The following is a 456862-nucleotide window of genomic DNA, read 5'->3' as shown; positions in this document are numbered from 1 at the left end:
GCTGGGCGGTGTTGTGGACGTGCGTACCGCCGCACAGCTCCTTCGAGAAGTCACCGATGGTGACGACGCGGACCCGCTCGCCGTACTTCTCGCCGAACTCGGCGATGGCGCCCTGCTTCTTGGCCTCGTCGATGGACATCACCTCGGCCTGGACGTCGAGCTCCCGGGAGAGAACCTCGTTGATCTTCTGCTCGACGTCGGTGAGGACCGTGCCGGGGACGGCGGCGGGCGACCCGAAGTCGAAGCGGAAGCGGCCCGGGGAGTTCTCCGAACCGGCCTGGGCGGCCGTCGGGCCCAGCGCGTCGCGCAGCGCCTGGTGCGTGAGGTGCGTGGCGCTGTGGGCGCGGGCGATGGCGCGGCGACGGGTGTTGTCGATGGCGGCGTAGGCGGAGGCGCCGACCGTGACCTCGCCGACCTGGACCGTGCCCTTGTGGACGGAGACGCCCGGGACGGGCTGCTGGACGTCGCGCACCTGGATGACGGCGCCGGTGTCGAGCCGGATCCGGCCCTGGTCGGCGAGCTGGCCACCGCCCTCGGCATAGAACGGGGTGCGGTCGAGGACGACCTCGACGTCGTCGCCCTCCGTGGCGGCGGGTGAGGGGACACCGTCGACGAGGAGGCCGACGATGGTCGACTCGCCCTCGGTGGAGGTGTACCCGGTGAACTCGGTGGTGCCGGAGTTGTCGGCCACCTCGCGGTAGGCGGACAGGTCGGCGTGGCCGGTCTTCTTGGCCTTGGCGTCGGCCTTGGCCCGGTCCCGCTGTTCCTTCATCAGGCGGCGGAAGCCGTCCTCGTCCACGGCGAGGCCCTGCTCGGCCGCCATCTCCAGGGTGAGGTCGATCGGGAAGCCCCAGGTGTCGTGGAGCAGGAAGGCCTTGTCGCCGGCGAGGACCTTGCCGCCGGCGGCCTTGGTCTCGGTGACGGCGGTGTCGAGGATGTTGGTGCCGCCCTTGAGTGCCTTCAGGAAGGCGGCCTCTTCGGCGAGGGCGACGGTCTCGATGCGCTTGCGGTCGGTGATCAGCTCCGGGTACTGCTGGCCCATCGACGCGATGACCGTGTCGACGAGCTCGGCGACGACCGGGCCGGTCGCACCGAGGAGGCGCATGTTGCGGACGGCGCGGCGCATGATGCGGCGCAGCACGTAGCCGCGGCCCTCGTTGCCGGGGGTGACGCCGTCGCCGATGAGCATGACGGACGTACGCATGTGGTCGGTGACGACCCGGAGGGAGACGTCCGAGGTGTGATTGTCGCCGTAGCGCACCCCGGTCAGCTCGGTGGCCTTCTCGATGACGGCCATCGAGGTGTCGATCTCGTAGAGGTTCTGCACGTCCTGCAGGATCATCGCGAGGCGTTCGAGGCCGAGGCCGGTGTCGATGTTCTTGGACGGCAGGTCACCGAGGATCGGGAAGTCCTCCTTGCCGTCGCCCGCGCCCCGCTCGTACTGCATGAAGACCAGGTTCCAGATCTCCACGTAGCGCTCGTCGTTGACGGCCGGGCCGCCCTCGACGCCGAACTCGGGACCGCGGTCGTAGTTGATCTCGGAGCAGGGGCCGCACGGGCCGGGGACGCCCATGGACCAGAAGTTGTCCTTCTTGCCCAGGCGCTGGATGCGCTCGGCCGGAACGCCGATCTTGTCGCGCCAGATGGCCTCGGCGTCATCATCGTCCAGATAGACCGTGATCCACAGCCGCTCGGGGTCGAGACCGAAGCCACCGTCCGCCACGGAGGTGGTGAGAGCCTCCCAGGCGTAGCTGATGGCTCCTTCCTTGAAGTAGTCGCCGAAGGAGAAGTTGCCGCACATCTGGAAGAAGGTGCCGTGCCGGGTGGTCTTGCCGACCTCTTCGATGTCCGGCGTACGCACACACTTCTGCACGCTGGTGACGCGCGGGGCAGGCGGCTTGACCTCGCCGAGGAAGTACGGCTTGAAGGGGACCATGCCCGCGGGGACCAGCAGTAGAGTCGGGTCGTCCGCGATGAGCGACGCCGAAGGCACGACGGTGTGCCCGCGCTCCTCGAAGAAGCTCAGCCAGCGGCGACGAATTTCAGCCGACTCCATCAGTGGTCCTCATTCCGGTTGTACGAGTTGTAGGGGAGTTTGCGGTAGGCGGTGGCGTCGGCGGCCCGGGCGGGCTCGGCCGCCTCGACCGCGAACTGACGCTGCAGGGGGAGTTCGGGGTCGACCGGTGCGTCGAGGCCCAGCGCCTCGCCCAGTTCGGCCTCGCGCCGGACCATGCCGTCACGGACGTCGAGAGCGAAGTCCTTGAGCTTGTGACCGCTCTCGATCGCCTTGTCGGCGGCGCGCGCCACGAGGCTCTCGGGGGTCAGCTGCTTGAGCTTCCGGTTGACCTTGGTGGTGGCCCAGACGCCGGCGGCTGCGCCGGCGGTGAACCAGAACGTACGGCGGAACATCGCTGCGTCAGTCCTTCGATCCGCGGGAGCTTCTGCCGCCCTGCTTCTTGGCCCGCGCGGACGGCACCGTGCGGCCGACGATCACCGTGCGCCGGGATGCCCGGCGGGCCGGCTCGGCTTCCGGAGCGGTCCGGCGGCCGATGGCCTGCCGCACTCCGTAGCCGAAGGCGGCGACCTTGACCAGCGGTCCGCCGAAGGTCGATGCGACAGTCGTGGAGAGCGCCGAGGCGTTGGAGGTGACCTCCTGGACGTCCGTCGCGATCGCGTCGACCTTGTCGAGCTGCGTCTGCGCGGAGCGCACGGTCGCGGACGCGTCGGCCAGCAGCGGAACGGCCTGCTCGGTCACGTCCGCCACGAGTTTGGTGGTCGCCCTGAGCGTCTGGGCCAGCCTCACCAGGACGACGGCGAGGAACGAGACCAGGATCGCCCAGAAGACGGCCACCAGGATCCCGGCCACCTCTCCACCGGTCACAGTGCACCGCTCTCTGGCTTGTCGAATCGTCGTCTCCCGACCCTATCGCGCCGGGGGCCACGCCCCCTACCGCATTACTGGTGGGCGGAGTGGTAGTTGCACAAAGGAGATTGTACGGAGAGCTTTCGCGTCAGTACTCTGCGTGTTTCATGCGACGCTCTCAGCGCCCCTCCCCCGCCGATCCGGGCCCGGGCGCCGCGACGCGCGGCAATCTTCCGGCGGAACTGAACAGGTTCGTGGGACGCGAGGCGGAGCTGGCCCATCTCGGCAGGCTGCTGCGGGAGTCGAGGCTGGTCACGTGGTCGGGGTCGGCGGCGTGGGAAAGACGCGTTGTGCCACCAGGGTTGCCGCCCTACTGGAGAAACGGTACTGCGACGGGGTCTGGCTGGTGGAGCTGTCCCCCGTCCACGATCCGGAGCTGCTGGAACATGCGGTGGTCGACGCGCTGGGACTCACCGATCACACCAGCCGGTCGCCCCGCACGACACTCCTCGAACATCTCGCCGAACGTCAACTCCTCCTGGCGTTCGACGGTTTCGAGCATCTCGTCAACACCTGTGCCGGACTCGTGCAGGAGTTGCCGCGCCGGGCGCCGCGATTGCGGGTGCTGGCCACCGGGCGGCTGCCTCTGGAGCTGGACGGGGAGATCGCCTATCCGCTCGCGCCGATGGCCGACAAGGACGCGATGGAGCTGTTCGCCGACCGGGCGGCCGCGGTGCAGCCGAACTTCCGGCTGACCGAGGACACCCGCGGATCGGCGCGCGAGCTGTGCCGTCGCCTGGACGGGATCCCGCTCGCGCTGGAACTGGCCGCCGGACGGCTGCGCGCCCTGTCCGCGGAGCAGGTGCTGCAACGGCTGGACGACCGCTTCCGGCTGCTGACCGGCGGCAGCCGCAGCGCGCCGGGGCGCCACCACACGCTCCGTACGGCCATCGGCTGGAGCCATGAACTGTGCGCGCCGGAGCAACGGCTGCTGTGGGCGCGGCTGTCCGTCTTCGCCGGGCAGTTCGATCTGGAAGCCGTCGAATACATCTGCAGCGGCCCCGACCTGCCGGCCGAGTCGGTGCTGGACGTACGAGTCGGGGCGGCGGGCGGGCGGCCGACTGGATCCGGACACGGCGGTGGCGAGGGCGCTGACGGGCCGGGCCCCGGACCGGCCCGGCCCAAAGGGGCAGTGGCCGGGACCCGTGCCCGCACCGGACGGCAGAACGCGGAAGCCCGCCGCCTCCCCGACATCGGGAAGGGGCGGGCCTGAGCGCTGGTGAGAGCGGCTACGCCTGGATCAGCGGGCGTAGTACTCGACGACGAGCTGCTCGTCGCAGATCACCGGGATCTCCTTGCGGTTCGGGTCCCGGTCCAGACGGAAGGCCAGGGCCTTCAGGTTCACCTGCAGGTAGCGCGGGGTCTCGCCGTCGGGGGCGTAACCACCCTCGCGGGCCACCTGGAAGGGGTGCTTGTCGCGGCTGCGCTCGCGGACCATCACGATGTTGTCGGGACGGACGCGGAACGACGGCTTGTCGACCTTGCGGCCGTCGACCTCGATGTGGCCGTGCACGACCATCTGACGGGCCTGGTAGATCGTGCGGGCGATGCCCGAACGCAGGACCAGCGCGTCGAGACGGCGCTCGAGCTCGACGACGAGCGCCTCGCCCGTCTTGCCCTCGGCCTTCTTGGCGCGGTCGTACGCGCGCGCCATCTGGCGCTCGCTGATGTCGTACTGGGCGCGCAGACGCTGCTTCTCGAGCAGACGGACCTTGTAGTCCGAGTTCTGCTTGCGGCCACGGCCGTGCTCGCCCGGCGGGTAGGGGCGGGCCTCGAAGTACTTGACGGCCTTCGGCGTCAGGGCAATGCCGAGCGCACGGGACTTCTTGACCTTGGGACGCGACTGGTTAGGCACGTTCTCCAGACCTCCGTTGTGGGTTAGGTTAGGCTCACCTTACTCAAGGAGATCGCATGTCTCGCCCTGGGAACACCACACACGTCACGGACAGCACAGACAGCGTCGACGCCATCGAGGGCGTCGATACGACGGAGGACCGATCAGATCGTGGTCAGCCGCGTCCCAGCGGGCTTGAAAACACTCGGATGCCGTCAGCAGCCGAGCGCACACGAACTCTCGTACAGAGTACCTGTTCGGCGGTACTGCTCATCCCCGGGTTGACCACTGCGGGCTTCGACCAGCTGATTCCACTGGACCGGAGCGTGGGCCCCGAAGGGGACCTGTTCCTCGAATTCCCTGCCGAATCCCCGGCCGTACGGGCCGCGACACGTGCCCAGGACGACGAGTTGACCGCTGTGCTCGAGATCACGGACGTCGCGCCGGTATCGGTGCCGCACCGCATCCGCGGCCGCGGCCGGATCAAGGGCCGGCTCACGCCCGTACCCGGGATGGCCGGGCCGGGCCGGATGATGCTGCGGCTGGAGACGGGTGAGGCATTCGTCGACGATCTGTGGGGCGCGCAGGGCGTCCAGCTGGAGGAGTTCCGTGACGCCACCGCCGACCCGCTCGTCGCCCACGAGGCGGAGCTGCTGCAGCATCTGCACGCGGCGCACGGCGAACAGCTGAACATGCTGTGCGGGCTGCTGGGCGAGCGGACGGAAGGACGCTGCGCGACACACACGCCCGCCGTCGTCCCGGTCGCACTCGACCGCTTCGGGCTGCGGGTGCGGTTCCGCGAGGCGGACGGGCAGTGCTTCGACGCCCGCTTCGACTTCCCCGAACCGGTGCGCGACATGGTCGGGCTGCACTGGGCCATGCACACGCTGTTCGAGGCGGCGGCCCCCTGAGAGCCTCAGGCGTCCGCCGCGCCGTCGGAGCCGCCACGGCCGAGCCGCTCGCGGACCCGGTCCACCACGTCCGCGTACCGCGCCTCCGCGCCGTACCGCGTGGGCCGGTAGTAGTGCTTGTCGCGGACGGCATCGGGGGCGTACTGCTGGGCGGCGATCCCGCCGGGGACGTCATGCGGATACACGTAGCCCTGTGCGTGCCCCAGTGCGGCGGCGCCCTTGTAGTGGCCGTCGCGCAGATGGGCCGGAACCGGACCGGCCAGCCCCTTCCGTACGTCCTCCTGGGCCGCGAAGATCGCGAGCGTCGCCGCGTTGGACTTGGGGGCGAGCGCCAGCGCGATCGTGGCATGGCTGAGGGTGAGTGCCGCCTCCGGAAAACCGATCATGGCCACGGCCTGGGCGGCAGCGACCGCCGTGGGCAGGGCCGTCGGGTCGGCGAGGCCGATGTCCTCGCTCGCGGAGATCATCAGCCGCCGGGCGATGAAGCGGGGGTCCTCCCCCGCCTCGATCATCCGGGCCAGATAGTGCAGCGCGGCATCCACGTCGGAGCCACGGATCGACTTGATGAGGGCGCTCGCCACGTCGTAGTGCTGGTCGCCGTCCCTGTCGTACTTCACCGCTGCCCGGTCGACGGTCGCCTCGACGGTCTGAAGAGTGATCTCCTTCTCCTGCATGGCGAGCGCCGCGCCGGCCGCTGCCTCCAGCGCCGTCAGCGCGCGCCGCGCGTCTCCCCCGGCGATCCGCAGCAGATGCGCCTCCGCGTCCTCGGGCAGGGTGACCGCGCCTCCGAGTCCGCGCTCGTCGGTCAGGGCGCGGTGCATGAGAGCGCGCAGGTCCTCGTCCGTGAGCGATTCGAGGGTGAGGAGCAGCGAGCGTGACAGCAGTGGCGAAATGATCGAGAAGTACGGGTTCTCGGTCGTCGCGGCGATGAGCGTCACCCAGCGGTTCTCCACGGCCGGCAGCAGGGAGTCCTGCTGGGCCTTGGAGAAGCGGTGGATCTCGTCGAGGAAGAGGACGGTCTCCTTGCCGTAGCCGCCGGTGGCCCGGCGGGCGCCCTCGATGACGGCCCGCACTTCCTTGACGCCCGCGGTGATCGCGGAGAGCTCGACGAAACGCTTGTTGGTGGCCTTGCTGACCACGTACGCCAAGGTCGTCTTGCCGATGCCGGGCGGCCCCCAGAGGATCACCGACGACGGGCCGGCGGGCCCGCCGCTCCCCTCGCCGACAAGGCGGCGCAGCGGCGAGCCCGGCTTGAGCAGATGCTGCTGGCCGACGACCTCATCGAGCGTACGGGGACGCATCCGGACAGCGAGTGGGCTGCTGGACGGGTCCTTCTCCTGGCGGTCTTCGGCGGCTGCGGTAAAGAGGTCGGGCTCCACGACGTGAAAGCCTATGTCACGGCACTGACAACGCCGCCGGGCCGGTCCCCGCCCGGGACCTGCCGGTTCAGCTGGTCCAGAAGTCCCACCAGCGGGTCAGGATCAGCATGCCGATGATGCCGACCCAGAGGACCGGCGGAACCCAGTGGAACTCCGTCAGTCCGTTGCGCAGCCAGTTCGGCGCGGGAAGGATCCGGTTCTTGATGTTGTGCGTGGTGACGTAGCAGAACATGAAGATCGTGGCGACCCACGCCAGGCAGCACCACAGGCAGAGCGAGTTGATGTTGTAGAGCGACTGGTACTGCAGCCAGGTGCAGAAGCCGACTCCGAACAGGGTGCCCGCGTTGAGTCCGAGCCAGTACCAGCTGCGGAACCGGGCCCCGGCGAGCAGCGCCATGCCGATCCCGATGACCACCGAGTACGTGGCGAGTCCGAGCATCGGATTCGGGAACCCGAAGGCGGACGCCTGCTCGCTCTTCATGATGTTGCCGCACGAGACCACGGGGTTGAGGCTGCAGCCCGGGGTGAAGGAGGGGTCCTCGAGCAGCTTGAACTTGTCGATCGTGATGACCCAGGCGGCGAGGAGCCCGGCAGCGCCTGTGATCACCAGCAGCAGTGCGAACGCGCGACTGCCGCCGATGGTCCTCTTCCCGCCGTCCTCGTCCTGGTCGGAGGAGGGATGGTCAACCGCTGCAGTCGTCATATCGCCGTTCCGTCAGTGAGTGGCCTGCTGGCATGGTCATTGTGCCGCACCACCGCTCGGGTCAACCGTTCGGTGAACATAAACATGTACACATGACTGCACGGAACCAGGGGCTCCGCGAGCCGCTCCACGCCATGACCGAATTCACCGAGGACGTGCATGGCCCGCCCAAGCGCTCCGGCGAAGTGACCGCGCCGGACGGGCTCGACCTGGGGATCCGTCCCGGCGAGGAGCCGGCGCCCCCGGTCGAACGGCGCCGGGAGGAGCACCGCGGCGGAGATCCTCCAGGGGCATCGCAGCCGCGACGCGGGAACGGTCTCGGCGCTCGGCGCGGCCCCGTGTCCGCCGACCGTCGTCGGCGTTCCGGGTCGAAGTCGGCCGGCAGGATGAATCGGCACCCGCCGAATTGACGGTACGGGAGAGGGTGGTGCACTTCGCCCGCTCCTGCCCGCGGCCGCGCGACGCCACGGACGTCATCGCGATGGCGGGTCCGGAGCAGTACGCGGACACCTGGATCACAGCGTTCTCCTGGGGTCGGCGCCGCCTCGACGTGGCACTCGGTGTGATCGGTTCCCCCGGCCACATGGTGCTCGACGAGCCCACCACCGGTTTCGATCCGCCGGCCCGCCGACGATTCCGGGAGCTGCTCCGGCACCCACGCCCTGTGCCCGCCCGGCGGACCGGGCGGGCACAGGGAAAACGGTGGATCAGGCCAGCTTCTGCTGGATCTCGGCGACCAGCGCGTCCAGCGCGACCGGCTGCTGCTCGCCCGACTCCATGTCCTTGAGCTGAACCACGCCGTCGGCGAGATCGCGCTCACCGGCGACGACGGTCAGACGCGCACCGGATCGGTTGGCGCTCTTCATCGCCCCCTTGAGACCACGGCTGCCGAACGCGAAGTCGGCGGCCACGCCCAGCTTGCGAAGCTCCGTCACCTTGGCGAAGAGCACCCTGCGGGCCTCCTCACCGAGCGGCACCGCAAAGACGCTGGTGGACGCGGGCAGTTCGAGCTCGATGCCCTCCGCCTCCAGTGCGAGCACCGTGCGGTCCACCCCGAGCGCCCAGCCGACCGACGGGAGCGCCGGGCCGCCGATCATCTCGGACAGACCGTCGTAGCGGCCGCCGCCGCCCACCGCGGACTGCGAGCCGAGTCCGTCGTGGACGAACTCGAAGGTGGTGCGGGTGTAGTAGTCGAGGCCGCGGACGAGCTTCTCGTCGTCCTCGTACGCGACACCGGCGGCGGTCAGCAGGTCGCGGACCTCCTCGTGGTACGCCTTGCACGCGTCGCACAGGTAGTCGCGCAGCACCGGGGCGCCGACCAGCTGCTTCTGCACCTCGGGGCGCTTGTCGTCGAGAACCCGCAGCGGGTTGAGCTCGATGCGGCGGCGGGTGTCCTCGTCCAGCTCGAGCTCGCGCAGGAAGCCCTGAAGGGCGTCCCGGTAGACGGGGCGGCATTCCTTGTCGCCCAGCGAGTTCAGCAGGATCCGGAAGTTCTGCAGGCCCAGGGAGCGGTAGGCCTGGTCGGCCAGGATGATCAGTTCGGCGTCCAATGCCGGGTCCTCCGCACCGATCGCCTCGGCGCCGACCTGCGAAAAGTGCCTGTAGCGGCCCTTCTGCGGGCGCTCGTAGCGGTAGTACGAGCCGGAGTACCAGAGCTTGACCGGCAGGTTGCCGAGCTTGTGGAGGTTGGCCTCCAGTGCGGCGCGCAGCACGGACGCGGTGCCCTCGGGGCGCAGCGCGAGCTCGGAGCCCCCCTTGGTGGTGAGGGTGTACATCTCCTTGGACACGATGTCGGTGGACTCACCGACACCGCGCGAGAAGAGCGCGACGTCCTCGAAGCCGGGCGTCTCGATGTAGCCGTAGCCGGAGTTCTTCAGGGGTGCGGAGATCGCCTCGCGCACCGCGAGGTACTTCGCGGAGTCGGGCGGGGTCAGGTCGTACGTGCCCTTGGGGGCTTTGAACGTGCTCACAGTCTGTCTCTCGTCACATTCCTCGTCGGGGCGCGTCCATACCGTGCAGATACGGGTTCGTTGCGCGCTCGCGGCCGATGGTCGTCTGGGGGCCGTGGCCGGACAGCACCACGGTCGAGTCGTCGAGCGGCAGGCACACACGGGCCAGCGACTCGAGCAGCTCGGCGTGGTCGCCGCCGGGCAGGTCGGTGCGTCCGACGGAGCCGGCGAAGAGCAGGTCGCCCGAGAAGAGCACCTGCGGAACATCCGCGGCCTCGGGCATCCTGAACGTCACCGACCCCTTGGTATGGCCGGGCGCATGCGCGACACCGAACTCCAGACCGGCCAGCTTCAGGAGGGCGCCGTCGCTCAGCTCCTTGACGTCGTCCGGCTCCCCCACCGTCAGCTCGCCCATGAGCGGCATCCCGATGGAACGGCCGAGGGCCTTCTCCGGGTCGCTCATCATGTATCGGTCCTGGGGGTGGATCCAGGCGGGAACGTCATGCGCGCCGCACACCGGGACGACGGAGGCGACATGGTCGATGTGGCCATGGGTGAGCACGACGGCGACGGGCTTCAGCCGATGCTTCTTCAGCGTCTCCTCGACTCCTTGCGTGGCCTGGTGGCCCGGGTCGATGATCACGCACTCCTCGCCTGCGGCGGGGGCGACCAGGTAGCAATTGGTCCCCCAGGCCCCGGCGGGGAACCCGGCAATGAGCACGATCGTCCTTAATGGTCGTCCGACGGAGGGCTGCGGTGACCGCGACCGAGGAGGTCGCGGCAGTTCAGAGCCTACCGGCGCTCCTCATTCCACAGCTAACCCATATACGGTACGGGGCAACCCAGGCCCGATCAGACGACGTACAAGGAGATCACCCGGTGGTCAGCAGCGATCAGCGGCGGCGGCAGCTCGCCAGGGAGAAGTTCGAGCGGCAGCAGCAGCGCCGGGAGGAGGCCCGCCGGAGGACGAGGCGACTCACTGTCGTCATCTCATCGGCGCTGGCCGTGGTGGCGGTCGTCGGGGTTGCCGCGTACGTCTCCGTCGGCGGCGACGACAAGGACAAGAAGAGCGACGCGGCCGCGAGCGCGAGCCCGTCCGCGTCGCCCTCGGCGAGCGAGAGCAGTGTGCCCGAGCCTGCGATGAAGATCGACAAGAAGGCGAAGTACACGTTCTCGCTGAAGACGAACCAGGGCGACATCGCGTTCACGATGGACGCGGCGAAGACCCCGCACACGACGAACTCGTTCAAGTCCCTCGCCGACAAGGGCTTCTTCGACGGTACGAAGTGTCACCGGCTGACCACGCAGGGCATCTTCGTCCTGCAGTGCGGTGACCCGAAGGGCGACGGCACGGGCGGCCCCGGCTACACGATCCCGGACGAGAACCTGACCGCGCTGGGCAAGGCGGGCAAGGACGGCACGGTGACGTTCCCGGCGGGCACGGTGGCGATGGCCAACACCGCACAGCCGCACACCGGCGGCAGCCAGTTCTTCCTGGTGTACAAGGACACCAAGCTGCCGCCGACCTACACGCCGTTCGGCACGATGGACGCCGCCTCGTTGAAGGCTGTGCAGAAGGTCGGGGCCGCGGGTGTCACGGGCGGTGCTGCCGACGGTGCTCCGAAGAAGGCCGTCACCATCTCCAAGGCGGCCGTCGACAAGGTCTGATCCGACGCCGAGGGCCTGACCGGCGGTGCCGGCCCGGCCCTCGGCGTGCGGGCCGAAGAATTTCGGCCGCGCTGAGTGCGGACAGCCGGGCGGCCGGTCGCCTAGATTGGCGTTGTGCAGGGCGGGCGCGGCCCGCCCCAGGAAACTGTGGACGATGCCAGGGGGGTGAACCCTCTCACAGGCATCAGGTGGAGGAGGCGCTGTGAGCAGCGACCCGTGGGGCCGTGTCGACGAGACGGGCACCGTGTACGTGCGTACAGCCGATGGCGAGCAGGTTGTCGGATCGTGGCAGGCCGGTTCTCCCGAGGAGGCTCTGGCCTACTTCGAACGCAAGTACGAGGGCATCGTGGTCGAGATCGGCCTCCTCGAACGGCGGGTGAAGACCACCGACCTGTCGGCGAAGGACGCGACGACCGCCATCGAGCATCTGCGTCAGCAGGTCGACGAGCATCACGCCGTCGGCGACCTCGACGCGCTCCGGAGGCGGCTCGACGCGCTGGTCGCGACGGTCGACTCCCGTCGCGAGGAGCGCAAGGCCCAGAAGGCGAAGCAGACCGACGAGGCGAAGCACGCCAAGGAGGCGCTGGTCGCCGAGGCCGAGGAGTTGGCGCAGAGCGAGCAGTGGCGCTCTGCGGGCGAGCGGCTGCGGGCACTCGTCGACACGTGGAAGGGCCTGCCGCGGCTCGACCGCAAGTCGGACGACGAGCTGTGGCACCGCTTCTCGCACGCGCGCTCGGCGTTCTCCAAGCGCCGCAAGGCGCACTTCGCGTCGCTGGACGCCCAGCGCGAGGAGGCTCGCAAGGCCAAGGAGAAGCTGGTCGTCGAGGCCGAGGCGCTCTCCGGTTCCACGGACTGGGGAACGACGGCCGCGCGTTACCGCGATCTGATGACGGAGTGGAAGGCGGCGGGCCGAGCCCAGCGCGAGGCCGAAGACGATCTGTGGAACCGTTTCCGCGGTGCGCAGGACGTCTTCTTCGCGGCCCGTGGCGAGGTCTTCGCCGAGCGGGACGCGGAGCAGGGCGAGAACCTCAAGCTGAAGGAGGAGCTCGCGGTCGAGGCCGAGAAGCTGGTGCCGGTGAAGGACCTGAAGGCGGCCAGGGCCGCGTTCCGTGCCCTCAACGAGCGCTGGGAGGCCATCGGCCACGTGCCGCGCGACGCGCGTCCGAAGGTCGAGGGGCGGATGCAGGCGGTGGAGCGGGCGCTCCAGGAGGCCGAGGAGTCGGAGTGGCGCCGGACGAACCCGGAGGCGCGTGCGCGCGCCGCGGGTCTGACCGGGCAGCTTCAGGCGGCCGTCGACAAGCTGCGTTCGCAGATCGACACGGCGCGCGCCGCGGGCAACAACGCCCGTGCCGACAAGCTGGCCCGTGAGCTGGAGGGCCGTCAGGCCCTGCTGGACCAGGCCCTGAAGGGCCTGGAGGAGTTCGGCGGCTGACAGCTGTTCAGACAAGCCCGAAGGGCCCTCCGTCGGTGACGGAGGGCCCTTCGGCGTTTCGGTGGAGGGCCTGCCGGCATCGGGGGCGGACGAGGGTGTCCGCAGCGCCGCCGTGGTCATCGGGGAGCCGGCCGCCGATGCGACGACGAGCCTCACGCCTGAGAGCCTGTCGGGTGACCTTCGATCGGATAGCTGACGCGGTCTGGTGCGTGCGATTCCAAGGCGGCGGAATGTCCTCGGATGGGGTCTCCCCTAGCTCGAACGAAGCCGAGAGCTTAGGGAAGGAGCTACTAGGACATTTCGGCAACGCGGGAAGCGTGCGTGCCAGGGCGTGACCGCCCGATCAGAGGTCACCCGACAGGCTCTGAGCGGGCGGACGGGCGCGACGCACCGCAGCCCCCCGCGCGGTCGGGCGGGAGGCTGCGGGGGCGGTCGGGGTCAGGGCCTGCGGGCCGAGGTCACGCGGTAGACGTCGTAGACGCCCTCCACGCCCCGTACGGCCTTCAGCACGTGTCCGAGGTGCTTCGGGTCCCCCATCTCGAAAGTGAACCGCGAGGTGGCCACCCGGTCCCGTGAGGTCTGTACGGCCGCCGACAGGATGTTCACGTGCTGGTCGGACAGGACGCGAGTGACGTCCGAGAGCAGCCGCGACCGGTCGAGGGCCTCGACCTGGATGGCGACGAGGAAGACCGAGGACTGGGTCGGCGCCCATTCGACCTCCAGGATCCGCTCGGGCTGCTGCGACAGCGAGTCCACGTTGACGCAGTCGGCCCGGTGCACGGAGACGCCGCTGCCACGGGTGACGAAGCCGATGATCGGGTCGCCGGGAACGGGCGTGCAGCAGCGGGCCAGTTTGACCCAGACGTCCTCGACGCCCTTGACGACCACACCCGGGTCGGCGTTGGAGCGGCGCTTGCCGCGGCTGCGCGAGGGCGGCGCGCTCTCCGCCAGGTCCTCATTGGCCGCGTCCTCGCCGCCGAGCGCCTGGACCAGCTTCTGCACGACACCCGCGGCCGCGACATGGCCCTCGCCGATCGCCGCGTACAGGGACGAGATGTCCGGGTAGCGCATCTCGTGGGCCAGGGTGACGAGCGAGTCGCCGGTCAGGATCCGCTGGATCGGCAGGTTCTGCTTGCGCATGGCGCGCGCGATGGAGTCCTTGCCCTGCTCGATCGCCTCGTCGCGGCGTTCCTTGGAGAACCAGGCGCGGATCTTGTTCCGGGCACGCGGCGACTTGACGAAGCCCAGCCAGTCCCGGGACGGTCCGGCGCCGGCCGCCTTGGAGGTGAAGACCTCCACGAGGTCGCCGTTGTCGAGGGTGGATTCGAGCGGTACGAGCCGCCCGTTGACCCGTGCCCCTATGGTCCGGTGGCCGACCTCCGTGTGCACGGCGTACGCGAAGTCGACCGGGGTCGCGCCCGCGGGCAGCGCTATGACGTCGCCCTTGGGCGTGAAGACGAAGACCTCGTTGCGGGAGAGGTCGAAGCGCAGGGACTCCAGGAACTCGCTGGGGTCCTCGGTCTCCTTCTGCCAGTCGAGGAGCTGGCGCAGCCACGCCATGTCATTGACGGTGTCCTGGCCGCGGCCGGTGTTCTTGGGTACGTCGGTGCGGACCTTGGATGCGCCGGCGACGGCCTCCTGCTTGTACTTCCAGTGCGCGGCGATGCCGTACTCGGCGCGGCGGTGCATGTCGAACGTACGGATCTGCAGCTCGACGGGCTTGCCGCTGGGACCGATCACCGTGGTGTGCAGTGACTGGTACATGTTGAACTTGGGCATCGCGATGTAGTCCTTGAACCGGCCGGGGACCGGATTCCATCGCGCGTGCACGGTGCCGAGCGCCGCATAGCAGTCACGGACGGTGTCGACGAGGACGCGGATGCCCACCAGGTCGTAGATCTCGGCGAAGTCCCGGCCTCGCACGATCATCTTCTGGTAGACGCTGTAGTAGTGCTTCGGCCGTCCGGTGACGGTGGCCTTGATCCGGGCGGCGCGCAGGTCGGCCTGGACCTCGTCGGTCACTATGGCGAGGTATTCGTCGCGCTTGGGGGCCCGCTCGGCGACGAGACGGACGATCTCGTCGTACATCTTGGGGTAGAGGATCGCGAACGCGAGGTCCTCGAGCTCCCACTTGATGGTGTTCATGCCCAGGCGGTGGGCCAGGGGCGCGTAGATCTCAAGCGTCTCGCGGGCCTTCTTCTCCTGCTTCTCCCGCTTGAGGTAGCGCATGGTCCGCATGTTGTGCAGCCGGTCGGCGAGCTTGATGACGAGGACCCTGGGGTCCTTGGCCATGGCGACGACCATCTTGCGTACGGTCTCGGCCTGCGCCGCCTCGCCGAACTTCACCTTGTCCAGCTTGGTCACGCCGTCGACCAGCAGCGCGACCTGGTCGCCGAAGTCCCGGCGCAGGGTGTCCAGGCCGTACTCGGTGTCCTCGACCGTGTCGTGGAGCAGACCGGCCATCAGCGTCGCCGGATCCATGCCGAGCTCGGCGAGGATGGTCGTGACGGCGAGCGGATGCGTGATGTACGGGTCGCCGCTCTTGCGCTTCTGACCGCGGTGCCAGCGCTCGGCGACCTGGTAGGCGCGCTCGATCTGGCGCAGCGTGGACGTCTCGATCTTGGGGTCGTTGCTGCGGACCGCGCGCAGGAGCGGTTCGAGGACCGGGTTGTACGGGCTGGAGCGCTGCACTCCGAGCCGGGCGAGCCTGGCCCGTACCCGGTTGGAGGAGCCGCTGGAGCGGCCCGGAACGACCGGGGCCACGGGCTTGGCGGCGGGCTTGGCCGGGGGCTTCGGGGCGGCCGGAGGCGGGGAGACGGGGGCTGGCTGGGCAGGGGAAACCGGCGCGGGCCCGTGCGCCCTGGGGGGAGTCTGCGAGGCGCTGCTCACCGGTTCGGGAGCCGGGGGCTTCGGCTTCTCCTTCGCCGCGGGCTGCTTCTTCCCGGGCGTGGCTGGGACCGCCGCGGGCTTGTCGGGCTGCGGGGCGGCGACTGGCTGGGCCTCGTCTGGCAAGAGCGCTCCTCATGCGGATCCGGACTCCCGGAAAGGCCATCGTATCGACCCTGCGGCCGGACCTCCCCCGGGGACCGTGGGACCCTCACAACGCGGGACGGGCCCCAGGGTGTTCCCGGTGCCCGTCCTGTGTGTGCCGGTGTGCCGCTGCCCCAAGGGCGGCAGGGGCTGAGCGGCGGCGCGACGCATGAGGCAGGGCCCGGCCCGGCTCCTGCGAACGTGGGTGCGAATACCGCAGACGCACCATCGGGTGCCCGGAAATTGTTCCGGGCACCCGATGCATGCGTGACGGTCTCAGACGCGGATGAGCGCCTCCAGCGGAGCACCGGCCAGACCGGACTCCAGACGCGCCCGGCCGTCGAGGAAGCCGAGCTCCATGAGAACCGCGACGCCCGCGACCCGGGCGCCGGCCCGGCGGATCAGCTGCAGCGATGCCTCAGCGGTGCCGCCGGTGGCAAGGACGTCGTCGATGACCATGATCTGGTCCTCGGCCGTGAGGTCCTCCGCGTGTATCTCGATCTCCGCGGTGCCGTACTCCAGCTCGTACGCCTGGCTGAGCGTGGCGCCGGGCAGCTTCCCCGCCTTGCGGACAGGTACGAAGCCGAGCCCGGCCCGGACCGCAACCGGCGCCGCCAGGATGAAGCCGCGCGCCTCCAGACCGACGACCTTCGTGGCGCCGTGCCGTACGCACAGCTCCGCGAGGGCGTCGGTGAGGGCCGTGAACGCGACCGGGTCCGCGAGCAGCGGGGTGATGTCCTTGAACATCACGCCCGGCTTCGGATAGTCCGCCACGTCACGGATACGGCTGAGCAGCAGTTCCCTGGTGCTCTCGGTGGTGCTGGTCATCGACGCTTCCCCGGGGTCCGGCCGTGGCCCCTGGGGGGCTGCTGGCGCTGACCGACGACCGCGGCGGCGGGCGCGGGTTCCTCGATGACGTCGTCCTCGTACGACTGCTCGTCCTCGGCCGACTCGCCCTTGGCGGCTGCTGCCGCGCGCTTGGCGAGGATCCGCTTCTTCAGGGCCTTCATCTGCGGCTCGCGTTCCTTGAGGTCGGCGACCAGCGGGGTGGCGATGAAGATCGAGGAGTACGCGCCGGCGGCGAGGCCGACGAACAGCGACAGCGAGATGTCGTTCAGCATGCCGGCGCCGAGGACACCGCCGCCGATGAACAGCAGGCCGGCGACCGGCAGCAGCGCCACGACGGTGGTGTTGATGGAGCGGACCAGCGTGCCGTTGATCGAGCGGTTGGCGATCTCGCTGTACGTCCAGCGGGTCTGCTTGGTGATCCCCTTCGTGCCCTCCTTGAGGCTGTCGAAGACGACGACCGTGTCGTACAGGGAGTAACCGAGGATGGTCAGCAGACCGATCACGGTGCCCGGGGTGACCTCGAAGCCGACCAGGGCATAGATCCCGACCGTGATCGTGATGTCGTGGATCAGTGCGACCAGGGCCGCGATGGCCATGCGCCACTCGAACGCGATGGCCAGGTAGATCACCACGAGGATCATGAAGACGCCGAGGCCGGTCCAGGCCTTGTTGGCGATCTGCTCACCCCAGCTGGGGCCGACCAGGTCGGCGTTGATCTTCTCCTCGGGGACCTTGAGGTCCTTGGAGAGCTCCGCCTTGATCGCGTCGGACTTCGACAGGTCGACTTCGGTGATCTGAATACGCAGCGTGCCGTTGCCGAGCTTCTGGACGATCGCCTGGTGGCCGGAGGCGGAGGTCGCGGATTCCTCCGCCTGGGCGACCGTGGCACTGGTCGACGGCGTGGTGAAGACCGCGCCGCCCTTGAACTCGATCCCCATGTTGAGTCCGCCGACCGCCAGGGCGACGACAGCCGTGATGGTGATCAGGATCGAGATGCCGTACCAGATCTTGCGGCTTCCGATGAAGTCGTAACCGACCTCGCCGCGGTAGAGCCGGGCGCCGAGGCTGCCGAGTCGCGACATCTCACGCCTCCTTCGGGTCGGTGGGGGCGTTGACACGGCGCGAGCGGCGCAGCGGCGGCTTGGCGCCGAGCCGCTTCGGGTCCAGGCCGGACCACGGGTGACCGCTGGAGAAGAACTTCGTACGGGCCATCAGCGTCATGACGGGCTTGGTGAAGAGGAACACCACGACCACGTCGAGCAGGGTGGTGAGACCCAGCGTGAAGGCGAAGCCCTGGACCTTGCCGACGGTGACGATGAAGAGCACCGCCGCGGCGAGGAACGACACGAAGTCGGAGACCAGGATGGTGCGACGGGCACGCGGCCAGGCACGCTCGACGGCCGGACGCAGGGTGCGGCCCTCGCGGATCTCGTCCCGGATGCGTTCGAAGTACACGATGAACGAGTCCGCGGTGATACCGATCGCCACGATGGCACCACAGACCGCGGGGAGGTTCAGCGCGAAGCCGATGGCCGGGCCGAGCAGCGACATGAGTGTGTAGGTCAGTATGCCGGAGGCAGCGAGGCTCAGGAGCGCGATGAGCGCCAGACCGCGGTAGTAGGCCACCAGGTAGATGACGACCAGGGCCAGACCGATCGCACCGGCGATCAGACCCGCCTGGAGCTGCTCACCGCCGAGCGCCGCGGTGACGGTGGTGACCGTGTCCTCGCGGAAGGACAGCGGGAGCGCACCGTAGGACAGCACATTCGCCAGGTCCTGGGCGGACTGCTGGGTGAAGCTGCCGGAGATCTCGGCGCTGCCGCTGAGCGTCTCGTTCACCTGGGGCGCGGAGACGACCTCGCCGTCGAGCGCGATGGCGAACTGGTTCATCGGCGACTGCTGCGTGGACAGCTTCGAGGTGATCTTCTGGAACTTCTTCGAGCCCTTGTCGGTGAAGTCCATCTGCACGATCCACATGCCGCGCTGCTGGTCGATCGCGGCCTTGGCGCTGCCCACGTCCGTACCGGAGACCTCGGCCGGGCCGAGGACGTACTTGGCGTCGCCCTCGGAGCTGCACGCGACCGTGGTGTCGGTGGGCTTCACGTTGGCACCGGCCTTCGCGCGACCGGCCTTGGTGGAGCAGTCCAGCTCCGCGAACTTCTTCTGCAGCTCGGCGGTGGCCGGGTCGACCGAGGCCGACGGGCTCGCGGACGCCTTCGGCGTGCCGGAGGCGCTGGGGCTGGGCGACGTGTCCTTCGTCAGCGCGCCAGTGACCGCGCGGCCCTGGGTGGTGGCGCTCGCCGAGGGAGTGGCCTTGGATCCGGAGGCCGTCTCCTTGCTGCTGGGCGACGCGCTCGGCTTCGGCGAGCCGGAGGCCGAGGGGCTGGCGGTGCCGGTGGGCGTCGCCTTGCCCTCGGTGACGGCGAGCACGGGCCGGAAGTAGAGCTGGGCGGTCGTACCGACCTGTTCCCGGGCCTGCTTCGAGTTCGTTCCCTTGGGGATGTTGACGATGATGTTGTCCCGGCCCTGGGTCTGGACCTCGGCCTCGGAGACACCCAGACCATTGACACGGCGTTCGATGATGCTGACCGCGGTGTCCATGTTGGTCTGGTTGATCGCGTCCGGCTTACCGGGCTGGCTCTTCGCCTTGAGCGTGATCGACGTGCCGCCCGCCAGGTCGATACCCAGCCGTGGCGTGGTGTGACCGGACAAGAACATCCCGCCGGTGAGCGCGACCATGGCGATCAAGATCAGAGCCAGGGCGCGCCCCGGCCTGCCCTGACCGCCGGACGGCCCTCGGCCCTTCTTCGGTGCTGCCACCTTCTCGTTTCTCCCTGTCCAACCGCCCCGCGCCGGGTGTGCGCCCGAGCGGCCACGAAGTGTTGTGGGGACCTGCCCCCGCAGAAGATCGCACGGTCCCGGGCATGCCGGACGCCGGTGGGCTCACGGCATCCCCGGGTCGCGAATTACTTCGCGTCGGCCTCGCCGTCGGCCTTGCCCTCGGACTTCTCGTCGGCCTTGGCGTCCTTCGGCTCGACGTCGCCGGCCTCGGCCTTCTTGCCCAGGTCGATTTTGGCATCGTCCGCGCCGTCCGCGTCGGTGTCGACGTCCGTGTCGGCCTCGACGTGCTCGGTCAGCGAGGACGCGTCGTCCGGCACGACCGCGCCGTCGAACCCGTCGTCGTCACCGTGGACGATGCGGTTGTACTCCGCGTCGTCGAGGACGGCACCGATGGCGTTCTTGGCGTAGATGGCGTGGACGCCGGGCGCGACCTCGAGGAGAACCGTGTCGTCGTGAAGCTCCTTGACGGTGGCGTACATGCCTCCGATCGTCCGAACGCCGGTGCCGGGCTGCATCTCGTTGCGCATCTGCGCGGCGGCAGCCTGCTTCTTCTTGGCGGACCGGGTCATCAGGAACATGGCCCCGATGAGCACGATGAAGGGGAGGAGAGTCACGGGATTCACGGGACGATTTTCCTTCGCACGACCGCGCTGGAATGCGGCCTGATCTACGGGGGTGGGTATGCCGCCCTGTACTGGCGGCATCGGCGGAGTCTAAGCGAGTCCGCATCGATGGAACAACGCCCAGCATCGCACCCTGGTTCCTGTCCGGGCGAACCTGTGACGCATCACGCCCCGAACAGACCCTGTTGTCCCTTTCCGCCGTGCTGAGGGGGGACGAGACCGAGATGAGCCCAGGCCGCAGGGGTGGCGACCCGGCCCCGCGGCGTCCTGGCCAGCAGTCCTTCCCGTACCAGGAAGGGCTCCGCGACCTCCTCGACCGTCTCGCGTTCCTCCCCCACGGCGACCGCGAGGGTGGACAGACCGACCGGTCCGCCGCCGAAGAGCTTCAGGAGCGCGCCGAGCACCGCCCGGTCCAGTCGGTCGAGACCCCGGCCGTCGACCTCGTACACCCCGAGGGCGGCGGAGGCGACGCCGCGGTCGATCCAGCCGTCCGCCTTGACCTGGGCGTAGTCGCGGACGCGGCGCAGCAGCCGGTTGGCGATACGGGGTGTGCCGCGGGAGCGCCCGGCGATCTCGGCCGCCCCTTCGGCGTCTATCGCGACGTCGAGGAGGCGGGCGGAACGGTGGATGACGCGTTCCAGTTCGGCGGGGGCGTAGAACTCCATGTGACCGGTGAAGCCGAAGCGGTCGCGCAGCGGGGGCGGCAGGAGTCCGGCCCGGGTGGTGGCGCCGACGAGGGTGAAGGGCGGAAGTTCCAACGGAATGGCGGTGGCACCGGGGCCCTTGCCGACGATGACGTCGACGCGGAAGTCCTCCATCGCCATGTAGAGCATCTCTTCGGCGGGCCGTGACATGCGGTGGATCTCGTCGAGGAAGAGGACCTCGCCCTCCTGGAGGGAGGAGAGGATCGCGGCGAGGTCGCCCGCGTGCTGGATGGCGGGGCCCGAGGTGATCCGGATCGGGGCGCCCATCTCGGCGGCGATGATCATGGAGAGGGTGGTCTTGCCGAGGCCGGGGGCGCCGGAGAGCAGGACGTGGTCGGCGGTGGCGCCACGGGCGAGGGCGGCCTTCAGGACCAGGTCGAGCTGTTCGCGCACCTTCTCCTGGCCGACGAATTCGTCGAGGTCCTTCGGCCGCAGGGCAGCTTCGACCGCCGTGTCCTCGCCGTCCGCGTCGGCGTCGACGAGCCGCTCGTCGAGCCGCTCGTCGGTGTCGGGTCCGGTGTCGTCCCAGTTCATTCGGTCAGTCCCGCCTCGGGTGTTTCGGTGCCGGGCCGTGCGGTGCCCGGGTGTCGGGGGTGTCGCATCCGGTCGGCGTGCGGTCAGCGTGCGCGGTTGAGGGTCTGCAGAGCGGCCCGCAGCAGCTGCGGTACGGGCGGCTGGGCGCCCTCCGCGAGCGCGGCCTCGGCCTGCGGGGCGACGGCGGTGACAGCCTCGTCGGCCTCACGTGTCGCGTATCCGAGGCCGATCAGGGCGGCCTCCAGCTGGTCGCGCCACGAGGAGGTGACGGCGGTGCCGATGCCCTGGTGGCCGATGTGGGCGCCGACGGGCTCGCCCAGTCTGTCCTTCAGATCGAGGAGGAGTTTCTGCGCGCCCTTCTTCCCGATGCCGGGGACGGCGGTGAGGGCCTTCTCGTCGCCGGTGGAGACGGCAAGGCGCAGGGCGTCCGGGCTGTGCACGGCGAGCATCGCCTGGGCGAGCCGGGGGCCGACGCCGCTGGCGGTCTGGAGCAGCTCGAAGACCTGCCGCTGGTCGTCGTCGGCGAAGCCGTAGAGGGTGAGCGAGTCCTCCCGTACGACGAGGGAGGTGGCCAGCCGGGCCTCCTGGCCGATCCGCAGGTCGGCGAGGGTGTGGGGGCTGCACTGGACGGCCATGCCGATGCCGCCGACCTCGATCACGGCCGTGGTCGGGGCGAGTGCGGCGACGGGGCCGCTGACGAAGGCGATCATCGGGGGACCTTCCGGACGGGAACTGCGGGTGTACGGGAAACGCGGTGGCCGCGGGCGGCGGCGGCCGCGTGCGCCTGCTGGAGGCGGTTGACGGCCGGGGCCCGCCAGATGTGGCAGATGGCGAGGGCCAGGGAGTCGGCGGCGTCGGCGGGTTTCGGCGGTGCGTCGAGCCGAAGCAGCCGGGTGACCATCGCTCCGACCTGCGCCTTGTCGGCGCGGCCGCTGCCGGTGACGGCGGCCTTGACCTCGCTGGGGGTGTGGAGGGCGACGGGGATGCCGCGGCGGGACGCACAGAGCATGGCGACCGCGCTGGCCTGGGCGGTGCCCATCACCGTACGGACATTGTGCTGGCTGAACACCCGCTCCACGGCGACGAATTCGGGGCGGTGCTCGTCGAGCCACTCCTCGATGCCGCGCTCGATCGCGACCAGCCGATGGCCGAGCTCGGCATCGGCGGGGGTCCGGACGACGCCGACCCCGAGCATCGTCAGAGGGCGGCCCGCCACTCCTTCGACGACGCCGACGCCGCACCGGGTCAGTCCCGGGTCCACACCCAGTACCCGCATGAAGCGCCCCCTCTGCCGATCGGTCAACTGTTCCCGCAGGCTATCGGCTCGCACTGACAATGCGACGGGCCGACGGGGTGTGTCCCCGTCGGCCCGTCGGCACCGCCCGCGCGGGGAGTGCCCCTGTACAGCGGCAGGACGCTGCCCGTCTCCGGGTCATCCCCCGCTCCCGCGGGGAGGCGTCGTCCGCCGTCTCAGGCGTCGACCTTCTCCATGACCTCGTCCGAGACGTCGAAGTTGGCGAAGACGTTCTGCACGTCGTCGCTGTCCTCCAGCGCGTCGATCAGCTTGAAGATCTTGCGCGCGCCTTCCTCGTCCAGCTCGACCTGCATGGTGGGCAGGAAGTTGGCCTCGGCCGAGTCGTAGTCGATGCCGGCCTGCTGGAGCGCGGTACGGACCGCGACCATGTCGGTGGCCTCGCTGACGACCTCGTAGGACTCACCGAGGTCATTGACCTCCTCGGCGCCCGCGTCGAGCACCGCACCGAGGACGTCGTCCTCGGTGAGCTCGCCCTTGGGGACGATGACGACGCCCTTGCGGTTGAAGAGGTACGAGACCGAACCCGGGTCGGCCATCGAACCGCCGTTGCGGGTCATCGCGACACGCACGTCGGAGGCGGCACGGTTGCGGTTGTCGGTGAGGCACTCGATGAGCACCGCGACACCGTTCGGGCCGTAACCCTCGTACATGATCGTCTGGTAGTCGACGCCGCCCGCTTCGAGACCGCCACCACGCTTGACCGCGGAGTCGATGTTCTTGTTCGGGACGGAGCTCTTCTTCGCCTTCTGGATCGCATCGACGAGGGTCGGGTTGCCCTCGGGGTCCACACCGCCGGTGCGGGCCGCGACCTCGATGTTCTTGATCAGCTTGGCGAAGAGCTTGCCGCGCTTGGCATCAATCACGGCCTTCTTGTGCTTGGTGGTAGCCCACTTAGAGTGGCCGGACATCGCCAGCTCCTTACAACGCGTCGCCAGTAGAAATGAACAACGGAGATCCTACCGGGATCCGTTCACCCCTTGGCGCGCACCATGTCGACGAAGAGTGCGTGAACCCGGTGGTCACCGGTCAGTTCCGGGTGGAATGACGTTGCCAGGGCGTTTCCCTGACGTACGGCAACAATATGGCCGCCGTGCTCGGCGATCACCTCGGCCCGGGCGCCGACCGACTCCACCCAGGGGGCGCGGATGAAGACGCCCTCGACCGGGCCGCCTTCGATCCCGGCCACCTCGACGGCGGCCTCGAAGGACTCGTTCTGCCGCCCGAAGGCGTTACGACGCACGATCATGTCGATGCCGCCGATGGTCTCCTGGCCCGAGCGCGGGTCGAGGATCTTGTCGGCCAGCAGGATCATTCCGGCGCAGGTGCCGTAGACCGGCATGCCGGCGCGGACCCGCTCGCGCAGTGGTTCCAGCATGCCGAACAGGGTGGCGAGCTTGGACATCGTGGTGGATTCGCCGCCGGGTATGACGAGACCGTCGACCTCGGCGAGCTCTTCGGGGCGCCGGACCGGCCTGGCCAGGGCGTCTGCCGAGGCCAGGGCGATCAGGTGCTCCCGTACGTCGCCCTGGAGGGCCAGGACTCCGATCACAGGGGTGTCGCTCATCTGTGACTACCAGCCGCGGTTGGCGTAGCGCTCGGCCTCGGGCAGGGTGTCGCAGTTGATGCCGACCATGGCCTCGCCCAGGTTGCGGGAGGCGTCCGCGATGATCTTCGGGTCGTCGTAGAAGGTGGTGGCCTTCACGATGGCGGCGGCACGCTTGGCCGGGTCGCCGGACTTGAAGATGCCGGAGCCGACGAAGACGCCCTCGGCGCCGAGCTGGCGCATCAGCGCGGCGTCGGCCGGAGTGGCGACGCCACCGGCGGAGAACAGCACGACGGGCAGCTTGCCGAGCTCGGCGACCTCCTTGACCAGCTCGTACGGGGCGCGGAGCTCCTTGGCGGCGGCGTACAGCTCGTTGTTGTCGTAGCCGCGCAGCCGGGCGATCTCGTTCTTGATCTGGCGCAGGTGGCGGACCGCCTCGACGACGTTGCCGGTGCCGGCCTCGCCCTTGGAGCGGATCATGGCCGCGCCTTCGGCGATGCGGCGCAGCGCCTCGCCCAGGTTGGTGGCGCCACAGACGAACGGCGTGGTGAAGGCGAACTTGTCGCTGTGGTTGACCTCGTCGGCCGGGGTGAGGACCTCGGACTCGTCGATGTAGTCGACACCGAGGGACTGCAGGACCTGCGCCTCGACGAAGTGGCCGATGCGGGACTTCGCCATCACCGGGATGGAGACGGCCTCGATGATCTCTTCGATCATGTTCGGGTCGGACATCCGGGCCACGCCGCCGTCCTTGCGGATGTCGGCGGGCACCCGCTCCAGGGCCATGACGGCCACGGCGCCCGCGTCCTCGGCGATCTTCGCCTGCTCGGCGTTGACGACGTCCATGATCACGCCACCCTTGAGCTGCTCGGCCATGCCGCGCTTCACGCGGGCGGTGCCGGTAGCCGGGGAGTCGGCGGACTGCGGGGTGCTGGGAAGCGTGGACACGGATCGACCTCACTCGGAGAAAAAGATGCTGAAAGTGCTGGGTAATGCACTGCAGAGCAAACTCTCCGGGACCAGTCCACGACAAGGGCCAATAAGAGGCCGGTGGATCGTTTTGGCTGTGTACGGCCGCGTACGACCCCGTACGGGGCGGGGGGGTACGCGTCCGGGTCAGCTGACCGGGCGGTCCGCCAGGGCCACAGGCGGCTCGTCGTCCATCTCGAAGGCCAGCGGGAACGGTGCATGCCCGGCCAGCCGGAACCAGCGCACCGTGCGGTGGCGGCGCAGCGCCCGCGCCGCGCGCACCGCGTCGTTGTGGAACCGCCGCGCCATCGGCACCCGGCGCACGGCCGCGGCCAGTTCGGACGCCGCCTCCTCACCGCCGGGAATCTCCTTCACTGCCTCCACCTGCGCAGTCTCACCGAACACCGCCCGCAGCGCGGTGCTGAGCTCGCTCTCCGCCACCTCACGGTGTTCCTCCTCGGACTGCCGGGCGGCGTGCGCGGCCTCGTACAGCACGATGGACGCGGCCGGGTCGAGGACACCGGATGTGGCCAGTTCCTGGGTGACCGAGGCGCGGCGCAGCAGTTGGGCGTCGAGGGCGGCGCGGGCGGCGTCGATCCGCGTGTGCAGCCGGTCCAGCCGCCCGGCGGTCCAGCTGAGGTACAGGCCGATCGCGACGAGCGCGACGGCGATCCAGATGAGGGTTTCGGTCACGGGCCGCAAGGCTACCGCCGAGGGCACCCCGCCCCGCCCTCCGGCCCGCCGCAGCGCGGGACACCGGGCCGGGAGCCGGGGCCCGGCGTTGCCGATGGTGCCGCCCGCCGGGGGGAGCCGGGTGCCGACGCCCGTCCCCCTCCGATCCCGCCGAGCGGCCCGTTATCGGGACGGTCCTGCCAGGTATCGGTGATCAGGAATCCGCGCACAGGCTGAAGACAGCGTGTGCGCAGTCCCGGCGGCCGGACGGGCCACCGCCGACGGCCGGGCGCGCCGGCGCCGCGCAACAGCGTTCTTCCGCTCGGTCCGGGACCGGGGACGGCGGGGCTCCGACCCGGCCATCGTGTCCCCCGGGGGAGGACCGCCGAGGCCCGCCTCAGTCCCTGGCCAGCCCGAACCGGGCCCGCAGCCCCGTACGTTCGTCCGTCGCCACCGACGCGGCCCCGTCCGTCACCGTCTCGTACACCGCGAGGATGTCCGCCCCCACCGTCGACCAGTCGAACCGTCGCACATGAGCGCGGCCACGATCGCTGAGCTCCGCGCGCCGCTCCGGGTCGCCGAGCAACCGGATCGCCGCCGACGCCAGCGCCTCCGCGTCCTCGTTGGCGAACAGTTCGCCCGCCGCACCCAGGTCCAGTACCTGGGCGAACGCGTCCAGATCGCTGGCGAGGACCGGCGCGCCCGCCGACATCGCCTCGACCAGGATGATCCCGAAGCTCTCGCCGCCCGTATTCGGCGCGACGTACACATCGACACTGCGCAGCAACCGCGCCTTGTCCTCGTCGCTCACCATGCCGAGGAATTCGACGCGCTCGCGCATCGCCTCGGGCAGTGAGGCGACCGCCTCCTCCTCGTCGCCGCGCCCTGCCACCAGCAGCCTGGTCTCCGGGCGGGCGGCGAGGATGGCGGGCAGCGCCCGCATCAGGACGGGCAGGCCCTTGCGGGGCTCGTCGATACGCCCGATGAAGCCGATCGTCCCGCCCTGCCACTCGACCTTGGGCTCGGCCTTGTCGAAGAAGCCGACATCGACCCCGTTCGGGATGACGACCGCATCGCCGCCGAGGTGCTCGACCAGGGTCCGGCGCGCGTACTCGCTCACCGCGATGCGCGCACTGATCTTCTCCAGCGCAGGCTGCAGGATCGGGTACGCGGCGATCATCGCGCGGGAGCGCGGATTCGAGGTGTGGAACGTGGCGACGATCGGTCCCTGCGCGGCCCAGCAGGTGAGCAGGCCGAGAGACGGCGAGGTCGGCTCATGGATGTGGATCACGTCGAAGGTGCCGTCGTGCAGCCAGCGGCGTACCCTCGCCGCGGACAGGAAACCGAAATTCAGCCGGGCGACGGAGCCGTTGTACCGGACGGGCACGGCACGGCCCGCCGACACCACGTACGGCGGCAGCGGCGTCTCGTCGTCGGCGGGGGCCAGCACCGATACCTGGTGGCCCAGGCGGATCAGGTGTTCGGCCAGGTCGCGGATGTGGAACTGGACGCCGCCCGGTACGTCCCAGGAGTACGGGCAGACGATGCCGATCTTCACGACTGCTCTCCACGGGGTTCGAGGTCGGCGAGCCAGAGCCGCTGCAGCATGTGCCAGTCCTCCGGGTGCTCGGCGATTCCGGTGGCGAAGGCATCGGCCAGCGCCTGTGTCATCACAGACGTCTTCTCGGTGCGCGTACCTGACTCGGGCACCTCGACGGCCGGGTGGATCCGGGCCTTCATCACGGGGGTCGCGTCGTACCGGAGCGTCACGGGCAGCAGCAGCGCGCCGGTCTGCTGGGCCAGCAGACCGGGTCCGGCGGGCATCCGTGCCGTGTCACCGAAGAACTGCACCTCGACGCCGGAGGCGGAGAGGTCGCGGTCGGCGACCAGGCAGACCAGTCCGCCGTCGCGCAGTCGCCGCGCCAGGGTGCCGAAGGCCGACCCGCCGGTGTGCGGCAGGACCTCCATGCCGAGCCCCTCACGGTAGGCGACGAACCGGTCGTACAGCGACTCGGGCTTCAGCCGCTCGGCGACCGTGGTGAACGGCACCTTCAGATCGGTGGTGACCCAGGCTCCCGCCAGGTCCCAGTTCCCCAGGTGCGGCAGCGCGAGGATGACACCGCGTCCGGCGTCCAGGCCCCCGGTCAGCCGGTGGACGTTCGCCACGTCTATGCCGGCCCTGATCCGCTCCGGGCTCCAGGTGGGCAGCCGGAACGACTCCATCCAGTAGCGCATGTACGAGCGCATCCCGGCCTTGGAGAGTGCGGCGAGCCGGGCCGGGCTCGCGTCCGGCACCACCCTGGCCAGGTTCGACTCGAGCCGCAGCACGCTCTTGCCGCGCCGCTTCCAGACCTGGTCGGCGAGGGTACGGAAGAGCGCCTGGGCGGCCGGCTCCGGCAACCTCTTGACCGCGCTCCAGCCGAGCCCGTACAGCCCGTCGGTCAGCCGGTCCTTCAGCCCGGTCCCCGGTTCCCCCTCGGCGCCGCTCACTTCGCCGCCTCGCTCCCCCGGTCCGCCGCGGCTGCCGCGTCGGCCTCCGCGGACTCGCGGCGCACGGTCACGACACGCTGCACGAGCGTCACCAGGCTGCCCACGGCGACGATCCACAGCGCGATCGGCAGCAGGATGTCGATCCCCGGCACACCGAACGTGTGGAGCCCGGCGAGCCCGGCCGCCACCAGCGAGATGACCAGCCGCTCGGCCCGCTCCACCAGACCGTTGACCGCGACCGGAAGACCGATCGACTCGCCCCGCGCCTTCGTGTAGGAGACCACCTGGCCGCTGGCCAGGCAGAAGATCGCCACCGCACACATCACGTTGTCGTCGCCGTTGCCCGCGTACCAGAGTGCGAACCCGCCGAAGATCGCGCCGTCGGCGACCCGGTCCAGGGTCGAGTCCAGGAAGGCGCCCCAGCGGCTGGAGATGCCGGCCTGTCGGGCCATGTTGCCGTCGACGAGGTCGGAGAAGACGAAGATCGTGATGACGATCGTGCCCCAGAAGAACTCCCCCATGGGGAAGAAGACCAGCGCACCTGCCATCACCCCGGCCGTACCGATGAGCGTGACGGCGTCAGGGCTCACGCCGAGACGGAGCAGCAGCGCGGCGAACGGTGTGAGGACACGCGTAAAAAATGCACGCGCGTACTTGTTCAGCATGGCCTTCCCGAGGGGTCGGTGGGCCGTGCGGCCCCTTCGGCCACCGGCTGGCCCATCGTAGTCACCAGTCGGACGGGTCCACTGTCCGGGCATCCGTCCTCGTGCGTCGGCGTCCGACGTATGGACGCAACCTGACCGGAGTGGAAAGCTCGAATTACCGCGGGCGTCGTCGTAGCCGCCGCAGCGGCTCCTCGTGCCCGCGCCCTCCTTCTCCCCTCACCGCGCCAGGCAATCTCCCCGCACAGCGCACCCCACCGGGAGGCACATCATGGGCGACAAGGCACATGCACACACCGGGGCCGCCGGCAGAGCAGCAACGGCCGATCGGCCCTCCTCCATACGGAACGTGGTGCTGGTCGGCCACAGCGGATCGGGCAAGACCACCCTCGTCGAGGCCCTCGCGCAGACCGCTGGAGCGGTCAACCGGGCCGGCCGGGTCGAGGACGGCGGCACGGTCTCCGACTACGACGAGATCGAACACCGCCAGCAACGCTCCGTACAACTCTCCCTGGTCCCCGTGGAATGGGGCGGGTACAAGATCAATCTGCTGGACACCCCCGGATACGCCGACTTCGTCGGGGAACTCAGGGCCGGTCTGCGGGCAGCGGACGCGGCCCTTTTCGTTGTCTCGGCGGCCCAGGAGGCCGACGCCGTGGCGGGCACCACCCGCGCCGTGTGGGAGGAGTGCGCCGCCGTCGGCATGCCGCGCGCCATCGTCGTCACGCACCTCGACACCGCCCGCACGTCCTTCGACGAGATGACCCGCGTCTGCGGCGAGATCTTCGGGGGCGACGACCCCGACGCCGTACTGCCGCTCTATCTGCCCGTGCTCGGCCCCGAGGGCCCGGACGGGCACGCCCTGCTGACCGGACTCACCGGACTCCTCACGCAGCGTGTCTTCGACTACTCCTCCGGCGAACGGAAAGAGACCCCGCCCGCCGACGACCAGCACGCACCGCTCCAGGACGCCCGCAACCGGCTGATCGAAGGGATCATCGCCGAGAGCGAGGACGAGACCCTGATGGACCGGTACCTCGGTGGCGAGGACATCGACATCAAGACTCTGATCGACGATCTGGAGCGCGCCGTCGCCCGCGACGCCTTCCACCCCGTCCTCACGGCGGCGCCCGCCGGCGAGGACGGGCGCCAGGGCATCGGTACGGTCGAACTCCTGGATCTGATCACCGGGGGCTTCCCGACCCCCCTGGAGCGCCCGCTGCCCGCTGTCACCACGCCGGGCGGCGCCCTCCGCCCCGCCCCGTCCTGCGACCCCGACGGACCGCTGGTCGCCGAAGTCGTCAAGACGGCCTCCGACCCGTACGTCGGCCGTGTCTCCCTGGTCCGCGTCTTCTCCGGCACGCTGCGCCCCGACGAAACGATCCACGTCCTCGGCCACGGACTCACCGACCCCGGCCACGAACCCCGTCCCGTCCATGAGGCAGAGGTCCGCGTCGGCGCGCTGTCCGCCCCGTTCGGCAAGCAGCAGCGCGCCCTGACCAGCTGCATCGCCGGAGACCTGGCCTGCGTCGCCAAACTGGGCGGCGCCGAGACCGGGGACACCCTCTCGGCTCCGGAGGATCCGCTGCTGATGGAGCCCTGGTCCATGCCCGACCCGCTGCTGCCACTGGCCATCGAGGCCCACAGCAAGGCGGACGAGGACAAGCTCTCCCAGGGGCTCGCACGGCTCGTCGCCGAGGACCCGACCATGCGCCTCGAACAGAACCAGGACACCCATCAGGTGGTTCTGTGGTGCCTCGGCGAGGCCCATCAGGACGTGGCACTGGACCGGCTGCGTACCCGGTACGGGGTACAGGTCGACGCCGTCTCCCACAAGGTGTCCCTGCGCGAGACGTTCGCCGGCCCGTCGAGCGGCCGCGGACGGCACGTCAAACAGTCCGGCGGCCACGGCCAGTACGCCATCTGCGAGATCGAGGTGGAACCGCTGCCACCCGGTTCGGGCATCGAATTCGTCGACAAGGTGGTCGGCGGAGCCGTACCCCGCCAGTTCATCCCCTCCGTGGAGAAGGGGATACGTGCCCAGGCCGCCCGCGGAGTGGCGGCCGGCCACCCCCTGGTCGACGTGCGGATCACCCTGCGGGACGGAAAGGCCCACTCCGTGGACTCGTCCGACGCGGCGTTCCAGGCGGCGGGCGCACTGGCCCTTCGCGAAGCGGCCGCGGAGACCCGGATCCAACTCCTCGAACCTGTCTCCGAGGTCCAGGTTCTCGTCCCCGACGACTACGTGGGGCCGGTCATGAGCGATCTGTCGGGGCGCCGCGGCCGGGTGGTCGGCACCGAGCAGTCAGGGGCGGGGCGCACGCTCGTGCGGGCCGAGGTCCCCGAGCTGGAGATCGGCCGGTACGCGATCGACCTGCGCTCCCTGTCGCACGGCACCGGCCGGTTCGACCGGTCGTACGCCCGGCACGAACCGATGCCACCACAGCTCGCCGATCGCCTCCGCGAACAGCAGGAAAACACCACGAACGGCGCCTAGTCTGCGGCCCCGCCCGACCTTGTCCACAGGGTCGGGCGGGGCTCCGATCCGGACGATACGCTGTGGTCCCAGCTCAGAAGGTGTGCCGGGCACGGCAGTTGGGAAACAGCCGCAGGAGCGGTTCCTTGGCGGCAAGTGGGGGCGACAGTGGCCAACGACGGATTCGATTTCTCTCCCGGAGCGCAGATCCCGCTCCAGGGGGCGGCCGGACAGGCGGTGGCGACGAACGCCCTCGCCTCCGCCGCATACCGCGACAGCCCGGTGGCAGACATCCTCAAGGCCGACAGCGAGTGGCACAAGTCCAAGATCGAGGAGGGCCGGTCCAAGCTCTTCAAGAGCAAATACTTCACCCCCAACCTCGGCGAGGCCTTCTCCCGCGCCGTCCAGGAACGGATGCTGGGCGGCGCCCGCAAGGCCCTCATCCAGTCCTTCGGCACCGACCCGCAGACCGTCGTCGAGCACTGCCTGTCCGCGACCCGCCTCCGCAAGGCCCGGGACACCAAACTGACCCTGGTCACCGTGCTCTTCGGCTTCCTCTTCCTGCCCGGACTGCTCCTGTGGGTCCTCGCGTTCCGCCTCCGCGACGGCCTGGGCTCCACCAAGGACAAGGCCCTCAGCGCCCTCGGCATGGCCCTGCTCCCCGTCATCGGCATCGTGGCCCTGATCTTCCTGATCAAACTGCCGGTCGACGGTCTCCTCGCGCTGTACCTGCGCGCGATGATCGTCGCCCCCGTCATCGGCTGGCTGATCGCCAAACGGATCGCCGAGACCTCCGCCAAGGACATGCGCGCCCGCTGGGAGGGGCTGCTCTCCGGCGGAGGGGTCATCGCCAAGATCCCCGAGGCCGTGCCGAAGAATCCCAGCGAGACCGCCCGCGAGGCGCTGCGCCAGGGCCTGGAGAAGCTGTCGGCCGAACAGCAGTCCAACTGCGTCTTCTATGCCGGTCCCAAGGGCATCCTCGGCATGGGCACCCGCTGGGGCAGCTGGCAGCTCGCCGAGGAACTCGTCTCCAAGGAACCCGGCAAGGAGTTCCATCAGTTCCGCAGCTGGGACCTGATTCGCGTCATCCACGACCAGCTCAAGCAGCTGGAACGCGGACCGCTTCACACCGGCGGATTCACCACGCCCTCGGTCACCCACTGGATCGTCTCGCCCGTCGGTGAGAACGCCGACTCGGTCTCCCGTCCGGAGGGCGAGGACGTCGCCACCTTCCAGGTCAAGCCGCACGAGATACAGCGCATCTGCAACCACCAGCAGTTCGGCAGCGGCGACCGCCACTATCTGGGAGTCCAGTTCACCCTCTGGGACGGTCAGCTGGTCATCACCATGATGATCACCGTCACGGTGCTCCACGAGACGCTCCGGATCGAGGTCACCGGGCACGCCCTCGGCCCCGTCCACTCGCTCTTCACGAGCAAGCCCGAGGCCAGGACGAAGACGGTCAACAAGACCGTCAGATTCTGGGAGACCCGCAAGATCACTCTCCCGCTGGTGGAGTCCAAGGAAGTAGTCCGTCTCGCCCTGCGCGCCCCCTTCACCTGGTACCCGCCGCTCCTCGACTACCTGGGCGGCAAGATCACCCTCCCGGAGCCCTTCGGCCTGCGCCACGCCTGGGCCGAGAAGCCGTGGCGTCACCGCTTCATGGCGGACGACGCGATGCGCGCCGCCACCCCCGTCCTGCGTGCCGTGCACAACGCGGCCATGCGCGTTCTGGACGAGAACGGCGTCGACACGGAGCGCTTCGACAACCGGTCCATGATCCTCAGCGGACTGGTGCAGGACCCGATCCCCAAGAAGGCCGACCTGTACGACGCGTAGGGCAGACGGAAGAGGCGCCCGGGACCTCCCGGGCGCCTCGTACTCGTACTGCTCGGCTCAGAGCCTGTCGGGTGACCTCTGATCGGGCGGCCGCCCGACAGGCTCTCAGGCCGCGGGCCAGGCCTCGGCCAGCATCTTCCGGGTATCCGCGAGAAGCTGCGGCAGCACCTTCGTGTGACCGACGACCGGCATGAAGTTGGTGTCACCGCCCCAGCGCGGCACCAGGTGCTGATGGAGATGCGCGGCGATGCCGGCGCCCGCCACCGTTCCCTGATTCATCCCGATATTGAAACCGTGCGCCCCCGAGGCCGCCCGCAGCGCCGTCATCGCCCGCTTGGTGAAGTCGGCCAGCTCCAGCGTCTCCGGACCGTCCAGCTCCGTGTAGTCGGCGACATGCCGGTACGGCACCACCATCAGATGTCCGCCGTTGTACGGATACAGGTTCAGCACGGCATAGACCTTCTCGCCGCGCGCCACGATGAGTCCGTCCTCGTCCGACTTCGCCGGGATCGCGCAGAACGGACAGCCGTCGCCGGCCTCCGGGCCGGTCGGCTTGTTCTCACCCTGGATGTACGCCATCCGGTGAGGCGTCCACAGGCGCTGGAACGCGTCGGGCGTTCCCACTCCGATCTGCTGCTCCGGCTCAGTCGTCATGCAGATCAGCATATTGCTTCACTCCTGCGGAGCGTGTCGCCGGGGGCCGCCCCCGTCGCCGGACGACGATCCTGAGGCCATGAGCGACCAGCCCGCGGACTCCTCCGTCCCTCTCCGGTTCAGGCGCTGGGAGCAGCGCACGGAGGTGCCGCTCTTAGTCGCGTCGCTGTTCTTCCTCCTCGGGTACGCGGTCCGCGTCCTCGTTCCCGAGAACGCCCAGCCGTGGCGTGGCCTCGCCCTGGCCCTGGTCGTCGCCACCTGGCTCCTCTTCGCGGCGGACTATGTCGTACGGATCCGGCTCAGCGGCCAGGGTCTCCGCTTCCTGCGAACCCACTGGCTGGACACGGTGGTGCTGGTGCTCCCGCTGCTGAGGCCGTTGCGTCTGATCCAGGTCTACACAGCGATCCAGCGGCAGCGGGAGCAGCCGCGGCTGAGCCTGTACGCCCGCGTGATCAGCTACGCCGGTATCACCGCCCTGCTGCTCGGATTCTCGGCCGCGCTCGCCGTGTACCACCAGGAACACATGGCTCCGGGCGCCACGATCCGGACGTTCGGCGACGCGGTGTGGTGGGCGTGCTCGACGCTCACCACGGTCGGATACGGGGACGTCGCGCCGGTCACGCCGAGCGGCAGGACCATCGCGGTGGGACTGATGGTCGGTGGTCTGGCACTGCTGGGGGCAGTGACGGGTTCGTTCTCGTCGTGGCTGGTGCAGGTGTTCACCCGGGAGGACGAGAAGAGGCCCCCGGAGCGCGGTTAGCGCTCCGGGGGCCTCCCTGTCGGTCGGATCAGACCTGGACGCGGTCCTCGACGGCCTTCTGGATCTTGGCGAGGGCTTCCTCGACCGGGATGCCGTTCTCCTGCGATCCGTCCCGGTAGCGGAAGGAGACGGCGTCGTTGGCCATGTCCTCATCACCCGCGATGATCATGAAGGGCACCTTGGCCTTCTGCTGGTTGCGGATCTTCTTCTGCATCCGGTCCGAGGAGGCGTCCACCTCGACCCGCAGGCCCTTCTTCCTGGCCTGCGCAGCGAACTCCTGGAGGTACGGGATGTGCGCGTCGCCGATCGGGATGCCGACCGCCTGGACCGGGGCCAGCCAGACCGGGAACGCACCCGCGTAGTGCTCCAGCAGCACGGCGAAGAACCGCTCGATGGAGCCGAACAGGGCGCGGTGGATCATGACCGGGCGCTGCTTGGTCCCGTCGGGACCGGTGTACTCCAGGTCGAAGCGCTCCGGGAGGTTGAAGTCGAGCTGCACGGTCGACATCTGCCAGGTGCGGCCGATGGCGTCCTTGCACTGGACCGAGATCTTCGGGCCGTAGAACGCGGCGCCGCCCGGGTCCGGAACCAGGGGCAGCCCCTGCTTCTCGGCAACCTGGCGCAGCGTCTCGGTGGCCTCTTCCCAGACCTCGTCCGAGCCGACGAACTTCTCCGGGTCCTTGGTGGACAGCTCCAGGTAGAAGTCGGTCAGACCGTAGTCGCGCAGCAGGTTCAGGACGAAGGTGAGCGTCTTGTCGAGCTCCTCCGCCATCTGCTCCTTGGTGCAGTAGATGTGCGCGTCGTCCTGCGTGAAGCCGCGCGAACGGGTCAGACCGTGCACCACACCCGACTTCTCGTAGCGGTACACCGTGCCGAACTCGAAGAGACGCAGCGGCAGTTCACGGTAGGAACGGCCACGCGCGTCGAAGATCAGGTTGTGCATGGGGCAGTTCATCGGCTTGAGGTAGTAGTCCACCCCGTCGTCGAGCTGCATGGGCGGATACATGCCTTCGGCGTACCAGTCCAGGTGGCCGGACTTCTCGAAGAGCTTGCCCTTGGTGGCGTGCGGCGAGTAGACGAACTCGTAGCCCTCCTCCTCGTGCCGCTTGCGCGAGTAGTCCTCCATGGCCCGGCGGATGATGCCGCCCTTGGGGTGGAAGACGGCGAGGCCGGGGCCGATCTCGTCGGGGAAGGAGAAGAGGTCCAGCTCGTTGCCGAGCTTGCGGTGGTCGCGCTTGGCGGCCTCCTCCAGGAACTCCAAGTGCGCCTTGAGCTCGTCCTTGGTGGGCCAGGCGGTGCCGTAGATGCGCTGGAGCATCGGGTTCTTCTCGCTGCCCCGCCAGTACGCCGCGGCGTTCCGCATCAGCTTGAACGCCGGGATGTTCCGGGTGGTCGGCAGGTGCGGACCGCGGCAGAGGTCCTTCCAGCACAGGTCACCGGTCTTGGCGTCGAGGTTGTCGTAGATGGTCAGCTCGCCGCCGCCCACCTCGACATCCGCGCCGTCGTCGGTGGAGGCGGCACCCTTGATGCCGATGAGCTCCAGCTTGTACGGCTCGTCGGCCAGCTCCTCACGGGCGGCCTCGTCGGTGACGACCCGGCGGGAGAACCGCTGTCCCCGCTTCTGGATCTCCTGCATCTTCTTCTCGATGGCCTTGAGGTCCTCGGGCGTGAACGGCTTCTCGACGTCGAAGTCGTAGTAGAAGCCGTCCTTGACCGGCGGGCCGATGCCCAGCTTGGCCTCGGGGAAGAGCTCCTGCACGGCCTGCGCCATGACGTGCGCGGTGGAGTGCCGGAGGATGTTCAGGCCGTCCTCGGAGGAGATCTCGACGGGCTCGACGACCTCGCCGTCGGCGACGACGTATGCGAGGTCCTTCAGCTCACCGGCAACCCGGGCGGCGACGACGGTGCGCTCGCCGGGGAAGAGCTCGGCAGCCGTAGTGCCCGTCGTCACCACGCGCTCTTCCCGCTCGGAATCGCGTTGGATGATCACACGGACGTCTGACACCGGTCTCTCCTGACTGAAGGGGGGTGCGCGCCATATTCCACTGCGCACGCAAGAGGAATCGTACCGAGCCGACGCCCCCCTTAGCGAAAGGGTTCGTTCCGGCAGTCGGCGGGCACCGTGCCGGACCCCTCATTCCGGCTATTCGCCCGTGCATGCCTCCTCGAAGTAGTCGACGTTCTCCTGGAGCGATTTCATCAGCCGGTCCCGTTCCGCCTCGTCGACCTGTACGGGCACCACCTGCGAGGCCCGGGTCAGCCGCCGGAAGCCTCCCCGGCTCTCCAGTCGCCCCTCCACCCGGATCGGCAGTCCGACGAGGTGGGCGTGGCCCGCGATCCGGTACGCCTCCTCGTCGAGCTCCAGCCGTACGTGTGGCACCTCGGCCCCCGCCAGCACCCTCAACCGCACGATTCCCGCGCCGCGCGGTCCCGAGCGGCGCAGCCGGACGACCGCGCCGGTGATCCGGACCGCCACGGCGGGTTCGTCCTGCTGGTAGCGGGCTCCCGCCCGGCGCAGGGCGGGCAGGTCGCCCGGCGAGAACTCCACCGGTTCGGGCCGGGCGGGGCAGCCTTCGGGGGTTCCTGCGGCTGGTGCCCAGGCGAGAGAGATCCTGGCTCCCTCCGAGCCGCGGACCAGCGCGATGACGGCCTCGGTCAGCTCACGGCTGACGCCTGCCTCGACGGCGCTGTCGAAGGCTTCCATGCCTCCGGTGGCGCGCTGGAAGTCGATGGCTTCGCGGGTGGCGTGCAAGGCGTGGCAGAGCTGTACGGCGACGGCCCGGCCGGTTTCGACGGGGAGACAGGCAGTGAGGTCGCGGCCACCCGGTGCGGGTCCGACGAGGATGCCTTCGAGCGCGGCGAGGGCCCTTCGGCGGTGGCGCGCGCCGTGGAACCCGGTACGGGCCCGTACGGCGAGCGCTCCGGCGAGCAGGATCTGCCGGGCCGCGGCGCGCAGCTGCTCCGCGGCGGTCCAGCCGGCCGCTCCGGCGGCGCCCGCGGGACCGGCGGCGCCGTCGGGGACATCGCGCCACCAGCGGATCTCGTCGCTGGGCACAGCGAGGGAAACCAGCACGTCGCGGGCAGAGGGGGCGGCGCTGCGGGCGAGCGCCGTGAGTGCTTCGCCGAGCAGGTCCTCGCTGTCGGGGAAGGCGGTGGTGTCGGGTACGAGGAGGCTCGTGCCGCCGGAGGGTGCCGCGGCCCCCGGTGGGGTCCATCGGCTGTAGCGTCCGGCCGCACCGCCGCGGCGGTGCCAGCCGTGCCGGTCGAGCAGGGCGCCGAGGACCGCGGGATCGACGCGGGCGGGGTCGGGGATGCCCCCGAGGGGTGGCAGGGCGGTGGGCCAGTGGGTCACGGTCTCGCTGGGGTGTGGTCGCGTGCCCGACGGGATCGTGCTGTCGGCGGGCTCGTCCATCGGCCGGTGCATCAGGGTCTCCCTCCCGCCCCGACCCGCGTCATGATCTCGCAGAGCGCACGGTCGTCGAATATGCGCGTGGTCGGGATCCGCACAGTGGTCCTGTGCCGGCCTGTCACCGCGTGGCCGGCCAGGTTGGTCCAGTAGCAGCAGTGCCGCAGGTCGAGCCGTTCGTGCCCGGCGCGCAGCCAGTCGTCCTGGCTGCGCGGTACGAGCATCACGACCAGGATCTTGTGCACCGACACGGGCGTCCGGGCGAGCTTCACGAGGTGGGCGTTGTCCAGCGTGAAGGCGAACGTCGGTCCGGGTGGGTGCGGCGGTATCTGGTAGGTGCACTTGAGCTGCACCTTGATGGTCACCTCGTCGTCGACGGTGTGGCCGGGGGCGCCGTGGCTGACATGCCAGTCGATGCCGTTGTCGGGAAAGGGCTGCGACAGGGAGCATCCCGCCGCGGCCGCGACCGCGTGCAGGTAGCCCACCTGAAGGGTCTCCATGCAGGCGGTGGTGGCGAGTGTGCCGCGCAGCGGAGCGATCCGCTGGGGCAACAGCCCGCTCGGGTCGGGCTGCGCGAGCGCCATGGCTCCGTATGCCTTCCGGGCTGTGCCGATCGGTTGGTCGGTCGGTGCGTCCTCAGGCAACTTCCTTGCCTGTCCTCTGTGTTGTCACCGCAGCGAGCGGTCCGCAAACGGCGTATCAGGCAAAGGGCGCGGGTATCACCGAATCGGGCAGGGGAATCACGCCATCTGCCGGTCAGGCACGAGGAGTTCGGGGATGAGTCACTGGTACGACGGGCCGCTGGCCGCTTTTGACACCGAGACAACGGGAGTGGACGTCGAGGAGGACCGGATCGTTTCGGCCGCCCTGGTCGTCCAGGACGCGGCGGGCGGGCGCATGCGCGTCACCCGCTGGCTGGTGAATCCGGGGGTTCCGGTGCCCGTGGGGGCGACCGAGATCCACGGTCTGACCGATGACCATCTGCAGCGCAACGGCCGGTGGCCCGCGCCCGTGGTGGAGGAGATAGCCCGGGCGCTGGCCGAACAGTGCGCGGCGGGGCGCCCGCTCGTCGTGATGAACGCGCCGTTCGATCTGACGCTGCTCGACCGGGAGCTGAAGCGGCACCGGGCGTCGTCACTGGCCGGCTATCTGGGGAACACGCCGCTGTGCGTGCTGGATCCCCGGGTGCTGGACAAGCACCTGGACCGCTACCGCAAGGGACGGCGCACGCTCACCGATCTCTGTGCGCTGTACGAGGTGGTGCTGGACGGCGCTCATGACGCGGCGGCCGACGCGGCGGCGTCGCTGGAGCTGGTACGGGCGGTGGGGCGGCGCTTCTCGTCGCGGCTGGAGCGGCTGTCCCCGGCGGAGCTGCACGCGCTGCAGGCGGTGTGGCATGCGGCGCAGGCGCGCGGTCTGCAGGCGTGGTTCGCGAAGAGCGGGACGCCGGAGGTGGTGGATCCGGCCTGGCCGCTGCGTCCTGAACTGCCCGCCGCTGCGTGATCCCGGACGCCCGGGGGTGGTTCCGGATACGCAGAGGCCGGTCCGTCGCTGCTGCTGACGGACCGGCCTCTCCCGGGGTGGGCGATACTGGTTTCGAACCAGTGACCTCTTCGGTGTGAACGAAGCGCTCTCCCACTGAGCTAATCGCCCGGGAACGCACTGAACCATACAGGTCTCGGTGGGTGTGGTTCAAACTCCTTCGAGTCGCGCTGCCAGCCCGCGGCGTCCCGCCCGCATCATCAGCGTGTGGTTCACCCGGAACACCGCGCGTCCGGGCACAGCGAGCAGTCGCATGCTCCGCCGCCGCACCTCGACCTCCTGCTCGTACGTGGCACGGCTGCCGGTGCCGTGCGCGGTGACGGTCCAGCGGGCCCAGCCGTCGAGGTCGCCGTCGAGGGTCACTTCGAGGATTCCGGCAGCCGGGTCGCGGCGGCTCGCGCGAACGGTCATGACCAGGTCGTACGGGAGGGCGGAGCGGATGCGCATGGTTCCGGTGGTGTCGTCGACCGAGGTGACCTCGCGAACCTGCGGCCACCACTGCGGGTACTCCTCGGCGCGTTCCAGGATTCCGTACACGGCATCGGGCGGGGCGGTTACGTCCCAGATGCTCACAAAGCGGTAGTGGCTCCAGCCCATGGGTCCCAGTCTGCGCGTACTCAGTCCCGGACCTGAGTATCCGAGCGCATGTCCGCATCTGTGGGCCGCGCCACACTCCCGGACATGGAACATGTGCCGCCGCCCGCCGAGGAATTGGCGCTCCTCGACCGCGAACTGGTCCGGCTGGACGCCCGCCGGATGCAGCTGCTGACCCGTCGTGCCTGGCTGGTGAGTGCCCTGCAGCCGCCGGCCGCGTCTGCGGGACCGGCGTCCGCCGCGCCTTCCGGACCGGCGCAGCCGTATCCGCAGTGGCCCGCGGCCCCCTTCGGCTCTCCCGGTGCGCCGGTCCCGCCGCGCAACGCCCAGAATGTGCTGCTGAGTCTCGGCGGACTGCTGCTGACGATCGCGGCGATCGCGTTCACCCTGGTCAGCTGGGGTCATCTGGGGATAGGCGGCCGCTCGGCAGTGCTCGCCCTGGTGACGGTCGCGGCGTCGGCCGCACCCACGCTGTTGCTGCGCCGCGGTCTGTCGTCGACGGCCGAGTCGCTCGGCGCGCTGGCTCTGGTGCTGATGGTGCTGGACGCGTACGCGCTGCACGCGGTGGCGGCGCCGGACACGGACGGTCTCGGATTCACCGCGGCCGCGTCGGCGGTGCTCGCCGTGCTGTGGACGGCGTACGGCCTGGCACTCGGCAAGCTTCGTCTGCCGCTGCCGGTGGCCGTGGTGAGTGTGCAGTTCACGTTGGTTCTGTGGGCGTGGTCGGCGGGCGCGTCGGCCTCGGTCTTCGGTTGGGCGCTGGTGCTGACGGCGATGCTGGACTCCGCGATCGCCCGGTGGGGCAAGGGCGTTGGGGTCCGGGTGACCGCGTCCGTCTGCGGATGCGTGACGGGGCTCTCCGGGGCGCTGGTGGCGCTGGTGGAGTCGGTGACGGCTGGTTCGCCCCTCTCCGCCGTTGCCCCGGGGGCACTGTTGCTGGTGGGAGCGGCGGTCGCGCTGTTCGCGGTGTGGCGGGCGCCGAAGGAGATCGCGGTGGCCGGCGGAGTGGTGGCCGGGCTGGCGGTGGTCGCGGCTGTGGGCGGTGTGCTGCGCGCGGGGGTGGCCGAGGACTGGTCGGTTCCGGTGTATCTGCTGTGCGGTCTGATGCTGTGTGCGGCGGTACGGGCTCCGTTGCCGCGTCCGGCCGGGCAGGGCGTGCTGTGGGCGTCGGCCGCGGTGGTCGCGGGCGCGGTGCTGGCGGCTGCGCCGGCGGCCGCCATGACGCTGGCGGGTCCAGTGTCGCGGCGGGCCCCGGTGTGGTCGGGTGCGCCGGACGGCAGTGCGCGCCGCGCGCTGGGGCTGGAGGGTGCGCAGTGGTCGCAGCTGTACACGGCGCCGGTGATTCTGCTGGTGGTGGCCGGTCTGCTGGGGGCGGCGCACCACTGGTGGCCCCAGTGGGTGCGGCTGGCCGGTGCGGTGATCTCCCCGGGCGAATCGTGGCGGGTCGCGGCGGGGGCCGGTGCGCTGGTGATCGGGTGGGCGGGGCTGCTGGTGGTGCCGGTGGCACTGGACGCTCCGTACGCGGCTGCGGTGGTGGTGCAGTTGCTGCTGATCGCGGCGCTTCTCGCCGGGGCGGTACGGGTGTTGCGTCGTGGGGCGGGCCCGGTGGCGCCGGCGGCGCTGGTGTGCGGTGCGGTCGGGGCGGTGAGCGCGGGGGCGCTGTCACTGGCTGCGGAGCCGGCCACCTATGCGGTGTTCGGGGTCCTGCTGGTGCTGTTCGCTGCGGCCGCGGCGGCGACGCGTGCCGAGAGGTCACCGACGGCCCGGGTGGTGCAGGGTGCTCTGGCGTGTGCGTCTGTGGTGTGCGGGATGGTGCTCGCCGGGGCCGTCGGGGTGTCGCTGGAGCTCGAGACGTACCGGGCCGCACCGATCATGCTGGTCGTCCCCGCGCTGACGGTGCTGCTCGGGGCGCGGCTGCGGGGCGGCCCGCCGGCGTTGCCGGTCGAGCTGACCGGCGCCGTGGCGGGTGCGGTGGCGGTCGGGATGGCCGCGCCGGACAGGCCGTACCTGGCACTGGTGCTCGCGCTGTGCGGGGTGCTGGCGGCGGGTACGGCGGTGCGTGCGGAACGGCGGCCGGCGGCCGGGTACGTGGCGGCGGTCCTCTTCGTCCTGGCGACGTGGGTGCGGTTGTCGGCTTCCGGGGTGTCCACTCCGGAGGCGTACACCCTGCCGGTCACGGTGCCCGCGCTGGTGATCGGTGTGGTGCGGCGGCGCCGCGATCCGGCGGCGTCCTCGTGGACGGCGTACGGGGCGGGGCTTGCGACGACGCTGGTGCCGAGTCTCGTCGCGGCCTGGACCGACCCGTCGTGGGTGCGGCCGCTGCTGCTCGGCGTGGTGGCGCTGGTGCTCACGCTCGCCGGGGCCCGGCTGCGGCTGCAGGCGCTGCTGCTGCTCGGCGGCGCGGTGCTGGCGTTGGACGCCCTGCACGAACTGGCGCCCTATGTGGTTCAGGTGGTCGGTGCGCTGCCGCGCTGGCTGCCGCCTGCGCTCGCGGGTGTGCTGCTGCTGGTCGTCGGGGCGACGTACGAGCAGCGGCTGCGGGATGCGCGGCGGCTGAAGGACGCCCTGGGCCGGATGCGCTGATGGAACACGTGATCGGTGGGCCGGCCCGTTGCTTCACCGCCTCAGGTCCTGCATCCGGTCGCCGACGAGTGCGAGATTCTCGATGGCGGCGAGTCCGTACAGCGCGGTGTCGCTGGTGTGGACCCAGTTGGCCTCGTTGCCGGCGACGGTGGTGACGGGTCCGCTCACCTTCTCCGTCTTCCACGAGGCGGATTCGAGGCCGATGAGTTCGGCGCACAGTTCGTTCGGCCCGAAGACGTCGGCGACCTTCTTCATGTACTCCGCGATCCGGGCGGAGACACCGGACGGCTCGTACGCCTCGAACTGCTCGGTGGTGGGGAGTACTCCGCGGCCGTATCCCGTGATCGTGCCGACGTCGGGGTCGTGGAGAACCCCGGCCTCGGTCCCGTCGTAGTGGTCGGTCCACCACTTCGTCAGGTCGGCCTCGGTGAAGAACGTCTTGTCCTGCTGACGCAGCACCAGGTCTTAGAGGTGCATGATGCCGCCGGGGCCGCTGTCACCGGCCGGCTTGCCGCCTTCGCTGATCTTCTTGGTGGCCTCGTCGTACTGCTTCCAGGTCCAGCCCTCCTCGGGCGTGACGCCGACCTTCTTGTACTCGGCCGGGTTGCAGACATGGGCGAAGGTGATACCGCCGACCGGGACACCGAGCAGCTTCCCGTTGACGTCGCCCGCCTTCTCCAAGTCCGGCCCGGAAGTTCTCCATGCCAAGATTTCCGGCCTTCACCTGGGAATTGAGATAGAGCAGAACCCGCTTGTCGTCGTACGTGCGCAGGAATGCGACGGAGTTCTGGAAGTCATCGGGCGCATTGCCCGCGGAGGCCTGGGTATTGAACTTCTTCCAGATATTCTCGTAGTCCTGAAAGTCCCTCTTGACCTTGATGTTCGGACGCTTCTTCTCAAACAGCGCGATCGTCTTGTTGATCAGCGCGGCCCGCTCCTGACCACCCCACCACGAGTAGCGGATCTCGACCTTTCCGTCAGCTCCCGCTCCCCCGCCGTCCCCGCCGCAACCGGAGGCGATCGGCCCCGGAACCAGCACACCGACGCCGACCGCACGCAGCTCCTGGTCACTGCGCCAAACCCTCATGACACACCCCTCCCGGGCAGACAGCACCCGCTGCCACGGTCGATTGAATCGCTTGAGAAAGCGCTTGCCGGGACAAGCTGCGCATCGAAGAGGTCAACGTCAACGATTGGGACGGAATCAGTCGAAGCGCTTCAACCTCACACCGCGGCGCAGGGCCCGCAGGGCTTTCCGACGGGGCTCGTACCGCCGTGGAAACAGGCGGGAGGGCGCCCGATCGGCGCGGGAAACCCCGATCGGCGCGGGAAACGCAGAGGGCCCGTGAGACTCTGCAGTCTCACGGGCCCTCTGTCCGGGTGGGCGATACTGGTTTCGAACCAGTGACCTCTTCGGTGTGAACGAAGCGCTCTCCCACTGAGCTAATCGCCCGGGCGCACTGCAAACATTACCCCATGTCAGCGGTGCTCTCCGACCACCCCCGGGTCACTCGTGGATCTTCCACGGCATGACGATTCCGAACTTCCAGACATAGATCCCGACGAGCACGACGACGATCACGAGTCCGATCACGGTGAGGATGATGTTCCGCCGCCGGACCTTCGGGTCGAGCGCCTTCTGGGCGGCCTCGGTGACCTTTCGGCGCGTCCAGCGGAGTACCAGCTGCGCCCAGACGAACTCGGTCGCCCAGATCGCCATGCCACCGAAGATCACCAGCCAGCCGGGCCCGGGCAGCGGCAGCATGATGATGCCCGCCACGACCACGGCGAGGCCGACCAGGAAGACGCCGACCTGCCAGCTCAGATGCAGGGCCCTGGACGCCTTGACGAACCCCGGCGCCCGGGAGCCGAGCGCCCGCTCCTCCTTGACCACACCCTCGGTGACGCCCGGCGCCACGTCCCCCGTCACTTCCCCCGCGGCGGGCGACGGGGTCACCGATCCGGCGACCCCGTCCCGCGCGTCACTCTCCGCATTCATGGCCCCAACCTACCGGAACGGCCTTTGTCACCGGAATGGCCGCATAACCCAAAGTTACACACCGCCGCACGAGCGACCCGAAGAACCACAAAAGGGTCAGAGGGGTTTACAACGCCACCGTAGGTGGCATGTCGATTTCGCCGACGTGCGAATCCCCGAGCGCACACTGAGCGAAAGGCCCTGGCGCTTATGAACACCACGGTCAGCTGCGAGCTGCACCTGCGCCTCGTTGTGTCGAGCGAGTCCTCACTGCCTGTACCCGCGGGCCTGCGGTATGACACGGCCGATCCGTATGCCGTGCACGCCACCTTCCACACCGGAGCGGAGGAAACGGTCGAATGGGTATTCGCCCGCGACCTCCTCGCCGAGGGGCTGCACAGGCCCACCGGCACCGGAGACGTTCGCGTCTGGCCATCCCGTAGTCACGGCCAGGGCGTCGTCTGCATCGCACTGAGCTCCCCAGAGGGCGAAGCCCTGCTCGAGGCCCCGGCCAGGGCCCTGGAGTCGTTCCTGAAGCGGACCGACGCCGCGGTTCCACCCGGCACCGAGCATCGTCACTTCGACCTCGATACGGAGCTCTCACACATCCTGGCCGAGAGCTGAGCCAGGTCGAGAGCTGCACGGCGCCGTCCGACTCGGGGCGACGGTGCCGCGCGGACAACCTCATAGGGCAGACACCAGCGCCGTCATCACGGAATCCACTGTGGTGACGGCGTCGGCGCGCGTTCCACCGGGGGCATGACGGGTGCACGCCCCAGCCTTTCCGTACGCGCCGGGCGGGCCCTGTGCGCCCTCAGCGCCCCCGAGCGCCCCCACTGGCCCCTGGCCGGCCGATAAGTACTCCTCGCCGGCCCCAGGGCCCCTCTCGGGCCGCTGCGCGTCCTCGCCGAGCCAGTAGAGTCAGCCGGCATCGGCGGGCGCCCGCCCGCCGGAGGCCAGGGAGCGAAAGCGTGCTGATCCCCCACGACACCCGGATCGCGCTCGACATCGTGGTCGAGCTGGTGAACACCGCACCGGAGACCGATCAGCCGGAGGGCGGACCGAGCGACGGTCTCGCCGGCATCGAAGCGCTTTACCGATTCGCCCGGCGCCACCGCATCAGCGGCGTGGCCGAACTCGGCGAGAAGGATCTTCGGGCCGTACACGACGTACGGAGCCGGTTCGCCGAGATCTTCGCGGCGCCGGACGCCGAGACCGCCGCCGGTCTCGTCAACAACCTCGTGGCCTCAGCGGGCACCACGCCGCAGCTGAGCAACCACGACGGCTACGAGTGGCATGTGCACTACTTCGCGCCGGACGCATCGATCGCCGATCACCTCGCGGCCGACTGCGGCATGGCGCTCGCCTTCATCGTGGTGGCGGGCGAACAGGAACGACTGCGGCGCTGCGAGGCGCCGGACTGCCGGGACGCGTTCGTGGACCTGTCCCGCAACCGCTCCCGCAGGTACTGCTCCAGCCGCACCTGCGGTAATCGGCTGCATGTCGCCGCGTACCGGGCGCGCCGGAGGGAAGCGGCCGGCTGACCGCTCGCCGCCCGTTTCATCGCCCGCTCACAGCAGGAAGAGATCGTGCAACGCGGCCATCAGCAGCAGGCCGCCGACCACCGTGAGGAAGATCATCAAAGGGGGCTGGGACAGCGCGAAGAGGCAGCCACGCGGCTCTTCGGCAGGGGGTGCGGGGGCATCGCCCGGGGAGGTGTCCACCATCTCGGGACGATCATGACGCAGACCGGACCCCGTTGGCGATCAACACGCCTCTTTGTGACGGGAGTTCACTCCCGTCGGGGCCGGAAGGATTCGCTCCGGCGTCCGGTCCGCTGTCACATATTCGGGCTCACGGCCGGCTCTCCCGCGCCTCCCGCACCCCGGCCGGATCAGCTGAGATCGCGCAACATCCGCAGCTGGGCGGCCCGGTGGACCGAAGAGCCGCCCTCGTGACCGTTCCAGGGGTAGACCTCGATCTCCTTCGGTCCCGCCCAGTGGTTGTACGCGGCGAAGACCGTGGACGGCGGGCAGACCAAGTCCATCAGCGCCACCGAGTAGAGCGCCGGGACGGTGGCCCGGGCGGCGAAGCTGATCCCGTCGAAGTACGAGAGCGTGCGGAACACCCGGTCGGCGACGCCGTGTTGGGTGGAGAGGAAGCGGACGATCTCCTGGTAGGGGTCCTTGTCGGTGATCTCGACGGCCCGCCGGAAGTGGGTCAGGAACGGTACGTCGATCAGCGCCGCCTTCACATACGGACTGAGCCCCGCCACCGCCTGGGCGATGCCGCCGCCCTGGCTGCCGCCGTGCACGACGATCCGGTCGGGGTCGACGGACGGGTGGGCGCGGGCCACATCGACGGCGCGGACCGCGTCGGTGAAGACCCGGCGGTAATAGTACTCGTCGGGGTCGAGGATGCCACGGGTCATGAAGCCGGGCGACTGCGGGTTGGCGCCACCGTGGGGGTCGGGGGTGGAACCCGCCGAGTGGCTGTTGACGGCGCCCTGGCCGCGGGTGTCGACGAGCAGGGTGGCCCAGCCGGCCGCGGGCCAGATGAGATGGTCGTGCGGCAGCCCTCGGCCGCCGCCGTAACCGAGGTAATGGACGACGCACGGAAGAGGGCCCTCGGCACCGGAAGGAACGTTCAGCCAGGCGCGTATGCGGTGTCCGCCCCAGCCGGAGAAGGTCACGTCGTGTACCTCGACGGCGCTCAACGCGGCGTCGTACGACTGGAATTCGGGGTCGAGCGGAAATGCGGCCGACTCGTCGAGGGTGCGCTTCCAGAAGGCGTCGAAGTCGTCGGGTTCACCGGACTCCGGGCGGTAGTCGCGAAGTTGGTGCAGCGGCAGATCGAACAGGGTCACAGTGTCTCCGTTTCGGACATGCGGCAGGGAGGGGACGGAAGGAAATGAGTGACGGAGCAGCGCCGGGTGGCTCAGTGCGGCGTCGTACTGGAGGCACGCACGACGAGCTCCGGCTGAAGCACCACACTGCGGTGCTCGTGCGTGCCGTCCTCGTCGTCCGCCTCCTGCAGCAGGAGTTCCGCGGCCATCCGGCCCATCACGACGGCCGGCTGGCGGACCGAGGTGAGCGGTACGGCAGCGGCGGCGGCGAATTCGATGTCGTCGTAACCGACGATGGCGATGTCCTGCGGCACCCGGACTCCCGCCGCGTACAGCGACTGCAGCACACCGAGGGCGAGTAGATCATTGGCGCAGAACACAGCGGTCGGCCGCGGCACGAGTCCGAGCAGCCGGGCCCCGGCGTCGCGGCCCGCGGCCACGTCCAGCCGGTCGGAAGGGATCTCGACGAGCGCCTCGGGTCCCAGTCCTGCCCGGTCGAGCGCCGAAAGGGCGCCTTCACGGCGGTCCCTGATCTGGTGGAGGTCGCCGGTGCCGCTGACGTACGCGACCGAGCGGTGCCCGGCCGTCAGGAGGTGGCCGACGGCGAGGGAGCCACCACGGACGTCGTCGACGGAGACCGCGCAGTGCCCCGGCGAGGACGCCACCCGGTCCACCAGCACGAAGGGGATGTGGTGACGGCTGAACGCCTCCAGGTTGCGGCCGGTCGCGTCGGCCGGGGTGACCAGTACGCCGCACACCCGCTGTTCGGCGAAGAGCCCCAGATATTCGGCCTCCTCCGCCGGGCTCTGACCGCTGTTGCAGATCATCACCCCGAGGCCCGCCTCACGGGCGGCACGCTCGGCACCACGGGCCACGTCGACGAAGAAGGGGTTGCCCATGTCGAGGACCAGCAGCGCCATGATCCGGCTGCGTCCCGCCCTGAGCTGACGCGCGGACTCGCTTCGTACGTAACCGAGCTCCGCGATGGCGGCCAGGACCCGGGCACGGGTCTCCGGCAGCACCGCTTCGGGCCGGTTGATCACATTGGACACGGTGCCCACGGAGACTCCGGCCTGCCGGGCCACATCCTTGATCCCTGCCACACGTGCCACTTGGTCTGCCCCACTGGCGCCCTTGGCCGCACTGGTCCGCGGCTGTCGCCCCATCGTACGGACGGCGTTGCGAGGCGCTCCGTGGTCCCGACCCGGGCAGCCTCGTGCGCCGGGCCGCGGCGCGGGTGGCCCGCCACGGATCACCCACCGTGGACTGAATTGTTTCAGTCCGATCTGACGCTAACCGTCATCCCGGCGCAGCGTCAAGAATCAGTCATGAATCGATTCACCACCGATGATTTCCTGCGGTCCGGTTTCAGATTCCGTGCTTCTTCAAAATGGCCTCGATGTCACTGAAGTCCTCGCCCGGGGCAGCGGCCTGCTGCTTGGGCTTCGCCTTCGCCCGCGGTTGAACCGCCGGTGCGCCGGCTCCCAGAGAGGGCGCCGACGCCGCCGGCGCGACGGCATCGGACTGCGCCGCCCGCGCGGCGGCCCTGCGTTCCTTGCGGGTGCCGACGCCACGGCGTTCGACCGCGCGCGTGATCATGAAGAGCAGCCAGGCCACCCCGAGCACCCCGAAGCCGAGCCAGACGCTCGGTTTGAAGGCGATATTGGAGACCCACTCGACGACACCGGTCAGCACCAGCCCGATGGGGACCAACGAGTAGGCGGCGATCCGGGTCGCAGTGAGGAAACGCTTCCGGTACGCGGTCACGGCGGCAATGCCCAAGCCCGCCGCGGACACCGCTGAGCAAATGGTCTCGGCAAGCATCAGGGCCTCCAGGCGCAACGGGGAAACGTCCCTTCCATCCTGCACCGCCCACCGGGGCGGCGGCCATGATCCCGGACCACATCAGGGACATTTCAGGGCCGGGATCCTCCCCAGGTGCCGATCCGCAAGATGCCGACCCGAACCGGGCCTGCGGTGAGCGGGTCCCGCGCCGGTGCCGGTTGGGATGCGCGCGTGGGCCCTGGGAGACTGGTTCCATGAACGAATCCACCCCTGCAGCCCCGGTCGTCCTCGACGTCTGGTGCGAACTCCAGTGCCCCGACTGCCACCGGGCCCTCACCGATGTGCACGCCCTGCGGGCCCGTTACGGCGACCGGCTCGACGTGCGCCTGCGGCATTTCCCGCTGGAGAAGCACAAGCACGCGTACGCCGCGGCCCAGGCCGCCGAGGAGGCTGCGGAGCAGGGCAAGGACTGGCCTTACATCGAGGCCGTGCTCGCCAGGACCGCCGAGCTCGGCCGTACCGGTGAGCCGCTACTGATCGAGGTGGCGCGTGAACTCGGGCTGGACGCCGAGGAGTTCGACACCGCTCTGATCGACGGCCGGCACATGCTGATCGTCGACGCCGACCAGGCGGAGGGGAAGGCCATCGGTGTGACCGGCACCCCCACCTATGTGATCGGCGGCGAGCGGCTGGACGGCGGCAGCAGTCAGGACGGGCTGCGCGAGCGGATCGAGGAGATTGCCGACCGGCTCCTCGCCGAGCAGGGCTGACGGCGACGTACCCGGCTCGCCCTTCCACCCGTCACAACGGCTTGACGAGGTTGTGACGAGTCGTTTCGTAGCCGAGCGACTCGTACAGCCGGACCGCCGGGGTGTTGTCCGAGAGGACGTGCAGCCCCATCCGTTCGTCGCCGGCGGCCAGGGCGATGCGTTCGGCCTCCAGCATCAGCGCGCGACCGTACCCCCGGCCGCGGAACTCTTCGAGCACCTCGACGTCGAAGACGTACCCGACCACCATCCCCGGGTGCAATTCGAACCCCGCCACCCAGACATGCCCCACGGTCCGGCCGCCGTCATCGACGAGGGCATGAATGTACGTACCCTCCGTGGCGAGACCGTGCGGCAGATGTGTCCGGTGGGAGGTCTCGGCTCTGCGCAGAGCCTCGTCCGCCGGGACGCCTCGCGCGACAAAGGTTTCCGCGTAGCCGGCGACAGCGGCGCTCTCCCACTGCGCGAACTCGTCCTCGGTCATCGGACGCCCTGTGACCCCGTCCGGCAGAACGGGCGGGGTCCGCGGCAGGTCCTTGACCATGTTCCTGCTGCGCTCGGTATAGCCGAGCGCAGCAGCCAGCCGCAGTCCGGCCGTGTTCTCCGGCTCGACCTCCACGGTCAGCCGGGAGCAGCCCCAGCCGCGCAGCACTTCCTCGACAGCGAGCCCGGCGATGGTGCCGCGGCCGCGCCTGCGGTTCGGTTCGTCGATCCGCAGGCCGCGGATGGTCCCTGTCGTCCCACCCGACCCGGGCTCGGTGCCGATCTCGACGGCCCCGACGGGTCGCCCGTTGTCGCACACGTCGTACGCGCGCTTCCTCGCGCCGTCGGCGCCTTGCTGAATCGGCCCGGTCGGCCGGAGGGTCGTGGTCATCACCGGTGTTCTATCCGCTGCGCCGCGGCCCGTCACCCTGTTTTGCGGACCGTTTCCGTTGCACGGACCGCAACGGTGTCCGCGGCTCGGGACCATTGTGCGGCTCGGGCCGGGTCATGGGCCCGGCTCACGGGTCGAGGTCGTTCCCGGCGCGCTCCTCGAAGACCCGCATGGCCTTGGCCGTCACCGGCCCGGGTCCGCCGGGCAGCTCGCGGCCGTCGACCCGATGGACGGCCTGGACGTCGCGGAGGGTGGAGGTCAGGAAGATCTCCTCGGCGTGCCCCAGGACGTCCAGGTGCAGCTCGGTCTCCAGCGCCCCGCACCATTCGACGGCCAGTGCGCGGGTGATCCCGGCGAGGCAGCCGGAGGCGACCGGCGGGGTGTGGAGCTGTCCGTCGAGAACGACGAAGACATTCGACCCGGTGCCTTCGCAGAGCTGTCCGACGGTGTTGCCGAAGAGCGCCTCGGATGCGCCCTGCGCATGGGCGCGGGCGAGGGCGACGACGTTCTCCGCGTACGAGGTGGTCTTGAGCCCGGCCAGTGCGCCGCGTTCGTTGCGGGTCCACGGGACCGTGATCACGGCGGTGGTGTCGGGGCGGCGCGTGGCCTCCCCGAGTGCGACGACCAGGCTCGGTCCGTCGTTGCCACGGTCGGAGCCGAGCGGGGAGAGGCCGCCGGTGTACGTGATGCGGAGCCGGCCGAGTTCCATCGGGTTGGCCTCGATGACGGCGGCGCAGGCCCGGCGCACCTCGTCGAGGTCGGGGTCGGGCAACCCGAGACCGCGGGCCGAGCGGGTCAGCCGGTCGAGGTGCCGGGTGAGGGCGAAGGGGCGGCCCCCGGTGGTCCTGACGGTCTCGAAGATCCCGTCCCCCACGGTCAGTCCGTGGTCGAGCACGGACACCCGGGCGTCGGCGGCGTCACGCAGTTCGCCGTTGACCCACATCCACATCATGCGGTCCTTCCTGTTTCTTGGTGGGCGCCCGACGCTACAGCGAGCAGCCGGGCGGCCTTGAGCTCGGTCTCGTCCCATTCGCGCTCCGGATCGGAGCCCCAGGTGATCCCGGCGCCGGTGCCGAACCTGAGGACCGGGGCCCCTGCGGTCCGGTCGATCCAGAAGGTCCGTATGCCGACGGCGAGACCGGCGGTGGCCCCGTCGGCGTCGACCCAGCCGATGCCGCCGCAGTACGGACCCCGGGGTGCGGTCTCCAGGGACTCGATGATGCGGAGCGCGCTGGATTTGGGTGCACCGGTGACGGAGCCGGGCGGGAAGGCGGCGGCGAGCAGCTCGGGCCAGCCGGCGCCGTCGGCGAGGCGTCCGCGCACGGTGGAGACGAGGTGGACGAGCCCGGGGTGCTTCTCCACCACGCAGAGGTCGGGGACGGTGACCGATCCGGTGGCGCAGACCCGTCCCAGGTCGTTGCGGACCAGGTCGACGATCATCACGTTCTCGGCGTGGTCCTTCTCCAGCAGATCCGCCTCGGTGCGACCCGTGCCCTTGATCGGTCCGGACTCGACGGTACGCCCGTCCCGGCTCAGGAAGAGTTCGGGGGACGCGGTGGCGATCTCCACGCCGTGCGCGGGCAGGCGGATCGTTCCTGCGTACGGGGCGGGGTTGCCGCGCGCGAGCAGCGCGGTGAGGGCGTCGACGTCGGCGGCGGCCGGGTCCGGCAGCTCCGCGGTCATCACCCGGCAGAGGTTGGCCTGGTAGACCTCGCCCGCCGCGATGTGCTCGCGGATCCGGCGTACGCCCGCGGTGTACGCGGCACGGTCCAGGGACGAGACCCAGTCGCCGGCTGCGGGCCCGCGCCAGGCTCCGGGGACGGGTGCGGGCACCGGTTCGGTCCGTACGGTCCCGAAGCGGGCGCAGACGAGGCGGCCCTCGAAATCGGCGCATACCGCCCAGAAGCCGGACGAGTCGAGGGCTGAGGGATCACTGGTCACGTCTCGCAGTTCGGACGCGACGAGGCCGCCGAAGCGGGCCATTGGAGCAAGGTCGTGCACGTGGGTGAGTCTAGGACGGCGCACGGTGACCTGCGCCGGGGCGAGTGCACCTCAGCACGCTGCACAAACGCGTTTTTGTACTGGCCCAGGAATCCGCTAGAGTTCAACACGTCGCCGGGACACGCAAGTGAAACGGAAACGACAAGCGGACGTGGCTCAGTTGGTAGAGCATCACCTTGCCAAGGTGAGGGTCGCGAGTTCGAATCTCGTCGTCCGCTCGAAGTGGGGGATCTTTTCCCGAACCCCTGCACTCCTGGTGGAGTGGCCGAGAGGCGAGGCAACGGCCTGCAAAGCCGTCTACACGGGTTCAAATCCCGTCTCCACCTCCAAGGACGATTAGCTCAGCGGGAGAGCGCTTCCCTGACACGGAAGAGGTCACTGGTTCAATCCCAGTATCGTCCACTGGTCCGCAAGGATCCCCCGCGCGATTAGCTCAGCGGGAGAGCGCTTCCCTGACACGGAAGAGGTCACTGGTTCAATCCCAGTATCGCGCACGCAGTACACGCAGGGTCACCCTGCGCGATTAGCTCAGCGGGAGAGCGCTTCCCTGACACGGAAGAGGTCACTGGTTCAATCCCAGTATCGCGCACCAGCAAGCCCCGGTCGTCTCGACGACCGGGGCTTTGTCGTGGCTGCGGTGCGGGTCGAGTCCGCACTGCGGGCCCGCACGCAGTGCGTCCGGGCCCGCGGCGTGGTGTCGCCGGGTCAGGACGAGAAGAGCATGTGGCCGAAGCTCTTGTGCCGGTAGTGGCCGCCGTGGTGCTGCGGGGCTCCCCAGGCGGGGGCCGGGGCGGCGGGGTAGGCCTGGGGGGCCGGCGGCACGGGCGGGGCCTGCTGGGTCCACTGCGCCTCAATGCGGGTCAGGGTCTCCAGCTCGCCGTAGTCGAGGAATATCCCCCGGCAGCCGCTGCACTGCTCGATCTGGATGCCATTGCGGTTGTAGGTCTGCATCTGCGCGTGGCACTTGGGACACTGCATGGTCGGCTCAGCTCCTCGCCGTCGGTTCGCCGTCGCCGGAATGCATGCCCGGAGACGATCGGTTCACCCTACGACGAGTGTTCGCCCGCCAACTCGACCGGGAGGGACGCAATTCGGGCACAGGCGTCGATCATCGTCTGTTCCACCTCATCCGGATTTCGCCCCCCCGTCGCGGACTTGGCCAAGGCCAGTGCCGCGGCCTGAACCGTCAGGGCGCGGGCCGGAACGTCAAGTTCTGGCCAGGGATCGCCGTCGGCCCGCACGGCGGGCCCGCCCTCTGCCCGGTAGGCGTCCAGGAAGCGCAGCCAGACCTCGGCGGGCAGCAGTCCTGCCGCGTACCAGGCGGCCGGGCGGGCGAGGTCCCAGGCGGGGTCACCGAGCCCCGCGTCGTCGACGTCGATCAGCAGCCATCGGCCATGCGTCGCGGGGTGGCGGACGAGCTGGCCGAGGTGGAGATCGCCGTGGCAGATGAAGTGCGAGCGGTGCGGGGGTGCGGGGGCCTCGTCACGGGCCCAGGCGGGCAGGCGCCGCCACGCTTCGCGTACGGGGGCGGTGGCCGGGTCACCGGGCCGGGCGCCACACATCCGGGCGACGGCCAGAGCGGCTTTTGCGGGTCCGCGCATGGGAGGAAGGGCGGGCGGGGGCGCGGTGCGGTGGAGCCGGGCCAGGAGGACGGCGGACTCTTCCCAGGGCGCGGCGTCGGGGTCCGCGGGGTCGACCGGTTCACCGTGGGGCCACAGGGTCACCGGACGGCCGTCGACCACGGGGACAGCAGGCTGGGGTACGGGTGGCAGGAGGATGCCGCTGAGGGCGGGGGCCGAGGCCAGGGCCGTGCGGGCGGCCAGACCGGCGGTGTCGGTGTCCGGGGCGTGGGCCTTCGCGACCACGGGACCGGAGCGTACGACCGTACCGTCGGCGCGGTCCGCGAGCACCGCCGGTGCCGGGCAGGAAGGACAGGGAGCCTCGGCGCGCCGGTGCGGGTGGGCCGCGTCATGGGCGAGGGCGCCCAGCGCGCGGACAACTGCGGTGGTCACGGTCTCCCCCGGTGGCAACAGGTACGGCCCGGTCCGCCCCGGGCACGCCGACGAGCGTACGCGCTGCCGCGCAAGCCGTGGCGACCGCGTGACGACGGTGTGGTCCGGCGCGTATTGCCCCCGGACAGCGCGATGTCCGGTCAGCTCCCCAGCTGACCGGACAAACGCTGCCGTCCGCCGCACCCCCGTCCCCACGGGGTTGTTGGCCGGATGTCCCGGTCCGGACCGCTCTTCCGGACCCGGGGCGCCGCTCAGCGCCCCAGCATCACGCCCACGGACGACGCCTGTGTGACCACCGCGTCCCAGCCGCCGAAGACGACTACGAGCAGGGCCGCCAGAGGAAGAACCATGGCCGTCGCCACCAGCGGGTGGCGCGTACCGGACGACCGGCGGCTGCCGAACGCGGCATGTGCCCTGCGTCCCTGCGTGCGGATCATCGTCCGCGTCGCCGTGTCCGCCATGGTTCCTCTCCTGACCTGATTGTTGGAGCGGCGGGCGTGTGACCTCGGGGGACGAGTGCAACGCCCGCCGCTTGAGTTCAACATTAGGGACGCGGAGAGGGAGGGTCGTCATGCCCGCGTACCGAATGCCGGGCCTCCCGGAGGATGAGCCGTGGGTGGTCGGTGTACTCCCCTGGGTGGAGATCCTGCGCTAAGCGTTGGGGTCATCCCGGAGGTGACGCTCGGATGCGTCCTGCCTGGGGACCGGTTGTTCGACCAGGGCGAGCACCCTGGTCGCCATGAAACGGGCGGTACGGACGACGGTGCCGCTGCGAGTGACTTCACTCACTTCGACCACCCCTCGGCGGACAGCTGTCTCCACCCGGCGGCCTGCTCTGGTGGCCACCACCTCGTACGTACGCGTCGTGTCTCCCGCGTCCACGACTATCTCCACACGATCGCCCTTCACTGATCCAATCCCCCTTCTGCGACGGACCTTTGAGATCTCGCACGGGCCCGGGAGCTTGGATCCGCGGCCCCCTGACCACTCCTCAAGTTTCCCACCCGGCACTGACAATCGATCGGCGGGCGAGGGCGCGGCCTCTGAGCGCGCCGGGCCACGGGTACGTAAGCTGTGCCACGTCAGGCGGACCAGGCAGCGGGGATGGGCAGACGATGGCGATGATGCGGCTCCGGCGCGAGGACCCGCGTGTCGTCGGCTCGTTCAGGCTGCACCGGCGACTCGGGGCGGGCGGCATGGGGGTCGTCTATCTCGGTTCGGACCGGCGCGGCCAGCGGGTGGCGCTCAAGGTGATCCGCCCGGATCTCGCCGAGGACCAGGAGTTCCGTTCGCGTTTCGCGCGCGAGGTGTCGGCGGCACGGCGGATCCGCGGCGGCTGCACGGCACGTCTGGTGGCCGCCGATCTGGAGGCGGACCGCCCGTGGTTCGCGACACAGTACGTCCCCGGGCCCTCACTGCACGACAAGGTGGCCGAGGAAGGTCCGCTGTCGGCGGCCGAGGTGGCGTCGATCGGGGCGGCGCTCTCCGAGGGGCTCGTGGCGGTGCACGAGGCTGGTGTCGTCCATCGCGACCTGAAGCCGTCGAACATCCTTCTCTCCCCCAAGGGCCCTCGGATCATCGACTTCGGGATCGCCTGGGCGACCGGGGCGAGCACACTCACGCATGTCGGTACGGCGGTGGGCTCGCCGGGATTCCTCGCGCCCGAGCAGGTGCGGGGCGCGGCGGTGACGCCCGCGACGGACGTCTTCTCGCTCGGTGCCACGCTGGCGTACGCTGCGATGGCCGACTCGCCTTTCGGGCAAGGCAGTTCCGAGGTGATGCTCTACCGCGTGGTGCACGAGGAACCGCAGTTGTACGACGTGCACGACGCGCTGGCGCCACTGGTGAGCGCCTGTCTCGCGAAGGATCCGGAGGAGCGGCCGAGCACGCTTCAACTCTCCATGCGCCTCAAGGAGATCGCAGCCCGTGAGGCACACGGCCTGCACGAGAGCCGGCCGCCCGCCCAACGCTCGGCGCGGGAGCTGGACCGGCCGACCGGCCGGCTCGACGGCCCGTACACCGAACAGCAGACCCGGCGCGCGGCGGGCTCGCCGCCGCCCCGTCCGCAGAGCCGGCAGGCGTCGGCGCCTTCGCGTGGTGCGTCGTCCCGCACCGGTGGTTCGCGCCCTCAGCAGCAACTGCCGCGCACTACGACACGCTCCGGCAAGCGCCCGCAGGGCACGAACGGGACGAACGGCCGGCCGGGCACGCGGCCCGGCACCCGCACGACCTCGACGGGCCGGCGTCCGGCCAATCCGCGGCTGCTGCGGCAGCGGCTCGTCGTCTTCGTCGTGGTGACGCTGCTCGTGGCGCTGGGCATCGCGGCGGCGCAGGGCTGTCAGGGGCCGGCCCGCGGCCTGGGCGTCATGGACACCCCTGGGCGGCACGGGCAGCACCAGCCGCCGCGGCCCGACGATCCGTGTCAGGAAACGGCAGGCGGTCAGTCCTGCGGGCGGCCCGTCGCCACCGCGTAGAACGCGACCGCGGCGGCCGCGCCCACGTTCAGCGAGTCGACGCCGTGCGCCATCGGGATCCGTACCCATTCGTCGGCGGCGACCAGGGCCTGCGTGGACAGTCCGTCGCCCTCGGCACCGAGCATCAGCGCCACCTTGTCCATCCGGTGCGGCGCCGCCTCCTCGATGCTGCCGGCCTTGTCGTCGGGGGTGAGGGCGAGAAGCTTGAACCCCGCTTCCCGTACGGTCTCCAGGGCCTTGGGCCAGGTGTCGAGGCGGGCGTACGGAACGGAGAACACGGCGCCCATGGAGACCTTGACGGAGCGTCGGTACAGCGGGTCCGCACAGTCCGGGGAGAGCAGCACCGCGTCCATCCCGAGGGCGGCGGCGCTGCGGAAGATGGCTCCGATGTTGGTGTGGTCGTTGACCGCCTCCATGACGACGACGCGGCGGGTCGTCGCCAGCAGCTCCTCGGCCGTCGGCAGCGGCTTGCGCTGCATGGAGGCGAGCGCGCCGCGATGCACGTGGTAGCCGGTGACACGTTCGGCGAGCTCCGGGCTGACCGCGTACACCGGGGCCGGGACCTCGTCGATGACGTCGCGCATCACATCGACCCACTTCGCCGAGAGCAGCATGGACCGCATCTCGTACCCGGCGTGCCGGGCGCGCCTGATCACCTTCTCGCCCTCGGCGATGAAGAGTCCTTCGGCCGGCTCCCGCCTGCGCCGGAGTTCGACGTCGGTCAGGCCCGTGTAGTCGCGCAGGCGAGGGTCGTCGGGGTCGTCGATGGTGATGAGATCTGCCACAGGTTGATACTGCCTTGTCCGGTGTGTGGTGCCAACGGCTTGGAAAAAGATCCGTTACCGCTGGTTACTCGGCGGGGTGCGGGACGGTGTCCGTACCGACCGCGACGACATCGCCGATGACGATCACGGCCGGGGGCCGCACCTCTTCGGCGACGGCCCGTTCGCCGACGGTCGCGAGGGTCGCGTCGACGCGGCGCTGGGATGCCGTCGTGCCCTCCTGGACCAGGGCGACCGGGGTGTCCGGGGACTTGCCGTGGTCGATGAGGGCCTTTGCGATGGCGCCGATCTTGTCGACGGCCATCAGCAGCACGAGGGTTCCGCGCAGCTGCGCGAGCGCCGCCCAGTCGACCAGCGAGCGCTCGTCGTCGGGGGCGACATGACCGCTGACGACGGTGAACTCGTGGGCGACCCCGCGGTGGGTGACGGGGATTCCGGCTGCGCCGGGCACGGAGATCGAGCTGGAGATGCCGGGGACGACGGTGCACGGGATGCCCTCGGCGGCGAGCGCCTGCGCCTCCTCCATGCCCCGGCCGAAGACGAAGGGGTCGCCGCCCTTGAGCCGGACGACGGCCTTGCCCGCCTTGGCGTGCTCGATGAGCGCCTGGTTGATCGCCTCCTGCGCCATGAAACGGCCGTACGGGATCTTCGCCGCGTCGATCACCTCGACGTGCGGCGGCAGTTCGTCGAGCAGGTCGCGCGGGCCGAGCCGGTCGGCGATGACGACATCGGCCTCGGCGAGGAGGCGACGGCCGCGCACGGTGATCAGGTCGGGGTCGCCGGGGCCGCCACCGACCAGGGAGACACCGGGGGTGGGGCGGGTGCGGTGGTGCGGGGCGGCGAGCGTGCCGTCGCGCAGGCCCTCGACGATGGCGTCGCGGACGGCGGCGGAATGGCGCGGGTCGCGGCCCTGGGCGTCGGTGGAGAGGACAGCGACGGTGACGCCCTCGCTGCGACCGGTGGCCGGGGTCCAGGCGGTGGCCACGTCGGCGTTGTCGCTGCGCACGCACCAGGTGCGGGTGCGCTCGGCCTCGGCGGACGCGGCATCGTTCGCGGCGGCGTCGTCGGAGGCGATGAGCGCGTACCAGGTGTCGGTCAGGTCCCCGTCCTCGTACCGGCGGCGCTCCCAGCGGATCTCACCGGCGTCGGCCATCGCCTCGACGGACGGAGTCGCGGACGGCGATACGAGGGTGATGTCGGCACCCGCCGCGATGAGCGCGGGGAGGCGGCGCTGCGCGACCTGGCCGCCGCCGACGACGACGACGCGGCGCCCGCTCAGGCGCAGTCCGACGGGGTACGCGGGGTGATCGGCGTGCTCGGCCATGGCGGTGCGGGCTCCTCGTGCAATGCGGGGTGCGGGCCGCTGCGGCGGTGGAGCGGCTGTGACATGCGGTTTCGTGGGGCGTGGGTCCACGATACGGGGTGCTTCGGGGCGCGGGGAGGGACGGCGGGGCGGGTGGGGGCCCTGCGCGGGGTCCCCTGCCCGCCCCTGCCCGAAACTGTGGCTCCGCCCCGGACCCGCGCCTCCGGCACCGGCCGGGCCGAGCACGGCAGGCGCTACTTCTCGGTGACGCCTGCCGAGTCGAACGTCGCCACCTCGTGCATCGCCCGCGCCGCGCTCTGCACGATCGGGAGCGCCAGCAGCGCGCCCGTTCCTTCGCCGAGGCGAAGGTCGAGGTCGACCAGCGGGCGCAGACCCAGCTTGTTGAGCGCGGCTACGTGGCCGGGCTCGGCGCTGCGGTGGCCGGCGATGCATGCGGCAAGGGCCTCGGGTGCGATCGCCCGGGCGACCAGGGCCGCGGCGCCCGCGCTGACGCCGTCCAGGATGACGGGCGTACGGAGCGAGGCGCCGCCGAGCAGGAAGCCTGCCATCGCGGCGTGCTCCAGGCCGCCGACCGCGGCGAGTACACCGATCGGGTCGGCCGGGTCGGGCTGGTGCAGTTCGAGGGCCCGGCGGACCACGTCGACCTTGCGGGCGTGCATCTCGTCGTTGATGCCGGTGCCGCGACCGGTCACCTCGGCCGGGTCCATGCCGGTGTACACACAGATCAGCGCGGCGGACGCGGTGGTGTTGGCGATGCCCATCTCACCGGTGAGCAGACCCTTGTTGCCCGCCGCGACCAGGTCGCGGGCCGTCTCGATGCCGACCTCGATGGCCGAGAGGACCTCCTCGCGGGTGAGGGCGGGGCCGGTGGTGAAGTCGGCCGTGCCGGCGCGCACCTTGCGGGGCAGCAGGCCGGGTGTCGCGGGCAGTTCCGTGGCGACGCCGACGTCGACCACACACACTTCGGCGCCGACCTGGGACGCGAACGCGTTGCAGACCGCGCCGCCCCCGAGGAAGTTGGCGACCATCTGGCCGGTGACCTCCTGCGGCCACGCGGTGACGCCCTGGGCGTGCACCCCGTGGTCCCCGGCGAAGATCGCGACGGCCGCGGGCTCCGGGATGGGCGGCGGGCACATCCGGGAGAGGCCGGAGAGCTGTGCGGAGATGATCTCCAGCATGCCGAGCGCACCGGCCGGCTTGGTCATCCGCTTCTGGCGTTCCCAGGCCTCGCCGAGTGCCTTGGCATCCAGCGGGCGGATGTTGGAGATGGTCTCCTGCAGCAGGTCGTGCGGTTCCTCGCCGGGCAGGGCGCGGCGACCGTACGTCTCCTCGTGGACGACCCAGGACAGCGGGCGACGCTTGGACCAGCCCGCCTGCATCAGTTCGGGCTCCTCGGGGAACTCGTCGACGTAACCGACACAGAGGTACGCGACGACTTCGAGGTGCTCGGGCAGGCCCAGGGCGCGGACCATCTCACGCTCGTCGAAGAAGCTGACCCAGCCGACGCCGAGGCCCTCCGCGCGAGCGGCGAGCCACAGGTTCTCGACGGCGAGCGCCGAGGAGTACGGGGCCATCTGCGGCTGGGTGTGCCGGCCGAGCGTGTGGCGGCCGCCGCGGGTGGGGTCGGCGGTGACGACGATGTTGACCGGGGTGTCGAGGATCGCCTCGATCTTCAGTTCCTTGAACTGCTTGGCCCGGCCCTTGGGCAGCGACTTGGCGTAGGCGTCGCGCTGACGCTGCGCCAGTTCGTGCATGGACCGGCGGGTCTCCGCCGAGCGGATGACGACGAAGTCCCAGGGCTGCGAGTGGCCGACGCTGGGTGCCGTGTGCGCGGCTTCGAGGACGCGGAGCAGGACCTCGTGCGGGACGGGGTCGCTGCGGAAGCCGTTGCGGATGTCGCGGCGTTCGCGCATCACCCGGAGCACGGCTTCGCGCTCGGCGTCGTCGTAGCCGGGGGCGGGTGCGGAGGCGGGAGCCGGGGTCTGGGCGGCGGCCTCCGCGGCCTCGGGCTCTGCCGCGGCGGCGGCCTGGACCGGTTCGATGAGCTGCTGGTCCGCAACGGGCTCCGTGTCGGCCGGTTCCGTGTGCGCGGAGACCTCTGCGGGCTCGGCGGCAACTGCGGCGGGCGCGTCGGCCACGGGGGCCGTGAGGTCCGGGGTCTCGATGACCTCGGGGCCGGTTTCGGGCTCCGGTTCGGGGGCCGCCACCGTCTCGGGCGCAGCCTCGGCCACGAGGACGGGTGCGGGGGCGGGCCCCTCCGGAGCGGTGACCGGCTCGGGGGCGACGACCGGCTCGGGGGCCTCGACCGGCTCCTGGACGGCGACCGGCGCGGGGGCCGGTACTTCGACCGCTTCGACCGGATGGACGGTCCCGACGGTCTCGATGACCGGGGCGGGTGCGGGCTCGACGACGATCGCCACGCGCTCGGGTTCGGGCGCGGGCGCAACCGGCTCCGCGGCAGGCGTCGGGGCCAGATGCGGGGTCGTCGGCACCGACCCCTCCACGGGCACGAACTGGCCTGCGGACGCTGCTTCCACCGGCGTCTCCACCAAAGCGGGGGCCTCCGCGGAAGGCTCGAACGGAACCTCGGCCGCGACCGGCACGGCAACCGGCTCTGCGGCCGGTACGGCCACCGGGGCGGGCTCGACGGACTCCGGAACGACCGTTTCTGCGACGGATTCCGCGGCCACGGGCGCCGCTACCTGCTCCGGTGCGTGGGCCGCCCACGGGCTCCCGCCCTGCGGCGGGATCTCGCCGAGCTGCGGGCCCGGCAGCACAGCCGCATCGGCGCCCGGCTGGTCGAAGTACTCGGGACCGGTGGTGGGCGGTCCCGAGTGCCGTGCGGGCATCGGGGTATGCGGCGCGCCCGCGGGTCCTCGGTCGGCGAGCGAACGGACCACTCCGCCGGTCGCCGTCCCGCCGTACGACGGGGTCGACTCACCCGAGGCCGGGCCGCGGTGCAGCGGCCGGCGTACGGGGGCGGCGGCCTGCGCCACCGCAGCCTGTGCGGGAGCGGGGGCCTGGGCCGGCAGACGTACGCCATTGAGGTCGACGGCACCCGAGTCACGGCCACCGGACTCGTGCGTGCCCTGCCCGGTCTCGGTCATCGCTCCGGCCACCGCCTGCTGCACGGCGTACACCGCCGGGTCCGGCGCCTGGACCTGCACGGGTCCCTGGGCCTGCACGGCCTGCATGGCGGGCCGGCCCTGCGGCTGCGCCTGGTAGGCGGCCTGCTCGGCCATGGGCGCCTGTGCCTGCACGGCTCCGCCGTCCGTCGGCTGACCGGGGGCCGGGGCAACCTGCTGGTCGCTCCAGGCGCCCTGCGTGCTCGGCATCAGCAGAAGGTCGTCGTCCTCGGGCGCATGCTCGGAGGGGTCGAGGAAGGTGTACGCACCCGGGGCGGGGATGCCCGGTTGCTCCACCATGCCTGCGTTCTCCGGCAGTCCCTCGCCCGGGATCTGGCCGGTGTCACTCATGCGTACCCCTCGCCCATCGTCAGTGCTCCTTCGGCCCTTCGCCCGGGACGCCCGAACACGGCACGCCGGTGCTCGTCATGAAGAACGAGCGGGCTCGCCGCGCGGCACGAATCGGACGCGGACGTACAACATTCTCGCGGCCGTTCGCCGCCGCGGCAGGTAGTTCTGCCACGGCTCGCTGTGGGCTGCGCCACGTTGCGCGTCCCCCGGGGTTTGCCGTACCACAACGAGGTCCAAAACGGTCCCCTTTTCCGGACATTGACGAACGAACCGACGAACGTCCAGGTGCGGTGCAACGATCGGCCAGCCTACCTCGCGCAGTACGCCGACCGGGTCACGGGGCGAGGTCCGATCGCACGGCCGAGAGCAGAAACACGACCGAGCGTTCGCGCTCCGCCCATGCGGACGTGTCGAGTTCGACGGACTGGAGGAGTGCGCACTCGACCGTGTAACCGTTCCCGCTGAGTGCGGCGCCGAGCGCTTCCGCCTCGTCGCGGGTCGAGGCGTGGGTGACGATCCGTTCGGGCCGACGGTCGGCGACGGCGGTGACGACGGGGACGCCGCCGCCCCCGATCCGTACGACATCCGGCTCGGGCAGCCGCTCCAGCACATGGGGTGCGCGGCCCTGGACGACCTGGAGCTGTACACCGAAGGCGCGGGCAGCGGCAGCCGTTCGGGCGCAGGCGTCCGGGTCGCTGTCGACCGCAAGGACCGCCGCGCCGAACCGCGCCGCCTCCACGGAGAGGGCGCCACTGCCGGAGCCGATGTCCCAGACGAGGTCGCCGGTACGCGGGCCGAGGCGGGCGAGTTGAGCGGCGCGCAGCCCCGGGGTTTCGCCCTCGGGGTCGGTGGCGCTGTCCGGGTAGGCGTCGGAGGGCAGTGCCCAGCCCCGTACGCCGTGGGGGTGGCGGCCCGAGATCCAGGCACCGGTGGTCTGCTGTTCGGGTCCGCCGCCGATGACGATCACCACGTTCGGGTCGCGCCAGACGTGGTCGGCGGCCTTGTCGGAAGTCAGGACGGTGACCTGTTCGCGTGCGGTGCCGAGTTCCTCGCAGATGACGAAGGTGCGGTGGACGCCGTCGAGGAGCAGGGCGAGTTCGGCGGGTCCCGCGCCGGGCGAGGTGAGGACGGCGACCTTGTGGTGGGCGCGGCAGACGTTGACGGCGCGGCGCAGGGTGCGGGGGTGGGCGACGACGATCTGGGCGTCCTCCCAGGGCATCCCGGCGCGGGCGAACGCGGTGGCCACGGCCGACACGGCGGGCACGACTTCGACTTCCAGGCCGTGTTCGGGTGCGCGGAGGTTGCGTACGACCCCGAAGAAGCCCGGGTCGCCGTCGGCGAGGACCACGGCGGTACCGCGGTGGCCGGCGATCCTGCGGGCGGCCAGGTCGATGGAGCCGAGGCGGATCCGTTCGGCTGCTGCCGGAACTTCGGGGAGAGCGAGGTGGTGGGCGGCGCCCGCGACGAGGGTGGCGGCCGAGAGCGCGGCCGTGGCCACTGCGGTCAATGGCGAGCCGTCCCAGCCGATCACCGTGACCCGGTCGGCCATCTGTCGTCAGTCTCCTGGAGTTGTCGCAGGTGGGCTGCCCACGAGAGGGCGGGCAGGGTGAGACTATCCGGTCCCCGACCGGTCCGTACCGGTGCGGTCCCCTGCGTCAGTTCCAGTCGTTGTAGGTGCCGTAGCCGCCGGCGTCGGCCAGCTGCTCGGCGACTCCGTCGAGGTCCTCGGGAAGCAGGCCCCAGACGATCAGGTCGGTCCTGATGTCGGTCCAGCCGCCGCCCTCGGTCTGAGTGCGCGCTATCCGGGCGTTGCGCAGGACGCCCTCGCTGATGCAGCCGAGCTTCTGGGCGACCTGCTGGGATGCGGTGTTGTCGGCGGCGGTGCGCAGTTCGATGCGTTCGAAGCCCTGGTCGCGGAAGAGCCACTGGGCGACGGCGAGGACCGACTCGGTGGCGTATCCCTCGCCGCGGGCCCAGGGGGCTGTGATGTAGGCGGCCTCGGTGGCGAGGGTGCGCCAGTCGGTGTTCCGCAGCCGGACCGAGCCGACGAGACGCTGGGTGAGGAATTCGGTGACGGCGAAGACGATGCCGTCGCCGCCCGTTCGCTGTGCAGGAGCGATCCTGCGGACCCAGCGTTCGGCGTCGACCTGGGTGTAGGGGTGGGGCGCCTCGGTCCAGGCGGTGACGAGTTCGTCGTTCATCATCTCGACGTACGCGGGAACGTCGGCCATGTCGAAGGGGCGCAGCACCAACCGATCCGTGCTGATGGAGATGGACGGAAAGGTGGAAGTCATGCGCAGCTCCATGCCGAAGACCGTGTAAAGGCACAGCATGCAGCATGGGACGGACCTTGCGCATGGCCGGGTCCGCACGGCGGAGCCCCGCGCACCCCGGTGGGGTGCGCGGGGCTCGGCCACGCAGGTGCGGTACGGGCGTCAGGAGTTGCCGAGGGCACCGAAGGCGGGGATGACCGAGCCCTGGTAGGTGTCCTCGATGAACTTCTTGACCTCGTCGGAGTGGAGGAGCTTCACGAGCTTCTGGACGCGGGCGTCCTTCTCGTTGCCCTGCTTCACGGCGAGGATGTTGGCGTACGGGTTGCCGTCCGCCTTCTCCAGCACGAGGGCGTCCTTGGCGGGCTTGAGCTTGGCCTCGATGGCGTAGTTGCCGTTGATGACGGCGGCGTCGACATCGTTCAGGGCGCGGGGGACGGTTGCGGCCTCCAGCTCCTTGAACTCCAGGCCCTTCTTGTCCGTGATGTCACTGATCTTGGCGTTGGTGCCGACGCCGTCCTTGACGGTGATCAGGCCGTTCGCGGCGAGGAGCTGGAGGGCGCGGCCCTCGTTGGTGGTGTCGTTCGGTACGGCGATGGTCTGGCCGGCCTTGATGTCCTTCAGGTCCTTGACCTTGTTGGAGTAGAGGCCGAGCGGCTCCAGGTGCACGTTGGCGACCGCGACGATGTGGGTGTTGTTCTTCTTGTTGAAGTCGTCGAGGTACGGCTGGTGCTGGAAGAAGTTGGCGTCGACCTGACCGTTCTCGGTGGCGGTGTTCGGCAGGACGTAGTCCGTGAACTCCTTGACCTCGAGCTTGAGGCCCGCCTTGGCCGCCAGGTTCTTCTTGACGAAGTTCAGGATGTCGGCGTGCGGCGTCGGGGACGCCGCGACGACGAGCGCCTTGGAGGTATCGGCCTTCGCGCCGGTCTCACTCTTGGAGGCCGGGTCGGACGACGTACCGCAGGCGGTGAGGCCGAAGGCGAGGGCGGCGGTGGCGGCGGCAGCTGCGGTGATCTTGATGTTCTTACGCACGAAAAGTGCCTCTTTCTGGTGGTGAGGGTGGTGCGCCCGGACAAGGAGTTCGGGCCTGTGAGCGGAGAGAAAGTCTCAGGAGGCGGTGTGGCCACGCCGGGCCAGCAGGCGTACGGCGATGTCGCCGATCAGCTGGACCGCGGTCACGATGACGACGAGCAGCGCGACGGTGATGAGCATGAACCGGTTGTCGAAGCGCTGGAATCCGTAGGTGACGGCCTTGGAGCCGAGTCCTTCGCCACCGACCGCGCCGGCCATCGCGGAGTACCCGATGAGCACGATGACGGTGGTGGTGATCCCGGAGACGAGCGACGGCAGGGCCTGCGGCAGCAGCACCTTGCGGACGATCGTCGGGATGGATCCGCCCATCGACTGGACGGCCTCGACGAGCCCGTGGTCGACCTCGCGGATCGATGTCTCGACGAGCCGGGCGAAGAACGGGATGGCGCCGACGGCGAGCGGCACGATCATCGCGGTCGGCCCGATGAAGGTGCCGACGACCCAGGTGGTGAAGGGGATCAGGGCGATCAGCAGGATGATGAACGGCAGCGAGCGGCCGATGTTCACGATCACGCCGATGACCTTGTTCACCACGGTGTTCCGGAGCAGTCCGCCCTTGTCGGTGAGGACCAGCAGCACGCCGAGGGGCAGTCCGACGAGGACGGTGACGAGCACGGACCACAGCACCATGTAGAGGGTGTCGACGGTTCCCTGGGACAGCAGCGGCTGCATTTCGGACCAGGTCACTTGGCCACCTCCTTGGCGAGCGGGGTCTGGGTGAGCGGGGCGGGAGTCTGTACGGGGATGCCGGCGGCGGCCGTGTCCACGACCTCGGCCTGCAGGCCCTGCTCGCGCAGGAAGCCGATGGGTACGACGTTCTCCTCGAAGCGGCCGGGCAGCTCGATCCGCATCCGGCCGATCTGCTTGCCGCCGACGGTGTCCATCGCGGCGCCCAGGATCGAGATGTCGATGTTGTACGTACGGGAGAGCTGGGAGATCACCGGCTGGGACGCCGCCTCGCCGTGGAAGGTGACGTCGACGACCGTGCGGTCGGGGCCGGAGGCCGTACCGCCGACCGGGAACAGCTCGTGTGCCAGTTCGGAGCCGGGGGTGGCGAGCAGTTCACCGACGGTGCCGGACTCGACGATGCGTCCCTTCTGCATGAGCGCGGCCGAGTCGCAGATCGTCTTGACGACGTCCATCTCGTGCGTGATCAGCAGGACGGTCAGGCCGAGCTGCTGGTTGAGGTCGCGCAGCAGCTGCAGGATGGAGCGGGTGGTCTCGGGGTCGAGGGCGGAGGTCGCCTCGTCGGAGAGCAGCACCTTGGGATCCCCGGCGAGGGCGCGGGCGATGCCGACGCGCTGCTTCTGACCGCCGGAGAGCTGGCCGGGGTACGCCTTCGCCTTGTCGGCGAGGCCGACCAGGTCGAGGAGTTCGAGGGCCTTGCGGGTGCGCTCCCGGCCCTGGACGCCCAGGATCTCGAGCGGCAGCTCGATGTTGTCCTGGACATTGCGCGAGGCCAGCAGGTTGAAGTGCTGGAAGACCATGCCGATGCGGCTGCGCGCCTGGCGCAGCTCCTTGCCGGCCCGGCGGCCCCGGCCCGCGAGGGCGGTAAGGTCCTGGCCGCCCACGGTCACGGTGCCGGAGGTGGGGCGTTCGAGCAGGTTGATGCAGCGGATCAGGGAGGATTTGCCGGCGCCGCTCTGTCCGATGACGCCGTACACCTCGCCCTCGCGGACGTGCAGGTCGACGCCGTCCAGGGCGGTGACCTCACGGCCGCGCGACTCGTAGACCTTCGTGAGGCCCGTAGTGGTGATCACAGGGTTTCCGTCACTGTCGAGTGCACGGCGCGGTGTCCGCCGGGCACGGGGCGTTCGTCTGATGAGACTGTCCGGACTCGGATGTTCGGGCCGGTGGGTCTCGGCAGGCTGCGGGCGGCGGGTGACCGGGGGCAGCGCATGCGGGGGCAGGCTCGCTCCGCTGGGTGCGGACGGCAGGCTCGGTCTCGCTTCGGGGCGCGAGGCTCAGGCGGGGGCCCTCAGAAGGCGCGCATTCGACACATACAACGGGCACCGGGCGTGGTGATCGCCTCGGTCGCAAGGATGCGGCTGCTCGTCGTGGTCATGGGGCAAGTAAAACAGACGTCCCGTTCCACCGAGCCCGCCTGTCCGAATAGCGGACACTCCTGGTCAGTCCATGGACCGGCGCACCGGGCAGCCGTGATCCCGGTGAAACCCTCCGTGACCTGCACCGATACGGCGGCGGAACAGTGCGGCCGCATCTGCGGGCGGCCCGGACCGGTCGTGCGTTGTGGCCAAGGCCACGGCCCTGATCCCTGCAGCCGGAAGCAGCGCCCGGGCGCGGATCTGCACGCGCATCCGCACCGGCCGACCCGGGCCCGGGGGCGCACGCGGGACGCCGTCCGGTCCGTAATACCCTCGCCTCATGCTTGTCGCCCTGACGGTCGCGGTCGCCGTGGCCGCGCTCACCCTCGCCGCCTGGTGCGGTTTCGCCGCCTACCGGGACCAGCCGACCAAGGACTGGCACTTCATCGGAATGGCCGTGGTGTCGCTGCTGGCGCTGGCCCAGTTGGTGGTGGGGATCGTGCTGCTGGCCCGGGGCGAGCGGCCGGAGCAGGGCATGACGATCTTCATCTGTTACCTGATCGGCGCCTTCGCGGCCGTGCCCGCAGCGGGTTTCCTGTCGCTGACCGAGCGGACCCGGTGGGGATCGGTGACGGTGGCGGCGGGCGCGGTCGTACTGGCCGTCCTGGAAGTACGGCTCTACGACATCTGGGGAAGCTGACGTGACCGACACCGATCGCCGCTCCGCCGGCGAGAAGACCGGCTTCCAGCTGGGCACCGGACCGGGCCGCGTACTGGTCTGGTTCTACGGGGTGTTCACCGTGGCCGCCGCCTCCCGCGCGATCGTCCAGATGATCCTGGACTTCGGCAGGGCGCCGCTCGCCTATGTGCTGTCGGCCGTCGCCGCGCTGGTGTACGGCTTCATCACGTACTCGCTGGTGCGCGGCGGCGAGAAGGCGCGCAGGACGGCGCTGGTGTGCTGCGCCGCCGAGCTCGCGGGCGTGCTGATCGTGGGTACGTGGACGCTGGTCGAGCCGTCCGCCTTCGCGGACGCCACCGTCTGGTCGTACCTCGGCAGGGACTACCTGTTCATCCCGGTGATCCTGCCGGTCACCGGGATGATCTGGCTGCGTCGCGCGAAGAACGCGTAACGCCCGCATCCCTGGGATCCCTGGCGCCCCTCCCGGCAAGCCCTGATGGCTCCTTCCCCAAGCTCTCCACTCCGTTCGAGCAGGGGAAGACCCCGTCCAAGGACTTCCGGCCGCCGTGCGATCACACGCACCGGACGACGCTCCTGATGGGGCAGACAATGCCGGTCACGGCACTAGGCGCTGGCGACGTAGGCCTGCTCGGCGACGTCCTTCTCCAGAAGGATCAGCCGGACACCGTCCTGACCGGTGGCGCTGCCCACAGGGGCGTAACCCGCTCGCCGGTAGAGCCGCAGATTGGTCTCGCTGCGGTGCCCGGTGTGCAGCCGGAACCGAGTGGCCGACCGCTGGTCGGCGAGTGCGGACTCCGCGGCGTTCAGCAGCCGGGCGCCGAGCCCGTGCCCCTGGAGCCGGGGGTGCACACAGAGTTTGCCTATCTCTCCGGTGCCGTCCGGATCGGTGGATCCGCGTACCGAACCGACGACTTCGTCACCGAGCCGTGCAACGAACACCAGGTTCGCGGTCACTTCGTCACGGACCGAGTCGAGGGTCTGCACCAGCGGGTCGATGCGGTAATTCCCGTAGAGCTCCGCCTCGCCCTGAAAACAGAGGTACTGGAGCTTCAGTATCTGTTCGGCGTCCTCCGCGGTCGCCGCCGAGATGATCACACTCATGCCCATGTGTGCATGCCTCCCGCTCACCTGGTCCACCGGTTGTCCCCTGCTCCTATCCCCGCAGTTCAGGAACGACAACCTCCGCCGCGAGCATTCTGCGCAGACATCCAAGGCATCGGGAACGGATCGGCCCCAAACTGCCTTGTGACATACCCAACTTCCCTGCGATTTCCTTGTACGTGGAATCGGTCGGGGCGAGCATCGCCGCCAGCAGGCTCGCACACCGTCCGGGCAGCCGCTCCACCGCGGCGTGCAGCGCACGGCGTTCGTCGGCGTCGACCGCGGACCGCTCGGGGCAGTCGGCCGGATCCGGGATGGTCCCATCGGCGTACGGACGTTCGCGCCGCGCGGTACGGCGGGCGCGGCGCGCCTCCTCCCGTACGGTGTCGCGGACCCAGCGGGCCGGGTCGGCCGGCGGTGTCCGGTCCGCGAGCAGCTCCAGCAGCCGCAGCCAGACGGTCTGTTCGAGATCGGCGGGTTCGACGGCCGCGCCCACTGCCGCGCAGCCGGCCTCGGCCGTCGCCTCGGCGCTGACGAGAGGGTACAGGGCGCGCACGGCGGCGGGGGCGTCTGCGGGAAGCCTCATGCCTCACCCGACGTGCCGCCGCGGACGGGCGGTTGCCGTCCGCGGGGCGCATCACCCGACCGGGGCATGACCGGCCGGGTGCTGACGCGGGGCGATATGTCAGTTCTTCGTGAAGTCCTCGGCGGCGAGCAGGGCGGTGTCCGGGTTGTCGGAGAAGATCCCGTCGATACCGGTCGCGAAGTACGTCCGGAACGCACCGAAGGCGTCGCCGTACGCGTTGGGGTCGGTGCCGCGACGGAAGTCGGCGGGCAGGAAGGAGTTCTCGTTGCGCATCGTGTACGGGTGCAGGATCAGGCCCTGCTCGTGCGCGTCCCGCACGAGGCGGGTCGGCGTGGTGAGCCGGCCCGACGCGTCCTTGGGAATGATCAGGTCCAGCGTGGGGCCTATGCCCTGTGCGAAGGACGCCATCCACTTCAGCCCCGTGGGGGTCACGAGGTCGTCGACCGTGCGCGGGTCGCCGGTCGCGACGAAGTCCCAGGGCCGCGATCCGGCGCCGGAGAGCAGGACGACGCGCGGGGAGGCGACGAGCTTCGACAGCCGCTGGATGCTGCTGGGTTCGAAGGACTGGAGGATCACCGGCGACTGCGCGCGGTGGCGGTTGTAGCGGCGCAGCAGCTTGGCGAGCGGCTCCTCCAGCCCGAGCCCGAGGCCGCGGAAGTAGGTGGGGTGCTTGGTCTCGACGTACAGCCAGATCTGCTTGCCGCGCTTGCGGCCCTCGCGGTCGGCCCACTGGAGCACCTCTTCGAAGGTGGGGACCTCCCAGCGACCGTCGTAGAGGGTGTTCTTCTGGCGGTTGCCCGGGATGCGCTCCTTGGCACGCAGCGTCTTCAGCTCGGCGAGGGTGAAGTCCTCGGTGAACCAGCCGGTCAGGGAGACCCCGTCGACCTTCTTGGTGGTCCTGCGGCCGGCGAATTCGGGGTGCGCCGATACATCGGTCGTGGCGGTGATGTCGTTCTCGTGACGGCAGACGAGATGGCCGTCCTTGGTGGGGACCAGGTCCTGCTCGATGATGTGCGCGCCCATGTCGAGGGCCAGCTGGTACGAGCCGAGGGTGTGCTCCGGTCGGTAGCCACTCGTGCCGCGGTGACCGATGACGGTCGGCACGGGAAGGTCCAGCCGGCTGCCGTGGTCGCCGCCTTGGCCTCCGGACCGCTCGGCGGCGTCCGCCGTGCCGGGAAGTCCGAGCGCGGCCGTGCCGAGTACGGCCGCTCCCGCTCCCAGGACGGTCCGACGACCGGGGTTCGCCTGCGCACGCTCTGTCATGAATGCTCCCTCGCATGTGATGTGTGGCACCGTCGAGCGAGGCCCGATCGTAGGCAGCCACACCGTCCGGACGGCAGCTCATGGACGAACATGGCGGAAACACACGTCAACACTGCGTGTCGACTCGATGAACCCGATGTGCGATCAGCGAGTACCCGCGAGTATCGTCCTCACCTGCATGGACCGTCACGATCCCGCGCCTCGGCCGGCCACTACACCGGAGGAACCGTTGTCCCGACACGCACTCATCAAGGCAGTGCTCGGACCGATCTTGCGCCTGATGTTCCGCCCCCAGGTGGAGGGCGTGGAGAACATTCCGGGCGACGGTCCGGTGATCCTCGCGGGCAACCATCTGACGTTCATCGATTCGATGATCATGCCGATCTGCTGCGATCGGCCGGTGTTCTACATCGGCAAGGACGAGTACGTGACGGGCAAGGGCCTCAAGGGCCGGCTGATGGCCTGGTTCTTCACCGGCTGCGGCATGATCCCGGTGGACCGGGACGGCGGACGCGGTGGTGTCGCGGCGCTGATGACGGGCCGTCGGGTGCTGGAGGAGGGCAAGGCGTTCGCCATCTACCCGGAGGGCACCCGCTCCCCCGACGGCCGCCTCTACCGCGGTCGTACGGGCATCGCCCGGCTGACGCTGATGACGGGCGCGCCGGTGGTGCCGTTCGCGATGATCGGCACGGACAAGCTGCAGCCCGGTGGTGCCGGTCTGCCCCGTCCCGGCAAGGTGACGGTCCGCTTCGGCGAGCAGATGGAGTTCTCCCGGTACGAGGGCATGGACCGCGACCGCTATGTCCTGCGGGCGGTGACGGACTCCGTGATGGCCGAGGTGATGCGGCTGTCGGGCCAGGAGTACGTCGACATGTATGCGACGAAGGCGAAGGCCGCCTGATCGGACTTGTGGAAGGGCCCGTGCCGCATTCGGCGGTACGGGCCCTTCCGTATTTCTGGACAACCCGAATGGCCGCAGAAGGACAGGGCCAGGACGCCGCTAAGACGCCGCTAAGGATGTTCGATCTCCTCCTCCAGCGCCTGGCCGCGCAGCAGGAACCAGGAGGCGACGGCCGTCGCCAGCAGAACCACAGCGCCGACGCCCGCGGCGATGTGCAGCCCGTCGACGAACGAGGCCTGCGCCGCGGAGACCAGGGCGTCCCCCTGCGCCTCCGGCAGGCCGTGGGCCGCTTCGACCGCGCCGCCCAGTGACTCGTGGGCGGCCGCGGCGGTCTCGGCCGGGACGCCGTTCGGGGTGACGAAGTCCTGGTAGACGCCGGTGACGATGGAGCCGAGCAGAGCGATACCCAGGGCCGCGCCGAGCTCGTACGCCGTCTCGGAGACCGCGGACGCGGAGCCCGCGTGCTCCTTCGGAACGCTGGAGAGGATCACGTCCGAGGTCACGGTGAAGGCGAAGCCCGCGCCGATGCCGACAACCAGCAGCAGCAGACCGATCAGCGGATAGCCGGTCTCCTGGTGGACGAAGGTGACGGCGGCGAGTGCGACGCCGACCGCCGCCAGTCCGGCGGAGACCACGGACCGGACCGAGAAGCGGCGGGCGGTCATGCCTGCGATCAGACCGCAGGCAACCGCGCCGACGGCCGCGGGCAGTTCGGCGAGCCCGGCCTCCAGCGGTCCGCGTCCCTGGACCAGTTGCAGGAACTGGGAGAGGAAGAAGACGAGCCCGGACAGGCCGAGGATGGTGAGCAGGTCGGCGAGGACCGCGCCCGAGAAGCCCCGGTGGTGGAAGAGCCGCATGTCCAGCAGCGGCTCGGGGAGCTTCAGCTGCCTGCGGACGAACCAGTACAGTGCGCCCGCACCGCCGATACCGGAGACCGCGACCTCCCAGCTCGCCCCGTGCGCGGCCAGCTCCTTGATCGCGTACACGACACCGATCATGCCGATCAGGGAGAGCGCGACACTGACCAGGTCCCAGGGGCCGGGCGCCGGGTTCTTCGACTCCGGAATCATGCGGATGCCGACGACCACGAGGACCACCATCACGGGCAGATTGATCAGGAAGACCGAACCCCACCAGAAGTGCTGGAGCAGGAATCCTCCGACGACGGGACCCACGGCCGCGCCTGCCGACGCCATGGCCCCCCAGATACCGATGGCGAAGCTGCGCTCGCGCGGGTCGTTGAAGAGGTTGCGGATCAGGGCGAGGGTGGACGGCATCAGGGTGGCGCCGGCGACCCCGAGCAGCGCCCGCGCCAGGATCATCATCTCGGGGCTGCTCGCGTACGCGTTCAGTACGGAGACCGCACCGAACGCGGTGGCGCCGCTCAGCAGCAGCTTCTTGCGGCCGATGCGGTCACCGAGACTGCCCATGGAGACCAGGAGTCCGGCGATGACGAACGAGTAGACATCGCCGATCCAGAGGAGCTGGGTGCCGGTCGGCTGGAGATCCTCGGTGAGGAACGGTGTCGCCAGACCGAGGACCGTGGCGTCGACGGCCACCAGCAGCACGGCGAGGACGAGGACGGCCAGCGCGATCCACCGCCCGGGTCGGCGCAGTTCGTCCGACGTCTCCGTGTGCTGGTCGATGCTGGTCATTGCTCCACGCTCCGGCGTGCTCCGCCGAGCAGCAACTCGACGATCATGTACTGGAAGTCCTGTCCGGCAACCCGGCCCACCTGGACAGCCCAGGCACCGGTGGAGACGAGTCCGTAGAGGGCCTCGGTCAGCCAGGCCGGAGTCAGGTCGATCCTGAACTCGCCGCGCTCCTGGCCGCGCCGGAAGAAGGCGGAGACCCTTGCGTCCGTCCGGTTCCAGCCCTCGTTCACCTCCTCGCCCTCGAAGAGCTGGTTCTCCGTGACGAGGAAGGACAGCAGTCCGGCGCTCGGTTCAAAGGCCGCGATCAGCCGCCGCAGCGCCTCCTCCGAGGTTCCCTTGTCGAGCTCAGCGGCGTCCAGGGCCGCTTCGAACTCCTGGATCCCCAAGTTCTCCAATGCTCTGACCAGGGCGTCCCGTCCGGCGAAGTGCCGATGCAGGGTGGCGCGCCCGATGCCCGCCGCCCGGGCGACCTCGTCCATGGTGGCGGTCGATTTACGGGTCAGCAGAGCGGCGGCGCTGCGCAACACCTGCTCACGGTCAAGAGTCATGAGACAACACTAACTCATATGAGACAAGAATGTCTCATTGAATAATGTGTCGCCCCTCGCTGCCAGGTGGCGGGACCATGGCGCCATGAAGCCGCTGCTGCTGATCGACATCGACGGTCCGCTCAATCCGTACGCGGCACTGTCACGCCGTCACACCCCCGACGGATACACGAGACACCGGATGCGGCCGACGGGGTGGACCGAGGGACCCGCGCTGCCCGTCCTGCTCAACCCGGCGCACGGGGCGGAGCTGCTGGCGCTCGCCGACCGGTACACCCTGGTCTGGGCGACAACCTGGGAGGACGAGGCCAACGAGTGGATCGGCCCGCATCTCGGACTGCCGCCGCTGCCGTACATCGACTGGCCGGCGATGCACGGCAGCGCGCCGGACGGGACGCTCTGGAAGACGCAGTACGTCGTGGAGTACGCGGCCGGGCGGCCGTTCGCGTGGGTCGACGACGAGATAACCGAGCGGGACCGGGCGTGGATCGCCCGACAGGGGCCGGGCCGGTCGCTGCTACTCCGGATCGATCCGCGGATCGGGCTCGAGCGCGCCGACTTCGACGCACTCGCCGAGTGGGCGGCGGGCCGGGACGAGAACTGAGCCCCGGTCCGCCGCCCTGCTCAGTCGTTGAGCACGGTCAGATCCAGCTCCGGAAGCCGGGCCGGGTCGTTGATCACGTACAGCTCGGTGACTCTGCCTCGTTCGATCGTGAACCGCATGACCGAGAACCGCTGTCCCTCGCGGGTCGAGATGACCGCGAGGGCCCCGTCGACGAGCGCCATCTGCGAGGACCGGGCGAACGGCGCGAACATCATCGCCTGGCGGGCCACCGACGCGGCTCCGCGCACCAGCGACGGGGCACCCGCGCCGCCGTCGGACCGTGCCACCACGTCCGGGTCGAGCACGGCGACGAGTGCGTCGAAGTCGCCGCCCCGGGCGGCGGCAAGGAACGCCTCGACGACCTCGCGCCTGCGGACGAGATCGGGATCGGGCGCCGGGTCCACGCCCTGGACCCGGCGCCGCGCCCTGCTGGCGAGCTGGCGGGCCGCGGCCGGGGTGCGGTCCACCATGCGCCCGATCTCGTCGAACGGCACCGCGAACATGTCATGCAGCACGAACGCCAGCCGCTCCGCGGGGTCCAGCGTCTCCAGCACCACGAGCAGTGCGAGCCCGACCGAGTCGGCGATCAACGCCTGCTGCTCGGGGTCACTGCCGGGCTGCGGGCCGAGGACCGGATCGGGGGTGTGTCCGTCGGGTGTCCGTGCCTCCAGCGGCTCCTCGCGCCGGGACCGGCGGGAGCGCAGCATGTCCAGGCAGACCCGGCCGACGACCGTGGTCAGCCAGCCGCCCAGGTTGTCGATCTGCCGGCCGTCGGAGCGGCTGAGCCGGATCCACGCTTCCTGGACGGCGTCCTCCGCCTCGCTCAGAGAGCCGAGCATCCGGTAGGCCACGGCCTTCAGATGGGTCCGGCTCTCCTCGAAGCGTGCTGCCAGAAACTCGTTCTCGTCCACAGACCCATTCCTCCGTCGCGTGCCGTCACAGCATTGACGTACGGAACGGCGCCGATGTGACAGAACGGCCGATGATCAAGGAATCGGCAGGTGCGCCGCCGATCAGCTCCAGGGCAGCGCGGCGCGGTGGCGCCAGTACGCCTCGGGCTCCTCGACCAACGCGTCGAGCTGGGACCGCCGCTCCTCGTCGAGGCCGAGAAGCGGGGCGTGCAGGTTGCCGGCGAGCTGGGTGACCGTCGCCGCGCCGGAGAGCACGACGCCGGCCCACGGCTGGTGCAGTACCAGCGCGAGCGCGACCGCGTCGCTCCCGAGGCCCGCCTCGGCCGCGATCTCCTGGACGATCGCCGGGGCGTCCGTTCCGGCGAGGCGTCCGTTGGCCATGGCTTCCTTGACGATCACGGTCAGCCCGGCCTCGTGCGCCTCCGCGAGCGCAGAACCGGCCGAGGTCTCCAGGGCGTTGAAGGTGGCCTGGACGGTACGGAAGAGGGGTTCGCCGTCGATCCTGACGGTGAGCGCGGCACGGATGGCGTCCGCCTGGGCGGGGCCGCTGGTGGAGAGTCCGACGCTGACCCCGTCCGCCGCGAGTTCGGCGAGCCGCGCGTGGAGTTCCTTGTCGGTGAGGGCCGGGCTGTCGGCGGTCACGGAGTGGATCTGGTAGAGGTCGAGCCGGTCACCGAGCAGCGCCTCGGTCTCGGCGCGCTGCCGCTCGAACGTGGCGAGGCTGTGGTCCTTGACTTCGTGCGCCTCGGCGTCGACGCTCCAGTCCGCGGTGTAGGTGTAGCCCCACTTGCTGCCGATGACGACATCACGTACCTCGGGACGGGCGGCCAGCCAGGCGCCGAGGAACTCCTCGGAGCGGCCGTAGGAGCGGGCGGCGTCGAAGTAGCGGACGCCCTGGGCGTAGGCGGCGTCGAGCAGTTCATGGGTGCGCTCGCGCAGGACGTCGACGCTCCGGTCCTCGGGCAGGTCCCGGTCGCGGTGGAGATTGATGTAGCCGGGCCGGCCGACCGCGGCCAGGCCGAGCCCGATATGGGCGGTCGGTGTCGTGGCCGAGGCCAGGCGTCCGAAGGGCATCGCGGGCTCCTCGTCGATGGAGTGCTCCCCCGCCAACGTAACGCAGTCGGATTCCCGTGCGTCCAGCCGCGCGATTCGGCCGATCGGGCCCTCGCCGGCCGGGATCGGGCCGGGCCGGCCAGGTCCTCACCCCTCGGGCCTGCGCAGACCTGGTCGAGGCCGGCCGGCAGGTCGGCTTCCATGCTGTCCGGAAGTTTCAGCCGGATGAGCACCGGCGGGAGCAGACCGATGGTCATCGGCCCGGCGAGTGCGGGCGTCGGCGTCCTCACCGTCACAGCGGTGACGTGGTCGTCGGCCTCACCCCGGACGCCCTCGTCGCGGTTCGGTCGTCCGTCCGTACGTACGTACCGTCCGTCCGTACGGACGGACGGACGGACGGGCGGGCCGGCGAGGCGGGGAGCGCACGACCGCTCCCCGCCTTGTCGCCTGGGTCCGGGCTGCTGTCAGCTCTTCGCGGTCGCCCATGCGTGCTGGACGGCGAGGTCGGCCTTGACCTCGGTGAGCTGGGCGGCGACGGCCGACGGGGCCGTGCCGCCGCGTCCGTTGCGGGAGGCCAGCGCGCCCGGCACGTTGAGGACCGTGCGGACCTCGGGGGTGAGGTGCCGGGAGATCTTCGCGAACTGGGCGTCGGTGAGTTCGTCGAGCTCGATGCCCTGCTGCTCGCACTCCTTGACGCATTCGCCGGCGACCTCGTGCGCGACACGGAACGGGACGCCCTGCTTGACCAGCCATTCGGCGATGTCGGTGGCGAGCGAGAAGCCGGCCGGGGCGAGCTCCTCCATCCGCTCCCGGTTGACGGTGAGCGTGGCCATCATGCCGGTGAAGGCCGGCAGCAGGACTTCGAGCTGGTCGCAGGAGTCGAAGACGGGCTCCTTGTCCTCCTGGAGGTCGCGGTTGTACGCGAGCGGGAGAGCCTTCAGCGTGGCCATCAGGCCGGTCAGGTTGCCGATCAGACGCCCGGACTTGCCGCGGGCCAGCTCGGCGATGTCAGGGTTCTTCTTCTGCGGCATGATCGACGAGCCGGTGGAGAAGGCGTCGTGGAGGGTGACGAAGGAGAACTCCTTCGTGTTCCAGATGATGACCTCCTCGGCGATCCGGGAGAGGTTGACGCCGATCATCGCGGTGATGAACGCGAACTCGGCGACGAAGTCGCGGGAGGCCGTGCCGTCGATGGAGTTGGCGACGGAACCGTGCTCGAAGCCGAGGTCCGCGGCGACCGCCTCCGGGTCGAGACCGAGCGACGAACCGGCGAGCGCGCCGGAGCCGTACGGGGAGACGGCCGTACGCTCGTCCCACTGCCGCAGCCGCTCGGCGTCCCGGGACAGCGACTGCACATGGGCCAGGACGTGGTGGGCGAAGAGGACGGGCTGGGCGTGCTGCAGATGCGTACGGCCCGGCATGGCGACGTCCGCGTGCGCCTCGGCGAGACCGACCAGGGCGTCCTGGAACTCGGCGATCAGGCCGCCGATGATCCGGGCGTGGTCGCGCAGATACATCCGGAAGAGCGTGGCGACCTGGTCGTTGCGGGACCGGCCGGCGCGCAGCTTGCCGCCGAGGTCCGGGCCGACGCGCTCAATGAGACCGCGCTCCAGGGCGGAGTGGACGTCCTCGTCGGCGATGGTGCCGGTGAAGGAGCCGTCGGCGACATCGGCTTCGAGCTGGTCGAGACCGGCGATCATGCGGGTCAGTTCGTCCGCGGTGAGCAGGCCCGCCTTGTGGAGGACACGCGCGTGGGCGCGGGAGCCGGCGATGTCGTACGGCGCGAGCCGCCAGTCGAAGTGGACGGAGGCGGACAGCTTGGCCAGCGCCTCGGCCGGGCCGTCGGCGAAACGGCCGCCCCAGAGGCGTACGTCGCTCTTGCCGGTGCCGTTGCTCACTGCGTGCTCCTCGGAAATGCCAGGGGATGGATGTGCGACCGCCTCCCCGCCGTGGAGGAAACGGGGAGGCGGTGACGTAAACGGGTCGGCGTCAGGCCAGGTCGACGTCAGGCTACGCCTGCAGATCGCACTGCGCGGCGATCTTCGATACGGTGCAATCTCTATAGGTATAACTATGCAGTCCTCCGTATGCTTTGTCAAAGCTGCTGGTGAACGGCTCACCCGAACGTTCGATCCCGGACCGTAAATGCCGGGCCCTGACACCCTGCGGCCTTCTACGATCGGCCTCCGCATACCTGGTGGAGGCACGTGATGGGCAGCGACTACGAGGCCGCTGAACGGCTGGCCCGGGGTATACCGCTCCGGGAAGCGCTGGACACCTCGTCGGCCGAGGCCTGGACGGCCCTCGATCTCGGGGTACGGGTCCTGGCGTGGACGACGCCGGGGCTGCTCCCGTCGCACGACTGGGCCGACAGCCGGAGACTGCGCTGGAGCCGGGATGCTCAGCTGCCTTCGGTGAAATGGTCCAGGACACCCCCGGACGAGCCGTTGCTCGCTGTTGCGTTGTGTCATCCGGACGGCCGGATCCGGGAGGCGGCACTCGAGTGGGCCGCCCGCTCCCCGGCTCTGCGGCCGCTCCTGGCCGTGCGCTGCGCGGACTGGGCCGGCCCGGTGCGCGACCGGGCTCGGGCACTCTTCTCGGAGATTCCCGGCCGGCAACTGCCGCCGCTGACCGCGCTGGTGCTGCGGCTGTCCAGGCGCGATCAGGGCAAGTTCGCCCGCGAACGGCTGGACCGTGTATTGCGCGAAGGGCCCGCCGAGGACGTCGCGGCGCTGCTCACGAGCGAGGACCGGGCCACACGCCGGTTCGCGTACCGCATCGCGGTCGATCGCGGTCTCCTCGCCCCGGCAGCACTGGCCCGCACCGCAGCCGCCGCCTCGGACGACGTGCGTATCCAGACACTGTGTGCGGAGGCCGCGATCGCGGGCATGCGGGACGGGGCGCACGACGAGGTGCTGGGCCCTTTGCTGTCGGCGCGGTCGCCCCAGGTGCGGTCCGCCGGTGTCACCGCGCTGCGGCGGGCCGGGCGGCAGGGCGAGGCGGCGGTGTTCCTCGCCGACCGCTCCGGGGTCGTACGGGCCTGTGCCCGCTATGTACTGCGGCAGGGCGGCATCGATCCGCTCCCCCTCTACCGGTCGATGTGCGCCGCCCCGGCCGCCCGCCCCGCTGCCCCCGCCGGGCTCGGCGAGTGCGGCACCAGGGAGGACGCCCCGGCGCTGTGGTCACTGGTGACACACCCTGTGCCCGCAGTCCGCGTCCACGCCGTCACCGGCCTGCGCGCGCTCGACGTGGTGGGGTACGAGCAGCTGCGGCCCCTCCTCGACGACCCGTCACCCGCCGTCGTCCGGGCGGTGACGCAGGCTCTGCTGCCGGACGCCGACCGGATACCGCACGAGTGGCTGCTCGTCAGGACCGGGGCGGACCGACCGCGTGCGCTGCGTGTGGCGGCCGAGCGGCTGTTGCGGGCCCACCTCCGCGCGACGGTCCGCCAGTGGCGTCCCACCGGCTGAAATGCCCCTGCCGGGCGCCACATTGGCGCCGATAATCGCCTCATGGGAAAGACTTACGAACGTATCGACGGACGGCTCAGGACCTTCATCGAAGAGCAGCACATCTTCTTCACGGCGACCGCGCCCCTCGACGGGAACGGCACGGTCAACCTCTCCCCCAAAGGCGTCAGCGGATCCTTCGCGGTCGTCGACGAGCGGACCGTGGCCTATCTGGACTTCGCCGGGAGCAACGCGGAGACCGTGGCGCATCTCCGCGAGAACGGCCGCATCACCCTCATGTGGTGTGCCTTCCAGGGACCGCCGAACATCGTCCGGGTGCACGGCCACGGCGAGCCCGTCTTCCGCGACGACCCGCGATTCACCGGCCTGCTCGCCCACTTTCCCGGCGTCGACCCCACACCGCACGGGTTGCGCGCGATCATCGTGGTGACGGCCGAGCTGATCCGGGACACCTGTGGATACGCCGTGCCTTTCCTGTCCTACGACGAGGACCGGCCGCTCCACGCCCAGCGCTTCGCACGCGAGGACGACGCCTCGCTCAGCGAGTACTTCGAGAAGAAGGAGCACATCGCCACCAGCATCGACGGCCTCCCGGGGCTGCCGCTCCCGCTGCCGGGCATGCCCGCCGAAAAATGAGCCGCCGGGATTGGTCCGTACGGAGCAGGCCCGGGGGCGGACCGGCGACGTCGCGCCTACGGTCCGGGACATGCGCATATCACTGGTGACCGGTTCGGTTCTGCTCGCCCTCACGGGTTCGGTGGCGGCGCGGCCCGCCGCCACGCCGCCGCTGCCGGAGCGGATGGCCGACACGGGCGGCGGCACGCAGCTGATCACCGCCGAGGCCCCCGGCACGGGATCCACCACGGGGACGGTGAGCTGGTGGAACATGCGGTCCGGGCAATGGGTACGGATGGGGTCGGCGTCGGCCCGGTTCGGGGCGAAGGGACTGACGGAGGGAAGCAGCGGGTCCAGGCACGAACACCACGCCCACCGGTCTGTACGACCTGCCGTACGCCTTCGGGATCAAGGCGGCCCCGGCCGGGACCGCCTACCCGTACCGCCGGGTCAGCGACCGGTCGTGGTGGTGCCAGGACAACGAGGCGTCCCGGTACAACCGCTGGGTGGAGCCGCTGCCCGCTGACTGCCGGGCCGGCGAGGCCGAGCACCTGATCGCGTACGGGACGCAGTACGCCCGCGCACTGGTGGTCGGATTCAACTACGACCGGCCGGTACGCGGGCGGGGTGCGGGCATATTTCTGCATGTGAACGGGGACGGGGCGACCGCCGGCTGCGTCTCCGTACCGGCGGCCGCGATGGACCGGATCCTCGCCTGGGCGGACCCGGACCGCCGACCGCATATCGCGATCGGGACCCGTTCGGGCCCGACCGCGATCACCCGCCACTGATCCGGGCGCCCAGGATCCCTCTCCCGGGTCGGTCCGGACGCTCAGGATCCGTCCCGATCCGGAAGGAAGAGCCCGCGCGGGCTCAGAGCCTGTCGGGTGACCTCTGATCGGGCGGCCACGCCCTGGCACGCACGCTTCCCGCGTTGCCGAAATGTCCTAGTAGCTCCTTCCCCGAGCTCTCAGCTTCGTTCGAGTAGGGGAGACCCCATCCGAGGACATCCCGCCGCCTTGGAATCGCACGCACCAGACCGCGTCCGCTCTCCGATCGAAGGTCACCCGACAGGCTCTCAGCGGCCGTTCTGCGCCAGCCGCAGCAGATGGTCGGCGAGTGCCTGACCGCCCGCCGGGTCACGGCTGATCAGCATCAACGTGTCGTCGCCCGCGATCGTGCCGAGGATGTCCTGCAGCTCGGCCTGGTCGATGGCCGAGGCCAGGAACTGGGCCGCGCCCGGAGGCGTACGCAGCACCACGAGGTTGGCCGACGCCTCCGCCGAAATGAGCAGTTCGGCGGAGAGGCGCCGCATCCGCTCCTCCTTGGCCGACTCGCCGAGCGGCGCCTGCGGGGTGCGGAAACCGCCCTCGCTCGGCACCGCGTAGATCAGCTCGCCGCCGGTGTTACGGATCTTCACCGCGCCCAGCTCGTCCAGGTCGCGGGAGAGCGTCGCCTGGGTGACGCTCAACCCGTCGTCGGCGAGAAGCTTGGCCAGCTGGCTCTGCGAGCGCACCGGCAGCCGGTTCAGGATGTCCACGATCCGGCGGTGGCGTGCCGTGCGGGTCTGCGGCACGGACTGCCCGCCGTACTCGGATTCCTGCGCCTCGGTCATCGTCGTCGCCTCATTCTCCGGAGCGCTTCTCTCCTGATGGTTTGTCCCCGTGTGCCGCGTCGAGAGCGCCGGGCAGTGCCTCGAGGAACGCGTCCACCTCTGCGTCACCGATGATCAGCGGCGGCATCAGCCGCACGACATCGGGGGCGGGCGCGTTCACCAGAAGTCCGGCTCCCTGAGCCGCCTGCTGCACCTGGGGTGCGAGGGGCTCGGTGAGCACGATACCCAGGAGCAGTCCGGAGCCGCGGACGTGGGAGACCAACGGGTGCCCCAGCCCCTCGACACCTTCCCGGATCCGCTCGCCGAGCCGCTTCACCCGATCCAGGGCGCCATCGGCGGCGAGGGTGTCCAACACGGCCAGACCGGCAGCGCAGGCGATCGGGTTGCCGCCGAACGTCGTGCCATGCTGACCGGGCTTCAGCAGGTCGGCCGTGGCGCCGAAGGCGACGGTGGCGCCGATCGGCAGCCCGCCGCCCAGGCCCTTGGCGAGGGTGACGATGTCGGGCTCGATGCTCTGGTGCGCCTGGTGCTCGAACCAGTGGCCGCACCGGCCGATACCGGTCTGCACCTCATCGAGAACGAGCAGGGTGCCGGTGGCCCGGGTGATCTCCCGGGCGGCCTCCAGGTAACCCTTGGGCGGGACGACCACACCGTTCTCGCCCTGGATGGGTTCGATGATGACCAGCGCGGTCTCGGTGGTCACTGCGGCGCGGAGGGCTTCCGCGTCCCCGTACGGGACATGCGTGACGTCGCCGGGCAGCGGGAGGAACGGCTCGCGCTTCCCGGGCTGGCCGGTGAGGGCGAGGGCCCCCATGGTCCGTCCGTGGAAGCCGCCGTCGGTGGCGACCATATGGGTCCGCCCGGTCAGCCGGCCGATCTTGAAGGCGGCCTCGTTGGCCTCGGCGCCCGAGTTGGAGAAGTAGACCCGGCCGGTCCTTCCGAAAAGGTGCAGGAGCCGTTCGGCGAGGGCGACGGGGGGTTCGGCGATGAAGAGGTTGGAGACATGGCCGAGGGAGGCGATCTGGGCGGAGACGGCCCCGACGACGGAGGGGTGGGCGTGGCCCAGCGCGTTCACCGCGATACCGCCGACGAAGTCGAGGTACTCGGTGCCGTCGGCGTCCCACACGCGGGCGCCTTCGCCACGGACCAGGGAGAGCTGCGGGGTGCCGTAGTTGTCCATGAGCGAGCCCTGCCACCGCTGTGAAAGCTCGGCGTTGGTCATGCTTCCCCCTCTGTCCCTGGCTGTGCGACTGTTCCTGGCCGTGCGTCGGGCACGACCATCGTGCCGATTCCTTCGTCGGTGAAGATCTCCAGCAGGATCGAGTGCTGGACCCGGCCGTCGATGACACGGGCGGTCTCGACGCCGTTGCGCACGGCGTGCAGACAGCCCTGCATCTTCGGGACCATGCCGCTGGACAACTCCGGCAGCAGCTTCTCCAGCTCGCCGGCGGTGAGCCGGCTGATCACGTCGTCGCTGTTGGGCCAGTCCTCGTAGAGACCCTCGACGTCGGTGAGGACCATCAGCGTCTCGGCGTTCAGTGCGGCGGCGAGTGCGGCGGCCGCGGTGTCGGCGTTGACGTTGTAGACGTGGTTGTCGTCGGCGGAGCGGGCGATGGAGGAGACGACCGGGATCCGGCCGTCGTCCAGCAGCGCCTGGATGGCCCCGGTGTCGATGGCGGTGATCTCGCCGACCCGGCCGATGTCGACGAGCTCGCCCTCGATGGTGGGCCGGTGCTGGGTGGCGGTGATGGTGTGCGCGTCCTCACCGGTCATGCCGACGGCGAGCGGGCCGTGCTGGTTGAGCAGGCCGACGAGCTCGCGCTGGACCTGTCCGGCCAGCACCATCCGTACGACGTCCATCGCCTCGGGCGTGGTGACACGCAGCCCGGCCTTGAACTCGCTGACCAGGCCCTGCTTGTCGAGCTGGGCGCTGATCTGCGGGCCGCCGCCGTGCACGACGACGGGCTTGAGGCCGGCCTGCCGCAGGAAGACGACGTCCTGCGCGAAGGCCGCCTTCAGCTCCTCGTCGATCATGGCGTTGCCGCCGAACTTGATGACGACGGTCTTGCCGTTGTGCCGGGTCAGCCAGGGCAGCGCCTCGATGAGGATCTGCGCCTTCGGCAGTGCGGTGTGCTTCCTCGCGGCGCTCATGAGCTGTACGCGCTGTTCTCGTGGACGTAGTCCGCGGTGAGGTCGTTGGCCCAGATGACGGCGGACTCGGTGCCTGCGGCGAGGTCGGCGGTGATCTTCACCTCGCGGTAGCGCATGTCGACGAGGTCGCGGTCCTCGCCGACCCCGCCGTTCTTGCAGACCCAGACGCCGTTGATGGCGACATTGAGCTGGTCGGGCTCGAAGGCGGCCTTCGTCGTGCCGATCGCCGAGAGGACCCGGCCCCAGTTGGGGTCCTCGCCATGGATGGCGCACTTGAGGAGGTTGTTGCGCGCGATGGAACGGCCCACCTCGACGGCGTCGTCCTCGGTCGCCGCATTGATGACCTCGATCCGGATGTCCTTGGAGGCACCCTCGGCGTCGCCGATCAGCTGCCGGGCCAGGTCGGCGCAGACGACCCGTACGGCCTCCGCGAACTCGCCCTGCTCCGGAGTGATCCCGCTGGCCCCGGAGGCCAGCAGCAGCACGGTGTCGTTCGTCGACATGCAACCGTCGGAGTCGACCCGGTCGAACGTGGTGCGGGTCGCGGCGCGCAGCGCGGAGTCGAGTCCGGCGGCGTCGACGTCGGCGTCGGTGGTGAGGACGACCAGCATCGTGGCGAGCCCCGGTGCGAGCATGCCCGCGCCCTTGGCCATGCCGCCGACGGTCCAGCCCTCGCCGCCCGCGACTGCGGTCTTGTGGACCGTGTCCGTGGTCTTGATCGCGATGGCGGCCTTCTCGCCGCCGTGCTCGCTGAGCGCGGCGGCGGCGGTCTCGATGCCGGGCAGCAGCTTGTCCATCGGGAGCAGCGTGCCGATCAGACCGGTCGAGGCGACGGCGATCTCACCGGCGCTGTGACCGATGAGGACCTCGGCGGCCTTCTCGGCGGTGGCATGCGTGTCCTGGAAGCCCTGCGGGCCCGTGCAGGCGTTGGCGCCACCCGAGTTGAGGACGACGGCGGTGACCTCGCCGCCCTTGAGGACCTGCTCCGACCAGAGGACGGGGGCGGCCTTGACGCGGTTGGAGGTGAAGACTCCCGCGGCGGCGCGACGCGGGCCGTTGTTGACCACGAGGGCCAGGTCCGGGTTACCGCTCTCCTTGATTCCCGCGGCGATACCCGCCGCCGAGAACCCCTGTGCTGCCGTGACGCTCACGGTGCCACTCCGATCGTGGAAAGACCTGTGTCCTCGGGAAGTCCGAGGGCGATGTTCATGCTCTGCAGGGCGCCGCCCGCGGTGCCCTTGGCAAGGTTGTCGATGGCGCTGATGACGACGATCCGGCCGGCTGCCTCGTCGTACGCGACCTGGATCTGCACGGCGTTGGAGCCGTACACGGACGCGGTGGCGGGCCACTGTCCCTCGGGAAGGAGGTCGACGAACGGCTCGTCCGCGAAGGCCTTGTCATAGGCGGTACGCACGGACTCGGCGGTCACGCCCGGCTTCGCCTTCGCGCTGCATGTGGCGAGGATGCCGCGGGGCATGGGCGCGAGGGTCGGCGTGAAGGAAACCGTGACCGGCTCACCGGCGGCGGCGCTGAGGTTCTGGATCATCTCGGGCGTGTGCCGGTGGACACCGCCGACGCCGTACGGAGACATGTTGCCCATCACCTCGGAGCCGAGCAGGTGCGGCTTGGCCGCCTTGCCCGCCCCGGAGGTACCCGACGCGGCGACGACGACGGCCTCGGGCTCGGCGAGCTGGGCCGCGTACGCCGGGAACAGCGCGAGGGAGACGGCCGTCGGGTAGCAGCCGGGCACCGCGATCCGCTTGGAACCCGCCAGCGCGGCACGGGCACCGGGAAGCTCGGGCAGACCGTAGGGCCAGGTCCCGGCGTGCGGCGACCCGTAGAACTTCTCCCAGTCAGCGGCGTCCTTCAGCCGGAAGTCGGCGCCCATGTCGACGACGAGCACCTCGTCACCGAGCTGCTCGGCGACGGCGGCGGACTGCCCGTGCGGCAGGGCGAGAAAGACGACGTCGTGCCCGGCGAGGACCTCGGGCGTGGTCGGCTGGAGCACCCGGTCGGCGAGCGGTCGCAGATGCGGTTGCAGCGTGCCGAGCTTCTGGCCGGCGTTGGTATTGCCGGTGAGAGCACCGATCTCCACCTCGGGGTGAACGAGCAGCAGACGGAGCAGCTCCCCGCCGGCATACCCGCTCGCCCCTGCCACTGCTGCACGTACCGCCATCGGAATCCTCCTCATCGATGGCATGACTATACGCATCGCCGAACTTTTATGCAAAGCCTTCGCGGGTCGGCGCGCGGCGATGTGTGGCTGCCTCCAGCCGTGGCCCGCCTCGGACGCACAGGAAGCCGCGGCGCCGTGCGACGCTCCGCTCGGCGCCTTCGCTCAGGTTGTGCCACATATCCCCATAGTCCGCCACCCGCACCGCCCGGGGCGCCCCCGCGGGCACGCCTGCGCGGAGAAAGGTGCGCAGTCACGGCATACGCCCTCGGTCCCCGGCCTTTTGGTCAGTCATGCGGCCGAGCTCGAAGCCTCCCGGTCGGGCAGCAGGTACGCCGGCCGACGTGGCTCGCCATCCACCCCGGTCCCGCCATTGCGACCCTTGCGCGTCGCCCGCTCATCGACGCCGACCGCCCCCGGGGCCGGAAGTAGCGGGTCGGGCAATGTCGCGGCCACCCGCGGCGCCGTGCCGCGGACAAAAGAAACTGATTCACCCGATGGCTCGTCCTGGAGGGTGAGGTCACGTGGATGGGAAGCCATGATGGGACAGGCGCGGACGAACAGCGGTTTGACGGTGAAGGCAGCAGCGCCTCGGTGGGCGCGGCGCCGGGCGGGGCGCTGCGCTCCGGGCGAGGACGCGAGGGTCCGGTCGGCCTGGACGCGGGGGCGGGCGATGGCCGCGCTCGCGGCGCTGACGGCCGGGCTGCTGGCGTTCCACCGAGCCGTCCCCAACTCCGTGGGCCACCTGGGCAGTCTGCTGGAAGCGTTCCTGCCCTGGCTCGGCCTGGTGGTCGTGGTCCTGCTCGGCGGGGCGCTGCTGCGCCGTTCGGCCGCCGCGATGGTGGCCCTGCTGATGCCCGCGGCGGCCTGGATGCACCTCTTCGGCGGGCTGCTCCTGCCCGGGGCGAAGCCCGGCGGACACGACCTGGTCGTGGTGCAGCACAACGTCAGCGACGAGAACACCGACCCGGGAGGCACGGCCCGCGCCCTGGCCGACGCCGAGCCCGATGTCATCGCGCTGGAGGAGCTGGTGCCCCCGGCGCTGCCGGTCTACGAGAAGGCCCTCGCCCCGGACTACCCGTACCACGCGGTCCGGGGCACCGTCGGACTCTGGTCGAGATATCCACTGACCGACACCCGGCTGTTGGACATCAAACCCCCGGGGATAGCGGAGGCCTGGAGTCGCGGGCTGCGGACCGTGGTCCACACGCCGCACGGGGAGATCGCGGCGTACGTCGCGCACCTGCCCTCGGTCCGCGTCCGGGCGAGCGGCCTCGCGTCCTCCTGGCGCGACGAGAGCGCCGGCCTGCTGGGCAAGGCCGTCGCTGCCGAGAAGCTGAGAACGGTGATCCTGCTGGGGGACCTCAACGGCACGGTGGACGACCGTGGGCTGGCCCCGCTCACTTCACGAATGAACGTTGCGGAACGCGGCTTCGCCTTCAGCTTCCCCGCCGCCTTCCCGCTGACCCGGATCGACCAGATCATGGCCCGCTCGGCGACCGTCGCCCACATCCGCACCTTGCCCGCCACCGGCAGCGACCACCTGCCGGTCGCCGCCCGGATCACACTGGGCTGAGGAAGGGTCCCGGTGACAGCGAACCTGCGTGGGTGACAGCCGGCGTGCTTCGGAACAGGTGGTGCGACCGAGCGCGGCAGTCGGCCGGTGTGGCGGACCGAAGCGCGCACGGCTGCTCTGCGGGCCGGCCACGTCACTCGGACGTACCGACTGAAACGCTGAAGAGCCGGCGCGGCCGGAGCTTCAGCCGGCGGTCGGGGCAGCATGGTGTCGGGGCAGCATCGTGGGGCGGACGCAGGATGCAGCTGCCGCCCTCGCTCCGTAAGCTCGATATCGGGAATGCTCGGCGACGGGCAGGAAGGTCCTTTCCCCATACACCGACCACACCATCAGTGACCTGATCCCGATGGACAGCACCGGCCGGACTTCCCGCCCGCCGGCTACGCGCAGCAAATCCGCTCAGCGATCGCGGCGGCCACCGACAACGGCAGCCGACCTTGCCGCCCGGTCTCACATCGGGTGCCGGACCAGCTGCTCGGCGACGCCTCGCTACCGATGCCTCTGACGTGGAGCCCTTCATGACCACACCGCGGGACCTCTCGATCGCAGTCATGGACAGGGCGACAGGTCACCCTGTGGAGCAGGGCGACCTGTCACTCGCGCTCGCGGGAGCCGAGATGATCGACCTCATCGGTGCCGAGGCCGTCAGACTGGACGGCGATCGGATCGTGCCGGGCCTCCGGCCCCCCATAGCCGATCGCCTGCTGGACGAGGCTGCGGCGTCGCTGATCCGAGAGGCGCCGTACGAATCGGTCGACGACTGGCTGTGGCGCAGAGGTCGCGGCCTGTCCACGGCCTATCTGGCCGCGCTCGAAGCGGAGGGGCAGCTCACTCGGCAGCCCCGTCGCGGGATGCCCTTCCGGAGCGGTCGGACGGTGCTGGTCGATTCGCCCGCCCGCCGCGCGGCGGCGAACCGCTGGACATCGGACGAACCCGTCCTCGCCGCCCTTGCGGCAGCCATCGGGATCCGGGACGAGTGGACCGGGGACTTCCCGACCACGGCCGACGACGCGGTGGTGACAGTGCTGGCCGCCGTCAATGACGCGTTGATGGAGCTGGAGGCCGTACGGCAACGGCGAGCCATCGAGGATGCGGCTTTCGACAACATCTGGCGAGGCGAATGACGACGGCGCCACACACGACGCGGTGGCCGCCGCCACCTGATGGCTCCGGGACATGACACACCTGGGCGCCCTCGGCAACCGGCACTCCCGAGGCGGCGGGAAGGTGGCCGCCCCGCGCACAGTCCGGTACTCCCGCCGTCCACCCGGCCGACCTGTGGCGATATGCCAGTTGGCGATATGTCAGTCCCCTGCGCGCGGTGCGCCCCGGAAGGTGCGCCGGTAGGCGAGGGGGGAGACGCCGATCGCTGCGTGCAGGTGCTGGCGCAGCGAGGTACCCGTGGCGAAGCCGACCTGTCCGGCGATCTCGTCCACCGACAGGTCACTCGATTCGAGCAACTGGCGCGCCCGCCCGACTCGCTGCTGGATGAGCCACCTGCCCGGGCTCATGCCCACCTCTTCGTCGAAACGGCGGGCGAAGGTGCGCAGGCTCATCCGGGCGCGGTCGGCCAGCTCCGCCAGGCTCAGGGGCTCGTGGAGGTGTTCCAGGGCCCACTGACGGGTGGCGGCCGTTCCGTTGGCGGACGGCTCGGGGACCGGCTGCTCGATGTACTGCGCCTGTCCCCCGTCCCTCCAGGGCGGGACGACACACATACGTGCCACCCGGTTGGCGACCTGACTGCCGTGGTCCTTGCGCACGAGATGCAGGCAGACATCGACCCCGGAGGCGGCGCCCGCGGAGGTCAGCACGTCCCCGTCGTCGATGAACAGGACGTCCGGGTCCAGCTCCACCTGGGGGAACCAGTCACGGAAGACCTCCGCGAGTGCCCAGTGCGTGGTGGCCGGCCGGTGGTCGAGCATCCCGGTGGCCGCGAGCACGAAGGCGCCTGTGCAGATCGACACGATGCGCGTGCCCGGTGCCATGGACCCGAGGGCCGCAACAACGGCCGCGGGCGCCTCCCGCGTGATGCGGGAGGTGTCGAAGGGCGGGATGACGACGGTGTCGGCCGTGCCCAGAATCTCCGGGCCGTGCTCGACACCGACCGAGAAGTCGGAGTTGGTACGCACCGAACGGCCGTCGACGGTGCAGGTGAGGACCTCGTACCGGCCCTCCGCGGCCCCGAAGACCCGGCTCGGAATGCCCAGTTCGAACGGGTACACCCCGTCCAGGGCCAGCACGACGACACGGTGCACGTTTCCCATTGGCAGAATCCTGTCGAAAGATGGCAATCATGCCATGGTACGGACCGGCGAAACCGGTCACGCTTGACCCATGACGAACGACACGAACCAGGCCACCATGCGCGCGATCAGCCAGGATGTTCACGGAACCCCCGACGTACTCAGGGAAGTACGGCTTCCCAGGCCCGTCCCCGGCCCGAGTCAGATCCTGGTCGCCGTCCGTGCCGCCGGCGTCAACCCCACCGACTGGAAGCACCGGGCGAACGGCCTGTTCCTGGACCGGCTTCCGCTCGTGCTCGGCTGGGACGTCTCGGGGGTCGTCGAGGCCGTCGGTTACGGGGTCACCCTCTTCAAGCCGGGCGACGAGGTCTTCGGCATGCTGCCCTACCCGTACGGGGTCGGCTCCCACGCCGAGTACGTGACCGGTCCCGCCCGCGCGTTCGCCCACAAGCCGGCCGGCATCGATCACGTCCAGGCCGGAGCACTCCCCCTCGCCGCCCTCACCGCCTACCAGGCACTCGTCGACACCGCCGAAGTCCGGCCCGGCCAGCGGGTCCTCATCCACGCCGCCGCCGGCGGCGTGGGCCACCTCGCCGTCCAGATCGCCAAGTCCCGTGGCGCGTACGTGATCGGCACCGCGAGCGCGCCCAAGCACGACTTCGTACGCGGGCTCGGTGCGGACGAAGTCATCGACTACCGCACCGTCGACTTCGCCGATGCCGTCCAGGACATCGACATGGTCCTCGACCCCCTCTCCGGCGAGACCCGCGCCCGCTCCCTCGACGTCCTCCGCCGCGGCGGCATCCTCGTCTCCCTCCTGGGCGGTGGCTCACCCCAGGAGGCGGCGAAGGCCGCAGAGTTGGGCATCCGCGTCGAAACCCTCCTGGTCGAGTCCGACCACGCGGGCATGAGCGCCATCGCCGAACTCGTCGAGGCCGGCTCTCTCCGCGCCCACATCGAGGCCACCTTTCCCCTCGCGGACGCGGCCAAGGCCCACGCGCTGGGTGAGACCGGCCGCACCACCGGCAAGATCGTCCTGATCGTGGAGTGACGACCTGGTGCAGGGTGAGGACGGATCGCGTCGGCCCGTACCGCAACGAGCGCCGCTCGGCCGCCGCACGCCGCCCCTGACGTGTACCTGAGCGCTGCAGCCGGCCCAAGGGGGCCGACTGCGGCGCTCGGTCACGAATGGTGTGACCCAGCGCTTCGGCGGACGGATGAGATTCCCGCGTGCACCCGACCGGCTCGGTTCGGGCTCCTGCACACTGCCGGGTACTAGGCCGGGCCATCGAGGGCGAAGCGGGCCGGGCCGGTGGCGGCCAGGTCTTCGTGGGGTGGTGTACCGGAAACGCATCGATCCAGGCCATGGACAACCGCTCGCTGCCTCCTTGGCCCGCAGCGCCCGGCCGGCGGCACCGCAATGGGGTTTACCGGCCTCCGGACCGGCAGGGCTTACCCTCCTGCTGGGCTCCCCGCACCGGTTACCGGCACCGGCCTCGTCCGTCCCACCTCACAGATGCGAGCACGAGTACATGTCCATACCTTCCGCACGTTCCGCAATAGCGACGTGGGTGACCCGTCTCTATTTCTCCCGGCTTCGGAGGAAGGGCCGCGGCCTCGACCTCTCCATTCTCTCGAAGCTGCCCGACGCCGCGCTGCTGCCGCTGCGCCGTGACGGCCTCGACCCCGTCCCGGAGATCGGCGCGCTGCGCGACCGGGAGCCGGTCAGCCGGCTGCCCATACCCGGCATGACGGTCTGGCTGGTCTCCGGCTACGACGAGGCGAAGCAAGTCCTCGGCGACGCCCGCGCCTTCAGCAACGACTTCGCCAACCTGGTCAACCACACGAGTGTCACCGAGAACCATCAGCCAGGCGGCCTGGGCTTCTGCGACCCACCCGACCACACACGCCTGCGTCGGCTGCTCACCCCCGAGTTCACGATGCGCCGCCTCGGCCGCCTGACGCCCCGTATCCACGCGATCACCGAGGAACGCCTGGCCGACCTGGCAAAGGCCGCAGACACCGACGGGCGGGTCGACTTCGTCGAGCACTTCGCGTTGCCGGTCCCTGCCCTGGTCATCTGCGAGCTCCTCGGCGTCCCCTACGAGGAACGGGACGCCTTCCAGCAGTTCTCGGTCGCCCGCTTCGATGTTCTCGGCGGCGTCGGCGCATCCTTCGGCGCGATCTCCCAGTCCAGGGAGTACCTGCACGGCCTGGTCGAACAGCAGCGCCGCAACCCCGGAGACGGTCTGCTCGGCATGCTCATCCGCGAACACGGCGACAACGTCACCGACGAGGAACTCACCGGCCTCGCCGACGGCGTCCTCACCGGCGGTCTGGAAACGACCGCGAGCATGCTCGCCCTCGGCACTCTGGTCATGCTCCAGGACCGCACACACTTCGCGGCGATGCGCAACGCCGACGACCCGGCCTCGGTCGCCGCCCCCTTCGTCGACGAGCTCCTGCGCCACCTCACGGTCGTCCAGACGGCCTTCCCGCGCTTCGCCCGCGAGGACATGGAGGTCGGCGGCGTACGCATATCCGGCGGTGACATCGTCATCGTCTCCCTCAGCGCCGCCGACCGTGACCCGCGCCTGGGCCCCGCGATGGACACGTTCGACCCGACCCGCCCACCCGCCTCGTCCCACCTGGCGTTCGGACACGGCATCCACCGCTGCATCGGCGCCGAACTCGGCAAGATGGAACTCCGCGCGGCCTTCCCCAAGTTGGTAGCCCGTTTTCCGGACATGCGCCTTGCGGTGCGGCCGGAGGAACTGGAGTTCCGCAAGTTGTCGGTCGTGTACGGGGTGGACTCGCTGCCGGTGCATCTGAACTGAGCAGCGCCCGACCTCGCGAGCAGGTCTCCGGGGAAGCCTTCGCTCACGCGCTGCGGGCGCGGGCGGCGAGCAGGACAGCGATGATGCCCGGCACGAGCAGCTGCCCGAAGGCGGCGCCGTAGCCGGCCGGGTCGTCCGAACCGGTGCCCAGGAAGGCGCTGAACAATGCGGAGGCGGGTGAGAACAATGCTTCCGCGGTGGTTTCGGACCGCACCACCGCCTGATCAGCCATGGTCGTCCACCCGCCGCGAACCGGCACACCCAGTGACGTGGGTCCCTCCGGCGGGCCCCTGAACGAGCACATTCGGATCATCGGTCAGGCGCGCAAACCCTATGGGGCACATCACTGCTTGCCACCCGTTTTTCGCAGTCGTCCCCGGGCCGCCGGGTGAGCGTGAAGCCATCAGTCCGAACGCCGGAAGACGCACACCGACCGGCGTCGTCGCACAGCCACCCATGGAGCGTCGGCCCTGCCGCCAAGGACGCGGCCCTCACAGAAACGACGCTGTCGGCGGTCCTCATCCCGGTTGGGTGAGGACCACCGACAGCGTCGTCGAGTCCGAACGTCGAGAGAAGCAGGTCAGGAGCGCGGCCGCTGGGGCTGACCGGCTCGCTCCGCGTTCTTCTCCTTGATGCGCGCCGCTTCCTTCCGGACCTCGGCCTGGGTGGCGCGCTCCTTCCGCAGCCACTCGGGGAGGTCCTTCTTCAGCGCGTCGATCTGCTCCGTGGTGAGGGGGTCCGTGACTCCGCCACGTGCGAGACCCGCGATGGAGACGCCCAGCTTCGCAGCGACCACCGGGCGGGGGTGCGGTCCGTTGCGCCGCAGTTCCTGCAGCCACTCGGGCGGATCGGCCTGCAGCGCATTGAGCTCGCTGCGCGAGACGACACCCTCCTGGAACTCGGCGGGGGTGGCCTCGAGGTACACACCCAGCTTCTTTGCCGCGGTTGCGGGCTTCATCGTCTGGGTGGTCTGGTGCGACGTCATGGTGTCAAGAGTAGCGAGCGTGTGCGATACCTCCGACCACGACCGGTAACCTGGCGGGGTGACAGGCTCCGATGCACCCCTCTCGTTCCGGCTCGCATACGTCCCAGGCGTGACGCCGACCAAGTGGGTGCGCATCTGGAACGAGCGGCTGCCCGATATCCCACTGACTCTCGTCGCGGTGGCCGCCGCCGAAGCATCCGACCTGTTGCGGCGCGGCGGCGCCGACGCAGGTTTCGTGCGGTTGCCGATCGACCGGACGGACCTCAGCGCGATTCCCCTGTACACCGAGACCACGGTGGTCGTGGTCCCGAAGGATCACGTCGTGGCGACGGTCGACGAGGTGTCCGTAGCGGATCTGGCCGACGACGTCGTGCTGCACCCCCTCGACGACACCCTGGGCTGGGAGCTTCCGCCCGGCCGGCCCGCGATCGAGCGTCCGGCCACGACGGCGGACGCCATCGAGCTGGTGGCGGCAGGGGTGGGCCTCCTCGTCGTCCCTCAGTCACTCGCACGCCTGCACCACCGCAAGGACCTCACGTACCGGCCGCTCACGGACGCCCCCGAGTCGCGCGTCGCGCTCTCGTGGCCGGAGGAAGAGACCACCGACCTGGTGGAGGACTTCATCGGGATCGTCCGCGGGCGGACCGTCAACAGCTCGCGGGGGCGCAACCCCACCCCGGCGCAGCCGAAGCAGCGGAAGCGCCCTGACACAGGCGGCGCGCAGCGAAAGTCCACAGCCGGGAAGCCGGCGCGCAAGAGCCCGCGGAGCGGCTCCGGCGGCCCCAAGACCGGCAGGCGGGGCAAGCCCGGTCGTCGGTCCTGAATCCGGTCGGCGCACTCCCGGGGAAGGGCTGCGTTGCCTGTCTCGTTCCGGAGCTCACTTCGCGCCCGTATCGCCTCTTCCGTCGCGGACGGCCGGTGTCTCCGTCGCGAAGGGAGGGACGTCCTGTTCGCACGTGGCGCCGACGGGGGGCAGGACACCACTGAGGAAGTAGCGGGCCGCATACCGGCCGACGCAGCCGCTCGGATTGTCCAGTGCCGTGTGACCGTACCCGTTGAGCGTGAGCAGACGGGCGTCGGCGAGTTCACGGGCCATCGCCTGGCCTGCCTGATACCGGGTGGCAGGGTCGTAGATCGCATTGACGACGAGTACGGGGTTCGCGGTGTGCCGGTTCCAGGGGCCGGTGTAGTTCCTGGCGGCGCGGGCCGGCCAGGTTGCGCACGGTTCGTTGGCCCAGGCCCACCAGTGTCCGACGTCTCCCGCTCGCGCGGTACTCAGCTGGTCGAGTCCGACGTAGTGTGCCGGGTCGCGAGGGTTGGGGCTTTCCGCGCACAGTACGGCGAGATCCTGCTCGAAACCGGGGTACTTCGAGCCAACGGGTGGCGCCGGCGGATCGTCCGGGATGCGGCCCTCCCAGAGGTCCTGCAGCATCTGGGCCGTCTCGGCCCAGCCGGGGTGGACCGTGTAGAGCCCGCCACGGACCTCGCTGACGGTCTTCGCGTACGTCCAGGAGCCCACGGGCCCTTTCGGGAGGCGCCGCAGCAGCTCGGTGAACTTGGCGCGGGTTGCTGCCGGGTCTCCTGCGGAGAAGGCGCAGCTGCTCGCGGGGGCGCGACCGCACAGCCGCAGGAACTCCCGCAGGACGTCGGCCGAGCCCAGATCGGACCCCAGCCGCAGGAAGGTGTTCAGTTCCGGCCCGCTCTTCGAGCCGTCGTCGACCCAGGCCCGAGGATCGACGTTCCCGTCGAGCACCAGGCGGCCGGCCCTGGACGGGAAGAGGTTCGCATAGGTCACCCCCAGCAACGTTCCGTACGAGACACCCCAGTACCTCAACTGCCGCTCACCGACCGCCTGACGCAACCGGTCGAGGTCGCGGGCGCTCTCGTCCGTCGAGACATGACGCAGCAGTTCCGGAACGCGCTTGGCACAGCGTCGGCCGAGCTCGGCGTAGGCCGCGGTAAAGGATCTGCGCTCTTTCGCGCCGACCGGAAAGTCGGGAACATTCGCCCACCATGTGCTGGCCTCTTCCGGGCCGGAAAAACATCGCACTGCGGTGCTCTGCCCGACGCCACGCGGGTCCCAACTGACGATGTCGAACCGCTCCCGTAGTTCCTTGGGGAACTTCTCATACTGCAACGGCAGCCCCACCGTTCCCGCGCCGCCCGGCCCCCCGGGGTTGAAGAACAGTGATCCGACCCGCCGACCGGGAGCGATGGCCCGGTGCCTGATCACCACCAGGTCGATGGTGCGCCACCCGGGACGGGCGTAGTCAAGTGGCGCATTCATCGTTGCGCACTCGAATCCCTGCCGGCCCTCACCCTCGCAGGGTTTCCATGTCAGTGTCGTCCCGCCGGAGGCGGACGGTCCCCCGTCGGGCAACTCGACCGCGACCGAACCTCCGATCGTGACCGCGGAGGCGAGCAGCAGGGCCCCCGCAGCGCACATGGCGCCACGTCTTTGCCGATGGATGGCGACACCTGGCATCGGTGGCCCCTTCCTGGGCAGGGTTGACTCATGGCGCGGAGCGGGCGGTCGGCGGGCTCAGTGCCATACGAACGGCACCGAACGTGTCGGGCAACACGCGCCCGTCCGAACGGGTGGCAGCGGCGTCCGTCCGGGCGCAGCACAAGAGCCGTCCGGTCCCGCGCCCCGGGGCCGCGGGCCAACTCGCCGCGGCGCGGTACATCGGCAGCGGTGTTCCGTCGACGGGTGCGCCGTTCGCCGGGTCTTGTCCCCTGTGACAGGAGTCGGCTCACCCTGGTCGACCGGGGCAAGGCTGGGAGGACCCGGGAGTCCCGGCACAGGGCAACGACCGGGCCGGAGCTTCCCCGGCGGGTCGGGCGCAGCGAGGGAATGCGGTCACCGTGCGTAACACATCAGTCCGGCACCCGCCCCGGAGCGGGACAGAGAGGCACTGCGCAAAGGTTTCTGACGCCTGGTCAGCCAGCCTCTCCGGCCGCTCGCACGACACCTTTTATCGCACTCGCGTTCGAGAGGTGGCCGGGCGATCCGGCGATCGGACCACCCCGTCCACTGGTGGCCGACGAAGGTGATGTCAGGATGGATCCATGACGACCAAGGTTTTTTTCGACATCACCATCAATGACGAGCCCGCCGGGCGGATCGTGTTCAACCTCTTCGACGACGTGGTTCCGAAGACGACGGAGAACTTCCGCGCGCTGGCGACCGGCGAGAAGGGCTTCGGCTACAAGGGCTCGTCCTTCCACCGGGTCATCCCGGACTTCATGCTGCAGGGCGGCGACTTCACCAGCGGTGACGGCCGTGGTGGCAAGAGCATCTACGGCGAGAAGTTCGCCGACGAGAACTTCAAGCTCACGCACAACAAGCCCGGACTGCTGTCGATGGCGAACGCGGGCCCCAACTCCAACGGCTCCCAGTTCTTCATCACGACGATCGTGACGTCGTGGCTCGACGGCAAGCACGTCGTCTTCGGCGAGGTCGACGGCCAGGAGAGCATGGACCTGGTCAAGAAGATCGAGAGCTACGGCTCGCAGAGCGGCAAGACCCGGGCCAAGGTCACCATCGCCGACTCCGGCGTCCTCTGACCGCACGAGGAACCCTCTGACGCCCCGGCCTCTCACCGATCGATCAGCGAGAGGCCGGGCGCTCGTTCCCACCCCACGCCCGCCCGGCGGGACCGTTGGGGTCCGCGGCGACACCCGTACGGCATCTGGGGCGACAGTCGCCCGATGGATCCTTCCGACCGGAGCCGGGTACGCGCCGAGCGGCTGCATGCCGCGTCCATGGCAGCAGCCCCGCACACCCGGACCGGCGTCCCTCCGGTCGCGGCGGGCGCATGCCCGGGTCGGCAGGTCGACGCAGTCCATGCGACCTGGCCCGACGGTCACCGGTCCGTACGGAAGTGGTGGCCTCACGCCCAGCTCGGCGAACTCCGGGCCGGCCCGCTCGCCGGCGTCGACGCACCCCGCTCCGCAGGCTTCCCGACCCCGCGGCCGAACCGGCCGCCCACGTCGGCCACTCCGTGGTCACGATCCGGAGGCGACGGCTCGGCTCGACGCGGCCCGGACACTCCCGGAGAACGCACTGCGGCCCGCCCGGGCCCATATGAGCATGCGGATGACGGACCGGGCCATCCACCATTCCCCTCCGAGGTCGGCCGATGACTGGACCTGACCGAGCAGAGCGCCGACCGACCCGCCCGCAGGGCCGAGCGGCGCCACGCCTTACTTGTACTGTCAACTGATGGTTGACACTTCACGACTGTCAACCTACGGTTGACACATGGCGAAACCAGTGAGCATGACGAATCCGGTACGGCTCGACGAACTGATCGAAGCCATCAAGAAGGTTCACTCCGACGCTCTCGAACAGCTCTCGGGCGCGGTCATCGCCGCCGATCACCTCGGCGAAGTGGCCGACCATCTGATCGGCCACTTCGTCGATCAGGCACGCCGCTCGGGAGCCTCCTGGACGGAGATCGGGAAGAGCATGGGAGTCACCCGACAGGCGGCGCAGAAGCGCTTCGTCGCCAAGGATCCCGGCGAACCGTCGGATCTCGACCCCAGTCAGGGGTTCAGCCGGTTCACCGAGCGGGCGCGGAACGTCGTGATGGCAGCACAGAACGAGGCCCGCGCCGCAAACAACGACCAGGTGCGTACGGAGCACCTGACGCTGGGGCTGCTCAGTGAGCCGGACGGGCTCGCCGCAGCGTTCATCAAGGCGCAGGGCGTCTCGCTCGACGCCGTCAGGCAGGCCGCTACCGAGGCGCTGCCGCCCGCGGCCGAGGAGCTCCCGGACCTCATTCCGTACGACGCCGGGGCACGCAAGGCGCTGGAGCTCACGTTCCGGGAGGCCCTGCGGATGGGGCACAACTACGTCGGCACGGAGCACATCCTGCTCGCGCTGCTGGAGCACGAGGACGGCGAGGGCGTGCTGACCGGGCTCGGTATCGACAAGGTCGCCGCGGAGACCGGCATCGCCGAGGCCCTGACGCTCGCCGTCGCCGCGCGCAAGGGTGAATGACCGACCGCACCGACCGGAGCCGGACAGATCCGTACGGCTGTGAACGCACCGGCGCCTCCCTGTTCCCCCCTCCACGGCGTGGACACCGCCCTAAAGTGGAAGGGAGCAGGGAGGTGCCTCATGCGGAAGGTCGCCGACTGCCGGGAATACCCCAGCGAGACGAAATGCACGCTTGCCCTCGCCGGTGAGCCGGAGGAAGTGGTCCGCGCCACCACCGAGCTGGCCGTCCGGATGCACGGTCACGCGGACGGACTGGAGCTGCGGGAACAGATCAGGTCCGGGCTTCAGGACGAGCCCACGCAGCTCGCGTGAGCCGCGACGCGGCCCGGTTCGCATCACCCGGATGCACCGCGGCGCACGCGCATGCCTTCCCGGGGCCGTGTGTCGCGGTCCCCGGGGTCCGGAATCCGCCCCTGTGCGCACATGCCGAACAGAGGGTTCGCCTCACCGTGGCCGTACGCCGGTCACTCTCCGGAAGAACCGCATGACCTGCCGCCCGACAAGGCCTGGTGCCCCTCCGGGACCGCTGTGGCGGCCTGCTACCGATCGCCGCGTCCCAGCCCGCCCGGGTGCGTGAGACATCCTGCGCACCCGTGACGGCACGGGCAGTGTCTCCCAGGGTCTGATCACCGCGCGGACATCCGGTTGATCGCTACCCTGTCTCCCTCCGCCACGGGGCGGGGAGAGACAGGGGTGGGACATGCGCAGAAGAATTGCCGTGCTCGCTGCGGTGGGAGCGGTGGCCACCGCGGTCGTGGTGGCGCCGACCGCACACGCGGAGGGGCGCGGTGACATCCGGGTCACCAGGACCGTCGTGAACGGCGGCAGCAATGTGATCGTCGGGGTCACGAACGTCAAGAAGTTCACGATCGCCATGACGATCAAGGACAACTCGGGCGTGAAGCGGGTCAACAGCGTCTCCGCCTTCAACCGGACCAACGGTTACGGGCCGGTTGACCACCTCGGTACATCGTGCAGGAAGGTCAGCACGACAACGTCCGTGTGCACCGCGACGATGCAGATCGACCCGTCGTGGATCGACTCCTACGGGAGCGGGAACGAGGGCTGGGATGCCAACGCGGTCGCGGGGAACTGGCGGGTCGACGCGACGGTCGCAGCCAATGACGGGGACTACTGGATCTCCGACGCCATCGGGTTCTTCAAGGTGAAGCGCGCCGCGACTCTGACCACGGACGCCACGCCCGAGCCGGTGAGGAAGGGGGGCACGCTCACCGTCACCGGAAAGCTGTCGCGGGCCAACTGGACTGACCTCAAGTACCACGCGTTCACCAAGCAGGTGGTGAAGCTGCAGTACAAGAAGCCCGGCGGCGCGTACAGCACCGTGAAGACGGCGACCACGGACAGCAAGGGCCACCTCCGTGCGACGGTGAAGGCCACCGCTTCGGGCAGCTGGCGCTGGGCGTTCCTCGGTACGACCACGACCATGAAGGTCGTCTCCACCGGTGACGCCGTCACGGTGAAGTGACCTCGCGGCGGGCCGGGAAACCGGCCCGCCGACGGGTCACAACGCCTCGTACACCGCCTCGATCCTTGCCGGCCGTGGCCCCACTCGTCTGGTGCACGCCTGGGGTCGACGCCCAACGTACCGACTGGTCGGACTGGTGGGAAGGCGCCGCACACCCCACGGGTGGGACGGCTCGTCGGTTCAGCGGGCGCCCGCTTCGAGGCGCAGGCTCCAGCGGCCCCGAAGACCGATGAGCGTGATCGTGGAGAGCGGGCGGATGTCGACGTTCCAGTACGTCGAGGGCGGCGCCCCCAGCGCGTAGACGAGGGCGGCCCGGACGACGGACGGCTCGGCGACGGCGACGATCGAGCCGTCGCAGGCCGGCCGGGTGTCCAGCCAGCCCCCTATCCGCGCGATGAAGGCGAGCAGCGGCTCGCCGCCGTGCGGTGCGGAGCGTGGGTCGGCGAGCCAGGCGTCCACCGCGGCGGGCTCGCGAGCCGCGACATCGGAGAGGGTCCAGCCCCGCCAGCGGCCCATGTCGCAGTCGCGCAGGGCGGGCTGGGCCATGGGGGCGAAGCCGAGCGCCTCACCGGTGGCGCGGCTGCGGGCGGTCGGCGAGCAGTAACGCAGTTCGGCGGCACCCAGGGGCACCAACGCCCGTGCGGCGAGCTGCACTTCCTGCCAGCCTGCCTGATCGAGCGGCCGGTCGTCGTCGAAGCGCTCGGCCAGCAGGGAAGAGCTGCGCGCCGCGGCGACGAGCGAGACTCGAACACTCATGGCCGTGATCGTGGAGCCGAACGCCGCCCAGGTCAAGAGGGCGAATTTCAGACGGCTCCGGGACGGTCGAACCGGAAGTACATCCACTTCTCGGGGTCCTTGAGCGGCTGGAACCCGACCTTCGCATAGACGCCGTGGGCGTCATCGGTCGCGAGAGTGAGCCTGCGGATGCCGGTCGGGGCGAGGTGGTCGCGCACGGCGGCGGCGAGCCGGGTGCCGAGCCCGTGGCCGCGGGCCGACCGGTCGACGTACACATCGCAGAGCCAGGCGAAGGTGGCGTGGTCGGTCACCACTCGGGCGTAGCCGACCTGCTCCCCTGAAGTGGAGTCGTACGCACCGAAGTTGAGCGATCCGGCGATGGCCAGATCCTGCTTCTCGCGGGTACGGCCGAGCGCCCAGTAGGCGTCGGTGGAAAGCCAGTGGTGGATCCGGGCCGGGTCCAGCCGGGCCGGATCGGACGAGATCTCGTAACGCTCCTGGGGGATGTCAGCCATGCCCGGAGGATAGGCCGCGGCGGCCGGGGACGGCGAAGAGTCTGTCGCAGGCGGTGCGCAGCCGTCGTACGCCCTCGGCGATCTCGCCCGCTCCGGCGACCGCGGCGAAGCTCAACCGCACCTGGGCGGCCGGAGGTTCGGCGCAGTAATACGGGCGTCCCGGCGCGACCGCGACGCCCTCGCGCAGGGCGGCCGATACCAACGCGGCTTCGTCGGGGCCGGCTTCGGCGTCCGGCAGTCGCAGCCAGAGGCTCCCACCGCCCGCGGGGATGTGCGGGAGCGACAGGCCGGGCAGTTCGAGCCGCAGGGCGGTCGTCATGGCCGTACGCCGGTTCCTCAACTCCGTCGGCACGGAACGCAGATGGCGACCCCAGGCCGGGGAGCCAACCAGTTCGAGCGCGGCTTCCTGGAGCGGGCGCGGGACGAAGAAACTGTCGACGATCTGGATGGCCCGCAGCCGTTCCAGCACCGGCCCCCGGGCGGCCAGCGCACCCACCCGCAGGCTCGGCGAGGTGATCTTGGTGAGGGAGCAGACATGGACGACGACGCCGTCGGGGTCGTCGGCGGCGAGCGGCGCGGGCAGCGGGCCCGCGTCGTCGTGGACGAGGCGGCGTGCGAAGTCGTCCTCGACCACGAACGCCCCCGCCTCGCGGGCGATCCGGACGACCTCACGCCGACGGTCCGGGGCCAGGACCGCGCCGGTCGGGTTCTGGAAGAGCGGCTGGCAGACGAAGACGCGAGCGCCCGTGGCGCCGAAGGCGGCGGCCAGCAGATCGGGGCGGACCCCGTCGGCGTCGACCGGGACCGGGACGGGACGCAGTCCGGCGGCACGGGCAGCCGCCAGCATGCCCGGATAGGTGGGCGATTCGACGAGGACGGGGGCGCCGGGCGGGGCGAGGGCGCGCAGAGCGGTGGCCAGGGCACTCTGGCCGCCCGCGGTGATGAGTACGTCGGCGGCGGTGAGCGAGGGTCCGATCTCGCGGGCGAACCAGGCACGGAGCTCGGTGAGCCCGTCGGTGGGCGGCCGGCCCCAGGCTCCGGGGCGGCGGCCTGCCCGGGCGAGGGCGGCGGCGAGCGCCCGTTCGGGCTGGAGCGAGGGGTGGAGGTAGCCGCCGTTCAGCTCGATGACGCCGGGCGGCGGTGCGGCGAGCGTGACCAGGACGCCGGACGCGTCAACGGTACGGGGCACGACCTCCGGTCCGCCGTCGCCGCTGAGGGAGATCTCCTGCCAGGAGGTGTCACCGGGCGGGGGCACTTCGGCACGGGGCTCCGCCCGGAAGGCACCGGAGCCGGGGCGGGTCACGACGAGCCCTTCGGCGGCGAGCTGCGCGATCGCCCGGGAGACGGTCACCGGACTGACCCGATAACGCTCCACGAGCGCCCGGCTGGACGGCAGCTTCCCTCCAGGTGAGTAGCGGTTCAGTTCGCCTCGAAGGGAACTCGCCAGCTCAGCAACGCTGCTACGCTCTTGCATGACAGCAAAGGATAGCGCTACCCGTCAGGCATCGATAGCGGTTAACTCCCCTTCGACAGCGGTTGCCCCATCGGCGGGCCGGAGCGGCACACTGCTCGCCGGGCTCGGCGTCGTCGCCTTCTCGCTGACCTTCCCGTCCACGGTCTGGGGACTGGAGAGCTTCGGCCCCTGGTCCCTGGTGACCCTGCGCAGCCTGCTCGCCGCACTGATCGCGGGCAGCGTGCTGCTCGCGGGACGGGTCCCGGTGCCCGACCGCCGCCACTGGGGCGGGCTCGCGGTCGTCGCCGGTGGTGTGGTGGTGGGGTTCCCGCTGCTGACCACGCTGGCCCTGCAAACCTCCACCTCGTCGCACGCGGCCGTGGTGGTGGGGCTGCTGCCGCTGACCACGGCGGTCCTCTCGTCACTGCGGACCGGGTCGCGTCCGCCGCGCCCCTTCTGGATCGCGGCACTGGCCGGCGCGGCCGTGGTGATCGTGTTCACCGTGCAGCAGAGCGGCGGCGCGCTCTCCTCCGGCGATCTCTTCCTGTTCGGCGCGCTGCTGGTGTGCGCGGCGGGGTACACCGAGGGCGGCAGGCTGGCCGCGGTCATGCCGGGCTGGCAGGTGATCGGCTGGGCACTGGTCCTCGCGGCGCCGCTGATGGTGGCGGGCGCGGCGGTCGCGCTCTCCTACGAGCCGGTGCGGCTGACCACGCACGGGGTCATCGGCCTGGTGTGGGTGGCGGCGGGTTCCACCTTCGTCGGCCTGTACGTCTGGTACCGCGGCATGGCGGAGATCGGGGTCCCGCGGGCGAGCCAGCTTCAGCTCGCGCAGCCGCTGCTGACTCTGGTGTGGTCGTTCCTGCTCCTCGGCGAGAAGGTCTCGGCGGCCGCACCCGTGGCGGCGGTGGCCGTCCTCGTCTGCATCGCGGCCACCCAGCGGGCGGGGGCGCGGCGCCAGGGGGTGTCCGGCGTGGCCCACGACGGCCAGGGCGCACGCGCCACGGCGGCCTCAACCGCGCCCTGTTCCCGCCCTGTCCGAAAAGAGTCGCCGGTACGCCCGGTGCGCGGGCGGATCCGGTCATAGACTTGTCGACATGGACCGTCACCCGTGAGGAGGTCACTCCCTATGGAGGCACACGCGGGCGACCGGCTGCTGACGCACGGCAGGACCGTGGGGCAGCACGACCGGGTCGCAGAAATCGTCGAAGTGCTCGGGGACGGGGGCGCTCCCCCGTATCGCGTCCGCTCCGAGGACGGACACGAACACCTGGTTTCGCCAGGTCCCGACACCATCGTCCAGCACGCCGTGGTCCGGCACCGGGGCCCGGAGACCCCGTAGGTTCCCCGGGCACACAGCACCGCCCCGACCGCGCCACCCCTCGGTGTGCCCTCTCCGCCTCGGACCCCTCGGGTCAGCGGGGAGGGCGCACTCTGTTGCGGTAGTGGTCGGCCACGACGCGCGCCATCATGCCGGCCCTGTCGGTGACCACGTCCTTGCCCGAGAAGTAGACATGCCCGCGGACCTGGTCGTAGCCGGCGGCGAGGTCGATGTGGCGAGAGAGTTCGGCCGGGTCCTGCCAGGCGGCGGGCTGGGCGGGGTCACCGCCCTTGTAGAGCGCCTCGCCGACGTAGAGGTCGACACCTGTGCCCCGCACCACAGCGTCCCACCAGGGAACCAGCTTGGCGTAGTCGGCGGCGGCGAAGCCGATGTTCCAGTAGACCTGCGGACAGATGTAGTCGATCCAGCCCTTCTTGACCCAACCTCGGGTATCGGCGTGCAGGTCGTCGTAGGTCTGCACCCCTGCCCTGGTGTCCGAGCCCAGCGGGTCGGTACTCGCGTTGCGCCAGACACCGAACGGACTGATCCCGAACTGGACGTGCTTCTTGATCTTCTTGATCCCCGCGGACATCTCGCGGACCAGCTTGTCGGTGTTGTCGCGGCGCCAGGCGGCCTTGTCCGGGAAGCCCGCGCCGTACTTCGCGTAGGTGGCGTCGTCGGCGAAGACCTGTCCGGCGACCGGGTACGGGTAGAAGTAGTCGTCCCAGTGGACGGCGTCGATGTCGTAGCGACGGACCGCGTCGAGCATGGCGTTCTGGACGAAGCGGCGTACCTCGGGCAGTCCGGGATTGTAGTAGAGCTTCCCGCCGTACGGCAGGACCCAGTCCGGGTGCAGCCGCGCCGGATGGGTGGGGATCAGCCGAGACGGATCCGTGTGGTTGGCGACCCGGTACGGGTTGAACCAGGCGTGCAGTTCCAGGCCGCGGCGGTGCGCCTCACGGACAGCAGTGCCCAGGGGGTCCCAGCCGGGGTTCTTCCCCTGGACGCCGGTGAGGTACTGGGCCCACGGCTCGTAGGAGGACGGCCACAGGGCGTCGGCGGTCGGCCGGACCTGCAGGACGACGGCGTTCAGCCGCCGCTCGACGGCCTCGTCGAGGTACGCGATCAGCTCGGCCTGCTGCGCCGCCGCCGTCAGGCCGGGCGCCGAGGGCCAGTCGATGTTGGCGACGGTGGCGACCCACATACCGCGCATCTCGCGCCGGGCGACGCGCGGGAGGTTCACACCCGCCCCGGACGGAACCGACGCTTCCCGCGGTACGGCGACGGCCTCGGCCGCACCCGCGACCGAGACCGTCATCCCCGCGACCACCCCGGCCGCACCCGCCACAAAGCCCCTTCGGGCCATTTGCCGCATTTCGTTGCCACCTGCCGTCTCTGTGTCCTCGTCCGTCACCCCCGGCACTGGGGGTAACGCAGAGCATGCCCGCCCCGGCCCGTCATGACCCGTAGGCCGCGGAGTAACGTCGGGGCGTCGAGGCGGGGACCGGAATCAGACGGGAGCCCGCCGAACGGAGATGAGCGAAAGGCACGAGGTGACGGACTCTATGGCCGACATTGCACGCGTCGGAGTGGTGGGCTGTGGCCAAATGGGCGCAGGCATCGCGGAGGTGTGCGCCCGCAGCGGACTCGACGTCATGGTGGCCGAGACCACCGGCGAGGCGCTGGAGATCGGTCGCACCCGGCTCCACAGCTCCCTCTCGAAGGCCGCCGAACGCGGCAAGATCACCGAGGAGGAGTGCGACGAGACACTCGGCCGCCTCAGCTTCACCACCGACCTCGGCGAGTTCGCCGACCGCGATCTCGTGATCGAGGCCGTCGTGGAGAACGAGCAGGTCAAGACCGAGATCTTCCAGGTGCTCGACCAGGTGGTGACCCGGAAGGACGCGATTCTCGCCTCCAACACCTCCTCCATCCCGCTGGTGAAGCTGGCTGTGGCGACCTCCCGCCCGGACCAGGTCATGGGCATCCACTTCTTCAACCCGGCCCCGGTGCAGAAGCTCGTCGAGCTGATCCCCGCTCTGACCACGTCCGACGAGACGGTCCGGCGCTCCGAGGCACTGGTGCAGGACGTGCTGGGCAAGCATCCGATCCGCGCCCAGGACCGCTCCGGCTTCGTCGTCAACGCTCTGCTGATCCCGTATCTCCTCTCCGCGATCCGGATGTTCGAGTCGGGTATCGCCAGCCGCGAGGACATCGACAACGGCATGGAGCTCGGCTGCGCCCACCCGATGGGCCCGCTGAAGCTCTCCGACCTCATCGGCCTGGACACAGTGGCCTCGGTCGCCGACTCGATGTACGCCGAGTTCAAGGAACCGCTGTACGCCGCTCCCCCGCTGCTCCAGCGCATGGTCGACGCGGGCCGGCTCGGTCGCAAGACGGGCTCGGGCTTCTACCCGTACGCCTGACCTGCCGGTCGTCGTACCGCCTGCGGGGCCGGCCGGGGATGCCCCGGCCGGCCCCGATCGCGTGGGCGGCGCGCCTCACCCGATCCGTAAGTGATGGAGCATCAGCAGCCCGGCCACCATGTTGGCCGCCGGTATCTCGCCCCGGGCGATCATGTCGGGCACCAGCTTGAGCGGTATCCACTCGCGGCGCGACGACTCGAAATCGTCCTGCGGGGGGCCGGTCCAGGTCGCCTCCTCGGCCCAGTAGAGGTGGTGCCGGGCGTCGGTGAGGCCGTTCGACGGCTCCACGGTCAGCAGCGGCCGCAGCGGGCCCGGGCGCCAGCCGGTCTCCTCCTCCATCTCCCGGGCGGCCGCGGCCTCGATGTCCTCGCCGTCCTCGACCACACCGGCGGCGAGCTCCCAGCCCCAGCTGTCGGTGATGAACCGGTGCCGCCACAGCAGCAGGACCTCGTTGGCCTCGTTGACGACGGTCGCCGCGGCGACGGCCCGGAGCCGGACGAGGTAGTGGTCGAGGTGACGGCCGTCGGGAAGAACGACATCCGCCAGATTGACCCGGAACCAGCGGTTCTCATACACAGTTTGCTCGTTCAGATTCGTCCACTGCACAGTTCTGCCACCTTCCGACACGTTGGTGGCAACATGGCAGCAGGAGCAGCGGCGGAGGGGAACGTTCCCGGCGTGCGTTCAGTACCTTCACAGCGGTACGCGCAACGCCCCGTCGATCAGTTCGGCGGCCTGTTCCGCGTCTGCGCAGCCGCTCCCGACCAGGCCCTCGCGCACCGCCCGCAGCCGGTCCCGCAGCCGCTGCGACTCCATCCCCCGGGCCCGTTCCGCCATCTCCGCGGCCGTGCCCGCCGCCCGGTCCGCCTCCCCCTGCCGCAGCTCGATATGGGTCAGGATGGCCAGCCGGTGCACTCGGCCCCGGTCGTGCGCCGGGGTACTGACCGCCGCAGCGGCGTGCTCCCGAGCCCCCGGCAGATCGCCGAGGCTGAGCAGGGCCTCCGCCACCTGCACATTGACCAGGCCCGGTTCGACGTACCCCGTCTCGTCGGGTTCATGGCCGGGGCGGATGCGCTCGGCCTCGGACTCGGCTCGCCGGATGCGCTCCAGGGCGCTGTGGCCGTCGCCGAGGTGTGCGTACGCCTTCGCCTGCATCGCGTACAGATCGGCCGCCAGCGCGGGCGTGATGTGCCGTCCCGCGGCCCGCAGCGCCGCCTCCGCGAAGGCGACGGACTGCCGGTAGTCGGCGAGGAACAGCGACTGGTTGACCAGCAGGGCGATCACGTACCCGCCGAGACCCCGGTCCCCGCTCGCCTTGGCCAGCCGCAGCGCCTGGTGGAAGTAGCGCTGGGCGAGACCGTGCGCGTCGGAGTCGTACGCGCAGATTCCCGCGACGGCCACCAGCCCGCCGGTCGCCCGGTGCAACTGACGGCCGGTCGCGTCGCTGTAGCCGCCGCGCAGCAGCGGGGCGGTCTCGGCGTTGAGGAAGCCGACGATGCGGGAACGCGTCGCGATGCCCCCGGCCCTGCGGTACATCAGTTCGTAGTGGGCGCGGGCGGCACGCAGCATCGCTATGTCGGCCATGCCGACGCGTGCCGGACCGGCACGGGAGACATCGGCGTCCTCGGGCGGGTTCTCCCACTCCCAGACGGGCATGACCGCCGTCGTGCCGGTGACGGCGTCCGCGGCGAGGACGTGCGGGCGCTGCTGTTCGTCCGAGCGCCACAACGCGGTGGCCCGTTCGACGAAGCCGGTGAGCGTCGAGCCCGGCACGACCGTGCCTCCGCCGCCGCAGGTCGCCATGCCGATGTCGTCGAGGGAGACCGGTCGGCGCAGCCGGTCGCCGAGCACCTCGCAGATCAGGTCGGGCGCCTGCCCGCGGGGCCGCTGGCCCTTCAACCAGCGGGCCACGGCCGTGTGTTCGTACCGCAGGGACAGTCCGCGGGCACGCCCGGCCTGGTTGATGTGCGCGGCAAGACCTGCCCGGGAGACGCCCGCCTCGTCGATGAGGGCTTCGAGCAGGATGTTGGGCTCCATCGCCCCTCCTAAGGCCTGTCGCCCCAGTGGAGCACGTTTCACACGGGGTGTGAACGGAATGCCCGAACCGTCCCGCCGCGCACTCTGGTGCACCGGGGTACGAATCGGTTGAATCAGTCGCCTCGCAAGAGGCGGCCGGGTCGTCTGCTCCCCCTCGTACAGTTGACGACCCGCACCCGCGTCGTTCGCTCTGCCGACCTGCCCGACACTCCGTGGCAGCGCGGACGACGCCGGATCGCACGACCCACTGCCCACTGATCGGAGGGTGGCTGCGGGGTCGGACCGGACCCGGGTTCCCCCGGGCCGAACCGGGGCCCGCGTGCGGTCCCCCGCCGTTCGGCGAGCGCAGGAGGAGGGGGCGTATCCGGTAGCCGGATACGCCCCCTCCTCACCTTCTGCGGCCGGTTCGGCCTCGATGGCCGGTCGCCGTCGGCGCGCTACGCGCCGCGCAGCACCGCGCCCGTCCGCTCCGCGGCCAGCGCGACCGCCGCGTCCCGGGCGGCCGTGGCCTCGTCGACAGTCAGAGTGCGGTCCGGCGCGCGGAACCGCAGCGCGTACGCCAGGGACTTCCTGCCCTCGCCGATCTGCTCACCGGTGAACACGTCGAACAGCCTCAGTGATTCGAGGAGTTCACCCGCACCCTCCCGCAACGCCTGCTCCACGTCCGCGCCGGGCACGTCCTGCGCGACGATCAGCGCGACGTCCTGGGTCGCCACAGGGAAGGTGGAGATCCGCGGCGCCTGGAGTGCGCCGTCGACGGCCTGCTCCAGGAGGTCGAGGTCGATCTCCATGGCGCAGGTCCGCTCCGGAAGGTGGAGCTCCTTGATGACGCCCGGGTGCAGCTCACCGGCGTGCCCGACGAGGACCTCCGCGTCGTTCGCCGTGACGAACAGCGCGGCGCAGCGGCCGGGGTGCCACGGCGCGTGCTGGTCGTTCCGGACGGTGAGCTCGACACCCGCCTCGCGGGCGATGGCACGAGCGGCCTCGATGGAGTCCGCCCAGCCCACCGGGCGGCCCTTGCCCCACCAGCCGGCCTGCTCGCGGGCGCCCGCGAGGACGACCGCCGCGCGGCGCGGCTGATGCGGCAGAGCGGCGTTCAGCCCGGCGATCTGCTCGTCGCCGGGACGGTGGTCGACGGGCAGCCGAACGGCCGCGGTCTCCTCGCCGGTCGGCCGGAAGACCAGTCCCGTCTCGAAGAGCGCCAGATCATGGCTGCCACGGCCGTCGTTGCGCCGCAGTGCGCCGAGGAGGCCCGGCAGCAGCGTGGTGCGCAGCGCCGGCTCCTCGTCGGAGAGCGGGTTGACGAGCTTGACCGTACGGCGGCGGGCGTCGTCGGCGTCGAACCCGAGCTGGTCCAGCACCGCGTCGCCGATGAACGGGTAGTTCAGCGCCTCGACATAGCCGGCTCCGGCGAGCGCCCGGCCGACCCTGCGGTGCAGCCGCTGGCGGTCGGTGAGCCCGCGCCCGGACGGCGGAGTCGGCAGCGTGGACGGGAGGTTCTCGTACCCCTCCAGCCGGATGACCTCTTCGGCGAGGTCGTTCGGCTCGCTCAGGTCGGGCCGCCAGGACGGCGCGGTGACCAGGAGCTCGTCCTGCCCGTAGACGTCGCAGCCGACCTGCTGGAGGCGGCGTACGACGGTCTCGCGGCCGTACGCGACACCGGCCACCCGGTCGGGGTGGTCCGCGGGCATCGCGATGGTGCGGGGCGCGGACGGAGCCTGGACCTCGGTGACGCCGGCCTCGGCGGTGCCGCCCGCGAGCAGCACCAGCAGGTCGACGGTGCGCTGCGCGGCAGCGGCCGCGGCCTGCGGGTCGGCGCCGCGCTCGAAGCGCTTGGACGCCTCGGAGGACAGCTTGTGACGGCGTGCGGTCCGGGCGATCGAGATCGCGTCGAAGTGCGCGGCCTCGATGACGACCTCGGTGGTGGTGCTCCCACCGTTCTGGGTGTCGGCGATCTCGGTGTTGGCGCCGCCCATGACTCCCGCGAGACCGATCGGCCCGCGGTTGTCGGTGATGACCAGGTCCTCGGCGTCCAGGACGCGGGCCGTGCCGTCGAGCGTGGTGAGCTTCTCGCCCTGCTGGGCGCGGCGCACCCCGATCGGCCCGTCGATACGGGTGCGGTCGTAGGCGTGCAGCGGCTGGCCGAGCTCCAGCATCACGTAGTTGGTGATGTCGACGGTGAGCGAGATCGGGCGCATCCCGGCCTTCTGCAGCCGGCGCTGCATCCAGATCGGGGAGCGCGCCTCGGGATCCAGGCCGACGACGGTGCGCGCGGTGAACCGGTCGCAGCCGATCGGGTCGGCCACCTTCACCGGGTAGCCGAACGCGTTCGGCGCGGGCACGTCGAGGAGAGCCGGGTCGCGCAGCGGCAGCCCGTACGCGATGGCGGTCTCACGGGCGACGCCGCGCATCGAGAGGCAGTAGCCGCGGTCAGGGGTGACGGCGATGTCGAGGACCTCGTCGACGAGCTGGAGCAGCTCGATCGCGTCCGTGCCGACCTCGTGCTGCGGCGACAGCACGATGATGCCGTGCGTGCCGTCGTCGCCCATGCCGAGCTCGTCGGTGGAGCAGATCATGCCGTGCGAGGTCCGGCCGTACGTCTTGCGTGCGGCGATCGCGAAGTCGCCGGGCAGCACGGCGCCGGGGAGGACCACGACGACCTTGTCGCCGACGGCGAAGTTACGGGCTCCGCAGACGATCTCCTGCGGCTCACCGGTGCCGTTGGCGGAGCCGACGTCGACGGTGCAGAAGCGGATGGGCTTCTTGAAGCCCTCCAGCTCCTCGATGGTCAGTACCTGTCCGACGACCAGGGGGCCCTTGAGGCCGGCGCCGATGTGCTCGACGGTCTCGACCTCCAGACCGACGGCGACGAGCTTGGCCTGTACGTCACGGCCGGTCTCCGTCGCCGGCAGGTCGACGTACTCCCGCAGCCAGGAAAGCGGGACGCGCATCAGATCTCCATCCCGAACGGCCGGGTGAACCGGACGTCACCCTCGACCATGTCTCGCATGTCTTCGACGTTGTGGCGGAACATCAGCATCCGTTCGATGCCGAACCCGAAGGCGAATCCGCTGTACTTCTGGGGGTCGACGCCGCAGGCGATGAGCACCTTGGGGTTGACCATGCCGCAGCCGCCGAGCTCGATCCAGCCCTCGCTGCCGCAGGTGCGGCAGGGGCGGTCCGGGTTGCCGACGGACGTGCCGCGGCAGACGTAGCAGACCATGTCCATCTCGGCGGACGGCTCGGTGAACGGGAAGAAGTTCGGCCGCAGCCGGGTCTTCATCTCGGGGCCGAAGAGCGCCTGGACCATGTGGTCGAGGGTGCCCTTGAGGTCCGCCATGGTGAGGCCCTCGTCGACGGCGAGCAGCTCGATCTGGTGGAAGACCGGGGTGTGCGTCGCGTCGAGCTCGTCGGTGCGGTAGACCCGCCCGGGGCAGACGACGTAGACGGGCGGCTCGCGGTCGAGCAGAGTGCGGGCCTGGACCGGCGAGGTGTGCGTACGCAGCACGATGCCGGACTCGTCACCCGTGGTCGGCTTCCCGTCGGGCGTGGTGCCCTGAACGAAGAAGGTGTCCTGCATCTGCCGGGCCGGGTGGTCGGGCACGAAGTTCAGCGCGTCGAAGTTGAACCACTCCGCCTCGACCTCGGGGCCCTCCGCGACCTCGTAGCCCATGGCCACGAAGACGTCGGCGACGCGCTCCATGATGGTCGTCAGGGGGTGGCGGGCGCCGGCCGGGGTGCGGTCGTACGGCAGCGTGACGTCCACCGCCTCCTCGACCAGCACACGGGCGTCCCGCTCGGCCTCCAGCTCCGCCTGACGGGCGGCGAGGGCCTTGCTCACGGCGCCGCGGGCCTGGCCCACACGCTTGCCCGCCTCGGCCTTGGCCTGCGGCGGCAGTGCACCGATCTCCCGGTTGGCGAGGGACAGGGGCGAGGTACCACCGGTGTGCGCGGTCTTCGCCTGGGCGAGCGCGTCGAGGTCGCCCGCGGCGGCGAAGGCGGTGAACGCCTCGTCCCGCATGCGCTCGATCTCTTCCGGTTTCAGTGCCTCGACCTCGACTGGGTCGTACGACTTGTTCGGTGCCGACATCTCTTCCCGTGCTTCCGATTGGCTGGTACTGCTCTTACCGGGGGATACCCCCGGACCCCCGTGGCCCCGCTCGACGACTGGAGGACGCAAAGGTGCCAAAGGTCGAGTCTAAAGGCCACGAGGGGTGGAGGAAGCCCGCGGGCTGCTCAGGCCCTCCCGTCGCCCGCCGCCGCCCTGCCTGATTGCTTCGCAAACTCTCTTATTTCAGAAAAGCCGGAGCCCCCACGGGCAGAATAAATCGGAATTCGGCGCCGCCGCCGGGGCCGCGGCCGACCGTGATCGTGCCGCCGTGCGCCTCGACGATGCCCTTGACGATGTAGAGGCCCAGCCCCGTACCGCCACGCTTGCTCCCCCGCCAGAAGCGGGTGAAGACACGGCCCATCGACTCCTCGGGAATGCCGGGGCCTTCGTCGCTCACGGTGACGGCTGTTCCCTTCTCGTCGCTCTTCGCGGGTGCGGGTGCGAGTTCAATGGTGACGGTTCCCTCGCCGTGGCGCACCGCGTTTTCCAGCAGGTTGCCGAGGACCTGGTCGACCTTGTCCGGGTCGGCCCACACCGCGGGCAGCGGCTGCCGGGTGCGGACGAGGAAGCGGTCTGGCGTCTGGCCGTTGGCGGTGAGGGCCTGGACGTGGCGTTCCACGGCGGCGGAGAGGTCGACCGGCTGGCGGCGCAGCTCCAGGCGGCCTGAGTCGATCCGGGAGATGTCGAGCAGCTCGGCGATGAGCCGGGTGACGCGGTTGGCGTCGGCGTCGACGGTCTCCAGCATCAGGCGCTTCTGGTCGTCGGTGAACCGTTCCCACTTGGCCAGCAGCGTCGCGGTGAAGCCCTTGACGGAGGTCAGCGGGGAGCGCAGCTCGTGGGCGACGATCGCGATCAGTTCGGCGTGGCTGCGCTCGGTGCGGCGACGGGCCTCGGTGCCGCGCAGACTGATCACCAGCCGGCGTACCGGACCCGTCGGGTACTCACGTACGTACTGGGCGGCGACCAGGACCTCGCGGCCGCCGGGGAGCAGCAGGTTCCGCTCGGGCTGGCCGACCCGGGTGGCGAGGCCGCCGTACGGATCGGTCAGGGTCCACCAGCGTCGGCCCTTGAGGTCCTCCAGCGGCAGTACGTGCTCCAGCGGGCGGCCGAGTGCGGCGGTCCTGGGTACGGCGGTGATCCGGGCTGCCGCCGAGTTGAAGCAGATGACCCGGCCCGTCCGGTCGGCGATGACGAGTCCGTCGGGGAGGTCGTCCGGGTCGATGCCGGATGCGACGGTGTCGTCCGCGGGGCCGTTGCCCTCGCCGTCGGCCGGGGAATTCTCACCGTCCGGACCCCGGTCGGCGCGCACGTCGGCCGCGTGTGTCTCGCGCGGCCTGCTCATGCCGACAGACATATTCCCGTACCCCACCTCTCGAACCGGTGCAGTGGGCCCCCGAGTTCGTCACCCTACTAGTCGTCGGTGACGGAGCGACACCCTGTGGGAGCGCACTGCTGCGGTGCACCGGTCGGCGGGGTACGGGGCCGGTCAGTCGGCGGTACGGCGGGGGCGCTGGGCGCGGGCGGACGCGTACAGGCAGACGGCCGCCGCGGTGGCGAGGTTGAGGCTTTCCGCCCTGCCGTGGATCGGCACCCGGACGACGGCGTCGGCCAGCGCCCGGGTCTCCTCGGGCAGCCCCCACGCCTCGTTGCCGAAGACCCAGGCGGTGGGACCGCCCATGGTGCCCGCGTCGAGCTCGTCGTCGAGGTCGTCATCGCCCGCGCCGTCGGCGGCGAGGATCCGTACGCCCGCGTCCCGCAGCCCCTGGACGGCCTGCTCGACCGGTACGCCCACGACGACCGGCAGATGGAAGAGCGAGCCGACCGAGGCACGCACGGACTTGGGGTTGTAGAGGTCGACGGAGGCGTCGGTGAGGACGACGGCGTCGGCGCCCGCGGCGTCGGCGCAGCGCAGCACCGTACCGGCGTTCCCGGGGTCACGTACGTGCGCGAGGACGGCGACCAGGGTGGGCTTCGCGGCGAGGACGGACTCGAACGGCGAGTCGAGGAACCGGCAGACACCGATGAGACCTTGCGGGGTGACGGTCTGCGACACATCGGCGAGCGTGTCACCGTCGGCGAGGTGCACCCGGGCGCCGGCCGCGTGGGCGGCGGCGATGATGTCGGCGTACCGCTCGGCCGCCTCGACGGTGGCGAAGAGCTCCAGCAGGGTCGGCTCACCGTCACTGCCGCGGTGTTCGGCGGCCTCGCGCACGGCCTGCGGCCCCTCGGCGATGAACCGTCGCTCCTTGCCCCGGAAATTGCGCCGGGCGAGGCGCCGGGCGGCGGCGACGCGCGGCGATCGTGGGGAGATCAGTTCGGGGGTGGCCATGGTCGGCGGCGGGCCTCTCTGCGTGCGGAGGTACGGAACAAGGGGTGCAACGCACCGGACCCGCAGACGACGAGCGCCTGCGGGTCCGGCTCAAAAGCCAAGAAGTGTGCCCTGGATCAGGCGGCCTTCGGGGCGTTGACGTCACTCGGGAGGGCCTTCTGGGCAACCTCGACGAGAGCGGCGAACGCGTTGGCGTCGTTGACCGCGAGCTCGGCCAGGATCTTGCGGTCCACCTCGATGTTGGCGGCCTTCAGACCCTGGATGAGGCGGTTGTACGTCATGCCGTTCTGGCGGGCAGCGGCGTTGATGCGCTGGATCCACAGCTGACGGAAGTCGCCCTTGCGCTTCTTGCGGTCGTTGTAGTTGTAGACCAGGGAGTGGGTGACCTGCTCCTTGGCCTTGCGGTACAGGCGCGAGCGCTGACCGCGGTAACCGCTGGCGGCCTCGAGGATTGCCCGGCGCTTCTTGTGGGCGTTGACTGCCCGCTTGACGCGTGCCACTTGTTAACTCCTTGTAGCGGGGCCGTGGTTGGACTCACACGGCCCGGAAACGAATTGGTCCCGGTGTGATCGAGGTCGCGCCCCCGGATTCACCGGGGGCCGAACCTCACTTGCCGAGAAGCTTCTTGATCTTCTTGGCGTCGGCCGGAGCCACGACGACCGTGCCGGTCAGCGAGCGGGTCTTCTTGGACGACTTGTGCTCGAGCAGGTGGCGCTTGCCGGCCTTCTCGCGGAGCACCTTGCCGGAGCCGGTGATCTTGAATCGCTTGCTGGCACCGCTGTGCGTCTTGTTCTTCGGCATCGCGCCGTTCTCTCCTCGTAAGTGGCGCCCCTCGCGGTGCAGGCACCGGACAGCAGGGGCGTCAGATCTTGGTGGGGATTCCGAGGGGACCCGGGGCCGCCTGGATGGCGCCCCCTGAGGTCACGCCTCGGAAGGTGTCTCGGTCGAAGCCTCGGGCTGCGCTTCGGCCGGAGCCTGGGCAGCCTCTTCCGCAGCAGCCTCGGCGTCGGGGGTGTAACCCTGACGCTCCGCCTTGCGGGCGGCCTGGGCCTCACGGGCCTCGGCCATGGCTTCGGTCTTCTTCTTGTGCGGGCCCAGAACCATGATCATGTTCCGGCCGTCCTGCTTCGGGTTCGACTCGATGAAGCCGAGTTCCTCGACGTCCGAAGCGAGACGCTGGAGCAGACGGAAACCCAGCTCAGGGCGGGACTGCTCACGACCACGGAACATGATCGTGATCTTGACCTTGTCGCCCTGCTTGAGGAACCGGACGACGTGACCCTTCTTGGTGTCATAGTCGTGCGGGTCGATCTTCGGCCGGAGCTTCATTTCCTTGATGACCGTGTGCGCCTGGTTCTTGCGCGCCTCACGGGCCTTCATGGCCGACTCGTACTTGAACTTCCCGTAGTCCATGAGCTTGCACACGGGCGGACGGGCGGTCGCCGCCACCTCGACCAGGTCGAGGTCGTACTCCTGTGCGAGTTCCAGGGCCTTGGCAAGCGGAACAATCCCGACCTGCTCGCCGCTGGGACCGACAAGTCGCACCTCGGGAACGCGAATCCGGTCGTTGATGCGGGGCTCGGCGCTGATGGATCCTCCTCGGTAGCACCACGCGGCCGCCTGGCGGACAGCCACGTAACGTCTGTTTCGTGAGACCAACCGCACCAGTGCATGAAAAATGCCCCGGACGGGACACAGGCGGGGCTCCTGGCAAACCGGAACACCGCCGCGGTCAACCGCGGGGCGCATCGGGCGGCTCCATCGTCCGTACGGAACGATGGGCGCCACCTGACCGGTGACCTGCCGTCCCGGAGGATGGTCAGGTGGGAGATCGGAGCCTCCACTTGTGGGCCGGGCACATAGCTGCCCAGCCGGTCGTTACACCAGGTTAGCAGCTCACCGGGGCTGGCGCTAACCAGCTGCCGCAGTCGCTCCCGCAGACGGAGCCGTGCCGACGTGGGCCTATCGTATGGCGCATGAGTGACGCGACCCCCAGCAGTGAAACCCCCGGCTTCGACGACATGACCCGCGACATCGCAGAGGTCCCCGCGGTCGAGGTGATCGTGACGGTCGCCGTCAACCTGATGAGCGCGGCCGCCGTGAAGCTCGGCCTCACCGAGGACGGCGACGAGCACAAGGACCTCGACGAGGCCCGCAAGCTGGTGCACGCCCTGGCCGGCCTGCTGGACGCGAGCGCCACGGAGATCAGCTCGTTCCATGCGGCGCCGCTGCGGGACGGACTGAAGTCTCTGCAGCTGGCGTTCCGCGAGGCCTCGCTGGTACCGGACGAGCCCGGCCAGGGCCCCGGTGAGAAGTACACCGGCCCCGTCTTCGGCTGAGCCGCCGCCCCCTCCTCCCCTCCGTACGACTGTGAGCCCCTGCCCGGACGGGCAGGGGCTCACAGCATTCCCCGCACGCCCTGCTGAGCTCCGCGCATCCCGGGGCGCGGTGGGTCAGCCGGTGCACCAGCCCCGCGCCACACCGGCGGAGCGGCTGTTCGCGCTCGTCGGGCCGGTCGGGTGATTCAGCGTGTGAAGAGGGGCTCTCCGGGGGCGATCGTGTCGGCCGGAAGCAGTGCGAGGTCCAGGCCCCGCACCAGGCGTGCCCGCAGGACCTCGTCGGCGGCGAGCGATTCCGCAACCCGGCGGGCCGTCTCGGCGGGGGCCGCTTCGGGCGCCAGGACCAGGGCGAGGGTGCCTCCTGACCGTCCCGGGACGAGGTGGGCGCGGAGCACGGCGGGCTCGGCGGCGACCGCGGCCCGTACCGCGGAGGTGACCGCCGGGTCGTCCAGCGGGTCGGCACTGGTGCGGCCCTCGGCAAGGGCGAGCAGCGCGGAGCCGGTCAGTTCGTACGCCACAGGACCGGCGAGGTCGAGCACCACCGTGTCCGCCTTCTCGTGCGCGGCCGCCTGCAGCGCCTGGTGCAGGGGCACGGCGACGGGGCGGGCCTGCGGGTCCCAGCGGGCCAGCGAGGCGGTGGAGGTGAATGCGGGAAGCGCGCGACGGTCACCGGCCTGGAGGGTGGGGACGGCCATGTCGCTGGTCTTCTCCCGGCGCAGCCCGCCCACCCGTCGCCCACCACCACCCTTGCCGGGCGCTTCGCGACTGTCCTCCTCGACCTCCTCCACCTCTCCGAGGACGGCGACGACGGGGACCAGGAGCCTGGCTCCCTTGAGCGCTTCGAGGACTGGGCCGACGGCCGTCCGGTCCTCGGCCCAGGCGGCGAGCGCCGCGGTCAGTGCGGGGTCGGCCGTGCCGTCGTCGTCGGAGTAACCGGGGTCCGGAATGTTCTTCTGCGCCACAGGGCGAGCGTAGTCGGTGCGGTTTCTCACCATGTCCTCAGGTGCGCCACAGCCCTCTGCCAGGTGCTCTTCCTAGCGTCCGCTCCATGCCCCTGTCGATACCGAAAAGACGTACATCCGCGCTGTCCGCCGGAATGACGGCCGTGGTGCTGCTGGCAGGTTCGGCCGCCGGAGGCATGTCTCTGATGGGGCGGCCCTCCGATGCGGCGCCCCGCCCCGTGGATTCCGTATCGTCGACGGCCCCGGTGGTGACGAGCAAGGAGCCGCAGGTGGATCTCGACGCGGAGCTGGCATCGGCGGTGGCGCCGCTGACCGGCGACTCCACGATGTCGGTCGCGGTGCTGGACACCGACAGCGGCGACGGCGCGATGTACGGGAAGCGGATGTACGCCACCGCGAGCATCGTCAAGGTCGACATCCTCGCGGCGCTTCTGCTGCAGGCCCAGGACGACGAGCGGGAGCTCACCGCCTACGAGCGCAGCCGCGCCGTCACCATGATCGAGAACAGCGACAACGACGCCGCGACCTCGCTGATGCGGGCGATCGGCGGGACGGCCGGACTCGACGCGGCCAACCAACGGTTCGGCCTGACGAGCACGACCGCCGCCCAGGCCTGGGGGCTGACGCAGACGACGTCGGCGGATCAGCTGAAGCTGCTGCAGACGGTGTTCGGTACGCATTCGAAACTGACCGGGGCCTCCCGTACGTATCTGCAGGCGCTGATGCGCCGCGTGGCGGCCGACCAGCACTGGGGGGTGTCGGCGGCGGGCAGCGACTGGGCGCTGAAGAACGGCTGGATGCCGCGGAGCGCCACCGGTCTGTGGGACATCAACAGCATCGGGCAGGTGAAGGCCCACGAGCACACGTATCTGGTGGCGGTGCTCTCCGCCGGGCAGCAGACGAAGGAGGAGGGCATCGAGCGGGTGGAGTCGGTCGCGAAGGCCGCGGTGAGGGTGCTCGACGAGGCGCGGTGAGCGGGCCCCCGGCCCTGCTTCAGCGGCGCACGGAGGGTTTCCTGCCGCGCCACAGCAGTACGGCCATCGCCAGCAGCACGGCTCCGAGACCGCCCGCGATCGGGGCGAGCCAGCCGGCGGGAGCTTCGTCCTTGTGCTGCGGGGTGGGCCCGGGGCCGAAGTACCGCTTGCTGTAGCCGGTTTCGGCGGAGTCATCGGACGCGGCCGAATCGGCTTTGAGACCGGCCGGGCGGAGCGTGCCGCCCGCCTTGATCGCGGCGGCCGGGTCGACGATGCCGTAGCCCCGGGAGTCGTCGCGGCCGCCCTCGGGTGAGTGGCGCGCGGTGTCCATGAGGAGCTTCTTGACCTGGGCGGGCGACAGCCCCGGGTGGGCGGCCCGGACCAGCGCGACCGCGCCGGAGACGAATGCGGAGGCGGCCGAGGTTCCCCACTCGATGTAGTAGTGACGGTCGGGGGACGGGACGACGATGTCGACGCCGGGGGCGCTGACGGTGGCGTACCAGCGGCGGGTGGAGAACGCCGCGTGCGTGCCGTACCGGTCAACGGCGGCGACCGCGATCACACCGGGGTAGGCGGCGGGATACGAGATGTGGTCGCCCTTCTCGCCCCCGTTGCCCGCCGAGGCGACGACGACGGCGCCCTTCTTCAGCGCGTACTGGATGGCGGCGTCCTCACCGCCCTCGGGGTGTGCGGACTCGCTGTCGTCGCCGAGGGAGAGGTTGATGACGTCGGCGCCGTGGTCGGCGGCCCAGCGGATGCCGTCGGCCAGGGCCGTACCGCGGGACTCGCGGGCCTTGGCGCGGGACGGGTCGGAGGCTTCGAGGATCACCCTGACCGGAAGGATCTTCGCGTCGGGGGCGATGCCGAGCACCCCGTCACCGCGGCCGACGCCGTGACCGCGGCCCGCGATGATGCCGGCCATCGCGGTGCCGTGCCGGGCCCAGGAACGGTCGCCGCGCCGGGCGCCGAAACCGATCATGTCCTTGCCGCGCAGCACCTGGCCCGCGAGGTCGGGGAGGCTGTCGTCGACCCCGGTGTCGACGACGGCGACCGTGATCCCCTTGCCCCTGGTGGTCTGCCAGGCCCGGTCGGTGTGGAGCGCCTGGAGGCCCCACTGCTGGGGCCGGATCGTGTCCGCGCGGGCGGGGACGGCGGGCAGCAGCGCGAACGCGGTGGCGGCGCAGACCGCGCCGAGTGCGCGGCGGTGGCGGCGTCGGCTGCTCATTGCGGCTTCTCCGAGAGGTCGGTGACGGTCCGGCGCATCCCGCGCTCGATCCGGTCGGCGATGCCCTTGGCCTCATGACCGAGACCTGCCTGCGCCACGGCCGTCGTGGAGTCCGCGGCCAGCGCGTCGGCGACGGGCTGCGGGTCGGTGACCGTACGCCCGTCGGCGAAGCCGGAGACGGCGAACACGACGACCGGTACCTCGGTCAGCACATGGACGGTCCAGGTGGCGCGCTGCCTGTTGCCGAACCCGGCGGCAGCGGTGCCCTTGACGGCGTACGTACGGGGCATGAGGTCGGTGCGGGTGTCGAGGTGCTGGTCGGTGAAGCGGGTGCCCAGCGCCCTCATCGCGTCGGTTCCGCCCTCGGTGAAGACCATGCCGACCGTGGTGACGCTGCTGGAGGTGGCGTCGGCGTACGTGGCTCGCAGCAGCCGTTCGCAGCCCACCGGTCGGAGCGTCTTGAGGAGCAGGGGGTCGAGCCCGCTCGCGCAACCGCTGTCCGGGGCGACGCCGATCCGGGTCCAGACCCGGTCCGCGCCGCCGGGACCCGCGCCTTCGCCCTTGAGGGTGCGCGGGAAAAGGGTGTCCACGGGGATGTCACGCCAGGCGGTGCGGCCGGTGACATACGGGTCACGGGCGCCGGGATCGGCCGAGGATTCGCTGGTGAGATAGGTCCCGGTGACGGCGCCGCCGATCAGCCCGAGCCCGAGCACGACACAGGCCGCGGCGGCCGCGGTCCTGGCCGGATGACGGGCAGGGACGGGGCGCAGCCGGGTGGTGGTCTCGGCGGGCGTCTCGGGACCGGGGTACGGGCGGTGGCCGTGGGGATACGGGGCATGGCCGCCCGGGTGGGGTGGGGGCGGTATCGCGCCGGGCCGCGGTGTGAGATCCACGGCGCCGACCGGCCGGCGGCGGGTCGCGGCGGGCGGCGCCTCGGGGCGGGGCGGAACGGGGGCGGGGGCAGGGGCAGGGGCAGGGCCGGGGGCGGCGACCGGGCTCACGGGACGGAGCCGGGTGGTCGTCTCCACGGGCCTCTGCTCCGGGACCGTGCTCCGGGGCCGGCTATCGGTACCGCTCTGGCTCTGGCTCTGGCTCTGGCTCTGGCTCTGCAGCGGAACCGGATGCTGCGCCGGATTCGGGCCCGGGGTCACCTGGGAAGCCGGGGACGCGGTGGGCAGGGCCGGGGCCGACGGCACCGTCATGCGCCCCGACGCGTCCGGGGGTCCGGCCGGGTGGGGTGGCGTCGTCGGGCGGGGCGGCACGGGAGCGCGCTGCGCCTCGGTACTCATCCGCCCCCCTGGTCCACGTTCCGTACCGCTCGCGGATCACCGTCACAGGCAGGCCCGTTGGCCGCCGCGTGCCCGTCACTCTACGGGTTGGGAGGGGTCGGGTGGGAGCGGGGCGCCGCGGCCCCGGGGGATCTGCACAGATCGTCCCCCTACCCAGCGGTAGTGGCGTCTGGCAAGCTGCGGCCATGACTGCCCGTGCCGCTGACCGGACCCGCTACGACCGAGCCACCGCCCACCTCGACGCCCCGATCGCCGTCGTCGATCTGGACGCCTTCGACGCGAACGCCGATGATCTCGTCCGCCGGGCAGCGGGAAAGCCGATCCGGGTCGCGAGCAAGTCGGTGCGCTGCCGGACCCTGCTGGAGCGGGTGCTCGCACGGCCGGGCTTCGCCGGGATCATGTCGTTCACGCTGGCCGAGTCGTTGTGGCTGGCCCGGGCCGGGTTCGACGACGTCCTGCTGGCCTACCCGTCGGCCGACCGGTCCGCCTTCGCCGAGCTGGCCGCCGACCCGAAGCTCGCCGCCGCGGTGACGGTGATGGTGGACGACCACGCACAACTGGAACTGATCGACGTGGCGCGGGCCGGTGGCCAGGAGGAGATCCGGGTCTGTCTGGAGCTGGACACCTCGCTGCACCTGCTCGGCGGCCGGGTCAGGATCGGGGCGCGGCGTTCGCCGTTGCGCTCCCCCGCCCAGCTGGCGGAGCTGGCGCGCTCGGTGGCGCGCAGGCCCGGTTTCCGGCTGGTCGGTCTGATGGCGTACGAGGGGCACATCGCCGGGGTCGGGGACGCGGTCGCGGGCCGGCCGTTGCGGTCCCGGGCGATCCGGCTGATGCAGGCGACGGCCCGCAAGGAGCTGGCGGCCCGGCGGGCGGAGGTGGTCCGGGCGGTGCGCGCGATGGCGCCGGACCTGGAGTTCGTGAACGGCGGCGGTACCGGCAGCGTGCAGCACACGGCGGCGGAGTCCGCGGTGACCGAGATCGCGGCCGGGTCGGGGCTCTATGTACCGCGGCTGTTCGACAACTACACGTCGTTCACCGCCCGCCCGGCGGCGCTGTTCGCGCAACCCGTGGTGCGGCGGCCCGGCGTGGGTGTGGTGACGGTGCTCGGCGGCGGCTACCCGGCGTCGGGGGCCGCGGGTGCGGACCGGCTGCCCGTCCCGTATCTGCCCGAGGGGTTGTGCTACGACCCGCAGGAGGGTCCGGGCGAGGTACAGACGCCGCTGCTCGGCGCTCCGGCCGACGATCTACTGATCGGCGACAACGTGTGGTTCCGGCACGCGAAGGCCGGCGAGCTGTGCGAGCGCTTCGACGAGTTGCAGCTGATCGAGGGCGACCGGGTGGCGGCGGCCGTGCCGACGTACCGGGGCGAGGGGAAGACGTTCCTCTGACCTGTGGGCCGAGGCGCGGTGATCAGGGGGCCACGGAGCTGCCGACGCCGCCGCTCGTCTCACTGTCGTCGATCGGCCGGATGCCCTGGGTGAGGGTGTCCATGAGGGAGAGCGGCGGCCCGTCGGGGCCGGCGTCGAAGGCGTAGCGCACGATGACCGGCGATTCGCTGCCGACGGTCGACGGGAAGACGAGGGACTGCACGTAGCCACCCGGCCCCTTGCCCGTGGTGACCTGCCAGCGCACCTCGTAGCCCGTGCGTCCCCCCACGCTCACGGACGCGGATCGAAGCAGCTTGTGGGAGGTGATGCCGCCGTGGATCCGGTCGCCGACGGCGTTCTCCTCGTACGCCGCGTCGGCCGCGGTGCTGATGTCCTGCTTGGCCAGGGCCTCGGGTGAGGTGATGTCCGTTTCGCTCGCGGTACGGGAGGTGACCGTGCCGTGGTAGCAGAAGTCGGAGGAGTCGCCGGGGCAGGTGTAGGACAGGGCGGTGCGCATGGTGAGCACCTTCTCGACGGTGCGCTCCGGCTTCTCCCAGCCCTCGGGGATCGGCAGTGTGATGCCGCCCAGCTGGTCGACGAGCAACTTCGGGTCGGGCGAGGGGCTGTCCACGGCGGCGGTAGGGGTGGTGGCGGTCGGGGGCGGTGCCGGACTGCTCGGCGCGGACTTCGGCTCCGTGCCGCTGTCGTCCCTGCCCAGCAGCACGGCTCCGGTGACGGCAGCGCCGACGACGACCAGTCCGGCCAGTGCGATCGCGACGGCCCGGGTGCCGCCCCCGCCGCCACTGCTGCCCTGGCTCGTGTACGGGGGCGGGACCGGCTGCTGCGGTGCGGCGGTGTCCGGGCGGGTGTGGGCGGTCCATGCCGTGCCGTCCCACCACCGGTCGGTGCCCGGTGCGGCGGTGTCCGGATACCAGCCGGGCGGGGTCGCGTCGCTCATGCCTCCACTCTAGAGTTCCGCTGTCAACGGGGGCTCCGGGCAGGCTGCTTGAGGCAGGCACGGGCGCCTGCCCGGCCGGTCGTCCCGCACGGGAGCGGACGGGATCAGACCGGCGTGACGTACGCGCCGGAGATTCCGCCGTCGACGAGGAAGTCGGTGGCGTTGACGAACGAGGAGTCGTCGCTGGCGAGGAACGCGACCGCGGCGGCGATCTCCGTCGCCTCGGCGAACCGGCCGACCGGGATGTGCACCAGCCGGCGGGCCGCGCGCTCCGGATCCTTGGCGAAAAGCTCCTGGAGCAGCGGGGTGTTGACCGGCCCGGGGCAGAGTGCGTTGACCCGGATGCCTTCGCGGGCGAACTGCACACCGAGCTCGCGGGACATGGCGAGGACGCCGCCCTTGGACGCGGTGTACGAGATCTGGCTGGTGGCCGCACCCATGATCGCCACGAAGGACGCGGTGTTGATGATCGAGCCGCGGCCCTGCCGTCGCATGTAGGGAAGGGCTGCCTTGCAACAGAGGTAGACCGAGGTGAGGTTGACGTCCTGGACGCGCTTCCATGCCTCGAGCCCGGTGGTGAGGATGGAGTCGTCGTCGGGCGGCGAGATGCCCGCGTTGTTGAAGGCGATGTCCACGGAGCCGTAGGTGTCGTCCGCGGCCTTGAAGAGCGCCTCGACCTGTTCGGGGTCGGTGACATCGGTGCGTACGAAGAGGCCGCCCACCTCGTCGGCTGCGGCCTTGCCCGCGATCTCGTCGATGTCCGCGCAGACGACGTGGGCGCCCTCGGAATCCAGGCGGCGGGCGGTGGCGAGGCCGATGCCGCTGCCGGCGCCGGTGATGACGGCGGTGCGGCCGACCAGGCGGCGGCAGATGTTCTCGGTGTCTGTGGTCATGCGGGTTCAGGCCTCCGTGCTGATGAAGACGTTCTTGGTTTCGGTGAAAGCGGTGAGGGCGTCGGGGCCCAGTTCCCGGCCGAGACCGGACTGCTTGTAACCGCCGAACGGGGTCCAGTAGCGGACGCTGGAATGGGAGTTGACGGACAGGTTTCCGGCCCGTACCGCCTGGGAGACGCGCAGCGCGCGGCCGACGTCACGGGTCCAGAGGGAGCCGGCGAGGCCGTACTCGGTGGCGTTCGCGAGTCGCACCGCGTCCGCTTCGTCCTCGAAGGGCAGGACGACCGCGACCGGCCCGAAGACCTCTTCGGTGGCCACCGGGGAGTCCGGGTCGGCGTCGGTCAGCACGGTGGGCGGGAACCAGAAGCCGGGTCCCTCGGGGGCACTGCCGCGGATCGCGCTCGCGCCCTCGGGGACGTACGACCGTACGCGTTCCAGCTGGGTCCGGGAGATCAGCGGGCCCATCCGGGTCTTCTCGTCGGACGGGTCGCCGACGACGACCGAGGCGACGGCGGGGGCGAGGAGTCCGAGGAAGCGGTCGTGGACGGAGCGTTCGACGAGGATGCGGGTACGGGCGCAGCAGTCCTGGCCCGCGTTGTCGAGGAACGCCATGGGAGCGGCGGCCGCGGCGGCCTCGATGTCGGCGTCGGCGAAGACGATGTTGGGGCTCTTGCCGCCGAGTTCGAGGGTCAGCCGCTTCACGCGCGCGGCGCACCTGGCCATGATCTGTTTGCCGACGCGGGTGGAGCCGGTGAAGACGATCTTGGCGACGCCGGGGTGCTCGACGAGGGCGTTGCCCGCCACGTCGCCCGCGCCGGGCAGCACCTGGAAGAGGTGTTCGGGAAGGCCCGCTTCCACGGCCAGCCAGGCGAGCCGCAGTGCGGTGAGCGGGGTGGTCTCGGCGGGTTTGAGGATGACGGCGTTGCCCGCGGCGAGCGCGGGGGCGGCGCCCCAGGCGGCGATCGGCATGGGGAAGTTCCACGGGGCGATCACGCCGACGACACCGAGGGGTTCGAGCAGAGTGAGGTCGATGCCGCCGGGGACCGGGATCTGCCGGCCGCTCAGCCGCTCCACTCCCCCGGCCGCGAAGTCGAGCAGATCGCGGACGTTGCCCGCCTCCCAGCGGGCGCCCGCGAGGGTGTGACCGGCCTCGCGGACCTCCAGCCGGGCCAGTTCCTCGAGGTGCTCGTCGACGACGACGGCGAAGCGACGCAGCAGCCGGGCGCGGTCGGCGGGGGCCGCCGCCGCCCAGGTGTGCTGCGCGGCGGCTCCCCGTACGACGGCCGCGTCGACTTCGGCGGCGGTGGTGGCCGGGACGGTCGCCACGACTTCCTCGGTCGCGGGGTCGAGAACCAGGTGCTCGGTGATCTCGGCGGTCTTGGTGATCTCGGTGGTCACGTCGTGCCTCACAGACGTTCGAAGGAGCGGCGGAGCTCCCAGTCGGTCACCGCGGCGTCGAAGGCGTCGAGTTCGACGCGCGCCATGTTGCGGTAGTGCGCGACGACCTCCTCCCCGAAGGCCGCCTTCGCCACCTCGCTCCGCTCCCAGAGTCCGGCGGCTTCGCGGAGCGTGGTGGGGACGTGGTCGTACGCGGCGGTGTAGGCGTTGCCCGCACAGGGTTCGGGGAGTTCGAGCTTCTGCTCGATGCCATGGAGACCGGCGGCGATCAGTCCGGCGACGGCGAGGTGCGGGTTGACGTCACCGCCGGGCAGCCGGTTCTCGAACCGCATCGCACGGCCGTGGCCGACGACGCGGAGCGAGCAGGTGCGGTTGTCGTGGCCCCAGGCGACGGCGGTGGGTGCGAAGGAGCCGGGCTGGAAGCGTTTGTACGAGTTGATGTTCGGCGCGTAGAGGAGGGAGAACTCGCGCAGGGCGGCGAGCTGTCCGGCGAGGAAGTGGCGCATCATCGGGGACATGCCGCCGTCCTCGCCCGCCATGACGTTGCGCCCGTCGGTGTCCTGGAGCGAGAGATGGATATGGCAGGAGTTGCCCTCGCGCTCGTTGAACTTGGCCATGAAGGTGAGCGCGACGCCCTCCTGGGCGGCGATCTCCTTGGCGCCGGTCTTGTAGACGGCGTGCTGGTCGCAGGTGACCAGGGCCTCGTCGTACCGGAAGACGATCTCGTGCTGGCCGGGGTTGCACTCGCCCTTGGCGGATTCGACGGTCAGTCCCGCGGCCGCCATCTCGTTGCGGATGCGGCGCAGCAGGGGCTCGATGCGGCCGGTGCCGAGGACCGAGTAGTCGACGTTGTACTGGTTGGCGGGGGTCAGATCGCGGTAGTTGCGGTTCCAGGCCTGTTCGTAGGTGTCCTTGAAGACGATGAATTCGAGCTCGGTGCCCGCATGGGCGGTGAGACCGTGCTCGGCGAGGCGTTGCAGCTGGCGGCGGAGGATCTGGCGGGGTGCGGCGACGACGGGCGAGCCGTCCTCCCACGCGAGGTCGGCGATGACCATGGCCGTGCCGTCGTTCCAGGGGACGCGGCGCAGGGTCGTGAGATCGGCGTGCATGGCGAAGTCGCCGTATCCGCGCTCCCAGGAGGACATCGCGAAGCCGTCGACGGTGTTCATGTCGGTGTCGACGGCCAGCAGGTAGTTGCAGCCCTCGGTGCCGTGCTCCATGACCTCTTCGAGGAAGAACGCGGCGGCGAACCGCTTGCCCTGCAGCCGTCCCTGCATGTCGGGGAAGGCGAGGACGACGGTGTCGATCTCACCGCTCTCGACGAGAAGCCGTAGCTCCTCGACCGCGAGCGGGGGTGTGCGGTCTGCCACGGGAAGATCCTCCTTCGGTCAGCCGGAAGTCATAAGGTAGGGCTGAGAACCATTGTTGGGAAGGGAAGCAGGGACGTGGCGGAGGGAAGCGAGCCCATCGAGGGACTGCAGCCGGCGCTGCGGCCTGTCCTGCGGCCCGTGCGGGCGGGCAACGGCTTCGAGGAAGCACTCGAACAGATCCTGCAGGTGGTCAAGCTCGGTCTGGTGCCGGGCGGCGAGCGGCTGCCCGCGGAGCGCGAGCTCGCCGAGCGGCTCGGGATCAGCCGCGTCACTCTGCGGGAGGTCCTGAAGGTGCTGCAGGATCAGGGGCTGGTGGAGAGCAGACGGGGGAGGTACGGCGGTACGTTCGTGCTCCCGCGCACCGGCAGCCCCGGCGAGGACGAGCTGCGCCGCCGGGTGGCTGCCGTCGACGTCGAGGACGTCCTGCGCTTCCGTGAGGTGCTGGAGACCGGGGCGGCCGAGCTGTGCGCCACGCACGGGCTGACGGACGAGGGCGCGGAACGGCTGCGTACGGCTCTGGCTGCGACACACGATGCACCTCTGCCCGACTACCGCAGGCGCGACACGCTCCTGCACCTGACACTCGCGGAACTGTCCGGATCCGCCACGCTGGCCGCGCAGTACGCGGCCGTCCGGGCCACGGTGAACGACCTGCTGGACTGCATACCGCTGCTCGTGCGGAACCTGGAGCACTCGCAGCATCAGCACACCGCGTTCGTCGAAGCGGTGCTCGACGGGGACGCCGAAGCGGCGCGCACCCTGATGCGCGAACACTGCGCGGGCACGGCGGCGCTGCTGCGCGGATTCCTGGCCTGACCGCTTGCGCGGCAGCCCACCGAGACGCAAAGGTATTCCTCAGCACCATTGAACCGGGTTCGCCCACAGGCGGCCGACCGGAGGGCCCCGCCATGTCCGTACCGCTCATCGGCGTCACCACCTACTTGGAGCCGGTCGCCCGCTGGGGTGTCTGGGAGCTCCCCGCCGCACTGCTCCCGTCCGCCTATCCGCGGCTGGTCCAGCGCTCCGGCGGCCTCGCCGCCCTGCTGTCACCGGACGACCCGGCGCGGGCGGCGGCCGCCGTGGCCCGGCTGGACGGTCTCGTCGTCGCGGGCGGCGCCGATGTCGAGCCCGTACGCTACGGCGCGGAGCGCGATGCCAGGACCGGACCGCCGGCCCGCGAACGCGACACGTGGGAATTGGCGCTGCTCGGTGCCGCTCTGCAGTCCGGCACACCGGTGCTCGGCATCTGCCGCGGCATGCAGCTGCTGAACGTGGCGCTCGGCGGCACCCTGACCCAGCACCTGGACGGGCACACCAACCCGCTCGGCACGCCCGGCGTCCTCGGCGAGCACCCGGTGACGCCGGTTCCGGGAACGCTGTACGCGTCGATCGTGCCCGAGGAGTCCTCCGTACCGACCTACCACCACCAGGCCGTGGACGTGCTCGCCCCGGACCTGGTCGCGTCCGCCCATGCTGCGGACGGCACGGTCGAGGCGGTCGAACTGCCGGGGGCCGGGTGGGCGCTGGGGGTGCAGTGGCATCCGGAGATGGGGGACGACCTGCGGGTGATGCGGGCACTGGTGGCGGCGTCGAAGCGGGGCTGACCGCGCGCCGGTCGGCGGGCTACGGCGTGCGCCGTCCGAGCCGGCCGCGCAGCCACCCCAGCGCCGCCGCCCCCTGCGCCGCCTGGAACGCCCGCAGGGTCGGCAGGCCCGGCGGGTCCGGCATCAGCGAGTGCGCGACGAAGTAGCCGGCGAGCGCGGCAAGTACGGCATTCACACCGTCCGGGTCGGCGGCGCGCCCCAGCGGGTGGGTGGTGAACACCGTGTCCGGGTCGGGGCCGCCCTGGGCGGCCACGCACGGCAGCATCGCCAGCAGATCGAACCAGGGCGCGGCCCGCAGCGCGTGGGGCCAGTCGACGAACACCACCCGGTCGCCGGTGAGCAGGATGTTGTCGGCACGCAGATCCCCATGGGCGAGGCTGTCGCCGGTTGCGGGCCCGGCCCAGCCTGACTCCAGCTCCGCGAGTACGTCGAGGTGGCGTGCAGCCCACGGGTCGAGCCGCCCGGGCAGCCCCTCGGTGTCGCGCGCGGCGAGCAGGGTCCGCCAGCCGCTGAACGTCTCGGCCTCGCTGTCGGCGACGGCCGGTACGTCGATCGGAGCCGGGGTCATGATCCGGCTGAACTCGCCGACCGCTGTCAGGACCCGGTCCAGTTCGGCGGCGATCCAGGGGATGCGGGGCTGGCGGCCGTCGATGTCCTGGAGGACGAGGGCGACCCGGGTTCCGTCGTCGTACGAGCCCAGCAGCCGCGGTACGGGGGCGTCGGGCGGGAGGGCGGCGGTGTTACGGGCTTCGGCGCGGTGCAGGTCGGGGCTGCCGGGGTTCACCTCGGCGCTGACCACCTTGACGAACGCCCGCCGCCCGTCGGCGAGCCGGATCCGGGCGGCGACGCCCGGTGAGAACCCGCCGCTCTGGTTCCGCGCGTCGACGACAGGGGCACCGAGGATGTCCTCGACGGCGCTGCGTACGACGCCCGGAAGATCGGCCCAGTGGTGGCGGAAGCCGGTTGCGGGAGGCGCGGTCACGTTCATCTGCGCATCCTGGCCCGGGGCCGGGGCCGGGCCAACCGAATATCCGGCCGTCCGCGCATCAGCCGGTCCCGCGCCGGACGCGCAGGAAGCCCGTCCGGTGTTCGGGGGCGGGCCGGCAACGGGACGTCCCGGTCCCCTCCCGCTGCCGCACTACGCCTCGCGCGCCGTCAGCGCGAGCAGGTCGCGAGCCGGGCCCGTGGGCCGGTGCCCCGAAGGCCAGACCGCCCTCAGCTGGCGTCGGAGCCGTACCCCCGCCACCGGGGTCTTCACCAGCCGCCGCGAGGACAGCTCCTCCCCCAGCGCCAGTTCGCTCAGGACGCACGGTCCCGCACCACTCTCCGCCGCGCCCTTCACCGCTGTCGTCGAGGAGAGTTCGAGCAGTGGCTGCGCCAGCCCGCCGTGGACGGCCAGTGCCGCGTCCAGGACCTGTCGGGTGCCGGAGCCGCGCTCGCGCAGGATCAGTGGGGTCGCGGCCAGTTCCTGCGGCGTCAGCGGAGTGCGGCGGCGGGCCCACGCATGGGACGGGGCGACCACGACGACGAGGCGGTCGTGCGCGATGACGGTGCCGTCGAGGCCCTCCGGTATGGACAGCCCCTCCACGAATCCGAGGTCGGCCTCGCCGGCGAGCAGCCGCCCCGCGACCGCCGCCGAGTTGCCCGCGAGCAGCGAGACAGCGGTGTCCGGCCGTTCCGCGCGCAGTGCGATCAGCCAGCCGGGCAGCAGATATTCGGCGATGGTCATGGAGGCGGCGACCCGCAGCCTGGAGTCGCGCCGGTCGCGCAGCGCCTGGGCGCCCGCGTCGAACGCCTCGGCGGCCTCGACGATCCGGCGCGCCCAGTCGGTGACGAGCGCGCCCGCGTCGGTGAGCCGGGAGCCGCGCGGCGACCGGTCGAGGAGGGCCACACCGAGCTGTCGCTCCATCGACCGGATGCGGCTGCTCGCGGCGGGCTGGGTGATGCCGACGTCCCGTGCCGCGCGTCCCAGGCTGCCGTGCCGGGCGACGGCGAGCAGCAGCTCCAGCGCTCCGAGGTCGGGGACCCGATGGGACAGGAGGGCGGGTGCGGGTACGTCCATGGGCATAAAGCCAGCTTATGACCTCATAGAGACAAGCTCCCTGGTGGGGGACGGCCGCCGGAACAAAGATCGTGGCATGGCCATCTTTCCGCAGACCCGCGCGCAGACGAGCGCCCCGTACTCCGCCGCTGTGCGGCTTCCTTCCCTGCGATACATCGGCCCCAACTGGTACGCGACGGTCATGGGTACGGCCATCGTGGCCGGCGCGGGCGCGGCGCTTCCCGTGCACGTGCCCGGGCTGCGGGCCGCCTGCACGGTGGTGTGGGCGCTCGCGGCGGTGCTGCTCGCGGCGGTGCTCGCGGCCCGCGCCGGACACTGGTTCGCCCACCGCGACCAGGCCCGTGCCCATCTCCTCGACCCGGCCGTCGCCCCGTTCTACGGCTGCCTCTCGATGGCGCTGCTGGCCGTCGGCGGCTCCACCATGACGGTCGGCCGGGACGTCATCGGGCATCGGGCCGCCCTCGCCGCGGACGTGGTGCTGTACACCGCGGGCACGGCGATCGGGCTGGCCGCAGCGGTCGCGATCCCGTATCTGATGGTCGTACGCCACCGTCCGGCGCCCGGGACCGCGTCGCCGGTCTGGCTGCTGCCGGTGGTGGCGCCGATGGTGTCCGCGGCGCTCGGCCCGCTGCTGGTGCCGGAGCTTCCCTCGGGTCAGTTGCGGGAGGGGATGCTGCTCGCCTGTTACGCGATGTTCGGACTGAGCCTGCTGGCGACGCTGGTGATGCTGCCGCTGATCTTCGCGCGGCTGGTCCACCAGGGTCCGCTGCCGCTCGCCCTGACCCCCACGCTGTTCCTGGTCCTCGGTCCGCTGGGCCAGTCGACGACCGCGGTCGGACAGCTCGCCGATGTGGCGCCGGGGGCGATCGGGGCGCCGTACGCCTCCGCGCTCGGGGCGTTCGCCGTGCTCTACGGGGTGCCGGTGATGGGGTTCGCGCTCCTGTGGCTGGCGCTGGCCGCGTCGATGGTGGTGCGCGCGGTACGGGGCGGCATGACGTTCGGCATGACCTGGTGGGGGTTCACCTTCCCGGTCGGTACGTGTGTCACGGGCGCCGCGGGCCTGGCCCGGCACACCGGTCTGACGGCGTTCACCTGGCTGGCCGTCGCACTGTACGTGCTGCTGGTGACGGCCTGGGCGGTGACCGGGCTGCGGACGCTGCGCGGGCTGTTCAGCGGAGCGCTGCTCGCAGCGCCGCAGGCGCCGCAGCCAGTGACGGTCCGTACCACGTGAGATATCGCCCGTCGACGAGTGCGGCGGGCAGCGCGGGAAACGCCTCGGGTCCGTCGCTTGCGGTGAAGCGGTACGGCTCGTCGGGCAGCACGACCAGGTCGGAGCCGCTCGCGTTGAGCTCGTCGATCGGGATGCGCGGGTAGCGCTCGTCGTGATCCGCGTACACGTTCCGCACGCCGAGCCGGGCCAGCAGATCACCGGCGAAGGTGTCGCGTCCGAGCACCATCCAGGGCCGACGCCAGATCGGCACGATGGCGCGGCGCGGTACGGAAGCGGGCGGCGGGAGCGCCGCCCAGGCGGCCTCGGCCGCGTCGAGCCAGTCGGGCCGGCCCAGCCCGCAGCCGGTCACCAGGGCCCGGTGCAGTTCGGCGAAGGCCTGGTCGAGGGTGCGGATCTCGGTGACGAGGACCGTGGTCCCGGCCGCCCTGAGCGCGGCGAGGTCGGGTGCGCGGTTCTCCTCCTCGTTGGCGAGGACGAGATCGGGGCGGAGCGCGAGGACCGCGGCCACATCGGGGTTCTTGGTGCCGCCGATGCGTGCGGCGGTCAGACCGGCCGGATGGGTGCACCAGTCGGTGACGCCGACGAGGAGGCCGGGGGCGGTGGCGGCGACGGCCTCGGTGAGCGACGGGACGAGGGAGACGACACGTTCCACGGGCACCGGTGTCTCAGCGCCTCGGGTCGTTCGTGGCGTCGATGTGCTCGGCAACCGCGACGACCAGCAGCCGGGTGCCCGGCATCGTGGCCCGCCAGCGGTGCCGTACCCCACCCGACAGGAACAGCGTGTCGCCGCGCTCCAGCCGGTACGCCTGCCCCTCCGCCTCCACCTCGGCGGCGCCCTCCGCGACGTACATCAGCTCGTCGTTGCGGTGCTGGAACTCCCGCCCGAGGTCTATCTCGCCGGTGAACTCCAGCGCGCTGAGCTGGTGCCGCCCCCGCACCACTCTGCGCACCCCGTCGTCCTCGCCCGCGCGGACCACGTCGACGGCGCGCGCGGAGTCCGCGGCGGCGCGCAGCCGTGCCGTGGTGGTCTCCAGGGCAACGGCCACCCGGTCCAGCGACCGGGCGCTGGGCCGGGCCCGCTCGTTCTCGATCTGGCTGAGGAACGGCACGGACAGGCCGCTGCGGTCGGCGACCGCGGCCAGTGTCAGCCCCAGGCTTCTTCGTCGTCGGCGAACCGCGGCGCCCACGCGGAGTGTGTCCTTGTCGTCCATGTCCGGCTCCCTCCCGACTCGTCATCCTTCCGGCTGCCAGCACCTTACGCACAAGGTTGGGCAAGGACGGCCGGTAAATGAATGCCGGAAAGCCGGAAGGGGTGGCACCGCCGACCGGCGGTGCCACCCCTTCCCGGTGCTTCAGACCCTACTGGGGAGCCATCTTGTCCGCGATGCCCGGATTCTTGTCCATCCAGGCCTTCACGGCTTCTTCCTCGTGCCCCGTGCCGCGCTTCTGGATCTCGTTCTCCAGGCCGGCCAGCTGCTGCTCGCTGAGCTTGAAGTCCTTGAACCACTTGGTGAGCTGCGGGTAGTTCTTCGGGAAGTCCTTGCCGGCGATCGTGCGGATGGTGTCGCCGTTGCCGAAGGCCTTCTTGGGGTCCGTCAGCTTGGTGAGGTCGTACTGGTTGTACGCCCAGTGCGGCGTCCAGAGCAGAACCGCGATCGGCTCCTTCTTGGCGTAAGCGCGCTTCAGCTCGGCGAGCATCGAGGGCGTCGAACTGTCGACGACCTTGTACTCCTTGTCGAGACCGTAGGCGGGCAGCACGTTGTTCTTCAGGTTGGCCATGGTGGCGGTGCCGGGCTCGATGCCGACGATACGGTTCTTGAACTCGTCCCCGCGGCCCTTGAGGTCCTTGTAGGACTTGATGCCCTTGACGTACGAGGGGACGGCGACCTCCAGCGAGGTCGGCCCGTACCACGATCCGAGGTCGGTGAGCCTGGAGCCGTACTTGTTCCAGTAGTTCTTCTGGGTGTACGGCAGCCAGCCGTCGAACTGCACGTCGAGCTGGCCGCGGGACATCGCGGCGTACATCGGACCGACCTCGAACTGCTTCAGGTTGATCTTGTAGCCACGGTCCTCCAGGACGGCCTTCCACAGGTAGGTGGCGGCGATGTCCTCCTCCCACGGGAACCAGGCCATCTCGACGGTGCGGTCGCGCTCGTCCTTGCCGCTCTCGCCCTTCGCCGCCTTGGGGGCCGGGGTCCACTTGTCGGCGACGCCCGGGTTCTCCTTCAGCCAGGCGCGGACCGCCTCCTGCTCCTTGCCCTTGCCGGTCGTCTGGATCTTCGCCTCAAGACTGGTGAGCTGGTCCTCGGTCATCTTGAAGTTCTTCAGCCAGTTGCCGACGTGCGGGTTGTCGTCGGAGAAGCCCTTGCGGGTCAGGGTGTGGATGCCGTCGCCCTTGCCCCAGAGGTTCTTGGGGTCCTTGAGCTTGGTGAGGTCGTACTGGTTGTACGCCCAGTGCGGCGACCAGAGCGGGACGACGATCGGTTCCTTCTTGGCGTACGCGCGCTTCAGCTCGGCGAGCATCGAGGGCGTGGAGCCGTCGACGACCTTGTACTCCTTGTCGAGGCCGTACCCCGGCAGGATCTTGTCCTTGAGCAGCCCGGTCTCACCGGCGCTCGGCTCGATGCCGACGACGCGGCCCTTGAAGTCGGACGCCTTGCCCTTGAGGTCGTCGAGCGAGTCGACGCCCTTCACGTACGAGGGGACGGCCAGCTCCAGGGAGGTGGGGCCGAACCAGGAGCCCATGTCATCCAGGCGGTCCTGGTACTTCTTCCAGTACGTGGCGTGGGTGACCGGGAGCCAGGAGTCGGTCTCGAAGTCGATCTGGCCGTTCGCCATACCGGTGTAGAGCGCGCCGGCCTCGTACTGCTTGACGTCGACCTCGAAGCCGCGCTGCTCCAGCAGCTCCTTCCACAGGAAAGTGGAGGCGATGCCCTCGTCCCACGGGATGTATCCCATGCTGATCTTCTGGCCCTTGCCGACGTTCGATGCGTCGGTGGCGGCACCGGTGTCCTGCTTCGACGAGCCGAAGATGCCCATGCCACCGGCGACGAGCGCGAGGACGACGACGCCGACGACCGCGACGGCGGGCTGCGGACGGTAGTTCCAGATCTTCAGTCCGCCGGCCACCGACTGGGCCTTGGCGAGGGCGCGGCGGGCCAGCGGGGAGACCTCGCGGCCCAGCGCGCCGGTCATCCGGTCCAGGTACATCGCCAGGATGACGATGGAGACGCCCGCCTCGAAGCCGAGGCCGACGTCGACGTTGCCGATGGCGCGGTAGACGGAGCCCCCGAGGCCGCCGCCGCCGACCATGCCGGCGATGACCACCATGGACAGGCCGAGCATGATGACCTGGTTGATGCCCGCCATGATCGTGGGCAGGGCGAGCGGCAGCTGAACCCGCATCAGGGTGTTGCGCGAGGTGGTGCCGAAGGCCTCGGCCGCCTCCACGAGGTCGCCGTCGACCTGACGGATGCCGAGTTCGGTCATCCGGACGCCCGGGGGCAGCGCGAAGATGATGGTGGCGATGATGCCGGGCACGACGCCGACGCCGAAGAAGATGACGCCGGGAATCAGATAGACCATGGCGGGCATGGTCTGCATGAAGTCGAGGACCGGCCGGGTCACCGCGGACACCGTCTTGGAACGCGCCGCCCAGATGCCGAGCGGGACGGCCAGGACCAGTGTGACGATCGTCGCGACGAGCACCAGTGTGAGGGTGTCCATCGCTTCGTCCCACAGCTCGACCGAGTCGATGAGCGCGAAACCCACGAAGGCGAGACCACCCGCGAGCAGACCGCGCAGCCACCAGGCGATGACCGCGACGATGCCCGCGAACAACAGCGGGGCGGGGGCGGAGAGGACGGCGGCTATGCCGTCGAACATGCCGCCGACGACGGAGCTGATCGCGTCGAACAGCCAGGCCAGGTGGGTCTGCAGCCAGTCGACCGCACTGTCCACCCATTCACCGAGCGGGAGCCTAAACATCGGCGGCCACCTTCTTCGCAGTGGCCGTGGCGTCCTGCGGGAGCTCGATGGGGGTCATCGGCTCGCCGAGGACGGCAAGGAGCCGGGACCGGGGCACGACCCCGACGAGCTTGCCCTTGTCGTCGGTCACGGCGACCGCGACACCACTGCGCGAGCACGGCGTGAACAGCTCGATGATCGGCGTGGACTCGGAGACCGTGGCCGGCGCCGCCCTGAGGACGTCGTCGGGCGTACGGAGTTCCTCGCCGTCGTCGCCCGTGGTGCCCATGACGGTGTGCGGCTCGGCCATGACGGCGCCCGCGGTGAGCACCCGGGAGCGGTCGACGTCCTGGGTGAAGGAGGCGACGTAGTCGTTGGCGGGGGTGACGAGGATGTCCTCTGCAGTGCCCAGCTGGACGATCCTCCCGTCCCGCATCACGGCGATCCGGTCGCCGAGGCGCATGGCCTCGTTGAGGTCGTGGGTGATGAAGACGATGGTCTTCTTCAGCCGCTTCTGCAGTTCCAGCAGCTGGTCCTGCATGTCGCGGCGGATCAGCGGGTCCAGCGCGCTGAACGACTCGTCCATCAGGAGCAGGTCGGCGTCGGTGGCGAGGGCGCGGGCCAGGCCGACGCGCTGCTGCATACCGCCGGACAGCTCGTCGGGCCAGGACTTCTCCCAGCCGGCGAGGCCGGTCAGCTCCAGCGCCTCGGCGGCGCGCTTCTCGCGCTCGGCACGCGGCACACCCTGCACTTCGAGTCCGTACGCGGCGTTCTCCAGGACGCTCCGGTGCGGGAACAGGGCGAAGTGCTGGAAGACCATACTGATCTTCGAGGAGCGAACGGCGCGGAGTTCGCGGGGGCTCAGGGCGGTCAGGTCCTGGCCGTCGAACAGCACACGTCCGGCTGTGGGGTCCAGCAGCCCGTTGAGCATCCGCAGCAACGTGGACTTGCCGGATCCGGACAGACCCATCACGACGAAGATCTGGCCCGGTTCCACGGTGAACGAGGCGTCGATCACCGCTGCGGTCGTTCCGTCGGCGCGCAGCTCGTCGCGGTCCGTGCCGCTTTCGAGCTTCTGCACGGCTTGATCGGGTCGTCTGCCGAACACCTTGTACAGGTGGTCGGCTTGCAGCCTTGACACATACACCTCACGCGTTGAACCGAAAACGGTCTGCCACCCCCTCCGGCAGACCGTGGAGCGGCGCGGATTCGGTCCGCTTGGCACGCGCTGCGATGGAAATGGCGACGTGGTCCGCTCCGATGGCGCGCCTGCCCGCACTTACACGAGCCAAACAGAACAGTGACCCAGCTCACATTTGGGTCGGTGTCAGTGAGGTGCGGCATCATCGGGGTGTGACGCGACGCCTGATGCTCCTCGACACCGCTTCCCTCTACTACCGCGCCTACTTCGGGGTCCCCGATTCGGTGCGCGCACCGGACGGCACGCCAGTGAACGCCGTGCGCGGTCTGCTCGACTTCATCGGGCGGCTCGTCCAGGACCACCGGCCGGACGACCTGGTGGCCTGTATGGACGCGGACTGGCGGCCGCACTGGCGGGTCGAGCTGATTCCGTCGTACAAGGCGCACCGGGTCGCGGTGGAGACCGCCGACGGGCTGCCCGACGAGGAGGAGACCCCCGACACACTGGCGCCGCAGGTCCCGATCATCGAGGACGTGCTCGACGCGCTCGGCATCGCCCGGGTCGGTGTCGCGGAGTACGAGGCGGACGACGTGATCGGCACGCTGACCGGTCTCGCCACCGGCCCGGTGGACATCGTGACCGGCGACCGGGACCTCTACCAGCTGGTCGACGACGCCCGTGAGGTGCGGGTCCTCTACCCGCTGAAGGGGGTGGGGTCGCTGCAGCTGACGGACGAGGCGTGGCTGCGCGAGAAGTACGGGGTGGACGGCTCCGGCTATGTCGATCTGGCGCTGCTCCGCGGCGACCCCAGCGACGGCCTGCCGGGGGTCCCCGGCATCGGTGAGAAGACGGCGGCGAAGCTGCTGGACACCTTCGGCGATCTGGCCGGGATCATGGCCGCGGTGGACGATCCGGCGGCGAAGCTGACTCCCTCGCAGCGCAAGCGGCTCGACGAGGCGCGGGACTACGTGGCCGTCGCGCCGACCGTGGTCCGGGTCGCGGGTGACGTACCGCTGCCCGCGTTCGATCCGGCGCTGCCCACCGAGCCGCGCGACCCCGCCGCCCTCGAAGCCCTGGCCGCCCAGTGGGGACTGGGCGGTGCCCTGCAGCGCCTGCTCTCCACACTCCGGAACTGAGGTGCTAACTTAGGTAAACCTAAGTACTTGGAGCAGGGAGAACCTCGTGGCAGAACGACCGGCGCGGCAGGCACCCACGGCGCAGGGGGCCCAGGTCCTGCGCACCGAGCGGATCACCCCGCACATGGTGCGCGTGGTACTCGGTGGTGACGGCCTGGCCGGTTTCGCGCTGTCCGGGTTCACCGACCACTACGTCAAGCTGTGCTTCGCGCCCGAGGGCGCGGACTATGCGCACCCGTTCGACATGGCCCGCATCCGCGAGGAGTACCCGCGCGAGCTGTGGCCCACCACCCGCACCTACACGGTCCGCTCCTGGGACCCGGTCACCCGGGAGCTGGCGATCGACTTCGTGGTCCACGGCGACGAGGGCCTGGCGGGGCCGTGGGCGCTCCGCGCGGCTCCGGGTGACCAGGTGACCTTCCTGGGTCCCGGCGGCGGTTACGGACCCGACGCGTCGGCGGACTGGCACCTGCTGGCCGGTGACGAGAGTGCCCTGCCGGCGATCGCGGCGGCTCTGGAACAGATGCCTGCGGGTGCGGTGGCGCACGCCTACATCGAGGTGGTGGACGCGTCCGAGGAGCAGAAGATCGTGACGGCCGACGGGGTCGAGCTGACCTGGCTGCACCGTGGCGACCGCCCGGTCGGCGAGGCGCTGACCGCGGCCGTGAAGTCCCTGGAATTCCCGGTGGGCCGGGTGCAGGCGTTCGTGCACGGCGAGGCGGGCTTCGTGAAGGAGATCCGCCGCCATCTGCGGCTCGACCGGCAGATCCCGCTGCCGCAGCTGTCGATCTCCGGCTACTGGCGCCTCGGTCAGAACGACGACGCGTGGCGCTCGGTGAAGCGCGAGTGGAACCAGCAGGTGGAGCGGGAGCAGGAGAGCGCCGCATAGGCCGCCCGCCCGGGGCACCTGTGGTGGACATCCACGCCCCGGTCACTGTCCGGGACGGTGACCGGGGCGTCGGCATGCGGCGGCGGTGTGCACGCGACCGGGTCGTCCGCGTACGAAACGGTGGCGCCGGCGGACACGCGACCCGGGCACCCACGCGTCGGACGCGTTCCCCTCATCCGCCCCCGGCCCGCTCCCCCTGCTCGCCGCCGTACGCCCTGGCCGAGGCGTCCACGTGCGCGAGCCTGCGCAGCGCGCTGAACATCGCCTCGCCCAGCACCGTGCCGACGACCACGCTCTCCACCAGGTCCTCGCGCGCCACCCGCCGTCCCACGTAGTCGAGATCGGCCCGGGCGACCGGTTCCGCGGCGCTCGCGTAGTCGTCGAGCAGCTCGCAGAAGCCTCCGTGCCCGGCCCGTCGCAGTGCGGCCAGCACCCCGGCCAGGGCCTCACCGGCCGGACTCCGCGCCTCCACCCGCCAGCCGCGCCGCTCCAGCAGCTCGGCCACCTCTTCGCGGGCGTCGTCCAGTTCGGGCCCGGGTTCGCTGCCCTCGATCGCCGTGATCCGCTTCGCCGCCACGCCCAGCACGTTGTGCACCGGCTGCGCGGGGTCGTCGATCGTCCGGAGTACGTCACCGATCGCGGAGAGCGAGAGTCCGCCGACATCCAGGAGGGCACGGATCAGCTTCAGCCGGCGCTCGTGCCCGGAGTCGTACGACGCCTGGTTCGGGCTGGTCAACTCCCCCGGGGGCAGGAGCCCTTCCCGCACATAGAACTTGATCGTCGCCACCGAAACCCCGGACCTGCGGCTCAACTCGCCGATGCGCACGCTGCGTTCTCCCTTTCTGCTCTTGCCAACCCCGCACCCCATCATAGATAGTTCCACTATCGGATAGCGGAGAGTCTCACTATCCATAATCTTCGGTCTTCACAGGGAGTACACCCATGCCGTCATGGCGTTCCTGGCACCGCCCGTTAGTCCTCTTCGCCGCGGCGATGGCTGTCATGGCCGTCATCTCCGGAGTGGGACTCCTGGTCGACGACCGGGTCCTCGCGGGCTCGGCGATCTGGTTCAAGCCCTTCAAGTTCGCGGTCTCGTTCGTGGCGTACGCCCTGGCGCTCGCCTGGATGCTGACACTCCTCACCCGCGGCCGGCGCACCGGCTGGTGGGCCGGGACCGTGGTCGCGGTCTCCAGCCTCACCGAGATGGCGATCATCACCGCGCAGGTCATCCGCGGGAAGCGCAGCCACTTCAACCACGCCACCCCGTTCGACGAGCGGCTGTTCACCGCGATGGGCGTCACCGTCGCCGTCCTCTGGACCGGAACCCTGGTCATCGCGGTCCTGTTGCTGCGCGCCCGTATCCAGGACCGCGCCGCCGCCCTCGCGATCCGCTCGGGGGTGTTCATTGCGCTGGTGGGCGCGGGAATCGGCTTCGTGATGACTCAGCCGACTCCCGAGCAGCGGGCCGCCGGGAACCTCGACACCGCGGATGTGATCGGCGCACACTCCGTCGGCGTACCCGACGGCGGTCCCTCGATGCCGCTCACCGGCTGGTCGACGACCGGCGGCGATCTGCGCATCCCGCACTTCGTCGGCATGCATGCGCTCCAGTTCCTCCCGCTGCTCCTGCTCGCCCTGGTGGCGCTGGCCCCGCGCTTTCCCCGGCTGGGCGATCCGCGGGTACGGCTGCGCCTGGTGCTCGTCGCATCAGGGGTGTACGCGGCGGTCGTCGCCCTCGTCGCGTGGCAGGCGCTGCGCGGGCAGTCACTGATTCATCCGGACGGCGCGACGCTCACCGCCGCGTCACTCGTCCTGGCCGCCACCGCCGCCGGAACGTATGCGGCGCTGCGGCCGACTCCCGCACTCCGCGCCACGGATTCCGTCGAGAAGGAGTTCATGGCATGACCGGTGCACTCTTCGAGGTCTCGTTCTGGCTGGCAGCGCCCTTCTGGCTGCTCATGATCCTGGCGCCGCACTGGCGGCCCACCGCGCGCCTCGCGGCGTCCCCTCTGACCGTCCTGCCGGTGCTGGCCGTGTATCTGATGATGGCCGTGCCCGTCTTCCCCGAACTGTGGACTGCCGTGCGCAGCCCCGACATCGACACGTTCCGCGACCTGACCGTGCTGGCGAACGGGGCGGGGGCGATCTGGGCGCAGGTCATCGCGTGGGATCTGCTGCTCGGCCAGTGGATGTTCCTGGAGGGCCGTCGGCTGGGTGTCCCCGCGCTGGTGATGAGCCCTCTACTGGTACTGACCATTCTGCTGTCACCGTTCGGCCTGCTGGCCTTTCTGGTGCTGCGCGCGGTCCGGAAGCCGAAGAGCCGGCCCGGGGAGACCCTCCCGGACCGGTTCCACGACGCGGCGCTCTCCTGACCCAGCGGCCGCACGCGCCGTCAGACGGACTTCTGGTACGAGCGGAAGGTGCGGGTCGACAGCCAGACCGCGACCACCGCGAGGGCGAGCAGCGCTCCCCCGCGGCTGAGCACCAGTCCCCAGTCGGGCTCGGCTGTCAGTGCCGAACGGCCCGCCAGCATCGCCCAGTTGACCGGGTTGAAGTCGGCGATCTGCCGCATCCAGGACGGCATCTGGCTCGGCGCCATGAACGAGGACGAGAGAAAGGTCAGCGGCAGCAGCAGGAACGTGTTGATACCGATGATCGACTCACGCTGGCGGACCAGCATCCCCAGCGCGTTGGAGAGCGCACCGAAGACCGTACCGAGCAGGATCGAGGCGACGAGCAGGATCAGCAGCCCGCCCGCACCACCCGGGTACGTCGCACCGGCGGCCCAGCCGAGCAGCACGATGATGACCGACTGGACGGCGGTACTGATGCCGTTCTGCACGACGTTGGCGTTCATCAGCGCGTTCCGGCTGACCGGGGTGGTCAGGAAGCGGTTGAGCGTGCCCCGCTCGATCTCCTCCAGGGTGCCCATGCCGGCCCACATGCTCGATCCGAGGGCGCTCATCACGACAATGCCGGGGATCAGGTAGTCCAGATAGGACGTGGTACCGAACCCGCCGAGCTCGACTACCTTCTTGAAGAGGTTGCCGAACAGGAACAGCCAGATCACCGGCTGGACCAGGGAGATCGCCAGGAAGACCGGCTGCCTGATGATCGCCATGAGCTGACGTTGGGTCATGTACCAGGTCTGGGCGATGACGTGACTGCTCATCGGGCGCCTCCTGCAGCGACCGTGGCGGGGATCTGCTGGGCGTCCGCGGCCTCGGCCTCGGAGAAGCGGCGTCCGGCGTAGCGCAGATAGACGTCGTCGAGAGAGGGGCGGGCGACCGTGGCGGCGGCGACCGTCGCACCGGCCCGGTCCAGGGCGCCGAGCAGTACGGGGACGGCGGCGGCGCCGTCCTCGGCGCGGACGCTGACCCGGCGGCCCTCGGCCAGCACCTCGTACACCCCGGGCAGCCCGGTGAGCGCGGCGGTGACCGCCGCACGGTCCGCGTCGGTGCGGAGCTCCATGTGGACGGCGTCGCCGCGGAGTTCGCCCTTGAGTTCGTCGGGGGTGCCCTCGACGACGATCCGGCCGCGGTCGACGATCGCGATGCGTTCGGCGAGCCGGTCGGCCTCCTCCAGGTAGTGCGTGGTGAGCACGATGGTCAGGCCCTCGTCGCCGGCCAGCCGGGCGATCTCGTCCCACATGGCCGTACGGGCCTCGGGGTCGAGTCCGGTGGTGGGCTCGTCCAGGAACAGCACCTCGGGGCGGTGGACCAGGCCGAGCGCCACGTCCAGGCGCCGCTGCATTCCGCCGGAGTACCCCTTGACCTGCCGCTTCCCCGCGTCGGCGAGGTCGAAGCGGTCCAGCAGTTCATCGGCGCGGCGCTGGACCGCGGCGCCCCTCATTCCGTACAGCCTGCCCTGCAGCAGCAGGTTCTCCCGGCCGGTGGCGACCGGGTCGGCGCCGGACTTCTGGGCGACGACGCCGATCGCGCGGCGGACCCGGTCGGGGTGGCGCAGCACGTCGTGTCCGGCGACGCTCGCGGCGCCGGAGTCGGGGCGGGCGAGGGTGGTGAGGATCTTGACGGTGGTGGACTTCCCGGCGCCGTTGGGGCCGAGGAGTCCGAAGACCGTTCCGGCACCGACGGTGAGGTCCATGCCGTTCAGTGCGGTGACGTCGCCGGGATAGGTCTTGATCAGTTGTCGCGCCTCTACTGCGGGCGCACGGGTGCTCATGTCGGAGCTCTCCTGTGGTCAGCGGGGTGTTCGGACATGCCGAACCGATCCGCGTGAAGAGAGCCGGGCTATCCTGGGTGTGCCGCACCTCGATCGCCTGGCTCGCCCTCACGGCATGGCCGGTCCGGGGTTCGAGACCCTGGCGGGCGCTGCTCCAACAGCCCCTGCCGGGGTCTTTCTCTTTCTTCGGTACCGCTTGGCGCTACGCCTTCCGCTCGGGATCGAGGACGATCTCCTGTTCGTCGAGGTCCTGCCAGTCCTGCGGAACCTCGCCGGTCTCGTGGAAGGACTTCCACTCCTCGATACCACTGATCGTGGCGTCGAGAAGCTCGCTACGGAATTTCTTGATCCACTCCAGCTGGGCATCGATCATGTGGAGCTGGTATTCGGTCTCCACCACGAAGACCCGGGGCAGCTTCTCCGTCAGCCCGCCGAGGATGCCCCGCATCGCCGCGGACTGGACCGCCAGCGCCGCCTCCCGGGTTTCCAGCAGCTCCGCGACATCCTGCGGAGGCAGCACCGGCAGCAGCGAGAGCGCGGTCTCGAAGACCGGGTACTCGGCGGCCGGAACGGCGAGCAGATCGGAGAGCCAGTCGACCATCTCGGCACGCCCCGCCTCGGTGATGCCGTAGAGCGTGCGCTCGGGGCGGTTGCCCTGGCGCTGCACGCCGGCCACCTCGACGTAGCCGTGCTTCTCCAGGTTCTGAACCACGGTGTACAACGAGCCGAAATTGATCTTGACGCTGTGTTCCTTGCCGCGCCGGCGAAGCGTCTGGGCGATCTCGTACGGATGCATGGACCGCTCGGCGAGGAGCACCATCACCGTGAGCGCCAGTGGATTGCTGAGCTTGCGCCGCTTGGCCACCGCCCCCCACCGCCCTTCACATCGTCAGATCATCACTTCGTCATCGAATACTCGTGTACGAACATATCGCGAGCACCCTTACGCGTCAACCACGATGTATCGCGAATTCGCGGCGGCGTGGAAAGATTTCACGCACTGACCAATCCGCGCTGCCGTCGGCTCCGAATCACCTCATGGAACCGATGCGCATCCTGGGAGGAAGCCCGCGTGAAACAAGCCGTGCACATCAGCGAAGCACCATCGGCGGGGCCCGATCTCCAGGAACTCCTGGGTCTGGTCGCCCGCGGCGACCAGGCTGCGTTCGCCAAGGTGTACGACGCGGTCTGCGGTCCGGTCCTCGGTCTCGTACGGAGTGTGCTGCGCGACCCAGCACAGTCGGAGGAGGTGGCGCAGGAAGTGCTGGTGGAAGTGTGGCGGACCGCCCCCCGCTTCCGGGCTTCCCGCGGCAGCGCCATGAACTGGGTGCTGACGCTGGCCCATCACCGGGCGGTGGACCGGGTGCGCTCCGTCGAGGCGACGACGGCCCGGGAGCACCGGGCGGCACTGCTGGACCGTACGCCGGAGTTCGACGAGGTCACCGAGCAGGTCGAGAGCCGGCTGGAGCGGGAGCAGGTGCGCCGCTGCATGCGGACCCTGTCCGAGCTGCAAAGACAGTCCGTCACACTCGCCTACTACCGCGGCCTGACCTACCGCGAAGTGGCGGAACTCCTCTCCGTACCGCTCGGGACGATCAAGACACGACTGCGCGACGGACTGATCCGGCTGCGCGACTGCCTCGGGGTGAGCGCATGAACACGGTGAATCGCATGAGCGGGGCCGAACTGCACACGCTGACCGGCGCCTACGCCCTGTACGCGCTGCCGGACGCGGAGCGCGGGGAGTTCGAACGCCATCTCGGCGACTGCGAGGCCTGCGCCGTGGAGGTGCGGGAACTGTCCGAGACCGCCACCCGGCTCGGGCTCGCGGTGTCCGCGGCCCCGCCGCGCGAGCTGCGCGACCGGGTGCTGCGGGAGATCACGACCGTACGGCAGGAATCCCCGTCCCGCGCCCGGCGCCCCCGCTCGGCCGTCTCCGTCCAGCGGACCGGCCGCTGGCCGAAGTTCGCGCTCGCCGCGTCTCTGGTCGCCGCTGCCGGGTTCGGCGGGATCGCCGTGTGGCAGAACCAGGTCGCCCGGGACGCACAGCAGGAAGCGCACCGGGCCCAGCAGCAGAGCGAGCAGGTGGCGCGGGTTCTCGCGGCGCCGGACGCGAAGGCGAAGTCCAGCGCGCTGAAGGGCGGGGCCAAGGGCACGGTCGTGGTCTCCCGGAGCGAGAACCGGGCCGTGTTCGTGGCCTCGGGGATGGAGCCGCCGTCCCACGGCAAGGTGTACCAGCTGTGGTTCGACGACCACGGGACCATGCGGTCCGCGGGACTGATGAACCGGGCGACGACGGGCGGCGACACGGTGCTGCTGGACGGGCCGGTCGACGGCGCGTCGGGCATAGGAATCACCGTCGAGCCGGCCGGCGGCTCCGTGCAGCCGACGTCCGCTGCACTGGCACTGCTGACCTTCCCGACCGCATGAGGGGCTCCCTGCCATGACCGTCTCGGTGGCGCTGTTCACCTCCGATCTGCGGCTGCACGACAACCCCGTTCTGCACGCCGCGGTGCGCGACGCGGATGCCGTCGTCCCCCTCTTCGTCCAGGACGACGGCATCCGCCGGACCGGTTTCGACGCGCCGAACCGACGGGCGTTCCTCGCCGACTGCCTCGTCGATCTCGACGCGGGGCTGCGCCGCCGCGGCGGCCGGCTGGTCGTCCGCAGCGCCGACGTGGTGGCCGGGGCCTGCGCCGTGGTCGCGGAGACGGGCGCGGAGAGTCTGCACATCGCGGCCGGGGTGAGCGGGTACGCGAGGGAACGCGAGGAGCGCCTGCGTACGGCTCTCGGGGCTGTCGGCTGCGCCCTGCACGTCCATGACGCGGTGGTCACCGCGCTCGCCCCGGGCCTGGTCGTCCCGGCGGGCCGTGACCATTTCGCGGTGTTCACCCCCTACTTCCGCCGTTGGGAGGCGGCGGGGGTACGGGGCACACTGACCGGGCCGCGGACGGTACGGGTGCCGGACACGGCGACGTCCGCACCGCTGCCGACCCGAGCGGAGGTGACGGGCGTCTCCCCGGGACTTGCCGAGGGCGGCGAGACGGCAGGGCGCAGGCTGCTGACCTCCTGGTTGCACGGCCCGATGGCCGACTACGGGACCGGCCACGACGACCTCGCCGGCGACGCGACATCCAGGCTGTCGCCGTTTCTGCACTTCGGCTGCCTCTCCGCGGCCGAACTGGTGCACCGGGCACGGGAGAAGGGCGGGCCGGGCGCCGACGCGTTCGTACGGCAGCTGGCCTGGCGGGACTTCCACCACCAGGTTCTCGCCGCCCGGCCGGACGCCGCGTGGGCCGACTACCGTCCGCGCGGCGACCGGTGGCGGTCCGACCCCGACGAGATCGAGGCGTGGCGTGCCGGGCTCACCGGCTATCCGCTGGTCGACGCGGCGATGCGACAGCTGGCGCACGAGGGCTGGATGCACAACCGGGGCCGGATGCTGGTCGCGAGTTTCCTCACCAAGACGCTGTACGTGGACTGGCGCGTCGGCGCGCAGCACTTCCTGGATCTCCTGGTCGACGGGGACCTGGCGAACAATCAGCTCAACTGGCAGTGGGTGGCGGGCACCGGTACGGACACCCGCCCCAACCGTGTACTCAATCCGCTGATCCAGGGCAAGCGGTTCGATCCACGGGGCGCGTACGTACGGCGGTGGGTGCCGGAACTGGCGGGCCTGGACGGCGCTGCGGTGCACGAGCCGTGGAAGCTCAGCGGCCCGGACCGGGCCCGGCTCGCCTATCCGGAGCCGGTGGTGGATCTGGCCGAGGCCCGCGCCCGCTTCGAACGGGCGCGCGGCCTCGGCTGACAGCTGACCACCGGCTGCCGGCTCTCGGCTCTCGGCTCTCGCCGCCCGGTGGAAGCGCGGCACTTCGACCAGCATCCGGAGGCAGGAGACGCGCAGTGCGGTGCGCGGCCGGGCGAGGAGTCCGGCGGGCCAGCGGCCGCCCGCGTACTCGATGCCGCACCCCTCGCACCGTATGGACATGCTCATCTCGGACTCCTGGGTGGCCACCCCGAGTTCGGCGAAGAGCCGCAGAAGGTACGGGTACGTACGCCGGTTGTGCACGATGAACCCCGAGTCGACGCGGTGCATCCGTCCGTCGGAGGCGGCGAGGTCATGGGTGTGCGCATGACCGCCGGTCCGTTCGTCCGACTCGTACGGCGGTACTTCGTGCGCCTGACCGAGCACATACGCGGCGGTCGGTCCTGCCATGCCGCTGCCCACCACGGCTGCCCGTCGTCGATTCCGTGCCATGCCGGTTCCTCCGGGCCCTCGGTTCCGGCCCGCCCCGGGCGGGCCCGGTGCGCGCCGAACGGGCCCTCTCACAGGGCCCCTCGAAGGTGATTCGCGGCCGGGACCGAGACGGATCGGTCGATGACCGCCTCTCATCCGATCGGGTGACGGACCAATCCGCCGGGCGTCCGGCGACGAACACCGGATGTGAACGAGGAACAGAACAACGTGCAGGAGCACGGGGCCTCCGGGTCCCGGCGGTCCCGCTGGGCACGTGCCGGTCTTGCCGGGCTCAGTGGTCTGATCGCCGGGTTCTGCGCCCTGGCCGTGGCCGAACTGGTCTCGGCTGTCGTACGTCCGGAGGCGGGTCCGGTCGCGGCGGTGGGCGGGGCGGTCATCGACCGCACTCCCCCGGTCATGAAGGACTTCGCCGTACGGCACTTCGGCACGACCGACAAGCTGGTGCTCGAACTGGGCATCCTGGCGCTGCTGGCGGTTTTCGCCGTGACGGTCGGGCTGCTGGCGCTGCGGCACCGGCTGCTCGGCTCGGCGGCCGTTCTGGTCTTCGGCGTGGTCGGGGCAGTGGCGGCGGTGGGACGGCCGGAAGGCAGCCCCGCCGATGCCCTGCCCTCGGTGGTGGGTGCCGTACTGGCCGCAGGGGTGCTGCATCTCCTGGTCGGACGGCTCGGCCCGGTGCTCCGCCCCTCTCCCGCGGCCGGCGAGAGGGACGGGCAGGGGGACGGTGCCTTCGACCGGCGCGGTTTCGTGATCGCGGCGACCGCTGCGGCGGCGGCCTCGGCCGGTGCGGGGTTCCTGGGACGGCGGCTGACGTCCTCCGTGCAGGCCGGGGCCACCGCCTCACGGCATGATCTGGTCCTCCCGGTCCCCGAGTCACCGGCGCCCGCCGTACCGCCCGGGGCGGATCTGCGGATCCGGGGCCTGAGCTCGTTCCTCACCCCGAACAAGAGCTTCTACCGGGTGGACACCGCCCTGGTCGTGCCCCGCATCGACGCCGATTCGTGGCGGCTGCGGATCCACGGCAAGGGGGTCGCCCGCCCGCTCACGGTCAGCTTCCAGGACCTCCTGGGGCGGGAGATCATCGAGCGGGACATCACCCTGGCGTGTGTCTCCAACGAGGTCGGCGGCCCGTACGTCGGCAATGCCCGGTGGATCGGTGTGCGGCTGGCCGATCTCCTGAGCGAGGCCGGGGTGAAGCCGCCGTCGCAGGGCGGACCCGCCGACCAGATCGTGGCGCGTTCCGTCGACGGCATGACGATCGGCACGCCGGTCGAGACGGTCATGGACGGGCGCGACGCGATCCTCGCCCTCGGCATGAACGGCGAGCCCCTGCCGTTCGAGCACGGCTTCCCGGTCCGCATGGTGGTGCCGGGACTCTACGGGTACGTCTCGGCCTGCAAGTGGATCAAGGACATCGAGCTGACGACGTTCGCCTCGTACGACGCGTACTGGGTCAGGCGCAGCTGGTCCCAGCAGGCGCCGGTCAAGACGGAGTCCCGGATCGACACGCCGCGTCCGTTCGCCTCACCGAAGCCCGGCATCGTGCCCGTCGCCGGGGTGGCCTGGGCCCAGCACCGGGGGATCTCACGGGTGGAGGTCCGGGTGGACGGCGGCCCGTGGCATCGGGCCCGGCTCGCGGCGGAGGACAGCCGGGACACCTGGCGCCAGTGGGTGTGGGAGTGGTCGGCCACCTCCGGCAATCACACGCTGGAGGTCCGTGCGACCGACGGGACGGGCGCCACTCAGACCGGCGAACGCGTCGGCACCGTCCCGGACGGTGCGACCGGCTGGCACTCGGTGGTGGTCGACGTCTCCTGACCCGCCCTCTCCCCGCACGCACCGTCATGCCCCACTCCTTCGTTTCTTCCTCCCTTCTCAACCGTCGCACGCACCCGCGCACCTCTCCTGGAGAATCACATGAACACCCTGCACCTTCGCCGTGCCGCCGTTGCCGTCTCCGCCGCCGCGCTGCTGCCCCTGGCCCTGACGGCCTGCTCCAGCGACTCCAAGGACTCCTCGTCCGGCTCCCCCGCGAGTGCGGCCAAGACATCACCGTCGGCCGCGGCGAGCGAGCCGATGAAGATGAACGAGCCGTTCGGCCCGGCCTGTTCGTCCGTGCCGAAGGACGGCGCGGGAAGCTTCGCGGGTATGGCGAAGGACCCGGTCGCCACGGCCGCCTCCAACAACCCGGCACTCTCCACCCTGGTCACCGCGGTGAAGAAGGCCGGTCTGGTCGACACCTTGAACAACGCGCAGAACATCACGGTGTTCGCGCCGACCAATGACGCCTTCGCCAAGATCCCGCAGGCCGACCTGGACAAGCTGCTGGCGAACAAGGCGGAGCTCACCAAGGTGCTGACGTACCACGTGGTGGGTCGGAATCTGACGCCGAAGCAGCTGGAGAACGGCTCCTACGCCACGCTGGAGAAGGGCAGGCTGACGACCTCCGGCTCGGGCATGACCTACACCGTGAACGACAGCGCGAAGGTCGTCTGCGGCAATGTCCCGACCGCCAACGCCACGGTGTACATCGTCGACACCGTCCTGATGCCCCCGCAGTAGCTCCACAGGGCACCACAGGGACACCACGGACCGGCCGGGGTCGCGTCAGCGCCCCGGCCGGTCTGTGCCGTGTGCGGCCGCGCCGGCCCGCGACGGTGCTGGTGGGCGCGGCATATCGCGCGTACCGGAGCAGGTCGGTCTCCCTGCCGGACAGCCCTTAGGATGCCGCCATGAAGCATGGGGGCAGACAGGACCGCGTGGTGGGCGCCGTGGTCGGTTCGGCGGTCGGCGACGCGCTCGGAGCGCCGTTCGAGTTCGGGCCCGCGGGTGTGTACGCGGACCGCTTCCCCGACGGTGTCGGCACGATGTGCGGGGGCGGTGGCTGGGCTCCGGGCGAGGCGACGGACGATACGCAGATGGCCGTACTGGTCGGTGAGTCGCTGCTGGAGCGGCACGGGCTCGATCTGCCCGACATCTTCGACCGGTTCCGACGGTGGGCCGCGGGTGAGCCGAAGGACATCGGTCTGCAGACCGAGTACGTCCTGACGAACGGCGACCCCTGGGACCGGGCCGCCGCTCTGCACTTCCAGGTCAACGGGCGCGCGGCGGGCAACGGTTCGCTGATGCGGGCCGCCACCTCCGCCGTGTACTTCGCGCGGACCGACGGCCCCGAGCCGGCGGCGCGAGCCACGACGATGGACGCCGCCCGCCGGATCGCAGCACTGACGCATGGCGACGGCGCCGCCTGGGAAGGCACCGCCGTCCTCCACGAGCTGATCCGGGTGGCGCTGAACGGCGACGACCCGCTCACAGCCGTGCCGGGCGCCCTGGCCGACGTCCGCGGCGACCGGCGCGAACGCTGGGCGACCGTCCTCGCACCGGACTGGCATCCCGGTCTGGCGACGGAGTTCAACGGGGCGGTGTGGCCGTGCCTGGGGACGGCGGTCTGGGCGCTGCGCACGACACATGGCTTCGAAGCCTCGCTGGCAGCGGCGATCGACGTCGGCGGGGACACCGACACGGTCGCGGCCGTGACCGGCGCTCTGACCGGGGCGGTGTACGGCATGGGCGCGATCCCGCCACGCTGGACGGATCCCCTGCACGTCCCACTGCCGGGGTACGGGGACCGGGTCCTGCGCACACCCGAGCTGGCGGCCCTGGCCGGGCGCCTGGACGCCCGGAAATCATAGGATTCACGTGGTCCGAAATGTACACATAAGGCTGAGATAAGCGCAGAATGGTGGAGCAGGCGCCTACAGCACACCCCCTCACACCACGGTCGGGCCTGCAGGATCGAAGGAGACGACTCTCATGTCCAACGTCTCGCACACCCGCGCCGACATCACCAGCCACCCGGATGTTTCCGAAATGCGGGAGCGCTATGCCCGCATGCTGGGTGGTCGCGATGTGGCGCTCGTCGACGGACCGGTGTTCCTCGTCGGCCTCTACTGCGCCGTCTCGCCCTGGGTACTTCACTTCTCCGCAAGCCAGCCCACCCTCGTGCAGCACAACCTGATCATGGGAATCGCGATCGCGGTGCTGGGACTCGGGTTCACGGCGATGCCGGAACGGATGTACGGCCTGAGCTGGGCCATCTGCGCCATGGGCATCTGGATGATCGTCTCGCCGTGGGTCGTCGGCAGCAGCCCCGACAGGGGCGTCATCCTCAACAACGTCATCATCGGCGGTCTGACCCTACTGCTGGGGCTGGTCTGTGCCGGAGCGGCGGCGAAGAGCAATCGGACCTAGCGGGTCACTGAACGACGAAGGAGCGTGAGCTTTCGGCCGGTCCGCACGCAGCGGACCGGCCGAGACGCGACCGGGGAAGGTCCGCGGGGTGCCAGGTCCACCAGCAACTGTGCGCGGGCTACGCGCGCTCCGCGCCCACGATGCGCAGCGCCGCATCCGCCGTCGCCTCGGCGAACGCGGCCACCGGCCGTTCCGGTCCGGACCGGCGCACCAGGATCACGCCTTCGATCAGTCCGAAGACCAGGTCGGTCCGGAGTGCCAGTTCCTGCTCGTCCAGCGCTGCCCCCGCACGGGTCGCCGCCAGCAGCGTCCCATATGCCTCCTTCAGCTCCGCCCGCACCCGGTGGAACCCGGCGAACCGCTCGGCCTGCACCTCGGGCAGTACGTACAGCGCACCAAGGTTGTACGGCCCGCCGCACAGCAGCGCCACGTCCGAGCGGCAGAGCTCCCGGAGCCGTTCCTCGGCGGTCGCCGTGTCGTCGGTGAGCAGCTTCGCGGCGAGGGCCAGTGACGGGGTGACCGTGGACTCCAGGAGCTCCGCGAGGAGGTCCTCCTTGCCCGCGACGTAGTGGTACATCGTCGCCTGTCGCATGCCCGCCCGTTCGGCGACGGCCCGGGTGGTGGTCGCCGCGTATCCGCGGGTGGTGAACAACTCGGCGGCGGCGGTCAGCAGTTCCTCGCGCGCGGACATGCCGCTGTCCGCGCGCTGCTGCGCGCGCGGCCGACCGGCCCTTCTCCCGGTGGTGGACATGGGCCGATCGTCGCACATCCGCGCCCGCCCCGATCTTGGTGAGCGCTCAGTAACTCCTGTGCAACGGACGGGCGATGGGCCCGACGCGTCCGCACCCCAATTTCTGTCGCACGACAGAAACACGCGACCGGGACGCGCGGCGGGCGGGCGCGATCGGCACAGCCACGTCGAGCCGGACGGTCCAGCCATGGCGACAGCGACGACACACGGAGCCCGGGACCACGCCCGTGCGCAGCACGGCACCCGCACCGGGACCATGCCGGTGGTGCCCGCGAGCGACTGGCCCGCGGCCGCCCCCGCCACGCCCGTCCGGGCGGAGACCCTGGCAGGGGGCAACTACACGCACCGGGTGCTCGCCCGCGGCGCCGAACTCCGGCTCACCGATCTGGCATGCGACGCCTGCGCCCATCTGCTGCTGTACCTGGACGGGCGGCCCTGGGAGCGGCTCAACACCGCCGACACGGTCAAGGTCCAGTGGAACGCCTGTCTCGCCGACGGCACCTCGGTCCCCGGCTTCCTGTGCGAGCCCTACGCCCTGCGCGACGCCACGGACATCACGGCGCACGGCGGCCGGCGCGCCTACCTCGACCGCTGACCGGACACATGGTTGACGCCCTGCCGTTCCGCCTGTTCCACTGAGCGGATGCGTCCTCAGCTGCGGCTGGTCACCCGCGACCACATCGACTTCGGTCGAGTGTGGTCGGCCTCGTGTCGTCCCTGACTGCTCATACGTCAGCGCGTCAGCACCGTGCACCACCCGACCGGTTCATCACAGCAGGAGATGAGGCTTCGCCATGCCCGTCGAATTTCTCGGCATCGCAGCAACCAATGAAGGATCCGAGGTGACGCCCCGCTCCGGGGCGTCCTTCGACAAGGAATACACGCTCAAGCTGGCACGCGCGCATGAGGACCACGGCTGGGACCGGGTGCTCTTCGCCTACGGCTCGGGCTCCCCCGACCCGTCCCCGGCGGCCGCCTACATCGCGGCCCGCACGGACACCCTGCAGATCCTGGTCGCGCACCGGCCCAACGTCTCGTACCCGACGTTCGCCGCGAAGACCTTCGCCACCCTGGACCGGATAAGTGACGGCCGCCTCGCCGTGCACTTCATCACCGGCGGCAACGATCACGAGCAGCAGCGCGAGGGCGACTTCCTCACCAAGGACGAGCGGTACGCCCGCACCCGCGAGGCCATCCAGATCATCAAGAAGGCCTGGCTCTCGCACGAGCCCTTCGACCACGAGGGCACGCACTACCGCTTCAACGACTTCGTGAGCGACACCTTCCCCGTCCAACAGCCCCACCCACCTGTCTCGTTCGGGGGTTCCTCGCCGGCGGCCTACGCGGCAGGGGGCGCAGAGGCCGACATCTACTGCCTCTGGGGGGAGCCTCTCGCCGAGACCGCGGAGCAGATCGCCGCGGTCCGAGCGGCTGCCAAGGCGGCGGGACGCACCGACGTCCCGAAGATCCAGGTCGCCTTCCGCCCGATCATCGCACCGACCGAAGAACTCGCCTGGGAGAAGGCGCACCGGACGCTCGACCGGATCAAGGCCCGCAGGGCGGGCGCACCTTACGACCGCCGCCACCCGCTCCGGAACCCGGAGAACGCGGGCTCCCGACGGCTGCTCGCTGTCGCCGCCCAGGGCGAGCGCCACGACCGTGCGCTGTGGACGCCGACCGCCGCCGAGACCGGTGGCGCGGGCAACTCGACGGCTCTGGTGGGCACACCGGAGACGGTCGCACAGGCACTGCTGGACTACTACGACCTGGGTGTCGAAGTGCTGTCCGCCCGGGGCTACGACCTGCTCGACGACGCGATCGACTTCGGCCGGCATGTCATCCCGATCGTCCGGGAGGAAGTTGCCAAGCGGGACGCCACGCGCACGGGCGCCGCGTAACCGGGGGCCGCCCTCGGCCCCCGGTCCTCCTACGCCGGACAGGCCGGCACATGTTCTCGATCGGCGGACGGGCTGTATCTGCCCGGCAGATGCAGCCCGTCCGGCCGTCCGAGGACCGGAGCCCCGGGCAGAGCCCCGCCCGGCGGCGGAGCCGCACATCAGGTACGGCGGTAAGGGGCGGGCTCTGGCAGGACCGCCGCAGGCGCCCCACCCAAGGCCCGGTCAACCGAACCCGCCGCGCACACCCCGTCACCCCACCGAGCTGTACGCGACAACCCCCCGGAGCACCGCATCCGTTGCCTTGCGCGCAGTGCGCGCGACGGACCCGGCGCCCGCGCCCGGCGGCGCCGCGGCCGCGATCTGCCCCAGCACATCGATGACCTGCTTGCACCACCGTACGAAGTCCCCCGCGGGCATCTCCGCCTCGCGCAGCACCTCGTCCAGCGTGCGCCCCGACGCCCACATGTAGACGGCCCAGGCGAATCCGAGATCGGGTTCCCGCTGCCCGACCCCCTCCGCCTGGTTGATCTTGAAGTCCTCCTCCAGGGCATCGAGTCGTCCCCAGATACGGACCATCTCGGCCATCGCCGTCTTCGCGGGCCCGGACGGCAGCTTCGGCGCCACGGCGTCGTCCGCCTGCCGCGCCTCGTACACCAGCGCGGACACGCATGCGGCGAGCTCCGCCGGGTTCAGCCCTTCCCAGACCCCTGCCCGCAGGCACTCGCTGGCCAGCAGGTCCAGTTCGCCGTAGAGCCGGGCCAATCGCCGCCCGTGCTCGGTGACTTCATTGCCCCGCAGATAGTCGAGCTCGGTGAGGAGCGCCACGATCCGGTCGAAGGTGCGCGCGATCGTGTTCGTCCGCCCCTCGATCCGCCGCTCCAGCTGCTTCGTGTCCCGCTGCAGCCGGTGGTACCGCTCCGCCCACCGCGCATGGTCCTCGCGCTCGCTGCACCCATGGCACGGGTGGGCCCGCAACTCGGCCCGGTAGCGGGCGATCTGCTGGTCGTCCGCGGCCTCGGCCCGCCCCCTGCGGTGCCGCTCCGGCACGATGTGCCCTGCCTTGGTCCGCAGGGCCGACGCCAGATCGCGCCTCGACTGCGGCGACCGCGGGTTGAACGACTTCGGCACCCGCATCCGCTCCACCGCCTCGACCGGCACGGGGAAGTCGATCGACGCGAGCCGCTTGACCTGCCGCTCGGCGGTGAGCACCAACGGCCGCGGCCCGTCGTGGTATTCGAGCCCGCGATGCGTGTTGGCCCGCCCGGCGGGCAGCCCCGGGTCCAGCACCAGGGCCAGCCCGGCGAACTTCCCGGTCGGGACATGGATGACGTCGCCCGGCTTCAGCTTCTCCAACGACGCGGCTGCGGCGGCCCGGCGCTGTGACGCGCCGTGCTTGGCGAGCTCCGTCTCCCGGTCCTTGAGGTCACGGCGGAGCCGTGCGTACTCCTCGAAGTCACCGAGGTGGCAGGTCATGCCCTCGCGGTAGCCCTCGAGACCCTCCTCGTTCTTCTGCACCTGCCGGGAGATCCCGACGACCGAGCGGTCGGCCTGGAACTGGGCGAACGAGGTCTCCAGCAGTTCGCGCGACCGGTGCCGCCCGAACTGCTGCACCAGGTTCACGGCCATGTTGTAGGAGGGCCTGAAGCTGGACCGCAGCGGATACGTACGCGTACCCGCGAGCCCGGCGAGCGCCCCCGGGTCCATGCCGCGCTGCCACAGCACCACCGCATGGCCCTCGATGTCGATCCCCCGGCGCCCGGCACGCCCGGTCAGCTGGGTGTACTCGCCCGGGGTGATGTCGGCGTGCTGCTCGCCGTTCCACTTGACGAGCTTCTCCAGGACCACCGATCGGGCGGGCATGTTGATGCCGAGGGCGAGGGTCTCCGTCGCGAAGACCGCCTTGACGAGCCCGCGTACGAACAGTTCCTCGACGACCTCCTTGAAGGTCGGCAGCATGCCCGCGTGGTGCGCGGCGATGCCGCGCTCCAGACCTTCGAGCCACTCGTAGTAGCCGAGGACATGGAGATCCTCGGGTGGGATGGACGCGGTCCGCTCCTCGACGATCTCCCGCACCAGGCGGCGCTTGCTGTCGTCGTTGAGCCGCAGTCCGGCCTGCAGACACTGCTGCACGGCAGCCTCACAGCCGGCCCGGCTGAAGATGAACGTGATGGCGGGCAACAGACCTTCGGCGTCCAGCCGGTCGATGACCTCGGGCCTGGACGGGGTCCAGATCCGGCTGCGCTGGCGTCGCTCGCGCTCGCGGTCGGCCTCCCGCACCATCTTTCCGCGGCGGCGCTCGCGCGGGTTGTATCCGCGCTGGTTCTCCATGCGGGCGAGCCGGACGAGGTCGGGACTGACCTCGCGGCGGCCGACGCCGCGGCCGCCATGGTCGGTCTCCTCCTCGAAGAGGTCGTACATCCGGCGGCCGGCCAGGACATGCTGCCAGAGCGGCACGGGCCGGTTTTCGGAGACGATGACTTCGGTGTCACCGCGGACGGTGTCCAGCCAGTCGCCGAACTCCTCGGCGTTGGACACGGTCGCCGACAGCGACACCAGGGTCACCGAATCGGGCAGATGAATGATCACTTCTTCCCACACCGCGCCACGGAAGCGGTCGGAGAGGTAGTGCACCTCGTCCATCACCACATAGCCGAGGCCACGGAGCGCCTGGGAGCCCGCGTACAGCATGTTCCGCAGCACTTCGGTGGTCATGACGACCACGGGTGCGTCCCCGTTGACACTGTTGTCGCCGGTCAGCAGGCCGACCTTGTCCGCGCCGTAACGCTTGACCAGATCGGTGAACTTCTGGTTGGACAGGGCCTTGATGGGGGTGGTGTAGAAGCACTTGCGGCCCTGACGCAGCGCGAGATGCACGGCGAACTCGCCGACGATCGTCTTGCCCGACCCGGTCGGGGCCGCGACCAGCACCCCTTTACCCGCCTCCAGGGCCTTGCATGCATCGATCTGGAACGGGTCCAGACCGAACTCGTACAACTCGCGGAAGGGCGCGAGTGCCGTGGCCTGCTCGGCGGCGCGGATCCGGAAAGCCTGGTATCGCTCAGCTGGTGAGAGGTCCTCTGTCATCTTGGTTACGAGCCTACCCGTCACCTCCGACAGTCAGCGCGATCTTTAATTCACTGTGCAAGAACCCTGGCCGCGCCCGGCACACAGGCTGCGGTGAGCGGCAGGGCGCCGAGCGGTTCACCGTCCGCATACGCGGTGACACCGGCCGCGACCAGCTCGATCGACGAGACCCGATGCACGGTGACCTTGGGATGACCGAGGTGCGTTCCCTTGTAGACGCGGGGAAACACCTTGAGCAGGGTGGTACGGCTGCAGTCCCCGACGACGGTCACGTCGAAGAGCCCGTCGTCCATGACGGCGTCCGCACAGATCCGCATCCCGCCGCCGTACGTGGACCCGTTGCCCACGGCGATGAGCGTCGCCTCGATCTCCTGGACCGGTCCGCCGTCGAGCCTGATGCGGTACGGGATCGGCCTGAAGGCGGCGAGTTCGGCGAGGATCGCCAGGTCGTACTTGAACCGCCCGCCGACCCAGCGCATCCGGTTGCCCCGGTCGTTGACCCGGGAGTCGAAGCCGGAGGCGAGCACCGAACCGAACCATCGCTCCCCGACCCTGCCGAGGTCGATCTCCCGGATGCTGCCGCCCTTGAGCGCCTCGGCCGCGAGCCGTCCGGCGGCGGCCGGGTCCCGTATCGGCAGGCCGAGAGCGCGGGCAAAGTCGTTTCCGGTGCCGACGGCGACGACGCCGAGGGGTGTCATGGTCCCGGCGACGGCCTGGAGGGCGAGGGACATCATGCCGTCCCCGCCCACGGCCATCAGCGCACCGGTCCCGCCCGCGACGGCCTCACGGGCCCGCCGCAGCGCGTCGTCGGCGTCCTCGCCCAGCACCGTGCGTACGGAGAATCCTGCGGCCCGCAACGCGGAAGCGGCCGGCTGCGCGGCGCGCGCGCCCCGGCCGCGTCCTGCGGTGGGATTGACGAAGAGGGTGATCTCGCTGGTCACCCGGGGGACCCTACAAGGTCAGGTGATGTCGTCGTAACCGTTCACCCGGTCACGGTCCGGCCCCGCTTGTGCGGGCAGCGACCCGCCCGTCGACACCGATTCGATCTCACCGATGTCCTCGGGGGTCAGATCCAGCTCCGACGCCTCGTCATCACCAGGTCCCTCCGCCGCGCGCCGTGCCTTGCGGCGGTCGTTGAGGAGCGAGAGCGCCGTGGCACAGAAGTACAGGACCCAGATCGGCCCGGCGAGGGCCAGCATGGTGAGCGGGTCCGTACTGGGCGTGGCCAGGGCGGCGAAGACCGTGATTCCCATGATCATCCCGCGCCACCAGCCGAGCATCCGCTTGCCGGTGATGACCCCGCCGAGGTTCAGCATGACGAGCAGCAGCGGCAGCTCGAAGGAGAGCCCGAAGACCACCACCATGCGCGTGATCAGGTCCAGCAGGTCATCGAGCGGCAGCTGGTTGTCCAGGCCGGCCGGCGAGAAGTCCAGCAGGACCTTGGCCATCGTCGGCAGCGTCTTGTACGCGAAGAAGCCACCGGCGAGGAAGAGCGGGAAGCCCGCGCCGACGAAGGCGAGCGAGTACTTCTTCTCGTGCCTGTGCAGACCGGGGGCGATGAACGCCCACAGCTGGTAGAGCCAGATCGGCGACGAAAGAACGACGCCCGCCATGAGGGAGACCTTGAGCGCAAGGGTGAACGGTGTCAGCAGACCGTTCAGGACGATGCGCGCACAGGTGCCGTCCTCCTTCTTTGCGAGTTCGGCGAAGCTCGACTCGCAACCGACCGCCTTCAGCACCGGATCGGTGAAGAACTCGATGATCCCCTTGTAGAAGAACGCGGCGACGATCGTGACGACGACGATCGCCAGCAGAGCCTTCGCCAGCCGGTTACGCAGCTCTCGCAGGTGCTCCACCAGGGGCATGCGGCCCTCTGGGTCCGTCTCCTGCTTGCGGGCAGACTTGAGCAACCCACGTCCTCATCTCGTGCAGCAGGCCGTCACCATCACGGCGCCTGCGTCGGCCCGGTTGTCAGCGGTTGGTCGAGTCGGTCGGCTCGGCAACCGGACGCGAGCTCGTCACATCGCCGGGCGCGGCCTTGATGGTGCGCGGGGCGGTCTGGTCCTGGGCGGCATCGTTCGGCGGGTCCGCGGGGGTGGCTGTCGCGGCACCCTCGGACTTCATGGCCTTGGCCTCGCTCTTGAGGATGCGGGCCGACTTGCCGAGCGAGCGAGCCATGTCAGGAAGCTTCTTCGCGCCGAACAGCAGAACAATGACGACGAGGATCAGGATGATCTCGGGAGCGCCGAGCCTTCCGAACATATGCGTGTACCTTCTCACCGAGGCAGCAGGGGTGGGGCTGATCGAGCGTCGGACAGACGTCCGATCTTCGTACTGTCAGCGATCGTATCCCGCAGGAGTAAACGCAGGGCAATACCCATGCATCCTTGCGATTACGGCCCACGCCTCGCTCTCAGGGCCGCCACCAGCAGCGTACCCTCCGAACCTGAGAAACAGGAGGCCCCGCCCGCCACGATCGACCGGTCCGGCTCACAGCTTCCTGGCCCGTGTCAGCGCAATGCCTCGCCGGTGGCGGCGAGATCGGTTGCGGCCCGTTCGAGATCCTCGGCCGCCCGGTTGATGCGCCGAGTGGTCTGGGTCACCTGTCGCCCCAGGCGCTGGGCCTCGACGAACACCTTGACGGCCAGCACGCCGAGGACGGCGATCCCGAGGAATCCCAGGGCGATGGCGAGCATGGGCCAGAACATGCGCAGAGCCTCGATGTTGTCTAGGTGTCACAGGAGTCGGGTGTCCGTGAGTCAGGGGTTCTGAAAGCTGGTGTGGAGGCGCAGCGTCCGCACGCCCCCACCCGTGAGGAGTTCCACTATCCGCTCCCCGGCGGGCTTGCGGACGGCTGCGCCGCACTCGGGGCAGGTGAACGAGTAGAACGTGGTGCGCCGGCTGGAGCCGATGGCGAGGCGCAGGGCACCCGCCGCGAGCTCGAAGCGCCCGCGGCAGTCCGGGCAGGCCGCCTTGAACCGTACGGACTCCGGAACCACCACAGTTGAGATACCCGACATCACAGACATATTGCTCATATCCCCTCAGGTATCCACTCAGGCAGGGCCGTCGTAGGCGGCGAGCGCTGCCCGCGCCGCCTGCTGCGCGCTCTGCGCCAGCTCCGGCGGGGCGACGATGCGCCCTTCCCCGCCGAGCCGCAGCGCAAGCCTGCGCAGCGACGCCGGATCGGGCGTGCGCAAGGTGATCCGCATTCCGCCGTCGGCCAGTTCCTCCGCGCTGTCGTGCGGGTAGTACTCGGCGACCCACCGGCCACCGGGCCCGACCTCGATCACCACCTCGGGGTCCTCGGCCGCCGGTTGCACCAGCCCCTCGGACAGGTCCCGCAGTTCCAGCTCCGGCGGTGCGGACGGCTCGTCCAGCAGCCGGATCTCGGCGACCCGGTCGAGCCGGAACGTACGTCGGTCCTCGGAGGACCTGCACCAGGCCTCCATGTACGTATGCCCCACGGCGAACAGCCGGATCGGGTCCACCTCGCGCTCGGTGAGCTCGTCGCGCGCGGGTGAGTAGTACCGCAGCCAGAGCCGGCGCCGCTCCGAGATCGCCCGGTCGACATCGGCGAAGACGCCACCCTCGGACTCGAAGGTGACCGAGAGCCGGGAGCTCGCCGCCCCGACCTCACCGGCCGCCGTCTCCAGCTTGGCGGTGGCCCGCAGCAGTGCCTGCCGGTCGCTCTCCCGCAGCCCCGGCAGCGTCGCCACGGCGCGCGCCGCGACCAGCAGGGCCGTCGCCTCGTCCGCCGCGAGCCGCAGCGGCTCCGCCACGTCGTCCGGGTTGTGCCACCAGATCCGGTCGCCGTCGGTGTCGATGTCCAGCAGATCGCCGCCGCGGAAGCTCGTCCCGCACATGGGCAGGACGTCGAGGTCCGAGATCAGCTCGTCCTCGGTGATCCCGAAGGCCCGGGCCACGTCCTGCACATGCGCGCCGGGGCGCTCCCTCAGATACGTCACGAGGGACAGCATCCGGCGCGTCTGGTCGATCGCGTTCGTCGCCATGAATACGGTCCCTCCTCAGTCCTTGGCCACGGCGCGCAGCCGGTCCACCACATCGGCCCGCAGATCCGCGGGTTCCTGCACGACCACGTCCGGGCCGAATTCGACGAGCCAGGCGTCGAGACCGTGTCCGTACGGAATCTCCAACTCTTCCCAGCCGTCGCCGAGTTCCCGCACCGATATCGCCCGCGAGCGCAGCGGGTATCCGGAGCCGGACCGCAGCCGGATCAGCGCGGTCCGGGTCGCCGTCTCCCCCGCCCAGCTCTCGACGGTCTCCCGGACGGTCACCACGTCGGGCACCTCGGCGGTGAACGCCCCGGCCCGCGAACGGACCCGGCCGGTGATCCGGGACAGGCGGAACACCCGCTCGGCACGACGGTCACGGTCCCAGCCGGCCAGATACCAGTGACCTCGCCAGCACTCGAGCGTCCAGGGCTCGACCTGGCGCTGCTCCGGGCGGGCGGCATTGGCCTTGCGGTAGTCGAAGGTGACCGGTCGGCGGTCCCGGCACGCCAGCATCAACGGCTCGAACGCTGCCTCATGGACCGGGATACGGGGTTCGAGGGCACTGTGCACCTCGTACGCGTCCTCGGCCTCCGGCATCCCGGCGGCCCGCAGCTTCTGCAACGCACCACTGGCCGCGCCCGCGAGCCGGGCCTGCTGCCACACCTTTGCCGCCAGCCCCAGCGCCGCGGCCTCCTCGGCGTCCAGCGTGATCGGCGGCAGCCGGTTGCTGTCCCGGCGAGCCAGATAGCCGATGTCGCCGTCCAGGTTCTCCACGGTCTCGATGACCAGACCGAGCTCGCGCAGATCGTCCTTGTCCCGCTCGAACATACGGTTGAAGGCTTCGTCGGAGCCCGCTTCCAGATAGGCCTCGATGGAACCGCGCAGCTCGCGCTTGCTGAGCGGGCGCCGGGTCCCCAGCAGGCACAGCGCCAGGTTCATCAGCCGCTCGGCCTTGGCAATCGCCATCGGCGCCCTTTCTCTACATGCTCTACGACCCTCGACCGTACCGCTCCGGAGTGTCCGGACAAAAGCGAGGAGGGTGCTGAAGATCTCGGCGCGCGAGAGCGGCCAAGATCTTCAGCACCCTCCTCGGGCCCACGCTCCACGGAACGAGGGCCCGTGCAGTCCGGCACGGGCCCTCGTGATGTGTCCGCGGGACGGATCAGACGGCGACCAGGTCGCAGACGAAGATCAGCGTCTCGCCGGGGGCGATACGGCCGCCGGCGCCGCGGTCACCGTACGCGAGGTGCGCGGGGATGGTCAGCTGGCGACGGCCGCCGACCTTCATGCCCTGCACGCCCTGGTCCCAGCCGGAGATGACCTGACCGACGCCGAGCTGGAACTGCAGCGGGGTGCCACGGTTCCACGAGGCGTCGAACTCCTCGCCGGTGGAGAAGGCCACGCCCACGTAGTGGACCTTGACCATGTCGCCGGCCTTGGCGACCGCACCGTCGCCCTCCCAGATGTCCTTGATCTCCAGGTCGGCCGGCGGCTCGCCGCCCGGGAAGTCGATCTCGGGCTTCTCGATGCTCACTGAACTGCTCCTCCACATGAATAACTGGGCAACCGGGACAGTCTTACATCTTTGCCAGCAGGTCCACGGCGAAGACCAGCGTGGCGTTGGCGGGGATGGACTGCTGCGCCTTGTCGCCGAAGGCCTGGTCCGGCGGGATGACCAGCAGGACACGGCTGCCGATCTTCTTGCCGATCAGACCGTTCTTCAGCCCCTTGAGGGTCACCTGGGCCAGCGGGAAGGTCTGGGTCTTGCCCGTGGCGTACGTGCTGTCGAACGTCTTTCCGTCCTTCCACAGCAGGCCCACGTAGTTCACGACGACGCTGTCGGTCTCCTTGATGACCTCACCCTTGGACTCCAGGATGTAATTGGAGACCAGCTTCGTCGGCGGGTCGGTCTTTTCCGGGATCTTGACCGTCGGAGCCTTGCCGTCGGTGTTGGTGCCCACCTTCGGCAGGTCGACGTTGTCCTGGGCGACCGCAGTGCCCTTGGCCGACGCCGGGATGTGCGTCGCCTTCAGGATGTCCACGACGAAGACGAGGGTGGCGTTCGGCTTGATGTCGCCCTGCCCCTGCGCGCCGTAACCGAGGTCCGGCGGGATGACGATCTGGACGCGGCTGCCGACCTTCTTCCCGAGGAGCCCCTGGTCCCAGCCCTTGATGACCATGCCGGCACCGAGGGTCAGATCGAACGGCTGCTTACGGTCGAAACTGTTGTCGAACGGCTTCGTGGAGTCCCACGCCTGTCCGAGGTAGTTGACCTGGATCGCGTCGCCGTTCTTCAGCGCCGCGCCCTTTCCCTCACTGACGACACGCGTCTTCAGATCCTTGGGAGGCTCGCCCTCTCCCTTGGACAGGGTGGGCTTCTCGCCGAACTTCGCACCCGCGGTGATCGCGGGGAATGCGTTCTTCGAGGCGGAGGCTGAAGCGGAGTCGGATCCCTTGTCGTCGCCGCCGCACGCCGCTGTCAGCAGCAGCAGGGGGACAACGAGAAGGCCGGCAAGTCGGCGCACTGGTTCCTCAGATCTCAGACGACACAGTTGGTTGGGTCCCCGACACTCTAGGGCGTGCACAGGGCCCCGTACGAGGACGTACGGGGCCCGAGTCGCACAAGAGCCGAGGCGCGTCCTGCGCCGGCTCACATACCCGCGATCAGCTTCTCCACTCGATCGTCCACGGAACGGAACGGGTCCTTGCACAACACCGTGCGCTGCGCCTGGTCGTTGAGCTTGAGGTGGACCCAGTCGACGGTGAAGTCCCGCCGCTGCTCCTGGGCCCTTCGGATGAAGTCACCGCGCAGCCGCGCCCGGGTGGTCTGCGGGGGCACGGACTTGCCCTCGAAGATCTTCAGGTCGTTGCAGATGCGGGCGGCCTGCCCCTTGCGCTCCAGCAGGTAGTACAGCCCGCGCCGCCGGTGGATGTCGTGGTAGGCGAGGTCTATCTGGGCGACCCGCGGATGCGACATCGTCATGTTGTGCTTGGCCCGGTACCGCTCGATGAGCTTGTATTTCATCACCCAGTCGATCTCGGTCCCGATCCGGTCGAGGTCCTCGGTCTCGATCGCGTCGAGCGTACGGCCCCACAGCTCCAGGACCTGTTCGACGGTGCCGGTGCGGATGCCGCGGCGGTCGACGAAGTCCACGGCCTTCTCGTAGTACTCCCGCTGCACCTCGATGGCGGACGCCTCGCGGCCGCTGGCGAGGCGCACCTTGCGCTGTCCCGTGATGTCGTGACTGACCTCACGGATCGCCCGGATCGGGTTCTCCAGCGTCAGATCACGCATCACCGTGCCCGCTTCGATCATGCGGAGCACCAGGTCCGTCGCACCGACCTTGAGCAGCATCGTCGTCTCGGACATGTTGGAGTCACCGACGATGACATGGAGGCGGCGGTACCGCTCCGCGTCCGCGTGCGGCTCGTCGCGGGTGTTGATGATCGGACGGGAGCGCGTCGTCGCGGAGCTGACGCCTTCCCAGATGTGCTCGGCACGCTGGCTGACGCAGTAGACCGCGCCGCGCGGGGTCTGCAGCACCTTGCCCGCGCCACAGAGCAGCTGCCTCGTGACGAGGAAGGGAATGAGGATGTCCGCGAGCCGGGAGAATTCTCCGTGCCGCGCCACGAGGTAGTTCTCGTGGCACCCGTAGGAGTTTCCCGCCGAATCGGTGTTGTTCTTGAAGAGATAGACGTCGCCCGCGATTCCCTCCTCGTGCAGGCGGCGTTCGGCGTCGACAAGCAGGCCTTCGAGAATGCGCTCGCCGGCCTTGTCGTGGGTGACCAGCTCGGTCAGATTGTCGCATTCGGGGGTTGCATATTCCGGATGCGATCCCACGTCGAGGTAGAGGCGGGCGCCGTTCCGCAGAAAGACATTGCTGCTGCGGCCCCATGACACGACACGGCGGAAGAGGTAGCGCGCCACTTCGTCAGGAGACAGTCGGCGCTGTCCCCTGAACGTGCATGTGACGCCGTACTCGTTCTCCAGCCCGAAAATGCGGCGGTCCATGACTGAACATTACGCCTGATGGCCCGAGCTGAAACCGGGTTGGACAGCACCGTTTCGATCATTTTCCGATACCTGCACGGAAACGTCCGTACGCCCGGGAACTACGAGGACCTTTCCCGTCGCCAGCAGTACCATCAGTGCGGCCACTCCACCGGCCCCCGCGACGGCGAAGCTCCACGCCGTACCGCCCAGCTCGACGGCCGGGCCCGCCACGGCCGTTCCCGCCGCCGCGCCCACCCCGAACGTCGTCACGAGCCAGGAGAACGCCTCCGTCACCGTGCCCCGCGGAGCATGCCGGTCCACCACGATGAACGAGCACGCGATCGCCGGCGCCAGGAACACCCCGGCGAGCGCGGCCAGGGCGGTCATCGCCACCACACCGGGTGTCAGCATCAGCGGCAGATAGCCGAGGGCCAGCAGCGCGACGATGACCCGCAGCCGGCGTTCCGGCGCCCCGGCCCACTGACGTGCTCCGTACACCGCCCCACCGATCAGCGCGCCGAGGCCGAGCGCGGCCATCAGCCAGCCGTAGACCGCCTCCCGGCCGTGGTCGTCGGCGTACGCGACGCCCGCCACCGTGATCGAGCCCAGCGCGAGCCCGACGAAGAAGAAGGAACCGAGAAGCGCCAGCAGCCCCGGCGAGCGCAGCGCGCCCAGCCAGTGCGCCTCGCGGGGCGCCGAGCGCCAGGTGCGGGAGGGCTCCGACACCACCACGGAGAGCGCGCCCAGCACTCCTATGGTGTTGATGACGAGCAGCGCGGCGGCGGGCGACCAGAGCGAGACCAGCACCGTCACCAGCAGCGGGCCCACGGTGAACATGACCTCCTGGGCCACGGCGTCCATGGCGTACGCCCGGTGCACCCGGTCCTCCCTCCCCAGGACCGTCGGCCACAGCGCCCGCAGGCCGCCCTCCAGCGGCGGCGTGAACACCCCTGCCACGATCACGGCCCCGTACGCCAGCGGAAGCGATCCGAGGCCCACCAGAGCCAGCAGGAACATGCCCAGCGCGGAGACGACGGACGCGGGGAGCTGGACGCGCGGCTGGCCGTACAGGTCCACCGCCCGGCCCAGCAGGGGCTGCCCGACCGCCGTGGCCAGGCCGTACACCGCCGCGAGTGCCCCCGCGAGGGTGTAGCTGCCGCCCTCGGCCCGGGTGAACAGGACGATCGCGATGTGGGCGGTACCGCTCGGCAGCCGCCCCACCAGCGTGCCGATCAGCAGCCGTGCGGCGTGCCGCGCCCGGAGGATGTCCAGATATCCCGCGGCCATGTCCGCCCCTCTCCCCCGAGGGCCTTCCGGACACCTGAGGTTTTACGTATAACGTCGAGCTTCATACGTACCATGTGCCCTGTCCTCAGGTCCACCTCACCGCCCGCACCAGCACCACACCCGCCCAGCCCGGAGGTCCCTCGTGACCAGCGCATCCCAGCCCGCCCCGGCCCGGCCCACCAGCCGCGACGTCGCACGGGCCGCAGGCGTCTCACAGGCCACCGTCTCGCTCGTCCTCGGCGGCAAATGGCGCGGCAGGGTCTCCGAGGCGACCGCCGAGCGGGTCCGCGCCGCCACCCAGGACCTCGGCTACCGGCCCAATCTCGCCGCCCGCAGCCTCCGCCTCGGCCGCACCAGGACCGCGCTGCTGGTGGTCCCGGCGCTCACCAACGAATTCTTCGCGCGTGTCTACACCGGCGCCGCCGCCGTCGCCGCCGAACACGACTTCGGGGTCGTCCTCTACCCCTCCCCCGACGGCACGGGTCCGGCCAGGGACCCCTTCGCCTCCGCCCGCGCCGCCCTCGACGGGGTCATCGCCTCGTCCATGGCCGCCGATGCCCTCGACGCCCTGCGCGGCGCCGACCTGCCTCTGGTCATGCTGGACAGCGACCCCGCGGACACCGGCGTCGCGGCCCGGGTCAACCTCGACATCGCCGACGGCATGCGACAGGTGACGGACCATCTGCTCACTCTCGGCCACCGCCGCTTCCTGCACCTGGCGTCGGCCATCGACTCCTGGACCTTCGCCGTTCGCGCCGGGGCCGTCCACGACACCTTGCGGGCCGTGCCCGGCGCCTCCGTACGGACCGTTCCGGCGGCGCTCGACGTACGGGCCGGCCGGGAAGCCACGGAACACGCTCTGGCCGCCCCCGGCCCCCGGCCGACCGCGATCATCTGCGACGACGACATCCTCGCCGCGGGCGCCTGCAAGGCCGCCCGTCGACTCGGCCTGCGGGTCCCCGACGACCTCTCCGTCACCGGCTTCGACGACCTGGCTCTGGCGACCGCCGTCGAACCCGAACTCACCACCGTTCAGCTCCCCGCCGAGCAGGTCGGCGAGCGCGGCATGACCGCCCTCCTGTCCGTGCTCGACGGCTGTCCGGCCGAACCCGGCAGCCTGCCGGTGCACCTGGTCGTCCGCGGCTCCTCCGGGCCCCCGCCCCGTTCATGACGATGCCCCGGCCCGCCGCGAACGGTGGACCGGGGCACGACGACATCCGGCAGGACTACTCCTCGGACGACTCCGGGGATGCCGGCGGCTCCGCGGACTCGGCAGCCCCCGACGACTTCGTGACATCGGTGGGAGCCTCGCCCCCCTCGCCGTCCTCCAGGTCCGACGGGGCATCCGTCGGCGTGGCCCCGCCGTCGGCCTCCAGCAGCCGCGCCAGCTGCCGCCCGACGATCCGCTTGAACTTCCGCTGCTGAGGCCGCGTACGGTCCAGGACCGCCACCTCGAGCCGCTCCGCGGGAATCTCCCGCTCGCTCCCGTTGGGATCACGGGACAGTGCCTGCACAGCCAGCTTGAGCGCCTCCGCCAGCGTCATTCCGTCCCGGTGGCGCTGGTCCAGGAACGTGCTGATCTGTTCCGCATTGCCGCCCACCGCGACCGAGCCGTGCTCGTCCACGATCGAGCCGTCGTGCGGCAGCCGGTAGATCTGATCACCCTCGGGCTCGGCGCCCACCTCGGCGACCACCAGCTCCACCTCGTACGGCTTCTCCGCCGCACTGGAGAAAATGGTGCCCAGGGTCTGCGCATAGACGTTGGCCAGCCCACGGGCCGTCACATCATCGCGGTCGTAGGTATATCCGCGGAGATCGGCGTAACGGACGCCGCCGATGCGCAGATTCTCGTACTCGTTGTACTTACCGGCGGCGGCGAAACCGATCCGGTCATAGATCTCGCTGAACTTGTGCAGCGCACGGGACGGGTTCTCGCCGACGAACACAATGCCGTCGGCGTACTGCAGCACAACCAGGCTGCGACCACGGGCAATGCCCTTCCGGGCGTATTCCGCCCGGTCGGCCATGGCCTGCTGAGGTGAGACATAGAACGGCGTCGACACCGGCTATCCGTCCCTTTCTGTCAGTGACGAGTGCATCGAAGAAGCCCCGGGATCCGGATCAGAGCAGCGCGGCGCGCGGGCCGTCGGGCTGTTCCATCCGGCGCTCCAGGACCGACCGCGCGATGTCGGAGGATTCCGCATCGGCGAGCCTCCGGAAGCCCTCGTCGGTGATGACGGTGACGATCGGATAGATCCGCCGGGCCACATCGGGACCGCCGGTCGCCGAGTCGTCGTCCGCTGCGTCGTACAGCGCCTGCACGACCAGGGTGAGCGCCTCCTGCTCCGTCAGGTCCTCGCGGTAGAGCTTCTTCATCGACCCGCGGGCGAAGATCGATCCGGAGCCGGTGGACGCGTAGCCCTGCTCCTCGGAGCGGCCACCGGTGACGTCGTACGAGAAGATGCGGCCCTTCTCGCGGTCGACATCGAAGCCGGCGAAGAGCGGAACCACGGCGAGGCCCTGCATGGCCATGGCCAGATTGCTGCGGATCATCGTGGAGAGCCGGTTCGCCTTGCCCTCCAGGGAGAGCTGGGCCCCCTCGACCTTCTCGAAGTGCTCGAGTTCCAGTTGGAAGAGCTTGACCATCTCCACGGCGAGGCCGGCCGTACCGGCGATGCCCACCGCCGAGTACTCGTCGGCCGGGAAGACCTTCTCGATGTCGCGCTGCGCGATCATGTTGCCCATGGTCGCCCGCCGGTCGCCGGCGAGCACCACACCACCGGCGAACGTCGCGGCGACGATGGTCGTCCCGTGCGGCGCCTCGATCGCCCCCTGCAGGGGCGGCAGCTGCCGGTTGCCCGGGAGCATCTCGGGAGAGTGGTCGGACAGGAAGTCCATGAACGAAGAGGATCCCGGCGTCAGGAAGGCAGCTGGTAGACGCCCGGTGCTACGAGTGTTGGCTTCCACGCGTTTCCCTCCAGGTATGCGATGGCCCTGCGCAAGGTGTCAGGATCATCCCCCAACTTGCCGATGGCCGAATTGCAGTTGATGCGGTTACGCCACGGACCCTACCCGCCCCGTGGCGGTGATCCACATGCACGGCGGAGGCAGCTGTGCCCGCGCGGCACGGGATGGCCTTCTCCCGTACCGCGCGCGCCGCACCATTCCCCGGTCGTTCACATCGGTGAACTACTGTCCACCCTTCTGAACGAATGAACGGACGAAGTCCTCTGCATTCTCTTCGAGGACGTCATCGATCTCGTCCAGCACCGAGTCGACGTCGTCGCTCAGCTTCTCCTGCCGCTCCTTGAGGTCTTCGGAGGCCTGCGCGTCCTGCGCCTGCTCCTCGACCTCCTCGGTGGAGCGTGTCGCCTTCTGCTGTCCGCCGCCGGTGTCCTTGGTCGCCATATAGCTCACCCCGCTCGGTTCGAAGCACTTGATCAGACCCTACCTACGGGGTCCGACATCGGCCCGGTACTTGTCCATACGCCCGGGGTCATCTCGATGATTCCCGGATCGCGGCCATTTCAGCCGCCCGAGAGCACCCGGACCAGCTCTTCCGCCGTGCGACAGCGGTCCAGGAGCTCCTTGACGTGGTTACGTGTCCCCCGGAGCGGTTCCAGGGTGGGGACCCGCTGCAGAGAGTCATGACCGGGCAGGTCGAAGATCACCGAGTCCCAGGAGGCCGCGGCGACATCGTCCGCGTACTGCTCCAGGCAGCGGCCGCGGAAGTACGCCCTGGTGTCCTCAGGGGGCTTCGTACGGGCCTCCTCGACCTCGCGCTCGTCCAGGAGGCGTTTCATCTTCCCGCGGGCCGCGAGACGGTTGTAGAGGCCCTTCTCGGGCCTCACATCCGCGTACTGGAGGTCCACCAGGTGCAGCCGGGCCGCGTCCCAGTCCAGGCCGTCGCGGCGCCGGTAACCCTCCATGAGCTCCCGCTTGGCGATCCAGTCGAGCTCGCCCGACAGGCTCATCGGATCGTTCTCCAGCCGGTTGAGGGTGTCCTCCCAGCGGATCAGGATGTCCTTGGTCTGCTCGTCGGCGTCCGCCCCGTACCGTTCCTCGACGTATTTGCGGCCCAGCTCGAAGTACTCCATCTGGAGCTGCACCGCGGTGAGTGTCCGGCCGCTGCGGAGCGTGATCAGATGCTGCAGGGTCGGGTCGTGGGAGACCTGGTGCAGGGTGCGCACCGGCTGATCGACGGCCAGATCGACATTGATGAAGCCGTCCTCGATCATGGACAGGACGAGCGCCGTGGTGCCGAGCTTCAGATAGGTGGAGATCTCCGACAGATTCGCGTCACCGATGATCACATGGAGACGGCGGTACTTCTCGGCGTCGGCGTGGGGTTCGTCGCGGGTGTTGATGATGGGGCGCTTGAGGGTCGTTTCGAGTCCGACCTCGACCTCGAAGTAGTCCGCCCGCTGGCTGATCTGGAAGCCGTGCTCGTGGCCGTCCTGGCCGATTCCCACGCGGCCCGCGCCGGTGACGACCTGGCGGGAGACGAAGAACGGGGTCAGGTGGCGCACGATGTCGGAGAAGGGGGTCTCCCGCTTCATCAGGTAGTTCTCGTGCGTGCCGTACGAGGCGCCCTTGTTGTCGGTGTTGTTCTTGTAGAGGTGGATCGGCTGGGCGCCGGGGAGCTGGGCCGCGCGCTCGGCGGCCTCGGCCATGACGCGTTCGCCGGCCTTGTCCCACAGGACGGCGTCCCGCGGGTTGGTGATCTCCGGCGAGCTGTACTCGGGGTGTGCATGGTCGACGTAGAGCCGGGCACCGTTGGTGAGGATGACATTGGCGAGGCCGATGTCCTCGTCGGTGAGCTGGCTGGAGTCGGCGGTTTCGCGGGCGAGGTCGAAGCCTCGCGCGTCGCGCAGCGGATTCTCCTCCTCGAAGTCCCAGCGGGCGCGTCGCGCCCGGTGCATCGCCGCCGCGTAGGCGTTGACGATCTGGGACGAGGTGAGCATGGCATTGGCGTTGGGGTGTCCGGGCACGGAGATGCCGTACTCCGTCTCGATGCCCATTACTCGCCGTACGGTCATGCGGCCCTCCTTGCCCGGCGGCGTTCCCTTCCGGGATCGGCGCTCAAGTACCGCTGCTTGTCCGGTGCGTGTGCGGTGCCCGTCCCCGCACTGCGCGACTGGGCGGTACGGAAGAGCCTAGAGCGCCTCTGCGCTGGTGGGGAGATCAATTACGTCATTGCTCCGGTGTCGTGGGAGCTGTCCGGAAAGCAACCGGCTGCGGATGCCCGGCCGGGCATCCGCAGCCTGTCTGCGTTCTACAGGTACTGCCCGGTGTTTGCCACCGTGTCGATGGAGCGACCGGTGTCTGCGCCCTGCTTTCCGGTGACAAGGGTACGGATGAAGACGATCCGCTCGCCCTTCTTGCCGGAGATCCTGGCCCAGTCGTCGGGGTTGGTGGTGTTGGGAAGGTCCTCGTTCTCCTTGAACTCGTCCACGCACGCCTGGAGGAGATGGGAGACGCGAAGGCCCTTCTGGCCCTGGTCGAGGAAGGCCTTGATGGCCATCTTCTTGGCCCGGTCGACGATGTTCTGGATCATCGCGCCGGAGTTGAAGTCCTTGAAGTACAGGACTTCCTTGTCGCCGTTGGCGTACGTGACTTCGAGGAAGCGGTTCTCCTCGGACTCGGTGTACATCCGCTCGACGACGGACTGGATCATGGCGTGAGCTGCGGCTTCCTTGGAACCCGTGTGCTCGGCGAGATCGTCGGCGTGCAGCGGCAGCGAAGGCGTGAGGTACTTCCCGAAGATGTCCTTCGCCGCCTCCGCGTCCGGACGCTCGATCTTGATCTTCACATCGAGACGGCCGGGACGCAGGATCGCGGGATCGATCATGTCCTCGCGGTTGGAGGCGCCGATCACGATGACGTTCTCCAGGCCCTCCACGCCGTCGATCTCGGCGAGCAGCTGGGGGACGATGGTGTTCTCCACGTCCGAGCTGACGCCGGATCCGCGGGTGCGGAAGAGGGATTCCATCTCGTCGAAGAAGACGATGACGGGGGTACCCTCGCCGGCCTTTTCGCGGGCCCGCTGGAAGACGAGACGGATGTGCCGCTCGGTCTCACCGACATACTTGTTGAGGAGCTCCGGACCCTTGATGTTGAGGAAGTAGCTCTTTCCGGCGGGCTGGCCGGTGACTTCCGCGACCTTTTTGGCGAGGGAGTTGGCGACGGCCTTGGCAATGAGTGTCTTGCCGCAGCCGGGCGGACCGTAGAGCAGGATGCCCTTCGGCGGCCGCAGTTCGTGCTCCTTGAAAAGGTCGGGGTGGAGGTAGGGCAGCTCGACCGCGTCCCGGATCAGCTCGATCTGGTCGCCCAGGCCGCCGATCTTGTCGTAGTCGATGTCCGGAACCTCTTCGAGGACGAGCTCCTCGACCTCGCTCTTCGGGACCACTTCGTAGACGTAACCGGACCTGGGTTCGAGCAGGAGCGCGTCGCCGGGCCGGATGTTGATGTCGAGGAGCGGTTCGGCGAGCCGTACCACTCGTTCCTCGTCGGTGTGCCCGATGACCAGGGCGCGCTCGCCGTCCTCAAGAATCTCCTTGAGGGTGACGATGTCCCCGGCCCGCTCGAATTCCATGGCCTCGACCACGTTGAGCGCTTCGTTGAGCATGACTTCCTGGCCGCGCCGGAGGTCGTCGATCTCGACACTGGGACTGACGTTCACCCGGAGCTTGCGGCCCCCGGTGAAGATGTCGCAGGTGCCGTCCTCGTTGCCCTGCAGAAAGACTCCGAAGCCGGCCGGCGGCTGTGCGAGCCGGTCGACTTCCTCCTTGAGGGCCACGATCTGGTCGCGGGCCTCGCGCAGGGTGTTGGCGAGCCGCTCGTTCTGTGCGGACACGCCTGCGAGGTTCGTCTGCAACTCGACGATCCGCTCTTCGAGAATCCTCGTATGGCGCGGAGAGTCGGCGAGCTTACGTCGCAGGACGGCGATTTCCTGCTCAAGATAGGCGACCTGGCCGGCTGGGTCTTCGGACCCCCGCCCGGGCCGGATGCCGCGGTTGATGTCGTCGTCGTGGGCTGCCACGGTCCTCACCTCCTCCAAGGGGAGCTGGACGCTTCCTGACCCTACCTGGGTGGGTGATGATTGAAACCCCTAGATCACAAAGACTGCGGGGCGTGTCCGATCTTCACCCTTGCGCTCTCCCTCACGCCAGGGGAATACCCACCGTTCAACATCGGAAAGCGGCCGGTTGTATCGTCGAACCGGTCAACACCCGTCAGGGCTGGCTTTTTTTGGTTCGGAAACGCAGGGAACGGCAGGAGAAATGACCGTGCAGCAGGACGCTCCCACCGGCAGCGACACGCAGGACCTGGAGGTCTGGATCGACCAGGACCTCTGCACGGGAGACGGGATCTGTGTGCAGTACGCCCCCGAGGTCTTCGAGCTGGACATCGACGGTCTGGCGTACGTGAAGAGCGGCGACGACGAGCTGCTGCAGGACAAGGGGGCGACGACACCCGTTCCGCTTCCGCTGCTTCAGGACGTGGTCGATTCGGCCAAGGAGTGCCCGGGCGACTGCATTCATGTACGTCGCGTTTCGGACAGGGTCGAGGTCTACGGCCCCGACGCAGCCTGATCCGTCGGCTCCGGCCGCCGGGTATGGGAAGTGACCGGTCAGGCGCTGTTCGCTTCGCTCTGCACGGCGCGGACGAAGGCGCCGTTCCGCCACTGCCAGGTCACCTTTTCCTGCTGGTCGGGACAGCAGCGCGGGGTCTCGGGCGAGGAGTAGCCGAGGAGCGTGGCGGAGATGATTCCGTCACGCACGGTGAAGTCGCCGATGCTCATCTTCTGGGTGGGGTCCACCAGGGTCGCAACGACCCGGGGTGCGGCCCCGCTTCCCTGAGTGAGGACGTAGACACCGCTCGGCGGGGTGCCGGATCCGGCCGCGCAGTGGACCACGGCGACGGTTTCCGGCCGGTCGTCGCCGTCGAGGTCACCGGCGACCTGCTTGGCGACGGTGCTCCCCACCGTCCCGCAGTCCAGCGGGAAGGTCGCCCGGGCCGGATCGGGGGCGGCCGCGGGCGCGGTGCCGTGCTGTGTGGCGGTGCGGTGCGGGGTCGAGGCCGAGGCGGTGGCGGCATCGGGCTGGAGCATGCCCGCTGCCGCGACGACGGCGGCCATGGCGGTCGCGGTCACGAGCCACTGCATCGGCCTGGTGTCGGTGTGCGCGAGGTCCGGGAGCTCGGAGGTCTGCACGCGGGATGTCTCCTGTGGTTCCTGTGGTGCGGCGATGCCGGGAAGGCGGGGCGTCAGCCGTGGGGTGGGGGTGGCCAGCATCGTGCCACACCTCACAGGGCAGTGGAACGGTGGGGTCGGTCCGGATTCGGATTCCGTGCGCAGCCCCGCAGCGGCAGCCTCCGCACGGGCAACGAATAGGCGCCGCAGCGGAGTTCCCGGGTCGGTCCGGGAACTCCGCGGCGGCGCCGGTGCGTTGTGCGGGGTCAGCCGCGGGAGGAGGAGCCGCTCTGGCTGCCGGGACCGTCGTAGTCCTCACCGTACGCGCCCTTGGCGGGCCGGCGGCGGCGCAGCGGGGCCTCCACACCGTCGGCCAGACGGCGCGCGGTGACGAGGAAGCCGGTGTGGCCGATCATGCGGTGGTCCGGGCGGACCGCGAGCCCCTCGACGTGCCAGTTGCGGATCATCGATTCCCAGGGCTGCGGTTCGGCGAAGCAGCCGATCTCGCGGATGGACTCGACGGTCCGGGCGAGCTGGGTGGTGGTCGCGACGTAGGCGCAGAGGATGCCGCCGGGGACGAGCGCCTTGGAGACGGCCTCCAGACATTCCCAGGGGGCGAGCATGTCGAGGATGACCCGGTCGACATCGGTGTCGGAGAGGTTGTCCTGGAGGTCGCCGACGGTGAGCTGCCACGCGGGGTGCGGCTCGCCGAAGTAGCGCTCGACGTTCTGCTGGGCGATCTCCGCGAAGTCCTCGCGGCGCTCGTACGAGTGCAGCATGCCCTGGTCGCCGATGGCGCGGAGCAGGAACGTGGAGAGCGAGCCGGAGCCGACGCCGGCTTCCACGACGCGGGCGCCGGGGAAGATGTCGGCGAACGCCAGGATCTGCCCCGCGTCCTTGGGGTAGACCACGGCGGCGCCGCGGGGCATGGACAGGACGTAGTCGGGGAGCAGGGGGCGCAGCGCGAGGTAGGCGACGTTTCCCGTGGTTCGGACCACACTGCCCTCGGGAGCACCGATCAGCTCGTCGTGCGGGAAAGAACCCTTGTGGGTGTGGAAGTTCTTTCCGGCTTCGAGCGTGAAGGTGTAGTGGCGTCCCTTGGGGTCGGTGAGCTGGACCTGGTCCCCGACCTTGAAGGGCCCGCGTCGGCGGGCGGCACCGGTCGGTTCAGACATGTGACCAGCGTACCGGTGTTTCCCGGGGCTCCGACCGCGCGCCGGAGAGCCTGTCCGACCGGCCCGACCGGCCGGCCGGACAGGCTCTCAGGCGGCGGGGCGGGCCATGGCGGCGACGAAGGCGCGTTCGACGTCGGCGGTGGAGAGGACTCCGTAGATCTCGCCGGTCTCTTCGAGAACCAGGTATTCGGTGGCGGGGCTGGCCTTCAGGGTGTCGAGGAGTTCTTCGCCGGTGAGTTCGGCGGAGATCATCATTCCGACGGTCAGGTCCTGGGCGAGGGCGCTGACGGCGACCCAGGGGCGGCGGTGTTCGGGGACGGAGACGATGGCGGCCTCGCGGACGACGGCCTTGGGGTCGCCGTGTCCGTCGACGACGACGAGGGCGCGGGCGCCTGCCTCGTTGGCGCGGCGGAGCGCTTCGGAGAGGGGGGTGGCGGCTTCCACCGGGACGGCGCGGCGGGTGAGGGTGCGGGCGCGCAGCTCGGGGAGGTGTTCGCGCAGGCGGGCCATGCGGAGGCTGTTGCCCGCCCCGGTCCAGATGATGGCGGCGAGGATCGCGGCGAGCAGGGCGTCGGTGACGGTGTCCATGCCGCTGACGTCGTCGGGGTTGTTCCCGAGCCCGCCGGTGTGGGTGAGGAGCGGGAGGCCGATCAGGACGGTGACGGCGAGAGCGCGCCCGACCCAGGCGGCGGCGACGGTGCCGCTCATGGCGCGGCCGGTGATCTTCCAGACGACGGCACGGAGCATGCGGCCGCCGTCGAGCGGGAGGCCGGGCAGCAGGTTGAAGGCGGCGACGATGAGGTTGGAGATCATCAGTCCGGCGAGCAGGACGCCGGGGACGGTGCCGGGTTCGACGAACTTCATGGCGACGTAGAAGACGCCGGCGAGCACCAGGGAGAGCAGGGGACCGACAAAGGCGAGAACGAATTCGCGGCCGGGGGTCTCGGACTCCTTCTCGATCTCGGAGACGCCGCCGAAGAACTGCAGCTGGATGCGGCGCACGGGGAGCTTGTAGCGGAGCGCGGCGACCGTGTGCGCGAGTTCGTGGACGAGCACGGAGGCGTAGAAGGCGATCGCGAAGAAGAGGGAGACCAGATAGCGGACCGCGCCGAGTTCGGGCAGGACCCGGTCGAGCTGGCCGCCGAAGACCCAGGTGATGAGCGCCGCGACGAGGAACCAGCTGGGCGCGACGTATACCGGCACGCCGAAGGGGCGGCCCATCAGGAGCCCGCCGCCCGGCTCCCGGGGGCGCCGCGGTTTGCCGTTCTCGGGCGCGGCGGGGTCCGTTCCGCCGGCGCCGGGCTGCGGCTGCCCGCTGTCGCCGCTCTCGTCCACGGGGTCCCTTCGGTCGGTGCCGTTCGGCACGATCATGCAGTGTGCGAGGGTCTGTCGTCGATGGTATGTCGCCCATGGCCTCCCGCCCTATCGCGGGGGACGCCACGAGTGTCAGTGGCGGGTCGTAGGGTCTTCGTCATGACTTCCGTGTCCCGGCCGCCGCAGCCACCTTCGTCCCTGTCGCCGTCGCGGGCGAGCGACTTCATGCAGTGTCCTCTGCTGTACCGGTTCCGGGTGATCGACAGGCTGCCGGAGAAGCCCAGTGAGGCGGCTACCCGGGGCACGCTGGTGCATGCGGTGCTGGAGCGGCTCTTCGACGCACCGGCGGCGGAGCGTACGGCGGGCCGGGCGACGGCGATGGTTCCCGGCCAGTGGGACCGGCTGCTGGAGTCGAAGCCGGAGCTGTCGGAGCTGTTCGCGGAGGATGCGGAGGGCGAGCGGCTGGCGCGCTGGCTGTCGGAGGCGGAGAGCCTGGTGGAGCGGTGGTTCTCGCTCGAGGATCCGACGCGCCTGGAGCCGGCCGAGCGGGAGATGTTCGTCGAGACGGAGCTGGAGTCGGGGCTGCGACTGCGCGGGGTGATCGACCGGATCGATGTGGCGCCGACGGGCGAGGTCCGGATCGTCGACTACAAGACGGGGAAGGCGCCGCGGCCGGAGTATGCGGAGGGCGCGTTGTTCCAGATGAAGTTCTACGCCCTGGTGATCTGGCGGCTGAAGGGTGTGGTGCCGCGCCGGCTGCAGCTGGTCTATCTGGGCAGCGGCGACGTCATGACGTACGACCCGGTCGTGGCGGATCTGGAGCGGGTGGAGCGGAAGCTGCTGGCGTTGTGGGACGCGATCCGGCTGGCCACGGAGACGGGCGAGTGGCGGCCGCGGCCGACGAAGCTGTGCGGCTGGTGCGACCACCAGGCAGTCTGTCCGGAATTCGGCGGGACTCCCCCGGTCTATCCGTTGTCCGTCCGCCCGGCCGTTCCGGGGCAGGGTGTGCAGGGCAGAATGGACCCGGTCCAGGCCGAGGCCATCCGGCCGGCGGCCGCTGAAGGAGCTTGAGGAGATCTGGTGGCAATCCGCGTCCTACTGGTCGACGACCAGCCGCTGCTGCGCACCGGCTTCCGGATGATTCTTGAGGCGGAGGGTGATCTGGCGGTGGTGGGCGAGGCCGGTGACGGTCTCCAGGCTCTCGATCAGGTGCGGGCGCTGCAGCCCGATGTGGTGCTGATGGACATCCGTATGCCGCGGATGGACGGGGTCGAGGCGACGCGTCAGATCACGGGGCCGGGCCGGGACGGCCCGGCGAAGGTGCTGGTGCTGACCACGTTCGATCTCGACGAGTACGTGGTGGAGGCGTTGCGCGCCGGTGCCAGCGGCTTCCTGCTGAAGGACGCTCCGGCCAATGAGCTGGTGCAGGCGATCCGGGTGGTCGCGGCAGGCGAGGCGATGCTGGCCCCGAGCATCACGCGCAGACTGCTGGACAAGTACGCGGATCATCTGCCGTCGGGCGAGGATCCCGTGCCGGACACCCTCCACACGCTGACGGAGCGTGAGGTGGAGGTGCTGAAGCTGGTCGCGCGCGGTCTGTCGAATGCGGAGATCGCCGCCGATCTGTTCGTCAGCGAGACGACGGTCAAGACGCATGTGGGCCATGTGCTGACGAAGCTGGGGCTGCGCGACCGGGTCCAGGCCGCGGTCTACGCGTACGAGAGCGGACTGGTGCGCCCCGGCGCCCAGTGATCCGGCCGGTGCGACCGGGACCGGGCGCCGGGGCGGCGCCGGGGTTCAGGCGGCGCTGCGGCCGAGCTCCCAGAACTGGAGGTCGGCGGAGGCGTTGACCGACCACTCGACGCCGGTGAGGCCTTCGCGGGAGGCAATGTACTGCTTCCCCTGCCAGATCGGGAGCACAGGAACGTCGGTGGCGACGAGGTCCTGGAGCTTCTGGAAGGTCGGAGAGGCGGCGGTGCGGTCGGCGGCGCGGCGGGACTGCGGGATCAGCGTGTTCTGGGCCAGCGTGGACTTGTAGGGCGAGTTGAGGAAGTTGTTCTTGTCGAGGAATGGCGCCATGTAGTTGTCCGGGTCCGGGAAGTCCGGGAACCAGCCCAGGCCGTAGACGGCGTAGTCGCCGCGCTTCTGTGCCGCCCGGTACTTCGCCCAGGGGGTGCCCTGGATGGTGACGTCGAACAAGCCGGTGGCGTTCAGTTGCTTCTTCAGCGTCTTGAACTCGTCGGCGGTGGCCGGACCGTAGTAGTCGGTCGTGTAGTGCAGGGTGAACTTCACCGGGGTCTCGATGCCGACGGCCTGCAGCAGGGCGGCGGCCTTGCCGGTGCTGGGCTCGCCGTACTTGTTGTAGAACGAGTTGGTGTGCCCGGTGATGCTGGACGGGATCAGCGAGTAGAGCGGCTCGGCGGTGGCGCCGTAGACCTGGCCGGCGATCTGGCCGCGGTCGATGACCTGGGCGATGGCCTGGCGGACGGCCTTGTTCTTCACCGCGGGGTCGGTGGTGTCGAAGCCCAGGTAGCTGATGGCGAGGCCGGGCATCTCGGTGAGCTTGATGCCGTCCTTCGGCTTCTGCAGCATCAGCTTCGCCTGACCGGGCGACATGGTGCGGGTCATCATGTCGATCTTCTTGTCGTCGAGTGCCTTGCCCATCGCCGCGGCGTCGGGGAAGAGGTCGAGTTCGACCTTTTCGTTGAGGACCTTCAGATCGCCCTTGTACTTCGGATTCCTGGTGAAGACGACCTTGTCGACCTGGTTGTTCCTGACTTCCGGCTTCATCGTGTAGGGGCCGGAGCCGTCGACCTGGAAGCCTTCGCGCGGGGACTTCGCCGGGTACTTGCTCTTCGGCACGATGCCGGCGGCCGGGGTGGCGAGCTTGTAGGGGAAGGTCGCGTCCGGCGTCTTCAGGTGGAAGACGACTTCGTTGTCGTCGCGGGTCTCGATCGTGTCGATGTTGGCGAGCAGGCCGACGGGTCCGTTGTCGGAGTCGATGCCGATGACCCGGTTGATGGAGTACTTGACGTCCTCGGCGGTGACGGGCTTGCCGCTCGCGAAGGTGAGACCGCTGCGCAGCCTGCAGCGGTAGCTCTCGTTCTGCCGGTCGGTGAACGTACAGCTCTCGGCGGCCTCGGGGACGGGTTCGCCGCCGCCGCGCGGGATGTGGGTCAGCGTCTGGACGGTCTGCCGCAGGATGTTCCAGACGCCTGCTTCGTAGCCGATGGCGGGGTCGAGCGGCGCGGGGTTGTCCTCGGTGGCGACGAACTGGTCCGTGGTGCCGACAACGATGGCGGCGTTGCCATCGCTCCCACCGTCCGTCGCGCCGCAGGCGGCGAGTACGGGGGCGAGCAGGCCGACGACGGCCGGCAGCACCAGAGTCTTGCGGTTCATCTTGGACGTTCTCCCTCATCCGGCCATTGAGAAAACGACATTAGTGGGAGCCGCCGGTAATCCCTGACCGGTGGCGTTCCATGCGTAATCAAATGGTGAAGGGAATTGTCGCCGCGCCGATTTCCCGGGCAGGGAAGGTTTCGTGCAGGACTCCACGAATCGAGACAATTGGGCGGATCAAAACAGGCATTTCGGGCGATCTGGAGGGAGGCCGCGAGCCTTCGAGGTGACCAAGCTCACCCCCGAGCCAATCCCCGCCTTGGCGTGCTCTCGACTTTTCCCTACGTATGCGTGACGAAATGCGCACACGGCCACGCCGAGAGCTTTTCTATTCATTCACAGAAATACTCTCGGTACGGGGATCAATGCATTCCCGTGACCAGGCCGCGGAGAAATGCGAGATCGACTTCTTCGAGCGAGCCCACCACGACCCGGCCCGATGCGGGCGCGATCGGTGCGACGGACGGTACGGCGACGACCCAGCAGCCGGCGGCCTCTGCCGCGGCGACACCGGTTGCGGTGTCCTCGATGACCGCACAGCGCCCGGGGGCCGCCCCGAAGCCGGAGGCGGCGGTGAGGTAGGGCTCCGGGTGCGGCTTCGTCCGGGAGACCTCGTCACCTGCGACGGTGAGCGAGAAGTGGTGGTGGCCGACCGAGTCCAGCACCCGGTCGATGATGCGCCGGTGCGAGGCGGAGACCAGGGCGGTCGGGACCTCGTGCGCCACCAGTTCGGCGAGCAGCCGTGCGGCACCCGGCATCAGCGGCACACCGCGGTCGATGCGCTCCTCGAAGCGGTCGTTGAGCAGCACGGTGAGCTCCGGGAGGGTGATGTCCGCACCGGTGACATCGATGAGATACCCGGCGCTGCGGGTCATCGGCCCGCCGACGACCACCTCCTTCCACGCCTCGTCCAGCCGGTACCCGAGGTCGGCGAAGACCGCCACCTCGGCCTCCCACCAGAAACCCTCGGTATCGACCAGGGTGCCGTCCATGTCGAGGAAGACGGCCTGCAGGGCGGCGCCTTCAGCCGTACGGATCAAGGACGCGGGGACCGTACTGGTCATGCGGCACACCTTCCATGAGGGACGAGAAGGCCGGCCGCCTTTTCCAGCAAAAGGGCGGCCGGCCTGCACTGGACCGACCAGTGTACGACTTGTCCCGCTACGGCGCGTCGGACATTTCCTTACCGCGCGTTGAAGTACTTCGCCTCCGGGTGGTGGATGACGATCGCGTCCGTGGACTGCTCCGGGTGGAGCTGGAACTCCTCGGACAGGTGGACACCGATCCGCTCGGGCTGCAACAGGTCGGCGATCTTCGCCCGGTCCTCCAGGTCGGGGCAGGCCCCGTAGCCGAGGGAGAAGCGTGCGCCGCGGTACTTCAGCGCGAACATGTCCTCGACCGCGGCCGGGTCCTCGCCGCCGAAGCCGAACTCGGAACGGACCCGGGCGTGCCAGTACTCGGCGAGGGCCTCGGCGAGCTGGACGGAGAGGCCGTGCAGCTCCAGGTAGTCGCGGTAGGAATTGGCCTCGAAGAGCTTTGCGGTCTCGCCGCCGATCTTCGAACCGACGGTGACGACCTGGAGACCGATCACGTCCGTCTCACCGGACTCCTCCGGGCGGAAGAAGTCCGCGAGGCAGAGGCGGCGGCCGCGGCGCTGGCGCGGGAAGGTGAAGCGGGTGCGCTCGGAACCGTCCTCGTGCAGCAGGATCAGGTCGTCGCCCTTGGAGACGCACGGGAAGTAGCCGTAGACCACGGCGGCTTCCAGCAGGTTCTCCGTGTGCAGCTTGTCGAGCCAGCCGCGCAGGTGCGGGCGGCCCTCGGTCTCCACGAGCTCCTCGTACGTCGGTCCGTCACCGGCGCGGGCCTGCTTGAGGCCCCACTGGCCCTTGAAGAGCGCACCCTCGTCGAGCCAGGAGGCGTACTCCTTGAGCTGGATGCCCTTGACGACACGGGTGCCCCAGAACGGCGGTTCGGGGACCGGGTTGTCGGTGGCGACATCGGACCGTACGCCGTCCTCGGGCTCCTCGACCTCCAGTACGGCGGTCTCCCGCCTGGGGACGCGGCGCTGCTTCAGCTCGGGAAGGGCGGCGCCGGGAACGCCGCGCTTGACCGCGATCAGGGCGTCCATGAGGCGCAGGCCCTCGAACGCGTCGCGGGCGTAGCGGACCTCGCCCTCGTAGATCTCGTGGAGGTCCTGCTCGACATAGGCCCTGGTGAGAGCCGCGCCGCCGAGGATCACCGGATATTCGGCGGCCAGCTTGCGCTGGTTCAGCTCCTCCAGGTTCTCCTTCATGATCACGGTGGACTTCACCAGGAGACCGGACATGCCGATGACATCGGCGCGGTGCTCCTGCGCGGCTTCCAGGATCGCGGAGACCGGCTGCTTGATGCCGATGTTGACGACGTTGAAGCCGTTGTTGGACAGGATGATGTCGACGAGGTTCTTGCCGATGTCGTGGACGTCGCCGCGGACGGTGGCCAGAACGATCGTGCCCTTGCCCTCCGCGTCGGACTTCTCCATGTGCGGTTCCAGGTAGGCCACGGCGGACTTCATGACCTCGGCGGACTGGAGCACGAACGGCAGCTGCATCTGACCGGAGCCGAACAGCTCGCCGACGACCTTCATGCCCTCGAGCAGCGTGTCGTTGACGATGTCGAGAGCCGGACGGGTCCGCAGTGCCTCGTCGAGGTCGGTCTCCAGGCCGTTCTTCTCACCGTCGATGATGCGGCGCTGGAGGCGCTCGTCGAGCGGCAGCGCGAGGAGCTCCTCGGCCTTGCCGGCCTTCATCGACTTCATGTTGACGCCCTCGAACAGCTCCATGAGCCGCTGCAGCGGGTCGTAGCCTTCGGCGCGGCGGTCGTAGATGAGGTCGAGTGCGACCTTGACCTGCTCCTCCTCCAGGCGCGCGATCGGCAGGATCTTCGAGGCGTGCACGATGGCGGAGTCGAGACCGGCCTTGACGCACTCGTCGAGGAAGACGGAGTTCAGGACGACCCGGGCGGCCGGGTTGAGACCGAAGGAGATGTTCGACAGGCCGAGCGTGGTCTGGACGTCGGGATGGCGCCGCTTCAGTTCGCGGATGGCGCCGATGGTGGCGACGCCGTCCTTGCGTGACTCCTCCTGCCCGGTGCAGATGGTGAAGGTCAGCGTGTCGATGAGGATGTCCGACTCATGGATGCCCCAGTTCCCGGTCAGATCCTCGATCAGCCGCTCGGCGACGGCGACCTTGTGCTCGACGGTGCGGGCCTGGCCCTCCTCGTCGATCGTGAGAGCGATCAGCGCGGCGCCGTGCTCGGCGGCCAGTTGCGTGACCTTGGCGAAGCGCGACTCAGGTCCGTCGCCGTCCTCGTAGTTGACGGAGTTGAGGACCGCCCGGCCGCCGAGCTTCTCCAGGCCTGCCCGCAGGACCGGCAGCTCGGTGGAGTCGAGCACGATCGGGAGCGTGGAGGCGGTGGCGAAGCGGCCGGCCAGCTCGTCCATGTCCGCGACACCGTCCCGGCCGACGTAGTCGACGCAGAGGTCGAGCATGTGCGCGCCCTCGCGGATCTGGTCGCGCGCCATCTCCACGCAGTCGTCCCAGCGGGCCTCCAGCATGGCCTCGCGGAACTTCTTGGATCCGTTGGCGTTCGTACGCTCGCCGATGGCGAGGTACGAGGTGTCCTGGCGGAACGGGACCGTCTGGTACAGCGAGGCGGCGCCAGGCTCGGGGCGAGGGTCACGGGGGGTGAGGGCGGCGCCGCGGACGCGTTCGACGACCTGGCGCAGGTGCTCCGGAGTCGTACCGCAGCAGCCGCCGACCAGCGAGAGGCCGTACTCCTGGACGAACGTCTCCTGCGCGTCGGCCAGCCCTTCGGGACCGAGCGGGAAGTGCGCGCCGTCCTTGGTGAGCACCGGCAGTCCGGCGTTGGGCATGCAGAGCAACGGGATGCGGGAGTGGCGCGTGAGGTAGCGCAGGTGCTCGCTCATCTCCGCCGGGCCGGTCGAGCAGTTCAGACCGATCATGTCGACGCCGAGCGGTTCGAGCGCGGTCAGCGCGGCGCCGATCTCCGAGCCGAGCAGCATGGTGCCGGTCGTCTCGAACGCCAGCGAGCACAGCAGCGGGAGGTCGCTGCCCATCGCCTCCAGCGCCCGCCGCGCACCCAGTACCGCGGCCTTGGTCTGGAGGAGGTCCTGCGTCGTCTCGATGATGAGCGCGTCCGCGCCGCCCGCGATCAGTCCTTCGGCGTTCTGCTGGAAACCGTCGCGGAGCACGGTGTACGGCGCGTGGCCCAGCGTCGGCAGCTTGGTGCCGGGGCCGATGGAGCCGAGCACCCAGCGCTGCTGCCCGGTGGAGGCAGTGAACTCGTCGGCCACCTCGCGGGCGATGCGCGCGCCGGACTCGGACAGTTCATGGATGCGCTCGGGAATGTCGTACTCGCCCAGGGCGGAGGCGTTGGCACCGAAGGTGTTCGTCTCGACGCAGTCCACCCCGACCGCGAAGTACTCCTCGTGCACCGAGCGCACGATGTCCGGGCGGGTGACGTTGAGGATCTCGTTGCAGCCTTCGAGGTTCTGGAAGTCCTCAAGGGTGGGGTCCTGCGCCTGGAGCATGGTGCCCATGGCACCGTCGGCCACCACCACGCGGGTGGCGAGTGCCTCGCGGAGGGCTTCGGCTCGGTTCCGGCTGTCGGCGGAAGGGGTCGGCGACGGGGCCATGGATGTACTCCCAGGGATGCGACGGCTGTCGGCTTTGCGGCTTCGGTGGAGGCCGCACCTCGTCAGGGTAGCCGGGTGCCGCCTTCGACCGTCACTGTGTCCCACGGAACGGACGGCATGCTGTGCGGGGGAATGTCCGGGGGGTGCGGCGCAGCAGGCTCGCCGCAGGATCGAGCATCGGTCGGCATCGACCGATAGTGTTCAGCATTGTCGAACCATAGTGGAGGAGTACGGCGCCATGGCCAAGAACATCCAGTCGCTCGAACGGGCGGCGGCGATGCTGCGTCTGCTGGCAGGCGGCGAACGGCGGCTGGGGCTGTCCGACATCGCCTCCTCCCTGGGCCTGGCCAAGGGCACCGCGCACGGCATTCTGCGCACGCTCCAGCACGAGGGCTTCGTGGAGCAGGACGGGGCCTCGGGGCGCTACCAACTGGGTGCCGAGCTGCTGCGCCTGGGCAACAGCTATCTGGACGTCCACGAGCTGCGGGCGCGCGCCCTGGTCTGGACGGACGACCTGGCCCGCTCCAGCGGCGAGAGCGCCCACCTGGGGGTCCTGCACCAGCAGGGCGTCCTGATCGTGCACCACGTCTTCCGCCCCGACGACAGCAGGCAGGTCCTGGAGGTCGGGGCCATGCAGCCGCTGCACTCCACCGCGCTGGGCAAGGTGCTCGCGGCGTACGACCCGGTGGCGCACACCGAGGCCATCGAGGCCGAGCGGAAGCCTTTCACCGCGCGCACCGTCACCGACCTGGAGGAGTTCGAGTCGGTGCTCTCGCTGACCCGGGCGCGCGGCTGGGCGGACGACGTGGAGGAGACGTGGGAGGGGGTGGCCGCGGTGGCCGCACCGATCCACGACCGGCGCCGGATGCCGGTCGGCGCGGTTGCCGTGACCGGAGCGGTGGAGCGCATCTGCTCCGGGGGCGAGCTCCGTCCGGAGCTGGTCGCGGCAGTACGGGACTGCGCCCGGGCGGTTTCCCGGGATCTCGGCGCCGGGCGCTTCTGACCGCACTGGCGGATCATCGGTAACGATCGGGTCAAAGGCCCAGGAACTCTTGACGCTTCATTCACCAGGGGGAAACACTGCCGTCCATCGGTCGACATTGTCGAACGCCTAACGGCAATACGCGCTAGGGTGTGACAGTGCCAAGGGCCGGTCAAGCCCTCACCTGAGGGCACGAACCACCGGAGGGACCCGGGGTTCGGCTTCCCTGGACGAAGGACAAAGGAGTCGCGGGTGTCCAGCTCCGACATCTTCATCGGCGAGACCATCGGTACCGCCGTACTCATCCTCCTCGGCGGCGGTGTCTGTGCCGCCGTCACTCTCAAGCACTCCAAGGCACAGAACGCCGGCTGGCTCGCCATCACCTTCGGATGGGGCTTCGCGGTGCTGACCGCCGCGTATCTGGCCGGTGGGGTGTCGGGGGCACACCTCAACCCCGCGGTCACCATCGGCCTTGCGATCAAGGGCGCCACCCCGTGGAGCGACGTACCGCTGTACCTCGGCTCCCAGCTGCTCGGCGCGATGATCGGCGCGGTGCTGGTCTGGCTGACGTACTACGGGCAGTTCCGGGCCCATCTGACCGACCCGGAGACGCTGTACAGCCAGCCGAGTGAAGAGGGCATGGTCGACCAGGCCGCCGCCCCGAAGGCCGGCCCGGTGCTGGGCATCTTCTCGACGGGCCCGGAGATCCGGAACGCCGTCCAGAACGTGATCACCGAAGTCATCGCCACCGTCGTGCTGGTCCTGGCGATCCTCACGCAGGGTCTGAACAACAACGGTGACGGCCTCGGGACGCTCGGCGCGCTGATCACCGCCCTGGTCGTCGTCGCCATCGGTCTCTCGCTCGGCGGCCCGACCGGTTACGCAATCAACCCGGTTCGCGACCTCGGGCCGCGTATCGTGCACGCGCTGCTGCCGCTGCCGAACAAGGGCGGTTCCGACTGGGGCTACGCCTGGATCCCGGTCGTCGGCCCCCTCATCGGCGGTGCGATCGCGGGCGGGCTCTACAACGTCGCCTTCGCGTGAGCCGTAGAGCTCGGAGCCGTAACCCTCAGATCTCACAGACCTCCAGGAGCACACCGTGACCGACGCACACACCACCGGCCCATTCATCGCGGCCATCGACCAGGGCACCACCTCCAGCCGATGCATCGTCTTCGACAAGGACGGCCGGATCGTCTCCGTCGACCAGAAGGAGCACGAGCAGATCTTCCCGAAGCCCGGCTGGGTCGAGCACAACGCGACCGAGATCTGGGAGAACGTCCAGGAGGTCGTCGCCGGCGCCATCGTCAAGGCGGGCATCACGGCCGCCGACGTCAAGGCGATCGGCATCACCAACCAGCGCGAGACCACGCTGCTCTGGGACAAGAACACCGGTGAGCCCGTCCACAACGCGATCGTCTGGCAGGACACCCGCACCGACGCGCTCTGCAAGGAACTCGGCCGCAATGTCGGCCAGGACCGGTTCCGCCGCGAGACCGGGCTGCCGCTCGCCTCGTACTTCTCCGGTCCCAAGGTCCGCTGGCTGCTCGACAACGTCGAGGGACTGCGCGAGCGCGCCGAGCGCGGCGACATCCTCTTCGGCACCATGGACTCCTGGGTCATCTGGAACCTGACCGGCGGCGCCGACGGCGGCGTGCACGTCACCGACGTCACCAACGCCTCGCGCACCCTCCTGATGAACCTGCACGAGATGACGTGGGACCAGCGGATCCTCCAGTCGATGGAGATCCCCGCCGCCGTGCTGCCGGAGATCCGGTCCTCCGCCGAGGTGTACGGCCTCGCCAAGGACGGCGTCCTGGCCGGCGTCCCGGTCGCGTCCGCGCTCGGCGACCAGCAGGCGGCCCTCTTCGGCCAGACCTGTTTCTCCGAGGGCGAGGCCAAGTCCACGTACGGCACGGGCACCTTCATGCTGATGAACACCGGCGAGACGCCCGTCAACTCCTACAACGGACTGCTGACGACCGTCGGCTACCGGATCGGCGACCAGAAGCCGGTCTACGCCCTGGAAGGCTCCATCGCCGTCACCGGTTCGCTCGTGCAGTGGATGCGCGACCAGATGGGTCTGATCAAGTCCGCCGCCGAGATCGAGACGCTGGCCTCGTCGGTCGAGGACAACGGCGGCGCGTACTTCGTGCCCGCCTTCTCGGGTCTCTTCGCCCCGTACTGGCGCTCCGACGCCCGCGGTGTCATCGCCGGACTCACCAGGTACGTCACCAAGGCGCACATCGCCCGTGCCGTCCTCGAGGCCACCGCCTGGCAGACCCGCGAGATCACCGACGCCATGACCAAGGACTCCGGGGTCGAGCTGGCCGCCCTCAAGGTCGACGGCGGTATGACCTCCAACAACTTGCTGATGCAGACGCTCGCCGACTTCCTGGACGCGCCCGTGGTGCGGCCCATGGTCGCCGAGACGACCTGCCTCGGCGCCGCCTACGCCGCCGGTCTCGCCGTCGGCTTCTGGCCGGACACCGACGCGCTGCGCGCCAACTGGCGCCGGGCCGCCGAGTGGACCCCCCGCATGGACGCGGACACCCGCGAACGCGAGTACAAGAGCTGGCTCAAGGCCGTGGAACGTTCCATGGGCTGGCTCGACGACAACACCGCCGAGGAGTAATCGACATGACCACCCTGCAGAGCGTCCCGGCACTCGGGACGCACCCGGCCTCCGGCTCCCTTCCGAGCCGCGCCGAGACTCGGGAGCAGCTCTCCAAGGCGACGTACGACCTCCTGGTGATCGGTGGCGGAATCCTGGGCATCTCCACCGCCTGGCACGCCGCGCAGTCCGGGCTGCGGGTGGCCCTGGTGGACGCCGGCGACTTCGCCGGCGCCACCTCCTCCGCCTCCTCCAAGCTGCTCCACGGCGGTCTGCGCTACCTGCAGACCGGTGCGGTGAAGCTGGTCGCGGAGAACCACTTCGAGCGCCGTGCGGTGTCCCGCCAAGTGGCTCCGCACCTGGCCAATCCGCTCACCTTCTATCTGCCGGTCTACAAGGGCGGCCCGCACGGTGCGGCCAAGCTCGGCGCTGGTGTGTTCGCGTACTCGGCGCTGTCCGCGTTCGGTGACGGCGTCGGCCATGTGATCAGCCCGGCGAAGGCGCAGCGCGATGTGCCGGAGCTGCGCACGGACAATCTGAAGGCGGTCGCGGTCTACGGCGACGACCAGATGAACGACGCGCGGATGGCGCTGATGACGGTCCGCGCGGCCGTCGACGCCGGTGCGGTCGTCCTCAACCATGCCGCGGTCACCGGGCTGCGGTTCACCAAGGGCCGGGTGACGGGCGCCGACCTGGAGGACCGTACGGACGGCACGGAGTTCGGCGTCACCGCCCGGCTGGTGCTGAACGCCACCGGCCCGTGGGTCGACCATCTGCGGAAGATGGAGGACCCGAACGCGGCGCCTTCGATACGCCTGTCCAAGGGCGCGCACCTCGTCCTGAAGCGCACCCGCCCCTGGAAGGCCGCGCTCGCCACCCCGATCGACAAGTACCGCATCACGTTCGCCCTGCCGTGGGAGGACATGCTGCTGCTCGGCACGACGGACGAGGAGTACGAGGGCGATCCGGCGGACGTCGCGGTCAACGAAAAGGACACCGCGCAGATCCTGGACGAGGCGGCGTTCTCGATCAAGGACCAGCAGCTGTCCCGCGATCTGATCACGTACTCCTTCGCGGGTCTGCGGGTGCTGCCGGGCGGTCCCGGCGACACCTCCAAGGCCAAGCGCGAGACGGTCGTGACGGAGGGCCGCGGCGGGATGCTCTCGGTCGCGGGCGGCAAGTGGACGACCTTCCGCCACATCGGCCGCACGGTGATGAACAAGCTGGCCGCGCTCCCCGGGCATCCGCTGGCCGAGGACATGGAGCCCATGGCGCATCTGCCGAAGAAGCTCCCGCTGCCCGGTATCGCCAACCCGAACGCGGTCGCGCACCGGCTGCTGATCGACGGTGGAACGCCCGGACCGCGGATGTCCGCCGACACCGCCCGGCACCTCGCCACGCACTACGGCTCGCTCTCCTTCGACATCGCGCGGCTGGCGAACGAGAACCCGGCGCTGGCCGAGCGCATCCACCCGGACGCGCCGGAGATCTGGGCACAGGTCGCCTACGCGCGTGACCACGAGTGGGCGGAGACGGCCGACGACGTGCTGCGCCGCCGCACGACGCTGACCATCCGGGGCCTGGCCACGGACGAGATCCGGACCAGGGTCGAGGGAATGCTGGCCGACAAGGGCTGACCGGTACCGGCAACGGCTGGTGCACGGGCGGGGGCGGTTTCCACGGGGGGAGCCGCCCCCGCCCGCGTACCCGCTGTGACCTGGGGCGGCCGGTGGACGTGCCATACGGCTGCCATGCGCGCGCAATGTGACGCGGGGGACAGTGGAAGCCATGAAGTTCTCGGTGCTCTCCCTCGTCGGCCATGCCCCTCACCCGCTGACCGGCGAACTCCCGTCCGCGGCCGACCGGATCGCGGAGGTGATCGAGACCGGCGCGGTGGCGGAGCGGCTCGGCGAGGAGGCCATCGCGGACGGGCCCCAGCTGATCGGCAGCCCGCAGCAGATCATCGACAAGATCCTCGGCTGGCACGAGGTGTACGGTCACGATCTGCAGTCGGTCTCCGTGGACGGATTCGGGCTGAGCCACCCCGAACAGATCGAGACACTGCAGCGCTTCGCGGAGGAAGTCGCTCCGGTGGTACGGCGCGAGGCTCCGTCGACGCTCTGGAATTGAGCGATCGATCACCTCCTGCGGCAGACGGGGTTCTTCCGCCTGATCCGACCCCCATAATGAAGGGATACATCGGATGTCTTGTGCCGAGGTCTGATCCCGTCCGAATCCAGGAGGACCGTCATGGCTGTCACCGACGAGGCGATCGAGAAGATCAAGGGAATGATCGTCTCGGGTGCGCTGCGGCCAGGCGACCGGCTGCCCAAGGAGAGCGAACTGGCGGCGGAGCTCGGGCTCTCCCGCAACTCGCTCCGGGAGGCCGTCCGCGCCCTGTCGCTGATCCGCATCCTCGACGTCCGGCAGGGTGACGGCACGTACGTCACCAGCCTCGACCCGCAGCTGCTGCTGGAGGCGCTGAGCTTCGTCGTGGACTTCCACCGCGACGACACGGTGCTGGAGTTCCTGGCGGTCCGCCGGATCCTGGAGCCCGCCGCGACGGCGATGGCGGCGACGCGGATCAGCGAGGCGCAGCTGGACGTGCTGAGCTCCCAGCTGGACGCGCTGGGCGCGCAGCCGTCGGTGGAGGAGCTGGTCGCCTGCGACCTGGAGTTCCACCGCGGCATCGTGCAGTCGTCCGGGAATTCGGTGCTCTGCTCACTGCTCGACGGTCTCTCCGGGCCGACGACGCGGGCCCGTGTCTGGCGCGGACTGACACAGGAGGACGCGGTCAGCCGGACGCTGCACGAGCACCGGGCGATCGTGTCGGCGCTGCGGGACCGGGATGCGGAGGCTGCGCGGGCCTGGGCGACGGTGCATGTGGCGAGCGTGGAGCAGTGGCTGAGGTCGACGCTGTGACATGCGTACGGGCCGGTGCGCGGAACCCTCCGCGCACCGGCCCGTACGGACCCCGGTTCAGTCCTGCTTCTCGCCGCTCGCGAAGCGCGAGATGACCAGGGCGACAATGATGATCGCGCCGTTGAGGAACTGGTTCCACAGTGCCGGGACGCCGCCGAGGGTCATCACATTGACCACCAACTGCAGCGTCAGCACTCCGGTCAGCGCACCGAACAGCGTGCCACGACCGCCCTTGAGGCTGATGCCGCCGATGACCGCCGCGGCGAACACCTGGAAGATCCAGCCGTTGCCCTGCGTCGCGGCGACCGCCCCGTAGTGGCCGGTGTAGAGGATGCCCGCGAAGGCCGCCAGCAGACCGCCGATGGCAAGCACGATCCAGGTGACCCGGTCGACCCGGATGCCCGCGGCCCGCGCCGCTTCCGGGTTACCCCCGATCGCGTACAGCGAACGCCCGTGGCGCAGCCAGGCCAGCGCCGCGCCGCCGATCGCGAAGAGCACCAGACAGATCCAGACCGCGGCCGGTGCGCCGAGCCACTCGCTCTTGCCGAGGTAGCGGAACGACTCCGGGACGTCGGTGATGGACTTGCCCTCGGTGATGCCGATGTGGAGTCCGCGCAGCATGGTGAGCATGCCGAGCGTGGCGATGAAGCCGTTGACCCGGAGCTTCAGCATCAGGAAGCCGTTGATCGCGCCGATCGCGAGCCCCACCAGCAGGCAGAGCGGGATCGCCGACCAGGTGGGCAGCAGGCCGAGGCCGGCGAAGCGGCCGCCCTCGGTGGGCAGCACCAGCCACATGGCGACGACGGGCGCGATGCCGATCGTCGACTCCAGGGACAGGTCCATCCGTCCGCAGATGAGGATCAGGGCCTGGCCGAGGACCAGCAGGCTGAGTTCGGAGGACTGCTGGACGACGCTGATCAGGTTGTCGGAGGTGAGGAAGACCGGCGAGACGATGAAGCCGATCACCATCAGCACCAGGATCACCGGCACCAGGGAGAAGTCGCTCCACCGGATCAGCTTGAGCCGGCTCAGCGGGCTGTCGTCGCCGAGCCCGCCCCCCAGTCCCCCGTTGATGTCGTCGGCCGTCGACGGCCGTATCGTGCCGGTCATTCCCTTTCCCCCACACCTTCCATGGCGGCGACGAGTTCCCCGTCGGTCCACCCGCTTCCGAACGTTGCAACCACTCGCCCGTGGAATAGGGCGAGCACCCGGTCGCAGACCCGCAGATCGTCCAGCTCGTCCGAGACGACGACTGCGGCATTGCCCTCGTCGGCGACCCGCCGGACGACGCCGAGCAGCGAGTCCTTGGACTTGACGTCCACACCCGCGGTGGGCCGGACCGCGACCAGCACGCTCGGCTTACGGGCCAGTGCGCGGGCGACCACCACCTTCTGCTGGTTTCCGCCCGACAGCCCGGCGACGGGCTGTTCGGGTCCCTGTGTCTTGATGTCCAGCGACTCGATCATCGACCGTGCGAACTCCCTGGTACGGGAGGGCAGTACGGTCCCCCACGGGCCGAGCTGGTCGGTGACCGTGAGGGTGGCGTTCTCGGCGACGCTGCGTCCCAGGACAAGGCCCTGGTCGTGCCGGTCCTCGGGGATGTACCCGATTCCGGCGTCCAGCGCGTGCGGCACGCTGCCGGACGGCACCGTCCTGCCATGCACGGAGACCGTGCCGCCGTCGGCCTTCCGCATCCCGGCGAGTGCCTCACCGAGTGCGGTGTTGCCGCTGGCCGCGGATCCGGCGAGGCCGAGCACCTCGCCGGGGCGGACCTGGAGGTCCAGCGGCTCGAACTGGCCCTCCAGGGAGAGCCCTTCGGTGCGCAGGACGGGCTCCACCGACGCGTCCTGTACCGCTGTCCGGTCACCGCCCGCATGCCAGGCGGCGGGTCCGCTGCCCTTCTCGCCCGTCATCGCCGTGACCAGTTCGGTCTTGGTGAGGTCGGCGACCGGAGCGGTCAGGACGTGGCGTGCGTCGCGGTAGACAGTGACGGCGGTGCACAGGTCGTACACCTCCTGCAGATGATGGGAGATGAACAGGAACGCCACTCCCTGGCTCTGCAGTTCCCTGAGCTTGTCGAAGAGCCGCCCGATGCCGCGGGCATCGAGCTGGGCGGTCGGTTCGTCCAGGATGATCAGCCGGGCGCCGAAGGACAGCGCCCGCGCGATCTCGACGAACTGCCGCTGCTCCACGGCCAGATCCCTGGCCCGGGTGTTGGGGTCGACCTGGACGCCGTACTCGGCGAGGAGCTGCTCCGCACGCCTGCGGAGCCTTCCCCAGCTGATCCACCGCGACTCGTCGTCCAGCCGGCCGAGGAAGAGGTTCTCGGCGACGGTCAGATCGGGGACGACCATGGACTTCTGGTACACGCAGGCGACCTTCGACTGCCAGGCCGTGGTGTCCCCGAAGGCGGGCGCGGGCTCCCCGCCGAAGCGGACCGTGCCCGCGTCCGCCTTGTGCAGCCCCGTCAGGACGCTGACCAGCGTGGACTTGCCCGCGCCGTTACGGCCGACGAGGGCATGGGACTCCCCGGGCTGCACGGTGAGCTGTACACCGTCGAGCGCCACGGTGGGCCCGAAGCGTTTGACGACGCCTTCCGCCTGTACGGCAGGTGGTGCCTTTTCCATCAGACCCCTTCTCAGCGAAGCGCTGAAGTCATGTCGGTGCCCTGCCCTCGGGCGGTGGTCAGGGCTTGGCCGCGTCTCGGCTCTTCGTTGCCGGGAGGGAAGCCCTCTCGGCAACGAGAGGGAGGAGTCACGGCTAGCCCTTCTTCTCCAGCTGATTGGCCCACAGCTTCGGGTCGTCGACGTTGTCCTTGGTCACCAGGGGCGCGGGGAGCTGGTCCTCGAAGCCGTTCGGGATCTTGATGATGTTCGAGTCGTGGTCGGTCGGTCCCTCCTTGAAGGTCTTACCGTCCAGGGCCGCCTTGGCGTAGTACAGCGCGTACTTCGCGTACAGGTCGGCGGGCTGCGAGATCGTCGCGTCGATCTTGCCCGCCCTGATGGCGTCGAACTCCTCCGGGATGCCGTCGTTGGAGATGATCGTGATGTGGCCCGCCGTACCGGCCGGCTTCAGCAGCTTCTTCTGCTCCAGCAGCGCGAGGGTCGGCTGCAGGAAGACACCGCCGGCCTGCATGTAGATACCGCTGATGTCGGGGTTCGCGGCGAGCGTGGACTGGAGCTTGGCGGACGCGACGTCGCCCTTCCAGTCGGTGGCCAGCTCGAAGACCTTGATGCCCGGGTAGTCCTTGTCCATGCAGGCCTTGAACGCCTCGGACCGGTCGCGGCCGTTGATCGAGGACAGGTCGCCCTGGAACTCGACGACCTTGCCCTTGCCCTTCAGCTGCTCGCCGAGGTACTTGCAGGCGTTGGTTCCGTACGCCTTGTTGTCGGCGCGGACGACCATGTAGACGTTGCCCTTGTCGGGGCGGGTGTCGACGCTGATGACCGGAATCTTCTTGTCGTTCAGCGAGTTCAGCGACTCGGCGATGGCGCCGGTGTCCTGCGGGGCCATCACGACGGCCTTGGCGCCCTGGTCGGTGAACGTCTGGACATTGGCGACGAGCTTGCCGATGTCGTTCTGCGAGTTGGTCAGCGGCAGTGCCTTGACCTCACCCGCCTTGACGCCCTTCTCGACGTAGTTCTGGTACGAGTTCCAGAAGTCGCTGTCGCTGCGCGGCAGGTCGATACCGACCTTTCCGGCGCCCGCGCCGTCATCGGTGGACTCGCGGTTGCAGCCCGCGAGGGCAGTGACGGCCAGCAGCACGGCGCAGGCTGCCGCACTCGTCGTACGCACTCTCATTGGTGTCCCGTCCTTCGTGGAGTACTGGCTCGGTGCTCGGTTGGGTGGTGCGGCTCGGGTTCGGTGGGGTGGATCAGTTGCCGGCGGGCCGCAGGCGCAGGCCCTGCATTCCGCCGTCGACCGCGAGTGCCGTGCCTGTGACGGAAGCGGCGGCGGGGCTGGCGAGGTAGACGATCGCGGCGGCGACCTCGTCGGCCGACACGAGTCGTCCCAGCGGCTGGCGGGCGTCCAGTGCGGCGCGTTCGGCGGCCGGGTCGTCGGCCTGGCCGAGGAGCCGGCCGATCCACGGGGTGTCCGCGGTGCCGGGGTTGACGCAGTTGACGCGGACACCTTCGCGGACGTGGTCGGCGGCCATCGCGAGGGTCAGCGAGAGCACCGCGCCCTTGCTGGCGCTGTACAGGGCGCGCTGCGGCAGCCCGGCGGTCGCCGCGATGGAACAGGTGTGGGTGATCGAGACGGCGCCGGGCCGGTCGGCCGCCGCACGCCGCAGATGGGGCAGGGCGTGCCTGGCGGTGCGGACCATGCCGAGGACATTGATGTCCAGGACCCGGGTCCACTCCTCGTCGGTGTTGTCCTCGACGGTGCCGATCGAACCGATGCCCGCGTTGGACACGACGGTGTGCAGCGAGCCCAGTTCGGCGGCTGCCCGGTCCACCGCCTCGCGCACGGCGTCGTCGTCGGTGACGTCCGCCTTGACGGCGAGGGTGCCCTCGGGGGCGCCCGCGGTCTCCCGGTCGAGCACGGCCACGCGCGCGCCGCGTTCCAGCAGCAGCGTCGCGACGGCGGCCCCGATACCGGAGGCACCGCCCGTCACCAGGGCGGACATCCCCTCGAAGTCGCTTGTGCCGGTCATCAGTTGGCCTCCTCGGGCGTGCGACGGGCCTGCCATACGGGGCCCTCCGGGTAACGGTGTGCGGCGATCGAGTCGGGGAGCATCCGGGCGGAGAAGCCCGGGGAGCTCGGGGCGACGTAGCGGCCCCCTTCGATCACGGTGGGGTCGGCGAAGTGTTCGTGGAGGTGGTCGACGTACTCGATCACGCGGTTCTCCCAGCTGCCGGAGACCGCCACGTAGTCGAACATCGACAGGTGCTGCACCAGCTCGCACAGTCCGACGCCGCCCGCGTGCGGGCAGACCGGCACGCCGAACTTGGCGGCGAGCAGCAGGATCGCCAGGTTCTCGTTGACGCCCGCGACGCGCGCCGCGTCGATCTGGACGAAGTCGACGGCGCCGGCCTGGAGCAGCTGCTTGAACACGACGCGGTTGGCGACGTGTTCACCGGTGGCGACCTTGACCGGCTGCCCGGCCCGGACGGCGGCGTGTCCGAGGATGTCGTCGGGGCTGGTCGGCTCCTCGATCCAGTGCGGGTCGAACGGTGCGAGCGCGGTCAGCCACTCCACCGCGTCGGCGACGTCCCACCGCTGGTTGGCGTCGACGGCGATCCTGATGTCCGGTCCGACGGCCTCGCGGGCCAGGGAGAGCCTGCGGACGTCGTCGCCGAGGTCTCCGCCGACCTTCAGCTTGATCTGGGTGAAGCCGTCCGCGACGGCCTCCTTCGCCAGTCGGACCAGTTTGTCGTCGGCGTAGCCGAGCCAGCCGGGCGACGTGGTGTACGCGGGGTAGCCCTCGGCACGCAGCTGTTCGGCTCGCTCGGCGCGTCCCGGTTCGGCCGTCCGGAGGATCTCGAGGGCCTCGTCCGGGGTGAGGACATCGGTGAGATAGCGGAAATCGACGAGGGAGACGAGCTCCTCCGGAGTCATTTCCGCGAGGAACTGCCAGACGGGTCTGCCCGCCTGCTTCGCGGCCAAATCCCATGCGGCGTTGACGACCGCGCCCGCCGCCATGTGCATCACGCCCTTCTCCGGGCCGAGCCAGCGCAGTTGCGAGTCGTGGGTGAGCTCGCGGTACAGCGCACCGAGATCGGCGGCGGTACGGGGCGCGGGGCGGCCAACGACGTACGGGCGCAGCGCGTCGATGGCCGCCGCCATCACCTCGTTGCCGCGCCCGATGGTGAAGCAGAAGCCATGACCCTCGATACCGGCTCCGTCGTCGTCCGAGCCGTCCGGGGCATCTGTACGCAGTACGACATAGGCGGCGGAGTAGTCGGGATCGGGGTTCATGGCGTCCGAGCCGTCCAGTTGCTCCGAGGTCGGAAAGCGGATGTCGTGGACCTCGAAGTCCGTGACGGTCTGACTCATGTGCGCCCCCAGGGGAATAACATCGGACCTCTGTTCTGGTCATCCGATGTATAGCGCCACGAAGGCGCCAACGTCCAGAGTTGAGCAGAAAATGACGGGACACAGCTCGGATGAATCCGGAGGCTGGTGCCCTGATTAGGCCGGTGATGCACCCCCTGGGGCCAGGTTCACCCGGCCGTGGACAGGGGCTGCGGCGATGGAGCCTCGACGCCGTAAGGTTGGTGCGTACGCAAGGGAACTTCGGAAGGAGGCCTGGGTGATCGAGCTCGCGGGGGTTCCCGAGCTGATCGACCCGGTCATGGTGGCCGCGTTCGAGGGGTGGAACGACGCAGGTGACGCCGCCTCCACAGCGGTCGCGCACCTGGACCGGGAGTGGAAGGGCGAGGTGTTCGCGGCGCTCGACGCCGAGGACTACTACGACTTCCAGGTCAACCGGCCGACGGTCTGGCTGGACGGCGGGGTACGCAAGATCACCTGGCCCACCACGCGGCTCTCCGTGGTCCGTATCGGCGGGGACAAGCCCCGCGATCTCGTCCTGGTCCGCGGTATCGAGCCGTCGATGCGCTGGCGCTCGTTCTGCAACGAGATCCTGGGCTTCGCCCATGAACTGGGCGTCGAGATGGTGGTGGTGCTGGGCGCGCTGCTCGGCGACACCCCGCACACCCGCCCGGTGCCGGTCAGCGGAGTCACCTCCGACCCTGATCTGGCGCGGACCATGGATCTGGAGGAGACCCGGTACGAGGGGCCGACGGGCATCGTCGGCATCCTCCAGGAGGCGTGCACGCATGCGGGTGTGCCCGCGGTGAGCCTCTGGGCGGCCGTGCCGCACTATGTGTCGCAACCGCCCAACCCGAAGGCCACCATGGCGCTGCTGAACCGCCTGGAGGACCTGCTCGGACTGCGCATCCCGCTGGGCGAGCTGCCCGAGGACGCGCGGGCCTGGCAGCTCGGGGTCGATCAACTGGCCGCCGAGGACAGCGAAGTGGCGGAGTACGTGCAGACGCTCGAGGAGGCCCGGGACACCGCGGAGCTTCCCGAGGCGACGGGCGAAGCCATCGCCCGGGAGTTCGAGCGGTATCTGCGACGCCGGGACATCGGCCCGGGCTCCGGACCGGGCCAGGCGCCGGGCGGGCATGCGACGGAGAGCGGCGACGCCTCGTATCTGCGCGACACGTCGAGCGGCCGCACCAGGCCGCCGAAGCCGTCGCGGCCGGAGACGGGGACACCGCCGGGAACCTCTGGCGAGCCCACTCAAGAGCAACCCTCCGACGACGACAACGACTCCGAAGATTCATCGGAGGACTGACGGTGGTGCGCCGGGCGGGCACTCGCCCCGCCCGGCGCACCACTGTTGAGGGGCCCCTCAGGAGCAGCTGAAGCGCGCCGCGGCCCAGTCCCCGTGGTCACCGGTCTTGGATCCGTTGGTGTCGGTGACCTTCAGATGCACATGGCGCGCACCGGTGACGTCCACGTCGACCGGCACGGTGGCCGATGCCCCGGTCACCTTCGGTGAGGTCCACAGCACCTTGCCGTCCGCCTCGACGGAGAACGCCACTTCGCCGTAGCCGTTGATCTCGTCGTCGATCCCGGCGTCCGCGGTGAACGTGGTGCAGCGTCCGCCGAGATAGACCTCGATGTCGGAGTCGGCGTGGCTGCCGATCCCCTTCGCGTAGGTCTTCCCGGCCAGGGTGAGGGTGTGTCCGTCGGTCGCGCCCGACTCGCCGTTGCTGCGGTCGCGTTCGGCCGGCCCGTAGCCGTTGGTCGACTTCAGCCACACCATGTCGCTCGCCCAGGTGTCGGTGGTCGGCGGCTGTGGCATCACCGCGACCGCGAACCGCTGGACGGTGGTACGGGATTCGCCCGCCGCCCGGTAGCGGGCGAGCGCGGTGATCCGGGCCTCGCCGGCCGTGGCGTCCTTCGCCGGGGTGACCGCCACCTCGACCCGCCGGGTGGTGCCCGCCGGGATCCGGTCCACGGTGCTCGCCGGGGTGACCTGCCATCCCTCGGGGACGTCCAGGCCGACCGCGGCGTCCGTCACGTCGGCGCTGCCCGCGGTGACATCGACGGCCACCGTGCCCGCGACGCCCGCCCCTACCTCCTGCCCCTCCGGCGCGGAGACGACGGCCGTGGCGGCCGCGTTCTTCCCGCCGACGGCGCTGGTGTCCTCCAGCTTCACGCTGAACTCCTTGCCGGTGGAGAGCGGTGCGGTCTTGATCTTCACCACTCCGCCGCGGTCGTCCCGGTCGTACCACCAGCCCTGCTTCGCGGTCTTGTACGCGGCCGCGGAACCCAGCCGGGGCAGCTTGCCGTCGAGCTTCACCGCGCTCGGCGCGGACCCGGTGTGCACGCTGAACTCGTACGGCCGCCTGCTCTGCTTGCCGGTGAAGTCCCCCTTGCTCTCCCCGATGTTCACGGTGATGTCACCCGCGCCCCGGACGGGTGCGTCGACGTCCGCCCGCTGGGTGGCGTACCTGCCGTCGCGGTGCTGCCGGGTGACGCCGTCGTCCTCGTACAGCGTGAAGGAGGACGCGCCCTGCGGGTAGATGTCCCAGGCCAGCGAGGAGTCGGCGGTCCGGTCCTGGTACGAGCGGATGCCCGGCCACATCGGCACACTGGCTCCGGCCTTCACGAAGAGCGGCAGGGTGTCGAGCGGGGCGCTGTAGTGGTCGACGGTCGTGGGCCCCTGATAGGTGCGGCCACTCCAGTAGTCGATCCAGGTGCCCTTCGGCAGATAGATCCCGTCGCGGTGGGTGCTGTCCTGGTAGACGGGTGCGACGAGGAAGTCCTCGCCGGACATGAACTCGTACTTCGCCGCGTCCGTCGCGGCCTTCGGGTCGTCCGGGTATTCGAGGACGAGCGGGCGGACCATGCCGACGCCGGTCTTGGTCGCCTCGTGCGCGTACGAGTACTGGTACGGCAGCAGCGACTCCTTGAGCTTGAGGTAGTCGCGGTTGATGGAGGTGTAGGGCTCGCCGTAGCGGAAGGGCTGCTTGTCGCTGGCCGCCCAGCCGTCCATCGTCATCGTGGTGCCCAGGAACATCTTCCACTGGAGATCACGGGTGTACGTTTTGGCGCTGCCGCCGAAGATGCCGTCGACGTCGCCCGTCGTGTAGGCGAGTCCGGACATCGTGGCACCCGCGTAGGTCGGGATCTGCCAGCGGATGTAGTCCCAGGTGCCGTACTGGTCACCGGACCACTGGACGCCGCAGCGCTGCGCGCCCGACCAGCTCTCCGGGGCGTAGGTGAAGCCGCGGGCGTCGCTGTTGTCCTCGATGCCCTTGTACGCGTCCTTGCAGCCGTCCAGCGCGAACTTGTAGCCCGCTCCGACCCAGGCGACGTCCAGCTTGGCGACCCGCTGGCCGGCCTTGACCTGGTCGGCGATCTTGTCGATGCCGTCCTGGGTCCACAGTCCGAGCTGCATGCCGCGGTCCTGGAGACCCTTGGCGGTCTCGGCGAGGTTCTCGTGGCCGCAGCCGTAACCGTCGTTGACGAGCATCCACCCGTTGGGCATGTCGTGCTCGACGTAACCGTCGGCGACCTTCAGGGCGTCCAGGGTGTGGCGCTCGCCGCGGTTGGCATTGTGCAGGTAGCAGTCGGCGTCGCCGATCTCCATCCCGTACACGGGCGGCAGGAAGGGCTTGCCGGTGAGCTTCGTGTACTGCCCGATGACGTCCTTGGCGTCGTCGCCGGCGAAGTAGTAGGCGTCGAAGCGCTGTTCCTGCGCACTGGTGGTCACCGGGTCGGTGAACGCGTAGGTGTTGGGCGCGTAGGTGTTGCGGAAGACGCCGTACCCGGCGGAGGAGAGGTAGAACGGCACGGAATTGGGGTGACCGCCGTCGTTCCAGTTGTAGTCGACGCCGACCTCGACGGTCTTGTCGCGGTGCGAGGTGCTGCCGCGCCCGTTCTGCATGCCGGCGCCGTAGAACTGCTCGTCGGCGCCGCGGGCCAGCGTCTGGGTGGTGCGCTTCCCGTCCCAGCTGAGCCCCTTGGCCTCGGACCAGACGAGGCTGCCGTCGGCCCGGTGGAGCTCGAAGCGCAGCGGCGACTTGTAGGCGCGCAGCGTGACGCTTCCGGTCGACAGCTCGTACCGGTCGCTCCTCTCCTTCCACCGGGTGCGCGGCGGGGCGCCCTGCGGCAGGACGATGTCGTCGCCGGTCGGGTCGGAGAACGTACCGTCCGGCGCGAGTTCGATACGGAAGGTCTCGTCGGTGACGAAGCTGACCCGGGCCTCGGCGGAGCCGGCTCTGAGGCGGTAGACGGACCCGTCGGCGGAGAAACCGCTCAGATCGCCGACCGTCGTTGGCTCGGGCGCGGCAGGTTCGGCCTGTGCGCTGCCGGGTCCCGCAAACACGGCGACCAGTCCCAGCAGAGCTGCAACTGCCACCACTCTGATGCGCGTTGATGATTGCATAGAGCGCTTTTAGCGCAGCCGCAAGCATTTGACCATGGACAAAACAGGACCGGCCCCGAACTTCGTGGAGAAGTCCAAGGCCGGCCAACAGGCAGAGAAAGAAGGGTTGTTACAGCGTGTTACAGCGCGACACCCAGCAGCGCGTCGACGGTGCGCGAGACGAGGCCCGGTGCACCCTCGTCCGTACCGCCCTCGGCGTTCTGACGCTCGGCCCAGCGGTCCACGGCGGCCAGAGCGGCCGGCGCGTCCAGGTCGTCGGCGAGAGCCTCGCGGACCTCGTCGACGAGGGCGTCCGCGGAAAGTCCGTCGGGCCGGGAGACGGCGGAACGCCACCGCGCGAGCCGCTCGACGGCGTCGGCGAGCACCTGGTCGGTCCACTCCCAGTCCGACCGGTAGTGGTGCGAGAGCAGCGCCAGCCTGATCGCGGCCGGGTCCACGCCGTCGCGGCGCAGCGCCGACACGAAGACCAGGTTGCCCCGGGACTTGGACATCTTCTCGCCGTCCAGGGCGACCATGCCGGCGTGCACGTACGCCTGGGCGAACGGGTGCTCGCCGGTCAGCACCTGGGCGTGCGATGCGCCCATCTCGTGATGCGGGAAGGCGAGGTCGGACCCGCCTCCCTGGACGTCGAAGCCCATGCCGAGGTGGTCCAGCGCGATGGCCACGCACTCGATGTGCCAACCGGGCCGTCCGGCACCGAGCGAGGCGCCGTCCCAGCTCGGCTCACCCTCGCGGGCGGCCATCCAGAGCATCGGGTCGAGCGGGTTCTTCTTCCCCGGGCGCTCCGGGTCGCCCCCGCGCTCTGCGGAGAGCAGCCGCATCGCCTCGGCGTCCAGGTTGGACACCTCGCCGAAGTGCGGGTCGGTCTCGACGGAGAAGTACACGTCACCGTCGAGTTCGTAGGCGGCACCGGCGTCCCGGAGCCGTTCGACGAGCGGGACGATGCCGGGTATCGCCTCCACCGCGCCGATGTAGTGCTTCGGCGGAAGCATGCGCAGGGCGGTCATGTCCTCGCGGAAGAGGGCCGTCTCGCGCTCGGCGAGCTCGGTCCAGTCCTGACCGTCGCGCACGGCCCGCTCCAGCAGCGGATCGTCCACGTCGGTCACATTCTGGACATAGTGAACCTGCCGCTTGGTGTCGAGCCACACGCGCTGAACGAGGTCGAACGCGTTGTAGGTCGCCGCATGACCCATGTGGGTCGCGTCGTACGGCGTGATGCCGCAGACGTAGATGCGGGCGACGGGACCGGGGTCAACAGTGATCCGTCCGCCGGTCGCGGTGTCGTGGATCCGAAGGTCGCGGCCCTTGCCAGGCAGGGCGGGGACCTCAGAAGCGGGCCAGGCATGCATGTCATGAGCGTAACCGGACGTTGCTTCCGGATACGAACCGGATACGGGATCCTGGCCTGAGCGACGGTCTTGCGCTTGCTCGGTGCCCGCTCCCCGCCGCGCCGATTCCCGAAGCCGTGGCTCCGCCCCGGCCCCCGGCCCCTCCCCGCCGCCGGACGGGCCCTGCGAGGCCCACAGGCCCCCTCAGGCGGCGTAACGGCGTCAGGACGTGCTCGACACCGGCGGGGCTCAAGGATGTTCTCCGGAGCCGGACTGGCTCGATTGTCGGCCACCCACCGTCGGGAAGGCTCCGCCCCGGGCCTTCGCGAGCGAGATCCGGGGCGGGGCCCCGGAAAACCAGCCCCTCCGGCGTTCAGGCAGGAGCGGGCAGGGGAAACGATCCCCGGCCCGTCACACCGGTGGCCAGGGGATCGCCGGCCACCCGCCGCTCGGCGCCGGGTGCCGCCCCGTCATCCGCAGCGCCTCCACCCGCCCCCGCAACGCATCGATCTCCGCTGCGGTGATCAGCTCCGCCAGTCGCGTGACCAGCGCCCTCCCCGGGGCCAGCTCTTCCGCCAGCCGGTCCAGCACATCGACGGCCTCGGCCGTCAGCGGTTCCCCCGCCCACCCCCACAGCAGCGTCCGCAGCTTGTCGTCCGCGTTGAACGTCACACCGTGGTCGATGCCGTACAGCCGGCCGTCCGGCGTCGGCAGCAGGTGCCCGCCCTTCCGGTCGGCGTTGTTGATCACCGCGTCGAGGACCGCCAGCCGCCGCAGCCGCGGATCGTCCGCGTGCACCAGCAGCGCCGTCCTCCCCTCGCCGACCTCGGCCTGGGCAACGGCCTTCCACCCGTCCCCCGGCTCCTCGTCCTCGACGAGCGCCAGCAACGGAGGCTCACCGTCCGCGGATGACTCCGAGGGCGCCTCGATCCACAGCTGGCACATCCCCTCCCCGTACGGCCCGTCCCGCAGCACGGTCGGCGGCACCAGCCCCCACCCCGTCACCTCGGAGATCTCGTACGCGGCGACCTCACGCCCGGCGAGCGTGCCGTCGGGGAAGTCCCACAGCGGCTGTTCCCCGGCGACGGGCTTGTATACGCAGGTGCGCTCCTCGCCCTCGTACGCGACCGTGCAGTAGAGCACCGCATTGGACGCGTCACGGACCTGCCCGCGGACGGTGAGCTGCCCCTCGGTGAGCAGAGTGATCAGCCGGGTGTCCGTCAGGCTCCCCGTCGGTATCCGTTCTGGCGCGGGCATACGTGTCCTTCCGGGTCGAGCGGCAGGCTGCACAGCGGGCAAGGCGGACGGCCGGCGTTCACGACGTCCAGGGCGCGCTTGGCGAACGCTCGCGCCTGCGCGCCGCTGAGCCGGACCCGGAGCATCGGCGGGCCGTTCTCCTCGTCCTGCAGCATCCGCTCCTCGGCCTCCGCGAGATCGTCGTCGGAGTCCGCGTCCAGCTCGACCAGGGCCTGCGCCTCGACAATCATGCGCTGTTCCTCGCCGTCCCAGGCGAGAGCCATGGTCCCGACCCGGAACTCCTCCTCGACGGGCACGTCGAGCGGAGCGGTGTCGGTGACGTCCATCGGGGCCACTGCGGGCACCGGCGAGTTCCCACCGGTCCTCCGCACAACCTCGTCGAGCAGTTCGTCGATCCGCTCGGCGAGCGCGGCGACCTGGGTCTTCTCCAGGGCCACGCTGGTGACACGTCCGCCTGAGGAAGCCTGCAGGAAGAACGTACGGCGTCCAGGCAGCCCGACCGTACCGGCCACGAAACGGTCCGGGGGGTCGTAGAGGAACACCTGACGGGACACGTCCTGTCTCCCTTGAGAATTGACGGCAAATGAGGGGCGGCCGGGTTCCGGGAGAGTCCCGGAGGAAGGGCGCCTACGGCGCGTCCACCCTACTGCGCGGAGCGATCACGGCGCCCCAGCGCCGCCGCCGACCACCGCATCCGTATCTGCTTCCGTATCCGTGGCCGCGCCGGCGCTCTCCTCGCGCGGCTCCAGCGACGCGAAGTCCCCGGTGTCGCCGAGCCGCAGTAGGAAGGGCCGAAGCCGCGTGTAGCGGATCGCGGTGACCGAGCAGGGTTCGGCCTGGATCCGCTGGAAGAGGTCGAGATGCATCCCGAGCGCATCGGCGACGACGGACTTGATGATGTCGCCGTGCGAGCACATCACGTACACCGCGCCGTCGCCGTGCTCGGCCTCGATCCGGGCGTTCCACTCCCGGACGGCATCGACGGCGCGCGCCTGCATCGCCCGCATCGACTCACCGCCGGGAAAGGCCACGGCCGAGGGATGCTGCTGCACGACGGACATCAGCGGCTCGTCGGAGAGTTCCGCGAGTTTGCGCCCCGCCCAGTCGCCGTAGTCGCATTCGCTGATCCGCTCCTCGGTGTGCAGCGGCAGCCCCGGCCGGGCGTCGAGCAGCGGCTGCAGAGTCTCCCGGCAGCGCTGCAGCGGGCTGCTGACGGCGGCGGCGAGAGGCAGGGAGGCGAGCCGCCCGGGGAGAGCGGCGGCCTGCGCGAGGCCGCGCTCGTCGAGCGCGACACCGGGGGTCCGGCCGGCGAGCACCCCGGCCGTGTTGGCGGTGGAGCGTCCGTGGCGTACGAGGATCAGGGTGGGCATACGGGCCAGCGTAGGCCGATGTCCCTCAGGAGGTGCGTCGGGGACCGGAGCAAGGAAGAATGCGCGCCGTGATTGTGGACTGCGCGATTTATCGGGATGGGCGTCGTACCGACGGACCTGCCGACTTCTCCGATGCCCTCGACGAGGCACGGGCCACCGGGGACGCGTTTCTCTGGATCGGGCTGCACGAGCCCACGGAGAAGGAGTTCGACCTCGTCAGCAGCGAGTTCGGGCTGCACCCACTGGCCGTGGAGGACGCGCTGAGCGCGCACCAGCGGCCGAAGCTGGAGGTGTACGACGACTCCCTCTTCGTGGTCATCAAGCCGGTGGTGTACGAACCCGAGGGCGACACCGTCACCACCGACGAGCTGATGATCTTCATAGGCGACTCGTTCGTCGTGACGGTCCGGCACGGGGAGGGCGCGCCGCTCGCCGAGGTGCGCCGCCGGCTGGAGGCCGATCCCGAGGTGCTCAAGCACGGCCCCACCGCGGTCCTGTACGCGGTCAGCGACGCCGTCGTGGACCACTACATCGATGTGGCCGCAGAACTCCAGGTCGACCTGGAGGAACTGGAGACCGAGGTGTTCGCACCGAGCAGCACCGTGGACACCAAGAACACCGCATCGCGCATCTACACCTTCAAGCGGCAGGTGCTGGAGTTCCGCCGGGCCAGCGGCCCGCTGAGCGCGCCCATGGTCCGGCTGGCGGGCGCCACTGTGCCCTTCGTCAATGAGCACTCGCAGCCGTTCTTCCGGGACGTGAGCGACCATCTGACACGCGCCAACGAGCACGTGGAGGGGCTGGACCGGCTGCTCTCCGACATCCTCTCGGCGCATCTGGCGCAGACGGGGCTGCGGCAGAACGACGACATGCGGAAGATCTCGGCGTGGGCGGCCATGGCGGCCGTACCGACGATGGTGGCGGGGATCTACGGCATGAACTTCGAGCACATGCCGGAGCTGCACTGGGTGTGGACCTACCCGACGGTGATCGGGCTGATGGGCTGCGCGGTCTTCGGCCTGTACCGCATGTTCAAGCGCCGCGGCTGGCTCTGAGGCCAGGCTGCCCGCCGAAGGCGCGGCTCGGAGTGCCCGGCAGTAGGCGTCGCGGGGCCGGGGCACGCACCTCGCGGCGTTGTCGTCGATCACCAACTCCCCCATGGCCCTGAAGGGGCATGGGGGACCCCCTTCGCGTCGGCTCGATCCTCCGCCTTGCGATGCACGCACCCCAGCCCCGCTCCTTCACCCGCGCTGCCTGCTGCCGGGCACTCTCAGGCGTACTCGGGCGCCGGTACCGCCGGGCCGCCCAGCGCGTCGCGCCGCTCGGGCAGTTCCAGGCTGACCATGCGCCGCCAGCCGACGAGCCGTTCGTACGCGTAGACGCCGTGGATCCCCGCGGCGAGCATCGCCGCCCTGGCCCTGGGCCAGCCCAGGATGCGGCCCATGTGAGCCATCACGGCGAGGCTGACATCGCGGTACACCCGGATCTCGGCAAGGGCGCACTCGCGCAGGATGCGCTGGATCGTCCGGCCGTGTCCGGCGCGGGCGAGGCGGAGCAGCTCCTCATGGCAGTACGCCAGGTGGTTGTCCTCGTCGTTCGAGATCATCTTCACCGCGCGGCCCACGTCGGGGTGGTCGGCGAAATACTTGTGAAGCGTTTTCATCTGCTCGGAGGCGCGCTGCTCGGTGACCCGGCTGTGCGCCAGATACGTGACGATGTCGAGCTCGGAGAGCGGCTCGTCGCGTTTCAGCTGCTCGTGGGCGAGGCCGACGCCGTGCTTCTCCAGCAGCATCGTGTAGTCCGTCTCGTAAGGCACCCCGGCCGGCCGCATCCCGCGCTTCTTCAGCAGGGCGTGGAAGATCCGGCCGTGCTTGTCCTCGTCGGCGCCGTGCCGGACGATCTTGGGAACGAGGGCGCGCTGGCTCTCGGGGGCCAGGGCCGCGATACGGCCGTTCTCCCAGCCGCCCTGCATCTCGCCACCTGCGGCGATCGAACAGAAGAGCCGGAACGACTCGTCGTTGTCGAGAATCTCCTGGAACAGGTTCTTTACCGAGAGCATCGCTGGTGCCTCCGTACCGGTGTCCGCAGAAGGAAAGTCAAATGCGGTACGGGCTGGTGGGCAACAGGAGGCATGCCCGGCAGGACCGAACGGGTGCCGCGTAACCGATGGGGGTCGCGCGCGTTGTGCTGCGTAACGGCCGTGGCGGGGTGGACCCCCGAGCCCCCACCACGGCCGTAGTGCTGCCCGCGGGCGGTTACGCCAGGCCTGACCGCTCCAGGGCGTCCGTACCGGCGCGCAGCGCGGCGATCCGCTCCTCGCGTGTGAAACCGGCGGGTGCAAGGGTCAGCGTCGTGACACCGGCGGCGGCGTAGGCCTGCATACGTTCCGCGATGCGCTCGACCGAACCGAGCAGCGTGGTCTGGTCGATCAGCTGGTGCGGTACGGCGGCCGCGGCGCCGGTCTTGTCACCGGACAGGTACTTGTCCTGGATCTCGGCGGCTTCCTTCTCGTACCCCATGCGCTGGGCGAGCTGGTTGTAGAAATTCTGCTTGCGGCTGCCCATGCCGCCGACGTACAGCGCGGTGTAGGGGCGGAACATGTCGGCGAGTCCGTTGATGTCGTCGCCGATGGCGAGCGGCAGCGTCGGGCAGACGTCGAAGCCGTCCATGGTCTTCCCGGCCTTCTCGCGGCCCGCCCGCAGGTGCTTCACCGCGGTGTCCTCGAGATGGTCGGCGGACGGGAAGATCAGCAGCGCGCCGTCGGCGATCTCACCGGTCTGCTCCAGGTTCTTCGGGCCGATCGCGGCGATGTAGAGCGGAATGTGCTCGCGCTGCGGGTGGACGGTGAGCTTGATGGGCTTGCCGGGGCCGTCCGGCAGCGGGAGCGTCCAGTGCTCGCCCTCGTACGAGAGCCGCTCGCGGGACATCGCCCGGCGGACGATCTCGACGTACTCCCGGGTGCGGGCCAGCGGCTTGTCGAACTTGACGCCGTACCATCCCTCGGAGACCTGCGGTCCCGACACACCGAGACCGAGACGGAACCGGCCACCGGAGAGCGAGTCGAGGGTGGCGGCGGTCATCGCCGTCATGGCGGGCTGGCGCGCCGGGATCTGCATGATCGCGGAGCCGACGTCGATGGACTCGGTCTGGGCGGCGACCCAGGTGAGCACGGTCGGGGCGTCGGAGCCGTACGCCTCGGCCGCCCAGCAGACGTCGTAGCCGAGCCGGTCGGCCTCCTGGGCGACAGCGAGGTTGTCGCCGTCCATTCCCGCGCCCCAGTAACCGAGATTGATGCCGAGCCGCATAGCCGCTCCCCTTACTGATCAGTAACGTCTCTGTGGTCCGGACTCTAGCGCGCACCACCCGGATCCGGCAGGGGCGACTTGACCCCTCGTTGTCCACAGGCTTCCTCCCCGTGGGGCTCTGGCCAGTAATCTCAGCGCCCATGGAGCAGAGGCATCTCGGCCGCACCGGCCTTCGAGTGTCCCGGATCGGGCTCGGCACCCTCACCTGGGGCCGGGACACCGACGAGCACGACGCTGCCGAACAGCTGAAGGCCTTCTGGGAGGCGGGCGGCACGCTGGTCGACACGGCCGATGTATACGGCGGCGGGGAGGCCGAATATCTGCTGGGGCAGCTCGTCGAGGGTCTGGTGCCGCGGCGCGATCTGGTCATCGCGACGAAGGCGGGCAGCGTGGCCGACCCGTACCGCCGCTTCGACGGCTCGCGCGGTCATCTGCTGGCGGCACTGGACGCCTCGCTCGAACGGCTCGGTACGGACTATGTGGATCTGTGGCAGCTCCACGCCTTCGACCCGGTGACTCCGCTGGAGGAGACTCTTCAGGCGCTGGAGCTGGCGGTGTCCACCGGGCGCGCACGGTACGCGGGGGTGTCGAACTTCTGCGGCTGGCAGCTTGCCAAGGCGGCGACCTGGCAGCTTGCCTCGCCCGGGGCGCGCATCCGGCTGGCCAGTACGCAGATGGAGTACTCACTGCTGCAGCGGGGCGTGGAGCGCGAGGTGCTGCCGGCCGCACTCGATCTGGGCGTGGGGCTGCTGCCGTCATCGCCCCTGGGCCGCGGGGTGCTGACCGGCAAGTACCGCACGGGCACCCCGGCCGATTCGCGCGGCGCCTCAGAACTGCTCGCGCCGTTCGTCGAACCGTATCTCGACGACCCGGCGAGCCGCATCGTGGACGCGGTGGCGACGGCGGCCGACGGGCTGGCCACGACGGCGCTGCAGGTGGCCCTCGCCTGGGTGCGGGACCGTCCCGGAGTGGTGGCCCCGATCGTCGGCGCGCGCAACGCGCAGCAGCTCACGGAGGCGTTGTCAGTGGAGGCGCTTAGTCTTCCTGACGAGATCTGCCAGGCGCTCGACGATGTGTCGGCGCCCGTGCACCGCTATCCCGACCAGGACTGGAGCACGCTGTGACTGCGCTTCCCCGGGGGGAATCCCCCGGCCCCTCGGCCGCCGCCGACGACACCGACGTCGTCGGCTCCGCTGCCGCCGTACCCGCCCCGTCCGCCGAGGACGTGGGGGCCGACGAGAGCGAGGCGGAGGAGACGGACGGGACAGCGCAGTCGGCTGCCCCGGAGGGAGCCGACGAGACGGATGCGGCCGCGACGGATGCCGACACGGCGCCCGCTGCCGCAGTGCTCTCGGAGGCCGAGGCCGAGCTGGCCGCCCAGCGGGAGCTGCGGGAGCGGATCGAGAAGCGCAAGGCCGAGAAGGAGGGCCCGATCGCTGCGGGCGCCAAGCTGAGCGGGCAGGCGGCCGATCTGCTGGCGGCGGTGCGTGCCGTGGAGAGCGGTGAGAAGCCCGGCGCCGCGTTCTTCGACTCGCCCGCACCCGCGCCGCGCCGTACCGCGCCCGCGCCCGCGCCGGTACGCCCCCGGGAACCCGAGCCGGTGTTCGCACCGCAGGGTGCCTCTCCGGAGGCCGTCGCCGCGGTGACGGCCGTCCTGGCGGAGGGCGGGGCACCCGAGACCCTCGCGGGACCGGCGGCGGAGACGCTCGGCGCGCAGGCGGCCGACGTGCTGCGCGCGGACCCGTGGCAGCTGCTGGCCGTACCCACCGTCCGGCCCGAGCAGGCGGACGGCTTCGCGAGGGCCCTGCTGGGCGCCGCGTGCGGTCCGGACGACGAGCGGCGGACGGCGGCTCTGGTCGGCTGGCTGCTGGAGCGCGCCGCACTGCAGGGCCACACCGCGCTGGACGCGTCGGCGGTGCGTGCCGCGCTCGCCGAGCGTGCGGTGGCCGACCCGGAGACGGCCGTGCAGCACGCCGTCGCCGAGGGCGTCGTGCTGGTCTTCCAGGACGGTCCGGACGACCAGGAAGCGGACAGGGACGCAGAGCCCGGGGACGAGGCGGCGGACGGGGCCGGACAGGAGCCGGCCCAGGTGCTGCTCGGTCTCGACCGGTACGCGCTGGCCGAGGAGAGCCTCGCCGACGGTCTGGCCCGGCTGGTCAACGCCTGCGAGAAGGACGCCGACTGGTCGGAGGCGGCCGCGGCCGCCGGTTCCCCGTCGGCGGCCGAACTGATCCGTGCGGTCGCGGCCGGTGGCCTGGTCGCGCACACGGGCGGCGACGCGGCGCGGGCGGAACCCGCCGCGCTGATCGTCGCAGCCCGCGCCCTCGGGCTGCGGGCCCTCGGTGCCACCCACAGCGTGGACGGCAGACGACGGCTGGCCGAGGCGCTCGACGACCCGTCGGCGGCCGTCACCCTCGCCGGGCTGCTCTCCGGCGCGGAGGGCCCCGGCCGGGACGCGGACGGGGCGATCGCCGTCGACCTGCTGGTCGTGCAGGACGCCCCGCAACTGGACGTGGAGACCGCCGCGATTCTGGTGGAGTCCCTCCCCGACGGCGCCCGGCTGGTACTCAGCGGCGACCCAGGTGTGCTGGGCTCGGCGGGTGCGGGGCGGGTGTTCGCGGACGTCCTGGCCGCCCGCGCGTGCCCGCAGGTCGTATCCCGTACGCCGGATCCCGGTCCGATCGGCGAGTTGGTCTCCGGGATCGGAATCGGCGAGCTGAACCAGGTGGCGGCCCCCGGCAAGGAGGTGGTGATCGTCCCCGTGCAGGACGCCGGCGAGGCGGTGCACCGCACCGTGCAACTGGTCGCCGACTCGGTGCCGCGTGCGATCGGTGTCCCGTCGGCCGACACCCAGGTGATCACTGTCGGGCACGGCGGCTCGGCGGGCACCCGCGCGCTGAACGCGGCGCTCAAGCAGCGGCTCAACCCCGGTCCCGGTCGGTTCGGCGGCTTCGACCCGGGTGACCGGGTCGTACACATCCCGACCCCCGGCAGGACCGTGCCCGGGACGGTTGTATCGGCCGACGCCGAGGGACTGCATCTGGACTGTGCGGGCACGCCGGTCGTCGTACCGCAGGAGCGAGTGGAGTCGTCCGTGCGCCATGGCTGGGCCCTCAGCGCCCACCAGGCGGCCGGGATGCGCTGGCCCGCGGTCGTCGTCGTGCTGCCCGGTGACGCGGCTCAGGGGCTGAGCCGGGCCTGGGTGTACACCGCGTTCAGCCGTGGCGAGCGGCATCTCTCCGTCGTGCACGGGGTGGATCAGGCGCTTCCGCGCGCGGTGGCCCTGCCCCCGTCCCAGGACCGCACGACCCGGCTGCGCGCCCTGCTGGAGGCACAGCAGACGGTCACGTCCTAGTAGACCGTCGCAGCTAATTTTTGGGATAGAGGTGGCGCAGTTTGATGCGTGCGTCGTGGGTGGTGAACTGCCAGTTCACCTGACGTTGGTCGGTGTTGGTGGCGTTCTGCCAGGCTGAGAGTTCGGTGTTGAGGTTGTCGAGGTTGCTGATCCGGCGGTCGAGGCATTGCCGGGTCAGCGCGGAGAGTTCGATCTCGGCGATGTTGAGCCATGACCCGTGCTTGGGTGTGTGGTGGATCTCGAGGCGTTGGGCCAGGGCGAAGGCCTCTTCTGGTTCGAATGCCTCGTACAGTGAGGCGATGCCGTGGGTGTTGAGGTTGTCCATCACCAGCACCACGGCCTTGGCGTCGGGGTAGTCCACGCTCAGTAACTGTTTGACCTGGCCGGCCCAGTCGATCCGGGTCCGCTGGGACAGTGCCTGGACTCGACGCCATCCGCGCAGGGGTTCGGCCCACACGAAGATTGAGCACGTGCCGCGGCGGATGTACTCGCTGTCCTGGCAGGCGTCGTGACCAGGGCGGGCCGGGAGCGGGTCGCGGGCATGGTCGAGGAGTTGGTAGGGCTTCTCGTCCATGCACACCACGGGACGTGCCGGATCGTAGGGCCGGGCATAGACGGCCAGCACGTCTTCCATCCGGGCCGCGAACTCCGCGTTCGCTCGTGGTGGGATGGTCCAGCACTTTCTCAGGTGAGGACGCAGTTCCGTTTTTAAGACCCGCCCGATGGTGGAGTGGTCCAGGTCGGGGATGTCCTCGACCAGCGCGACGTGCTTCTCCAGCAGCCGCAGGGACCACCGGGTATAGCCCTGGGGTGGTTGTGAGCACGCCATCGCGATCAGCCGGGCTTCGACCTCGCCGGTCACCGGCGAGGGCACCGGTGGGAGGTCGCGCTTCTTCCGCGCGATCGTGGCGTGCACATCGCCACCGGTCTCGGTGAAACGCTTGGCGACCAGCCGCAACGTCTCACCGGAGACGCCGAGCCGGGCCGCGATCACCTCCTTGGTGTCCACCTCGCCCGCCGAGCTGTCCAGCGCAAGCAGCACCCGCGCACGCATGATCATCGAGGCCCCACGAACACCTGTCGTGGTCACCCGGACCAGATCCTCACGATCCTGCGCGGTCAAACTGACCGGCCGCTTCTTCTGCGAACCCATGACGACAGTCCTGTCTGGCAAAAGGGAAGGAACCCACCAGACGACAGCCTCCCAACCAGACATGCCATAACTAAGCAGCGACACGCTACTAGTGCCCCTCCCGGCAAGCTTTGCCCAGTCGCGGCACTGGGTTCGGCCGTCGGACTGCCGTCGTCGCCCGAAGGGCGGCCGCGCGGCGTCCGATGCGTCGCCGGTGCCCCGGGCGGGGCACCGGCGACGACCGTTTGTCACCGACAGCACACGGTCAGGGGCTCTCGGTCGCCAGGTCGTCCAGCTCCTCGTCGAGTTCGTCCTCGTCGAAGACGGAACTGACGTCGAAGCGGCACACCACCAGTTGAGGGTCGGCCTCGTCGAACGGGGCACTGAGCCACTCCCCCGGCTCGGGAAGCTCTTCCGCTGCGGAGACCCACAGCGTGGAGTCGCCTTCCTCCAGGCCGAACTCCTGGTGCCGGGAGGCGATCTCGTCCGGTTCGTACTCACCGAAGAGCACGCCGAGCGCCGCGTGGACACTGGCGCCGACCACGGCGCCGGTCCCGTTGACGCGGCCGTCCGGGTCCGGATTGGCGATCCGCTGCGCCTGGGCGAGCAGCCGGGGCGGCTCCACCACCGCGTAGTCGCGGCGGATCAGCACGCTGAGCGCCTTGGGGTCCTCAGGACCGCCGTACGGCGGCAGGGAGTCGTCGACGCCGGGGATCTCGAAGGGAGTGACCTCGTCGTATCGGTCGTAGAGGAGTTCGTCGTAGACCTCGGCCGCAGCGGCCAGTGCATTGAACGCCTCATAGACGGCGGGGTCGTCGTCCCCGGACCGGTGCTCGACCGCCGCGAGGTGATGGTCGAGCGCGGCTTTGACCGCATCGGCGGCGGCGCGTACCTCGGCAGCGGTGGGCTGCGCAGCATCAGACATAGTGCAGACGCTATCCGTACACAGCCTCTGCCCGCACAATAGATGCGATGCCGGAATACGAATTTGTCGATGTGTACGTGCCGCGCGGGGTCTCCCGGAAGGAAACCGCCCGCCTGCTGACCGACCATGCCGAGTACGGGCACTGGGAGTTGGACCGATTGACGCTGCGCCGTGACGGCAGCCGCAGGGTGCGGCTGCGGCGGCGGATCATTCGCCAGCTACGCGCCACCTGGTGAGACGAGCTGGCCCCGCATCCGCGGGGCCAGCTCGTTTTCGTGCCTTCCGGCCCGGCGCCGCAGCCCGTTGTTATGCGGCCGTGCGCGAGCGGCGGTACAGCACCGTACCCGCGCCCGCCAGCAGCAGACCCGCGCCCGCCGGGACCAGCAGGTCGAGCCCGCCCGCTCCGGTGTGGGCGAGCTGGGGCTCGGGCGCGTTCGGCACGCCTCGAGGTCCGGGCACTTCGGGCTTCTCGGGGGTGAGCGGCGTGAGCGGGGTGACCGGCGTGACCGGGGTGACCGGGGTGACCGGGGTGACCGGGGTGAACGGGGTGAACGGGGTGACCGGGGTGAACGGGGTGACCGGGGTGACCGGGGTGACCGGAACGTCCACCGGGGGCGTGCTCACGTCGGCATCGTTCTCGCACGTGTTGCCGGTTGTGGGGTTGAGCAGTCCGCCGATGGTGGCGCTGTTCCCGCAGGCGTTCACGGGGACGTCGACGGGGACCTGGATGTGGTTGCCCGAAAGGACGCCGGGCGACCCGTTCGCGTACCCCTCGGCCGTGGCGCCGCTGAAGCTTCCGTTGTCTCCGGCCCGGTGCTTGCCCGTTCCGGCGCGGTGCTCGCGGGTCAGGTCGCCCATGCGGCGGCCGGCCGCCGCGTGGCGGCCCGAGGCCTGCGCACCCGACGCCTGGGCGCCCGAGCCGTGCCGCCCCGAGGCACTGTTTCCCGATCCGTTTCCGCAAGCATTTCCGGCCGCCGGATTGAGCAGTCCGACAACACTCACGGAGTTACCGCATACGTTGACCGGGACGTCGACCGGAATCTTCACCGAATTCCCCGACAGCACCCCCGGGGAATTCGACGTGTCGCCGGCCGCTCCCGCGTCGGCGTGTGCGTATCCGCCACTCAGCGCGAGCACTCCGCCCGCCGCCGCCATGGTCATCAGGCCCTTACGCGTGACCTGTCGCATAGGCATTTCCCTGCCTTCTACCTTCCGGAATACCCCCGGACGTGACCGCGCGGGGGTGGAGTGCCCGTCGGCCCCGGAGCGCATGGCGTGCGCTCCGGGGCCGACGGGCTCAAACCCTTACGGGTTGACGCACAACGTCAGGAGTTGGCGCAGTAGTTGCCGAAGGCGGGGTTCAGCAGCCCGATCACGGAGACCGTGTTGCCGCACAGGTTCACCGGCACGTGCACGGGAACCTGGATGGTGTTGCCCGAGATCACACCGGGGCTGCCGACCGCGGCACCCTGGGCGCCCGAGTCGGCGACGGCCATACCCGCACCCGCGAGCACCAGGCCACCGGTGACTGCCGCAGCGGCGACGATCTTCTTGATCATTATTCCTCCTAGTTGGCAATGCGGTCCCAGCCGCGGACCGCATCACCTGTAACGAGGAATAAGTGGTCGGGCTACGAGGCAATGACCCCTTTCACTCGTTCCGGTCACGTACGTACACGCTGACGATTACCCGTGGAACACGGCGCGGTAATTCAGCAGTTGTCGATGAAACGGTCGAGTACCCGCGCACCGAACTGGAGGCCGTCGACCGGCACCCGCTCGTCGACACCGTGGAACATGCCCGCGAAGTCGAGCTCCGGCGGCAGCTTCAGCGGGGCGAACCCGAAGCAGCGGATGCCGAGGTCGGCGAAGGACTTGGCGTCCGTGCCACCGGAGAGCATGTACGGGACGGCGCGGGCGATCGGGTCCTCCGCCTTCAGCGCGACCTGCATCGCGTCGACCAGGGAGCCGTCGAAGCCGGTCTCCAGCGCCTTGTCGCTGTGCACGTCCTCACGCTTGACCCGCGGGCCGAGGATCCGGTCCAGGTCGGCCAGGAACTCGTCCTCGAAGCCGGGCAGGAAACGGCCGTCGACGTGGGCGACGGCCTGGCCGGGGATCACGTTCACCTTGTATCCGGCGCCCAGCATGGTCGGGGCGGCCGAGTTGCGGAGGGTGGCGCCGATCATCTTGGCGATGCCGCCCAGCTTGGCGAGCGTGGCGTCCATGTCCTCCGGGTCGAGCGGGGTGCCGAGAGCGTCGGACAGCTCGTCGAGGAAGGACCGTACGGTCTTGGTGACCCTGACCGGCCACTTGTGCCGGCCGAGCCGCCCGACCGCCTCGCAGAGCTCGGTGATCGCGTTGTCGCCGTTGGTCATCGAGCCGTGCCCGGCGGTGCCGTCCACGGTGAGCCGCATCCAGTGCATGCCCTTCTCGGCCGTCTCCACGAGATAGAGCCGCAGCTTCTCGTTGACGGTGAAGGAGAAGCCGCCGACCTCGCCGATCGCCTCGGTCACGCCGTCGAAGAGATCCGGGTGCTTGTCGACGAGATACCGCGCACCGTACGTGCCACCGGCCTCCTCGTCGGCGAGGAAGGCCAGCACGATGTCGCGCGGGGGCTTGCGGCCACTGCGCATCCGGTCGCGGACGACCGCGAGGGTCATCGCGTCCATGTCCTTCATGTCGACGGCGCCGCGCCCCCACACGCAGCCGTCCGCGACCTCACCCGAGAACGGGTCGTACGTCCAGTCCTGGGCATTGGCCGGCACGACGTCGGTGTGCCCGTGGATGAGGAGCGCGGGCCTGGACGGGTCCTCGCCCTCGATCCGGGCAACGGTCGATGCACGACCCTTGTGGGATTCGAAGATCTTCGGTTCCAGCCCGACCTCGGCGAGCTTCTCCGCGACGTACTCGGCGGCCGCCCGCTCACCCGGGCCCGAGTGGTCTCCGTAGTTGCTGGTGTCGATCCGGATCAGCTCACGGCAGAGGTCCACGACCTCGTCCTCGCCGGACAGGCCGCCGGCCTTGTTCGTCTCGCTCACGCTGCTTCCTTCCACTGTCACCCTGGTGCTCCCCCACATCCTCCCGCGCCCGGCCCGCACACCCAAGGGCGCCCGTCCCCCGTCACGCGCCGTTCACAGGGCCGGTGGCGTGATCGAGCACCCCCGATTGTTTGCTATTGTTTTCCACGTCGGAACGGGCACGGCCCGCGAGACAGACACCTTGTCCGGGTGGCGGAATGGCAGACGCGCTAGCTTGAGGTGCTAGTGCCCTTTATCGGGCGTGGGGGTTCAAGTCCCCCCTCGGACACCAGAAGGTCTCCCTTCGCAGGAGACGAAGCGGATGCGGGTCGAGGATCATCTCGGCCCGCATCCGCTTTTTCGTGCGGGGCCCGGCGGCGTCACACCCCGGCCGGAGCGGAAGGCGCGGCCGGGCGCCCGCCGGAGGCGGGAGCCAGGAGGACGGCGAAGTCGCCCGGCCCGGGCAGCGGGCGGTTCCCCTCGGTGACCGGATCGAGCCGGCCGTCGCCCCGGACGAGGAACAGCGTGTCCCAGTCGGCCGGCGCGGCCTGGTCCGCGGGCCTGGTCACGATGGACGCCCCGTCCTCGTACCTCCGGGTCAGCACCGCCCCGGTCAGTTCCGTGCCGAACAGGACCTCGCCGCCGATGAACGGGGCGACCACGCCGAGGCTCTCGCGCGGAGCACCGACGCGATGGACGGATCCCTCGACGCTGCCGCGCAGGATCGTGGCCGCCAGCGCATTGAAGTCGTCCTCGGCGGTCAGGAGGAACACCGCCGTGATGCCCTCCAGCTCGGCCCCCTCACCGGTGGCGGCGGCCAGCAGTTCCCCCTGGGCGAGGTCGAGTCCGGCCTGTCCGATGCGCTCACGCTGCTGCTCCAGCCCGGCCCACATCAGTACCGGAAGCCCCGCCGATCTCAGTGCCAGCCCGAGATCCACCACCCACTGCTCACCGCCGACCAGGAGCGGGCGTGAGCGGGCCGACCGCACGACGCCCAGCCGCCGGGCGACGGCCGACGCCGTCAGCCCGTACAGCGTCACCGTGGCCACGATGACGACGAACGTGGCCGGGAGAATCTTCGAAGCGCCGCCGATTCCCCTCGCCACCAGGGCGGCGGAGAAGGTCGAGGCGGTCGCCGCCGCGACGATCCCACGGGGAGCCATCCAGCCGATGAAACCCCGCTCGCCCCGTGACAGGTCCGTGCCGAGCGTCGACAGGACCGCCACCAGGGGTCTGACCACGATCACCAGCACAACGGCCAGGCCCAGCGCGGGCAGGACCACATGGCGCAGCGACTGCGGGGTGACGGTGGCCGAGATCGAAATGAAGAGCAGCCCGAGGATCAGGCTGACCAGGGTCTCGAAGAAGGGCCGGCGTGCCGGGACGTCGAAGCGTGGAAGGTTGGCGACTGCCAGTCCCATCACCACGGCAGCGATGAGTCCGGTGTCCTCACGGACCACATCGCAGAAGGCGGCCACCGCGATCACCGCGGCGAGCTGGGCCGTCGTACCGAGGACCTCGCCGAGCCGGAGCACACGGAGCAGCACCCACAGCAGCGCGGCTCCGACGACGCCTCCCGCCAGTCCGACGCCGACGCTGCCGAGGAACTTCACCACGCCGACCCCGGCATGACGGCCTCCGCTCGCTTCGACGAGGTGGAAGACGAGCGCTCCCAGGATGCCGCCGACCGGGTCGATGAGCGAGCCCTCCCAGACCAGGATGTGCTGCAGCCGTTGCTTCGGCCGGACGAAGCCGAGCAGCGGACCGACCACGGTCGGCCCGGAGACCACGAGGATCGCCCCCAGCATGACGGCCGCCCGCCGGTCCATGCCCAGCAGCAAAATGGCGACCAGCGTGCCGAGCACCCAGCTGACCAGGACGCCGATCCAGATCAGCCGGACGACGACGACGCGGGTATGGCCCTTCAGCTTCCCGAGATCGAGCCCGAGGCCCGCGTCGTAGAGGATCACCGCGACGGCGAGCGACACCAGCGACGAGAACGCCGGGCCCAGCAGGCGCTGCGGATCCAGGTCGTCCACCAGCGCCCCGGCGGTGAACCCGACCGGCAGCAGCACGACGAGCGCCGGGATGCGCAGCCGGCCGGCCAGGATCTGCGAACCGACGGCGAGCACCAGGGTGAGTCCCGCACCGATGAAGACCTGATTCGTCGTCATGAAGAACTCCCTCGCGAGCGGACCGGCCGACGACAGGACGGCAGCGGGACGAATACGGCCGGCCGCACCGGTTCGCGCGTGGCCGTCGGACCGACGGTGGTCCGGCCGGGCATCACGGCCCAGCCGTCATTCCTGCCACGGGGTGATCCCCCTCCGGAGTGTGTGCTCCTCACCGGGCCCCAGAGCGACAAGTCCCGTACCGCTACGGAACGCGTCCGGCGGGCACGACATCGGCTCGATGGCGACAGCGCGGCGCCGCTCGCTCTCGGGCAGGGTGTCCCCGGTGTAGAGCTGGACGTGTTCGACGCCCTCGCCGAGCCATACGTCCGTGCCCCATGCGCCGGAGGAATGGGTCAGGCGCACCGCGGCGCGCCCGTGCGCGTCCCGGTCGAGCCCGCCGAACGGTGTGTCCAGCCGCTGGGTGCCGAGGGCTCGTGGTGCGCGGAAGTCGTAGGGCGTGCCCGCAACCGGTTCGGCAGCGACCGGAAGTCCCCGGTCGTCGGTGCGCAGCCGTGTCCGCGCCGGCACGGTCAGCAGCGCATCGTCCACGATTCCGGTGCCGACCACGAAATAGGGGTGCTGGCCGACTCCGTAGGGTGCGGCGCCCGTGCCGGCGTTGCGTGCGGTCACGGCCACGCCGAGGCCGCCGTCGCCGAGGGTGTACTCGGCACGGACCCGGAGGTGGAAGGGATAGCCGGGCTGGGGCCACAGGGGCGTGTCGAGCACCGCGCGGTCGTCCTGCGCCTCGACGACCCGCCACGATGTCCAGCGGAGCAGGCCGTGGATGGCGTTGCCGTTCTCCGGCTCGGTCAACGGCAGTTGGTGGTCCCGGCCGTCCCAGCGGTAGCGCCCGTCCGCGATCCGGTTGGGCCACGGCACGAGGATCTGACCGCGTCCGCCGGTGATCCGGTCGTCCGGCGCGAATCCCTGGAGTACCGGCCGCCCGCCGACGGCGTAGTAGCGGAGGGCCGCACCGAGTTCGACGACGACGACGTCGTGGTCGCGATGGCGGAGAGTCACCTGCCGTCCGGTAAGGCTCTCGTGCACGCGTGGCCTCCTCGGCCTGCCCGTGGGGCGGACGGCCCGCAAGTCCGGGCCGGGGGCGGCCCGGTCCGTCGGCCGCCTGCCGGGAGCGTGCGGACAGCGATCTGCCGAGTCAAGCAGGACACGTGTGTCCCGCTTGACTGCGGCGGCAGGTTCGCCCGGCAGGGGCATGCCTGCGGGCAGAAAGGCTCGTCCGGCCCCGCCTGCGCAGGGGCCGGAGTGCGGGCGAGCGATTATGCCGTGACACCGGCAGGCGGAGGGGCCGTCCGCCTCCCTCCTTCAGCCCAGGCGCGGAGATCCGTTCTGCCGGATAGTGGGGTGGGGGGCTTTCCACACCCCCGGAGCCACCATGGACGACCGCTATCCGCCGATCGCAGACCACGGGCTCGTCGGTGATCTGCAGACCGCCGCGCTCGTTTCGTCGCGCGGCGTGATCGACTGGTTCGCCGCCCCCCGCTTCGACTCGCCCAGCATCTTCGGTGCCCTGCTCGACAGCGAGCACGGCGGACACTTCGAGCTGGCGCCGGACCAACCCGACGGAAGCAGCAAGCAGCTGTACTACCCGGACACAGCTGTTCTGGTGACCCGGTTCATGTCGCCGGACGGGGTGGGCGAGGTGATCGACTACATGCCTCCCGACCTGGCGGGTGTCGCCACCGACCGGCACACCCTGGTCCGAGTGGTGCGGGTCGTGCGGGGAACCGTCAGTTTCGAACTCGCGTGCCGGCCGCGATTCCACTACGGCCGTGCCGAGCACGAGCTCGACCTCGGCCCCGAAGGTGCCCTGTTCCGGGCCCCCGGCATCAGCGCCCACCTGCAGAGCACTTTCCCGTTGGAGCGCGACGGCCGGGATGTGCGGGGTACGGTGACGCTGAACGCCGGCGAGGCCGGCAGCGCCGTGTTCACCGTCTGCGCCCCTGGCGGGGAGGCTCCTCCGCCCCCGACGGTCGACGGCATCACCGCACAGAGCTGGGACGTCATCCACTTCTGGAAGACGTGGCTGCGCGGCTCGCGATACCGCGGCCGGTGGCCCGAACTCGTCCACCGTTCGGCCATCACTCTGAAGCTGCTCATCTACGCCCCCACCGGGGCGATGATCGCGGCAGCGACGATGGGGCTGCCGGAACAGGTCGGCGGGGAACGCAACTGGGACTACCGGTACGCCTGGGTGCGTGACGGTTCCCTGTCCGTCCGTGCCCTGCTGGATCTCGGCTTCGTCGAGGAAGCCACCGCGTTCGTCCACTGGCTCGTCGCACGCCTGCATGACCGCGAGGGCACCGCCGGAGAGCCACTGCAGACCATGTACCGGGTGGACGGCGACCCGAATCTGCCCGAGGAGATCCTGGCACATCTCGAGGGATACCAGGGCTCGTACCCCGTCCGTGTGGGCAACGCCGCCGCCGACCAGTTGCAGTTGGACATCTACGGCGAAGCCCTCTACGCGCTGTCCCAGGGGCGTGGGATCGGCCGACAGGCCACGTACGCGGGGTGGAAGGCCCTCACCAGGACGCTCGACTGGCTCGCCGACACCTGGGACCGACCGGACGAGGGCATCTGGGAGACCCGTGGCGGACGCAAGGACTTCACGTACAGCCGGATGATGTCCTGGGTCGCCTTCGACCACGGCCTCCGCCTGGCGGACTTCTTCCGCAAGCCCGCCGACACGGCCAGGTGGACGAGAGCGAGGGACGCCATCTTCGAACAGATCATGGAACGCGGCTGGAGCAATTCGGAGAAGGCCTTCGTCCAGCAGTACGGCGGCGATGTGCTGGACGCCTCGCTGCTGCTGATGCCAAGGGTCGAGTTCGTGTCCCCCAGGGACCCGTCCTGGCTGTCCACGCTCGACGCCATGGACCGCGTACTCGTCTCCGACAGCCTCGTCTACCGCTACGACCCGGCGGCCTCGCCCGACGGGCTGCGCGGCTGCGAAGGCACCTTCAGTCTCTGCACGTTCCTGTACGTCGACGCACTGGCCCGCGCGGGCCGGCTCGCCCAGGCCCGGTACGCCTTCGAGAAGATGCAGACCTACGCCAACCACGTCGGGCTCTTCGCCGAGGAGATCGGCCCGAGCGGGGAGCAACTGGGCAACTTCCCGCAGGCGTTCACCCACCTGTCCCTGATCATGGCCGCCATCACGCTCGATGAGGCGCTCGACGAGGAGGAAGGTCGCTGACCCTGCCGACGCTTCCCCGACAGCAGCCGGGACACCGCACCCGCCCGGGCAGCCGCCGGGGTGGCTCACCGGGAGGATCACGGCCCATGGCGGCACAGCCGCGCCCCACAGCACCGTCCCCGGTGAGCGCCGCCGAGTTCGCCGGTCTCTATGCGCGCGTGCGAAGACCGGACGGCCGGGGTGCCGACCGCGGCGCCCTGGACGACATCACGCCCCAGCCGAAGATGTACTCCGGTACGTGGGTGTCGGTCTTCCAGACGATCTCGGTCGCGGCGAATTTGATCGGCTGCTTGTGGAAGACGGAGCGGGCGATGGAGTCACCCAGCACGAACTGGATCGGGGTGAGGATCGCGGCGACCGTGAACGGCACTGTGAAGCCGAGCCGGTGGTAGCGGTCCCGGCGCCCTCGCAGCCGGCCGACCGCGTAGACGCCCGCGACCACGTAACCGGCGGTCAGGAACATGGCCACCGCGAAGTGCCAGTACTCGGGGCCGAACACCGGCGTGAAGACGGCCTGCCGCACATTGACATCGACCGGTCTTCCCGCGGCGTCGAGGGTAAATCCCTGCGGGGTGTTCATGGCATGGGCGCAGCCAGGGCCGGGGCGTGGTGTGATGGTCGCGATCCGCCCGGGTTCCGGCGATGGCGGCCCGTGGCTGCGGCAGGAGGCGGCATGGGGACCGGCCGGGGTCGGCACTCCGCGGACGTACGCACGGCAACGCCGGCTGTCGCTTCTGCCATGCGGTCGCCGAGGGCCGGGCCGAGCACGGATATACGGCGCCCCGCGCCCTCCGCATCCCCCGGGCAGCAGCACGGAGCGGCGAAGCCCCGCCAGGGCGCTGCCCGGCGTGCCACCGCGGGATCAGCCCCCGGTGGCGAAGCCGGGGAAGAGCGTCATCCCCCCGTCGACGTAGAGCGTGGCGCCCACGACGTAGTCGAGGAGGTCGGACGCCACCGCGACGACGGCGTTGGCGATGTCGTCCGGATCTCCGACCCGCCGGTACGGGATCAGCCGCAGGAGGTCGGCCTCCGCCTCCGGGGTGTTCCAGGCGTCCTTGTTGATGGGGGTGCGGATGGCGCCGGGTGCGATGGCGTTCACCCGGATCCGCTGCGGTGCCAGCTCCTGGGCAAGGGTCTGCATCAGCATGCCCACGCCGCCCTTGGAGGAGGCGTAGTTGACATGGCCCGCCCAGGGGACGATCTGGTGGACCGAGCTCATACAAATGATCTTCCCGGCCGCCCGGGAGACCTCCGGGACGACACCGCGCCGCACGAACTCCTTGGTGGCCTCACGCGCGCAGAGGAACTGGCCGGTGAGATTGACGTCGATGACCTTCTGCCACTGGGCGAGGGTCATGTCCACCGTCGGCGCATCCCGTTGGAGGCCTGCGTTGGCCACCATGATGTCGATGGTGCCGAGCTCCTGGACCATGCGGGCGACCATGTCGACGACCTGGTCCTCCTGCGACACGTCGGCCTGGTGGGCGTAGGCGCGGACCCCGAAGCCCTTGATCTCGTCCACGACCTTCTCGGCCTCGTCCGCGCCGACCACGTAGTTGACCACGACATCCGCGCCGGCCCGTCCGAGCGCGATCGCGGTCGCCTTTCCGATGCCCGAATTCGCCCCGGTCACCAGCGCTTTCTGCCCCGCCACGAGTCGTGCGGACATGGCGCCCCGCGCCTCACCGGTACTTCCTGCCACCACGGCTTCTCCTTCGGCACTCCGTGCGGCCCGTCGGTCGGCAGACAACGCCGCCGGGCGGGCCGTCGGGGGCCCGGCAGTCGCTTGGAGGAAGGGCGACCCGGTGCCGCCGCGCCGGTCTCTCGGGAGCAGAGGGGGGTCGGAAAGTGAGCCGCTTCGCGCCACACCTCCAAAGGAGGGGATCACCGAACGCGGCGGGCGGGCCGGACCGGCGCGCGGAACGCTCGCGGTGGGAAGGGAATCTCACGCGACCGGGCCAGTGACGCCGCGACCGGTCCCGGCGCTCCGGCCCGCACGGTGGCGGCGGCGGTCGGCCCGGGCCCGCCGCCCTCACGTGACGAGCTGGTAGATGCTGTTGGTGACCAGCCACAGCCCCAGCAGAAGTGACAGCGACACGATCGCCTGGTCCTGATGGCTGTCGAGCCAGCTGAGCAACCCTCGTAGCTTTGCCCCTGCCGAAACGGGCGAAAAGGTGGCGTACAGCTCCATCACCAGCAGGCTGGACGTGGCCAGCACACAGAACCCCGTGAGGGCCAGCGTGGACGCCACCGAGGAGAGATCCGCCCTCACTGCCGTGGCGGCTCCGGCACCGACCATGGCCCAGGGCTGCAGCAGGACAGCCAGTCCGGCCGCCGCCCATCCGGACGCGCGGTCCAGTCCCACCATCCACTTGGGTGAGCGACGGGGGCGAGGCGGACTGCGCCGCTTGTGTTCGCCGTACGCGACGAGCCCCATGCCCAGGGCCAGCTTGGCCGCGAGCGCCGCCGTCGACGGAACACTCTGGCGCGCCGGGGGCGTGCCGCCGGTCAGAAGGATCACGGCAGCGATCACCAGCACGAGGCTGCCGAGCCACGACAGGATGAACGCCAGCCCCTTTCGTACACCTCTGTCGGCGGAGAGCAGCAGGATGAAGGCGCTGTTGTGAATGGGCCCGAGCGTGATGGCCGTGCCGATGAGGACGAGGTCAACGACCATCGCTGCCGGCCGCGTAGCCGGTCCCGTCCCAGGGCCCGTGTCCGTACGGCTTTCCGAGGCCAGGGGTCTCGGGCCCGCCGGACGGCAGAGACCGCGTCTCGCTCCGGTTCTCGGCCATCGCTGCCCCTTCCCGTAGTGTCTGCCGACGGCCGACGGCCGGGGGTCGGACCGCGCGGACGCGGGTCGTGGTGGGGACGTCGATCGCACCTCATCTCGACTGTGTTGGCCGGGCATCACCGCGTCAAGCCGGCCACGGCGCCGATGGGCCGAATGTGTTTCGGCGGGTTCCGCACGACTGCCGGCGCAGCCGAGGGCCGGCGCCGGTACGCCGCACAGGAGCCCGTGCGCCCTCGCAGGGACTCGGTCGCCGAAGTCATCCGGCGCCGGCCCCTCCGCACCCTTGTTGAAACGGTTCATTCATGGTTAACGTCCTGCAGCGAACCCGGCGTTGCCGAGCAGGGAGAATCATGAGCCGTACGCATACGCACCCCCTTCCCTGGTACATGGACGTGTCCCCCGGATCGGGCGGGCTGCCGCCCCGGTCCTGGTACGCGGCGTCGGACGCCGGGCGGATGTCGTTGAACGGGGATTGGCGGTTCCGGCTCTCGCCGACCGCTTCCGCCGAGGACGCCTCGTTCGCGCAGTCCGGGTTCGACGCGTCCGGCTGGGGAACGGTCGCGGTGCCCGGACACTGGGTGCTGCAGGGAGCCGGCGGAGCTCCCGCGTACACGAATGTCGTCTACCCCTTCCCGGTCGATCCGCCGCTGGCGCCGACCGAGAATCCGACCGGGGACCATCTGCTGACCTTCGATCTGCCGGCCGGGTGGCCGGAGGGCGGCGAGTGTGTGCTGCGGTTCGACGGGGTGGAGTCCGCCGCCCGGGTCTGGCTCAACGGCGAGGAGCTGGGGGATTTCAAGGGGTCCCGACTGCCGCACGAGTTCGCGGTCGGCGGGGTCGTGCGGGCCGAGGGCAACGTACTGGCCGTACGGGTGCACCAGTGGTCGTCCGGAAGCTATCTGGAGGACCAGGACCAGTGGTGGCTGCCGGGGATCTTCCGGGACGTCACGCTGCTGCACCGGCCGGACGGCGCGCCCCGGGACTTCTTCGTGCATGCCGGCTACGACCACCGCGCCGGGACCGGGACGCTGCGGGTGGAGTGCGCCGGCGCCGAGGGGCGGGTCCTGGTGCCCGGGCTGGGGGTCGATGTCGCAATGGATGAGGCGGTGACCGTGCCGGTCGAACCGTGGACCGCCGAGACGCCCCGGCTCTACGACGGTGAGCTGGTGACGGCCGGTGAGCGGATACCGCTGCGGATCGGATTCCGTACCGTCGCCGTCGAGGACGGGGTCGTCAAGGTCAACGGCCGGCGGGTGCTCTTCCGCGGGGTGAACCGGCACGAGTTCCACCCGGAGACCGGGCGGACCGTGGACGCACACACGATGCGGCGCGATCTGGTTCTGATGAAGCGGCACAACATCAATGCCGTACGGACGAGCCACTACCCGCCGCACCCGGCGTTCCTGGATCTCTGCGACGAGCTCGGGCTCTGGGTGATCGACGAGTGCGATCTGGAGACACATGGCTTTGTCGACCTGGAGTGGCGCAACAACCCGGTCGACGACGAACGGTGGACCCCGGCACTGCTCGACCGGGCCGCGCGCATGGTGGAGCGCGACAAGAACCACGCCTCGGTGATCATCTGGTCGCTCGGCAACGAGTGCGGGGCGGGGCGCGGGCTCACGGCGATGGCCGAGTGGGTCAAGGACCGGGATCCGGACCGGCTGGTGCACTACGAGGGCGATCTCTCCTGCAAGGACGTCGACCTGTACTCGCGGATGTATCCGACCCACGCCGAGGTCGAGCTGATCGGGAAGCGGGCCGAGGACCCGTGGGGCGACCCGGCGCTGGACGCCCGGCGGCGCGCGATGCCGTTCATCATGTGCGAGTACGGACACGCGATGGGCAACGGTCCCGGCGGACTGAGCGAGTACCAGCGGCTCTTCGAGCAGTACGAGCGCTGCCAGGGCGGGTTCGTCTGGGAGTGGATCGACCACGGAATCGCCCACTCCGAGCACGGCTTCGCCTACGGCGGGGACTTCGGCGAGGAGCTGCACGACGGCAACTTCGTCTGCGACGGACTGCTCTTCCCCGACCGCACGCCCTCCCCCGGGCTGATCGAGTACAAGAAGGTCATCGAGCCGGTACGGATCGAGGCCGGGACATCGGCGGGAACCGTCCGGATCGTCAATGGGTACGACTTCGCGAACCTCGGCCACCTGGAGTTCGTCTGGTCGCACGAGGTGGACGGGCAGCTCCGCGCATCGGGCCCGCTCATCGTGCCCGGCCTGGCGCCCGGAGCACACACGGAGGTGGCACTCCCCGAGGGCGGCGAGGGCGTGTGGACCGTGCGGGCGGTGCTCGCCGAGGACGCCACGTGGGCCGGGCGCGGGCATGTGGTGGCTTGGGGGCAGCCGGCCGTCGGGGCGGTGGTTCCGGCTGCGGCCGCGGTGGGCTCGCGACCGGAGGCGGCTGACGGCGTGATCGTCCTCGGGGGCGGCGTCTTCGATGCGGCGACCGGGGCGTTGGTCCGACTCGGGGACGTACCGGTTCAGGCGCTGCGGCTCGATGTGTGGCGGGCGCCCACCGACAACGACAACGGTGCGGCCTGGCAGCCGGACGAGCGGTACGGGCTGCGATGGCGGGAGTTGGGGCTGCGCCGGATGCGCCACCGGATCGACGCCGTGGAGGTGGGCGAGGACTCGCTGACCGTACGGACATGGGTGGCGCCCGCCGGGGTGGATACGGGGCTGCGTACGGAGTACCGGTGGACCGCCGACGGGGAACGGCTCGGGCTCACCGTGTCCGTGGCGCCCGAGGGCGAGTGGCGGGTGCCGCTGCCCCGGCTGGGGATCCGGTTCGGGCTCCCTGCCGCGTACGGCGGGGCGCGATGGTTCGGCGGCGGGCCCGGTGAGGCGTACCCGGACACCCGGGCCGCCTCGATGGTCGGGCGGTGGGAGATGTCCGTCGACGCGATGCAGACCCCGTACGTCCGGCCGCAGGAGAACGGCGCCCGGGCCGATGTCCGCTGGGCGGAGCTGACGGACGGCGACGGTGCCGGGGTACGGGCCGAGGGCGGCGCGCCGTTCTGGTTCTCCGCACGGCGGTGGACGAGCGAGCAGCTGGACACTGCGGGGCACGGGCCGGATCTGGTGGCCGGGGAGACCGTCTGGGTCCACCTGGATCACGCACTGCAGGGCATCGGGTCGCAGTCGTGCGGGCCGGGCGTGCTGCCGGAGTACCGCCTCGACGCGGCCGAGACGGAGTTCTCGTTCGTGTTCTCGCCCGTGGGGTGAGGTACGGCTGGTTCCCGGTCCGGTGGCCGCCGGACCGGGAACCGGCTCCGGTCTCGAAGGCCACCTCCGCCATGGCCTTCTGCGGCGTCGAGGGGCTCAGCCTGCCCGCGCGGTACCGCGAGGACCTGAGAGCCTGCCGGCGGCGCAGGGGCCGCCCGGGTCCGCGATGCGGGTCCGGGGCTCGACGACGCCGCGGTACGGATGACGACCGTGGTGGATCCCGCGCTCTCCGAGATCTTCTCGCGGGACGCACTCCGGTCCGGTCTCCCCGTCAGGGGCTCCAAGGGGTACGGATCGCTCGACGGCGCCCGGGCCGTCCACCGGACGATGTGCCGGACCGGTCAGGTGGTCTTCGTCGTCGGGCTCACGCTGCGTACCCGATCCGAAGGGCCCGGATCTCACCCGTGCGCTGCTGCCCGGCTGTGTCGCCGCGGAGGCCGAACGCGTCGGGTGCGGCCCCGAGAAGGTGACGCTGCCGCCGGTCTGACACCGCCGGTGAGCTGCGCCGACGCTGTGACAGGATGACCGGCACCATGACCACCAGCACCATCAGCAGCTGCCGCGCGCCGGGCACCGACGCACCGGCCGGGACCTCGCGATGAGGGGCCGGGCGAAGCCTCCGTCGGCGCCCCTGCCGCAGCGGGACGGGATCGATCCGGTGCGGGTGCGGCTCCCCGAGGATCCGGGCGGAAAGTGGGCGACGGTCCGTGACCATCTGCTGGCGCGGTTCGGCGGTGCGATCGGAGCGGACCGGGTGGACGCCATGCTCGCCGAGGGCAGGTTCGTCTCGGTGCAGGGGCCCGTGGCGCCCGCCGAGCCGTACACGGCGGGCCGGTATCTCTGGTTCCACCGGGACTTCGCGCCGGAGGAGCCGGTGCCGTTCCCCGTCGGTGTCGTGTATCGCGACGCGCATCTCGTCGTCGCCGACAAGCCGCACTTCCTCGCCACGACACCGCGCGGCCGGCACATCACCGAAACAGCGGTGGCCCGGCTCCGCCGCGAGCTGGCTCTGCCGACGTTGCAGCCAGCGCACCGGCTGGACCGGCTGACGGCGGGCCTGGTGCTCTTCGTCGTACGGCCCGAGGAGCGGGGCGCGTACCAGACGCTGTTCCGCGACAAGCGGGTGCGCAAGGAGTACGAGGCGGTGGCACCGTACGACCCGGGACTGGCCTTCCCGCGCACCGTACGCAGCCGGATCGTCAAGGAGCGCGGGGTGATCGCGGCCCGGGAGGAGCCGGGCGAGGCGAACAGCGAGAGCCGGATCGAACTGCTGGAGCACCGGGCGGGGCTGGGCCGCTACCGGTTGCTGCCGGCCACCGGGCGCACCCACCAGCTCCGGGTTCATATGAACAGTCTGGGTCTGCCGCTCGTCCATGATCCGGTCTATCCGGTGGTCGAACCGGAGGGGGCGGCGGACGACTGGACGCGTCCGCTGCAACTCCTTGCCCGGGTGCTGGAGTTCACCGATCCGGTCACGGGCGGGACGCGCCGCTTCGAGAGCGGGCTGCGGCTCTCCGCGTGGCCGGACCGGTGATCCCCCGACGTCAGTGACCGCGGGCGATCCACTCGTCGAGATGCGGCGCCTCGGCACCGATCGTGGTGGAGTCGCCGTGTCCGGTACGGACGGTGGTGTCCGCCGGCAGTGCGAGCAGCCGGTCCCTGATCGACGCGACGATCGTCGGGAAGTGCGAGAACGACCGCCCGGTGGCGCCGGGCCCACCCTGGAAGAGCGTGTCCCCGGTGAAGACGGTGGACAGCTCGGGGGCGTAGAGGCAGACCGCTCCCGGGGCATGACCGGGTGTGTGCAGGACCTGGAGCGTGGTCCCTGCGATCTGCAGCTCCTGGCCCTCCGCCAGTTCGGCGTCGGGCGTGCGGTCCGGGTGGGTCTGCTTCCACAGCGGCAGGTCGTCGGGGTGCAGCAGGATCGGCGCACCCGTGGCGTCGGCGAGGGCCGGGGCCGCGTCGATGTGGTCGTTGTGGGCGTGCGTGCAGACGATGGCGCGCAGCGTGCGGCCGCCGAGCGCGTCCTCGATGGCGACCGGATCATGGGCGGCGTCGATGACGATCGCCTCTGTGTCGTCGCCGATGATCCAGACGTTGTTGTCGACGTCCCACTCGCCGCCGTCGAGGGCGAAGGTGCCGGAGGTGACGAGGTGGTCGATGCGGGCCGTCATCAGAACACCACCACCGAGCGCAGCACGTCGCCTTCGTGCATCCGGGTGAATGCCTGCTCGACGTCGCCGAGCCCGATGGTCTCCGTGACGAACGCACCGAGGTCGATCCGGCCCTGCTGGTGAAGGTCGATGAGCATCGGGAAGTCGCGCGAGGGCAGGCAGTCGCCGTACCATGACGACTTGAGCGAGCCGCCGCGGCCGAACACGTCGATCAGCGGCAGTTCGAGCTGCATCTCCGGGGTGGGGACGCCGACCAGGACGACCGTGCCGGCCAGGTCGCGGGCGTAGAACGCCTGCTTGTACGTCTCCGGGCGGCCGACCGCCTCGATGACGACATCGGCGCCGTTGCCACCGGTCAGGGCGCGGATCGCCTCGACCGGGTCGGTGGTGCGGGAGTTGACGGTGTGCGTGGCACCCATCTTCTTCGCCGTCTCCAGCTTGCGGTCGTCGATGTCCACCGCGATGATCCTCGCGGCGCCGGCCAGCCGGGCGCCCATGACGGCCGCGTCGCCGACACCGCCGCAGCCGATGACGGCGACCGAGTCGCCACGGCCGACCTCGCCGGTGTTGATCGCGGCCCCGATGCCCGCCATGACGCCGCAGCCGAGCAGCCCGGCGGCGGCCGGGGAGACCTCGGGGTCGACCTTGGTGCACTGGCCCGCGGCGACCAGGGTCTTCTCCGCGAACGCTCCGATACCGAGCGCGGGCGACAGCTCGGTGCCGTCCAGCAGCGTCATCTTCTGCTTGGCGTTGTGCGTGTTGAAGCAGTACCAGGGGCGGCCGCGCCGACACGCCCGGCACTGCCCGCAGACCGCACGCCAGTTGAGGACGACGAAGTCGCCGGGCTCGACGTCCGTGACCCCCTCGCCGACGGACTCCACGATTCCCGCGGCCTCGTGGCCGAGCAGGAACGGGAAGTCGTCGTTGATGCCGCCCTGCTTGTAGTGCAGGTCGGTGTGGCAGACACCGCACGTCTGGATCTTCACCACGGCCTCACCGGGACCGGGGTCCGGGATCACGATCGTCTCGACCCGTACCAGCTCGTTCTTTCCCGGTGCGATGACCCCTTGCACCTGCTGCGCCATACCGTGGTCTCCCTATTTCGTGACGGTCCCGGCTTCTCTGACGTTCGACCGACATCCGAAGATCGAACACGAACAACCGTACGCGGTGCGTGGGTGTCCCGGCAGCGGCGGCACGGTGGCGCGCAGGAGGGTGGCCGCCACCAAAGGTTCCGCGGGGGCCGCCTGCTGGCGGGTCAGGCCTCCATGTCGTGGCGCCGAGCTCCCGGAACCGGGCGATGCCGTCGGGGTGGACGATCCGGAGGCGGGCGAGGTGGGGGCGGGTGTCGGTACGGCCGTTGGCGGTACGGGCGGCCTCGACGGCGTCGAGTGCCTCGCGCACGGCGCGGTCGCCGAGAGCGTGGACGTGCGTCTGGAAGCCGAGAGCGTGACGTACCGGCGCAGTTCGGCGGGTCGACGAAGCTGGTGCCGATGCCGGCGGTGGCGCAGCCGAAGGCGTCGAGGTACGGGATGAGCAGAACGGCGGTGCCGGTTTCGGCGACCCGTCCTGCGTGATCTTCACCGAGCCGGCCCGGAACCGCCGGAAGGTCAACTCCTTCCACCTGGCGACAAGTTCGGGGACCTGCTCGCGCCGCGAGCGCGGTCCCACCGGAGGGCGCCGACGACTCGGGCGGTGAGCAAGCCGTCGCGCACGGGCCCTGCCCTCCGGATCCGGGCCCCGGCCCGCGGGTCCCGGGGTGGGTCCCCGTGCGGCGCGTGCCCCGCGGTCTCAGGGGGCGAGCACGTCCAGTTCGTGCAGGGCGCCCACCGCGATCTCCTTCGTCAGCCGCTCCGCATCCGCCACGTCGCCCTCCCGCACCGCCTCCGCGAGACGTACGTGGAGCGTGACCGCCGCCGGATCCGGGTCCTCGAACATCACCTGGTGGTGGGTGCGTCCCGCCAGTACCTCGGCGACGACGTCCCCGAGCCGCGCGAACATCTCGTTGCCGGAGGCGTTGAGCACGATCCGGTGGAACGCGATGTCGTGCTCCAGGTATCCCTCCAGCTGCTGGCCGCGTGAGGTCGCGACCATGCCGAGGGCGCATTCGGTGAGGGCGGCGCACTGTTCCGGCGTGGCGTGCCGGGCGGCGAGTCCGGCCGCGACCGGTTCGATCGCCGAGCGCAGGACGGTCAGGGAGCGCAGCTGGCGCGGCCGGTCGGTGCCGGCCAGTCGCCACCGGATGACCTGCGGATCGTAGACGTTCCATGCCTCGGTCGGCTGTACGGTCACGCCGACCCGGCGCCGGGACTCGACCAGGTGCATGGATTCGAGGACGCGGACCACTTCGCGGACGACCGTGCGCGAGACGTCGAAGCGCTGGGCGAGCTCGTCCGTGCGCAGCACCCGGCCCGGCGGGCAGTCCCCCGCGGCGATCTCCAGACCCAGGGTGTCCAGCACGTGTGTATGCAGCCCAGGGCCCTGTGTGGTCATGGGCAAAGCCTACGGGGCGCGCACCGCGAACAAAAAGTATGACTTTTAGATCACAACATCTTGAATAAGTCCTACGTATGGGTTTCAGTAGCGCGACGGACCGGTGTCGAGGACGACATCGACGGAGACAGCGAGGCACCACCAATGAGCACCCCCCACGTAGTCGTGGTGATGGGCGTAGCAGGGACCGGCAAGACCACGATCGGTCCCCTGCTCGCCGCCGAACTCGGCGTTCCGTACGCCGAGGGCGACGACTTCCATCCCGCGGCGAACATCGCCAAGATGTCGGCCGGCACCCCGCTGGACGACTCCGACCGGTGGCCCTGGCTCGATGCGATCGGGCAGTGGGCGCACAGCCGGGACGGACTCGGCGGAGTCGTCAGCAGCTCGGCGCTCAAGCGGGTCTACCGCGACCGGCTGCGCGCCGAGGCCCCGGGTGCCGTCTTCCTCCACCTGACCGGCGACCGGGCCCTCATCGAGGAGCGCATGGCGGACCGCAAGGGCCACTTCATGCCGACCGCGCTGCTCGACTCGCAGTTCGCCACCCTGCAGCCGCTGCAGGAGGACGAGGCCGGCGTCTCCGTCGATGTGTCCGGCACCCCCGAAGAAATCACCCAGCGAGCCGTCGCCGCGCTGCGCCGGCTCGAAGACTAAGGATCCCCACCGTGACCAGTCTCAACGTCGAGATGTTGGCAGCGGACGCCGTCGAACCGATCACTTCGGCAGGCAACGCGCAGTTGGGCATTGCCGTCCTGGCCGGCATCGCCGTCATCGTTCTGCTGATCACCAAGTTCAAGTTGCACGCGTTCCTCGCGCTGACCATCGGCTCGCTGGCCCTCGGCTCCTTCGCCGGTGCCGCGCCCGCCAAGACGATCGCCAGCTTCACCGCCGGTCTCGGCTCGACCGTCGCGGGCGTCGGTGTCCTGATCGCGCTCGGCGCCATCCTGGGCAAGCTGCTCGCCGACTCCGGCGGCGCGGACCAGATCGTCGACACGATTCTCGCGAAGGCGAGCGGGCGCGCCATGCCGTGGGCGATGGTCCTCATCGCCTCGATCATCGGTCTGCCGCTGTTCTTCGAAGTCGGCATCGTGCTGCTGATCCCGGTCGTGCTGCTCGTCGCCAAGCGCGGCAACTACTCCCTGATGCGGATCGGTATCCCGGCGCTGGCCGGTCTCTCCGTGATGCACGGGCTGATCCCGCCGCACCCCGGCCCGCTGGTGGCGATCGACGCCCTCGGCGCCAACCTCGGTGTCACGCTGGCGCTCGGTGTCCTGGTCGCCATACCGACCGTGATCATCGCCGGCCCCGTCTTCTCCCGTTACGCCGCCCGCTGGGTGGACATCAAGGCGCCCGAGAAGATGATCCCGCAGCGTCCGTCGGAGGACCTGGAGCGTCGCCCCAGCTTCGGCGCCACGCTGGCGACCATCCTGCTGCCCGTCGTGCTGATGCTGGCCAAGGCCCTCGTCGACATCGTCGTGGACAACCCGGAGAACCACGTCCAGCGGGTCACCGATGTGATCGGCTCGCCGCTGATCGCGCTCCTCGCGGCCGTCATAGTCGGGATGTTCACGCTGGGCCGGGCAGCCGGTTTCAGCAAGGGCCGGCTCTCCACCACCGTCGAGAAGTCCCTCGCCCCGATCGCGGGCGTGCTGCTGATCGTCGGTGCGGGCGGTGGCTTCAAGCAGACCCTCATCGATGCCGGTGTGGGCCAGATGATCCTGGACTTCTCCAAGGACTGGTCGATCCCGGCGCTGCTGCTGGGCTGGCTGATCGCCGTCGCGATCCGGCTCGCGACCGGCTCGGCGACCGTGGCCACGATCTCGGCGGCCGGTCTGGTCGCCCCGCTCGCCGCCGACATGTCGACGTCGCACGCGGCACTGCTGGTCCTCGCCGTCGGTGCGGGCTCGCTCTTCTTCAGCCACGTCAACGACGCCGGTTTCTGGCTGGTGAAGGAGTACTTCGGGATGAGCGTCGGCCAGACGGTGAAGACCTGGTCGGTGATGGAGACCATCATCTCCGTGGTCTCGCTCGCCTTCATCCTGCTGCTCTCGCTGGTCCTCTAACGCAGGTCCGGCGAGTCGTCCCGCGACTCGCCGGACCGTCCGTCCGGGCTCTCGGCGAATTCCCCCCACAGCGGGTGTTCGGCCCGCGCCCAATGGCGCTCGACCGACCCGGTGCGCATGCCTCGGCGTGCCTCCGGGTCGGCGAGCGCCATTGCCATGTGCCCGGCCAGCACGATCCCGATGGCCAGCGCGAGCCAGTCGTGGACGAACGTGGCGCCGGTCCGCCACACCAGCGGGGCCAGGCCGGTGAACCACATCAGCAGTCCGGTGCCGGTCATGACGAGGACGGCGCCCGCGATCCAGGCGGCGTACAGCTTCTGCCCCGCGTTGAACTTACCGGCGGGCCGGGACCCGGGCCTCCGGTCACGGCGGCGCACCGCCCGCAGCCACTGGCGGTCGTACGGCCCGAACCGGTTGAGCCGGGACAGGTCGGCGCGCAGCGCCCGGGAGACGAGACCGGCCAGCAGCGGTACGGGGATCAGCAGCCCGGACCACTGGTGCACGGTGACCACGAGATGGCGGCGGCCGACGAGCTCGGCGAGCTGGGGCAGGTACAGGCAGGCGGCGGTAGCCACGCACAACAGCATCAGCCAGGCCGTGGTGCGGTGCACCCAGCGCTCCGCCCTACTGAAGCGGTGCACCCGTCCGGTGGGGTCAGCCGGTGGGGGCATCGTCGCGGCCGTTGGACCGCCCGACCCAGGCGTCGACGTCATAGCCGAGCTCCTCCCAGTAACCGGGTTTCACGGAGTCGGTGACGGTGATCCCGGAGAGCCATTTCGCCGACTTGTAGAAGTACATCGGGGCCACGTAGAGGCGGACCGGGCCGCCGTGGGAGTGGGCCACCGGCTTGTCCTGCATGCGCAGGGCGACCAGCACGTCGGGGCGCCGGGCCTGGTCGAGGGTGAGGCTCTCGCTGTACGTGCCGTCGAAGCAGGTGAAGCGGACCGCCTTCGCCCCGGGCCGGACCCCGGCCGCGTCCAGCAGCGTGGAGAGCCGTACGCCCTCGAACGGGGTCTCGGGGACGCGCCAGCCGGTGACGCACTGGACGTCGCGGACCAGCCGCGTCTGCGGCAGGGCACGGAGCCGGTCGATGGTGTACGTGGCGGGCCGGTCGACCAGGCCGTCGATCGTCAGCCGGTAGTCCGTGGCGCTCTTCCTCGGTACCGAGGAGGCGACGGAGTAGTAGCGGAATCCGCCGCCGTTGGGCAGCAGTCCGCTCAGGCCGGTGGGGTCCTTGTCGGCGACCGCGCCGAGCCCGGACTCCAGGACGCGCTGCAGGGCGGGCCCCGCCACGACTCCGGCGGCGCCGAGCCCCAGCATGGTCAGGACCAGGCGACGGCCCACGGGTGTGCCTGCGGCATCGGGAGGTCGACTGTTCACCAGCCCATTCGAGCACCCGCGGCCGCCTGTCACCAGGGGCCGCGGGTGTTCGTCACACTTCGGTAAGGCGACGGGCCTCAGCGGTGGGCCGCACCGCTCTCCGCCGCCTTCTCCAACTGGAACGCCTCGTTGCCCAGGCCGATCCTGGCGTGCACCGCCGGCTTCGTCGAGCGCAGCACCGCCCCGTAGACCAGGCCGATGACGAGCGAGGCGACGACGACTCCGGGCAGAAGCCAGTTGAGCACCGAGCCGGGACCGGATCCGACGAGAACGTCGAAGTCGCGGACCGTGAAGACGGCGATGGCCACCAGCGCCACACCGGCCAGACCGGAGGCGATCAGCCGCCACAGCTGCGCCTGGCCTGCGCCGCGCTTGACGAAGAAGGCGATCACCGCGAAGGAGGCGGCGGCCATCAGCACGATGACACCGAGCGCGCCGACGTTGCCCATCCAGGTGAACAGGTGCAGCACCGGGGCGGTCGGGTCGCCGGCCGGCTTGTCGTCCGTGAACGCGAAGGCCAGCACGATGACCAGGGAGACGACGGACTGGAGCAGCGAGCCGGTGGCCGGGGCGCCGCTGGACTTGTTGGTCCGGCCGAAGGCGGCGGGCAGCAGGTTCTCACGGCCCATCGCGAACGCGTACCGGGCGACGACGTTGTGGAAGCTGAGCAGCGCCGCGAACATGCCGGTGACGAAGAGGACGTGCAGCACGTCGGTGAAGGTGGTGCCGAGCCGGTCCTCGGTGAGACCGAACAGCATCCCGGGGCCCTCCTTCAGCGAGGTGTCGGCGATGAAGCCGGGGCCCGCGGCGACGGTCAGCGCCCAGGAGCTGATCGCGAGGAACAGGGCGGCGTAGCCGACGGCGAGGAACATCACCCGGGAGACGACGATCTGGGGGCGGCTGGTCTCCTCTGCGTACACCGGCGCCTGCTCGAACCCGACGAACGCGGCGATGCAGAAGCAGAGCGCGGTGCCGAGTCCGGCACCGGTGAGGGTGTCGGGGTTGAAGGCGTGCAGCGACAGGCCCTCCGGTCCCGGCTTGGAGACGGCGGCGATGTCGAAGATCACGACGAGGGCGCACTCGACGACCAGCAGCACGCCGAGGACCTTGGCGTTGAGGTCGATCTTCAGCCAGCCGAGCACACCGACGATCACGACGGCTACGACTGCCGGGATCCACCAGGCGAGGTCGATCTCCAGGTAGGTGGAGAACAGGCCGGAGACCTCGAAGCCGAGGATGCCGTAGATGCCGACCTGCATGGCGCTGTACGCGACCAGCGCGACGAGTGACGCACCGGCGCCCGCGGTCGGGCCGAGTCCTCGGGCTATGTACGCGTAGAAGGCACCGGCGTTGTGGACGTGCCGGCTCATCTCCGCGTAACCGACGCTGAACAGCATCAGGACGATGCCGAGGATGACGTACAGCAGCGGCTGGCCGACGATGCCCATCACGCCGAAGACGGTGGGCATCACCCCGGCGACGACCATCAGGGGTGCGCTGGCGGCGAGGACCGAGAGAAGCAGTCCCGGGGTGCCGAGCCGGTCCGCTCGCAGGGCCCGTTGCTCACCCTTGTAGGTGCTGATGCCGCCCGTTTCGCTCGTCACGCCGGTGGTGCCGGTCTCGCTCGTTCTTGAACTGCCCGTCGACATGGCGGGGGTGGTCCCTTCGTTGAGGAGAAATGCGGGGAGGTGCACAACGGGGGGGGTGGCGCGGCGGCGGGTGATCACGGGGTTCCGAGTGCGGCGCCGCGTGCCGTGAGGAAGGTCCGGTACGGGTCCCGGCCGGAGTACGACCACGGCGCGGGCGTGGCATGGTGGCCGATGCGCTGGAAGAGGGCGGCGGCCTCCGCGGACCGGCCCTCGCACACCTTCGCGTGGGCCAGGAAGTTGAGGTCGGCACGGTTGCGCGGATGGTCCTCGCGCTCCCACTCCAGCCACCAGTCGAAGGCGGCCTTCATCACCTGCCGGGCCCGCCGCCCCGACCAGTGCCCGGACCCCACCGGGTCGTCGGACTCGCTGCCGGCGGCGACCAGGACGCGGTAACGCTCGGCGTGCGCAACAACCGGGAGGACGGCGAGCGGCGAGTCGGCGGGGGCCTGTTCGGCGGCCCAGGCGGCGAAGTCGTAGACCTCGTGCAGCGGGTCCTGGCCGCTGTCGGGATGGTTCTCGGCGAGCAGAGCCGTCATCAGATGGTGCGCGTGATGGTGGTCGGGGTCACGGAGTCGCACTTCGTCGAAGTGCTTTCCCGCCTCCTCCTGGGTGCCGTGGCCACGGGCCAGCATCAGCTGCCCCAGCCAGGGCGTGGGGTCGTCGGGGGCCAGCCCGGCGGCGCGCAGACAGGCGTCGCGGGCCGCTTCGGGGGTGTCCGTGCCGTGCAGGGCGCGGACGACGGTGGCGCAGGCCAGCAGGGTCGCGGCATCGGCGCTCTCGGGTTCGGCGAGCAGCCAGTCCCGGGCCCATCCGGCGGCGGACGGGGTCTCGGCGAGAGAGACGACGCGGTGGCCGCGGCGGTCCCAGTCATGGCCGGTGGCGACCAGCAGGGAGCGGGCCGCGGCCCACCGTCCCTGGGTGAACTGTCCTCGTGCGTCCATGAGTTCGGTGTCGTCGAGTGCGGTGTCGAAGGGGTGGCCGGAGCGCCCGCCCCGTCTTCGGGAGCGGCCCGGGGGAGGCGGGGGCGGCGACACCGCTGGCTTCCTTTACGGCACAGGTACGAGCACAGTACGGGCCCTGACGCAAACACGTACGAGGCAGGTACAGACATTTCGAACGCGCCACAGCCAAGCGGTAGGCGGGGCTCCACGTCAAGAGTTGAATCGATCAACTTCGCTCATTTCCAGCTGGGTTGGCCGGAACTCAGACCTTCGCCTCCTCTCCTTCGGGAGGTGCCAGGACATGTGAGACTTGCGCCATGTCGAACCGTGAAGCTCTCAAACCGTTCCTTCTCGCCTTCCCCGGGCCGCTGCGCGATCAACTGGTGGGGGCGGTGCTCGCCGGCGTGAAGGTGTCGACGACGGGACTGCTCGCGGAGTACGCGGCGGAGCAGGAGGAGCTGCCCGCGGTGGGCGAACGGTCGGCGCTGATCGATTCGGACGGCCGGGAGATCGCGGTCGTCGAGGTGACGGAGGTACGGGTCCTGCGGCTCGGCGACGTCGGTCTCCAGCATGTGCTCGACGAGGGCGAGGGCGACACATCGGTGGCGCAGTGGCGCGCGGGCCATGAGCGGTTCTGGCACGGGGAGGAGATGCGGGAGGCGCTCGGCGACCCGGAGTTCACGGTCGACGACGACACGCTGATCGTCGCCGAACGGTTCCGGGTCGTCGAACTGCTCGACCCCGTCGTCGGGGGGTGACGCGACTGAGAGCCGAACCACCAGGGATGACGGGACAGCCCTCAGGGCCTCAGGCGCCGACCGCCTCGGCCGCGGCGCGGCCCGCCACCCGCCCGGAGAAGATGCAGCCCCCGAGGAACGTCCCTTCGAGCGAGCGGTAGCCGTGCACCCCTCCGCCGCCGAATCCGGCCGCCTCCCCCGCCGCGTACACACCGGCGAGCGGCGTGCCGTCCTCGGTCAGCACCCGCGACGAGAGGTCCGTCTCCAGTCCGCCGAGCGACTTGCGGGTGAGGATGTTCAGCCGCACGGCGATCAGCGGGCCGGCCTTCGGGTCGAGGATGCGGTGCGGCGCCGCCGTACGGATCAGCCTGTCGCCCAGATAGGCGCGCGCTCCGCGGACCGCCGTGATCTGGAGATCCTTGGTGAACGGGTTGGCGATCTCGCGGTCCCGGGCGGTGATCTCGCGGCGCAGCGCGTCCGCGTCGATCAACTGCTCGCCGGTGAGGGCGTTCATGCCGCGGACCAGGGCGTCGAGGTCCTTCTCGACGACGAAGTCCACGCCGTTGTCCATGAACGCCTTGACCGGGCCCGGCACGTCGGCGCGCGCCCGGCCGATCACGTCACGGACCGACTTCCCGGTCAGGTCTGGGTTCTGCTCGGAGCCGGAGAGCGCGAACTCCTTCCCGATGATCTTCTGGTCGAGAACGAACCAGGTGTAGTCGTGGCCGGACTTCATGATGTGTTCGAGGGTGCCGAGCGTGTCGAAGCCCGGGAAGAGCGGGACCGGCAGCCGCTTGCCGCGGGCGTCCAGCCAGAGCGAGGAGGGGCCCGGCAGGATCCGGATGCCGTGCTTGGCCCAGATCGGGTTCCAGTTCTCGATGCCCTCGGTGTAGTGCCACATCCGGTCACGGTTGATGTGGTGGGCACCGGCCTCCTCGGTGATCCCGAGCATCAGCCCGTCGACATGGGCGGGCACCCCGGAGAGCATCTTCGCGGGCGGGGTGCCGAGCCGCTCGGGCCACTGGGCGCGGACGAGGTCATGGTTGCCGCCGATGCCACCGGAGGTGACGATCACCGCCTGCGCCCTCAGCTCGAAGGTGCCGGTCGCCACGCGGCTGCTCGCGGTGCCGCGCTCGGCGCCGCTCGATTCGAGGACTTCGCCGGTCACGGTGTCGACGGCGCCCGCGGTGCGGCCGAGACCGGTGACCCGGTGGCGGAACCTCAGCCGGACGAGCCCCTTGGCGACGCCCTCGCGGACCCGGCGTTCGAACGGAGCGACGACGCCGGGGCCGGTGCCCCACGTGATGTGGAAACGGGGTACGGAGTTGCCGTGGCCGGTCGCGTCGTAACCGCCGCGTTCGGCCCAGCCGACGACGGGGAAGATCCGCAGCCCCTGGGCATGCAGCCAGGACCGCTTCTCCCCGGCAGCGAAATCGACGTACGCCTCGGCCCACTTCCGTGGCCAGTGGTCCTCCTTGCGGTCGAACCCCGCCGTGCCGAGCCAGTCCTGAAGGGCCAGCTCCTGACTGTCCATGATCCGCATGCGGCGCTGCTCGGGCGAGTCGACGAGGAAGAGACCGCCGAAGGACCAGTGCGCCTGACCGCCGATCGACTGCTCGGGCTCCTGGTCGAGCAGGATCACCGTGCGGCCCGCGTCGACGAGCTCGGCAGTGGCCACGAGCCCCGCGAGCCCTGCCCCGATCACGATCACATCAGCGTCGTACGCCATGGGTTCCATCCTTGTCGGGGCGAGCCGGAGCGAGCCGGAAGTTACTCGTGCGTCAGATCTTGGGCACCGGCCCGTGCGACGTCAACCGCCCGGTCGGCGGCGCTCCGGCCGCACCCCTGTCGCCGAGGCGCTATCGTCGAAACAAATCACCCTCTCCTGGCCGGACTTGAGGAAGAGAAGCGTGTCGGTGCTGGTCCTCGTACTCGCCGTGAGCGCCGCCTGCTGTCTGGGATTCGGCTTTGTCCTGCAGCAGGCCGCTGCCGAGCACGCCCCGAGGAGCGACTTCCTCTCCCCCCGGCTGCTGCTCGACCTGATGCGGGTGCCGAGCTGGCTGGCCGGGATCGGACTGATGGTCTGTGGCATGGCGCTGGGGGCGCTCGCCCTGGGTAAGGGCGAGGTGTCCGTCGTCGAGCCGCTGCTGGCGACCAATCTGCTCTTCGCGATGGCTCTGTCGCGCCATCGCACCGGGCAGCGGCTGGGCCGGCAGGGCTGGGCGGGGCTCTGGCTGCTGGCCGGCGGGGTCACCGCCTTCCTGCTGGGAGGCCGGCCGCAGGGTGGCGAGGTGGTCACGAACGAGCTGCGGCACTGGCTGGTGATCGGCGTGGTCGTGGGCATCGCACTGGTCCTGACCACGTTCGCGAAGCGCTCGCAGCACGGAGCGGCCCCCGCTCTGCTCGCGGTGGCGGCCGGACTGCTGTACGGCCTCCAGGACGCGCTGACCCGAGTGAGCGGACAGCGGCTGTCGGACGGGGGGTGGACGGCTCTGGTGACGGGCTGGCAGCCGTACGCGGTGGTGGTGCTGGGCGTGACGGGCCTGATCCTGGTGCAGAGCGCCTTCGAGACGGGGCCGCTGCGGACGTCCCTGCCCGCGCTGACCGCCGCCCAGCCGCTGGCCGGGATCGCCTGCGGGGTCGGGTTCCTCGGCGACCAGCTGCGCACCGACGCGGCCGCGCTGGCCTGGCAGGCGGCGGGTCTGACGGCGATCGTCGTCGGGATCATGCTGCTGGGGCTGCATCCGGCGATGCCGGAGGGGCGCGGCCACCATCACCGCAGGCGCAGCCTCCAGCCGCGCTGACGGGCGGCCGGCTCCGCGTCTGTTCCCTCACAGTCCAGGCGGTGCGCCTGGCTATTAATAATGGCCAGCATTACAGTGTTCGACATGGCGAGAACATCAGGGCCCGAGACCCGGGAACGACTGATTCACGCGGCCGAGGAGATCTTCGCCGCCCAGGGCACCGACGGCGCCCAGCTGCGGGACATCGTCCGGCTGGCCGGGCAGAGCAACCCCTCCGCGGTGCAGTACCACTTCGGCTCCCGGGCGGGACTTCTGGACGCCGTGATGGCCGGACGGCAGGCCCGTGCCGAACGCGTGATCGCACCGCTCCTCGACGCGCTCGACAACGCGGACGGCACAGGCGAGGAAGGACCAGGCGTACGGGAGCTGCTCGCCGCTCTCGTGACAGCCGAGTCGAGCCTGCTGGCCGACGACCGCGGCCGTCGCTGCCTGCGGATCTCGGCCCAGCTCAGTCGTGAGACCGGGCTGCGCACCGGCACCCTGCACCCCGCGCTGGACGGCACCGCCTACGGACGGGCCATCGGCCGTATGGCGGACTGCCTGACCGACCTGCCCGGGCCACTGCGGCTGGAGCGGCTCGATCTGGCGCTCACCCTGATCGGTGCGGCGTTCGCCGACCGCGCCCGCCAGTACCTCGACGGCGTCGAACCACTGACCGGCGAGGAGCTGTTCCTCGCCGATCTTGTCGCGACGACAACCGCTTTTCTGCACGCACCCGTGCCCCGTACCGCATGAAGGACATCACCATGACCGACCTCCACCGGCTCAGCGACAAGACCGTCATCATCACCGGCGGCGCCCGCGGCCTCGGCGCCGAGACCGCCCGGCGGGCCGTCGCCGGCGGCGCCCGCGTCGTGATCACCGACGTACTCGACGAAGAAGGCACGGCGACCGCCGCCGAGCTGGGCACCAACGCCCGCTTCCTGCACCACGACGTGACGTCCGAGAAGGACTGGCAGCGGGTCGCCGAGTTCGCCCTCGCCGAGTTCGGCCGGATCGACGGGCTGGTCAACAACGCCGGCGTGTCGACCGGTCAGCCGCTGGAGACCGAGACGGTCGAGCACTTCCGCAAGGTCATCGACATCAACCTGACCGCCGTCTTCATCGGCATGAAGACCGTCATCCCGGTGATGAAGGAGAACGGTGGCGGCTCGATCGTCAACATATCCTCGGCCGCGGGCCTGATGGGCCTCGCACTCACCTCCAGTTACGGCGCGTCCAAGTGGGGCGTCCGCGGCCTCACGAAGGTCGGCGCGGTGGAGCTGGGCGCGGCGAAGGTGCGGGTCAACTCCGTCCACCCGGGCATGGTCCACACGCCGATGACCGCGTCGGTCGGCATCCAGCAGGGCGAGGGCAACTACCCGAACACCCCGATGGGCCGGGTCGGCGAGCCGTCCGAGATCGCCCAGGCCGTGACCTTCCTGCTCTCGGACGCCGCCTCCTACATCACCGGCGCCGAGCTCGCCGTGGACGGCGGCTGGACCACCGGTCCGACCGTGAAGTACGTCATGGGTCAGTGATCCCCGGCCGGGTCCCGGACTCCGGCCTGAGGTTGGATGGGCGGCATGACTGCTGCTGACGAGATCCTGGACATCGTCGACGAGAACGACGAGGTCGTGGGGCAGGCCCCGCGCGGTGAGGCGACCGCGCGGGGCCTGCGCCATCGCTGCGTCTTCATCGAGGCCCGGGACGCCGAGGGCCGTCTCTTCGTGCACCGCAGGACCGCGACCAAGCTGGTCTTCCCCTCGCACTACGACATGTTCGTCGGCGGGGTGGTCGGCGCGGGCGAGTCCTACGACGAGGCGGCGCTGCGGGAGGCCGAGGAGGAGCTCGGGGTCTCCGGACTCCCCCGCCCCGAACCGCTCTTCAAGTTCCTCTACACGGGCGGAAAGCACACCTGGTGGTCGTACGTCTACCAGGTGCGGTGCGAGCTTCCGGTGAATCCGCAGGTGGAGGAGGTCGCCTGGCACACATTCCTCACCGAGGGCGAACTGGCGGAGCGACTCGGCGACTGGGAGTGGGTGCCGGACGGTCTGGAGACGTACCACCGGTTGCGGGAGTACCGGGCAGGCCGCGCCCCGACGGGCAGCCGGCGACCAAGCGATCGATAGGGTTCGGGCGTGAACGAGTTCGTACAGAGCGTGAAGCTGTGGTTTGCGCCGCAGCGGATCCGTGAAGAGGGCGACACCCCCGACTACCGTTTCTCGCTCGCCAACGAGCGCACGTTCCTCGCCTGGATCCGGACGGCTCTTGCGCTCATCGGCGGCGGATTCGCCGTCGACCAGTTCCTGCCGGAACTGGCCTGGGGGGTCAGGGCGGGGCTGGCGCTCGCACTGCTCGCCGCCGGTGTGCTCTGTTCCCTGCGGGCGGTCAATCACTGGGTGCGGTGCGAGCGGGCGATGCGGCGTGGCGAGGACCTGCCGGTCTCCCGGTTCCCGACGCTGCTCAGTGTCGCTGTCGCCGTCGTCGCCGTCGCGATGGTGGTGGTGGTCCTCTTCGGCTGGGAGGGCAGGTGACCGACGGGGAGCGGGACCCCGGACTGCAACCCGAGCGGACCCGGCTGGCGTGGCGGCGCACCACCCTGTCCTGCACGGTGGTGGCACTGCTGGCGGGGAAGGCGGCGCTGCACGGCGGTGCGACCCCGGCCGGGATCGTCGCCGTGTCACTGAGCGTGCTGGCGTGGCTTGCGTTTCTGCGGGTGGCGCACCGACGGGTGCTCGGGATGGGGACCGCGCGGCCGCAGCCACTGGCACCGCGCGGCGCCCTGACGGCGGCGGCGTGCACGATCGCGCTCGCGGTGTTCGCCACGGCGATGATCTTCTGAGAGGCTGTCGGGTGACCTTCGATCGGATGGCGGACGCGGTCTGGTGCGTGCGATTCCAAGGCGGCGGTATGTCCTCGGATGGGGTCTCCCCTGCTCGAACGAAGCTGAGAGCTTGGGGACGGAGCTACCAGGATCGGCAACGCGGGAAGTGTGCGTGCCAGGGCGTGGCCGCCCGACCAGAGGTCACCCGACAGGCTCTGAGGCGGTCCGCGCAGGTCAGTTGTCCCAGGGGACAGCCACGACGATCTTCCCGCGGGTGCGTCCCTCCTCGTTGAGCCGCTGGGCGTCGGCGGCCTGCTCCAGCGGGAAGACCCGGTCGACATGGACCGAGACGATGCCTTGCTCGGCCAGTCCCGCGAGCTGGGTGAGATCCGCCGCGTCGGGCCGTACGAAGGCGTAGCGCCCGCCGTACGAGAAGACCTCGCCGTCCGCGATGGACGCCAGCCTGCCCTCGGGTTTCAGTACGTCCGCGGAGACGCGGAGGGCCTCGCCGCCCACGGTGTCGAAGGCGGCGTCGACCCCGTCGGGAGCCAGGGCCCGGATCCGGTCGGCGAGCCCTTCGCCGTACTCCACCGGTTCTCCGCCGAGCTGCCGGATGTGCTCGTGGTTGTGTTCACTGGCGGTGCCGATGACGCGGGCGCCCGCATGCCGGGCGAGCTGGACGGCCAGTGAGCCCACGCCGCCGGCGGCCGCGTGGACCAGCACGGTGTCGCCGTCCTGGATCCGCAGTGTGCGGTGCAGCACCTGGTACGCGGTGAGGCCGGCCAGCGGCAGCCCTGCCGCGGCCTCGAAGCTCAGGCTCAGCGGCTTGCGGGCGAGGGTGCGCACGGGGGCGGCGACGTACTCGGCGAAGGTGCCGCGGGACAGGAAGTCCTCCCGCACATAGCCGATGACCTCGTCGCCGACGGCGAACTCGTCGACGGCGATTCCGGGCTGCACGACGACTCCGGAGACATCCCAGCCGGGGATCACCGGAAAGACGGCCTCCAGTCCGGACTGGAGGTGGCCCTCCCTCGCCTTCCAGTCGACCGGGTTGACAGCAGCGGCCCGCACCTTCACCAGAACGCTGTCCGGGCCGACCTTGGGGTCGGGCCGCTCGCCGTACTCCAGGACATCGGCCCCGCCGTACCTGCTGTAGCTGATCGCCTTCATCATCCGACCATCCGGGCTGCTCAGACCGCCCGCAACTCAGACGGTGGCCGCTGCGCGGGGCGGCAGGAGCGCGCGGGCGAGGCCGGACATCCCTCGCCCGGCCAGGAACGCGGTCGTGACAGGTGTACGCCGAGGGGCCGCCCCGGGTGGCGTACTCGACATGCTCGTCCGCGGCACGTGAATCACCGCACACCTCCTCGGCAGGAGCGAAGAGGCCGTTCAGATCGCTGACCGGGCGGCCGACGAGGGCCCGGGCGAGCGGCTCGGCGAGTACGAGGTACGCGCCGGCGGCGGGTCGGCAATGAGGAGTCGGGCAGCCGGACTTCGTCGATGAGCAGTGCGGCATTCATACGTGAACCATATTCAGAGATACGACTGAACATCAGGACTCCGACTCGCTCGACACGGAGTCCACGCACCGGATTCCGGGAGTTCACTGGACGACATACCGACTGGTCGGCATCATGAGCACCGACGTCTTTTCACCCCGGAGGTGCGCACGATGAGCTCAGTCCATCCGCCAGGTCTCGACCTGGACCGGCTCCGCGGACATCTCGACCGCGAGCGACCGGGTCTGGTGAACGGACCGCTCGAAGCCCGGCTCATCGAGGGCGGCCGCTCCAACCTGACGTACATCGTCACGGACCGCACCGGCCACTGGGTCGTCCGCCGGCCTCCGCTCGGCCATGTCCTCGCCACCGCGCACGACATGAAGCGTGAGCACCGGGTCATCAGCGCGCTGCACCCGACGGCCGTGCCGGTGCCCGAGCCGCTGCTGCTCTGCGAGGACGACTCCGTCATCGGATCGCCCTTCTACGTCATGGAGTACGTCGAGGGGACCCCGTACCGCACCGCCGAGCAGCTCGCCCCGCTCGGCGCCGAGCGCACCCGCGAAGTCGTCCTCGGCCTGGTCGACACGCTGGTGGAACTGCACGCGGTGGACCCGGAGTCGGTGGGGCTCGGCGGCTTCGGGCGCCCCGAGGGGTTCCTCGACCGGCAGCTGCGTCGCTGGGGCAAGCAGCTGGACGCCTCCCGCAACCGCGAACTGCCCGGCATCGACGAGCTGCACGCCGCGCTCGGGCGCGAACTGCCCGTCTCCCCCGCGCCCACTGTCATCCACGGCGACTACCGCCTGGACAACGTGCTGATCGGCCCCGACGACCGGATCAAGGCCGTCCTCGACTGGGAGATGTCGACGCTCGGCGACCCGCTGACCGACCTCGGCCTGCTGGTCATGTACAGCTCCGACCTGGGTCTGCCCAAGTCCCCGGTCTCGACCACCAGCGGAGCGGCCGGCCACCCCACGCCCGCCGAACTGATCGAGCGCTACGCGGCCCGCTCCGGCCGGGACACCTCCGCCATCTCCTGGTACACGGCGTTCGCGTGGTTCAAGCTCGCCGTGATCCTGGAGGGCATCCACTACCGCTACACCCTCGGCCAGACCGTCGGCGCCGGCTTCGACCGCATCGGCGATCTCGTCCCCGTCTTCATCGAGCACGGCCTCACGACCCTCCAGGAAGGCTGATCACCCCCATGGACTTCGCATTCGACGCCCGTACGGAAGAGTTGCGCACCAAGCTGCTCACCTTCATGGACGAGCACGTGTACCCGGCCGAGACGATCGCGCACGAGCAGCGGGCACGGCTCGCCTCCCCGTGGGACACCCCGCAGATCGTCGAGGACCTCAAGGCCGAGGCGCGCAGGCAGGGTCTGTGGAACCTCTTCCTGCCCGACGCGGAGTACGGTGCCGGGCTGACCAACCTCCAGTACGCACCGCTCGCCGAAATCACCGGCCGTTCCCCGCAGTTGGCGCCGACCGCGCTCAACTGCGCGGCGCCGGACACGGGCAACATGGAGGTGCTCTTCCAATTCGCCACGGACGAGCAGAAGAAGCAGTGGCTGGAGCCGCTGCTCGCCGGGGAGATCCGGTCGGCGTTCGCCATGACGGAGCCCGAGGTGGCCTCGTCGGACGCGACCAACATCGAGACCCGGATCACGCGGGAGGGCGACGAGTACGTCGTCAACGGCCGCAAGTGGTACATCTCCGGGGCGATGAACCCGGACTGCCGGATCTTCATCGTGATGGGCAAGACGGCGACTGCCGATGGCCCCGACGGCGCCGACATCCGCCGCCAGCAGTCGATGATCCTCGTCCCGCGCGACACGCCCGGCCTCGAAGTGCGGCGCGCCATGCAGGTGTACGGGTACGAGGACCATTACCACGGCGGTCACGCGGAGGTCGTGTTCACCGATGTGCGGGTGCCCGCGACGAACCTGATCGGCGAGGAGGGCGGCGGCTTCGGCATCGCGCAGGCGCGCCTGGGTCCCGGCCGGATCCACCACTGCATGCGGCTGATCGGGATGGCAGAGCGGGCCATCGAGCTGATGTGCAAGCGGGCGGTGTCCCGCACGGCCTTCGGCAAGCCGCTCGCGCAGCAGGGCGTCGTGCAGAACTGGATCGCGGACGCGCGGGTCACGGTGGAGCAGCTGCGGCTGCTCGTGCTGAAGACGGCATGGCTGATGGACACGGTGGGCAACCGGGGGGCGCACACGGAGATCCAGGCCATCAAGATCGCCACCCCGCGCGCGGTGGTCGACATCCTCGACCGGGCGGTGCAGCTGCACGGCGCGGGCGGCGTGAGCCAGGACTTCCCGCTGGCGGAACTGTGGGCGGGGGCGCGGACGCTGAGGCTGGCGGACGGGCCGGACGAGGTGCATCAGCGGTCGCTGGCGCGGCGCGAGATCAAGCGGTACGTGTAGCGGGGCGGCGGCTGCAGCCGCGCCATGTCCTCCGAAGCCGGACGGGCTGAGAACCTGCCCGTCCGGCCCGTGGAGGAAGTCGTTCAGTTCTGGCGCAGCGCAGGCATCGGTCGGTGACCGCGGGGCCTCGGACCACACTCGGGATCCTGGAGCCGGCTCGACGGATGCCGCTCCCCCGCTTCTGGCCCGACGTCAGGGGCGCAGCGCTCGCAGCAGCAGATCCGCCAAATGGTCCGCGACCTCCTGCTGGCTCAGCGGACCGTCCGGGCGGTACCACGTCGACAGGTGGTGCACCGATCCGAAGTGGTAGTCCACCACCAGATCCGCCGGCGTCGCCGTGGAGAACACCCCGCTCCGTTGCCCCTCCTCCACTAGCGCCCGGAACCGCTCGTGGTAGCGGCGCCGCTCCACCCGTACCTGTTTGTTCTTCTCCGGGCTCAGATGGTGCATCGAGCGGAAGAAGATCGCCGCGTCGTCGAGGTTCTCGATCGTCGTCACGACCACGTCCGCCGCCGCGTCCCGCAGTCGCTGCTCGACCGGAGCCTGGGCGTCCGCGAACGCGTCGAGGCGTTCCTGCTGGAGCCGCAGCACCCGGGAGTAGACCTCCTGGAGGAGATCCTCCTTGGAGCCGAAGTAGTGGTAGAGCGCGCCCTTGGTGACGCCTGCCGCCTCGACGATCTCCTGGACCGACGTGCGGTCGTAGCCCTGCTCGGCGAAGAGCCGGGTGGCGGCGGCCAGCAGCCGCTGAGGGACGGGGGCGTCGTTCCCGTCCGTCGTTCTGGCCATGGCCGCCACCTGCCTTTCCGTAGTGAAGTCGCACACGTTCTACTGCTGGGAACGCAGTTCCCGCCTGAGGATCTTCCCACTTGCCGTCTTGGGAAGTTCGGTCAGGATCTGGACCTCGCGCGGGTACTTGTACGCGGCGAGCCGCTCCTTGCAGTACGCACCCAGTTCGTCGGGTTCGACCGAGGAGCCGGGTCGCAGACTGACGTATGCCCGGACGGTCTCGCCGCGGTAGGCGTCGGGGACGCCGACGACGGCCGCCTCCCGGACCGCCGGGTGGGTGTACAGGACATCTTCCACCTCGCGCGGCCACACCTTGAAACCGGAGGCGTTGATCATGTCCTTCTTGCGGTCGACGACGTAGAGCCAGCCGTCCGGGTCCATGAAGCCGATGTCGCCCGTGCGCAGTTCGCCGTCCGGGAAGGCGGCGGCGGTCGCGTCGGGCAGCCGCCAGTAGCCGGAGACGACCTGCGGGCCGCGGACGGCGATCTCGCCCTGCTCGCCGAACGGCACCTCGTCGCCGTTCTCGTCGAGGATCCGGACGACCGTGTCCGGTCCGGGGACGCCCACCGAGAGGGTCCCGGAGACCGGGTCGACGGGCGCTTCCCGCTCGGGCGGTACGGAGGCGCAGGGCGCGGTGCACTCGGTGAGGCCGTAGCCGTTGCGGATGTAGGGGCCGAAGCCCGCCCGGAACTTCTCCACGAGCGCGGGCGGCAGCGGGGCGCCGCCCGAGGAGATCACCTGGAACGAGGCGAAGTGCTCGGGTGTCACACCCGGCGTGGCGGCGAGGGCCATGAAGGCGGTCGACGGGCCGACGGTGTACGCGGGGCGGTGCTCGGCGAACGCGTCGAGGACGACACCGGGGTGGAACCGGTACGCGAGCACGAGCGTGCCCGCGTTGGTGAGACAGGCGGCCAGCTGGCACACCATGCCGGTGATGTGGAAGAGCGGGGCGAGCGCGAAGTACGCGGAGCCCTCGGCGACCGGGTGTCCGGTCCGCTGGCGCTCGGCGTTGACCATGATGTTGCCGTGGGAGTTCGTGGCGCCCTTGGGGGTGCCGCTGGTCCCGGAGGTGTAACTGATCAGCGCCACGTCGGCGGCGGTGAGCTCGCGGCCTTCGGGAGCGGCGAGCCCCCGGCGGGCGACGGCCACCAGGTCGTCGGCGTCCTCGGGGGCCGGCAGCCGCTCGACGTTCAGGACCCGCTCGTCGTTCTGGCCCTGGAGGTCGAGTTCGCAGGCGGTGACCGCGATCCGTACGGTCGGGGCGGTGGCCGCGGTGTCCCGCAGATACGACTCCCACGCCCGGTCCGCGCAGATCAGCGCGGTGACCTCGGCGTCCTTCAGTACGTGGCCGACCTCGCCGGACTTGTACATCGGGTTGAGCGGGACGACGGTCGCCCCGGCCTTCCAGGCGCCGAGCAGCGCGAGCACGAACTGCGGGGAGTTCTGCAGCATGATCGCGACCCGGTCGCCGCGCTCCAGACCCTGCGCGGCCAGATGTCCGGCCACGGAGTCGGAGAGCGCGTCGGTCTCCCGGTAGCTGAGACGCCCGTCGAAGTAGGCGAGCGCCGGGTGCTCGGGGGTGCGGGCGACGGAGGCACGGAAGGCGTGCACCAGGGTCTCGGCGGGGCTCACCGGGGCGCGCTGGGCGTCGCTGAGCAGGGAGATCCAGGGCTTCGCCGCGTAGATGGACCCGGTGGGTGCGTCGGTGTCGGACTCGGTCATGCGCCGGTCTCCTCCCACTTCTGCTGAAGGTGGTTCATATTGCTGAGCCAGTGGTCGGTGTCCTTGGTGCGGGCCCGGTAGTAACCGGCGACCTCGGGATGCGGCAGGACGAGGAAGCGGTCCTCGGCCATGGCGTCGAAGAGGGCGTCGGCGACATCCTCCGGCTCGATGGCGCTGGGGGCGAGGACCAGCTCGCCGGCCGAACCGGCGGCGGTGAGCATGTCCGTACGTACGCCCTGCGGGCAGATCGCGTGGACCTTGACGCCCCGGTGGCGGTAGGTCAGCGAGAGCCATTCGGCGAAGGCGACGGCGCCGTGCTTGGTGACGCTGTACGGCGCGGCGCCGATCATCGTCAGCAGTCCGGCGGCGGACGCGGTGGTGACGAACCGGCCGCTGCCGCGCTCCAGCCAGTCCGGGAGCAGCGCCCTGGCCGCGCGGACGTGGGCCATCACATTGACGTCCCAGGCAGCGGCCCAGACCTCCTCGTCGGTGAAGACGTCACCGGGCGAGGCGAGACCGGCGTTGGCGCAGTAGATGTCGACGGTGCCGTCCAGCGCGTCCCGGGCGGCTTCCACGATCTGCGAGGCGTCTCCGGCGACGGCGGCGCCGCCGATCTCCTCGGCGAGCGCCTTGATGCGGCTCTCGTCGAGGTCGTTGACGACGACCCGGGCGCCTTCCGCGGCGAATCTGCGGGCCAGAGCGGCACCGATGCCGCCCCCGGCCCCCGTGACCACTACGCCCGCGCCCTGCACCGTGCTCATCGGGTTCCGCCTCTCTCAGCCGACTTCCTCAGCAGACTAACCAGTCGGTATGTCATCGGGGAAGGGTTTGGCCGGGAGCTTGTCGCCACTCCTGTCACACCGCTCTCGTCCGCCTCGTTCCATGCGGCCCTTGTGCGCGCTAGCGTGCGTGACCATGACAGTCGGAGCGATCATGGAGGTAGCCGAATGAGCCTGTCCAGACGTGGTTTGCTGGCCGCCGGCGGTGCGGTGGGAGCCCTCGCGGCGACGGTTGCCGGAACCGGGAGCGCGGCCGCGGGCCCCCTCCCCGGCACGGGGCAGGGCTCCGGGCGAAATCGGGTCCGTACCGGCTTCGACCGGCTGGCGGCGGACGGCTACGCACTGCTGAGGGGGCAGAAGGTCGGGATCGTCACCAACCCGACCGGGATCACGTCCGACGTGCGCCACATCGTCGATGTGATGCACCCGGACGAACGCGTGAACCTGGTCGCGGTCTTCGGCCCCGAGCACGGCTTCCGGGGCACCGCGCAGGCGGGCGGCTCGGAGGGGCGGTACGACGACCCGGCGACCGGACTCCCCGTCTACGACACGTATCTGAAGAGCGGGCAGCCGCTCGCCGATGTCTTCACCGCGTCCGGGGTGGACACCGTCGTCTTCGACATCCAGGACGCGGGCGCCCGCTTCTACACGTACATCTGGACGCTCTACGACTGCATGGAGGCGGCGGCGCTCGCGGGCAAGCGGTTCGTCGTCCTGGACCGGCCGAACCCGGTGACCGGACGGGCCGCGCTGGGGCCGGTCCTCGACCCGGCGTTCTCGACCTTCGTGGGGCGCCGGGAGATCGCGCAGGCCCACGGCATGACGGTCACGGAGCTGGCGCTGCTCTTCAACGCGGAGTTCCTGGCCACGCGGCCGGTCGAGCTGGACATCGTGACGATGTCGGGATGGCGGCGCGCGGACTTCTTCGACGGAACCGGTCTGCCGTGGGTGCCGCCGAGCCCCAACATGCCGACGCCCGAGACGGCGCTCGTGTACTCGGGCACCTGTCTGTTCGAGGGTACGAACCTCTCCGAGGGGCGGGGGACGACCCGGCCGTTCGAACTCCTCGGCGCGGAGGGGATCGACCACCGGTGGGCGGCGGCCGCGAACGCCCTCGACCTGCCCGGAGTCGCTTTCCGCGAGGCGTACTTCGCCCCGACGTTCTCCAAGTTCCAGGGGAAGACGGTCGGCGGGGTGCAGCTGCATGTCCAGGACCGGGAGGTGTTCGATCCGGTGCGCACGGGGATCGCGCTGCTGGTGACGGCGAAACGGACGTGGAGCGGGTTCGCCTGGCGCCCGGACAACTGGATCGACAAGCTCACCGGCAATACGCGGGTCCGCACGATGATCGATGCGGGGGCGGACACGGATGAGGTGGTCGGGGCGTGGGAGGCGGATCTCGCCGCGTTCCGGGCGGTACGGAAGAAGTACCTGCAGTACCGGTGAGGTGAGCCGGGCGGGCCCGGGGTTCGGGCCCGCCCGGCGAACCGGTTCCGTCCTCGACCGCCGGACGGGCCGGAATGTGCGTCCTACCGGTGGGCCGGGAACTCCACCACCTGCTGGTACGTCGGGCGGTTCTGCCAGTGGATCGCCTTCTGGCTGATCCCGCCCAGCGCACGGTGGACGATCGCGTCCGTGCACCACTGCTCGCCCGCGCTGCAGCTGTCGTCACCGGGGTAGACCTCGGTCGCCGGTTCGGCCGCCGCCTGCTTCAGGGTGGCGAGCAGCGCGTCCCGGCAGCTGCTCAGGTCGCCTTTGCCGCAGTACGTCTTCGCCAGCGGGCCCTCGACCGGACGGCCGAGGACCTGGCGCAGGTCCTTGTCGACGAAACCCCACCAGCCGTACTGGAACGCCGAACCGCTGTGCGCACCGCTCGGCCCGTGGCCGGCCGCCGGGGACTCGTCGGTGGCGAGGTTGGCGGTCAGCGCCGCGTACAGACCGTCGCCGAGGCCCGGCCTGAACTCGGCCTCGACCAGCTTCGGCCACCACGCGTCCATGAGTCGTACCGCGTCGGCGTGGGTGTAGGCGTGCGAGCCGGGGCCGGTCTCCTTGCGCTGGGATCCCGAGGCGCGCCAGGACTCCAACTGCTGCACGGTCGCGTTCAGTTCCGGGTCGGTGACCGGCTGGGAGCGGAGCACCTTCAGCAGTTCGGGCAGCAGCTGCTCGCCGCGCAGATCGGTGAGTGCCGCATCCGCCATGGCCCGGGTGAGCGAGGCGCGGGTGACGCCGCCCTCCTCCACCAGCTTCGCCACCCGGTCGTCGAGCAGGTCGGCCCGGTGCACCGCACCCAGTCCGAAGCCCGCGGAGGCATACCCCGCGGCCTGCTTGTTGTTCCAGGAGACGTAGTAGTCCTGGCCGCTGGAGTGCGGGTGCGCGGTGAACGAGGTGTAGGCGGCGGTGTTCGCCGCCGGATCGTACCCCTGCCACTCGTACGCCTTCTCGGCCCTCACCGGCAGCGCCGGGTCGACGCCCGCCGCGCGCACCGGGTTCATTCCGCTGTTGTAGTAGGCGGCGGTGCGGGAGTCGGCGTAGAACCAGTTGAAGGCGTAGTCGATATTGCTCGCCGCCTGCTGGAAGGAGGCTGCGTCCGTGACGTACGCCGGGTCGTTGAGCATCTGGAAGCCGATGATCGAGTCGGCCTCGTGACGGTAGGTGGAGCGCAGTGAGGTGTACGCGACGGGCTTGCCGCCCGCGGTGGCCCGGTGGGTGACGATGCCGTACGCGGTCCGCCACACCTGCATCCGGTAGGAGCCCTTCGCCGTGGAGTCGGCGACGGTCGGCTTCCAGGAGTTGGTGCGCTCCAGCTTCTCCATGGCGGTGCAGGTGCCGTGGTGGAGGTAGTGCGTGGAGTTCTTGGCGGGTGTCCCGCCTCCGGGCTCGCACAGCTCGATGGCGTACGTGTCGGTGATGTCCTGGCCGGCCGACGTGGCGCTCCACGCGTAGTCCTGGCCGCGGCCCATCTGGACGTACATGCCGACACCGGCGAACGAGACACCGCGAGCGCTGATGCCGGGCCCCTGGAGCTCCTGAAGCATCATCAGCTGTGGGGCGAAGTAGCCGGTCTGCGGGCCGAAGACGGCGATCGGGTTTCCGCTGGCGGTGTGCTTGCCGGAAACCAGCAGGGCGTTGGACATGCCGCGCTTCGGGGCTCCGGATCCGGGCAGCGACCCCTCGGGGATGACACCGTCGTCGTAGATCCCCTGGGCCTTCCTGAGCGCGGCCGGGGCCTTGACCGGGGCCTTCGTGTCGGTGCCCGCGGAGCCGGTGCGGTCGTGGATCAGCGGCTCGGCGGTGACGGAGCCCGCGTCGGGAAGAGCGGTGCCGCGCGCCCTGGCCGGCTTGCCGGCGTACGGGAACGAGGTGCCGTCGTGAATCGTCAGCACGGCCTCGGGGTCGTTGCGCTGCCGGAACGATTCCCAGACCTCGGTGCCTTCGGCGACCCCGTACTTCTGCTGGGCGGACAGCAGCGAGAGCGCTGCCTGCACCTCGCCGCCACCGCCGCCACCGAACTGCCCGCCGACGACCGAGGCAATGGAGATCAGGTCGGTCAGCTCGAACGGCTGTATCTCGCCGATGTTGGTGATGGCGTCGATCTTTCCGGTGAGGACGTACTCGCCGGGGAAGTAGCGGCCCTTCTTGGACTTCTCGCGGTACGCGTTGATGCCGTCGACATACGCCTGCGCATCGGCCATCGCCTGCTCGCCGCGGGCGCCCTCATGGCTCCTGATGTACGCGACCTGCGCTTCGAGATCGTCCTCGGTGTACGGGGCCTGCGGCCAGAACTGCTGCTCCAGGCCCTGGTTGGCGAGTGCGCCGCCGGCGAACGAGGTCAGTTCGCCGCGCCCGATGTGCCGGAAGAGGTCCATCAGCCAGAGCCGGTCCTGCCCGGCCGCGAACCCGGCGCCGAACTCGGTGCCGTAGCGGGTGGTGCCCTTGATGTGCGGGACCCCGGACGCCCTGTCGCGGGTGATGGTGACGTCGTCGCGCGGCGAGGTGACGGACTCGACCTGGTCCTTGGGGACGCCGAACGAGGCGTCGTTGAAGAAGTCGGTCAGCTTCTGGTCGGTGAGACCCGTGTGCCCGGCCACCAGGCCGTTGTAGCGGTCGAGTTGGTCGTCGCTGTGGGAAGGGTGCGTACCGAACGCCTTGTTGCCGAGGATCTCGACGAGCGTGGCGTTGCCGTTCTCGCCGGGCGGCAGGATGTCGTCGCACTGTCCGTGGCAGTAGTCGGGTACGGGTACGGGTTCCGCCGCCGCGGCGCCGGACTGCGGCGAGGCCGCGAGCAGGGTGGTACCGAGTGCGAGAACCGCCGCAACGGTGGCGGCTCTGAACATGACGGTGCGTGGGGGCATAGGTGCTCCTCCGAGAGGCCGATGCGCCGGAGGTTACTGGCGGTATGACCCGTCGGTAAGATGAACAACGGTCACTTTTTCGGAATCACCACATGACACCGCGTCAACGCCGCGTCCGACGTGGGGCGTCTCACCCCATGGACGCGAATCGCCTTTCGATGGAGCCGAAACGGGCAGTCGTACGTCCATACCTTGACGCCGAAGTACGAGCGACGGAGGTGGCAGTGCGATGGCCGGTTTCCGGAGTCTTGCGAGACAGGTCCGCGATCCGCGGGGTGACCTGGCGCTGCGGCGGTACTCGCTGCGCAAATGCCTGGAGAGGTTCGCCCCCTACGGTCACCGGGCGACCTGGGACCACTTGTGCACCCGGCACACGATAGAGCCCGAGGACCGGTCCCCCGACCCCGTGCGGCTGGTGCACGCACTGGAGGAACTGGAGGCGGCGCGAGCCGTCTGGCTCCGGTACGAGGCCGGGTTCGCCGAGCGCCGCAAGCGGGAGAAGCGCGAGGGGCTGCGCCGGCCGGGCGCCTTCGACGACTGGCACCGGCGCATCTGGGGCGGGAACGGGGTGGCGCGCTGCGAGGATCCGGCGGTCCACCCGTCCGCCCCGCTCGCCGAGGTGCTGGGCCGGCTGATCTCGGCCCTGGAGTCGCAGCCCGGCGCGGCGTGCCCGGTGTGCGCGGAGACCGGGATCGTCTGGCGTCAGGACCTCGACTGCGCGCCGTGGTCGGGCCCGGTCTGCACGGGCTGCGGAATCGTGGTGCCGCGGCCCGTACTGACTCCGGGCGCGCTGGCGAGAGCGCGCCGGATCCGGCCGAGGGACCTGGCGTCGGCGGCATGAGGGGCTCGGGGGCGACGGAACGGCGGCGTGCCCCCGGCCCTGGGGACGCTTTCTACGGGCAGCCCGCCGAGCGGCGCTCCGGCATCAGGCGCGAACCGCTGATCGTGTCGCCGGAGATGTCGTTCGGGTTGGAGAGCACACACGTCTCCAGCGACAGGCAGCCGCAGCCGATGCAGTCGGTCAGATGGTCGCGCAGCCGGCCCAGCTGCTTGATCCGTTCGTCCAGTTCGGACCGCCACGTCTCGGACAGCCGCGCCCAGTCGTCGCGGTTCGGGGTGCGCTCCTCGGGGAGTTCGGCCAGCGCGTCCCGGATCGTGGCCAGTGGTATGCCGACCCGCTGCGCCGCACGGACGAAGGCGACCCTGCGCAGTGCGTCCCTGCTGTAGCGCCGCTGGTTGCCGCTGGTGCGGCGGCTGCTGATCAGACCCTTCGCCTCATAGAAGTGCAGGGCCGAAACGGCGGCGCCGCTGCGCGCGGAGAGCTGGCCGACCGTGAGTTCGTGGAGTGTCTGTGGGATCTGGGGCACCCCTCCAACCCTACGTGCCCGCCCTCCGCACGGGTCCGTCGTTGACAGGAACGCACCCGCCCAACCATGCTGAGCAAGCGCTTAGACAGTAGGCGATGGATGACGACGGACGGTCGAGAGCGGGAAGGCAGGACCAGGGACATGGCAGAGCCGAGGATCTTCACGTCCGCGCAGGAGCTGCGCGACGGGGTGGGCGAGCAGCTGGGTCACAGCGAGTGGCTGGAGATCGACCAGAAGAGGGTCGACCTGTTCGCCGAGGCGACCGGGGACCACCAGTGGATCCATGTGGACCCGGAGCGGGCCGCGGCCGGCCCATTCGGCACGACCATCGCGCACGGCTATCTGACGCTCTCACTGCTCCCGGCGCTGGTCCCGCAGGTCATGCGGGTCGAGGGCATGAAGATGGGCATCAACTACGGGACCAACAAGGTCCGTTTCCCGTCCACCGTGCCGGTGGGATCCCGGCTGCGCGCGACGGCCGTCCTCAAGGACGTCGCGGAGGCGGGCGGCGGCGTCCAGGTCACCGCCCTCGTCACGGTCGAGCGCGAGGGCGGCGACAAGCCGGTCTGTGTCGCCGAGTCGGTGTCGCGCTACTACTTCTGAGATGCCCTGGGGCGGCATCCCCGGCGGACGCACGAGGACAGCTGCGGCACCTCGCTGCGCTGCCGGAACGCCCGAATGCACCGGGCACGAGGACGCCCCCTCCGCCTTGCAATGTCCCGCATCCGACGCGGCGCGCGCCGATCCACCAGGGATGACGGGGCAGCCCTCAGCGCTGGGCCGCGACCATGCGCAGGACGAGGTCGGCGTAGAGATCGCCGACCTCGTCCGGCGTACGGCTCCCCTGCGCGCTGAACCAGCGCGCCACGTCGATGCAGAGCGAGAGCACGGCGAGCGTGGTCCCCGGGATGTCGGGGACATCGAACTCCCCCGCCTGCACGCCCTCACTGATGATCCGCCGGATCACCGCATCGCTCTTCCTGCGCAGGGCGACGATCTCGGTGCGGTGTTCCTCACCCAGGGCGTCGAGTTCGTACTGGACCACGCGGGCGGTGGTGTGCCGTTCGGCATGCCAGCGGACGAAGGACCGTACGGCGTCCGCGAGCCGCTCGGACGCCGTGCCGTCACTGCCGGCGGCCGTCTCCAGGAGCAGCAGGGCGCGGTCGTGACCGATCCTGCTGATCCGGTGGAGCAGCTCTTCCTTCGTCTTGTAGTGGATGTAGAGCGCGGCGGGACTCATCCCGGCGCGGCCCGCGATGTCACGGGTGGTGGTCGCGTGGTACCCGCGCTCGGCGAAGGCGTCGACGGCCGCGACGAGGAGCCGCCTGGCCGCCTCGGGCGTCACCTCGCCCCACGGCGAGCTCTCGCCGCCGGTCTCCTCCGCCGCGCTCATCGTCACCGACCCCTTCCCTTCAGCAGGACGAACACCATACCCCGAACCTGAGCAAGCGCTTAGGGTCCGGTGGATGAGATCGTCAGAGCTTCTGGAAGGGGTCGTGCTCGGCGAGGATCTTCTCCAGCCGGGCCTGGTCGACCCGGCTGACGATCTGTCCCGCCTCCTGACGGTCGCGGATGACCTTGGCGAGGGTGAAGCAGGACGTGACGAGGTACAGGACGCCGACGGCGAGGAAGCCCCGCACCCAGGCGTTCGCGTCGAGGAAGTAGATGCCGAGGGTCACCGCGCCCATCGCCACCCCGAAAGATGCGACGGCCTGACCGTAGAAGGCTGCGGTGCTCTGCTGCTTGACCGATGTCGTCTCACTCATGGGGGAAGCTTCGGCCGCTGTGGCGCCCGCCGCATCCGCCCCCGTACTCAGTCCCGTACTCAGAGGAGCTCACCAAATGGGCGCCCGTTCGAGCGGTACGGCTCAGAAGGCGGAGACCCCCGTCAGCGCGCGGCCGATGATCAGCTTCTGGATCTGGCTGGTGCCCTCGTAGAGCGTCATCACTCGGGCGTCGCGGAGCAGCTTGCCGACGGGGTACTCGTCGATGTACCCGTAGCCGCCGAAGACCTGGAGGGCGTTGTTCGCGGCACGGACGGCGGCCTCGGAGGCGAAGAGCTTCGCCTTGGACGCGGCGGTGGCGAACTCCTCACCGCGGTCGATGAGGTCGGCGACGCGCCAGGTCAGCAGCCGGGCGGCGTCGACATCCACCGCGATGTCGCTGATGAGTTCCTGGACGAGCTGGTAGCTCGCGATGGACTTGCCGAACTGCTCGCGCTCGCCGGCGTAGCCCACGGCGGCGTCGAGAGCGGCCTGCGCGATGCCGACGCATCCGGCCGCGACCGACATCCTCCCCTTGGCCAGGGCGGACATGGCGATCGAGAAGCCTTTGCCCTCGGGCCCCAGGAGCGCGGTGGCGGGGACGCGAACGTCCTCCAGGACCACCTCGGCGGTGGCCTGGCCGCGCAGACCGAGCTTGCCGTGGATGGTGCGGCGGCTGAGGCCGGGGGTGTCGGTGGGCACCAGGAAGGCGGATATGCCCTTGTGGCCGGGTGTGTCGTCGGTGCGGGCGAAGAGCAGCACGACATCGGCCCAGGTGCCGTTGGTGATGAACATCTTGGTGCCGTTGATGACGTACGAGTCGCCGTCACGGACGGCCTTCGTCGTCAGACTGCCGGCGTCGGAGCCCGTACCCGGCTCGGTGAGGCCGAAGCAGCCGATCGCCTCGCCCGCGGTGAGACGGGGCAGCCACTGCTGCTTCTGCTCCTCGCTCCCCCGGGCGGCGATGGTCTTGGTGACCAGACCCAGGGAGACCGAGACGATACCGCGGACCGACGAGTCGCCGCGCCCGAGCTCCTCGGTGACCAGGCAGTACGCCAGGTGGTCGCCGCCCGAGCCGCCGTACTCCTCAGGGATGGTCAGCCCGAGGAAGCCGAGTGCACCCAGCTTCTTCACGATCGACTTATCGACATTCTCGGCGCGATCCCACTCGACGACATGCGGAGTGATCTCGCGGGCGACGAAGTCCTTGGCGAGCTGCCGGACAGCTTCCTGCTCCTCGCTGAGCTCCAGGTTCATCCTTCGGTACTCCCACTTTTAATTAACACTGCTAGTTTTTCGTTCGCAGGCCCTACTATGTGCCGCATGGCCCGACCGCGCAAGCCCCTCCTCAGCAGAGACCGCATCGTCGAGGCGGCGAGCGCCCTGGTGGACTCCGAGGGGCTCGAAGCCGTCTCCACCCGTCGGCTCGCGGCCGAACTCGGGGTCAGCGGGCCCTCGCTCTACAACCACTTCCGCAACAAGGACGAGATCCTGGACGCGGTCGCGGACTCCGTCTCCGCGCAGGTCGACCTGTCGATGTTCGACGAGGACGACAGCCGCGACTGGCGCGCCGCCCTGCACGACTGGGCGGTCTCCTATCGTGCGGCGCTCGCCGCGCACCCGCACATCGTCCCGGTGCTGGCCCAGGGCCCCGGCCGCCGTCCGGCCGGGCTGCGGGTCGCCGACGCGGCCTTCGGCGGCATGGTCCGAGCGGGTTGGCCACCCGCCCAGGCCACGTACATCGGCGCCCTGATGCGGTACTTCGTCACGGGCTCGGCACTGGGCTCGTTCGCACGCGGTTTCGTGGACGACGAGACGGCGTACGACCCCGCCGACTACCCGCACCTCGGCCGGGCCCACCTGCTGGCCGACCGCCGCCAGAAGGTCGACGAGGGCGCGTTCGAGACCGGACTGCGGGCGATCCTCGACGGTCTCGCCCTGCAGTACGAGCAGCGGACGCCCGCGGCCACGGTTCGGCCCTCGCCGAAGCGTTCCTGACGCATGCTGAGTACATGGCACCCCACGACCCGGCCGCGCCCCGCCTCGCCGCCCTGGCCGCGCTCCTCGCCGACGAGACCCGCGCCTCGTTCTGTCTGGCCCTGCTCGACGGGCGTGCCTGGACGGCGGGTGAACTGGCGCGGTACGCGTCGGTCGCGCCGTCGACCGCCAGCGAACACCTGGGGAAGCTCGTCGCGGGCGGCCTGCTGACCGAGGAGCGGCAGGGCCGCCACCGCTATCTGCGGCTCGCCGACGAACGGACCGCCCACCTCGTCGAGGACCTCGCCGCCCAGGCCGCGCCCGGCGACGGGGAACGGCCGCGAACCCTGCGGGCGGCGAGCACCAGCAGCGCGCTGGCCCGCGGACGCACCTGCTACGACCATCTCGCGGGCCGGATCGGCATCGCCATCGCGGACGCCATGACCGTACGGGGACTGCTACGGCAGGACACCGGCTTCGCGCTCACCGATGCGGGCCTGGGCTGGTTCGGGGAGCGGGGCATCCGGCTGGACACCAGGACCAGGCGCCCCCTCGTACGCGGCTGCCTGGACTGGACGGAGCGCCGACCGCACCTGGCGGGGACCGCGGGCGCCGCGCTGTGCAGGCACGCCCTGGACACCGGATGGTGCGTACGGATCGGCTCCGGGCGGGCCGTGAAGGCGACCGCGGACGGGGAGCGGGCGCTGCACGAGTTCCTCGGGATCGAGCCGGAAACAATTCGGTGAGGACCGAACCGTTCCCCGCTTACAGTCGGACCCATGACGACACCCATACAGGCCTCCTCGGCGACGGCCACCATTCCCGCAAGCCGTGACTGGCGGGCGATTGCCGCGGCGTGCACGAGCGTGGTCCTGTGGGCCTCCGCCTTTGTCTCCATCCGCAGCGCGGGCGACGCGTACTCCCCCGGGGCGCTCGCCCTCGGCCGGCTGCTCGCGGGCTCGCTGACGCTCGGCGCGATCCTTGTCGTTCGCCGTGAGGGGCTGCCGTCCAGGGGTGCCTGGCCGGGCATCCTCGCGTCCGGACTGCTCTGGTTCGGGTTCTACATGGTGGTGCTCAACTGGGGCGAGCAGCAGGTCGACGCGGGCACGGCCGCCATGGTCGTGAACATCGGCCCGATCCTGATCGCGCTGCTCGGCGCCCGGCTGCTCGGCGAGGGGCTGCCGCGCATGCTGGTGATGGGCATGGCCGTGTCGTTCGCGGGCGCCGTCGTGGTCGGTCTCTCCATGTCGGGGCACGGGGGTTCGTCGGTGCTCGGAGTGGCGCTCTGCCTGCTCGCGGCTGTGGCGTACGCGGCCGGGGTGGTCACCCAGAAGCCCGCTCTGCGGCACGGCTCGGCCCTGCAGATCACCACGTACAGCTGTCTGATCGGTACGGTCGCCTGCCTGCCGTTCTCCGGTGTGCTGGTCTCCGATGCGGCCGACGCACCGCTCTCCGCGACCCTGAACATGGTCTACCTGGGCATCTTCCCGACCGCCCTCGCCTTCACCACCTGGGCCTACGCCCTCGCGCGCACCACCGCCGGAAAGATGGGCGCCACCACCTATGCGGTGCCCGCACTGGTGGTGCTGATGTCATGGCTGCTGCTGGACGAGGTGCCCGCGCTGCTCACCGTCGGCGGCGGCCTGCTCTGTCTTGCCGGGGTGGCGGTCTCCCGCATGCGTCCGCAGACTGGACGGACGCGGAACAGTCCGGCACAGCCGGTGGAGGGACGCCGAGATGACGCGGAGCGCCAGGAGACCGACCGGCCCCGGGAAGAAGCGGAAGAAGCAGTCGGGCAGGGCTGACGAGGAGCAGGCCGCCCTCGCCCGGGCGGCCCGCCACGGCGGCGCCGAACTCGACGACTTCGACGTGGTCGACAGCGGGGACGACGACCCGGTCCTGGTGACCCCGGAGGGCCGGGCCCGCGACGCCTGGCGCGAGGACTACCCGTACGGCCGCAAGCTCGGCCGCAAGGCGTACGAGAAGACCAAGCGCGCCCTGCAGATCGAACTGCTCAAGCTGCAGCACTGGGTCAAGGACCGCGACGAGCGGATCGTCATCCTCTTCGAGGGACGGGACGCGGCGGGCAAGGGCGGCACGATCAAGCGCTTCACCGAGCATCTCAACCCCCGTGGTGCACGTGTCGTCGCCCTGGAGAAGCCCACGGAGCGCGAGCGCACCCAGTGGTACTTCCAGCGGTACACGGCGCAGCTGCCGAGCGCGGGGGAGATCGTGCTCTTCGACCGGTCCTGGTACAACCGGGCGGGTGTGGAGCGGGTCATGGGGTTCTGCACGACCCGGGAGTACCTCGAATTCATGCACCAGGCACCGGGCTTCGAGCGGATGCTCGCCCGGGACGGCATCCACCTGGTGAAGTTCTGGTTCTCCGTCTCCCGCAACGAGCAGCGCAACCGGTTCATGATCCGCCAGATCGATCCGGTGCGGCAGTGGAAGCTGAGCCCGGTCGACCTCGCCTCGCTCGACAAGTGGGACGCGTACACGGAGGCCAAGGAACTGATGCTGTTCCACACGGACACGGCGGACGCGCCCTGGACCGTGGTGAAGAGCAACGACAAGAAGCGGGCCCGTCTGGAGGCGATCCGGCATGTGCTGCACCGCTTCGACTATCCGGACAAGAACGCGGACCTGGTCGGTGAGGCGGACCCGCTGATCGTGGGCCCGGCCTCGCGGCTTTTCGAGGAGGGCGAGATGGAAGCCCGCCTCCTCACCACGAGCCGGTCGCCGGCCGAGCCCACCCCGGAGCAGGCCCGAGGGCTGTCCCGTAATCCCTGACGGGACAGCCCTCAGAACACCACGAGCGCGCGGCCGCCCTTGCCGGCGATCATGTTGTCGAAGGCTGCCGGGATGCCGTCCAGCGCGATCCGTTCGGTGACCATCATGGAGAGGTCGAACCTGCCCGCGCGGATGTGCTCGGCGAGGACCGGCAGGTCGCGGGCCGGGTCGCTGTTCCCGTACACGCAGCCCGTCAGGGAACGCCCCCAGTGGAAGATCTCCAGCGCGTTGAAGGTCACCTGCTGGTCCTTGCCGCCGATGCCGACGACCGTGGTGCGGCCGCCGCGGCGGGTGGAGTCCCAGGCGCCGCGGATGGTGGCGGGCCGGCCGACGCACTCGACAGCAACGTCCGCGCCCAGTCCGCCGGTGAGCTTACGGATCTCGCGCGGCGTGGTGTCGGAGGCGATGACGTAGTCGGTGGCGCCCGCCGCGCGGGCGAGCTCCTCCTTCTCCGGGGAGACATCCACGGCGATGATCTTCGAGGCTCCCGCGATCCGGGCGGACTGGAGCACAGCGAGACCGACACCGCCGATGCCGAACACGACGACCGTCTCGCCGGCCCGGACCCGGGCGCAGTGATGGACGGCGCCGTATCCGGTGAGGACCGCACAGCCCAGCAGGGCGGCGTCGGCCAGCGGGATGCCGTCCGGGGCGGGAAGCACACAGTTCGCGGCGACGACCGTCTCCTGGGCGAACGCCGCGACGTTCAGGCCGGGGTGGAGCTCGGTGCCGTCGGCGGTACGGGCGTGGATGTTGCCCGCACCCGTCAGGGCGTTGGCGCAGAGCCAGACCTCACCGATTGCGCAGTGGTGGCAGCTGCCGCAGGACGGCGCCCAGTTGAGCACGACCCCGTCGCCGGGCGCGACATGCGTGACGCCCTCGCCGACGGAGAGGACGGTGCCCGCTCCCTCATGGCCGAGGACGGCGGGGACGGGCACCCGCATGGTGCCGTTGGAGAGGGACAGATCGGAGTGGCAGACCCCGGCCGCGGCGAGACGGATCCTCACCTGACCGGGGCCGGGCTCCGGGAGTTCGATGTCGGTGACCTCCAGGGGAGCTCCGACGGCGGGCAGTACGGCGGCGCGGACCACGGACCGGCTCCTTGCTGATCGGGGGGTGCATCGGAGGGTTGTTCAGAACTGGAGGGACTTGGTCTGGAGGTACTCGCCGAGGCCGTGCGAACCGAGCTCACGGCCGACGCCTGACTGCTTGTAGCCGCCGAACGGCGCGAGCGGGTTGAACCGGCCGCCGTTGATGTCGACCTGCCCGGTGTCCATCCGGCGGGCGAAGGCGACGGCCTCCGCGTCGTCGGCGGCCCAGACGGCGCCGGCGAGCCCGTACACCGTGCCGTTGGCGATCCGGAGGGCGTCGTCCTCGTCCTCGTACTTCAGGATCGAGATGACCGGGCCAAAGATCTCCTCCTGGGCGATGGTCATCTCCGGGGTGACATCGGCGAACACGGTGGGGCTGACGTAGTACCCCGTCGCGAGCGGCGCCTTTGGACCGCCGGCGACGAGGCGGGCGCCCTCCTCGATGCCCTTCTCGATGTAACCGCGCACCCGGGCCTGCTGCTTCGCGTTGACGACGGGACCGACCCGCTCCCCCGGCACGTACTTGGCGACGGCCGCGGCGGCGAGGGCGACGGCCTCCTCGTACCGCTCGCCGTCGACGAGCATCCGGGTCCAGGCGCTGCACGTCTGGCCGGAGTTCGACATCACGTTGGCGACGCCGACGTTGACGGCCTTGGCCAGATCGGCGGAGGGCAGGATGACGTTGGCCGACTTGCCACCGAGCTCCAGTGCGACCCGCTTGACCGCGCCGCCGGCGGTGGCACCGATCTGCTTCCCGACGGCGGTGGAGCCGGTGAAGGAGACCAGGTCGACGTCCTCGTGCGCGGCGAGGGCCTGTCCGGCGACCGGGCCGAGACCGGTGACCAGGTTGAAGACACCGGCGGGCAGGCCGGCCTCTTCGGTGGCCTCGGCGAAGAGCTGCGCGGTCAGCGGGGTGTCCTCGGCGGGCTTGAGGACGATCGTGCAGCCTGCGGCGAGTGCGGGAGCCACCTTGGCGACGATCTGGTGCAGCGGGTAGTTCCACGGGGTGATCGCCCCGACGACGCCGACGGGCTCCAGCAGCACGGTGGAGTTGCCGTGCTGCTCCTCGAAGGCGTACGAGGCGGCCAGTTCGGCGTAGGACCCGGCGACCAGGATCGGCACGCCCGCGTGCACCGTCTGCGACAGCTGGAGGGGTGCGCCCAGTTCCGCGGTGACCGTGGCCGCGATCTCGTCCTGACGGGCCACCAGGACGTCGCGCAGGGCGGCGATCCGTGCGGCACGCTCGGCCGGTGGGGTGGCGGCCCAGCCACCGAACGCGGCGCGGGCGGCCCGTACCGCGGCGTCGACGTCCTCGGCCGTGCCCGCCGGGACATGGGCGATGACCTGCTCGTCCGCCGGGTTGACGACCGCGATCGTGTCCGCGCCCGCTGCGGGGCGCCACTCCCCGCCGATGTACATACCGTCGTGGGCCTTCATGGCATTTCCTCCCGGGCAGGCGTACGGGCGATGTCGCCCGCACCCCAAACTAGCGACGTTAGTTTTTTGGCGCCAGAGACGCCCGTCACGCGCGGCCCGGCAATTCACCCGGGGTTCGTCACACGGTTCAGTAATTCGTCAGTAACGGCCTCCTCCTAGCGTCCCGGATCAGCCCGCCCCTCCCGTGCTTCCCCCTGACAGCAGGGGCGCGGCGGGCTCCCCCGTACCAGCCATGGAGGAGCACTCCGATGCATCTGCCCCGATCCCCGCGGCGCAGAACCGCCGCGTGGGCTGCGGCCGCGATGACGGCCGCGGCCGTACTGACCGGCCCCGCTCCCGCATTCGCGCAACCCGCCACGGACCCGAGTCCCGTCTCCGCGAAGGTCGAGTCCGCCGTCCTCGACACCGTCGAGCACGGCAAGGAGTCGACCTTCTTCGTCGTACTCGAGAGCCAGGCGGACCTGTCCGCGGCCAAGGGCAAGAAGTCCCACGCGGCCAAGGCGAAGTCAGCGTTCGCCTCGCTGCGCAGCGAGGCGAAGAAGAGCCAGAAGCCGCTGCAGTCCTTCCTCGACAAGGAGAAGGTCGGATACGAGTCGTACTGGATCGCCAACGCGCTGAAGGTGACCGGCGGCGAGGACCTCGTCGACGCCCTTGCGAAGCGCCCTGATGTGGCGAGCATCGTCGAAGAGCACACCTACAAGCTCGACACGACCGAGTCGAAGGCGACCGACGCCGCCACCGACGCGGACACCTCCGCCGCCGAGTGGGGCGTCCAGGACATCAAGGCCGACCGGGTCTGGGACCAGTACGACGACCGGGGCGAGGGCATCGTCATCGCCAACGTCGACTCGGGCGTCCAGTACGATCACCCGGCCCTGGTGGGCAACTACCGGGGCAACAACGGCGACGGCTCCTTCACGCACGACTACAACTGGTACGACCCGACGGGCCAGTGCACGACGTCGGCGCCCTGCGACAACAACGGCCACGGCACGCACACCATGGGCACCATGGTCGGCGCGGGCGGCGTCGGCGTCGCGCCCGGTGCCAAGTGGATCGCCGCCAAGGGCTGTGAGTCCAGCTCCTGTTCGGACTCCTCACTGCTCGCGGCAGGCCAGTGGATCCTCGCGCCGACCGACCACACCGGCCAGAACCCGCGGCCCGATCTCGCCCCCGACATCGTCAACAACTCCTGGGGCGGCGGTGACACGACCTTCTACCAGGACATCGTCGAGGCGTGGAACGCGGCCGGGATCTTCGAGGCGTTCGCCTCCGGCAACGACGGCAACGGCGTGACCTGCTCGACCGGCCACGCGCCGGGCTCGCAGGCGCCCGCGTACGGCGTCGGTGCGTACGACGTGAACGGCAAGATCGCTAGCTTCTCCGGCTTCGGCCCGTCCAGGCTCGACGGCTCTATGAAGCCGAACATCTCGGCCCCGGGCGTCAACGTCCGCTCCACCTGGCCGGGCAACACGTACAGGGCCATATCCGGTACGTCGATGGCGACCCCGCACGTCGCGGGCGCTGTCGCCCTGCTGTGGTCGTCCGCCCCCTCCCTCATCGGCAACATCGACGAGACCCGCGCGCTGCTCAACCAGGGCGCCGTCAACGTCGACGACACGCACTGCGGCGGCACCGCCGACGCGAACAACGTGTGGGGCGAGGGCAAGCTCGACATCTTCGCGTCCGTGGACATGGCCCCGCACACGGCGGCCGTCGTCACCGGCAGGATCTCGGACAGGTCAAGCGGCTCCGCGCTCTCCGGCGTCACCGTGAAGGCCACCGGGTCCGCCTCGACCCGCACCGTGACGACCTCGGCGGACGGCTCCTACCGGCTGACCCTTCCGGCGGGCTCGTACGACTTCGCCCTCAGCGGGTACGGCTACGCGAACGGCACCGAGTCCGGTGTCACGGTCGCCACCGGCGAGCAGGTCACCAAGGACTTCACGATGGACGCGGTCGCCTCGCACGCCGTGTCCGGCACCGTCCTCGACGTCACCGGCAAGCCTCTCGCCAAAGCCACCGTCCAGGTCACCGGCACTCCGGTCGCCTCCGTCACCACGGACGCGAGCGGACACTTCAACCTGCCGAAGGTGGCCGAGGGTTCGTACACCCTGACCGCCGCGCCCACAGCGCCCGTACTGTGCAACGGTATCTACAGCGGCAAGCTGACCGTGGACGGTGACGAGTCACTGACAGCCCGGGCGCCCGCCCGCTCCGACGCCGCAGGCAACAGCTGCGCCCCGGCGACGTACTCCTGGATCAGCGGCAGCAGCAAGGTCGCGCTCAGCGGCGACGAGGACGCGAAGACGATCACACTGCCCTTCCCGGTGAAGCTGTACGGCGTCTCCTACTCCAGCGCGAGCGTCACCACCAACGGTCTGATCAACTTCCTCGAACCGCGGCTCGGCGACTACGACAACGTCGCGCTCCCGTCGGCCGACAAGCCCAACGGAACCGTCGCCGCCTTCTGGGACGACCTGACCCTGGACAAGAAGTCCAGCGTGCAGACCGCGACCACGGGCACGGCCGGCAGCCGCACGTTCGCGGTCGTCTGGAACAACGCCGCCTTCGCCGGCAACACCTCGGCCCGCGTCTCCTTCGAGGCCGTCTTCGACGAGGCCACCGGCTCCGTCACCCTCCAGTACCAAGGCCTGTCCGCCGCCTCGCCCGAGAACGGCGCGAGCGCGACCGTCGGCATCGAGAACCAGGCCGGCACCGACGCCCTCCAGTACTCCTTCAACGAGCCGGTCCTGGGGGACCGGTCCGCCATCCGCATCGCGCAGGGGACCAAGTGATGAGAACCAACTCCCGGCCGGCACTGCGGCTCGCCTCCGCGCTGGTCGCGGCCGGTCTGGCGCTGAGCGCCGCGCCTCCCGCGCTGGCCGCCGACGACGACAGTGGCCTGCTCACGCTCACGGACAGCCAGGCCGAGAAGCTGGAAGGGCACGCCCAGCTGAACGCATACGCGGACGCCGACCGCGAGACCATCGACCCGCAGGGCGCGAACACCGGATCCGGCACCTCCGGGGCGGAACAGGGCGCGGACTCGGGCTCCCACCTCGACGAAGGCACCGGCACGGACGCCGGCACCGACGCCGCCGTGACCATCTCCCCCAAGTCCACAGTGGAAGGCATGCGCGGCCTCGCCGCCACCGTCCCCACCGGCGGCAAGGGCGGCGACTACTTCACCCTGCACAGCCTCGGCAGCGTCCAGCGCAGCAAGGCCGACGGCACTGCCCTGTGGCGCCGCGACAACGCCTCGCTGTACGCGGACTGGGGTGTCAAGAACTCCCGGCCCTGGCAGACGGAGCCGTACCCGGCGCGCATCGTGATGGGCTATAACGCGGTGAGCCCGTTCACGCCGGCCTCCGACCAGGGATACGTGACCGGCGACCTGACCGGTGACGGCGTGGACGACGTGGTGTTCTCGGCGAGCGTGGGCGTCAACCCGTACCGCCCCTTCACCTCTCCCGGCTCCTCGCTGGCCAACGGCACCTTCGTCACGGTCCTGGACGGCAGGACCGGCAAGACGCTGTGGTCGAAGCTGTACGCGTACGCCTACAACGTGAAGCTCGTCGGCAGGACGCTCGTCGTCACGGACGCGCCGTACTACAACCTCAACTCCCCGGCCGCCGCCACCGCCACCGTCTCGGGCATCCGCTTCTCGTACGCCGACGGGGCGTTGACCCCCTCCGCCACCTGGACGTACGACACGGGCGTGCGCGCCGGTACGGCGTGGGGCGCCCTGGAGGACCTCGGCGGCGGACTGGTCGCCGCGTCGTACAACCGGCGCAAGACCGCGACCGCCGCCGGCCGCGGCCACACCCTGGTGCTCGACACCGAGGACGGCTCCGTCAAGTGGCAGACGGACAACGCGCTCTACTCGCGCCAGCTGCACCTGGACACCGCGCGCGGACGGCTCGTGGCCCTGGAGCAGTCCGACCTCACCGACGGCGTGAAGTACGAGCTGGACTCCTACTCCCTCGCCGACGGCAAGCGCACCACGCTCGACACGCGGATCAACGCGCTGCCCATCGACATGACAATGGGTGATCTGCGGAACGATCGGAAGTCCGAGTACGTGGTCAGCGAGTCCACGCTCAGCCCGACGCTGTGGCTCAACGCCAACACCGTGCGGGTCGTGGACGGCACGGACCCCAGCAGCCTGCTGTGGTCCTCCACCGTCAAGCGCGACGCCGACAACGGCCACGACGCGCCGAGCGCCTGGAGCCTCGACGTCGTCGACGGCAGCCTCGTCACGGCCGCCCAGGACGACACCGGCATGAACACCGCCGAGAACCCCGGCGGCGGGCAGTACGCCTCGCTCACCGTGTTCTCCGGCAGCGGCGACGTGCGCTGGCAGGAGAAGGGCATCGGCGCCTCGCCGATGTTCAACCAGGTCTACCGCGACGCGGACGGCCGGCACATACGCACCGTCGACCAGAACCAGAACATCCGCACCTACGGGTTCGGCAACGGCAAGCAGCAGAGCCTCCTGCCGCTCCAGGGCGACCTGTCGTCCGCGCAGTCGTCCGACATCGACGGCGACAAGAAGAACGACCTGGTCGTCGGCGGCAAGTCCAACGGTGTGTGGGCCTACTCCGGGCCCTCGCTGACTGCGGGCAAGCCCAAGCTGCTGTGGAAGGCCACCGTCCCGGGCCAGGTGCACCGGATCGAGAAGGGCGACGTCAACGGCGACGGCCACGACGACTTCGTGGTGGCCGCCGACACGGCCGTCGCGGTCCTCGACGGGCGCACCGGCAAGGTCATCGAACGCATCGACGGGGGCGGGCCGTTCGTCCGCTCCGTGACGGTCGCCGACCTCGACGGCGACAAGCGCGCCGACATCGTCGTGCCGACGGACAAGGTGCGGGCCTACCGCGGTGACGGCTCGGCGCTGTGGACGTACGGAGCGCCCGACAGCGCGGGCAGCGTCGTCTTCGGCGACCTCGCAGTGGGCGAGGGGCGGGTGTACGCGCAGTACGCGAACACCGGCTCCCTCCACAAGGAGTCACCCGCGGTCGACGGTGTCGCGCTCGACGCCAGGACGGGCACCGTACGCTGGACCGCCGCGCCGAAGGCCCCGGCCGCGAGTGTGGACGGCAAGCTGTACGGAACCGTCCTGAACCGCGGTGTCTTCACCTCGCCGGAGATCCCGTACGCCAACGGGCACGCGGTCGTCTACACCTGGGTCGCTGTCACCTCAACCACCGCCGAGGGCACGCCGGATGCTTCCAGCCTGCGCACGGTCGTCGAGATCCGTGACAGCCGCACGGGCGAGGTCCTCCACCAGGGCCTGGCCGGGGGCCTCTGGACGGTGGGGAACTTCTTCACCGGGCCCGAGGGTCTCGTCCTCGCGGGGACGGCGTCGTTCCGCACCTTCGCGGCCGAAGGCAAGGACTACTCGATCTTCACGCTGCCGACGACGAACACCGGCGGGTTTCTCACCGGTCCGGGCGGACGGCGCCTCCTCGTCGGTGGCGTCGAGGGCGGCCTCGACCTGTGGGATCCGTCCGTCCTGACGGCCGACCACTACCCTGCCGACGTCGGCAGGATCACCTTGATGGGCGCCAGGAACTACTTCTCCGGCGACCTGGACGGTGACGGCGTCGACGAGGTCGTGAACCTCGGCTTCGACGAGACCGGCTACGACCGGATGACCGAGCTGCTCGGCGGCCGCTATCTGAACCAGTTCACCGCCATATCTCAGATGACGGTGTCCACGCTCTCCTGACGGTTACCGCCTCTCCTCCCACGGCCCCCCGGACATCCGTTCGGGGGGCCTACGGCGCGCCCGGGGAAGGGGGTTAAAGTCAATACCGTTCAGTTAGTGGACTCGGATGGTGATGTGGGGGCTGTGTTTGGGCTGGGGCCAGTGTGCGTGGTGGGAGCGTTTCGCGGCCCATTTCAGGACCTTGCGTTTGACGACTCGCGGGTGTGAGCGTTTTCGGCGGGGTGGGTTGAGGTGTTGGGTGAGCCATCGGATGGCGTGACGCCATGCTGCGTCGGCCGTGTCAGCGCCCGGAGGGGGAAAATGCGCCCTGCGCGACTGAACGGCGGGCGATGCGGAGGGCCTTGACGAAGGAGACTCTGTCGGGGTCCTGGCCGGTGTGCGCGGCGGTGTCGGCCATCAGGGTACGGATGGCGTAGTGGCAGCACAGGTGTCCCCAGATTTCTTGCTGGACAAGGTCGGGGGCTTTCGAGCGCAGTACCGCGCGGGGCCCGCGTTGATGGGTCTTCAGTTCGTCGAAGGTTGTCTCGATCTCCCATCGTTGGGCATAGACGGCTGCGAGGTCCTCGGCGCCGACGTCGGCCGGGTCGAGGATCGTGGTCAGCAGCCGGTATTCCTCGGGGTTGTCCCGGCCGTCATCGACCGTGTAGTCGATCACTCTGACTGTGAGCGGCTCCGTCGTGGCCCGGTTCGTGCCCGACGTCGGGACTATCCGGGCCAGCCAGGACCCATCGGCCAGTGTTTCCAGATGCCGGGGCCGCAGGTTCGTTTTCACTCGCCAGAGCAGATCCGCGCCCGTGGCGGCGGCCTGCTGCCACAGACGGAACCCGTAGAAGCCCCGGTCGGCCAGGACCAGTTGGCCCGACTCCAGCCGATCGACGAGCTGCCGGGACAACTCGATCTCCGACACGCTGCACGGGCCGGTGGCAGCGTCGAAGACGGCATGGGTGCCGCATTCCGCCAATGCCACCAGGCGGGCCTGCGGAAACGCGGACTGCTCCCCCCGGCTGGAAGCCGGCCGCCCGAAGAATTCTGCGTTGGCTGCCGTGTCTGCCACGTCCAGGCACGTCCCGTCGATCGCCACCAGACGACGCCCGGCCAGCCACGACCCCGGCGTGTCCGGCCCCGCCAGCGGACGCGCGACCCGCGCGAAGAGATCCCGCACCGGCTCGAACCCCAGACGAGCCCTGGCCTGGAAGATCGCCGACTTCGAGGGCGGCGTGAACGACTCCGACCACCCCGACGCCCACGACAGCCCATCCGTGAGCTGCGCGAACACATCCTCGTAGGAGCCATCCGAATACAGCGCCATCCCCATCGAGAAGTACGCCATCACCCGCGCGGGCAAGGACCGGTGACGCCGCTCAGTACGCCCCGCCTCCTCGATCACCGCGTCAACCACATCCGCGGGAAACACCCGCGTCAGCAACCCCACAGACACCAAATCCGACAAGCGGACATCAGAAGACGGCTTCACCCAACCAGAACGCGGCATCCACCCACAATAACCCAGAAGCCCTTAACTGAACGGTATTGGGGTTAAAGTGCGCCCTTATGGGCGCGGAAGACACGAACCACAGCACAGACCTCGCTCCCCCACTGCTGCGTCTGCATCTTTTCGGCGGGTTCCGGGTGACTCGCGACGGCGGGCCCGCGCTCGCCGACAAATGGCCCCGCCCCAGCGCCCGAGCCCTCGTGAAACTCCTCGCCGTCTCCCCCGGCCACAGCCTCCACCGCGAGCAGGCCATGGAGATCTGCTGGCCGGACTCCGACGCCCACGCCGCGCTCGGCAGTCTGCGGGTCGCCCTGCACGCCGCCCGCCACGCCATCGAGCCGGAGCTGGCCCCCCGCGCCTCCTCGTCCTATCTGACCGGCGAAGGCACCCTGCTGCGGCTCGATCCGCACACCGTGGCGATCGACGCCGATCACGCCGAGATCCTCGCCGAGCAAGCCCTGGCCGGGGGTTCGGCCGAGGCGCTGACCACCGCACTCACCGCGTTCACCGGCGAACTGCTGCCCGAGGACCGCTATGCGCCCTGGGCCGAGGCCCGGCGCGAGCAGCTGTCCGCGCTGTGCGAGCGGGTACGGCTCGCCCTGGCCGAGGCCCACCTCGCCGACGGCGAGACCGAGTCGGCCACCGAGGTGGCGCTGCGCGCCGTGGCTGCCGCGCCCGCCGAGGAGCGCGCCCACCGGGTGCTGATCGACGCCTATCTGCGCCAGGGCCTGCGCCGCCAGGCCGTGCGCCAGTACCACCTGTGCCGCGAAGCGCTCGACGCCGAGCTGGGCGTGCGCCCGGGACCTGCCACCGAGCAGTTGCATCTGCTTGCCCTGGACGCGTCCTCGACGGTGCTGCCGGCCATCTCCGCCCCCGTGCTTCCGGCCGCGATACGCACCCCGCCGGGTCCGCCGCTGCGCGGCCGCGCCGACGAGCTCGGGGTCCTGCTGGCCGCCGAGGGCCCGCCGGTGCGGCTGGTGGGCGGCGAGGCCGGGGTCGGCAAGACACGGCTCACGGCGGAGGCGGCCCGGCGGGCGGCCGAAGCAGGTGCGACCGTGCTGTGGGGCGCCGGTCACGACGCCGAGGGCCACACACCGTACGGCGCCTTCGTCGAGGCCCTGGATGCCTGGCTCGCCGACCGGCCCCCCGTCGACCGGGCCGGAATCAGCGGCGAGTATCCGGAACTCGCGTCACTGCTGCCCTCGTTGGGGCAGATCGGGATGGGCACGGAACGCAGCCCGGAGGAGGAGCGCGACCGGTTGTTCCGGGCGGCCGCCGGACTGCTGGGCGATCTTGCGGCGACCGCGCCGGTGCTGCTCGTGCTGGACGACCTGCACGCCGCCGACATGGGGACGTACCAGCTGCTCAGCCATCTGGCCCGGCGGGCGGTGGCCACGCGCACGGACTGGCGGTTCGCCGTGACGTACCGGGCGGAGGAGCTGACCGCGACAGATCCCCGGCGCACCGTGCTGGAAACCTTGGTGCGCCAAGGTCTGGCCCGTTCCATGGAGTTGGGGCGACTGGACCGCGACGCGTGCCTGGCGGTCGCCCGGGACGCGGGGGCCAGGGCCGATGTGGACCGGGTCTGGGAGCTGTCACTCGGCAATCCGCTCTTCGCCCTGGAACTGGCCCGCACCGTCCACGAAGCCGCGGACCCCGGCGCGCTCAGCGCCCCGGAGGGCGTGCGTCAGCTCGTGGCGGCGCGGCTGGCGCGGCTGGGGCCCGCGGCGCGGCGGGTCGTGGAGGCGGTCTCCGTGGCGGGCGGTGGCGCAGCGCTGTCCGAGGTTCTCGATGTCGCCGAGCACGGGCTGCATCCGCCGCTGTCGTCCGCCGAGGCGACGGATGCCGTGGACGCGGCGGTCACGGCGTCGGTGATGACGGAACGGACCGTGGTGGTCGGCGGGCGGCCACTGCCCGGTCTCGCGTTCCGGCACCCACTGGTCCGGCTGACCTGCTACGACGGGCTGTCCGCGGCCCGCCGCCGACAGCTGCACTCGGCCTACGCGGAGGCGGTGCTGCGGCGCAGGCCGGACGCCGTCGACACCCTCGCCTCACACCTCACCCGCGCCGACGACCCCCGCGCCACCCACTATCTGCGACAGGCGGCCGAGCGGGCGGCAGCCCTGTGCGCCAATGACACCGCGGACCGCTACTACGCCGAACTCACCGCCCGGCTCGACGCGCTGGCCGCCGATGCGGCGCAGGCGAGGATCGACCGCGGCGCCGTGCTGCGCCGGATGGCCCGCTACCAGGAGGCGGCGGCGGTGCTGCGCGAGGCACTCGACGACATGGTGCGGCGCGGCGACGAGGACGGACAGGTCCTGGCCGCCGCCCGGCTGACCGAGGTGCTGGTGAAGTACCGCGGGACCGACGAGGGCGAGGATCTGCTGCGTACCTATCCGCCCGGTCCGCGCACCCCGCCGCTGGCCGCCGCGACCCACCACCTGGCGGCGGCGGTTCTGCGGTTCGTGACCGGCCGGTACGAGTCGGCGCACGCCGCGGCCTGTACCGCGCAGGAAGCCGCGGACGCCATACCGGGCAGCGAACGCCGGGGGCTGCTGGCCCGCGCCCTCGGGATGCAGGCGACCTCGCTCGGGCTCGCGGGCCGGTTCGCGCAGGCGCGTCCGGCGGCCGATCTGGCACTGCCGCACGCCGAGGCGTACGGCGACCAGGAGTTGCTGGCCACCGTCCTCTCCGTGCTGCGCGAGCACGCCCGGCGGTCGGGCCGGCTCGCCGAGGCGGTCGCCTCCGGGCAGCGGGCGCTGCGGCTCGCCGAGCACACCGGGGATCCGACGGCAGTCGCCTTCGAGCGGGCCAACCTCGCGGAACTGCATCTGTTGCTCCGGGAGTTCGGTGAGGCGCGGGAACATGCGGAGGCGGCGGTACGGGAGACCGGCGGGCAGGCCGCGTGGTGCACTCCGTACGCCCTGGCCGCGCTGGCCCGGGTCCGGATCGGAGCCGGTGAGCCGGGCGCGGCGGAGCTGCTGACCCGTGCCGGGGAGGTGGCCGAGGCGCAGGGCGACCTGCAGGCGGTGCACGAGGTACGGGCGGCGCAGGCGGAGCGCCTGGTGCGCGAGGGCCGCCCGCAGGAAGCCCTCGCTCTGCTGACCGACGGGAACGGACCCGGATCGGCCGCGCTGCTGTCCTGGGCGGAGCTGCTGTCGGGGCAGCCGGAGCAGGCGGTGCGGCTGGCGGCCGCGGAGATCGTACGTGCCGAGGAAGTCGGCGAACGGCTGTCGTTGACCGAGGCGCGTACGGTGCATGCGGCGGCGCTCGCGGCGCTGGGCCGCGAGCGGGAGGCGCGCGAGGAGTTCGACCGGGCAGCGGTACTGGCGGCCGAACTCCCCTATCCGGCGGGGACGTTCGCGGTGGATCAGGCCCGTGGGACGGACTGGACGACCGGCTGACTCAGTGGTGGTCAGCCCAGACCGGCGGGCTCGGTGCCGGGGCGCTCGAACTGGGTGCGGTACAGCTCCTCGTACCGGCCGCCGACCGCCAGCAGTTCCTGGTGGGTGCCGCGTTCCACGATCCGGCCGTTCTCCACGACGAGGATGAGGTCCGCCGCCCGTACGGTGGAGAGCCGGTGGGCGATCACCACCGCGGTGCGTCCTTCGAGCGCCTCCACGAGGGCTTCCTGGACGGCCGCTTCGGAGGTGTTGTCCAGGTGGGCGGTGGCCTCGTCGAGGATGACGACGCGCTGGCGGGCCAGCAGCAGCCGGGCGATGGTCAGCCGTTGGCGTTCGCCGCCGGAGAGCCGGTAGCCGCGTTCACCGACGACGGTGTCCAGTCCGTCGGGCAGCGAGGCGACCAGTCCGTCCAGTCGCGAGCGGCGCAGGGCGTCCCAGAGGTCCTCCTCGGTGGCTTCGGGGCGGGCGAGGAGAAGGTTGGCGCGGACCGACTCGTGGAAGAGGTGGCCGTCCTGGGTGACCATGCCGAGTGTGTCACGGAGGGTGTCGGCCGACAGGTCGCGTACGTCGATGCCACCGATGCGTACGGCCCCCTCGTCCGTGTCGTACAACCGGGGCAGCAGCTGCGCGATGGTCGACTTGCCCGCGCCGGACGATCCGACGAGGGCCACCGTCTGTCCCGGTTCCGCGCGGAACGAGACCCCGCGCAGCACCTCGGCGCCGCCGCGGGTGTCCAGAGTGGCGACGTCCTCCAGCGAGGCGAGGGAGACCTTGTCGGCGGACGGGTAGCCGAAGCGCACGGCGTCGAACTCCACGGAGACCGGACCGTCCGGGACCGTCCGTGCGTCGGGCTTCTCCTCGATGAGGGGCTTGAGGTCGAGGACCTCGAAGACCCGCTCGAAGCTGACGAGCGCGCTCATCACCTCGACGCGCGCCCCGGCGAGTGCGGTGAGCGGCGCGTACAGCCGGGTCAGCAGCAGGGCCAGGGCGACGACGGCGCCCGCGTCCAGCTGCCCGCGCAGCGTGTAGAACCCGCCGAGCCCGTAGACCAGGGCGAGTGCCAGCGCCGATACGAGGGTGAGCGCCGTGATGAACGCGGACTGGGCCATGGCCGTACGGACACCGATGTCGCGCACCCTGGCCGCCCTGGCGGCGAATTCGGTGGACTCGTCGGCGGGCCGCCCGAAGAGCTTGATGAGCGTGGCGCCGGGCGCGGAGAAGCGCTCGGTCATCCGGGTGCCCATCGCCGCGTTGTGGGCGGCGGCTTCGCGCTGGAGTCGCGCCATCCGTGTACCCATCCGGCGTGCGGGGAGCACGAAGACGGGCAGCAGCACCAGCGCGAGTGCGGTGATCTGCCAGGAGATGCTGAGCATGACGCCGAGGGTGAGCAGCAGCGTGACGACATTGCTGACGACGCCGGACAGGGTGTTGCTGAAGGCGCGCTGGGCGCCGATGACGTCGTTGTTGAGACGACTGACGAGCGCGCCGGTGCGGGTGCGGGTGAAGAACGCGATCGGCATGCGCTGGACGTGGTCGAAGACGGCGGTGCGCAGGTCGAGGATCAGCCCTTCGCCGAGGGTGGCCGAGAGCCAGCGGCTGACCAGCCCGAGTCCCGCGTCCGCGACGGCGATCACAGCGATGAGCACGGCCAGCCGCGTGACGGTCCCCTCCTCCTTGCCGGTCACGATCGCGTTCACGACGCGGCCGGCGAGGACGGGGGTGGCGACCGCGAGCAGTGCCGTGGCGACACTCAGCAGCAGGAACAGGGCGACCCGCCGCCGGTGCGGTCGGGCGAACGCGGCGATGCGCCGCAGAGTGGCTCGGTCGAAGGGTCGTCGGTCCTGCTGCGCGTTCATGACGTTGTGGAGCTGCGTCCACGCGGTGGCTTCCATGCTCATGGAATGAACGTACGACCTCGACCCGGCTTGAGGTCAACGTACCGCTCCAGGGCCTTTCCCGAAGGCAAGACCCTGGAGCGGTACGGCTCAGACGTCGAGCCCCGGGATCTCCTTCGGCAGGGGGCAGATCCGGCGGCCGTGGTGGTCGAAGACATACAGGTGCGCGAGGTCGATCAGGAGCGGGACCTGCCCGCCGATGCGCAGTCGCATGTCGGGACCGGTGCGGACGACGAGGTCGCCCGCGGTGATCGCGGGGCGGTCGGGGCCGCGGGGGGCGGGGAAGTCGGTGTCGGGGCCGGGTTCGTCGAGGGCGACGACGGGGCCGCTGATGTGGCCGGTCGCGCGCTCCTTCAGCCGTTCCAGTACGCCGACCCCACCGCCACCGCCACCACCGGCGCGGCGGCGGCGCGGGACCGCCCTGCCGGGGCGGGCCGATTCGAGATCGGGCACCACGGCGGGCCGCGACCCGGTGTTGAAATGGACGAGCGCCTCGTGGCCCTGGTACTCGACGTGTTCGACGATGCCGCTCAGCGCGACCTCACCGGGGCGGGCCTGGCTGGGCGGGGCGATCCTGGCCGCTTCGGAGCGGAGGCCGACGATGATCTGGCGGCCCTGCTGAATGCGGAGCAACTGGTGGTCGGGGCTGAGCGGTTCGGGCAGCGGCAGCCGCTGGCGGCCGAGGTCGATCGACATGCGCCCTTCGAGGGGGGCGTGCACGACGGCCTGGAGGAGATTGATGCGGGGGGTGCCGACGAATGCGGCGACGAAGACGTTCTCCGGCAGTGCGTAGACCTCGCGGGGCGGGCTCACCTGCTGGAGCCGTCCGCCGCGCATCACAGCGACCCGGTCCCCCAGCGACATCGCCTCGGCCTGATCATGCGTCACGTAGACGGTGGTGACGCCCAACTCCCTGGTGAGCTGTGATATCTCGGCCCGAAGATGGTTGCGGAGCTTCGCGTCGAGGTTGGAAAGCGGCTCGTCCATCAGGAAGGCGGAGGGCCGGCGCGAGATGGCCCTGCCCATGGCGACCCGCTGGCGCTCGCCGCCGGAGAGCTGACCGGGATACCGGTCCAGGACACTCTCGATGCCGAGCATCCTGGCCGTGTTCTCGACGTGTTCCGTGTTGTCCTGGCGCGGGTTCTGCAGCTTCAGCGGGAAACCGATGTTGGCTCGGTTGGTCATGCTCGGGTAGAGCGCGAAGTTCTGGAACACCATGGCCATGCCGCGTTCGCGGGGCGCCACGTCGTTGGACGGCTCGCCGTCGAGCAGCAGCTCACCCTCGGTGATCTCCTCCAGCCCGGCAATCATGCGGAGCACGGTCGATTTGCCGCACCCCGAGGGGCCGAGCAGGACGACGAATTCGCCCGGGTCGATGGAGAGCGAGAACCGGTCGACGGCACGCTGGGCCCGTCCGTACGTCTTGCTCACGTTGTGCAGGGAGATCGCGCGAGTCATGTGGTTCCGCCCGGGAGACATGGTGAGGTGGAGCGGTGGGGAGCGCTGCAGTGGGCTGAAATTAGCCCACTGCCCCGGGTGGTGGGAATGACTCGCGCAAAGGTTGAGGCGCAAGAGGGCCTGTGAGCCGGAAGTGTCAGGTGAGGTTCCGGTTCGCCGAGGGCTGTTCGGGCCGGGGCACCGGCCGGGCAGGGACCGTGTCGTCGGCGGGCCCGGGGGCGCGCCCGCCCCGTACTCCCAGTCCCGCCGCCGCCAGCAGGAGCACGCCCAGCATCACGAACGGCGCGGCGGTGCCCGCCACCCCGGCGATCAGACCGGCGGACGCGGGGGCGGCGACCTGGCCGAGGCGGTTGCCGGTCAGCCTGAGGGCGAGGGCGGTGGAGCGGGCCTCCGGCGGGGCGGCCCGGACGACGGTGGTCATCGACAGCGGCTGGCCGACTCCGAGGCAGAAGCCGAGCACGGCGAGCATCGTGGCCAGCGCCCAGACGGGGACCGGCAGGGCAATGCCCGCGCAGAGCAGTCCGGCCAGCAGGCAGGTCGTGGTGAGCAGTGCCGTGCGGCCGAGGACGCGGAGCATCGGCGTCATGACCAGACGGCAGGCGATGGTGGCGGCGGCGCGCAGGCTGAGCAGCAGACCGATGGTGGCGGGGGCGATGGCGCGGTGCTCGCCGATGACCGGCAGATACGCGGTGAGGATGTCCGTGGCGGAGAGAACGGCGAGGCTGATGAAGATGCCCGCCGGGACGCCCCGCGTGCGCAGGATGCGGCCGACCGGCACCTTCGCGGCGGGCGCCGGGGCTCGGACGCCCGGGGCGGTGCGGTGTTCAATGCGCCAGAGCGAGACGAACGACGCGGTGGCGACGGCCGCAGAGACGACCAGCGCGAGTGCGCTCGTACGGCCCAGGAGGCCGTCACGTTCGGAGATCACGTACCCGGCGGCGATCGGCCCGATGAGCTGACCGAGGGAGGCGCCAATGGTGAAGTGCCCGAAATTGCGGTCCTGTTCGGCGGGCGCGGACTGACGCGCGACGATCGACTGGGCACCGATCACGAAGCAGAGATGGCCGAGTCCCATGACGCCGCTCCAGGCCGCCATCGCCGGGAGGGAGCCCGCCGTACCGCTGAGGGCGCAGCCGCCGGCGATCAGGACGACGCCGAGGGGCAGCAGGGGTGCGCACCGGCCGTGGTCCGTCCGTCGCCCCAGCGGGACGGCGGCGAAGAGCGGGAGGAGCGCGTACACCCCGGTGATCACACCGATGGCGCGTTCGTCCGCACCGAGCGAAAGAGCCCGGTAGGAGACGGCGGGCCGCGCCATCGACACCGCCCCCTGTGCGAAGGCGAAGGCGATGACGAGGCGCAGCAGCCAGCTCCTGCCGGGCCCTTCCGTGTGGTCCATGGGTCAGATGATCCCGAAGAGGAGTCCGGCGCAGAGCACCACCAGTGAGGTGAGCGCGGCCCACTTGACGGTGAACCTGGTGTGGTCGCCGAACTCGACCTTCGCCATGCCGACGAGGACGTAGACGGCGGGGACCAGCGGGGACGACATGTGGAGCGGCTGGCCGATCAGGGAGGCGCGGGCGATCTCCAGCGGGGAGACACCGTGGGCGGCGCCGGCTTCGGCGAGCACGGGGAGGACGCCGAAGTAGAAGCCGTCGTTGGACATGAAGTACGTGAGCGGGATGCTCAGGATGCCGGTGACGATCGCCATGTGCGGGCCCATGCCGTCCGGGATCGCGCCGACGAGCCAGTCCGCCATGTGCTTGACCATCCCGGTGCCGGAGAGCACACCGGTGAAGACGGCGGCGGCGAAGACCATGCCGGAGACGTTGAGGACGTTGTCGGCGTGGGCCGCGATGCGGGCCCGCTGGTCGGGCATGTGGGGGAAGTTGACGGTGAGGGCGAGGGCCGCGCCGAGCAGGAAGAGCACCGGGATCGGCATCAGTTCCATGATCATCGCGGTGAGGAGGGCGACGGTGAGACCGGCGTTGAACCAGTAGAGCTTGGGCCGCAGGGTGGCGCGGTTCGGGTCGAGGCCCTTGAAGCCCTCGTCGTCCGCGTCGCCGTCGTGCGCCACTGCCGCCGTGTGCTCCGCGTCCGTGCCCGTACCGGCTCCGCCTGAGTTCTTGCGGGTACGGTCGCTGCCGCCGCCCGCACCGGCTCCGGCGCCTGCACCGACGAGAACCGTCTCGGGCTCCTGGACGATGGCCTCGTCGAGGGTGAGGATGCCCAGCCGCTTGCGCTCGCGCCGGCCGAGGACGACGGCCAGGAGGATGACCGCGAGCAGTCCGACGCCGAGGGCCGGAATCATCGGGACGAAGATGTCGCCCGCGTCCAGCTTCAGGGCGGTGGCGGCGCGGGCGGTGGGGCCGCCCCAGGGCAGGGTGTTCATGACGCCGTTGGCCGTGGCGGCGATACCGGTCATCACCACCAGGCTCATCTTGAGGCGCTTGTAGAGCGGATACATCGCCGAGACGGTGATCATGAAGGTGGTGGAGCCGTCGCCGTCCAGCGAGACGATCGCGGCGAGCAGCGCCGTACCGACGACGATCCGCATCGGGTCGGCCTTGCAGAAGCGCAGAATGCCGCGGACGATCGGGTCGAAGAGACCGACGTCGATCATCACACCGAAGTAGACGATGGCGAACATCAGCATCGCGGCGGTCGGCGCGAGGTTGCCCACGCCGTCGATCACATAGTCACCGAGCTTGGCGCCCTGCCCGACGGCGACACAGAAGAGTGCGGGGATCAGGACGAGCGCCGCGATCGGCGACATCTTCTTCATCATGATCAGGACCAGGAAGGTCGCAATCATGGCAAAGCCGAGGATTGTCAGCATGTGGGATACCTATCGTTCACCCTTGAACTCCCACCGGAGTCGGCGGTGCGGATGACGTTAGGGCGCGACTCGCAGCCTTAACAAGACGTTGACATGCGAGCAATACGAGCAAAACCCCAGGTCAGTGGCCGGTTGACGTGCTGGGCGCCACCGCGACGGGGATGCCGTTGAGCACGGCGGTGCCGGACAGCCGGTCGAGCAGGGTGCCGTCGAGGAGCTGATTGACGTTGACGCCGGGGGCGGCTGCGGCGACGGACATCCGGGTGCCGGGGCGGTCGTGCCCCCAGCCGTGCGGGAGGCTCACCACTCCGGTCCGCACGCTCTCCGTGATCTCCACGGGCGCGGTCAGCGCACCACCGTCCGCCGTGACCGTGGCGAAGGCGCCGTCCGCCAGTCCGAGCCGGGCCGCGTCCTCGGGGTGCATCTGCAGGGTGCAGACGTTCGAGCCGCCGCGCAGCGCGGCGACGTTGTGCATCCAGCTGTTGTTGGAGCGCAGATGGCGACGGCCGACGAGGACGAGCGAGTCGGCCCCCCGTTCGGTCGTCAGGGCGGTGCGGAGCCTGGACAGATCGGCGGCGATCGGCGCGGGGAGGAGTTCGATGCGTCCGCTGCGGGTGGCCAGGACCTCCGGGACACGGGGCCGGAGCGGGCCGAGGTCGATGCCGTGCGGGTGGGCCAGCAGCCGGTCCAGGGTGAGGCCCTCGGGGTCGGCGCCGAAGCCTTCGCCGTACGGGCCGAGGCGGAGCATCAGATCGAGGCGCCGCTCCGGTCCGGTGCGTCCGGTGAGCGCGGCGGCGAGCTCGGCGGGGGTGCGCCCGTGGACGGGCGAGTGCGGGTCGGCGACGGTCTTGGCCAGCACCCGGTCGATGATCATGGCATCCACGGCGGACGGGTCGGCTCCGTGCATCCCGGAGACGGCGAGGACGAGCCGGGCGAGGATCTCGCTCTCGCCGAGCAGACCGTCGGCGAGTGGGACGGCGGGGCGGGTGTAGCGGACCTGGTTGCGTACGGCGAGGGCGTTGAACGCGAAGTCGAAGTGGGCGCTCTGCGAGGGCGGGGGCGGGGGCAGCACCACATGTGCGTGGCGTGAGGTCTCGTTGAGGTAGGGGTCGACGCTGATCATGAAGTCGAGCCCACTCAGGGCGCGGTCCAGACGGTCACCGTCGGGGGCGGAGAGCACAGGGTTGGCGGCGAGGACGATCAGGGCGCGGATCCGGTCCTCCCCCGGGGTCTCGATCTCCTCGGCGAGGGCGGCGATGGGCAGTTCGCCCTTGGCCTCGGGGTGTCCGGAGACCCGGCTCGCCCAGCGTCCGAGATTGAAGCCCTCGCCGGGGGCGGCGGGGCGCGGGGCGCGGGCGGTGGCCGAGAGCGGGAAGAGGGCGCCGCCGGGGCGGTCGAGGTTGCCGGTGAGGATGTTGAGGACGTCGACGAGCCAGCTGGCGAGGGTGCCGTGCTCGACGGTGCAGCTGCCGATGCGCCCGTAGACGGCGGCGGTGGGGGCGGCGGCCAGTTCCCGGGCGATCGTACGGATGGTCACCGCGTCCACGTCGCACGCCTCGGCGACCGACTCCGGCGTGAACTCCCTGACGGCTTCGGCTACTTCTTCGAGCCCTTCGAGATGGCCGGCGAGCGTGCCGGGGTCGGTGAGCTTCTCCTCGAAGAGGACGTGGGTGAGCGCGGCCAGAAGGAGTGCGTCGGCGCCGGGGCGGATGGCGACATGCCGGTCGGCGAGGCGGGCGGTGCGGGTGCGACGCGGGTCGACGACGGTGAGGGTGGCGCCGCGCTTGCGGAGCGCTTTGAGCTTGCCCGGGAAGTCGGGGGCGGTGCAGAGACTGCCGTTGGATTCGAGCGGGTTGGCACCGAGGAGCAGCAGATGGTCGGTGCGGTCGAGGTCGGGCACCGGGATGGCGTTCGGGTCACCGAAAAGCAGTCCGCTGGAGACGTGCTTGGGCATCTGGTCGAGGGTGCTCGCGGTGAAGAGGGCCCGGGTGCGGAGCGCGGAGAGCAGGGCGGGCGGGTAGAGCGCGCCGGCCATGGTGTGCACATTGGGATTGCCGAGGACGACGCCGACGGCCTGTTGCCCGTGTTGCTCGGTGAGCGGGGCCAGTGCGGCGGCGATCGCGTCGAACGCCTCGCCCCAACTCGCCTCCCGCAGCACGCCGTCCCTGCGGACGAGGGGGGTGCGCAGCCGGTCGGGGTCGGCGTCGAGGCCGCCGAAGGACGCCCCCTTGGGGCAGATGAAGCCCCGGCTGAAGACGTCGTCCCGGTCACCGCGGGCTCCGGTGACCCGTGTCCCCTCGATGGTGAGGGTCAGTCCACAAGTGGCTTCGCAGAGGGGGCAGATGCGCAGGGCGGTACGGGTGGTACGGGAGTCGTACGACATGGGCCCTCCCCGGGGCGGCGACTGCGGTGGCGCGCGAACGTGGGCAAGCACCGCCGAGCATACCGACCGGTAGGCATGGTGGGGAGGTGTTGTCGGGTCGATATTGGCGGCGGCAGGTCCCGTCGGATTTTCGCGAGGTGCGGTGAGATGCGGTCCGGTCCCCTGCGGTGTGGCGCGGTGTGGTGCCATCCGGCGCGGTGAGGTGCGGTGCGTGCCGGGATCAGTCCAGGACCCGGGCCAGATACGCCTGGATCAGGACACGGGTCTCCGCGACGATCGCCGGATCGCCCGACGGATCGGTGCGGAAGGCGAGTTGGAGGAGCGCGTCGGCGGCTTCGACGCAGACCAGGATCGTCCGGAGCAGATCCTCGTCGGCGGTGCGCCCCAGATAGCCGGAGAGCAGTTCGGCGAGGCGCTCCGCGACGCGGTGATTGGCGTCGGAGGCCGGGTCGTGAACGGGGGCCGGGGCGCCGAAGTCGACGAGGGCGAAACCGGGGACGGAGCGCTTCATCGCCAGATATTCGTCGAGCACGGCGTCGATGGCGCCGCGCCAGTCGGCGGACGGGATGGCGGTCAGGCGACCGGTGATGCGCTCCGCGTAACTGTCCAGGTTGCGCCGGGCCAGGGCGTCGGCGAGGGCGCGCTTGTTGGAGAAGAACCGGTAGACGGAGCCGATCGGGACTTCCGCGCGGGCGGCTACGGCCCGGGTGGACAGCTGCTCGTAACCGGTCTCGTCGAGGAGTTCGGCGCAGGCGTCGAGTATCCGGGCGAGGCGCTCGGCGCTGCGTTGTTGCACGGGGGCGCGGCGGAGGTTCGTATTCGCATGGGGCACGGGCTCCATGATGCCGTGACTCTCCTCTGCGGGACGGGCGGGTGCGGACCTGCGGTCAGGCGAGGAGCAGGGTCAGCCCCCCGATGGTGTACGCGATCATCAGTGCCAGCAGGGGAAGTTGCCCCGCGACGGCGCGGGCGGGCGGGAAGAGGCGCACGGACCGGTCGTGGGCGGCGACGACTCCGAGGACGTGCCCGACGACGATCGCGGCGACCTGGAGCGCGGCGATGCCGCCGGGGGCCAGGGGCGGCTCGGGCGGGGCGGGAGTGTCAGCACCGAGTGCCACCATGACCGTGTGTGGCCCTTCGGTCACGAAGAGCGTGAAGTAGTGGGCGACGAGATAGCCGAGGGCGATCGGGACGAGCGAGTGCGCGAAGACGGTGAGGGGGTGGCGGAGTTGACCGGAGATCAGCCGGGTGGCACCGGCGCAGAGGGCATAGAGGGTGGCGACGAGGGCGACGGCGGCGAGCAGCCCGAGCGTGGCCGCGGTGGTGCGGCCCAGGGGTGAGGTCTGGACGGCGGTGATCCAGGAGGGGGCGTCGGAGAAGCCGTCGTAGGCGGTGGAGCCGAGCATGACGCAGGCGGTGGCGACGAGGCCGGGGGTCTGCGGGGTGGCGTCGAGTCCGTTGAACGGGGAGCGCAGGACGAGGCGGCGGTCGGCGGGCCGGCGTCCGAGGGGGGAGAGCCGGGCGAGCAGGCCGGAGTAGACCTCGAAGGCGTCGGCATGGTCGAACCAGCGGGCGCCGTGGCGGGCGGCGCCCGCGAGGTGGACAGCGCCATACGGCACGAGGAAGAGGAGGAGGGCGGTGGACGACGCGGGGTCGGGGGCGACGAGTTCGAGCCAGGTGAAGGCGAGAAGTCCGGCCGCGGCGGGCCACAGACCGAGGCGTACGGGAAGGGGGCGACCCGCGGCCGGGTCGCGGGCCAGTGCGCGGCAGACGAGGAGGTGGAGCGTGCGCAGGGGATTGAGGAGCCGCCAGACGGGACCGAGGAGGAGCGAGGCGGGGACGAGCCCGACCCAGAGGAGCACGTAGACGGCGCCCGCGGCCGGGTTGCGCTCCGGACCGTCCGGGCCGAGGAGGAGATGGAGGAGGACGAACAGGGCGGCGGCCAGGCCGACGACGCGCGCGGCGATACGGGTGGGGCGGGCATCGGCGAGGCGTTGGAGAGGGACCGGAAGCGGGCGGCCCGCCCGTTCGCCCCGGAATCGGGAGGCGGGCCAGAGCAGGCCGAGCGCGAGGAAGGAGACGAAGAGCGCGGCGAAGGCACCGGCGAACGCGTAGAAGGGGGACAGCGGCAGGTCGTGCCGGGAGCCGATGCCGTGGGCGAGGACGCTCACCGTACGACGAGCTGGGTCAGGAGCAGATCGGACTCATGGGTCTCGACCTCGAAGAGCCCGGTGCGGTCGGCGGTGAGGGTGAGGGTGGTGGTCCGTCCGGCGGGCAGGCGCGCCTCCTTGTCGTAGCCGTGGACATGGAGGGTGTCGGCGCGGTCGGTGCGGACACGCAGCTCGATGCGCTGCCCCTTCCTGAGCTCGGTGCGGCCTGGGGCGGGGCTGACCGTGCCGTGAGAGATGACGATCTCCAGAGTCCGGTCGGGGCGGGGCTCGGCGGGGGTGCCGGCGGAAGGAGTGGTGGTCAGAGGCGTGGTGGCCTGGATCGGTGTGGAGTGCACGGCCCAGGCGGTGTGATCGTCGGCGTACAGCCGGGCCGTGAGGGTGCGGCCGCCGCCCGCCTCGCGGACGAGGGAGTCGGGAAGGTGGTACCAGGGGCCGTAGAGCCGGGCCAGGGGGTGGCCGTCGAGGAAGAGCCGGGCGTGGCCGCGCCCGAGGAGCGCCGCGCCGCCGACACTGTCCGGGCTGAATCTGAAGTTCCGTACGGAGAGATGGACGTTCCACCCGTCCTCGGAGTCCGGCCGTACGGCGACGGTCACCGCGGGGGCGCCCGTGGCCTCGACCTGGCGGAGCCGGTGCCCGGATCCGTCGTCCGCGGTGAGGAGCCGGCCGATGCTGCCGCCGGCCTGTTCATGACTGGTGCCGGGCCTGTGGTGGGTGGTGGGCCGCCCACCGCAGGCACTCCCACCGCACACGAGGGCGCCTGCGGTGAGAAGGGCGACCGCGAGCCGGGGGAACGCCGTGCGCGATGTGAGCGACGTGAGCCTGTTGCGTCGCAGCGGGCGGGGAGATCGCCTCACGACCGGTCCCCGTCCCGCCCGGAGCCACGGTGGGACCCGGAATCCGTGTCCTGCCCGGAATCCGCACCGCGTCCGGAACCCGCGCCGTATCCCGAATCCCTTCCCGCGCCCGCACCGGCCCCCGCGCGGTCGTCGCCCAGCGCGTCCGCCGCATCGGGGTTCGTGTCCGCGTCCGGCCCCGGGTCCGCCTCCTTCCGTACCGCCCGTTCCCCGTGCCGCGCCGAGGCCGCCACGGCCCACACCACCCAGATGACGCCGAGGAGGCCGCGTATCCAGGCCGGGCCGACCGGGATCCACGGGATCATCAGGACGGCCTTGTCGAAGGCGTCGAGCAGGGTCAGGACGCCCAGCACCACCGTGGTCCAGCCCAGTCCGGGCCGCCCGCCGCGCAGGACGAGCCCGATGCCGGTCCACCACGCCCCGGTCAGCAGCAGCGCCACCGCAGGCAGATGGGAGGACGCGAGGCCCGTCGTCGCACCGGCCACATCCAGCCCGAGGCCGATCGCGCCGACCAGGGTGGCCGCTGTGGCGAGCCGGCTGTGCCGCAGGCGGCGCCACCAGAGCACCCCGCCGACCAGCGCGAGCACCAGGGCGACGCCCAGCGCGATCTGCACCTCGATGCGCTCGATGCCGCGTGCGCCGTACCAGTCGCAGCCGGCCGGCAGCCGCCGCGCCTGCACGTTGTAGTCGGCACACACCAGCAGCTGGGCAAGTTTGACCGGTTCGCCCACCAGCCGGTCGGTGCGGACGGAGACCGCGCCGCGCGCCGCCCCGCACGCGGGCAGCGAGCGCGGTGTGGACGGTCCGGTGTCCGACTGCCAGCAGTTGCTGTCGCCCTGGCCGTCCCACCACACATCGGTGCGGTTGGGCCGGGAGCGGCCCCCCTTGTCCGTGCCGAGATGATTGTTCGCGTACCGGTTGTGGTGCGAGGTGTCGGCCTGCTTCGCGAGGGCGCTCTCGCCGCGGATGAAGGCGGGGACGGCGCTCAGGAAGAAGGCGGCGCGCCGCTGTCCGTAGATCCAGTTGTTCTCGTAGATGTTCCAGTTGCCGCCCGCGGTGATGATGCCGGTGCCCGGCGGCATGGAGATCTGCGGGCAGACGACGCCGTCCTCGTAGCCGCGTTCGACCGGCGGTTTGGCGCAGGTTCCGTCGGCCACGTACGGGTAGTAGTCGGCGTTGTTGTCGTGGATCAGGTTGCGTTCGAAGCGTGCGTGGTTCTGCGGGAGTCCGGGGTGGCCGGGGAAGGCGCTGTCCATCGAAGCGCCGCCCATGTTGTGGTCGAACTCGTTGTCGTGGACGTGGACGGAGTCACCCGCGGTGCCGGAGTAGCCGACCATGTTGTGGTGGCTGCGGCAGCCGGTGATCTCGATCGAGTAGCGCGGCACGTCGTAGCCGTATCCGTCATTGATGTCCGACGCGCTGCCCGGGTAGATGCCGGAGTCGCCGTTGCCGTACGACTCGCAGTTCTTGTACAGCCCGTGGTCACTCGCGAAGGTGAGGAAGCCGTACTCGTCGTTCCACCGGGTGAGGACGTCGTCGATGACGAAGCCGTCCTGGGCCAGCACGTACAGCGAGTTGAACGTCGTGCGCTGGGCGGTGAAGTTCTTGAAGTAGATGCCGTCGGAGCCGTCCGAGCGGATCGCGTTGAGTTTCTGGTACTTGGCGTCGATGACGACGTCGGTGCGCTCCGCCCCGGTCCCCTCGATCTGGAGCTGCTTCTTGCCGAGGATCGCCACCAGGTTCTGGTTGTGCGGACACTGCTTCTGCTGCGCGTACGACAGGATCTGGTAGCCGAGCTGCGAGTTGGGCGCCTTGAGCCTCGCGCACTCCCCCGTCGGCCTGGGCAGCGAGGGCTCCTCCTCGTACAGGCCGGGCAGGATCGCGATGTTCATGCCGGGTCTGCCGACCTTGTCGACGGCCTGTTGCAGATGGCGGTAGCCGGACTTCAGGCACCGGTCGAAGAGTTCGAGGTTGCGTGCCCTGAGCTTCGCCGGGAAGCCGGATATCCGGCGTTCGAAGTCGGCGCGGTCGCTCTTGCAGACCAGCAGATCGGGTTCGCCGGCGCGGTGGACCGGGACACTGCCGGACCCGTCGGGCAGTGTGACCGGTCGTTCCTCGTGCGCCTGGGCGGCCGGGCCCGCGAGGAGTGCGGCGGCCAGTGCCGCCAGGACCACCAGAAGTCTTCGTGTCCACGACATGTGCCGGAGAGTAGAGCATTGTTCAACTTTTGGAACCCCCTTCTGCGCGACGGATCAAAAGAATTCCGTCACGACCCCGCACCGGATCCGCGACGCGCCACCGCCCTGCCCCGTTGACGTGCCCCGATCTGATTCCTACGGTGTCCCATAGGAATTCTTCGGCACCGGGAGCGCGGCATGGGCGGCACCAGCGGCATCGAGCAGGCGAGGAAGACGGCGGAAGCGCTTGCGCACTCCGCCGGTTTCGGCAATGAGCACAGCTCCGAGGCGGTCCCGGGGGCGCTGCCGCAGGGCCGCAACTCGCCGCAGCGAGCACCCCTCGGCCTCTACGCCGAGCAACTGAGCGGCTCGGCCTTCACCGAACCGCGCGCCCACAACCGCCGTTCCTGGCTCTACCGGATCCGTCCCTCGGCCGCTCACCCGCCGTTCGTCCGGATCGACAACGGTGCGGTGCGCACCGCCCCCTTCACCGAGTCCGTCCCCGATCCGAACCGGCTGCGCTGGGACCCGCTCCCCGACCCCGCGCCCGGCACGGACTTCCTGGCAGGGCTGTGGACCCTCGGCGGCAACGGCGACGCCACCCAGCGCACCGGCATGGCCGTGCACCTCTATCACGCCAACACGGCCATGACCGACCGGGTCTTCAGCGACTCCGACGGCGAACTGCTGATCGTCCCCGAGCGGGGTGGCCTGCTGCTCCGTACCGAACTGGGCCTGTTGCGCGCCGAACCCGGCCACATCGCACTGATCCCTCGCGGTGTCCGCTTCCGGGTGGAACTCCTCGACGACTCCGCCCGCGGCTATGTCTGCGAGAACTACGGGCAGCCGTTCACCCTCCCCGACCTCGGCCCGATCGGCGCCAACGGTCTCGCCAACGCCCGGGACTTCCTCGCTCCCGTCGCCGCGTACGAGGACGCGGACCGCCCGGTCCAGGTGATCAACAAGTTCTGCGGCAACCTCTGGTCCGCGACATACGACCACTCGCCGCTCGATGTCGTCGCCTGGCACGGCAACCACACCCCGTACGTCTACGACCTGCACCGCTTCAATGTCATCGGCTCCATCAGCTACGACCACCCCGACCCGTCGATCTTCACGGTGCTGACCTCACCGTCCGACACCCCCGGTCTCGCCGGTGTGGACTTCGTCGTCTTCGCGCCGCGCTGGCTGGTCGGCGAGGACACGTTCCGGCCGCCGTACTTCCACCGCAATGTGATGAGCGAGTACATGGGGCTGATCGAGGGGGCGTACGACGCGAAGACGGCCGGCAGGGGCGGCTTCGTGCCGGGCGGCGGCTCGCTCCACAACATGATGTCGGCGCACGGCCCGGACCGGGAGACCTTCGACCGGGCGAGCGCGGCGGAGCTGAAGCCGCAGAAGATCGACGACGGTCTTGCCTTCATGTTCGAGACCCGCTGGCCGGTCACGGCGACCGGACAGGCGGCGACCGCCGACCACCTGCAGCGCGGGTACGACGACGTGTGGCAGGGTCTCGAACGCAATTTCCGGCCGTAGGAAGCCGCCGCTTCCCGGCCCCCGCTCGTCGCGTCCGCAGTGTCGCAGTACGGAGAGTCCAGGTGACCCAGGTGCCTCAACTGCCCCAGACGCCCCAGGTGACGGCCTTCGCCCCCGACTCGCTGGTCCTGAACCGCAAACTGCCGCTGTGGTACCAGGTCTCGCAGTCCCTGCGCGCGTCCATACTCGGCCGCGCCCAGGACGCCTCGCTGCGGCTGCCGACCGAGGAGCAGCTCGCCGCACACTACGGCGTCAGCGTCCTCACGATGCGGCAGGCGCTCAAGGAGCTGGAAACGGAGGGGCTGATCAGCAGGCACCGGCGGCGCGGCACCTTCATCGAGCCGGGGGTCCGCCGGGCCTCGCCGGTCCGGCTGCTCGGCTCGATCGATGCGATCGTCGCCCAGCAGTCGGGCGAGCGCACCACGGTCCTCGGCCATGGCCCGCTCGCCCTGCCCGGCGATCTCGCCGAGTACTTCCCGGGCTGTACGGACGTGGTCGGCTACCGGCGGCTGCGCTGCGACGGCGACACCGGCGAACCCACCAACTGGGCGGAGAACACGGTGCATCCCGAGGTCGCGGCCCGGCTCGAAGCCGCCGATCTCGAACGCTGGCCGATGACCAAGGTGTTGCGCGATCGCGTCGGCATCCGGATCGCGCGGATCACGGACACGGTCGAGGCGCGGCTCGCCGACCCGGCCACCGCCGAGCTCCTCCAGGTCCCGCTGCTCAGCCCGATCCTCTTCTACACAGGGGTGACGTACGACGAGGGCGGCCGGGTGGTGGATGTGGCACAGATCCGGTACCGGGGGGACAGGTTCTCGTTCTCGGTGACGGTCGAAGCGCACTGACCGCACACGACGCGCCGTTACGATGCCTGGGGCGGCGGACGTGGCGACGGGGAGGACGACACGGTGGCAGCACGGGCGGGCGCCGGAGCCGGCGGGGACGACGACATCCCGCTGCTCGATGACCTCATGCCATGGTCCGTACGGCCCCTGCGCACCGGGCGCCCCTGGGTGACGGCCCCGGACGCCGGTTCCCTCAAGGCCCGTTGGGGACGTCTGGTCAGCGCCGAAGGAGCCGAGCGCGAACAGCTTTTCCGGCCCACCCGTTCCCGTGACCCGCAGACTCCGGTCGCGGCGCTGCCCGGCCAGACCACCTCCACCTCCCGGTTCGCACGGGAGTCCGGCCCGTGCCCCGAGCCGGTGCGGATCCTGCACGGACCGTTCGACGAGCAGTGGCTGATCCCCGACCACCGGCTGATCGACGCCGCCCGCCCGGAGCTGTGGAGGGTCGCCGACGGGCACCAGCTCTTCGCCGTCGAGCACGGGTACGTACCGCAGGACACCGGTCCCGCCCTGTCCGTGACGGCGCTGCTGCCCGACGGCCACTGGCCGGCGGGCCGCCCCGGCCGGATCCGGCCGCTCTACCGAAGGCCCGGCGGACGGGAACCCAATCTGGCGCCCGGGCTGCTCGGGCTGCTGCGCGCCCGGCACGGGGACACGGTGACCGCGGAGACCGTGCTGGCGTGGATCGTCACGGCGGCCCGTCACTCCCCCGCCGGGACCGTCGTGCCGCTGCCGGCCGACACCGCACACTGGTGGGCCGGGGTGGAGCTGGGCCAGGAGCTGCTGCGGCTGCAGCTGCGCGGCGCGCGCGGTGGGGAGCGCCCGCGGCTGCCCGGCGGGCGGCGCCCCTACGTGCGGGCCGCGGTACCGGCCGCGCCCGGCACGCTGGAGTACGACCCCGGCGACGAGACGCTCCTGCTGGGTACGGGACGTATCTCGCCCGTGCCGGCGGGAGCCTGGGAGTTCCGGGTGGGCGGGGTCCGGATGCTGGAGCTGTGGTTCGAGCGACGGGCCGCGGCGGACGGGGCGGACGGGGCGGACGGTCTGGAGGCGATACGGCCCCGGGGCTGGCCCCAGGAGTGGACCTCGGAACTGCTGGAACTGATCACCGTGCTGGCCCTGCTCGCCGAACTCCGGCCCCGGCAGGAGGAGCCGGCCGACGGCCCGCGGCTCACCACCGGTGATCTGCGGGCGGCCGGTGTCCTGCCGGTCGCGGCGACGGCCAGGCGGCCGGCTTCCGTGCTCGACCACCACGAGGAGGGCCCGGAAGGGCAGTTCGCCCTGGTGTGACTCGTGTCGGGCAGTCAGGACGCGGACCGTTCGAACGAGTCCAGCACCCGGTCGAGCGCCCGGTCGAACACCCCGTCCAGATCGATCGGCCCGGAGTCCTCGGCGAACCCGGCCGCCATCCGCGGGTACTTCCCGGTCATGATCTGGCTGATCAGATAGCCGGTGCGGACGGCGTGCTCCTGCTCCTCGGACCAGGGCAGTGACCGGCTCCGCTCCGCCGTGGCGATCTCGTTGGACACATATGTCGTGACCATGCCGTTGACCATGGCGATGAGCTCCATCTTCTCGCCGAACCGCGCGTCCAGGCCGTCCAGGCAGCTCAGCGCGTACTCCAGGAACCGCAGAGCGTTCGGCGAGAAGCCGTAGACGGGTGACATCAGCCGGGGCACCCACGTGTGGCGGTGCATCAGGGCACGGGTCTGGTGGGCGAGTGCGACGAGGTCGGCACGCCAGTCCCCCGAAGGGTGCTCCGGCAGCTCGTAAGCGGCGCTGACCCGGTCGACCATCAGCTCGTACAGGTCCTCCTTGCGCGGCACGTAGTTGTACAGCGACATCGTGCCGCAGCCGAGCTCGGCCGCCACCTTGCGCATGGACACCGCGTCGACGCCCTCCGCATCGGCGATGCGGACGGCGGCGTCCGCGATGTCGGCGCGGCTGAATGCGGGCTTCGGGCCACGGCCCGCACGCTCGGGGCGTGCCCAGATCACTTCGGGTACAGCGGGTCGCCCCACCATCGATCATCACCTCGCTCACCATCCTAGTTACGTACACCGTACGTAGTGAGGTACGGTGGGCAGCATGACAACTACGTACGCTGTACTTAGTGAAGGTCTGGAGAAACGCTACGGGGACGTCCACGCACTGCGCGGGCTCGATCTCGCCGTCGCCGAGGGCGCCGTCTGCGGAGTCCTGGGACCGAACGGCGCGGGCAAGACCACCGCCGTCCGGATCCTCACCACACTGACCGCCCCGGACGGCGGCAGCGCCCGGGTCGCCGGGCACGACGTGGTGCGCGAGGCGGGCGCGGTGCGCGCGGCGATCGGGGTGACCGGGCAGAGCGCGTCGGTCGACGACGAGCTCTCCGGCCGGCAGAATCTGCGGCTCTTCGGCCGGCTGCTCGGCTTCCGTGGCGAGGCCGTGCGCCGCCACGCCGACACACTCCTCGAACGCTTCGAGCTGACCGAGGCGGCCGACCGCCCGGCCCGCACCTACTCGGGCGGGATGCGGCGCCGCCTGGACCTGGCCGCCGGCCTGCTGACCCGTCCGCAGGTGCTCTTCCTCGACGAGCCGAGCACCGGACTCGACCCGCACAGCCGCAACCAGATCTGGGCGGCGGTACGCGAACTGGCGGACCGGGGCACCACCGTCCTGCTCACCACGCAGTATCTGGAGGAGGCCGACCATCTGGCCGACGACATCGTGCTGATCGACCGTGGCCGGGCCGCCCACCGCGGCTCCCCCGCCGAGCTGAAGGCCCGGATCGGCTCCTACGCGGAAGTGGTCGTCGGCCATGAATCGGCCCTCGTGCCCGCGGCCGGCGTCCTGGACCGGCTCACCGGTGTCGAACCCGTGCTCGACCACGCGCGCCGCACGGTGGGCGCCGTCGCCACCGACACCACGCTCACTCTCCCCCGCATCGTCCGCGAACTGGACGCGGCGGGAGTACCGCTGATCGACGCGAGCCTGCGCCCGCCGACGCTCGACGAGGTCTTCCTCCGCCTGACCGACCGCGGCGACGGCCGCACCTCCCCACCCCTGAAGGAGACGACAGCATGACGCAGGCACGGGAAGCGACCGCGGCCCGCACGGTCACCAGCACACCGCTGGCCGACGGCTGCGCCGTGCTGGGCCGCCACCTGCAGCGGATCAAGGCAGCCCCCGGGGTGCTGATCCTGACCCAGACCATGCCGATCACGATGCTGCTGTTCTTCGGGTACGTGTTCGGCAGCGCACTCGCCATGCCGGGGCAGGAGTACCGCGCGTTCCTGGTGCCCGGGCTGCTCGCGGCGACGGCGGCGAACGGCATCATGACCGGGATGTTCCAGTCCGCACAGGACTGCCACCGGGGGGTGATGGACCGGTTCCGTACGCTGCCGATGAGCCGCACCGCCGTACCGCTCGGGCAGACCGCGGCCGATCTGCTGACCACGGCGATCGGCATGGTGCCGCTGATCCTGGTCGGGCTGGCGGTGGGCTGGCGCATCGAGGGCGGCCCGTCGGCGGCGCTCGGCGGGTTCGGACTGCTGCTGCTCTTCCGGTTCGCCACGTCCTGGTTGGGCTGCTGGCTGGGGCTGCTCATCCGGAACGAGGAGGCGGCGGGCCAGCTGGGCAGCGCCACGTTCATCCTGCCGCTGCTGTCCAGCGCCTACATCCCGACCGACAATCTGCCCGGCCTGCTCCGGACGGTCGCGGAGTGGAACCCGATCAGCGCCATGGCCGCCGCCAGCCGCGACCTGTTCGGCAATGCGGCGCCGTCCGCGGACGCCGCCTGGCCGACAGCCCACCCGGTGGCGGGCACGCTCGCCTGGTCGGCGGCGCTCCTCATGGTGTTCGTACCGCTGGCCGTGCGGCGCCATGCGCGCGGCGGCGAGTGACACGGACTCGCCGAGGGGCCACCGCGCCGACGCGGCGGATGCCCCGGACACTCGAGGGGTCATCGCGTCGGCGTGGCACGCCCACCTGGCTCGCCGCGGGATCAATGCGTCAGCGCGGCCGGCCGGTCCAGCGTGCTGAGCAGGCTGATGAAGCTCGACTCCAGGAAGGCGGCGAGCTCCGCCAGCGCGTCCGGCTCGTCGAGCGGCCAGCTGGTGACGGCCTCCTCGGCGAACGCCATCCAGGCCCGGCTGGCGATGGAGAGCCACGGCGAGTCCGGCATCCCGAGCCGCCGCTGCCCCTCCTCCACCCGCCGGGCGAGCGTGTCCCGGGTCCTCTCGACGATGTCCTCCACCGTGGGATGACTCCCCGCAGCGCCGCGGACCAGGGCCAGATAGACCTTGCGGTGCTCGAGTACGTACGCCACGAAGCCGATGATGAACGACCGCAGCCAGGGAACGGGCTCCAGCGAGGAGTCCGGCTCCGTGGCTGCGGCGAAGCAGTCGCACTCCTGCTGCACCACGACACGGTAGAAGTCGCGCTTGGAGTCGAAGTAGTGGAACAGCAGCCCCCGGGAGATCCCGGCACGGCGCGCCACCTCGTCGGTGGAGAGCTCGTCCAGTGACCGGTCGGCCAGCATGTCCAGGCCGATGGCCACCAGCTGAGCCCTTCGCTCGTCGGGACTGAGGCGCGCTGCTCGCTTTTCGGACATGCGCACAGTCTAGAAGTGCTTCGGTGCCGAATTATTTCGGTCCCGGTCGGACCGTCGCCCGCGGCCCGGGTCACCGTTGCGGGCGCCGGCCCCGGCGGGCATGAGCGCCGTTCCCGCCGCCAGGCAGGCGGCACCCGGTGCGGTGGTGCCGGGTCATGCCACGGACATGCCCCGGCACCACGCCCTTTACCTCTGCCCCTTTACTTCTGCGGTGTCAGTTCCGGCCCCAGCGAGGAGAACTTCTCCTGCGACACGACCCGCTTCGGCGGCCAGGTGATGTTCTTCGGCGGCCACTTCTGCCCGGTCCTCTTCAGGAACCAGGCCGGCGGCTCGTACATCGGCGGCTCATAGCCACCGGGCAGCGCCGTCTTCCACGCCAGTCCCTTGGTGCGTTCGGCGAACTCGGCCTTGATCGCCTTCAGCCGCTCCGGCTGGGTGAGCAGATCGACCGCGGTCGCGGCCAGATACTTCGCTGCGGCGATCACCGCCGCCTGGCCGGGCGCGGCGGCCGCACACGCGGCTGTGGACCAGGTGTGCATCTTGGTGCCGATCGGGGCGAGCGCCGCGCCCATCGACACGGTCGGCACATTCCAGCTGATGTCCGCGACATCGGTCGAACCGCCGCCCATGAAGACCGGGTTGGGCGGGGTGAGCGCGCCGACCTTGTCGTGCATGCCGGTGGCCGGGAGTCCCAGTGACTCCTGGAGTTCCTTCGCCAGCCGGTGCGCCTCGTCGGTGAATGCGGGCGGACCGATCTGCGTCATGTTCTCGTGCAGCAGCTCGGCGAAGGACTTCGACGGCAGCTGGTTCCAGCAGGCCGAGGTGATCCGGTGTCCGACCGTGGTCTGGCTGGCCTTCGCCGCCGCCTCCGAGACCGCGATCACCTTGTCGAGCAGTACCTGCACCCGGGCCGGACTGCCTTCGCGGACGTAGTACGAGATCTCGGCGATCTCCGGGGTGACGTTCGGGATGTCACCGCCGTTGTTGATCACCCAGTGGAGCCGCCCCGACGGAGCGAGGTTCTCCTCGCGCAGGAACTCCGACATCGTCGCCATCATCACGGCGGCGTCCAGCGCGCTCTTGTTGCCGAGCGGGGTTCCGCCGTGGCCGGCGACCCCGAGGAAGGTGAAGGTCACCGCGGTCATCGCGGTGGTGGTGCCCCAGCCGGTGGCGTTGGCTGTGGAGGGATGCCAGTCCAGGAAGGCGTCCAGACCGTCGTACACGCCCTTGCTGACGGCGTACGTCTTGCCGATCAGCGCCTCCTCTGCCGTCGAGCCGAAGAACTTCACGGTGACGGGCAGCCGGTGCTTCGCCGCGGCCTGGGCGACGGCTGCCGCGGCCGCAGCGGCGGCCGTTCCCAGCGCGCTGTGCCCGCAACCGTGCCCGGGGCCGTAACCGGGCGCGAACGGGTCGTGGATGTACTCGCGCGGATCGTGGTGGCCGACGCCCTTGTTCTGCGAGAGGCCGGGCAGCGCGTCGTACTCCCCGCTGAAGCCGAGGACCGGGCCGCCGCTGCCGTAGCGGTACGTGGCGGTGAACGCGGTCGGGAAGCCCGCGGTGCCGAACTCTACGTCGAATCCCGCCTTCTCCAGGAACCCGGCCTCGGCGAGCGAGGAGTTCCACTCGCGCAGGCTGAGTTCGGCATGGTCCCAGATCTCCGCGTTGAGCCCGGTGATCCGGCCACTGTTGGTGTCGATCCAGCCGATGGCCGCCTGTTTTGCCGGGCTGTCCTGCGCCAGTCCCTTTGGTGCCTCGTAACCGTCGTCCGTCGCGGCTTCGGCCGCCTCGGAGGCCGCGGCCATCGCGGGATCGGCCTCGGCCGTCATCACGGCGGTGGTCACCCCTGCCGCGCCGAGCAACTGCATGATCCGTCTGCGGCTGAGGACCGGGCCGGCTGCCATGGCTGCTTCGTGCGCGTGCTCGTGCTGGTCGTGCAGGTCACACATGTACGCCTCCGGGAGTGAGGTGCTGTGTACGTGCCAAACGATCAGCACCCTGGCCCCGGAAGTTTTCGACGTCAACATCTCGGGATGACAAAGTTGTTACGTACACGATAGGTACGGTTCCCATGAGCACTCACCCCCTCCCCCTGGACGGCATCACCGTCGTCGCCATCGAGCAGGCCGTCGCCGCCCCGTTCGCCACCAGGCAGCTCGCCGACCTCGGCGCCCGGGTCATCAAGATCGAGCGCCCGGACGGCGGTGACTTCGCCCGCGGTTACGACACCGCTGCCCGCGGTCTGGCCTCGCATTTCGTCTGGTGCAACCGCGGCAAGGAGTCCCTCGCGATCGACCTCAAGGACCCCCGCGGCCTCGCCGTCGTGCGCCGGCTGGTCGCCGACGCCGACGTGTTCGTACAGAACCTCGCCCAGGGCGCGGCCGCCCGGCTCGGTCTGGACGCCACGACGCTCTGCGCCGCGCACCCGCGGCTGGTCGCCGTCGACATCTCCGGGTACGGCGCCGACGGGCCGTACGCACACAAGCGGGCCTACGACATGCTCGTGCAGTGCGAGGCGGGCCTGGTCTCCGTCACCGGCACGCCCGGGCAGCCGGTGAAGGCGGGTGTGCCCGCCGCCGACATCGCGGCGGCGATGTACGCCTTCTCGGGGGTGCTCGCGGCGCTGCTGCGGCGCGCGACCACCGGGCTCGGCGGGCCGGTGGAGATCTCGATGCTGGAGGCGCTGACCGAGTGGATGGGGCATCCACTGCACCATCGGATGCATGGAGGCGAAACCCCGGCGCGTGCGGGGCTCGCGCATCCCGTCATCGCCCCCTACGACGCATTCGAGACGGCGGACGGGGAACACCTGCTGCTCTCCGTGCAGAACGACCGGGAGTGGCGCCGGCTCGCGGAACAGGTTCTGGGACGGCCGGAGTTGGCGGACGATCCGGACTTCGCGACGAACACCGCACGGACCGCTCACCGGGAGCGGACCGATGCGGTGGTCGCCGAGGTGCTCGCCACGCTGACCACGCAGGAGGCGCTGGCCGAGCTGGACGCCGCGGGCGTCGCCTGCGCCCGGCTGAACACCGTGGCGGATGTGGCGGCGCACCCGCAGCTGGCGGCGCGGGACCGGTGGCGGGAAGTGGAGTCACCGGTCGGGCCGCTGCGGGCCATGCTGCCGCCGATCACGCTGCCGGGCGGGGCGGAGCCGCGGATGGGAGCCGTACCGGCGCTCGGTGAGCACACCGAAGCACTGCTGCGGGCCGCGGGGATGACGGACGAGCAGACATCGGAGCTGCGACGGGACGGTGTGATCGCCTGAGCGCGGCCCGAGCGGTGGGCCGGTTCAGTCAGGGACGGGCGATCGGTCGGGGGCCGGATCGATGATGACAGGCCGTCGGGTCAGCGGCGGCTGCCGAAGAGCGAGCGCCGCAGTCGCCGCAGCGGGGCGAAGAGCGAGACACGCGCGCTCCTGCTCCGGCGGCTGTGCGCGGCGTCGCGCGAGGTGAGCTCCAGCATCAGCAACGTCGCCTCCGCGGTCTCGCGCTGCGGGACGGCGGGGCCGCCGAGCACTGCGAGATGGCGGTCGAGGCGCGAACTGGTCGCACTGCTCCCACATGTGATGGCAGGCACACGCGGCCTGCTGCGCATCGCTATCTGTTCCATGTCACTCCCCACCCGTACGAGGGCACCCGGCCCGGGCAGGTTAACCCTATCCCCCCGCGATGACACGCGTGTATCCCGGGCGCCGGATTGAGTACACACATACGGAGGTTGACGACCGTACTCATAATTCGCTCGATTTCAGGGCGAGTTGGACAGAACGGGAACGGTTCGCCCGCGGCGGCGGATTGGTGCGCAAGGGGGTCGGGAACGGTCCGGTCTGAGCTAGCGTGGAGAGGTTTCCGCCGTGCTGCCGCCACTCCTGCGGATGGGGGATCACCGTGAGCGAAGTGCCGGGCGAGGACCGACTGATCGCGGGACGCTACCGTCTGCTGGGCCCCCTGGGCCAGGGCGGGATGGGGACCGTGTGGCGGGCCCGCGACGAGGTGCTGGGGCGCGAGGTCGCCGTGAAGGAGGTTCGCGCCCCGTCGGGGCTTCCCACCCCCGACGTACAGCGGCTTTACGCGCGCCTGGAGCGGGAGGCCTGGGCGGCGGCGAGAGTCTCCCACCGCAACGTGGTCACCGTCTACGACGTGGCGACCGAGGACTCCCGCCCGTGGATCGTGATGGAGCTGATCCGCGGGCTCGCGCTCTCCGAGGTACTGGACGCCGAGGGCCCCATGTCCCCGCAGCGGGCGGCGCACATCGGCGCGGAGGTGCTGGCCGCGCTGCGCAGCGCCCATGGGTCCGGGGTGCTGCACCGCGATGTGAAACCCGGCAACGTGCTGCTCGCCAACGACGGGCGGGTGGTGCTGACGGACTTCGGTATCGCCATGGTCGAGGGGACGTCCGCACTCACCATGACGGGTGAACTGATCGGTTCGCCGGAGTTCCTGGCACCGGAGCGCGCACTGGGACGCACACCGGGGCCCGAATCGGATCTGTGGTCACTCGGTGTGCTTCTGTACGCCGCGACCGAGGGCAATTCGCCGTTCCGTCAGAACACCCCGCTGAACACGCTCCGGGCGGTGGTCGACGAGGAACTGCCGCCGCCGCGGCGAGCCGGCCCGCTCGCCCCGGTCGTCGAGGCGCTGCTGCGAAAGGACCCGGCCGAGCGGCTCTCGGCTGCGGAGGCCGAGCATCGGCTGCGGATCGTCGCCGCCGGGGGTACGCCGCGGACCGCGGGGGCCGGCGCGGCGGATCCGCACGGCGCCACGACGACGGCCGGCACGACGGCGCCCGCGACGCCGTTTCCCGCGACCTCCTTCCCCTCCCCCGCTTCTTCTGCGACGTCCGCGTACGCCCCCGAGGAGCGGTCGCGTCGGGCGGTCGCCGTTCTCGCCGTAGGCCTGGCGGTCCTGCTGCTGGCCATCGGCGGGATCGTCTGGACACTGGCCCACAAGGGCGACGACAAGAACGCGGGAGGGGCCACCGGAGCCCCCGGCCCGGGCCCGACCAGCAGCGCCCCGCGCTCGACGCCCGCCACCGGGGGAACGCCCGACGCCGACGGATCACCGGGCACAGGCGGCGCCGGGAGCACCGGGAGCACCGGCAACAGCAGTACGAGCAAGCCGCCGCCCCAGGCCGTGACGGTGTATCTCACCCCCGTACGCGACAGCTACGAGGGCACTTGCCCGCCGCCGCGCACCGAGGCACCGACGGTCGAGGCGACCATCACCGTGGGGCGTACGCCGGCGCAGGTCGAGTACCGGTGGGCGCTGAAGGACGGTACGAGCTCGGATCCCGGCTGGCAGTCGCTGTCCTTCGGCGCCGGCGACGGGCGGTCGAAGCAGGTGGCGCACACGGAGCTGACGTACCGGCAGGACACCACATACCACGGAACGATCACCCTGGAGGTGAGGAGTCCGGTCGCGGTCACCTCGAACGGAGTGGCGTTCTCGGTGACCTGCCGGACGGAGACCCCGACGGACGGGGCCTCCGCCACGGCGGAAGGGGCTTCCGCTCCGGCGGGCGACTGACCGGGGCGGCCCGTACCCTTCCGCCGCCCCGTCAGACCACCGAGTTGAGGGCGGGCAGATAGCCGCCCGACTGTCCGGCGGCGGTGGGGTGGTAGGACTCACCGATGTTGAGCCAGTTGACACTGTGCAGCCAGGCGCTGCCGGAGCAGATCTCGTGCCCGGTGAACCTGGATGCGACATCGCTGAAGGTGAAGCCGTGGTCGGCCGCACGCTTGGCGGTTGCCGCGTTGAGGTAGTCGGAGGCGCTGTTGATGGCGGAGCGCTCGGTCTCGCTCAGGCCGGCTAGGCAACTGCCGCCGATCTTGTAGAAGCGGGGGTAACCGAGGACGACGACGTGCGCGGACGGCGCCTTGGACCTGATCGCCGTGTACACCGAGTCGAGGTTGCCGGGCAGGGTGGAGTCGACATAGCTGCGGGCGGTGGCGATCCGGCTGAGGCAGGTGGATTCCGACTGGAGGACACAGGTGGTCATGACATCGGCGAAGCCCGCGTCATTGCCGCCGATGGAGATCGAGACGAGGTCGGTCGAGGCGGAGAGCGGGCCGAGCTGTCCGGCCGTCACATCACCGGTACGGGCGCCCGAGCAGGCCGTGAAGGCGAACGAAGCGGGCGAGTTGGCGGCGGCCCAGAGCGCGGGATAGGCCTTGGGGCTGCGCTTGCAGTCGCCGCTGGCGCTGTCGTAGCTGCCGGAGCCGACCCCCGAGGAGTACGAGTCGCCGAGTGCGACGTAATCGACGGACGTTGCGGCGTTCGCGGTGGCCGCCCCGGTCAGGGCGAGTACGGCACCGAGCAGAAGCGAGGACGACAACACCACAAGTCTGGATATCTTCATGGATTCTCCCTTGGACCAACCGGCAGGATCTCTGCCCTACTCCGTGGTAGCAGCACGGGCGCCGCGCCGGAAGTGTTCATGCCAAGTCTGTCCGATGGGGTCTCCTTGACGGCCCGCTGAGCGTGCGTCATCCGGAATTCCGGCATCCGACGCACCGGGCGGCAAAGTCGCGCATGCAGAACATCGACATCGAGATGGGGAGGGTACGGAGACACGTTCCCCCGTTCCGGCCGTCTCCCCCGCAGGGCTCGGCCGGGCCTGACGCACCAGCACCCCTGTTGCCGCGCCCGGTGCCGATCACCTTCGACGACGGGTACGCGGGGATGCACGGAGTTCGAACGGCTGGTCTCCGCCGGGCCGTCGTCGATCGCCCGGAACTTCGCCGCCGACCGGATCCTCACCGAGGGGTACGCGGTCGTGCGGCGGACCCGCCAGGTCCGACGCGGAATCACCGGCTCGAGGAGGGGATCGATGCGGACCGGTCGGACGGGTGGCAGAAGGTGGCAAAACCTGGGTGCGCCGGGTGCCCCTGTGCCGGATCATGGGCGCCATGTCTGCCAACCCTGAGTCCGCTCTTCCGATCCGGCTCACCGTCGACGACAGCGATTCCCCGGCCGATGTCGTCGACGCGCTGTTCCTCGGCCGCTTCGCGACGGGCGAGCAGCCGTACTCCCACAGTTCCTCCCTCGACCGGGTGAAGTCCGGGGCGACGCTGCTGCCGCCTGCCGCCAAGGTGCTGCGCGCCGCCCGCGACGAAGACCGCAGCGCGACCCTTGCCGAGGGCGAGGGCTGGACGCTGCTCATCTCGCGGTGGAACCGCGGCGCCGACGTCACCGTCACCGCGACCACCGCCGAACTGGCGCAGAAGATTCTCGGCCAGGCGACGGACGGTGCCCAGGACGAACCGGAACCACAGCCCGAGAACGTGACGATGGGCTTCTGGTACGTCTCGCCGCGCCGCGGCCCGCACCGCACCACCCGGCAGATCGCCGCCGGTACATGGGACGAGGTGCGCAGCAACTACACGGCGCCGGTGGCCGGGGCCATGAACCGGCTGATGAAGGTGACACCGGACGACATCGCGGGCCGGCTGCTCCTGCTGCACGGCCCGCCCGGCACCGGCAAGACGTCCGCGCTGCGCACGCTGGCCCGGTCCTGGCGGGACTGGTGCCAGGTCGACTGCGTACTCGACCCGGAGCGGCTCTTCAACGATGTCGGCTATCTGATGGACATCGCGATCGGCGAGGACGACGGCACGGCGAAGGGCAGGTGGCGGCTGCTGCTCCTGGAGGACTGCGACGAACTGATCCGCGGCGAGGCCAAGCACACCGCGGGCCAGGCGCTGTCCCGGCTGCTGAACCTCACCGACGGGCTGCTCGGCCAGGGCCGCAATGTGCTGGTGGGCGTGACGACCAATGAGGACCTGGAGCGGCTCCACCCGGCGGTCGTCAGGCCCGGCCGCTGCCTGGCCCGCATCGAGGTGGGCCCACTGACGCACCAGGAGGCGGTGGCCTGGCTGGGCTCGGAGGAGGGGCTCCGCCGCGAGGGCTCGACGCTGGCCGAGCTGTACGCGCTGCGCCGCGGCACCGGTCCCGCCTCGGTGCCGAAGCAGGACGCGGGGGCGGACGCGGGCCTGTATCTGTGAGGGTTCCGCCCGTAAGGTTGTCTGCCCTCGATCACCGGACGGGCTTGGTTCTCGCGCCCTTGAGGACACGAACGGCCACCGGACCGGACGGCCGCGGTCACTCCTCGTACGCCGCCCGCACCGCATCCTGCGCCAGCGACGCCGCCGTCGTACGCGACAACCCGAGCCGCCTCACCTGGTCCGCGTACTCCCGCGCCGCTTCCGCGGCCTTCCGCTCCGCCGCATCCCCCGCGGCAGCGACAAACGTACCGTTCCGTCCGCGGGTCTCGATCACCCCGTCCGCCTCCAGGGTCCGGTACGCCTTGGCCACCGTGTTCGCGGCGAGGCCGAGCTCCTCGGCGAAGCCGCGTACGGTCGGGAGTCTGTAGCCGACGGGCAGCGCGCCGGACCGCGCCAGTTCGGAGATCTGCGTGCGCAGTTGCTCGTACGGGGCGATGCCGGAGTCGGGATCGAGAGCGATCTTCAAAGTCACGGCCCGATTCTCCCCCACCGCCGGAAATTCGGAGGCGACCGGGCCGGTTCTCACCGTAACGTCCGCCGCATGACTGTGATCGTTCGCGACTTCGTGCCCGCCGACGCCGAGGCGTGGGTACGGGTGCGGCGCGCCGCACTTCCGTACATGGTGACGACTCCTGAGCAGGTTGCCTTCGAACAGGCCAACGCCCATCCCGACAGGCGGTACAGGCTGCTGGTCGCCGAGGAGGACGGGGAGATCATCGGCACCGCTCAGGTCGGCATCGTCCATGACAGCCCGGAGCCCGGCCAGGGTTTCTGCAATCCGTACACGCACCCCCACCGGGTGGGCCGCGGGGCAGGCTCGCTGCTGGTGCGCGCCGCCGAGGAGTATCTGGCCGGGGAGGGTCCTGTCGCCATCTACACCTGGGTGCTCGACGAGCCTGCGAACCGGGTCTTCGCCGAGAAGCGCGGGTATACGCCGAGCCGTCCGGCGCACTTCCTCCATCTCGACCTCGCACACGGCACGCTGCCGCCCCGTCAGGAGCCTCCGTCCGGTGTGGAGCTGCGGACCGCCGCGGACTTCGCGGACGACCCGCGGCCCCTGTTCGAGGCGGACGCGGAGACCACGGCGGACGAGCCGAGCGACACCCCGGCCGAACTCTCGGACTACGAGGACTGGCTGCGGAACACCTGGAACAACCCCGGTCTGGACCGGGAGCTCACCTCGGTCGCTGTGGTGGACGGCGAGGTGGCGGCCTTCAGCGCGGCGAACACCGACGGCCTGACCCGCTACTGGTCGGGGATGACCGGCACCCGCAGGGCGTACCGCAACCGGGGTCTGGCGAAGCTCGCCAAGACCGACTCGCTGTACCGCGCACGCGCGGCCGGCTACACGGACGCGTACACCGGCAATGACGCGGACAACGGCCCGATGCTGGCCATCAACACATGGTTCGGCTACCGGATCTGCGCCACGGAGGTGCGCCATGTCCACAACATCGGTTGAGGTCGTCCTGGTCAAGGCGGGGCGGACGAAGATCCGTTACCCGGCTGAGCTCGTGGGCGACGACGGCACCCTGGTGACGGTGACCGCACCATGGGCCGCACCGGGTGTGCGCGACTTCGGCTTCGTACGGTTCGAGCCGGGTGATGTCTTCACCGAGCACTACTGGCGCGACCGCTGGTTCGCGGTGAAGGAGGTCCGCACCGGCGAGGGGACACTGAAGGGCTGGTACTGCGACATCACCCGGCCCGCGGTGCTGGGCGACGGGGAGCTGCTGGTCGAGGACCTGGATCTCGATCTGTGGGTGTCCGCGGACGGCTCCTCCGTACTGCGGCTGGACGAGGACGAGTTCGAGGAGAGCGGACTGGCCGCACACGATCCCGACGCGGCGGATGCCGCCCGCCGTGCACTGGACGAGCTGGAACGCCTCGCCCTCGCGGGCGGGCTCGCGGGGCTGCTGGCACCGTCGCGCCCGTCCGGCGGCGGACGCTAACGCACCACGAGCTCCACCTCGTACCCCGCCGTGTCCTCCAGATAGGCGGCGCAGTGCCCGTCGCCGCCCGCGTACGGATGGCGGTCCGCGAACAGCAGCCGCCAGCCGTTCTCCGGGGCCCGCGCCACCAGCGCGTCCAGCGTGGCCCGGTCCCGGACGTGGAACGCAAGGTGGTTGAGGCCGGGGCGGAGCCGGTCGTGCGGTCCCGGGGCCAGGGCCGGTGACTGCTCGATCACCAGGTAGGTGTCACCGCGCCGCCAACTGCGGCCGTGCTCCCACCTCTGGTACGGGACATGGCCCAGCTCACCGAGGAGCCAGCCCCACCCCGCCTCGGCCACCGCCAGATCGGGCACCCACAGCTCGATGTGATGCACCCCGCCGGTACCGGACCCGCCGGACCGCAGCGGGACCGCGCGACGGATGCCGTGCGGCTGGTACGCCACGGTGTCGCCGTCCTCGTGCCAGTGGATCAGGAAGTGCTCCCCCGCCCGGTAACCGTCCAGCCCCGCACGGCAGTACGCGACCATGTCGTCGGGCAGGGCGTCCAGCGGGAACCAGGCGAGCTCCGAGCACTTCTCCGGTTCGCGGTTGTACGGCGGGCGGGCCGGGTCGTACTCCGCCTCGAAGAACCAGCCGGTCCGGGGACTGCCGCCGGGACCCCGGTGCTGCATGACCAGGGCGACCCGCAACTCGTCCGGGTCCAGCGCGAGACCGATCTCCTCGGCGGCCTCGCGGATCATCGCCTCGCGGACGTCCTCGCCGTCCTCCACATGTCCGGACGGACCGTTGAACAGCCCGTCCGCGTATCCCGTGCCGGCGCGGCGGGCGAGCAGGACGTCGGGGCCGCGGCGCAGGATCAGATGCACATCGACGATCTCGGTGTGCCGGTGCGGCGGCTCGGCGCGCGCCACCAGCGCGTACCGGTCGTCGTCGACCTGCTTGCCCCACAGGTTCGGGTCGCCGGAGAGCCGCTCGTGGTGGATGCGCTCGGTGAACGGGGTGAGCAGTGCCGTCAGTCGCTCGGCGGAGAGCCCCACCCCGCCCCACACCCCCTCGATCAGCAGCAGCCGCCCGCCGGGCCGCAGCAGACCGAACCAGTGGCGCAGAGCGGCCTCGGGATCGGGCAGCAGCCACATCACATGGCGGGCCATGATCACGTCGAACTGCTGCTTCCCGACCGGTGGTCGAGCCGCGTCCCCGACGAGCACCTCGGTGCCCGTCCCGGCAAGCTTGACCCGCGCCTGCTCGACCATGCGCGGCGACCGGTCGACCGCGGTGACCCGGTGGCCCTGCCCGGCGACGACCAGCGCCAGACTTCCGGTGCCGCACCCCAGGTCGAGCACCTCGGAGCGGCCCCCGGGCAGCCAGTTCTCCAGGCGCTGCGCCCATGCGTGCCGGACCACCGGATCGAGCAGCCCGTGGTCGGGCTCCTCGTCGAAGGAGTCGGCGGCGGAGTCCCAGTCGATCGTCGTCATGCGTCGATCGTCTCAGCCACCACTGACACAGTCGATCAGACGGTCGGCCGGTCAGCGGGTCGGCCGGTCAGCGGGTCAGCCGCCTGCGGTAGTGGAACCTGTCATAGACGCCGTCCACGCGCCGCTCCACCAGTTCGTACCCGTAGCGCGGGTAGATCTTCTGGTTCTCCCACATCAGCGCGTTGGTGTAGAGGCGGATCTCGGGAAGGCCGAGGCTGCGGGCGTGCGCGTCCACGAAGGCGAGCAGCCGTCGGCCGACTCCCCGGCCGGCCGCGTCCGGGTGGACGGCGACGGATTCCAGGAAGAGGTGGTCCTCGTGCGGGACGAGGACCAGGACGCCGATGGCGTCCGGGGCCCCCGTCACGTACACCCGGCCCGCCGCCACATCCGCCGCGTGGTCCGCACGCATGGGTGCGGGGACGACGCCGATGCGCGCGATGTAGTGCCGGTAGGCGGCATCGGTGACGGCCCGTACGGCGGGGACGTCGGCCGGGGCGGCGGGGCGGATCTCGTCGGACGTGTCGGCGGTCATGGAAGCACGGTACGAGGGCCCCGGCCATGACCTACGGGTGGGTACCTCGTGCACGTACGGAGAGGGCCGCATCGCCGCCCCGGACCGTGGCGCGAGCGCCGCCGACGGGACACGGGCGGTGTCCTCCTCGGCCGCACCCCCTGACCCCCGTGTTCTTAATCGCTGCTGAGCGGTCCCTTAAGGGGGCCATAACGATCGCCAAGTGCCCTTTTCCACGCCGGTTTCGGGCAGGCGAACGGCTAGCTTCTCCCTGTCCCCACGTGGACCGCCGAAGGAGAGACGCCACCATGGCCGTGATCAGGACCGCCCGCCGCAAGGCCGCCGCAATCGTCGCGCTCGGCACGGCGCCGCTCGCGCTGACGGTTCTCGCCGCGGCGCCGTCCGCCGCCCATGGTTCGCTGACGGATCCGGTCAGCCGGGTCTCCGCCTGCTTCGCCGAGGGGCCCGAGCACCCGAAGTCGGCTGCGTGCGTGGCCGCGGTCGCGGCGGGCGGGACGCAGGCGCTGTACGACTGGAACGGAGTCAACATCGCCAACGCGGCAGGACAGCACCGGCAGTTGATCCCGGACGGCAAACTGTGCAGTGCGGGCAACGACAAGTTCAAGGGGCTCGATCTGCCGCGTGCCGACTGGCCGGCGACGAAGATGAAGGCGGGCACCCACACCTTCCGCTTCCGGGCCACGGCACCGCACAGGGGCACCTTCGAGCTGTATCTCACCAAGGCCGGCTACAACCCGGCGAAGCCCCTGAAATGGTCGGACCTGGAGGCGAAGCCCTTTGCCACGGCCACCGACCCGAAGCTGGAGAGCGGCTCGTACGTGTTCGACGGCGCCGTCCCGACGCGTGCGGGGCGGCAGTTGATCTACACCGTCTGGCAGCGTTCGGACTCCCCCGAAGCGTTCTACGCCTGCTCCGATGTGGTCTTCGGCAACGCGAGCGGCGGCGCGGGCGGCAGCGGTTCGGTCGGCCCGGTCCCGGCGCCCACGGCGTCCGCACCGTCCGAACAGGAGATCGCCGGCGGCGCGGGCAAGTCGTCCGTGGAGCACGGCGGTCATGGCGACGACGACGCCGGTACGGGGGCGAAGGTCACCGAGGCGGCTCCGGCCGCCGGGTCCGGGACCGGTCCGTCCGAGGCGAACGCGCCCGAGCCGGACAGTGCCACCGGTCCCGCCCCGGCGGGCGAGAACCTCGCCGAAACGGGTGGCGACGGCAGCACCCCGTACTTGGCGATCGGCGGTGCGGCCGCGCTCGCCGTGGGCGCGGCCGCACTGTTCGTCTCGGTCCGTCGCCGGGCCGTCATCGCTGCCCGGCACGGACGCTGAGAGCACCGGTCGTCCCAGGGCCCCTCGTTCGGATCATGACGGGCTCGTGGGGGTTCGGCATGATCCGAACGAAGGATCTCAGCCGATGACCGAGGCGCAGGTGGTCGGGGTGGCGTGCGCCGGGTCCAGGGCGTTCGCCACCTCGTGGTACGCGATCCGGTCCACGGTCCCGATCGCCACATGCTCGGACAGGTCGACCGGACACAGGTCCTGGAGCAGGACATTGCGTACGTTCGGCCCGTCCAGGAACTGCGTGCGGTACGGGGTCACGACCTCGTCGTACTTGGTCGCGACGACCGTGTAGCGCACGCCGGGTACGGTGTCGCCGCCCGCGTTGAGCTTGGTGATGAACGGGGATCCGGCGACCTGGCCCGCGAGGCCGGGCGTGCCGGCGTTCAGCAGGTCCTCGGCGCCGGGGAAGTACGGCAGCAGTTTCGTCAGCCCGAGGAGGGTGGTGCCGTGATTGTCGGGGGCGAGCCCGATCATGGCATTCACCTTCGCGGCGCCACCGAGGAACTTCAGGTAGTAGTTGGGCATCATGCCGCCCTGGGAGTGACCGACGATATCGGCCTTGGGCGCTCCGGTGGCGGCGAGCACCTGGTCGACGAAGGTGGCGAGCTGGCCGGCCGATTTGTCGATCGGACCGAGGCCGTTGAAGAACGGGACGCCAGGGAGCTGGCCGTAGTCGAGCGAGTAGACGCAGTAGCCCCGGTTGACCAGGTACGGAGCGAGGACGAGCCAGTTGTCGATCGAGTTCCCGAAGGTTCCGTGGACCAGGACGACGGGGCGGGGGTGGGCTGCGGAGGGTTTGCAGGAGTAGTCGTTCCAGCCCCGGGAGGGGGCCGTGGCGGCGGCGGGGGTGGCTGCGGTGGCGGTCGCCGTGGGGGCGGCGAACGCTGCGACGGCGAGGAGCAGTGCGGCGAGGGTTCTCCGCGCACGTGGGGTGCGCGGCGCACGTGTCCAGGGCAGCATCGTGTGGTCTCCTTGCGGCTCAAGGGAGTTGCGATGTCAATGCGCCCTGCGGCCCGGACCACAAGTTCTGTACCGACGTTCCGTACCGATGTTCGGTACCGCGCTCTACGCGCTCATGCCAAATTACGCGCGAGTAAGGTAGCGGGGGAAGTTACGCGTCAGTAAAAACTGACACAGCATCATTCTACGTACGCCCAGACCCGTATGACGGTACGCCAGTCAGCGGATCGGTCGTTCTCCATTGCCGTGCACGGCCAAGAGGAGATTCAGACGCAAGAGGCTGTCGAGGGCCGAGGACTACTGCCGGAGGGGGAATAGTGCACAGTCGAACACCCCCCTCCCGCACCGGGTTGGAGGAGATCCCGACCTCGCCCGCCCCGACCTCGCCCGTTCGTCGACGAACTCCTGCTCAAGAGGCCGGAGTTCGCGCGTCTCTGGGAGCCATGCCCCATGACCGAACCAAGATCCTCACCACACCGATAGCTGTGCCACGAGATCAACTCGTCGCCAGGGACCGGTCCTGATGGCGCTGATCCTTGGCCAGAGCGGCGGGGCATACCGCTCCTGGACCGAAGCGGCGACGGGCCCGGTCCGCGGCGGCTTCGGCGGCGCGGGCGCGGGTGTCGCCGGGATCCAGGGAGAGCTGGCGGTAAGCGTCGCCGGCCGGCAGCAGATCGTCGGCGCGGATCGCGAAGGCACGGACTCGTGCTCGCTGCAGCCCGAGGGCGGTCAGCAGACCCAGTGCAGTTGCGGCGAGGGCGGGTGAGTGGCTGGTGGGTTCCGGCAGCGTACGCATGCGCGTGGTGGAGCTGCGGTCGGCGTACCGCACCGTGAGCGTGAGGCGGCCGGTGACCTGGCTTTCACCGCGCAGGCGCTGACCGATTTGGTCGGCGAGCCCCAGGACGGCTCGGTGATGCTGTGCCGGATCGAGGCAGTCCCGCTCCAGCACGAGATCGGCGACCAGGTGCGCTGCCGGTTCCGAAGGGCTGACCGGGCGGGGGTCGTGGCCGCGGGCGCGCTCGGCCAGCAGCCGTGCCTGGCCGGCGCCGAGGAGGCGCTGCAGGGTCGCCGGAGGTATGTCGACGACCTGGCCGATGGTGTGCAGGCCATATCTGCTGAGCGTTGACGCCGTGGTGCGGCCGATACCGGGCAGTGCGGTGACCGGGCGGGGGTACAGCCATTCGGCGGCCCGCTCGGCAGGGACCCAGGTGGTGTCTCCCGGCGCGGACGCGTCGGCCGCCATGGCCGCCAGCATGCGGTTACCCGCGAGCCCGGCGCTGCTGTCGATGCCGTAGAGGGCCTTCAGTCTGATCTTCGCCAGCTGGACCATGTCGTAGGGGGACAGGTCGAAATACCGGAGCGCCGAAGTCAGGTCAATTTGAACGGCGTTGGGGGGGACGGCCTGGACGTGGGGCGTAACACCAGACATCAGTTCGATTACATCGGCGTACCGATCCTCGGTCAGTGCGGCATGCAGGTAGAGGTGGGCGATATGCCGCTGGCGCGTGGTCATCCTGCACTCCCCGGACTGGTGTAACCGAACTTCTTGAGGTCCGCCGAACGGCTGCCGGCGGGCTGCAGGTCGGCATACGGATGCAGGCGGGCACCGGTGGTGCCGTTGGCCAGGGTGCGCTGCGGCTGAGCGGGGGTCGGGTGCGGGCGATCGACCCCAAGGAGGGCGAGAGCGGCCTCGGGGCCGTTGTCACGACGGGCCGCGGCGATCCGGTCCAGGTCCCAGGCCATGGTGCCGACGACGGTGCGACGGGTGCCACGCACCTGTACCGTGCCGCGCACCAGGAGCAGGCCGCTGTGGAAGACGGTATGCGCGCAGGCCGGGTGGGAGTCCTCGAAGAATGCCAGGTCGACCAGGCCGGAACCGTCCTCCAGAGTGACGAAGATGATCCGCTTTCCGCTGGCGATCGGCGGGGTCTGGGTCGAGGCCCGAACGCCGGCGACGAGGACCTGCTGCCCCGGACGCATCCCGGCCAGATGCGCCGCGTCCGTTGCGCCGATCTCCCGCAGCAGTCGGTGGTGGTGCTCCATCAGGTGCTTGGTGACGTCGATGCCGAGCGTGCTCAGCTCGGCGCTCAGGGCTTCGCGTCCGGTCATTTCCGGAAGGCCGCTCGGCTCCGCTCCGCCGATTGCACCCGCATCGAGGGGCAACTGGCCCTTGCCCGCAGACTGGTTGCGGGACTGCCGGTGAAGTTCGGCGATCTGCAGCAGCAGATCGCGTCGCGTGAGGCGGCCGTCGTGGAGAGAGTTCAAGGCGCCGATTTCCGCGAGGCGTTCGGCGACCGGTCGGCTGGGCCGGGCCCGCTGCCAGAAGTCCGACAGCGATCCGTACGGCTGGCCCTCCTCGATCCGCGCGCACTCCTCCTTACTGATGCCGTGCACCGCGGACAGTGCGAGCCGCACGCCCCACTGCTCCCCGTCGGACTTCTCCACGGTGTGCTTCACCTTGGAGCGGTTGATATCGACGGGCAGAACCGGCACGCCGCGGCGACGGGCGTCGGAGACGAGGACGCGCTTGGGCCACATACCGGGGTCGTGTTCGAGGAGTCCGGCCAGCAGGAACGCGGGATAGTGCGCCTTGAGCCAGGCGCTCTGCAGGGCCGGTACGGCGAAGGCGACCGCGTGGGCCCGGCAGAAGCCGTAGGCACCGAAGGCCTCGACGGTCTTCCAGACCTCGTCCCGGACTGCCTCGCTGTAACCACGGGTATGTGCCTGACGGTGGAACCAGTCTTTGATCTGGGGCAGCCGGTTCTTGTCGCCGAGAGCCCGCCGGGCGATCTCGGCCAGCGCGCGGTCGCAGCCGGTCAGCATCGACAACGTCTCGATGATCTGCTCGTGCCAGATGGTCACGCCATAGGTGTCGGCGAGCACCGGCCCGAGGTCCGGGTGGGCGTAGGACGGCGCGCCGCCATGGCGTGCGGCGATGTACCGCTCGGGCATGCCGCCCGCGACCGGCCCGGGACGGAAGAGGCTGATGTCGGCGATGACGTCCTGCGGATTGCGCGGCTGCAGCCGGGACAGAAGATCTTGCTGACCGGGCGACTCCAGCTGGAACAGACCGAGGGTCTGGCTCTCCTGAATGAGTTTGAACGCGAAGACGTCGTCGAGCGGCACCTGCCGTGGATCGTCCAGATCGATACGGTCGCCGGTCGCCCGTTCGATGTCGGCGACGGCGTGGGCCATCGCGGACTGCATCCGCACCCCCAGAACGTCCAGCTTGATGTTGCCCAGCGCCTCGATCTCCTCCTTGGCCGCCATCGCCATCGGATAGTTGCCCTGGGGGGTGGGCTGCACGGGCAGCCGGTCCAGGAGCGTCGCGTCGCTGATAATCACTCCGCAGGGGTGCATGGCCATTCCGTGAATCAGGGAGTCGAGGCCTTCGGCGAGCTCCCACAGCGGCCCGTACCGCTTCGCTTCGGCCGCCAGTTGACGCAGTTCGGGCAGCTCGGCGAGTGCGCCGGTGATGTCGGAGGCCCGCAGGTGCGGGAAGCTCTTGGCGATCCGGTCGACGTCCGCAGGCGCGATTCCGAGAGCGAGGCCGGTGTCCCGCAGGGCCCGGCGGGCTCGGTAGGTCTCGGGCATCGCGGTGACCGCCACCCGTTCCTTGCCGAACCGGTCGAAGATCGCGTCGTAGCACTCCAGCCGTCTGGCGGACTCCACGTCGATGTCGATGTCGGGCAGCGAGCCCCGGCGCACGCTCAGGAAGCGTTCGAACAGCAGGCGATGGTCGAGCGGGTTGGCCGTGGCGATGCCCAGCGCGTGGCAGACCATCGACCCCGCGCCCGAGCCCCGGGCCGCCACCCGGATGCCCTTTGCCCGGATGTCAGTCACTACCTGACCTACAGCGAGAAAATACGAGTCGTAGGCCAACTTGGTGATCACGCCGAGCTCTTCGTCCAGCCGGTCGAGCGCCGCCCGGTCACGGTCCAGGCCACGCCGGACCAGGCCGGCCTCGCACTGCCGACGCAGAAACTGTGCCGCGCCGCCCGTTCCCGGCTCGACGCCGAGCACTGCCGGTTCCGGGAAGTGCGGTGTGCCCAGCCCGAGGTCTGCCCTGGGATCGACGGAGCACTCGGCCGCCGTGGCGGCGGTGTCCGCCAGCAAACGGGCTGCCCGCCGGGCGTCCGCTCCGGCGCACTCGGCGATCAACTGCGCGATGCGCGCCATCGCTCCTTCGTCCTTGAGCCAGCGCTGCCCGCTGTCCAGACGGCGCCGGTCGATGGGGCGCAGCAGCCGCGCGGCATCAAGGACGTCGGCGAGCCGGTGCTGGTCCGGGTCGGCATAGCGGACGGCGTTGGAGAGCACGACGGTGATACCGGTACGGTCGGCCAGCGTCAGGGTGCGGGCGGCCAGCCGCAGTGATCCCGGGCCCGTACCGGACCGCCTGTGCAGGACAGCCTCCAGCCGTACACCGCTGCCGAAGATCTCCCGCCACGGCGCCAGCAGCTTCGCCGCGACGTCCTCCCGGCCTGCCGCCAGTGCCCGTACCGGCTCCGAGAGCGGTCCGAGCAGCACGATCAGACCAGGACCGCCGTACTCACGCAGCGCTTCCCACGGCACCACCACCGGGGCCGCGCCGCCTGCCGTGCCCGCGTGCGCGGCCGACGTGATGCGGCACAGCCGTGCCCATCCCATCCGGTTCTGCGCGAGCAGCACCACCCGCAGGGGCGGCTCGACGACATGGGCGCCACCGCGCGCCGGGGTGCGACGGCGCTGCACCGGAGGAGGGGGTGCGATGGCCTCCACGGCCAGATCGATGCCGAAGACCGGCCGGATCCCGGCTCCGGCGCAGGCCTTCGCGAACCGTACGGCACCGGTGACCGTGTCCCGGTCGGTGAGCGCGAGCGCTGTCGTGCCGCGCTCAGCCGCTCGCCGGACAAGGTGTTCGGGATGGGCGGCACCGTAGCGGGCGGAGTATCCGGACGCGACGTGCAGATGGGCGTAACCCGCCATGCCGCACCTCCATCACATCACCCCATTTAAGCCTTTCGCCCGATACATTCATCGTACGCTCGTTCGATTACTCTAACCCTCACCAGCCTCGATCGATGGCGTGATTCGAACGCGCGATCTATTTCGTGGCATTCCACACAGCGGCTCACCATGACCCCGTCGGGACTCACCGTCACCACGAAGAAACTCTCCGCACGCAAGGGACCGGAAGGAAACCCCCAGCTTGCTGCGCAGCGATGCGCGCCAGGCACGGGTCATCCGGCGGGCGAGCGGTCAGCCATTCGGCCCGGCCCCGCCTGCGCAGACAGGGGACGCCCCGGGCGATCGGCCCCGCACTGCCGCCGGGTGCGGGGACCTGGATGGCGCGCTCGATCGGGCGCCTTCGCGGCCCCACCCCAGGAACCTGCAGCCCGGTAGGCGTCATCGCACAGGCGCCGAGCGGGACTCCCCTGGAGGCACCCTCGCCTTGTCGGACAGCAACAGCGTGGACCCGTCCAGCATGTGATCCATGTACTCAGTTCACAAAAGAACGATGGCAGTTCGAGCGCAGCCCTGTCCTCCCGAGGGCACGGGGCATACGCTCGCGGCGTGCACAGGCCAACGGTCCGGGAGGGGCACATGCAGAAGGACACCCTTGAGTACGAGCACGCGTCGGTCGCCGTGATCGAGAATCCTGCGCGCCCGCGCGCGTAGAGGGGCCGCTCCTCTTCAGTACGGTGAACTGAGCGCCGAATTGGCCCAGCTCGGCTATCACGTCCCGCCCACGAGGGCCCCATGCCCTACCTGTTGGACGATGCCTCTGTCCGGGAGAGCCCGGACGGATCGTCGCCCCTGCTGTCCGCCCTCGTCGTGTTGAAGGACACCGGCCGGCCTTCCAGCGGCTTCTTCAAGTTGGCCCGCCGCGCACCGTACGCATGGTCGGGCGACGACGCGCTGCTGTGGACCCGCGAGCTCCAGGACCTCGTCGCCCCACTACGGTCGGAACTGACAGCCGCCGGGAGCGCACCCTGGAGCCGACCGTAGGCCACCACTGCGGCGGGGCAGGTCACGCCTGGACGGTACCCAGGGCGGTTTCAACGTCCCGGCCGGCCCAGCCCTGCGGGGTGCGCCACAGGACGTGGACACCGAAGACGCCGTGGACGGTGGCGGCCGACCATTCCTCGGTCGGGGGCCCGGCCAGGACGAGGCAGAGACGGTCGGCAGGCGTAGGCAGGGTGTGGTTGACCTCGTGGAGGCGGGCCACTCCTGAACGGAGGTCGGCGTACGTGGAGAGGCCGGCGCCGAGTACTTCGTAGAGCACGTGACCGTCCCCAGTCACGCAGCAGACGTCGGCCACCGGGGAGTCGGACTTCGGCTGCCGGTCCGCTCGCAGGAGGGCCGCCATCAGTTCGAAGCGCACCGCCTCATGGGTCTTGCAGGTACGGTCCGCCGCGACCGAGGTCTCCAGCAGGTGGCGGAAGCTCGCGCTCGGATCCGCCTCTTCCGGTGTGGCGGGGTCGGCTGCGGTGGTGGTCATGGGTTCGGCTTCCTTCGGCTCGGACTGCCCGGGTACCTCGTGTGCCCCGAGTTGTGCGGACGGCGCGGGTGCCTCGGACCGGTGCGCGGACTCCGCGCGGTCCTGCTCGTTCTCCGTCGCCGGGTCGGCTGCGGCGCCAATGCGTCGCTCGATGGTCCGCCGCGCCTCGGCCAGGTCTTCGGCCCAGCCGCTGCGCTCCAGCTCGGCCCGGAACCGGTCCAGGTCCGGTGTGCCGGAGGCCGACGCACGATTGGCGTTGGCCGCCAGATCCCGCAGCAGGTTCAGGCGGGTCCTGTCCGGGGAGCCAAGTACGCGCCAGACGTCCAGCCAGTCGTGCTGGTCCAGACGCAGGCAGCGGTTGGCCATGCCCTTGAGCTCCGAGAGTCGGGCGCGGACGTCGTCCGGGACGTTCCCGCCGGCCAGTTCCTCGACGACGCCGAGCGCGTCCGCGTACCGCGTGGCCATGGTCGGCGAGATGGACCGGCGGCCGCGCTCGTCGACCGTGACGAAGCTGACGCTGGAGGCGTGGCGGAGCACCCAGGCGTCCAGCTCCACCCCGGCGGCGGGGGGAGTGGAGCCGTGGCGCACGGCCATGAGCAGCGGGCGGTCCGTGGCCGGTGAGACTGCCTCGACCTTGTAGTTGCCACCGGTGGTGTGGCCGATCACCCGGACCCGGATGTCGGTGCCGATCTCCGGGATGTCTCCCTCCGTCACCGGTGCGATGCCGGAGTCGGCGTCGGCGTCGATGCCGGAGTCGGCGTCGGTGCCGGCGAGCGTCTGCTCCGTGGTGCCGTCGGTGTCCGTCAGAGCCTTGGGAAGCGGCGCGGTGTGCAGGACGGTCAGGCTCTGGGTGCTGCGGGTCAGCGCGATGTAGAGCTGGCGCAGGCCGGACGGGCCGCGATCGGCGATGGTGGTGGGCTCGACGACGAGGACGTGGTCGTACTCCATGCCCTTGGCCTGGGCGGCGGCCAGGACGGAGACCGCCTCGCGTTCCTGTTCGGTGATGCCGTCGGCCTCGTCCAGGTGGCGGCCGATCTCGTCGAGCCAGCCGGAGTCGTCGGGAACGATGACGGCCACGGATCGCAGCGTGCGCCCGTCGCTGGTGCCGACGAGGCGAACGGCCTGGGCGACGGTGTCGCCGAGCAGCTTCCACGGCTCGGTCGCGATCGTCCGTACGGCGTCCGCGCCGGCCTCGCGCACGGCTCGCGGGTAACGCAGCGAGGGGGCGACCGCACGGGCCAGGGGCGCGACGAACTCCATGATCTCGGCGGGTACGCGGTAGCTGGTGGTCAGCTCTGCGACGCGCCAGTCGCCGTGGTCGGACAGCAGCGCCCCCAAGCGGTCCCACCCGGCGTACGGATAAGGGCCGGTGGCCTGGGCGAGGTCGCCGAGGACGGTCATCGAGCCGCCCCTCGCGACGCGACGGCGCAGGGCGCGGGCCTGCATGGGGGTGAGGTCCTGGGCCTCGTCGACGACGATGTGACCGTAGCGCCGCGTCGTCTCGCCCGTGATGAGGTAACGGAGTTCCTCCAGGCAGACGCGGTCGTCCAGGGTCCAGGGGTCGTCCTCGGCCTTGTCGGCCCGGGGACGGTGCAGGGCGGCCTGCTCCTCCTCGTCGAGGATGCCGTCGGCGCAGGCCCGCAGGAGGTCGGGCGAGTCGTAGAGGCTGCGCAGGGCCTCCCGGGCGCCCGGCGAGGGCCAGACACGCTCGAGGAGGCGCTCCACTCGGCGGTTGCGTTCCAGGCTGCGGCGGATCGTGCCGTCCGCGCCGCGACGCGGGGCGAGGGCGACGAGTTCCCGCAGGAGCCGGTCGACGAGCAGACTGCGGAAGCGGTCGCGGCGCTCGCGGTAGGAGCCGTCACCGTCGCGCGCCTCATCGAGAAGGGCGCGGACCTCCGAGCGCGGGACGCGCAGGGTCGTGCTGCCGGCGGTGACGGTGAACGCCGGTTCGTCGTCCTCGAAGGAGGGTGGGGTGAGGTGGCCGTCGAGGGCCTCGGGGCGGCACTCGTGCTCGACGCGGCGCCGCAGGACGGCCGCCATGCGCTCGTCGGACTTCACCAGCCGTGCCCGCGGAGTGTCGGTGCCGAGGATCTCGCCGTCCCACAGGCGTGAGAGCTGGACGGCGTTGACATCGCGGGTGCCGAGGGTGGGCAGGACCTGGCCGACGTAGTCGAGGAACCGCTGGTGCGGGCCGATGACAAGGATGTCCTGCGCCTTGAAGTGGTCGTTGTTGACGAGCCAGGTCACGCGGTGCAGACCGACGGCGGACTTGCCCGTGCCCGGGCCGCCCTGCACGACGAGGATGTCGGAGGGCGAACCCGTGACCAGGTCCATCTGGTCACGGCGGATGGTCTCGACGATGTCCCGCATGCGGCCGCTGCGCGAACGCTGGAGCTCGCGGAGCAGGAAGTCGTCCGGCTGGAGGGGCTTGCGGCGCTGGAACCGGGCCACGTCGGCGGGCGTGTGGGCCGATGTACGTCTTCCGCGCTCGCTGGATTCCGGCTGCTTCGCGGCTCGGGGCGGTGCTTCCGCCTCGGCCTCGTCGGCGGTGGCGGGCTCCGCCGTGATCGCGTCGTCCGCGGCGGGCCGCGGTTCCGGGACGGCTTCCAGCACAGGGGCGACGGGCACGGGAGTCGCCGAGGTGATGTCGTCGAAGTAGTCCTCAACGACCTGCTGTGCACAGCGTAGTTGCCGCCGCAGAACGACGTCGCCCGGCGTGTGCGGCTGCGCCTCGAACCACTTCGTGGCCAGCGGGCTGGTCCACAGCACAACGACGGTGTCGCGGGTCCGGACATCGGATACGGCACGGCGGCCCACGTACCAGGGGCGGGGCTCCTCGCCCGGATCTTCCGGCGCGTCGACACGGGCGATCACCAGGGACTCCTCGCCCAGTCCCCCGTACGCCTCGGCCTTCTTCACGACGTCGAGCCGGTTGGCGATACCGTCCTTGCCGCTGGCCGCGGCCTGGGCGGCCGACGTCCCGGTCATCTCTGCGAGGCGCGCGGTATAGCAGTCGTACGCCCGGTCGACGGCCTTCTGCTCCTCTGCAATGACCTGGTTACGAGCGATGGTGTTCATCTGCTGCCCCTCCCTGGCTCCGTCCGGCGGAACGCCGCACCGGGTGTACGTACGCCACGCCGAATGGCCATCAGGACCCGTTTCGTCACGGCGAGTCGGAGCCTTGCCCCGAGCCGGACTCCCGCCCCCTGTCGAACGCGGATCAGGTCACGCATGGGCCGGCCTTCTGCACGGCGACAGTCGCGAACACGGCACCCTTCTGAGGCTGCCACCACCTCAAGCATGTCAGTCATTGACTGAGTTCACAAACTTATCCGGCACTTCTCGGCCACCCTTGAGTGCCGGACGACAACGCGTCCGGATATCACCTGCACAACCACCGCCGGTGCACCCAGGTGCCTGCACACGGCGCTGTCACTGACATGCCATACGATGCGCACACCTGTTCGCAACCGTTCCGCTTGAGGATGCCTACGTCATGTCTCTCGGTGTCACGTCCCGTTCCCTGCGCGGTATATCCGCTGTCGTAGCCCTGATCTCGGTCGGAGCGGTGGGGTGCTCCGAAACCCTCGACAGCGCAAAGGCCGGCGCCAAGAAAGTGGTTCGCCAGCGATCGGTCTTCTCGCTCGCGACCGGCGACTGCTACAACTCGAACAGCGGGGCGCCCGAGAGCGAGGAATTCAGCGTCGAGGTCGTGCCGTGCGAGGAACCGCACGAGGGCCAAGTCATCGGCGAGTTCAAGATCGACGGGCAGTCGGCGTACCCCGGTGCGGACCGAACCGCGCAGATCGCCGACGAACGATGCCCGGCCGAGGCGCAGAAGTTCACCCCCGACACCTGGGCCCTGCCCAAGGGCGTCGACGTCTACTACTACTCCCCCACCAAGGAGAGCTGGGCGACGGGCGATCGGGCCGTGAGCTGCACGTACACCAAGGCAGCGGGCACATTCTCCGGTTCGTTGAAGAGTAAGCCCCTGAACGCCGACCAGCTCGCGTACCTGAAGGGTTCGAGCGCCGTCTACGAGGCCCTCGGGACGAACCAGCCCGAAGCAGAGCGGGTCGAGGACGACTTCGCCGGCTACAAGAAGCAGGCCAAAGCCGTTACCGCCGCGCTCAACACCCACCTCGAGGCTCTGAAGAGCATTCAGCAGCCGGAGACCGCCAAGCTCCGTGCACGGCTGGAGGAGACCGCCGGTGCGTGGGAAAAGGCCGCCTCGGCCGGTGACACGGACGCCTTCTACCTCGCCTACGACCAGGCCTTCGCCGGTATCAACCCGGGCAAGACGGTCGCCGCCCGCAAGGAGCTGAAGCTCGCCACCACCGTCCCGGCCGACGAAGCCGAGGTCTGGGCCGGCTGACCTCGCCGGATCACGTCGACCGGCCGGGCCCCTGCCGGAGGGCGGACTGGGCGCCGCCCTGTTGAGTGGCAGCGCCCAGCCGGAGGTGCCTACGCCCGGAAGGGACCGGTCACCTCGTACGTGATACCGGCGGACGAGCTGCCGGTCGTACCGCGCTGGCTGGAGAAGTACAGCCGCTTGCCGTCGGGCGAGAAGGCCGGTCCGGTGATCTCGGAGGCGGACTGGCCGGTGATCCGCAGGAAGGGAGCCACCACGTCGTCGGGCGTGATGATGCAGATCTCCATGTTGCCGCCGTCCTCGGCGACGAACAGGTCACCGGAGGAGGAGCCGGTGACATTGTCGACACCGGTCAGCGGGGCACCGCCGCCCACCACCAGCGAGTCGTCGTAGGCGAGTTCATAGGTGTTCGTGGCCAGGTTGACCTGCCAGACGCGGTTGTCGCCCTTGGTGGTGAACCAGACGGTGTCGTTCGAGTAGTGGCAGCCCTCGCCGCCGTTGAATCGCTTGGCACCGGAGACCTGGTCACGGGTCACGGTCGGGGCACCGTCCGGGTCCGGCACGGTCGCCCAGGTGAACGAGCCGGAGGTGGCGGTGCCGGCCTTCAGCACCTGGAGCGTGCCGGCGGACAGGTTGCCCCAGGCCGTCGGGATGAAACGGTAGAAGCAGCCGTTGGTCTCGTCCTCGGTCAGGTAGATCACCTTGCGGACCGGGTCGGCCGCAGCCGCCTCGTGCTTGAACTTGCCCATCGCGTCCCGGCGGACGGCCGCGTTCACGCCCCACGGGTCGGTCTCGTACACGTACCCGAGGCTGACCTCCTCGCAGGAGAGCCAGGTGTTCCACGGGGTGGCGCCACCCGCGCAGTTCTGCCGGGTGCTGGAGAGGATCCGGTACGCGCCGATGGTCGCGCCGGTCGAGGAGAACTTGACCGCGCTCGCGCCACCGGAGGGGTTGATCTCCGAGTTGGAGACGTAGATCCAGCCGGTGCCGTCGGCGAAGCAGGCGCCGCCGTCGGGGGCGTTGTGCCAGGTGTAGTTGGTGGAGCCGACCTTCTGGCCGGACCGGGCGATGACCCTGCTGGTGAACCCGGCAGGCAGCTGTATGCCGTTGGTGTCCGCGCCGCCCAGTGCCCCGTACGGTCCGGAACCGGGCTGAGCCGGGGCCGCGTAGGCGGCGCCGTGCATCAGGGTTCCGCCGAAGGCCGCGACCGAACCGCCGATAACCGCTCCACGAAGGAAATTGCGACGTTCCACGTGTCACTCCAGGGGGAGGTGGTGACTTGCCCGCCACCGGTCGGCGGCGGGGTCGCACGCTTCCGGAAGGTAGGAGTGACGAATTGACAGGGTGTGAACACCAAGACATCCCGAGATGATGAGCGCATGCCACCCGTACCGATGAAGTCATATCCCAAGAACGGCCGTGAACCGACCGTCGATGACCTGCGCGAACTCGGCGCCCATGCCGAGCAGTTCCGGAAGATCCGTCCCGGCGGGCCGAAGCAACCAGTCGCAGAGGTCGGCGCCGAGCCCTTCATCCGCCCCGGGTACTGTCCGCTTGTTCGAAACGAGCCCCGAGCCAGGGGCTGCACGCGGGAGGGACGTCATGAGTGGTGCGGAATCGGTCGGCAGTACGTGGAAGCTGAGCGACGAGGAGGGCGGGGCGCTCGCGGGCCGGTGGTGGAAGTGGGCCATGTCCGCCCCTGACGACCTCAGCCCGGTCAAGGACACAACAGGCGAGCACGCCGCGTGGAAGCAGCCGGACGACCTCTGGTTCCTGGCCGGCACCTACGGCGGTCGCGTGGTGCGGCGCTGCGCGATCCCCTCGGACCGGCCGGTCTTCTTCCCGGTGCTCAATATGCAGCACCCCAGGTCGTACTCGAGAATCCCTCAGTCCATGACGGTGGCAGAGGCCACGGCATCGCTGAACGGCATTCCGTTGCCGCTGCAGGAGTTCTCCGCATCGTTCAGGACGGGGCTGACCCAGCGCTACGCGTGGGGCATCTGGGGCGGCATCGCGTCGTTGATTCCCGGACAGTACGTACTGGAGATCAAGGCCAGGGCCACGAACGGCTTCTGGGTCGACACGACCTACCACCTGGAGTCGAAGGCCTCCTGATCCGGACCGCTCTGTGAGTGGCCCGGCGCCGGGCGGGGAGCCGTGGCCGGGCGTTGAGGATTTGGACGTAGGAGTGACGGGCCCTGTAGAGGGCTACCGGCGCCCGCCTCCGTCCCCGTAGCTCTGCGAGAGCTTCACTTCCGCCCAGACCGTCTTGGTGCAGGCGTCGCGGACTGTGCAGCCCCAGCGGTTCGCGTAGGCGTCGATCAGGAGGAGACCGCGGCCCGAGCCGGCGCCGGTGGGGACGGGACCGGGTGGCGGCTGGGGCGGGAGGCGGTCCGGGCGGGTGTCTGTTACCTCGATGCGGACCGCCTGAGGCAGGAGCAGGAGGGTCAGCCTGAAGTCACGGCCGGGTAGGTGGCCGTGGGTGATCGCGTTGGAGGCCAGCTCGGCCGTGATCAGGGCGACGGTCCGGGCCGAGTCGGAGTCGTACGGGATGCCGCACCACTCGGTCAGCTGCTGCACGGCGAGCGTGCGGGCCAGCCGGGCGCCTCGTCCGGTGCTGCTGAGGCGGAGGCTGAACTCCGTGGCGGACGGGCGGGGTTCGGGGGTGATTACCTGGCGCTTCACCCTGCCATCGTGGGCGGGTGGATGTGGCGCTGACCAGGTGTGATGGCCGTACGCGGTAATGGTCGTACGGGGTGGAGTGCGGGTGCCGACCTTGGTTGTACGGGGCTTGTACGGGCGTTGTACGGGTCCGGGGCCGTGTCCCGGGAATGCGTCTTCCTGTTGAACCATGCCCAGTCGCAGTGGGGTGACCGGAAGGGCGTGAGGGCAATGCGGGATACGCGGAGCGGCCGGGTGACGAAGACGAAGGATGACAGCGAACTGCCAGGGGTGTGGGTGGCGTACGGAACGCTCCTCCAGCATCTACGCAGGCGAGCCGAGTTGAGCCAGCAGGCGCTGGGGGCGGCCATCGGCTACTCGTTGGAGCAGGTTGCCTCGGTCGAGCAGGGCCGGCGGCCCGCGAAGGAGGCGTTCACGGTCGCCGCGGAGCGGGTGCTGGCGGCGGGCGGCGTCCTGGAAGTACTCCAGGGTGAGGTGGACCGGGCGAAGCTTCCCCGGTTCTTCCGCAACTTCGCACTCGTCGAGGCGGAGGTACTGAGCCGCTTCTCGTACGACCCGCTGCTCGTGCCGGGCCTGTTGCAGACGGAGGCGTACGCGCGGGTGGTGTTCGCCGGCCACTGTCCGCCGTTCAGCGGGGAAATCGTCGACCAGCACACGGAGGGGCGACTGAGCCGCCAGAAGCTGCTGACGCGGGTTCCGCTGGCGGAGCTGTCGTTCATCGTCGGGGAGGAGGCGTTGCGCAACCCGGTGGGCGGTGTTGAGGTGATGCGGGGGCAGTGGAAACGCCTCTTGGAGGTGGGCACCTTGCGCAATGTGGAGGTGCAGGTGATGCCTACCGGAGTCGGCTTCCATTCCGGTCTCGACGGGCCGTTCGTCCTGGTGGAGACGAAGGATCTCCGGCGGCTGGGATACATCGAGTCCCAGGAGATCGGGTGCATCGTCAGTGATCCGGCAGCCGTCAGCGGCTTCGCGTTGCGGTATGGCAAGCTGCGATCGCAGGCCCTGAACGCCCAGGAGTCTGCGCGGCTCATCGAACAGCTGGTGGGAGAGACATGAGCGTGGAACAGGTAACCGGGAACGTGGACGAGCTGCACTGGTTCAAGAGCAGCTACAGCGGATCGGGCGGCGGCGACTGCGTGGAGGTGGCTGCCAGCCACGGCACGGTCTGCGTACGGGACTCGAAGGTCGCGGTTGGCGGGCCGGTTCTGCGGGTCGGCCGTGGCGAGTGGGCGGCGTTCGTGTCGCACGCGCGGGGATAACGCGAACGAGCATCCGAGCCCGTCGTCATGCGGAAGGCTCAGAAGAGGGCGCCCTCGGCGCCTTCACCGACCGCTACACCATCGGCCTGCTCGCCCGGACCGAGAGCATCGACCGGCTGCGCCAGCTGAACCACCAGACGGACGCCGACGACGTCCACCTCGGCCTGCACAAGAAGCCCGCCGCTGCGTCTTGAGGTCACGATGGACGAGACCGGCGGACGTGGGCGGCCGACAGCCCGGCGCACAGCTGGGCGGCGACGGCCGCAGCCGTGGGCACGTCGAACCGTTCGTCCTCCCGCTGGTCGAAGAGGTACTCCAGGGTCGTTCCGTCGACCAGCTGCATCACCAGACAGCAGATGTCGTCAGTGATCGACGCGTCGTGCACGGTGGTGATGTTGGAATGGTCGAGGCAGGCGGCGGCCTGAGCCTCCCGCTTGAAGCGGGCGAGCGCCTCGTCCCGGCTCCGGGGAACGGCCAGCAGTTCCGACGCAATGGTCTTCACCGCCACGGGCCGCTCCAGATAGAGGTCGCGCCCCCGCCACACCTGCCCCATCACACCCCGCCCGAGCACGGACTCGAGCCGGTACCGGTCACGCGGCACCATTCCCGGTGCGAACGTCTGCGTATCTCCCGCCCTCCACACGATTCACACAGCGATCCCGCAAGTCGAGCCTGTGAACAAAGTCAATGTGCGTAGTAGCCTGCCAGTACTGCGGCCACCGCCGGGATGCCGACCCGCCCAGCCCGCCAAGGACCCCGGAGATCTTCGATGAGTACAACCAACGCTGTACCGGTCAGCCTGGCCGAGATCGCCCGGATCGCCGGGGTGGGACGCGCGGCGGTGAGCAACTGGCGCCGCCGCCACGACTCGTTTCCCTCACGCATCGGGGGTACGGACGTCAGCCCGCAGTTCTCACTGTCCGAGGTCGAGCAGTGGCTGCGCAGCAACGGGAAGCTGACCGACGCCGGCGCCCGCGAGTTCCTCTGGCCGCGGTTCGAGGCACTCGGCAGCAGGGACGAGTCGGGGCTCACCATCGCCGAGGCGGCCCGCCGGATGCGCTCGCCCCGGGCCCGTTCCGCGGCACCGGAACTCTCGGCCGAAGCGAAGAGCCTGGTCGGCGATGCTGCGCGTCTGGGGCGCAACGAAGGGCCACGCCAGACGTTCGAGTTCTTGCTGCAACGGTGGCTGGACACCCATGTGCGACAGCTCAGCACCACGCCGACCCAACTGGCCACGCTGATGGCCCGGATCGCGCTCGACAGCCGGATCGGCGAAGGCGATGGAGGACTCACAGTCTTCGATCCGGCGTGCGGCACGGGGCATCTGGCGGCAGCCGCCGCTCAGGAATACGACGGTCCGGGCCTGGCTCTGCTGGGGTGCGAACGGGATCCGGCCCTGGCCGCCCTCGCGTCCGCGCGCCTCGAATTCGCGACCGAGGGCCGGGACGTCCGCACCGAGATCGCAACCGTCGACGCTCTGCGTGACGACCCGTTCACCGGCCTGCGGGCGGACATCGCGCTGTGCAACCCGCCGTTCAACGAGCGCGACTGGGGCTACGAGGAACTGGCCACCGACCAACGCTGGACGCATGGCCTGCCGCCGCGCACCGAGCCGGAGCTGGCCTGGGTGCAGCACCTGCTGACCCACCTCAGACCTGGCGGCACCGCGGTCATCGTCCTGCCTCCGGCCGTCGCCTCCCGCAAGGCGGGTCGCCGTATCCGGGGGTCCCTGTTGCGCACCGGATTGCTGAGAGCTGTCGTGGCACTGCCGCCGGGGTGCGCGCAGCCGCACAGCGTCTCCCTTCAGCTGTGGCTACTCCGCGCAGCTCCGGAGGGTCCCCACGCCGGCCCGAGCGCTCAGGACGCACTCCTGGTCGACGCGACACGGCTGGGGAAGCCGGGTACACGCGAGCAGGGGCCCGACTGGGATGCACTGACCAGGTTCGTCCGCTCCGCCGTCTCGGAACTCGACAGGCCCGGGGGCGAACTGCCCGAAGGCGCCGTACGGGTCTCCCTGCTGGACCTGCTGGACGACGAGGTGGATCTCACCCCGGGCCGTTACACGGCATCCGGCAGTGAACCGTCCGGGGTCGAACTCGCTGCTTCGTGGGACGAGCTGGCCGGGTCCCTGAATGAACTCGGCGATCTGACGAAGTACCTGTCGAAGATCGGCCTCATGGCGGCGGAGCCGCGGACGACTGCCACGGTGGGAGATCTCGTCAAGGCAGGCGCGCTCACCTTGCTTGCGGGGCAGCAACCTTCGGACACCACGGCGCGGCCGCAAGAAGCCGGTGTTCCGCTGCTCACCGTTGCCGACCTGCTGATGGACGGCACCCCCGGCGGACTGCTGGCTCCGGGCGCCGCCCAGGCCGTGGCAGAAGAGGGCGACGTGGTGGTCGCGGGGGTCGTCCGCGCGTTCAGGGCATGGGTGCATCAAGGACCGCCGATCGCACTGGGGCCTCAGCTGTACGCCCTGCGCGTCACCCCCGAGATGCTGGACGCCGACTTCCTCGCCGGCTGTCTGCGCGCACCGGCCAACGGCCGACAAGCGGGCACCCACGCCTCCAGCTCGTCCCGTGTCGACATCAGGCGGCTCCAGGTGCTCCAACTCCCTGCGGAGGAGCAGGCCATGTACGCAGACGCCTTCCGCCGGCTCGCTGCCTTCGAGGCGCTGCTGGCGAGGGCGGAAAGCCTGGGCAAGGGACTGGTGGCCGACGTGGGCGACCGGCTCGCTGCCGGCGGTCTCGCAACTGCCCTCGGCCGATCGCCGATGCCAGGACGGACGCACGACTGACGGCCTCGCAATCAGAAGCCTCCCCTCCAGCTCATGCCCGGACCCGTTCGTCGGCCGGGCCCGCTTCCGGGCCCGGCCGACGAACGGGCGTCAGCGCGCCCCGGAGACCCGCCCGGTCAGCCGATCTCCGCCCCGAATGCCGCCAGCGCCTCCGGCACCGGCTGGAAGAAAGTCTCGCCGCCCGATGAGCAGTCGCCGCTGCCGCCGGAGGTCAGACCGATCGCCGTGTCGCCCGCGAAGAGCGATCCGCCGCTGTCGCCCGGCTCGGCGCAGACCGTCGTCTGGATGAGCCCGCTCACAATGTCGCCGTTGCCGTAGTTCACCGTGGCATCGAGGCCGGTGACCTCGCCGTCGTGCACCTGGGTGGTGGAACCGCTGCGGGTCACCGTCATGCCGACGGTCGCCTCCCCCGCCTCGGTGATCGGCTGGGTGGAGCCGTTGTAGAGGTCCACCTCGCTCGGGTGGTCCGTGCCGGAGGTGTACTTCACCAGGCCGAAGTCGTTGCCCGGGAAGTCGGAGCCCGCGTTCGTGCCGATCTCCGCGCCGCCCTGCGAGTCGGACCAGCTGCTGATCGCCTCGGTGCAGTGACCGGCGGTCAGGAAGTACGGCTCGCCGTCCTTGACCACGTTGAAGCCGAGCGAGCAACGCCCGCCGTCGCCCCAGATCGCGTCGCCTCCCGCGATGAGCGGCTTGAACTCCCCTGCGGACTTCTTGAGTTCGGCCCTGCCGCCCAGCCCGTCGACGACCGCCCCGAGCCTGTCCCAGGCCTCGCCCTCGACCGTACGGTCGGCGGTGACGATCACCTTGTTGCTGACCGGGTCGACCGACCAGGAGGTGCCGGGGATCGTGGCCTTCGCGGTGAGGGTCTGCCGGGCCGCCTTCAGTTCGGCCGACGTGTTCCGTACGAGTCTGGCCCTGCCGCCCGCCTGCCGCACCCGTTCTGCGGCGCTCTCGTCGACCACGTTCACGACCAGGTTCTTCGCGCCGGCGTCGTAGTACGCGCCGGCCGCGTCGCCGCCCAGGTCGTCACCGAGGGCGGTGGCGAGCTTTCCGGCCGCGTTCGCCGTCAGCGTCCGTACGGTGAACTGCGGTACCTCGTCACTGGCGTTCGCATTCTGGAATGTGATTCCCGCTGCGACCAGGGCGACAACAGCCGAACCGGCCATCACCGCACGCTTCCTGGATATGTGTCGATGCTTCAACGTCGACCTCCTGTGGGGCCGTGCACAGGCAAGTGGGGTGCCTGGGTACGGAGGATGGAGCCGTCCACTATTCCGACTGGGCAGATCGCACACAAGGTCGGTTTCAGGACGCACACACGACCGCACCGTTTCTCCCCCGCCCCGTTCACCTACCTGGAGCCGCACCATGTCGGTTCCGTTTGCGAACACACCGTGCGACCGGCCGGTCGGCAGTGGGTGAGGACTGGGCCTGTCCGGTATTCGCCGTTGATTTACCTCAATTGTCATTCCCCCCAAGGACTTTGATGGGTCATCATCGAATCGGTGGAAAAGTCGGGCACTCTGTGCCCGCACGGAGTGGAGGAGGCGCGGAGTGCGCAGTCGGGTGCTCGCAAAGGACGGGCGGCATCTGATGGTGGAGCGTCTGGGCGACCCGCGGGGGAGACCGGTCTTCCTGCTCCACGGAATGCCCGGGAGCCGGCTCGGTCCGGCACCGCGCGGCATGGTGCTGTACCAGCGCAAGACACAGCTCATCGCCTATGACCGACCGGGCTACGGCGGCTCCGACCGGCTGGCGGGCCGCTGCGTGGCGGACGTCGTGGAGGATGTGCGGGCCATCGCGGACTCGCTCGGACTGGAACGGTTCGCCGTGGTGGGCCGTTCCGGCGGCGCCCCGCATGCCCTGGCCTGCGCCGCACTGATGCCGGACCGGGTCACCCGTACCGCCGCTCTGGTCGGGCTCGCTCCCTGGGGCGCGGACGGACTGGACTGGTTCGACGGGATGGCCGCATCCAATGTGCTGGCGTACACCACGGCGGCGGCCGACCCGGACGGGCTCGCGGAGTCCTTCATCTCCCGGTCGGCAGTGATCAGACAGGATCCGGTCAAGCTCCTCGACGATCTCCGCCGGGAGCTGACCGACTCCGACCGGGTCATCGTCAACGACGTCGGCATCCGTTCCATGCTGCTGCGCAACTACAGTGAGGGGTTGCGCACTTCGGCGTACGGATGGATCGACGACGCGATCGCGCTCTGCACCCCATGGGGCTTCGACCCGGCGGACATCACCGGCTCCGTGATGCTGTGGCACGGCGAGAAGGACGTCTTCTCACCGGTCGGGCACTCCCGCTGGCTGGCCGGCCAGATCCCGGGCGCCACCGCGGTGCTGGAGCCGGCGGCGGCGCACTTCGATGCGCTGTCCGTGCTCCCTGTCGTCCTCAACTGGCTGTTGGAGGAGGAGGCCACCGCCTCCCCCTCGAAGGGCTGACCCAGGCCGGGCCCGCCGTGGGCGGGCCCGGCCGGCTCACACCGCCACCGGTTCCAGCTCGCGCTCGAACCTGCGCTCCTCCCGGGCGATCCGAGTCATCGGGTGATCGTCACCGAGCTGCCGGGACAGCTCCTCGACCGTCTCGGTCCTGATCCGCAGCGCCTCGTCCTTGCGACCCAGCGCGTCGAGAGTGATCGACATGTTCGCCGTCATGGCCACGGTTTCGGGGTGGTGCGCCCCGAGGACGTGCCTGAGCTGTCCGGCCAGCTTCCGTTCGGACTCCAGCACCAGTTCGAGATCGCCTCTTTCGGCCGTCGCATTGGCCAGGTTCATGAGGCAGAACAGGGTGTTGGGGTGCTCAGGCCCGTACACCTCCCGCATCGACGCGAGAACCCGGGTCAGGATCTGCTCCGCCTCGTCCCACGCGCCGACACCCGATTGGTAGATGCCGAGGTTGTTCAGGGCGGCCAGGGTGTACGGGTGCTTCTCCCCCGGCACCTTCATGTACTGCTCGACGACCTCCTGCGCGGTGTTCCTGGCCTCGGTCGCCTCGCCCGCCGCGTACAGGTCGGCCGCCAGATTGAGGTCACAGGCCAGTGACTCGGGGTTGGCGGAGGTGTACTTGGCCCGGTACCTGGCGCGGGTGGCCACCGTGAGCCTGCGGGCATCCTCCAGTCTGCCCGCCCTGCGCAGCGACACCGCGAGGCTCTTTGCCGCGCTGAGCGTGCCGGGGAAGGCCCGGCCGAGTGTGGCCTTGAAACTGTCGTAGGTGCGGCTGAGGATGGAAACGGAGTCCTCGTACCGTCCGACGTCACGCAGATCGCGGGCCAGGTTCATGGCGGAGGACAGGCTGTACGGATGCTCCGCGCCGAGCACCTCGACGCGCCGGTCGAACACGTCCTGGTCGATCTCCCGGGCCTTGGCGTACTGCCCGACGGACCGCAGGATGAACGCCAAGTTGTTGGCCGCCGCCAGCGCCCTCGGGTGCGAGTCGTGGAAGATCTGGCTGAACCCCTCGGTGGCCTCGGTCGCCAGCTCGATCGCCCTGCTGTACTCCCCCAGCGTGCCGAGGTCCGTCGCGAGGCTGCTCGTGCTCATGTACGTGTGCGGGTGCTCCGGGCCCAGCATCTCCCGCTGCCGACTGAGGGTGATCTCGTCGAGCTCCCTCGCCTCCACGTAACGGCCGCGCGAACGGTAGATGTTGGAAAGGTGGAAGCAGAGGTAGAGGTACTGGATGTCACGCTCCCCCAGCGTCTCCTTCCAGATGGCACGCAGTTCCTCGCAGACGGTGGTGGCGGTCCTGAAGTCACCGCGCTTCCACAGATAGCGGACTCGGTCGATCATGAGCCTGCGCGCCTCGGGCTCCTTGCAGTTGCGCGCGTCGGACGGGCCGAGGTGCGGCCAGATGATGGCGAACTGCGGCCAGGTCGACGGGTTGTCGATCGGCTCGTCGTCGTCGGGCCGGGCACCGGCCAGAATGCGGTGCACGACATGCCGGGCGTCCTGCTGCTCCTCCTCACTGAGCTGCGCCCGGATCACGGCCTGGACAAGACGGTGCACCTGAATGGAGTTGGAGACCTGGTCGACCTTGGCCAGGGCGAACCGGCCGATCTCCCGGATGACCCGGCCGAGCACCAACTTCTCCTGGAGCGAGGCGTCGTACGGCTTCAGCGCCTCGATCATCTCCTTGCTGTACAGGAGGTTCCCCGAGATCGGCTCGGGGGCGAAGAAGGCACAGAGCTGCAGGAGCCGCACCGCAGCGGGCGAGCGCTCCTTGAGTCGTTCGATGGAGATGTTCCAGGTCGCGGCGACTGGTTCCGGATAGCCGGCGGGCTGGTTCAGCGCCAGGACCTCGGGGGCCTGTTGGGCCAGCTGCTCCAGATAGGTGTCGATCGGGGTGGCGGTCTCCGCGATCCAGGCCGCGGCCTGTTCGACGGCGAGCGGCAGGTCACCGACGGCGGTGGCCACCTGCGCGGCGTCCTCGTCGCTCAGCCCCGGGGCCCGGCGCTGGAGGTGTTCAATGGACTCCTCCCGCAGGAAGACGTCGACGGGCAGCGCGTCGCCGTGCTGGGACCATGCCTGGTTCCGGGAGGTGACCAGGATGTGGCCGGAGCCGCCCTGCGGGAAGTAACGCCTGAGCCGTTCAGGGTCGTCGGCGTTGTCGAAGACCAGCAGCCAGCGGTCCGACGGCACACCGCGCCGCAGCAGATCCACGGCCTCCTGGGAGGCGGCGGCCATGTCGTCGCCGCCCTGGGCACCGAGCCGGACGGCAAGTTCGGCAAGGCTGGCCACCACGTCGTCGGTCTGCTCGGACGATATCCACCAGACCAGGTCGTAGTCGGCCATGAACCGGTGCACGTACTCAAGAGCGACCTGGGTCTTGCCGACACCGCCGAGTCCGTAGAGGGTCTGCGGTTGCGGCAGCACGACGGCCATGCCACCGCCGAGCTGGTCGCGCATCCGTTCCAGGACCATGGAGCGGCCGGTGAAACCGGGGTTGCGCGGCGGCGCGTTCCAGATCCTGGGGACGGTGCCGGGGAAGCGCGGTCCGGGCGATACACCGTCGGTGAGCTGTACGGGACGGTCCAGGGCGCGCAGCAGGGCGCCGCTGGCGTGCACCTCGTCGAGCCGGAAGAGGTCGACGGGGTTGCGGTCGATGTAGGGCGCGGACAGCCGTACGTCACCGACCCGGAGCGGCAGCAGATGGCGTCGGCCGCCGCCGGGATCCTCCGCGACGGCCCGGTCCCAGAGGTTCACCCCGCGCTGCGACTTGAGGTACGCGCTGGAGAGCAGGACGACGGTACGGGCGGCGGTCTCGGGCTCTCCCTGGAGCGGATCGGGGATGCCGGGCTCGGCGGAGACATCGCGCGGGACGACGCGGAATCCCGCCCGGGTGAGGACCGATTCGATCCAGTCGGCCCACATCCGGTTCTCCGCCACATAGTTGAGGTAGAGATCGGCGGGCAGCGCGGGCCTGCGCCGGGTGAAGGCGTCGCGGATGCGCAGCCGCACCTCTTCCCCCACGGGGGGCATCGAGGTGATCTGCCGGTCGGTGATGACGGCCGTGAGCCGCTCGAAGGCGGAGAGCAGCGAGTTGGTCAGACCTGCCTCGTCGCCGAAGGTGGCCAGCGTCTCCTCGTACGCGTAGTAGGGGCGGTACGGAATCTCCACCGCTCCCCAGTAGGCGGTGAGTTCGTCACTGGACAGGTCCCGGGGCAGCCGGTCGAACTTCAGCCGGGCCAGGGCGCGGCCCGCGTCGGCCTTCTCCTTCTCGCCCTCGTCGATGCGCATCGGGACGGGGAAGATCGAGATGGGCCGGCCGGTGTAGCGCTCGGAGATCTGCCGGGCGACGGATGCCGCGCCGTCGATGGACTGGTCGCTGAGGGTGAAGCAGTCGACGAGCAGGTCGGGAAGGTGGACAGTGCAGATGTCGGCGATGTCGCTGAGACCGGTCCGGCTGTCGATGAGGACGTAGTCGTAGTTGGCCTTCATGTCGTCGCGCAGGGCGTCGAAGAAGTGCCCGCCGCCGAGCCGGTCGTAGAAGTTGTCCCAGTCGAAGGTGGAGACGGTCGCGGAGTATTCGCGGTTCTGGCGCCCGGCGGAAACGAAGTCGAGGGTGCCCCCCTGCGGGAACTCCCAGCCGAGCGCCTCCGGGGCGAGGGAGACGGCGTGCGGCTGGATGCGGGCGTAGTCGCGGTGCCAGTCGTCGGCACGCTGCACCGGGCTGGTCGCGGCCCAGGCGTACTCGGTGATCAGGTCGATGACGCCGGTGGTGGCGCCGAGTGTCGACGGGTCGAGGAAGGGGTGGAAGAACCGGTGGAGTCCGGGCGCCTCCAGGTCCCAGTCGACGGCCAGTACCCGTTTGCCGTTGGCAGCCAGGATCCAGGCGGTGTTGGCCAGGGCCATCGTGCGCCCGGTACCGCCTTTGTACGAGTAGAAAGTGACGATGCGTCCGTCACGCCCGGCCGTCATACGTCCTCCGCATCCGTCGCAGGGTCGTGCATGTCCGGTATGAACTGTGTGTTGCCCATGGGCCCCATCAGTCGCGTTCGTTCAGTGTGACCGCCGCCCGTCGCCGGCGGATAGACCGCCGCGTGGCGCAGATACTGCTGGGCCGCCGCCTCCACCACCTGGGGCAGCACCTGTCCGAAGGCATCCATGCTGGGCACTCCCCTTGCCGCGGCGCGGCAATACGCGCGCCCCTGTCGGATCTTGGACGGCATGGTCTGTTCGAGCTTCTCGGTCAGTTCCGCCTCGGCGGCTCGGCTCTGGGGGTCCTCGCGGTTCCAGGGCACCACCATGGTCACCCACGGGCGGTTCTCGGCGTCGAAGGCCGCGAGTCTGCGGCGTCGGTCCTCGTCCATCAGCGCCCAGCGGTCGACGACCAGGATTTCCGGCCTGTTCGGTGGCCCCTTGCTCTCCGCGTGGCCGGACTCCTCGTCGAAGGAGGTGACGGTGGCCTGGTAGTTGAGGGAGCGCACCAGGTCCTCGGCGACATAGGCCAGGGGCCGTGCGGAGGCCGGGTGGTAGGGGTTCCAGTCATGCGGATTGTCGCCGTAGTAGTCGGCGTTGCGTCCCTCGGGCAGGTCGTGCCGGGTGGGAGCCGCGATGGTCACCTTCATCGGGCGAGGCGCACCGGCACCGCTGCTCTGCGAGCCGAAGGCGCTGGGGGCCAGTCGGTAGTCGACGGGGCGGCCCACTTCGATCCGGGCGGTGGCCGCGACGCTGACGATGCGTTTGGCGAGTTCGTAGACGGCCCGTTCGTACTCCTGGGCGAAGAGCCTGAGTTTGATCAGTCCGTAGAGCCCGTCGCTGACGTAACGGTCCCCGAAATCACGGTGATTGAACTGCAGCCGCTCCGCCGGCCCGGGCAGCTGGTTCGGTGGAACCGGCACCCAGAGCGCGGGCACGATCGCTTCGGCTGGCTGATTGCTGCGGGCGCGGTGGGCGATGGCGCGCTGTTCGAAAGCGTGCCACTCCTTTCCGCACATCTCGCTGGCGAAGTAGCGCGGCGAGAAGAGCGGAACGAACACCCGGCAGGTGGCCAGCACGCTGCCGAGCCGTTCCGACCACCCCTCGCCGGACCGTATCTCCCGGTCCATGAACCCGGCGGAGGCACCCGCCGGGAGGTCGGTCATGGCCATTACATGGCCGCAGAGATCCTGAAACAGCCGCTCGACCCACATATCCGGGTCCGTTCCACCGCCGTACCCCGGTGTATGCGCATAGCTCAAGAAGAAGTACGGCCGATGGTCCGCCGCTCGCGGTTGCGTTGATGCGTGCACACGACCCCCGTCCTGTGTGAGCACTCGCATCCGAGGAGTGTGGGAAGAATGCGAGCGAATTCATCATTCCGGAGCGGACCTTGCTCCACCCCCATGGCGTTCGGTCATTCAACGCCGCTTTTCAGTCATCCATCCTCACGCCCGGTCAATCAGGTTCTTGATCAAAAACAGTCTTGCAACTGTTCTTCCCGGATGTCCCGTGTGTACCGCTGATCTCCTTTCGGACTGCGGCCAGCAGCTGCTTTCCGTCGATGGTCAGTTCGGCCGCAGCTTCGAGTGTGTCGAGTGCCTGCGGCACCCCGTCCAGGAACCGGGGGTCGAAGAGACCCAGTCCCACCCGCTCATAGGTCATGGACAGCAGTCGGGAGAAGGGAACGGACTTTTCCCGCCAGGGCGTCCGATGGTCCCAGGCTCCGTCCGATGCGTACAGATCCGTGACATCCACGAGGGCCCTCAGCTTGGCCCGCCGGAATCCCCGGAGCAGGCCGAGCGCCAGTTCCTCGGTATCCGTGCACACGCCGATCCCCAACGCCCCGTAGCCGTGCCGCCCCACTGCGGGGTGCCCGGTGGTGAGCGGTGTCAGCGCGGTCAGGCTGCCCGCCGCTTCGGCCGCCTGCTCCGGCACGACCGCCATCAGCCGTTCCCAGGCCCCGGCGAGTCCCGCGCTCCACGCATCGGCCTCGGACTGCCCGAGCCGGGGAGCGACGGGCGTGTCGAAACAGTCCCGGTACGGGTCGAGGTCGTCGAGTACGAAGCCGGGCGCCCCGTCGACACCCACGTGGCGCACCGGAAGCCAGCCAGGGTCTTCCGTCGACGTCCGCACGATCCGCCGTTCGGCGGGGTGCCCGTCCCGCCGGATCAGGAATCCGTCGTCGGTGGCGCGTACGAGGGCAGTGCCGTGCTCCCCCGACCCACCGATCCGCGCCTCGCCGAGGGTGGGGAGGAAGATGCTGCCGTGCCGGTAGGCGACGGGGACATCCCGTTCGAGTCCGGCGCGTACGGCGGCAGCGGCCACGGACGACGACAGCCGCAGCGTCGCCGACCGGTCGGCACCGGGCCGGCCGTCGTACACGGCGTCCAGCGCGTCGAGCAGCCAGGTGCGGGTGTAGGGATGGGCCAGAACACCGTCCAGGCCACCGGCACCCGCCTCCGTCCGGTCCAAGGCCTGCACCAGCTCCCAGGCCTCGTCCCAGCGCTCTCCGCCCCGGCCGTCGAGGTCCGCGTGGAGCCGGGCGAGCAGAGTCCGCGTCAGGTCCTGGTGCGCGGCGATCAGCTCGTGCGGCTCCGCGACCGCGACCGACTCGGTCTCCGCCGCCGTCCGCACCTCGATGCCGCGCACCAGTGCTTCGAGATCCGCGCAGTACACCGAGGGGTTGTCGAATCCGCTGTCCGAACGGTAGCGGTGCGTGTAGAGCCCCCCGCCGCACGAACGTACGACGGGGCAGCGGCGGCAGGCCTCACTGACCCCGGCCAGGCCGAGCTGCCGCGCTCGCACCCCGGGGTGCGCCGCGACCTCGTCGAAGGCGTGCGTGAAGACGTCGAACCCGGTGGAGGCCGCGCCTTCATAGGCGCTCTTGAGCGAGTCCACCTGTTCCAGCTGCCCGTCGGTCTCGACGACGACGAGGTCCGTGGGGGCCAGGCCCAGGGATTCGGTGAGACTTGGTCCGCCGCTCAGGCTGGACAGGACCGAGGAGAAGAACCGCACCGGCACCGGCCGGCCCTGTTCTCTCCAGCGGTCGAAGATCGCGAGGAGCCAGTCGGCATAGGCCGTGGGCGATCCGTCCGGACGCGGCGGCGGCTGGTCCCAGGTGGCGTGCGGAAGCAGGAAGTCGATGAGCGGTGGATCGAGTTCGGCCAGGGCGTCGAACACCGCGTGCGGATCGTTCCGGATGTCGACGGTGCACAGCAGGCCGAGGTTGAGGTGCCGGTAGCGCTCCTGGCGGAGGAGCTCGACGGCTCGCAGGACCAGGGGGTGGCTGGTGCGTCCGTCGGCGAAACGGCGGTGCCGGTCGTTGGCGGCCCGGTCGCCGTCGAGCGAGATGCCGACCTTGACGCCGAACTCGTCGAAGAGGTCGAGATAGCGCGGGCTGAGCTGCAGACCGTTGGTATGGATCCGTAGATCGAGATCGGCGATGCCGTGCAGCGCCGAGGTGAGCTCCTCGCAGACGCGGCGCAGACGCGCGGGGCCCGCCAGGAGAGGCTCCCCTCCGTGCAGGATCACTGACACGGAGGGCAGCGCATGCGTCAGAGCATGCTCGGCCAAGCGTTGAGCGGTCCAGGAAATAGCCTCATCAGAGATTGCCTTAGGGCGGGTACGCCAGCTCTGATCAGCATGTTCATAGACGTAACAATGATCGCAGGCAAGATCGCACCTGCTGTGCACTTTGAGCACAATTTCGCGGAAGGGGACCAGGGGTCCTGTCATTCCGTCAGTCTAGCCACCTTACGGCGCGACTCAGAGAGCCGAGCTGAAGGTCGACGCCTTGGTGGAACGGCCGGTTGACGTGCTGAATACCCGATCGAGCTTCCTGGTGGCTTCGACGCCACGGATGTCGATCTCGGCGAGCGGCACACGGCTCTTCGCATTGGCGAAGGATGAGGTGGATTCGTTGGTCTTCACGGCCGTCCTTGATGGGATTGTTCCGGACACTGAAACGCTTCCGGCTACTGCATAAATGCAGTGTCCGGCGGCACGACTTTACTCCGCTGACAGCGCTTGGCAAATGCCGACGTCGCATGAAACGCAGCTGTCACACAGCATTACGCCAGACGGAACGCGACTCGAGATTCCACCGTCGGAGTGAGGAGAGAAAGCACAGGTCGGAGCCGATGACACGAGCCAGTTCCGGAAGGCCGAGCACTCCCCTTCGCCGGCCTGTGCCCGGGCCGATGGGGTGCCCCTGCACCAAGGACGGGTGATGCGCCACCCCGATTTCGGCGAAAGGTACGTGGATTTGACTTCAGGACAGATGCGCGATGCCGCGTGTTCACTTCCACTCCGTTCACCCGCCCGGCGCCACGTCCTGCCGGTTCCGTCCGCGAACGCCTCCCATCGGCTGCCTCCACCGAAAGAACGGGCGGGTCCTGCCGGGCACTCTCAGTCGAGCGGGGCGTTGAGATCCGTCCGCGCCCCCTTCATGCAGTCCAGGACACGCTCGTGGGTGTCGCCCACGACGTCGGTGACCCTGAACCGCAGGTACAACGCCTCGACGTCACGGACGAACCGCCTCGAGAAGGCACCCACCAGCACCGTTTCGTATCCCCCGGTGCCCACCAGGGGGAAGCCCGCCCCGAACCGGATGATCTGGAAGTCCTGTGCGACGACGAGCCCGGCAGTTGTCAGTTCGGTCACGGCCTCGTCGAGATCGACCCACTGCGCATCGGCGGAGTCGACCTGCCCGGCCAGGACGAGGCGGCAGTCCCAGGTGTCGATCACGGCAAGGTGCTGCCCGCCGTTGAGCACGCCGACGCGCCACGCGGACGCGTCCTCCTTCAGATGCCCCTTCTGCCAGGATCCGCGCCAGCCCAGATACGGCCGCACCGTGCGGGCGTACTGCGCCCTGGCCAGGACCGCGCCGCCGGCGACGGCCAGCAGACTACCCAGGGCGTCCATGTCGAGCAGGTGCAGGCGCCACGGCCATTCGGTCCGCGCCTCGGCTGTGATGTTGGAGCGGATCACTTCCCAGAGAAGGATCGCTGTGAGCAGTGCGAGCAGCACGAGGGGTGTGGTGAACAGCAGTGGACTTCGTCGGATCCTCCGTTGAGCACCGGTCGGCGACTGAACGTCGCCCTCGTTCGTTTCCTGCACCTTCGCTCCCCCCGGCGAGAGGCGAGACCCGGACACCACAGATAGGGAACTCGCCTGCAACAAAAGCAAGTTGACCAACCATGCCACAGCGTTTCGGATCGCACGAGAGCGACCGGATCCGGATCCGGGGAAGCAGCCGGCACCCAGGGCACCATTGCAGTGTCCGGGCGGGCGACTCTACTCTCGTGCACCCGGTCGGCCTCCGCCCACGAACGCGTGCGCCCCGGGCACCGCACAGGGGCCTTCCAGACCTTCCGGCCGGACCGGACAGGCCATCCGCCTGGCTGAACGAGCAAGTCCAAAACTGCAGACGGGGTGAATATGACGGCGATTCCCGGACCGCTTCAGTCCATGGTCTTCAGGAGCGAGGACCTCCCGGCGCTCTTCCACCACACGGACGCCATCGCCATCGCACGTCAGCGGGAGGCGGTCAATACGACCCGCGGCCAGCTGATCCTGCTCGTGGTGGGTGCCGTGCCGGCGGCCCTGCCGTGGCACGGCAGGATCGGTGGCTCATTTCAACTGCTCGACTCAGTCGGCGCGTTGGCCTATCTCGGGGTTCTGGCCACGACGTATGTCGCTTCCCGGCGCAAAGCAAAGTCGCATTGGCAACTGAACCGCTCCGCCGCCGAGTTCATCAAGTCGATGTGCTGGCGCTACGCCGTCCACGGCTCCCCGTTCGACACCGGTACCCAGCACCCGGAAGCGGTGTTCGCCAACCGGCTCGAAGAGGGTCTGCAGGAGCTCAGGAAGGTCGGCTGGGTGGACCCCCGGGACGAGATGAACGATGCCGGCAGCGGGCTCATCACGGAGTCCATGCGGGAGCTACGGAGCAGGGCGTTCACGGTCCGCAAGGAGACGTACGTACGGGACCGGCTGATCGAACAGCGCCGCTGGTACCGCAGGCGCCAGCAGGTTTCGCGGCGCGGCGCGTTCGTCTGGTCGAGCGCCATCGCCGCACTGACCACCCCGGCGCTGACGCTCAGCCTGCTGCAGACGTTCGGGGCTGCCCGGTCCTTCGCCCTGACAGGGGCGCTCTCGGCGGCAGCGGCCGCCTGCCTCGCCTGGAACGAGATGCGCCGCCATCACCCGCTGATATCCGCGCACTCGCTGGTCGAGAAGGATCTGGAGTCGATGCAGGCCGCCATGGAGACCAGCCTGACCGAACGGCAGTGGCCGGTCGCGGTCTTCGAGACCGAGCGGATCGTCTCCCCCGAACACACCGACTGGCTGGCCCGGCACCGCATGTGAGGCGGGGCCGGTGAGACGACGTCAGGTCATGCGCGCTCGACCCCGTCGCGCCAGATCACCGTGACCGGGCGGCCGAGCGTCCGCGCATACGTCACGATGTCGCCCGTGCCGCCGAGGCCGCGGGCCGGCCGGCCGTCCCACACCGCGAGCAGCCGGTCGCAGTGATCGGCGATATAGGCGCCCGCCGCGTAGTACGCCTCGTCGGTGGAGTGCGGGAAGTCCAGCAGCACCTCCCGGGCCGCCCGGTCCTTGAGGCTCCGGTAGCGGGCCAGTTCGGCGCCGGCTGCGAACGATGTCTCGTAGTCCCCGCTGGGGATGACGACGGTCAGTTCGGCCCCGTGGGCGAGTGCCAGGTCGGCGAAGAGCTGATCCGCGCCCACGGCCAGGCTGGAAAGGGCTTCCAGGGAGCCGTCGAGCCCGCAGAGCGCCGCCCGGATCCCGGCCAGCACATGGGCGTGTGCCTCCTCGGGAATGCTGCGATGGCCGGTCACTCCGATGCGTTTCACGGACTGGAACCCCCTGGAGTGTCTCCGGGGGTTCCCGGAGACATCCCTCCGGGAGGCACAGCATCCGCCCCCGTTGTTCCTGCGCGACCGACCTCCGCCACATCCTCTCAAAAGCCGCGGGGTGTGCGGGAGCCCCCGCCCGGAATTCGGGCGAGGGCTCCGTCATGTGTGCGATCGGGTGCCGGCGCGTCAGTAGACGCTGACGCCGTACGCGCTGAGCGCCTCGGTGACCGGCTGGAAGTACGTCGTACCGCCGGAGCTGCAGTTGCCGCTGCCGCCCGAGGTGAGTCCGATCGCCTTCGTCCCGGAGTAGAGGGGACCGCCGGAGTCGCCGGGCTCCGCACAGACATTCGTCTTGATCATGCCGTAGACGATGTCTCCGCCGCCGTAGTTGACCGTGGCGTTGAGACCGGTGACGGATCCGCTGTGGATGCCGGTGGTGGAGCCGCGACGGGTGACGGACATGCCGACCGTGGCGTTGGCCGCGCTGGTGATGTCCTGGCTGCCGACGGTACCCGCGTGGGCGACGGAGGCGTTGTCGTACCGCACCAGGCCGTAGTCATTGGTCGGGAAGCTGGATCCGACCGTCGGGCCGATGTACGTCGAGTTCGACGAGTTGGTGTACCAGGGCGGGTTGCCGTCGGTGCAGTGACCGGCGGTCAGGAAGTAGTACGTACTGCCGCTGCGGACGTTGAAGCCGAGGGAGCAGCGCCAGCCGGGGGCGTAGATGGCGTCGCCGCCGGAGAGCAGCTTGCTGAAGGTGCCGGATGTGCGCTCGATGCGCAGGGCGCCCGCATTGGCGCCGGCGGACTTCTTGATCTGCTTGATCTCGGCCTGGGTGACCGTGCTGTCGGCGGTGACGACGAGGGTCTTGGTCGCCGGGTCTATGTTCCAGGCGGTACCGGCGATGTCGGCGCCGAGCACCGCATCACTGGCGGCGGAGAGCTGGTTGGCGCTGAATGTCGTGGTGGAGTCGGCCTGGGCGCTGGGGACGGCCATTGCGGCGACGGCAACCAGGCCCGCGGCGACCGCGACGATCCGGCTTCGTCTCGCTGTGGCGCTGAGGGGGGTGGTGCGCTTGTTCCTCACTTGTCATTCCTCCCGAGGGGAAACGGGGGTCCGCCTGTGGGGTGGTCGGACCCGTGAGGCGCAGTCGGGGGCACGGTCGCGTCTCCGCGTTCCGGATGCGACGTGCTCCTGACAAGCGCTGCTCGGGAGTATTCAAGGCGTCAACTTCTCGCGCAAGAGGGCCCTTTGACCTGAACTCACCGCGACGGGCCGGCCGTCCCTCCCACCGCTCGCCCGCTGGTGCCGTGACCGGCCATGTTTGCCCCATGAGGAGCGTCGTCCGGTGCGTGCGATCGCACGGCGGACAGAAGTCCTTGGATGTGGTCTCCCCTGCTCGAACGGAGCGGAGAGTTTGAGGAAGGAGCTATCAGGGCTTTGGCCAACGCGGCGAGCAGGCGTGCCGAGCGGTGCGACGGGGCGGAGCTTGCCGGGAAGGGGCACCAGGTCCTGTCAGCTCGGCCTTCGTGGATCAGCCTGCGGCGTCCGGCTCGGTGCATCGCAAGGCGGATGATCGTCCTCGTACTGGACGTACGTGGACAGCCGAGGACAACGCGGCGAGGTGCCGTGCCGGACGTCACGGGCCCACGAAGATCGGCCGGGCAGGACCCAAGGCCCCGGCAGCGCGCGGGTTGCCAGGGCCTGAACCGATCGGGTGCGGTGGTGCGTCAGTGGTCGATCCGGTTCCGCTCCCCCGCTGCGACGGCGACCGGCAGGGTGTTGCCGGGCGGCGGGAAGGGGCAGATGAAGTGGTCGGCGAAGGCGCACGGCGGCAGCAGCGCGCGGTTGAGGTCGACGGTCACGCTGCCGTCCTCGGCCGGCGCGGCCGGCCGCAGGAAGCGGAAGCGGTAGCTACTGTTCCCGCTGGTGGCGTCGGCGAAGACCGCCCAGAGCGAGCCGTCGTGCTCGACCGCGGCCTGAAGCGTGTGCTCGGTGCCGTCCACCTCGAAGGCGATCTCGCCGCCGAGGCCGAGCCCCCGCTCGACACCGTCGGCGTTCTCGACCCGGACCGTGCGGGCGGTGGCGTACGGGCGGAAGGTGCCGGACAGCGCCCAGCGGGCGTCGTACGGCGTCGCGTCGATGGCACGGAAGGCCTTACGTGCCGGGGAGTCCGGGTCGAAGTCCCGTACGGCCCAGAGCCCTTCGCGGCTCAGCACGACCAGCCGGCGCTCGCCGTGCGCGACGCGGGACTCGTCGATCGGGCCGCGGTCCGCGGTGAGCCGCGCCTCGCCGGTGAACGGCTTCCCGTCGACGGTGAGCCCGTCCTCGACAACGGCCGTGAGCACCAGTTCGTCGCCGTCCTCACGCCACTGCCCGGGAAGGGCCGGAATTCGACCCTCCGGGTAGTCGGAGAGCCAGTGGGTACCGGTGAGGGAGAGCGGTCCGTAGGGCGCCGAGACCGTGACCGTGCGCTCCTCGTGCCAGTGGATCCAGTCCTGGGCTGCCTGCTGTGCGTCCGTACTCATGCGATCAACCTTTCCACACCGGCTCGGCCAGCCCGAGATGCGACCGCAGAGTGGAACCGGTGTATTCGGAGCGGAAGGCTCCGCGTTCTTGGAGGAGCGGGACGACCCGGTCGACGAAGTCGTCGAGGCCGCCCGGCGTGAGGTGCGGTACGAGGATGAAACCGTCGGCCGCGTCGGTCGAGACGAACTCGATCAGTTCCGCCGCGACCGTCTCCGGGCTGCCGATGAACGACTGCCGGCCGGTCGTCTCGATCACCGTCTGCCGGATGGACAGCCCCTTGGCCTGCGACAGCGCACGCCACCGGGCGGCCACTTCAAGCTGGTCACCGATCCTGACCCGGCCCTGCACCAGAGTCGAATCGGGGACCGGGTCGATCTCGGGGAGCGGCCCGTCGGGATCGTACGAGGAGAGGTCACGGCCCCAGATCTGCTCCAGGGCGAGGATCGCGTTCTGCGGGGAGATCTGCTGGAGCCGGATCTCGGCCGCACGCTCCTGCGCCTCGGCGTCGCTGTCGCCGAGGACGAAGGTGGCCCCGGGCATGATCTTCAGTTCGTCGGGTTCCCGGCCGTACTTCGCCAGCCTCGCCTTGACGTCGGCGTAGAAGGTGCGGCCCGCCTCCAGGGTGCCGTGCCGGGTGAAGATGACGTCGGCGGCGGACGCGGCGAACTCGCGGCCCTCCCCGGAGTCCCCGGCCTGGATGACGACCGGGTGGCCCTGCGGGGAGCGCGGGACGGTGAACTCGCCCTCGATGGTGAAGTGCTGCCCGTGGTGGCGGAAGGGGCGCGGGGTCCCGTCGGGAGTCCAGGTGTCCCACAGTTCGCGGGCGGTGGCGACGAACTCGGCGGCCCGGGTGTAGGGGGTCCCCCCTGTTGAAGCGGAGCCGAGAACTTGGGGGAGGTCGGCCCGGTCGAGGTAACCCCCGCGCCGGAAGTTCTCCCCGGTGAAGGCGTCGGAGGAGGTGACGACGTTCCAGGCGGCCCGGCCGGCGCTCAGGTGATCGAGGGTGGCGAGCCGGCGCGCCAGTTCGTAGGGCTCGTTGAAGGTGGAGTTGACGGTCGCGGCGAGCCCGAGCCGGTCGGTGACGGCGGCCAGCGCGCTCAGCACCGTGAGGGACTCGGGACGGCCCACCACGTCCAGGTCGTGGATCCGCCCGTTGTGCTCGCGCAGCCGCAGCCCTTCCGCGAGGAAGAAGAAGTCGAACCTGCCGCGCTCCGCCGTGCGGGCGAGGTGCTCGAAGGAGGAGAAGTCGATCTGGCTCTTCGAGCGGGGGTCGGCCCAGACGGTGGTGTTGTTCACGCCGGGGAAGTGGGCGGCGAGATGCATCTGCTTCTGCGTCGGTGCGGTCATGCTCGTCCCTCCGCGAGGGCGTATCGGTTGGCCGGCCGCGCCAGCCCCAGGTGCTCGCGGAGCGTTCCCCCGGGGTAGAAGGTGCGGAACAGGCTGCGGTGCTGCAGCAGGGCCACGGTGCCGTTGACGATCCGTTCGAGATCGCGTGCGGGCGTGATGGGTGTGAGGTGGAAACCGTCGACGGCTCCGCCCCGGTGCCACTGGCCGATGAGTTCGGCGAGGTCGACCGGGCCACCGCGGTAGTACGAGCCCCTGGCGGCGAGCCGCGGTCCGCTCTCCGGACCGGGTTCGGATACGGTTTCGGCGTCCCCGAGATCCACGGTGAGCGCCACCAGCACCCGCAGGGCCTCGGGGTCGCGACCGTACGTCGCGGCACGGCGCCGTACCTCCGCCCGGATGCCGGCGGCCTGCTCGGGCGTGGTGGCCCGTACGAGCACGACATCGGCGTGGCGGGCGGCGGCGTCCTGGCTCGGTCCGCCCGTCCCGTCGATGACGGTGACCGGGTGGCCCTGCGGGGGCCGGGGCACGATGGCGGGTCCGCGGACGGTGAAGGTGGCGCCCTCGAAGTCGACGTAGTGCAGCTTGGCACGGTCGATGAAGCGCCCGGTGGCGACGTCACGGATCTCCGCGTCGTCCTCCCAGCTGTCCCAGAGCCGGGCGCTGGCCTCGGCGGTGTCGGCGGCCTCGCGCCACAGGTCCACGGCGGGTGCGGCGGGCCGCCGGCCGAAGAGCCGGGCCTCGGCTCCGGTCGTCGACACCTCGGCGCTCCAGCCCGCCCGGCCGCGGCTCACCCAGTCCAGGGTGGCCACGGCGGACGAGACGTGGAACGGCTCGGTGTGGGTGGTGGTGACGGTCGGCACCAGCCCGATCCGGCGGGTGGCGGGCGCGACCCGGGAGAGCACGGCGAGCGCGTCGAGCCCGGGGCGGGCGAACGAGTCGCCGAGGGTGACGAAGTCGAGGGTCCCGCGCTCGGCCAGCTGGGCGAGCGCGGTGTAGTGCGGGGCGTCGTAGTGGGGCGGACCGCCGATCTCGGCGGCCAGATGAAGTGCGGTGCTGGCAGACATGGCTGTACGGACCTCTCGGGGCTCAGTTCTTGGGCTTGGGAAGGCCGGGCGGGTTGATCTCGGACTTCTCGACGGCCTCGTTGGAGAGCCCCCAGCGCTTCAGCACCCTGGCGTACGAGCCGTCCTCGATGATGTGGTCGATGGCGGCCGCGTACGCCTCGACCAGTCCGCTGCCCTTCTTCGTGGTGGCGGCGATCTTCCCCTGGACCCCGTCGCCGCCGCCCGACAGCGTGCCGACGATCTCGGACTGACCGGCGGACGCGACGTGGTAGTTGGCGGACGGGCTGGGGCCGAGGTAGGCGTCGATCCGGCCGGACTGGAGCGCCAGGTAGTAGTCGGTGTCCTTCTGGAAGTACTTGATGTCGACGGGCTTGCGCCCGGCCTTCTCGTTCTGTTCGCTCCAGTCGACGAGGATCTTCTCCTGGTTGGTGCCGGAGGAGACGGCGATGGTCTTCCCCGCCACGTCCTTCGGGCCCTTCACCTTCCAGCCGGAGCCCTTCTTCGCCTCGAAGGCGATGTTGTCGAGGCGGTAGGTCGCGAAGTCGTACTTCTCCTTGCGCTCCTCGGTGACCGTGACGTTCGACAGGACACCGTCGAACTTGGAGCTGTCGAGGCCGACGAAGAGGTTCTCCCAGGAGACCTGCTCGAACCGCGGCTTCAGCCCGAGCGTGTCGGCGATCAGGGTCGCTATGTCGATCTCGGAGCCGATCCGGGTCCTGTCGTCCGTGGCGTAGAAGCCGAGCGGCGGGGACGCGTCGGCGCTCGCGCCCAGCCGCAGCGTGCCGCGTTCACGGACGGCCTTCGGCACCTTCGCCGCGACGGCGTCGACCTTCCTGCCTCTGATCCGGTGCTGGTCGGGCCCGATGTTGATGCCGGTGCCCTCCTGCCCCTTCGGCTTGATCTCGTCGGTGGCGGCGTCGCTGGTACCGCAGGCGGTGAGCAGCCCCGCGGCGGTGAGGGTGGCGAGCGCGGCGGCGAGGGTGCGGCGGACGGACACGTGCGTACTCCTTGGAGGAAGGGCGGGAGAGGACATGGAGGTCACAGGACCTTGGAGAGGAAGGCGCGGGTGCGCGGGTTGTCCGGGCGGTCGAGTACGTCGGCGGGGGCGCCCTGCTCGACGATCCGGCCCTCGTCCATGAAGACGACGGTGTCGGCGACCTCACGGGCGAAGCCGATCTCGTGCGTGACGACGATCATCGTGGTGCCGCCGCGCGCCAAGTCCTTGATGACATCGAGGACTTCGCCGACCAGTTCGGGGTCGAGCGCCGAGGTCGGCTCGTCGAAGAGCAGCAGCTTCGGTTCCAGGGCCAGCGCGCGGGCGATGGCGACCCGCTGCTGCTGCCCGCCGGAGAGCTGCTTGGGGTACGCCCCCGCCTTGTCGGCGAGCCCGACCCTGGCGAGGAGCTTCTCGGCGGCGGCGACGGCGTCCTTGCGGGGGCGTCGCAGTGCGGAGACCGGCGCCTCGATGATGTTCTCCAGGACCGTGAGGTGCGGGAAGAGGTTGAAGTTCTGGAAGACGAAGCCGATCCGGGTGCGCTGGCGCAGGACCTCGCGCTCGCGGAGCTCGTACAGCTTGTTGCCGTCCCTGCGGTAACCGACAAGGGTGCCGTCGACGCTGATCCAGCCGTGGTCGACCTTCTCCAGGTGGTTGATGGTGCGCAGCAGCGTGGACTTGCCGGAGCCGGACGGGCCGAGGACCACGGTCACTTCTCCGGCGCGTACGGACAGGTCGATGCCGCGCAGGACTTCGAGGGTGCCGAAGCTCTTGTGCACGGCGCGGATCTCGACCATGACGTCCGGGGCATCGGTGGTGGTGTCCTTGGTGGTGCTGCTCATCGCGCGGCCCCCTTGGCGTAGTGACGTTCGACGTAGTGCTGGAGGACGGAGAGCGCGGTGGTCAGGAGGATGTACCAGACGGTGGCGACCATGAGCAGGGGCACGACCCTGCCGTTGCGCCCGTAGACGACCTGGACCTGGTAGAAGAGCTCGCCGATCGCCATCACCGAGACGATCGAGGTGCCTTTGAAGAGCGAGATGATCTCGTTGGCAGCGTTCGGCAGGATGGAACGCATCGCCTGCGGCAGCACGATCCGCCACAGCTGCCGGTACCGCGGGATCCCGAGGGCTGCCGCCGCCTCCAACTGGCCGCTGTCCACAGCGAGTACACCGCCGCGGACGATCTCCGCCGCGTAAGCGGCTTGATGCAGGGCGAGTCCGAGGACGGCCGCGCTCATCGCGCCGACGAGGTTCATCGTGTCGAAGGAGAAGAAGCCGGGCCCGAAGGGGATGCCGAACTGCAACTCCTTGTAGAGATAGGCGAGGTTGAACCAGAAGAGCAGCTGAACGATGAGCGGGATGGAGCGGAACGCCCAGATGTACGCATAGGCGACCGCGCTGAGGAACGAGCTGGCCGACAGGCGCATGAAGGCGAGCACGATGCCGAGCGCGAAGCCGAGAACCGTTCCGTAGAAGGTCAGTTGGAGGGTGACCCCGACGGCCTTGAGGATGGTCTCGGCGGTGAAGAAGCGGGCGAAGACGTCCCACTCCCAGCCGGGGTTGGTGACCAGGCCGTGCAGGAACTGGGCGAGCAGGACGGCGGTGGCGGCGACGGCGACCCAGCGCCAGGGGTGGCGTACGGGGACGACGGTGAGCGCACCGTGGTCGACGCCGCCATCCGTATCGGTACCGGTTCCGGTATCGGCGTGCGGACCGGTCGGCCGGTCGAGAGGTGGATCGCTGGTGAGCGACATGGGAGTCCTTGGGCTGCGGGCGATGGAGCTACGGAGTACGGAGGTACGAGGCCGGGAGGGCGTCGGGGTCAGGCGCTGAGGCGATCGCTGCCGCCGCTACAGAGCAGGTCGCGGAGGAACGTGAGCGCCGTGCGGGCGGTGGCGTCGTTCTGCCGGAACGCCGGGCCGCCGGTGCGCGGCCGGGTGAAGGCGCCGCTCGCCCGTGCGGTGGTGTGAGGACCGAGGGCGAAGCGGCGGGGGTGGGGGCGTCCGTCGCGGCCCAGGATCCGGCCGTCGTCGGGGTGGACGGAGAGCAGTCCGGTGGCGGTGGCGGCAGCCCCGTCCTCGTACAGCGCCTGAAGGATCGGGCTGCGGGTGCGTTCCAGGGACGGCTCCGGCAGCCGGGCCTCGACGAGTGCGCGGGCCTCGATCCACTCCCCCGGCACGGTGGCGCTGCCGGCCCGGAAGATGCCCCGCTCCTCGTCCGCGTCGACGGTCGTTCCGGCGCCGAGGAAGCGGACGACACCGGCCCGGGAGAGGGCGAGGAGCTGGTGCAGCCGGGGGCCCGGCGGGCCGGATGCGAGGTAGCTGAAGAAGCCGTGCCACCAGCTGCCGATGTCGCCGAGCCGCATCAACTGCCCGTAGGCGGTCAGCAGCCCGAGGAAAACGGCGAGGTCCTCGCTGTGGGCGGGGTCGTGGCGGCGGTCGAGGTCGGCGGTGATGTAGTCGCGCAGTCCTTGCTGGAGTGCGTCGTACGACGGGTAGCGCACTTTGTCCAGGGGGCGGTCGAGCGCGTCGAGGTCGAGCCGGTCGGCGGGGTCGGGAACCGCAGCGGCTATGAGGGCGTGCAGTTCGGGGCTGCCCGGGTCGGCGGCCGCGTACTTCTCCTCGAAGACCGGCCAGTCGACCGTCGTACGCTCGGCATGGGCGGTGAAGAGCCGGTGGTAGTGGGCATACCCGAGCTCTTTGTCGACAAGTGGCCATACATCGCGCCGGAAGTCGAGCGGCTCGGACCGGCTCAGCAGCTCCTCGGTCCAGGCCGGGCCGAGGAAGCGCGGCAGCGGCGGACGTTCACCCTGCCAGCCGTAGCCGATCTTCGAGTGGTACGGGACTCCGCGCCGCGAGCCGACGTACAGCACGGGTTCCTTGCCCGAGGGCAGGTACGCGCCGTTCTCGTACCGTCCGCCGCGCCCCTCGGTGAGGAGCACCATCAGATCGATGAAAGCGAGCCCGAAGCCCCGGACGATGACCGGTTCGCCCGCTTGCAGGACCGAGAGATCACTGTCGGCGGTGAAGTCGGGCGGCAGGTGGACGAGCCCGTGCCGCTCCGCGAACTCCGCAAGTTCGACGTGCTCGGGGGCCGGTTCGGCATCGAGGTGGCCGATGGTGAGCACGACGAGGTCGGCCGTCAGCGGTTCGTCGCGCCCCTGCAGCCAGACGCGCTGCCGGCCGCCACGCGGACCGGTGACGCGCAGGGCGCGGCCGCGGTGCTCGTGCACGGTGATGCCCTGCGGGAGCGTGGACACCGCCTGCTCGTACACCCAGCCCAGATAGGCGCTCTGCAGCCGCCTGCTGGGGAAGCTCTGGCCATCCAATGCCCGTATTTCGGCGAGGAGTTCGGGTTCCGTCCGGACGGTGACCCGCCCTTCGCGGACGTCCGCCGCCCAGGCGTGCAGTGCGGGCCCCGGCCGTATCGGTCCCTCCTGCTGGACCGTGTCGTCGGTGAACATGGTGACGTCCTCGGCCATGGAGTTCATCCACAGCAGCGGGGACTGGTCGCGCCGCCAGATCCGGCCGCCGCCGGGCGGGTGCGGGTCGACGAGATGAATGTCGAGCCGCCGGCCCTCGTACAGCTCGGGGGCGTTGGCGGCGATGCGCTCGATGAGGCCGGTGCCGCGCGGTCCGGCGCCGACGACCACGAGGGTGGGCCGCTCGCTCATCGGGCACCCGCCGTGCCGCGCGCGTAGTGCCGTTCGATGTAGTGCTGGCCGATGCCGAGCAGCGAGGTGACGGCCACGTACCAGAGGGTGGCGACCAGCAGCAACGGAATGACCTGGTAGGTGCGGTGGTACACGAGCTGCACCGAGTACAGGAGGTCCTGCACGGCGATGACGCTGACGATCGAGGTGCCCTTGAGGGTGCCGATCAGCATGTTCCCGGCGGGCGGGACGATGGAACGCATCGCCTGCGGCAGCACGATCCTGCGCAACCGACGCCAGGCACCGAGACCCAGCGACTGGGCAGCCTCGATCTGCCCGCGCTCGACGGAGAGGATGCCGCCGCGGACGACCTCCGCCGCGTAGGCGGCCTCATGGAGGGTGAGCCCGATGACGGCGACCGTGACGGGTCCGAGGAGGTTGACCGTACGGATGCCGAGGATCTGTGGGTAGAGCGCTCCGATGTTGAACCAGAAGAGCAGCTGGACCAGGATCGGGGTGGATCTGAAAAGCCATACGTAGCCCCAACTGACCGCCTGGAGAACACGGTTGGTGGAGAGCCTGAGTACGGCCAGCAGTGTCCCGAGGGCGAAGCCGAGCACCATGACGAGCGCCGTCAGCCAGAGGGTGAGGCCGAGACCGCGCAGGACCGATGCGGTGGTGAAGTAGTCGCCGACGACATCCCACTGGAAGGCGTCGTTGCGGATGACGGAGCTCAGCGCCAGGGCAAGAAGCACCAGGACCGCAACGGCCGCCGTCCACTGGCCTGTTCGGCGAACCGGGACGATCCGCAGCTGTTCGGCATCATGGACCGTTTCGCTGCCCTTCGACAGCGGGACCGGGTCCTTCGGGAGCGGGGCCGGACGTGGTTGAGGGAATGCATCTGTCTGCGCAGACATGCGAAGGCTCCGTGGATACAGAGATCGAACACGGGACGTGCCTTCACGCACAACACAACGCGGACCGGGCCCCTCAGCGCGATCCGTCTCTGAGATAAGCGCTGTTCATGACGCGCTGTCAAGCTTGTCCACACTGTGAGCCGTACGTCTCACCTCGGTTGACGGACCACGGATCGCCTGTTCCACTGGGGCCATGCATTCGCAGCAGTGGCTGGTCAAGCGCTCCCACATCGACTTCGGTCGCGTGTGGTCCTCTTCCTGTTGAGCTGACCCCCTGCGGTTCCTCGCTTCCGTGCCTCGCGCCCTGTCCGGCGCCTGAGCACTGTTCCCTGCGTGTCTTCGCGTACACAACATCGCTGCACCCTCCCCTCGCCTGATCGCCTTTCGCCGTTCGCTGTTCCGAACGCCATCCGCTCTTCCTTCGCCCCGCCCGTGGCCGTGCTGCCGTGGCGTGTGCTTTCGCGCTGCCCGACAGCCTGTTCACGGTCGACGACCCGGAGAACCTCATGCCCCGTACCCGGCACACCGCTGCCTTCGCGCTGATCACCGTCGCCGCCCTTGCTCTCACCGCGTGCGGGTCGGGCGACCCGGCGGCCGCACCGGCCGGCGCGGTCGGGACCGCCGCCGCCAAGGGGAAGATCCCCACGCAGGACGTCGTGTCCTCGGTGAGGAGGAACCAGGCCGCGGCAGCACTGCTCCCCGCCGGCGTCCGCGCCTCCGGCACACTGACCATCGCCTCCAGCGTCGGCTCGCCGCCGGGCGCCACCTATCTGCCGGACGGGAAGACCGTGGCCGGTACCGACATCGACATCGCGGACGCCGCTGCCAGGGCGCTGGGGCTCAGGCTGAAGCGCGAGACAGCCGCCTTCGAGGCGATCCTGCCCGCTCTGGACAGCGGGAAGTACAACCTGGGGACCGGGAACTTCGGGGTCACCGACGAGCGGCGCAGGACGATCGACTTCGTCACGTACCTCAATGACGGGCAGGGCTTCGCGGTCCGCGACGACAGCAAGCTGACGAAGGTCACCGATCTCACCCAGCTCTGCGGCCTGACCGTGGGCACCGCCGCGGGCACCACGTTCGAAGTGACGCTGGAGGAGAACAGACACCGGTGCGCCGACGCGGACAAGAGGCCGTACGACGTGAAGACCTACTCCGATCCGGGCGCCATCTGGGCCTCGCTCCAGCAGGGTCGCAGCGACGTGGTGATGTCGACCATCAACGGGTTGCGCTACGCGGTGGGCCAGCAGGAGGGTGTGCGCTTCCTCAACGAGTTCAAGCGGCTCGACGTCGGCTTCGCGTTCAAGAAGGGCACTCCTCTGGCGCCCGCTTTTCAGGCAGCGGTCAACGGGCTCAAGGCGGACGGGACGTACGACCGCATCCTGAAGAAGTGGGGCATCGGCGCGTCGGCGATCGAGACCTCGCAGATCTCGCCGCCCGAGATCAAGTGACCCGGGGCTGCTGAGCCGCGCCCGAAGCGTGGCTCAGCAGTCGCACCCGCAGTCGCAGTCGCAGCAGTCGCAGTTGCTGCAGCAGTCAGCGCAGTTGCTGCAGCAGTCGCAGGCATCGCAGCAGTCGCATTGGCTGCACAGACCCTCGCGGCGCTGCCGGCTCCACGGGCCCTCGAAGGTCCCGCAGCACATCTGGCAGGTGCAGGCGAGTCCCGCCCACACCAGACATCCCGCGATCAGCCCGCGCCGGTCGCGCGGCGGCTCCGGCGGGGGTGACGGCGGGCCGAACGGGCTGCCGGGGGCGTTCGGTGCGTACGGATTGCCGGGCGGCGGCCCGAAGGCCCCGGTGACGCCGTGTCCACCGGCCCGGTGCGCATCCGCCTGGTGGGAGCATGTCTCCGTGGCGAACGCGCGGTCCACCGACCGGCGCAGTTCATGCACGAGCAGCACATGCGCCAGCTTGTCGTCGGTGAATTCGACGTCGCGCAGCGCCAGCCGTACGCCGCGCAGAGCGTCGTCGCACAGCCGCCGGGCCTCGGCGCGCGAGGTACCGGTGGCGGTGAGCGGGTTCCAGGCGCCCGACACCGCGTCAGCTTCCTGGTCCTCCACGGCATCCAGCAGATGGGCCAGCCGCCCGAAGAGCCGCCCGGCCTCGGCGAGCGGTGGAGCGTTCTGCGGCTTGCCCGCGAGTACGGCGGTGTGGGCGAAGGCCGCCGCGGTGGCCGTCTCGGTGGGCTCGGTGACCGTCAGCAGCGGGGTGCCCGGCCCCGCGAGTCGCTCGATGCCGGTCTGCCGGTCGACAGCGTCGACGAGGACCGCGGTGTCGAAGCCCAACTGTGCACCGGTGCGCGCCCCGGCCCTGTCCCAGCCCGCGGCGACCCGGCGGGCGGCTGCGGCGACCGGGCGGCGCTTCAACAGCCCGTCCCGGTCGGCGACGTGGTCCCGCACCTTTGCCGAGGCAAGCACCAGCGAGACGGCGGCGGCGAGCCTGGCCCCTTCGCCGCGGGCGACCGGCGCGGTCCGCATGGCGCGCAGCGGGCAGGGACCCGCGGTGCGCCACCGGCCCGTGGCGCGCTCCGCCTGAGCCTCCGTCAGGACCGAGACGATCAGGCCGTCGTAGTTCGTGACGATCCGGGCGAACTGACCGTGGTCCGAGCGAAGTGCGAGACAGAGCCCGCAGAGATGGGCCATCCACGCGGTCCTGAGCCCCTCGGACAACCGATGGGTGCAGGGCCTGACTATTCCGAACACGACAATCCCCCGAGAGCCGTTCAGCCATGCGCAGCGCTCGTGCGGGTGCGCGACGGGCATCGTATCGAGTGACCCGTTCACCCGTACGTCCCCCATGTCACCCGTACGGGCCGGAGCATCATATTTTCTTTCCCCAGGGGTCCGATACGGGAGGAACCTTGACGAATCGCCACATCTTCTGCACCAGTAACGTCACGAATCGCCTACGCGCCGACTATCCACTTGGCGCACGATCCGCATCATGGCCGACCATAGGGATACGAAAGAGATGCGGAACACCAAGGAACCGCGGTGAGAGGAGGCGTCCATGGGATCGGTGCGCAAGGCGAGTGCCTGGCTGGGCCTCGTAGAGGACAACGACGAGCGTTACTACGACGACGACGAGTACGCCGAGGGTGCAAGGACCGGGACCGGCAATGCCTGGGTGACCGACCCACGGGTGCAGGTGGTCTCCGAGGCTGCCGAGGAGACGGGCCGCCGGATCGCCACGGTCACCCCGGACAGCTTCCGGGACGCGCGCGCCATCGGCGAGCTCTTCCGGGACGGCGTCCCGGTGATCATCAACCTCACGGCCATGGACCCTGCCGACGCGAAGCGTGTCGTGGACTTCGCCGCGGGGCTGATCTTCGGACTGCGCGGTTCGATCGACCGCGTGGCCACCCGGGTCTTCCTGCTGACCCCGGCCGACACCCGGGTGCTCAACGGCGAAGCCGTCGGCCGGCCGGCCGACGGCTTCTTCAACCAGAGCTGAGCAGGGCGCTCGCCGGATCGGTCCGGCCGGCGTCCCCCGTTCTACCGGAATGCGTCCAGGCCGGTGAGCGCCTTGCCCAGCACCAGCTGGTGCATCTCCACGGTGCCCTCGTACGTGAGCACCGACTCCAGATTCGTCGCATGCCGCATCACCGGGTATTCGAGCGAGATCCCGTTGGCGCCGAGGATCGTGCGCGAGGTGCGGCAGATCTCGATGGCCTCCCGCACATTGTTGAGCTTTCCGAAACTGACCTGTTCCGGGCGGAGCCTGCCCGCGTCCAGTCGACGGCCCAGATGGTGGGCGAGCAGGATGCCCTTGTGCAGTTCGACGGCCATGTCCGCGAGTTTGGCCTGAGTGAGCTGGAAACCACCGATCGGCTTGCCGAACTGTTCCCGGGTCTTCGCGTAGTCGACCGCCGCCTCGAAGCTGGACCGCGCCGCGCCCATGGCCCCCCAGACGATGCCGTAGCGGGCATGACCGAGACAGCTGAGCGGTCCCCGCAGGCCGGTGACCCCGGGGAGTACGGCGTCGGCGGGCAGCCGTACCTCGTCGAGGACCAGCTCGCTGGTGACCGAGGCACGCAGCGACCACTTGTGCTTGATCTCGGGCGCGGAGAAGCCGGGGGTGTCCGTCGGCACGACGAAGCCGCGGATGCCGCTGCCGCCGCTGCCCTCGTCGGTCTGCGCCCAGACGACGGCGACCCCGGCCACCGAGCCGTTGGTGATCCACATCTTGCGGCCGTTGAGCACCCAGTCTCCCCCGCTCCCGGCTCCGTCCGAGCGGGAGGTGCCCCCTCCGACGCGCTTGGCGTGCATCCGCATCGCGGCCGGGTCGGAGCCGTGATCCGGCTCGGTGAGTCCGAAGCAGCCGATGATCTCGCCGGCCGCCATGCCCGGCAACCACTGCTGCTTCTGCTCCTCGGAGCCGAAGCGGTGAATGGCGTACATGGCGAGGGAGCCCTGCACGGAGACGAGCGAGCGGATCCCGGAGTCCGCCGCTTCGAGCTCCAGGCAGGCCAGTCCGTACTGGACGGCGGTGGCGCCCGCGCAGCCGTATCCCTGCAGGGACATGCCGAGGGCGCCGATCGAGCCGAGTTCGCGGGCGAGCTCACGGATGCCGGGCAGCTCGCCGTTCTCGTACCACTCGGCAATGTGCGGCAGGATCCGGTCGGCGGCCCAGGCACGGACGGTGGAGCGGATCGCGAGGTCCTCGGGGCCGAGCAGATCGTCGATGCCGATCGGGTCGCCGGGGTCGAAGGGCGGGAGCTTCGACGGCTTCGCGGGAGATGGGGTGGACATGAGGGTGCCTCCGGCGGCTCGCACGATACTAAAACTAGCAGTGTTAGTTATGGCGTCGTGCTGACGTTACGGCTCAGTGTGCCGCGCGTCCAGAGCCGGTGGCCTCGGCGGGTTGCCGCCGGGCGGACACCGAAAGGGGCCCTTTCGGCAGGCTCTGGACCGGGGCGCCCTGGGGAGCGGGGAACGCTCGGGGCCCTCGCGACTCCACGGCCACGGTCGCGTCGGCGGCTTCGCGGGGTTCGCAGATCTCCACCGGCGGGCACTCCATCACCCGCGGCAGTCGCAGCGCGGCGAGCGCGCCCAGCAGCAGCAGACCCGCGCTGACCATCAGCGTGACATGCAGCCCGTTGATGAAGGCATGCCGGGCCGTGCTCCGCAGCACCCCGCCCAGCGGACCGCCCAGCCGCGAGGCGACCTGATAGGCCTCGCCCAGTGAGTGGGAGGCGGCGGCGGACGCCTCGGCGGGGACCCCCGCTCCGGAGAGCTTGGCCAGCCCGGGCGTGTAGGCGGCGTTCATGACGCTGCCCAGCAGGGCGATCCCCATGCCCGCACCCAGCTGGTACGAGGTTTCGCCGATGGCCGCCGCGCCACCAGCCCGGTCGGCCGGGGCCTCGCTGAGCATCGATTCGTACGCCCCGAAGAGCGTGGACTGGAGCCCGAAGCCGAGCACGACGAACGCCACGGTCAGCAGGGCGGGCCGGTCGTGCTGCCCCATCAGGGTCAGGATCAGCACCGAGGCGGCGGTGAGCACGAAGCCCCAGCCGACCATCCGGCGCGGTCCGACCCGGCGCAGGGTGTACGAGCCGGTCGCACCCGCGGCCATCGCGGCGAAGGTGAGTGGCAGCAGCCGCAGGCCGGTCTCCAGCGGGCTGAGGCCCAGGACCAGCTGCAGATACTGGACGGCGATCAGTTCCAGACCGACCAGGGCCAGCATGGCGAGGACGATGCAGCCGACCGCGGTGGAGAACGCGGGCCGAGCGAACATCGCGATGTCGATCAGTGGATGCGTACGGCGTTTCTGCCGACGGACGAACGCGACGAGCAGCGCCGCCCCGAGCAGCAGCGGTACGAGGGTGGCGGGGCCGAACACGCCCTCACCGGTGCCCGCGCGCTTCACACCGAGGACCACCCCGAGCACTCCGGCCGCGGCCATCAGCGCGCCGAGCACATCCCAGGGGCCGTCGTCGCTGCCCCGCGATTCGGGCAGCAGCAGCCGGCCGACCGGCAGGATCAGCGCCATCAGCGGGATGTTGATCAGAAAGACCGAGCCCCACCAGAAGTGCTCCACGAGGAAGCCGCCGATGACCGGTCCGGTGGCCGCGCCGACGGCGGCGACCGCGGTCCACACCCCGATGGCGACGGCTCGCTCACGCCGGTCGGGGAAGACCTGGCGGAGGATGGAGAGCGTCGCGGGCATGATCATCGCGCCGCCGACGCCCAGCAGGGCGCGCGCCGCTATCAGTACGCCGGGACTGTCCGCCATCGCGGCGATCGCGGAGGCTACGCCGAAGAGCGCGTAGCCGAGCAGCAGGATGCGGCGGCGGCCGACCCGGTCACCGAGGGTGCCGAAGAGGATCAGCAGCGAGGCGCAGACCAGTGGATAGGCGTCCACGATCCACAGCAGACCGACGGCGCTGGGCCGCAGATCCTCGGTGACGGCGGGTACGGCGACGTGGAGCACCGTCGCGTCGAGCGCCACGAGCAACAGACTGAGGCAGAGGACGACCAGGACGACCCATCGATTGGCACCGTCGGCGGCTGCGCGCAGCCGGAATCGGGCTGTGGTCGTCCCGGACATGCATCTACCTCCCAAAGGTCCCTCGCGCTCGGCAGGCCAACCGGGGAAGCAGCGTGCACTGCCCCTCCAGGCCCGGCATCGACGGGCGAGTGATCCGTCAGCGTACGCGAGTTCGACATGGCCACACGTGGTCGATCTCATACCCCGGCAGGTCGCGAGGTGTGGCGTACACCACGCCGGACCCCTTGCCGGCTACGCGCCGGACCGGCCCCGACGTCGCGTGTGACCGTTCCGTGACCGGCCGGGCACCGTCCGTCCACCCGCCCGTCACGGCCGGAGAAATGGATACCTGCACTGCTCGCCATTCATTCGGAGATACTCAAACACTCTTCCGAAATAAGCGCGGAAGAAATGGAGCACGAGGCCACCGGGATTCACCGACGGGTCCGAAATATTGGCCGGACTGAGACATAGTCCACATCACATCGTCATCACAAAGCGGCCCGAACGACCGGATCAGGCACTCACTCGCTGTAACGTCGATTGGGTGCGTACCGACATCTTTGCCCGGCTGGACCGGGAGCCGGAACCGCCGAAGATAGAGCCACCGCGGATGAGCCGTCACCGCATCGCTCTCTTCGGCGGGACGTTGGCGTTCTATCTCGCCATCGTCGTTGCCGTGCTGATCGGCTCCTGGCTGGTGACCCTGGACTGGAAGGTCATGCTCTTCCGGCCCTACCAGCAGTGGCCCGGAATCCATGCCTTCCTCGACTACTACGTCGTGCTCGGCCAGCGAGGCCCGACGGCTGTGATGGTCGCCTGCTGGCTCGGCTGGCGCTCCTGGCGGCAGCACACCCTGCGCCCCCTGCTGACCCTGGGCGCCTCGCTGCTGCTGCTCAACCTGACCGTGGGCGCCGTCAAGCTCGGCCTGGGCCGGCTCGGCCCGCACTACGCGACCCAGATCGGATCCGCGGAGCTCTTCGCCGGCGGCGATATATTTCCGTCCGGACACACCGCCAACGCCGTGGTGACCTGGGGAATCCTCGCCTACCTGGCCACTACGCCGCGGGCCAGGCGCTACCTGTCGGCCGTATCGGCGGTGGTCTCGCTCGGGGTCGGGCTCACGACCGTCTATCTCGGTACGCACTGGCTGAGCGATGTGCTGCTCGGCTGGGCCGCGGGGCTGCTGATCCTGCTGGGCCTGCCGTGGGTCGAGCCGTTGATCACCCGTACCGAGGACTGGATCTTCGCGGTGCGCGAGCAGTTGCGTGCGCGCCGCCGGACCGCTCCCCCGGTGCCCGTCGCGGCCGGTGCGCCCCAGGCCGTGCTGCTGCCGCAACCGGAAAGTGGTGACGGCGCGGGCGGGAGCCCGGTGCTCGAACCGATCGCCACAGGCGGTCGCCCGGCCGCCTCGGCACCTGCCGCTCCGGCGGCGGGGACCCGGCAGCGGGCCCACACGCCACACGTGGTGCGCTCGGAGCGGACGCCGGTCACCCCGGCCGGCAGTCGGCGCCCGCCGCACGCGGACCGATCCCCGCGAGGCGGCACGAGTCCGGCCCGCCCGGTGGCCGGCGGCTGACGGGACTGCACCCCCATGCGGGGAGGGTACGCACAGCCTCCCCCCGCACAGTCAAGGCCCCGACCTCGGTCGGGGCCTTGCTCATGGCGGAGGTCTCAGCCGACCCAGCAGCGGGTCACCACGGCGTTGTCGACCTCGAAGTTGATCCGCCCGGCCCGGTACTCCATGGTGATGATCGCCCCCGGCGGCAGAGCCCTGACAGTGCGCCAGCCGCGGGCACGGGCCCTCCGCTCGGCGGCTTCTGCGGCGAGGCCGACATACGCGCCGGGCGTGTCATCGGGCTGGGCGGGAGGGGCCGGGATAGGTGCCATGCCACTCACCGTAGGCGGCCCCGGGCAGGTACGGAAGCCGGGCGGAGGCACCCGGCACCACATCCTCACGTACGCCACCGGTCACGCTTGTGTCACAGGATCACGACAGCCGTTTCCCTCGAACTGCTTCACTCGAACGTACGGTTCTCAGCCCGACGCACAGTAATCACGCGCACTTATAAACGATCACCAAACGGCTCGGAAAACCCGCGGAAATATGACATACCCGATGGTCGGAATTTCCTTCCCGTAAGGCATTTCAAAACGGACCCGCCACCGAGAATTCATGCTTCCTTATGGCAGCCTTATCTTCTGGTCGGGATATCCACACCATCGGGCCGGGACCGCCGCCCGCATCCGCTCGTATACCGGACACAAGCCCGCCCTGACCGGCCGGACACACCGGGCGAGCGGTCGGTCGAAAGATCGCGGCTGCCTTCAGCCGAGTGCCCGGGAGAGCCGGTCCCGGGCCGCCCTGATGGCTCCGGTGAGCTCCTGCGGTTCGACAACCTCGAAGTCGAAGCCCATGACCATCACGTGGATCACCAGGACGTCGAGGCTCGCCGCACCGGTGCGCAGCAGGCAGCTGTCCGCGTCGATCGCCTCCAGCACTCCGGAGGACGGCGAGATGCGCTCGGCGGCCAGTTCGACCGGCACCTTCAGCCGGATCACCGCATGCGTCGCGTACGCAGTGGTGGAGACGCCCTCCGAGACATAGGCGGCCAGGTCCTCGGCGGGCGGGCGGCGCGGAACGAAGCGGGGACCGTGCGGCGGCGTGGGGGTGATCCGGTCCACCCGGAAGGTGCGCCAGTCCGCGCGCTCCAGGTCCCAGGCGACCAGGTACCAGCGGCGCTCGGTGCACACCAGCCGGTGCGGTTCGACGGTCCGGCGCGATACGGAGCCGCCGTGTGACCGATACGCGAAGCGCAGACGCTCGCTGTCCCGACAGGCCCCGGCCAGCTCGGTGAGGACGCCCGGGTCGACGGTGGAGGCGCCGGGTCCGCGCATCATGGGCACGGTGAACGCGCTCAGGGCGCCGACCCGACGGCGGAGCCGGTTCGGCAGGACCTGCTCGAGTTTGGCGAGTGCGCGTACGGAGGTCTCCCCGATGCCCTCGACGCCGTGACCGGCCGCGGTACGCAGCCCGACCGCCACCGCGACCGCTTCCTCGTCGTCGAGGAGCAACGGCGGCAGCTCGGCCCCCGCGCCGAGCTGATAGCCGCCGCCGGTGCCGGGGCTGGCGTTGACCGGATAGCCGAGCTCGCGCAGTTTGTCGACGTCCCGCCGGACGGTCCGGGGGGTGACGCCGAGCCGCTCGGCGAGATCGGCTCCGGACCAGTCCCGGTGGGCCTGCAGGAGTGAGAGCAGGCGCAGCAGTCGTGCCGAGGTCTCCAACATGGGGCGAGTCTGCCAGCGGTCGAGGACAGCTGCTGTCCTCGACCCGCGTCAGTCGTGCCGTCGGGCCGGTTCCAGCCGTAGGCAGAGGTCGTTGTCGGCCGAGTAGCAGGGGGCGGCGAGGACGTCCCCCGCGGTGGCTCGAGGCGGGTAGACGAAGATCTTCTTGCGGTCCCAGATGTCGTCGAGGATGCGCGAGATCCGGATCCCGCCTGTACCGCTCCCGCTCGGCCCGCCGGGGAGCAGCCACAGTTCCCACAGCTGCGGCGCGGTCACCGGTCCGGTGGTCGGCAGGTCGTACGGGAGGCTGAAGGTGAAACTCCCGTCCCTGCCGGTCACGGGCGCCCGGCAGCTCCGCTCGGGATGGCCGGCCGGCCGCGCCTCCACGCACGCGTCGTCGCCGAGCTCCGCCCCGTACAGCGTCCCGTCGACGGTCATCGCGGCCGGACCGAAGGTGATCGGCCCGGCCTCCGCGTGCGGCGCGCGAACCCAGCAGCGCACGGCGAGCCGGCCGTCGGCGGTCGGGTACGGGATGCGGACCACGACCCCGCCGACTGTGCCGCCGGGGTCGGGCGTGCGGTCGACCAGGGCCCTCAGATCCCTGATGCCGGGTTCGACAGCCGTCTCGCCGTCCGTGCCCGGCTGCTGCACCCAAGCGTCCCAGCGGCCCTCGGCAAGCTCCGTCGTGCCCGGCAGCACGGCGCGCAGCCGCCCGTCACCGTCCGGGCTCAGGGGCAGCCGCACCTCCTCCACCGCCCGGTCGCGTCTCCCCTTCGTACCGCGCAGGCGCAGGAGCAGGACGGCCCCCGGTGTCCCTCCCTCCCGGCGGTCCTGGAGGAGATCGAAGGTGATCCGGCCGTCGGCGTCGGCGATGCAGTCGGCGACGCGGCCGGCAGCGGATTCGGTGGGCGGTGTCGGCCGCAGCGCGGACACAGTCACGCGGCCCTCCCCTTGCGGAGGGCATCGCCGGCCTTGTGGCGCAGCGCGTACATGCCGTCCAGCGCCGCGCCGCGGACCCTGTGCACGCCCGCGCGCAGGGCGCTGTGCGAGTGGTGGCGCCCGCCGCGCCCGATGAGTTCGGTGTAGAGCCCTTCGTGGCGTTCGGCGATCAGCGCAGGGTCGAACCGTCGCGATGCGGCGCGGGCGGCCCGTCCCATCCGGTGCCGTGTTCCGTCGTCGTCGATCAGGCCGAGCACGGCGTCCGCGACCGCGGCCGCGTCCCCGACGGGCACCAGCCTTCCGTCGGTGCCGTCGTCGATGATCTCGCGGGGGCCGTGCGGGCAGTCGGTGGCGACGACCGGCAGGCCGCAGCGCATCGCCTCGACGATCGTCATGCCGAAGGATTCCCGGTCCGAGGTGACAGCGGCGATCGCCCCCTTGGGCCACTCGGCCTCCAGCGGGTTGACCGAGCCCATCAGGAACACATGGTTGTGCAGGCCCAGTTGACCGATGAGCGTGTGCAGTGCCTGCCGTTCGTCGCCGGTCGCGTCGCCGCCGCCGTAGATGCGAAGACGCCAGTCGGGGCGGACGGCCACCACGTCGGCGAACGCGCGGACCAGCACGTCGTACCGCTTCACCTTGTGCAGCCGCCCCGCGGCGATCACCCACTTGCTGTCGCAGTCGGCGGGTGCGACCACGGGCTCGGGCACCCCGTTGGGGATGGACTCGATACGTACGCCGGGCAGCCGCAGCCCGGTCCGGTAGGCGTGTGCGTCGGCCTCGGTGACGGTCGTGATCGCGTCGAGCAGCGTGTAGCGGTGGCCGATCTCACGGCGCAGCCGGTAGCTGTGGCTGTCGAGGGTGAGGTGCTCCTGCCCGATCCGGACCGGACCGCGTCGGGCCTGCCGGGTGATCTGGACATTGAGCCCGGGGCGGGTGCCGACGACGACATCCGCCTCCAGGGAGCGCAGATGGTCCGCCACCCGTGCGTCGGTGAGCCGGCTGTACTGCCGGTACCGGCTGTCGCCGCGGGTGAAGACGGCGGCGGGCCTGGTGTGCTCGATCGCGTCGCCGTCGTACGTCGGGCTCTTCTTCCGCAGGTCGACGAGGTGACTCATCCGTACGCCGGCGGGGGCGCCCAGCGCGGGGGCGTCGCGGTGCCGGAAGACCGACACGATCTCGATGTCATGGTGCTCGGCCAGTTGCCCGGCGAGGTTGAACGTCGTGCGGATGGTGCCCCCGACCCCGTAGGCGTTGTGGAGCAGAAACGAAATGTGCATGACTCGCCGTGTCCCCCGGTTCGACCGATCTGCTGCGGGCTCCACCTGTCATGACGATGAGAACCGATCGCCGGTTTACTCAAGGTATCGACAAGTTTCAGCCACTTCCACGTTCCCCGATTTCATGACTTGTCGACCTGCCGTCGAACCGGTCACCCGTCGGGCCAGGCAGACCCATGTGCCACCGATCAGCCGGGATTGACCGAAAGCAAACCCTTCGGGGCTCCGATTCACCCGCTGCGCCGGACGGTTCGATTCCGTTCCCTTTCGCGCGTGACCCCGGCCACGAATCGCCCGTTGTCTCTTCATGAGCCGGGAACCGCCCGGCGCACGTACCGAGTTCGAGGAGCCACCCGTGCCGCGCATGCTCGACGTCAGCGAGGACGTACGCGCCGAGATCGGCGATGCCGAAGCCGATCGGTTGCTCGTCGGCGACAACGCCCCAGGCAGCTACGACTGCACCTCCTGCCGCACCCCTGGCGATTCCGAGCAGGAGCGCACCAGCACGGTGCTGTTCGTCGGCGACGAGACCGCCGTGCTCGCCTTCGCGCACGCGACCTGCATCCCCTCCCAGGTCGTCCAGGTCTCCGAGGAGCAGCTGCAGGGCGCCGTGCGCAGCATCACCGGCAGCGAGCCGGAGGGCCCGGAGGGGCTCATGCCCGGCCAGGCCGTCCTCGGCATCACCAGCGGTCTCGTCCTGATCGACGACGAGCTCCACCCGGCGCTGGTCGTCGAACCGACAGGCGCGATCGCCCGCCCCGGTACGGACGGCAGCCGCGGCGACGAGTTCCTGCAGCTCCTGCTGGAGCAGGGCTTCCAGCCGGTCCACCGGATGGACCGGCTGCCCGCCCTGCTGCACGGCTGGTCGATCCTGCTCGCCATGGGCCAGCTGCACGCCGTGCTGCAGCCGGGCACGGGTGGCGGCGCCCCCGTCGCCTGGTGGCAGGCGCACGCCCCCCTGCAGGTCACCGAGGGCTGGCGGACCGCGGCGAACAAATCGCAGACCGTTCTCGTCTTCGCCGCCCCGGCCGGATCGATCGGCCAGCAGCCCCGCGAGGACCTGCTGCGCGACGCACTGGAGAAGGCCGCGGCCGGCGGTCTCCTGGTCGCGGCGGCGATGCCGCTGGCCGGGACCTGATCATGTCCGTACGCTCCTCGCACCCGCAACGAACAGCTATTTCTTCGCCGGGCCCGCATCCGACGGCCGGTGGGGTCGTTGGCACGTACGTGCACTCATACGACCCCTCCCACCAGCGCCCGAGCCCGATCCCTGCCATGCGCCCGTCGCGGGAGCCATCGGGCGGCCAGTCCCACACCCCGATCTACGACGCGTTGTACTCCGAGTACCGCCGGTCGTTCCGGGCGCTGCCAGGTGATCGGAGCGGCGAGGAAGATCTGGCCTTCATGGCCTTCGGTACGGGTCCGTTCGGCGCCCGCACCCCGCTGAGCCTCCACTCCGGCCATGCGAGCCACTCCGGCGGCGCCACCGGCCCCCCCGGTCAGGGCGCGCGCACCGGAAACCTCGGCTCCTGGCAGCGGGTCGGCCGTCACGCCGGGCGCACCGCCCCGGCGGCGCTGCCACCGGGCTCCGGGGGAGCCTGACCGTACGACGAAGCCCCACACCGCTCGCAACAGGAACGGTGTGGGGCTTCGTCATGTCCGGCACGGACAGACAGTCGGCCGACCGGTCAGTCAGCGGGCCGGCCGGGCGTCACTTCTTGCGGCCGCGCTTCTCGCGGACCCGCACCGAGATGTGGATCGGGGTGCCGTCGAAGCCGAACTCCTCGCGCAGTCGACGCTCGACGAAGCGGCGGTAACCGTGCTCCAGGAAGCCGGAGGCGAAGAGCACGAAGCGCGGCGGCTTGGTGCCGGCCTGGGTGCCGAAGAGGATGCGGGGCTGCTTTCCGCCACGGACCGGGTGCGGGTGGGCGGCGACGATCTCGCCGAGGAAGGCGTTCAGCCGGCCGGTGGGAACACGCGTCTCCCAGCCTTCGAGCGCGGTCTCGATCGCCGGGACCAGCTTCTCCATGTGCCGGCCGGTGACGGCCGAGACATTGACCCGCGGTGCCCACGCGACCTGCGCGAGCTCCGTCTCGATCTCGCGCTCCAGGTAGTAGCGGCGCTCCTCGTCGAGGGTGTCCCACTTGTTGTACGCGATCACCATCGCTCGCCCGGCCTCCACGGCCATGGTGATGATGCGCTGGTCCTGCACACTGATGGACTCGCTGGCGTCGATCAGGACGACGGCGACCTCGGCCTTCTCGACGGCGGCCGCGGTGCGCAGCGAGGCGTAGTAGTCCGCGCCCTCCTGGAGGTGGACCCGGCGACGGATGCCTGCCGTGTCGATGAACTTCCAGGTGATGCCGCCGAGCTCGATCAGCTCGTCGACCGGGTCACGGGTGGTGCCGGCCATTTCGTTGACGACGACCCGGTCCTCGTTAGCCACCTTGTTCAGCAGCGAGGACTTGCCGACGTTCGGACGGCCGATGAGAGCGATGCGGCGCGGTCCGCCGAGGGCGGTGCCGAAGCGCTGGGCCGGAGCCTCGGGCAGTGCTTCGAGGACGGCGTCGAGCAGATCGCCGGTGCCGCGGCCGTGCAGCGAGGAGACCGGGTGCGGCTCACCGAGACCGAGCGACCACAGCGCGGTGGCGTCTGCCTCGCCGCTCTGGCCGTCGACCTTGTTGGCGCACAGGACGACAGGCTTCCCGGCCCGGCGCAGCAGCTTGACGACGGCCTCGTCGGTGTCGGTCGCGCCGACGGTCGAGTCGACGACGAAGACGACCGCGTCGGACGCCTCGATCGCGTACTCGGCCTGGGCGGCGACGGAGGCGTCGATGCCCAGCACGTCCTGCTCCCAGCCGCCGGTGTCGACCACCTTGAAGCGGCGGCCGGCCCATTCGGCCTCGTAGGTGACCCGGTCCCGGGTGACTCCGGGCTTGTCCTCGACGACCGCCTCGCGGCGGCCGATGATCCGGTTCACCAGGGTCGACTTGCCGACATTGGGGCGGCCGACGACCGCGAGGACGGGCAGCGGTCCGTGACCGGCCTCGTCGATCGCGCCCTCGACGTCCTCGACGTCGAAACCCTCCTGCGCGGCGAGCTCCATGAACTCCGCGTACTCGGCGTCGCCAAGCGCTCCGTGCTCGTGGTCCGAGCCGCCGGAGTGAATCTGGTCGTTCATGAAGTCCGTTCCTCTTTGCATCATCATCGATGGACCACGATCACGCGGCCCACTACTCAAGTCTTACTTAGCGCCCGGTGAAGCGCCTGGCCCTGTCCAGGTGCGAGGTCAACCGCTCCTGGATCCGTACCGTCGCCTCGTCCAGCGCCTTCCGGGTGCGCCGGCCACTCCCGTCACCGGTTTCGAAGGCGTCGCCGAAGACGACATCGACCCGGCTGCGCAACGGCGGCAGTGCCGATATCAACCGCCCGCGGCGCTCGGTGCTTCCCAGGACGGCCACGGGGACGATCGGCGCCCCGCTGCGTACCGCGAAGTACGCGAGTCCGGCGCGCAGCGAGGCGAAGTCTCCTTCACCCCTGGTGCCCTCGGGAAAGATCCCCAGCACCCCGCCGTTCTGCAGGACGCCGAGGGCGTGCGTGATGGCGGTGCGGTCGGCGCTCGTACGGTCCACCTTCAGCTGACCGATTCCGCGCAGGAACGGGTCGAGGGGGCCGACGAACGCCTCTTTCTTGATCAGGAAGTGCACGGGCCGGGGCGCGGTGCCCATCAGCATCGGCCCGTCGATGTTGTGGGAGTGGTTCACCGCGAGTATGACGGGTCCGGAGGCGGGTACCCGCCACGCACCGAGGACGCGGGGCTTCCACAGCCCGTACATCAGCCCGATGCCGATCCCGCGCCCGACCGCCGCTCCACGCAGCGTGGGCGTGCCCGTGGCAGGGGTCACTTCGCGGCCCGCTTCTCCTCGACGAGGGTGACGACGCACTCGATGACCTGCTGCAGGGTCAGCTCGGTGGTGTCCACCTCGACCGCGTCGTCCGCCTTGGCGAGCGGCGAGGTCTTCCGGCTGGAGTCCGCAGTGTCCCGCTTGATCAGCGCCTCCTTGGTGGTGGCGAGATCGGAGCCCTTGAGCTCTCCGCTGCGGCGGGCCGCGCGGGCCTCCGGGGAGGCGGTCAGGAAGATCTTGAGATCGGCGTCGGGCAGCACGGTCGTGCCGATGTCACGGCCCTCGACGACGATGCCGACCTCCGCGCCCGCGGCGATGGACCGCTGCAGCTCGGTGATCCGGGCCCGCACCTCGGGGACCGCGCTGACGGCGCTGACCCTGGAGGTGACCTCCGGCGTACGGATCGGGCCCGCGGCGTCCTCGCCGTCGACCGTGATCGTCGGGGCGGCCGGGTCCGTGCCCGAGACGATGACCGGCTTGTCCGCGGCAGTCGCGACCTCCGCGGCGTTCTGCACGTCGATGCCGTTGTTCAGCATCCACCAGGTGATTGCCCGGTACTGGGCGCCGGTGTCCAGGTAGCTCAGGCCGAGCTGGGCGGCGACGGCCTTCGACGTGCTCGACTTACCGGTGCCGGACGGGCCGTCTATGGCAACGATCACTGCGGCCGGGGCCGTCCGGGCGGCGGCGCTTGCGGTTTCCACGGTGGTGGACACCTTCCTGGTACTCGGGGTGGGCGGGACGGGGACGCGCGAACCCGCCCCGCTCAAGGTTACCGAGTGTCTGGACGGGCCTTTGCACCCTGTGGACAACTGCCCCCGGACCTGGCCACCGCGGACCCGGGGGTGTCCGGCCGTGACGCGCGGGACGCCGCCTACTGGCGAATCGACCAGCCCCGCTCGCGCAGCGCCGCGGCCAGTGCGGGGGCCGCACTCGGCTCGACCATCAGCTGCACCAGACCCGCCTGCTGCCCGGTGGCGTGCTCGATGCGGACGTCCTCGACGTTGATCCCGGCCCCGCCCGCGTCCGCGAAGATCCTGGCCAGTTCGCCCGGCCGGTCGCTGATGAGCACGGCCACGATCTCGTACGACGCGGGGGCTGCCCCGTGCTTCCCGGGCACCCTGACGCGGCCCGCGTTGCCGCGCCGCAGCACGTCCTCGATGGAGTCGGTGCCCTCGCGGCGCTTGTCCTGGTCGCCGGTCTGGAGGCTGCGCAGGGCCCGTACCGTCTCGTCGAGATCGGCGGCGACCCCGGCGAGCACATCGGCGACCGGTCCGGGGTTGGCGGAGAGGATCTCCACCCACATCCGGGGGTCGGAGGCGGCGATCCGGGTGACGTCCCTGATGCCCTGGCCGCAGAGGCGTACGGCCGTCTCGTCGGCCTCCTCCAGGCGGGCGGCGACCATCGACGAGATCAACTGCGGGGTGTGGGAGACGAGGGCGACCGCCCGGTCGTGGGCGTCGGCGTCCATGACGACCGGAACGGCGCGGCAGAGCGCGACCAGTTCCAGGGCGAGGTTGAGGACCTCGGTGTCGGTGTCGCGGGTCGGGGTGAGGACCCAGGGGCGACCCTCGAAGAGGTCGGCGGTGGCGGCGAGGGGGCCCGAACGCTCCTTGCCGGCCATCGGGTGCGTCCCGATGTACGGCGTGAGGTCGACGCCGAGGGCTTCCAGCTCGCGGCGGGGGCCGCCCTTGACGCTGGCGACGTCGAGGTATCCGCGGGCGATGCCGTCCCGCATGGCGGTGGCGAGCACCGAGGCCACATGGGCGGGCGGTACGGCGATGACCGCCAGGTCGACGCGGCCCTCGGGCGCCTCGTCCGTACCGGCGCCGAGCGCGGCCGCGGTGCGGGCGGACGCCGGGTCGTGGTCGAGGAGGTGGACGTGGACGCCGCGCCCGGCGAGGGCGAGGGCTGCGGAGGTGCCGACCAGGCCGGTTCCGATGACGACGGCGGTTCTCACTGGGCGATGTCCTTGCGGAGGGAGGCGGTGGCGCCGAGGTAGACGTGCGCGATCTCGGACTTGGAGAGGTACGTCTCGACATGGGCCAGGATGCGCACCACGCGGGGCATCGCCCCTTCGACGTCCAGCTCCTGGGCGCAGATCAGCGGTACGTCGACGATGCCGATGCCGCGTGCGGCGGCGGCCGGGAAGTCGCTGTGCAGATCGGGGGTGGCCGTGAACCAGATGCTGATCAGGTCGTCCGCGACGAGGCTGTTGCGCTCCAGGATGGCGGTGAGCAGGCCGCTGACCCGCTCGTCCATGTGTCCGGCCTCGTCCCGGTCCAGCTGGACAGCTCCACGGACCGCTCGTACCGCCACGTCTGACTCCTCACTTCTTCGTGCCGTTGTTCTTCGTGCCGTTGTTCTTCGTGCCGCTGCATGGTTGTCGCGCCCGCTCGGTGCCGACCTGCGCGTTTTCAGCCTAGAGGGGCCGGGCGGCAGACGAACGAGGTGCTCTGTCCGTGAGACACGGCGGTCATCGGGACGCGGCGGTGGCGAGCAGCGTCCACATCCGGTGGTACCGGCGCGATCCGGGCGCCGCTCACCGGCTGATTCTCACCGGTGGCGACCCAGGACTGGGCCTGGTCGAGGAGGCCGGACCTGGTGAGCATCCTGATCAGGCCTCGCGTGCGTTGCCACCGCCCGCGTCGCCCTTGTCATCGCCCAGCGCGCCCAGCAGCGCTCCGAGGATGTTCCCGGCGCCCGTCGGCACCCCCGCTCCGGCTCCCGCCACCCAGCAAGCTGCTGGGTCCCTCCTGCCATGGTTCTGCACTTCGGAAGAGGGAGGGAATATCGACAATGGCGGCCAGAACGGTGCTTCTGCCACTCGGGCGAGTCTGCCGCCAGGTTGCTAGGCCCTCGGCGTCCGCGGGGTCACGATGCCCATGCCGGGAGCAGACGGCTCACCCGGTCGCGGCCACCACAGAGGGAGCAAGCCATGGATGCACGACGAAGGACGGTCCTCACGGCAGCCGCGGCGGGCGCCGCCGGGCTGGTGACCGCTTGCGGCTCGTCCGGAGACGAAGGCAGCACGGCATCCGCACCGAAGACCTCACCGGGCGTCACCCCGAGTACCACGGCAAGCACCACGGCGCCGAAAGGTTCCAACGCGAGCGGCACGGTTCTCGCCAAGACCTCGGACATCCCCGTCGGCGGCGGCACGGTCTTCCAGGAGCAGAAGGTCGTGGTGACCCAGCCCAAGGAGGGCGAGTTCAAGGGATTCTCGGCCATCTGCACCCATGCGGGGTGCACCGTCGAATCGGTCAGTGACGGCACCATCAACTGCCCCTGCCACGGCAGCAAGTACCGCATCACGGACGCGGCGGTCATGGCCGGCCCCGCGCCGGACCCGCTGCCCACCGAACGGATCACCGTCACCGGTGACACCATCCGGCTCGTATGACACCGGCCGTCCCGGCGCGAGCCGAAGCCCCCGCCGGGACGGTCACGTCAGGGAAGTCCGCGGGCGTCCGCGAGCAACGCGGCCTCGGCGTACGCGCTGCCCGCGCGGCGCGGCCGGTTCGGCGGGCCACGGCTGAGCCCAGGGCGCGTCCTCGCCCGCCCGGGCAACGAGGTGCACGGCGGCGAACTCCGCGGTGGCCGCACCATGGGCGCGCAGCCGTCACCACGGCGCCGATCGCCGCGAGTGGCACCTCCGCACACCGCCGCCCGAGGTGCCCGCCGGGCGGCGGTCCGTTCGACAGCCCCAGCCTGCGTTCATCGGCATCCCCGGCGTCCAGCGTGGCCCGCGCCGTTCGGTATGGGACGTAGTCCAGGGAGCGGACGGATTCAGCAAGGGCCCGCATGCGGGCCGGATACGGCAGGTGATCGAAGTCCCTCGGTACAAAGGTGGGGTCGTCGCGCTCGCCGGAGGGGTGCGCGCCGGGCCTTTCGGATCACCGTCATGCGGCCGATGCCGACACCACGCCTCCCCGCCCGCAACGCATTGCCCCTCACGTACGCTCACCCGCATGACCCCACCGGACGCCGAGGCCCTCGTACGCGACCACACGATCTACTCCTGTGTGATGGGCTCACGCGCGTTCGGGCTCGCCACTGACGTCAGTGACACCGACCGGCGCGGTGTCTTTCTGGCGCCGACCCCCCTCTTCTGGCGGTTCGAGAAACCGCCGACACACGTCGAGGGCCCGACGGAGGAGCAGTTCTCCTGGGAACTGGAGCGCTTCTGCGAGCTGGCGCTGATCGCCAACCCCAATGTCCTGGAGTGCCTGCACTCCCCCCTGGTGGAACAGGTCACCCCCGTCGGCCGCGAACTCCTCTCCCTGCGCGACGCGTTCCTGTCCCGTCTCGCCCACCGGACCTTCGTCCGCTACGCGCTGGGTCAGCGCAGGAAGCTGGAGGCGGATGTCCGTAGTTACGGTGCGCCGCGCTGGAAGCACGCCATGCATCTGCTGCGGCTGCTGGCGAGTGGCCGGGATCTGCTGCGTACGGGAGAGCTGACGGTCGATGTGGGCACGGCCAGGGAGGAACTGCTCGCGGTGAAGCGCGGCGAGGTTCCCTGGCAGGAGGTCGAACGCCGGATGACCCGCCTGGCCGAGGAGAACGACGAGGCCGCAACGGGCTCCCCGCTCCCGCCGGAGCCGGACCGGGCCCGGGTGGAGGACTTCCTGATTCGTACCCGCCGAACGTCGGCGCTGTCACCCGGAACCGATTGAACGGGCCCGCCCGCAACCACCACCGGTCTGCTGCCGCGTGACGGCTGGTCCGGGGTCGCGCAGGGGAGTTCCCGCAGGGAGATGAAGCAGAAACCGGGCTCCCGTGCGTCGCGCCGGAACGTTCGTCACCCGGGAAGACGCCCCGGAGGGGCACCGGGCTTCAGCATCAGCCGGACGAACTTCCGCAGGTCGTGCGTGACGAGATCCATCTCGACCCCGTCCCGGTCCCGCATCCGCGAACGTGTCTCCTCCGGCTCGCGCAGCCCGACGAGATCCTCCGCCGGCAGGAGGTGGACCCCCCGCAGGTCCACATCCGAGTCCCGGGACGGAAACCCGTACAGATGCGCCCCGGAGACCGTGGCGAACAGCAGCGGTCCAGGTTCCTCGGCCAGCACCGGGCCGAAGTCCGTGACCGGCAGCCCGGCCTCGTGCAGGTGCATCGCTTTCGTGCGCATGGATCAAGAGTCCCAGAGCGCCCCCAGCGACAGCAGATCGCTGCGGTACTCGATCCGCTCCGACCACTCCTTGGGCCAGGCCGCGGCCCCCAGATGCGCCCCGGCCAGCGCCCCGGTCAGGCAACCGATCGAGTCGGAGTCGCCACGCGTGCAGGCGGCCCGGCGCAGGGCTGTGACCGGTTCGTCGGGGAACAGCAGGAAGCAGTGCAGGGCCGTGGCGAGGGCGTCCTCGGCGATCCAGCCATCGCCGGTCGTCTCGCACGGGTCGTCCTCCGGTGACGGGTCGCGCAGGGCGTCCTGCACCCGGGCCAGTGCGGTCAGGCACTCGTCCCAGCCGCGCCGGATGTAGCTCTCGCCGGAGTCGTCGCCCGCGTACCGCCACAGGTCGCCGAGCCAGCGCGAGAGGTAACGGTTGCTGTTCTCGTACGCGTACGAGCGGAGCTGCCCGATCAGCCCCGCCGGCTCCGCGCCCTGCGCCAGCAGGTACACCGCGCGCGCCATCAGGTCGGAAGCGGCGAGCGCCGTGGGATGTCCGTGCGTGAGGGCGGCCTGCAACTGCGCCGCGCCGGAGCGCTGTTCCTCGCTCAGCCCGGGTACGAGTCCGACGGGCGCCACCCGCATATTGGCGCCGCAGCCCTTGGAGCCGGTCTGGCTGGCCTCCTGCCAGAGCCGGTCGCTGTCGAGCAGCCGGCAGGCGGTCATGCAGGTGCGGCCGGGGGCGCGGTTGTTGTCCGGTGAGTGGTACCACTCGACGAATTCTTCGCGTACCGGCCGGGTCAGCCGCAGCGCTGTGAGCAGTCCCCGGTCCATGGCGGTGCGGATGCCCCGCGCGAGGGCCAGCGTCATCTGGGTGTCGTCGGAGACGATCGCGGGACGCGGCAGCCGCATCTGCCGCCACGGCCCGCACTTGGCGAGGATCGAGGGCACGTTGTTGAATTCGGTCGGGAAGCCCAGCGCGTCACCGAGCGCGAGCCCGGTCAGCGCGCCGGTGGCAGCGCCTTTGGTGATGGTCCTGGTCATGATCATGTGCTTCTTCCTTCCGGTCGCAGCAGTGGAGGGTGCAGGGCGGTGGCGGCACCCGCCCGGTACAGGGCGGCCGGTTTCCCCCGCCCGCCGGTGCGGCGCGGTGATCCCTCCACGGCCTGGACGAAGCCGGGCGTGGTGAGGACCTTGCGCCGGAAGTTGGGTCGGTCGAGCTCGACGCCCCAGACGGTCTCGTACACCTGTTGGAGCTCGCCCAGGGTGAACTCGGCGGGGCAGAAGGCGGTGGCAAGACACGTGTATTCGAGTTTGGCGCCGATCCTGTCGTGTGCGTCGGCGAGGATGCGGTCGTGGTCGAAGGCGAGCGCGCCGAGTGCTCCGGCCTCCCACCAGCGGGCGTTGGCCGCGTCCCCGCCGCCGCGCGGCTCCGGCAGGTCGGGGACGAGCGCGGCGTACGCGACGGAGACGACCCGCATCCTGGGGTCGCGGTCCGGATCGCTGTAGGTGCGCAGCTGTTCCAGGTGGAGGGCGGAGACGGTGGACTCGGTCAGCCCGGTCTCCTCCGCGAGCTCCCGGCGGGCGGCGGACTCGGCGGACTCACGGGGCAGGACGAAACCGCCGGGCAGCGCCCAGTGCCCCTTGTACGGGTCCTCGCCGCGTTCGACGAGCAGGACGTGCAGCCGTCCGCCGCGGACCGTGAAGACCGCGAGGTCGACGGTGACGGCGAACGGCTCGAAGGCATGCGGGTCGTAGCCCTCCGGGGCGGTGCTCATCGTCGCTCCGGGAGGGGGGCGGCGAAGTTCCAGCCCGCGGCGAGCAGGGCGTCGACAGCGGTGAGCGCGGTCTCCAGGCGCTTCTCGTGCGTCCCGGTCAGCTCGACGAACGTCCTTCCGGTGCGGGTGAGTTCGGCCCGGAACCGGTCGGTCATCCAGGGTCGCAGCTCCTCGCCGTCGCGCAGCCCGTCGTCCTCGAAGGCGACGCCGTCGTGGTCGGTGAGCAGCCACAGATGGTGGCCGACCCGGTCGGCGGTCTCCTCGACGAGCGGGTTGCGGCCGCCGACGTACCGCTCGTGCCAGACGGTGGTGGCGAAGGAGTCGGTGTCGCAGATGAGCACCGGGGACCCGGTCCGGGCGGCGGCCTCCTCCTTGGCATTCTGCGCCTCGGCGATCAGCGGGAAGTCGTCGGTGGTGAAGGCGACGTCCTCCCACTGCGCCTGGGGCCACCGGGCGCGCAGTGCGGCCAGCTTCTGTTCGCTGAACTCCCGCCCGTACTCGGCGACGTACCGGGTCTGTGCCCAGACGCCGCCGCGCCGCCGGTAGTGGTCGGCGAGGGCGCGGGCCATCGTGGTGGTTCCGGTGGACTCGGCGCCGAGGACGACGATCCGGCGGGTGAGCGCGGCCCGTACGGGCGGCTCGAGGAAGTCCCAGCAGCCCACCGGGTCCTTCCGGACGGCGGTGCCGGAGACCGGGAAGACCGTGCGGTCGGGGTCGACGCAGACGGATTCGGCACCGAAGCGGCGGGCCAGTTCGTCCCCGTACGACTCCGAGGTGAAGACGGCGTCGACCGGTTCCGGGACGGCCTCGGTGAAGACAACCATGTGGGCGTCCCAGATCGCCGGGTCGTGGAGATCCATCCGGGTGTCGTCGACGGCGCCGACGACCCGTACGTCCGGATGCACCTCCTGCATCCAGGCGACGCGATCGGCGAGCGGGACGGACTCGACGGAGGCGGCGCAGACCAGGACGGTCAGCCGCTCGCAGCGGTCCTGGGCGGTGCGGACGAGGTGGTGATGACCGGCGTGCGGCGGATAGAACTTGCCCAGCACGAGACCGTGCGCGAACCGCTTCATCGGGCCACCTCCGCCAACTCCCGATGCCGCACGGTGAGATCGAGTTTCCAGTTGCGCAGTCCGACCAGACACAGCGTCAGGAATCCGACGTACAGCAGGGAGGTCAGATAGAGCTCCTTGTACGCGTAGAGCGGGATGTACACCACGTCGGCGGCGATCCACAGCCACCACGACTCGACCAGCTTCCGGCACTGCCCGTACGTCGCCGCCAGCGACAGCGCGGTCGTCAGGGCGTCCCAGAACGGCACGGTCGAGTCGGTGGCCCGGTCGAGGAGAACGGTCAGGGCGAGGGTCCCCGCCACCCCTGCCGCGCACAGCCAGGCCCATTCGGTGCGCGTGGTACTGCGCACCGGCAGGGCGGACGAACCCGGTCCACCCCCGTGGGTCCAGGTCCACCAGCCGTACACGGCAAGGGTGATGAAGACGATCTGCAGGCCGGCGTCGGCGTACAGACCGGACTGGGTGAACAGCAGGATGAAGAAGAGGTTGTTGGCGATGCCGATCGGCCAGTTGGCGAGGTGCTGACGGGCCACGAGCCAGACGCACAGCGCTCCACTGCCGAAGCCGAGGACCTCGGTCCAGCTGACCGGGGTGTCCAGGACCGTCACCAGGGGTTGCTGCAGGGGATCGAGGATGTCCGCGAGACTCACACCCGCCTCCTTAATAGTCACTCTGACTATAAAGGCGCGAAGGCGGCAGCAAAAGGCCCGCGACCGATTCCTGTTCGAAAATCGAAGACAGGAACCGGCCGCGGGCCGGAGAGCGGACGGAGGGGGCCCTAGAGACCGACCTCCCGCATCAGCATGCCGACCTCGGTGTTGGTGAGGCGGCGGAGCCAGCCGGACTTCTGGTCGCCCAGCGGGATCGGCCCGAAGGACGTCCGTACGAGCCGCTCGACCGGGAAGCCCGCCTCGGACAGCATCCGGCGGACGATGTGCTTGCGGCCCTCGTGGAGGGTCACCTCGACCAGGTAGTTCTTGCCGGTGTTCTCGACGACCCGGAAGTGGTCGGCGCGGGCGTATCCGTCCTCCAGCTGGATGCCGTCCTTGAGGCGCTTGCCCAGCTCGCGCGGGAGCGGTCCCTGGATGGCTGCCAGGTAGGTCTTCTTCACGCCGTACTTGGGGTGGGTGAGACGGTGGGCCAGCTCGCCGTGGTTGGTGAGCAGGATGATGCCCTCGGTCTCGGTGTCCAGCCGGCCGACGTGGAAGAGACGCGTCTCACGGTTGGTGACGTAGTCGCCGAGGCACTGGCGCCCGTCCGGGTCCTCCATCGAGGAGACGACACCGGCGGGCTTGTTCAGCGCGAAGAAGAGATACGACTGGGCGGCGACGGTCAGACCGTCGACCTTGATCTCGTCCTTGTGCACATCGACGCGCATGCCCTGCTCGACGACGATCTGCCCGTTGACCTCGACACGGGACTGCTCGATCAGCTCCTCGCACGCCCGGCGCGAGCCCATGCCGGCTCGGGCGAGGACCTTCTGCAGGCGCTCACCCTCCTGCTCGGCTCCCGGGAACGTCTTGGGCGTCTTGATGTCGGGCTTGTTCGCGTACCTGTCCCGGTTGCGCTGCTCGATCTTGGCGTCGAGCTCGCGCGGACGGGACGGGGCGCCCTGCGGTCCACGCCGCGGGCCGCCGCTCCTGCCGCCGCCCTGCGCGGTCTTCGGCCCGCCCTTGGCGCCACCGCGCGCCGCGGCTCCGCGGCCCTTGCGGGGACCGTCGCCGCTCTTCTCACCGGCACCGGTCGTGCCGCCCACGTCGTAACGGCGCTCCTCGGGCCGGGGCCGGCGGGGACGCTGGTCCTGCCGGTCGTCACGCCCGGCGCCGCCACCCCGGGGGTTCCGGTTGCCGCCGCTCTTGCCGCTGCCGCTTCCGCTGTTCCTGCCACTGCTTCGCATCAAAATTCCGTCTTGTCGTCTGCGTGAGTATCCGGGGTGTCCGGTGCGTCCGGATCGAACGACGGCACACCCTCTAGCGTCTCAGCCTCGATCGCGTCCGCCTCGGGGAGGAAGGGCGCGAACTCCGGGAGCTCATCCAGGCCACGCAGGCCCATCCGCTCCAGAAAGTAGTTCGTCGTCCTGTACAGGATCGCACCTGTTTCGGGTTCCGCGCCCGCTTCCTCGACCAGGCCCCTCTGCAGGAGGGTCCGCATCACGCCGTCACAGTTCACACCGCGCACCGCGGAGACGCGTGAGCGGCTGACCGGCTGCCGGTACGCAACCACCGCCAGGGTCTCCAGAGCGGCCTGGGTGAGCCGGGCCTGCTGGCCGTCCAGCACGAAGCCCTCGACGGCCTCCGCGTACTCCGGGCGCGTGTAGAAGCGCCAGCCGCCCGCGACCAGCCGGAGATCGAAACCGCGGCGCTGCACGGTGTACTCGTCGGCCAGCTCCCGCAGCGCATCGGCGACGGCCCGCCGGGGCCGCTGCAACACCTTGGCCAGGTGTTCCTCGGTGGCGGGCTCGTCGACGACCATCAGGACCGCCTCCAGGGCGGGCTTGAGATCGAGATCCGCGACGGTGACGCCGATGCCATCCTGCTCGCTGCGCTCACTCATGCCTCTGCGTCCTCCTGTACGTCCTGGTCGAACTCGTCCGTCACCCTCGGTGCGGCATCCGCTCCCCCGGCCCAGCGCACCATGAGCTCGCCGAGCGCCTCCTCCTGGTCGAGAGTGACCGCCTTCTCCCGGTACAGCTCGAGCAGCGCGAGGAACCGGGCGACGACGGTGAGGGTGTCCGCGGCGTCCTCGGTGAGCTGCCGGAAACTGATCTCCCCCGCCTCCCGCAGCCGCGCCACCACGATCTCGGCCTGCTCCCGCACACTGACCAGCGGGGCGTGGATGTGATCGACATACACCTGCGGCTTGGGCTTGGGCTGCATCGCCTTCACGGCGAGCCTGGCGAACCCCTCGGCGCCGATGCTGATCACCACCTCGGGCAGCAGCTCGGCATGGTGCGGCTCCAGCCCGACGGTCCGCGGAAAACGCCGCCCCTCGGACTCCAGCCGGGCGCTGAAGATCTCCGCGATGCGTTTGTACGCGCGGTACTGCAGGAGCCGTGCGAAGAGCAGGTCGCGCGCTTCGAGCAGCGCGAGATCCGCCTCGTCCTCGACCTCGGCGGCGGGCAGCAGACGGGCCGCCTTCAGATCGAGCAGGGTCGCGGCGACGACGAGGAACTCGGTGGTCTGGTCGAGATCCCAGTCCGGTCCCATGGCCCGGATGTGGGCCATGAACTCATCCGTGACCTTGGAGAGAGCGACTTCGGTCACATCGAGCCTGCGCTTGGAGATGAGCTGCAGAAGAAGATCGAACGGCCCCTCGAAGTTGGCGAGCCGAACGGTGAACCGCCCGTCGCCCGCGGGTTCAGCGGGGTCCGTGGGCCCAGCGGGATCCGGCAGCTCCAGCTCCGCGGGCTCTGCGGGCGCCGCGATTTCTGCGGCGGCAGCGGGGCCGCCGACGTCCGCGGACGCGGTGCCGCGCCCGTCCGCCGCGGTCGCCCCGTCGCCGTGCGCCGACCTCACGTCGCCATATGCGATCGCCGAGGACTCCGTGATCCCGGTGCCGGGGAGAGGCGCCGAGGGCGGCACGACCGGGACATCGGCCTCCCCCGGCCCCCCGGTCGCCGACGGCTCCTCCGCACCCGGCGCAGGCCGGCCCCTCGGACCGCGCCCCAGGGGGCGCCGAGGCGTGCGGGCGGGCTCGTCGTTCGTCGGCATGGAGGTCCAGGGTGCGGCGGGATACGGGCGGCGGGCGGCAGCCCGTTCACGACGGGCCGGACCACCGGTCGGCGGTGACCGCCACGGTACGGTCCGCCCGCCGAGCAGCGCGGCTCTCCGGGCAGGCTACCGGCGCCCAGCCGGTCAGCGGCCGCGCAGCCGCCGTACGAGGATGCTCGCGTCGCCCCGCGCCTCCAGGTCCGCGAGGACCACCGCGACCGCCTCACGGACGATCCGACCGCGGTCGACGGCGAGCCCGTGCTCACCGCGCAGCACGAGCCGCGCGTGCTCGAGGTCCATCAGTTCCTCGGCGGAGACATAGACGGTGATCTTCTCGTCGTGGCGTTCCCGGCCGCTCGGCCGCCGGTTCGCCCCGCGCCCGCCTCCGCGCCTGCGCTGCTGCTGGACGGCCGGAACGGCCTCCTGCTGCGCGGCGGCGGAAGGGGAGGTGGCCGAGGGGCGGCGGGCCGCCTGCGCTGCTACGGCCACCCGGTCGCTGTCGTCGCCGCGGCTGCGGGAATCCCCCGCGTCGGCGTCCGCCGACGCGTGCTCCTCCTGGGAGGGTACGGCGCCCGCCTCGGCCGCTCCGGAGCTGTCCGCCGCAGTCTCGTTCTCACCGGCCGGAGCCGGCACCCGCGCCTCGCCGTTCGCCTTGCGCCGCCGGTCCGCGGGGGACGAGGACTGCAGCCCCATCCCCCCGGTGGTACGGAACAGTTCGTCGGCCCCGGGCAGACTCACTCGGCGTGACACCGGGCGAGCACCTCCCTGGCGAGCTGACGATAGGCGGCGGCACCGACCGAGTTGGAGGCGTACGTGGTGATGGGCTCACCGGCGACCGTGGTCTCCGGGAATCGCACCGTGCGCCCGATCACCGTGTGGTAGACGTGCTCGTCGAAGGCCTCGACGACCCGCGCGAGCACCTCGCGGCTGTGCACCGTACGGGAGTCGTACATGGTCGCAAGGATGCCGTCGAGCTGCAGCTCCGGGTTGAGCCGCTCCTGGACCTTCTCGATGGTCTCGGTGAGCAGCGCCACGCCGCGCAGAGCGAAGAACTCGCACTCGAGCGGCACTATCACCTTGTGAGCGGCCGTCAGGGCGTTCACGGTGAGCAGGCCCAGCGAGGGCTGACAGTCGATCACGATGTAGTCGTAGTCGGCCATCAGCGGCTTCAGGGCGCGCTGCAGCGTGGACTCCCGGGCCACCTCGCTGACCAGCTGCACTTCGGCAGCCGACAGGTCGATGTTGCTCGGCAGCAGGTCCATGTTGGGCACGGCGGTCTTCAGGAGGACCTCGTCGGCCGACATGCCCCGCTCCATGAGCAGGTTGTAGACCGTGAGGTCGAGTTCCATCGGGTTGACGCCGAGACCGACGGACAGAGCGCCCTGCGGGTCGAAGTCGACGAGCAGGACACGGCGTCCGTACTCCGCGAGTGCGGCACCCAGGTTGATGGTCGACGTGGTCTTGCCGACGCCGCCCTTCTGGTTGCACATCGCGATGATCTTCGCGGGACCGTGGTCGGTCAGTGGACCCGGGATCGGGAAGTAGGGCAGGGGCCGGCCGGTCGGGCCGATCCGCTCGCGGCGCTGGCGGGCAGCGTCGGGCGCGAGGGTGGCCGCGTACTCCGGATCGGGCTCGTACTCGGCGTCGGGGTCGTAGAAGTGCCCCTGGGGCACCTCGTCGAAGTCGGCGAAGTGGGCGGTCTCCCGGCCACTCTCGTTGCCGGCCATGGCGTTCACGTTTAGGCCGTCCATCATCTGGGGGGCTGTCGTCATGTGCTGGTGGGTGGCGAAGGTGCGGACAGCGACGGAGCCGACAGCCTCCAGCCCGATCGGGCTCTGGCCCCGTGCAGGCATCCCTGGTTGAACACCCCCGGGAGTAAATGTCGACTCATTCACAAGTCGTCTTACCTCCTTGGACGTGACCAGGAAACTTATCGATAGGTCAGCGTGACACCATGCCGACGATTGGCGACTCTATGGCGTGTCACCGGTTCGCAGCAACACAATCCGCCGGACCCGGCCCGATGTGTCGGCAATCGAACACCCCCCTGTCAAGGGTGTGCAGTCACTCCGGCACACATTTCACAACCGTACGAAACGGGTAAAGAGTTACGTTCGGCGCAAGTTGGACAAGAGCCTCACGGGGCCCGACACACGTCCGGCCGGACCTTGCTCGGCAAGGTCCGGCCGGACGTGCTGGGTTGACGGGATGTGTTGACTCGTCAGCCGAGAAGCGTGCTCAGCTCGACGTGCTCCAGGCCGTGCGCCTCCGCCACCTCGCGGTAAACGACCTGGCCCTCATGGGTGTTGAGGCCCTTGGCGAGCGCGGCGTCGCGGCGCAGCGCCTCGACCCAGCCGCGGTTGGCGAGCTCCAGGATGTACGGCAGCGTCGCGTTGGTGAGCGCGTACGTGGAGGTGTTCGGCACCGCGCCGGGCATGTTGGCGACGCAGTAGAAGACCGAGTTGTGGACCGTGAAGGTCGGGTCGGCGTGCGTCGTCGGGTGCGAGTCCTCGAAGCAACCACCCTGATCGATTGCAATGTCGACAAGTACACTTCCGGGCTTCATCTTGGCGACGAGCTCGTTGGTGACCAGCTTCGGGGCCTTCGCGCCGGGGATCAGCACGGCGCCGATGACGAGGTCGGCCTCGACGACGGCCTTCTCCAGCTCGAAGGCGTTGGAGACGACGGTCTTGACCTTGGTGCCGAAGACCTTGTCGGCCTCGCGCAGCTTGTTGATGTCCTTGTCGAGCAGCGTGACGTGGAAGCCGAGACCGACGGCGATCTGCGTGGCGTTCCAGCCGGAGACGCCGCCGCCGATGACGACGGCCTCACCGGGGGCCGTGCCCGGGACGCCGCCCGGCAGCACACCACGGCCGCCGACCGAGCGCATCAGGTGGTAGGCGCCGACCTGGGGGGCCAGGCGGCCCGCAACCTCGGACATCGGGGCGAGCAGCGGGAGTGCGCGGTTCGCGGTCTCGACGGTCTCGTACGCGATGGCAGTGGTGCCGGACTCCAGCAGCGCGTCCGTGCACTCGCGGGAGGCGGCGAGGTGCAGGTAGGTGAAGAGCGTCTGGTCCTTGCGGAGGCGGTGGTACTCCTCGGCGACCGGCTCCTTGACCTTCAGCAGCAGGTCGGCGGTGGCCCAGACCTCGTCGGCGGTGGGCAGGATCTGCGCCCCGGCGGCGGCGTACTCCTCGTCCGTGATCGAGGACCCGGCGCCGGCGTTCTGCTCGACGACGACCTGGTGGCCGTTGCGGACGAGCTCATGCACACCGGCGGGCGTGATGGCCACGCGGAACTCGTTGTTCTTGACTTCGCGGGGGATGCCGACCTTCACGTCGATCACGGTCCTTGACTCAGAGGGCTACTCGGGCATGGCGGTACATACCCGGACACACTTAGTGTAAATGGAGACACCACGGAGGTCCGCGGCAGAGCCAGTCTAATGAAGGGCTTCCCGCTGTCTAGCCTTACAAAGCATTAATTTTCTGACGATGCACTGCGGATTTCGTAGGTGGGCCCCTTCTCTCCCAACAGTCTGTCCGCCATTCCGCGGTGCAGCCGGGCCGCAGCGGGGTCTCCGAGCCGTTCGAGGGTGTCGGCCAGCCGGATCTCCAGCGCCGCCTGCAGGCGTACGTCCTTGGCCTGCCGCGCCCACTCCACGGCCTCCTGGCAGGTCTGCAGCGACTCCTGCGGCCGCCCCGCGTACTCCTGCACCCTCGCGGCCTCACTGAGCGCCCGCGCCTGGGCGGGCAGGTCACCGAGCCTGCGGTATCCGGCCGCCGCGGCCCGCCAGTTCCGCAGCGCCTCGCCGTACCGCCCGGCATAGGTGTGGACGGCGCCGAGCCGCCCGTACAACCGCGCCTCGTCGGCACGCTCGCCCTGGGTGAGCCGCTGGGCGAGCGCCCGGCCGAACCAGTCGGAGGCCCGGTGGAAGTCCCCCAGCTCGGCATAGGCGCCGCCTACGGATTCCATCGCCCGGCCGGTCGCGTACGGATCCTTCGCCGCCCGCCCGGCGTCCAGCGCGGCCCGGTATCGGGCCAGCGCCTCCTTCGTACGCCCGGTCCTGGCATCCAGATCGGCGAGATTGAGCAGCGCGGCGGCCTGCTCACGGGGCAGCTCGCGCCGCTCGGCGACGGCCAGGACCAGTCCGTGCAGCCCGTACAGATCGGGGGCGGCGGCCTCGGTGCCCTGGTGCACGGCCAGCGCCCGCACCAGCGCGGCCACCAACCGCCGTGCCAGGGTGTCGAGTTCACCGTCCTCGACGGCGATCCGGGCCGAAGCCAGCAGGGCGGGCCGGCGGATCCGCAGCCAGGCGGCGGCCGCTTCGGGATGCGGGAAGCGCAGCGAGCGCGGCAGCCCGGCGAGCTTCTTGCGGGCCGGGGAGCCCTCCGGCTCCGTGACCGCCCGGCAGGACTGCAGTTGCCGTACGGTCCGCTCCAGCATCCGGGCCCGGGCCAGCTGGACCTCGGCCGGCCGGTCCCGGTCCGCCAGCAGGGCGCGCAGCAGCGGGACGAGGCAACCGGGCACCTCGTACTGCGACAGCTCCGCACCATTGGTCCGCAGCAGGCCCAGCCGGACGAAGTCGTCGAGGGTCGTCTGGGCGGCCGAGACCGAGCAGCCGGCCAGCGCGGAGGCGGTGTGGGCGTCGGCGAGTCCGCCAGGGGCGAGCGCGAGCAGGCGCAGTATCCGGGCGGCGGGCGGCGGCAGGGACTCGTGGACCAGGCGGAAGGCGCGGGCCAGCGGGCGGGCGCCGGTGGACTGCTCGTCGTCGTCCGGCAGCTCGCGCAGCTGTTTGGTGACGTCGGCGACCGATGCCATCGGACGGGTGGCGAGCCAGCCGCCGATCATGACGAGGGCGGCCGGCTGCCCGCCGCACTCCTCGGCGAGGGTCTCTGCGGTCCGCGGGTCGACGGTGATCCTGACCTGGCCGATGTCGCGGGCCAGCAGCTGGACGGCGGAGGCCGCGTCGAGGCCGCCGACGGTGCAGGGCCGGACGCCGGGAATGCCGGTCAGCGGGCCCTGCGCGGTGGCGACGACGAGGCAGTCCGGGTTGTCCGGCAGCAGCGGGTCGACCTGCTCGGCGTCGGCCGCGTCGTCGAGCAGCAGCAGGGCGCTCCGTGCGGCGAGGGCCTCGCGGACCATCTCGGACAGTTCGTCACCGTCCGCGCCGGGCGGGCCGGTGACGTCCAGTTGGTCGAGGAGCTCGCGTGCCGTGCGCTCGGTGGGAACAGGGACGCCGCCGGGTTCGGTGAGCCGGACCCGGAGCAGCCCGTCGGGGTAGTCGCCGGAGTCCATGAGCCCGCGGGTGAGTTCCTCGGCGAGTGCGGTGCGTCCGGAGCCGGGGCGTCCGGCGATCAGCAGGACCCGGGCACGGGCGGTCTTGCGGCCGGCCAGGGTGTCCAGCCCGGCCCGTTCGATATCGGCCCTCAGTTCCTTCAACTCGCGTTCGCGGCCGAAGAATCGGGGTGGTGCGGCGCCGGACGGTTCCTCGGTACCCGCTGCCGTCGCCGGGCCGCTGGTGTCCACCGCCTGATCCGTCACGGGCCACGCTCCACTTCGCTGCACGCGTTGCCCGCCGGGACTCCGATCAGGGCATTCCGAGGGTAGTTCAGGCGTATGCGCCCTCAGGGTGGAGCGTGGCGGGGGCGTCCCCCGATCGGATCAGCTGCTCGTCCGATCGGAAGACTTATCGGCGTCCCGAATGAAGGCGGACCGTCAGACCTCGAACGGCCGGGCCGGCCACGGCGCCTCGGCCGGCCGCAACGAATCGATCCCGTCACCGGCGAGCACCGCCGCGAGCGCGAGGACGCCCACCACGAGGCAGTTGTTGTGCAGCTCCCCGGCGAGCACCCCCCGTACGAGCTCCTGCAGCTCCACCCGTGCCAGCTCCATGTCGGCCTCCTCCTCGGAGACCGCGAAACGCTCGCCGTCCGCCTCGGAGAGGTTCCGGGCGAGGAAGATCCGTACGGCTTCGTCGCAGCCGCCGGGCGTGGTGAAGACGTCGGTCAGCACCCGCCAGTCCTCGGCCTTGGCGTACGCCTCCTCGTAGAGCTCGCGCTGCGCCGCGTGCAGCGGGTTCTCACCGGGGACGTCGAGCAGTCCGGCGGGGATCTCCCAGAGCTTGTGGCGCACGGGGTGCCGGTACTGCCGCAGGACGAGGACCCGGCCCGCGTCGTCGAGTGCGAGCACGGCGACCGACCCGGGGTGGACCTGGTAGTCGCGGCGGACGACCGCTCCGTCGGGCATCACCACGTCATCGGTGCGGACGCTGGTCTTGTTGCCCGTGAAGGGGGTCTCGGTCGCAGTGACCTGCCACTCCTCGGGCGTGTCCTGGATAACCATCTACGTCCTCCCACAAAAACAGAAACCGGGGTACGGATCCTCGATCGATCCGTACCCCGGTCAACGGTAACGCCTGCCTGCCGCCGGACTACTTGCCCGACGTAGCGCCCTGCTTGCTGTCTGCCCCGGCACCCGTCTTGCGCTCGACGGCCGCCTTCACCAGGCCCGCGAAGAGCGGGTGCGGGCGGGTCGGGCGGGAACGGAGCTCCGGGTGCGCCTGGGTGGCGACCAGGTAGGGGTGGATCTCGCGCGGGTACTCGACGTACTCGACGAGCTTGTTGTCCGGCGAGGTGCCGGAGAAGACCAGACCGGCCTTCTTCTCCAGCTCGGCGCGGTAGGCGTTGTTGACCTCGTAGCGGTGGCGGTGACGCTCCTCCACGTACGGCTGGTCGTCGTACGCCTCACGGACCAGCGAGCCCTCCGCGAGCTTCGCCGGGTACAGGCCGAGCCGCATGGTGCCGCCCAGGTCGCCCGCGCCCTCGACGTAGGCGAGCTGCTCCTCCATCGTCGAGATGACGGGGTGCGAGGTGGCAGCGTCGAACTCGGTGGAGTTGGCGTCGGGGATCTCGGCGAGGTTGCGCGCCGCCTCGATCACGATGCACTGCAGTCCGAGGCAGAGGCCGAGCAGCGGCACCTTGTTCTCACGGGCGTACTGAATGGCGCCGATCTTGCCGTTGACACCGCGGTCGCCGAAGCCGCCGGGGACGCAGATCGCGTCGACGTCGGAGAGCTGCTTGGCGGCACCGGCCGGGGTCTTGCAGTCGTCGGAGGCGACCCACTTGACCTTGACCCGGGCCTTGTTCGCGAAGCCGCCGGCCCGGATGGCCTCGGTGACGGAGAGGTACGCGTCGGGCAGGTCGATGTACTTGCCGACGAGCGCGACGGTGACCTCGTGGTCGGGGTTGTGGACGCGGTCCAGCAGGTCGTCCCAGGTGGTCCAGTCGACATCGCGGAACGGCAGGTCGAGCTTGCGCACCACGTACGCGTCCAGACCCTCGGTGTGCAGCACCTTGGGGATGTCGTAGATCGACTTGGCGTCCACACAGGCCACCACAGCGGCTTCGTCGACGTCGCACATCAGCGAGATCTTGCGCTTGATGGCGGTCGGTACGTCACGGTCGGCGCGCAGCACGATGGCGTCCGGCTGGATACCGATGTTGCGCAGCGCCGCGACGGAGTGCTGGGTGGGCTTGGTCTTGAGCTCGCCGGACGGGCCGATGTACGGCAGCAGCGAGATGTGCACGACGAAGACGTTGTCCCGGCCGACCTCGTGACGGACCTGGCGGACCGTCTCCAGGAACGGCAGCGACTCGATGTCGCCGACCGTGCCGCCGACCTCGGTGATGACGACGTCGACGTCATCGGTGGCCATGCGGCGGATGCGGTGCTTGATCTCGTTGGTGATGTGCGGGATGACCTGCACGGTGTCACCGAGGTACTCGCCGCGCCGCTCCTTGGCGATGACCTGCGAGTACACCTGGCCGGTCGTGACGTTGGCGGAGCCGTCGAGGTCGACGTCGAGGAAGCGCTCGTAGTGGCCGATGTCCAGGTCGGTCTCGGCGCCGTCGTTGGTGACGAACACCTCGCCGTGCTGGAACGGGTTCATCGTGCCCGGGTCGACGTTCAGGTAGGGGTCGAGCTTCTGCATGGTGACCCGAAGGCCCCGTGCCTTGAGCAGGGCACCCAGGCTGGAGGCAGTCAGACCCTTGCCGAGGGATGAGGCGACACCCCCGGTGACGAAGATGTGCTTGGTCGTCGTGGATGTGGGCTGCATAGCCAAAGGGGGCTCCCGTGGTCGCGGATCTTGAGGTGCGTACCGGCGTTGCCATCCGGAGATTCGGAGGTGCCGTCGCTGCGGTTCGGGGGCCTCGTCCGCTGTCGCTGACGACCACCGGTCCACGGGCTACCAGGGTATCAGCGACTAGGGGAGCCCGCTTCCGGCCACACCCGACACACTCGCCGCACAGAATCACCGCACCGTGTTCACGCCCCACCCGTTCGGCGCAGACGTGTTGCCGGGACCGTCGCGCGGATCATGGACGTGCGTCGTATCCTGCTCGGACACTCGCCCCGGGCGAGGCATTGGAGCCCTCGGCTCACCACAACGACCCCTTGCAACGACCTCTTTACCCGCAGTAAGCGCCCCACGGGGCGACATGGCCGTTCGACTGGAGATGCACGTGGCCGGGCGCATCGAGGATTACGCACTCATCGGAGACATGCAGACCGCTGCCCTGGTCTGCCGGGACGGCACAGCGGACTGGCTGTGCCTGCCCCGCTTCGACTCGCATGCCATCTTCGCGGGACTGTTGGGTACCGAGGAGCACGGCTTCTGGCGCCTGGGCCCCGCGTACCCGACCGGGGCGGAGCCACCGGCGGCGGACCGGCGGCGCTACCGCGGGGACTCCCTCATCCTGGAGTCGGAGTGGGACACGCCGCGCGGCACGGTCCGCGTGACCGATTTCATGCCCCCTCGTGACGGCGCACCGCAACTGATCCGGATCGTGGAAGGGATCAGCGGCCGTGTGCCGATGCGCTCCGAGCTGCGCATGCGATTCAGCTACGGGCGGATCATCCCCTGGGTGCACAAGGTCGACGGCCGTACGGTCGCGGTCGCCGGCCCGGACTCCGTCTGGCTGGACACACCCGCCGACACGTACGGCGAGAACCTGACGACGTACTCCGACTTCACCGTCGCACCCGGGGACCGGATCGCCTTCACCATCAGCTGGCAACCCTCGCACCACGAGCCGCCCGGACTGCCGGACCCCGAGGGATCGCTGGAGGCGACGGAGGACTTCTGGCGCGAGTGGGTCGAGCAGTGCACGTACCACGGCCCCTACCGCGAGGCGGTGGTCCGCTCCCTGATCACCCTGAAGGCGCTGACGTACGCGCCGACGGGCGGCATCGTCGCCGCCCCGACCACATCCCTGCCGGAGGACATCGGCGGCTCGCGGAACTGGGACTATCGCTACACCTGGCTGCGCGACGCGGCGATCACCCTCTCCTCGCTGCTGCGCACCGGCTACCGCGAGGAGGCCCGCGCCTGGCGCGAGTGGCTGCTGCGGGCCGTCGCGGGTGACCCGGAGAACCTGCAGATCATGTACGGCATCGCGGGCGAGCGCGAGCTGGGCGAGGCCGAGCTGGACTGGCTGCCCGGTTACGAGAACTCGGGCCCGGTCCGGGTCGGCAACGGCGCGGCGAACCAGCTGCAGCTCGATGTGTACGGCGAGATCGTCGAGGCGCTGCATCTCGCACACATGACGGGCCTGACCCGCAACGACTACGCGATGGGGCTCCAGCTCAAGCTGATCGAGTACCTGGAGAACCACTGGGACGAACCGGACGAGGGCATCTGGGAGGTGCGCGGGCCGCGCCGTCACTTCGTCCACTCCAAGGTCATGGCCTGGGTCGCCGTCGACCGCACCATCAAGCTGATCGAGTCCGGGGACATCGAGGGCCCCCTGGAGCGGTGGCGGGAGCTGCGCGACGACATCCACCGCGATGTCTGCGAAAACGGCTACGACAAGGAACGCAACACCTTCACCCAGTCCTACGGGTCGAGGGAGCTCGACGCGTCGCTGCTGCTGATCCCGCAGATGGGCTTCCTGCCGCCGGACGACAAGCGGGTCATCGGCACGATCGAGGCGATCCAGCGCGAGCTGTCCACTGAGGACGGCTTCGTGCTGCGCTACCCCACCAAGGGCGAGGACGCCGGCGTCGACGGTCTCGAGGGCGACGAGGGCGCGTTCCTGGCGTGCTCGTTCTGGCTGGCCGACGACCTGGCGATGATCGGACGCGTCGACGAGGCACGCCAGCTCTTCGAACGGCTGCTCTCACTGCGCAACGACCTGGGGCTGCTCGCGGAGGAGTGGGATCCGCGGCTGCAGCGGCAGGTGGGGAACTTCCCGCAGGCGTTCAGCCATGTGCCGCTGATCGACACGGCGCTGAGGCTGACGGCGAGCGGCGCCTACGTCGGCTGACCGCCGGCCGCCGAATGCGTGGCTGGGCGGTGCTCCCGGGCCGATGCGGCCCGGGAGCACCGCCCTACGATGGAACTGATCTGTCACGCCCTCGGAAGGGGGCATCATGACGCCCCGCAGCACCACCGGCACCAGCGACATCACCGGTACGACGGGCCTCGCCGTGCACGGTCTCCGCCGCGACCTCACCGGCGAGGCCTTCGCACCCGGGGACGCCGGATACGACGAGGCGCGCATGATCTTCAACGGCATGATCGACCGGCGGCCCGCAGTGGTCGCCCAGTGCGCGTCGGAGGCGGACGTGGCGCTGTCGGTCCGGTTCGCCCGTGAGCACGGCCTGGAGATCGCGGTCCGTGGTGGCGGCCACAGCGTCGCGGGGATGTCACTCACCGACGGCGGACTGGTGGTCGACCTCCGCCGCATGAACAGCGTGACGGTCTCCCCGAGCGACCAGGCGGCACGCGTCGGCGGCGGCGCGACCATGAGCGATCTGGACCGGGCAACCCAGCCGTACGGTCTGGCGACCACCGGTGGCCGGGCCTCCACCACCGGTGTGGGCGGCTTCACACTGGGCGGCGGCTCCGGCTGGCTTGAGCGGAGATTCGGTCTGGCCTGCGACAACCTGCTGGCCGCCGAGCTGGTGACCGCGGACGGCAGCACCGTCCACGCGAGCCTCGACGAGAACCCTGAACTGTTCTGGGCGCTGCACGGCGGCGGCGGCAACTTCGGCGTCGCCACCTCGCTCACCCTCGACCTGCACGAACTGCCGGAGATGTCCTTCGCGCTGCTGCTGTACCGCCCCGAGGCCGGTCCCGAGGTGCTGCGTGCGTACCGGGACCTGATGGCCTCCGCGCCGGACGAGGCCGGCGGCGCCCTTCTCTACATCACCGGGCCGCCCGAGGACTTCGTACCGGAGCATCTGGTCGGCACACTCGTCTGCGGAGTCCTGCTCACCTGTACCGGGCCGTCGGCACGGGCCCGGGAACTGGCCGGGCCGCTGCTCGCCGTCGACCACGAGTCCGAGGTGATCACCGACATCCCGTACGCGGATCTGCAGTGCATGCTCGACGACCCGCCCGGGATGCGGAACTACTGGTCCGCCGAGTACCTGGACGCCTTCCCCGACGAAGCGGTGAACCTGTTCTGCTCCCACGTCGCCGACATGCCCGTCCCCTCCGCTTCGCAGCACGTCCTCTTCCCGATGGGCGGCGCGGTGGCCCGCGGCCCCGCCGAGTACCCGCTGCCGTGGCGCACCGCCAGCTGGGCCGTGCATCCGTTCGGCATCTGGGAGAGCCCGTCCGACGACGAGCGCGGCCGCCAGTGGGTACGTCAGGTGCGCGCCGATGTGCGCCCCTGGTCCACCGGCGCCGTCTACCTCAACTTCATCGGGCGCGAGGGCTCGGGCCGAATCGTCGCCGGACTCGGCGCCGAGAACTACGCCCGGCTCGCCGCGGTCAAGGCCGCGTACGACCCTGACAACGTGTTCCACCTCAACCACAACGTCGAGCCTGCCGCCGCCCGGTGAACTCCCCCGAGGACGGCTCCACAGCATCCGGCCGGTACCTTCCTGACCAGGGTGACAGCCCGCCCGACCCGAACGGAAGCACGAGGCCAGAACCAGTGGAGAACCAAGGCGGAATCACCGTGCAGCGCGCCCTGGAACTGCCGGGGCTGCGCAGCGGCCTCCCCGAGGTGGTGGCCGGCGCGGACCGGCTGAACCGCACGGTGCGCTGGGTGCACGCGGGCGAGGTCCCGAACATCGCGTCCCTCCTCAAGGGCGGTGAGCTGCTGCTCACCACCGGTCTGGGGCTCGGCACCCGCCCCGCCGAGCAGCGCACCTTCGTGCGCAGGCTCGCCGACCGCGGGATCGCCGCCCTGGTGGTGGAGCTCGGGCCGCGCTTCAGCAGACTGCCCGCCTCGATCGTGGACGCCGCGCGGGCAGCCGGTCTGCCGCTCGTGCAGCTGCACCGCGAGGTGCCGTTCGTGACGGTGACCGAGGAGATCCACACCGAGATCGTCAACGGCCATTACGCACTGCTGCGGCAGGCCGAGGACGTGCACCGGCGGTGCACGGAGGCGCTGCTCGGCGGCGGCGGGGTCCCGCAGGTGCTCGGCATTCTGGCGGATTTCACCGCCAACCCGGTCTTCCTGGAGACGGCGGACGGCCAGCTGTTGTACGCGGCGGGCACCGAGTCCGGTCCGGTCTCCGCCGATCCGCTCCAGGTGTGGGACGGGATGCGCGGCGGCCGGGCGGCCCGCGAGGCACCGCCCACGGGTGCGGTGCTGGTGGATGTGCCGGGCGGCGGCCCCGGGTCCGGCTCGGTACGGGCCAGACTGGTGCTCCTCGCAGTGTCCGGGCCGCTGGTGACGGTGCACCGGATGGCGGCGGAGCGGGCGGCGGGCATCCTCGCCGTGGTGCTGATGCAGGCCCGCCAGGAGGAGGAACTCGCCGCGCGCGGCCGCGGCGACTTCCTGACGGACCTCGCGGAGGGCCGGATCACACCGGAGGACGCACCCGCGCAGGCCCGCGTACTGGGCTTCAAGCCGGGCGGGGCGCCACTGCTGCCGGTGGTGATGCGACTGGCCCCCGAGCTGTCCCCGTCGGGCAACTGGGCGCTGTTGGCGCGCGCGGTCCTGGAGGAGCTGTCATCGGTGGGCGTGCCGGTACTGCTCGGCGTACGCCCCGTGGAGGGCAGGGTTCCGCTGCTGCTCGGCCTGCGGTCCGAGTCGGAGCGTACGGCGGTGGCCGACCGGGTCGCGGCGGCGCTGCGGGCCGGCGTCGAGCGGGCCGGGCTGGAGCGGGCGGGCTCTCATCCGCCGGTCGTAGTGGTCGGGGTCGCGGGCGGCTGGGCGGCGGCCGGGGCCGGGCTGCGGCACGCGGCGGAGACGGCGACGGCCGCGCAGGGGCTCAGCAACCGGCCCTGGTACGACGCCCGGCGCCTGGACATCGACCTGCTGCTGTGGCGACTGCGGGACCATCCGGACCTGGCGGCGTTCGTGGAACGGGCGATCGGTCCGCTGCGCGATCACGACCGCACCTCGCGCCCGCCGCTGCTGCCCACCCTGGAGTCGTATCTCGCCCACGCGGGCCGCAAGGCGGAGACGGCCCGCGAACTGCACCTGAACCGCCAGACCCTCTACAACCGCCTGGCCCGCATCGGCGAGCTGCTGGGCACGGACCTGGACGACCCCCAGACGGTCCTGGCTCTGAGCCTGGCCCTGAGAGCCCGCCGCCACGCCAAAGCGGGAGCGTCGGGCGACTGAGAAAGAGACGGCCGCGGGACGCCCCGGCGTCCCCGTCGCCACCTCACCATCCCCGCCCGATCGCCAACGGCTGAGCCAACTCGTCGTAAACACTGAGGACTTGCGCGATCGTGTCGTCCTCAGTGGGCCAACTCGCCGCCTGCACACGCCCCGTGCAGGCCATCCGCTCCCGAGCGGCCGGGTCCCCCAGCAGCCGTACCACGACCCGCGCCATGGCCTCCGCGTTGCCGTACGGCACAAGTTCCGCCGCGTCCCCGACCAGTTCGGGCATCCCGCCCACCGCCGTGGCGACCAACGGCACCCCCATCCGCAGCGCCTCCTGCGCCACCAGCGACCGCGCCTCCCATCGACTGGGCAGCAGGGCCAGATCGGCGGCGGCGAGAAGCCCGGCGACGTCGTCGCGGCTCCCGATCAGCCTGACGGGCAGTTCCTCGTCCCGGATCCGCCGCTGGAGCGCACCCCGTTCCCGCCCCTCCCCCGCGATGACCAGCAGGGGCACGGGGTCGAGTTGACGCCACATCCGTGCCGCGTCGAGCAGCGTGTCGTACCCGTGATGCGGTACGAGACTGCCGACGGAAACGAGTAACGACCGCCCCAGCACTCCGAGTTCGGCCCGCGCCTTGCCATCGTCGCGGACAGCGGCGGGAATGCGCGACAGGGGAATGGCGATCGGCGCGAGTCTCGCGTCACGCGCGCCCCGCCGCCGCGCCCGGTCGACCAGGTCCGACGACGTACCGAGCACAACGGCCGCCGCCCGGGCGGCCCTTCGCTCCAGAAGGTGGAGCAGCCGGCTGCGAGCACCTTCGGCGTACGCCCGGGTGTGCCAGGTCAGAACCAGGGGGGTGCGCCGCCCACCGAGCGCAAGACCCGTGCGTACGGCGGCGTGCAGCCCGTGCGCATGGACCACGTCCGCCCCCACGCAGGCGCCCCGCAGAGCGGCGACGGCGGCGGGGTCACTGCGCCGCGGTACGGGGACGAAGCGGGCCCCCGTGCCGGAGAAGTCGTAGGCGCGGTCCAGTTCGGCCGGGGCGCAGACGGTGACGTGTACGCCTCTCGCCACCAGCCCTGCGGCCAGCGAGCTGACGTGAGCGCTGCTGCCCGCACTGCCGCCGCCCAGGACTTGGACCGTACGCAGCTGTGACACGTTGAATGGCTCCCGGGGCTACCGAGTCGGCGGTATGTGCACCGCCAAGGATGCCAGTCCGTACGCACGTTCCGGCACCTCGGAGCCGTGGTTCCGGTGTACACAGCGACAACCGGGCGTGCGTTACCACCCGGACGGGTGAGGACAACGGTGCGATATTGCCATGCCGGCGACGCGGCGACGCGTCAGCGCCCCGACAGCACGTCACCGATCCGACAGCGCCGGGCGAGCCCGCTGATCCGGTCCCCGTGCACCGCCGCGGCCAGGACCCCCGCCGCATGGGCGGCGAGCCCGCCGCGGCCGTTGCCTGCGACGATCGCGAGACCGACGGCCGCACCCAGGGCATGCGCCCCCGCGTCCCCGATCATGGTGCGTTCCCCCAGCTCTTCGGCGGCGAGGGCTGCCACCGCCCCCATCGCCGCGGCACCGAGTCCGCCCCGGACCAGCCCCGGGGTCCCGAGGGCGAGCACGGTGGCGGTCGCGACGCCCGGCCGCAGGTCCGTCAGGTTGACGAGATGAGCGGTTCCGGCGATCACGACACCGGCGAGGACCCGGTCGACGGGCCGTTCCTTCAGCAGCGCGCCCGCAGCGAGCCCGGCCGCCCCGATACCGAAGAGCTTCACGGCGCCACTGGTCACCTCGCCGTGCCGCAGCGCGGTGAGATGGGCACGGAACCCGCGGCGCGGATCGTCGTCGCCGGCGAAGTCGTCGTACGCCCCACAGCCCCCGGCGGCCAGCACGGCGAGGGCGGCGGCGGTCCGGGTGCGGGGCGGCAGTGGGAGCACGGCGGCCCCGGCGGCGGCACCGAGTGCGACGGCGGGCCCGGCATACAGATCGACGGTGTGCCCCGCGTAGTTGGTCCGCAACCACCCCGGGCGCGGCCGCCCCCGCAGCAACCGGTACACCCCGCCCGCGACCCCGGCGGCGACGGCACCGGCGGCGACCCTGCTGATCATTGCTCCCATGCCCGCCAGGCTACGAGTCCGCCCCGAGCACTCGGACGCAGGGGCGCCGAGGCCCGCCCGCACACCGCACCGCGCCGCAGACACCGAAGCCGGCCCGTCCCCGCGCCGAACGGCGAAGACGCCCCGCACAGCGGTGCGCCGCCGCCTACCCGTCCGTCCGCGCCGCGGCCAGCAGCTCCTCCGCATGCGCCCGCGCCGTCTCCGAGTCCTCCTGCCCCGCAAGCATCCGGGACAGCTCCCGTACCCGGTCCTCGCCCTCCAGGACCGTGACACCGCTCCGGGTCACCGCGCCGTCGACCGTCTTCTCGACCAGCAGCTGCCGGTCGGCGAACGCCGCCACCTGCGGCAGGTGCGTGACGACGACCACCTGCGCGGACTTGGCGAGCTTCGCCAGCCGCCGCCCGACCTCGACGGCCGCCTTGCCGCCGACGCCCGCGTCGACCTCGTCGAAGAGGTACGTGGGTACGGGGTCGGAGCCCGCGAACACCACCTCGACGGCGAGCATCACCCGGGACAGCTCACCGCCCGACGCGCCCTTGGCGATCGGCCGGGGCTGGGCGCCGGGGTGCGGGGCCAGCAGCAGTTCCACCTCGTCGGCGCCGGACGGACCGTAGAGCACGCTCCGCCCGTCGATGTCGATGCCGGACGCCTCGTCCGCCGCGTCGGTCTGCCGGATGTCGAAGGAGACCCGGGCGTGCGGCATGGCGAGGGAGGCCAGTTCCTCGGTCACCGCTTCGGCGAAGAGTGCCGCCGCCGCCGTTCGCGCATCGGTCAGCGCCTGTCCGAGCCCGGAGAGTTCGGCCCGCAGCGCGTCCCGCTCGGCCGTCAGCTCGCCGATCCGGTCGTCGTCGCCCTCGAGTTCGGTGAGCCGGCCGGCCCCGTCCTCGGCCCAGGCGAGAACGGCGGCGATGTCCTCGCCGTACTTGCGGGTGAGCGCGGTGAGCGCGGCGCGCCGCTCCTCCACCGCGGCGAGCCGCAGCGGGTCGGCGTCCAGCTGGTCGGCGTACCCGGCCAGTTCGCCCGCCACATCGGCGAGCAGGATGGAGATCTCGCCGATCCGGTCGGCGAGCGCGGCGAGCGCCGGGTCGTGGGCGCGGACGGCGTCGAGCGACCGCCCGGCCGCGGCGACGACGGTCGTCGCGTCGACGCCCTCCTGGTCCTCCGGGTTGCCCGCGAGCGCGGCGTGCGCCAGGGCGGCCGCGGAGGCAAGCGCTTCGGCGTGACCGAGCCGTTCGGCCTCGGCGGCGAGATCGGTGTCCTCGCCGGGCAGCGGTTCGACACCGGCGATCTCGCCCAGTCCGAAGCGCAGCAGATCCGCTTCCTGGGCTCGTTCGCGGGCGCGCGTGGTCAGCTCGTCGAGCTCCGTGACGACGGCCCGGAGCCGCCGGTACGCCGCCGCGTACTTGGCGTGGGGCACGGCGACGCCGTCGCCGGCATACCGGTCCAGGGCCTGCCGCTGCCGCGCGGGCTTGAGCAGCCCCTGCTGGTCGGTCTGGCCGTGCACGGCGACGAGTTCGTCGGCGAGTTCGGCGAGGACGCCCACCGGCACGGACCGTCCGCCGAGATGGGCGCGCGAGCGCCCCTCCGCGGAAACGGTACGGCTGATCAGCAGCGCACCCTCGTCGATTTCGGCCCCGGCCTCCTCGGCCCGTACCGCGGCCGCGTCACCGGCGGACACCGTGATCCGTCCCTCGACGACGGCAGCCTTGGCACCGATCCGCACCAGGGCGGGGTCGGCGCGCCCGCCGAGCAGCAGCCCCAGGCTGGTGACGACCATGGTCTTGCCCGCGCCGGTCTCGCCCGTCACCGCGGTGAACCCGGGTGACAGCTCCACCACCGCGTCGTCGATGACTCCGAGCGACCGTATCCGCATCTCCTCCAACACGGACACGACCTTACGAGGTCCGGACCCCGGTGTGCGACGGGCCCCGGCCGCGGATTCACTCTCCCGTGCGCCGGAGGGCCGTGATCTGCGGCACCGACGCGATCAGTGGGGCGCGCCCCGCCACCCCGAGACGGGCAGCGCGAACTTCGCCACCAGCCGGTCCGTGAACGAGGCCTGGTGCAACCGCGCCAGCCGTACGGGCACGGCGCCGCGCCGCACCTCGACCCGCGCTCCGGCCGGCAGCTCCACGGTCCTGCGCCCGTCGCACCACAGCACCCCGTGCGGCGTGTGCGGCTGGACCTCGACGGCGAGCACCGAGGTCGGCGACGTCACCAGCGGCTTGGCGAACAGGGCGTGGGCGCTGATCGGGACCATCAGCAGCGCCTCGACCTCCGGCCACACCACGGGCCCGCCCGCCGAGAAGGCGTACGCGGTGGAGCCGGTCGGCGTCGCACAGACGATCCCGTCGCAGCCGAAGCCGGTGACCGGACGCCCGTCGATCTCCAGGACGACTTCGAGCATCCGCTCGGGCGACACCTTCTGCACGGCCGCTTCGTTCATCGCCCAGTCGGTGTGGACGATGTCGCCGTTGCTGTGCACGAGGACGTCGATCGTCATGCGCTCCTCGACCCGGTAAGCCCGGGTGACGACCCGGTCGACCACCTTGTCCAGGTCGTCCCGCTCGGCCTCGGCGAGGAAGCCGACCCGGCCGAGGTTGACACCGAGCATCGGCACCCCGGAGGCCCGGGAGATCTCGGCGCCGCGCAGCAGCGTCCCGTCCCCGCCGAGGACGATCAGCAGCTCACAGCCGTCGACCGCCGCGGGCGTCGCGTCGTCGACCGTCTCCACGGCCGTCGGGAGCGGCAGGTCGGCGGCCTCGGCGGCAAGGACCCGTACCCCGAGTCCGCTGCGCAGCAGCCCCTGCACCACGAGCTCGGCGCTGCGGATCGCGGCCGGCCGGCCGGTATGTGCCAAAAGGAAGACTGTTCGTGCCGCATTCGTCGTCAACGAGGCCCCTCCGCCACTGCACGGTCGACATCCGCGGGATCCAGCTCAGGCGCTCCGGCCCGCAGCCAGAGAAAATACTCGACATTGCCGGAAGGCCCGGGCAGTGGGCTCGCGGTCACTCCGCGCACTCCGAGTCCCAGCCCCCAGGCCCGGCGCGCGACCTCCCGTACCGCTTCGGCCCGCAGCTCGGGGCTGCGCACCACACCACCGCTGCCCAGCCGCTCCTTGCCGACCTCGAACTGCGGCTTGACCATCAGGACCAGGTCCGCGTCGGGGGCGGCACAGCGCGCCAGAGCAGGCAGGACGAGCCCCAGCGGGATGAACGACAGATCGCCGACCACCAGGTCCACCGCCTCTCCGTCGATCGCCTCCAGTGTCAATTCACGTACGTTGGTGCGGTCCTTGACGGTGACGCGTTCATCGGACTGCAGCGACCAGGCGAGTTGCCCGTAGCCCACGTCGACGGCGACGACATGACCGGCTCCGGCCCGCAGCAGTACGTCGGTGAATCCACCGGTCGACGCCCCGGCGTCCAGCGCCCGCCGTCCCTCGACCTTCAGCCCGAGGGGCACGAAGGCGGCGAGGGCGCCCGCGAGCTTGTGCCCGCCGCGCGAGACGTACTCGGGGTCGCTGTCGTCCTTGATGACGACGACCGCGGCGCTGGTCTCGACCTGGGTGGCGGGTTTGGTCGCGGTGTTGCCGCCGACGGTCACCCGCCCTGCGGCGATCAGCTGGCTCGCATGCTCGCGTGAGCGGGCGAGCTTTCGGCGTACCAGCTCGGCGTCGAGGCGGCGACGTGCCACTCCTGCCACGTTCGGTTCAGCTCCTGTTGTCGTACGGGGGCATCGGTGCGGGTACCGGTGCGGGTGCGGGCCGGGCATCCAGCGCGGTCAGCGCATCGCGCAGCCCACGGTGTACATCCTCGTACACCTCGATGTGTCCCTCCGCCGGAAGGTCGTCCGCATCGGCGAGCCGCTCCAGCCCCGCGTCCACCTCGGCGTGTCCGGTGGGCGTGCGCGTGACGCCGAGGGGCGCGGGGGCTGCGGGCTCGGGTGCGGGGTCGGCCGTCTCCGCCGATTCCCCGGGCGGGGCCCCGGCTTCCGACATCAAGTCGCTCATGCGGAAACGCTACCGCGAAGGCCTGGGGTACCGTCGGTCACGATGGCGACCATGGCGGAGTGCCGCAGCGCACTCGACAGACTTTCCGACAACCTCGCGACGGCCGAGGGCGACGTGCGCAGCGCGGCTGCCCTGGACCGCTCGCTGAGCTGTCACATCAAGGATCTCGGGATCACCTTCACCGGCCGTCTCAAGGATGGCCGGATCCAGGTACTCGACACGATCGAGGGCCCGCCGAGCGAGAAGGCCGAGATCCGGCTCGCGATGAACGGCGACGACCTGGTGGCCATGGTGAACGGGAACCTGAACTTCGCAAAGGCCTGGGCCTCGGGCCGGGTCCGGCTGGAAGCAAGCCTCCGAGACCTCATGCGCCTCAGAACACTGCTGTAGTGCACCCGCCTCATCAGCCCCTGGGGCAACCGACCACACCCACACCATCAAGGCTGCCGCGCTGACCGATCACGCCCGCAGAATCAGGCCCGTCCGGCGATCGAGGACAGAGCGCGCCGACAGACAGCGCAATCCCGCTCAGGCCCTCACCGAATCCGCAACACGCGCGCCCCGTGCGGCCGGCACCACCAACGGCGTCCCCGTCTCCGGATCATCGATCACCTGGCACCGCAGCCCGAACACCCGCTCCACCAGCTCCGCCGTGACCACGTCTCCCGGCGCCCCCTCGGCAATGACCTCGCCCCCGCGCATGGCAATCAGATGCGTTGCGTAGCGCGCGGCGTGGTTCAGGTCGTGGAGCACGGCGACCAACGTCCGCCCGCGCGTCTCATGCAGCTCCGCGCACAGGTCGAGGACATCGATCTGGTGCTGAATGTCGAGGTACGTCGTCGGCTCGTCGAGCAGCAGCAGCGGCGTCTCCTGCGCAAGCGCCATCGCGATCCAGACACGCTGCCGCTGACCGCCGGACAGTTCGTCGACATAGCGATCGGCCAGCTCGCGGACACCGGTCGACACCATCGATTCCTCGACAATGCGTTCGTCGTCCGGCGACCACTGCCGCAGCAGCCCCTGATGCGGATACCGCCCGCGTGCGACCAGGTCCGCGACGGTGATGCCGTCGGGCGCGATCGAGGACTGCGGCAGCAGCCCCAGGGTCTTCGCGACCTTCTTCGCGGGCATCGTATGAATCGTCTGCCCGTCCAGCAGCACCTGCCCCCGGCTCGGCCTGAGCATCCGGGACAGTGCCCGCAGCAGTGTGGACTTCCCACAGGCGTTGGGGCCGACGATCACGGTGAACGAGTTGTCGGGGATCTCGACCGAGAGGTTCTCCGCGATGACCCGCTGGTCGTAGCCGAGGGTCACCGAGTCCGCGGTGAGGCGCTGCATGGTCGTACTCCGGGAGTCGGTGGGATGGGTCGTCGATGGGCTGTTCCCACGGGGCGGATTCACCGTCCGAGGGGTTCTCATATCCGCCCCGCCCTGCGCTCGGAGACGAGCAGCCACAGCAGGTAGCAGCCACCCAGCACGCCGGTGACAACACCGACCGGCAGCTGCCGGTCGCCGAAGGCGTCCATCGCGATCCAGTCGGCGACGAGCAGCAGCGCAGCCCCCATGAAAGCGGCGGGCGCCAGATTGGGCCCGGGCGAGCGAGTGAGCCGGCGGGCCAGCTGCGGGGCGCTCAGCGAAACGAAGGCGATGGGGCCGGCGGCGGCGGTGGCGACGGCGACGAGCAGCACGGCGCAGCCCATCAGGACGAGCCGGGTGCGTTCCACCCGTACCCCCAGGGCGTACGCGGCGTCGTCACCCATCTCCATCATGCGAAGCGCCCGCCCGTGCCCGAACACCAGCGGAATGAGCAGGCCGCACACCGCCAGCAGCGGCCAGACCTGCGCCCAGTCGCGCCCGTCCAGCGAGCCGGTCATCCAGACGACGGCGCGGGTCGCGTCGACCAGGTCGGCCTTGGTGATCAGATACTGGGTGGCGGCGGTGAGCATCGCGGCCGCGCCGATACCGACGAGCACCAGCCGGTAGCCGTGGACGCCTCGTTTCCACGCCAGCAGGTACACCGCGGCGCCGGTGAGCAGCCCGCCGACCACGGCACCGCCCGCGACCACGGCGGCCCCGCCCTGGAAGAGGACGATCACCGTCAGCGCACCGACGGTGGCGCCCTGGCCGAAGCCGAGCACGTCGGGGCTGCCGAGCGGGTTGCGGGAGATGGTCTGGAACACGGCACCGCCGACCCCGAGCGCCGCGCCGACCAGGAGCCCGACGAGGACCCGCGGCAGGCGCACGTCCGTGACGATGAACTCCTGCTGGAAGGTGCCGTGCCCGAACAGCGTGCTGACGACCTCGCCGGGCGTCATCGCGTAGTCGCCGCTGCCGATGAGCACAATCCCGGCCCCGGCTGCCACAGCGGCAAGGAGCACGATCACCACGAACGCCCGGACGTCCACCCGGAAGGAGAGCCCCCCGCCGGTCCGTACGGCCCGAACCGCGCCGGCTCCGCCCTTCGTACGGGTCTTCATGGCCTTCACAGCTGGGCCATCCTCTTGCGGCGTACGAGATGGATGAAGACGGGACCGCCGAGCAGCGCGGTGACGATGCCGACCTGCAGCTCGGACGGCCGGGCGATCACCCGCCCCACCACGTCCGCGCCGAGCAGCAGCACCGGCGCGAGCACGGCCGCGTACGGCAGGATCCACCGCATGTCGGGGCCGGTGATCGCGCGCACCAGGTGGGGGATCATCAGCCCGATGAAGACGATCGGCCCGCAGGCGGCGGTCGCGGCCCCGCACAGCAGAGTGACGGCGAGCATCGCGAGGACGCGGGTGCGGGTCAGGTGGGCGCCGAGCGCCCTGGCGGTGTCGTCGCCCATCTCCAGGGCGTTCAGCGGCCGGGCGATGAGCAGTGCGAGGACGACACCGGCCGCGATGAACGGCCACACCTTGCCGACGGTCTCCATGTTCGCCGAGGCCAGCGACCCGACCGTCCAGAACCGCAGCCGGTCGAGCGCCGCCGCGTCCAGCAGCTGTACGGCGTTGACATAGCCGAACAGCGCGGCGCTGGCCGCGGTCCCGGCGAGGGCGAGGCGTACAGGGGTCGCGGACCGGCTGCCACCGAGCAGGTACACCGCGACCGACACGACCGCGGCGCCGAGGAACGCGAACCACACGTACCCGGTCAGCGAGGTGACACCGAAGAAGCTGATCGCGGACACGACAGCTGCCGAGGCTCCTGCGTTGACCCCGAGCAGTCCGGGTTCTGCCAGTGGGTTACGGGTCAAGGCCTGCATCACCGCACCGGCGAGGCCGAGCGCGGTGCCGACGATCAGCCCGAGCACGGTCCGCGGGATGCGCACCTCCCGTACGAGGACATCACCGTGGGTCCCCGAGGCGTGGAACAGACCGTGCCAGACATCGGCGAGGGGCAGGGCCTTGGCACCGATCGCGACACTCGCGAGGCACACCAGCACCAGCGCGACCACGGCCATCAACAGCCCTACGGCACGCATCGCATGGCGCCCGGGGGGCGCGGATGTCACCGGCGCGGCCCTAGGACCTGCGCTCGGCTCTGGCGGACTCTCGACCAACACGAGGTTAGGTTAGCCTACCCTCTTAAGCTATCGAGCCGCCCGGCTCCCCGTACACAACGGAACGCCGCATACGCCCGATTCATCCCGCAAGGATTCGTCGCCCCGGCGAACTCCCGGACCCTCCGGCCCAGTTACCCACGCCCCGCGCGCAGCACCCTCCGGCTGCCGCCGGACTACAGCCCGATCCTGGCCACCGCCTTCCCCGCATCAAGCCGGCACGCCCCCTCACCGGCGTACGACCAGGCGGCCCCGCACAGCGCCCGCAGCCCGTCGAGCACGTCCCCGTCGCCCTCCAGCGCCAGCTCGTCGCCGCGCACCAAGGCCGTCCAGCCACCGCAGCCGAACCCACCGCCGTTCTCCGTCACCTCGGGCTGCCCGGTGAGCAGTCCCCGCAGATCCGCATCCACATACGTCGGCCGGTGCTTCGGCTCGGCCGCCACCAGCTGCGCCGCGTCCGTCACCCCGGTGAGCACCAGCAGAGAGTCCACCCCACCGTTGAACGCACCCTCGATGTCCGTGTCCAGCCGGTCCCCGACCACCAGCGGCCGCTCCGCCCCGGTCCGCAGCACGGTCTCACGGTGCATCGGCGGCAGCGGCTTCCCGGCGACCTGCGGCTCGGCACCGGTGGCGATCCGTACGACCTCGACCGCCGCACCGTTGCCCGGCGCGATCCCCCGGGCGCTCGGAATCGTCAGATCGGTGTTGGACGCGAACCACGGCACCCCACGGTTGATCGCGTACGCAGCCTCCGCGAACCGTCCCCACGCCATGTCGGGACCGCCGTACCCCTGCGCCACCGCCACCGGCTCGTCGTCCGCCGACTCCACCGGCACCAGCCCGCGCTCCACCAGCGCGACCTTCAGCCCCTCACCCCCGACCACGAGCACCCGAGCCCCGGCAGGCAGCTGATCGGCCATCAGCCGGGCAACCGCCTGCGCCGAGGTGATCACGTCGGCGGGCTCGGCCGGCACCCCGAGCTCGGTCAGATGGTCCGCCACGGCAGCCGGCGTACGCAGCGCATTGTTGGTCACGTACGCGAGATGCATTCCGCGGTCCCGTGCGACGCCCAGCGAATCGACGGCATGCACGATCGCGTGGCCGCCCGCGTACACCACCCCGTCAAGATCCAGCAGAGCCGTGTCGTACGCCTCGCTCAGCGCAGTGCTGATCCCGCTCGGCCGGGTTCTGCTCACCTGACTCATATCTTTACGCTCCTCGTTGCATGCTTCTCCCCCGATCATCGCGCATCGCCACAACGCACATACGATGCAGAAATGAAGACACCAGGTCCCACCGGCCAGGGACTGCGCCTGATCCCGTTCCGCGGTCTTCGCTACGTCCCCGAGCGGGTCGGCAGTCTCGCGGCGGTGACCTCACCGCCGTACGACGTCGTCGTGCGCCCCGACGGCCTGCACCACCTGGAATCGGCGGACCCGCACAACATCGTCAGGTTGATCCTGCCGCAGGCCGACACGGCCGCCGCCCGCCAGGAGCAGGCCGCCGAGACTCTGAACCGCTGGCTCGACGAGGGCATACTGGTCCCCGAGAGCGAGCCCGCGCTGTACGTCTACGAGCAGCGCAGCGGCGAGATCCTGCAGCGCGGCATCGTGGGAGCACTGGCGCTCTCCTCCCCCGCCGACGGCATCGTCCTGCCGCACGAGGACGTCATGGCCCATGTCGTCGAGGATCGCGCCAACCTGATGCGCACCACAGCCGCCCACCTGGAACCGCTCCTGCTCACCTACCGCAGCGAGGGCGACCCGACCGGCGCGACCGCTGTGATCGAGCGCACCATCCACCGGCCGCCGCTGCTCGCGACGACCACCGAGGACGGCTACCGGCACCGGCTCTGGGCGGTCACCGACCCGGCCGACCGGTCCGAGATCGAGACCGACCTCGCCCGCCACCAGGCACTCATCGCCGACGGCCACCACCGCTGGGCCACCTACCTCCGGCTGCAGCAGGAACACACCGACCCGGGCCCCTGGGACTTCGGCCTGGTCCTCCTCGTCGACACGGCCCGCTACCCGCTCCGGGTCCGCGCCATCCACCGGCTGCTGCACCGCCTCCCCGTCGCCGACGCCCTGGCCGCGTTGAACGGCACCTTCCGCGTCCGCGACATCGAGGAGCCACTCCCCGTTGCCCTCGACGCCCTCGCCGAGGCGGCCGCCGAGGGCAACGCCTTCCTGCTGGCAGGCGACGGCCGCTTCCATCTCGTCGACCGCCCGGACGAGGCGCTGCTGGCCCGCACGATCCCGGCCGACCGCCCACTCGCCTGGCGCACTCTCGATGCGACGGTGCTGCACGCGACGCTGCTCGACCATGTGTGGCAGATCCCCGACAGCCCGGAACACATCGCGTACATACACGACACCGAGGCAGCCGTGGAGCAGGCCGAGCGCCGCAACGCCACCGCGGTCCTGATGCATCCGGTGCGCGAAGAAGTCGTCCGGGACCTGGCCCGACAGGGAGTCACCATGCCCCGCAAGTCGACCTCGTTCGGCCCCAAGCCGGCCACGGGCCTGGTCCTGCGGAGCCTCGCCCTCGACTGAGCGCGGGCACGGACGCAGGACACAAAAAAGAGGGCGGCATCCCTTCCGGGATGCCGCCCTCTCATGTCCTACGCCTTCGCAGACCCGTCCTCATCCGCATCGTCGCCATCGCCATCGCCATCGCCATCAGTGTCGGTGCCGGCTTCGGCCTCGACCGTCTCCTCGTCGTCGCTCTCACCGAGAGCGTCGACGAACTCGACACCGTCCAGCTCGGCGAGCCGGTCCGACGCGTCGGTGGCACCGTCCTTGTCGGCCTCCAGGGCCTTCGCGAACCACTCACGCGCCTCGTCCTCGCGCCCGGCGGCCAGCAGCGCATCGGCGTACGCATAGCGCAGTCGCGGCGTCCACGGGTGCACGGCGCTCGATGCGAGCTCGGAGCTCTGCAGGGTGACGATGGCGGCATCGATCTGCCCCATGTCCCTGCGCGCCCCGGCGGCCACCAGACGCATCTCGACCTGCCCGGCCTTGTCCAGCTTCTGCACCTCGGGCTCGCCGGCCATGGCCAACGCCCGCTCGGGCCGCCCGAGTCCACGCTCGCAGTCGGCCATGACGGGCCACAGCTCCACGGAACCGGTCATCCGCTTCGCCGCCCGGAACTCGGCCAGCGCCTCCGAGTACTTCTGCGTCGCGTACGCGGCAAAGCCGGCCGCCTCCCGCACAGCAGCCACCCGCGAGGCCAGCCGCAGCGCGATACGCGAGTACGCGTACGCCTGCTCGGGGTCCTCGTCGATGAGCCGGGCGACCATGACGAGGTTGCGGGCAACATCCTCGGCCAGGGTCTTCGGCAGGCTCATCAGCTCCTGCCGCACATCCTTGTCGATCTCGTCACCGATGACGTCGTCAGGAATGGGAAGCCGCTTGATCGGCTCACGGTCCCGGTCGTCCCGACGGTCGTAGCCACCACGCTCGTCCCGCTGTCCGCGGTAGCCGCCGCGCTCGCGGTCGTCCCGCTGCCCGCGGTATCCACCGCCGCCGCGGCTGTCGTCACGACGGAACCCACCGCGGTCGCCGCCGCTCGTGGGCCGACTGTCGTCGCGACGGGGCCCACGCGGCCGGTCGTCACGACGCTCGAAACCACCACCGGGACGCCCGCCGCGGTCGTCATCACGACGCGGCCCGCGATACCCACCACGGTCGTCCTCACGACGCGGCGCACGATCGTCGCGACGGAACCCACCACCGGAACCACCGCCGCGGCTGTCGTCACGACGGAAGCCACCACGGTCGTCTTCACGACGCGGCGCACGATCATCGCGACGGAACCCACCACCGGAACCACCGCCACGGCTGTCGTCACGACGGAACCCACCGCGGTCGCCGCCGCTCGTGGGCCGACTGTCGTCGCGACGGGGCCCACGCGGCCGGTCGTCACGACGCTCGAAACCACCACCGGGACGCCCGCCGCGGTCGTCATCACGACGCGGCCCGCGATACCCACCACGGTCGTCCTCACGACGCGGCGCACGATCGTCCCGACGGAACCCACCACCGGAACCACCGCCGCGGCTGTCGTCACGACGGAAGCCACCACGGTCGTCTTCACGACGCGGCGCACGATCGTCCCGACGGAACCCACCACCGGAACCACCGCCACGGCTGTCGTCACGACGGAACCCACCACCGGAACCACCGCCACGGCTGTCGTCACGACGGAACCCACCACCGGAACCACCGCGGCTGTCGTCACGACGCGGTCCGCGGTCGCTGTCGTCACGACGGAAGCCACCACGGTCGTCTTCACGACGCGGCGCACGATCGTCCCGACGGAACCCACCACCGGAACCACCGCCACGGCTGTCGTCCCGACGGAACCCACCACCGGAACCACCGCCACGGCTGTCGTCACGACGGAACCCACCACCGGAACCACCGCCACGGCTGTCGTCACGACGGAACCCACCACCGGAACCACCGCGGCTGTCGTCACGACGCGGTCCGCGGTCGCTGTCGTCACGACGGAAGCCACCACGGTCGTCTTCACGACGCGGCGCACGATCGTCCCGACGGAACCCACCACCGGAACCACCGCCACGGCTGTCGTCACGACGGAACCCACCACCGGAACCACCGCGGCTGTCGTCACGACGCGGTCCGCGGTCGCTGTCGTCGCGACGGAAGCCGCCCCGGTCACCGCCGCTCGTGGGCCGGCTGTCATCGCGACGGAAGCCGCCACGGTCGTTGTCCCGGCGCGGGCCGCCGGACCTGTCGTCACGACCACCCCGGAAGCCGCCCCGGTCACCACCGTCCCGGCGACGCGGCTCGCGCTCCGAACGATCGTCGGGAGAGTTGGTGGACATTGGTGGAACTCCTGTCTTCGGGTACTACATACATTCTCGCGCAGTCGGACACCCGACGCGCTTCGGCAAAACAAAAGGACCCCTGGTCCCAGCGTGAACGCTGGGACCAGGGGTCCTTGAAAGATTGTTCGGCGGCGTCCTACTCTCCCACAGGGTCCCCCCTGCAGTACCATCGGCGCTGAAAGGCTTAGCTTCCGGGTTCGGAATGTAACCGGGCGTTTCCCTAACGCAATGACCACCGAAACCCTATCGGGTTCTAGCGAACAAGCACACTTTTTAATTAATGAGTGAAGCTGTTCAACCGGTGCGACTGTTCGCAACCCGGGAACAACACAGTGGACGCGAGCAACTGAGGACAAGCCCTCGGCCTATTAGTACCAGTCAGCTCCACCCGTTGCCGGGCTTCCACATCTGGCCTATCAACCCAGTCGTCTACTGGGAGCCTTAACCCCTCAAAGGGGGTGGGAATACTCATCTCGAAGCAGGCTTCCCGCTTAGATGCTTTCAGCGGTTATCCTTTCCGAACGTAGCCAACCAGCCATGCCCTTGGCAGGACAACTGGCACACCAGAGGTTCGTCCGTCCCGGTCCTCTCGTACTAGGGACAGCCCTTCTCAATATTCCTACGCGCGCAGCGGATAGGGACCGAACTGTCTCACGACGTTCTAAACCCAGCTCGCGTACCGCTTTAATGGGCGAACAGCCCAACCCTTGGGACCGACTCCAGCCCCAGGATGCGACGAGCCGACATCGAGGTGCCAAACCATCCCGTCGATATGGACTCTTGGGGAAGATCAGCCTGTTATCCCCGGGGTACCTTTTATCCGTTGAGCGACAGCGCTTCCACAAGCCACTGCCGGATCACTAGTCCCGACTTTCGTCCCTGCTCGACCCGTCGGTCTCACAGTCAAGCTCCCTTGTGCACTTACACTCAACACCTGATTGCCAACCAGGCTGAGGGAACCTTTGGGCGCCTCCGTTACTCTTTAGGAGGCAACCGCCCCAGTTAAACTACCCATCAGACACTGTCCCTGATCCGGATCACGGACCCAGGTTAGACATCCAGCACGACCAGAGTGGTATTTCAACGGCGACTCCACAACCACTGGCGTGGCTGCTTCAAAGTCTCCCACCTATCCTACACAAGCCGAACCGAACACCAATATCAAACTGTAGTAAAGGTCCCGGGGTCTTTCCGTCCTGCTGCGCGAAACGAGCATCTTTACTCGTAGTGCAATTTCACCGGGCCTATGGTTGAGACAGTCGAGAAGTCGTTACGCCATTCGTGCAGGTCGGAACTTACCCGACAAGGAATTTCGCTACCTTAGGATGGTTATAGTTACCACCGCCGTTTACTGGCGCTTAAGTTCTCAGCTTCGCCGACCCGAAAGTCAGCTAACCGGTCCCCTTAACGTTCCAGCACCGGGCAGGCGTCAGTCCGTATACATCGCCTTACGGCTTCGCACGGACCTGTGTTTTTAGTAAACAGTCGCTTCTCGCTGGTCTCTGCGGCCACCCCCAGCTCACCGAGTAAATCGGATCACCAGTGATGGCCCCCCTTCTCCCGAAGTTACGGGGGCATTTTGCCGAGTTCCTTAACCATAGTTCACCCGAACGCCTCGGTATTCTCTACCTGACCACCTGAGTCGGTTTAGGGTACGGGCCGCCATGAAACTCGCTAGAGGCTTTTCTCGACAGCATAGGATCATCCACTTCACCACAATCGGCTCGGCATCAGGTCTCAGGCTCATGTGTGACGGATTTGCCTATCACACGCCCTACACCCTTACCCCGGGACTACCACCGCCCGGGCTGGACTACCTTCCTGCGTCACCCCATCGCTTACCTAGTACAAGTCTGGTTCGTCGGCTCCACCACTACCCTCAACTCCGAAGAGATCGGGCCGGCTTCACGGACTTAGCATCGCCTGATTCAGTATTGGGCGTTTCAAAGCGGGTACCGGAATATCAACCGGTTGTCCATCGACTACGCCTGTCGGCCTCGCCTTAGGTCCCGACTTACCCTGGGCAGATCAGCTTGACCCAGGAACCCTTAGTCAATCGGCGCACACGTTTCTCACGTGTGTATCGCTACTCATGCCTGCATTCTCACTCGTGAACCGTCCACAACTCGCTTCCGCGGCTGCTTCACCCGGCACACGACGCTCCCCTACCCATCCGTACTCCCGTTGGGGATACATGTACGAATGACACGACTTCGGCGGTACGCTTGAGCCCCGCTACATTGTCGGCGCGGAATCACTTGACCAGTGAGCTATTACGCACTCTTTCAAGGGTGGCTGCTTCTAAGCCAACCTCCTGGTTGTCTCTGCGACTCCACATCCTTTCCCACTTAGCGTACGCTTAGGGGCCTTAGTCGATGCTCTGGGCTGTTTCCCTCTCGACCATGGAGCTTATCCCCCACAGTCTCACTGCCGTGCTCTCACTTACCGGCATTCGGAGTTTGGCTAAGGTCAGTAACCCGGTAGGGCCCATCGCCTATCCAGTGCTCTACCTCCGGCAAGAAACACACGACGCTGCACCTAAATGCATTTCGGGGAGAACCAGCTATCACGGAGTTTGATTGGCCTTTCACCCCTAACCACAGGTCATCCCCCAGGTTTTCAACCCTGGTGGGTTCGGTCCTCCACGAAGTCTTACCTCCGCTTCAACCTGCCCATGGCTAGATCACTCCGCTTCGGGTCTTGAGCGTGCTACTAAAACGCCCTGTTCGGACTCGCTTTCGCTACGGCTTCCCCACACGGGTTAACCTCGCAACACACCGCAAACTCGCAGGCTCATTCTTCAAAAGGCACGCAGTCACGACTATTGCTCCGAAGAACAACAGCGACGCTCCCACGGCTTGTAGGCACACGGTTTCAGGTACTATTTCACTCCGCTCCCGCGGTACTTTTCACCATTCCCTCACGGTACTATCCGCTATCGGTCACCAGGGAATATTTAGGCTTAGCGGGTGGTCCCGCCAGATTCACACGGGATTTCTCGGGCCCCGTGCTACTTGGGTGTCTCTTAAACGAGCCGTCAATGTTTCAGCTACGGGGGTCTTACCCTCTACGCCGGACCTTTCGCATGTCCTTCGCCTACATCAACGGTTTCTGACTCGTCTCACAGCCGGCAGACCGTGAAAAAGAGATCCCACAACCCCGCATGCGCAACCCCTGCCGGGTATCACACGCATACGGTTTGGCCTCATCCAGTTTCGCTCGCCACTACTCCCGGAATCACGGTTGTTTTCTCTTCCTGAGGGTACTGAGATGTTTCACTTCCCCTCGTTCCCTCCACACTGCCTATGTGTTCAGCAGCGGGTGACAGCCCATGACGACTGCCGGGTTTCCCCATTCGGACACCCCCGGATCAAAGCTCGGTTGACAGCTCCCCGGGGCCTATCGTGGCCTCCCACGTCCTTCATCGGTTCCTGGTGCCAAGGCATCCACCGTGCGCCCTTAAAAACTTGGCCACAGATGCTCGCGTCCACTGTGAAGTTCTCAAGCAACGACCAGTCACCCATCAGTTCGCCCTTACAGGCGAGTTCACTGGGGCCGGCGTTCGAAGGCAGCCTTGCGGCCATACCTTCAGACACCCAACAGCGCGCCCAGTACCCAGAATTCAATCGGTTCGCTTTCCACGCTCCAAGGAGCAGTACTTGCGACCCGGTTGAACCACCAGGTACTGAATAGTCAACGTTCCACCCATGAGCTACCACCGTCGAACATTTGCCGACGTAGTGGCCTCTGACCAAGCACGCTTGGTAAGAAGTGCTCCTTAGAAAGGAGGTGATCCAGCCGCACCTTCCGGTACGGCTACCTTGTTACGACTTCGTCCCAATCGCCAGTCCCACCTTCGACAGCTCCCTCCCACAAGGGGTTGGGCCACCGGCTTCGGGTGTTACCGACTTTCGTGACGTGACGGGCGGTGTGTACAAGGCCCGGGAACGTATTCACCGCAGCAATGCTGATCTGCGATTACTAGCAACTCCGACTTCATGGGGTCGAGTTGCAGACCCCAATCCGAACTGAGACCGGCTTTTTGAGATTCGCTCCGCCTCGCGGCATCGCAGCTCATTGTACCGGCCATTGTAGCACGTGTGCAGCCCAAGACATAAGGGGCATGATGACTTGACGTCGTCCCCACCTTCCTCCGAGTTGACCCCGGCAGTCTCCTGTGAGTCCCCATCACCCCGAAGGGCATGCTGGCAACACAGAACAAGGGTTGCGCTCGTTGCGGGACTTAACCCAACATCTCACGACACGAGCTGACGACAGCCATGCACCACCTGTATACCGACCACAAGGGGGGCACCATCTCTGATGCTTTCCGGTATATGTCAAGCCTTGGTAAGGTTCTTCGCGTTGCGTCGAATTAAGCCACATGCTCCGCTGCTTGTGCGGGCCCCCGTCAATTCCTTTGAGTTTTAGCCTTGCGGCCGTACTCCCCAGGCGGGGAACTTAATGCGTTAGCTGCGGCACCGACGACGTGGAATGTCGCCAACACCTAGTTCCCAACGTTTACGGCGTGGACTACCAGGGTATCTAATCCTGTTCGCTCCCCACGCTTTCGCTCCTCAGCGTCAGTAATGGCCCAGAGATCCGCCTTCGCCACCGGTGTTCCTCCTGATATCTGCGCATTTCACCGCTACACCAGGAATTCCGATCTCCCCTACCACACTCTAGCCTGCCCGTATCGACTGCAGACCCGGGGTTAAGCCCCGGGCTTTCACAACCGACGCAACAAGCCGCCTACGAGCTCTTTACGCCCAATAATTCCGGACAACGCTTGCGCCCTACGTATTACCGCGGCTGCTGGCACGTAGTTAGCCGGCGCTTCTTCTGCAGGTACCGTCACTTTCGCTTCTTCCCTGCTGAAAGAGGTTTACAACCCGAAGGCCGTCATCCCTCACGCGGCGTCGCTGCATCAGGCTTTCGCCCATTGTGCAATATTCCCCACTGCTGCCTCCCGTAGGAGTCTGGGCCGTGTCTCAGTCCCAGTGTGGCCGGTCGCCCTCTCAGGCCGGCTACCCGTCGTCGCCTTGGTAGGCCATCACCCCACCAACAAGCTGATAGGCCGCGGGCTCATCCTTCACCGCCGGAGCTTTTAACCCCGTCCCATGCGGGACAGAGTGTTATCCGGTATTAGACCCCGTTTCCAGGGCTTGTCCCAGAGTGAAGGGCAGATTGCCCACGTGTTACTCACCCGTTCGCCACTAATCCACCCCGAAGGGCTTCATCGTTCGACTTGCATGTGTTAAGCACGCCGCCAGCGTTCGTCCTGAGCCAGGATCAAACTCTCCGTGAATGTTCTCCCGTGATCGGGATGACACACACGAGAGCGGAACGACCGGTCGGAATAGGACCGATCGTTCACAGCGTCCTCGCTGTGTAATTGCCTACCGGAACCGTGAGGCCCGGCAGGACTTTCAAAGGAACCTCGAACCTGCCGAAGCAGGCCGGGGTATCAACATATCTGGCGTTGACTTTTGGCACGCTGTTGAGTTCTCAAGGAACGGACGCTTCCTTTGTACTCACCCTCTCGGGCTTTCCTCCGGGCTTTTCCCTTCGGTCTTGCGTTTCCGACTCTATCAGACTCTTTCGTGTCCGATTCCCGGTCGAAGCGGGTTCCGCTTTCCAGTTCTTCGCTTTCGCGTTTCCCTTTCCGGCGGTTCCAACCTTACCAGACTCTTTTTCGCTTCCGTTTCCGGTCCGAATTTGATTCCGGTGGCCTTTGGAGTGACCTTTGCCTTTCGGCGTGTCCGCTACTTTAGTCGATTTCCTTGGCAGCTCATAATCGAGCCGATGGGATCGAATTACGGCATGCCGAATTCGCACCCGCCAGGGTGAATCGAAGGTAGTGGTTGGTCGCTTCCGGGTGCTCAACCTCGGTCCGATGGACCGTGCCGACAGCAGTACCCGTTCAAGCGGCTCGGACTACGTTAGGTGACCGGCAGGGGCGAGTCAAGTTGCGCGGCGGCGTGGCGTGTGGGGTCGGTACAGGCTCACCGTGGGGTCTCCGTCGATCCAGAAGCGCCAGGGGTGTGTGGCTCCGTCACCGCCCACGCCGGTGCGGGGGCCGTTGCGTACCAGGTCGCGCGGTGGTGGGGTGCCGCGCAGTACGGACAAGGGAGCACCCGGGTGGGCGATGGCGTCAGTGCCGTTCAGGCCTCGGTCGATGTCGAGGGCGGTAGCCAGACGGGCCGGGCCTTTGGCCAGTTCTCGGTCACTGCGGGCCGAGATTCGACGTTTACGGCTGAGTTCAGCACCCACCTGGACCTCGCCCGCCCGGAGCAGTACACCGCTCGCCACGCCTTCGGGGCCGCACACCAGGTTGAGGCAGTGCCACATGCCGTAGGTGAAGTAGACGTAGGCGTGGCCGGGTGGTCCGAACATCACGCTGTTGCGCGCGGTGCGGCCACGGAAGGCGTGCGAGCCGGGGTCGATCTCGCCGGCGTACGCCTCCACCTCGGTGAGGCGGAGTTCGATGGGGCCGTCGCCTGTGATGCGTACCAGGGTCCGGCCCAGCAGGTCGGGTGCCACCTCCAGTACGGGGCGGTCGAAGAAATCCCGCGTCAGCGGCGTACGGTCCAGGCCCTCGATCATGGCGTTCGAGGTTACCGGGAACCGACTACGGTCGTGGCGCGTATGTAGGGGTCAGACCAAGGAGGAGTAAATATGGGCTTCAAGCGGCTGCTCGCGAGCATGGGTGCCGGTGGTGCTTCGGTGGAGACGGAGCTGACCGAGCTCAACGTCGTACCGGGCGGGGTCGTCCAGGGCGAGGTGCGGATCCAGGGTGGTTCCGTGGCGCAGCAGATCGAGGGACTCTCGGTCGGTCTGCAGGCGCGCGTCGAGGTCGAGGGCAACGACCAGGAGATGAAGCAGGACATCGAGTTCACCAAGCTGCAGCTCGGTGGGGCGTTCGAGGTGCAGGCCGGTGCCGTGCACGTCGTTCCGTTCGGGCTCGAGATCCCGTGGGAGACGCCGATCACGATGTTCGGCGGTCAGCACCTGCACGGCATGAACATCGGTGTGACCACCGAACTGGAGATCGCGCGGGCGCTGGACTCGGGCGACCTCGACCCGATCAACGTCCACCCGCTGCCGGCGCAGCAGGCGATCCTGGACGCGTTCGGGCAGCTCGGCTTCGGATTCCGCAGCGCGGACATGGAGCGTGGTCACATCCGCGGCACGCGTCAGCAGCTGCCGTTCTACCAGGAGATCGAGTTCTTCCCGCCGCAGCAGTACCGCGGGCTGAACCAGGTCGAGCTGACGTTCGTCGCGGACGACCGCGAGATGGATGTCGTGCTGGAGATGGACAAGAAGCCGGGGCTCTTCAGTGAGGGCAGCGACTCGTACCGGGCGTTCAAGGTCGGTCTGAACGACTTCCGGGGGACCGACTGGGCGGCATACCTCAATCAGTGGCTCGCCCAGGTCGGTGGTCGGCGCAACTGGCTCTAGGGTCGGTGGCGAGACTCCAGAGCCGATCAGGAGAGGTGCTGACGTGACCGAGCCGAAGAGGCCGCCGCTGCCGCATGACTTCCATCCCGAGGTGCCTTCGTTCACGGTGATGAGCGAGGACCTTGCTCCCGGGGCCGTGCTGGCGGACGCCCAAGTGTTCGCGGCCGGGAACACTTCGCCGCAGCTGCGGTGGGAAGGTTTCCCGGCGGAGACAAAGAGTTTCGCCGTGACCTGCTTCGATCCGGATGCTCCGACGGGCAGCGGGTTCTGGCACTGGGTCGTGTTCGACATCCCGGCATCGGTCACGGAGCTGCCGGCCGGTGCGGGCAGCGGGACGTTCGAGGGACTGCCCGCCGGTGCCGTTCAGGTCCGTAACGACTACGGGTCGAAGGAGTTCGGCGGCGCCGCGCCGCCGGCCGGGGAGAACCACCGCTACGTCTTCACCGTGTATGCGGTGGACAGCGAGAAGCTGGGGCCGGACAGTAATGCGTCGCCCGCTGTGGTCGGGTTCAATCTGCGGTTCCACGCACTGGGCCGTGCTCAGCTGATCGGTGAGTACACCGGTCCCGCGTAGTACCCCGTGAGCTGAGAGTTCTCCTGCTGTTTGCCCTGCCCTGGTCCTGGAGAGATCAGGGCAGGGCATTTTTTATTGCGTTGTCCATCCCGGCCCGCCCAGCCAGAGTTGATCCGGGCCTGCCAGGGGGGCGGGCGGCACACGGGAGGTGGGCGAGATGCGGGACACGCTGGTTCTCAACGCGAGCTTCGAGCCGCTGTCGACGGTGACACTGAACCGTGCGGTGGTGCTGATTCTGCAGGACAAGGCTGTTGTCGAGCAGTCGCATCCCGATCTCCGCATGCGTGGTGCCGCCGTGGACATTCCGGTACCCCGGGTGATCAGGCTCTGCCGGTACGTACGGGTGCCGTTCCGAAGACAGGCACCGTGGTCCAGAAGGGGTGTGCTGATACGGGACCAGCACCGGTGCGCGTACTGCGGGCGACGGGCGACAACTGTCGACCATGTGGTGCCGCGCGCCCAGGGTGGCCAGGACACCTGGCTCAATACGGTGGCGTCCTGTGCCGAGGACAATCACCGCAAGGCGGCCCGGACGCCGGAGCAGGCGGGGATGCCGTTGTTGCGGCAGCCCTTCGTACCGTCGCCCGCGGAGGCGATGCTGCTCGCGATGGGGGCCGGTGAGCGGTCGGCGCTGCCGGAGTGGCTGGACCGGACCGCCGCATAGTGGGCGTAGGCCGCCTACGCAGATCGTCGTATCGGAAGCCCGTCTCCGTGCGGAGGCGGGCTTTCGGGTTCAGCGAAGCACCAGTTGGACGATGGCGACCGTGCCGACCACCACGATGAAGCCGCGCAGCACGGTGGGGCTGAGGCGGCGCCCGACCTTGGCGCCGATCTGGCCGCCGAGCGCGGAGCCGACCGCGATCAGTGCGACGGCCGTCCAGTCGAAGTCCGCGACGAAGAGGAAGAAGAGCGCGGCAACGCTGTTGACGACCGCTGCCAGCACGTTCTTGACGGCGTTGAGGCGCTGCATCGTGTCGTCGAGCAGCATGCCCATCAGGGAGAGGTAGATGATCCCCTGGGCGGCGGTGAAGTAGCCGCCGTAGACGCTGGCGAGCATCAGTCCGACGACGAGGAGCGGGCCGCCGTCGGACCGGGCGGTGGTGCCGTTGTGCTCGCGGCGGCGCTGGACTGCTTTGCTGATGCGAGGTTGCAGAATGACCAGGACGAGGGCCAGGGCGACCAGGATGGGCACGATGGTCTCGAACGCCGTGGAGGGCAGGGCCAGCAGCAGGGTGGCGCCGGTGAGGCCCCCGATGAGCGCGCCGACGCTCAGTTTGAGGGCGCGGCGCCCCTGTCCGGCGAGTTCCTTGCGGTAGCCGATGGCGCCGCTGATGGAGCCGGGGATCAGGCCGAGGGCGTTGGAGACGGTGGCGGTGACCGGGGGCAGGCCGGTGGCGAGGAGAACCGGGAAGGTGATCAGCGTTCCGGAACCGACGACCGTGTTGATCGCGCCCGCGCTGATGCCCGCGCCGAAGACGGCGAGCATTTCCCAGATGGACATTCCGACTCCCCCGTGCATGATCAGTGCCTGATGCACTGATCATGCACGATGGTGTGTACGCGTCAGTCGACCGGGGGTTCCTCGCGGCGCTCCTTGCCGGTGTTGAAGCCGGGGACGCCGCTGCCGAGGTTCCCGAAGGCGCCGCTGAGGCCCTTGAGAGCGTCACCGATCTCGCTCGGCACGATCCAGAGCTTGTTGGCGTCGCCCTCGGCGATCTTCGGGAGCATCTGGAGGTACTGGTACGAGAGGAGCTTCTGGTCCGGGTCGCCGGCGTGGATGGACTCGAAGACCGTCCGGATGGCCTGGGCCTCGCCCTCGGCGCGCAGGGCCGCGGCCTTGGCCTCACCCTCGGCGCGCAGGATCGCGGACTGCTTCTCGCCCTCTGCGGTGAGGATCGCGGACTGCCGGGTTCCCTCGGCCTGGAGGATCGCGGCACGCTTGTCACGGTCGGCGCGCATCTGCTTCTCCATCGAGTCCTGGATGGAGGTCGGCGGTTCGATCGCCTTGAGCTCGACGCGGTTGACGCGGATACCCCACTTGCCGGTGGCTTCGTCGAGGACACCGCGGAGGGCGGCGTTGATCTCCTCGCGGGAGGTCAGGGTTCGCTCCAGGTCCATGCCACCGATGATGTTGCGGAGAGTGGTGACGGTGAGCTGCTCGATCGCCTGGATGTAGCTGGCGACCTCGTACGTCGCGGCCCGGGCGTCCGTCACCTGGTAGTAGATGACGGTGTCGATGTTGACGACCAGGTTGTCCTGGGTGATCACCGGCTGGGGCGGGAACGGGACAACCTGTTCGCGGAGGTCGATCCGGTTGCGGATGGTGTCGATGAACGGAACGACGATGTTCAGGCCTGCGTTGAGCGTGCGGGTGTAGCGGCCGAAGCGCTCCACGATGGCGGCGCTGGCCTGCGGGATGACCTGGATCGTCTTGATCAGGGCGATGAAGACGAGCACCACCAGAATGATCAGGACGATGATGATCGGTTGCATCGTGTTCCTCGTGCCCTTCGGTTGCCGACGGATCGCGATGATCGGGGTCGGATCTCATGAGGTCCGGATCTCATGATGATCGACATCGAGTCTGGCAGACCGAGGTCCGCCGTGTGAGCGGTTCGGTCACATGACAACGGCCGTAGCACCGTCGATGTCCACGACATCCACCTGCCGGCCGGGTTCGAAACTCTGGTCTCCGTCGTAGGCGCGGGCCGACCAGATCTCCCCGGCCAGCTTGATCCGGCCACCGCTGCCGTCGACCCGTTCCAGGACGACGGCCTGACGGCCTTTCAGCGCATCGATGCCGGTGGCCAGTTGGGGCCGGTCGGCGCGGTGCCTGGCGGCGATCGGGCGAACCACCGCGATGAGAGCGACCGAGACGACCACGAAGACCAGGACCTGGGCCACGATGCCGCCGCCGAGTGCGGCGACGACCGCCGCGGCGACCGCTCCGACGGCGAACATCCCGAACTCGGGCATCGCGGTCAGGACGAGCGGAATGCCCAGCCCGACCGCGCCGATCAGCCACCACACCCACGCATCGATGTCCACCCGGTCATGGTAGGACCGTGAGTCCTTCGCCGACAGGGCTTCGATCAGGACATTCGGGGCACAGTGCGTTCAGGACGTCGGCGTTCAGGACAGCGGGAGGCCGTGTGCGGTGTATCGGTCGCCGGTGTGCTCGACGATGAGCGGCAGACCGAAGCAGAGGGAAAGGTTGCGGGAGCTGAGCTCGGTCTCCATGGGGCCCGCGGCGAGGACCTTGCCCTGGCGGATCATGAGGACGTGGGTGAAGCCCGGGGCGATCTCCTCGACATGGTGCGTCACCATGATCATGGAGGGGGCCAACGGGTCGCGGGCGAGCCGGCCGAGGCGGCGGACCAGATCCTCGCGGCCGCCGAGGTCGAGACCTGCGGCGGGCTCGTCGAGGAGCAGCAGCTCCGGGTCGGTCATCATGGCGCGGGCGATCAGGGTGCGCTTGCGCTCGCCCTCGGAGAGGGTGCCGAACTTGCGGTCGAGGAACTCGGTCATGCCGAGCCGGTCGAGGAACGCGCGGGCCCGGTCCTCGTCGACGGCGTCGTAGTTCTCGTGCCAGGTGGCGGTCATGCCGTACGCGGCGGTGAGCACCGTCTGCAGGACGGTCTGGCGCTTGGGCAGCTTCTCCGCCACGGCGACGCCCGCGATACCGATCCGCGGGCGCAGGTCGAAGACGTCGGTGCCGACGCCGCCGAGTTGTTCGCCGAGGATCGTGGCGCTGCCCTTGGTGGGGAAGAGGTAGCTGGACGCGATGTTGAGGAGGGTGGTCTTGCCGGCGCCGTTCGGGCCGAGGATGACCCAGCGCTCCCCCTCCTTGACCGACCAGGAGACGTCGTCCACCAGAGCGCGTCCGTCGCGGACCACGGATACGTCCACCAGCTCCAGTACATCGCTCATGAGCGCGTTGTCTCCCCATGCAGTCTCGAGATCGTCGCGTGCCTATGGGCACAGCTCCCAGGGAAAACCTACGCCACCCCAGGAGTGCTCCAGCTCTTAGGTCCGGTTCCCTAGGCTGTTCCCATGCTTTCGGAACCACGCTCGGGGCTGCTGGCCTCATGGGGAAACGCGCTTCTGGCCGGACTTGTCTCACCGGACGACGCCGCGCTCGCGATTGTCGGAGAGGACGCGGTGCACCGCGTCGAGGGGCTGCCGGGTGAGGCGGGACCGGTCGGGCTCACGCTGGCCCTGGGGCGGCTGCGCGGATTGGGAGTGACGGGCTTCCGGGTCGCCCTGCCGGTGCCGGGGCATCCGCTCGGGCTCAGCGGCCCGCCCGAGTTCAATGCGCGGGCGCTGGAGGCGGAGGAGGCGGTGATCGCGTCCGGTGCGCCGTACGGACTGGTGCCCGAGGTGCGGGAGGCGGGGCCTGCCGGTGATCTGCACGTCGAGGTGGTGTGGTGCTGTCTGCCGGTGCGGGAGGCGCCGCCGGCCGATGTGCCGTCGCTGAGTGAGGCGGAGCGGGAGCTCGCGGAGGCGTTGCGGGATGCGACGGCGGCGCTGTCGCGGCTCGACGTGGCCGGGTCCGGGCCGGTGGCGGAGGCGGCGCTGGATGCGTACCGGGCGCGGGCGGAGCGGGGGCGGGAACTGCTCGCTCCGGGATATCCGCCGCGGGCGGTGCGGGTGCTGGAGCTGGCGCAGCGGGTGGGGCTGCTGATCTCGCTGGCGTACGAGAACGGGCACGGCGGGGCGGTGAGCGCGTCGGAGATCGCGGCCCGGGGGGCGGCGCTGCGGCCGGTGGAGCGGGTGGCTCGGCGGGCGCAGGTGGCGGCCTACAACGCGTATGTGGAGGGACGGGAGCGGGGGTAAGGGTTGTCCCGTGGTCTCCGGCGGATCAGCGCACGGCGTCGGATGCGGTGCATCGCAAGGCGGAGGGGCGTCCTCATACGGGGCGTATTCGGGTGTTCGACAACACGGCGAGGTGCCGTGGCTGTCGTTGTTCGCCCGTCAGGGATTTCGGGACGGCGCTCAGGCGCAGGAACGGGGGCCGGGGCGTCCGGTGGCCCGTCCGTCCTCGATCGCCTGGACGGGCTTGATCGTGCCGAGCGGATGTGGCTCGACCCGTTGCGGCTCGATCCTCGGTGGTGATGGGCCGTGAGTTGTGGTGTGGGACAGCATGGTTGATGCCGGACGGATCCCTTTCGGGACCGTCCGGCATCGGGAGAACCGGGGTGGTCAGCCGTTGTGGCCGACGTTGCCGAACGCCGGGTTGAGCAGGCCGATCACGTTGACCGTGTTGCCGACCACGTTCACCGGGACGTGGACCGGGACCTGGATGACGTTGCCACTGACCACGCCCGGGGAGTGGGTCGCCACACCGTGGGCGCCCGCGCCGTGACCGGTGGCGGAGGCCGCGCCGGCGCCCGCGGCGATGATGCCACCGGCGATCACGGTGACGGCAGCGGCTTTCTTCAGGTTCTTCACTTCAGGATCCTCCTCGCGTCGCTGCGGCCGGCCGCCGCAGCACGCCATGGAGAACGCCCCCGGGCCCGACAGGGTGCGCCGTTCGGGTGACATGCACCCGACAGTATGAATCTCAGTCCGGAGGTAACCGCTCCGCTTCGGCGCTGATCAGCCCGCCACCCCGTGGCGGACGGCCCAGAGCGCCGCCTGGGTGCGGTCCGCCAGATCCAGCTTCATCAAGATGTTCGAGACGTGCGTCTTGACGGTCTTCTCGGAGAGAACCAGGGCCCGCGCGATCTCGCGGTTGGAGCGGCCGTCGGCGATCAGGCCGAGGACCTCCCGCTCCCGTTCGGTGAGGGTGCTCCCCCGGCCGGTCCCGGTGCCTCCGTCCTCCTGGGCGAGGAGAGCCCCGGCGACCTCCGGCTGGAGCAGGACATGGCCCGCATGGACCGAGCGGATGGCGCCGGCCAGCGCTTCCGGGTCGACGTCCTTGTACACGTAACCGGAGGCACCCGCTCGCAGGGCGGGGACCACCGTCCGCTGCTCGGTGAAGCTGGTGACGATCAGCACCTTGGCCGGGTTGTCCAGTTCGCGGAGCTTGCGGAGCGCCTCGATGCCGTCGGTGCCCGGCATCTTGATGTCCATCAGCACCACGTCGGGGCGGAGTTCCTCGGAGCGGGCGACTCCTTCGGCGCCGTCGGCCGCCTCGCCGACGACCTCTATGTCGTCCTGGATCTCCAGGAACGTACGCAGACCGCGGCGGACCACCTGGTGGTCGTCGACCAGCAGCACCCTGATGATCTTGTCAGCCACCGGGGACCTCCATCTCGATCGTGGTGCCCCTGCCGGGCGCCGATTCAACGGTGAGCCTGCCACCGACACCACTCGCGCGGTCCCGCATCGACACCAGACCCAGATGGCGGCCCGCCTGCCGCGTCGCCGTGGGCTCGAATCCACTGCCGTCGTCCGTGATCCGCAGCACCGTGCCGCTGCCACGACGGGCGAGCGTGACGTCGACCTGCTCGGCGCCCGAGTGGCGCAGTGCGTTGTGGAGGGCCTCCTGGGAGACCCGGAGCAGCGCCTCCTCCTGGGCGGCGGGCAGGGCTCGTACGCCGAGGCTCTCGAAGGTGACCTTGGCGGTGTGGGCGCGGTCCAGAACCTGGACCTGGGTGCGGAGCGTGGCGATCAGACCGTCCTCGTCGAGCGCTGCGGGGCGCAGTTCGACGACGGCGGCGCGCAACTCGTCCACTGCCTCCGCGGCCAGCGCGGCGACCTGCTGGAGCTCGCCCTTGGCGCGGGCCGGGTCGCGGTCGACGAGGGCGGCGGCCGCCTGGGCAGTCAGCCGCAGGGAAAACAGCTTCTGGCTGACCGCGTCGTGCAACTCGTGGGCGAGGCGGGAGCGCTCCTCGGCGATGGTGAGCTCGCGGCTGCGCTCGTACAGCCGGGCGTTCGTGAGGGCGATCGCCGCGTGCTGGGCGAGGATCGACAACAGCTCTTCGTCCTGTGCGGTGAAACCACAGCCGCCCTGGGGTTTGAGGCAGCGCTTGTTGGCGAGGAAGAGCGCGCCGATGATCTCGTCGCCGTCCCTGATGGGCAGGCCCAGGAAGTCGGACATGTCCGGGTGGGCGGCCGGCCAGCCCTCGAAGCGGGGGTCCTTGCGGACGTCGGCGAGGCGCTCCGGCTTCGCCTCGTGGAGCATCGCGGCGAGGATGCCGTGCTGCCGGGGCAGCGGGCCGATGGCCTTCCACTGCTCGTCGCTGACGCCGTCGACGACGAACTGGGCGAAGCCGCCGTGGTCGTCGGGGACGCCCAGGGCCGCGTACTCGGCGTCCAGCAGTTCGCGGGCCGAGGCGACGATGGTCTTCAGGACGTCACGCACTTCGAGGTGGCGGCTCATGGCGAGCAGCGCGTCACTCACCGCTGCGAGGCCCGACGGTGGGCTGTGGCTCATGGCCTCACCGTACCGGCGGGGCCGGGGCTCCGGATCGGCCTGTGGACGGCCGGTGCCTAGGGCGTCGGCCCTAGGTCGAAGTGCCTTGCGGGGGTGCGGCTCGCGGACGAGGCGCGGGGCACGGCGGCGTTCCTACGTTGGGGGTGCCGAGGTCCATCGGTGATCGCCTAGGTAACAAGGGGACGGTTGGCATGCCTGTCGCGATGATCACGGGCGCTTCGAAGGGACTGGGGCGTGCGCTGGCAGCCGCGCTCGCTCAGCGGGGCTGGGATCTGGTGCTGGACGCCAGGACCGCGAGCGCGCTGGAGGAGACGGCGAAGGAGCTGGCGGCGTGCGGGGCGCGGGTGGCGGCCGTACCCGGGGATGTCACGGATGCCGCCCACCGCGAGGCACTGGTGGCCGCCGCCGGTGAGTTCGGTGGGCTCGATCTGCTGGTGAGCAATGCGAGTGCGCTGGGTGCGGAGCCGCTCGTGCGGCTCGACACGCTGTCGCTGGGCGGGCTCCGGCAGGCGCTGGAGACCAATGTGGTGGCGGCGCTCGGTCTGGTGCAGGGGACGCTGCCACTGCTGCGGGCGTCGGCGGCGGGCGCGGTCGTGATGGTGAGTTCGGACGCGTCCGCGGAGCCGTACGAGACCTGGGGCGGTTACGGGGCGTCGAAGGCGGCGCTCGACCAGCTGGCCGCGGTGCTGGGGGTGGAGGAACCGGGGCTGCGCGTGTGGGCGGTCGATCCGGGCGACATGCAGACCGATCTGTATGCGGCGGCGGTACCGGAGGACGAGGATCCGCGGCCGCGTCCGGAGAGCGTGGTGCCCGCGTTCCTGCGTCTGCTGGAGCGCCGGCCGGCGAGCGGACGGTATGCGGCACCTGCGCTGACGGAGACAGTGGTGGAGCCGTGACCGCCCTGGACGCGTTGACGGTGCCCGCGGAGCTCTCGGCCCGGGTGCCGGCGGAGCAGCGCGGCGCGGGGCGTGATGACGTACGGATGCTGGTGTCCCGGGGCCGGAAGGTGTCGCACCATGCGTTCCGGGAGCTGCCGGGGCAGCTGGGGCCGGGGACGTCCTCGTCGTCAATACGTCTGCGACGCTGCCCGCCGCGGTGAACGGGCGGACCGGCGGTGCGCGGGTGGTCGTGCACTTCTCGACGCGGGGTGACGACGGGCGCTGGGCGGTGGAGCTGCGCCACCCCGACGGGACGGGGGCGACGGTGCCGCGCCGCGGTGGGCCGACGGGGACGGTCGTCAAGCTGCCGGGCGGCTCGCGGCTGGTGCTGCAGGAGCCGCTGGGCGGTGCGGCGGCGGGCGCCAGGTTGTGGTGGGCGCGGGTGTCGACGGAGGTGCCGGGGCTGCTGCGGCGGTACGGGCGGCCGATCCGTTACGGGTACACGGAGCGGGACCAGCCGTTGTCCGCGTATCAGACGGTGTTCGCGGTTCAGGCCCCCGACGGGAGCGGTTCGGCGGAGATGCCGAGCGCAGCGCGGCCGTTCACGCCGCGGCTGGTGGCCGCGCTGGTGCGACGCGGGGTGCAGTTCGCGCCGCTGACGCTGCATACCGGGGTGGCGTCGGCCGAGGCGTACGAGCCGCCGTACCCGGAGCGCTTCGAGGTACCGCGGACGACGGCCTGGCTGGTCAACGCGGCGCGGGCGACGGGCGGGCGGGTGATCGCGGTCGGTACGACGGCGGTGCGGGCGCTGGAGTCGTCGGCGGGCGCGGACGGGGTGGTGCGGCCGGCGGCCGGCTGGACGGATCTGGTGGTGACGCCCCAGCGCGGGGTGCGGGTGGTGGACGGGCTGCTGACCGGACTGCATGAACCGGAGGCCTCGCATCTGCTGATGCTGGAGGCGGTCGCGGGGCGGGCCGCGCTGCAGTGCGCATACCCGGAGGCGCTGCGGCACCGGTACCTCTGGCATGAGTTCGGAGACGTGCATCTGCTGCTCCCTGAAACGGATTCTCACGCTCCGAATTGCCGAAGCAACGATTGGTGAAGTTGTTACGCGGCCGATGTGAGGCCGCGCATAGGACCCACGTCACTTACGAAGCCGGCTAGTGGACATATAAGGGCCACATGGGTGGTCATGAGCGCGGACCGTCCCGTTCGAGCGCTCCCGTGATCCACTACCCAGCTTCGTACATCACTCCTTTGCCACGGGATTTTGCGGCCGCTAAGAATTGCACTCGTCCCCGACGGAGATGCGAACAGTCGCTTCCGTCTCGTCCTCCGTGAGGACTCCAGCGATTCGAAGAGGTACGACTGAATGTCCGCGTCCAGCATCCCCAGCCGTATTCGCTGCCTGAACAAGACCCAGAAGCTCTCCGTGGCGGGCGTCTCCGCTGTCGCCGCCGCCGCTCTCTCGCTCTCCCTCGTCCCGGCCCACGCCGAGACGCCGGCCAAGCCGCAGACCGAGCCGCAGGCCGCTTCCGCCGCTCCGGTGGTCTTCAGCCTCGCCCCCAGTGCCCCGCAGGCCAGGACCATCCAGGCCAGCATCATCGAGCAGCACTCCACCGCCGAGAAGCTGGTGCAGGCCGCTGACGCGGCCAAGGCGAAGCAGGTCGCCGCCGCCAAGGCGAAGGCCGAGGCCGCCGCAAAGGCCAAGGCCGCCGCCAAGGCGAAGGCCGAGGCCGCCGCGAAGGCCAAGGCGGATGTAGCGAAGCGGTCCACCCAGGTCACCACGCGCTCCGTCGCCCGTACTCCGGTCTACGCCAACAACCTGGACGGCTGGATCTCCGAGGCGCTGGCCATCATGAAGGCCAAGGGCATCCCGGGTTCGTACGACGGTCTGCACCGCAACATCATGCGGGAGTCCACCGGTAACCCGAACGCGATCAACGGCTGGGACATCAACGCCCAGAACGGCACCCCGTCCTGCGGTCTGCTGCAGGTCATCCGGCCGACGTTCAACGCGTACCACGTCCCCGGTACCTCGATGAACATCTACGACCCGGTCGCCAACATCACCGCCGCGGCCAACTACGCCGCCGACCGGTACGGCTCGATCGACAACGTCAACAGCGCGTACTGATCGACGCGGCACGGCACCGTGCACACGCATACGCCGAAGGGCGGCACCCGATCCGGGGTGCCGCCCTTGGGCGTTCCGTGCGCGGTGCCCACGTCTACTTGCGCATGACCTCGGGCTCGTGGCGGCGCAGCAGTCGCGCGACCGCGAAGCCGCAGATGATGCCGAGGAACAGCAGCACCGAGATGTTCATCCCCCACTGACCGGCCGTGTGCTCCCACAGCGGGTCCAGGTCGGTCGGGTTCTTCTGGTCCCACGGCGGCATCAGGTGCGCCAGGTCGAGCGTCGAGCCCGCGCCCGCGATGGCCCAGCGGGACGGCATCAGCCAGGCGAACTGCTCCAGGCCGGGCGATCCGTACACCTGGAAGAGGATGCCGGTGAAGACGACCTGGACGATCGCGAACATGACCAGCAGCGGCATGGTCTTCTCGGAGGTCTTCACCAGCGAGGAGATCACCAGGCCGAACATCATCGAGGTGAAGCCGAGCGCGGTGATCGTCACGCAGAGCTCGACGGCCGGCGGCATGATCAGACCCTCTTCGGGCAGATCGCGGGTGGCGAAGCCGATCCCGCAGATGATGACGCCCTGGATGGCCGTGATCACGCCGAGGACGATCACCTTGGACATCAGATAGGCGGAGCGGGAGAGGCCGGTGGCCCGTTCCCGTTCGTAGATGACGCGTTCCTTGATCAGTTCTCGTACGGAGTTGGCCGCACCGGAGAAGCACATGCCGACCGCGAGGATCAGCATGATCGTTCCGGCATCTCCGTTGAACCGGGACGGCGGCTTCGGCGGGGCCAGGCCGAAGTCGGCCGGGATGACCACGCTGACGATGCCGAGCACCGCCGGGAGGATCACCATCAGGCCCATGAAGCCCTTGTCGGACGCGATCACCGACACGTACCGGCGCATCAGCGTCCACAGCTGCGTCCCCCAGCCCTGCGGCTTCGGCGGGCGCATCTGCTGCGGGGGCGGCATGTGTACCGACTGTGCGGCGACGGCGTCGATGTCCGCGGCGTACATCTGGTAGTGCTGCGAACCGCGCCAGCGGCCGGCCCAGTCGTAGTCCCGGTAGTTCTCGAAGGCGGAGAAGACGTCGGCCCAGGTCGTGTAGCCGAAGAAGTTGAGCGCTTCCTCCGGCGGACCGAAGTAGGCGACGGAACCGCCGGGCGCCATGACGAGCAGCTTGTCGCAGATCGCCAGCTCGGCGACGGAGTGCGTGACGACGAGGACCGTACGGCCGTCGTCGGCGAGACCGCGCAGCAGCTGCATGACGTCGCGGTCCATGCCCGGGTCGAGGCCGGAGGTCGGCTCGTCCAGGAAGATCAACGACGGCTTGGTGAGCAGCTCCAGGGCGACCGAGACACGCTTGCGCTGGCCACCGGAGAGCGAGGTGACCTTCTTGTCCTTGTGGATGTCGAGCTTGAGCTCGGCGAGGACCTCGTGGATCCGGGACTGGCGCTCGGCCTCGGTGGTGTCCGCGGGGAAGCGGAGCTTGGCCGCGTACTTGAGGGCCTTGGTGACGGTGAGTTCCTTGTGCAGGATGTCGTCCTGCGGGACCAGACCGATGCGCTGGCGCAGCTCGGCGAACTGCTTGTACAGGTTCCGGTTGTCGTAGAGGACGTCACCCTGGTTGGCGGGCCGGTAGCCGGTGAGCGCCTTGAGCAGGGTGGACTTGCCGGAACCCGAGGGGCCGATGACCGCGATCAGCGACTTCTCCGGGACGCCGAACGAGACGTCCTTGAGGATCTGCTTACCGCCGTCGACCGTCACCGTGAGGTGGCGGGCGGAGAAGGAGACCTCACCGGTGTCGACGAACTCTTCCAGCCGGTCGCCGACCAGGCGGAAGGTCGAGTGACCGACGCCGACGATGTCGTTCGGGCCGATCAGCGCGGAGCCGGACTTCTGGAGCGGCTGACCGTTGACGTACGTGCCGTTGTGGGAACCGAGATCGCGGATCTCGAAGCGGCCGTCGGGTGTCGCGTGGAACTCGGCGTGGTGGCGCGAGACCTGGAGGTCGGAGACGACGAGTTCGTTCTCCAGCGCACGACCGATGCGCATGACCCTGCCCAGGGCCACCTGGTGGAACGTCGTCGGACTGCGGTCCCCGTAGACCGGCGGAGCCCCCGCGGCACCACCGGGTCCACCCGCGGCGGGCGGCTTCGCCACGCCCTGCTGGTGCGGGACCTGAGGCTGCTGCGGCGCGCCCTGCTGCTGCCATGCCTGCTGCTGGTGTGCCGCGGGGTCCTGCTGCTGTCCCGGCAGGCCCGCGCCACCCTGCTGGGGCTGCTGAGCGGGGGCCTGCTGCGCGCCCGCGCCCTGACCGCTGTACACATCGGCGGCGCCGCTGAAGCTCAGTCGCGGTCCGTCAGTGGCGTTGCCCAGGTGCACGGCCGAGCCCGGCCCGATTTCCATCTGGTGGATTCGCCGGCCCTGCACATAGGTGCCGTTGGTGGAACCGTGGTCCTCGATGAACCAACTCCGGCCAGCCCAGCTGATCGTGGCATGCCGCCACGAAACCCTGGCGTCGTCGATCGTCAGGTCGCCCTGTGGATCGCGACCGAGGGTGTATGGCCTGGACGGATCGAGCGTCCAGGTCCTTCCATTCAATTCCAGTACGAGTTCCGGCACTCCGCGCCCCACTAGTTGTCCCCCGAGTTACCCCCATCACAGGGAGTCTAGGGATGCTGAACATCGTGGGGAACTATTCCAGGAGCAGTCACCGATACGAAAGTCGGGCGGGGCCAAGGCCGAATCGAGACCTGCTGCGACGCACCGTTGACGGGGGAGAAACAGGCTCGGAGAGTGGGAAGCGCCCACGAGTGTGCACGGATCATGAGTGACCAGGTCAACTCAGGGCATCTCGGAGCGGATTGAGGGGGTCCCTGATGGCGAGGTACGCACGCGGGATCGGGGGCGGCAGTACGGGGCGTATCCCGTGGGGTGACGTGGTGTCGGCGGCCATCGCCTCGGTCAGCTGGGCGATGGCCGGGATGGCGGGGACAGCGGCCCTCGGGCTGCATCTGCTCGGGGCCGACTCGGCCGGGACGCTGGGACCGATGACGGCGGCCGTCGTGGTGCTGGGAGCGGGCGGATCGGTCTCCCCGTCCGGCAATGTCTCGGCGTTCGGGCTGGACGACGCCGAGGCGCACACCGCTCTCGCCGTCACACCGCTCGGGGTGGGGCTGGTCGGTGCACTGCTGCTCTCCTTCTTCTTCCTGCGGTCGCTGCGCCGGGTGGGAGCGGTCGTCTCCGGTGCCGAACTCGCGGTCCGTGCAGGGGCGGTGGCGGTCATGTTCGTCGCCGTGCTCGGCGGGCTCGCCTGGGCAGGCCACGATGTCGTGACGATCGACGGCGGGGCGCTGGGGCCGGACGGGGCGCCAGGGGCGGGAGGCGGTGGCGGCCTGCCCGGCGGGCTCGGTGATCCGGGCGGGCTGTTGCCGGACCGGCTGGCGGATCTCGCCCGGACGCAGGCACAGGTCGGGTTCACCGTCGACTCGCCCAAGTCCCTTGCGGGTGGCGCGTGTTGGGTGCTCGGAGTGCTGGTCATCGCCCTGCTCGCCTCGCGCCGCACCCCGTTGCCGTCCGGGCTGGCACGGTTGGACCGGACGGTGCGGCCTGCGGCGTCCGCGGTCGTGTCGGTGCTGCTGGTCGCGGTGGTCGCCGGGTGCGCGGCCGCGGCGTACGCGGCGGTCGGCGACGCCCACCCGAAACGCATCGTCGGCGCCGCGCTGCTCGGGGCACCGAACGGGGCGTGGCTCGGGGTGCCGCTCGGCCTCTTCGTGCCGTGGGACGGGCAGGCGACCGGTGAGCTGGCCAAGGTGCTGCCCGATCCGCTGGACGAGCTGTTACGGGTGTCCGCCGACGAGCCGGTGACGGTCGGGCGGTTGGCCGGGCTGGACGACCGGGTCTGGCTGCTGGCGGTCGCCGCCGCAGTGATGATGCTGTACGCGGGGGTGCTGGCCGCGACCCGCACGCCCCGGGGGGAGCTGACCGGGGCCGGGTTCGTGGGGCGGTGTGCGGTGCGGCTCGGAGGCGTGACAGCGTCGGCGCTGGCGCTCCTGGTGTGGCTGACGCAGGTGTCCGCGGACGCGTCGCTTTCGGTGCTGGGCTTCGACGCGTTCGGCGCCGGGATCGAGTTGCACGGGCGGACGGGGACGGCTGCCTTGCTGGGTGCGGCGTGGGGTGCCGGCGCGGGTGGTGTGGGGGCGGCGGTGGCCTGGTTGGCGGGGGCGGTTCCGTCGGGGGCGGGGCCGGCCGGCGGTGACGGAGGAAGCGATGGCGGTGGGGAGCCCGGACCGTACACACCGTCGCGCGTGTACCGGCCGTCGCACGACGAGACCAATCCGTATCTGCGCCCGTATCCGGATCCGGCGAGGGACAGGATTCACGGTGCGCCGACGGTGGCGGGGCCGATCGGTCCGCCCGTACGGCCGGCAGTGCCGCCGCCGGGGCCCGGACCCGGGCCGGAGGACGTGGAAGGCTTGCCGCCGCCGGGCCGGCCGCCCGGGGCCGGCTGACCGCGTTGTCCCGATTGCCGGACGGGCCCGAGAGAACGCCCGCCCCCGGACGGGGCGCCGCTTCATCCTGCCTTGAGGGCATGCGGGACCCCCGGGGGCGAGCTCCTCTGAATGGCCCGTCGCATCGGACACGCGCCGTGCAGGGCCGCTCACTCCCGCCGGGGCAGGGGCCGGGGCCGGTCGGCCGGGGACCGTTTCCGCTGTCCGGTCCGCGGGACGGGGGTTCGAGGGGGTGAGGGAGACCGATACGGTGGGAACACCATGAGCGCATCTCAGTCCCCTCAGTCCTCCCCGTCTCCCGAGCCCTCTGAGGCCCCTGAGTCCCGTCAGGGCACCGACACCCCCACCCTTCTCGTGAAGATCTTCGGGAAGGACCGTCCGGGAATCACCGCCGGGCTCTTCGACACGCTCGCCGCCTATGCGGTCGATGTCGTCGACATCGAGCAGGTCGTCACCCGTGGCCGCATCGTTCTGTGCGCACTGGTCACCACTCCCACCGCGGGCGGTACCACCGAGGGCGACCTGCGGGCGACCGTGCACAGCTGGGCCGAATCGCTGAAGCTGCAGGCCGAGATCATCTCCGGTACCGGTGACAACCGGCCGCGTGGATACGGGCGCTCCCATGTGACCGTGCTCGGACACCCGCTGACCGCCGAGTCGACCGCCGCCATAGCGGCCACGATCACGTCGACCGGCGGCAACATCGACCGGATCTTCCGGCTGGCGAAGTACCCGGTCACGGCCGTCGAGTTCGCCGTGTCCGGCACCAAAACCGCGGAGCTGCGGACTGCACTGGCGACCGAGGCCGCCGGCATCGGCGTCGATGTGGCGGTCGTGTCCGCCGGGCTGAGCCGCCGGGCGCAGCGGCTGGTCGTCATGGATGTCGACTCGACGCTGATCCAGGACGAGGTCATCGAGCTGTTCGCGGCGCACGCCGGCTGTGAGGACAAGGTCGCCGAGGTGACCGAGCAGGCGATGCGTGGCGAGCTCGACTTCGAGCAGTCGCTGCACGCACGGGTGGCACTGCTGGCCGGGCTCGATGTGTCGGTGGTGGAGAAGGTGCGCGCCGAGGTGCGACTGACCCCCGGTGCGCGCACTCTGATCCGCACACTGAAGCGACTCGGCTATCAAGTGGGCGTCGTTTCCGGCGGGTTCACCCAGGTCACGGACGACCTGAAGGAACGGCTCGGGCTCGACTTCGCCTCCGCCAACACTCTGGAAGTGGTCGACGGCAAGCTCACCGGACGGGTCGTCGGCAACGTCGTGGACCGGGCGGGCAAGGCCCGGCTGCTGCGCAGTTTCGCCGAGCAGGCCGGGGTGCCGCTGGCGCAGACCGTCGCGATCGGTGATGGTGCGAATGACCTGGACATGCTGAACACGGCCGGTCTCGGGGTCGCCTTCAATGCCAAGCCGGTCGTCCGCGAGGCCGCGCACACCGCGGTGAACGTGCCCTTCCTGGACACCGTGCTGTATCTGCTCGGGATCACCCGTGAAGAGGTCGAGGCCGCCGACGGCCTCGCCTGACCGATCCACCGCTCCGTGTACGCGGATGGGCCCGGCACCTCACCCGTGCCGGGTCCGTCCGCGTACGACGTCGCGATCAGTCGTTCGGCGTCCAGTACTCGATCAGCTTGCCCACGCCGTGCTCCACGCCCTTCCAGGAGCCGGAGAACTCGACGACGGCGAATGCGGCGGTCGGGAATCCGCCGTGGGTCATCCGGGCCAGGGTGTCGCCCTCCGCCGATGCGGAGAGGGCGTCGGCGAGAGCGTGCATCCCTGGGTTGTGGCCGATGATCAGCAGGTTCCGCACTTCATCGGGGGTCTCGTTGATCAGGGCGATCAGCTCGCCGAGCGAGGCCTCGTAGAGCCGCTCCTCGTACACGGTCTTGGGACGCTTCGGCATCTCGTGTACCGCCAACTTCCAGGTCTCGTGCGTCCTGGCGGAGGTCGAGCAGAGGGCCAGATCGACGACAATGCCGGAATCGACGAGTTTGCGGCCTGCCACCGACGCATCCTTGCGGCCGCGCTCCGCGAGCGGCCGCTCGTGGTCGGAGTCCTGCGACCATTCCGCCTTTGCGTGTCTGAGAAGGACGATCCTGCGAGGTGTATCGACGCTCATACACCTCAGCTTCGCATGAAATGCTCCGCCCGTCGCAGGGTGTTGAGGGGCTCCCCCGCTGTGGGTGAACGCCCTCAGAGGATCAGTAGGTCCACGATTCGCTGAAGCAACCGGCCGATCGCCGGGTCGCCCGTCGCCGCGTGCGCCTGGCCGGATCCCACGATCATCAGCAGGAGGGCCGCGAAAGCTACCGAGGGGAGCGCGATGGCCCACCACGGCAGCCGGATCTCGACCCCGGCCGACGCGGGGCGGGGGGACCGGGTGTACGTACGGGCCGACATGTCCGCCTCCGTGGGTCATCGGTTCTGATACCTGAAACCTACGGATCCGGCGGCGCCCCTCCCATCCGGTGCCCCACCCACTTCACCCTGACCCTGGCCCCCTAGGGGATGGTGGTGCTGGCCCCACCATCCCCGGCGGGGACGTGGGGGCGTGGCACTCGGGCAGGTGTCAGGGAGAGGCGATCGAAGCGATCACTCCGATGATCACCGTGATCAGGAGCATCGCTCCGAGCACGAGGAGAAGCTTCTTCTGACCGTTCTGGGGATTCGGATCGAGCACTGGCATGGGGCCAGTCTCGCATCTCAGCTTTCGTCCTCGATCGTCCGGTCCCGCCCGGCCAGAATTCCCGCCACCATCTGCGGCACCATGAGGCCCGCCATCAGCGCGATCGGCAGCCCCCACCCGCCGCTGTGCTGGTAGAGCACGCCGACCAGCAGCGGGCCGGGGATCGAGATCAGATAGCCGGTGGACTGGGCGAACGCCGACAGCCGGACCACTCCGGCGCCGCTCCGGGACCGCATGCCGATCATGGTGAGGGCGAGCGGGAAGGCGCAGTTGGCTATGCCGAGGAGGAGCGCCCAGGCCCAGGCGCCGCCCGCCGGCGCGAGGTAGAGACCGGCGTAGCCGATGAGGCCGCAGGCGCCGAGTACGACGACGATCGGACCCTGGTTCCGCATCCGGGCGGCGGCCCGAGGGATGACGAAGGCGAGCGGCACGCCCATGGCCATGGTCACGGCGAGCAGCACGCCCGCCGTGCCGGCGGAGACCCCGGCATCGCGGAAGATCTGCGGCATCCAGCCCATGGTGATGTACGCGGCCGTGGCCTGGAGGCCGAAGAAGCAGGCGAGGGCCCAGGCGGTACGGGAGCGGGTGATCCGCAGGGCCGGGACGTCCTGGTGCTGCTGGGCGGCGGGCTGCCCCTGGGCGCTGCTCCTGTCCCGTACCAGCGGGATCCAGGGCAGGACCGCCGCCGCTGCGAGCACGGCCCAGATCCCCAGACCGGCCTTCCAACTGCCGCCGAGCGCATCGGTCATGGGCACGGTGACGGCCGCGGCCAGTGAGGTGCCGAGGGCCAGCGCCATGGAGTAGAGGCCGGTCATGGAGCCGACCCGGTCCGGGAACCAGCGCTTGACGATCACCGGCATCAGGACATTGCTGACGGCGATGCCCATGAGCGCGAGGGCGCTGGCGGCGAGAAACCCGGCTGTGGAGCCGACGAGGGGCCGGATCAGCAGTCCGGCCGTGATGGCGGCCATGCCGGCGCAGACGACCGCGCCGGGGCCGAAGCGGCGGGCGAGGCGCGGCGCCATGATGCCGAAGACGGCGAAGCAGAGCGGCGGTACGGAGGTGAGGACACCGGCGACGCTGCCGCTCATGTGCAGCCCGTCCCGTACCTCTTCGAGGAGGGCGCCGAGGCTGGTGATGGCGGGGCGGAGGTTGAGCGCGGTGAGGACGAGACCGACGGTGACCAGGCGGAGGAGCCAGGGGGCTGGGCCGGCGGCGGTCGGCGGGGCCGGGGCGTCCAGGGGGATGTTCGCCGCGGTGGTGTGCCTGTTCAGGGTCAGGGGCTGGCGCTGGGTCTCGTCGTCGGACATGGAGCCCATCATAGAATCATGGGATGATTGATTGTCCAATCGTCTGAGAAGCTTCGGAAACCTTCGGGAAACCCGCAGAGCCGAGAATCCGCAGACCCCCAGGAACCGAGCAAGGAGCATCATGGCGCTGACGTCTCCGCGACGTTCGGCACTCGCCGACCAGGTGATTGCCCAGCTGAGGAATCAGATCACCTCGGGCGAGTGGCCCGTCGGCTCGCGGATTCCGACCGAACCCGAGCTGGTCGAGCAGCTGGGGGTGGCCCGCAACACCGTCCGCGAGGCGGTGCGCGCGCTCGCGCACAACGGCCTGCTGGACATCCGTCAGGGGTCGGGCACGTATGTCGTCGCCACCAGCGAACTGGCCGGGGTGATGCACCGCCGTTTCGCCTCCGCCGACCCGCGCCATGTCGCCGAGCTGCGCTCGACACTGGAGTCGTCGGCGGCCAGGCTGGCGGCCGTCCGGCGCACCGAGCGGGATCTGAAGCAGCTGGACGCTCTCATGGCGCGCCGCGAGGAGACCTGGGCCGCGGGGGACGCGGAGGCGTTCGTGGCAGCGGATGCGACGCTGCATCTGGCCGTGGTCGCCGCTTCGCACAATGACGTACTGACGGGTCTCTATGCCGATCTGGGGGATCTGCTGCGCGACTATCTGCGGGTCGATGTCGGCCACGAACTGCGGCCGGAGAACCATATGGACCACGGGCGACTGGTCGAGGCGATCCGGGCAGGTGACGCGGAGACCGCGGCCGCCGAGGCGGCGAGCCACGCACTGAGCTGTCTGGCGGAACGGATCTGATCCGAAGGGGTGGACCTATATCCGGCGGTGGGTGACCCAGGCGGAGGCGACTTCCTTCCAGCAGCGGTCGTCGAGCCGCACGGTCTGTCCGGGAGCCACGTCGACGGGTATGCCGTCCGCATCGATGTCCCACCAACGGCTGCATTCGGTGTGCAGCTGTACCCGGTCGATGGAGGGGTACGGGTTGTGGCAGTAGGCGACCACCTCGGAGCCCTGGACCGTCGTACGGCAGTCGGCGCCGGACGGGTCCGGGGTGGGGCCGTCGGGTGCGGACGCTCCGGCGCCCATCCGCCCCACGACGGATATGCCTATGGGGGTGGCAAGTGCGACGGCGACGGCCGAGGCCGCCAGCAGGGCCCGGGTTCGGCGACGTGTGGGGCGCACAGCGATCACCTCCGCAGCCTGACCAAAAGTCCGGTTCCACCACATTCTGCGGTGGATCGACCGTCTTTTCGACTTGAGCGGGGGAGGACCGGGCGGGGACGGACGACGGCCGTGCACCACCTGCTCGGAGGTGGTACACGGCCGGGCCGTACCGGGTCGTACGAGGTCAGGCACCCATCATGTGCACGCCGCCGTCGACGTGGATGATCTCACCCGTGGTCTTCGGGAAGAAGTCCGAGAGCAGGGCGACGACACCGCGGCCGGCCGGCTCCGGATCGGCCATGTTCCAGGACAGCGGGGAGCGGGTGTTCCACACGTCCGCGAGCTCCGAGAAGCCCGGGATGGACTTGGCGGCCATCGAGCCGATCGGTCCGGCGGAGATCAGGTTGCAGCGGATGTCGTCCTTGCCCAGGTCACGGGCGAGGTAGCGGGAGGTGGCCTCCAGAGCGGCCTTGGCCGGGCCCATCCAGTCGTACTGCGGCCAGGCGAACTGCGCGTCGAAGGTGAGGCCGACGATCGAGCCGCCCTCGCTCATCAGCGGCTTGCAGGCCATGGCGAGCGACTTCAGCGAGAACGCCGAGACGTGCATCGCCGTGGCGACGGACTCGAACGGGGTGTTCAGGAAGTTGCCGCCGAGCGCGTCCTGCGGCGCGAAGCCGATGGAGTGGACGACGCCGTCCAGCGAACCGAGCTCCTCACGGACCAGGCCCTCGAGCCGGTCCAGGTGCTCGGTGTTGGTCACGTCCAGCTCGATGACCTTGGCGGGCTTGGGCAGCTTCTTGGCGATGCGCTCCGTCAGCGTGGGCCGGGGGAAGGCGGTCAGGATGACTTCGGCACCCTGCTCCTGGGCCACCTTGGCGGTGTGGAAGGCGATGGAGGACTCCATCAGCACACCGGTGATGAGGATGCGCTTGCCGTCGAGAATTCCGATCATGGTGGTCAGTGACCCATGCCCAATCCGCCGTCAACGGGGATGACGGCTCCAGTGATGTACGACGCGTCGTCGGAGGCGAGGAAGCGCACCGCGGCGGCGATCTCCTCGGGCTGCGCGTAGCGGGCCAGCGGCACCTGGGCGACGATGCCCTTGCGCTGCTCCTCGGTGAGCGCCTGGGTCATGTCGGTGTCGACAAAACCGGGCGCGACGACGTTGAAAGTGATGTTCCGCGAGCCGAGCTCACGCGCCAGCGACCGGGCGAAGCCGACCAGGCCGGCCTTGGACGCGGCGTAGTTGGCCTGCCCCGCCGAGCCGAGAAGGCCGACGACGGAGGAGATGAGGACGACGCGGCCCTTCTTGGCACGCAGCATGCCGCGGTTGGCACGCTTGACGACCCGGAAGGTGCCGGTGAGGTTGGTGTCGAGTACAGACGTGAAGTCCTCCTCGGACATCCGCATCAGCAACTGGTCCTTGGTGATACCGGCATTGGCGACCAGCACCTCGACCGGACCGTGCTTCTCCTCGATCTCCTTGTATGCCTGCTCCACCTGCTCGGCGTCGGTGATGTCGCACCGGACGGCCAGGACCCCGGCTTCGGTGAGGATCTGGGGCGGCTCGCCCGAGCGGTACGTGATCGCGACCTTGTCGCCGTTGTCGGCGAAAGCGCGGGCGATGGCGAGGCCGATGCCCCGGTTTCCTCCGGTGACGAGAACCGAGCGGCTCAACGGATCACCCTTTCGATAGCGGTCTGGTACCTCGAAAACCTATCGGTACCGGGCGCTCCACAAGGAATCGGCCCCTGACAGTGGCTTCCGCGAGGCACTGTCGGGTTCCTACAGTGCGGCAGCGGGCGGCGTCGGAACCGTCGCGGAAAAATACCGGAAAATCGGAGGCCCTTGGCGGGCCCACGCCGCATGATTCACTGCGGAGACACATCGCACAGGTCGAGAGGGGAAAGCCGACGTGCCCCATGAGGTAGATCAGTCATTCCTGGCCCTGCCGCTACGGGCCCTCGCCGACGCGGCGCTCGCCCGGGCCCGCGCGCTGGGCGCCACGCATGCGGACTTCCGTTTCGAGCGGGTGCGCAGCGCGTCCTGGCGGCTGCGGGACGCCCGGCCCTCGGGGACCTCGGACACCACCGACCTCGGGTACGCGGTGCGGGTGGTGCACGGCGGGGCGTGGGGGTTCGCGTCCGGGGTGGATCTGACCATGGACGCCGCGGCGAAGGTGGCGTCCCAGGCGGTCGCCATGGCGAAGCTCTCGGCGAAGGTGATCGCGGCGGCGGGCTCGGACGAGCGCGTGGAGCTGGCGGACGAACCGGTGCACGGTGAGCGGACCTGGGTCTCGGCGTACGAGATCGACCCGTTCTCCGTACCGGACGAGGAGAAGGCGGGGCTGCTCGCCGAGTGGAGCAGCCGGCTCCTGGGCGCCGAGGGAGTCGCGCATGTGGACGCCTCGCTGATGACCGTCCACGAGAACAAGTTCTACGCGGACACGGCGGGCACCGTCACGACCCAGCAGCGGGTCCGGCTGCACCCGCAGTTCACCGCGGTCGCCGTGGACGGCACGACGGGTGAGTTCGACTCGATGCGGACCATTGCCCCTCCGGTGGGGCGCGGCTGGGAGTACCTCACCGGCACCGGCTGGGACTGGGACGCGGAGCTGGAGCGGATCCCGGGGCTGCTCGCCGAGAAGATGCGGGCTCCGAGCGTCGAGGCGGGGACGTACGACCTGGTGGTCGATCCGTCGAATCTCTGGCTGACGATCCATGAGTCGATCGGGCATGCCACCGAGCTGGACCGGGCTCTGGGGTACGAGGCGGCGTACGCCGGAACCTCGTTCGCCACCTTCGACCAGCTGGGCAAGCTGACGTACGGCTCCCCGGTGATGAATGTGACGGGCGACCGGACCGCCGAGCACGGACTCGCGACCATCGGGTACGACGACGAGGGTGTCGAGGGCCAGTCCTGGGACCTGATCAAGGACGGGACGCTGGTCGGCTACCAGCTGGACCGGCGGATCGCGAAGCTGACGGGTCTCGGCCGGTCCAACGGCTGCGCGTACGCGGACTCGCCGGGCCATGTGCCCGTGCAGCGGATGGCGAACGTGTCGCTGCAGCCGGACCCGGGCGGCCTGTCCACCGAGGATCTGATCGGCGGGGTGGAACGCGGCATCTATGTGGTCGGCGACCGGTCCTGGTCGATCGACATGCAGCGCTACAACTTCCAGTTCACCGGACAGCGGTTCTTCCGCATCGAGAACGGAAAGCTGGCCGGACAGCTGCGCGACGTCGCGTACCAGGCGACGACGACGGACTTCTGGGGCTCGATGGAGAAGGTCGGCGGCCCGCAGACGTACGTCCTGGGCGGCGCCTTCAACTGCGGCAAGGCCCAGCCGGGCCAGGTCGCGGCCGTCTCGCACGGCTGCCCCTCCGCCCTCTTCCGAGGCGTGAACATCCTCAACACGACGCAGGAGGCGGGCCGATGAGCCGCATCAGCAAGCCGTACGAGATCGTCGAGCGCGCGCTCGAACTGTCCACCGCCGACGGCTGTGTCGTCATCGCCGACGAGGAGTCCTCCACCAATCTGCGCTGGGCGGCCAACGCGCTCACCACGAACGGGGTGACCCGGGGGCGGACCCTGACCGTCATCGCGACCGTCGACGGCGCCGAGGGCGTCGCGTCCGGAGTCGTGTCACGGTCCGCCGTCACCGCCGAGGACCTGGAGCCCCTGGTGCGGGCCGCCGAGGCCGCCGCGCGTGGCGCAGGTCCGGCCGAGGACGCGCAGCCGCTGATCACCGGTGTGCCGTCGTCGCCCGATTTCACGGACGCGCCGGCCGAGACGGGTTCCGACGTCTTCGCGGAGTTCGCCCCGGCGCTCGGTGACGCCTTCGCCCGCGCCCGGGCCGGCGGCCGTGAGCTGTACGGCTTCGCGCACCACCAGCTGACCTCGACGTATCTGGGCACGTCGACGGGGCTGCGGCTGCGTCACGACCAGCCGAACGGCACGCTGGAGCTGAACGCCAAGTCGCCCGACCGGTCGCGTTCCGCGTGGGCGGGCCGTGCCACCAGGGACTTCAAGGATGTCGACCCGGCCGAGCTGGACGCGGAGCTGGCACAGCGGCTCGGCTGGGCGGAGCGCCGTATCGAGCTGCCCGCCGGGCGGTACGAGACGCTGCTGCCGCCCACCGCCGTGGCCGATCTGCTGATCTATCAGCTGTGGTCGTCGACGGCCCGGGACGCCGCCGAGGGCCGAACGGTCTTCTCGAAGCCGGGTGGCGGCACCCGGCTCGGCGAGACGCTGTCCGAGCTGCCGCTCACGCTGCGCAGCGACCCGAACGCGCCGGGGCTCGAGTCGGCGCCGTTCGTGATCGCCCATGCGTCCGGTGACAGCGGCTCGGTCTTCGACAACGGTCTGCCGCTGGCGAGGACAGACTGGATCCGAGACGGCCGGCTGGACCGTCTGACCACCACCCGGCACACGGCGAAACTGACCGGGCTGCCGGTCGCCCCCGCGATCGACAACCTGGTGCTCGACGGCGGTGGTGAGCGCTCTCTCGACGAGATGGTCGCGGCGACGACCGGCCGCGCCCTGCTGCTGACCTGCCTCTGGTACATCCGGGAGGTCGACCCGGCGACGCTGCTGCTGACCGGGCTGACCCGCGACGGGGTGTATCTCGTCGAGGACGGCGAGGTGGTCGGCGAGGTGAACAACTTCCGGTTCAACGAGTCGCCCGTCGACCTGCTCTCCCGGGCGTCCGAGGCCGGCCGCACCGAGAAGACGCTGCCGCGCGAGTGGGGCGACTGGTTCACCCGGGCCGCGATGCCGGCGCTGCGGATCCCGGACTTCAACATGAGCTCGGTCAGCCTCGGCGTATGACCGCCATAGACTGACCGCGGCATCAATCGGAACCGTTCAAGGAGAGAAACGACCGTGACGGACATCGTCGACGAGCTGAAGTGGCGCGGGCTGTTCGCCCAGTCCACTGACGAGGACGCATTGCGTAAGGCGCTCGCGGACGGTCCCGTCACGTTCTATTGCGGCTTCGACCCCACCGCGGCGAGCCTGCACGTCGGCCACCTGGTGCAGGTGCTCACCGTGCGCCGGCTGCAGCAGGCCGGGCACCGGCCGCTCGCCCTGGTGGGCGGGGCCACCGGCCAGATCGGTGACCCCCGGCCGACGGCGGAGCGCACGCTGAACGATCCGGAGACGATCGCGAACTGGGTGACGCGGCTGCGGTCCCAGATCGAGCCGTTCCTCTCCTTCGAGGGTGCGAACGCCGCGGTCATGGTGAACAACCTGGACTGGACCGCGGGCATGTCCGCGATCGAGTTCCTGCGGGACATCGGCAAGCACTTCCGGGTCAACAAGATGCTCACCAAGGACTCGGTCGCCCGCCGGCTGGAGTCCCAGGAGGGCATCAGCTACACCGAGTTCAGCTACCAGCTGCTGCAGGGCATGGACTTCCTGGAGCTGTACCGGCGGTACGGCTGCACGCTGCAGCAGGGCGGCAGCGACCAGTGGGGCAACCTCACCGCGGGCATCGACCTGATCCACCGCCTGGAGCCGGGCGCCGAGGTGCACGCGCTGGCCACCCCGCTGATGGTGAAGGCGGACGGGACCAAGTTCGGCAAGTCCGAGAGCGGGGCCGTCTGGCTCGACCCGGAGATGACGACGCCGTACGCGTTCTACCAGTTCTGGCTGAACGTGGACGACCGGGACATCTCGCCGTACATGCGCATCCTCAGCTTCAAGAGCCGTACCGAGCTGGAGGAGCTGGAGCAGCTCACCCAGGAGCGCCCGCAGGCCCGGACGGCGCAGCGCGCGCTGGCGGAGGAGCTGACGACGCTGGTGCACGGCGCCGGTCAGTGCGCGGCGGTCATCGCGGCGTCGAAGGCGCTGTTCGGCCAGGGTGAGCTGGCCGAGCTGGACGAGGCCACGCTGAGCGCGGCGCTCTCCGAGGTGCCGCACGCGCAGGTCACCGAGCTCGGCCCGCTGGTCGACCTGCTGGTGGAGGTCGGCCTGGCGCCGAGCAAGTCGGGGGCCCGCCGCACGGTCAAGGAGGGCGGGGCCTACGTGAACAACGTCAAGGTCGCGGACGGCGAGGCCGCACCGGCCCGCGAGGAACTGCTGCACGGGCGCTGGCTGGTGCTGCGCCGGGGCAAGAAGAACCTCGCGGCCATCGAGGTCGTCGCCGGCTGACCGGAAACGGAAGCACTGTGCGGCCGGGGACGCGTCATGCGCGGCCGGCCGCACAGTGCTGTGCGCGTGCCGGATCAGGCCTTCTGTCTGGTGCCGCGCATCGATGTCCAGAGCATGTCGCCGACACCGACGACGACCACGGCGCCGATCAGCTGCAGCAGGTGGCGCGTCCAGTCGATGCCCTTGGTCTCGTTGACGCCGATCCAGGTAGCGACGGCATTGCCGAGGACGCTGCCGATCATGCCGAAAATGATCGTCAGCCAGAGTGGGATGTTCTGTTTGCCCGGCAGGATCGCCCTGGCGATCAGACCGAGGACCAGACCCACGATGATTGCCCACAACCAGCCCATGTCGCCTCCTCATGCGGCGCGCTGTCGCGCATGTGCGCCCAGTCTCGGCCCATCGACGGCACTCCGCATGTCGGACAGGTCCGCCCGTGCCACGAGGGTGCGGTTATGCATGGATACGGCGTGCCCCGGTCTCGAACCCGTCGGATGCCGGGCGTACCGTGGGAGCGGCTCGCGGAGGGCCCGGGGAAGGGTGGTGGAACGTGATGCGGAAGCGGAGCGGGGCGGAGGTCTTCCGGATCACGGGAGCGCGGCAGAGCCTCGCGGACGATGTGCGCGGCAGGCAGCGCCGCTACGTCATCTCGATGTCCGTACGGACGGTCTCGGTGATCCTGGCCGCAGTGCTGTGGAACATCGAGAAGCCTGTGGCCATCGTGGCGCTCGCCCTGGGTGCACTGCTTCCGTACGTCGCCGTCGTCATCGCCAACGCGGGCCGGGAGACACCTCCTTCGCTGCCCTCGACCTTCGTTCCGCCGCCCGCGCGGCCGATGCTCGACGCCGCCCCTGTGGCCGGTCCCGCGGAATCCGGACCGGCGGCCGACCGGGCCGGCGATGGGGCGGAGCCGCATGAGCACAGTTGAGCGGACGGCGTGCCGAAGTCTCAAGAAAACCTTCAGATCAATCATGCAGTTCAGGTGCACCGCACCCCGGTCCGCGTGACATACTGCCTACGCGCTCCGCATCCCCCGTCGGAGCGACAGACCGACGCCGGGCAGCTCCCCCCGTGGCTGCTCGGCGTCGTTTTTTCGCCCGCTCTCGCAGGGCCCTAGGGTTGAGTCCGTGAACTCCCCCGAACATGCCGCCGAGAGCGCTGCCACCGCGCCGATCTGTTCCGCCAAGGGCTGCCGTACGGCCGCCGTATGGGTGCTGGCCTGGAACAATCCGAAGCTGCACACCCCCGAGCGCCGTAAGACCTGGCTGGCCTGCGACGAGCACCGGGAGCATCTCTCCTCGTTCCTGGGGGTTCGAGGTTTCCTGAAGGATGTCGTGACGCTGGCGGAGTGGGAGTCCTCGGCCGAGGGGCACTGAGAACCAAGTACACCTAGCCGCCGATCGCCGACATCGGGCGGTCGGGCTGCAGGAACGACGGATCGTCCAGACCGGATCCGGCCTTTTTTCCCCACATCGCGAGACGCCAGAGCCGGGCGATCTCCTCGTCCGGGGCCTCGGACCGCAACGCGCCGCGCAGATCGGTCTCCTCGCGGGCGAACAGGCAGGTCCGCACCTGGCCGTCGGCGGTGAGCCGGGTGCGGTCGCAGGCCCGGCAGAACGGGCGGGTGACGGAGGCGATGACGCCGACCCGGTGGGGGCCGCCGTCGACGAGCCAGCGCTCGGCGGGGGCGGAGCCCCGCTCGTCCTCGCCCTCGGCGGTGAGGGCGAAGCGGGTGCGCAGCGAGGCGAGGATGTCGCCTGCCGTGATCATGCCGTCGCGCTTCCAGCCGTGCTGGGCATCGAGCGGCATCTGCTCGATGAAACGGAGCTCGTATCCGTGCTCCACGGCCCAGGCGAGCAGGTCGGGGGCTTCGTCGTCGTTGAGCCCCGGCATCAGCACGGCGTTGATCTTGACCGGGGTGAGACCTGCGTCGTGGGCGGCTTCGAGGCCTGCCAGCACGTCGTGGTGGCGGTCGCGTCGGGTGAGGGTCTTGAAGACGCCGGGGCGCAGGGTGTCCAGGGAGACATTGACCCGGTCCAGTCCGGCGGACCTGAGGGCGGCCGCTGTGCGCTTCAGCCCGATGCCATTGGTGGTCAGCGACATCTTCGGGCGGGGCGTCAGCGCCGCGCACTGCTCGACGATGGAGACGAGACCGGGACGCAGCAGCGGCTCTCCGCCGGTGAAGCGGACTTCCGTAATCCCCAGCTGGGTGACGGCGATGCGGACGAGCCGGACGATCTCGTCGTCGCTCAGCAGGTCCGGCTTGGCCAGCCACTGCAGTCCCTCTTCGGGCATGCAGTAGGTGCACCGGAGGTTGCAGCGGTCGGTCAGCGAGACACGCAGGTCGGTGGCGACCCGATCGTAGGTGTCGATGAGCATGGTGCCCCCTCCCCCGGTGGATCCCCGGTTGCGGATCTGACTCCCTTGAGACTACGCGAGACCTGCGACACGCAGGTGGCCCGATTGCCACGAGGTGCGGCGCGGCCGCATCGTAGGACTCTACGACGCGGCCGCGGGAACGGCGTGGTGCGTGGCTCGAATTTTTCGATTGATTCGCTCTCGTCAGTGGGCACCGACGCCGGTGAGGGACTTGACCTCCAGCTCGGCGTACTTGCCCTTGTCCGGCTCCTCCTTCGAGAGGAGGGAGCCGAGCCAGCCGAGCAGGAAGCCCAGCGGGATGGAGATCAGGCCGGGGTTCTCCAATGGGAACCAGGCGAAGTCGACGCCCTTGAACATCGATGTCTTCGCGTTGCCGGAGACGACCGGCGAGAACAGCACCAGGATCACCGAGCTGGCCAGACCGCCGTAGATCGACCAGAGGGCGCCCTGGGTGGTGAACCGCTTCCAGAAGAGGCTGTAGAGGAGAGTCGGGAGGTTGGCGGAGGCGGCGACCGCGAAGGCGAGCGCCACCAGACCGGCGACGTTCATGTCGCGGGCGAAGGCGCCGAGGATGATCGCGACGGCGCCGATGAGGACGGTGGCCCAGCGGGCGGCCCGCATCTCCTCCTTCTCGGTGGCCTTCCCCTTGCGGATGACATTGGCGTAGATGTCGTGGGCGAAGGAGGACGAGGAGGCGAGGGTGAGGCCCGCGACGACGGCCAGGATCGTGGCGAAGGCGACGGCCGAGATCACGGCGAGCAGCACGGCGCCGCCGGTGGAGCCGACTCCGCCGAGGTACTCGGCGAGCTGCGGCGCGGCCGCGTTACCGGCCGGGTTCTTCGCCTTGATCTCGTCCGGGCCGATGAGCGCCGCGGCGCCGAATCCGAGCGCGATCGTCATCAGGTAGAAGGCGCCGATGATGCCGATGGCCCAGTTCACCGACTTACGGGCGGCCTTGGCGGTCGGGACGGTGTAGAAGCGGATCAGGATGTGCGGGAGTCCGGCGGTGCCGAGGACCAGGGCGATGCCGAGGGACAGGAAGTCCAGCTTCGAGGTGCCGGTGGCGCCGTACTTGAGGCCGGGCTCCAGGAACGCCGCTCCGTGACCGCTCTTCTCGGCGGCCGTGCCCAGCAGGTCGGAGATGTTGAAGTCGAACTTGAGCAGCACCAGGAAGGTCATCAGGAGGGCACCGGCGATGAGCAGGACGGCCTTGACCATCTGCACCCAGGTGGTGCCCTTCATGCCACCGATGGTGACGTACACGATCATCAGGACGCCGACCAGCGCGACGATGAGGATCTTTCCGGCGTCGCTGGTGATGCCGAGGAGCAGCGAGACGAGGACGCCCGCGCCCGCCATCTGCGCCAGCAGGTAGAAGATCGAGACGACGATGGTGGAGACGCCCGCGGCGGTACGGACCGGACGCTGCCGCATCCGGTAGGCGAGGACGTCGCCCATCGTGTAGCGGCCGGAGTTGCGCAGCGGTTCCGCGACCAGCAGCAGGGCGACCAGCCAGGCGACGAGGAAGCCGATCGAGTAGAGGAAGCCGTCGTAGCCGAAGAGCGCGATGGCACCGGCGATACCGAGGAACGAGGCGGCGGACATGTAGTCGCCGGAGACCGCGAGCCCGTTCTGGAAGGCGGTGAACTGGCGGCCGCCCGCGTAGAAGTCGGAGGCGCTCCTGGTCTGCCGGCCGGCCCAGACGGTGATGCCCAGGGTCGCGGCGACGAAGACCGCGAAGAGCGTGATGATCAGTGGCCGGTGCTCGGCGGTGGACGAGGCGGCGAGCTGGATCACAGGGTGCGAGTGGTACGCGGCGCTCATGCGTCGGCCTCCATACGGGACTTGATGGCCTCGGCCTTGGGGTCGAGCTTCGCCGCGGCGTGCCGCGCGTAGAACCAGGCGATGAGGAAGGTGGTGACGAACTGGGCGAGACCGAACACGAAGGCCACGTTGATGTTGCTGTACACCTTGGTGCCCATGAAGCCGCCGGCGTAGTTCGACAGCAGCACGTAGAGCAGGTACCAGAGCACGAACGCGATGGTCAGCGGGAAGGCGAACGAGCGGTGAGCGCGCCGCAGTTCGGCGAACTCTGCGCTTTCCTGGACCTCGACGAACCGTTCTGTCGTGGGCTGGGCAGGGCCGGTGTCCGGGCCGGCTTTGGGCGGCGATGCATCGGTAGCCACGGATTCTCCTCGCGACGCGGGTGCGGTGGTGGGGCGGTGGATTTCACAACAGAATCTCGATGTCGGGGGGTTGGTGGTACGACTCCCCTGACAACGGCACGTGGGGCGCGGCGAAGCGGTTCACCGCGAGTTGCCACTTCTCCGCTTCGCCCTTCGGCGGCACCGTTCGAACTGAATGACGTGAATTCATTGATGTGCAGGATGATCAGCGATAGCTTCACCGTTCATGCACACGGCCGGACACACCCCGTGTCCGGCCGACTGACAGGATGATGTGGAGACCCCATGGCTCATCTGGGATCCAGACGGACCCGCGTACTGACGCTGCCCGTCGGATTGGCCCTCACGGCCTCGCTCGGCTTCCTGCCGATGAGTGCCGCATCCGCCGCCCCGTCTGACGGAGTGCCCACGGCGGCGGTCTCGACGGACGGCCCGAAGCTGTCGTACGTCGTCAACACCACCCCCGTACACAGCACGGGTGTGGTGCGCCGAGCGATAGCCGCGGCCGGCGGGACGATCGTGACGTCACACGACCGCATAGGCGTGATCGTCGTCCACTCCTCGAACCCCGACTTCGCGAAGACCATTCGCAACACCCCGGGCGTCGAGTCGGCCGGTGCCACCCGCACCGCCCCGCTCCGGTCCGTCGCCACGACCGAGGAGGGCAGCACCGAGCTGCTGACCGCCGAGGAGGCCGCGAAGGCCGCCGCGGCCGCGGGCCCGGGCCAGGAGCCGCTGGAGCCCAACCAGTGGGACATGCGCGCCATCCAGGCCGACGAAGCCAGCAAGATCAACGACGGCAGCCGCTCGGTCACCGTCGGCGTGATCGACACAGGTGTCGACGACACCCACGTCGACCTCAAGGCGAACTTCTCCAGGGAGCAGTCGGCCAACTGCGTCGGCGGCGTGGCGGACACGAGCGAGGGCGCCTGGCGTCCGTACACCGACGGCAGTGACCACGGCACGCATGTCGCCGGTACGATCGCCGCCGCCCGCAACGGCATCGGCGTCACCGGTGTCGCCCCCGGTGTCAAGGTGGCGGGCATCAAGGTCAGTGAGCCCGGCACCAGCCTCTTCTACACCGAGGCGGTCGTCTGCGGCTTCGTCTGGGCCGCCGAGCACGGCATCGAGGTCACCAACAACAGCTACTACGTCGACCCCTGGTACTTCAACTGCCAGGACGACCCGGACCAGAAGGCTCTGCTCGACGCCCTCACCCGCGCCACGAAGTACGCCGAGCGCAAGGGCGTCCTCAATGTCGCCGCGGCGGGCAACGAGAACTACGACCTGGCGTCGCACGAGATCCTCGACCCGTCCAGCCCGAACGACACCACCCCGGGACCGCGCACCGTGGACCCGCACAAGTGCTTCGACATCCCGACCCAGCTGCCGGGCGTTGTCACGGTGTCCGCGACCGGCTCTCAGGGCTTCAAGTCGTACTACTCCAGCTTCGGCCTGGGCGTCGCCGACGTTTCCGCCCCCGGCGGCGACAGGTGGCAGATCCCGGCCACCCCGGAGGCCAACGGCCGTGTGCTCTCGACGGTCGTGAACGGCCAGTACGGCTACAAGCAGGGCACCTCGATGGCCACCCCGCATGTCGCGGGCGTCGCGGCCCTGCTGAAGAGCACGCACCCGAAGGCCACGCCTGCGCAGCTGCTGGAGCTGCTGAAGGCCCAGGCGGTCAACCCGGGTTGCCCGTCCAAGGTCTACAACTCGGCCGGTCAGCTGATCGACGCGACGACCTGCAAGGGCGACAGCAAGGTGAACGGCTACTACGGCCACGGCGTCGTCAACGCCCTGAACGCCGTCAAGTAGTCGACTCCGCTCCTCTGCGCAACCGGGGCCGGACGGGAAGCACTTCCCGTCCGGCCCCGTCGTCATGGTGTCACGGCTTGACGAGCACCCTCAGCGCCGTGCGCTCGTCCATCGCCCGGTAGCCCGCCTCCTCGACGATGCCGAGGAACTCGTGGCCGATCCGCCGGCCGGGCTGCCGGCGGACTCGCCGCGGTACGCCCACAGGTCGCTGCCGCAGGTACAGGCCCGCAGGACCCGCAACACCACATCCGTGGGCTGCTGGACCGTCGGGTCCGGCACCTCCTGCAGACGTATGTCCTGGGGGCGTGGATGGCGGTGGCGCGCATGCGTGGGGCCCTTGCCGACTCAGATACCGATACTGCGCCGCGAGTTGACGGTGGCCGGTTCGTGCGGTGGTATACGTCCGCCATGCGTCAACGGGGTATCACCGGACCGAGGGGTGCGCGGGACGCCCCTGCCGTTCGCTCAGCAGCGTCCCGCGCACCGGGTCACGCTCCGTCGATCAGCTTCTGCACCTCGGGTGGCAACTCGTCGCCGACGTACGAGGCCACGAACACCGCCTCGTCAGGTGTGGCCCCGACCGCGATGGCCGCCTCGGGCGACACACCTTCCACCCGGTAGGCGTTCACGCTTTCGGGAGATTCCTCTCCCCCGTCCTGGCCGCCGACGTCGTTGCACGGTGGTTCGGTCACGGTTCCGAGCTTCTGCCCGACCGTGAAGTCCACATTCGCGACGTCCTCATAGGTGCGGTCCTGGTACGTGAACCGAATGGCGCAGGACTCCTCCCCGTCGTTACTGCCGGTGGCCGAGCATGCGGCTGTCGACACCATGATGGCTGCCGCCAGCAGCACGCCTGAAGTCCGTCCGCCCCAGCTCACAGTCGTCCTCCTAGTAGATGCTCCGAAGACCGAGGATGTCTCCCTTGCCGAGCGTCCTCGCCTTCGTCGAGCACCTGAACGAGTTGGTGTACATGGTGAGGTTCTCGTGGCCTGAACCGACATGGCCCATTCCAAAGAGGTGTCCGGCCTCGTGCGTGCCGACGGAACGGATGTCGTACTTGTTCGAGCAGCTGCTCGTCGGGCTGTTCGTGAAGTCGAAGTCCGTGGTGTTGTATCGGACGTCCGCCTCCCGCAGGTCGTTCTTGACGCCCAGCATGGGCCAGGTCCACGAGCAGGTCACCGCTACGTGCCCGCCCGCGAGGTTGCCCGCGTCCCAGGTGCTCACCCCGTCCCGGGAGGTGCACTGGGAGCTGGAGTTGATGTCCGCCTCGAAGCTCGTCGGCCCCCGGTAGTTGGAGGCTGCACCGACCTGATCGGTGTAGCCGCAGTTGTTGTAGCTCTCCGTGATGTTGTCGATGGCGTCCCAGAACGCCCACTTGGCATCCGACTGTGACAGGCCACCGGGCATGCCGCCGTCGCCGATGTACCACTCGTAGGTGCCGTACTCCTTGCGGTCGGCCGTCGCGTAGGCGCCGTCGCTGCAAGCGCCGGCGGAGGTCGCGGCATCCGCGTCCGCCACCTCGGTGCCGGCGGCGTCTGTCGCGTCCGCGTCCGAGGTCTCGGACTCCTGCGTCTGGTCGGGAGTCGTTATGGTGGGGTTCGCCAATACGTCGGTGCGGTCGGAGCCCGCGGTTGTGGGGTCCGTGTTGTTCTCGGTCAGGTCGTAGGAGACCTTGCCGTCCGCGGCGACCTCCAGGGTGAAGCCGTGCGTAGTGCCGTCCTCGGTGATCGCGTCGACGCTGACGGCGGTCCCGCTCTCGGGGACCGATACGCCGGTGCTGTCGTAGGTGACAACGCGGCCCACGATGTCGCAACTGTTGATATTCAAGGTGGGCGAGAGGTCGTAGACCGTCAGATCCCCTTCCATAGGGGGGCACACCGTCGCCCCGCTGGTGGACGCCTGCGCACTGCCTGCACCCCCGGCTATCGATACCGTCAGCGCGAACGCCACGACCGCTCTGCCTACGAGTCCTGGAACGCGTCCAGTCACTCCACACCCCCACATTTCGGCCCGCTGGGCGGGACTTGATCAAACCAGGTGAGCCTATCGAGCGGGACATGACAAGTAAGGGGATTTCTGGTCGCGGTCTCCGGCCGCTCGGCCACTGCCAGTCGCGAAA

Annotated in this window: 397 protein-coding genes, 8 tRNA genes, 3 rRNA genes and 13 pseudogenes (1 of these 421 only partly in view); 145 read left to right on the top strand and 276 right to left on the bottom strand. The window is 70.1% G+C overall.

Features of this window, described 5'->3' with window-relative positions; all coding sequences use genetic code 11:
• The 3 genes in view from alaS to OG395_RS40935 are tightly spaced (at most 7 nt apart) and all read right to left on the bottom strand, a layout consistent with a single transcriptional unit that may run on beyond the window.
• Positions 1–2056, bottom strand: the 5' portion of a protein-coding gene (gene alaS, locus OG395_RS40945) for an alanine--tRNA ligase (protein ID WP_327247421.1). The gene continues 614 nt to the left of window position 1, outside the view; the window shows 2056 of its 2670 coding nt (coding positions 1–2056); the start codon lies at positions 2054–2056; its stop codon lies off the left edge, out of view.
• Positions 2056–2409: a DUF6167 family protein gene (locus tag OG395_RS40940; RefSeq protein WP_327247420.1), complete on the bottom strand. Its 354-nt coding sequence runs from the start codon at positions 2407–2409 to the stop codon at positions 2056–2058. The genes alaS and OG395_RS40940 overlap by 1 nt, the downstream gene beginning before the upstream one ends.
• A gap of 7 nt (positions 2410–2416) precedes the next feature.
• Positions 2417–2866 carry a DUF948 domain-containing protein gene (locus OG395_RS40935; RefSeq protein ID WP_037695363.1) on the bottom strand — a complete coding sequence of 150 codons (450 nt, stop codon included), beginning with the start codon at positions 2864–2866 and terminating at the stop codon, positions 2417–2419.
• 164 nt (positions 2867–3030) lie between these two features.
• Between OG395_RS40935 and OG395_RS40930 the strand changes: the two are divergent.
• Positions 3031–3956, top strand: a pseudogene (locus OG395_RS40930) (ATP-binding protein); the annotation flags it as partial.
• A 207-nt stretch (positions 3957–4163) separates the two neighbouring features.
• On the opposite strand, the gene rpsD reads toward OG395_RS40930, so the two are convergent.
• Positions 4164–4778, bottom strand: coding sequence for a 30S ribosomal protein S4 (gene rpsD, locus OG395_RS40925; protein ID WP_030918857.1), 615 nt, complete (start codon positions 4776–4778; stop codon positions 4164–4166).
• 188 nt (positions 4779–4966) lie between these two features.
• On the opposite strand from rpsD, the gene OG395_RS40920 reads away from it, so the two are divergent.
• Entirely contained in the window at positions 4967–5668 is a 702-nt protein-coding gene (locus OG395_RS40920; protein ID WP_327247419.1) for a DUF2470 domain-containing protein, read from the top strand.
• 5 nt (positions 5669–5673) lie between these two features.
• Here OG395_RS40920 and OG395_RS40915 read toward each other — a convergent pair whose 3' ends face one another.
• Positions 5674–7047: a replication-associated recombination protein A gene (locus tag OG395_RS40915; RefSeq protein WP_327247418.1), complete on the bottom strand. Its 1374-nt coding sequence runs from the start codon at positions 7045–7047 to the stop codon at positions 5674–5676.
• A 67-nt stretch (positions 7048–7114) separates the two neighbouring features.
• The gene (locus OG395_RS40910; protein WP_327247417.1) at positions 7115–7750 is read right to left on the bottom strand and encodes a vitamin K epoxide reductase family protein; all 636 of its coding nucleotides are present in this window, start codon (positions 7748–7750) and stop codon (positions 7115–7117) included.
• 92 nt (positions 7751–7842) lie between these two features.
• Here OG395_RS40910 and OG395_RS40905 point away from each other — a divergent pair, with 92 nt between their 5' ends.
• Entirely contained in the window at positions 7843–8160 is a 318-nt protein-coding gene (locus tag OG395_RS40905) for a hypothetical protein (RefSeq protein ID WP_327247416.1), read from the top strand.
• Between the two features lie 297 nt (positions 8161–8457).
• On the opposite strand, the gene hisS is transcribed toward OG395_RS40905, so the two are convergent.
• Both hisS and OG395_RS40895 read right to left on the bottom strand, forming a co-directional pair.
• On the bottom strand, positions 8458–9720 hold the full coding sequence (gene hisS, locus OG395_RS40900) for a histidine--tRNA ligase (RefSeq protein ID WP_327247415.1): 1263 nt from the start codon (positions 9718–9720) through the stop codon (positions 8458–8460).
• A gap of 13 nt (positions 9721–9733) precedes the next feature.
• Complete coding sequence (locus OG395_RS40895) at positions 9734–10420, bottom strand: MBL fold metallo-hydrolase (RefSeq protein WP_266987922.1); 687 nt, start codon at positions 10418–10420, stop codon at positions 9734–9736.
• Between the two features lie 158 nt (positions 10421–10578).
• Between OG395_RS40895 and OG395_RS40890 the strand changes: the two genes are divergently transcribed.
• Positions 10579–11367 carry a peptidylprolyl isomerase gene (locus OG395_RS40890; RefSeq protein ID WP_327247414.1) on the top strand — a complete coding sequence of 263 codons (789 nt, stop codon included), beginning with the start codon at positions 10579–10581 and terminating at the stop codon, positions 11365–11367.
• Positions 11368–11569: 202 nt separating this feature from the next.
• On the top strand, positions 11570–12799 hold the full coding sequence (locus tag OG395_RS40885; RefSeq protein WP_266987918.1) for a DUF349 domain-containing protein: 1230 nt from the start codon (positions 11570–11572) through the stop codon (positions 12797–12799).
• Positions 12800–13237: 438 nt separating this feature from the next.
• Here the strand turns inward: OG395_RS40885 and OG395_RS40880 are convergent, their stop codons facing one another.
• The 15 genes from OG395_RS40880 to pgsA all read right to left on the bottom strand — a co-directional run bounded on the left by OG395_RS40880 (position 13238) and on the right by pgsA (position 29034).
• Positions 13238–15811, bottom strand: coding sequence for a RelA/SpoT family protein (locus tag OG395_RS40880; protein ID WP_327247413.1), 2574 nt, complete (start codon positions 15809–15811; stop codon positions 13238–13240).
• A gap of 294 nt (positions 15812–16105) precedes the next feature.
• Positions 16106–16657 carry an adenine phosphoribosyltransferase gene (locus tag OG395_RS40875; protein ID WP_266987914.1) on the bottom strand — a complete coding sequence of 184 codons (552 nt, stop codon included), beginning with the start codon at positions 16655–16657 and terminating at the stop codon, positions 16106–16108.
• On the bottom strand, positions 16654–17760 hold the full coding sequence (gene secF, locus OG395_RS40870) for a protein translocase subunit SecF (RefSeq protein ID WP_266987912.1): 1107 nt from the start codon (positions 17758–17760) through the stop codon (positions 16654–16656). Before secF ends, OG395_RS40875 begins: the two co-directional genes overlap by 4 nt.
• Position 17761: 1 nt before the next feature.
• The gene (gene secD, locus OG395_RS40865; RefSeq protein WP_327247412.1) at positions 17762–19498 is read right to left on the bottom strand and encodes a protein translocase subunit SecD; all 1737 of its coding nucleotides are present in this window, start codon (positions 19496–19498) and stop codon (positions 17762–17764) included.
• Positions 19499–19644: 146 nt separating this feature from the next.
• Positions 19645–20142, bottom strand: coding sequence for a preprotein translocase subunit YajC (gene yajC, locus OG395_RS40860; RefSeq protein WP_327247411.1), 498 nt, complete (start codon positions 20140–20142; stop codon positions 19645–19647).
• 164 nt (positions 20143–20306) lie between these two features.
• A complete protein-coding gene (gene ruvB, locus OG395_RS40855; protein ID WP_327247410.1) occupies positions 20307–21380 on the bottom strand; it encodes a Holliday junction branch migration DNA helicase RuvB in 1074 nt (357 codons plus the stop codon).
• A gap of 83 nt (positions 21381–21463) precedes the next feature.
• Positions 21464–22090, bottom strand: a complete 627-nt coding sequence (gene ruvA, locus OG395_RS40850; RefSeq protein ID WP_327247409.1) for a Holliday junction branch migration protein RuvA — start codon at positions 22088–22090, stop codon at positions 21464–21466.
• Complete coding sequence (gene ruvC / locus OG395_RS40845) at positions 22087–22656, bottom strand: crossover junction endodeoxyribonuclease RuvC (RefSeq protein ID WP_327247408.1); 570 nt, start codon at positions 22654–22656, stop codon at positions 22087–22089. The genes ruvA and ruvC overlap by 4 nt, the downstream gene beginning before the upstream one ends.
• A gap of 194 nt (positions 22657–22850) precedes the next feature.
• Positions 22851–23603, bottom strand: a complete 753-nt coding sequence (locus OG395_RS40840; RefSeq protein ID WP_030918812.1) for a YebC/PmpR family DNA-binding transcriptional regulator — start codon at positions 23601–23603, stop codon at positions 22851–22853.
• A gap of 62 nt (positions 23604–23665) precedes the next feature.
• The gene (gene pdxT / locus OG395_RS40835) at positions 23666–24259 is read right to left on the bottom strand and encodes a pyridoxal 5'-phosphate synthase glutaminase subunit PdxT (RefSeq protein WP_266987901.1); all 594 of its coding nucleotides are present in this window, start codon (positions 24257–24259) and stop codon (positions 23666–23668) included.
• Between the two features lie 6 nt (positions 24260–24265).
• Positions 24266–25186 (bottom strand): pyridoxal 5'-phosphate synthase lyase subunit PdxS, encoded by a 921-nt coding sequence (gene pdxS / locus OG395_RS40830; protein ID WP_266987900.1) that lies wholly within the window; start codon positions 25184–25186, stop codon positions 24266–24268.
• A 168-nt stretch (positions 25187–25354) separates the two neighbouring features.
• Positions 25355–25900 (bottom strand): hypothetical protein, encoded by a 546-nt coding sequence (locus tag OG395_RS40825; RefSeq protein WP_266987897.1) that lies wholly within the window; start codon positions 25898–25900, stop codon positions 25355–25357.
• Positions 25901–26276: 376 nt separating this feature from the next.
• Positions 26277–27437 (bottom strand): glycosyltransferase family 4 protein, encoded by a 1161-nt coding sequence (locus tag OG395_RS40820; RefSeq protein ID WP_327247407.1) that lies wholly within the window; start codon positions 27435–27437, stop codon positions 26277–26279.
• Positions 27434–28369, bottom strand: coding sequence for a phosphatidylinositol mannoside acyltransferase (locus OG395_RS40815; protein WP_327247406.1), 936 nt, complete (start codon positions 28367–28369; stop codon positions 27434–27436). Before OG395_RS40815 ends, OG395_RS40820 begins: the two co-directional genes overlap by 4 nt.
• Positions 28366–29034 carry a phosphatidylinositol phosphate synthase gene (gene pgsA, locus OG395_RS40810; protein ID WP_266987891.1) on the bottom strand — a complete coding sequence of 223 codons (669 nt, stop codon included), beginning with the start codon at positions 29032–29034 and terminating at the stop codon, positions 28366–28368. Before pgsA ends, OG395_RS40815 begins: the two co-directional genes overlap by 4 nt.
• Before the next feature lie 268 nt (positions 29035–29302).
• On the opposite strand from pgsA, the gene OG395_RS40805 reads away from it, so the two are divergent.
• Positions 29303–31528 carry an elongation factor G-like protein EF-G2 gene (locus OG395_RS40805; RefSeq protein ID WP_327247405.1) on the top strand — a complete coding sequence of 742 codons (2226 nt, stop codon included), beginning with the start codon at positions 29303–29305 and terminating at the stop codon, positions 31526–31528.
• Between the two features lie 147 nt (positions 31529–31675).
• On the top strand, positions 31676–33346 hold the full coding sequence (locus OG395_RS40800) for a hypothetical protein (protein ID WP_327249620.1): 1671 nt from the start codon (positions 31676–31678) through the stop codon (positions 33344–33346).
• Between the two features lie 105 nt (positions 33347–33451).
• On the opposite strand, the gene OG395_RS40795 is transcribed toward OG395_RS40800, so the two are convergent.
• A complete protein-coding gene (locus OG395_RS40795; RefSeq protein WP_327247404.1) occupies positions 33452–34012 on the bottom strand; it encodes an HIT family protein in 561 nt (186 codons plus the stop codon).
• 67 nt (positions 34013–34079) lie between these two features.
• On the opposite strand from OG395_RS40795, the gene OG395_RS40790 reads away from it, so the two are divergent.
• Complete coding sequence (locus OG395_RS40790) at positions 34080–34760, top strand: potassium channel family protein (protein WP_327247403.1); 681 nt, start codon at positions 34080–34082, stop codon at positions 34758–34760.
• Between the two features lie 28 nt (positions 34761–34788).
• Here the strand turns inward: OG395_RS40790 and thrS are convergent, their stop codons facing one another.
• From thrS to OG395_RS40775, 3 genes are all read right to left on the bottom strand, one after another.
• Positions 34789–36765 (bottom strand): threonine--tRNA ligase, encoded by a 1977-nt coding sequence (gene thrS / locus OG395_RS40785; RefSeq protein ID WP_327247402.1) that lies wholly within the window; start codon positions 36763–36765, stop codon positions 34789–34791.
• Positions 36766–36903: 138 nt separating this feature from the next.
• A complete protein-coding gene (locus OG395_RS40780) occupies positions 36904–38184 on the bottom strand; it encodes a hypothetical protein (RefSeq protein ID WP_327247401.1) in 1281 nt (426 codons plus the stop codon).
• Positions 38184–38750 (bottom strand): DUF4365 domain-containing protein, encoded by a 567-nt coding sequence (locus tag OG395_RS40775; protein ID WP_266987877.1) that lies wholly within the window; start codon positions 38748–38750, stop codon positions 38184–38186. The genes OG395_RS40780 and OG395_RS40775 overlap by 1 nt, the downstream gene beginning before the upstream one ends.
• 193 nt (positions 38751–38943) lie before the next feature.
• On the opposite strand from OG395_RS40775, the gene OG395_RS40770 reads away from it, so the two are divergent.
• Positions 38944–39669, top strand: coding sequence for a 3'-5' exonuclease (locus tag OG395_RS40770; protein WP_327247400.1), 726 nt, complete (start codon positions 38944–38946; stop codon positions 39667–39669).
• Between the two features lie 78 nt (positions 39670–39747).
• On the opposite strand, the gene OG395_RS40765 is transcribed toward OG395_RS40770, so the two are convergent.
• Both OG395_RS40765 and OG395_RS40760 read right to left on the bottom strand, forming a co-directional pair.
• Positions 39748–39819 (bottom strand) — tRNA-Val (locus tag OG395_RS40765).
• A gap of 39 nt (positions 39820–39858) precedes the next feature.
• Positions 39859–40305 (bottom strand): SRPBCC family protein, encoded by a 447-nt coding sequence (locus tag OG395_RS40760; protein ID WP_327247399.1) that lies wholly within the window; start codon positions 40303–40305, stop codon positions 39859–39861.
• Between the two features lie 84 nt (positions 40306–40389).
• On the opposite strand from OG395_RS40760, the gene OG395_RS40755 reads away from it, so the two are divergent.
• A complete protein-coding gene (locus OG395_RS40755) occupies positions 40390–42885 on the top strand; it encodes an SCO7613 C-terminal domain-containing membrane protein (protein WP_327247398.1) in 2496 nt (831 codons plus the stop codon).
• A gap of 33 nt (positions 42886–42918) precedes the next feature.
• Here OG395_RS40755 and OG395_RS40750 read toward each other — a convergent pair.
• The 5 genes and pseudogenes from OG395_RS40750 to OG395_RS40730 form a co-directional block, all read right to left on the bottom strand.
• Positions 42919–43080 (bottom strand): annotated as a pseudogene (locus OG395_RS40750) (exo-rhamnogalacturonan lyase family protein); the annotation flags it as partial.
• Positions 43081–43350: 270 nt separating this feature from the next.
• Complete coding sequence (locus tag OG395_RS40745; protein WP_327249773.1) at positions 43351–43593, bottom strand: hypothetical protein; 243 nt, start codon at positions 43591–43593, stop codon at positions 43351–43353.
• Positions 43594–43666: 73 nt separating this feature from the next.
• A pseudogene (locus OG395_RS40740) lies at positions 43667–43972 on the bottom strand (sugar ABC transporter substrate-binding protein); the annotation flags it as partial.
• Positions 43973–44266: 294 nt separating this feature from the next.
• Positions 44267–44338 (bottom strand) — tRNA-Val (locus OG395_RS40735).
• Between the two features lie 54 nt (positions 44339–44392).
• Positions 44393–44884 carry a TIGR02611 family protein gene (locus tag OG395_RS40730; protein WP_327247397.1) on the bottom strand — a complete coding sequence of 164 codons (492 nt, stop codon included), beginning with the start codon at positions 44882–44884 and terminating at the stop codon, positions 44393–44395.
• Positions 44885–45073: 189 nt separating this feature from the next.
• Between OG395_RS40730 and OG395_RS40725 the strand changes: the two genes are divergently transcribed.
• Both OG395_RS40725 and OG395_RS40720 read left to right on the top strand, forming a co-directional pair.
• Positions 45074–45487 carry an SsgA family sporulation/cell division regulator gene (locus OG395_RS40725; protein ID WP_003959770.1) on the top strand — a complete coding sequence of 138 codons (414 nt, stop codon included), beginning with the start codon at positions 45074–45076 and terminating at the stop codon, positions 45485–45487.
• A gap of 347 nt (positions 45488–45834) precedes the next feature.
• Positions 45835–46407, top strand: coding sequence for a CGNR zinc finger domain-containing protein (locus OG395_RS40720; RefSeq protein WP_327247396.1), 573 nt, complete (start codon positions 45835–45837; stop codon positions 46405–46407).
• 27 nt (positions 46408–46434) lie between these two features.
• Here OG395_RS40720 and OG395_RS40715 read toward each other — a convergent pair whose 3' ends face one another.
• The 4 genes from OG395_RS40715 to OG395_RS40700 form a co-directional block, all read right to left on the bottom strand.
• Positions 46435–46590, bottom strand: coding sequence for a hypothetical protein (locus OG395_RS40715; protein WP_266987865.1), 156 nt, complete (start codon positions 46588–46590; stop codon positions 46435–46437).
• 167 nt (positions 46591–46757) lie between these two features.
• The gene (locus OG395_RS40710) at positions 46758–47729 is read right to left on the bottom strand and encodes an acetylxylan esterase (RefSeq protein WP_327247395.1); all 972 of its coding nucleotides are present in this window, start codon (positions 47727–47729) and stop codon (positions 46758–46760) included.
• Between the two features lie 71 nt (positions 47730–47800).
• Positions 47801–48820, bottom strand: coding sequence for a LacI family DNA-binding transcriptional regulator (locus OG395_RS40705; protein WP_327247394.1), 1020 nt, complete (start codon positions 48818–48820; stop codon positions 47801–47803).
• A gap of 256 nt (positions 48821–49076) precedes the next feature.
• Entirely contained in the window at positions 49077–49532 is a 456-nt protein-coding gene (locus tag OG395_RS40700) for a hypothetical protein (protein ID WP_327249619.1), read from the bottom strand.
• Between the two features lie 215 nt (positions 49533–49747).
• Between OG395_RS40700 and OG395_RS40695 the strand changes: the two genes are divergently transcribed.
• The gene (locus OG395_RS40695; protein WP_327247393.1) at positions 49748–50263 is read left to right on the top strand and encodes a DsbA family protein; all 516 of its coding nucleotides are present in this window, start codon (positions 49748–49750) and stop codon (positions 50261–50263) included.
• A 31-nt stretch (positions 50264–50294) separates the two neighbouring features.
• Here the strand turns inward: OG395_RS40695 and OG395_RS40690 are convergent, their stop codons facing one another.
• From OG395_RS40690 to OG395_RS40680, 3 genes are all read right to left on the bottom strand, one after another.
• Complete coding sequence (locus tag OG395_RS40690; RefSeq protein WP_327247392.1) at positions 50295–51134, bottom strand: GNAT family N-acetyltransferase; 840 nt, start codon at positions 51132–51134, stop codon at positions 50295–50297.
• 127 nt (positions 51135–51261) lie between these two features.
• On the bottom strand, positions 51262–52083 hold the full coding sequence (locus OG395_RS40685) for an aminotransferase class IV (RefSeq protein WP_327249618.1): 822 nt from the start codon (positions 52081–52083) through the stop codon (positions 51262–51264).
• Entirely contained in the window at positions 52083–53117 is a 1035-nt protein-coding gene (locus tag OG395_RS40680; protein WP_327249617.1) for a chorismate-binding protein, read from the bottom strand. Before OG395_RS40680 ends, OG395_RS40685 begins: the two co-directional genes overlap by 1 nt.
• A gap of 163 nt (positions 53118–53280) precedes the next feature.
• Between OG395_RS40680 and OG395_RS40675 the strand changes: the two genes are divergently transcribed.
• From OG395_RS40675 to OG395_RS40655, 5 genes are all read left to right on the top strand, one after another.
• A tRNA-Gly gene (locus tag OG395_RS40675) sits at positions 53281–53353 on the top strand.
• Between the two features lie 37 nt (positions 53354–53390).
• Positions 53391–53464: transfer RNA gene (locus OG395_RS40670), tRNA-Cys, on the top strand.
• Position 53465: 1 nt separating this feature from the next.
• Positions 53466–53537: transfer RNA gene (locus OG395_RS40665), tRNA-Val, on the top strand.
• Between the two features lie 20 nt (positions 53538–53557).
• A tRNA-Val gene (locus tag OG395_RS40660) sits at positions 53558–53629 on the top strand.
• A gap of 23 nt (positions 53630–53652) precedes the next feature.
• Positions 53653–53727, top strand: a tRNA-Val gene (locus OG395_RS40655).
• A gap of 113 nt (positions 53728–53840) precedes the next feature.
• Here the strand turns inward: OG395_RS40655 and OG395_RS40650 are convergent.
• From OG395_RS40650 to OG395_RS40635, 4 genes are all read right to left on the bottom strand, one after another.
• Entirely contained in the window at positions 53841–54113 is a 273-nt protein-coding gene (locus tag OG395_RS40650; protein WP_327247391.1) for a TFIIB-type zinc ribbon-containing protein, read from the bottom strand.
• Positions 54114–54181: 68 nt separating this feature from the next.
• On the bottom strand, positions 54182–55147 hold the full coding sequence (locus OG395_RS40645; protein ID WP_327247390.1) for a phosphotransferase family protein: 966 nt from the start codon (positions 55145–55147) through the stop codon (positions 54182–54184).
• 251 nt (positions 55148–55398) lie between these two features.
• Positions 55399–55608 (bottom strand): hypothetical protein, encoded by a 210-nt coding sequence (locus OG395_RS40640; RefSeq protein ID WP_266987848.1) that lies wholly within the window; start codon positions 55606–55608, stop codon positions 55399–55401.
• 190 nt (positions 55609–55798) lie between these two features.
• Positions 55799–56056 carry a hypothetical protein gene (locus tag OG395_RS40635; protein WP_327247389.1) on the bottom strand — a complete coding sequence of 86 codons (258 nt, stop codon included), beginning with the start codon at positions 56054–56056 and terminating at the stop codon, positions 55799–55801.
• 206 nt (positions 56057–56262) lie between these two features.
• Here OG395_RS40635 and OG395_RS40630 point away from each other — a divergent pair, with 206 nt between their 5' ends.
• Positions 56263–57621 (top strand): serine/threonine-protein kinase, encoded by a 1359-nt coding sequence (locus OG395_RS40630; protein ID WP_327247388.1) that lies wholly within the window; start codon positions 56263–56265, stop codon positions 57619–57621.
• On the opposite strand, the gene OG395_RS40625 is transcribed toward OG395_RS40630, so the two are convergent.
• The 8 genes from OG395_RS40625 to OG395_RS40590 all read right to left on the bottom strand — a co-directional run bounded on the left by OG395_RS40625 (position 57588) and on the right by OG395_RS40590 (position 68325).
• On the bottom strand, positions 57588–58406 hold the full coding sequence (locus OG395_RS40625; RefSeq protein ID WP_327247387.1) for a TrmH family RNA methyltransferase: 819 nt from the start codon (positions 58404–58406) through the stop codon (positions 57588–57590). The genes OG395_RS40630 and OG395_RS40625 overlap by 34 nt on opposite strands.
• 64 nt (positions 58407–58470) lie before the next feature.
• Complete coding sequence (cobA, locus tag OG395_RS40620; protein ID WP_327247386.1) at positions 58471–59727, bottom strand: uroporphyrinogen-III C-methyltransferase; 1257 nt, start codon at positions 59725–59727, stop codon at positions 58471–58473.
• 233 nt (positions 59728–59960) lie between these two features.
• Complete coding sequence (gene cobT / locus OG395_RS40615; protein ID WP_327247385.1) at positions 59961–63203, bottom strand: nicotinate-nucleotide--dimethylbenzimidazole phosphoribosyltransferase; 3243 nt, start codon at positions 63201–63203, stop codon at positions 59961–59963.
• A 334-nt stretch (positions 63204–63537) separates the two neighbouring features.
• Positions 63538–64752, bottom strand: a complete 1215-nt coding sequence (gene cbiE / locus OG395_RS40610; RefSeq protein ID WP_327247384.1) for a precorrin-6y C5,15-methyltransferase (decarboxylating) subunit CbiE — start codon at positions 64750–64752, stop codon at positions 63538–63540.
• Positions 64753–64858: 106 nt separating this feature from the next.
• Positions 64859–65536, bottom strand: a complete 678-nt coding sequence (locus tag OG395_RS40605; RefSeq protein ID WP_327247383.1) for a GNAT family N-acetyltransferase — start codon at positions 65534–65536, stop codon at positions 64859–64861.
• A gap of 102 nt (positions 65537–65638) precedes the next feature.
• A complete protein-coding gene (locus OG395_RS40600) occupies positions 65639–66505 on the bottom strand; it encodes a MetQ/NlpA family ABC transporter substrate-binding protein (RefSeq protein WP_266987832.1) in 867 nt (288 codons plus the stop codon).
• A gap of 75 nt (positions 66506–66580) precedes the next feature.
• Positions 66581–67252, bottom strand: a complete 672-nt coding sequence (locus OG395_RS40595; protein ID WP_327247382.1) for a methionine ABC transporter permease — start codon at positions 67250–67252, stop codon at positions 66581–66583.
• Entirely contained in the window at positions 67249–68325 is a 1077-nt protein-coding gene (locus OG395_RS40590) for a methionine ABC transporter ATP-binding protein (protein WP_327247381.1), read from the bottom strand. The genes OG395_RS40595 and OG395_RS40590 overlap by 4 nt, the downstream gene beginning before the upstream one ends.
• A 625-nt stretch (positions 68326–68950) precedes the next feature.
• On the opposite strand from OG395_RS40590, the gene OG395_RS40585 reads away from it, so the two are divergent.
• Together OG395_RS40585 and OG395_RS40580 are read left to right on the top strand one after the other, a co-directional pair.
• On the top strand, positions 68951–69310 hold the full coding sequence (locus tag OG395_RS40585; RefSeq protein WP_327247380.1) for a hypothetical protein: 360 nt from the start codon (positions 68951–68953) through the stop codon (positions 69308–69310).
• Between the two features lies 1 nt (position 69311).
• Entirely contained in the window at positions 69312–69740 is a 429-nt protein-coding gene (locus OG395_RS40580) for a hypothetical protein (RefSeq protein ID WP_327247379.1), read from the top strand.
• A 173-nt stretch (positions 69741–69913) separates the two neighbouring features.
• Here the strand turns inward: OG395_RS40580 and OG395_RS40575 are convergent, their stop codons facing one another.
• From OG395_RS40575 to OG395_RS40565, 3 genes are all read right to left on the bottom strand, one after another.
• Positions 69914–70417 carry a GNAT family N-acetyltransferase gene (locus OG395_RS40575; protein WP_327247378.1) on the bottom strand — a complete coding sequence of 168 codons (504 nt, stop codon included), beginning with the start codon at positions 70415–70417 and terminating at the stop codon, positions 69914–69916.
• A 46-nt stretch (positions 70418–70463) separates the two neighbouring features.
• Positions 70464–70997, bottom strand: coding sequence for a sigma-70 family RNA polymerase sigma factor (locus tag OG395_RS40570; protein ID WP_327247377.1), 534 nt, complete (start codon positions 70995–70997; stop codon positions 70464–70466).
• 99 nt (positions 70998–71096) lie between these two features.
• Complete coding sequence (locus tag OG395_RS40565) at positions 71097–72260, bottom strand: glycerophosphodiester phosphodiesterase (RefSeq protein ID WP_327247376.1); 1164 nt, start codon at positions 72258–72260, stop codon at positions 71097–71099.
• A gap of 229 nt (positions 72261–72489) precedes the next feature.
• On the opposite strand from OG395_RS40565, the gene OG395_RS40560 reads away from it, so the two are divergent.
• Positions 72490–73161, top strand: a complete 672-nt coding sequence (locus OG395_RS40560; protein WP_266987816.1) for a lysophospholipid acyltransferase family protein — start codon at positions 72490–72492, stop codon at positions 73159–73161.
• 110 nt (positions 73162–73271) lie between these two features.
• On the opposite strand, the gene OG395_RS40555 is transcribed toward OG395_RS40560, so the two are convergent.
• Together OG395_RS40555 and OG395_RS40550 are read right to left on the bottom strand one after the other, a co-directional pair.
• Positions 73272–74816 carry an MFS transporter gene (locus tag OG395_RS40555; protein WP_327247375.1) on the bottom strand — a complete coding sequence of 515 codons (1545 nt, stop codon included), beginning with the start codon at positions 74814–74816 and terminating at the stop codon, positions 73272–73274.
• Complete coding sequence (locus OG395_RS40550; protein ID WP_327247374.1) at positions 74813–75364, bottom strand: TetR/AcrR family transcriptional regulator; 552 nt, start codon at positions 75362–75364, stop codon at positions 74813–74815. The genes OG395_RS40555 and OG395_RS40550 overlap by 4 nt, the downstream gene beginning before the upstream one ends.
• Before the next feature lie 85 nt (positions 75365–75449).
• On the opposite strand from OG395_RS40550, the gene OG395_RS40545 reads away from it, so the two are divergent.
• Positions 75450–75968, top strand: a complete 519-nt coding sequence (locus tag OG395_RS40545; protein WP_327247373.1) for an HAD domain-containing protein — start codon at positions 75450–75452, stop codon at positions 75966–75968.
• 20 nt (positions 75969–75988) lie between these two features.
• On the opposite strand, the gene OG395_RS40540 is transcribed toward OG395_RS40545, so the two are convergent.
• From OG395_RS40540 to argH, 3 genes are all read right to left on the bottom strand, one after another.
• Entirely contained in the window at positions 75989–76879 is an 891-nt protein-coding gene (locus tag OG395_RS40540; protein ID WP_327247372.1) for a sigma-70 family RNA polymerase sigma factor, read from the bottom strand.
• Positions 76880–76981: 102 nt separating this feature from the next.
• Positions 76982–77953 (bottom strand): aldo/keto reductase, encoded by a 972-nt coding sequence (locus OG395_RS40535; protein ID WP_327247371.1) that lies wholly within the window; start codon positions 77951–77953, stop codon positions 76982–76984.
• A gap of 443 nt (positions 77954–78396) precedes the next feature.
• Complete coding sequence (gene argH / locus OG395_RS40530; protein WP_327247370.1) at positions 78397–79830, bottom strand: argininosuccinate lyase; 1434 nt, start codon at positions 79828–79830, stop codon at positions 78397–78399.
• A gap of 312 nt (positions 79831–80142) precedes the next feature.
• Here argH and OG395_RS40525 point away from each other — a divergent pair, with 312 nt between their 5' ends.
• From OG395_RS40525 to OG395_RS40515, 3 genes and pseudogenes are all read left to right on the top strand, one after another.
• Positions 80143–81402: a hypothetical protein gene (locus tag OG395_RS40525; protein ID WP_327247369.1), complete on the top strand. Its 1260-nt coding sequence runs from the start codon at positions 80143–80145 to the stop codon at positions 81400–81402.
• A gap of 42 nt (positions 81403–81444) precedes the next feature.
• The gene (locus tag OG395_RS40520; protein ID WP_327247368.1) at positions 81445–82038 is read left to right on the top strand and encodes a pyridoxamine 5'-phosphate oxidase family protein; all 594 of its coding nucleotides are present in this window, start codon (positions 81445–81447) and stop codon (positions 82036–82038) included.
• Positions 82039–82108: 70 nt separating this feature from the next.
• A pseudogene (locus OG395_RS40515) lies at positions 82109–82808 on the top strand (L,D-transpeptidase family protein).
• A 287-nt stretch (positions 82809–83095) separates the two neighbouring features.
• Here OG395_RS40515 and OG395_RS40510 read toward each other — a convergent pair.
• Genes OG395_RS40510 through argC form a run of 5 tightly spaced genes read right to left on the bottom strand, consistent with a single transcriptional unit; the run spans position 83096 to position 87959 of the window.
• Positions 83096–83632, bottom strand: a complete 537-nt coding sequence (locus OG395_RS40510; protein WP_037698928.1) for an arginine repressor — start codon at positions 83630–83632, stop codon at positions 83096–83098.
• Between the two features lie 10 nt (positions 83633–83642).
• The gene (locus OG395_RS40505) at positions 83643–84854 is read right to left on the bottom strand and encodes an acetylornithine transaminase (RefSeq protein WP_327247367.1); all 1212 of its coding nucleotides are present in this window, start codon (positions 84852–84854) and stop codon (positions 83643–83645) included.
• Entirely contained in the window at positions 84851–85783 is a 933-nt protein-coding gene (gene argB, locus OG395_RS40500) for an acetylglutamate kinase (RefSeq protein ID WP_327247366.1), read from the bottom strand. Before argB ends, OG395_RS40505 begins: the two co-directional genes overlap by 4 nt.
• Entirely contained in the window at positions 85780–86934 is a 1155-nt protein-coding gene (gene argJ, locus OG395_RS40495) for a bifunctional glutamate N-acetyltransferase/amino-acid acetyltransferase ArgJ (protein ID WP_266987792.1), read from the bottom strand. The genes argB and argJ overlap by 4 nt, the downstream gene beginning before the upstream one ends.
• Positions 86931–87959 carry an N-acetyl-gamma-glutamyl-phosphate reductase gene (gene argC, locus OG395_RS40490; RefSeq protein WP_327247365.1) on the bottom strand — a complete coding sequence of 343 codons (1029 nt, stop codon included), beginning with the start codon at positions 87957–87959 and terminating at the stop codon, positions 86931–86933. Before argC ends, argJ begins: the two co-directional genes overlap by 4 nt.
• Positions 87960–88629: 670 nt before the next feature.
• Here argC and OG395_RS40485 point away from each other — a divergent pair.
• Both OG395_RS40485 and OG395_RS40480 read left to right on the top strand, forming a co-directional pair.
• Positions 88630–89532: an endonuclease/exonuclease/phosphatase family protein gene (locus OG395_RS40485; protein WP_327247364.1), complete on the top strand. Its 903-nt coding sequence runs from the start codon at positions 88630–88632 to the stop codon at positions 89530–89532.
• Between the two features lie 518 nt (positions 89533–90050).
• The gene (locus tag OG395_RS40480) at positions 90051–90656 is read left to right on the top strand and encodes a GOLPH3/VPS74 family protein (protein WP_327247363.1); all 606 of its coding nucleotides are present in this window, start codon (positions 90051–90053) and stop codon (positions 90654–90656) included.
• A 180-nt stretch (positions 90657–90836) separates the two neighbouring features.
• Here OG395_RS40480 and OG395_RS40475 read toward each other — a convergent pair whose 3' ends face one another.
• On the bottom strand, positions 90837–91796 hold the full coding sequence (locus OG395_RS40475) for a GlxA family transcriptional regulator (protein WP_327247362.1): 960 nt from the start codon (positions 91794–91796) through the stop codon (positions 90837–90839).
• Between the two features lie 97 nt (positions 91797–91893).
• Between OG395_RS40475 and OG395_RS40470 the strand changes: the two genes are divergently transcribed.
• Both OG395_RS40470 and OG395_RS40465 read left to right on the top strand, forming a co-directional pair.
• Positions 91894–92826 (top strand): NADP-dependent oxidoreductase, encoded by a 933-nt coding sequence (locus OG395_RS40470; protein ID WP_327249616.1) that lies wholly within the window; start codon positions 91894–91896, stop codon positions 92824–92826.
• 481 nt (positions 92827–93307) lie between these two features.
• The gene (locus OG395_RS40465; protein WP_327247361.1) at positions 93308–94612 is read left to right on the top strand and encodes a cytochrome P450; all 1305 of its coding nucleotides are present in this window, start codon (positions 93308–93310) and stop codon (positions 94610–94612) included.
• Between the two features lie 43 nt (positions 94613–94655).
• On the opposite strand, the gene OG395_RS40460 is transcribed toward OG395_RS40465, so the two are convergent.
• On the bottom strand, positions 94656–94844 hold the full coding sequence (locus OG395_RS40460) for a hypothetical protein (protein ID WP_327247360.1): 189 nt from the start codon (positions 94842–94844) through the stop codon (positions 94656–94658).
• Between the two features lie 348 nt (positions 94845–95192).
• The gene (locus tag OG395_RS40455; protein WP_327247359.1) at positions 95193–95597 is read right to left on the bottom strand and encodes a DUF5997 family protein; all 405 of its coding nucleotides are present in this window, start codon (positions 95595–95597) and stop codon (positions 95193–95195) included.
• A 58-nt stretch (positions 95598–95655) separates the two neighbouring features.
• Here OG395_RS40455 and OG395_RS40450 point away from each other — a divergent pair, with 58 nt between their 5' ends.
• The gene (locus OG395_RS40450) at positions 95656–96420 is read left to right on the top strand and encodes a LysR substrate-binding domain-containing protein (RefSeq protein ID WP_327247358.1); all 765 of its coding nucleotides are present in this window, start codon (positions 95656–95658) and stop codon (positions 96418–96420) included.
• A 54-nt stretch (positions 96421–96474) separates the two neighbouring features.
• On the opposite strand, the gene OG395_RS40445 is transcribed toward OG395_RS40450, so the two are convergent.
• Positions 96475–98043 carry an alpha/beta hydrolase gene (locus OG395_RS40445; RefSeq protein ID WP_327247357.1) on the bottom strand — a complete coding sequence of 523 codons (1569 nt, stop codon included), beginning with the start codon at positions 98041–98043 and terminating at the stop codon, positions 96475–96477.
• Between the two features lie 623 nt (positions 98044–98666).
• Here OG395_RS40445 and OG395_RS40440 point away from each other — a divergent pair.
• The 4 genes from OG395_RS40440 to OG395_RS40425 all read left to right on the top strand — a co-directional run bounded on the left by OG395_RS40440 (position 98667) and on the right by OG395_RS40425 (position 102088).
• A complete protein-coding gene (locus OG395_RS40440) occupies positions 98667–99164 on the top strand; it encodes a peptidylprolyl isomerase (RefSeq protein WP_266987772.1) in 498 nt (165 codons plus the stop codon).
• A gap of 697 nt (positions 99165–99861) precedes the next feature.
• Positions 99862–100602 carry a Clp protease N-terminal domain-containing protein gene (locus OG395_RS40435; RefSeq protein ID WP_327247356.1) on the top strand — a complete coding sequence of 247 codons (741 nt, stop codon included), beginning with the start codon at positions 99862–99864 and terminating at the stop codon, positions 100600–100602.
• Between the two features lie 120 nt (positions 100603–100722).
• On the top strand, positions 100723–100914 hold the full coding sequence (locus tag OG395_RS40430) for a DUF1059 domain-containing protein (protein ID WP_266987766.1): 192 nt from the start codon (positions 100723–100725) through the stop codon (positions 100912–100914).
• A 388-nt stretch (positions 100915–101302) separates the two neighbouring features.
• Entirely contained in the window at positions 101303–102088 is a 786-nt protein-coding gene (locus tag OG395_RS40425) for a hypothetical protein (protein WP_327247355.1), read from the top strand.
• Between the two features lie 180 nt (positions 102089–102268).
• Here the strand turns inward: OG395_RS40425 and OG395_RS40420 are convergent, their stop codons facing one another.
• The 3 genes from OG395_RS40420 to OG395_RS40410 are packed head-to-tail and all read right to left on the bottom strand — an operon-like array spanning position 102269 to position 104812.
• Entirely contained in the window at positions 102269–102844 is a 576-nt protein-coding gene (locus OG395_RS40420; RefSeq protein WP_327247354.1) for a histidine phosphatase family protein, read from the bottom strand.
• Between the two features lie 47 nt (positions 102845–102891).
• Positions 102892–103338: a GNAT family N-acetyltransferase gene (locus tag OG395_RS40415; RefSeq protein WP_327247353.1), complete on the bottom strand. Its 447-nt coding sequence runs from the start codon at positions 103336–103338 to the stop codon at positions 102892–102894.
• Positions 103331–104812 (bottom strand): aminotransferase-like domain-containing protein, encoded by a 1482-nt coding sequence (locus tag OG395_RS40410; protein ID WP_327247352.1) that lies wholly within the window; start codon positions 104810–104812, stop codon positions 103331–103333. Before OG395_RS40410 ends, OG395_RS40415 begins: the two co-directional genes overlap by 8 nt.
• On the opposite strand from OG395_RS40410, the gene OG395_RS40405 reads away from it, so the two are divergent.
• Both OG395_RS40405 and OG395_RS40400 read left to right on the top strand, forming a co-directional pair.
• Positions 104811–105875 carry a DMT family transporter gene (locus OG395_RS40405; RefSeq protein ID WP_327247351.1) on the top strand — a complete coding sequence of 355 codons (1065 nt, stop codon included), beginning with the start codon at positions 104811–104813 and terminating at the stop codon, positions 105873–105875. The two genes, OG395_RS40410 and OG395_RS40405, sit on opposite strands and share 2 nt — an antisense overlap.
• Before the next feature lie 42 nt (positions 105876–105917).
• Complete coding sequence (locus OG395_RS40400) at positions 105918–106130, top strand: DUF1918 domain-containing protein (protein ID WP_327247350.1); 213 nt, start codon at positions 105918–105920, stop codon at positions 106128–106130.
• Positions 106131–106203: 73 nt separating this feature from the next.
• Here OG395_RS40400 and OG395_RS40395 read toward each other — a convergent pair whose 3' ends face one another.
• Positions 106204–107484 (bottom strand): glycoside hydrolase family 10 protein, encoded by a 1281-nt coding sequence (locus OG395_RS40395; protein ID WP_327247349.1) that lies wholly within the window; start codon positions 107482–107484, stop codon positions 106204–106206.
• A gap of 190 nt (positions 107485–107674) precedes the next feature.
• On the opposite strand from OG395_RS40395, the gene OG395_RS40390 reads away from it, so the two are divergent.
• Positions 107675–108535, top strand: a complete 861-nt coding sequence (locus OG395_RS40390; protein ID WP_327247348.1) for a 3-hydroxybutyryl-CoA dehydrogenase — start codon at positions 107675–107677, stop codon at positions 108533–108535.
• 75 nt (positions 108536–108610) lie between these two features.
• Here the strand turns inward: OG395_RS40390 and OG395_RS40385 are convergent, their stop codons facing one another.
• The 9 genes from OG395_RS40385 to infC form a co-directional block, all read right to left on the bottom strand.
• Positions 108611–109141, bottom strand: a complete 531-nt coding sequence (locus OG395_RS40385) for an NUDIX hydrolase (protein ID WP_266987746.1) — start codon at positions 109139–109141, stop codon at positions 108611–108613.
• A gap of 87 nt (positions 109142–109228) precedes the next feature.
• On the bottom strand, positions 109229–110572 hold the full coding sequence (locus OG395_RS40380; protein ID WP_327247347.1) for a transcriptional regulator: 1344 nt from the start codon (positions 110570–110572) through the stop codon (positions 109229–109231).
• A 437-nt stretch (positions 110573–111009) separates the two neighbouring features.
• The gene (gene pheT / locus OG395_RS40375) at positions 111010–113523 is read right to left on the bottom strand and encodes a phenylalanine--tRNA ligase subunit beta (RefSeq protein WP_327247346.1); all 2514 of its coding nucleotides are present in this window, start codon (positions 113521–113523) and stop codon (positions 111010–111012) included.
• Positions 113523–114662 (bottom strand): phenylalanine--tRNA ligase subunit alpha, encoded by a 1140-nt coding sequence (pheS, locus tag OG395_RS40370; protein ID WP_327247345.1) that lies wholly within the window; start codon positions 114660–114662, stop codon positions 113523–113525. Before pheS ends, pheT begins: the two co-directional genes overlap by 1 nt.
• Before the next feature lie 199 nt (positions 114663–114861).
• A complete protein-coding gene (locus OG395_RS40365) occupies positions 114862–116037 on the bottom strand; it encodes a sensor histidine kinase (protein WP_327247344.1) in 1176 nt (391 codons plus the stop codon).
• 132 nt (positions 116038–116169) lie between these two features.
• The gene (locus OG395_RS40360; protein WP_327247343.1) at positions 116170–117012 is read right to left on the bottom strand and encodes a TrmH family RNA methyltransferase; all 843 of its coding nucleotides are present in this window, start codon (positions 117010–117012) and stop codon (positions 116170–116172) included.
• A 116-nt stretch (positions 117013–117128) separates the two neighbouring features.
• Positions 117129–117512 (bottom strand): 50S ribosomal protein L20, encoded by a 384-nt coding sequence (gene rplT, locus OG395_RS40355; RefSeq protein WP_003970214.1) that lies wholly within the window; start codon positions 117510–117512, stop codon positions 117129–117131.
• Positions 117513–117618: 106 nt separating this feature from the next.
• Complete coding sequence (rpmI, locus tag OG395_RS40350; RefSeq protein ID WP_030918579.1) at positions 117619–117813, bottom strand: 50S ribosomal protein L35; 195 nt, start codon at positions 117811–117813, stop codon at positions 117619–117621.
• A 120-nt stretch (positions 117814–117933) separates the two neighbouring features.
• Positions 117934–118647, bottom strand: coding sequence for a translation initiation factor IF-3 (gene infC, locus OG395_RS40345; RefSeq protein WP_327247342.1), 714 nt, complete (start codon positions 118645–118647; stop codon positions 117934–117936).
• Positions 118648–118988: 341 nt separating this feature from the next.
• Between infC and OG395_RS40340 the strand changes: the two genes are divergently transcribed.
• The gene (locus tag OG395_RS40340) at positions 118989–119351 is read left to right on the top strand and encodes a DUF1844 domain-containing protein (RefSeq protein ID WP_037700593.1); all 363 of its coding nucleotides are present in this window, start codon (positions 118989–118991) and stop codon (positions 119349–119351) included.
• Positions 119352–119536: 185 nt separating this feature from the next.
• Here the strand turns inward: OG395_RS40340 and OG395_RS40335 are convergent, their stop codons facing one another.
• Positions 119537–120313, bottom strand: a complete 777-nt coding sequence (locus tag OG395_RS40335; protein ID WP_327247341.1) for an SseB family protein — start codon at positions 120311–120313, stop codon at positions 119537–119539.
• An 86-nt stretch (positions 120314–120399) separates the two neighbouring features.
• On the opposite strand from OG395_RS40335, the gene OG395_RS40330 reads away from it, so the two are divergent.
• Entirely contained in the window at positions 120400–121287 is an 888-nt protein-coding gene (locus OG395_RS40330; protein ID WP_327247340.1) for a serine hydrolase, read from the top strand.
• A 19-nt stretch (positions 121288–121306) separates the two neighbouring features.
• Here OG395_RS40330 and mycP read toward each other — a convergent pair whose 3' ends face one another.
• Both mycP and OG395_RS40320 read right to left on the bottom strand, forming a co-directional pair.
• Complete coding sequence (mycP, locus tag OG395_RS40325) at positions 121307–122512, bottom strand: type VII secretion-associated serine protease mycosin (RefSeq protein WP_327247339.1); 1206 nt, start codon at positions 122510–122512, stop codon at positions 121307–121309.
• Complete coding sequence (locus OG395_RS40320; RefSeq protein WP_327249615.1) at positions 122509–123405, bottom strand: hypothetical protein; 897 nt, start codon at positions 123403–123405, stop codon at positions 122509–122511. The genes mycP and OG395_RS40320 overlap by 4 nt, the downstream gene beginning before the upstream one ends.
• 581 nt (positions 123406–123986) lie before the next feature.
• Here OG395_RS40320 and OG395_RS40315 point away from each other — a divergent pair.
• A complete protein-coding gene (locus OG395_RS40315) occupies positions 123987–125189 on the top strand; it encodes an amino acid deaminase/aldolase (protein WP_327247338.1) in 1203 nt (400 codons plus the stop codon).
• Positions 125190–125211: 22 nt separating this feature from the next.
• Here the strand turns inward: OG395_RS40315 and OG395_RS40310 are convergent, their stop codons facing one another.
• The 4 genes from OG395_RS40310 to OG395_RS40295 form a co-directional block, all read right to left on the bottom strand.
• Positions 125212–126126, bottom strand: coding sequence for a DUF2510 domain-containing protein (locus OG395_RS40310; RefSeq protein ID WP_327247337.1), 915 nt, complete (start codon positions 126124–126126; stop codon positions 125212–125214).
• A gap of 104 nt (positions 126127–126230) precedes the next feature.
• Entirely contained in the window at positions 126231–127019 is a 789-nt protein-coding gene (locus OG395_RS40305; protein WP_327247336.1) for a 3-oxoacyl-ACP reductase, read from the bottom strand.
• A 6-nt stretch (positions 127020–127025) separates the two neighbouring features.
• Positions 127026–128417 carry an aldehyde dehydrogenase family protein gene (locus OG395_RS40300; RefSeq protein ID WP_327247335.1) on the bottom strand — a complete coding sequence of 464 codons (1392 nt, stop codon included), beginning with the start codon at positions 128415–128417 and terminating at the stop codon, positions 127026–127028.
• Between the two features lie 8 nt (positions 128418–128425).
• Positions 128426–129787: a glutamine synthetase family protein gene (locus OG395_RS40295; RefSeq protein ID WP_327247334.1), complete on the bottom strand. Its 1362-nt coding sequence runs from the start codon at positions 129785–129787 to the stop codon at positions 128426–128428.
• Between the two features lie 75 nt (positions 129788–129862).
• Here OG395_RS40295 and OG395_RS40290 point away from each other — a divergent pair, with 75 nt between their 5' ends.
• Both OG395_RS40290 and OG395_RS40285 read left to right on the top strand, forming a co-directional pair.
• Positions 129863–130603 (top strand): FadR/GntR family transcriptional regulator, encoded by a 741-nt coding sequence (locus OG395_RS40290; RefSeq protein WP_327247333.1) that lies wholly within the window; start codon positions 129863–129865, stop codon positions 130601–130603.
• 92 nt (positions 130604–130695) lie between these two features.
• Positions 130696–131391 (top strand): gamma-glutamyl-gamma-aminobutyrate hydrolase family protein, encoded by a 696-nt coding sequence (locus tag OG395_RS40285; RefSeq protein ID WP_327247332.1) that lies wholly within the window; start codon positions 130696–130698, stop codon positions 131389–131391.
• A 19-nt stretch (positions 131392–131410) separates the two neighbouring features.
• Here OG395_RS40285 and OG395_RS40280 read toward each other — a convergent pair whose 3' ends face one another.
• Positions 131411–132379 (bottom strand): aminoglycoside phosphotransferase family protein, encoded by a 969-nt coding sequence (locus OG395_RS40280; protein WP_327247331.1) that lies wholly within the window; start codon positions 132377–132379, stop codon positions 131411–131413.
• A 150-nt stretch (positions 132380–132529) separates the two neighbouring features.
• Entirely contained in the window at positions 132530–133459 is a 930-nt protein-coding gene (locus OG395_RS40275; protein ID WP_327247330.1) for a LysR family transcriptional regulator, read from the bottom strand.
• 70 nt (positions 133460–133529) lie between these two features.
• On the opposite strand from OG395_RS40275, the gene OG395_RS40270 reads away from it, so the two are divergent.
• Positions 133530–134684 (top strand): TDT family transporter, encoded by a 1155-nt coding sequence (locus OG395_RS40270; RefSeq protein WP_327247329.1) that lies wholly within the window; start codon positions 133530–133532, stop codon positions 134682–134684.
• Here OG395_RS40270 and OG395_RS40265 read toward each other — a convergent pair.
• The 4 genes from OG395_RS40265 to OG395_RS40250 form a co-directional block, all read right to left on the bottom strand.
• A complete protein-coding gene (locus OG395_RS40265) occupies positions 134623–135342 on the bottom strand; it encodes a helical backbone metal receptor (protein WP_327247328.1) in 720 nt (239 codons plus the stop codon). The genes OG395_RS40270 and OG395_RS40265 overlap by 62 nt on opposite strands.
• Positions 135343–135349: 7 nt before the next feature.
• A complete protein-coding gene (locus tag OG395_RS40260; RefSeq protein ID WP_327247327.1) occupies positions 135350–135895 on the bottom strand; it encodes a helix-turn-helix domain-containing protein in 546 nt (181 codons plus the stop codon).
• Between the two features lie 148 nt (positions 135896–136043).
• Complete coding sequence (locus OG395_RS40255; protein WP_327247326.1) at positions 136044–138671, bottom strand: ABC transporter permease/substrate binding protein; 2628 nt, start codon at positions 138669–138671, stop codon at positions 136044–136046.
• Positions 138664–139791, bottom strand: coding sequence for a quaternary amine ABC transporter ATP-binding protein (locus tag OG395_RS40250; RefSeq protein ID WP_327247325.1), 1128 nt, complete (start codon positions 139789–139791; stop codon positions 138664–138666). Before OG395_RS40250 ends, OG395_RS40255 begins: the two co-directional genes overlap by 8 nt.
• 227 nt (positions 139792–140018) lie before the next feature.
• Here OG395_RS40250 and OG395_RS40245 point away from each other — a divergent pair, with 227 nt between their 5' ends.
• The gene (locus tag OG395_RS40245; protein ID WP_327249614.1) at positions 140019–140927 is read left to right on the top strand and encodes a 5'-3' exonuclease; all 909 of its coding nucleotides are present in this window, start codon (positions 140019–140021) and stop codon (positions 140925–140927) included.
• A 46-nt stretch (positions 140928–140973) separates the two neighbouring features.
• The gene (locus tag OG395_RS40240; protein ID WP_327247324.1) at positions 140974–141816 is read left to right on the top strand and encodes a siderophore-interacting protein; all 843 of its coding nucleotides are present in this window, start codon (positions 140974–140976) and stop codon (positions 141814–141816) included.
• A 172-nt stretch (positions 141817–141988) separates the two neighbouring features.
• Here the strand turns inward: OG395_RS40240 and OG395_RS40235 are convergent, their stop codons facing one another.
• On the bottom strand, positions 141989–142642 hold the full coding sequence (locus OG395_RS40235; protein WP_327247323.1) for a MerR family transcriptional regulator: 654 nt from the start codon (positions 142640–142642) through the stop codon (positions 141989–141991).
• A gap of 116 nt (positions 142643–142758) precedes the next feature.
• On the opposite strand from OG395_RS40235, the gene OG395_RS40230 reads away from it, so the two are divergent.
• Together OG395_RS40230 and OG395_RS40225 are read left to right on the top strand one after the other, a co-directional pair.
• Entirely contained in the window at positions 142759–143721 is a 963-nt protein-coding gene (locus tag OG395_RS40230) for a hypothetical protein (protein ID WP_327247322.1), read from the top strand.
• Positions 143718–144188, top strand: coding sequence for an ABA4-like family protein (locus OG395_RS40225; RefSeq protein ID WP_327247321.1), 471 nt, complete (start codon positions 143718–143720; stop codon positions 144186–144188). The genes OG395_RS40230 and OG395_RS40225 overlap by 4 nt, the downstream gene beginning before the upstream one ends.
• A gap of 20 nt (positions 144189–144208) precedes the next feature.
• On the opposite strand, the gene OG395_RS40220 is transcribed toward OG395_RS40225, so the two are convergent.
• From OG395_RS40220 to OG395_RS40210, 3 genes are all read right to left on the bottom strand, one after another.
• A complete protein-coding gene (locus OG395_RS40220) occupies positions 144209–144988 on the bottom strand; it encodes an ABC transporter permease (protein WP_327247320.1) in 780 nt (259 codons plus the stop codon).
• On the bottom strand, positions 144985–145998 hold the full coding sequence (locus OG395_RS40215) for an ATP-binding cassette domain-containing protein (RefSeq protein WP_327247319.1): 1014 nt from the start codon (positions 145996–145998) through the stop codon (positions 144985–144987). Before OG395_RS40215 ends, OG395_RS40220 begins: the two co-directional genes overlap by 4 nt.
• A gap of 202 nt (positions 145999–146200) precedes the next feature.
• Positions 146201–146863: a PadR family transcriptional regulator gene (locus OG395_RS40210; RefSeq protein WP_327247318.1), complete on the bottom strand. Its 663-nt coding sequence runs from the start codon at positions 146861–146863 to the stop codon at positions 146201–146203.
• A 207-nt stretch (positions 146864–147070) separates the two neighbouring features.
• On the opposite strand from OG395_RS40210, the gene OG395_RS40205 reads away from it, so the two are divergent.
• From OG395_RS40205 to OG395_RS40195, 3 genes are read left to right on the top strand one after another with little or no spacing between them, the layout of a single operon-like run.
• The gene (locus OG395_RS40205; RefSeq protein WP_327247317.1) at positions 147071–147655 is read left to right on the top strand and encodes a sigma-70 family RNA polymerase sigma factor; all 585 of its coding nucleotides are present in this window, start codon (positions 147071–147073) and stop codon (positions 147653–147655) included.
• 14 nt (positions 147656–147669) lie between these two features.
• Positions 147670–148428 carry an anti-sigma factor gene (locus tag OG395_RS40200; RefSeq protein WP_327249613.1) on the top strand — a complete coding sequence of 253 codons (759 nt, stop codon included), beginning with the start codon at positions 147670–147672 and terminating at the stop codon, positions 148426–148428.
• Positions 148429–148441: 13 nt separating this feature from the next.
• A complete protein-coding gene (locus OG395_RS40195) occupies positions 148442–149806 on the top strand; it encodes a cryptochrome/photolyase family protein (protein WP_327247316.1) in 1365 nt (454 codons plus the stop codon).
• On the opposite strand, the pseudogene OG395_RS40190 reads toward OG395_RS40195, so the two are convergent.
• A pseudogene (locus OG395_RS40190) lies at positions 149804–150256 on the bottom strand (NAD(P)-binding protein); the annotation flags it as partial. The gene OG395_RS40195 and the pseudogene OG395_RS40190 overlap by 3 nt on opposite strands.
• Positions 150257–150535: 279 nt before the next feature.
• Between OG395_RS40190 and OG395_RS40185 the strand changes: the two are divergent.
• The 4 genes from OG395_RS40185 (at position 150536) to OG395_RS40170 (ending at position 154504) form a co-directional block, all read left to right on the top strand.
• Positions 150536–152071, top strand: coding sequence for a molybdopterin-dependent oxidoreductase (locus OG395_RS40185; RefSeq protein WP_327249612.1), 1536 nt, complete (start codon positions 150536–150538; stop codon positions 152069–152071).
• Positions 152072–152170: 99 nt separating this feature from the next.
• Positions 152171–152815: a fasciclin domain-containing protein gene (locus tag OG395_RS40180; protein ID WP_327247315.1), complete on the top strand. Its 645-nt coding sequence runs from the start codon at positions 152171–152173 to the stop codon at positions 152813–152815.
• A 170-nt stretch (positions 152816–152985) separates the two neighbouring features.
• Complete coding sequence (locus OG395_RS40175) at positions 152986–153945, top strand: ADP-ribosylglycohydrolase family protein (protein WP_327247314.1); 960 nt, start codon at positions 152986–152988, stop codon at positions 153943–153945.
• 121 nt (positions 153946–154066) lie between these two features.
• Positions 154067–154504, top strand: a complete 438-nt coding sequence (locus OG395_RS40170; protein WP_327247313.1) for an SPW repeat protein — start codon at positions 154067–154069, stop codon at positions 154502–154504.
• Positions 154505–154622: 118 nt separating this feature from the next.
• Here OG395_RS40170 and OG395_RS40165 read toward each other — a convergent pair whose 3' ends face one another.
• The gene (locus tag OG395_RS40165; protein ID WP_327247312.1) at positions 154623–155255 is read right to left on the bottom strand and encodes a TetR/AcrR family transcriptional regulator; all 633 of its coding nucleotides are present in this window, start codon (positions 155253–155255) and stop codon (positions 154623–154625) included.
• 187 nt (positions 155256–155442) lie between these two features.
• Here OG395_RS40165 and OG395_RS58535 point away from each other — a divergent pair.
• The 3 genes and pseudogenes from OG395_RS58535 to OG395_RS40155 form a co-directional block, all read left to right on the top strand.
• A pseudogene (locus tag OG395_RS58535) lies at positions 155443–155754 on the top strand (DUF1989 domain-containing protein); the annotation flags it as partial.
• A pseudogene (locus OG395_RS58530) lies at positions 155755–155850 on the top strand (allophanate hydrolase-related protein); the annotation flags it as partial.
• A 199-nt stretch (positions 155851–156049) separates the two neighbouring features.
• Positions 156050–157153, top strand: coding sequence for an LLM class flavin-dependent oxidoreductase (locus OG395_RS40155; protein ID WP_327247310.1), 1104 nt, complete (start codon positions 156050–156052; stop codon positions 157151–157153).
• Positions 157154–157402: 249 nt separating this feature from the next.
• On the opposite strand, the gene OG395_RS40150 is transcribed toward OG395_RS40155, so the two are convergent.
• From OG395_RS40150 to OG395_RS40095, 12 genes are all read right to left on the bottom strand, one after another.
• Positions 157403–160237, bottom strand: a complete 2835-nt coding sequence (locus tag OG395_RS40150; protein WP_327247309.1) for a DEAD/DEAH box helicase — start codon at positions 160235–160237, stop codon at positions 157403–157405.
• Positions 160238–160287: 50 nt separating this feature from the next.
• Positions 160288–161178, bottom strand: a complete 891-nt coding sequence (locus OG395_RS40145; RefSeq protein ID WP_327247308.1) for a diacylglycerol kinase — start codon at positions 161176–161178, stop codon at positions 160288–160290.
• Between the two features lie 18 nt (positions 161179–161196).
• On the bottom strand, positions 161197–162147 hold the full coding sequence (gene tatC / locus OG395_RS40140; protein WP_327247307.1) for a twin-arginine translocase subunit TatC: 951 nt from the start codon (positions 162145–162147) through the stop codon (positions 161197–161199).
• A gap of 61 nt (positions 162148–162208) precedes the next feature.
• Positions 162209–162499, bottom strand: coding sequence for a Sec-independent protein translocase subunit TatA (gene tatA, locus OG395_RS40135; protein WP_327247306.1), 291 nt, complete (start codon positions 162497–162499; stop codon positions 162209–162211).
• A gap of 248 nt (positions 162500–162747) precedes the next feature.
• Positions 162748–162945, bottom strand: a complete 198-nt coding sequence (locus OG395_RS40130; protein ID WP_327247305.1) for a hypothetical protein — start codon at positions 162943–162945, stop codon at positions 162748–162750.
• 51 nt (positions 162946–162996) lie between these two features.
• Positions 162997–163275 (bottom strand): hypothetical protein, encoded by a 279-nt coding sequence (locus OG395_RS40125; protein ID WP_442818644.1) that lies wholly within the window; start codon positions 163273–163275, stop codon positions 162997–162999.
• Positions 163276–163293: 18 nt separating this feature from the next.
• The gene (locus OG395_RS40120; protein WP_327247304.1) at positions 163294–164250 is read right to left on the bottom strand and encodes a helix-turn-helix transcriptional regulator; all 957 of its coding nucleotides are present in this window, start codon (positions 164248–164250) and stop codon (positions 163294–163296) included.
• A gap of 15 nt (positions 164251–164265) precedes the next feature.
• Positions 164266–165219 carry a helix-turn-helix transcriptional regulator gene (locus OG395_RS40115; protein WP_266987640.1) on the bottom strand — a complete coding sequence of 318 codons (954 nt, stop codon included), beginning with the start codon at positions 165217–165219 and terminating at the stop codon, positions 164266–164268.
• A gap of 196 nt (positions 165220–165415) precedes the next feature.
• Positions 165416–165787 (bottom strand): FKBP-type peptidyl-prolyl cis-trans isomerase, encoded by a 372-nt coding sequence (locus OG395_RS40110; RefSeq protein ID WP_266987638.1) that lies wholly within the window; start codon positions 165785–165787, stop codon positions 165416–165418.
• Between the two features lie 43 nt (positions 165788–165830).
• On the bottom strand, positions 165831–166778 hold the full coding sequence (locus tag OG395_RS40105) for an FKBP-type peptidyl-prolyl cis-trans isomerase (RefSeq protein WP_327247303.1): 948 nt from the start codon (positions 166776–166778) through the stop codon (positions 165831–165833).
• Positions 166779–166903: 125 nt separating this feature from the next.
• A complete protein-coding gene (gene pafA, locus OG395_RS40100; RefSeq protein WP_266987634.1) occupies positions 166904–168265 on the bottom strand; it encodes a Pup--protein ligase in 1362 nt (453 codons plus the stop codon).
• Positions 168266–168274: 9 nt separating this feature from the next.
• Positions 168275–169534, bottom strand: coding sequence for an MFS transporter (locus tag OG395_RS40095; protein ID WP_327247302.1), 1260 nt, complete (start codon positions 169532–169534; stop codon positions 168275–168277).
• Positions 169535–169676: 142 nt separating this feature from the next.
• On the opposite strand from OG395_RS40095, the gene OG395_RS40090 reads away from it, so the two are divergent.
• A complete protein-coding gene (locus OG395_RS40090) occupies positions 169677–170705 on the top strand; it encodes a LacI family DNA-binding transcriptional regulator (RefSeq protein WP_327247301.1) in 1029 nt (342 codons plus the stop codon).
• Between the two features lie 55 nt (positions 170706–170760).
• Here OG395_RS40090 and prcA read toward each other — a convergent pair whose 3' ends face one another.
• The 6 genes from prcA to arc all read right to left on the bottom strand — a co-directional run bounded on the left by prcA (position 170761) and on the right by arc (position 176576).
• Positions 170761–171597 (bottom strand): proteasome subunit alpha, encoded by an 837-nt coding sequence (gene prcA / locus OG395_RS40085; RefSeq protein WP_327247300.1) that lies wholly within the window; start codon positions 171595–171597, stop codon positions 170761–170763.
• 58 nt (positions 171598–171655) lie between these two features.
• Positions 171656–172501, bottom strand: coding sequence for a proteasome subunit beta (prcB, locus tag OG395_RS40080; protein ID WP_327247299.1), 846 nt, complete (start codon positions 172499–172501; stop codon positions 171656–171658).
• On the bottom strand, positions 172453–172557 hold the full coding sequence (locus tag OG395_RS58525; protein ID WP_376344573.1) for a hypothetical protein: 105 nt from the start codon (positions 172555–172557) through the stop codon (positions 172453–172455). The genes prcB and OG395_RS58525 overlap by 49 nt, the downstream gene beginning before the upstream one ends.
• Positions 172558–172723: 166 nt before the next feature.
• Complete coding sequence (locus tag OG395_RS40070; RefSeq protein WP_016325855.1) at positions 172724–172942, bottom strand: ubiquitin-like protein Pup; 219 nt, start codon at positions 172940–172942, stop codon at positions 172724–172726.
• A gap of 119 nt (positions 172943–173061) precedes the next feature.
• Complete coding sequence (dop, locus tag OG395_RS40065; RefSeq protein WP_327247298.1) at positions 173062–174573, bottom strand: depupylase/deamidase Dop; 1512 nt, start codon at positions 174571–174573, stop codon at positions 173062–173064.
• A gap of 236 nt (positions 174574–174809) precedes the next feature.
• Positions 174810–176576 carry a proteasome ATPase gene (gene arc, locus OG395_RS40060; protein ID WP_327247297.1) on the bottom strand — a complete coding sequence of 589 codons (1767 nt, stop codon included), beginning with the start codon at positions 176574–176576 and terminating at the stop codon, positions 174810–174812.
• A 241-nt stretch (positions 176577–176817) separates the two neighbouring features.
• Here arc and OG395_RS40055 point away from each other — a divergent pair, with 241 nt between their 5' ends.
• The gene (locus tag OG395_RS40055) at positions 176818–177129 is read left to right on the top strand and encodes a ferredoxin (RefSeq protein ID WP_327247296.1); all 312 of its coding nucleotides are present in this window, start codon (positions 176818–176820) and stop codon (positions 177127–177129) included.
• Between the two features lie 38 nt (positions 177130–177167).
• Here the strand turns inward: OG395_RS40055 and OG395_RS40050 are convergent, their stop codons facing one another.
• The 3 genes from OG395_RS40050 to OG395_RS40040 all read right to left on the bottom strand — a co-directional run bounded on the left by OG395_RS40050 (position 177168) and on the right by OG395_RS40040 (position 180238).
• Positions 177168–177749 carry a hypothetical protein gene (locus tag OG395_RS40050; protein ID WP_327249610.1) on the bottom strand — a complete coding sequence of 194 codons (582 nt, stop codon included), beginning with the start codon at positions 177747–177749 and terminating at the stop codon, positions 177168–177170.
• A gap of 245 nt (positions 177750–177994) precedes the next feature.
• Entirely contained in the window at positions 177995–178903 is a 909-nt protein-coding gene (locus OG395_RS40045) for a tRNA (adenine-N1)-methyltransferase (protein WP_037700492.1), read from the bottom strand.
• Between the two features lie 87 nt (positions 178904–178990).
• Positions 178991–180238 carry a site-2 protease family protein gene (locus OG395_RS40040; protein WP_327249609.1) on the bottom strand — a complete coding sequence of 416 codons (1248 nt, stop codon included), beginning with the start codon at positions 180236–180238 and terminating at the stop codon, positions 178991–178993.
• A 204-nt stretch (positions 180239–180442) separates the two neighbouring features.
• On the opposite strand from OG395_RS40040, the gene OG395_RS40035 reads away from it, so the two are divergent.
• Both OG395_RS40035 and OG395_RS40030 read left to right on the top strand, forming a co-directional pair.
• Complete coding sequence (locus tag OG395_RS40035) at positions 180443–181288, top strand: RecB family exonuclease (RefSeq protein WP_327249608.1); 846 nt, start codon at positions 180443–180445, stop codon at positions 181286–181288.
• A 9-nt stretch (positions 181289–181297) separates the two neighbouring features.
• Positions 181298–181969, top strand: coding sequence for a response regulator (locus OG395_RS40030; protein ID WP_266987616.1), 672 nt, complete (start codon positions 181298–181300; stop codon positions 181967–181969).
• A gap of 45 nt (positions 181970–182014) precedes the next feature.
• Here OG395_RS40030 and OG395_RS40025 read toward each other — a convergent pair whose 3' ends face one another.
• The 3 genes from OG395_RS40025 to metH form a co-directional block, all read right to left on the bottom strand.
• The gene (locus tag OG395_RS40025; RefSeq protein WP_327247295.1) at positions 182015–183616 is read right to left on the bottom strand and encodes an ABC transporter substrate-binding protein; all 1602 of its coding nucleotides are present in this window, start codon (positions 183614–183616) and stop codon (positions 182015–182017) included.
• Positions 183617–183978: 362 nt separating this feature from the next.
• Positions 183979–184680, bottom strand: coding sequence for an HAD family hydrolase (locus tag OG395_RS40020; RefSeq protein ID WP_327247294.1), 702 nt, complete (start codon positions 184678–184680; stop codon positions 183979–183981).
• A 119-nt stretch (positions 184681–184799) separates the two neighbouring features.
• On the bottom strand, positions 184800–188312 hold the full coding sequence (metH, locus tag OG395_RS40015; protein WP_327247293.1) for a methionine synthase: 3513 nt from the start codon (positions 188310–188312) through the stop codon (positions 184800–184802).
• A gap of 238 nt (positions 188313–188550) precedes the next feature.
• On the opposite strand from metH, the gene OG395_RS40010 reads away from it, so the two are divergent.
• The 6 genes and pseudogenes from OG395_RS40010 to OG395_RS39985 all read left to right on the top strand — a co-directional run bounded on the left by OG395_RS40010 (position 188551) and on the right by OG395_RS39985 (position 194830).
• A complete protein-coding gene (locus OG395_RS40010; protein WP_327247292.1) occupies positions 188551–189315 on the top strand; it encodes an IclR family transcriptional regulator in 765 nt (254 codons plus the stop codon).
• Positions 189316–189546: 231 nt separating this feature from the next.
• Positions 189547–190338: an MIP/aquaporin family protein gene (locus tag OG395_RS40005; protein WP_327247291.1), complete on the top strand. Its 792-nt coding sequence runs from the start codon at positions 189547–189549 to the stop codon at positions 190336–190338.
• A 55-nt stretch (positions 190339–190393) separates the two neighbouring features.
• Positions 190394–191929: a glycerol kinase GlpK gene (gene glpK / locus OG395_RS40000; protein WP_327247290.1), complete on the top strand. Its 1536-nt coding sequence runs from the start codon at positions 190394–190396 to the stop codon at positions 191927–191929.
• A 5-nt stretch (positions 191930–191934) separates the two neighbouring features.
• Positions 191935–193545, top strand: a complete 1611-nt coding sequence (locus OG395_RS39995; RefSeq protein ID WP_327247289.1) for a glycerol-3-phosphate dehydrogenase/oxidase — start codon at positions 191935–191937, stop codon at positions 193543–193545.
• Positions 193546–193819: 274 nt separating this feature from the next.
• Positions 193820–194038, top strand: a pseudogene (locus OG395_RS39990) (LLM class flavin-dependent oxidoreductase); the annotation flags it as partial.
• Positions 194039–194158: 120 nt separating this feature from the next.
• Complete coding sequence (locus tag OG395_RS39985) at positions 194159–194830, top strand: FadR/GntR family transcriptional regulator (protein WP_037700470.1); 672 nt, start codon at positions 194159–194161, stop codon at positions 194828–194830.
• Positions 194831–194887: 57 nt separating this feature from the next.
• Here OG395_RS39985 and OG395_RS39980 read toward each other — a convergent pair whose 3' ends face one another.
• The 5 genes from OG395_RS39980 to OG395_RS39960 all read right to left on the bottom strand — a co-directional run bounded on the left by OG395_RS39980 (position 194888) and on the right by OG395_RS39960 (position 200827).
• On the bottom strand, positions 194888–195940 hold the full coding sequence (locus tag OG395_RS39980) for an ABC transporter permease (RefSeq protein WP_266987600.1): 1053 nt from the start codon (positions 195938–195940) through the stop codon (positions 194888–194890).
• On the bottom strand, positions 195937–197457 hold the full coding sequence (locus OG395_RS39975; RefSeq protein ID WP_327247288.1) for a sugar ABC transporter ATP-binding protein: 1521 nt from the start codon (positions 197455–197457) through the stop codon (positions 195937–195939). The genes OG395_RS39980 and OG395_RS39975 overlap by 4 nt, the downstream gene beginning before the upstream one ends.
• Positions 197458–197590: 133 nt before the next feature.
• Positions 197591–198631 carry a sugar ABC transporter substrate-binding protein gene (locus OG395_RS39970; protein ID WP_327247287.1) on the bottom strand — a complete coding sequence of 347 codons (1041 nt, stop codon included), beginning with the start codon at positions 198629–198631 and terminating at the stop codon, positions 197591–197593.
• A gap of 73 nt (positions 198632–198704) precedes the next feature.
• Positions 198705–199484 (bottom strand): SDR family NAD(P)-dependent oxidoreductase, encoded by a 780-nt coding sequence (locus OG395_RS39965; protein ID WP_327247286.1) that lies wholly within the window; start codon positions 199482–199484, stop codon positions 198705–198707.
• Positions 199484–200827, bottom strand: coding sequence for an L-fuconate dehydratase (locus tag OG395_RS39960; RefSeq protein WP_327247285.1), 1344 nt, complete (start codon positions 200825–200827; stop codon positions 199484–199486). Before OG395_RS39960 ends, OG395_RS39965 begins: the two co-directional genes overlap by 1 nt.
• Positions 200828–201083: 256 nt before the next feature.
• Here OG395_RS39960 and OG395_RS39955 point away from each other — a divergent pair, with 256 nt between their 5' ends.
• The gene (locus tag OG395_RS39955; protein ID WP_266987590.1) at positions 201084–202133 is read left to right on the top strand and encodes a PAC2 family protein; all 1050 of its coding nucleotides are present in this window, start codon (positions 201084–201086) and stop codon (positions 202131–202133) included.
• A gap of 57 nt (positions 202134–202190) precedes the next feature.
• Here OG395_RS39955 and OG395_RS39950 read toward each other — a convergent pair whose 3' ends face one another.
• From OG395_RS39950 to OG395_RS39930, 5 genes are all read right to left on the bottom strand, one after another.
• The gene (locus OG395_RS39950) at positions 202191–205238 is read right to left on the bottom strand and encodes an NPCBM/NEW2 domain-containing protein (protein ID WP_327247284.1); all 3048 of its coding nucleotides are present in this window, start codon (positions 205236–205238) and stop codon (positions 202191–202193) included.
• Positions 205239–205357: 119 nt separating this feature from the next.
• The gene (mshC, locus tag OG395_RS39945; protein WP_327247283.1) at positions 205358–206587 is read right to left on the bottom strand and encodes a cysteine--1-D-myo-inosityl 2-amino-2-deoxy-alpha-D-glucopyranoside ligase; all 1230 of its coding nucleotides are present in this window, start codon (positions 206585–206587) and stop codon (positions 205358–205360) included.
• Positions 206588–206977: 390 nt separating this feature from the next.
• Positions 206978–207823: an SCO1664 family protein gene (locus OG395_RS39940; RefSeq protein ID WP_327247282.1), complete on the bottom strand. Its 846-nt coding sequence runs from the start codon at positions 207821–207823 to the stop codon at positions 206978–206980.
• Positions 207787–208377 carry a DUF3090 domain-containing protein gene (locus tag OG395_RS39935; RefSeq protein ID WP_030918365.1) on the bottom strand — a complete coding sequence of 197 codons (591 nt, stop codon included), beginning with the start codon at positions 208375–208377 and terminating at the stop codon, positions 207787–207789. The genes OG395_RS39940 and OG395_RS39935 overlap by 37 nt, the downstream gene beginning before the upstream one ends.
• 105 nt (positions 208378–208482) lie before the next feature.
• Positions 208483–209193, bottom strand: a complete 711-nt coding sequence (locus tag OG395_RS39930; protein WP_327247281.1) for a histidine phosphatase family protein — start codon at positions 209191–209193, stop codon at positions 208483–208485.
• Positions 209194–209252: 59 nt separating this feature from the next.
• On the opposite strand from OG395_RS39930, the gene corA reads away from it, so the two are divergent.
• Positions 209253–210248 carry a magnesium/cobalt transporter CorA gene (gene corA, locus OG395_RS39925; RefSeq protein WP_327247280.1) on the top strand — a complete coding sequence of 332 codons (996 nt, stop codon included), beginning with the start codon at positions 209253–209255 and terminating at the stop codon, positions 210246–210248.
• 215 nt (positions 210249–210463) lie between these two features.
• On the opposite strand, the gene OG395_RS39920 is transcribed toward corA, so the two are convergent.
• Entirely contained in the window at positions 210464–211252 is a 789-nt protein-coding gene (locus OG395_RS39920) for a ferritin-like domain-containing protein (protein ID WP_327247279.1), read from the bottom strand.
• Positions 211253–211448: 196 nt separating this feature from the next.
• Positions 211449–212498, bottom strand: coding sequence for an LLM class F420-dependent oxidoreductase (locus OG395_RS39915; protein WP_327247278.1), 1050 nt, complete (start codon positions 212496–212498; stop codon positions 211449–211451).
• A 140-nt stretch (positions 212499–212638) separates the two neighbouring features.
• On the opposite strand from OG395_RS39915, the gene OG395_RS39910 reads away from it, so the two are divergent.
• Both OG395_RS39910 and OG395_RS39905 read left to right on the top strand, forming a co-directional pair.
• A complete protein-coding gene (locus OG395_RS39910) occupies positions 212639–213622 on the top strand; it encodes an aldo/keto reductase (RefSeq protein WP_327247277.1) in 984 nt (327 codons plus the stop codon).
• Complete coding sequence (locus OG395_RS39905; protein ID WP_327247276.1) at positions 213619–215853, top strand: ATP-dependent DNA helicase; 2235 nt, start codon at positions 213619–213621, stop codon at positions 215851–215853. Before OG395_RS39910 ends, OG395_RS39905 begins: the two co-directional genes overlap by 4 nt.
• 13 nt (positions 215854–215866) lie before the next feature.
• Here OG395_RS39905 and OG395_RS39900 read toward each other — a convergent pair whose 3' ends face one another.
• Together OG395_RS39900 and OG395_RS39895 are read right to left on the bottom strand one after the other, a co-directional pair.
• Positions 215867–217006, bottom strand: coding sequence for an IS630 family transposase (locus tag OG395_RS39900; RefSeq protein WP_327247275.1), 1140 nt, complete (start codon positions 217004–217006; stop codon positions 215867–215869).
• 244 nt (positions 217007–217250) lie between these two features.
• On the bottom strand, positions 217251–217910 hold the full coding sequence (locus OG395_RS39895; RefSeq protein ID WP_327247274.1) for a hypothetical protein: 660 nt from the start codon (positions 217908–217910) through the stop codon (positions 217251–217253).
• Positions 217911–217957: 47 nt separating this feature from the next.
• Between OG395_RS39895 and OG395_RS39890 the strand changes: the two genes are divergently transcribed.
• Complete coding sequence (locus OG395_RS39890; protein ID WP_030918345.1) at positions 217958–218146, top strand: DUF5703 family protein; 189 nt, start codon at positions 217958–217960, stop codon at positions 218144–218146.
• 70 nt (positions 218147–218216) lie between these two features.
• Here OG395_RS39890 and OG395_RS39885 read toward each other — a convergent pair whose 3' ends face one another.
• The 3 genes from OG395_RS39885 to OG395_RS39875 all read right to left on the bottom strand — a co-directional run bounded on the left by OG395_RS39885 (position 218217) and on the right by OG395_RS39875 (position 220947).
• A complete protein-coding gene (locus tag OG395_RS39885; RefSeq protein WP_327247273.1) occupies positions 218217–219098 on the bottom strand; it encodes a chaplin in 882 nt (293 codons plus the stop codon).
• A gap of 137 nt (positions 219099–219235) precedes the next feature.
• The gene (chpH, locus tag OG395_RS39880; protein WP_266987568.1) at positions 219236–219469 is read right to left on the bottom strand and encodes a chaplin ChpH; all 234 of its coding nucleotides are present in this window, start codon (positions 219467–219469) and stop codon (positions 219236–219238) included.
• 152 nt (positions 219470–219621) lie between these two features.
• Complete coding sequence (locus OG395_RS39875; protein WP_327247272.1) at positions 219622–220947, bottom strand: M20/M25/M40 family metallo-hydrolase; 1326 nt, start codon at positions 220945–220947, stop codon at positions 219622–219624.
• A gap of 183 nt (positions 220948–221130) precedes the next feature.
• On the opposite strand from OG395_RS39875, the gene OG395_RS39870 reads away from it, so the two are divergent.
• Positions 221131–221218: transfer RNA gene (locus tag OG395_RS39870), tRNA-Leu, on the top strand.
• Between the two features lie 88 nt (positions 221219–221306).
• Here OG395_RS39870 and OG395_RS39865 read toward each other — a convergent pair.
• A complete protein-coding gene (locus OG395_RS39865; RefSeq protein ID WP_327247271.1) occupies positions 221307–223100 on the bottom strand; it encodes a cation:proton antiporter in 1794 nt (597 codons plus the stop codon).
• 126 nt (positions 223101–223226) lie between these two features.
• Positions 223227–224147: an aldose 1-epimerase family protein gene (locus tag OG395_RS39860; RefSeq protein ID WP_327247270.1), complete on the bottom strand. Its 921-nt coding sequence runs from the start codon at positions 224145–224147 to the stop codon at positions 223227–223229.
• A gap of 346 nt (positions 224148–224493) precedes the next feature.
• Between OG395_RS39860 and OG395_RS39855 the strand changes: the two genes are divergently transcribed.
• Complete coding sequence (locus OG395_RS39855; protein ID WP_327247269.1) at positions 224494–226317, top strand: glycoside hydrolase family 15 protein; 1824 nt, start codon at positions 224494–224496, stop codon at positions 226315–226317.
• Between the two features lie 217 nt (positions 226318–226534).
• Here the strand turns inward: OG395_RS39855 and OG395_RS39850 are convergent.
• The 3 genes and pseudogenes from OG395_RS39850 to OG395_RS39840 all read right to left on the bottom strand — a co-directional run.
• Positions 226535–226897: pseudogene (locus OG395_RS39850) on the bottom strand (cytochrome ubiquinol oxidase subunit I); the annotation flags it as partial.
• A gap of 282 nt (positions 226898–227179) precedes the next feature.
• Positions 227180–227986, bottom strand: a complete 807-nt coding sequence (locus tag OG395_RS39845) for an SDR family oxidoreductase (protein ID WP_327249607.1) — start codon at positions 227984–227986, stop codon at positions 227180–227182.
• 363 nt (positions 227987–228349) lie between these two features.
• Positions 228350–228994 carry a GAP family protein gene (locus tag OG395_RS39840; RefSeq protein ID WP_327247268.1) on the bottom strand — a complete coding sequence of 215 codons (645 nt, stop codon included), beginning with the start codon at positions 228992–228994 and terminating at the stop codon, positions 228350–228352.
• A 467-nt stretch (positions 228995–229461) separates the two neighbouring features.
• On the opposite strand from OG395_RS39840, the gene OG395_RS39835 reads away from it, so the two are divergent.
• Positions 229462–232347 carry a glycoside hydrolase family 2 TIM barrel-domain containing protein gene (locus tag OG395_RS39835; RefSeq protein WP_327247267.1) on the top strand — a complete coding sequence of 962 codons (2886 nt, stop codon included), beginning with the start codon at positions 229462–229464 and terminating at the stop codon, positions 232345–232347.
• Positions 232348–232711: 364 nt separating this feature from the next.
• On the opposite strand, the gene OG395_RS39830 is transcribed toward OG395_RS39835, so the two are convergent.
• Complete coding sequence (locus tag OG395_RS39830; RefSeq protein WP_327247266.1) at positions 232712–232921, bottom strand: hypothetical protein; 210 nt, start codon at positions 232919–232921, stop codon at positions 232712–232714.
• A gap of 24 nt (positions 232922–232945) precedes the next feature.
• Between OG395_RS39830 and OG395_RS39825 the strand changes: the two genes are divergently transcribed.
• Positions 232946–233881 carry a pseudouridine synthase gene (locus OG395_RS39825; protein WP_327247265.1) on the top strand — a complete coding sequence of 312 codons (936 nt, stop codon included), beginning with the start codon at positions 232946–232948 and terminating at the stop codon, positions 233879–233881.
• Between the two features lie 10 nt (positions 233882–233891).
• Here OG395_RS39825 and OG395_RS39820 read toward each other — a convergent pair whose 3' ends face one another.
• From OG395_RS39820 to OG395_RS39805, 4 genes are all read right to left on the bottom strand, one after another.
• Complete coding sequence (locus tag OG395_RS39820) at positions 233892–234521, bottom strand: MBL fold metallo-hydrolase (RefSeq protein WP_266987539.1); 630 nt, start codon at positions 234519–234521, stop codon at positions 233892–233894.
• The gene (locus tag OG395_RS39815; protein ID WP_327247264.1) at positions 234521–235606 is read right to left on the bottom strand and encodes an S-(hydroxymethyl)mycothiol dehydrogenase; all 1086 of its coding nucleotides are present in this window, start codon (positions 235604–235606) and stop codon (positions 234521–234523) included. The genes OG395_RS39820 and OG395_RS39815 overlap by 1 nt, the downstream gene beginning before the upstream one ends.
• Complete coding sequence (locus OG395_RS39810) at positions 235515–236192, bottom strand: amidohydrolase family protein (RefSeq protein WP_327247263.1); 678 nt, start codon at positions 236190–236192, stop codon at positions 235515–235517. The genes OG395_RS39815 and OG395_RS39810 overlap by 92 nt, the downstream gene beginning before the upstream one ends.
• Before the next feature lie 120 nt (positions 236193–236312).
• Positions 236313–237014 (bottom strand): FadR/GntR family transcriptional regulator, encoded by a 702-nt coding sequence (locus OG395_RS39805; RefSeq protein WP_327247262.1) that lies wholly within the window; start codon positions 237012–237014, stop codon positions 236313–236315.
• Positions 237015–237158: 144 nt separating this feature from the next.
• Between OG395_RS39805 and OG395_RS39800 the strand changes: the two genes are divergently transcribed.
• Complete coding sequence (locus tag OG395_RS39800; protein WP_327247261.1) at positions 237159–237668, top strand: gluconokinase; 510 nt, start codon at positions 237159–237161, stop codon at positions 237666–237668.
• A gap of 11 nt (positions 237669–237679) precedes the next feature.
• A complete protein-coding gene (locus OG395_RS39795; RefSeq protein ID WP_327247260.1) occupies positions 237680–239077 on the top strand; it encodes a GntT/GntP/DsdX family permease in 1398 nt (465 codons plus the stop codon).
• On the opposite strand, the gene OG395_RS39790 is transcribed toward OG395_RS39795, so the two are convergent.
• The 4 genes from OG395_RS39790 to OG395_RS39775 form a co-directional block, all read right to left on the bottom strand.
• Positions 239074–239748: a cytochrome b/b6 domain-containing protein gene (locus OG395_RS39790; protein ID WP_327247259.1), complete on the bottom strand. Its 675-nt coding sequence runs from the start codon at positions 239746–239748 to the stop codon at positions 239074–239076. The genes OG395_RS39795 and OG395_RS39790 overlap by 4 nt on opposite strands.
• Positions 239732–240397 carry a molybdopterin-dependent oxidoreductase gene (locus tag OG395_RS39785; protein WP_327249606.1) on the bottom strand — a complete coding sequence of 222 codons (666 nt, stop codon included), beginning with the start codon at positions 240395–240397 and terminating at the stop codon, positions 239732–239734. Before OG395_RS39785 ends, OG395_RS39790 begins: the two co-directional genes overlap by 17 nt.
• 137 nt (positions 240398–240534) lie before the next feature.
• Entirely contained in the window at positions 240535–242106 is a 1572-nt protein-coding gene (locus OG395_RS39780) for an APC family permease (RefSeq protein ID WP_327247258.1), read from the bottom strand.
• 74 nt (positions 242107–242180) lie between these two features.
• The gene (locus OG395_RS39775) at positions 242181–243140 is read right to left on the bottom strand and encodes a hypothetical protein (protein WP_327247257.1); all 960 of its coding nucleotides are present in this window, start codon (positions 243138–243140) and stop codon (positions 242181–242183) included.
• Between the two features lie 224 nt (positions 243141–243364).
• On the opposite strand from OG395_RS39775, the gene OG395_RS39770 reads away from it, so the two are divergent.
• A complete protein-coding gene (locus OG395_RS39770) occupies positions 243365–243805 on the top strand; it encodes an ASCH domain-containing protein (protein WP_327247256.1) in 441 nt (146 codons plus the stop codon).
• Positions 243806–243854: 49 nt separating this feature from the next.
• On the opposite strand, the gene OG395_RS39765 is transcribed toward OG395_RS39770, so the two are convergent.
• Entirely contained in the window at positions 243855–245513 is a 1659-nt protein-coding gene (locus OG395_RS39765) for an FAD-binding dehydrogenase (RefSeq protein WP_327247255.1), read from the bottom strand.
• A gap of 181 nt (positions 245514–245694) precedes the next feature.
• Here OG395_RS39765 and OG395_RS39760 point away from each other — a divergent pair, with 181 nt between their 5' ends.
• The 6 genes from OG395_RS39760 (at position 245695) to OG395_RS39735 (ending at position 249412) form a co-directional block, all read left to right on the top strand.
• Complete coding sequence (locus tag OG395_RS39760; RefSeq protein ID WP_327247254.1) at positions 245695–246588, top strand: DMT family transporter; 894 nt, start codon at positions 245695–245697, stop codon at positions 246586–246588.
• Positions 246589–246672: 84 nt separating this feature from the next.
• Positions 246673–247323 (top strand): TetR/AcrR family transcriptional regulator, encoded by a 651-nt coding sequence (locus tag OG395_RS39755; protein ID WP_327247253.1) that lies wholly within the window; start codon positions 246673–246675, stop codon positions 247321–247323.
• Between the two features lie 11 nt (positions 247324–247334).
• Entirely contained in the window at positions 247335–248108 is a 774-nt protein-coding gene (locus OG395_RS39750) for an SDR family oxidoreductase (RefSeq protein WP_327247252.1), read from the top strand.
• Positions 248109–248153: 45 nt separating this feature from the next.
• The gene (locus tag OG395_RS39745; protein WP_327247250.1) at positions 248154–248699 is read left to right on the top strand and encodes an NUDIX hydrolase; all 546 of its coding nucleotides are present in this window, start codon (positions 248154–248156) and stop codon (positions 248697–248699) included.
• A 9-nt stretch (positions 248700–248708) separates the two neighbouring features.
• Complete coding sequence (locus tag OG395_RS39740) at positions 248709–249104, top strand: YidH family protein (protein WP_327247249.1); 396 nt, start codon at positions 248709–248711, stop codon at positions 249102–249104.
• Positions 249101–249412 carry a DUF202 domain-containing protein gene (locus tag OG395_RS39735; RefSeq protein WP_327247248.1) on the top strand — a complete coding sequence of 104 codons (312 nt, stop codon included), beginning with the start codon at positions 249101–249103 and terminating at the stop codon, positions 249410–249412. Before OG395_RS39740 ends, OG395_RS39735 begins: the two co-directional genes overlap by 4 nt.
• 216 nt (positions 249413–249628) lie before the next feature.
• On the opposite strand, the gene OG395_RS39730 is transcribed toward OG395_RS39735, so the two are convergent.
• Both OG395_RS39730 and OG395_RS39725 read right to left on the bottom strand, forming a co-directional pair.
• Positions 249629–250564 (bottom strand): NADP-dependent oxidoreductase, encoded by a 936-nt coding sequence (locus tag OG395_RS39730; protein WP_327249605.1) that lies wholly within the window; start codon positions 250562–250564, stop codon positions 249629–249631.
• Between the two features lie 154 nt (positions 250565–250718).
• Positions 250719–250850, bottom strand: a pseudogene (locus OG395_RS39725) (glucarate dehydratase); the annotation flags it as partial.
• 216 nt (positions 250851–251066) lie between these two features.
• On the opposite strand from OG395_RS39725, the gene OG395_RS39720 reads away from it, so the two are divergent.
• Together OG395_RS39720 and OG395_RS39715 are read left to right on the top strand one after the other, a co-directional pair.
• The gene (locus tag OG395_RS39720) at positions 251067–252089 is read left to right on the top strand and encodes a phosphotransferase family protein (protein ID WP_327247247.1); all 1023 of its coding nucleotides are present in this window, start codon (positions 251067–251069) and stop codon (positions 252087–252089) included.
• Between the two features lie 8 nt (positions 252090–252097).
• On the top strand, positions 252098–253324 hold the full coding sequence (locus OG395_RS39715) for an acyl-CoA dehydrogenase family protein (protein ID WP_327247246.1): 1227 nt from the start codon (positions 252098–252100) through the stop codon (positions 253322–253324).
• Positions 253325–253516: 192 nt separating this feature from the next.
• On the opposite strand, the gene OG395_RS39710 is transcribed toward OG395_RS39715, so the two are convergent.
• From OG395_RS39710 to OG395_RS39700, 3 genes are read right to left on the bottom strand one after another with little or no spacing between them, the layout of a single operon-like run.
• On the bottom strand, positions 253517–254110 hold the full coding sequence (locus OG395_RS39710; protein ID WP_266987503.1) for a TetR/AcrR family transcriptional regulator: 594 nt from the start codon (positions 254108–254110) through the stop codon (positions 253517–253519).
• 39 nt (positions 254111–254149) lie between these two features.
• On the bottom strand, positions 254150–255832 hold the full coding sequence (locus tag OG395_RS39705; protein ID WP_327247245.1) for a class I adenylate-forming enzyme family protein: 1683 nt from the start codon (positions 255830–255832) through the stop codon (positions 254150–254152).
• Positions 255829–256593: an SDR family oxidoreductase gene (locus OG395_RS39700; protein WP_327247244.1), complete on the bottom strand. Its 765-nt coding sequence runs from the start codon at positions 256591–256593 to the stop codon at positions 255829–255831. The genes OG395_RS39705 and OG395_RS39700 overlap by 4 nt, the downstream gene beginning before the upstream one ends.
• Positions 256594–256779: 186 nt before the next feature.
• Here OG395_RS39700 and OG395_RS39695 point away from each other — a divergent pair, with 186 nt between their 5' ends.
• Complete coding sequence (locus tag OG395_RS39695) at positions 256780–258057, top strand: exo-beta-N-acetylmuramidase NamZ family protein (protein WP_327247243.1); 1278 nt, start codon at positions 256780–256782, stop codon at positions 258055–258057.
• 83 nt (positions 258058–258140) lie between these two features.
• On the opposite strand, the gene OG395_RS39690 is transcribed toward OG395_RS39695, so the two are convergent.
• A complete protein-coding gene (locus OG395_RS39690) occupies positions 258141–260963 on the bottom strand; it encodes a penicillin acylase family protein (RefSeq protein WP_327247242.1) in 2823 nt (940 codons plus the stop codon).
• A gap of 229 nt (positions 260964–261192) precedes the next feature.
• On the opposite strand from OG395_RS39690, the gene OG395_RS39685 reads away from it, so the two are divergent.
• Positions 261193–261804 (top strand): hypothetical protein, encoded by a 612-nt coding sequence (locus OG395_RS39685; RefSeq protein ID WP_327247241.1) that lies wholly within the window; start codon positions 261193–261195, stop codon positions 261802–261804.
• 52 nt (positions 261805–261856) lie between these two features.
• Here the strand turns inward: OG395_RS39685 and soxR are convergent, their stop codons facing one another.
• The gene (gene soxR / locus OG395_RS39680) at positions 261857–262330 is read right to left on the bottom strand and encodes a redox-sensitive transcriptional activator SoxR (protein ID WP_266987491.1); all 474 of its coding nucleotides are present in this window, start codon (positions 262328–262330) and stop codon (positions 261857–261859) included.
• Between the two features lie 141 nt (positions 262331–262471).
• On the opposite strand from soxR, the gene OG395_RS39675 reads away from it, so the two are divergent.
• Positions 262472–262933, top strand: a complete 462-nt coding sequence (locus OG395_RS39675) for a MaoC family dehydratase (protein ID WP_327247240.1) — start codon at positions 262472–262474, stop codon at positions 262931–262933.
• Positions 262934–263099: 166 nt separating this feature from the next.
• Here the strand turns inward: OG395_RS39675 and OG395_RS39670 are convergent, their stop codons facing one another.
• From OG395_RS39670 to OG395_RS39660, 3 genes are all read right to left on the bottom strand, one after another.
• Positions 263100–263723, bottom strand: coding sequence for a TetR/AcrR family transcriptional regulator (locus OG395_RS39670; protein ID WP_327247239.1), 624 nt, complete (start codon positions 263721–263723; stop codon positions 263100–263102).
• A gap of 82 nt (positions 263724–263805) precedes the next feature.
• Positions 263806–264096 carry a YiaA/YiaB family inner membrane protein gene (locus OG395_RS39665; protein ID WP_327247238.1) on the bottom strand — a complete coding sequence of 97 codons (291 nt, stop codon included), beginning with the start codon at positions 264094–264096 and terminating at the stop codon, positions 263806–263808.
• A 102-nt stretch (positions 264097–264198) separates the two neighbouring features.
• A complete protein-coding gene (locus OG395_RS39660; RefSeq protein WP_327247237.1) occupies positions 264199–265350 on the bottom strand; it encodes an acyl-CoA dehydrogenase family protein in 1152 nt (383 codons plus the stop codon).
• 66 nt (positions 265351–265416) lie between these two features.
• On the opposite strand from OG395_RS39660, the gene OG395_RS39655 reads away from it, so the two are divergent.
• From OG395_RS39655 to ppk2, 4 genes are all read left to right on the top strand, one after another.
• Entirely contained in the window at positions 265417–266091 is a 675-nt protein-coding gene (locus tag OG395_RS39655; RefSeq protein ID WP_327247236.1) for a TetR/AcrR family transcriptional regulator, read from the top strand.
• A 14-nt stretch (positions 266092–266105) separates the two neighbouring features.
• Positions 266106–266816, top strand: a complete 711-nt coding sequence (locus tag OG395_RS39650; RefSeq protein ID WP_327247235.1) for an ArsR/SmtB family transcription factor — start codon at positions 266106–266108, stop codon at positions 266814–266816.
• A gap of 33 nt (positions 266817–266849) precedes the next feature.
• The gene (locus tag OG395_RS39645) at positions 266850–267875 is read left to right on the top strand and encodes a DMT family transporter (RefSeq protein WP_327247234.1); all 1026 of its coding nucleotides are present in this window, start codon (positions 266850–266852) and stop codon (positions 267873–267875) included.
• A gap of 64 nt (positions 267876–267939) precedes the next feature.
• Complete coding sequence (ppk2, locus tag OG395_RS39640; protein ID WP_442818789.1) at positions 267940–268863, top strand: polyphosphate kinase 2; 924 nt, start codon at positions 267940–267942, stop codon at positions 268861–268863.
• Between the two features lie 11 nt (positions 268864–268874).
• Here ppk2 and OG395_RS39635 read toward each other — a convergent pair whose 3' ends face one another.
• Positions 268875–269954, bottom strand: a complete 1080-nt coding sequence (locus OG395_RS39635) for a Zn-dependent alcohol dehydrogenase (protein ID WP_327247232.1) — start codon at positions 269952–269954, stop codon at positions 268875–268877.
• Positions 269955–269996: 42 nt separating this feature from the next.
• A complete protein-coding gene (locus OG395_RS39630) occupies positions 269997–271391 on the bottom strand; it encodes an aldehyde dehydrogenase family protein (protein WP_327247231.1) in 1395 nt (464 codons plus the stop codon).
• A gap of 248 nt (positions 271392–271639) precedes the next feature.
• Between OG395_RS39630 and OG395_RS39625 the strand changes: the two genes are divergently transcribed.
• Both OG395_RS39625 and OG395_RS39620 read left to right on the top strand, forming a co-directional pair.
• A complete protein-coding gene (locus tag OG395_RS39625; protein WP_327247230.1) occupies positions 271640–274189 on the top strand; it encodes a S8 family serine peptidase in 2550 nt (849 codons plus the stop codon).
• Positions 274189–277128 carry a VCBS repeat-containing protein gene (locus tag OG395_RS39620; protein WP_327247229.1) on the top strand — a complete coding sequence of 980 codons (2940 nt, stop codon included), beginning with the start codon at positions 274189–274191 and terminating at the stop codon, positions 277126–277128. Before OG395_RS39625 ends, OG395_RS39620 begins: the two co-directional genes overlap by 1 nt.
• 280 nt (positions 277129–277408) lie before the next feature.
• On the opposite strand, the gene OG395_RS39615 is transcribed toward OG395_RS39620, so the two are convergent.
• On the bottom strand, positions 277409–278620 hold the full coding sequence (locus OG395_RS39615) for an IS4 family transposase (protein WP_327247228.1): 1212 nt from the start codon (positions 278618–278620) through the stop codon (positions 277409–277411).
• Positions 278621–278679: 59 nt separating this feature from the next.
• Between OG395_RS39615 and OG395_RS39610 the strand changes: the two genes are divergently transcribed.
• A complete protein-coding gene (locus OG395_RS39610) occupies positions 278680–282027 on the top strand; it encodes an ATP-binding protein (protein WP_327247227.1) in 3348 nt (1115 codons plus the stop codon).
• An 11-nt stretch (positions 282028–282038) separates the two neighbouring features.
• On the opposite strand, the gene OG395_RS39605 is transcribed toward OG395_RS39610, so the two are convergent.
• The 9 genes from OG395_RS39605 to OG395_RS39565 form a co-directional block, all read right to left on the bottom strand.
• Complete coding sequence (locus tag OG395_RS39605) at positions 282039–283925, bottom strand: ABC transporter ATP-binding protein (RefSeq protein ID WP_327247226.1); 1887 nt, start codon at positions 283923–283925, stop codon at positions 282039–282041.
• Positions 283926–284012: 87 nt separating this feature from the next.
• Positions 284013–285380 carry an ABC transporter ATP-binding protein gene (locus tag OG395_RS39600; protein ID WP_327247225.1) on the bottom strand — a complete coding sequence of 456 codons (1368 nt, stop codon included), beginning with the start codon at positions 285378–285380 and terminating at the stop codon, positions 284013–284015.
• Between the two features lie 136 nt (positions 285381–285516).
• Positions 285517–286776, bottom strand: a complete 1260-nt coding sequence (locus OG395_RS39595) for an MFS transporter (RefSeq protein WP_327247224.1) — start codon at positions 286774–286776, stop codon at positions 285517–285519.
• Positions 286777–286779: 3 nt separating this feature from the next.
• Positions 286780–288216: a CitMHS family transporter gene (locus OG395_RS39590; protein ID WP_327247223.1), complete on the bottom strand. Its 1437-nt coding sequence runs from the start codon at positions 288214–288216 to the stop codon at positions 286780–286782.
• Between the two features lie 121 nt (positions 288217–288337).
• Positions 288338–290599, bottom strand: coding sequence for a molybdopterin-dependent oxidoreductase (locus OG395_RS39585; protein ID WP_327247222.1), 2262 nt, complete (start codon positions 290597–290599; stop codon positions 288338–288340).
• Positions 290600–290819: 220 nt separating this feature from the next.
• On the bottom strand, positions 290820–291440 hold the full coding sequence (locus OG395_RS39580) for a TetR/AcrR family transcriptional regulator (protein WP_327247221.1): 621 nt from the start codon (positions 291438–291440) through the stop codon (positions 290820–290822).
• A gap of 46 nt (positions 291441–291486) precedes the next feature.
• On the bottom strand, positions 291487–292770 hold the full coding sequence (locus tag OG395_RS39575; RefSeq protein WP_327247220.1) for a hypothetical protein: 1284 nt from the start codon (positions 292768–292770) through the stop codon (positions 291487–291489).
• Complete coding sequence (locus tag OG395_RS39570) at positions 292767–293603, bottom strand: hypothetical protein (protein WP_442818788.1); 837 nt, start codon at positions 293601–293603, stop codon at positions 292767–292769. The genes OG395_RS39575 and OG395_RS39570 overlap by 4 nt, the downstream gene beginning before the upstream one ends.
• A 17-nt stretch (positions 293604–293620) precedes the next feature.
• Positions 293621–295822: a right-handed parallel beta-helix repeat-containing protein gene (locus OG395_RS39565; protein WP_327247219.1), complete on the bottom strand. Its 2202-nt coding sequence runs from the start codon at positions 295820–295822 to the stop codon at positions 293621–293623.
• Positions 295823–295999: 177 nt separating this feature from the next.
• Here OG395_RS39565 and hmgA point away from each other — a divergent pair, with 177 nt between their 5' ends.
• The 3 genes from hmgA (at position 296000) to OG395_RS39550 (ending at position 299475) form a co-directional block, all read left to right on the top strand.
• Entirely contained in the window at positions 296000–297337 is a 1338-nt protein-coding gene (hmgA, locus tag OG395_RS39560; protein WP_327247218.1) for a homogentisate 1,2-dioxygenase, read from the top strand.
• 62 nt (positions 297338–297399) lie between these two features.
• Positions 297400–298185 (top strand): GntR family transcriptional regulator, encoded by a 786-nt coding sequence (locus OG395_RS39555; RefSeq protein WP_327247217.1) that lies wholly within the window; start codon positions 297400–297402, stop codon positions 298183–298185.
• 63 nt (positions 298186–298248) lie between these two features.
• Complete coding sequence (locus tag OG395_RS39550; protein ID WP_327247216.1) at positions 298249–299475, top strand: type ISP restriction/modification enzyme; 1227 nt, start codon at positions 298249–298251, stop codon at positions 299473–299475.
• A gap of 14 nt (positions 299476–299489) precedes the next feature.
• Here the strand turns inward: OG395_RS39550 and OG395_RS39545 are convergent, their stop codons facing one another.
• A complete protein-coding gene (locus OG395_RS39545) occupies positions 299490–300209 on the bottom strand; it encodes a TetR/AcrR family transcriptional regulator (RefSeq protein WP_327247215.1) in 720 nt (239 codons plus the stop codon).
• A 64-nt stretch (positions 300210–300273) separates the two neighbouring features.
• On the opposite strand from OG395_RS39545, the gene OG395_RS39540 reads away from it, so the two are divergent.
• Together OG395_RS39540 and OG395_RS39535 are read left to right on the top strand one after the other, a co-directional pair.
• A complete protein-coding gene (locus OG395_RS39540; RefSeq protein WP_327247214.1) occupies positions 300274–301251 on the top strand; it encodes an ATP-binding cassette domain-containing protein in 978 nt (325 codons plus the stop codon).
• The gene (locus OG395_RS39535) at positions 301248–302069 is read left to right on the top strand and encodes an ABC transporter permease (protein ID WP_327247213.1); all 822 of its coding nucleotides are present in this window, start codon (positions 301248–301250) and stop codon (positions 302067–302069) included. The genes OG395_RS39540 and OG395_RS39535 overlap by 4 nt, the downstream gene beginning before the upstream one ends.
• A 101-nt stretch (positions 302070–302170) precedes the next feature.
• Here OG395_RS39535 and OG395_RS39530 read toward each other — a convergent pair whose 3' ends face one another.
• Positions 302171–302779, bottom strand: a complete 609-nt coding sequence (locus tag OG395_RS39530; RefSeq protein ID WP_327247212.1) for a TetR/AcrR family transcriptional regulator — start codon at positions 302777–302779, stop codon at positions 302171–302173.
• Positions 302780–302979: 200 nt separating this feature from the next.
• A complete protein-coding gene (locus OG395_RS39525; RefSeq protein ID WP_327247211.1) occupies positions 302980–304725 on the bottom strand; it encodes an amidohydrolase in 1746 nt (581 codons plus the stop codon).
• A 122-nt stretch (positions 304726–304847) separates the two neighbouring features.
• Here OG395_RS39525 and OG395_RS39520 point away from each other — a divergent pair, with 122 nt between their 5' ends.
• A complete protein-coding gene (locus OG395_RS39520) occupies positions 304848–306044 on the top strand; it encodes a CaiB/BaiF CoA transferase family protein (protein WP_327247210.1) in 1197 nt (398 codons plus the stop codon).
• Positions 306045–306124: 80 nt separating this feature from the next.
• Here OG395_RS39520 and OG395_RS39515 read toward each other — a convergent pair whose 3' ends face one another.
• Positions 306125–306388: a hypothetical protein gene (locus OG395_RS39515; RefSeq protein WP_327247209.1), complete on the bottom strand. Its 264-nt coding sequence runs from the start codon at positions 306386–306388 to the stop codon at positions 306125–306127.
• A gap of 278 nt (positions 306389–306666) precedes the next feature.
• Here OG395_RS39515 and OG395_RS39510 point away from each other — a divergent pair, with 278 nt between their 5' ends.
• Positions 306667–308304, top strand: a complete 1638-nt coding sequence (locus OG395_RS39510; protein WP_327247208.1) for a serine/threonine-protein kinase — start codon at positions 306667–306669, stop codon at positions 308302–308304.
• A gap of 31 nt (positions 308305–308335) precedes the next feature.
• On the opposite strand, the gene OG395_RS39505 is transcribed toward OG395_RS39510, so the two are convergent.
• Positions 308336–309136: an SGNH/GDSL hydrolase family protein gene (locus OG395_RS39505; protein WP_327247207.1), complete on the bottom strand. Its 801-nt coding sequence runs from the start codon at positions 309134–309136 to the stop codon at positions 308336–308338.
• Between the two features lie 550 nt (positions 309137–309686).
• On the opposite strand from OG395_RS39505, the gene OG395_RS39495 reads away from it, so the two are divergent.
• Positions 309687–310781: a DUF5925 domain-containing protein gene (locus OG395_RS39495; protein ID WP_327247206.1), complete on the top strand. Its 1095-nt coding sequence runs from the start codon at positions 309687–309689 to the stop codon at positions 310779–310781.
• A gap of 97 nt (positions 310782–310878) precedes the next feature.
• On the opposite strand, the gene OG395_RS39490 is transcribed toward OG395_RS39495, so the two are convergent.
• Positions 310879–311253 (bottom strand): GntR family transcriptional regulator, encoded by a 375-nt coding sequence (locus OG395_RS39490; protein WP_327247205.1) that lies wholly within the window; start codon positions 311251–311253, stop codon positions 310879–310881.
• Between the two features lie 69 nt (positions 311254–311322).
• Here OG395_RS39490 and OG395_RS39485 point away from each other — a divergent pair, with 69 nt between their 5' ends.
• Both OG395_RS39485 and OG395_RS39480 read left to right on the top strand, forming a co-directional pair.
• A complete protein-coding gene (locus tag OG395_RS39485) occupies positions 311323–312243 on the top strand; it encodes a GNAT family N-acetyltransferase (protein ID WP_327247204.1) in 921 nt (306 codons plus the stop codon).
• On the top strand, positions 312224–312733 hold the full coding sequence (locus OG395_RS39480) for a DUF402 domain-containing protein (RefSeq protein ID WP_327247203.1): 510 nt from the start codon (positions 312224–312226) through the stop codon (positions 312731–312733). Before OG395_RS39485 ends, OG395_RS39480 begins: the two co-directional genes overlap by 20 nt.
• On the opposite strand, the gene OG395_RS39475 is transcribed toward OG395_RS39480, so the two are convergent.
• Positions 312730–314208, bottom strand: a complete 1479-nt coding sequence (locus OG395_RS39475) for a trifunctional class I SAM-dependent methyltransferase/NUDIX hydrolase/VOC family protein (protein WP_327247202.1) — start codon at positions 314206–314208, stop codon at positions 312730–312732. The two genes, OG395_RS39480 and OG395_RS39475, sit on opposite strands and share 4 nt — an antisense overlap.
• Positions 314209–314275: 67 nt before the next feature.
• Positions 314276–314740: a GNAT family N-acetyltransferase gene (locus tag OG395_RS39470; RefSeq protein ID WP_327247201.1), complete on the bottom strand. Its 465-nt coding sequence runs from the start codon at positions 314738–314740 to the stop codon at positions 314276–314278.
• Between the two features lie 287 nt (positions 314741–315027).
• Here OG395_RS39470 and OG395_RS39465 point away from each other — a divergent pair, with 287 nt between their 5' ends.
• Positions 315028–316062 (top strand): lytic polysaccharide monooxygenase auxiliary activity family 9 protein, encoded by a 1035-nt coding sequence (locus OG395_RS39465; RefSeq protein ID WP_327247200.1) that lies wholly within the window; start codon positions 315028–315030, stop codon positions 316060–316062.
• Between the two features lie 78 nt (positions 316063–316140).
• Here OG395_RS39465 and OG395_RS39460 read toward each other — a convergent pair whose 3' ends face one another.
• The 3 genes from OG395_RS39460 to OG395_RS39450 all read right to left on the bottom strand — a co-directional run bounded on the left by OG395_RS39460 (position 316141) and on the right by OG395_RS39450 (position 321999).
• Positions 316141–317034, bottom strand: coding sequence for an esterase/lipase family protein (locus OG395_RS39460; RefSeq protein WP_327247199.1), 894 nt, complete (start codon positions 317032–317034; stop codon positions 316141–316143).
• A gap of 496 nt (positions 317035–317530) precedes the next feature.
• On the bottom strand, positions 317531–318547 hold the full coding sequence (locus OG395_RS39455; RefSeq protein WP_327247198.1) for a DNA polymerase Y family protein: 1017 nt from the start codon (positions 318545–318547) through the stop codon (positions 317531–317533).
• The gene (locus OG395_RS39450) at positions 318544–321999 is read right to left on the bottom strand and encodes a DNA polymerase III subunit alpha (RefSeq protein WP_327247197.1); all 3456 of its coding nucleotides are present in this window, start codon (positions 321997–321999) and stop codon (positions 318544–318546) included. The genes OG395_RS39455 and OG395_RS39450 overlap by 4 nt, the downstream gene beginning before the upstream one ends.
• A gap of 774 nt (positions 322000–322773) precedes the next feature.
• Here OG395_RS39450 and OG395_RS39445 point away from each other — a divergent pair.
• The gene (locus OG395_RS39445; RefSeq protein WP_327247196.1) at positions 322774–323022 is read left to right on the top strand and encodes a hypothetical protein; all 249 of its coding nucleotides are present in this window, start codon (positions 322774–322776) and stop codon (positions 323020–323022) included.
• Positions 323023–323044: 22 nt separating this feature from the next.
• On the opposite strand, the gene OG395_RS39440 is transcribed toward OG395_RS39445, so the two are convergent.
• Positions 323045–326593 carry a HelD family protein gene (locus tag OG395_RS39440; RefSeq protein WP_327247195.1) on the bottom strand — a complete coding sequence of 1183 codons (3549 nt, stop codon included), beginning with the start codon at positions 326591–326593 and terminating at the stop codon, positions 323045–323047.
• A 418-nt stretch (positions 326594–327011) separates the two neighbouring features.
• On the opposite strand from OG395_RS39440, the gene OG395_RS39435 reads away from it, so the two are divergent.
• On the top strand, positions 327012–327890 hold the full coding sequence (locus OG395_RS39435; protein WP_327247194.1) for a septum formation family protein: 879 nt from the start codon (positions 327012–327014) through the stop codon (positions 327888–327890).
• A gap of 89 nt (positions 327891–327979) precedes the next feature.
• Here the strand turns inward: OG395_RS39435 and OG395_RS39430 are convergent, their stop codons facing one another.
• Complete coding sequence (locus OG395_RS39430) at positions 327980–329140, bottom strand: alkaline phosphatase PhoX (protein WP_327247193.1); 1161 nt, start codon at positions 329138–329140, stop codon at positions 327980–327982.
• A gap of 349 nt (positions 329141–329489) precedes the next feature.
• Here OG395_RS39430 and OG395_RS39425 point away from each other — a divergent pair, with 349 nt between their 5' ends.
• The gene (locus OG395_RS39425) at positions 329490–330002 is read left to right on the top strand and encodes a hypothetical protein (RefSeq protein WP_327247192.1); all 513 of its coding nucleotides are present in this window, start codon (positions 329490–329492) and stop codon (positions 330000–330002) included.
• 93 nt (positions 330003–330095) lie between these two features.
• On the opposite strand, the gene OG395_RS39420 is transcribed toward OG395_RS39425, so the two are convergent.
• Positions 330096–330572, bottom strand: a complete 477-nt coding sequence (locus tag OG395_RS39420) for an ATP-binding protein (RefSeq protein WP_327247191.1) — start codon at positions 330570–330572, stop codon at positions 330096–330098.
• A gap of 207 nt (positions 330573–330779) precedes the next feature.
• Here OG395_RS39420 and OG395_RS39415 point away from each other — a divergent pair, with 207 nt between their 5' ends.
• Positions 330780–331625 carry a helix-turn-helix domain-containing protein gene (locus OG395_RS39415; RefSeq protein ID WP_327247190.1) on the top strand — a complete coding sequence of 282 codons (846 nt, stop codon included), beginning with the start codon at positions 330780–330782 and terminating at the stop codon, positions 331623–331625.
• Positions 331622–331828 carry a DUF397 domain-containing protein gene (locus tag OG395_RS39410; protein ID WP_327247189.1) on the top strand — a complete coding sequence of 69 codons (207 nt, stop codon included), beginning with the start codon at positions 331622–331624 and terminating at the stop codon, positions 331826–331828. Before OG395_RS39415 ends, OG395_RS39410 begins: the two co-directional genes overlap by 4 nt.
• A 38-nt stretch (positions 331829–331866) precedes the next feature.
• Here OG395_RS39410 and OG395_RS39405 read toward each other — a convergent pair whose 3' ends face one another.
• A complete protein-coding gene (locus OG395_RS39405; RefSeq protein WP_327247188.1) occupies positions 331867–332028 on the bottom strand; it encodes a hypothetical protein in 162 nt (53 codons plus the stop codon).
• A complete protein-coding gene (locus OG395_RS39400; protein WP_327247187.1) occupies positions 332025–332432 on the bottom strand; it encodes a protein kinase domain-containing protein in 408 nt (135 codons plus the stop codon). Before OG395_RS39400 ends, OG395_RS39405 begins: the two co-directional genes overlap by 4 nt.
• A gap of 165 nt (positions 332433–332597) precedes the next feature.
• Between OG395_RS39400 and OG395_RS39395 the strand changes: the two genes are divergently transcribed.
• Complete coding sequence (locus OG395_RS39395) at positions 332598–334622, top strand: N-6 DNA methylase (RefSeq protein WP_327247186.1); 2025 nt, start codon at positions 332598–332600, stop codon at positions 334620–334622.
• 116 nt (positions 334623–334738) lie between these two features.
• Here OG395_RS39395 and OG395_RS39390 read toward each other — a convergent pair whose 3' ends face one another.
• A complete protein-coding gene (locus OG395_RS39390; RefSeq protein ID WP_327247185.1) occupies positions 334739–335824 on the bottom strand; it encodes a S1 family peptidase in 1086 nt (361 codons plus the stop codon).
• Positions 335825–336176: 352 nt separating this feature from the next.
• On the opposite strand from OG395_RS39390, the gene OG395_RS39385 reads away from it, so the two are divergent.
• Positions 336177–337070 (top strand): alpha/beta fold hydrolase, encoded by an 894-nt coding sequence (locus tag OG395_RS39385; RefSeq protein WP_327247184.1) that lies wholly within the window; start codon positions 336177–336179, stop codon positions 337068–337070.
• Positions 337071–337106: 36 nt separating this feature from the next.
• Here the strand turns inward: OG395_RS39385 and fxsT are convergent, their stop codons facing one another.
• The 5 genes from fxsT to OG395_RS39360 all read right to left on the bottom strand — a co-directional run bounded on the left by fxsT (position 337107) and on the right by OG395_RS39360 (position 346073).
• Positions 337107–341042: an FxSxx-COOH system tetratricopeptide repeat protein gene (gene fxsT / locus OG395_RS39380; RefSeq protein ID WP_327247183.1), complete on the bottom strand. Its 3936-nt coding sequence runs from the start codon at positions 341040–341042 to the stop codon at positions 337107–337109.
• On the bottom strand, positions 341039–342385 hold the full coding sequence (gene fsxC / locus OG395_RS39375) for an FxsC protein (RefSeq protein ID WP_266987346.1): 1347 nt from the start codon (positions 342383–342385) through the stop codon (positions 341039–341041). The genes fxsT and fsxC overlap by 4 nt, the downstream gene beginning before the upstream one ends.
• 115 nt (positions 342386–342500) lie before the next feature.
• Positions 342501–344780, bottom strand: a complete 2280-nt coding sequence (gene fxsBH / locus OG395_RS39370) for a radical SAM/SPASM protein FxsBH, inactivated beta-hydroxylase extension form (protein WP_327247182.1) — start codon at positions 344778–344780, stop codon at positions 342501–342503.
• Between the two features lie 30 nt (positions 344781–344810).
• The gene (locus OG395_RS39365) at positions 344811–344975 is read right to left on the bottom strand and encodes an FXSXX-COOH protein (RefSeq protein WP_208857661.1); all 165 of its coding nucleotides are present in this window, start codon (positions 344973–344975) and stop codon (positions 344811–344813) included.
• 477 nt (positions 344976–345452) lie between these two features.
• Positions 345453–346073, bottom strand: coding sequence for a hypothetical protein (locus OG395_RS39360; RefSeq protein WP_327247181.1), 621 nt, complete (start codon positions 346071–346073; stop codon positions 345453–345455).
• 441 nt (positions 346074–346514) lie between these two features.
• Here OG395_RS39360 and OG395_RS39355 point away from each other — a divergent pair, with 441 nt between their 5' ends.
• Positions 346515–347414, top strand: a complete 900-nt coding sequence (locus OG395_RS39355) for a DUF4231 domain-containing protein (protein ID WP_327247180.1) — start codon at positions 346515–346517, stop codon at positions 347412–347414.
• A gap of 26 nt (positions 347415–347440) precedes the next feature.
• On the opposite strand, the gene OG395_RS39350 is transcribed toward OG395_RS39355, so the two are convergent.
• From OG395_RS39350 to OG395_RS39305, 10 genes are all read right to left on the bottom strand, one after another.
• The gene (locus tag OG395_RS39350) at positions 347441–347920 is read right to left on the bottom strand and encodes a hypothetical protein (protein ID WP_327247179.1); all 480 of its coding nucleotides are present in this window, start codon (positions 347918–347920) and stop codon (positions 347441–347443) included.
• 189 nt (positions 347921–348109) lie between these two features.
• Complete coding sequence (locus OG395_RS39345; protein WP_327247178.1) at positions 348110–349009, bottom strand: S1 family peptidase; 900 nt, start codon at positions 349007–349009, stop codon at positions 348110–348112.
• Between the two features lie 644 nt (positions 349010–349653).
• A complete protein-coding gene (locus OG395_RS39340) occupies positions 349654–350451 on the bottom strand; it encodes a DUF1684 domain-containing protein (protein ID WP_327247177.1) in 798 nt (265 codons plus the stop codon).
• A 4-nt stretch (positions 350452–350455) separates the two neighbouring features.
• Entirely contained in the window at positions 350456–351799 is a 1344-nt protein-coding gene (locus tag OG395_RS39335) for an NtaA/DmoA family FMN-dependent monooxygenase (protein ID WP_327247176.1), read from the bottom strand.
• Positions 351796–352863 (bottom strand): LLM class flavin-dependent oxidoreductase, encoded by a 1068-nt coding sequence (locus OG395_RS39330; protein ID WP_327247175.1) that lies wholly within the window; start codon positions 352861–352863, stop codon positions 351796–351798. Before OG395_RS39330 ends, OG395_RS39335 begins: the two co-directional genes overlap by 4 nt.
• A gap of 22 nt (positions 352864–352885) precedes the next feature.
• Positions 352886–353860 (bottom strand): ABC transporter substrate-binding protein, encoded by a 975-nt coding sequence (locus OG395_RS39325; RefSeq protein ID WP_327247174.1) that lies wholly within the window; start codon positions 353858–353860, stop codon positions 352886–352888.
• A 41-nt stretch (positions 353861–353901) separates the two neighbouring features.
• Positions 353902–354654, bottom strand: a complete 753-nt coding sequence (locus tag OG395_RS39320; RefSeq protein WP_327249603.1) for an amino acid ABC transporter ATP-binding protein — start codon at positions 354652–354654, stop codon at positions 353902–353904.
• Between the two features lie 41 nt (positions 354655–354695).
• Positions 354696–355613 carry an amino acid ABC transporter permease gene (locus OG395_RS39315; RefSeq protein WP_327247173.1) on the bottom strand — a complete coding sequence of 306 codons (918 nt, stop codon included), beginning with the start codon at positions 355611–355613 and terminating at the stop codon, positions 354696–354698.
• 68 nt (positions 355614–355681) lie between these two features.
• Entirely contained in the window at positions 355682–357532 is a 1851-nt protein-coding gene (locus OG395_RS39310; RefSeq protein ID WP_327247172.1) for an FAD/NAD(P)-binding protein, read from the bottom strand.
• Positions 357529–358428, bottom strand: a complete 900-nt coding sequence (locus tag OG395_RS39305; protein ID WP_327247171.1) for an amino acid ABC transporter permease — start codon at positions 358426–358428, stop codon at positions 357529–357531. Before OG395_RS39305 ends, OG395_RS39310 begins: the two co-directional genes overlap by 4 nt.
• Positions 358429–358934: 506 nt before the next feature.
• Here OG395_RS39305 and OG395_RS39300 point away from each other — a divergent pair.
• Positions 358935–359879 carry a transporter substrate-binding domain-containing protein gene (locus tag OG395_RS39300; RefSeq protein WP_327249602.1) on the top strand — a complete coding sequence of 315 codons (945 nt, stop codon included), beginning with the start codon at positions 358935–358937 and terminating at the stop codon, positions 359877–359879.
• Positions 359880–359912: 33 nt separating this feature from the next.
• On the opposite strand, the gene OG395_RS39295 is transcribed toward OG395_RS39300, so the two are convergent.
• A complete protein-coding gene (locus OG395_RS39295) occupies positions 359913–361130 on the bottom strand; it encodes a DUF5685 family protein (protein ID WP_327247170.1) in 1218 nt (405 codons plus the stop codon).
• 307 nt (positions 361131–361437) lie between these two features.
• Between OG395_RS39295 and OG395_RS39290 the strand changes: the two genes are divergently transcribed.
• Positions 361438–361881 carry a cell division protein SepF gene (locus OG395_RS39290; protein ID WP_327247169.1) on the top strand — a complete coding sequence of 148 codons (444 nt, stop codon included), beginning with the start codon at positions 361438–361440 and terminating at the stop codon, positions 361879–361881.
• Between the two features lie 41 nt (positions 361882–361922).
• Here the strand turns inward: OG395_RS39290 and OG395_RS39285 are convergent, their stop codons facing one another.
• Together OG395_RS39285 and OG395_RS39280 are read right to left on the bottom strand one after the other, a co-directional pair.
• Complete coding sequence (locus OG395_RS39285) at positions 361923–363179, bottom strand: acyl-CoA dehydrogenase family protein (RefSeq protein WP_327247168.1); 1257 nt, start codon at positions 363177–363179, stop codon at positions 361923–361925.
• A gap of 73 nt (positions 363180–363252) precedes the next feature.
• Complete coding sequence (locus tag OG395_RS39280; RefSeq protein WP_327247167.1) at positions 363253–364977, bottom strand: MFS transporter; 1725 nt, start codon at positions 364975–364977, stop codon at positions 363253–363255.
• 487 nt (positions 364978–365464) lie between these two features.
• On the opposite strand from OG395_RS39280, the gene OG395_RS39275 reads away from it, so the two are divergent.
• Positions 365465–366496 carry a phosphatase PAP2 family protein gene (locus OG395_RS39275; RefSeq protein WP_327247166.1) on the top strand — a complete coding sequence of 344 codons (1032 nt, stop codon included), beginning with the start codon at positions 365465–365467 and terminating at the stop codon, positions 366494–366496.
• Between the two features lie 95 nt (positions 366497–366591).
• Here the strand turns inward: OG395_RS39275 and OG395_RS39270 are convergent, their stop codons facing one another.
• The 4 genes from OG395_RS39270 to OG395_RS39255 all read right to left on the bottom strand — a co-directional run bounded on the left by OG395_RS39270 (position 366592) and on the right by OG395_RS39255 (position 370421).
• Positions 366592–366807 carry an I78 family peptidase inhibitor gene (locus tag OG395_RS39270; protein WP_327247165.1) on the bottom strand — a complete coding sequence of 72 codons (216 nt, stop codon included), beginning with the start codon at positions 366805–366807 and terminating at the stop codon, positions 366592–366594.
• A 438-nt stretch (positions 366808–367245) separates the two neighbouring features.
• Positions 367246–368205, bottom strand: coding sequence for a helix-turn-helix transcriptional regulator (locus OG395_RS39265; protein ID WP_327247164.1), 960 nt, complete (start codon positions 368203–368205; stop codon positions 367246–367248).
• A 48-nt stretch (positions 368206–368253) separates the two neighbouring features.
• Positions 368254–369141, bottom strand: coding sequence for a transferase (locus OG395_RS39260; RefSeq protein WP_327247163.1), 888 nt, complete (start codon positions 369139–369141; stop codon positions 368254–368256).
• A complete protein-coding gene (locus OG395_RS39255; RefSeq protein ID WP_327247162.1) occupies positions 369138–370421 on the bottom strand; it encodes a glycosyltransferase in 1284 nt (427 codons plus the stop codon). The genes OG395_RS39260 and OG395_RS39255 overlap by 4 nt, the downstream gene beginning before the upstream one ends.
• A gap of 355 nt (positions 370422–370776) precedes the next feature.
• Between OG395_RS39255 and OG395_RS39250 the strand changes: the two genes are divergently transcribed.
• Both OG395_RS39250 and OG395_RS39245 read left to right on the top strand, forming a co-directional pair.
• On the top strand, positions 370777–371559 hold the full coding sequence (locus OG395_RS39250) for a hypothetical protein (RefSeq protein ID WP_327247161.1): 783 nt from the start codon (positions 370777–370779) through the stop codon (positions 371557–371559).
• Positions 371560–371696: 137 nt separating this feature from the next.
• Positions 371697–372023: a hypothetical protein gene (locus OG395_RS39245; protein WP_327247160.1), complete on the top strand. Its 327-nt coding sequence runs from the start codon at positions 371697–371699 to the stop codon at positions 372021–372023.
• A 109-nt stretch (positions 372024–372132) separates the two neighbouring features.
• Here the strand turns inward: OG395_RS39245 and der are convergent, their stop codons facing one another.
• From der to aroH, 5 genes are all read right to left on the bottom strand, one after another.
• A complete protein-coding gene (der, locus tag OG395_RS39240; protein WP_327247159.1) occupies positions 372133–373602 on the bottom strand; it encodes a ribosome biogenesis GTPase Der in 1470 nt (489 codons plus the stop codon).
• Positions 373603–373669: 67 nt separating this feature from the next.
• Complete coding sequence (locus tag OG395_RS39235) at positions 373670–374326, bottom strand: lysophospholipid acyltransferase family protein (protein WP_327247158.1); 657 nt, start codon at positions 374324–374326, stop codon at positions 373670–373672.
• Positions 374323–375039, bottom strand: coding sequence for a (d)CMP kinase (gene cmk, locus OG395_RS39230; RefSeq protein WP_327247157.1), 717 nt, complete (start codon positions 375037–375039; stop codon positions 374323–374325). Before cmk ends, OG395_RS39235 begins: the two co-directional genes overlap by 4 nt.
• A gap of 158 nt (positions 375040–375197) precedes the next feature.
• Positions 375198–376283 carry a prephenate dehydrogenase gene (locus OG395_RS39225; RefSeq protein ID WP_327247156.1) on the bottom strand — a complete coding sequence of 362 codons (1086 nt, stop codon included), beginning with the start codon at positions 376281–376283 and terminating at the stop codon, positions 375198–375200.
• Positions 376280–376642: a chorismate mutase gene (gene aroH, locus OG395_RS39220; RefSeq protein WP_266987286.1), complete on the bottom strand. Its 363-nt coding sequence runs from the start codon at positions 376640–376642 to the stop codon at positions 376280–376282. Before aroH ends, OG395_RS39225 begins: the two co-directional genes overlap by 4 nt.
• A gap of 619 nt (positions 376643–377261) precedes the next feature.
• Between aroH and OG395_RS39210 the strand changes: the two genes are divergently transcribed.
• Entirely contained in the window at positions 377262–377726 is a 465-nt protein-coding gene (locus OG395_RS39210) for a Rieske (2Fe-2S) protein (protein ID WP_327247154.1), read from the top strand.
• Between the two features lie 568 nt (positions 377727–378294).
• The gene (locus OG395_RS39205) at positions 378295–378999 is read left to right on the top strand and encodes a nucleotidyltransferase domain-containing protein (protein ID WP_327247153.1); all 705 of its coding nucleotides are present in this window, start codon (positions 378295–378297) and stop codon (positions 378997–378999) included.
• Positions 379000–379157: 158 nt separating this feature from the next.
• Here the strand turns inward: OG395_RS39205 and OG395_RS39200 are convergent.
• The 14 genes and pseudogenes from OG395_RS39200 to OG395_RS39135 all read right to left on the bottom strand — a co-directional run.
• A pseudogene (locus tag OG395_RS39200) lies at positions 379158–379439 on the bottom strand (DNA polymerase beta superfamily protein); the annotation flags it as partial.
• 18 nt (positions 379440–379457) lie between these two features.
• On the bottom strand, positions 379458–380480 hold the full coding sequence (locus OG395_RS39195; protein ID WP_442818643.1) for an ADP-ribosylglycohydrolase family protein: 1023 nt from the start codon (positions 380478–380480) through the stop codon (positions 379458–379460).
• Positions 380477–381208 carry an NUDIX hydrolase gene (locus tag OG395_RS39190; RefSeq protein ID WP_327247151.1) on the bottom strand — a complete coding sequence of 244 codons (732 nt, stop codon included), beginning with the start codon at positions 381206–381208 and terminating at the stop codon, positions 380477–380479. The genes OG395_RS39195 and OG395_RS39190 overlap by 4 nt, the downstream gene beginning before the upstream one ends.
• Positions 381205–382284: an AAA family ATPase gene (locus OG395_RS39185; protein ID WP_327247150.1), complete on the bottom strand. Its 1080-nt coding sequence runs from the start codon at positions 382282–382284 to the stop codon at positions 381205–381207. Before OG395_RS39185 ends, OG395_RS39190 begins: the two co-directional genes overlap by 4 nt.
• Positions 382281–382934 (bottom strand): nicotinamide riboside transporter PnuC, encoded by a 654-nt coding sequence (pnuC, locus tag OG395_RS39180; RefSeq protein ID WP_327247149.1) that lies wholly within the window; start codon positions 382932–382934, stop codon positions 382281–382283. The genes OG395_RS39185 and pnuC overlap by 4 nt, the downstream gene beginning before the upstream one ends.
• A 128-nt stretch (positions 382935–383062) precedes the next feature.
• Positions 383063–384181, bottom strand: a complete 1119-nt coding sequence (locus OG395_RS39175) for a pseudouridine synthase (RefSeq protein WP_266987271.1) — start codon at positions 384179–384181, stop codon at positions 383063–383065.
• The gene (gene scpB, locus OG395_RS39170) at positions 384181–384837 is read right to left on the bottom strand and encodes an SMC-Scp complex subunit ScpB (RefSeq protein WP_327247148.1); all 657 of its coding nucleotides are present in this window, start codon (positions 384835–384837) and stop codon (positions 384181–384183) included. The genes OG395_RS39175 and scpB overlap by 1 nt, the downstream gene beginning before the upstream one ends.
• Entirely contained in the window at positions 384834–385994 is a 1161-nt protein-coding gene (locus OG395_RS39165; protein WP_327247147.1) for a segregation/condensation protein A, read from the bottom strand. Before OG395_RS39165 ends, scpB begins: the two co-directional genes overlap by 4 nt.
• 144 nt (positions 385995–386138) lie before the next feature.
• Positions 386139–386732 carry a hypothetical protein gene (locus OG395_RS39160; RefSeq protein WP_327249601.1) on the bottom strand — a complete coding sequence of 198 codons (594 nt, stop codon included), beginning with the start codon at positions 386730–386732 and terminating at the stop codon, positions 386139–386141.
• Complete coding sequence (locus OG395_RS39155; RefSeq protein ID WP_327247146.1) at positions 386729–387847, bottom strand: ParA family protein; 1119 nt, start codon at positions 387845–387847, stop codon at positions 386729–386731. The genes OG395_RS39160 and OG395_RS39155 overlap by 4 nt, the downstream gene beginning before the upstream one ends.
• A gap of 368 nt (positions 387848–388215) precedes the next feature.
• Entirely contained in the window at positions 388216–389331 is a 1116-nt protein-coding gene (gene ald, locus OG395_RS39150) for an alanine dehydrogenase (protein WP_266990837.1), read from the bottom strand.
• Positions 389332–389474: 143 nt separating this feature from the next.
• Complete coding sequence (locus OG395_RS39145) at positions 389475–391538, bottom strand: tetratricopeptide repeat protein (protein WP_327247145.1); 2064 nt, start codon at positions 391536–391538, stop codon at positions 389475–389477.
• 174 nt (positions 391539–391712) lie between these two features.
• Entirely contained in the window at positions 391713–392339 is a 627-nt protein-coding gene (locus tag OG395_RS39140) for an NUDIX hydrolase (RefSeq protein WP_327247144.1), read from the bottom strand.
• 88 nt (positions 392340–392427) lie between these two features.
• On the bottom strand, positions 392428–394113 hold the full coding sequence (locus OG395_RS39135; protein WP_266987259.1) for a CTP synthase: 1686 nt from the start codon (positions 394111–394113) through the stop codon (positions 392428–392430).
• A gap of 406 nt (positions 394114–394519) precedes the next feature.
• Between OG395_RS39135 and OG395_RS39130 the strand changes: the two genes are divergently transcribed.
• The 3 genes from OG395_RS39130 to OG395_RS39120 all read left to right on the top strand — a co-directional run bounded on the left by OG395_RS39130 (position 394520) and on the right by OG395_RS39120 (position 399586).
• Entirely contained in the window at positions 394520–396322 is a 1803-nt protein-coding gene (locus tag OG395_RS39130) for a glycoside hydrolase family 15 protein (protein ID WP_327249600.1), read from the top strand.
• Positions 396323–396428: 106 nt separating this feature from the next.
• Positions 396429–397847 carry an FAD-binding oxidoreductase gene (locus OG395_RS39125; RefSeq protein ID WP_327247143.1) on the top strand — a complete coding sequence of 473 codons (1419 nt, stop codon included), beginning with the start codon at positions 396429–396431 and terminating at the stop codon, positions 397845–397847.
• Between the two features lie 95 nt (positions 397848–397942).
• The gene (locus OG395_RS39120) at positions 397943–399586 is read left to right on the top strand and encodes a PucR family transcriptional regulator (protein WP_327247142.1); all 1644 of its coding nucleotides are present in this window, start codon (positions 397943–397945) and stop codon (positions 399584–399586) included.
• 43 nt (positions 399587–399629) lie between these two features.
• Here the strand turns inward: OG395_RS39120 and OG395_RS39115 are convergent, their stop codons facing one another.
• The 6 genes from OG395_RS39115 to OG395_RS39090 form a co-directional block, all read right to left on the bottom strand.
• Positions 399630–400730: a glycosyltransferase family 4 protein gene (locus OG395_RS39115; RefSeq protein WP_327247141.1), complete on the bottom strand. Its 1101-nt coding sequence runs from the start codon at positions 400728–400730 to the stop codon at positions 399630–399632.
• A 185-nt stretch (positions 400731–400915) separates the two neighbouring features.
• The gene (locus OG395_RS39110) at positions 400916–401695 is read right to left on the bottom strand and encodes a hypothetical protein (protein WP_327247140.1); all 780 of its coding nucleotides are present in this window, start codon (positions 401693–401695) and stop codon (positions 400916–400918) included.
• Between the two features lie 145 nt (positions 401696–401840).
• Positions 401841–403586: a DNA repair protein RecN gene (gene recN / locus OG395_RS39105; protein ID WP_327247139.1), complete on the bottom strand. Its 1746-nt coding sequence runs from the start codon at positions 403584–403586 to the stop codon at positions 401841–401843.
• 96 nt (positions 403587–403682) lie between these two features.
• Positions 403683–404588, bottom strand: a complete 906-nt coding sequence (locus tag OG395_RS39100) for an NAD kinase (RefSeq protein ID WP_327247138.1) — start codon at positions 404586–404588, stop codon at positions 403683–403685.
• The gene (locus OG395_RS39095) at positions 404585–405400 is read right to left on the bottom strand and encodes a TlyA family RNA methyltransferase (protein ID WP_266987249.1); all 816 of its coding nucleotides are present in this window, start codon (positions 405398–405400) and stop codon (positions 404585–404587) included. Before OG395_RS39095 ends, OG395_RS39100 begins: the two co-directional genes overlap by 4 nt.
• A 7-nt stretch (positions 405401–405407) precedes the next feature.
• The gene (locus tag OG395_RS39090; RefSeq protein ID WP_327247137.1) at positions 405408–405707 is read right to left on the bottom strand and encodes a hypothetical protein; all 300 of its coding nucleotides are present in this window, start codon (positions 405705–405707) and stop codon (positions 405408–405410) included.
• A 42-nt stretch (positions 405708–405749) separates the two neighbouring features.
• On the opposite strand from OG395_RS39090, the gene OG395_RS39085 reads away from it, so the two are divergent.
• Positions 405750–406097 carry an SCP2 sterol-binding domain-containing protein gene (locus OG395_RS39085; RefSeq protein ID WP_266987247.1) on the top strand — a complete coding sequence of 116 codons (348 nt, stop codon included), beginning with the start codon at positions 405750–405752 and terminating at the stop codon, positions 406095–406097.
• 138 nt (positions 406098–406235) lie between these two features.
• On the opposite strand, the gene OG395_RS39080 is transcribed toward OG395_RS39085, so the two are convergent.
• The 4 genes from OG395_RS39080 to OG395_RS39065 all read right to left on the bottom strand — a co-directional run bounded on the left by OG395_RS39080 (position 406236) and on the right by OG395_RS39065 (position 410453).
• Positions 406236–407045 carry an ABC transporter ATP-binding protein gene (locus OG395_RS39080; protein WP_327247136.1) on the bottom strand — a complete coding sequence of 270 codons (810 nt, stop codon included), beginning with the start codon at positions 407043–407045 and terminating at the stop codon, positions 406236–406238.
• Between the two features lie 77 nt (positions 407046–407122).
• A complete protein-coding gene (locus OG395_RS39075) occupies positions 407123–408184 on the bottom strand; it encodes a FecCD family ABC transporter permease (protein WP_327249599.1) in 1062 nt (353 codons plus the stop codon).
• Positions 408185–408189: 5 nt separating this feature from the next.
• Complete coding sequence (locus tag OG395_RS39070; protein ID WP_327249598.1) at positions 408190–409149, bottom strand: FecCD family ABC transporter permease; 960 nt, start codon at positions 409147–409149, stop codon at positions 408190–408192.
• A 275-nt stretch (positions 409150–409424) separates the two neighbouring features.
• A complete protein-coding gene (locus OG395_RS39065; RefSeq protein ID WP_327247135.1) occupies positions 409425–410453 on the bottom strand; it encodes an HAD hydrolase-like protein in 1029 nt (342 codons plus the stop codon).
• 72 nt (positions 410454–410525) lie between these two features.
• On the opposite strand from OG395_RS39065, the gene OG395_RS39060 reads away from it, so the two are divergent.
• Entirely contained in the window at positions 410526–411803 is a 1278-nt protein-coding gene (locus OG395_RS39060; RefSeq protein WP_327247134.1) for a DUF1015 domain-containing protein, read from the top strand.
• A gap of 68 nt (positions 411804–411871) precedes the next feature.
• Here OG395_RS39060 and OG395_RS39055 read toward each other — a convergent pair whose 3' ends face one another.
• The 6 genes from OG395_RS39055 to OG395_RS39030 all read right to left on the bottom strand — a co-directional run bounded on the left by OG395_RS39055 (position 411872) and on the right by OG395_RS39030 (position 420709).
• Complete coding sequence (locus OG395_RS39055; RefSeq protein WP_327247133.1) at positions 411872–412597, bottom strand: tetratricopeptide repeat protein; 726 nt, start codon at positions 412595–412597, stop codon at positions 411872–411874.
• On the bottom strand, positions 412597–413934 hold the full coding sequence (locus tag OG395_RS39050; RefSeq protein ID WP_327247132.1) for a hypothetical protein: 1338 nt from the start codon (positions 413932–413934) through the stop codon (positions 412597–412599). The genes OG395_RS39055 and OG395_RS39050 overlap by 1 nt, the downstream gene beginning before the upstream one ends.
• Positions 413935–414226: 292 nt before the next feature.
• Positions 414227–414343, bottom strand: a 5S ribosomal RNA gene (gene rrf / locus OG395_RS39045).
• 108 nt (positions 414344–414451) lie between these two features.
• A 23S ribosomal RNA gene (locus OG395_RS39040) occupies positions 414452–417576 on the bottom strand.
• A 309-nt stretch (positions 417577–417885) separates the two neighbouring features.
• A 16S ribosomal RNA gene (locus tag OG395_RS39035) occupies positions 417886–419411 on the bottom strand.
• The 16S, 23S and 5S rRNA genes sit together here, the layout of an rRNA operon.
• Before the next feature lie 656 nt (positions 419412–420067).
• Positions 420068–420709 carry a DNA-3-methyladenine glycosylase gene (locus OG395_RS39030; protein ID WP_327247131.1) on the bottom strand — a complete coding sequence of 214 codons (642 nt, stop codon included), beginning with the start codon at positions 420707–420709 and terminating at the stop codon, positions 420068–420070.
• 72 nt (positions 420710–420781) lie between these two features.
• Here OG395_RS39030 and OG395_RS39025 point away from each other — a divergent pair, with 72 nt between their 5' ends.
• The 3 genes from OG395_RS39025 (at position 420782) to OG395_RS39015 (ending at position 422802) form a co-directional block, all read left to right on the top strand.
• Complete coding sequence (locus OG395_RS39025) at positions 420782–421564, top strand: sporulation protein (RefSeq protein ID WP_266987239.1); 783 nt, start codon at positions 420782–420784, stop codon at positions 421562–421564.
• 43 nt (positions 421565–421607) lie between these two features.
• The gene (locus OG395_RS39020) at positions 421608–422138 is read left to right on the top strand and encodes a YbhB/YbcL family Raf kinase inhibitor-like protein (RefSeq protein ID WP_327247130.1); all 531 of its coding nucleotides are present in this window, start codon (positions 421608–421610) and stop codon (positions 422136–422138) included.
• Between the two features lie 157 nt (positions 422139–422295).
• The gene (locus tag OG395_RS39015; RefSeq protein ID WP_327247129.1) at positions 422296–422802 is read left to right on the top strand and encodes an HNH endonuclease; all 507 of its coding nucleotides are present in this window, start codon (positions 422296–422298) and stop codon (positions 422800–422802) included.
• Between the two features lie 69 nt (positions 422803–422871).
• On the opposite strand, the gene OG395_RS39010 is transcribed toward OG395_RS39015, so the two are convergent.
• The 4 genes from OG395_RS39010 to OG395_RS38995 all read right to left on the bottom strand — a co-directional run bounded on the left by OG395_RS39010 (position 422872) and on the right by OG395_RS38995 (position 426068).
• Complete coding sequence (locus OG395_RS39010; RefSeq protein WP_327247128.1) at positions 422872–423639, bottom strand: sulfite exporter TauE/SafE family protein; 768 nt, start codon at positions 423637–423639, stop codon at positions 422872–422874.
• Positions 423640–423701: 62 nt separating this feature from the next.
• Positions 423702–424631 (bottom strand): SPFH domain-containing protein, encoded by a 930-nt coding sequence (locus OG395_RS39005; protein WP_327247127.1) that lies wholly within the window; start codon positions 424629–424631, stop codon positions 423702–423704.
• Positions 424632–424757: 126 nt separating this feature from the next.
• The gene (locus tag OG395_RS39000; protein ID WP_266987230.1) at positions 424758–425186 is read right to left on the bottom strand and encodes an NfeD family protein; all 429 of its coding nucleotides are present in this window, start codon (positions 425184–425186) and stop codon (positions 424758–424760) included.
• Between the two features lie 84 nt (positions 425187–425270).
• A complete protein-coding gene (locus OG395_RS38995; RefSeq protein ID WP_327247126.1) occupies positions 425271–426068 on the bottom strand; it encodes an ABC transporter ATP-binding protein in 798 nt (265 codons plus the stop codon).
• A 123-nt stretch (positions 426069–426191) separates the two neighbouring features.
• Between OG395_RS38995 and OG395_RS38990 the strand changes: the two genes are divergently transcribed.
• Positions 426192–426974, top strand: a complete 783-nt coding sequence (locus tag OG395_RS38990) for a hypothetical protein (RefSeq protein ID WP_327247125.1) — start codon at positions 426192–426194, stop codon at positions 426972–426974.
• Between the two features lie 366 nt (positions 426975–427340).
• On the opposite strand, the gene OG395_RS38985 is transcribed toward OG395_RS38990, so the two are convergent.
• The 3 genes from OG395_RS38985 to OG395_RS38975 all read right to left on the bottom strand — a co-directional run bounded on the left by OG395_RS38985 (position 427341) and on the right by OG395_RS38975 (position 429519).
• Positions 427341–427589, bottom strand: coding sequence for a chaplin family protein (locus OG395_RS38985; protein WP_327249597.1), 249 nt, complete (start codon positions 427587–427589; stop codon positions 427341–427343).
• Positions 427590–427736: 147 nt separating this feature from the next.
• Positions 427737–428381, bottom strand: coding sequence for a response regulator (locus OG395_RS38980; protein ID WP_266987224.1), 645 nt, complete (start codon positions 428379–428381; stop codon positions 427737–427739).
• The gene (locus tag OG395_RS38975; RefSeq protein WP_327247124.1) at positions 428374–429519 is read right to left on the bottom strand and encodes a GAF domain-containing sensor histidine kinase; all 1146 of its coding nucleotides are present in this window, start codon (positions 429517–429519) and stop codon (positions 428374–428376) included. The genes OG395_RS38980 and OG395_RS38975 overlap by 8 nt, the downstream gene beginning before the upstream one ends.
• 191 nt (positions 429520–429710) lie before the next feature.
• Between OG395_RS38975 and OG395_RS38970 the strand changes: the two genes are divergently transcribed.
• From OG395_RS38970 to OG395_RS38960, 3 genes and pseudogenes are all read left to right on the top strand, one after another.
• The gene (locus tag OG395_RS38970; RefSeq protein WP_327247123.1) at positions 429711–430415 is read left to right on the top strand and encodes an SDR family NAD(P)-dependent oxidoreductase; all 705 of its coding nucleotides are present in this window, start codon (positions 429711–429713) and stop codon (positions 430413–430415) included.
• A pseudogene (locus tag OG395_RS38965) lies at positions 430412–431499 on the top strand (S-adenosylmethionine:tRNA ribosyltransferase-isomerase). Before OG395_RS38970 ends, OG395_RS38965 begins: the two are co-directional and overlap by 4 nt.
• Before the next feature lie 270 nt (positions 431500–431769).
• Positions 431770–432534, top strand: coding sequence for a transglycosylase SLT domain-containing protein (locus OG395_RS38960; protein ID WP_327247122.1), 765 nt, complete (start codon positions 431770–431772; stop codon positions 432532–432534).
• Between the two features lie 94 nt (positions 432535–432628).
• Here OG395_RS38960 and OG395_RS38955 read toward each other — a convergent pair whose 3' ends face one another.
• Positions 432629–435175 (bottom strand): ABC transporter ATP-binding protein/permease, encoded by a 2547-nt coding sequence (locus OG395_RS38955; RefSeq protein WP_327247121.1) that lies wholly within the window; start codon positions 435173–435175, stop codon positions 432629–432631.
• 245 nt (positions 435176–435420) lie between these two features.
• On the opposite strand from OG395_RS38955, the gene OG395_RS38950 reads away from it, so the two are divergent.
• Entirely contained in the window at positions 435421–437052 is a 1632-nt protein-coding gene (locus OG395_RS38950) for a streptophobe family protein (protein ID WP_327247120.1), read from the top strand.
• A 261-nt stretch (positions 437053–437313) separates the two neighbouring features.
• Positions 437314–438576: a phosphoserine phosphatase SerB gene (gene serB / locus OG395_RS38945; protein WP_327247119.1), complete on the top strand. Its 1263-nt coding sequence runs from the start codon at positions 437314–437316 to the stop codon at positions 438574–438576.
• A gap of 76 nt (positions 438577–438652) precedes the next feature.
• Here serB and OG395_RS38940 read toward each other — a convergent pair whose 3' ends face one another.
• The 4 genes from OG395_RS38940 to OG395_RS38925 all read right to left on the bottom strand — a co-directional run bounded on the left by OG395_RS38940 (position 438653) and on the right by OG395_RS38925 (position 441048).
• The gene (locus tag OG395_RS38940) at positions 438653–439171 is read right to left on the bottom strand and encodes a SixA phosphatase family protein (protein ID WP_327247118.1); all 519 of its coding nucleotides are present in this window, start codon (positions 439169–439171) and stop codon (positions 438653–438655) included.
• Positions 439172–439245: 74 nt separating this feature from the next.
• Positions 439246–439452, bottom strand: a complete 207-nt coding sequence (locus tag OG395_RS38935; protein ID WP_266987206.1) for a hypothetical protein — start codon at positions 439450–439452, stop codon at positions 439246–439248.
• A gap of 169 nt (positions 439453–439621) precedes the next feature.
• Positions 439622–439738: an SGM_5486 family transporter-associated protein gene (locus OG395_RS38930; RefSeq protein WP_327247117.1), complete on the bottom strand. Its 117-nt coding sequence runs from the start codon at positions 439736–439738 to the stop codon at positions 439622–439624.
• Positions 439739–439755: 17 nt separating this feature from the next.
• The gene (locus tag OG395_RS38925; RefSeq protein ID WP_327247116.1) at positions 439756–441048 is read right to left on the bottom strand and encodes a CynX/NimT family MFS transporter; all 1293 of its coding nucleotides are present in this window, start codon (positions 441046–441048) and stop codon (positions 439756–439758) included.
• 121 nt (positions 441049–441169) lie between these two features.
• Here OG395_RS38925 and OG395_RS38920 point away from each other — a divergent pair, with 121 nt between their 5' ends.
• A complete protein-coding gene (locus OG395_RS38920; RefSeq protein WP_037691566.1) occupies positions 441170–441844 on the top strand; it encodes a FadR/GntR family transcriptional regulator in 675 nt (224 codons plus the stop codon).
• Positions 441845–441859: 15 nt separating this feature from the next.
• Here the strand turns inward: OG395_RS38920 and OG395_RS38915 are convergent, their stop codons facing one another.
• From OG395_RS38915 to fabG, 3 genes are all read right to left on the bottom strand, one after another.
• On the bottom strand, positions 441860–442228 hold the full coding sequence (locus OG395_RS38915; RefSeq protein WP_327247115.1) for a hypothetical protein: 369 nt from the start codon (positions 442226–442228) through the stop codon (positions 441860–441862).
• A 166-nt stretch (positions 442229–442394) separates the two neighbouring features.
• Positions 442395–443162: an enoyl-ACP reductase FabI gene (fabI, locus tag OG395_RS38910; RefSeq protein WP_267005884.1), complete on the bottom strand. Its 768-nt coding sequence runs from the start codon at positions 443160–443162 to the stop codon at positions 442395–442397.
• A gap of 5 nt (positions 443163–443167) precedes the next feature.
• The gene (gene fabG, locus OG395_RS38905) at positions 443168–443887 is read right to left on the bottom strand and encodes a 3-oxoacyl-[acyl-carrier-protein] reductase (RefSeq protein ID WP_266987195.1); all 720 of its coding nucleotides are present in this window, start codon (positions 443885–443887) and stop codon (positions 443168–443170) included.
• A 238-nt stretch (positions 443888–444125) separates the two neighbouring features.
• On the opposite strand from fabG, the gene OG395_RS38900 reads away from it, so the two are divergent.
• From OG395_RS38900 to tyrS, 3 genes are read left to right on the top strand one after another with little or no spacing between them, the layout of a single operon-like run.
• Positions 444126–445649 carry a TldD/PmbA family protein gene (locus OG395_RS38900; protein ID WP_327247114.1) on the top strand — a complete coding sequence of 508 codons (1524 nt, stop codon included), beginning with the start codon at positions 444126–444128 and terminating at the stop codon, positions 445647–445649.
• On the top strand, positions 445646–447040 hold the full coding sequence (locus OG395_RS38895) for a metallopeptidase TldD-related protein (RefSeq protein ID WP_327247113.1): 1395 nt from the start codon (positions 445646–445648) through the stop codon (positions 447038–447040). The genes OG395_RS38900 and OG395_RS38895 overlap by 4 nt, the downstream gene beginning before the upstream one ends.
• Before the next feature lie 54 nt (positions 447041–447094).
• Positions 447095–448363: a tyrosine--tRNA ligase gene (tyrS, locus tag OG395_RS38890; protein ID WP_327247112.1), complete on the top strand. Its 1269-nt coding sequence runs from the start codon at positions 447095–447097 to the stop codon at positions 448361–448363.
• A gap of 74 nt (positions 448364–448437) precedes the next feature.
• On the opposite strand, the gene OG395_RS38885 is transcribed toward tyrS, so the two are convergent.
• Positions 448438–448713, bottom strand: a complete 276-nt coding sequence (locus OG395_RS38885) for a GlsB/YeaQ/YmgE family stress response membrane protein (protein WP_327247111.1) — start codon at positions 448711–448713, stop codon at positions 448438–448440.
• 203 nt (positions 448714–448916) lie between these two features.
• Between OG395_RS38885 and OG395_RS38880 the strand changes: the two genes are divergently transcribed.
• Together OG395_RS38880 and OG395_RS38875 are read left to right on the top strand one after the other, a co-directional pair.
• Positions 448917–449291, top strand: coding sequence for a DUF3099 domain-containing protein (locus OG395_RS38880; protein WP_327247110.1), 375 nt, complete (start codon positions 448917–448919; stop codon positions 449289–449291).
• A gap of 199 nt (positions 449292–449490) precedes the next feature.
• Entirely contained in the window at positions 449491–449739 is a 249-nt protein-coding gene (locus OG395_RS38875; RefSeq protein ID WP_266987183.1) for a hypothetical protein, read from the top strand.
• Between the two features lie 13 nt (positions 449740–449752).
• On the opposite strand, the gene moaA is transcribed toward OG395_RS38875, so the two are convergent.
• From moaA to OG395_RS38860, 3 genes are all read right to left on the bottom strand, one after another.
• Positions 449753–450742, bottom strand: a complete 990-nt coding sequence (moaA, locus tag OG395_RS38870; RefSeq protein ID WP_327247109.1) for a GTP 3',8-cyclase MoaA — start codon at positions 450740–450742, stop codon at positions 449753–449755.
• Positions 450743–450925: 183 nt separating this feature from the next.
• Positions 450926–452566: a solute symporter family protein gene (locus OG395_RS38865; RefSeq protein ID WP_327247108.1), complete on the bottom strand. Its 1641-nt coding sequence runs from the start codon at positions 452564–452566 to the stop codon at positions 450926–450928.
• On the bottom strand, positions 452563–452928 hold the full coding sequence (locus OG395_RS38860) for a DUF485 domain-containing protein (RefSeq protein ID WP_266987177.1): 366 nt from the start codon (positions 452926–452928) through the stop codon (positions 452563–452565). The genes OG395_RS38865 and OG395_RS38860 overlap by 4 nt, the downstream gene beginning before the upstream one ends.
• Before the next feature lie 285 nt (positions 452929–453213).
• Between OG395_RS38860 and OG395_RS38855 the strand changes: the two genes are divergently transcribed.
• Positions 453214–454743 carry a S8 family peptidase gene (locus tag OG395_RS38855; protein WP_327247107.1) on the top strand — a complete coding sequence of 510 codons (1530 nt, stop codon included), beginning with the start codon at positions 453214–453216 and terminating at the stop codon, positions 454741–454743.
• A gap of 121 nt (positions 454744–454864) precedes the next feature.
• On the opposite strand, the pseudogene OG395_RS38850 reads toward OG395_RS38855, so the two are convergent.
• From OG395_RS38850 to OG395_RS38840, 3 genes and pseudogenes are all read right to left on the bottom strand, one after another.
• Positions 454865–455069 (bottom strand): annotated as a pseudogene (locus OG395_RS38850) (alcohol dehydrogenase catalytic domain-containing protein); the annotation flags it as partial.
• Positions 455070–455231: 162 nt separating this feature from the next.
• A complete protein-coding gene (locus OG395_RS38845; RefSeq protein ID WP_327247106.1) occupies positions 455232–455621 on the bottom strand; it encodes a DUF6281 family protein in 390 nt (129 codons plus the stop codon).
• A gap of 10 nt (positions 455622–455631) precedes the next feature.
• Positions 455632–456609 (bottom strand): matrixin family metalloprotease, encoded by a 978-nt coding sequence (locus OG395_RS38840; RefSeq protein WP_327247105.1) that lies wholly within the window; start codon positions 456607–456609, stop codon positions 455632–455634.
• Positions 456610–456862: the final 253 nt, after the last annotated feature.

It is taken from the genome of Streptomyces sp. NBC_01320 (genome assembly GCF_035974375.1).
GTDB lineage: Bacteria > Actinomycetota > Actinomycetes > Streptomycetales > Streptomycetaceae > Streptomyces > Streptomyces yanii.
The sequence above is the reverse complement of the archived record's forward strand: the minus strand, read 5'-3'. Positions and strand labels throughout refer to the sequence as shown.

Excerpts from the sequence above, each read along its gene's own strand:
- OG395_RS40940 (WP_327247420.1), bottom strand. The coding sequence starts at position 2,409 with ATGTTCCGCCGTACGTTCTGGTTCACCGCCGGCGCAGCCGCCGGCGTC.
- OG395_RS40920 (WP_327247419.1), top strand. The coding sequence starts at position 4,967 with ATGCCGTCAGCAGCCGAGCGCACACGAACTCTCGTACAGAGTACCTGT.
- OG395_RS40910 (WP_327247417.1), bottom strand. The coding sequence starts at position 7,750 with ATGACGACTGCAGCGGTTGACCATCCCTCCTCCGACCAGGACGAGGAC.
- OG395_RS40905 (WP_327247416.1), top strand. The coding sequence starts at position 7,843 with ATGACTGCACGGAACCAGGGGCTCCGCGAGCCGCTCCACGCCATGACC.
- OG395_RS40875 (WP_266987914.1), bottom strand. The coding sequence starts at position 16,657 with ATGACCAGCACCACCGAGAGCACCAGGGAACTGCTGCTCAGCCGTATC.
- secF (WP_266987912.1), bottom strand. The coding sequence starts at position 17,760 with ATGTCGCGACTCGGCAGCCTCGGCGCCCGGCTCTACCGCGGCGAGGTC.
- ruvB (WP_327247410.1), bottom strand. The coding sequence starts at position 21,380 with ATGAACTGGGACGACACCGGACCCGACACCGACGAGCGGCTCGACGAG.
- ruvA (WP_327247409.1), bottom strand. The coding sequence starts at position 22,090 with ATGATCGCCTTCGTCAGCGGCCCCGTCGCCGCACTCGCCCCGACCACG.
- ruvC (WP_327247408.1), bottom strand. The coding sequence starts at position 22,656 with ATGCGGGTACTGGGTGTGGACCCGGGACTGACCCGGTGCGGCGTCGGC.
- OG395_RS40840 (WP_030918812.1), bottom strand. The coding sequence starts at position 23,603 with ATGTCCGGCCACTCTAAGTGGGCTACCACCAAGCACAAGAAGGCCGTG.
- pdxT (WP_266987901.1), bottom strand. The coding sequence starts at position 24,259 with ATGAGCGACACCCCTGTGATCGGAGTCCTGGCCCTCCAGGGCGACGTA.
- pgsA (WP_266987891.1), bottom strand. The coding sequence starts at position 29,034 with ATGCTGAACAAGTACGCGCGTGCATTTTTTACGCGTGTCCTCACACCG.
- OG395_RS40805 (WP_327247405.1), top strand. The coding sequence starts at position 29,303 with ATGGGCGACAAGGCACATGCACACACCGGGGCCGCCGGCAGAGCAGCA.
- OG395_RS40795 (WP_327247404.1), bottom strand. The coding sequence starts at position 34,012 with ATGCTGATCTGCATGACGACTGAGCCGGAGCAGCAGATCGGAGTGGGA.
- OG395_RS40790 (WP_327247403.1), top strand. The coding sequence starts at position 34,080 with ATGAGCGACCAGCCCGCGGACTCCTCCGTCCCTCTCCGGTTCAGGCGC.
- OG395_RS40780 (WP_327247401.1), bottom strand. The coding sequence starts at position 38,184 with ATGCACCGGCCGATGGACGAGCCCGCCGACAGCACGATCCCGTCGGGC.
- OG395_RS40775 (WP_266987877.1), bottom strand. The coding sequence starts at position 38,750 with ATGGCGCTCGCGCAGCCCGACCCGAGCGGGCTGTTGCCCCAGCGGATC.
- OG395_RS40770 (WP_327247400.1), top strand. The coding sequence starts at position 38,944 with ATGAGTCACTGGTACGACGGGCCGCTGGCCGCTTTTGACACCGAGACA.
- OG395_RS40760 (WP_327247399.1), bottom strand. The coding sequence starts at position 40,305 with ATGGGCTGGAGCCACTACCGCTTTGTGAGCATCTGGGACGTAACCGCC.
- OG395_RS40755 (WP_327247398.1), top strand. The coding sequence starts at position 40,390 with ATGGAACATGTGCCGCCGCCCGCCGAGGAATTGGCGCTCCTCGACCGC.
- OG395_RS40730 (WP_327247397.1), bottom strand. The coding sequence starts at position 44,884 with ATGAATGCGGAGAGTGACGCGCGGGACGGGGTCGCCGGATCGGTGACC.
- OG395_RS40725 (WP_003959770.1), top strand. The coding sequence starts at position 45,074 with ATGAACACCACGGTCAGCTGCGAGCTGCACCTGCGCCTCGTTGTGTCG.
- OG395_RS40715 (WP_266987865.1), bottom strand. The coding sequence starts at position 46,590 with ATGGTGGACACCTCCCCGGGCGATGCCCCCGCACCCCCTGCCGAAGAG.
- OG395_RS40700 (WP_327249619.1), bottom strand. The coding sequence starts at position 49,532 with ATGCTTGCCGAGACCATTTGCTCAGCGGTGTCCGCGGCGGGCTTGGGC.
- OG395_RS40695 (WP_327247393.1), top strand. The coding sequence starts at position 49,748 with ATGAACGAATCCACCCCTGCAGCCCCGGTCGTCCTCGACGTCTGGTGC.
- OG395_RS40690 (WP_327247392.1), bottom strand. The coding sequence starts at position 51,134 with ATGACCACGACCCTCCGGCCGACCGGGCCGATTCAGCAAGGCGCCGAC.
- OG395_RS40685 (WP_327249618.1), bottom strand. The coding sequence starts at position 52,083 with ATGTGGATGTGGGTCAACGGCGAACTGCGTGACGCCGCCGACGCCCGG.
- OG395_RS40680 (WP_327249617.1), bottom strand. The coding sequence starts at position 53,117 with ATGGCCCGCTTCGGCGGCCTCGTCGCGTCCGAACTGCGAGACGTGACC.
- OG395_RS40650 (WP_327247391.1), bottom strand. The coding sequence starts at position 54,113 with ATGCAGTGTCCCAAGTGCCACGCGCAGATGCAGACCTACAACCGCAAT.
- OG395_RS40640 (WP_266987848.1), bottom strand. The coding sequence starts at position 55,608 with ATGGCGGACACGGCGACGCGGACGATGATCCGCACGCAGGGACGCAGG.
- OG395_RS40630 (WP_327247388.1), top strand. The coding sequence starts at position 56,263 with ATGGCGATGATGCGGCTCCGGCGCGAGGACCCGCGTGTCGTCGGCTCG.
- cobA (WP_327247386.1), bottom strand. The coding sequence starts at position 59,727 with ATGGCCGAGCACGCCGATCACCCCGCGTACCCCGTCGGACTGCGCCTG.
- cobT (WP_327247385.1), bottom strand. The coding sequence starts at position 63,203 with ATGAGTGACACCGGCCAGATCCCGGGCGAGGGACTGCCGGAGAACGCA.
- cbiE (WP_327247384.1), bottom strand. The coding sequence starts at position 64,752 with ATGGCCGACCGGGTCACGGTGATCGGCTGGGACGGCTCGCCATTGACC.
- OG395_RS40605 (WP_327247383.1), bottom strand. The coding sequence starts at position 65,536 with ATGCTGTGCCTTTACACGGTCTTCGGCATGGAGCTGCGCATGACTTCC.
- OG395_RS40585 (WP_327247380.1), top strand. The coding sequence starts at position 68,951 with ATGCTTGTCGCCCTGACGGTCGCGGTCGCCGTGGCCGCGCTCACCCTC.
- OG395_RS40575 (WP_327247378.1), bottom strand. The coding sequence starts at position 70,417 with ATGGGCATGAGTGTGATCATCTCGGCGGCGACCGCGGAGGACGCCGAA.
- OG395_RS40570 (WP_327247377.1), bottom strand. The coding sequence starts at position 70,997 with ATGAGGCTTCCCGCAGACGCCCCCGCCGCCGTGCGCGCCCTGTACCCT.
- OG395_RS40565 (WP_327247376.1), bottom strand. The coding sequence starts at position 72,260 with ATGACAGAGCGTGCGCAGGCGAACCCCGGTCGTCGGACCGTCCTGGGA.
- OG395_RS40555 (WP_327247375.1), bottom strand. The coding sequence starts at position 74,816 with ATGACCAGCATCGACCAGCACACGGAGACGTCGGACGAACTGCGCCGA.
- OG395_RS40550 (WP_327247374.1), bottom strand. The coding sequence starts at position 75,364 with ATGACTCTTGACCGTGAGCAGGTGTTGCGCAGCGCCGCCGCTCTGCTG.
- OG395_RS40545 (WP_327247373.1), top strand. The coding sequence starts at position 75,450 with ATGAAGCCGCTGCTGCTGATCGACATCGACGGTCCGCTCAATCCGTAC.
- OG395_RS40535 (WP_327247371.1), bottom strand. The coding sequence starts at position 77,953 with ATGCCCTTCGGACGCCTGGCCTCGGCCACGACACCGACCGCCCATATC.
- OG395_RS40525 (WP_327247369.1), top strand. The coding sequence starts at position 80,143 with ATGGGCAGCGACTACGAGGCCGCTGAACGGCTGGCCCGGGGTATACCG.
- OG395_RS40520 (WP_327247368.1), top strand. The coding sequence starts at position 81,445 with ATGGGAAAGACTTACGAACGTATCGACGGACGGCTCAGGACCTTCATC.
- OG395_RS40510 (WP_037698928.1), bottom strand. The coding sequence starts at position 83,632 with ATGACCGAGGCGCAGGAATCCGAGTACGGCGGGCAGTCCGTGCCGCAG.
- OG395_RS40505 (WP_327247367.1), bottom strand. The coding sequence starts at position 84,854 with ATGACCAACGCCGAGCTTTCACAGCGGTGGCAGGGCTCGCTCATGGAC.
- argB (WP_327247366.1), bottom strand. The coding sequence starts at position 85,783 with ATGAGCGCCGCGAGGAAGCACACCGCACTGCCGAAGGCGCAGATCCTC.
- argC (WP_327247365.1), bottom strand. The coding sequence starts at position 87,959 with ATGGCGGTACGTGCAGCAGTGGCAGGGGCGAGCGGGTATGCCGGCGGG.
- OG395_RS40485 (WP_327247364.1), top strand. The coding sequence starts at position 88,630 with ATGGCCGCGCTCGCGGCGCTGACGGCCGGGCTGCTGGCGTTCCACCGA.
- OG395_RS40480 (WP_327247363.1), top strand. The coding sequence starts at position 90,051 with ATGACCACACCGCGGGACCTCTCGATCGCAGTCATGGACAGGGCGACA.
- OG395_RS40475 (WP_327247362.1), bottom strand. The coding sequence starts at position 91,796 with ATGGGAAACGTGCACCGTGTCGTCGTGCTGGCCCTGGACGGGGTGTAC.
- OG395_RS40470 (WP_327249616.1), top strand. The coding sequence starts at position 91,894 with ATGCGCGCGATCAGCCAGGATGTTCACGGAACCCCCGACGTACTCAGG.
- OG395_RS40465 (WP_327247361.1), top strand. The coding sequence starts at position 93,308 with ATGTCCATACCTTCCGCACGTTCCGCAATAGCGACGTGGGTGACCCGT.
- OG395_RS40460 (WP_327247360.1), bottom strand. The coding sequence starts at position 94,844 with ATGGCTGATCAGGCGGTGGTGCGGTCCGAAACCACCGCGGAAGCATTG.
- OG395_RS40455 (WP_327247359.1), bottom strand. The coding sequence starts at position 95,597 with ATGACGTCGCACCAGACCACCCAGACGATGAAGCCCGCAACCGCGGCA.
- OG395_RS40445 (WP_327247357.1), bottom strand. The coding sequence starts at position 98,043 with ATGTGCGCTGCGGGGGCCCTGCTGCTCGCCTCCGCGGTCACGATCGGA.
- OG395_RS40440 (WP_266987772.1), top strand. The coding sequence starts at position 98,667 with ATGACGACCAAGGTTTTTTTCGACATCACCATCAATGACGAGCCCGCC.
- OG395_RS40435 (WP_327247356.1), top strand. The coding sequence starts at position 99,862 with ATGGCGAAACCAGTGAGCATGACGAATCCGGTACGGCTCGACGAACTG.
- OG395_RS40430 (WP_266987766.1), top strand. The coding sequence starts at position 100,723 with ATGCGGAAGGTCGCCGACTGCCGGGAATACCCCAGCGAGACGAAATGC.
- OG395_RS40425 (WP_327247355.1), top strand. The coding sequence starts at position 101,303 with ATGCGCAGAAGAATTGCCGTGCTCGCTGCGGTGGGAGCGGTGGCCACC.
- OG395_RS40420 (WP_327247354.1), bottom strand. The coding sequence starts at position 102,844 with ATGAGTGTTCGAGTCTCGCTCGTCGCCGCGGCGCGCAGCTCTTCCCTG.
- OG395_RS40415 (WP_327247353.1), bottom strand. The coding sequence starts at position 103,338 with ATGGCTGACATCCCCCAGGAGCGTTACGAGATCTCGTCCGATCCGGCC.
- OG395_RS40405 (WP_327247351.1), top strand. The coding sequence starts at position 104,811 with ATGACAGCAAAGGATAGCGCTACCCGTCAGGCATCGATAGCGGTTAAC.
- OG395_RS40410 (WP_327247352.1), bottom strand. The coding sequence starts at position 104,812 with ATGCAAGAGCGTAGCAGCGTTGCTGAGCTGGCGAGTTCCCTTCGAGGC.
- OG395_RS40400 (WP_327247350.1), top strand. The coding sequence starts at position 105,918 with ATGGAGGCACACGCGGGCGACCGGCTGCTGACGCACGGCAGGACCGTG.
- OG395_RS40395 (WP_327247349.1), bottom strand. The coding sequence starts at position 107,484 with ATGCGGCAAATGGCCCGAAGGGGCTTTGTGGCGGGTGCGGCCGGGGTG.
- OG395_RS40390 (WP_327247348.1), top strand. The coding sequence starts at position 107,675 with ATGGCCGACATTGCACGCGTCGGAGTGGTGGGCTGTGGCCAAATGGGC.
- OG395_RS40380 (WP_327247347.1), bottom strand. The coding sequence starts at position 110,572 with ATGGAGCCCAACATCCTGCTCGAAGCCCTCATCGACGAGGCGGGCGTC.
- pheT (WP_327247346.1), bottom strand. The coding sequence starts at position 113,523 with ATGCGCGTCCCGCTTTCCTGGCTGCGGGAGTACGTCGACCTGCCGGCG.
- pheS (WP_327247345.1), bottom strand. The coding sequence starts at position 114,662 with ATGTCGGCACCGAACAAGTCGTACGACCCAGTCGAGGTCGAGGCACTG.
- OG395_RS40365 (WP_327247344.1), bottom strand. The coding sequence starts at position 116,037 with ATGTCTGTCGGCATGAGCAGGCCGCGCGAGACACACGCGGCCGACGTG.
- OG395_RS40360 (WP_327247343.1), bottom strand. The coding sequence starts at position 117,012 with ATGGCCACCCCCGAACTGATCTCCCCACGATCGCCGCGCGTCGCCGCC.
- rpmI (WP_030918579.1), bottom strand. The coding sequence starts at position 117,813 with ATGCCGAAGAACAAGACGCACAGCGGTGCCAGCAAGCGATTCAAGATC.
- OG395_RS40340 (WP_037700593.1), top strand. The coding sequence starts at position 118,989 with ATGAGTGACGCGACCCCCAGCAGTGAAACCCCCGGCTTCGACGACATG.
- OG395_RS40330 (WP_327247340.1), top strand. The coding sequence starts at position 120,400 with ATGCCCCTGTCGATACCGAAAAGACGTACATCCGCGCTGTCCGCCGGA.
- mycP (WP_327247339.1), bottom strand. The coding sequence starts at position 122,512 with ATGAGCAGCCGACGCCGCCACCGCCGCGCACTCGGCGCGGTCTGCGCC.
- OG395_RS40315 (WP_327247338.1), top strand. The coding sequence starts at position 123,987 with ATGACTGCCCGTGCCGCTGACCGGACCCGCTACGACCGAGCCACCGCC.
- OG395_RS40310 (WP_327247337.1), bottom strand. The coding sequence starts at position 126,126 with ATGAGCGACGCGACCCCGCCCGGCTGGTATCCGGACACCGCCGCACCG.
- OG395_RS40305 (WP_327247336.1), bottom strand. The coding sequence starts at position 127,019 with ATGACCACAGACACCGAGAACATCTGCCGCCGCCTGGTCGGCCGCACC.
- OG395_RS40285 (WP_327247332.1), top strand. The coding sequence starts at position 130,696 with ATGTCCGTACCGCTCATCGGCGTCACCACCTACTTGGAGCCGGTCGCC.
- OG395_RS40280 (WP_327247331.1), bottom strand. The coding sequence starts at position 132,379 with ATGAACGTGACCGCGCCTCCCGCAACCGGCTTCCGCCACCACTGGGCC.
- OG395_RS40275 (WP_327247330.1), bottom strand. The coding sequence starts at position 133,459 with ATGCCCATGGACGTACCCGCACCCGCCCTCCTGTCCCATCGGGTCCCC.
- OG395_RS40270 (WP_327247329.1), top strand. The coding sequence starts at position 133,530 with ATGGCCATCTTTCCGCAGACCCGCGCGCAGACGAGCGCCCCGTACTCC.
- OG395_RS40260 (WP_327247327.1), bottom strand. The coding sequence starts at position 135,895 with ATGGACGACAAGGACACACTCCGCGTGGGCGCCGCGGTTCGCCGACGA.
- OG395_RS40255 (WP_327247326.1), bottom strand. The coding sequence starts at position 138,671 with ATGTTTAGGCTCCCGCTCGGTGAATGGGTGGACAGTGCGGTCGACTGG.
- OG395_RS40245 (WP_327249614.1), top strand. The coding sequence starts at position 140,019 with ATGCTCCTCGACACCGCTTCCCTCTACTACCGCGCCTACTTCGGGGTC.
- OG395_RS40230 (WP_327247322.1), top strand. The coding sequence starts at position 142,759 with ATGCCGTCATGGCGTTCCTGGCACCGCCCGTTAGTCCTCTTCGCCGCG.
- OG395_RS40225 (WP_327247321.1), top strand. The coding sequence starts at position 143,718 with ATGACCGGTGCACTCTTCGAGGTCTCGTTCTGGCTGGCAGCGCCCTTC.
- OG395_RS40220 (WP_327247320.1), bottom strand. The coding sequence starts at position 144,988 with ATGAGCAGTCACGTCATCGCCCAGACCTGGTACATGACCCAACGTCAG.
- OG395_RS40215 (WP_327247319.1), bottom strand. The coding sequence starts at position 145,998 with ATGAGCACCCGTGCGCCCGCAGTAGAGGCGCGACAACTGATCAAGACC.
- OG395_RS40200 (WP_327249613.1), top strand. The coding sequence starts at position 147,670 with ATGAGCGGGGCCGAACTGCACACGCTGACCGGCGCCTACGCCCTGTAC.
- OG395_RS40195 (WP_327247316.1), top strand. The coding sequence starts at position 148,442 with ATGACCGTCTCGGTGGCGCTGTTCACCTCCGATCTGCGGCTGCACGAC.
- OG395_RS40180 (WP_327247315.1), top strand. The coding sequence starts at position 152,171 with ATGAACACCCTGCACCTTCGCCGTGCCGCCGTTGCCGTCTCCGCCGCC.
- OG395_RS40175 (WP_327247314.1), top strand. The coding sequence starts at position 152,986 with ATGAAGCATGGGGGCAGACAGGACCGCGTGGTGGGCGCCGTGGTCGGT.
- OG395_RS40170 (WP_327247313.1), top strand. The coding sequence starts at position 154,067 with ATGTCCAACGTCTCGCACACCCGCGCCGACATCACCAGCCACCCGGAT.
- OG395_RS40165 (WP_327247312.1), bottom strand. The coding sequence starts at position 155,255 with ATGTCCACCACCGGGAGAAGGGCCGGTCGGCCGCGCGCGCAGCAGCGC.
- OG395_RS40155 (WP_327247310.1), top strand. The coding sequence starts at position 156,050 with ATGCCCGTCGAATTTCTCGGCATCGCAGCAACCAATGAAGGATCCGAG.
- OG395_RS40150 (WP_327247309.1), bottom strand. The coding sequence starts at position 160,237 with ATGACAGAGGACCTCTCACCAGCTGAGCGATACCAGGCTTTCCGGATC.
- tatA (WP_327247306.1), bottom strand. The coding sequence starts at position 162,499 with ATGTTCGGAAGGCTCGGCGCTCCCGAGATCATCCTGATCCTCGTCGTC.
- OG395_RS40130 (WP_327247305.1), bottom strand. The coding sequence starts at position 162,945 with ATGTTCTGGCCCATGCTCGCCATCGCCCTGGGATTCCTCGGGATCGCC.
- OG395_RS40125 (WP_442818644.1), bottom strand. The coding sequence starts at position 163,275 with ATGAGCAATATGTCTGTGATGTCGGGTATCTCAACTGTGGTGGTTCCG.
- OG395_RS40120 (WP_327247304.1), bottom strand. The coding sequence starts at position 164,250 with ATGGCGACGAACGCGATCGACCAGACGCGCCGGATGCTGTCCCTCGTG.
- OG395_RS40115 (WP_266987640.1), bottom strand. The coding sequence starts at position 165,219 with ATGGCGATTGCCAAGGCCGAGCGGCTGATGAACCTGGCGCTGTGCCTG.
- pafA (WP_266987634.1), bottom strand. The coding sequence starts at position 168,265 with ATGGACCGCCGCATTTTCGGGCTGGAGAACGAGTACGGCGTCACATGC.
- OG395_RS40095 (WP_327247302.1), bottom strand. The coding sequence starts at position 169,534 with ATGGCCGCGGGATATCTGGACATCCTCCGGGCGCGGCACGCCGCACGG.
- OG395_RS40070 (WP_016325855.1), bottom strand. The coding sequence starts at position 172,942 with ATGGCGACCAAGGACACCGGCGGCGGACAGCAGAAGGCGACACGCTCC.
- dop (WP_327247298.1), bottom strand. The coding sequence starts at position 174,573 with ATGACCGTACGGCGAGTAATGGGCATCGAGACGGAGTACGGCATCTCC.
- OG395_RS40055 (WP_327247296.1), top strand. The coding sequence starts at position 176,818 with ATGACCGTGCAGCAGGACGCTCCCACCGGCAGCGACACGCAGGACCTG.
- OG395_RS40045 (WP_037700492.1), bottom strand. The coding sequence starts at position 178,903 with ATGTCTGAACCGACCGGTGCCGCCCGCCGACGCGGGCCCTTCAAGGTC.
- OG395_RS40035 (WP_327249608.1), top strand. The coding sequence starts at position 180,443 with ATGCAGTGTCCTCTGCTGTACCGGTTCCGGGTGATCGACAGGCTGCCG.
- OG395_RS40025 (WP_327247295.1), bottom strand. The coding sequence starts at position 183,616 with ATGAACCGCAAGACTCTGGTGCTGCCGGCCGTCGTCGGCCTGCTCGCC.
- OG395_RS40020 (WP_327247294.1), bottom strand. The coding sequence starts at position 184,680 with ATGACCAGTACGGTCCCCGCGTCCTTGATCCGTACGGCTGAAGGCGCC.
- metH (WP_327247293.1), bottom strand. The coding sequence starts at position 188,312 with ATGGCCCCGTCGCCGACCCCTTCCGCCGACAGCCGGAACCGAGCCGAA.
- OG395_RS40010 (WP_327247292.1), top strand. The coding sequence starts at position 188,551 with ATGGCCAAGAACATCCAGTCGCTCGAACGGGCGGCGGCGATGCTGCGT.
- OG395_RS39995 (WP_327247289.1), top strand. The coding sequence starts at position 191,935 with ATGACCACCCTGCAGAGCGTCCCGGCACTCGGGACGCACCCGGCCTCC.
- OG395_RS39985 (WP_037700470.1), top strand. The coding sequence starts at position 194,159 with ATGGCTGTCACCGACGAGGCGATCGAGAAGATCAAGGGAATGATCGTC.
- OG395_RS39980 (WP_266987600.1), bottom strand. The coding sequence starts at position 195,940 with ATGACCGGCACGATACGGCCGTCGACGGCCGACGACATCAACGGGGGA.
- OG395_RS39975 (WP_327247288.1), bottom strand. The coding sequence starts at position 197,457 with ATGGAAAAGGCACCACCTGCCGTACAGGCGGAAGGCGTCGTCAAACGC.
- OG395_RS39970 (WP_327247287.1), bottom strand. The coding sequence starts at position 198,631 with ATGAGAGTGCGTACGACGAGTGCGGCAGCCTGCGCCGTGCTGCTGGCC.
- OG395_RS39965 (WP_327247286.1), bottom strand. The coding sequence starts at position 199,484 with ATGACCGGCACAAGCGACTTCGAGGGGATGTCCGCCCTGGTGACGGGC.
- OG395_RS39960 (WP_327247285.1), bottom strand. The coding sequence starts at position 200,827 with ATGAGTCAGACCGTCACGGACTTCGAGGTCCACGACATCCGCTTTCCG.
- OG395_RS39950 (WP_327247284.1), bottom strand. The coding sequence starts at position 205,238 with ATGCAATCATCAACGCGCATCAGAGTGGTGGCAGTTGCAGCTCTGCTG.
- mshC (WP_327247283.1), bottom strand. The coding sequence starts at position 206,587 with ATGCATGCCTGGCCCGCTTCTGAGGTCCCCGCCCTGCCTGGCAAGGGC.
- OG395_RS39940 (WP_327247282.1), bottom strand. The coding sequence starts at position 207,823 with ATGCCCGCGCCAGAACGGATACCGACGGGGAGCCTGACGGACACCCGG.
- OG395_RS39930 (WP_327247281.1), bottom strand. The coding sequence starts at position 209,193 with ATGCCCACCCTGATCCTCGTACGCCACGGACGCTCCACCGCCAACACG.
- corA (WP_327247280.1), top strand. The coding sequence starts at position 209,253 with ATGCGCGCCGTGATTGTGGACTGCGCGATTTATCGGGATGGGCGTCGT.
- OG395_RS39920 (WP_327247279.1), bottom strand. The coding sequence starts at position 211,252 with ATGCTCTCGGTAAAGAACCTGTTCCAGGAGATTCTCGACAACGACGAG.
- OG395_RS39915 (WP_327247278.1), bottom strand. The coding sequence starts at position 212,498 with ATGCGGCTCGGCATCAATCTCGGTTACTGGGGCGCGGGAATGGACGGC.
- OG395_RS39910 (WP_327247277.1), top strand. The coding sequence starts at position 212,639 with ATGGAGCAGAGGCATCTCGGCCGCACCGGCCTTCGAGTGTCCCGGATC.
- OG395_RS39900 (WP_327247275.1), bottom strand. The coding sequence starts at position 217,006 with ATGGGTTCGCAGAAGAAGCGGCCGGTCAGTTTGACCGCGCAGGATCGT.
- OG395_RS39895 (WP_327247274.1), bottom strand. The coding sequence starts at position 217,910 with ATGTCTGATGCTGCGCAGCCCACCGCTGCCGAGGTACGCGCCGCCGCC.
- OG395_RS39890 (WP_030918345.1), top strand. The coding sequence starts at position 217,958 with ATGCCGGAATACGAATTTGTCGATGTGTACGTGCCGCGCGGGGTCTCC.
- OG395_RS39885 (WP_327247273.1), bottom strand. The coding sequence starts at position 219,098 with ATGCGACAGGTCACGCGTAAGGGCCTGATGACCATGGCGGCGGCGGGC.
- chpH (WP_266987568.1), bottom strand. The coding sequence starts at position 219,469 with ATGATCAAGAAGATCGTCGCCGCTGCGGCAGTCACCGGTGGCCTGGTG.
- OG395_RS39865 (WP_327247271.1), bottom strand. The coding sequence starts at position 223,100 with ATGACGACGAATCAGGTCTTCATCGGTGCGGGACTCACCCTGGTGCTC.
- OG395_RS39855 (WP_327247269.1), top strand. The coding sequence starts at position 224,494 with ATGGACGACCGCTATCCGCCGATCGCAGACCACGGGCTCGTCGGTGAT.
- OG395_RS39845 (WP_327249607.1), bottom strand. The coding sequence starts at position 227,986 with ATGTCCGCACGACTCGTGGCGGGGCAGAAAGCGCTGGTGACCGGGGCG.
- OG395_RS39840 (WP_327247268.1), bottom strand. The coding sequence starts at position 228,994 with ATGGTCGTTGACCTCGTCCTCATCGGCACGGCCATCACGCTCGGGCCC.
- OG395_RS39835 (WP_327247267.1), top strand. The coding sequence starts at position 229,462 with ATGAGCCGTACGCATACGCACCCCCTTCCCTGGTACATGGACGTGTCC.
- OG395_RS39825 (WP_327247265.1), top strand. The coding sequence starts at position 232,946 with ATGAGGGGCCGGGCGAAGCCTCCGTCGGCGCCCCTGCCGCAGCGGGAC.
- OG395_RS39820 (WP_266987539.1), bottom strand. The coding sequence starts at position 234,521 with ATGACGGCCCGCATCGACCACCTCGTCACCTCCGGCACCTTCGCCCTC.
- OG395_RS39815 (WP_327247264.1), bottom strand. The coding sequence starts at position 235,606 with ATGGCGCAGCAGGTGCAAGGGGTCATCGCACCGGGAAAGAACGAGCTG.
- OG395_RS39805 (WP_327247262.1), bottom strand. The coding sequence starts at position 237,014 with ATGACCACACAGGGCCCTGGGCTGCATACACACGTGCTGGACACCCTG.
- OG395_RS39800 (WP_327247261.1), top strand. The coding sequence starts at position 237,159 with ATGAGCACCCCCCACGTAGTCGTGGTGATGGGCGTAGCAGGGACCGGC.
- OG395_RS39790 (WP_327247259.1), bottom strand. The coding sequence starts at position 239,748 with ATGCCCCCACCGGCTGACCCCACCGGACGGGTGCACCGCTTCAGTAGG.
- OG395_RS39785 (WP_327249606.1), bottom strand. The coding sequence starts at position 240,397 with ATGCTGGGGCTCGGCGCCGCCGGAGTCGTGGCGGGGCCCGCCCTGCAG.
- OG395_RS39780 (WP_327247258.1), bottom strand. The coding sequence starts at position 242,106 with ATGTCGACGGGCAGTTCAAGAACGAGCGAGACCGGCACCACCGGCGTG.
- OG395_RS39770 (WP_327247256.1), top strand. The coding sequence starts at position 243,365 with ATGTCGAACCGTGAAGCTCTCAAACCGTTCCTTCTCGCCTTCCCCGGG.
- OG395_RS39765 (WP_327247255.1), bottom strand. The coding sequence starts at position 245,513 with ATGGCGTACGACGCTGATGTGATCGTGATCGGGGCAGGGCTCGCGGGG.
- OG395_RS39755 (WP_327247253.1), top strand. The coding sequence starts at position 246,673 with ATGGCGAGAACATCAGGGCCCGAGACCCGGGAACGACTGATTCACGCG.
- OG395_RS39750 (WP_327247252.1), top strand. The coding sequence starts at position 247,335 with ATGACCGACCTCCACCGGCTCAGCGACAAGACCGTCATCATCACCGGC.
- OG395_RS39745 (WP_327247250.1), top strand. The coding sequence starts at position 248,154 with ATGACTGCTGCTGACGAGATCCTGGACATCGTCGACGAGAACGACGAG.
- OG395_RS39730 (WP_327249605.1), bottom strand. The coding sequence starts at position 250,564 with ATGAAGGCGATCAGCTACAGCAGGTACGGCGGGGCCGATGTCCTGGAG.
- OG395_RS39720 (WP_327247247.1), top strand. The coding sequence starts at position 251,067 with ATGAGCTCAGTCCATCCGCCAGGTCTCGACCTGGACCGGCTCCGCGGA.
- OG395_RS39715 (WP_327247246.1), top strand. The coding sequence starts at position 252,098 with ATGGACTTCGCATTCGACGCCCGTACGGAAGAGTTGCGCACCAAGCTG.
- OG395_RS39710 (WP_266987503.1), bottom strand. The coding sequence starts at position 254,110 with ATGGCCAGAACGACGGACGGGAACGACGCCCCCGTCCCTCAGCGGCTG.
- OG395_RS39705 (WP_327247245.1), bottom strand. The coding sequence starts at position 255,832 with ATGACCGAGTCCGACACCGACGCACCCACCGGGTCCATCTACGCGGCG.
- OG395_RS39700 (WP_327247244.1), bottom strand. The coding sequence starts at position 256,593 with ATGAGCACGGTGCAGGGCGCGGGCGTAGTGGTCACGGGGGCCGGGGGC.
- OG395_RS39695 (WP_327247243.1), top strand. The coding sequence starts at position 256,780 with ATGAGCCTGTCCAGACGTGGTTTGCTGGCCGCCGGCGGTGCGGTGGGA.
- OG395_RS39690 (WP_327247242.1), bottom strand. The coding sequence starts at position 260,963 with ATGCCCCCACGCACCGTCATGTTCAGAGCCGCCACCGTTGCGGCGGTT.
- OG395_RS39685 (WP_327247241.1), top strand. The coding sequence starts at position 261,193 with ATGGCCGGTTTCCGGAGTCTTGCGAGACAGGTCCGCGATCCGCGGGGT.
- OG395_RS39675 (WP_327247240.1), top strand. The coding sequence starts at position 262,472 with ATGGCAGAGCCGAGGATCTTCACGTCCGCGCAGGAGCTGCGCGACGGG.
- OG395_RS39670 (WP_327247239.1), bottom strand. The coding sequence starts at position 263,723 with ATGAGCGCGGCGGAGGAGACCGGCGGCGAGAGCTCGCCGTGGGGCGAG.
- OG395_RS39665 (WP_327247238.1), bottom strand. The coding sequence starts at position 264,096 with ATGAGTGAGACGACATCGGTCAAGCAGCAGAGCACCGCAGCCTTCTAC.
- OG395_RS39660 (WP_327247237.1), bottom strand. The coding sequence starts at position 265,350 with ATGAACCTGGAGCTCAGCGAGGAGCAGGAAGCTGTCCGGCAGCTCGCC.
- OG395_RS39655 (WP_327247236.1), top strand. The coding sequence starts at position 265,417 with ATGGCCCGACCGCGCAAGCCCCTCCTCAGCAGAGACCGCATCGTCGAG.
- OG395_RS39650 (WP_327247235.1), top strand. The coding sequence starts at position 266,106 with ATGGCACCCCACGACCCGGCCGCGCCCCGCCTCGCCGCCCTGGCCGCG.
- OG395_RS39645 (WP_327247234.1), top strand. The coding sequence starts at position 266,850 with ATGACGACACCCATACAGGCCTCCTCGGCGACGGCCACCATTCCCGCA.
- OG395_RS39630 (WP_327247231.1), bottom strand. The coding sequence starts at position 271,391 with ATGAAGGCCCACGACGGTATGTACATCGGCGGGGAGTGGCGCCCCGCA.
- OG395_RS39625 (WP_327247230.1), top strand. The coding sequence starts at position 271,640 with ATGCATCTGCCCCGATCCCCGCGGCGCAGAACCGCCGCGTGGGCTGCG.
- OG395_RS39620 (WP_327247229.1), top strand. The coding sequence starts at position 274,189 with ATGAGAACCAACTCCCGGCCGGCACTGCGGCTCGCCTCCGCGCTGGTC.
- OG395_RS39615 (WP_327247228.1), bottom strand. The coding sequence starts at position 278,620 with ATGCCGCGTTCTGGTTGGGTGAAGCCGTCTTCTGATGTCCGCTTGTCG.
- OG395_RS39610 (WP_327247227.1), top strand. The coding sequence starts at position 278,680 with ATGGGCGCGGAAGACACGAACCACAGCACAGACCTCGCTCCCCCACTG.
- OG395_RS39605 (WP_327247226.1), bottom strand. The coding sequence starts at position 283,925 with ATGAGCATGGAAGCCACCGCGTGGACGCAGCTCCACAACGTCATGAAC.
- OG395_RS39600 (WP_327247225.1), bottom strand. The coding sequence starts at position 285,380 with ATGACTCGCGCGATCTCCCTGCACAACGTGAGCAAGACGTACGGACGG.
- OG395_RS39595 (WP_327247224.1), bottom strand. The coding sequence starts at position 286,776 with ATGGACCACACGGAAGGGCCCGGCAGGAGCTGGCTGCTGCGCCTCGTC.
- OG395_RS39590 (WP_327247223.1), bottom strand. The coding sequence starts at position 288,216 with ATGCTGACAATCCTCGGCTTTGCCATGATTGCGACCTTCCTGGTCCTG.
- OG395_RS39585 (WP_327247222.1), bottom strand. The coding sequence starts at position 290,599 with ATGTCGTACGACTCCCGTACCACCCGTACCGCCCTGCGCATCTGCCCC.
- OG395_RS39580 (WP_327247221.1), bottom strand. The coding sequence starts at position 291,440 with ATGGAGCCCGTGCCCCATGCGAATACGAACCTCCGCCGCGCCCCCGTG.
- OG395_RS39565 (WP_327247219.1), bottom strand. The coding sequence starts at position 295,822 with ATGTCGTGGACACGAAGACTTCTGGTGGTCCTGGCGGCACTGGCCGCC.
- hmgA (WP_327247218.1), top strand. The coding sequence starts at position 296,000 with ATGGGCGGCACCAGCGGCATCGAGCAGGCGAGGAAGACGGCGGAAGCG.
- OG395_RS39545 (WP_327247215.1), bottom strand. The coding sequence starts at position 300,209 with ATGGTGGGGCGACCCGCTGTACCCGAAGTGATCTGGGCACGCCCCGAG.
- OG395_RS39540 (WP_327247214.1), top strand. The coding sequence starts at position 300,274 with ATGACAACTACGTACGCTGTACTTAGTGAAGGTCTGGAGAAACGCTAC.
- OG395_RS39535 (WP_327247213.1), top strand. The coding sequence starts at position 301,248 with ATGACGCAGGCACGGGAAGCGACCGCGGCCCGCACGGTCACCAGCACA.
- OG395_RS39530 (WP_327247212.1), bottom strand. The coding sequence starts at position 302,779 with ATGTCCGAAAAGCGAGCAGCGCGCCTCAGTCCCGACGAGCGAAGGGCT.
- OG395_RS39525 (WP_327247211.1), bottom strand. The coding sequence starts at position 304,725 with ATGTGTGACCTGCACGACCAGCACGAGCACGCGCACGAAGCAGCCATG.
- OG395_RS39520 (WP_327247210.1), top strand. The coding sequence starts at position 304,848 with ATGAGCACTCACCCCCTCCCCCTGGACGGCATCACCGTCGTCGCCATC.
- OG395_RS39515 (WP_327247209.1), bottom strand. The coding sequence starts at position 306,388 with ATGGAACAGATAGCGATGCGCAGCAGGCCGCGTGTGCCTGCCATCACA.
- OG395_RS39505 (WP_327247207.1), bottom strand. The coding sequence starts at position 309,136 with ATGAAGATATCCAGACTTGTGGTGTTGTCGTCCTCGCTTCTGCTCGGT.
- OG395_RS39495 (WP_327247206.1), top strand. The coding sequence starts at position 309,687 with ATGTCTGCCAACCCTGAGTCCGCTCTTCCGATCCGGCTCACCGTCGAC.
- OG395_RS39485 (WP_327247204.1), top strand. The coding sequence starts at position 311,323 with ATGACTGTGATCGTTCGCGACTTCGTGCCCGCCGACGCCGAGGCGTGG.
- OG395_RS39480 (WP_327247203.1), top strand. The coding sequence starts at position 312,224 with ATGTCCACAACATCGGTTGAGGTCGTCCTGGTCAAGGCGGGGCGGACG.
- OG395_RS39475 (WP_327247202.1), bottom strand. The coding sequence starts at position 314,208 with ATGACGACGATCGACTGGGACTCCGCCGCCGACTCCTTCGACGAGGAG.
- OG395_RS39470 (WP_327247201.1), bottom strand. The coding sequence starts at position 314,740 with ATGACCGCCGACACGTCCGACGAGATCCGCCCCGCCGCCCCGGCCGAC.
- OG395_RS39465 (WP_327247200.1), top strand. The coding sequence starts at position 315,028 with ATGGCCGTGATCAGGACCGCCCGCCGCAAGGCCGCCGCAATCGTCGCG.
- OG395_RS39460 (WP_327247199.1), bottom strand. The coding sequence starts at position 317,034 with ATGCTGCCCTGGACACGTGCGCCGCGCACCCCACGTGCGCGGAGAACC.
- OG395_RS39455 (WP_327247198.1), bottom strand. The coding sequence starts at position 318,547 with ATGACCACGCGCCAGCGGCATATCGCCCACCTCTACCTGCATGCCGCA.
- OG395_RS39450 (WP_327247197.1), bottom strand. The coding sequence starts at position 321,999 with ATGGCGGGTTACGCCCATCTGCACGTCGCGTCCGGATACTCCGCCCGC.
- OG395_RS39445 (WP_327247196.1), top strand. The coding sequence starts at position 322,774 with ATGCCCTACCTGTTGGACGATGCCTCTGTCCGGGAGAGCCCGGACGGA.
- OG395_RS39440 (WP_327247195.1), bottom strand. The coding sequence starts at position 326,593 with ATGAACACCATCGCTCGTAACCAGGTCATTGCAGAGGAGCAGAAGGCC.
- OG395_RS39435 (WP_327247194.1), top strand. The coding sequence starts at position 327,012 with ATGTCTCTCGGTGTCACGTCCCGTTCCCTGCGCGGTATATCCGCTGTC.
- OG395_RS39425 (WP_327247192.1), top strand. The coding sequence starts at position 329,490 with ATGAGTGGTGCGGAATCGGTCGGCAGTACGTGGAAGCTGAGCGACGAG.
- OG395_RS39415 (WP_327247190.1), top strand. The coding sequence starts at position 330,780 with ATGCGGGATACGCGGAGCGGCCGGGTGACGAAGACGAAGGATGACAGC.
- OG395_RS39410 (WP_327247189.1), top strand. The coding sequence starts at position 331,622 with ATGAGCGTGGAACAGGTAACCGGGAACGTGGACGAGCTGCACTGGTTC.
- OG395_RS39400 (WP_327247187.1), bottom strand. The coding sequence starts at position 332,432 with ATGGTGCCGCGTGACCGGTACCGGCTCGAGTCCGTGCTCGGGCGGGGT.
- OG395_RS39395 (WP_327247186.1), top strand. The coding sequence starts at position 332,598 with ATGAGTACAACCAACGCTGTACCGGTCAGCCTGGCCGAGATCGCCCGG.
- fxsT (WP_327247183.1), bottom strand. The coding sequence starts at position 341,042 with ATGACGGCCGGGCGTGACGGACGCATCGTCACTTTCTACTCGTACAAA.
- fsxC (WP_266987346.1), bottom strand. The coding sequence starts at position 342,385 with ATGCGAGTGCTCACACAGGACGGGGGTCGTGTGCACGCATCAACGCAA.
- fxsBH (WP_327247182.1), bottom strand. The coding sequence starts at position 344,780 with ATGACAGGACCCCTGGTCCCCTTCCGCGAAATTGTGCTCAAAGTGCAC.
- OG395_RS39355 (WP_327247180.1), top strand. The coding sequence starts at position 346,515 with ATGGTCTTCAGGAGCGAGGACCTCCCGGCGCTCTTCCACCACACGGAC.
- OG395_RS39340 (WP_327247177.1), bottom strand. The coding sequence starts at position 350,451 with ATGAGTACGGACGCACAGCAGGCAGCCCAGGACTGGATCCACTGGCAC.
- OG395_RS39335 (WP_327247176.1), bottom strand. The coding sequence starts at position 351,799 with ATGACCGCACCGACGCAGAAGCAGATGCATCTCGCCGCCCACTTCCCC.
- OG395_RS39330 (WP_327247175.1), bottom strand. The coding sequence starts at position 352,863 with ATGTCTGCCAGCACCGCACTTCATCTGGCCGCCGAGATCGGCGGTCCG.
- OG395_RS39320 (WP_327249603.1), bottom strand. The coding sequence starts at position 354,654 with ATGGTCGAGATCCGCGCCGTGCACAAGAGCTTCGGCACCCTCGAAGTC.
- OG395_RS39315 (WP_327247173.1), bottom strand. The coding sequence starts at position 355,613 with ATGTCGCTCACCAGCGATCCACCTCTCGACCGGCCGACCGGTCCGCAC.
- OG395_RS39310 (WP_327247172.1), bottom strand. The coding sequence starts at position 357,532 with ATGAGCGAGCGGCCCACCCTCGTGGTCGTCGGCGCCGGACCGCGCGGC.
- OG395_RS39305 (WP_327247171.1), bottom strand. The coding sequence starts at position 358,428 with ATGTCTGCGCAGACAGATGCATTCCCTCAACCACGTCCGGCCCCGCTC.
- OG395_RS39300 (WP_327249602.1), top strand. The coding sequence starts at position 358,935 with ATGCCCCGTACCCGGCACACCGCTGCCTTCGCGCTGATCACCGTCGCC.
- OG395_RS39290 (WP_327247169.1), top strand. The coding sequence starts at position 361,438 with ATGGGATCGGTGCGCAAGGCGAGTGCCTGGCTGGGCCTCGTAGAGGAC.
- OG395_RS39285 (WP_327247168.1), bottom strand. The coding sequence starts at position 363,179 with ATGTCCACCCCATCTCCCGCGAAGCCGTCGAAGCTCCCGCCCTTCGAC.
- OG395_RS39280 (WP_327247167.1), bottom strand. The coding sequence starts at position 364,977 with ATGTCCGGGACGACCACAGCCCGATTCCGGCTGCGCGCAGCCGCCGAC.
- OG395_RS39270 (WP_327247165.1), bottom strand. The coding sequence starts at position 366,807 with ATGGCACCTATCCCGGCCCCTCCCGCCCAGCCCGATGACACGCCCGGC.
- OG395_RS39265 (WP_327247164.1), bottom strand. The coding sequence starts at position 368,205 with ATGTTGGAGACCTCGGCACGACTGCTGCGCCTGCTCTCACTCCTGCAG.
- OG395_RS39255 (WP_327247162.1), bottom strand. The coding sequence starts at position 370,421 with ATGCACATTTCGTTTCTGCTCCACAACGCCTACGGGGTCGGGGGCACC.
- OG395_RS39245 (WP_327247160.1), top strand. The coding sequence starts at position 371,697 with ATGCGCCCGTCGCGGGAGCCATCGGGCGGCCAGTCCCACACCCCGATC.
- der (WP_327247159.1), bottom strand. The coding sequence starts at position 373,602 with ATGAACGACCAGATTCACTCCGGCGGCTCGGACCACGAGCACGGAGCG.
- OG395_RS39210 (WP_327247154.1), top strand. The coding sequence starts at position 377,262 with ATGGATGCACGACGAAGGACGGTCCTCACGGCAGCCGCGGCGGGCGCC.
- OG395_RS39205 (WP_327247153.1), top strand. The coding sequence starts at position 378,295 with ATGACCCCACCGGACGCCGAGGCCCTCGTACGCGACCACACGATCTAC.
- OG395_RS39195 (WP_442818643.1), bottom strand. The coding sequence starts at position 380,480 with ATGATCATGACCAGGACCATCACCAAAGGCGCTGCCACCGGCGCGCTG.
- OG395_RS39190 (WP_327247151.1), bottom strand. The coding sequence starts at position 381,208 with ATGAGCACCGCCCCGGAGGGCTACGACCCGCATGCCTTCGAGCCGTTC.
- OG395_RS39185 (WP_327247150.1), bottom strand. The coding sequence starts at position 382,284 with ATGAAGCGGTTCGCGCACGGTCTCGTGCTGGGCAAGTTCTATCCGCCG.
- OG395_RS39175 (WP_266987271.1), bottom strand. The coding sequence starts at position 384,181 with ATGCGAAGCAGTGGCAGGAACAGCGGAAGCGGCAGCGGCAAGAGCGGC.
- scpB (WP_327247148.1), bottom strand. The coding sequence starts at position 384,837 with ATGAGTGAGCGCAGCGAGCAGGATGGCATCGGCGTCACCGTCGCGGAT.
- OG395_RS39165 (WP_327247147.1), bottom strand. The coding sequence starts at position 385,994 with ATGCCGACGAACGACGAGCCCGCCCGCACGCCTCGGCGCCCCCTGGGG.
- OG395_RS39155 (WP_327247146.1), bottom strand. The coding sequence starts at position 387,847 with ATGCCTGCACGGGGCCAGAGCCCGATCGGGCTGGAGGCTGTCGGCTCC.
- OG395_RS39140 (WP_327247144.1), bottom strand. The coding sequence starts at position 392,339 with ATGGTTATCCAGGACACGCCCGAGGAGTGGCAGGTCACTGCGACCGAG.
- OG395_RS39135 (WP_266987259.1), bottom strand. The coding sequence starts at position 394,113 with ATGCAGCCCACATCCACGACGACCAAGCACATCTTCGTCACCGGGGGT.
- OG395_RS39125 (WP_327247143.1), top strand. The coding sequence starts at position 396,429 with ATGACGCCCCGCAGCACCACCGGCACCAGCGACATCACCGGTACGACG.
- OG395_RS39110 (WP_327247140.1), bottom strand. The coding sequence starts at position 401,695 with ATGGGAGCAATGATCAGCAGGGTCGCCGCCGGTGCCGTCGCCGCCGGG.
- OG395_RS39090 (WP_327247137.1), bottom strand. The coding sequence starts at position 405,707 with ATGAGCGACTTGATGTCGGAAGCCGGGGCCCCGCCCGGGGAATCGGCG.
- OG395_RS39085 (WP_266987247.1), top strand. The coding sequence starts at position 405,750 with ATGGCGACCATGGCGGAGTGCCGCAGCGCACTCGACAGACTTTCCGAC.
- OG395_RS39080 (WP_327247136.1), bottom strand. The coding sequence starts at position 407,045 with ATGCAGCGCCTCACCGCGGACTCGGTGACCCTCGGCTACGACCAGCGG.
- OG395_RS39075 (WP_327249599.1), bottom strand. The coding sequence starts at position 408,184 with ATGAAGACCCGTACGAAGGGCGGAGCCGGCGCGGTTCGGGCCGTACGG.
- OG395_RS39070 (WP_327249598.1), bottom strand. The coding sequence starts at position 409,149 with ATGGCCGTGGTCGCGCTGGTGCTGGTGTGCCTCGCGAGTGTCGCGATC.
- OG395_RS39065 (WP_327247135.1), bottom strand. The coding sequence starts at position 410,453 with ATGAGTCAGGTGAGCAGAACCCGGCCGAGCGGGATCAGCACTGCGCTG.
- OG395_RS39060 (WP_327247134.1), top strand. The coding sequence starts at position 410,526 with ATGAAGACACCAGGTCCCACCGGCCAGGGACTGCGCCTGATCCCGTTC.
- OG395_RS39055 (WP_327247133.1), bottom strand. The coding sequence starts at position 412,597 with ATGAGCCTGCCGAAGACCCTGGCCGAGGATGTTGCCCGCAACCTCGTC.
- OG395_RS39030 (WP_327247131.1), bottom strand. The coding sequence starts at position 420,709 with ATGATCGAGGGCCTGGACCGTACGCCGCTGACGCGGGATTTCTTCGAC.
- OG395_RS39025 (WP_266987239.1), top strand. The coding sequence starts at position 420,782 with ATGGGCTTCAAGCGGCTGCTCGCGAGCATGGGTGCCGGTGGTGCTTCG.
- OG395_RS39015 (WP_327247129.1), top strand. The coding sequence starts at position 422,296 with ATGCGGGACACGCTGGTTCTCAACGCGAGCTTCGAGCCGCTGTCGACG.
- OG395_RS39010 (WP_327247128.1), bottom strand. The coding sequence starts at position 423,639 with ATGTCCATCTGGGAAATGCTCGCCGTCTTCGGCGCGGGCATCAGCGCG.
- OG395_RS39005 (WP_327247127.1), bottom strand. The coding sequence starts at position 424,631 with ATGCAACCGATCATCATCGTCCTGATCATTCTGGTGGTGCTCGTCTTC.
- OG395_RS38995 (WP_327247126.1), bottom strand. The coding sequence starts at position 426,068 with ATGAGCGATGTACTGGAGCTGGTGGACGTATCCGTGGTCCGCGACGGA.
- OG395_RS38990 (WP_327247125.1), top strand. The coding sequence starts at position 426,192 with ATGCTTTCGGAACCACGCTCGGGGCTGCTGGCCTCATGGGGAAACGCG.
- OG395_RS38975 (WP_327247124.1), bottom strand. The coding sequence starts at position 429,519 with ATGAGCCACAGCCCACCGTCGGGCCTCGCAGCGGTGAGTGACGCGCTG.
- OG395_RS38970 (WP_327247123.1), top strand. The coding sequence starts at position 429,711 with ATGCCTGTCGCGATGATCACGGGCGCTTCGAAGGGACTGGGGCGTGCG.
- OG395_RS38960 (WP_327247122.1), top strand. The coding sequence starts at position 431,770 with ATGTCCGCGTCCAGCATCCCCAGCCGTATTCGCTGCCTGAACAAGACC.
- OG395_RS38950 (WP_327247120.1), top strand. The coding sequence starts at position 435,421 with ATGGCGAGGTACGCACGCGGGATCGGGGGCGGCAGTACGGGGCGTATC.
- serB (WP_327247119.1), top strand. The coding sequence starts at position 437,314 with ATGAGCGCATCTCAGTCCCCTCAGTCCTCCCCGTCTCCCGAGCCCTCT.
- OG395_RS38940 (WP_327247118.1), bottom strand. The coding sequence starts at position 439,171 with ATGAGCGTCGATACACCTCGCAGGATCGTCCTTCTCAGACACGCAAAG.
- OG395_RS38935 (WP_266987206.1), bottom strand. The coding sequence starts at position 439,452 with ATGTCGGCCCGTACGTACACCCGGTCCCCCCGCCCCGCGTCGGCCGGG.
- OG395_RS38930 (WP_327247117.1), bottom strand. The coding sequence starts at position 439,738 with ATGCCAGTGCTCGATCCGAATCCCCAGAACGGTCAGAAGAAGCTTCTC.
- OG395_RS38925 (WP_327247116.1), bottom strand. The coding sequence starts at position 441,048 with ATGTCCGACGACGAGACCCAGCGCCAGCCCCTGACCCTGAACAGGCAC.
- OG395_RS38920 (WP_037691566.1), top strand. The coding sequence starts at position 441,170 with ATGGCGCTGACGTCTCCGCGACGTTCGGCACTCGCCGACCAGGTGATT.
- fabI (WP_267005884.1), bottom strand. The coding sequence starts at position 443,162 with ATGATCGGAATTCTCGACGGCAAGCGCATCCTCATCACCGGTGTGCTG.
- OG395_RS38895 (WP_327247113.1), top strand. The coding sequence starts at position 445,646 with ATGAGCCGCATCAGCAAGCCGTACGAGATCGTCGAGCGCGCGCTCGAA.
- OG395_RS38885 (WP_327247111.1), bottom strand. The coding sequence starts at position 448,713 with ATGGGCTGGTTGTGGGCAATCATCGTGGGTCTGGTCCTCGGTCTGATC.
- OG395_RS38880 (WP_327247110.1), top strand. The coding sequence starts at position 448,917 with ATGCGGAAGCGGAGCGGGGCGGAGGTCTTCCGGATCACGGGAGCGCGG.
- moaA (WP_327247109.1), bottom strand. The coding sequence starts at position 450,742 with ATGCTCATCGACACCTACGATCGGGTCGCCACCGACCTGCGTGTCTCG.
- OG395_RS38865 (WP_327247108.1), bottom strand. The coding sequence starts at position 452,566 with ATGAGCGCCGCGTACCACTCGCACCCTGTGATCCAGCTCGCCGCCTCG.
- OG395_RS38855 (WP_327247107.1), top strand. The coding sequence starts at position 453,214 with ATGGCTCATCTGGGATCCAGACGGACCCGCGTACTGACGCTGCCCGTC.
- OG395_RS38840 (WP_327247105.1), bottom strand. The coding sequence starts at position 456,609 with ATGGAAGGGGATCTGACGGTCTACGACCTCTCGCCCACCTTGAATATC.